The sequence below is a fragment of the bacterium 336/3 genome (assembly GCA_001281695.1).
Classification (GTDB): Bacteria; Bacteroidota; Bacteroidia; order Cytophagales; family Thermonemataceae; genus Raineya.
This window is the reverse complement of the sequence record LJIE01000001.1, coordinates 3443576-3904948: the sequence shown is the minus strand read 5'-3', so window position 1 is coordinate 3904948 and position 461373 is coordinate 3443576. Positions and strand designations below refer to the sequence as shown.

The following is a 461373-nucleotide window of genomic DNA, read 5'->3' as shown; positions in this document are numbered from 1 at the left end:
TCACCTTTAGCTTCTTGTAAGCACAATACTTTTTGAACCATACTGTGAAGGTTCTTTGCTTTAACTTTTCATTTTCATCAGGATTTTGATTCTTGAACTCATTGAATAATTCTTTTTTATCGAACCAAGCCTGCTTTGTAATAGATTCTATAAATTCTTCTGACTTCAATTCTATCCATTCAAAGAACTCGATGGAAGTTTCATTTCTTATCTTTCTGATGGGGAGGCTGGTGTTTTCAGGTTCTTGGAGTCCTGTATTGAAATATTCTTTGATACACCAAAACATGAAATTGTAGAATTTATTCCATTCTTCTTGATCCCATTCTTCAAAAAAGATATGTCCAAATTCATTGATAGGGGAGTGCCTATCTGAGAAGTAATTATCAAGTTCAAACTCTACTACTCTATCTCTGTCTGATGCTCCCTCTATACGCAAAGGCTTATTAGAACTGATAATCATTCTGGGCTGTATGATAAAAGGATTTTTGTTCTTTTTTTCAACGTTTAAGCCCTCTGTAATATCATTATAGAGAGCTTCAAATTGAAAGTTATTTCTGGCATCATTAATATGGACTATTTGAGTGTCTAGCTGACAACTTTGATATTTATGCTTGTTTTTGGGATCAAAGTCTTTTCCTGCTATTTCAGTATAAGATTTTAGCTTGCCAAGCGATTTAGCAAGGAGTGTTTTACCTGAGCGTCCATTGTTGGAATCTTCCAAACTGCTGTCTGTAAAACATACAGATTTCCTTTTACCATGCCTATAATTATGTAGTAAGTAGCCCATGAGTGAAGCTAACTGTCGAACTCTTGGATCATCTTGTTTAGAGATAAATGAAACAAACTTTGAGAAAACACCATTCTGAGATAATTCCTTTTCATTGATGGCTTTTATTGTAAGTTCTTTATTTACAATCTGATTTTTCCAAATAAATCCATGTAGCTCTGAATAAGGTTTAAGCTCAATCTTGTCCTTATCCACACACACATATCCATTCTTAAAGAAAAAAAAGGCTTGTTCTTTGGTATCTTGAACAAACATTAAAGGAGTATTGAGGTTTAATCTTTCTAATTTTGACTTGGATAGATAAGAATCAATACCAGCATGTAGTTTTTCGAGGAGTTCATCTCTAGTTAGATTTTTTTCTAATTTGGAAGGCATCTTTTCAATATGAGAAAAAAATACATCTCTGATAGTTTTTTCAGATACTTCTCTGACTATGTTGTTCTCAATATGTACAAATGTATGGGCATCATTGTCCAAATCATGTCGATAATAGCCTAATCCTTTCAGAATACTAATAATTCTAAGATTGCTGATTGTAATCTGTTTGGCTTTATTTTTTTGGATATGTACAGTCCAAAACTTTTCTTTGGAGAGTAAAAAATCTTCACTATTTTCTGCTTTTTCTTGGATTAACTCATTGTTTTCCATATTTTTACAATGTTTTTGCTAAATGTATCTTAAAAGCCTTTCAAAGAGTCGAGAACTTGAAAGGCTTTCTTTATTGGTTTTGATTTTGAGCTATTTTTTTCAATAAAAGAGTTTGCTCTTTCATTAAAGCAAGCATTTCATTGGGTTCTATATTCGGGACTTGGGGCGTTTCCTGTGGAATATTTATCAGATGAGCAGTTTCTGCCAAAACACTTTCATTCAAAATTTTCGCATAATGTCTTTGAGTCGTAGAAATGTTCTTATGTCCTAACATTTTACTTACCACCTCAAGGCGAATGCCTGAATAAAGCCAAATCATGCCAGCAGTTCTTCGTCCAGAACGCATGGTTACAGTCTTAGCATTGGGAACACCAACCATTTCACAAAGAATCTTTATTTTCCTATTATAAATCTGCTCAGTCCCTAGGGGCAGTTGATAGTCGTATCTTTCCAAAATGCTTTTGGCTTCAAGAAATACTGGAATGTGTTGATAAGAACCTGTTTTTACTCGTGGTTTAGCAAAAACCTTTGTTCCATCATTAGAGGTTATAATATGCTCCTTTGGCTTGAAGGCTAGGCAGTCAGACCATAAAAAACCTGTATAAGCCATAAAAACGAATAAATCACGAACTTTTGAAAGCTCGCTATCATTGTGTTTGGATAAATCCAAATTAATGAGGTCTTTTAATTCATTCATCATCAAGTAATGCGTTTCGGAGGCATCGCTCTTGAATTTCCTATACTTAGGAATCATCTTACTACAATAGCCTTTTTGCAAAGCATATTCATTACCTTCTGTAAGAAACTGAATGTATTTTTTGAGGTAGGTATTTTTCTTGGGTGATTGAATTTTTTTTGTAGTAAAATTCTCCTCACGCAAGAATTTTATCATTTTCTCTAAGAATGAATAATCAATTTCATCAAAACTGATTCGTAGATTATATATGCTTTCAAAATACCTTTTGATATTGTTTATCTTAGTCTGACTCCTTGTTTTACTCTGAGGCTTTATGATGCCTTCTGAGAGCTTCGATTCAGTAAGTTCTGATAGAATGTCAAGTACAGATTTTTGATGCTTTATAGCATTGTTTATGTGCTTTTTTAGATAAAAGTCTTTAAGTTCTTGAGGTGTAAAAATGGTTTGTTCATGTTCATTTTTCATCTTCAGATAATCAAAGCATTTTTGTAAGTCAGCTTTGATGCCTCCTAGTTTCTTTTGAACTTGTACTGAGTTCTTGCCTTTTGGCTTTCCATTCAACCACTCTTTGTCATTTACCTTGATGCCTGTACTAAAATTGGCTTTTGTACTATCAAAATAGATTTGACAGTACAAAAAGCCGTTTTTATGACGTGAGTAGGATATATTTAATTTTTTCATAGACATATAATAAAATGGGATTTGAGCTTCATAGTGTAATATTTAGACTGTTCTTTGTTGGTGAATGTATTTAAGTGTTTCATTGGGATTTTTCAGGAGGTTTATCACATCCACATCAGATGTTAGTTAGTTCTTAACCTCCCCCGCCTATAGGCGAGAGGTTGAACACTTTTGTTTCTTTTAAAGAAATTTGGCAATATTCCTGAACTTCTCATTTCTTTTGGAGAACTTTTGACATGAAACAGCTCAAATCAGGAGGTTCGAACCTTTTGAACTCTGAAAGTAAAAGTACCTGAGAGATTACCTCTCTGATATGCTTGGGTTGCCTTGCAAGTTTTACCCAGAATACTTGCTTTTTAGGCTTTTTTTTCATTTTTTTGAGAATCATTGTTACAAACAATTTTAAGTTTTACGAGACCCAACTACTGCGAATGGTTGGGTTTTGTGTTGTAAAGAGGCAAGCCCTCACTATATCCGTTCTTTTGAACGCTACCTTAATCATTGAAATCAAACCTTTTAGGCTCATTTTCCTTCTTTTCAAGTTCCAAGGCTTTAGCCAAAAGTTCTACCACTACAATTCGCATAGTAGAATTGGGCATACCTTGTTTTTTCCTCTTTTGACATATTTCCTTGATTTGGTCATCCATCACAAGAGGAATATGCACGTTCAGATGTTTTACGTTTTCCATGATTTCTTTATTAGAAACAAGTTTATTTTTACGTTACAAATGTTGTAAATTTTAAATTAATTTCAAATTTTTAGCAAAGTTTCTTTAAAAAAACTTTATTTCTATATTTGCACTATGGAAAAAGTTTATCGTAAAATAAAGGAAATCAGAGAATTAAAAGGATTAAAACAAGATGACTTGGCAAATCACTTAGGTTTAGTCCGTTCAAGCTATAATAAGATTGAAAATGGGAAAACGGCACTCACCATAGAGAATTTGCAAAAGATTGCAGACTTCTTGGGTGTTGGTGTTAAAGAAATATTATTTGATGAGCAAAGTTCGCAAGCCACTATCGAAAAAGATAAAAAAATAAGGGAATTAGAGCGAGAAATAGAATATTTACGCTCTGAGAAGGAAAAAATGGAGATTATGGCAGAAACCTCATCTTTGGTAATTTCTAATGTTTTAAGCAATACAATGATCAAATTTAAGAAAAGTAAGAACCAAACCTCTGAAAATTATGCCAAAATATACACTAATGAACTTGAAAAAGAGTTATCTAAATATAATGTTTCAATAAATAAAAAAACTTTGCAAGGCATATTGTTAAATGCTTTGCCTAATCCAGAAGATGAATCTTAATATCACCGCAGTTTTACCAATAAATAAACCCGCTTATTGCGGGTTTATTTGTATTACTCTTCAATTTCCTCTTCTACCACTTCTTCCTCGTATTCTTTTTCATAAAAAATCTGATACATTTCTTTAAACATATTCTCATGAAGAATATTCGGAGGATAAACATCAGCAATTAAATCATATTCAGGAGAAAGAGAAATACTTTTTGATTTGATTGTAGAGAAAAATACAAGAAAATAGAACTCTACAAATAATTTGAATAATGGCAATCTAAAAACATCTATTTTCATATCCTCTCCAAATTCTATATAACGACAAATAGCTGAAGTGATGCCTACTCTTAATTTATCAAATTTATCCTTTTTAAAATATTTTGGATATATAATGTAATTCTCAATATCAGATAAAGCAAATACTATATGTTCACGTATATCTCTTGGTATCTTGTTTTGAAACATTTCAATATCTGTTTCACTATTTTTATGCGAGGTTTCAAAGGTGTTTCGAAACGTTTCAAATTCTTGTTTCAATTTTTGAAATTTCTGTTCCAACGTTTCACTTGTTTCATAAAGTTCTTGCTCTATTGTTTCATCCATTTCATGAAACCCCGCTTTTCTAAGAACTCTAAATACTTTTGTTTTATTTGTTCCAAGTTGTGAAGCTATTTCATCATAGGAGAAACCTTGATTTCTTAGTTCCACTATTTGTTCTTCTAATGTTTGTTCCATAGTTATAGGTTTTAAAGTGATTAATATTGCAAATATAATATATAAATACTTGATAATCAAATATTTGTGTAAATATTTGTAATAAAATTTCATAACTATCTGATTTTATAAAGTTTTAAAACTGATAAAAGAATAGTTTTTAAAATGATATGTATAAAAATTGTTTGGTGTTTGATATATCTTTTTTTTAATTGATATAATTTATAATCAATAACTCATTTTAATTAAATGATAGAAACAGATAGACTAATCATAAAACCATTGACTTACGACCAGTTAGTTAAATATGCTAAATGTGACAACTCACTAGAGGAAGAACTGAATCTGAATAGAACATCAAGAACGATTTCAGAGGAGTTAAAAGAAGCATTAGAAAATACAATACTCCCAAATGTGGCAGATCATACAAAGAACTATTTGTATTCAACTCTTTGGACAGCAATTTCAAAAACTGAAAACAAAATGATTGGAGACTTATGCATAGTTGGTGAACCAAATGCAGAGGGAGAAATAGAAATTGGATATGGAACCTATGATGAGTTTCAGGGACAGGGATATATGACAGAAGTAGTAAGAGGAATGATTGAGTGGGCAAAAACACAGCAAATCGTAAAAGCTATGATTGCTTCAACAGACAAAACAAATATTGCCTCATCGAAAGTACTTGAAAAAAATGATTTTATTAAAATAGGAGAGACTGAAACATCATTTAATTGGAAGTTAATAATAAGGCATTAAATAGCCATTCAATGAAACTTATTTCAATAAGATGGAAAGGTTCATAAAATAGTTTTATTACATTCTAAAATGACACAAAGATTAAAAATACTGACTTCTTATTATTTTATCATTGGATTGATAATTCTTCTTTTAAACGATTTTGTTCTAAAAGAACTTTATGGGAATTGGTTGACAGGAAAACTCTCAGACTTTGCGGGTCTCTTTATATTTCCACTATTTTGGACATCACTATTTCCAAAATATAAGAAAGATATATTCTGGTTTACTGGAGTTCTTTTTACTCTTTGGAAATCACCTGCTAGTCAAATATTCATAGATTTTTGGAATGATATAAGACTTTGGTATTTACAAAGAACCGTTGATTATACGGACTTAATGGCACTACTGATTTTGCCATTTGCATTTCAGATAGAAACAATTAAAGAAAGATTAGTTACATTACATCTAACACCTTTTATTCCTCTTGTGATTTCTGTATTTGCCTTTATGGCAACTAGCAAAGGAGAAGTTACTTGTTTTGATAAAGATTCAGCAGTATATCATATTAAGCACTTTTCACGAGACAGCTTAATTTCTGAATTGAAGAATAGTGGATTAAATATTAGTTTTTCTCATTATCACGATACTAAGTATTATGATGAGCATTCTGAAATAAGGAATCTTAATGATTCAATTACTAATCTAGTAATACTAATCCGAGACTTTAATAGATTTGATAGTACTGTTGAAGTTTCATTAGGTTGCTGGAGTTATGTAAATTTAAATCATAATCCTGATGGAAGAACTCTTAAAGCACAAAGGGCATATGTTAAATCAGTGTTCGAAAAGAAAGTACTTAAGAGAATTAATAAAAATATACGATAATATAGGTTGTAGTCAGTACAATTTGAAATATTTAAGCAACTAAAAACTTTAGTGTTGGGAGAATCTTAAAGTTTCAAAAGCTCATTGATGCAAATTCTGAAAGATTACCATTCTTCTGCGGATTTTAGAAAAATAAACAGCAGATAAAATTCTTACTTCTTTTTATCAGTCTACCATACAAGAATATCTAATGTGTATTAACTTTCTGATTTACCTATAAAAATGTATATTGCTTTAATATATAAGCTATTTGTAATGCTATGAGAACACTAATACGAATATTAATACTTACAGTTCTGACATCTCTGAATTTATTTGGACAAAATAAACTACCGAAAAATTTAAAACAAACTGTACAATATCTGGATAAAGATTGTTCAGAAGACTTGAAAACTAAAATTAAATCAATTCACGAAGATAGCCTTATTTATGCAGTTTATCCATTTGCTGAACAAGAACCATACAAAAATTATAAAACGATATTTAATTGGACAAGTTACGAAAACGGAAATCCAGAAATCACTAAATATTTAGAAAGAAAAGGGATTTATGAATATCATTCTAAAGTATTACTGTATGCATTTCGACAAAAATTACTAAATGGAAAAATTAATGAAAAGGAAATACTTAATAAGTTTTTAGAGCAACAAAAAAGATTAGATGCAAAAAATAAAATGAAGTATGTAACAGACACACTAGATGGAGTCTATATCCCTAAAAATTTGGAGGACTGCTTCAATCAAATTGATACTTTCTGGAATGATAGCATAAAAATTCAAGTAAAAAGTCTTAAAGAAAAAGAATTTGGAGGAAGAGTTCATTTCGGATTTGGAACGTGGATGAGAAATAACTGGCGTCTTTGGGCAGGTTCCAGACTTTCAGAATATTTTAACAATTTAGGAATTTATCATCCTGATGATATGTCTGGAATTATTTTAGAAAGTTATCATAGATATTTAAATAACAAAGAGATTAAACTTGAAGAACAAGTAAAATACTATCAAGAGTATTGGGATGACTCCAAAAAAGCAGAATTAAAAAGAAATCAAGATGAGTTTTCGGAATATAAGATAGGGGATACACTTGAGTTCAATTACAATAAGGGATATGTAAGTAAAGAGCAGGAAAATAAAGATGATGATAATATTTGCATTGCTAAAGGGATTATAACAAAATGTAATGATAAAGACTTTTTAATTAAAGTGAAAATTATCGAAGCTTGTGATAAAAAAGGAATAATCTACTATGACAATAACAGATATAAAATTTATAATCCAAAAACCAAACGATGGAGTAACCCACCAAAACGAATAATTAAGAAAGTGAAAAAAAATAAAGAACAATGGTTTGAGTTTAAAGATTGGGAAACTTTATAATTGATGAAACTCTGTACATAACAATATACTTATTGAACAACTCAGACTTAGCCTCAGAAAATAGTAAAACATGCTTTTTATCATATAATATGCAAATTTAGATAAAGGTTTGATAAATATTTTATTGCTCAGATCATTAAGAATAACATAGAACATATACTGTGCTATTTCTAACATAATTATTTGATAAATAGTGTTTTATGTTAAAATGTAGATTTTAACGTGATTTTTGAGAGAATAGGGGTATGTATATTTATAAATTACTATCCATTTTAGAATAATGACAACAACCAACATAAAACGACAATTTTTGAACTCATTAAAACGTGGGACAGGAGAAGCATATCTGATAGTAAGAGATAATCCTGAAATTGACTTCTCAAATCAAATTATTAAAGGGGCATTAAATATTTTCGCATATGATGGGCAAAGTGAAGGAAGCAGAGCGAAGTATATTTTTGATATAATTTCTATTTGTAAACAGAAAACCAAAATTCGTAAAGCAGTTTTGCAAGGTTTGGCAACTGAACAAAATCATACTTGGAATTTAACCCATTTGTTTGACCTTGTTAAACTTTATGCAGAACAAGGTGATATAGAAGCAAAGCAAGCGATTTATGAAAGATTTTTAAGTAATCCCATTGAAGGTTCTGATTGGGTTGGGTATGAAGAAATTTTAACACTTGATGGACTTAACGGGCTTTTATTTATTGCAGAAAAGTTTGGGAAATATATAGCAGAAAACCCTAATAACTCTCAAGATGACTATATTATAAGATGTTTTCAAGATGATAATAAAGATTTAAAAGTTTACGAAATTCTTGAAAAAGCTTCAAAAACAAACAAACATATCCGACTTTATCTGGATATGATTTCTAAAACGAAAAGCATACAAGAAAAGCATAGAAATGAGAGAAGTAATATTCAATATAAAGACATTGTAGATGCAATTCTAAATGTCAAGTTTTTGCCTTTAAAAAGAATAAAACAAATATCTGAAGATGAAGTAAATTTAATAGCAAACAGACTGCTTGTTGAAAAGGATAAAACCAATATAGAAAAACTTCTAATAGTATTTAACTATCAAAAATTTCCATTTGATAGTGAGTTTATTTTAGATTTAGCAAAAAAAAGATCTTCTAAGAATAGAATTACAGAATACGCAATAGGTGCATTGAAACACTTAAAAAGTAATTCAATTAGGCAGTTTTTACTGAAAAATATTCAAAAATCAAAACGACCTTACAAATATTTGGAAATTTTAATTTCAAATTACGAAAAAGGAGACTTTAGGATATTATGTGATATTGCAACTAAATTTAATGATGAAGACATTATCGAAAATCTTGCTGGGACTTATACTAGTATTTATAGAGCCAACAAAACATTAGAGTGTAAAGAACCACTTGAAATTTTATACAGTAAAATGAATTGTGGCATTCATAGAAATGGAATACTAGAATTGCTAATGGCAAATAATGTTTTATCAGACAAAATTAGAAACGAACTACCATTTGATAGTTACTTGGAAACGAGAAAGCTACTGAAAGAAGAGTAAAAATCAACACGTAGTATTCTAATAGACTTTTACATCTTTTAAATAAATTTTATAAGTAAAACTCAAAAAACGACTCTAATGGAAATTACTGATGAAATAGAAAAAAATAGGATTATCCAGAAAATCTCAAAAACTATAGATATTGGTGAATACTATGATATACACAATTTAACTTCAGAAGAATTTTTAGAAAAGTATGGATATTGGGGATTTAGTTTCCGCAACTTTTATGAGATTAGATTTTATAATCATACAAATGTTTTGATCCAGTTGAAAAAATTAACAACACTTGGGCATCAATACTATTTTTTGCCAATAGATAAAGAGCAAAGAATCTATAAAGATAATATAGATTTTATTGATAGCTTATATCCTGAAGATTATCTTAAAGCTTATATAATAATTGCTGATGAAAAATTAAACTGGTTTTTAGTAAAAGATGAATTTAATAAATTAATTGGAGTAGGTGATTACTTCAAAAAAAGAATAAAAAAAATGATTCATTTAAAATTTGATAATGAGAAATTAATGTACGCCAATTATGATGAAAAATAAAAAAACTACCCAACATCATATTAAAATCAATAATGCTTAGAGTGTCAGTATCAAGATATGTTGCTTCTCTTATTGATTTGTAGTCATTGATGTTATTTCACTTTGAAATCTGCTATAAGCCTTATATATATTGTAAAATGAAGAGACTCTTTTATATCATACTGACATTTTTAATTTGGGGTTGTCAATCTCCCAACAATTCCAGCAGTACAGATAATTCTATTCCTATGGATTCTTCTGCAACTATGACCATATTGAAAAATACACAGATTAATACAGATTCCATTAACAAAAAGCCAATAGCTATTGATACAACAAATTTTATTATACAGGCAGGACAAGGAGTGAACGGACTTAATCTTAATATGACAGTACAAAGTGCTATAGAAAAATGTAGAAAACAGTCCGATTTTAATCGAAGCATTGCATGTGGGGAAACTACCACTTATTATACTAATCGATTTTTCTTTCTTAATAATAAAATTGTGGTTCTTTCAACCACCACTGGAGGTAATAAAAAGAATTTCACAGATTCACAAATAGAAGAAATAGGCATTTTGTATCCAGCTAATGCTATCACAGATAAAGGAATACATTTAAAGACTGATAACCTGTACAGAATTATAAAAACGTATGGTAAGCCAGAAAAAGAAGAAACCCATCCCAATAATATATATCTTAACTATTATTCAAAGGGAATTTCCTTTGACTGTAACAGACACAACAACTCCATTGAGAGAATAGCAATTTATAAAAAGGGTGAAGAACCTGATTTTTACTATTGGAACAGATGGTAAAAACTTTTGCAGGCATTGTAAAAATAAACAGAATAAAATGGAGCCAAAGTTTAGATGTGGGACAAGAAAAGCAATGGATGAGTTATCAGAAGAACTAAATATTCCACATGACTCTTCTATGCAAGACTGGTCTTATACAGAAGGAAATCCTGAAGACATTGAACAGTATATTTTACATTATAGATTGACAGAAGATGAAGATAAGAAATTCATTTTAATGGAATTTATCATTCAGGCAACAGAAGACCAAAGTACTGAAGAACTATTTGTAAAATATTGTGAAAGAATAAAACCAATATTAGAAACAGACTTTAAACTTCACGAATACACCATTCATTATTGGGCTTGTTGGGATAATGAAAATATTGAAGATTGTTGGAGAATCTCTCCATTGATGAGGCAAATATGGACTGACAATATTTTGACCAATGATTAATTTTAATGAGGTTCAAAACGATAAAGTATAAGTGAAGGCATCTAATACAAAACATTAGTATCAATATTAAGGAAATAAAATAAACACTTAAAAAATAAGCAAAATATGAAATCAAAATTGATGTTATTTTCAACAATTTTCCTGACAGGCATTCTCATAAGCTTTACAACCAAAAATGAAATTGGACAATGTTACATTTCATTTAAGAATGCCACAAATTTGACTGCTACCGACCCAGACCGACTTCCTGAAGCTTCGGAAAAATTTAGGATTGTGAAAACTGATAAGGGAGAAGTAGAAGTAACACGAATGGATGGTTACAGAGTTTTATATAACAATGAAAAGAATGCACCTTTTGTAAATTTGAAAGTTGAACTTTCAGACAAAAAATCCTACGAAAAAGACAAAAAGAATCTTCTTGATAACTTGAAGTATTTAAATTCACATTCACAGAATATGGAAACAAAAGATCTTATTAAACTTGAATTTAATGGTTATAAGGTTTATGGGTTTAGCAGAGCAACAATTGAAACAGGAAGTACATTAGGGACATTTGTTATGTTTCCTGGCAATGGGGTAACAGTTTATTTCTATTTCAATAACATGAAACCTGAATATAGAAATTTTGAAAGTGTTGAAGACTATAAAAAGCAACGTGATAAGTTTATAGACGAGTATACAAAATACTTAAAAACCTGCAATGGAAAGTAAATGCTTGTAATAATACGAGTTTTGTATTGGTGACCATACACAAAATTGAGGTTTCTAAGTTTGCTTGAATGCAAAGTTAACCATTAACTATAACCATTACAGACCAACAATCTTAAAAGATGACTAATTTTTTTTCAATTCTTATTATTTTATTGTTCTTGACAAACTGCTCTGGAAAAAAGTTGACTTTTGACCAAAATGGGAAAATTCAAAAATTAGGGATACCTAAGAAAATTGAATATTTTAAACATGAAGGTAAGGCATTTCAATATGCCAAAAATGCGATGTTTGTTATAACTGACAAAAAAGAATTAATGTCTATAATGAACGAAATTCAAAATGCAGACAATCCTGAACTATGGAAAGGGGCTGGGTGGGACAAAATTAGAATACATTTTACAGATACAATATTGAACATAAATACAAACAATAAAAAAATTGGTACTTCAGCAAGTGGAACATTCTATGATCTTAAGAAAGATAATTTTATTACAAAACGAATGAATGAAAAATAAAAGAGCATAAACTAACAATATCTAAAAGGCAAATCTCATGTTCCAAAATAGTTTATAGCATAATATTATTATTTAGATAGTTGCTAAATATCTGCTACAATTTTTATGACTACACAGAATGAGACATATATAGGTGATAAAAATACTTTTGCAATAAGGTATGCTCCTGGCTATACATATAAAGATAATGGATATTATTATGCTTTCTGTCATTTAGTATTGGGTGGACAAATAATTGGTGATCCAGAAGAACCCTGTTTTTTGAGTTCATGGAAAAGTTCGCTAAAACATATAAAAGACCAAATTAAAAATAATTTTGATTCAATTTCCCATACTGAATTTTCAAATAAAACTGACGAAGAACTATTTGAACTCGTTTGGAAGTCTAATCAACTTGAGGAGCAGCATAAGGATAAATACAAACATTTACCAGTCTTAGATAATAAGGTCTGGGTTAATTGCCATATTTCAATTGATGAAACGACAGATGCATATCTGATTACAATAATAGAATTAGATGGAAAAATAAAGTTTCTTTGGAAAGGTTGGAGAGAACCATGCCCAGCAGACAAAATAGGTAAATTATTTTCTGTAATTGTTGATAGAAACTTTGTTATTGATACAATTGAAAGTTGTTTAGACAAGATAGAAAAGGAGTATTTGACTTACCCTAAACAATAAAAAAGCTTACCAATATTTCTATCATCTAACATGCAAACTTGGAGTTATTTGCTTCTATGCGATTTCATAACAAATCTTTTGATGCTTCTTATCAAGTTCAGTAATAAAAGCCTGCCCAAATGCAAATTTGAAAAACATTATGTGTAATAGTTACTATTATGAATAATATAGAAGAATTTATTCAAAAACTTAAAAACGCTACTAACTATAAAGAGCTTCAAGAACAAATCATAATTTGGAAGCGAAGTCCAGAGATTCTTTATGAATTATATACAAGTCTTGATGATGCTATGAAGGAGCATGGCATTGAAGAAAGTATAATCAAAAACCAAAAAGAGTTTATTTTTAGGTCTTTAGCAATAACTTTAGGGCAAGAAAATATTAATCGTTCTTTCAAGTTGGTAAGAAAATATATTCATAGCTTAGATCTTCGAACTATCGCATCCATGCTTGCTTATCAAGATAAGAAAGATTTAACAGATCAAATAGACATGTATGATGACTCTGCATTACATGGTTTTTACTGGATGATTCTTCATGAGTTAGTAATTAGAAAAGAATTATTTTTTGGAGATAAAAGATTAGATAAAATAGCCGAAAGACTTGGGAAATCTAGATTATCTAATCTTCCTTTACAATTAACAACCATTGAAACAAAACTCTATTCAATAGATTTTAGCTATTATTCTTACGGGAAACCTACACCTTTATTTAATAATCAAACTCCAATAGATTATACAGAAAAGGAGGCTTCATCAAATATGAATATAGAATTAATGATAGAGCCTTTTTTAGAAAAGCAATGCCTATCAGTTTTGGATGACTGGACACTCAATTCCAATGGTAAAGCAGAATTTCGGTGTGGTAAAATGAATCGCCCTGAAATACCAATAGAAGAAATCATAGGCACTTTATATCAAGCTGAATTTGAAGAGAAGACAATATTGAAAATTGCTCAGGCTACTCCAAATAGAATATTTTCAATGCTTTATTCTACTGCATCCAATGGAGGAGCATATTCAAGAGGTGAACTAGGTGCTTATGGCAGATTAAAAGCTTGGCATTCATTTCTTGGAATGTGTGGAATTTCTTTTGAGAAGAAAAACATTCCATCAATAATTCACGAACTTGACAACTTTGTTTGGTTTGAATTTATCTCCAATACTTGGTTTTATAGGCAACTATCTTGGGATATAGGCATAGTTTGTATTCATATCCATACTAACAAAGTTTATTCAATTATAGGAACAGATACTGATTGAAATAAAGTTTTACATAAGTATGAAATTTAATACTCCCTGATTTTATAAATTTTAGAGCTGATAAAAGAAAAATTTTGGACAAGTTACAGGCTAGGAGAGATAATTTCTTTAATCAAGTTTTACACTTCAATACCTCTTTAGCTCTTAATATATTAAATGTTGCAACATTTAATATTGGTGTTTTTATTGAATTTTATATAAAATATTACACCAAAAATTAATTCTATTATTGCTACTTATTCTTTCCTTTTAGTATTTTCTACTAAAAAAAATTACTGAAAAATTATTTTATTACACCATTGCAAAATCAGGGATTCCCTGATGCGTGGGAGTTTTTTATTACTTAGATTGAGGAGAAATTGATATTTAATTAAACACTAATAAAAAAAGTAAATATTATAAAAAATACTATGTGTCTTGTATTAATGGCTCAATTCATTTATAAAATAGTGCAAGTATTACAGCAATTAATTCACAAGTTGATTACAACATTAAAAAATATAGCAATACTAAAATAGAAAATATGGGTATTAAAAGCAAGACACCAAAGGTAAATCAGGTAAATGAGTTTAAAGAGATTGCAAATAACTTTGCTAATCCACTTGAAATTGTTAGAGAAGCAATTAGTAATAGTATTGATGCTCGTTCAAACCTAATATGCTTACATTTTGACATTGTTGATCATTTTGGAGAAGAATTATTTCGAGTTATTATTAAAGATAACGGAAAAGGTATGAATGAAGATGAATTGGAAAGTTTTTTTGACTTAGGAAACTCGACAAAAATTGGGGATAAAGATGTTATTGGAGAAAAAGGACATGGAACAAAAGTGTATTTTCATAGTAGGCAAGTAAATTTAACTACTTATAAAAACGGAAAATGCATCAAAGCAAAAATGAAGGATATTTATAAAAGTTTAAACCAAAATATCATTCCAACATATGAATATGAAATAACAGATTCAGAATTAGATAAGTCAGGGACTGAAATTGAAATAATTGGTTACAACTTAAATAAGTATAGTGCATTTAAACATGCAATACTCAAAGATTATATTCTTTGGAAAACAAAATTTGGGGCTATTGACAAAGTTTTTGATATAACAACATTTAATGATTATAAGATTAGTTTAAAAGGGTTAGATGTTGATACTCCAGAACAAATAGAATTCGGGCATATCTTCCCACAAGAAAGCGATACTGCGAATAAACTATTTGAAATCCACAACAATAATGCACCTGACTATTTCTGTAAAAAGTGGATAGAAGTAGGAATACTGCCCAATTTCCCACATATTAAATATCAATCTGTATTTTATGTTGAAGGTAAAAATATAAAATATAGCTATAATCCAATGTTAAGAAGGCAAGGTTATAAAGCACCAGATGATTCTTATACTATTCAGGACAGATATGGTTTGTGGTTGACAAAGGATTTTATCCCAATTCAGAGAAAAAATGAATGGATAGTTTCAAAAGGAAGCGAATATACAAAATTTCATGCGTTTTTTAATTGTCAAAATTTTAAGTTAACAGCAAATAGAGGTTCAGTAGAAGCAACCACTCCTGAAATTCTACAAGATATTGAAAAAAAAGTAAGAGAAATATATGATTCAATTATAAACAGTGATGAATATGCAATATTAGATTGGTTGCAGGGAGAAGCAAAAGGATATGATACAGTTAAAAAAGAAAAGCGAGAATATGAAAGGAGAAAGAAATATGCTCTTAAACAAAAAGTTGCCGAATTTAAGGGAGTAAAACTTTATGAGCCTCAACTTGAATCAGGTGTTCATGCTCTTCTAATGCAACTTTCAATATTAGAGCCTGATTTGTTTCCATTTGAAATGATTGACTATAATACAAATACAGGCATTGATATACTCGTAAAAGAAAAAAATAATTTATCTATTGATCAATCTAGAATTTACTATGTTGAGCTAAAAAATTTCTTAGATAAGACATTTAATCACTCTTTTGAATATTTACATAGTATTGTTTGTTGGGATACCAAGATATTAGATGGAGATGAAATAGTTGATATTCAAGAAAAAAAACGAGTTCTGCATATTGTAAATCCAGAGTCAACAACAGACCATACAAGATATTTCCTTGATGATCCAAGAGATGAAAGACGAATTGTAGTTTATGTTCTAAAAGACTTCTTAAAAGAAAAATTAAACATAGACTTTAGACCAAGACAAACAAAGTAGGAAACTGTGGCTAATACAAGTTTTTTATTAGGAGGATAACTTTCAAACTTAGAATTTTATGTTTCTATTTAGATTGACTGTCCAAGTGTAAAACCTAAAAAACTATATTACATTATTAAAATCACATAAAAATGGAACCTGTTTTTGATAGATTTGAGATTAGAATACAAGAAGTTCTAGATACTTGTATTGTTGATTTATACAATGCAGGAGATAGCTCTAGAACTGGTTGGACTTCTACTATTAAAACAGCTTTATGTGAGTTGAAAAATGAAGTAAATGCAGGAAGTGATATATGTTTAGCTGCTTCAAGTGTTGAGAATAAAGATTGGATAGAATGGTTATTTGATGTTACATTATATATTTATTCAGGAGGGGGTGATTTTAGGCATTTGAAAAGAATACATCTAGCTGTTGAGTGTGAATGGGATTATAACCCTCAAGAAATACAAAATGATTTTGAGAAACTTCTTGTAGCCAAGGCTCAATATAAACTTATGATTTTTCAAGCAAAAGATAATGACTCCTTAAAAAACACAATAAGTGAACTAAAAACTATCATAGACAATTTCCCTTCTTATCCTGAAGAGCGATATATGTTTGCAGCTTATTCTGATGAAGATGGAGTTTTCTATTTTGATTTAAAGGTAATTAAGTAAAATATTAAAAAATAACTGGGTATGCGTTCAATCAATATTACATTTCAACATGGGCATATTTATGACTCCGAAACGAAAGAACGAGTTATAGTAGAAGAAAATATAAACTATATACTCATTTTTGAGAGAGAAGAGGATGTTAAGCCAGCTAAATTTGATAAACCTGAAAATATTCGTTCTGAAAGAGAAATTTATGATAAAATAAAAGATGATCCAAATGTAACAAGTATAAAGAAGTTGAAATCGGCAGGAGAACATCTGTATTTTTTCATTATAGAAGAGAATGAAAATAAGGATAAAGACGAACACACACTGAAACACTCCTGGTTTAGAATCACATTGCTTGAAGATTTATTTCTTTATACAAGAAAGGATTGGAAGAGTAAAGATTTGATTGAAGGAGGAAGACTAGAAGATTGTGCTTGTGTAGTAGATGAGAGTACAGATGATACACTTTTATTCTTTGAGCATATTTATGCAAAATCAGTTACATCTGCTTATAAAAAAACTCATATACATTATTTTGGAAATGCAGGTAGTCCAAGCAAGAATGCTTTTGATTGTCTTTATCTTTCAAAAAATAAGGATAAAGATAATACTCTAGAAATATTACGAGGTTTTGATGAAAGTCATAAAATAATAATAAAGAATACTATATTCTAATAAAAGGAGGTTAAAATGAATAAAATACCTACGGATCTAATAAAAGCAATAAACGATAATGATTTAATCGTATTTGTTGGTGCTGGATTATCTTTTAATTTCAAAAATGTGGATAATCAAAAATTGGAAGGTTGGAGTAACTTAGTAGTTAATATTCTGAATGACTTACAAAGCAAAGGACATGAAGTAAATGACCTAATGCCTCTAATCAAAAGGTATGATCCTATTAAAGTTTTAGACTTAATAGAATCAGACTCTGAATTGTCTAAAAAAGATATTTATAATTTTATTAAAAAATTTTTAATTCTAAGTGATAAAAACGACTATGACTTGCACAAAAAGTTGTTTGAGTTATCAAAAAAGATTATAACTACTAACTATGATACTGCATTTGAAGAAGCTGTTCCAGAACTTAGAAGGAGTAAAGCTTATAAAGGAAGAAACTATGAGTTAACAAAGCATAAAGATAAAGATGCTCCATTACTTTTTAAACTGCATGGTTGTTTCGAGGATGCTGATTCTATGGTCTTATTTCCATCAAATTATAAAAACCTTTATGAAAATCAGGATAGAGATGCAGAACATTCACTATTGGTATTAAAGAATATCATTATCAATAAAACAATTCTCTTTATTGGGGTAGGAATGGGAGATTTCCAAATAAACAATATTTTTAAGGAAGTAAAGAGGCTTCAAAGAGAGTACAACCAAAAACACTTTATAATCACAAATAAGACTTTGGATAGCACTCTTGATTTTCTTACACCAATCAATATCTCAAACTTTGATGAAATTAATTCGATTATTGATGAATTGTTATCAATTAAAAAAAAAATCTGAATAAAGAATCCAGTGAAGTAACTGAGTTAAAGAAACAATTAGAAGAGGCTCATAAGAAAATAGAAAAACTTGGTAATACTTCTGATAAAGATAAACTTTTAGAAAGAGAAGCTCTTAAGTATTTTTCTAGAGGTGCATTGCTTACTCTTTTAAATAAACTATCATCTGCAAATAAAAGATATAAAACAGCTTTAGAACTAAAACCAGACCTTTATCAGGCTCTTTATAACTGGGGAACTAATTTAGCAAACTTAGCTCGAACAGAAGATATAAAACAAGCTAGGAAGTTATATCGACAAGCTATTAGGAAATTCCAACAAGCCATCAGTATAAACCCTGATTTTCATGAAGCTTTTCATAATTGGGGAGGTGCCTTGATTCATTTAGGTAAAATAACCTCAAGGAAAATAAGAGAAGACGTATATTTAAAGGCGATAGAGAAGTTTGAACAAACAATCAATATCAAATCAGACTCTCATGAAGCCTTTTATAACTGGGGAATTATATTAAATCATCTAGCTCAACTTAGAGATGATAAAGAGAAGGAAGAACTATATCTACATGCAATAAAGAAGTTTGAACAAACAACTAATATCAAGTCAGACTCTCATGAAGCTTTTTATAACTGGGGAGTTATATTAGGGTACTTAGCTGAACTCAAAGAGGGAAAAGAAAAGGAAGAACTATACCAACAAGCAATTGATAGGTTTGATAAAGTGATCAGTATTAAATCTGATTATTATGAGGCATTAAATAATTATGGAAGTACCTTAGTAAGTTTAGCAAAAACAAAAGATGTAAAACAAGCAGAAGAATTATATCTAAAAGCTATTGAGAAGTATCAACAAGTTATCAATATCAAACCAGACTTCTATGAGGTTTTTATTAATTTAGGAGATACATTATTTCGTTTAACTGAACTCAAAGAGGGCAAACAGGCAGAAGAGTTATATCAGCAAGCTGTTGAGAAATATCAGCAAGCAATTAATATCAAACCTAATCAATATCAAGCTTTTCATAATTGGGGCAGTTCTTTAAGCTTTTTAGCTAAATTAAAAACAGGAAAAGAGGCAGAAGAGTTATATCTACAAGCTATTGAGAAGTTTGAAAAAGCTATCAATATCAAACCTGACTTTTATGAGATTTTTAATGACTTGGGGGCTACTTTAATAGATTTAGCTCAAATAAAACAAGGAAAAGAGGCAGAAGAGTTATATCTACAAGCTATTGAGAAATATAAACAGGCTATCAATATCAAACCTGATAAATATGAAGCTTTTTATAACTGGGGGCATTCTCTAAGCTTTTTGGCTAGATTAAAAACAGGAAAAGAGGCAGAAGAGTTATATCTACAAGCTATTGAGAAGTATCAAAAAACAACTAATATTAAACCAGATAAACATGAAGCCTTTTTTGGCTGGGGATTTATGTTAATCAGTTTGGCTGAAACAAAAAGAGAACAAGAGGGAGAGGAGTTATACTACCAAGCTATTGAGAAGTTTGAACAAGTTATCAATATCAAACCAGATAAACATGAAGCTTTTTTTGGCTGGGGATTTATACTAACTAATTTAGCTCAAATAAAACAAGCAGAAGAGTTATATCTACAAGCTATTGAGAAGTATCAACAAGCAATTAATATCAAATCAGACTATTATGAAGCTCTTCTTTATTGGGGATTTATATTAACTAATTTAGCTAAGTTAAAACAAGGAAAAGAGGCAGAAGAGTTATATCTACAAGCTATTGAGAAGTATCAAAAAACAATTAATATAAAACCTAATAATCACTTAATTCTTGATTTTTTAGGAGTAACTTTGGTTGATTTAGCACAAACTAAAGTAGGTACAGAAGCAGAGGCATTATATGAACAGGCTATCAATGTATTCTTACAGGCTGTTGAATATGGAGGAAATTATTATAATATATCAAGGGTTTATGCAATAAAAGGGGATAAAATGCAGTCCTTGAAATATTTGAATACTTCTTTAGCAAAAAATGAAGTATCTACTGAATTTGTAGAAAATAATGAAGATTTTAAATTATATCACAAAGATCAAGATTTTCAAGATTTGATAAATCAATATAAAAAATAGGGCTTTATAGATTATAAGCCCTATTATCTTTACTTTAGAAATATAGTTTCAATAGGTTTATTCATCTCCATTGATAGTTTCCATTATTTCTTTAAAACTATTTAAGCCAGCCTCTAGGTTTTCAATGATTTCATTTGCCAATACATCAGGATCTGGCAAATTGTCTAAATCAGTAAGGCTTTTATCTTTTATCCAAAAAATATCCAGATTGGTTTTATCCCTTTCTATAATCTCTGAATAAGTAAATTTACGCCATCTGCCTTCAGGATTGGCTTCACTCCAAGTTTCTACTCTTTTATTACGATTTTCAGGATTATAGCACTGAATAAAATCTTCTAAATCGTTAAAAGTTAAAGGATTTTTCTTCAAAGTATGGCTGATGTTAGTACGATAGTCATATATCCATACTTCCTTTGTCCAAGGGTCTTTGGAAGCTGGCTGATTATCAAAAAACAATACATTCGCTTTTACACCCTGTGCATAGAAAATACCTGTCGGAAGCCTCAAAATTGTATGTAATTCAGTAGTTCTCAATAGTTCTTTTCGTACTGTTTCACCTGCACCTCCCTCAAAAAGTATGTTATCTGGCAATACTACAGCTGCCTGACCTGTAACTTTTAGAAGTGTTTTGATATGTTGCAAAAAGTTGAGCTGTTTGTTGGCAGTAGTAGCGACAAAGTCCTGACGATTGACAATATAGTCTTGCTTTTCCTGATTGCCTTCCTCATTGGTAATGGTCATACTGCTTTTTTTACCAAATGGTGGATTTGCCAGTACATAATCATAACGGGTGCCATTATCAGCAATCAGAGCATCAGCGGAAGAAATAAGGCTTTCTCCATCTATTTCGCCTATATTATGTAAAAACATATTCATCAAACACAAACGACGAGTATTGGCTACAATTTCATTGCCATAAAAGGTTTTATTTTTCAAAAACTCTTTTTCATCTCTGTCTAATCCCTGTTTCTTTAAAAAATCGTAGGCTGCTAAAAAGAAACCACCCGTACCACAAGAAGGATCTATGATAGTTCGCATAGGTTTGGGACGAACACAAGCCACAATAGCTTTGATTAAGGCACGAGGTGTAAAATATTGCCCTGCACCACTTTTGGTATCTTCAGCATTTTTTTCCAAAAGTCCTTCATATATTCCTCCTTTAATATCTGCACCCATCAAATTCCATTGCTCTTTATCAATCATATCAATGATTTTTAAGAGTTTGGCAGGGTCTTGAATTTTATTTTGACTTTTGGTGAAAATCTGACCTAAAATACCTTTTTCATTGCCTAAACTGCGGAGCATTTGGTTATAAAAGGTTTCTAACTCTAAACCTCTTTTTTGTGAAAGGGTTTGCCAGTCGCAGGTTTCTGCGTTTGGTAACTCTTTGCCTTGTTCATCTTTGAGTTTGGGAAATTTTAGTCCTTTGTCGTATGGGGGCTGATTGAATTCATCTGCCATTTTTAAGAATAGCAAATAGGTAATTTGTTCTAAATAATCACCATAGCCCACACCATCATCTCTGAGGACATTGGCAAAATTCCATACTTTGGATATAATAATTGATTCGGTCATGTTATTTCCAGATATATTTTGCGATATTAAATAATAATTTTTGTCTCATTTCTAACTCATCTTTCCCAAATTTACTAATTGGCTTTAAGTCAAGATTAAATTTCTTTTTTAGATCATTCATATCTAATTTTGATTTGTAAGTATCTTCACGTAAAGTTTCATTCCAGTAAAGAGTATTGGCGTAAGTTTTTAACTTTTTTGAATAAGGTTCATTATTGCTAGATATATTATCACGCCCTTTGAGTAATAAAATTCCTCCTAAACGATTTCTTTCTTGTTCAAATACTTCATCATTATCAAATAATGTTTTGTTTTCTTCATTATAAGAAAGTATATGTTCTATATGAAAGCCTTTTTTTGAACCTGTTCTCAATACTAAATCATCTAAAGGGTGCTTCATTCCAAGATTTAGATTTTCACTTAAGAATTGCTCTACCCTTGCAAAAAAATATCTCTTGAATCGCATATTTAGATTAATGCCTATGTTCTTGAAAAAAGTATATTGTAGTCCTTCTATTATTTCAGAATTTCTCTTTTTCTTTAACTCCTCAAACAAGTATTTATCAAATACACTACGTATCTTATCTACATTTCCATCTCTAATTTCAGATGATATTTTGTAGAGGAGTTCATAAAAGGAATTACTATCATAGGAATTTTGAAGTTGCAATAGAGAAAATAATCTATCAATTTCATAAGCAACTTTTTCAATCTTTGCGTCTTCTTCTGGGTCGTTTAGTTTACAAGCAGACAAGATGAGTAAAAACTGTCCATCCATTTCATTTAATTTGTTCAAAAATACGGAAGGATATTGCTTATCTTGTTTTTTAGAAGCATCAAGTATTTTAATATAAAGTGTGGTATAATAGGTAAAAGTGGTATCCAAGAAATTCTTCACCATAGTAGGATTGTGCTTTAGGTGAAGTGTATTATCCATACTGTTGGTAAACATTTCCCTGTGATAATCACCATCAAATGATGTCCCATCTTTACGAGTATTAGAGTATTTTGATTTTAAGTAATATCTAAAAAATGTATCTATTTCGTCCTCCTTGAAGTCATTTATCGTTTTCACCTTACTTTCCCATAAATGATTGTAATTAAACTTGTCCAGCTCTAATTTGTCAATTTGTCCAAGTAGTTTTCCTTTGAGAATTTCATAAGGTTTTAGGCGAATCCCTCTATCATTAATCACTTCAAAAACCATAGGTACTTGTGTTTTTTCAACAGACAAATTAATGAGTACAAGTCTGTATAAAAAGAAGTATGCAAATGTTTCAAAACGATGTTTATTTCCTAGTTGCTCATCAATATACTTTGAAACGGTTGAATAGTTAGCTAAAAGATTTACTGATGTAATAGATGCTGATGTATCTATTTCTTTATGTTCCTTTTTATTCTCAAATAAATCTTTTAATACATTTAGTGATTTTTCATGGTTTATCCAGTAAGATCTTTTCCCTCCACTAAACCCAGCAATTTTACTATTTATCCATTCAATAAAATCACTCTCACAGGCTAATTCCTTTGCTTTATTATATAACTTAATAAGTATGATAGTAAGAGTTGTCAAGCGTTGCTGACCATCTACTATATATACTTTACCATCAATATTGTTTGTAACATAGGTATTGAGATAATACCATGAATACTTAGCCATGATAGTTTCGATACTTGGCTCTAATGAACTAGACTTTTCATATTCTTGGTTGAACATAAAAAAAATATCATCTAAGAGTCGCAATACTGGCTCTGTTGTCCATTTGTAATCACGTTGATAGAAGTCTATGTGATAGGTTATATTAGAAAATACTCTATCTATATTTTGTTTATCTGGTGCTATTTCCATAATTTATTTTACTTGTCTTTTTTTGATTTGATACTAGACTTCTTATTTTCTTGTTCTTTTGCCAATTTTTCGGCTTTTATCTTTTCTAATAGTACTGATGCAGGTTCATAATCTGCTTCTTTTTTACATTGTTCTATTTCTGCTTGGCTTAATAGCTTGCCTTCAAATGCTTTTTTTAAGATGCTTTGGCGTAATGCCTCTGATTTTTCGAGGCTTTCGGTAATGCTTTGTTCTATTTTGTCACAGACGGATAAACGTCTTTCTATTTCTTGGACGATTTGGGTTTGTTCTTGGGGTGAACATAAAGGAAATATTAGATTTTCTACATCTCCTACTCTTAAATGTTTTACACTTGTTCCTATTGCATCTTTATACATTCTTTGTTGAAATATCTCACTCAAAATATTATAGAACAAATATTTATTATTGAGAAATTGTTGAATAGTTCTCAGCAACATAGTTCTTTGCCCCAAGCATATTTTAGTTTGTTGTGGAATAATTGCAGCTTTGCCCATTGGTGCTTCCCTAGTAAAAATAATATCGCCAGATTGCGGAACGGCTCTTTTTGACCAGTATTTATATGTTTTTTCAGATACAAATTTTATTTCATTTACTAAATCTAATTTACCTTCTCGAATGTTTGTTGTACGTACTAAAAATATGCCTTCGCTTTCATAAGGAGCGGTTTTATTATGGCAATCAATCACAAATAAACAAGAGTTAATAAAAGTAGACCAACACCAGTTTTGAGGCAAATCAGTATTTGAAATTTTTATATCTAATTTTTTAAGTTTTGCCTTTATCCTTTTAGCTTCACTATTACTATTTAAAATTTCAATATCTAACCATTTATTTCGTTCTTCTTTTATTTGTTGTAAAAGTTCTTCAGCAGTAGGCAAGTTTGTTTGTTTCTCTCTCCATTCTTTGGTGAGTTCTCCCTCAAAAGCTTTTTTTAACACAGCTTGGCGGTAGATTTTGAGTTGGGCTTGGGCAGTTTTGAGGCTCTCTATGCCCTTATCCAAATCCGAAAATAATGCCTCTATTTTAGCTACTATGGCTCGTTGAATTGGGAGTGGGGCAAGAGGGAATAATATTTTAGATAAATTATTCTTTGAAATCCTTTTTCTTGTAGAACCACTTTGTAAACTTGCAATCTCTTTACGTATAAAAGGACTATTAATAATAAAAAGTAAAAATTTATTAGAAATGTATTGATTTGCTGTCCTAATTATTGCTACATCAACAACAGTTACATATTTCTCATCTTCTCTAAAAGGGAAGATTGCAGCTCTACCTAGCGGCTCAGGCATTCTTGCAAGAAGAATATCTCCATTTTTTAAATACGTACAATTTAATTCTATACTTTTCTCATAAGTTAAAAATCGATTTGATTTGTCTTTAAATATCCCATCTCCAATATCAGCTAATTGTATTAAACGAATATTTCCGTATTTGTCTTGGTCTTTACTTTCAACCCAATCACCATCACAAAAAATACCATCTTGTGAAATTAATTCATTTAGAGTACACTCTGCCCAATCATTTTTATCGTTGTTTGTCATTTTGTTAAGCTACTAATATTCCGTTAAGTTCATCAATAATTTCATTCATTTCTTTGCCAAAAAGCTGGTACATTTTACCTTTTCCTCCTTTCTCATCAAAAGGTGTATAGTCAAGGTCATCTATTTCTATGTGATAGGAATTAACTACGTGGTTTTTAATTTCTCTGAGCCATTCCATTTGTTCAGGTGTAAATCTATTATGTTTTCCTGCATTTTGTTTAAAAATCCACGTTTTAAAATTTTCGTCTATGGTTTTGTCAAAGGCTTGTAACTCCTTGTCAATACCACAAGCCCTGCGTATCAAAGAAACCAAAGCTGTGAGTTCGTCTGTTGGTTGGGTGCTTTTTACGTTTTCTAATTGTTTGTAAGCCTCCCAAACGTATTGTGGGGCAAGAGTTGGTTTGTCCATTTTCAGTTTTTCAAAGACCTCTTTTATCATTTTAAAAGTAATGTTTCTTCGGTTATAAGGTTGTTTGTAAAAAATAGTGAGAGCTTTTATTTCATCTTGGTTGGCAAGCAAGTAGTCGCTAAAATCTTTTACAATTTCTTTTGCTTTATCTACTGAGGCAGTATTCCACTCCGACTTGGTAACGGTATCAATGTTATATGTATCAATGATTTGTTCGTGTGTTTGTCGTACATGATCAATATAATCATTCAATTTTCCATTAAAAGTGGAAGATGCCTCATCAATCAATTCCTTTTGAGCTTGTTGCTGAGCTTCTACTATTTTTTCAGGGGTACGGTTTTGCTCAGGTATTGCCTCTATGATAGCCTTAGCTTTTTCTTCTATTTCATCTTTATCAAAAGCAGCTAACAGCTCTTTGCTGATTTGTCGGAGGCTTTTACCTTTAGAAAATTCCAATAACTTTTCTTTTTCCTTTTCAGTAATTTCTTTTTCCAAACGAATCAAACGGTTTGCTAAGGATAAAAATAAATCCTCATCAGTTACTCCCATCGTAATAGCTCCCAGAAGGTCTTTGAGTGCTACGGTAGGTTTTCGTTCCAAAGGTCTGCTATCGTTTTTTTTCGATTTGGTAACACCCACTGCATCTACAATGACAAAATGTGTTTTAGCTTGTGCCGTTTTAGATACCATCTGAAAACTATCTTTGTTGATAGTACGTGTACCTCTACCTTTCATCTGCTCAAAATAGTTGATACTTTTTACATCACGCATAAAAAGCAGTACTTCCAATGGTTTTACGTCTGTACCTGTTGCAATCATATCTACTGTTACAGCAATGCGTGGATAGTATGCATTACGAAAACGATTTAAGACTGATTTTGGATCCTCTTGAATTTTATAAGTGATTTTTTTGCAGAACTCATCACTTTCATTAAACTCATCTCTGACTATTTTGATAATATCATCTGCATGGCTATCAGTTTTGGCAAAAATTAAAGTTTTAGGTACTTCATATTCGCCTTTTTCGTCTTTTCGGTTGGGGAAAATAGTTGTCTGAAGAGCATTTTTAAACTCTCTGATGATATTTCTAATCTGACTTTGATTTACCACATTTTTATCCAAATCATTTTTTGTATATATAGTATCTTCATCTTCTTGTTGCCAGCGGGTTTTTCGAGTGAACTTATCTCTTTTATCTATCCACCAGCCTGCTTTAACTATGCTTCCCTTCTGCGAAATTTCAGTTTCAATGGTATAAACTTCGTAAGGTACATTTACGCCATCAATTACTGATTGTTCGTAAGTATATTCACTCACTACATTTTCTTCAAAGAAACCAAAAGTACGTTTGTCAGGAGTGGCAGTCAAGCCAATTAAGAAGGCATCAAAATAATCTAAAACTTGTTTCCAAAGGTTATAAATAGAACGATGGCATTCATCAACCACAATAAAATCAAATTGTTCAATTGATACATTAGGGTTGTATTCAATGGGCAAAGCCTGTTTGTTTTCTTGTTGCTCTTTTAACCAAGAAGATTCATTAGGGTTGTCTTCTTCTGCACCCTCATTTAATTCTTCGCCCTTCAGAATGGCATACATTCTTTGAATAGTAGAAATACATACCTGACTATCAGAAGCAATATAACTTGATGTGAGTCTTTGTACATTGTAAAGCTCTGTAAATTTTCTGTTGCTTTCATTGGGTTGGAAAGCCATAAATTCCTGTTCAGCTTGTTCTCCTAAGTTTTTAGTATCTACCAAAAATAAGATACGTTTGGCTTTGGCATGTTCCAGCAAACGGTAAATGAAAGTAGCAGCTGTAAAGGTTTTTCCAGCTCCAGTTGCCATTTGTATAAGGGCTTTGGGTCTGGCGTGTTTGAATGATATTTCAAGGTTATTAATAGCTTTGATTTGGGCAGGTCTTAGCCCTGTTTCATTCAATACAGGAATATCCTGAAGTCTTGCTCTTAAAGTTTTGTCTTTTTTTAACCAATCAGCAAGGGTTTCAGGTTTAAAAAACCAAAAAATGTTCCTGCCTCTTGGTTTGGGGTCTCTGGCATCTCTAAAACGAGTAATAGTGCCTGTACTTTCAAAAATGAAAGGTAAGGGGTCATTATTTAGGTACTTTAATTTTGCATTAGCATATTCAGTAGATTGGTCTTCTGCCGTTGTGAGCTGGTATCCATCCTCTTCTTTTTTAGCCTCGATAATTCCTATGGGCTTTTTATCTACAAATAATACATAATCAGCAAATTTTGTTCCTACCTGATATTCTCTGATAGCAACACCTTTGCCTGCACCTAAATCAATAGCATTTTTAGATTGTATAATCCAGCCCGCTTCTGTGAGCATATTATCTATTTTATCACGAGCAATTTGTTCAGGGTTTTGATTTTTATTTGTACTCATAGCTTTTACAAACTCTTTATTTCATTTTTTTCTATGGAGCATAGTTTTATAATCATTTCTGCTATTTCTTTTGAAAACTTTTTTGCAAGGTCTATTTTTAGCAAAAAAACCTCATAAACTTTTATGCTAATCTAAGGAATAAAAATATTCCACGCATCAGGGAATCCCTGATTTTGCAATCATGTAATAAAAAAAAATATTTCAATAAATTAAAGCACCAAAACAGCATTTAAAGTATATTATAGAACTTATGTGAGAGTTTTACTAATGTAATATTTTAGATTGAATTTCTTAAAATTGTAAAAAATAGATGTTGTAACATGCAATTGTGATTTAAGAATAGTAGATGTTTGTTCATAAATTTTATACAAAACTACCCCAAAAACTGCCTTAAATTTTTAAAAAACTGTGTTGAATGTATTTTTAAGGCTGTTATTTGACTCCCTACGAGTTCACAAAATATTAAAGAGGCTTATTTATAAAATAAGCCTCTTTTTATTTATAAAATTTGTATTTTTGTGCCTTCAATTTAAAATATAGTTTTGCATGATTTCGGTTGATAGCCTTACCGTTGAATTTAGTGGAAAAGCACTTTTCAAAGATATTTCGTTTGTTGTAAACCCTAAAGATAGAATTGCCCTCATGGGTAAAAATGGGGCTGGTAAATCCACATTACTTAAAATTATTGCAGGTGTCAATACACCTACAAAAGGCAGAATTTCTGCCCCTAAAGATGCTGTAATAGCTTATTTACCACAACATCTGATGACAGAAAACCACTTGTCTGTGTTTGAAGAAGCTACAAAGGCTTTTTCAGATCTCAAAAACATGGAACAAGAAATAGAAGTACTTAATAAAGAGCTTGAAACTCGTACAGACTACGATTCGGAAAGTTACTACGAACTTATTGAAAAAGTTTCTGCTTTGAGTGAGAAATTCTACACTATTGAGCAAATAAATTATGATGCAGAAATAGAAAAAGTACTTTTAGGTTTAGGCTTTGTTCGTGAAGATTTCTCAAGACCTACGAGCGATTTTAGTGGTGGTTGGAGAATGCGTATCGAATTGGCTAAAATCTTGCTTCAAGACCCAGACTTGATACTCCTCGATGAGCCTACCAATCATATGGATATAGAGTCTATTCAATGGTTAGAAGACTTTTTGATTAACTCAGCAAAAGCTGTAATTGTAATATCTCACGATAGAGCATTTATTGATAACATCACCAACCGAACCATTGAAGTCACAATGGGGCGTATTTATGATTATAAAGTAAATTACTCAAAATACCTAGAACTTCGTAAAGAAAGACGTGAGCAGCAACAAAAAGCTTTTGATGAGCAACAAAAAATGATTGCAGAAGTACAAGAGTTTATAGAGCGTTTCAAAGGAACATATTCTAAAACACTTCAGGTGCAGTCAAGGGTAAAAATGCTTGAAAAACTCGAAATTTTGGAGGTAGATGAAGAAGATACATCTGCTTTACGCCTTAAATTTCCACCTGCACCACGTTCTGGAAATTATCCATTGACAGTGGAAGGACTTTCAAAAAGTTATGGAGATCATGTGGTATTTTCTGATGCATCACTGACAATCAAGAGGGGGGAAAAAGTAGCTTTTGTAGGAAAAAATGGTGAAGGTAAATCTACACTGATCAAGGCTATTATGAGTGAAATTGATTTCGAAGGAAAACTCTCTTTGGGGCATAATGCCATGATAGGATATTTTGCTCAAAATCAGGCTTCTTTGTTAGATGAGAACATTACAGTTTTTCAAACGATTGATGAAATAGCAGTAGGAGATATTCGTACTAAAATTAAAGACCTTTTGGGTGCTTTTATGTTTAGTGGTGATGACATCAATAAGAAAGTAAAAGTACTTTCTGGAGGTGAAAAAACTCGTCTTGCCATGATTAAATTGCTTTTAGAGCCTGTCAATTTGCTGATATTAGATGAACCTACCAACCACTTGGATATGAGAACCAAAGATATTTTGAAAAGTGCTTTGAAAGATTTTGATGGAACAGTCATTTTAGTATCTCACGACCGTGATTTCTTGGATGGACTTGCCGAAAAAGTATATGAGTTTGGAAACAAGCAAGTCAAAGAGCATCTTTATGACATCAATGGATTTCTGCAACTCAAAAAGATGAATAATCTCAAAGAGATTGAACGTAAAAAGAAATAGAAAAAAGGCTGTATTTACAGCCTTTTTTGTTATCGTTTATTTTCTTTTAGATAAATTTTTAAACCAATTTCAGATTTAGTTTCACTGGTTTTATATAACTGAAAGGTTACCCCTCCAGCTTCATATTCTGCATTTTTTCCTAAATTATCCAATATCCATTTTTCTGTTTCTGTGGGTTTTGCATTGGTATAATTGAGAGATTTGATAAGGGCAGAAAAAAAAGCTTTGGTATCGTCTGTTACATCATTGGATAGAGCTTTTGCTTCTATCTGAAACACTTCGTTATCAGAGTCTCCCAATATTAAAAGGCTATATGTACGAATTGTATTAGAGGGTTTATAAAGATTCCAACGATTAAGTTTACGCCACATCATAGTTTCACCACTATCCAATTGAAAACCTTGTTTCTGAAATGTGGGATAAATAGCAGAAGCTTTTAAACCATCAATATATTTTTCTTTTTTTTGACAACCAGTAAAAGAACTGAAAATAGTAATCAATATTCCTAAAAATAAAAAATAAGCTGTTTTTTGCATAGATATAACATTAAAAGTTATAGAAATAAAGCTGAATTAATTCAGAAAAATAATAACCAAACTACAAAAAATATTTTAAAATTACAATGTATAGGTGTATTAGAAGCTCTTGCTTTTTTCAAGAATTTTTATAAATTTGTTTGAACACTAAAAATAAAGACAAACATGAATGCTTATAAAAATGCTTCTTATGTAGGCTTTGTTCTTTCTATATTGGGCTTAGTCGTTGCAATTTATGGATTTTCGTTTTTACTCAAATTACAAGATTTAGATACAAATGGTATCAAAGTAAAAGGAATAGTTGTTGAAATTGAAGAAAAGGCTATTTATCGGTCACCACGCATAAAATTTAAAACTCTGGAAGGCAATGAATATACTTTCATTAGTGATTTAGACCAAAACAAAGATTTATTTAATTATACGATAGGGCAAGAGGTGGAGGTGATTTACCATAAAGATGACCCCCAAAATGCAAGAATAAATGCTTTTTGGGAGCGAAATTTTGGACAAATATTTTTAGGCATATTTGGTGTGTTCTTAATGCTGTTTGGTTTATTTGTTAGATGGCGTTTTCTGCAAAAGGCAAAAAAATACAACTCTTAACGTTATTCAAACATTTTGTATTATGCATTATATCATATTATTTTTGATGTGGAGTATTCTCATTTCTTGCGAGCAAATAACAGGTAATGAGGCAAGTACTGAAATGCGAACAGATGTAGCCAAAGCTGTGGAAATGTTTTGTAGAGGGCAGAAAAAACAGGTTGAAATTTCAAGAAAAATATCCAAAATGAAGGAAAATGGACAAAACCCTTCTGAAGAAATTTTCAAAGAACTAGATGAAGCCAACAAAGATCTTGAAGCCTACGCTAATGCTGTCCAAGAAATTTCTGAAAAATATAAGGGCGAAGAAAGGAAATACGCAGAACTCCTCAAAGAAGGGCAGAAAAAATGTAAATATTAATCATATTCGTAAAAGTATTTGACAGCACTTTGAAGTTTTTCATTTATATAAATTCTTTCTTCGGTTAAAAGACCCTTGGTATTGTAGAAAAAAAGCGTTTTTACATGGGTATAATCTGACTTGAATGTACTACTTTTTAAAAGATTATTTTGATAAGTATAGCTTTGATAAGAACAGTTTTCTGGATAATTATCGCCTGAATAACAATTACTTAGAAGTCTATTCTCTTTATCATACACTATCACACTTGTAGATATAATCTTTTTTTGTTCATTATAACGGATTTGTGTCTCTTTTTTACCTATATCAGAATATTCAAACTCAATAAATTCCTCTAAATAAGGTATGTCCGTTTGATAATGCCAAATGGAGTCTATTTGAGTTTTAATACGAAGATTCTGATTATAAAAAAAATGGCTTCTTGAATGAATTTTATCATTGTATGTGTAGTAAGTAATATTTTCTAATAGACTATCTTTATATTTTTTCTCATATACTAAACTAACTGAGTCAGAATATTCTGTTTCTAATAATATATTTTCTTTAAAATATTCATTCTTTTCAGAATGATAGTGAGCGATTTCATTACCTTCTTGGTTATAAACATATTTTTTTATATCATAACTAATATCATGCTTTTTTAGAAAGGTATCAATCTGATGTATTTTGGTTGTCTGATTGATTAAAAGATATTTTTGATAGTCATAAAAAATTTCTTTATAGCTCTTTATGGATAATTCTAAATCATCATAAAAAGGGTAATAAATTTCTTTTATAAGAAGTCCATTCTTAGCATAAAAGTTTTCAAATTTCCACTTGCTCAAAGAAGGTATTATTCCATGTGTAGATAAAAGTCTAAGACTATTAATACCAAATATTTTGTTATTAGATTTATCAAGTTCTTTTTGATACAACAATGTCCCTTTACGCTTCAGTTTCCTCAAATAATTAGTTTCATAACCAAAAGCAGATACTTTTTTTGCATTATACTTAATGAAATCTTTATACTCCCATTGAGGTAAATCTTGAGGATAGATGACAGATGAGTAATGAACTCTTTGCCCAAAAATTAATGAAGTGTAAATATACAACCATAAAAGAAGAATAATTTTCATAGAGATTCTTTTGGTATAATTATCCAAATTTATAAATTGTGAGAGTATAAAAAAAACCTTTATGGACATTGTATTACGTAATTTGCAACCTGAAGACTGGCAACAGGTTGCTCATATTTATAAAGAAGGCATACAAACAGGGCATGCAACCTTTCAGAAAGAGCCTCCCACATGGGAAGGTTGGGATAAAGAGCATCTTAAAACTTGTAGAGTAGTAGCTGAAATAGATAATAAAATAGTAGGATGGGCTGCTCTTACCTCTGTTTCAGGGCAATGTGTGTATGAAGGTGTAGCAGAAGTGAGTGTATATGTAGCATATGCGTACAGAGGGCGTAAAATAGGTCTTCAAATTTTAGATAAACTCATTCATGATAGTGAAAAAGAAGGTATTTGGACGCTTCAGTCAGGTGTTTTTCCAGAAAATAAAGCTAGTATCAAAGTACATGAGCAAGCAGGTTTTAGAAAGATAGGTTATCGAGAGAAAATAGGGAAAATGAATGGCATTTGGAGAGATACAGTAATGTTGGAAAGGCGTAGCCCTGTAGTAGGTTTAGATTAAAGATAATATGAAATTTCATTTAATTCGTTCTGTGGAAATAGCAGGAGATAAAAGTAAGTTCAAAAGAGGTGATTTTGAACGTCTTTGTACTATGCTTACCCAAGATGAAAAGGTTGATTTCCAAAATGTAAAACTTAAAAACTTAGATTTAAATGGATTGAATCTTTCTAATTTTAACTTTAGAGGGACTGAACTAAAAAATATGAATTTTTCAGGATGCAATTTGGAGGCTTGTATTTTTGAAAAAGCAATCCTGATTGATTGCAATTTTTCAGATACAAACCTTAAATACTCTAATTTTTATGAAGTGAAAGGCATTCGTTCCAATTTTACAAATGCCCAAATGATATATTCTTATTTGAGATGGATGCAATTTGAGAGTTGTATTTTTCATCAAACCAATTTTTCTGAATCACTTCTTACCAGTACTGACTTTACAAATAACATCATGTCTGATAATCTTTTTGACTATACAGAAATGAGTGGATTAACTTTTCCATAACCTAAAATTTTAATGTATTAATCAATGTATCAATATCTTGTGTTGTATTAAACACACTCGTTGAAATACGTATAGATGAGCCTCTGACAGAAACATATATTCTATTAGCCTCCAATTCTTTCAATAAATTCTCAAGATCAATATTTTCTGGTAGAGAAATCCCAAAAAGGTGTTTACTTCTATATGTATCTTCTTCAATATGATAAGGACTGTTTTTTAAGAATTCAATCAATGGTTGGGTAAGATTTTCGGCATATTTTTCGATATGTTTCACATCCCACTTTAATAATTGCTTAATAGATTCATTGAACATGGGTAATAAAATGAAATTCCCTGTTTCTCCAACATTATATCTGCCAGCTCCTAAAGTATATTCATCTGTATAGTCTGTAAGTTTTGCAAAATTATGAGCATTGCTTCTATTTACCCAACTTTCTTCAAGAGGGGTGCCTCCAAAAAGCCTTTCACTGAAGTATATAAAACCCATAGAGTAAGGACCAAATAACCACTTATAAGAAGCACATACTAAAGCATCAATATTGCAAGTTACAACATCAATAGAGGTAGCTCCAACAGACTGCGTTCCATCTACAATAAAAAAAGTATTATTTTCTCTACATTTTTTGCCAATGGCTTCCAAATCGAATTTTGTTCCATCTGTCCAATGTACACTTGAAAGCACCACGACAGCAGTATCAGCATTGATAGCCTCTAAAAGAGACTCATTCCAATTTTTGCCACGCTTTTCTTTAGATTCAGGAGCTTTAATAATTTGAAGATTTTTGGCATTTTTTTCACACCACTTTTGTAAAGTGTAAAACCCACTTGGAAATTCATATTCCAACACTATAGCTTTATTTCCGTTATTTAAAGGTAAGTTGTTAATAGCTGATGCCATTCCATACGATACAGAAGGTACAAGAGCTATATTTGTAGCTTTAGAACTAATGAGTTTTCCAATATTTTCTTTTAATTCTTCAGCTTGTTCAAAAAAATCTTTGGGGCGAATGGTAGTTGGATTCCTCTTTCGGATAAGCCCTTCGATGCCTACATCTTCTACAGATTTTAGAAGAGGAGACATATAGGCACAATTTAGATAATGAATATCATCAGGAAGTTGGAATAAATGTTTTTGATTGTTCATAAATCATATTTTTATATAGAACGTTTAGAATACACAAAAATATATTTCAAAAGCATAAAAAAAGGCTACTGAAAAGTAGCCTCGTTTGTGTTACGAAGATTTTATTAAGTTCCAATACATTCGGGTTGCCAAAATGTGTTCACAAGGTCCTTTTCGGAGTTTATTGACCAAAAAGAAACCACACTCGCAAGTAGCATCAATGATTCGGTCATCATTATCAATCAGAACAGTCGTATGGTAAGTTCTACTACCATCAATCACTTTGCCTTTCAATAAAATGCCATTACCTTTTTGTTCGGTTGTAACTTGTACTTTGTTTTCTTTTAGAAATTTTGTTGCTTTTTCTTCTTGTGGGCTTGCAAAACGGAGTTGCTCCATAGGTAAGGGCTCTCTTGCAAGCTCTCGTACACGATAAACACCCAAATTCAAATCATAAATCACTCTGCCTGCTTGTGTATAAGCTGCCAAAGCCGAAGCAACTACATTGTTATCTAAATTCAAACGGCGAGCCAAAGCCCCTGAAGTTTCAAACCAGTTTTGTTTGAGACCATTGAATACTTTTTGTTGTGTATAACTATCTACTTCTGCTCTGGGAGCCATCAAATCGAAGTTTCCAGCTCTTGACCAATCGTTGGCTGTCCAGCCTGAAAGACCAAGTGTAAAAGACATATCATTTTCTAAATCAGCAATAAAAAACGAAGGCAAACCTGAACCCAATAACACTACTTTAAAAGTTTTTGCAATAGGTATCAGTCTTTCTAAAATTAACAAACGTCTTCTTCCCCAAAGTCTAACTTCTTGTGGCTTATCACCACCATAAATAGAACGTTTGAAAACCAATTCTTTATTCCAAGGCTCTACAATAATTTTGATAGGTTTATCAGGCTCTAAAATGAACCTTAATGAACGAGGGCTTACTTTTTCTTTAAAACGTCTCAAGAACTGACACAAACTAAATACATCCAATGGATGCAAATGAAATGTACTTGCAGGCATAGTCATCGCCGAACTCACTTGTAAAAAACCTCTTACCCATGAGTCTGGTAAATCAATTTTGACTTCTTTGTAAGAATCTTCATTGGTAGTTTGTACTTCAAAACCACTGGGGTCTATTTTGAAATCAGTTTCTTTATAATTTCTGATTTTCTGAAATTCATTATAAAGTGTTGAAGAGTAATCTATATTAGTTGTTCCACACTCAAACTCATTAATTTCTTTGAAAACATTATAACTACAGCTTAATTTTCCATAAGTAGATTCATCCTGACTGAAACACTCAAAAAATACTTCATCTGGATGTACCGTAATCACAGGGTCTAAAACAAACCAAGCTTCTTTATCTTTTTCATAAAGGAAATTGAAATATTCTTTTTTGGCTTTGTTGAAAGGTCCTAAATGTTTGTCTTTTTCTTTATAAACTTCGTTTAATTCTTGACGTACTTGGCTCACTCGTTCATTTACTTTGTCTATTTGCAAAGAATCCATATATTCTGAAAGCCAAATAGATTCTTGGGCAGCTGCCCACTCTTTGTAAGCTGTTTTATCTTTAGGCTTAAAACGCAAATCGGAAACTACTACATGATGCAATGCAGAAATAGCTTCCCTGAAAGAAATCTTTTTATCCAACTTCCCTACAAAAAAAGTAGGCTCACGCAATGTATCAGGAGCAAATGACATTGCTGTCTGATTTGCATTGCTCATTACATTCGTTTGTCCTCCGTATTTATAATTAAAAAGCATATAAGCAGTATTTTGAGTTATAAGTGATGAATTATCAGTTATCAGTAGTTAGTAATTACTGTTCAATGACTAAAGGTTCAAATGTGATAGCCACTTTTAAGTTTTTATGTAAATGCTTAAGTTTTTGTAACAACTGAATAAAAGAGGCTTTATCTTGAACAGCCAATGTATTGACCATATCATTGAGTAGAGCTACCAACCAAAAAGCTGTTTCCTCAGAATTTGTAGCTTCTTTTTCTAGGAAGTCAACAATTCTGTCTTTAGCAATACGACCACGGTTTACACGCATCAGAGCAGAACGGAAGAAAAATTCTAATGTTTTGAGGCGTTCCAAATTGTTAGAAGCAAAACGCTCTAAATAATTGGTTACAAAAAGTTGCATAGATGCAGAAGGGTGCTGACTGAGCATGGTTAAATATTGTTCTCCATCTTCCTCTTCAAAGAATTTCATAATCAATTCTTTACCAAAATTCTCTACATCAGATCTTACGGCGTCTGCAATGCTCACCAGACTATCCACATCCCAATCATCTTTCGTAAAATGATTTCTAAAGAAATTCATAGCTGCAAGCCTTGTATCATCCCATTTGGCATCTAAAAGTCTGATAGCTTCATTGCGTTCATAACGAATACGGGATATGTTTTTCTCAAAGAAATCAATTGCCCAATGACGAATAACCAAAAGCTCATGATTAGCAAGGGCAATTACTTGGCGTAAAGTCATATCGGCTGTATGGATGTATTTTTCTAAAATATGGAAACCTACCAATTGTCCTTGTCTGTAATTGCCATAAATTAAATCTAATACATCTTTGAGTTCTACCTCTTTCAAATATCTCTCTAAATCGTTGAGTAACAAGTTGGCTACCGACTCATGAGCGTTCTCATAAGTTTCTTTTCTTCGAAGAGCCATTAGCAACGATGTACAAATCTGTTTGCTGAATTCTGTGCTTTGGGGAATAAGTTTTTTAACAATACCAATAGCAGACTCTCTGAGGCTTGCATGAGGCGAAAGAACCATTTGTCCTAGCATTTCATGAGCCTTGAGGAGATTTTGGTCACTATATTTTGCAAAAATAGCCATTCCATTATTTCGCATCTGTTCCGATTCAGCACCCAAAAATCCACTTACAATTTTAAATGGAATATCTTCTGCCTTGATAGAATTGGATTTGAGCAATAATATATCACTTGCAAATACTTTGTTTTCAGAAATAGGAGAATCTAAAAGTTCTAATACTACATTCCAACTTAGCTTTTCTAAAGCCAAATCAGCATATTTTTTCAAAGCAAAATGAGCATAAGCCAATGCTTTGCTATCAAACGTTTCACCAAGCATTTTAGCAATGGATTTACCAACAATCAATTGCCATTTTTCGGCTTGTAAAGTATGTGTATTTAAAAATGTTTCAGACCACGTTCTAACCTCTTTGTAAGAACTAAACAGAATAGAAGTAATAAATGAAGTATCTTCTAAAAAATGGTTAGGTTGTAAATTGATAACAGTAATGGCAAACTCCCTGGCTTCATATACTGGAGAGTTTAACATGAACATAATGAGTTCGTTATCAATACCACTTGCCATTCGTTCTTTGATGATTTCTGAACCAAAAAAGACAGGAATAGAATGATTAGAAGTTACTAGACTCTTAATCATAGACTTGTCTATCTTAGAAATCAATTCTTTCGATTTGGGGTGAAATTTTAGATTTTTATAAGCAAATTCATGTACCAAATCATTTTTACCTTGCATCAGAAGCTGAATATATACCTGTGGAAATTCATCCCATTTTTCAGGGTATAAATCAACTCTTTCAGGTGTACTATTCAATTCTTTTACTCTTTGGATAGGCGTTTTAACATTTTCTATCTTTTTTGCACTTCCATTATAATACCATGAAGAAGATGTTTCTGAAATGCGTTCTCCTTTTACCCATTTGTTTTCAGTAAAACGCATAGATTTGTTGTTCCCATTGAGTATTAAATTGAGTAAAAGTTTATTGGCACACTCAGGACGTTCTATAAATGTATGTGTATATTTTTTTGCTTTATAATCCCAGCTTCCATAACCTTGAGATTCCATATAAGCCTCTGTGTAGTCTTCTTTGGTATAAGAAAGTAGAATAGCAGCAGCCAATTTTACATATTCTTGTGCTGTTTGGTTACCTGCATCTTTGAGACGTTTCAAATCTCTTCTTTGTAAATAGGCTTTTGTGGAATCAGAAAAGGCAATTTTAGAGTTTTTACTTTTGATTTCATCTTTTACTTTGATATATGTACCAAGTTCTGACACATACTTTGAACTTCTCCAACTTTTCTTAACACCCTGATACATATAAGGCTTACTTTCAAAAAGATATGAAAGAGTCCCAAGTATCAAAACATCATCCCTTAATTCTGCCAATTTATAAATAGAACGAATATGTTTGAAATGAGGTGGACGAATGGGCATTACCTGCAAAGCTTTTGCTAAAATTTTAGAGATAATAGGATGCTCATTAGCAAGCAAGTACAATGTTTCTAAAAAAGTATATTCGGTTTGCTTTTCAGTGATTCTTGAAAGTACAATTGGCTCAATATCTGCCACACGGTTGCTAGCAAAACAGTCTTGCATGGCTTGTGGAAGCTTCTCAATGAGTGTATTTACTAATTTCTGTTTTTCTGGAGCAGGTGAAACGTTCAATAAGCCTTCTAATGCTATTTTTCGAGCATTGTCATCATTAGAGTTATTTGCATAATTTGTCTGGAATGTAGAGAGAGCTTTTGAGTCAGCACAACGAGCCAATGCCCATAAAACGCAATACTTTTGCATTTTATCACCTTTATCTACAAGTTTTAGAAGATAAGGAACAGCTTCTTGGAATTTCATTATACCCACCCTCCAAGCTACACGGCTTATTTTCCAAACAGTTTTAAAAGAGTTCTTCCCATCTATGGCATCTTGTAAACGTTGCAAAATAGAACCTTCCAATGTATTGGTAAGTGCTTTTGTAGGTTTAGGCAATACTACTGTAGTTTGTGAGTCGTCTGTGGCTATTTGATAGCCTTTATCTGTTTTTTCTTTTTGCAAACTATTGAATACAGCCTGAGCTTTGGTAAGGTTGACAGAGGTAGTCGTTTTTGTGCCATCTTTTAGATTGCTACCACGTTTGCCATATCTGAAATTTACGACATACTGGTCTGTACCTACTTCACACAAATCTATTTCATACACTTTATCTGAAGTGCCTTCTTGAAAAAATAGCTTAACTTGTTGAATTAGTTTCATAAAAAATATTTTAAAGCTCTATCACCAAACTACTAGAATATATCCCACCAATCCTGAGAAGCAGGGGTAGAGGTATTTGTTTTTTCTTCTGGAACTTGTTTTTGGGGTTCTTGTGAAACAGTTTTTTTCTTTTCTGTAACCACAGAGCTATCTGCAATAGCCTTGATTTGATTCATCAATTTTGTACCTTTTTCTTTATCGACCATCATTACAAAAGAAGCAAATGCCAAAGCACTTTGTCTAGGATTGTCTCCATTTCCCCATTTGTTTTTACCCCAACCAAATTGGCTTACTTGGTGTAAAAAGGCTCTGAATTTTCTTAAAATTGTTCTATCTACGCCCAGTTTGTCATTTACTACAACTCCTGTTACCTTTTGTTGTGAGCCTTTACGCATAACATGCGTTTTATCAGGGTGTACAGTAAAGCCTTCATCTTCTACTACTTGTTTTGTAAAATAAAGCAAAGTAGCAATATTACCTTCATTGCTTGCGTCTGTAGAAAATGTAAGGTCATCAGCGTAGCGAGTGTAGGTAAACCCTAATTTTTTTGCCAAACCTTGTAAACGTCTATCCATTGTGTAAGCAATGAGTGTTGTAATAGCAGGGCTTGCAGGAGAACCTTGTGGCAATACTCTTTCACCTTTTTGTACATAGTAAACATCTCCGTCTACATTGACTTTATCCATTTCGTAATGAGTGGAAATAAGTGCTAGAACTGTAGCTAGCTGTTCGCTATAGCCTAAATTGACAAAAAGCCCTTTTACTCGTTTGTAAGAAATAGAAGGGAAAAAGTCTTTTAAGTCTAAATTGACAACAATATCTTTTTGGAGGTGAGGCTTTGCATTGGTAACAATGGATTTTTTAGGAACAAAACCATGTACATGTTCACTAGGAGTAATTTTATATAAAATGGATTCTAATATCCAGTGTTGGCATTTTTTGAGTAGAGGCTTTGGAGCTGAAATCAGTCGTTTTCCTCCTGATTTCTTGGGTACTGAATAAAAATGATAATGACTTGTTTTAGAAACAGCTCTATGAAAAGCCAAAAACCTTAATTGAGCTAAAGAAACCTTCATGGCTTCTGCAAGCCCAAGTACAGAAGCAAAATCGGATAGCTGATATTTTGCTAAAAGAGCTTGATTAGATGTTTTTTCATTCAAACCTCCTGAAACACTTTCGCCCAAATAAACAATTTCTTTTTGCTTAGATTCAACCCACTTCTGGGCTTTGAGTTGTCTTTTTTCTTCTTGTCGTTTTTTTGTTTCAGCTTGCTTTTCTTTAGAAAGCTTGAGCTTTTGTTTACGCATATCACGTAAAAGTTGCTCACGACTGTTGTATTTACGTTGCTTATCAAGTAACTCGTTGAGCTCTTTTTGAAGAGTAGCTTCACGTTGTATTAGGGCTTCGGAGAGGGTAGGTTGAGAAGAATTCTCCCAAAAACCCAAACGTTTCATTTCTTCAAGAATATAAGCATCTTTAGATGTTTCACGGATGCGATCGTATAATTGTTGGCGTGTAAGTTGCTCGGCCATAATATTGATACAGTGTTTACTCGAAAAAAATAATCCTACAAAACAAGTTTTTTTATTTTGTAGGATTGAGATAATGATTTGAAAGAACTTCGTATTTTCTCTGGACTATATCTATCAACTCCAAGACTACACCACCCTATCGGGTGTTTAAGCACTTGGTGGTAACACAGGAAACACCCGATAGGGTGGTGTAGTCACCATAAAGATAGTATGTAGTGAAGTATTTGTTACAAATTTTCAAGAACGACGAAACATCGTTCATCTTATTGCTAAGAAGCAAGGTATTTTCAAATCTCTATGGGCAATATCTGAATAAAATTTAAAACTTCAAAATTTTTTAACAAAAAAATAACATCTAAAAAAATGTACTTTTTAGATGTTAAAGTGGATTTGAAGGAACTTCGTATTTTCTCTGGACTATATCTATCAACTCCAAGACTAAGGTACCCTAGTGGGTGTTTAAGCACTTGGTGGTAACACAGAAAACACCCACTAGGGTACCTTAGTCACCATAAAGATAGTATGTAGTGAAGTATTTGTTACAAATTTTCAAGAATGACGAAACATCATTCATCTTATTGCTAAGAAGCAAGGTATTTCAAATCTCTACGGGCAATATTCTAAATAAAAACTCAATTATCAAAAAAATAAATAAAAAAACCTCTAAAATATAGTTTTTAGAGGTTTCTCAAGAATATCATATTTTATGACAAATATACATCCAAAAGCCCATCGGGTAGGTTTACATGCAAAATTTTCTTTTCTCTATCTACTTCTGCAATGGTTTCATCATTGATAGGAATCAGAACTTCCTTTCCTTTATACTCAAGTACAAGTAAAGAGCCTTCTGTGAAACTATAAACACTATCAATGGTAGAAATAAAACCTAATGTCTTATCCATTACTTCAAAACCAATGACTTCGTGGTAATAAAATTCTTTTTCACCTAGTTCAGGGAGTACATCTAAGGGTAAATATAAAAGAGCTCCAATCAAATCTTCTGTTTGCTCTATTTTATCAATAGTAGCCAATTTAACAAGAGCTGTTTTGGGCTTATTGGGTAGAATACGAATTTGCTCAATATCAAAATCTACAAGCTCACCATTGAGGTGTACAAGTACTGAGTCCATTTCTTCGTAATCCTCTGGATAATCTACATCCAAAAAAATGCTTACTTCACCTTTTAAACCATGTGGTTTAATAATTTTGCCTAACTCGTAGCACTCATCTATGCTGTATGTATCTTTCTCTTCTGCCATAATTGTGTAAGATTAAAAAAACCTATCAGAATTCTGATAGGTTTGAGATTTCTTATTCTGCACCTTGTTCTGGAGTGGTTTCTGTATTCTCCGTTGTGGTTGTTTCTTCAGCTACTGGTTGAGCCTCTTGAACTTTTTGCTTTTCAGCGATTGCTTTTGCTCTGTCCTCTTTCACTTTCGTTTCAGCGTCCAAACGAGCTTTTTGAGCATCTTTCTTAGTTTTAGCTAAGTCTTCTACTTTACCTTGGATTTTCGCATTCTTAGAATCTAACCAAGTTTGTAATTTTGTATCAGCTTGTTCTTGTGTGATAGCACCTTTCAAAACACCTAATTTCAAATGTTTTTTGAATAAAATACCACGATAAGAAAGCATCGCTTTTACAGTATCAGTTGGTACAGCACCATTCATTACCCATTCAAATGCTTTGTCTTCGTTCAATTTGATAGTTGCAGGGTTGGTATTTGGATTGTAAGTACCAATTTTCTCGATAAAACGACCATCACGTGGTGAACGAGAATCAGAAACTACTACATCATACATTGCGTATCTTTTCTTTCCTCTGCGGGCTAATCTAATTTTTACAGCCATTGTTGTATATTATTTTTTTAGTTGAGAATGACAGAAACCCGTCTGTCTTTCGGTTTTTGGTCGGCAAAATTAGCAATATTTTCGCAAATAAAAAATTATTCTTGTAAAAAATCTAAAATGCTCTGTGTCTTTGGATTGATATGCAAAGTTTGTAAATGTGTCAGTTTTGCCCCATCTAGGTTTTTGAGGCTATCATCTATGAATAAAGTTTTTTCTGCAACCAAATTGTTTTCGTCTATCACCTGCTGATAAATAGCCGTTTCGGGTTTGGCTTTGCCCATCTCGAAAGAGTAATAAGGCTTTTTGACAAGTTCTTGGAGGCTTTGGGCATCTGTTTGAGCTCTTAAAATATTTTCTACTTCGATGAGGTGTGTAGGATTGGTATTGCTCAATATATACGTTGGGTATTTCTGTGAAAGTTTGCGAATGAGGCTTACTCTTTCCTGAGGAATATCGAGAAGCAGGGTATTCCAAGCTTTGATGAGGGTGTTTTTATCGGCTTGTAAACCAAAGGTATTTTTGAGTTCTTCAAAAAAAACATCTTCGGAGATTTTTCCTGTCTCAAATTCGTAGAAAATAGCATGTTTGGTGAGGTATTCGCCTTCTCCAAACTGATGATGGGTAAATTGCTCAAGAGCTTTGAGGGTGAGGTTGAAATCTATATTGATAATGATTCCACCTAAATCGAAAATAAGGGCTTCAAAATTTTTCAACTTTTTTTAAATTTTTCTTGCAAATATATACGATACTTGCTACATTTGCAACCTGAAAAGAGCTATCACAATAGCTTTTGGTCCTATAGCTCATTCGGTTAGAGCAACTGACTCATAATCAGTAGGTGCTTGGTTCGATTCCAAGTGGGACCACAACACAAAGCCCTGGAACAACATCATGTTTTAGGGCTTTTGTGATTTTATAAATTATACTTGATTTCTAAATCTGTTATATTTTCTTGATATTTATTTACCCAATAAGCTATTCTTGACTCTAAAATTTTATTTGCATTTCTGTATTGCTTAAACATAACCTCTTGCCTCTCACCAAAAAAAATGAAATCTGCACGTCTTGCAAAAGTAATCGCATTGCCCATATGCTTTGCAGATATATTAGTCTTTTTCTTTTTATTTGAATAGACAAAATAGCCTTTAGAGTTATCATAGTCTAAGATTTTAGCTTTTTTGATAGTTTTCTTTCTTTTGTTTTTTTCGGTTTCTGCATCTTTATATTTACAAAAAGCACCTTCCTTACTAAATAAACGATATAATTGTCTTCTAAAAACAATAGGTTTGAAGGTTAAATCTCTCAAATGTTTGATAAATGCTCTTTTTACCTGTCTTTGAATAGCTATATCCATTCTTCTATAAAATTTCTGAATAGAAGAGTTTTTAAGCCTTACATCAAGTCTTTTTTTGCTATTATTATTAGCTTCAACTTCTCCATGAAATTCTAACCCTAAATATGTAATAGGAAGAGTTCTCCATTCAGTTACTAAACTATAATTTTCTGTATGCTCACTTGTATTTTTACAAAAAAGACATTCCTCATTATTTTCATTAGATTTTTTTTGAATAAGATTTTTTAAGGTAACTTTTTTCTTTACACTCAGCAAACTATTTTCTAATTTACAAACCTCAAAACATTCAGTTTTGGAGGTAGATAATTCTAATTCTATTTTTTTTAACTCATTTTTAAAAAGATTTTGGAGTTTCTGTAAATCAAAGCTTTCTATTTTAGGTAAAACAACAATCATATCATCTGAATAACGTCTATATAGAAATTCAGAGTTTATATCTTTCAATTTGCTTAAAATAGCTTCATCAAAAGGTTTCATGTAAATATTAGCGAAAAGCGAGCTGATGGGTAATCCATGAGGGATACCTTTCTCTTTATTTTTGTGAATGATAATTTTATTTTCTCTTAAATAATCTCGCATTTCTTTGGGGTTAGTAAAAAATGCTTCAATACCCTTTTTACTGATTTCAGAAAGCCTTTGTTCTGTCAAAAGCCGTTTACCATTAGGCTTTTTTAGATGTTGTAAATCTATACAGGCATATTGAGTAACAGCTCTAAAAATTTTATATAAGTCTTCAGGAAGCCTATTTTCTGTAATATTAGTTTGCCATTGGTTTTTTTTGTTATTAACAATCTTGCTAACGAGGTTTTTATAAGGAGATTTGATTTTTAGATTAAGAGGGGATGGATTTTTTAAATAGCTTTTCAATAGGCTGAGTAAACTATCAAAAAGTTTATGATGATTAATTGAGGGAAAAAAATCTTTAATATCAAAGGTAATTACATAACACTCACCAAATTTCTGAATATGCTCAAATACATCTTTAGCAAAATGTATTGTACTTTTTCCTTTATTTTTATCAAGGGGTATTTTCCTATAACCAATTACGCTTTCATTTAAACAATGATTAGACTTTAAGACATTTTCATAAATAGGTGTAAGAAGAAGTTTTGAATAAAAAGAGTAAATTAAAGAATCTTGATGAGTAGGGTACTCTATAATACGCTCTTTTTTCGAGTTTCTTCTTTTAAGTTTATCATTTGCCCCAAGAGCTAATACCGATTTTTCTAATGATTTCTCAAGTTCTTTATCTGTTACTTTCTTATATTTTTGTTCAATTTTTGTATATTTTAGTAAGGGAAAAAAATTATACTTCAGAATATAATTTTTATTTGAAATCTGATGAAGAGTTTTTTTTATATTGCTCTTATTTGGATTTGCTATTTTCTTTGTAAGATGAGTATAACCTTTGGGCTTTAAAGAATCAAAGATTTCGTCTTTTATTTTTTTATTTTTCTGCTTTTTCATAGATAAGAAAGGATAGAGAGCATCAATAAAGATGAGATGCTCCCAAACAACAAACTTTTATAATCGAAGTCCACATAGAGTGAATATCTATGGTATTTTGCTAGTACAGCAATCCAAAGATTGCGTTAGAAAGTACAAGAATGCTATATGGAAGATTATAAATCTCAGCTTTAGCATAAGCATCATCTTGATTGATATATTATCAAGTGAATACAAATTCATAACTTGTCTTTCGATAGCTTTAGAGTTGTCAAAGATTGTATATTTCGTAATAAATCAAATCAAACTATTTAAGATAAATAAATAATTCAATAAGAAATGGAACAAAATATAAATAATCTATTGTTACTCACATCCCTTGCCATTATTAAAGGCTGGTAATAAAAAAACGATAATAGTTTGTTATTTTATCCTTCTTCAAAGTTAGCATTTATCTTCATTGCTTCCAAAGCATGAGGGATAAAATCTCTCTTTAGAAATTTTCCTTGAGTTGTACTAAACCATCGACCTATTATTCTGTTTTCACAATCATAGCGATGTACTTTTTTGTTTTTTTCAAGAATAATATTTTGTTCTTTACCATCTTTATCTATGTCTTTAGCAATTTTTACACCTGCCATCACTAAATCTGGAGGAATAAAGTTTGCAACCTCTTTAAATCTGCCATGTGGGTTATGCTCTGGAAATACCTTTGACATTTCTAAATCTCTTGTTCTAAAAATAGCTGCTTCACCATATTTAAATACATCACATAGTGATTTACTAGACTCAAAACTTTCCCCTTTATAAGATTTTACTCTCATAAGTAAGCTTTCAAAAAATACATCTTCTTGAAAATCACCTTTACTTGGGCTATACCACATACAACGATACCGAACAAAATCTTGGCTTTGAAAACAATCTGTTCGATAATTAGAGGTGTTTAAATCTGCTCTAATGACAATCATAAATGGAGATACATTGATTGGAGCTGTTTGGTCAAAGTGAAATTTATCTTTGATTTTGTGGCTATAAATAGCAAAACTTTTAAGGACAACAATATCACCTAAATTGAATTTTGCTTCTTCATCATTGTTAGGGTTTTTTATTTTCGCACTCATAGTAACTTTTTTCTTGCCAACCTACAAAATAAAAAACTTCTATGCATCAGGGAATCCCTGATTTTGTAGTGGTGTAATATCTTTTTTTTATGAGTAAAAAAAATAAGTATAAAAGCTTGTTTTCTCATTGAAAATATGTTTTTGTGTGTTATATTCAGGTGTAATGTTTTGAAAGAAATGTTATAAAACTATCAATATTAAATGTTGTAACATTTATTTGAATGATGACAATACGAGAAAAAGTAAGGTTAAATCAGATGTTAGTATCTGGAGATATAGAAAATATTCGGTTAGCTTTTGAGATGATAATTCAGCTAAGAGAGGGCGGTAATTTAATTGAAAGAGCCAAAAATAGACTACATAAAATGAAAATATTCTTTGAGGAAAAGTGTTTAGAATATGATGAGAAGACAAAAGAACATCATACAGCAATGAGTCCCAATTCTATTGGAGGATCAGACCCTGAGTATGAGAAAACGGAGGAGGAATTATATCAACGATTTAGCTACTATGTAGGCAAACTTAATGATACTAAATTAAAAATTCGATCATTTGACATGGTTTACTTAGAGATTCAGTTGTTTACAAAATATTTTACTACATAAAAAAGGTTATTTAAACTAAACCAAACAAAAAAGCCTTCAATTTTAAATCGAAGGCAATTGGAAAATACCAATTTAGGATAGCTTCGCTTTTCGCTCGCTATGATGGCTTCGTTGCAATTCAGTTATTCATTCAGATTTCGGTCGTTGTTTTTGGGTTTCAATTTTCCTTCTGTTCTTTCTTGTGCTGTGGCGTTGTCAAAATGGGTGATAATTTTGATTTGGGATAGAAAATGCAGAATTTTTTTAGCTGTATTATCTCTTTTTTCAGCGTCATGGGCAAGCAACATGAGTTTAAAGGCTTGTTCAAAATCGGCGTTGGTTGGGTTTCTTTCGAGGGTTCGGTTATCAGATTTTACGCCTATCACCTGTTTTAGATATTGGGCGGTGTTCGGATACACCATGTAAATGAATTGGTTATTGTCTAAGGCTGTTTTAAATCGGTTGCAAGTGGCTACACTCGATTCCCCAGGTTGGTTCTGTGGTCCTCTGTCGAATACTACGCCAATCACAGAATCAATAGGCATATTATGTTCATCAAGTTTGTAAGTGATGGTCAAATCGCCAGTTTCAACGCCGAGTTTTTTGAGTTTATCAAAATGATTTTGTCCTTTTTGGAAACTTGGCAAAACCGTTCCATATAAAAGGTGTGGATTGAATTCACATCGAAAAGCAGATTCAAAACTATTGGAAGACTGTGTTGTACCATGAGCTTTTGCCCCTGACCAGTCATCATCTTTGTCGCAGTCAGCCCTGAAACCCACTGCCAGAGAGTCGCCGTAGATAGTTAGGTCATAGCCTTTTTTGTAATAACCATGCAAAGTGCTTCCCTGAACATTAATTCTATAACTTACAGGTGCTTTAGAAACAACAGGAATTTTTGTTAAAGTATCATCTGCTGTTTGCCCAAAGAGATTTGAACAAAACAAAAGAATGAAGATTGAAATGAATAAAGTAACTTTCATGAGTTATAGGTTTTGATACCCAATTTACAAAAAAATGAAATGTTATTTAGTTTTTTCGAGGTTGTTCTGCTCAATGAAATTATAGCCAAGGTCGTAGAGTTTATCTTGATACTCAAAATAACGCCCATCAGTGGTAATATAAAGGTCTGTTCCTGCATAACATTTATCAATAATGTATGTAGGTTTCCAAGGAGTAGAATTGCTGACAATAGTACTTTTAAATAACTCTGTTTGGAGAAAAAAGGCTTCAGATTGTTTTAAATAGATGATTTTTTTAGAACCAATTTGCGAAATATGTTCTTCTCTGTACAAAGAATTTCTATAAGCTATAGCAGGCTTTTGGTGTGTATATGGTTTTAAATGCAAACGTTGGTGTAAGAACCATACAGGCAGATATGCCCAATATAATTCATCAGGGGCTTCATAATCTTCATTTACAATTGTTTTATAGATGTGATTGTTTTTGATAAAAGTAATAGTAATGGTTGATATTCCTTTCACACCTCTCGTATAACGTGTTTTTAGAGTATCTATTCCTACCTTCTTAAACTCTAGTTCCAGTTTTGCATACAGTTGAGGGGTAATATAAGAGGTATATAGTCCATTTATTAAATTAAAACGCTCTCCATCATACAAGACTTCTCCGCTTTTATGGATGCTGATATTAGAAATGGGACAGGAGCCACAACATTCAGATGAAGAGATAATAATTTGGTCATAGCTTTCATTTTGATTAATCGTATAACGTCTTTTTGCAAACTTGGCAAATGTACTATCATTGAATTGGAGGGTAAGGGTATCTGCCATAATACTTTTAATTTTTGTGCTTCTCCATTTGTCTATATTGGGAAAATATATTTTGAGGCTGTCATCTTCTATTTTATATTGGGTTTCTGTGCCTTTAAAAAGCATCATAATATCTTGAGTTTTTTTATCATGATATCTGTCAAAAAAGCCTAATTTATACTCACAAGAATCGTTTTCATAGAACTGATAAGCTCTTTTCCAATATATATCTGGGGAGAATTCAGTTACTACTTCTGCTTTTTTAGGAGGATTTTTTTCTTCTGCTTTGGCAAATACCCATTCACCAACAATAGCTTTTTTAAAGTGTTCATCATTGTTTTTCTTGCAAGAGCCAAATAGTAAAATGATTGATAAAATAAGCAAGACAATTTTCATGAATTATAGGATTGGGTATGCTAATTTACGAAAAAATGAAACAGCCTCTAAATTTATTTAGAGGCTTGATTGTAGATTCTTCGTTTCACTTAGAATATAAAAAAACTACTTCTGTTTAAGTTTTTGAATCAGCGAGTCTTCGATAGGGACTTTGAGTTTGAGAACTGGGTCTATTTGTTCATTGGGGATTGTCATGGAAAGTACATATTGCTGGACTTTCCACTCATTACCCTGTTTTACAACTACACCAGAGCCTCTGCAAATTTTCATAGAAGTATCCAAAAGCTCATCAAACCATGCCAAATCGCCTGTTTTAGAAAAATATATATTTCTTTCAAGAGCTTTGAAATTCCAAGTTTTCTTTTTGTCGAAATGAGGCTTTGACCATTTCATAAAGGCTTGTTTGTTCCAGTTTTCAGTAGCGTCTGTGCCAATAAAAATGGCATCTTCAGTAAAGTAACTGAAGTATTTTTCGTAATTACTTTGGGCAGCAGCCACATTAAAGGAGTCTAACATGGCTGCTATTTGTTTTTTAGACTCAACAGCATCAAAAGAAATAGTTTTTTGTGTAGTATCGGCTTTAGTCGTTTTTGTATCAGTTTGAGAGGAATTGCAAGAAATCAAGCTCCAAGAGCTTACAAAAACAATGCTGTAAAATATGTTTTTCATGGATTTTAATAAGTTTAGTTTGAACATAAACGTTTGTTGGCTGAAATTATTCGATTGTTTTGTGGAAATAAAAAACCTCCAACATTAATATTGGAGGTTCTGATTATCTGATCGTATTCAAAGCTAATTGATAGGCACTTCGATGATTATAAACTGGGTTTCAGAGTTTGCTGAAATAGTAAAAGAGTTGGTTTGCCAAATGCCCAATGCATCTCGTTTGGCAAGTATATGGCTTCCAATTTTCAAATCTCCATCAATCACAAACACAAAAGCACACATATTTTCGTTTACAAGGCTATAAGAAGCTGTTTTTTGAGTTTCCAAATGTCCCAAACTGATTTTAGCATTTTGGTTTATCCAGCAATGCAAAACGCCTTCTTCGTTACTGATAGCCGTTGTAATCTGGTTTTTACGTTTTTCTAAAGGAAAATATCGTTTCTGATATCGAGGCGTAATATTCTGAACTTTGGGATCTATCCAAATTTGTAAGAAATTCACTTCATCATCTCCCACATTGTACTCTTCGTGGCGTAAGCCTGAGCCTGCACTCATAATTTGTACCCAATCTTTTTCTACTACTTCGTAGTAACCCATAGAATCTTTATGGTTCATTTTGCCCGCAAGCATAACCGAAATGATTTCCATGTTGGCATGAGGATGCAAACCAAAACCTGTTCCTTTTTCCACAAAATCATCGTTAAAGACTTTCAGTAAACCAAAACCATTTTTATCAGGACTTTTGAAGGTGCTAAAATTGAAAGTAAAATTGCTTTTGAGCCAACCAATATCTTTTACGCCTCTTTCAGTTTTAGGAAAAAATTTCACTTGCATAACTACAACTGTTTTGAAATTTCAGAAACGGATTTTCTTTTTCTGGGTGTTAGTTCTCTGGTCTTGAAAGGTTCTTCAAGGGTTTCGGCTTCTGCCAAATAACCCAGAGCCATCATCACTACAGGTTCTAAGTTTTCATCCAAATTAAACATATTTTTTGTTTTTTCGGCATCAAAACCACCCATAATATGCCCGAAAATATCGTGTTGGGTTGCTTCCAAAAGCAAAGTAGCATTGGCAGCTCCTACATCATATTTGGCAGTGTTATTGGGTTTCTGATTGGCTTCAAAGGTTTTTCGAGCAAGGCTTAAAACAAGTACACTTGCATTTTTTGTCCATAATTGGTTGCCTGGGAGCAGACAGCTCCAAAGATTTTCAAAACCTTCTGTTCCTTTGAAGGCATAATAATATACCCAAGGTTGTTCATTGTTGGCACTTGGAGCCCACGAAGCAGCTTCAAGTAGTGTTTCAAGGGTTTCTTGAGGTATTTGAGTATCGTTGAATGCTCTTGCACTCCATCTTTTACGAATAAATTCACTAACGGCATGTTGTGTTTGAGCTTGTTTAATTTCTATAGACTTCATAAAATAAATGTTTTAACAATTTATGTTGTAACATATAAACTAATCAAAAAGTTCAAATTCTTAAATATATATTTTCGTGGAACCAATTATAGGTTTAAATCATTCTATAAAAAAGATAATATTTGAATTTTACAAAAATATGATTACAATATCTATCAAAGAATTTTATAATGAAATCTTAGGGGAGAAAGTTTGCAATAATCTGGAGAGTTTTCTAAACAACAATTTTGATACAGACATAGGGCATTTTAACGTGTTTAATATTGTAGAAATGTACAAAGTCTTTAAGTCAAAGCCAGTAATGCCTTATAATAGAAGGACTTATTATAAGATCAGTTTGATAAAAGGAAAAAATATTGTTGAATATGCAGACAAAGTGATAGAAATAGAGAATTATGGTGTTTTATTTGCAACACCCAGAATTCCATACAGATACACTTCTCTTGATGATGAGCAAGCAGGGCATTTTTGTGTTTTCACCAAAGACTTTATGGCAAAATCAAAAATAGGAATGAATATAGATGATTTGCCAATTTTTAAGCCCAATGGGGATTTTATTTTTCAGATTACTGAACAACAATATACAGAAATTGCATTGATATTTGAAAAAATGTCTGTTGAAATAGGTTCAGAATATCAGTTTAAATATGATTTAATTAGAAATTATGTAATGGAATTAATTCATTTTGGACAGAAATTACGACCTATGGATGTTATGAGCAAGAAAAATAATGCATCTGTTCGCATATCTACGTTATTTATAGAGCTATTGGAAAGGCAATTTCCTATTGAATCACCCAATCAGATACTCCAACTTCGTACAGCCAAAGATTATGTAGATGTTTTAGGAGTGCATGTAAATCACCTTAATAAAGTTTTAAAGACATTAACAGGTAAAACAACCACAGAAATTATTACAAGCAGAATATTGCAAGAAGCAAAAATTTTACTGAAACAAACCACATGGAATGTATCTGAAATAGCCTATAGCTTGGGTTTTGAGGAGTTAGCACACTTTTCTAATTTTTTCAAGAAACAGACAAATCTCTCACCTCTTTCTTTTAGAGATAATTGATTGAATTTTGCAAAAATTGCATTGATTTTTGTAAACGTTATCTAGATAGGTTTAGCCAGTTTTGTGTTATCATTAAACATAAAAAAATATGGCTGATAACAATCAGAAAATCGCATTGATAACAGGCGGAAGCCGTGGTTTAGGCAGGGATATGGCTTTACAACTTGCTAAAAAGGGTATAGATGTTGTAATTACATATCATAGCAAAAAAGCAGAAGCAGAAGAAGTAGTAGCTACTATAAAGAACTTGGGCAGAAAAGCTGCAACTTTACAATTAGATGTGTCAAAAAGTAATGAATTTGAGACATTCGTAAAAAACTTTCAAAACATTCTTTCTACTGAGTTTGGAGCTGATAAGTTTTCGTCACTTGTGAACAATGCAGGTGTCGGATTACATGCAGATTTTGCAAATACTACAGAAGAGCAATTTGATTCCATGATGAATATTCATTTAAAAGCTCCTTTTTTTCTTACACAAAAGCTTTTGCCTTTCATGAGTGATGGAGGTTCTATTGTAAATATTTCTTCAGGACTTACCAGATTCAGTTTTACAGGTTATGAAGCCTATGCTACTATGAAAGGAGCCGTAGAAACTCTTACAAAATATCAGGCTAAATTTTTAGGAAATAGAGGTATTAGGGTAAATGTAGTAGCTCCAGGAGCTATTGAAACAGATTTTGGAGGTGGAGCTTTAAAAAATGATAAAGACCTTAACAATATGATATCTTCTATGACAGCTTTGGGCAGAACAGGGCTGCCTGATGATATAGGGGGAGTGGTAGCTTTCTTGTGTTCTGATGATTCTAAATGGGTAAATGCTCAAAGAATAGAAGTAACAGGAGGAATGCTCATTTAAAGTAAACTTTATATTAGGAAGAGCTAGTAGAAAACTCTACTAGCTCTTTTTATTTTAAGATATCAATATAACTATCACGAACTCGATTGGAAAACATTTGTTCTGCTTGTTCAGCAGTCCAAGGGGAAGGGAGAATGGTAAGAGGCTGTATGCCTTTGAGGTTTTCAGTAAAACTCTGATCTCTTGTAATTTTAAAAATAGTATCTGCAATAAACTTACAACATTGTGTGGGTTGTCTTACGGCTTGCTCTTCTGTAAAACGAATAACAATCCAACCAGCTTCCATAAAAAACAGGTTTCGTGTATCATCAGAGCTAATGGTATGAGTTGGTTTTCCTTTAAAATTGTAAGGCTCATCTATTTCAATATCAATGTATAGATTGTGTTTTTTGCTGAAAAATGTAAAATCGGGATAATAAAAAGCTTCATCTATTTGTAGAGCCAAATCTGTATGAATATGCTTTGGGAAGTTTTTTTGAAGATATTTAAGAAAATAAGCTTCGCTTTTTCCTTTGTTTTCGTTATAACTTTCTACAGGTTTTTGAGGAGCATCAAAATCGTCTAAAAATACCAATGGGTATCGAGAACTTACTTTTTTAGAAGGAGTTGGAGTGTTTTTGGATGAGGCTGCTTCTTGTGTGTTGTAATGAAACAACGCACCCATTACAATAATTAGCACAATAACAGCAATAAACATATATTTTAATCCCTACATTTTTAAAGCTAATTTAATTACTTCTTCAATGGTTACATCACCACCTTTGAGTTTGATAATACCTTCTACATTCTTTTCTGCAACATTTTTGGCAATACCCAATACCACCAAAGCTGTAATGGCTTCATCTTTTACAGATCTGTATGTTGGTACATTCCCTATCACCTTTCCTTCAGTTATCATAAAATCTTTCTTGATTTTATCTTTGAGTTCTAAAATAACTCTTTGGGCTGTTTTTGCACCTATCCCTTTTACACCTTGTAGCATTTTTACATCTTCGTTCACAATAGCCTCTTGAATTTCAAATGGACTTACAGATGAAAGCATCACGATGGCTGTGTTGGGTCCTACTCCTGATACGCTGATAAGTTCAAGAAAAAGTTTCTTTTCAGATGGTTCAGAAAAACCAAATAAATTATGAGCATTCTCCTGAATTTGCAGATAAGTATGAAGCAAAGCTTCTTCACCAACACCCTTGAGCATGCTGTATGTATTGAGCGAAATTTTAATTTGATAACCTACACCAGCCGTTTCGATAATAGCATGAGTAGCTTCTTTATGTGTTAATGTACCTTTGATGTATGCAAACATGGTTTAATCTTCTTTGGAAGTAAGATAAGTATAATCCTTTACAATTCTGTTTAAAAATTTTTCGTCTTTGTCTGTATTTTCTATTCGTAAAATTTCTTTTGTTTTTTTAGCAAAAGCCTTCAAAATCTCTTCGTTTTGGTATTTTCTGTGTGTGAGAATAGCCTCTTTGATAAGGTTTACATCAGAGTCGGAGAGTAGTGTAACTTGTGTGTATTTGGGACTATACAATTCATGAAAGTCAGGAATAATGAGTTGTTGGCTAAGTTCTGTTCTGCTTTTGAGTTTAATGAGGCATGTCCCTGCTGCTAAATCGCCAACTCTTTGATGATATTTGTTGGTGGCAGCAGCTACAATCCCTACAATTCCCATACTTCCCCATATATCAATCAATCTAAAAAGCCATCTGACCATGTATTGAGTGAGGCTTGGCTGACGACCTCTTGTGGTTACTACTTTGATGCGTAAAATCTTCTTTCCGAGTGTTTGTCCATTAAAAAAGATTTCTTGAATAATGCTGTAGATAGAAAGAGGCAATAACCAAAAGAATATCATGAAAAGTATGGAATTATTATCATTGCGAAGTAATTTGATAGATAAATTATCTGCAATGACAAAAATAGCCCATGTATAAAGCGACATAAAAATAAAATCTAGTATAAAAGCAAGTATTCTTTCGCCTAAACCTGCAAGGCTAAACTCTATAAATACGTTTTGAGAAGTTTCTATACGGATTTTATTCATAATAATTTTATTATCAAGTAAATAGAATAAAGTATAAAAGTCATCTTCATAAAAAGACCTATAAGGTTTTTAAAACCTTATAGGTTTCAGCATAAAATTTATAACTTTTTATGTTAAACTTTCATGATTTCTGCTTCTTTGGTAGCAAGTACTTCATCGAGCTTGGTGATGAAAGAATCTGTGTGTTTTTGCACAATTTCTTCTGCTTTCTTGATAGAGTCTTCAGCAGCACCATCTTTTTGAAGTTTTTTCAAAGCATCATTAATTTCTTTACGAGCATTACGAATGCTGATTTTGCCATTTTCAACTTCTTGTTTGGCTTGTTTTACAAGTTGTTTTCTGCGTTCTTCTGTAAGAGGAGGGATATTTAGAATAATTACTTCTCCATTGTTTTGTGGATTGATACCCAAGTCAGCTGATTTGAGAGCTTTTTCAATAGCTGAGATAGAGCCTTTTTCAAAAGGACGGATGTTCAATGTTCTTGCATCTGGGGTGGTGATAGTAGAAACCTGATTGATAGGCATATTTGCTCCATAGTATTCTACCATAATACCATCCAACATATTTGGCATAGCTTTGCCAGCTCTGATTTTAAGAAGTTCGCTTTGTGTATGCTCTAAGGCTTTCTTCATCATATCCTGAGCTTCATCCAAATACATTTTAATTTCTTCTTCCATACGACAAATTAATTTTGAAAATATATAAATTGAAAAAATCTTGATTAAAAACTATTTTATACAGCTTCTAAAGCAACCAAAGTCCCCACTTCTTCACCTTCTACAATTTTAAGTAAATTACCCTCTTGATTCATATCGAAAACAATAATAGGAAGATTGTTTTCTTTACAAAGTGTAAAAGCTGTCATATCCATTACATTCAAGCCTTTTTCATAGGCTTCGTCAAATGTAATATTGTTGTATTTTGTGGCTGTGTTGTCTTTCATAGGGTCGGCTGTATAAATGCCATCTACTTTTGTACCTTTTAAAACGACATTTGCCCCAATTTCGATAGCTCTAAGCGAAGCAGCCGAATCAGTTGTAAAATAGGGATTTCCTGTACCTGCTGCAAAGATAATCACACGTCCTTTCTCAAGGTGTCTGATAGCTCTACGGCGAATGAAAGGCTCACAAACTTGTTCCATTTTCAAGGCTGACATCAAACGGGTATAAATACCTTGTTTTTCAATAGCATTTTGCATTGCCATTCCATTGATAACAGTGGCAAGCATTCCCATATAATCTCCTTGTACTTTATCAATGCCAGACTTATCAGCTTCAGAACCTCTATAAATATTACCTCCTCCTACAACAATTGCAACCTGCACACCTTTTTCTACAATGGTCTTGATTTCTTTTGCATAACGCTCTAATATCTGGGGATTGATAACATATTCCTGACGGTCGCCAGCAAGGGCTTCACCACTCAACTTGAGCAAAATTCTTTTGTATTTCATGGTAGGACTTGGCTTTAAATTTTGCAAATATTAAAAATACTAATCTTAGATGCAAGTTACTTTCTATACTTTTTATTTTAGAATATTCATTATCAAAAGTTTAGCAATACGCAAAAAAGAGGCTGCAAAGCCTCTTTTCGTAAAAATATTTATAAAAACTAATTTCTCATCCAACGCTCACGCAAACGTAATTGTTCGGGAGTAGCACTTAAATTTAATGAAAAAGTTTTCTTTTCTGCATTGTACATGATACCAATTTTTTCGTAGTACTCTGCAAGAGGAAGAGGTTCTGCATTTTTTACATATTTACTGAAGAAATCACCAATTTCAGGATATGTTTTCTTTGTGAAAGTATCAAACCATTCTTTTTCAGAAAAACTCTTAGAAGGTCCATACTCTTTAGCAAACTCATTAATCACTTCACGCAAGCCTTTTTTGCCACCAGAAAGTTCTAATAAACGAATATCTAATAAACCAGCTACTAAAGCTCCACGCATATAAATGTTACCATATTGCTTTTGTCCTTCAGGAGTGTAAGATGTTAAACTCATTTTGCTCAAGCTATAAGATTTGTCATAGTAATTGTCATAATTTACTTTCTGACGAAGCTCAGCAAAATATTCGTTTAAAGTCTTGATACTGTAATTTAATTGCATTTTATGAGAAGCCCATTCTGTTGTACCTTCATATAACCACAAATGTTCTGAGGCAGTAGGTTGTACGAAATTAAATTTCTCAATAATTTCACTATGAATATTTAAAGGAGTAACCACATGGAAAAACTCATGAGCAGCAATGTCTGTCATCTGTTTTCCAAATTCTTCTGACCAATTTTCTTCTTTAATTACATACTCTGAGCTATAAGAGTGTTCCCAAGCACCAGCATTGGTGTCTTCAAAGTGAAACAAGAAAGCATAACGATTGACAGGCAAGCCATTTAAGAAAGAATCGGCAGCAACAAGCATATTCGTCATGGAAGCTAAAAGTTTTTCAGAAGAAATTTTACCAGTTTTGGAGTAGGTATAAAGTTCTACATTGGTGTTTCTTACTTTGGTGCTTGCTTTGGTAAGTTTACCCAATAAAATAGGAGAATCAACAATATGGTCGTAAGAATTTGCTACTAAGAAGCCTTCTTTTTCTTCAAGAGCAGTACCATACATCCAACCTTCTGGATATTGTAATTTCAGTTTAAGAGGAGCAGACTGCATACCTGAAGGATAACCAAACACAGTTTGTCCGTTGATAAGTACATGGTCATCTTCGATAGAGCTTCCACACATTGCATAAATTTTATTCTCTTTTACAGGTGTATCAAACGTTTCTGCAATTTGATAACGAATCGTAGCTACTTTTTCAGGAGCTGAAAGTTCCCACTGATTGGTAGATAACTGTTTGGTTTTAACAGCTTTACCTTTTGCATCAAAAGCTTCAAATTTGCGTACAAATCTACCCATGTCCATCACTTGGTATGTACCAGGGGCAGTAGAAGCGAACTGATAAACAGCATTTTCTTTTTTCAAACCTTTTACTTTCAATTCTACTTTAAAAAGGTCGTTAGAACGGTCATTCAAATTGACTGTGTATTCTAAGTTTTGAGCATAAGCTCCAAAAAATGCACAAGTTGTGAACAATGACAAAGCTAATTTTTTCATGAATTTTTCCTTTTTGGATAAAAACGATACTTGTTTCTTTTTTATTGCTTCAAAATTAGCAAAACAAGTTGGTCTTCCAAAAGGGTTTTTTAAAAAGGTAAACTATCTATAATTCTTTGTTTATATTCTTTAATTTTTTTATTTTTTTGAATAAAATTTTCTTGGGTTTGTTTTAAAGGAATACAATCGATTATAAAGGGTATTTTCTCTGGACGCAACAAGGCAACAAAACCTGTCATTATCTCAATTATCATGTCTTTATCCTCAATCTCTTTTATTCTTAATAAAGAATTTTCATAGATAAAGCATGGATAAGCGTCTAAATAACTTTTCAATATTTCAGGAATCTCACTCAATTCAGAAAGCGAACCTACCAATTTAAAGGGGCTAAATAAATTTTCATAAAAATTATGAATAGCTACTTCCCATGCTTCTTTTTGTGTATAAACATAAGAAGATTTGAAAAAATCAATCAAAACCCATTCGTCAAATACATCATAACTCTTAAAATCTGGATTAGGAGAAATTCTATAAATATTTTCGGCTTCTTTGAGTTCTACAATTTCATAAAAATGTAAATCTAATATTTTAAGTGTTTCAAGAATTAAAGAGTCATTTTCAATAATTTTATCAATAAAATAATGTAAAATGTTGGAATGAATTTGACATTGATGTTCAAAACCAATAAAGTTCATTATTTGCTGAACATCAGTAGAAAAGTGCTCTTTTAGAAATAAATAAAATCTATTTTGTAAATCGTTACTTAAAGAACTTAATAAGGTAGTATCCAAAATACGACGCATTTTAACATCATAAATCTCTAATCTGAGTTTATCACGTTTGGCATCTTCAATATGGGTGTATTTTTTATAAATATTGCTAATATTTCCTGTGGGGTAATACCACTCATCATTATATCCCCAAGAAATTTCTCGAAGTACATAAATATTCTTTTCCATAAAAATTACTCTTAAGCTGTTTTCTTCAATTTTTGTAAATTTTTAGCACTTTCTGGATATGCAGAGCCATTATCCATCCAGAGTTTAAAACTCATTCTGTTAAAAAGCTCTGAAGGGGCAATGGTAAACTCCTTTAGATTTGGTAACGTATTAAAAATGAGAGGAATAATATGATTGATAAACCAGCTATTATGAGTGATTAAAAGTGATTTGGCTTGTCCTGTGTAGCTCAGAGGCGAAAGGAGCAGACGAGTAAGCTCAGAATTTTCTTTATAACTCTTAAAAAATTTCTGAAAACGCTCTAAATCATTTTCCTGAGGAGAAATAGCCTCTACAAAATCGGCAAGTGTGGGTATGAAACGATTGTGATAATCTGGCAGGATATGGTCTTGTTCACACAAATCTTTGATATTAACCGTTTTTCCATCTGAATTGATAAGCGTATGCCCAAAAACAGGAATAATCACCTGTTTGATACCCCAATGCGTATGCAAAATACGATGTCTGTTATCACTACACAATTCTTTGGTAGAATCCATAAAATCGTGAATGGCATAATAATCTTCAATTGTACCACCTCTTTTCTTTACTGAAATCTCGGAATGAATGTAAGCGTTCATAGGACTAATGTTTTTTTACAAAGATTAGATTATCAGTCCTTTATTTCTTTGAGGAGTAAATGGAAATTTTTGAAAATAAAAAAAGGAAAAAAGATGCATCAGAGATAGCATCTTTTTTCCTTAAATTTTAAGAAACCACAAAATAAAAAATTCTATCCAATGGCTTGTTTTAAATCATCTATCAAATCGTCCACATCTTCAATGCCTACACTCAAACGAATCAGGGTATCTTTCAAACCTGATTTTTCACGTTGTTCTTTTGGAATGCTGGCGTGAGTCATGGTAGCAGGGTGTGTACACAACGATTCCACACCACCTAAAGATTCGGCAAGAGTGAACACTTCAAAACTACTCATCACTCGTTTGGCTTCTTCCAAATCGTCACCTTTGAGTATAAATGATACCATTCCTCCAAAATCTTTCATTTGTCGTTTAGCAATATCATGGTTAGGATGGTCTTCAAAACCTACCCAATAAACTTTCTCTACTTTTGGATGGTTTCTAAGCCAATGAGCAACTTTTTTACCATTCTCACAGTGACGTTGCATACGTACATGCAACGTCTTGATACCTCTCAACATCAAAAAGCAATCCATAGGACCTAAAACAGCACCTACTGCGTTTTGTAAGAAGCCTAATTTTTGAGCAAGTTCTTCGTTACTGGTTACCAAAACACCCATAACTACATCTGAGTGTCCACCCAAATACTTAGTAGCAGAATGCATAACAACATCTGCACCTAAAGTGAGAGGGTTTTGTAAGCAAGGAGAGGCAAAAGTATTATCTACAGCAAGCATGACTAGGTGTTTTTTAGCAATGGTAGCAACAGCCTCAATATCAATAATATTCATCAGTGGATTAGTAGGTGTTTCAATCCAAATGAGTTTGGTTTGGGGAGTGATGTGTTCCTCGATAGAGGCTGCATCCTTCATGGGAATAAACTTGAATTTCAAACCGAAATTCTGAATAACTCTTACAAAAAGTCTGTAAGTACCACCATACAAATCGTCTGTTACAATGACCTCATCACCAGGTTGGAAGGTTCTAAGCAATGTATCTGTAGCAGCAAGCCCGCTACCAAATACATAAGCAAAACGACCATTTTCTAATGCTGCTAAATTGTTCTGTAAGGCTGTACGAGTAGGGTTATGAGTGCGAGAATATTCATAACCTTTATGCTCCCCAGGTGATTTTTGAGCATAAGTAGATGTTTGGAAAATAGGAGTCATAACAGCTCCTGTGTGTGGTTCGGGTTCTACGCCAGCATGGATAACCTTGGTGGCAAATTTCATATCTTTTTTCATAAATATCTTTGTTGGAAAACCTTGTGGGTCGGAAATTTTAGTTGTTTTAGATTCAGGAAAAAGGAGAAAAGATGAAGGAAAATAGAAATTTATAATCCATTTTCCTTTCTCTTTTTTCTAAAAAACTAACTTTCTTGCATGAAAGGGTACTTGTAATCTGTTGGAGGAACAAATGTTTCCTTAATGGTTCTAGCAGATGTCCAACGCAATAAATTCAGTAAAGAACCTGCTTTATCATTTGTTCCTGAGGCTCTTGCACCACCAAATGGTTGTTGCCCTACTACTGCTCCAGTAGGTTTATCGTTGATGTAGAAATTTCCTGCTGCATGGCGTAATTTTTTGCTTGCAAGTTCAATAGCATAACGGTCTTGAGCAAAAATAGACCCTGTAAGAGCGTAAGGAGATGTTTTATCTACAAGTGTCAATGTATCTTCAAAGTTTTCAGGCTGATATACATAAATGGTAAGTACAGGACCAAAAAGCTCTTCTTGCATGGTAACATACATAGGGTCTTGAACCTGTAAAACAGTAGGTTCAATAAAATAGCCCTTCGATTTATCATAATTTCCACCAGCTACTACAGTTACACTATCATCTTTTTTGGCATTATCAATATATTCAGCAAGTTTATTGAACGATTTCTCGTCAATCACGGCATTGAAGAAACAGCTAAAATCTTCCACACTTCCCATCTTGATTTCCTTGAGGTCAGCAAGCATGTAACCTTTTACTTCATCCCAAAGATTTGCAGGAATGTAAGCTCTTGAGGCTGCCGAACATTTTTGTCCCTGATACTCGAAAGCACCACGAATCAGGGCTGTAGCCAATGCTTTGGCATCAGCAGTATAGTGAGCCAACACAAAGTCTTTGCCACCTGTTTCACCTACAATACGTGGATAAGTTTTATATTTTGCGATATTCTCGCCAATGGTTTTCCAAATTCTTTGGAATGTAGAAGTACCTCCAGTAAAGTGGATTCCTGCGAAATCGGGGTGTGAGAAAATTGTATCACCAGCCGTAGGTCCATCCACAAATACCAAATTAATTACTCCATCAGGAACGCCTGCTTCTCTGAAAATCTTCATCAAGACGTTTGCTGAATAGATTTGTGTTTCAGCAACTTTCCAAACGACACAGTTACCCATCATGGCTGGGGCTGTGGGCAAATTACCTGCAATAGCTGTAAAATTGAAAGGTGTAAGAGCAAATACAAAACCTTCTAAAGCCCTGTGTTCTAATCTGTTCCAAATACCAGCAGAAGAAACAGGTTGCTCTCTATAGATTTGCTCCATGAATTTCACATTGAAACGCAAAAAGTCTATGATTTCGCAAGCCGAGTCTATTTCTGCCTGATATACACTTTTCGATTGCCCAAGCATAGTAGCTGCATTGAGTTCGTAGCGATATTTAGTGGCTATGAGTTCAGCAGCTTTCAAGAAAATACTTGCTCTGTGTTCCCAATCCATATTTTCCCATAATTCTTTGGCATTGAGGGCAGCACGAATGGCTAACTCTACTTCTTCTTTTCCTCCTTTATGGTAATAAGCAAGTGTATGTGCTGTTTCATGTGGAGGGGCAATACGTACTTTATTTCCTGTACGAACTTCTTCACCACCAATATACATGGGGATATCTAATTCTTTACTTTTTGCATCAGCAAGTGCCTTTTTGAGCAATGCTCTTTCGGGGCTATTAGGTGCATAACTATAAACTGGTTCGTTTTTCGGGTCTGGGATTGTGAAAATACCGTAGTTCATGAGAAGATTTTTTATGTTGGAATATGCGTTGTAAAATAAATTCTACAAAAGAATAACAAAGGAACTTGTTTGAATAGTTTTATGATTTATACAATTTCTTCAATAATCAGGTTATGATTGGTGTAAATACAAATATCGGCAGCTATATGGAGAGCTTCTTCTACCATTTGGCGAGCTGTCAGATGTGGAGCATGCTTTTTAAGGGCTAAAGCTGCTGACTGAGCATACATACTTCCTGAGCCAATAGAGGCAATATCGTTATCAGGTTTGAGCACATCTCCTGTTCCCGAAATAATAAATAAATCTGTTTTAGAAATGGCAATCATCATGGCTTCCAAACGGCGTAGATAACGGTCTGTACGCCAGTCTTTGGCAAGTTCGATGGCAGATCTTTCTACTGAACCACCAAAAGCAGCCAATTTTTCTTCAAATTTTTCCATCAAAGAAAAAGCATCAGCAGTAGAACCTGCAAAGCCTACTACTACTTTTCCATCTTTTAGTTTTCTGATTTTACGAACATTACTCTTTGCTACTGTGTTACCCATAGTGGCTTGCCCATCAGCACCGATTGCAATTTGCCCATTGTGTTGAATAGCCAGTACGGTAGTAGATTGTATTTTTTGCATATTGATTACTTTGAATTTTCAAAAAAATGATATAGTTTTATCCTGCCAATATAAACAAAACAACCGAAACATGAAAACACTTTATTTGCTTCGTCATGCTAAGTCGAGTTGGAAACAACCAGAAATTCCTGATTTTGAAAGACCTTTAAATAGACGTGGAAAAAAAGATGCTCCACTAATGGGCAAAATTCTAAAAGAGAAAAATCTGAATCTGGATTTAATCATCAGTAGTCCTGCCAAAAGAGCCAAGAAAACAGCTAAAAAAGTGGCTAAGTATATAGCATACAAAAAAGAAAAAATTGTACTTAATCAAGAAATTTACGAAGCGAATATTTCAGAAATCTTTGATGTATTGGTACAGATAAACCCAAACATCAATTCTTTGATGCTTGTAGGGCATAATCCAACATTTACAGATGTTGCCAATTTACTTCTTAAAAATGCCAAAATAGAGAATATTCCTACTTCTGGAGTAGTAGCAATTCATTTTGATTGTCAAAAATGGTCGGAAATTGAGGAGATTAAAGGAAATTTAATTTTCTTTGAATATCCAAAAAAATATAAAGTGACAATTACTCCTTTGACAGATAATATTTTGGAGCAAGGTAGGGCATTGAGTTCACTTTAAAATACAATAGGCTAAACGTTTAAAATTGTTATCATATATATAAATTCAATCTCATGGATAAATATTCGTATATCGCTAATGCTCACGGCAATTACATCGAAGAATTGTACCGTGCTTATTCGCAAAACCCAGGCTCAGTAGATGAAAGTTGGAAAAAGTTTTTTGAGGGTTTTGAATTTGCTGAAAATTATAATGGAGAAGGTGCAGAAGGTAGTGGAGGTGGAGTTTCTTCTAAAGAAGTAGCTGTTTCTAAGTTAATATTTGCATACAGAATGCGTGCTCATTTGCGTTCTAAGACGAACCCTGTTCGTCAGCGTAAATCTCGTAATCCTTGGCTCGATTTAGAACTATTTGGACTTTCGGATGCAGATTTGGACACAGTTTTTCAGGCAGGTAATGAAATAGGTATTGGTGCTGCTCCACTTCGTAAAATCATAGATTCCCTAAAATATATTTATGAACGTACAATCGGATTTGAGTTTACTTATATCCGTGAGCCTGATGTATTTAACTGGCTTAGAGATAAATTTGAAAAAGATTCTTTAGCCTTCAATCCTTCTGTTGATTTTAAGAAAAGAATCTTAAAGAAACTTAATGAAGCTGTTGTATTTGAAAACTTCTTACATACAAAATTCTTAGGTCAGAAAAGATTCTCGTTGGAAGGTGGTGAAAGTACGATCCCTGGTTTAGATGCTTTGATTAACAAAGGTGCTGAATTAGGTGTAAAAGAAGTGGTGATAGGGATGGCTCATCGTGGAAGGTTGAATATTCTAACCAACATCATGGGGAAAACATACGAGCAGATTTTCAGTGAATTTGAAGGTACAGCCAGCCCCGATTTGACAATGGGAGATGGAGACGTAAAATATCACATGGGTTTTGCAAGTACTATTACAACCCCTGAAGGCTATAATGTAAATTTACGTCTTGCACCTAACCCTTCACATTTGGAGGTAGTAAATGCTATTGTGCAAGGTTACTCAAGAGCCCAGATAGATGAAGAACTTTTTGATGCTAAATATATACTACCAATTTTAATACATGGAGATGCTGCTGTGGCAGGTCAAGGGTCTGTGTATGAGGTGATTCAAATGGCTAAATTGGAAGCGTATGGAGTAGGTGGAACGGTTCATGTAGTTATCAACAATCAAGTGGGTTTTACAACAGATTTTGATGAAGCAAGGTCAAGTATTTATTGTACGGATATTGCCAAACTTATAGATGCTCCTGTATTGCATGTGAATGGTGATGATCCTGAGGCAGTTGTATTCTGTTTCCAGTTGGCTGCCGAGTTCCGTCAGAAATTCCAAAAAGATATATTCATTGATTTGGTGTGTTATCGCAGACATGGACACAACGAAACAGATGAACCTCGTTTTACACAACCCAAATTATATAATGTGATTAGCAAACACCCTTCACCAAGAGAGGTGTATGCTCAAAAATTGGTAGCAAATGGTAGTGTAGATGCTAAATTATTGGAAGAAATGGATAAAGAACTTCGCCAGATGCTACAAGAAAGGCTTACCGAAATTAAACAAAAACCGTTACCTTACCAATATTCACAATTAGAAAAAGATTGGCAAAAATTACGTAAATCGAAGCCCGAAGATTTTGATAAGTCTCCAGAAACAGGTGTTTCTTTAGAAGTTATTGAAAAAGTAGGAAAAGCTCTCACTACTCTTCCTGAAGGATTTAAAGTAATTAAGCAAATAGAAAAGCTTTTAGAAGATAGAAAAAGTTATTTCTTTGAAAAGAAGAAATTAGATTGGGCTTGTGGTGAACTTTTGGCGTATGGATCTCTTTTGTTAGAGGAGAAAATGGTGAGAATGAGCGGACAAGATGTAAGACGTGGAACATTCTCGCATAGACAAGTGGTAGCTCGTGATGCTGAATCGAATGCACCTTATTTTTATTTGGATAATATTGTTCCGAACCAAAAACAACCATTCCGTATCTATAACTCACATCTTTCTGAGTTTGGAGTAATGGGCTTTGAGTTTGGTTATTCAATGGCAAACCCCAATGCTTTGGTTATTTGGGAAGCTCAATTTGGAGATTTTGCTAATACTGCTCAGGTAATTATTGACCAGTTTTTAGCTGCTACTGAAAGTAAGTGGCAACAGCAAAATATTTTGACACTTCTATTGCCTCATGGTTACGAAGGACAAGGCCCTGAACACTCTTCTGCAAAACTGGAGCGTTTCTTACAACTTTGTGCGGAGTATAATATGGTAGTGGCAAATATTACAACTTCGGCAAATTTGTTCCATGCTCTTAGAAGACAACTTGCATGGGAATTCCGTAAGCCTTTGGTAGTGATGTCGCCTAAATCTCTTTTAAGAACGGAAGAAGTACATTCACCTATTGAAGATTTTATCAAAGGTTCGTTCCAAGAAGTATTGGATGATACTTATGTGGATGCGAAAAAAGTGAAAAAAGTGCTTCTATGTACTGGAAAAATAGCCATAGACCTTTACAGAGAGCAACAAAAACAAGGGCGTAAAGATGTAGCGATTGTTCGTTTGGAGCAATTGTATCCTTATCCTGAAAAACAACTCGAAAAGATATTGAAGCAATACAAAAATGCGAAAGTTGTTTGGGTACAAGAAGAACCCAAAAATATGGGAGCATACAGCTTTATGCTTATGTATTATGGAGCAATTGAGTGTATTTCTCGTAAGCCAAGTGCTTCTCCTGCAACAGGTTACAATAAAATACACAACAAAGAACAAGAGGAAATTATCAAAAAAGCTTTTGAGTTGTAGGAAATAAATTTTTAAATTAAGGTCAGACTACTTGTCTGACCTTTTTTATTGTATCACTAAAACTAAACAATTTTTATTTATGAAATGGAAACATTATCTCTCTGAATTAATCATTGTAATAGTAGGTATAGTTATATCTTTAGCTATTAATGATAGAATCGAATCTTATAAAGAAAGTAAAATAGAAAGAAAACATCTACAACGATTTTTAGATGATATCAACATAGATATTAAAAGTTTGGACACCTCTATAGCTTATGGCTTGAGATATTTAAAAAATACAGAAAAAATACTAAAAAATACAAACTCAGATAGTTTAGTAATATGGATAACACATTTATCAGAAATAAACTATTTTAAACCAAAGAATGTCACATATTTAACTGTGATTCAAAGTGGAGATATAAAAGTTATGAACAAATACCATATCTTAGAAAGAATAGTTAATTTGTATAATGATTATGACATTTTAGGAAATCAAGAAAAAAATCATGAGGAACACATTAAAACACATATAATAAATTATATTTATTCCAATATTGATATAAGTAGTGGTCGTTTTATAAAACCTAAAAATATGATGGATATAAAGAATATTGTTGGAAGTCAGAATATTATGATGAAGAGTATTCTGCAAAATTACAGAGATACACAAAAGAATGTAATAAAACTTAAAGAAATATTAATGCAAGAATTAGAAATAAAACCATGACTTCAAAACACAATAAACTACAAAAATTTCGTTTTTATCCAAAAATGAAACACTTATGAAAAAACTACTTTTATTGCTGGGTGTAGTATTGTGTTTTTATACACGCTCCAATGCTCAAACAGACGAAAAAGCTTCTATTGAAAGTACCATTCAAATGTATTTTGATGGCTGGATGACAAGCGATACCACCAAATTAGGTAAAGCCATGCATAGTACATGTCATTTGAAAGTAAATAGAAATGGTGTTTTTAAAGATATGAGCCGAAGCGAATATTTAAAAGGTTTTAAATCAGTAAAAGCCAAAGAAGATGGTATTTTTGGAAGAATAAAGTCCATAGATTTTACAGGCAATATTGCCAGTGCCAAATGTGAAATAGAAACGCCCAAAGCTATTTTTACAGATTATTTTAACCTCATCAAAATCGAAAATACTTGGTATATTGTTGATAAGATTTCAACAAGAGTAGATAAACAAAAGTAAAGTCTAACATTCGTTAGACTTTTTGCATTACAGGGCTTGATTTTGCAGGTTTTAGCCCAAAGAATGGTCTGATGAAACCAATTCTCCTAATCAGAAATTCATATAAAACCCAAGTAATCACCAATGTACCTAATGACATTAGCGAAAATTTCAAGAAAAGCCCCATAGACGTATTTTTGAGGTAGTAACCTAAAGCTACTGTAATAGTCTGATGTAAAATATAAAATGGATAAACAGCTTCATTACAATAACTGAGAATTGAGCTGGGTTTATTGAGGTAATATGCTACAAAGCCAAAGATGACTAGTATCCAAGACCACAAATTGATTACCTTGAAAAAAGCTTCTGTAAAATGAACCAAATAATCATCTTCCCAAACACCTGTTCTAATTTGGATTTTGATAAACATAAAAATTGAAAAATTAATGACCCCCATTATCAAAAACTTAAATCGATGGTTAAGAATGGTTTGCCAAAAAGTTTGACGGACAGCAATCAACAAAAAACCATAGAAAAACAAAGTACCATAATGAAGAAGATTGAACCAGTCGCCAATAAAGGCGTGTGTGGAGTTGAAAAATGGTTCAACAAAACCTTCAAAAATAAATAAAGGAAAAACTAGTAAATAAATGGTATAAGGTGAAGAAGCCAATTTTTTGATGAACCTTAATAGTGCATTTTCAGGATTTTTTCGGAGATATAGAAAAATGGGAATGAATGCCAAAGAGAAAAATAGTAAATATACTAAAAACCACAAATGATGCCAACTCAAATTGCCTTGTGGATAAACTCCAACAAAAGCTTCTGAAAACCAATAAGATAAATAACCTCCTGTGTATTGACCTTTGTCTAATCTTTCAAAATATACTTGAGGAGGAACAATGACAAGCATTCCAAAAGCAAGAGGCAACAAAAGACGAATGAGTCTTTCTTTTGTAAATTGCCATCCAGTACGTTTAGAAAGAGCAAAATATGTTCCCATGCCTGAAACAACAAATAATAAAGAAAGCCTCCACTGATTTGGAAACATCATGGGATAAGTAAGCCAGTCATAGATTTGGTTATTCTTGATATGCCAACCCCAAGGAACAAAAAACATTCCCACATGATATAAAATTAGGATGCCAAATGCTATAACTCGTATCCAATCTAAATCGTAACGTCTTTCGTTTTCTAAAATTTCCATTTTTCTTTTGAGTTTAAAGTTTTGCTCAAAAGTATTTGTTTATGAGTCGTTTGGAGAACGTTTATATAAGCTTGGCGTTTGATTTTATAAACTCGAACACACTTTTAAGCCCGATTTTTTCGGAATTCGGAGGGAGTAAGTCCTACAATTTTCTTAAAACTTGTATTGAAAGATGATTTGGAATTATAACCAACCATTTCGGCTATTTCTTCTATCTTAATATTTTGATATTCTTTGGCAGTAAGTAGTTTTTGAGCCTCTTCAATTCTATATTTAGCAACAAACTCAAAGAAATTTTGCCCCAGACTTTCATTGATAATTTGTGAAAGTTGATGAGGTGTAATTTTCAGGGTTTTGGCAAAATTGGGCAATGAAAAATCGGATTGTAAAAATGGTTTTTCCTGAGCCATCAGAACTTCTATTTTTTGAAGTATATTTTCCTGTATTTCAGGGGTAACAGTCGATTTTTCATATTTTTTGACTTCTTTCTCTTCATTTACTTGTGGGTGAAAAAATACAGATTGATGAATAACTCTGAAAGTAATAAGATAAATGACAAATGTAAGATGAGCAGCAAGTATATGGTCACCTAAATCATTTTTAAAACTTATTTTTACAATAAGAAAAAGAATCATAATGCCCAACATCTGAAAAAAGATGTTTCGACACCAAACCAATTCTGTATTTTCCTTAGAAAAAAAGGAAAGATTTAGCTTCTTAGATTCTTTAGAAAGCATAAAAAATATGCCTACCAAATAAGAAATAAGATAAAAAAAGAATATCAGATTGACATGGTCTTTTATAAAAAATACCCAATCATAATCCCAGTATTGATCATTTTCGATGGTGGGTAATGTAGGGTGATATGAGTGAATGTAAGCATTGTATTTAAAATATATATTTTGTGGAAAAAAAACGAGAGAACAGTAAATAAAATAGACTACAAAAGGGATAAAATGCCAATAATCTTTTCTTGAAAATTGATGATTAATTCTTGTACGAATATAAAAATATGAAAGTGGAGGAATCAAGAAGTTTTTAGGTTCGGTAAAATCTATGAGATGCAAAGTGTTGAACATCAGATTTGTATAACATAAAAGAATCTCAGTGATGGAGAGAGAAAAACATAAAATAAGAAGACCTAAAAATCGATTTGACCATAGAAAAGGTTTTTTGGTAAGAAAAAAATAAGAGAGAAAAAGACCTTGTACAACGCCCAGAAAAATAAGCATTGCAAAAAAATCTATTTTTAGAGGTAATGTAGGCATATCATTTTCTATCAGACATAAAATAACAAATATTTTACAAAAGATTGTATCGTTTTGATAAATTAATATATTTTTAATGTAAAATATTATTTTGTCTGATATTTTTTCATCTCAAAATAATGCTCAAAAAAGTATTAATTAATAATTAAACTTTTTAACTAATTGTTAACTATTTTTTATACAAAATATCTCTATTGGGTTTAAAATAGCTTTTTTATATTTTTCCTATTTGTACTTTATCAAGAAAGTGGTAAGACTTTATTTAGGCTTTCTTGAAAATTAAAAAAGTAGTACACAGAATATTGTTTGGTGTTTTAATTTTGCTTAATTTTGCAGAAAATTAAAATTACCTAAGTCAAGGCTATGTTCAACTTTAAAGAAATCTTATCAGTATCACTTATTTTATTCTCTGTCATTGATATTCTGGGATCTATTCCTGTTATTATTGACCTCAAAAAAAGAGCAGGAGTGTTACATTCTACACAAGCTACACTTGTGGCAGGAACTATTATGGTTGCCTTTTTATTCTTAGGCGAAAGCATCTTAACACTTTTGGGTTTAGATACACCTTCTTTTGCTATTGCAGGAGCATTGGTGATTTTCTTTTTGGGTCTTGAAATGGTGTTGGGAATTCACTTTTTTAAAGGTGAAGTACATGGTTCATCAAAATCTACATCTATTGTGCCCATTGCATTCCCAATTATTGCAGGAGCAGGGACCATGACAACAATCTTGTCTTTAAGAGCAGAATATAATCAATGGTCTATTCTGATAGCTATTGCACTCAATTTGGTTTTGGTATTTTTGGTTTTAAAAGCGTCAGGTTGGATAGAGCAGAAACTTGGACAAGCAGGTGCAGACGTACTTAGGAAAGTATTTGGTGTTATTTTACTTGCCATTGCTATCAAAATGTTTAGAACACACGCTGGAGTTTAGTATTTTCGAACATTATGCATATATTACCTGTCATTTCTTTTTTAGAGATGGCAGGTTTTTTATTTTGAATGAACTTTGGTGGTGTAACAGTAGCTTATGGATTTCAACTATCTACTTTTAATATTATTTTTTACGGGTTTAGGAGGCTTATTTTTAGCAAATTTTTTCACATGGCAACAAGCATGGTCGAAAAAACTGTTTTTAACCAAAAAAGACCTTGTTTTACTTCGGACTTCTTGGGCTAATAATCTGATTATTATGGGTTCCAATTTTTTGATAATCACTTTTTTACTCTCTTTTGTCTTGCCAAGTGGGTTTTATACCAATTTCTATTTATTAGGTTTTTATGTTCCTGTGTATTTATGGTTACTTGTTGGTAGTTCTATCTCTTTGCTTGTGGGCTTTTTTTCATATCAGAGTTTTCGTATGAAATCTTTTTCTGTACATAAACTTTGGGATAAAAAAACATGGGAATATGAGGAAATCGAATTTGTAAATATTATTTTTTCAAGAAAATCGAAGCCTCATTTTGAACTGGAAATACATTTTGTAGATGATAACGATATGAGCCTGAATTTTTTGGGTACAGAGCCAAAAGACTTACATATTGCTATTCATAGTTTTGAGCAACAAAATATCAAGATTCAAATGGTAGCCTTACCCACACCCGAAGAATATCAAAATATGAGTTCTGAAGAAAAACAAATGATAGAAGCTTATTTACCTGATATTTTTCCAAAATAAGTGTATTTTTACAGAGAATTGAATTTCTCAAATTATTCAATAAAAATATCAAAATATGGAATCAAGTACACTTGAGAAACTCGAAAAAGTTTTGGAATTGTATAAAACCCTTCCCCAAAATATTCAAAACTCTATCAAAAGCCATCAACAAGTACAAGGAGAATACAATTTTCAGGAATGGAATACTTATTTGTCATGGTTGATGCAAATACATCAATACAAAAAGGAAATCTTTAAAGTTACATTTAAAAAACCTAAAGAACCCCAAAGACCTTTAAACCCAATTTCTGAGGGAATAGTAACAGCTATCCTGATTGTTATTGTGTTGGCTGTTCTTTCTTGGCTTGCAAAATTTTCCTTTGTACAATCATTGCCTTTGGCATTGGTGGCAGGTATTATTGCTTTTTTTGTTCGAAATGCAAGCTATCATAAAGATAAAAAAAAGTATTCTGAGTTTTTGAAGGTTTATAATGAAGAAGCAATAGAATATGAAAAAATAAATGAAACTAAAAATCAAATATCTTTTTTACCCAATTTAGACATTATTGAAAAGTTTGTAATACCACTCATGTATACTCTCAAAGACGATATAGAAACTAATTCAAAAATTCATCTTTTTCTAAATTTCCAAAAACATAAACTTTCTAGGCAAAAGCAAGGTATCAAAGATAATTACAAACCCCCTCGATTAGTGAGTTTGCAAACAGATTTTTGGGTGTATAATTTATTTGAAATGAAAGCCAAGTTTCATAAAAAAATCAAAATACTCATCAAAATAGGAGATACTTATAGACAAAGAGAAATTACAAAAAGAGCCATAAGTGGAAGAATAAAAAGTACTTCAAAACATAAAATGCTGAAAAATACATCTATTCAGGCTGTTATGAGCCAAGAAACTTTTGAAGCATTAAAACAAGAAAAAACTTCTGAGAATATACCCAAATACATTACAATCAAATCTAAACAAGAAGGTGAACGAAAAACAATTTTACTTACTCATAAAGAGGCAATCAGTACCAATTCTTTAATAGATACAGATTATATTCCCAACTATGAAGTTGTATTACAAGATTTTGCTTTTTTGATGCAAACTCAATAAAATAAGCCTTTTAAAAGGCTTATTTTATTTTTTGTACCAACATAAAAGATGGTTTATCTTTGAAACGCACTTCCAAATTAATTGCTCCCATACCATCTTTAATCAGAATTTTTCCTTCTGGAACGGTGGTTTCTATACTAAAATCTTCTTTAACAATGGCGATAATATCATTATTCTTGTATTTAAAACCTAAAGAATAACGCATTTCTAACTGATTGATAGAGATAGATTTATCTGCTTTGTTGTTTTCTTCAAGATAATTTTGAGAAAGAGCCTCCGCAAGAATGATATTAGATTTTAAATCTGTATCGAAAAATGAAAGTTTTTCTGTGAGTTTAAAAAATACAAGTTCTGTGTCTGAGTCTTTTCTTACAAAATATCTTTGTCCACTGGGATACACCCCAAATTTATGTTCTCGTGTGGTTGTAAGTAAATAGTCAGGGTCGAGAGGAGTACTCTCCATAGGTATTTTCTTCTGTTCGACTATCTTTTGTTCAGAAAATCTGCTCTTAGCTTTTGTATAAAAAACTTTTTTGATTGAATTTTCATCACCTTCAAGATAATACAATTCTTTCGTTTCTGGACAAAAATATACACCATTAAATGAAGAAAGTGGAGTGTTTTGCTCCACTACTTCAGAGGTATCTTTTCTTTTGGTGGTATCTTCTTTCAAAGGGATTTTTGTATTACTCTGAATATCAGAATCTTTTTTCTTTTCTTTTTCTGCACAACCCCATAGAAATAAGGCAAATAAAGCTAATACAATATATTTTTTAAACATATTTTCTAAGTTTTAAATGACATACATCATTAGAAATCATAAAGATTAACTGAGAGCTGTGGCTATAATGAGACAAATACCTAAAATCATGAAGCCAGCCAAAATAGCCATGGCTGTATTGCCTTCTGCAATTTGTTTCGACATATTACCAGGTGTTATCCAGTCAATCACTTTATAGCCTAACAAAGCTAGAATAATGCCCAAAATTGAAAAAACAAGAACTTGTGTAATGCTGTGAAGTAATTGATCCATAAAAGTAAAAGTTTAAATATTAAATAAAATAATGAGGTACAAAACGACTAAAATTATCTACAATTCTTGATGTATTTTCCCTGATTCCTATACCACAAGCATTTTCACCAATCAACCAACTGCCAATGGTAGGAACATGCCCATCAAAAGAAGGTATTTCAAAATATTCTTGATAAATAAAGCCTTCTTCTCCATACTCACCGTCTGTTTGGGCTATGATTTTACCATCGTGAAAAATTTCTATATTATTACCTTCTCTGGATATCAAAGGTTTTTTTACATAACTCTTGGTAACAGGACTTGTATGAGTAGGCAATAAATAAGGATGATGTGGATACAAATCCCATAAAATTTTCAAAATCATTTTATTGTTTGGAATAGATTTCCACATAGGTTCTACCCAATACATTTTATGCATGGTCGTGAGCAGATACTCCCCAAAATCTTCATGCATCATCCAATCGTAAGGGTAGAGCTTAAATATATTCTTAATTTCTTTGTTTTCGATATCCAAAAAAGCATTCAATTCTTCATCATAACTAATATCAGAAATATAAAGCAAATTGGTTTTATAGCCAGTTTGCGAAGCACAATCCATCAGATAGGCTGTTGTCATATAATCTTCTATACTTTCTTCTACACAAGTAAAATGAAGAGAATCGCTTAAAAAATAAGGTTTTAAAACCTTGAAATGTTCTATCAGATGCTCATGAATAGAATTGAACTGGTCGGCAGATGCGTAATAATCTAAAAGCCAATGCCATTGAATAACAGAAGCCTCTAATAAAGCTGTTGGGGTGTCTGCATTAAACTCCAACATTTTTACATTTTTGCCATCAAAAGCTAAATCAAAACGACCATAAATAGAAGGAAATTCATTGTTCCAGCTATGCTCAATGCCCGAAATATACTTTTCAGGAATGCCAAACTCTTTGTAAAGTCCTCTGGAAATAACAAAATCAGTAGCCTCAATACACATTTCATAAAGCTCATTGGTAGCTTTTTCTAACTCCAAGATTTCTTTTTCTGTGAAGGCATAACAAGCCGATTCATCCCAATATTTTCCTTCTGTTGAGTGAAAAATCAGTCCTTGACTTTCTACTGTTTCTTTCCAGTTATTTCTTTCATTAATTTGTAAACGTTTCATCTTTTAATAATTTAAGACCTTGAAGAACCAAAAGTTGTACCAAAGCCTCCACTTCTTCTGGAAGAAGAATGGCTACCACTACCCCAAGAAGATTTTTTTGTATAACCACTAAAAGAACTGCTCTTGAAGTCAGAATGTGTATAACCATTGTAAGTATTGGGCGAAATATGTCCTCTAATGACAGGATAATAATATCCACCATAACGACGATAAGTAGAACCTCTTACAACTGTATCTTTAGACCTATCACCTTCAATCCAATTGTCTTGCCTACAAGATTGAGCTAAAAAGAGTGTTAGCCCTAATACAATAGCCTTTGAACGTTTCTTATTCATAATAATTTCTAATTGCTTTACAATTTATGAATTAAAAAATAAAACCCAAAAGACTTTAATCTTTTAGGCTTTGATTCAAGAATACACAACTTATAATCTAATAAATATCTACATAATCCACAGCAGAGCCATCACAATTGGTTTTTTCTTGTAAACGATAAAAAGGACGACCATTCCACTTTTTAAAAGTATAAGTTCCAGATTTTACACAAGGCTTTCCATCATAAATATAACTTACTTGTGAAGTGATAGTTCCTGTAAATTTGAACTCAATAGCAGAAATAGGCTCAATAGTTCCTTCTATGGTTACATATTCGTTGTCATTTTTGTACTGACTTCCTTTGATATTTAGGTTAAAAGTTCCATCTTCTTGAGAAATAGTAACTTTTCCAGGTTTACATTTTTTGGTTGGACTTGTATCAAGCCACTGAAGAGTTATTTTTCTTTCACCAACATATTTATTCAATAATTGCTGACGACCACCTTGTGCATACAGACTTACAGACAAAATACATAGAACAATAGAGAAAAGTGTTTTTTTCATGGGATTTGAAATTTTAGTATTTTTATCATTCAAAATTATGAGTATTTTCAGAACAGAAAATAACATTTTATAAAAGTAAACTTTTAGTTTATCAATGTACACAACAACTTTATAAAGCAATGGGGTATTACATTTTTTCTTATGGTATAAAAACTGTTGAAATAACAAAAGTATTTGGCTCTAAAGACCAAATGATGTGGGATAAAATAACAAATACAGAAAAATTTAAGCATTATCAATCTTTTTTTTTAGAAGGTTATCAAACGACACCCGAAAAAGCTTTGAAAGATATAATTTTTGGCGAAAAATACGACTACACAGCTTATTTTGCTTATGGATATGCTTTGATATGTATCTGTGATACTTTAGGATACAAATTACCTTATCAGAGAGAAATAAAATCTATGTATGAAACAGAAATGATGAGTAAATATTTATTGTACGATTTTGGCGTAGATATTTTTTGGGAAGATTATTTGCTTCAAAGTTATAATCTCCCTTTCAATATACCTCCCATCAATGATTTTCCTTCAATAGGATTGATGAGTATTGAAAATCAAAAAGAATTACTCCAACAATTGACAATTGTTCAAACTAAAAATTTGGATATGCTCAAAGAAGATCAGGATGAAAAAGATGTTTATGAAAATATTTTGGGAATCATGCATAATTTGTCTTATTGTATCCAAAATAATTTAGAGCTAATATCATTTTGTCATTGAAGAATTATAATATTTTTGTGAAGCCAATAGGGGTAACCCTTTTATCAGTTGTCTTATACCGTAATGATTATACTTGAGCAAATCCAGCAAGGAAATGAATCTGCTTTTGAAGAATTATTCAGAACTTATTATCAAGGTCTGTGCAATTATGGCAATTCTATGCTCAAAGATATGGATGAAGCAGAAGAAGTCGTTCAAAATGTATTTTGTCAGTTTTGGGAAAAACGAGAAAACTTAGATATACAGATTTCTTTGAAGTCTTATTTGTATAAAATGGTTCATAATGCTTGTTTGAATAAAATAAAGCATCAGAAAGTAAAAAATGTATATGAGCAATACAAAGTGAATTTAGGACAAGGGCAAAGCCAGCCAGCTTCTCATTTGGCAATAGAAAACGAACTGGAGGCAAAAATAAGTGAAGCCATCAATGCTTTGCCTGAGCAATGTAGAATCATTTTTTGTTTGAGTAGATATGAAGAACTAAAATATGCAGAAATAGCCAATCAGTTAGATATTTCTGTGAAAACAGTGGAAAACCAGATGGGAAAAGCACTCAAAATATTAAGAGAAAAACTATCTGACTACTTGGTGTTATTGGTTTTACTTGGTTTAAATAATATAATTGTATGATGATTAATGAAGAAATATTAGCCAAGTTTTTTGTAGATGAAGCCTCACAAGAGGAAAAACAAGCTATTGAAAAATGGTTGGAGACAGAAGAAAACAAAGCAATTTATACCCAATTTGAAAAAATCTGGAATGGTGTGGCTGTTGCCAAAAATGAACAAAAAGTAGATGTTGAGGTAGCTTGGAATAAAGTAAAATTAAAAACAATAGATAAAAGTGTATCATTAAAAGAAACGCCTACATTAAAACCTCGAAAAACAACCATGTTTTCTTGGAGGATGGCAGCTAGTATAGCAGGTTTACTCATCGTACCTTTTTTGTTATATTGGTTTTTGTTCAGAAGCCCTGAAGCAATAGCAGATGAAATAGTAAGTTTTTCTACGCAAGAAGCACCCAAAGAGTTTTATTTGCCTGATAGTTCTGTGGTGTGGCTCGATAAAAATAGTAAAATCAGCTACTCCAAATCATTTGCTAGTCGAAATGTCACTTTGGAAGGTGAAGCATTGTTGAAAGTACGCTCAAATCCCAACAAGCCTTTTATAGTACAAGCCCAAGAAATGGAAGTACAAGTTTTAGGGACAATATTTTTTGTTTCAACACCCGAAAAACAAGTAATTGTGCAAGAAGGCAAGGTTTCTGTGAAAACCAATACTGAAAAAATAGTTTTAACACAAAATGAAAAAGTGCTTTTAAAAGGTAAAAACCTTGAAAAATTGGTGAACACAGATAAAAACTTTGCAAGTTTTAGTAATAAAATATTCATTTTTGAGAATGAGGCTTTAAACAAAGTAATAGAAAGGCTGAATCGTATATACGACAAAAAAATAATGCTGAAAAATCCAGTATTGGCAAATTGCAGAATTACTGTAACCTTTAAAGAAGAAACTATTGAAAATATTTCGCAAACTATATCAGAAACTCTTAAATTGGGCGTTCAGATAAATGGCAATGAAATATTTTTGGATGGTGAAACTTGTCAATAAACAAACTTTTTTATTTGTATTTTTCGTATTACTCATTCGTTGTGGATATAGTCAGAATCCACTAGAGGAGCCTATTTCTATCAAAGTCCAAGATGAAAAACTCAGCAATGTTCTTAAAAATATTGCTTTACAGTCTAATATTAGCTTTTCATACAATCCTGCCAACATTGAGGATAAAACCATAGCTTTTCAAAGCAATAAACAACCTTTACGAATAGTTTTAAATCAGATTTTGCCCCAAAACATTAGTTATAAAGTAAAAGGTAAATACCTAATTCTAGAAAAAAAAACTATTCGAGAAATAAAAAAGCCTAAATATTTTACTTTAGCAGGTTATGTCGTTGATAGTCGTTCGGGAAGGCGAATAGAGGGTGTCAGCATTTATGAAAAAACAACTTTTGTTTCTTCTGTAAGTAATCAGTTTGGGTATTATGAAATGCGTTTGCCTACACAACCCACATATTTTACAATTTATATTCAAAAAGATGGTTACCAAAAAGAAGAAATGACCATATCAACACAAAAATTAGGTTTGGTTAATATAGCCCTTACACTCAATTTGGAAGAAAAACCTCTAAAAAATAATATTTCAAATATAGATTTTTTGCCCATTCCTGATACACTCAATATTCAACCCATTCCAGATTCTTTAAATAAGCCATCATATAGTTTACGACATCGTTTATTTAGAACCAAATCAACCATATTTGTAAAAACTTCTCAGTTTTTTACTTCCACTATTCAAGAAATACACTTAAGAAACTTAGACACAACACTTTCTAAAGAATTTCAGGTAAGTTTTCTACCAACCATCAGTACCAATCGATTTTTAGGTGGAAATACTGTAACCAAATATTCTTTCAATGTATTGATAGGCTATAATGAAGGTGTAAAACGATTTGAACTTGGAGGTATCATGAATTTAAATGCTCAAGATGTGGGTTATGTTCAAATTGGAGGAGTTGGTAATGTTGTAGGAGGAGGTGTATATGGTGTTCAGATAGGAGGTATTTTTAATAGGGTAGGCAAAGATGTAAATGGAATACAAATCGGAGGTTTGTTCAATATCGTTTCCAATGATTTAAAAGGCTTTCAAACAGCATCTATTTATAGTTGGACTCGAAAAAATGCTTTTGGAGGACAAGTTAGTGGACTCTTAAACCGAACACGAAATTTAGATGGTGTACAAGTAACAGCTGGATTAAACATTATAGCCAATAATATAAATGGAGCCCAAGTGAGCGGATTTGGAAATATTGTATCTCAAAATATGAAAGGTGTACAAGTTTCTTCTACATTCAATTGGGTAAATAAAAATATAACTGGTGTACAAGTGAGTGGTTTTTTGAATTATGCTAAAAAAATAAAAGAAGGTATCCAGTTTTCAGGCTTTTTGAATATAACGAAAAAAGCTGAAAAGGCTGTTCAATTGGGCATTGTGAATATAGCAACAGATTCAACCAAAGATTTTATTCCCATAGGGCTTTTAAGCTTTGTGAAAAATGGCTACAAAAGGTTGGAAATTAGTATTGACGAACAGAGTAATTATACGACTTCTTTTAAATCTGGTGTATCAGGCTTTTATAATGTTTTGATGATGGGAACAAATGCTCTTTCGAAGTCTGAAAATATTATAGGAGGTTATGGGATAGGAACAAGCATATCAGCTACCAAAAGATTAAATGTAGATTTTCAGACTGTGGGAAGTCAAATTATAAATCTAAATAAAGAAGTATTCTTTCAAAATTTGCAAATTAGATTGTCAGCAAATGCTGAATACCATTTTTTTAAACATTGGTCTGTATTTGGTGGAACAAGTTTGAATATTTGGCTATCACAAGATAAAAATAACTTTTTAGAGTTTTATCCCAAACTACCTACTACACTGCTCAAAGAAAATGCCCAAAATGATGTATATAAAGCTAATTGGATAGGCTTTCAGGGAGGGATAAGATTTGGATGGTAAAAAAATAAAAAAAAATTTAAGTTGTAAATAGGGGTAAGAAAAATCTAGGTTGTCTTAGAGCATTAAGAAACTAAAATGACTTAGAAATATGAAAAATCTAATTTTAAAAACCCTTTTTATAAGCATAGCTTTTTTTACAAATCTTATTGCTCAAGCTCAAGACGAGAACTATCAAACAATCTTTAAAAATAATCAAGGATTACAAATCTCTGGTTTTGGAAATCTTATCAGTGAACTCTCTTTTGCAACATCAAGCCCAAGAATAGGAACATTCTATTCAGTAGGAGCAGAAGGAGCAGTTTTATTCAATCAGAAATTCTATATTGGAGCTTATGGTGTGTCATCAGTAGCTCCTTTAGACATCACAAAATCATCAGCTAACCTTACTACCAACGAACTGATGTTCATCCAAACAGGTTTGAGTATGGGTTATAAACTCCAACCCATGAAGGCAGTTCACATGACCTTCGGTTTGAGAACTGGTTATGGACACTTACAAGAATTTTCTCGTAGTTATAGCCATTGGGATGATTACACTTTTTATGAAAGCTCTACACCTATGTTTGTAGCAACCCCTCATGTAAGCGTAGAAGCTAATTTTTTCCCTTGGATGAAAGCAAGTATTGGCGTAGGTTATCGTCAGGCATTTGGCAAAGATAATAATTTAGGTGTAAATCCTGCAAAAGATTTGAGCCAACCCATTATCCAGACAGGTGTAAGCTTTGGATGGTTCAAACCCAAGAAATACAAGAAAATCACAGAACAACCTTAATCATTTATTATTCAACCAGCATGTTTTTAACTTTTTAACCTTTACCACTATGAAAAAATTTCATTGGATTTCGTTTTGTCTTGTTCTTCTAACATTGGTTTCAGCTTGTCAGCGTAGAGAAGATTATGGTGCTATTCAAGAGGCAGAAATGTCAATTGGTTTACAGAATTTTCAAAAATTAGAAATGGGAGAGGCTTTTGTGATAGAAGTGACACAGGGCTCAGAGTTTAGTATTGTTGCCAAAGGCGATAAAAGAAACTTAGATGATTTAGAATATTGGGTGAGCAACAATACACTCAAAATGAGGTACAAAAACAGTAGAAATAGACAGTACTCAACTCGTCTATATATCACAATGCCTACTTTAAAAGAAACTAATTTTTCGGGAGCAAGTAAATCTAATATCAAAGGATTTATAGAAAACAGCAACTTTATTGTGAACTTGAGTGGTGCATCCACTTGCGATTTGCAAGTTCAAGCTTCAAGTTTTACTTTCTATGTTTCAGGAGCTTCTAAACTCAAAATACAGGAAAGTATCAACACAAATAAAATTGAAGCATACATTTCAGGAGCATCTATATTAAATGCATTTTTAGCAAAAACAGAAATTTGTGATATGGATGTATCAGGAGCCAGCACAGCTGAAATATCTGCAAACCAGACACTCAAAGTAACTGCCAGTGGAGCAAGCCTTGTTCGTTATAAAGGAAGTCCCACTATTGAAAGCCGTCTTTCAGGCGAAAGTTATCTGCAACAAGACTAAACATCACTAAAAAAGCCCATTATTAATGGGCTTTTTTGTTTGGTAAATATCCAATCAGGAAATATTTCTTGCAAACATTATTTTATAGATGTGTTGTAATAACAAACATTTTTTCGTAGAATTAATTTTCTAAAACAAACATCAATATGAATGGTAAATTGATACTTCTATATACTCTTTTCTTATCTTTAATGGGTTGTCATACATTTAAAGAACATAACCAAGAGTCTTTTCCTAATAGGTCGTGGGCATCTGGAAAAGAAATTGTGTTCAAACCTCTAATAAAAGATATTACAAAAAATTGCAAGATTTCTTTAGAACTCAGACATATTTATGGAGTTCAGCTTAAAAATTTAAGTGTGAAAATAAAAACTATTTCTCCATCAGGAAAAGAAGAAAGCAGTAATAAAACTTTCAATATTATGGACGAAGCAGGCAAATACAACAGTAATTGTTCTGGGGATATTTGTGATGTAGAAACTGTAATAAATCAGAGTATAAAATTTACAGAAACTGGAGAATATCAGTTTATCATTACCCACAATATACCCACACAAGCAATAAATGGCATTATAGGTTTAGGACTTATCATAGATGCCGAATAAGTTTTCCACATACAACTGATACATTATTTTTGCACCTTTAAACCTATTCCAAGTATGGCAAACTTTTTGGATAAATGGAAAAAGATGAATGATGACTTATCAACTTCTTTTAAAGATTATCTTATTGAACCCTTAATGAATTTTCCTACTCAAGAAAACACTTTTGTAGCTGAGAAGAAAATTCATAACCATTTTATTGGAGGAATGGCTGTAACAGACCAATATCTGCTGACTACCTCTGAGGATAGTACTTTCAAAATTTGGAAAAGGGAAAGTTTAGAACTTGTAACAGAAATCAGAGATCAAAATGCTCCTGTCAATTATATAGCATTTTCTCCTGATAAACGTTATTTAGCAGCTTGCTCCGATGATTTTGCCATCAGAATCTATGAAACAGCCAAATGGAGTCTCACTAAAACCCTAAGAGGACACAATGATTATGTCAGTAAAGTAGAGTTTACCAATAATGCTGTTGTTTCTATTTCTAAAGATGGTTTGGTAAAAGTTTGGGATTATCTGAAGGGAGATTTGCTTTTTAATTTGGAAGGACATGAAGAATGGGTATATAGTTTGGCTATTAGCCCTCAAAAAGATAAAATACTGACATCAGCTCTCAATAGTAGTCTTAAACTTTGGGATGCTCAAAATGGAACTTTACTAAAAGATTTGATAGAAGGTTCATATCTAGGTTATGTATTGGGTATGACCATTGGTGGCGATAATAGTTCTGGTTTAGGTAATAAACAAAGTCCAAACTCTTCGATTTGGTTGCCAAATGGAAGAGTAGCTACTTTTGCGACAGATGTGGTGGTATGGGATGATACTACATGGCAGGTATTATGGCAAAAAGATGCTTCTCATAATAAAATAAAAAAAGGCTTATACATCGCCAAATACAACATGCTTGTAACAGGCTCAGAAGTGTTACAGGGGTGGAATTTAGACAATGGGGACTTGATTTTTGAAGAAGTAGCTCATGGAGGTACGCCTATTTTTAGTTGTGCTGAGTGGAATAATCAGTATCTCTATACAGGTGATGAAAAAGGTAATCTTAAAGTATGGAATATAGATGCATTGGTGCAAAAAGGTGTAAAAATTCAGCATACATCAGATATTTATGATGCCTATTACCATAAAGAATCTGACACAATATTTTCTTATAGCTACTATTCTATTGTTGCATGGTCTGGATATGGGAAACCTAAAAAGCATTTTCAAGGATTTAAAAGCAATAATACAAAAGTACTGGGTTCTTTACCCAATCAGCCTAATGAGGTGTTTTTAGCTGCTGCTGGTGAGATAAAAATCATAGACCCTTATTTACTTACAGAAAATAAAACCATTTTTTTAGACAATGATTTGGTAAATGTGGATGATATGGTTGCTGTTGATGAAGATCATATTATCACTTATACAATTTCTTATAAACCTCGCTTAATCAATATTCGAACTGGTGAAATAAAAATTTTAGATACTCCTTGTTGCTTTTATAATCATGTAAGAATTTCAGATGAAATCACAATTTTTTCAACTTATTATGGTGAACCTTTAGATACAAAATATCCGAAAGATGGTACAGCTCCAATGCTTGATTGTGGTTTTCAGTTTCAAGCAAAGGCTCATTACGAAACATCCAGCCCTTTGTTTGTTTTCAACAATAAAACACTCAAAATAGAAAGAGAACTTTGGTATTCTCCCAAAAGAGCAGATGATAAAATATATCCCAATAACCCAATTCGTATAGATGAAAACCGAATAGCAGTTACTTGCCTTTCAAATATTTGTACCATTTGGGATCTGAGAACTTATGAGATTACACATCGTATTCAAGTTCCTGATGAATACATAGGTTTTACTGGGGTATTTCAAGGGAAATTATACATTGTAGGTAAAAAAGAGATTTTATACGAATACGATATGCAGAATTTTGAACTCCAACGAGAAAAGCCTTTGGGGGTAAATAAACCTGTTCATCATTTATTCAATGACAAAAAAGGCTGGCTTTCTTACACAGAAGGAACAAAGCTATATATATTGGATGTTGCAAAGTTTGAAACCATTTTTAATGAAGACATGGGCTTGGAGTTCTTTAAGGCAAGAATAGAGGAAAGATTACTGATGGCAGGTACAAAAGATGGTAGGCTGTTTACATTCACTTTGAATAAATGAATATGATATTCAAAAAATTGCCTTTAGGAGTTTATTTTATAGGTATTGTAGCAATCATGTTTTTAATACGAAGCATCTATAAGAAATCAGTGGCAGAAGATATAAGGCTGAAAAAAGCGAAACTACAAATATCTACGACAGAATTTATCAATAAATACCAGAAAGATAGTACTTCTATAAAGTCTCACATTAATCAGTATATAGAATTGGAAGGAGACCTTGTGGATATACAATATAGTCAGGATACTCAATATATTAAATTTACAAGTGGAGAGCAATCAGATACATCCTATAGTGTTAGAATGTATCTGATGAACCCTGAAATTCCTACAAATGCTTGTGACTCTTTAGTGTTGTCATATCATAAAACCTATAAAATGAAGTCATATAAGCCCTATTTTGTATTTTATGCTCATACATACAATGATGATGAACAAATAAAATTTAAGTACTTACCTAAATGTAAACAATACATATCTACAAGAAAAACAACCAATTACTTTTTAGAGAATTTTTGTTTGGAAAAAGTAAAAATAAAGGGGAAATTTGCATCTATTCATAAAGAAAATGATAGTACATATTCTGTAGAAATAACTCCAGCTATGCTGGTTTCACAATCGAAAAATATAAAAAAAGAACAACTATAAAACTTATTATGGTATCACTAGATTTCTTTGAAAAACGTCCTGTAATGGACACAATTGGTTTTTCTATTAAGTTTATCAATCAAAATTTTACTCATTTATTCAAATCAATCATTGTTATTTATCTTCCTTTATATTTTCTTTTAGGAGTTTTGTATTTTATAGATAATGAGTGGTTTACAATTGTAACAGGAGGCTGGTATGCTTGGCTTGCACAAACTATCAGAAGTGAGATATACGAAAATGTTCAATCGGATTTTCCAATTCATTACATTATTATCTCATTGCTTTATCAGGCTGTTTCTGGAGCTTGTATTTCAAGTGCTTTTTACTCTTATTTTATTTTGCATAGTAAAAAAGGCGTAAATTTTGGAATAAAGGAGTTGTTTGCAGAAATGGGAAAAAATATTTGGACTCTTATGAGTCTGAATGCAATTATTACTGTTGTTGTTTTTGTTGCAGTATTCTTTTTTACAAGAATTATCATGTTGAGCTTTCTTGCAGAATCTGAATGGATTACTTACACAATTGGTTTAGCAACTGTTTCTATAATTGTTTATTTTCTGATAAGAATGCTATTCTTGCAAATCCTTGCTGTAGCAGAAGAAACAAATCTGATAGCAGGTGTTGAACGCTCTGTAGAACTAATTAAAAATAATTGGTGGAATGTATTTGGGGCAATAGTTGTAAATGTGGTAGTATTGATATTAATGGCTTTACTTTTCATTGCACTTCCTACATACTTGATATCAGCAAGTAACAACTTTGATAGAGATGTCATAAAGGTCTATCTTCTTTTTGTAACATTTATAGGACTTGTATTTCAGTTTTTTGCAACAATGTTTTGGAAAATAAACTTATTTGCAATTTATGGCTCTCTTTACGAAGGAAAAGAGCATAAAAACTTATATCAAAGTGTCAATAAATTGGGCAAGAAAGAAAAAGAAGAGGATCATGAAGATTTTTAGACAATAAAAAAGCCTTCCCATTTGGGAAGGCTTTCTGATATTTTTTAGAGAATTACTCTCCTACTACTTTAAAAATAATAGAATGTTTTACTTCTCTGTGTAAGTCTAAAGTAGCTTTGTACTCACCAACCATTTTCACATCACCACCAATAGCAATTTTCTTACGGTCTATATCAAAACCTTTAGATTTAAGAGCTTCAGCAATTTGTGTAGTAGTTACAGCACCAAAGATTTTACCACTTTCACCCACTTTCGCAGGAATTTCCAGTACCAAGCCACCAATTCTTTCTGCAATATTCAATGCTTCAGTCTTGATTTTCTCTGCTTTGTGAGCAGCTTGCTTTAAGTTTTCAGCCAAAATTTTACGGTTGCTGTCTGTTGCCATAATAGCAATACCTTTGGGTATTAGGTAATTGCGAGCGTAACCAGGCTTTACTTTTACTACATCATTTTTATAGCCAAGACCAGTAAGGTCTTCTTTCAAAATCACTTCCATACAAATCAAATTTTAAAATTACTTTAAAGAGTCAGTTACGAATGGTAACAAAGCCAAGTGTCTTGCACGCTTGATAGCTGTAGCAACTTTACGTTGGTATTTCAAGCTGTTACCTGTAAGCCTACGAGGTAAAATTTTACCTTGTTCGTTTACGAATTTCAACAAGAAGTCTGCATCTTTGTAATCAATAAATTTGATACCATGCTTCTTGAAACGGCAGTACTTCTTTTTTAATTCCTGCTTGTGTACGGGTTCGTTCATCAATGTCATAGCCTTAGTCCTCCTTTTCTACTGTTTTAGTTTCTTTTTTCTTTCCAATCAAACCTTTTCTGCGTTTCTCGTTGTACTCAGCAGCATACTTATCAAGGTTTGTAGTAAGGTAACGCATGATACGCTCATCACGGCTAAACTCTGTATGCAACGTATTGATTACGTTTACAGGAGCAGTATATTCCAATAACTGATAAAAACCTGAGTTTTTGTGAGCAATTGGATAAGCCAATTTCTTAAGCCCCCAGTTCTCTTCATGGAGAATTTCGGCACCGTTATCGGTGAGGACTTTACGGAATTTTTCTACGGTATCCCTCATCTGTTCATCAGATAAGACGGGAGTTATAATGAATACCGTTTCGTATTGTTTGTTATTCATCGGTTTAATAAATTGATTTTGAGGGTGCAAATCTAAAAAATCTTTTCATGAGATGCAAAAGATTTAGAGAATATTTGTAAATATTATATGATCCAAGTACTTTTTCTTAGTTTTATAAAGTGATTAAACTAAAAAATGAAATGCTACGATTTAATGGGCAAAGAGCCCAAAATACAATAATTTTTACATTTATATTAATGCTCATATTTGTAATAAAATTAGGTATGTTTCATTTCAAATATGATTATCCCATTAATTTAGAATTAGAAAGACTTTTTGAAATAAAAACAAGTTTATCAGAAATAATAGAGTTGCTTAGTACAATGATAACGATTGCTCAAAATGTTGTATTTATGCAATGGTTTAGAAGGGCTTACTATAATCTGCACCAAAAAACAGATGGTTTAGCTTATACAGAGGGTTGGGCAGTAGCAAGCTGGTTTATACCTATTATAAGCCTTTATAGACCATTTATTATCATGAAGGAGCTATATGTTGAAACAGGAAAATTATTAGAAGAAAAATACTTTATTATATTTAAAAAACTAAATATCAATTTACTGTTTTTTTGGTGGTTATTATATATATGTTCTTCAGTTATAGGATGGACATCTATTTATTATGCTTTTAATTTGGAGAATTTAAGTGAATTAGAAGTATATTATGGTTTGACCAAAGTAAATTATATAGCACTCATATTGTTTTCTCTCATAAACTTAAAAGTCATCAGAGATTATAGTAGTATGGAAAATTTGTGGAAAAAATTTGATGATAAGAAACCAACCAATGAACACGATTTAGATGAAAATGAATAAACTATAAACATTTTTTTTATGGATAAAATCAACATCAACGAAAAATTAGCTTTGTTTTCTGATTACTGGAATCCGAGAATTGTGGGCGAACTCAATGGACAGCATGTAAAACTTGTAAAGTTTCAAGGAGAATTTGTGTGGCACAAACATGACCACGAAGACGAAATGTTTTTGGTGTTAAAAGGTAGTTTCCAAATGGAATACAGAGATAAAACCGTAGAAATCCAAGAAAATGAGTTTGTAATTGTTCCCAAAGGTGTAGAACACCGTCCTGTGGCAAAAAATGAAGTTTGTGTAATGCTTTTTGAGCCTGCCACCACCCTCAATACTGGCAATGCAGAAAGCAATTTAACGAAACATAATTTGGAGAAAATTTGATTAAAATTAAAGTTTTTTTAAAAGTAAGGCTAATTTTACTCTCATCATTTTAATAATATTATAGTTTACAATACAATATCCAATTAGAACTAATAGAGAAAATCCATGAATATCAGGTGTGGAGATTTTTAAACTACCAATCTGAATATAAAATGAGTTTGTAGCTACTTCAAATGTTATATGAATAAGAGAAAATGTTGATAACACAAGTATAATGCCTGTTAATAACAAGCCTCTCTCAAATTTCCAGAAATAAATACCAGTATTGATAATTAATAGAGCAAGTGCTAAATAGTATTTTATAGTAATAAAAGAGTCTTCGACAGTTAATAAATCATACCAACAATATGCTATTTGTATACATAAAATAAGAAATGGGGTTAATTTAATGACTTGTTTAACAGTTTTCTCCATAGATTTATATTATGAAATAAGTATTGAAAATTTCTTCACTATCTAAACTCATATCAAAAGCCAAAACACTTTCTATATAATCTTTAGAAGGCAAATAATGATGTTCAAGAATATAATGATATATTAAAGTTGGAGAGGCATATACAAAATCACCATCTTTGGATGGTATGCAAATCTCAGAATGACCTAAAAGTTTTGTGTCTTTTTGAGGAATAGAAAGGTTTTTTGATTTTAAAATATGCCCTGATTTATGTACAAAGAGATAATAGTTTTCTTGACAAATATCACAAATATGTACCCCTCTCATTCTGTTACAATCTTTCAAAAAAATAATCTCTAATAATTTCTTTTTAAAGGCATTATTTGATTCACCTACTGAAAAAGGAAATTCGTGGGAAATCCATCCTATATTCTTTACTTTCTCAAGCTCAACACCAAGATTATAAGAATATTTAGAATAATCCTTGAAATACATTACAATTCCAATTTCAAAAATTTACCAGTATAGCTTTTTTTGTGCTTGGCAATTTCTTCGGGTGTGCCTTCTACCAAGATTTCTCCACCACCTTCACCACCTTCTAAGCCCAAATCAATCACATGGTCGCAGATTTTGATTACATCCATATTATGCTCAATGATTAAAACTGTATTTCCTTTTTCTGCCAGTTTATTCAAGAAAACCAATAATTTTTGAATATCTTGGAAATGCAAACCAGTGGTAGGTTCATCCAAAATATACAAAGTTTTTCCTGTATCTTTTCTCGAAAGTTCTGTGGCTAATTTCACCCTTTGGGCTTCTCCACCTGAAAGAGTCGTAGCTTGTTGCCCGAGTGTAATATACCCCAAACCTACTTCTTGAATAGTTTTAATTTTATTGACAATACGAGGCTGATTTTCAAAGAATTCTACAGCCTGCTCAATTGTCATATCCAATATATCTGAAATAGATTTGCCTTTGAAACGAACTTCTAAAGTTTCTCGATTGTATCGTTTGCCTTTACACGATTGGCAAGGAACATATACATCAGGCAGAAACTCCATTTCAACAGTTTTGATACCTGCTCCTTCACATTCTTCACAACGTCCACCTTTTACATTGAATGAAAAACGTCCAGCCTTATAACCTCTGATTTTGGCTTCAGGAAGTTGAGAAAATAAATCCCGAATATCTGTAAAAACACCCGTATAAGTAGCAGGATTGCTACGAGGCGTTCTGCCAATTGGAGATTGATCAATTTCAATTACTTTATCAATGTTTTTTAAGCCTTCAAGTTCCTGATATGGTAGAGGTTCTTTTTTAGCATTGAAAAAATGTTTATTGAGAATCGGGAAAAGCGTATGATGTATCAATGATGATTTTCCCGAACCTGAAACACCTGTAATGGCAATCATTTTGCCTAAAGGTAGATTGAGGGTTACATTCTTCAAATTATGCCCTGTACAGCCTTTAAGAGTCAAAAATTTACCATTTCCTGCTCTACGTTCTTTAGGGACTTCAATTTTTAACTCTCCATTGAGATATTTGGAGGTAACACTGCCATTTTTTAAAAACTCTTTGGGAGTTCCTTTGCCCACAATTTGCCCACCATGTCTGCCCGCTTCGGGTCCAATATCCAAAATGTAATCAGCTTCAAGCATCATATCTTTGTCATGTTCTACCACAAGTACAGAATTACCTAAATCTCGGAGGCTTTTCAATGCTTCAATAAGTTTCTGATTATCTCTTTGATGCAAGCCAATGCTGGGTTCATCCAAAATATACAAAACACCTGTCAGTTGCGTTCCGATTTGTGTAGCCAATCGGATACGTTGCGACTCTCCACCTGAAAGTGTTTTTACCAAACGATTGAGTGTCAGATACTCTAAGCCTACATCCAATAAAAATTGAATCCGTTTTCTGATTTCTTTCAAAATCTCTTTGGCTATCAGGTTTTGTTTTTCAGAAAGTTTCTTCTCAATATTCTTGAACCACTCATTCAAATCTTTTACACTTTTTAGAGAGAGTTCAGCAATGTTTTTATCTGTAATTTTAAAATACAACGATTCTTTTTTAAGCCTTGCACCATTACACTCAGGGCAAGTTTGGCTTACAATATATTCGGCATAATGCTCTCTGACAGCTTCACTACTTTCTTGTAAGCTCTTTTTGATAAAAGGAATAATACCTTCAAAAACTGTATTCCAGTTTGTACCAGGGTATTTTACGGATGCTACTTCTACTTTTTCTTGGCTTCCGTATAGAATCATATTTTTTACTTCTTCTGGAATTTCGGCAATAGGAGTATTGATAGAAACTTTATGTTTCTTAAGAATACTCTCCAATTTCTTGAAAATCCATATATCTCTATACTCTCCCAAAGGTGCAATCGCTCCTCTGGTAATGCTCAAATTCTTATTTGGAATGATGCTATCCTCTGTAATGCTTTCTACAACTCCCAAACCTTGGCAACTTGGACACCAACCATAAGGTGAATTGAACGAAAACGAGTTAGGAGCAGGCTCATCATAACTAATGCCTGTAGTGGGGCAAGTTAAAAATTTTGAATAAAACTTGACTTCATTAGTTTCATTGACAATAAGCATTGTTCCTTTGCCTTCTTTAAGAGCTTTGTGTACAGATTCAGTCAAACGAAAACGGTCTTTTTCGGTGGGTTGTAATCTGTCTATTACTACCTCTATATCATGAATCTTGTATCGATCTAGTTCTAATTTTGCTTTAATATCCTGAATTTCACCATCAATACGAACTTTGGTGTAGCCTTTTTTTGCTATTTCTACAAACAACTCCTTATAATGCCCTTTTCTACCTTTGATGATAGGGGCAAGAACACTTGTTTTTTGATTTTCAAAGTTTTTAAGAATGTTATCAACAATTTGGTCTTCAGACTGTTGAATCATTTTTTCGCCTGTGTTGTACGAATAGGCTTCACCTGCTCTTGCAAAAAGTAAACGCAAAAAGTCGTAAATTTCTGTTACTGTGCCTACTGTGGAACGTGGATTTCGAGAGGTTGTTTTTTGTTCAATAGAAATAACTGGGCTCAAGCCTTCTATTTTATCTACATCTGGGCGTTCTATATCTCCAATAAACGAACGAGCATAAGCAGAAAAACTTTCCATATAACGGCGTTGCCCTTCTGCATAAATGGTATCAAAAGCCAAAGACGATTTACCACTGCCACTAATTCCTGTAATGACTACAAGTTTTTGACGAGGAATAATAACATCTATATTTTTAAGATTATGTTCTCTTGCTCCGTAAATTTCTATGATTTCTTCCATTGGAGAGGGTGTATATTTAGAAACCGCCAATTTACAATTTTTTCTTGAAAACTGTTTGATGAATTTCTGCTAAAATTTTGTGATATTTGTAAAAATCAAAATTCCTTTATGATTTCAAAGATTTCATTAAAAACTATGAAATACATCTTTTTGTTGGTATTAGGACTTGTTGTCAATACTTCTTTTGCACAAACAGCCAAAGATACCTTACCTAAAATGCTTCTTTTGGATGAGGCTTTACAAGCAGAACTTACTGATGCTTTGGATAATATGTATAATTTTCAGTTTGCTACTGCGGAAAAAGAATTCTTAAAACTTAGAAAACGCTACCCTGAACATCCCTTACCTTATTTTATCATGGGTTTGAGCAACTGGTGGAAAATGATGCCTAATACAGATATTGAAGATTTTGATAAACCCTTTGAGAGAAACATGGATTCGGCTATCAACAAAGCTGAAAAGATGTACAGAATAAACCCTAAAAATGTAGAAGCTTCTTTTTTCCTAGCAGCAGCTTATGGTTTCAAAGGGCGTTTACATTCTGATAGAAGTCAATGGCTTAAGGCAGCTTCAGCAGGTAGAAATGCACTCAAAAACCTACGTAGAGGCAAAGAGGTAAATGATTTAAGTCCTGAATTTTTATTTGGAGATGGTTTATTCAATTATTATTCTGTTTGGATTCCAGAAAACTACCCATTTCTAACACCTATTGTAGCTACTTTTCCCAAAGGAAATAAAGAATTAGGACTCAAACAACTCGATGAAGTAGCCAGAAAAGCTTTTTATACACGTGTAATGGCAAATTATTTCTTGATGTTTATCTATAATGGAGAAGGTAAAACACATTTGGTATTACCCATAGCCAAAAAAATGTATGAAAATTACCCTGAGAATCCATATTTTCATCGAATTTATGCGATTAGTACATTTTTTATGGGAAACCACCCCGAAGCAGAAAAATTAGCACAGGATATTCTAACAAAAATAGAGAAAAAGCAGTTTGGTTATGAGGCAATTAGTGGAAGGTTTGCAAGCTACATTTTAGGGCAAATATACAGTGTAAAAGATCCTGAGATTGCCAAAAAGTATTTTGAAAAGGTTATTTACTTTGCTGAATCCATTGAAGCTTATGATTCAGGTTATTATCATAGTGCGTTAGAATGGCTATATCTCTATCACAAAAAGAAAAATGAGTTAGAACAAGCTCGTCCTTATTTGGAGAAACTCGCCAAATACGCCGAAAAAAAAAATGATAAACGAAAAAATGCAAAAAAAGACTTAAAATCCCTTAAAAAAGAAATCAAGAAACAAAAACGTATAGAAAAAATGTAAGTATATCGTGAGTTATAAGACTAAGATATATAACTCAACATCCATCACATATATTAAAATATGCCTTTTATCGAAGAAATTGCCATAGCGAACCCTAAATATTGTCATAAACAAGAAGATATTTTAAAATTCATGCAATCTGTAGCTCCTGAAAATGAGCATAGAAAGCTAAAAATGATTTATAAAAAGAGTGGAATCCAAACACGCTATTCAGTAATTCCAGATTATGGCTTAGAAGAAAGAACATTTTATCCTTTATCTCAAACTTTAGAGCCTTTTCCTTCTGTTGAAACAAGAATGAAACTTTTTGAAAAAGAAGCTCTTGATTTATGTGTAAATGCTATTGAGAAATTAACTGATTTTTCAAATATAACTCATTTAATAACAGTAACTTGTACAGGACTTTCAGCTCCAGGTTTAGATATAGCTCTCATTAAAAAATTAAAACTGCCTACTGATATTATTCGAACATCAGTTAATTTTATGGGCTGTTATGCTGGTTTTCATGCATTACGCCTTGCAGACACATTTTGTAAAACACAAGAAAATGCCCGTATTTTAATTGTAGATGTTGAATTATGTACAATCCACTTCCAAAAAACATCCACAGAAGATAATTTTATAGCAAATGCATTGTTTGCAGATGGAGCAGCAGCTGTAATAGTCAGTAATAATCCAAAACAAGCATATTTTGAACTCAGAGGTTTTCATACAGAACTTGCTCTGGAGGGTGAACAAAGCATGGCTTGGGAGGTTGCATCAACGGGCTTTCTAATGACGCTCAATAGTTATGTTCCTGATTTTTTAGCCTCTAATATTGAAAATTTAGTAGATAAGTCTTTAAAAAAAAATGATTTGTATATGTCTCAAGTACACCATTGGGCAGTACACCCAGGTGGAAATCGTATATTAGAAAGCATCGAGAAAAAACTCACACTCAAAAAAATACAATTGGAAAGTGCTTATAAAGTACTTTCACAATATGGTAATATGTCATCTGCGACTATATTCTTTGTACTCAAAGAGTTGAAGAATATAGTAAAAAAAAATGAAAATATATTTTCTTGTGGTTTTGGACCAGGGCTTACAATGGAAAGCTTAGTTTTGAAAGGAATATGAACTGATTAAAAATCTTGCATTTATAATATTATCTTTTTGTTAAGGTTGGTTACTATACAAGGTTTTTTCAGATAAAGGTGTGTAGATTTGTAGGCTAAAAAAATAAAATTTATAAAATTTATGAAACATCTCATTAAGATATTCATATTCTTCGTGTCTTTCATAGTGGCTCAGAGCAGTTGGGGACAAAGCATTTTTGATAATCCAATAACAGGTACTAATCCAGGGTTAACAAGTCCTTATACAACTGGACAAAACGTAAATGCTAATATTACAGTTTCTGGAATCAGTAGAGGATCTGGTATAGGAGGAAACGCAGGAAATAATAGGTATAATGCTAATGGTTGGAGTACAGGAGCATTAGATGCAAATGATTACTTTGAATTTACAATTACACCTAATTCGGGTTTTGAAATTGATTTTATAAGTTTTGTCTACACAAGTCAAGTATCAACAGGAACACCCTCACATGCTTTTAGATCAAGTTTGGATGGTTTTTCTTCAAATATTGGAACACCAACTACTACAGGAACAACAATAAGTTTATCAGGAGCAACTTATCAAAATATAACATCTTCTATTACATTTAGATTTTACACTTTTGGAGTTGCAGCAGCAGGTACAACATTCAGTATCAACGACTTCACATTTAATGGTACAGTAACAGCCATTGCTACAGGTCCAGAAATTAACTTACAAGGCAATAGTACAACCATTACAGATGGCGATGCAACACCTTCTACTACAGACCATACAGATTTTGGGAATGTAACAGTGGGAGCTTCTTTTACAAGAACTTTTACCATACAAAATACAGGTTCAAGTACACTCAATTTAACACTTCCCATAAATATTACAGGTACTCATGCTGCTGATTTCTCTGTTACAACAGCCCCAGCAGCCACAGTTGCAAGTGGTGGGAGTACAACATTTGTTGTAACATTTACGCCAAATGCTTTGGCTACTCGTTCTGCTAATATCGAAATTACAAGTGATGATACAGATGAGGCAGTGTATAATTTCGCTATCCAAGGTAATGGTACTAACTCTTTAAATAGTGATGTTGTGGCTGTTGCAAGTTCAGAGGCGACAACCATTTCTTCATTGAACAATGGAACAATAACTACAAGTACAGATGGTGTACAAGTTTGGCAATTGACTATCAGAGATGGTGGAGCAACGTTAAATGACACAGATACCCAGCCTACAATTATTACAGGTTTTACACTTACACAAGAAGTAGCGTCTGGCAATGCTGTTGGAAACTGGCAAAATGCTATCAATTCTATTGCTGTATTTGATGGAGCAACCAATCTTGGTGGTACTGTTACGGTCAATGCAAATAATATTCAATTTACAGGATTAAACATCAATGTAGCTGATAACACTTCAAGAACCATTAGTATCAGATTGACACTTGCTACTGCATTAAATGCTGGAGGCATCAATGATAATGAGGATTTTGTGTTTTCTTTGAGAAGCTCAAATGTTACCACCAATGCATCAGGTTCAGGAATGTCAAGCTTTTCTACATTCAATTCTACCAATGGACAAAATGTAATTAACATAGTAGCCACAGAACTTCGTTTTGTTACTCAACCTTCCAATACCTCTGTAAATGGAACTATGGCTTCTCCTACTGTACAAACAACAGATGTTCATGGCAATAGAGATTTAGATTTTGCAAGTACAATATCTATTACTTCAACAGGAACATTGGATGCTTCTCCAAAAACAGCTACAGCTACAAGTGGTTTGGCTACTTTTACAAATATCATTCATACAGTTGTAGGAACAGGGTTCACTTTAAATGCAACAGCAACAGGGCTAACAGGGGTAATTAGTGGTTTATTTGATATTTTAAACCAAACAACATTTAGACCAGGGGACTTAGTTTTTGTAGGTTTTGATGCCCAAGAATTTGGAGCAGGTTCAGAAGATGGAGTGTATGTGATGAGTATGGTAGAAGTAATTACAGGTACAACTTTTATGTATGTAAACTCTCGTTTTGAGGCAGGGGCTGCTGCTTGTACAAGAACTATGCGTTGGGGAGGGGCTGGTAATGACCCTGACACTAACCCTGGCATTTTACAATTTACACTTTCTACCGGCTCTAACATCACAGCAGGAAGTATTATTAAATTTGTAACAAATGGATTAACTGTTACAGAAGTTTTGGTGAATGGTGTAGATAGAACAAGTGACTTTACTATTGCTAACCCTGGAGGAGTAGGAGCTAATATCTCTAGTGGTGACCCTGACCAAATGTGGTTGGTACAAGGAAATTTCACAGGTTTGGGAACAGCCAATGTACAACTCAACGGAACAGTATTATATGGATTAACAAATGGTGTAGGATGGGTTAATTTCAATACAGCATGCTCAGGAGCAACTACTGGGGGCTCTACAAGACAATCTCGAATACATCCTGATATAGAATGTTTTAGTTTTTCAAGTACTACTCTTAGAGATGCAGCGAACTATAATACAGGGGCAACTCATACAGGAACAAAAAGAGCTTTATTACAATCTATTGCAAATTTATCAAATTGGACACTTACAGGTACTACTGTGCCTGCTGGTCGTGCAACCACTACTTTTACAATCAATGCAAGTAATCCAGAAGGTACGTGGGTTGGAGATGATGCTACAAACCCCAACGATTGGTTTACTTGTGGTAATTGGGAAGGCTTGGCTGTTCCAAATAGAAATACAGATGTAACGATTCTCAATGTCACCAATGCTCCAAGAATAGATGTAGATGGTTATTCAACAGGTTGTGTAGGAAGTTATACCTCTGATAAATATCAAGTGGGTGGAGTAAGGCTTGCAGAAGTAAGAACACTGACCATTAATGGAGAAACTTTAGAATTTGGAAATGGAGGTACTAATAGTGGTTCTACGGCTGATAGATTAGATATTTATGGTAATCTAACTATCTCTAATACAGCAGGAGGAAACTTAGATATGGATGCTGGTACATCTGCTCAAGATGGAATCATTAATCTGCAAGGCAATTGGGCAAATAACTTAGGAACAGCATTATCTTTTGAAGAAGGCAATAGTGCTATTCATTTTGTGGGTGGTTCTGCTCAAATTATAGCTACAGAAGGAGGTACTGATACATTTCATAATATAATTTTTAATAATGGAGCAGGTATTTCTTTAAGTAACACTAACGCTTTGGTAGCAGGTACAGCCACATTTACGAATGGTATTGTTATAGCTAATAATGCTAATACTGCAAGAATAGAGTTTTTGGACAATGCCACAGCCACAGGAGCAAGCAATACCAGCTTTGTCAATGGTTGGGTTCGTAAAGTGGGTAATGATGTCTTTATTTTCCCTGTAGGTGATGAAACATACTATGCTTCTATAGGTATTTCTGCACCAGCTAATACCACAGATCATTTTACAGCTACTTATGATAGAGTTTATCCTACTCCTTACAATATTTCATTGAAAGATGTTTCTTTAGACCACGTGGGCAATTGTGAACACTGGATTTTAAATAGAACAAATGGTAGCTCAAATGTGGAAGTAACTTTGAGTTATGATAATGTACGTAGTTGTGGGGTTACAGCAGGGCAAGAAAGTAATTTGCGTGTAGCTCGTTGGGATGGTGCTATGTGGCAAAATGAAGGAAATACAAATACCACAGCCACTACGATTACAAGTTCAACGGTTACTAATTTTAGCCCTTTCACACTGGCTAGTATTGTACCACAAAACCCTTTACCAGTTGAGTTATTAAATTTTAAAGGCTTTGTAAATAATCAGGGTAATGCTGAATTACAGTGGCAAACAGCTTCTGAAATACAGATGCAAGGCTTTGAAGTAGAGAAATCTATGGATGGTAAAACATTTACTAAAATAGGGTTTGTTAAAGCTAAAGGCAAGAATATTAATAATTATAACTTGATAGATAATCGTTTTACACAAATAGCTTATTATCGTTTACGCATTTTAAATATAGATAATACTTTTAAACATAGTCAAACGGTTAGTTTACAGTCAGATAGATTGAATACTCAACTAATGGTGTACCCTAATCCTGCTACTGAAAACGATATATTGAAATTAGCGTTAGGAAATAGAAGCAATATTCAGACTCTTCATGTATCAGTTTATAGCCAAACGGGTAGTACTATGGGTAGTTTTAAAGGCTCTTTGGAGCAAACGGAAACACATTTTAATACAATATTTAAGGCATTGCCTAAAGGAATGTATATTGTTTATTTACAGGATAATAACAATCAGGTTTATACAACAAAGTTAATAAAACAATAAAATATAGAAGCTCTCTTACTCAAAAGCCTATTTGAATTTTCAGATAGGCTTTTATTTTTTATAAAAAAAGAAAGAAAGCTAAAATATAAATGACTTATAGAAGGTTATTATATAAAACTATCTAAACCTAGTATTTATGTATATACCCAAACTTTATCAGATTACAGAACAAGAAGAAAAAATAGAGTTTATCAAGAAATATAGTTTTGGAACTATTATTTCGATAGTTGAAAATATCCCTATTGCTACACATTTGCCATTTTTAGTTTCTGAAAACAATCATGAATTAATCTTAGCATCTCATTTTGCAAGAGCAAATCCACAATGGAAAAATATAGAACAGAGCAATGTTTTAATCATTTTTAGTGAACCTCATGCTTATATATCACCTACACATTACGAAAAAGAGCTAAACGTTCCAACTTGGAACTATATGGCTGTTCATGTATATGGAAATGTACAAATAAGAGAAACTAAAGAAAAAACTTTGGAGATTTTAGAAAAAACTATTCAAAACTTCGAACCAGTCTATCAAAAACAGTGGGATAGCCTTCCAGAAGAATATAAAAGTAATATGTTGAAAGGCATTGTAGCTTTTGAGATAAAGATTACAGATATTCAAGGCAAGAAAAAATTAAGCCAAAATAAAACAGAAAAAGAACAACAAAATATCATAGAAGCATTATCTAAAAGTAAATACACTCACGAACAAGAAATTTCAGAGCTTATGAAAAAGAATAAATAAAATGATTGATGAAAACTTATGGAGAAAATTTATTTTGAAGTAATAAAACATGGTAACCAAGAGATATCATTAATATCAGACTGGTATTTTTATGAGTGGAATATTAAACGAGAAAAAACAATCAATCAGTTAAATGAACTCACAAATCATGCTCAATATTTTCAAGTTTTAATGAAACGGAATGATGAGCCTATTGCCACAGGAGGTATTTATAGTCATGTTTCCTTATTAGATAAAGAGCCAAATTTTAAAATATATCCATATTGGTTGGCTTTGGTTTATACGATTCCTTCTGAAAGAGGTAAAGGATATGGAGCTATATTATGTGATTTTATTGAGAGAGAAGCCTTAAAAAGAAATATAAGTGAGTTATATTTATTCACTCATACAGCAGAAAGTTTATATAAACGTTTGGGATGGCACACTCTTGAGAATATGATTATAAACGAAAAGAATATAGCTATTATGAGAAAGCAACTATCTGTATGAGTATGTCTTAATCTTAATGAATTAAAATATTTCTTCTTTTTTTATTTTAATGAAGCCTTGAGCATCAGGACAATTGGAGGAAGACCACGAACCTTCCATGAAATATTCATAGCCTCTCCTGATGAGTTCCATATTCATTTTTTTGAGGCAGAAATAATAACCTTCTCTATTTTGTTCTTCATCAATAGATTTTTCATAGATGGTAACTTTATCACCTTCTAAAGTACCTATAAAAGAGTATTTCACAAAAACATCTTCACTATCTAGAAGTTTAAAAAAAGATGTTCCAATGATTTCACCTTGCGATTTGAAAGTAATATTTAGTTCCATCACATACTCTGTAGCCAAACCACCTGCATTTTGAGTAATGATACCTCTGTAAAATCCACTTGCCTTGTTTTGAGCAATAGCATTTAAGCCAAATACTGATAGAATAATGATAAATAAAGTTTTCATAATGGTTAATTTGATCTAGTTAGGATTTTGTAATGAGTTTTTTGCCATCCCAATAAACCTCAACACTTTTACTATTGGCATTTTTAAGCAAACTGAAAATCGGTTTGGTGCTATCAGCATCCGAAAACCATAATCTATCTATACTATCATACTCAAAAGGAATCAAAATTTTTCCTTTACTATCTACAATGCCATATTTTCCATTTTTTCTGAGAATAGCTGTAGAAAAATCTTTTTTGGGAGAAAGAATGGTATTCATCTCAAAACCAGAAACTATTCCTTCAGCATCCTCTTCGTACTCAAAAGGGAGAATCTGCTTGAATTGTTTATCTACAAACCCCCATTTATTACCTTTTTTTACACCAACAGGAATAGCTGGATCGTTATAAAATCTACCTAACTCATCATAATTTAAGGGAATGAGATACTTGTTGGCAGACATCAATCCTTGTTTTTTATTTTTTTCTACAATAAAAAATGCTCCTTTTTCCGAGTACTCATTCTTTACATAATCAAACTCACAAGGTACAAGTATTTTATTTTCGAGACTTATGATACCATATTTTCCATTTTTCTTGACATAAGCATAATCACTTTTATAGTAGGCAATCTCCACTTGTTCATACTCGCAAGGGATTACTAATTTGTTATCTGATAATCGTAAAATGCCTTGATTGTTATTTTTTATAACAATCAGATGTGTATCATACTCTCCTTTGAAATAGGTTTTTTTATAAGAGTTGTACTCAAATGGAACATTAATGCCTTTTGCATTGAAATAATATTTTTTACCATTTTTCTCTGCAAGACCTTCCTGATGACGAATATTATAATCTATTTTATCGTATTCATAAGGTAAAATATTAGAAAGAACAGTTCTATCAGACTTGATGACATCTATCAAACCATATTTACCATTTTTCTTTGTAATATAGGTACCTAAAAAAGTATTTTCAGAAACTTTCGCCTCAACAGTTTGTGGACATTCATCATACTCATGAGGCAAAAGCCCATCAACTCCCCATTTTCCATCAATTTTGGTAAATGGCACATATTCTGTAAGGTTAAAATCTTCAATTTTAAAAGGTGCTACAATGGTATTATTTCTTGAAATTTCTCCCCATTTTCCATTTTTCTTAGCAATAGCTCTGTTGTTCTCTTTAAAATTATCAAAAAAATCATCATATTCAGCAGGAATGATAATTTTTCCTGTGTGGTCAAAAGCTCCTATTTTTCCATTTTTCTTAAATAATATGATACAGTCTGTACAAGTAGTTATATTACCACAATCTACATCTCTTTTCAAAACAGAATCTTTTGCATAACCTTCAGAATCTAATGTTTGAGTAAATGCATTGCAACTCAATATTTTTTCTACATCATTAGGCAATTTGAAAGCATCTATTTCTCCACCACCATAAGGTTCTCTATCCCAAGATGTTTTTCTTTCTATCAAAGGCATTACATACGTTTCTTTGGTATTGGAAAGTGTGATAACAACTTTTTGTTGATCAAATTCTGATTTTTGATTAAAGATGATATTTAATTTTTCGTCTAATAAATAAACTTGATTGTCCTCATTAGAATAAGCAAGCACTTTATTATCAGGGAATTGATATAAAACAAAGCTTGTACCACTCAAATTGATTATTTCTTTGATTACCTTATTCTTTTCATTGATCAATACGTATTTATAATATTGAATAGGGTCTGAATATTCGGAGAATTTTCTTGATTGACCAAGCATCACAAGCAATCTTTTTCCATTGAGTAGGTTACTTGCTGAAACAATATGTTCTTTTGGAAATAAGACATTATACTTTTCATCAAACATCAACAATTTAAGTTCTTCTGATTGATTGAAAGTTTTAGCAACTAATAAGCCTCCATCATACAAATCAAAATCGATTGGATTGATGTAAAAAAGACCTTTTTGTTCGTTTTTAAGAGATTTATCATGTTTTTTGATAATATTCTGAATATTTAAAATTTTTCCTTTTTTATCTAAAATGTAATAGCTATCCTGACTATTAGCATTTAGAAAAACTCTACCGTTTACAAACTTTGACTTTTGATCGAAAGAGATTTTAATTTTCGATTTCTGTATAACATTTGAAAAAACAGTATTTCCTTTTGTATCAATAAAAAAGACATTGGCTTTACTATCGTCATAGCCTCCCATTGTGTTGCCACCAGTAGAAACTAATGCAACACCTTCTGAAAAGTCTGTAGCTTGGTCGTAATAACCAGTAATTACAGCATCTCCTTTTTCATTGATGTAGGTTGTTTCATTGTTCCTTTCTGTATTTTCACAGAGTAGTAAACCATCATAAAAATCTGTTCCTTTTACCCAAAGATTAAGATATTCCTTTCCCTTAGAGTCTATCCAAAAATTTCTGCCTTCATTTTCACCATAATCATAGGCAATAAAACCACTTTTGATAGGTAGTATTCTATCATATTTGGCTCCTAAAACAGCTTTGCTACTATTTTCATCATATAAGCCCCATTTTCCTTTTTCTTGAAAACGAATAAGACGATTTTGAGCAAAAACAATGTTGATGAAAACTATCAACAAACACTGTAGAAATACCATTTTTTTCATAAAATAATTTGTAGTTAGATTTTTCTTATTTCCAGTTACCAATGAGTACAAATGGAGCCCAATAATAAGGAGAGCTAAATTTAGGGTTTTTACTTAAATCTACTTGTGCTTTACGTAAAGCATCTGTAAGAGGCATGGTTTTTAGGTTTTTATAAAAATTTTCCATTAAAATAGAAGTAGCATCATCATCCACATTCCACATAGTAGCTACTACAGATTTTACACCCTGATTGATAAATGCACTGGCAGGACTGACAGGGTCGTTGTGGTGTTCTGCTTTTGAGTCAATAACGGCTGTTTTACAAGCTGAAAGTACAACCAAATTTAGATGTTCCATCAGAGGACTTCCAAAAAGTTCTTTGATTTCAAATTTTCCGTCTGCACTACCTTGTTTTGCCATAATGAGATACGAATTACGAGGGTCGTCATAATCTAAAACGCCATGTGTTGCAAAGTGTAAGATACTAAAATTATTATCCAAAGTTTTTATTTTATCTTCTGTGGCATCATTTTTTAAGAAAACTTGTGTTTGTGGATATAAAACCTTGATGCTTTTTACTTCTTTTTCGGCATTGGGCAAAGAATTATCAGGATTGCCAAAAGCTACAATTTTCAAATCTTTGGAGGTGTTTTCTTGTTCAAGATTATCAAAAATATCTCCTAAGTTGGTATAGAAAATCCCATATTGCTCAATAAGAGGGCTGAAAGTTCCATCTTTCAGGGTTTTGCCAATCATCTGGAAAGGAAGTACATACAACTGCCCACTGGGTATAATTGCCAAAACTTGCTTGTCTTTGATCTCGTTATGAACAGGATTTATCAAAAGCATATAAGCTTTTTCTGCCACCTGATTGAAAAATACTTTTTGCAGAGTGTCTTTGGAAGGCTCTTGTCTGCGAGCTTCTTCTTGACTCAAATCCAAGGGGTTTCCTCTGACACCTTGTTTTTTTACGATAATACTATTTCTGATAGCTGTTACAATATCATCCAAATCAGATTTTTTTACTTTTACCTTCTTACCCGAAATATTATTTTGAGTAGCTACAATGATATACAAGTCCTGAGTACCCATGAAATACGAAATCACAGCCATATTTGCAGGAATATCTTTTTTCTTTTTACGCAAATTGGCTAATTGTTTTTGGTAGCTATTGAGAGCGGACTCTCCATAGACAAAATTCAAATATTCTTCTTCTTTTACAGAAATTACTTTTTTCAAACTCTCAATTTTCTGTTTGTCTTGCTCTTTTTCTGCTTTTTGAAACTGTTCTTGTAGTTCTTGTTTTTTTGCTAATAAATCTGTCTTAATTTCTTTACTACGCTCTGTGTTGGCTTGTTTTTTCTTGTCTTGATACTGGATTTCTAAATTCTTGAATTTATTTTGCATTTCAGCAAGGTTGTACTGTTGCATGAAAGAAAGAGCTTCTTCAATATCGTTTTTCTCAAAAAGTACATCAATGAGTGTACCATATACTTTTAGCTTGCCTTCGTTGTTAGAGAATAATTTTTTAGCTTCTTCTCCTCCCGTTACACTATTACGCATTTTTTCAAGTACTTCAACAGACTTTTTGAGATACTCTTTACTCTTTTCAAGGTCTTTCTTCTCTCTATACATTAACCCGAATCGGTAGTAGGTTTCCCAAATGTATAAATCATAACCAATTTTTTGAGATAAAGTAATTACTTCATTACCAGATTGCTCTGCTTTAGTTATTTGTTTGGTTTGGAAATACAATTCGCTCAAATAATTTTTATTGGCAATCAGTTGGTCTGTTAGGTTTAAGGTTTTAGATAAATTATAAGCTTCGAGAAGTTTTTTCTCAGATTCAGGGTATTTTTTCTGTCCCAAGAGAGCAATACCATACAAACGTAATGCAGAGGCTTTAGGGCGTTCCGATTTTATTTTTACAGCCATTTCATAAGCTTCTTGAGCTTTTTTCTCTGCTTCTTGGTAGCGTTTGAACTGATAGAGTACATCTGCCTGATTGCCTAATGCAATGCATAGATTCTCGTTATAAAGCATGATTTTTTTCATAGCTTCGGAAGCCTCCTGAAAATCTTTCAGAGACTTTTCATAATTTCCTTGAAAATAAGCCAAACGACCGCTAATCATTTGATTGTTTATCAACGATTCTTTAGAATCAAGTTTTTTATAAATACTATCGCTCTGCTTTGTGAGCCATTCAGCTTTTTTGTAGTCTCCTATACTGATAGCCAAATTTGCCATATCACCATACAAACTTGCAATTCCCCAAATATTGTCTGTTTTCTTACTTAATTCTAAGCCTTTATCATACATTTCTTGGGCTTTGGGATAATTACCACTAACTAAATTGAGCCAACCCAAGCCAGAAAGAGCTGAAATTTCACTGCCTTTGTCATTGGTTTCTTGAGATGTTTTGAGAGCCATTTCATAAAGTTCTCTGGACTTAGGGAAGTTTCCTCTTGTAGCATTGATATGTCCTAAAGAAAGCAAGCTACTGGTTTCTAAGCCTTTATCTTGCATTTTTTGAGATATTTTAAGGGCATTCTCAAAATACTCTTGAGCTTTTTGGGTATTTCCTTTGTTGAGTTGTAAATCTCCAATTCTACGATAACAGTAAGCAATAGCGTTATCATCTTTGTCTTCTTGGGCAAGTTTAAGAGCCTGATTAAAAAGTGTTTCTGCCTTTGCAAAATCATTTTCTAAAAGAACAGTCAGGTTTGCAACATTGGCTAAAGCATAAATTTGTTCACTTCTGTTACCCAGTTTTTGATAAGCTTCATAAGCTTTTTGGTAATGATTTTTCGCATCAGCATATTCTTTGTTATCGTAATACATGCTGGCAGAGGTTTTATATACTTCTGCTAAAAAAGTTTTGTTTTCAAGTTGTTCTCCAATTTTAATGGCATCTTGGAGTGTTTGTTTTCGTTTGTCTGTTTCACCAAGTTTATTGTAAGTTTTAGCAATTCGAGAAAGAGTATTGGCTTTTCTACCTAAATTTTTTTGGTCGGATGCTGCAACTTTATCAAAATAACTTATAGCTACTTGATAAGCATTTATGGCATCTTTGTACTTGCCCATAGAAAAATAACTATCCCCTAAATTGCGTACAGTAAGTCCTACATAAGGCTGTAAAGTAGCCACCAAAGAAACCTTTTCTTTGATTTTAGGCAAATATTCTTGTTGAATCTTGTAAGCTCTTAAAAGTATTTTTTCAGCTTGTTCATACCTGCCTAGCTCATTGTAAGCATCTCCCAGATTGTTTAAAGAAAGAGATGCCATCAAAGGGTTTTCATCTAAAAGATATGTTTGAGAGGCTTTTTCATAATAAGAAGCCACATCTTCCCATTTATATTCATTGCTGGCGATACCTGCTTTTGTCCAATATGCCTCTGCAAGCACAGAGTTATATTGTTTGAGTTTAGAAACAACAATCAGAATATCAGCCAATTTATGGGCTTCTGCAAATTTTCTGTTACTATTTAAATTATCTGCTTCTGTATCTAAATTTTCTAAAAACTCTTTAGAAATATTGTTGTTTTTTGTCACAATACTCTTGATTTGCTCTTCAGAAGTAGCACCAAGTAATTGTTTTTTGATTTCATCTTCGCTCAGTGGAATATTACTTCCATTCATCAACCATGTAGCATAAGTTTCAGAAATTTTCCAATTGGTTGCTAAGTAAGGCTTACTGCTAACTTCAACAAATTTGAAAAAGCCATATACATCAGCAGGGGTTGCAAGCAACATGGCATCTAATACATTTTTACCTATATGCTTTCCTTCTTTGATAGTTGGAAAACCTGCTTTATCTTTTTGATAGAAATTTCCTACAAACTTTATATCAGCCACCATACTATCTATGACAATCTTCTCTTTAGCAGGTGTAAGTGCATAAATAGCATCATAATAAGTAACATAATTCTTGTCATATACTGACTGGAAGAAAATACCATTTTGAGCTAAACTAAAAAAAACATTTCTTTTTGTATTTTTAGGGACAGAAAGTTTACAAGCAAAAACATCTCCCACAAGTACTGTTTGCCCTGTTTTTACAGGGATTTGTATATAAGTCTGTGAATCGCCTTCTTGTGAAATGGTTGCTTTTTCACTAATGATACCCTCATGACTTGGGTTTTCTTTGGTTGATTTGGCTATAACTATCCCTGAAAGAAGTTTTGTAATACCAATATCTTGCCCACCTTGAATAGATCCTTGGCAAACACCATTAGAACATCCATTTACTTCGTTTATACGAAATAAAAAAAGTTTCTCTTCTGTTTCCTGAGCAAAAAGAGATAGGGTGTATAAACTAAAGACCAAAGTCAATAATCCAGTTCTTAAAAAATATAATAATTTCATGGTTTTGGTTTTTTCTGTAAGAAACTAAAAAAAAGAGATTTCTTCAATACGCTTTTCGGCGTATTTTTTGTAGTGAATCTGTTTAAAATATTTTTATTTATGTCAGAGCTTCAGGTTTTTACTTTTTGGCAAATTCTTTATAATACTATTTTAGGATTTATGTCACCAACAGTTCATGACAATAAAATAGAAAGATATGTAGTTATTTATCAGTATGATGTAACTTTCAAGGACAGCACCCAAGTTTGTGAATTATGGTTTTATAAGAATGAGCCTCCACAAAAAAAAGGGACTTTTTATTATAAAATACCCGTTCAAAGTGATTTTATTGATGAATATATTTTGAAGGCATCAAAAGGTAAAAAAACTTATGAAACCTTCGATTCTACTATATGTGAAGTAGGAGGGAGAAGTGCATGGAATAAATACATTTTTAAATATGATAATTTAAAACGCCCTGTTTCTGTGAAACACTTTAAAGCATATTGGGAGGGGTATGATAAAAATGGAAATCCGATTACTTATACTAAGCCTCAATATTTTCATTCAGAAACAATTTATTTTGAGTATCAAGGCAACAAAACTACCCAAATAACCAAAGATGTATCAGGAAAGGAATTAGAGAAAACAGAAAGGGTTGTAAACAAGGAATCCAAGCCTCTATTAGAAACTTGGACAGCATGGGATACCCACAGATATAAATTATTTTATCAGTATTATTAAGGAAGTAACTTAGTAAAATATAAATTGGTTAGAATGTAGCCATTTAGTTGATAGCCTTTATTTGTTAGTAGTTGATAAATTTGATGTTTTTCTGGTTGATTAGGATTAAAATCTTCAGCTTCAACAACAATTAAAAGAGGTGTATATTTATCAAAATCCAAAGAAGATAACGCTTCATAATCATGCTCTTCTACATCTACTGATAAAAAATCAAAAATTAAAGGGCAAGATTGTTCATCTAAAATTTCAGTTAGACTTCTAGGTTGAATATTTTTCTTTGAAACTATTTTTTGACCTTCTTTCAAACACTTTTCTATATAATTCTTATCTATAGATGAAAGAACATTGTTAGTTAATTCTATAAACTCTATAGGCTTAGAAATATTTGAAACAAAAGAGCAGATAGCTTTGTCCCTAGGACGTAAATATTTGTATTTATGAATTAGATTTTCATTGGCATCTACACAAATACCTTTCCAACCCCTTCTATAAAATAAGAACGAATTAGATATAAAAGTTGGATGATTACACCCAACTTCCACATAAAAACCTGTTTTTGTGATTTTAGGCTTTAAAATGGACTCTATAAGCCTGTCTTCACCAGTAAAAGCATAACTAATTCTAGCGGAACGACCAAAAGTAAGACGATTAAAAGATAAAAACCAGTATTTGAGTATCCTAAAAAATGATAAAATAGGAGATTTAAATGTAAAAAACTGAGAAAAACTAATGCGAAATTCTTGTAGAGTAATTCCCCAAATAGTGAAAAACGCTCTTGTAATTGTTTTTTCGTAGAGTAGTTTATATCGAAGTTCTGAGAAATTCATCTATAATATTAGTTTTATTTCTCAGCTATATAAAATAAATCAAGTGCTTTATCAGGAGTATTACTTAGAAAATAGTCAGTGTGAGAGATTTGACTTGATAGGCTATTTTCATTTTGCATCAATTTTTTTCTGTTAAATCTATTCAGAAAATCGTAAGGGATTTGTAACGCCCAACGAGGTAAATGCTTTTCTAAATTAAAAATATCTAATTTCTTAAACTTTGCCACCGATTTTCTGTTTTCTGCGTGGTATTGCATTACTTTTTCGTTACCATCTACACCATACGTTTCTAATTTTGAGAAATACTTTTTCATCAATTTTTCTAGACCATCTGCCGTATATTCACGTATGTGCCAAGGGTTTCTGGTAAGCGATTGTTTGATATTGGGGGTAGAAATAAAGGCTTTGCCGTGTGGTTTCAAAACTCTATGTATTTCCTTTACAAACAAATCGTCATTTTCAATATGCTCAATTACTTGAAACGTAATGACATAATCGAAGGTGTTATCTTCCAAACTCTCTAAAGGAGGGATGTGATGTGTAATAAAACGATGATTTGGATACTCTATCTGGAGTTTTTCAATGAGTTTTCCGTTTTTATCTACGGCTGTGTACGTCCCCGATTTCTCCAAAATAACAGCCAAACCACGTCCCACACCACAACCAATTTCTAAAATATCTCCCTTTATCATCTGAGAAGCCTGATGGTAAGCAAAAAACAGTCTCTGATGAATCGGATTATCAGAAGCTATTTCGTGAGACGTGATTTCGGTGGTTGAAAACATAAATTTATATTTTTAGATAAAAGAAATGAGACATCAGACAAAAGACCAATGTCTCAAATTAAATTATTGTATTTTGATTAAATAGTAACTCTTTTTGCCATTTTGAGCTAACAAGTATTTATTTTGAAGAAGCTCAAAATCAAGGTTTTGCTCAGGGTTAGTTACTTTAATTTTATTGATGCTCACAGCATTATTTTGAATAGCTTTTCTGGCTTCTCCTTTAGATTTAAAAATCTGATTTTGAGTAGTTTCAGAAAGAAGATTCACTACATTTTGAGCATTAGAAAGCTCATCTTTTGAAATAGATACTTGGGCTACACCATCAAAAACTTCTAATAACGTATTTTCATCTATGCTTTTTAAATCTTCTACAGCATCTTTTCCAAACAAAATATTGGTTGCTTTGATTGCATTTTCCAAATCCTTTTTGGAATGAATACGTTCAGTTAATTCCTCTGCTAAAGCTTTTTGTAAAATACGTTTTTCAGCAGCTAATTTATGTTCTCCTTCTAAAACTTCAATTTCTTCTTGAGTCTTTAACGAAAATACACGAATCAGACGATGCATATCTGCATCAGCTTGATTGATAAAAAACTGATAGAATTTGTAAGGACTTGTCATAGAGGCATCTAACCATACATTACCCGATTCTGATTTACCAAACTTAGCACCATCTGCTTTGGTAAGCAATGGTGTAGTAAGGGCAAAAGCTTCTCCACTATCAATTCTTCTGATAAGTTCTGTACCTGTGGTAATGTTACCCCATTGGTCAGAGCCTCCCATTTGAATTTTAACGTCTTTATTTTTGTATAACCAGTAAAAATCGTAGCCTTGTAGTAATTGATAGCTAAATTCGGTAAATGAAATCCCCCCACCATCACCCAATCTGTTTTTTACAGAATCTTTTGACATCATGTAATTTACAGTCAGGTATTTGCCAACATTACGCAAAAATTCTAAAAAGCCCATTTCTTTGAACCAATCGTAATTATTTACGATTTCAGCAGCATTTTCGCCTTCAAAACTCAAAAATTTAGAGAGTTGATGACGAATGGCATCTTGGTTATTTCTAAGAGTCTGTTCATCTAAGAATTTTCTTTCTTCACTTTTTCCAGAAGGGTCGCCAATCATGCCAGTAGCACCACCCACCAATGCAAAAGGCTTATGCCCAGCTTTTTGGAAATGCACCAATATCATGATAGTTGCTAAATTGCCAATGTGCAATGAAGAAGCCGTAGGATCAAAACCAATATAACCTGTTGTAGGGGATTCTAACTGTTTTTCTGTTTCAGGCATCATATCGTGGAGCATTCCACGCCAGCGAAGTTCTTCTATAAAATTGCTCATAGCTTTGTTTTGTACAAATGTGTGTTCTAAAAAAAGAACGCAAATTTAATGTTTATTTAGTAAAAGCACAAAAAAAGCTATGAAAACTATCTTAGTGTTCTATATGAAAGTTGTATTCATTGATGATATGAGGAGCCCCTTCGACAAAAGTTTTTTCTACAAATGTAATATGGTCTTTTTTATCCCAAAGTAGTACTGTAGAGCAACAAGTACCATATTTTGGGCTTCGAATAAACATAGAAGAAAGCATTTTTTCTTGTTCCAAAGAAAGTCCAGTTTGTTGAACTTTATCATCTTCTGGCTTGCTTTCATCTTCCATAATGGCAAGTAAATCAGTAATTTCCAACTTAGAATTGTTTTGTAGATAATTTTCTAATTTGTTTTTTCCTAACTGTATTTTGTGCCAATCAGCATCAAGTAAATGGTTACTCAAACCAAAAATACCCTGATTGATTTTCTGAATACTCTTTGAATAATTTGAATAATAAAATAAATCGTCTTTATCGCCTGTTAGCAAATTGAAACCATTGTATTGTGAGGCTTTAAATTGTACTCTGAACATATATTTGAGTGGGTCAGCATCGCCTAATAAATAATTGGTATTGAGTTCTCCACGGCTGGGTGTATTTGTTCGGATATTGAAAGGGTCTCGGTAATTGGTCAGAGCTGAAAACTTTCCTTTTTTGTTGATACCTAACCATGTACCTCCACCTAGCAAATCTTTGCCAGCAAGTAAATGAGGATTTTCTTCCCAGAAATGAGCAGCTTGTGTTGGACGAGCATAGAACTCATCCCGATTGGCAATCAAGACTAATTTATATTGAGGGTGTACTTCTAATCCGAAAATAATAAGACACATTGTATATAATTTTGATTTTTAGTTGTTTGTAAAATATTTGTTATAACATTTATTATTTATGGAAACATTTTTCCTTTTATTGTGTTAATACTTTAGTTTTCATAATTGTAAGTTTTTGATTAGTTAGGTTCCATAATCCGAGTCTTTTAGGCTCGGATTATGCTTTTTCATGCAAAACGTTTTGCATTATGCTCTTTTTTACTGAATTTTGCAAACTCAAAAGGTATCTTTCATTTCTTAAGAAACCCTATTTCTCAAGAAAAAATTAGCTATTAACCATTTTAAATTAAAAATTCAATGCAACACCTTAGCGAACAAGAGATTTTACGCCGCAACAAAAGACTGGATTTGATGAAGTTGGGGATAGACCCATATCCTGCCGAAACATTTGAAGTAAATGTTTCTATTGCAGATATTTTAGCAAATTATGAGAAGGACAAGACGGCTTATAAGAATATTTCGCTAGCAGGTAGATTGATGAGTTTTCGTATTATGGGTTCTGCATCGTTCGCTGAAATACAAGACGCAACAGGTAGAATGCAAATTTATTTGCAAAGGGATGAAATCTGTCCAACAGAGGATAAATCATATTATAATAATGTATTTAAGAAATTATTAGATATTGGTGATATTATTGGTATCACAGGCTATGTTTTTACCACTCAGACAGGAGAAACGAGTATTCATGTGACCTCTTTCAAGATTTTGAATAAATCGTTACATCCATTACCAGTTGTAAAAGAAGTAAAAGATGAGGAGGGCAATGTAAAAACTTATGATGCTTTCACAGACCCCGAACAACGTTATCGTCAGCGTTATGTGGATTTGATTGTAAACCCACAGGTAAAAGAAGTATTTATCAAACGTTCTAAATTGGTAAATTCTATTCGTGATTTCCTTATCAACAAAGGTTATTTAGAAGTAGAAACACCTATTTTACAGGCAATTCATGGAGGAGCTGCTGCTCGTCCATTCGTAACACATCACAATACGCTTGATATGCCTTTATATTTGCGTATTGCTAATGAATTGTATTTGAAAAGACTAATTGTAGGTGGTTTTGATGGCGTTTTTGAATTTGCAAAAGATTTCCGTAACGAAGGAATGAGCCGTTTCCACAATCCAGAATTTACACAAGTCGAAATCTATGTAGCTTACAAAGACTATATCTGGATGGCTGATACACTAGAAGAAATGGTGGAAAAAGTAGCGATGGATTTGCATGGTACTACCAAAGTACAAGTAGGAGATAACATCATTGATTTTCAACGTCCTTGGAAACGTTTTACAATGAAAGAGGCTATTCAGAGTTTTACAGGTGTAGATATTGAGGCTCACGATGAGGCTGGTCTTGCCGAAGAGGCTCGTAAAATGGGTATTGAGGTGGATAGTACCATGGGTAAAGCAAAATTGATTGATGAAATTTTTGGTGAAAAAGTAGAGCCTAATCTTATCCAGCCTACATTTATTTTGGATTATCCTGTAGAAATGTCGCCTCTTACCAAAAAACACCGTAGCAAAGCTGGTTTGGTAGAGCGTTTTGAGGTAATTTGTAATGGAAAAGAAATTTGTAATGCTTATTCTGAGCTAAATGACCCTATTGACCAGAGAGAGCGTTTTGAAGAACAATTGCGTTTGGCTGAACGTGGAGATGAGGAGGCAATGGCAATGGATGAAGACTTCTTGAGAGCTTTGGAATATGGAATGCCTCCAACAGCAGGCATTGGTATTGGAATTGACAGACTTTCGATGATTATGACCAACCAAAACTCTATTCAGGATGTACTTTTCTTCCCTCAGATGAAGCCAGAAAAGAAAATCCAATATGCAAAAACAGAAGATTATGTAGCAGTAGGAGTACGTGAGGAACTTGTACCAATTTTGCAAAAAATGAATATCTTAACTATTGAAGAACTGAAAAAACAAGAACTCAACAAACTCTTCAATGATGTGTGTGGAATGAGAAAGAAAATGAAATTGGATGGGGTGAAAAACCCTACCAAAGAAGAAGTAGAAAGTTGGCTTACAGCATAAATCAAAAAAAGGCAGATAAACTATCTGCCTTTTTTCTTTTTGTGGTATATTTGGTAAACTAAAAACTTATCAATGATGCAAATGAAAACAAGTTTATTGGTATTGGGGCTTTTACTATGCTTTGCAGGATTTGGACAAAAAAAGCTTGTTCCCAAAGAAAAAAAAGGTAAATGGGGATATGTAAAAGAGGGTACAGAAAAATTTGCTATCAAAGCAAAGTACGACTATACAAAGCCTTTTGATGAAGTGGTTGGCTCAGAAAGAGCATTGGTAAAACAAAAAGGTAAATGGGGAATTATAGACACCAAAGGCAAATTTGTGCTTGCACCACAATATGATACTATTTTTGAATCAAAAAGGAAAAATGGTTCTTTTAAAATAGCCAGAATAGAAAAAGCAAAATGGTTTATTAATACAGAAGGTAAAATTGTATCTCCTGAATTTGCTGATTATGCAGATATTGGTGAAAAATGGGTCATGATTTCTAAAGAGGATAAATTTGGAATGCTTGCCAAAAATGGTGATACCTACGAAGAAACAATACCTATGCAATACAAAAGAATAGGACTCATAGGAAAGAATGTTTTTGCGTTGGTGGGTGCAAATAGTGTTTCGTTCTATAATAATGAAACTAAAAAAACTTCTGAGAGTTACGATAAACATCAGGTTTTGAATATCCCCTCTAATCCTTTAATTCATGTTATCAAAGATAAAAAAGATGGAATTATAGACAGAAACTTTAATATTTTGCTACCATTAGAATATAATGCTATCCGAATGGATAAAAATAGAAGAGAAAAAACGGCTTTTATTACTGTTCGTAAAGAAGGGTTGGAAGGCAGAATGGATACAACTGCCAAATGGATTTTGCCTGTGGAGTTTACAAGTATCAGAACTGATAATAATTATTTTATTGGAAAGAAAGATTCTCTTTCAGGAGTTTATGATTTTTCGGGTAAGCAAATACTACCACCACAATACACAGAAATTACGATTTGGGGAAAAAGTAGCCTGCTTGTAGTGAAAAAAATGGGTAAAAGTGGAATTTTAGATATGGAAGGTAATATCATTTTACCTCTTTTATATGCTCGTATCCAGATATTAGAGCAAAAAGAAAATAAAGTCTACTTCAAAACATACAATAATAACAAAGTAATAGCTTGGAAAATTGAAAATAAAACAGCTTCCAAGATAAACACTCAGGAATATGATGAACTCACGTATGCCAACGAGAGATTTTTGGTTTCAAAAGGTATAGATAAAAACGTCAAAAAAGGTTTGATAGATGAAACTGGCAAAACTATTACGCCTATTCAATACGAAGAATTATACTATTTTAAACCACAATTATTTTTTGCAAAATTAAAAGGCAAAGAAGGCTTGATAGACCCTGATGGAAAGGTTATTCTACCCTTAGAATATGATGTCTTAAGAAATGATGGTTCAAAAAAAGCTTATTTAGAGAAAGGAGAGAAGGCTTTTTTGTGGAATATAGAAGAAAAGACTTTGACACCTACTGAAAAGAAAGCTGAAAATAAGAAAGATAAAGAGTTGAAAATTCCTTTCAAAGAGAAAAAGAAAAAACGTCAACATTAAACTTGGGAAAACAAAAGAAAAATACATTAGCCAAAGGCTTAGAACAGGAACAAAAAGCCCTTGCTTTCTTAGAAAACAAGGGCTATACATTGCTTGCTCAAAATTATAGATATAAAAAAGGTGAAATAGACCTGATTGTTCAAAAAGAGAATTGGATAGTGTTTGTAGAAGTCCGCTTCAGAGCCTCCAACGAATTTGGCTATCCAGAACAAACTATTTCTGCTTCTAAAAAGAAACTACTCCTCCAAACTGCTGAACAATACACCTACGAAACAGCTTGGCAAGGTAATATTCGTTTTGACGTGGTTGCCATTCTTGGTGATACCCTTGAACACTTTGAGGATGCTATTATTTAATAATTAGAATGAATAATATTGTCTGTAAAACAGATATTTGTATAAAAATCCAAAAAAATACTTAAAATACTTTTATATATTCAAAAATGTTTTTTACGTTTGCTTCATCAAAAGATAAATAAAAAAAATGAAATTTTCTGCTAACTATATTTCTTGTGCGTGTTGTTGCTCAGTTTCTGAGGAGGCAATAGCCATTGTATAGAGCATTTATCATATTCTTTACATAGCAAGATCTCCTAATAATCATTATTAGGAGATTTTTTATTTTATAAAAAACTGTATTTAAAAATCATGTATTCATCTTCATTATTCAATAGCAAGTCTGTAGCCTGTATGTTGTGTTGTTTTTCACCACGCAAGGGGTGCTATGTTGCTATGGAATAAAATTCAACCATATATCAAACATCAAAAGCCTCTTGCAACCCAAGGGGCTTTTTTTATTGATGAATCCTTCAATCCATTTTTAAACTTTTACTTACATGAACAAGATTTTTAAACTCGTATTATTTCTAGGACTCTTTGTATGGGGGCATCATACAGTAGGTCAAAATTACCTGAAAGGTGTCATTAAAGATGAAAAAGGCATTGCCATTGCAGGGGCTTCTGTCAGTATTAAAATAAACAAGGCTTATGCCGTTACAGATTCTACAGGTTTTTTTCAAATAGAAGTTCCTTTAAACTCATTTGTACTAGAGGTAAGTTTTGTAGGTTATGAGTCTCAAGAAATATCCATAGAAAAATTTGAGGGACAGGATTTTAACTTAATTTTGAAAGAAGACAACGTCATAGATGAGGTAGTTGTTACATCTAGAAGACGTAAAGAGATTTTACAAGAAATACCCATCCCTATTTCAGTAGTCAGTGGTACACAAGTAGAAGACGCTGGAGCTTTCAATGTGAATCGAGTAAAAGAACTCATACCCACTGTTCAATTATACTCTTCTAATCCAAGAAATACAACACTCAATATCAGAGGTTTAGGTTCTACTTTTGGGCTTACCAATGATGGCATAGACCCTGGTGTTGGATTTTATGTGGATGGGGTGTATTATGCTCGTCCTGCTGCCACAGCTCTCGATTTTATTGATATTGAACAAATTGAAGTTTTGAGAGGTCCGCAAGGAACTTTATTTGGCAAGAATACTACAGCAGGTACATTTAATATTAAAACGAAAGCACCCAGTTTTAAACCCAATGTAAATTTTGAAGTAAGTTATGGTAATTACAATTATATTCAGGCAAAATCTTCTGTAACAGGTGCTTTGAGTAAAAAACTGGCAGGAAGGTTAGGTTTTTCAGGTACACAAAGAGATGGACTGATTTACAATGTTACAACTCAAAAATATATTAATAACTTAAATAATGTAGGTTTGAGAGGTCAGTTATTATATCTGCCCACCCATAACGTTGAAATTACACTATCAGCAGATGCCTCAAGCCAACGTCCAGAAGGATATGCTCAGGTAATAGCAGGAGTAGCACCTACTTTAAGACCTGCTTACAGACAATTTAATCAGATTATTGCAGATTTAGAATATCAACTTCCCAGTACCAATCCTTTTGATCGTTTGGTTGACCATAATACTACTTGGAGATCAAATAATGATTTAGGTGGAGTTTCCTTGAACATAGATGCCAAAATAGGTAAGGGAACACTCACATCCACAACTGCATGGAGATATTGGAACTGGAATCCTTCTAATGACAGAGATTTTACAGCATTACCTGTTTTAACACTTTCACAAGCTCCTTCCAAACATGAACAGTGGTCTCAGGAGATTCGTTATGCAGGTGAACTATTTTCAAAAGTTACGGGTGTAGTGGGTGTTTATGCTATTTCACAGGGTTTGTGGGCATCACCTTATCATACAGAAGAGTCAGGTTCTGCTCAATGGAGATTTTCACAAAGTTCTACCAGTAACCTCTGGAAAACCCCTGGCTTGTTGGAGGGGTATGGCATTCGTACTCGTTCCAGTCTCAAATCCTTTAGTGGAGCAGTTTTTGGACAGGCTGATTGGGCTATCACTAAAAAACTTCATTTACTGGCTGGTTTACGTTATAATTATGACCAAAAAACAGTCAATTTTGACCGTCAGACATATGGAGGTTTAGAAACAACAGACCCTGCTTTGATAGCTCTCAAGAATGCTGTTTATACCAATCAGACTTTCAATGCCAAAGTAGATAATAATAATTTTTCAGGTCAAATTACACTAGCTTGGAGACCTCATCAAGATATCAACACATTTGCTACTTATTCTGTGGGTTACAAACCTATTGGAATCAATTTAGGGGGATTGCCCACAGCCAATGGAGAGGTACTAACAGAACTGGCTCGTATCAAACCTGAATATGTCAATCATTACGAATTGGGAATTAAAACAAATCCTACTTCACAATCTACACTGAATGTAACCATCTATAATACAGAAATCAAAGATTATCAGACACAAGTACAAACTGCTGAAATTGGGGTAAACAGAGGTTATCTTGCCAATGCTGAAAAAGTAAGGGTTTTTGGAATAGAAGTAGATGGGAATCTGAAAGTGAATCGCTTTATTTCTGTATATGGTTCTTTGGCTTACACTAACGGAACGTATGTATCATTCAAAAATGCTCCAGTGCCTTTAGAAGAAACAGGTGGACAAACAGCATTTAAAGATATTTCAGGAGGACTTTTACCAGGAATTTCTAAATGGGCAACTTCTTTTGGGGGTGAAATTACACAATCAGGAAAATTATTAGGTAAAAATGGTAAGTTTTTCTGGGCTTTGGAGGGTTCTTATCGTTCAGGTTTTTCTTCCAGCCCTTCTCCTTCCAAATACCTTAATGTTAGTGATTATGGTATTCTTAATAGCAGAATAGGATTCAGAGTATCCAATGGATTATCTATTTTTCTATGGGGCAGAAATATTTTGAATCAAAACTACTTTGAACAACTATTGCCAGCAGCAGGAAATGCAGGACATTATGCTGGAGTATTGGGAGACCCAAGAACCTATGGTATTACCATTAGAAATTCATTCTAAGCTTTATTGACAATGAAAAAACTAAAATATTTAATCATTGTACTAATCCTGTATGGGAGTACTTCGTGGGCTCAAAACACAGAGGAGCATCACCAAAAATTTGACATAGGTTTAGAGGGGATGATAGGTGTTTCTGTAGGCAATAACTTTTATGCATTCAATGTTGGAGGACCCAGTTTGATGCTCAGACTACATAAAAACTTTAAAATAGGTGTAGGAGCTTTTCCTTCCTTTTACATTCTAAATGGTAAAACAGGTGCAAGACTAGGGGTTTCTCCAAGAATAGACTATAAAGATATTGTTCTAATAGCACCTTTTTACCACAGAGACTCTACAAATGAATGGATATGGTCAGTAGGAATGGGGTACAAGTTTCATAAAAAGTAAAAAAGTATCAGAAGATAAAAACTTCTCTTTTGATAATATAAACATCCATATTTTTTAATATTTATGAACATAGCAAAATCAGTTTTCATTTTACTTATCCTAATATCAATAATAGGATGCAGAGGACTTCAAAAAGGAAAAAATCATAGAGCAAATCATCAGGAGTTAGATAAACTTGTATCACTGATGACAGGTAAATTTTCAAGTGAGTTACAGGCTAAATCTGATACCAACTATTTTCATATCAGTCTGGTGATGGTACCCATTTGGAAAGAGAGAACAGATGGGAAATGGCTATATGTCGAACAGGCAACAGCATCCAAATTAAATCAGCCTTATCGTCAACGAGTGTATCATTTACAGCAAACATCTAAAAATACCTTCACAAGTGATATATACACTATTAAAGATGCTCTTTCTTTAGCTGGTTTGCAAGATGATCAAAATAAAATGAATCAATTAACTTTTGACAAAATAGAATTGAAGGAAGGTTGCACAGTGACTCTAATCCATGAAGGTGGTATTTACAAAGGAGGAACAGATGGAAGTAAATGCCCTTCTGATTTACGTGGTGCTAAATATACTACCACTCAAATAACACTCAAAGAAGGTGAGCTTCGTTCTTGGGATCAGGGTTTTGATGCATCAGGGAAACAAGTATGGGGAGCAACAAAGGGGGGATATATTTTCATTAAATAATTAAGATGGTTATATAAAATAAATCACATATAAATAACTTCAGAAAAAACTCCCATCAACCACTCACTTATGACAACCTCACTGACATCCACATTACAATTATTACATCAGGCAAAATTAGGGCTATCCACACCAGCTTTTCATAAGAAACAGGTAGAAAACTGGATAGAAAACTTATTTAGCTGGCTTTTTATAACTCAAAACGATTATCAAAACTTTGGATATTTTGAAAGTAAAGCAAAAGAACTAGAAATAGAACTACAAAGCTTTTTAAAAATAGAATTATCGGATAGAGAAAACATCGATTTGATAGTAAAATCATTTTTTGAGGAAATTCTAAATATTTACAATCAGTTATTAGAAGATTTACAGGTTATTTTAGAGTTTGACCCTGCTGCTAAATTGAAAGGAGAGGTGGTTCTGGCTTACCCTGGTTTTTTTGCAATAGCAGTTTATCGTATTACACATCTTATTTGGCAAAATAATGCCTTTATTCTAGCTCGTTTACTTTCAGAATATGCTCACAGCAAAACAGGCATAGATATTCATCCTGCTGCTGAAATTGGAAAAAAGTTTTTCATAGATCATGGAACAGGCATTGTAATAGGCGAAACGGCTACAATTGGCAATAACGTAAAAATTTATCAGGGTGTAACACTAGGAGCTTTGAGTGTAAGTAAAGAAAAACAGAATCAGAAACGACACCCTACCATCCAAGACAACGTAATTATCTATGCCAATGCTACCATATTAGGCGGAGGAACAGTTATCGGGCATGATAGCATCATAGGAGGTAATGTTTGGATAACAGCCTCTATTCCTTCTTATTCCCTTGTTTATCATAAAAGTGAGATCATTGTAAAAACCAAAGAAGTATTTCCTGAAGCACTTAATTTTTCTATTTAATATAAAATTTTCAACCTAAAAGCTAAAAAACATGAAAGTACAAACCATTCTTGAAACCATTGGAAAAACACCTGTTGTGAAAATCAATAAAGTATATGGCGAGAATAAAAATGTCTGGATTAAGCTCGAACGCAATAACCCAGGTAATAGCATCAAAGATCGTATTGCTCTTGCTATGATTGAAGATGCCGAAAAAAGAGGAATCTTAACGCCCAATCATGTAATTATTGAACCTACATCTGGCAATACAGGTATCGGACTTTCTTTGGTAGCTGCTGTAAAAGGCTATAAAGTGATTTTGGTAATGCCCGAATCCATGAGTATAGAACGCAGAAAACTGATGGAAATCTATGGAGCTACCTTTGAGCTTACACCTCGTGAAAAAGGAATGAAAGGTGCTATTGAAAGAGTAGCACAAATGTTACAAGAAATCCCTAATTCGTGGTCTCCACAACAATTTGAAAATCCTGCCAATGTGGAAATTCATAAAACAACAACTGCTCAGGAAATTTTAGAAGATTTTCCAAACGGGCTGGATTATCTGATAACAGGTGTTGGTACAGGTGGGCATATTTCGGGTGTGGCAGCTATTCTCAAAAGTAAATTTCCAAATCTTAAAGTTTTTGCCGTTGAACCCGAATTATCTCCTGTTTTAAGTGGAGGTTCGCCAAGTCCACATCCTATACAAGGAATTGGAGCAGGTTTTATTCCAAAAAATTATCATAGTGAATGGATAGATGAGGTTGTTCAGGTAAGTAAAGAAGATGCTTTCAAATATACCAAAGCCATTGCCAGTCAAGAGGGCATTTTGGTAGGTATTTCAACAGGAGCATCATTGGCTGCTGTTGCAAAAAAAATAGAGGGTATTCCTGATAATGCTCAGATTCTTACATTCAATTATGATACTGGTGAAAGGTATTTGTCAGTAGATGGATTATTTTAAACCCTAAAAGTGTGATATGATGAAAAGAATATATGGTCATGTGGTTTTGGCAGGAGCTGGCTCTGGCGACCCCGAACTAATTACATTAAAGGCTCTCAAAGTTTTACAGAAGGCAGATGTAATTTTAACAGATAGATTGGTTTCCCCTGAACTCATAGAAAAATATGCAGATGAGGAAGCAGAAGTGATTTATGTAGGCAAACAATGTTCTAGAGGTATTTACACCTCTCAAAAAGAAATCAATGCTTTGATGGTGGAACTTGCCCAAATGGGGAAATTAGTTTTAAGACTCAAAGGAGGGGATGCGAGTTTGTTTTCTAATATTTTAGACGAATTGGAAACACTTAAAAATTATCATATTTCTTATGAGATTATCCCAGGTGTTTCGGCTGCTTTGGGGGCTGCTGCCTATACAGGTATCCCCCTGACAGCTCGAGGGCATTCGAGAGGGGTTCGTTTTCTTACATTATACGATTTAAAAAGTATTACCAACCATCAATGGAATGATTGGGCTACTACTGACGATACACTTGTATTTTACATGAGTGGTCAGCAGACAGATACACTGGCTAAAAATCTTGTATTCAGAGGTATTGAGGAGTCTAAAAGTTTGGCAGTAATTCAGCAGGCGACAACTCCTTATCAGAAAACACAAGTGTTTTCATTTGCAGATATAGATGTTTCTAATCTTCCTGAATTTGAGCATGTTCCGACACTTATTATTGTAGGAAAAGTAGTGAACCTCCACCATCAATATAAATGGATTGAAGAGCAACTGGAAATAGAATCTTACTTTGATAATCACAAAACGCTTTTACAATATGCTGTCTGAAAATAAACTTTTATTGTTAGAGCAACTCATTCAAGATGCTCCCAAAGAAGAACTCATTTGGTTGAATGGCTATTTGGCAGGTTTGGCAAGAAATCACCAAGTACAAGCCCAAGAAAATATACAAGAAGTTACCAGAAAGCCTTTAATTCTTTATGGAACAGAGACAGGTAATGCCAAAAAAGTAGCTACTCAATTGCTTGCTTCTTTCAAAAAAAATAAAATACAGGCTAAAATTGCAGATGTTTTTCAGTACGATTTTGAAAAACTAAGCAAAGAAACAGATGTTTTATTTGTAGTAAGTACACAAGGTGATGGAGAGTTTCCACAGAATGCTCAAAAATTTTATAATGAACTTAAAAACTCAGCCCAAAATCTATCCCATTTAAAGTATTCTGTTTTGGGCTTGGGAGACTCTGCATATCCATTATTTTGTAATGCAGGAATACTTCTGGATCAGGTTTTTGAAGAAAAAAATGCAACAAGGTTATTGCCTTTGGTAAAAGCTGATGTAGATTATCAGGAAGCAGTAAAGGCTTGGGAACAGGATTTGCAGGAAAATTTCAGAAATACGACTAAAAATCTTTTATCAACAACACAAATTGTTAGTAAATCTGTAAAGAAGAAAAACTATACAGGCGAAATAGTACACAAAATTGTTTTAAATGATAGAGGTTCAAATAAAGAAACCTATCATATTGAAATAACTCCCCACGAAGAAGTTTTTTATGAATCTGGTGATGCTTTGGGCGTGATACCCCATAACAAAAAAGAGGATATAGAACGTCTGGTAGAGTATTTTCAAGTGAGTCTTCACACAGAAATTCTTGTAAAAGGAGAGACCAAAACAGTAGAATCATGGCTCTATAAGCAGAATATCAGAGGTTTAGGAAGAAATATTATTGAAAAACTAGAAAAGGTTTTAGGTGTAGAGATAAAAACTGAAAAAATAGACCTGCTGGATATTTTTGAGCAATATAATATTTCTAAAACTATCAAAATAGAGGATTTAATTGATATTCTACACCCCATTGCACCCCGTTTGTATTCTATTGCTTCTTCAAAAGATGCCCATGAAGGGCAAATTCACTTAACTGTAGGTTTAAATAAGTTTTCTGTAAACAACACGCTAAAAACAGGCTTGGCATCTCAGTTTTTAGCGGATTATCCAAATAACTCATCTATAGAGTTTTACATTCATAAAAATTCTAATTTCAGATTGCCTTCCGATGAAACAGACATCATTATGATAGGACCAGGAACAGGTATAGCTCCATTCAGAAGTTTTTTAGCCGAACGGAATCATAGGGGAGCAGAGGGCAAAAACTGGCTTTTCTTTGGCGAACAACATTTTGTATCAGATTTTTATTACCAAACGGAAATTCAGGAGTGGTTTGGTAGTGGATTACTTACCAATTTGGATGTGGCTTTTTCAAGAGATCAAGCACAAAAAATTTATGTTCAAGACCGTATCAGACAAAAGGCTAAAGAATTTAATGCTTGGCTAGAAAATGGAGCAAATTTATATATCTGTGGTCAGAAATACCCTATGAGTGAAGATGTGGAAAATACCATTTTGGATGTAATAGCTCAAGAAAGAAAAATCAGTTTGGAGCAAGCTAAAGAAGTTTTGGAAGGTCTGGAACTTGCAGGAAAATATCAAAAAGACGTTTACTAAAACATTAAAAATTACAGCTATGAGTGAAAAATTATCGCCTGTAGAAACCATTAAAACCAATAGTAATGGTCTGAGAGGCACACTAAAAGAGAGTATTGAATTGGATACCTATACAGGAAATTTGCGTTCGGATGATACCGTTCTTGTGAAATTTCATGGTATGTATGTACAAGACGACAGAGACCGTAGAGAGGAAAGAGCTTTGAAAAAACTGGACAAACTCTATTCCTTCATGATACGCCTGAGAATCCCAGGTGGTGTAATTACATCAGACCAGTGGAAAACCATACACGAAGTATCTGAGCAATATGGAACAGGCACTATCAAAATAACCACAAGACAAACAGTACAGTTACATGGGCTTCTCAAACATCAGATACGCCCTACAATTCAAACCTTTAATTTGGCAAAATTAGATTCGATAGCTGCCTGTGGAGATGTGAACCGTAATGTGATTGTTACAGCACACCCTCAAATATCGCCTATCCATCAGCAAATTCATGCTTATGCAGATAAAATATCGAATCTTTTACTCCCCAAAACGCAAGCCTATTACGAAATTTTTATTGATGATGAAAAAATTTATGAACGTTCAGTAGAGGCTGACCCACTATACGAAGACCGTTATTTGCCTAGAAAATTCAAAATAGCCATTGCAATTCCTCCCAGCAACGATGTGGATGTATTTGCTAATGATATTGGACTCATAGCCATTATCAAAGATAATGAACTGAAAGGCTTTAATATTGCCGTAGGAGGTAGTTTATCTGCTACACATGGAAACTTGCAGACTTATCCACGTTTGGGAACAGTCATAGGTTTTACAGATACAGAAGAAAAAACCTTAAAAGCTGTTTATGAGGTACTAACCATTCAAAGAGATTTTGGAAATAGAAGTGACAGAAAACTCTCCCGTTTGAAATATACTGTAGATAAAATGGGAGTAGAAGAGTTTAAAAATGAATTAGAGAAAAGAATAGGTTTTTCTTTAGAACCAGCCCAAGAATTTGAGTTTATAGAAAGAAATGACCGATATGGTTGGCAACAAAACCATGAAGGAAAATGGTTTTATACTCTTTTTGTAGAACATGGCGTTATCAACCCTCATCAAAAAGCATTTTTGTGGGAAGTTGCAGACTTGAATGTCTCAAATGTGATTTTCACAGGAAATCAGAATCTGATTTTGGGTGAAATAGAGGAAAAGAATAAATATCTGATTGAACAATTAATTGAAACGCATCAGATTGATATACAAACCAGTGGAATGCGAAAAAGCTCTATGGCTTGTGTGGCTTTGCCCACCTGCCCACTGGCTTTGGCAGAAGCTCAACGTTATTTGCCAATATTGGTTTCTAAAATTGAGCCTCTTTTACTAAAACATCATTTAACCACTGAAGACATCACCATTCGGATGACAGGATGCCCTAACGGTTGTGGTCGTCCGTATGTTTCGGAAATTGGTTTAATTGGCACAGCCCCACAGCAATACAATTTGATGCTGGGCGGAGATAGGTTTGGAGTTCGTTTGAATAAGCTTTTCAAAGAAAAGCTTTCTGAAGAAGAGATTTTGAATGAATTAGATATGCTTTTTGAGCTTTATAATACAGAAAAGGCTCAAAATGAAACTTTTGGAGATTTTACACATCGTAAATTTTTTCAGTAATGGAACAAGCAACAAACACTTTATTTCCAGTTTTCTTGAAAACGGACAAAGCTAAATTCCTAATTGTAGGGGGCGGTAATGTGGGTTTAGAAAAGGCTGAAACACTCATTAGGCAAAATCCAAATGTAGATTTAACGATTGTAGCTTTAGAGATTTATCCTAAGCTAAAAAACTTTTTGGAGCAACACCCTCAAATAAAAACTGAAATTAGAGGATTTGAAGAATCTGATTTGGACAATGTTGATTTTGTGATTACAGCTACCAATGATAGAACTGTAAATGCTGAAATCAAATATTTGGCAAATCTGAGAAATATTCTTGTCAATGCTGCTGACCAACCCGAATTATGCGACTTTTATTTAGGTTCTATTGTCAAGAAAGGAAACCTGAAAATTGCAATTTCAACCAATGGAAAATCCCCTGTACTTGCACGCCGAATGAGAGAGTATTTGGAAGAAGCATTGCCAGAAAATTTGAATGAGAGTATATCAGCTTTAAATGAATACCGAAATACACTGAAAGGAGATTTCAATGATAAACTAAACAAACTCAATAAGGTTACTCAAAATCTGCAAAAAACAAAACCAAACAAAAAGTTCAAAAATGTAACCGTAGTGATTTTATTTTTAGGTTTTATGATAGGCTACTTTCTAGCTTCAATCATGCCCATTAAACAAATTATAGAGTATTTTTAGACATTACAAACCCCAAAGGTATCATGAAATCTTTGGGGTTTAAAAAACTAAATTCTGATTAAGGCACAAACCAGCTCATCCCAAAATGAAAATGCTGGGTATTGATGCCATCATTGGGCATGCGTGTATTGAGATTTGACATATGTCGTATTCTGAACTGTCCGTTCAGGGCAAAACGCTGGCTAATTCTGTAATACGTTCCAACTCCCACACTATTGGAAAAAATAAATCCTCTGCGTTGTTTGGCAAGTGTAGCCGAAAAAAAGTGAAGCCCTGTACTTCCTATAAAATAAGGATAAAGCCTTTCTGTAAGCTTAAAAGTAGGTTGTAAAGTATTATTGATACCAAACTCCCAAGCCTGCTGAGAGCCTACCCAAACCAAATTGAATTGAGGTTCGTTGCCAATTAGAAATTTATAAAAAAACTTATTTTTCTGAATAGTATCTCGTCTATGGAAAAAATCCATGCTAAATCTGCCTTGGAGCATCATTACTTGGTAATTGCCTTCTTGTAGTTTGTTTTCAGCACTACTATATCCATAGCTCATCAAAAAGCCTTTTTCAATGGTTTTAGAGCTGATTTTTTGGGCTGATACAGACCATACAAACAATAAGAATATTGATGTCAGAATACCTCGCATAGCTATAATTTTATACCATAAAACACTCTAAAACTCCTAAATATATTGTAAAAACGACTGTCTTTGGGTGTAAGTTGCTTAATATCGTTTTGGGCATATTCTACTTTGAGACCTATTTTGCTCTTTTCTCCAAATTGTATTTGTCCAAAATACTGCCTTGGTGAGCCATTTTGAGCTGTTAGCCAGCCAGCAAAAGATAAACTCCTTGCTTCTGTTCCTAACTCTACAAACATTTTCTTGGAAGCATATTTGAAAGAAATATTAGATGCAGAAAGTTGTGGCGAAACATTGTCTATCCCAAATTTGAAAGGTACAATTTGTACTCCAATTTCATGGTTGGGATGCAAAAGATATTGAGCAGTAAGTCCTGCATAAAACACATATCCAATCCAAAACTGATTTTGGTTTTTTAATTTATTATTTAGCAAGCCAGTCTGAAACTCTGCACTAAAAGTATCTCCCCAATAAAAGCGTTTATCAGCCCTGAAATTGAAAAAATTGGCAAGTACAGAACCTTGCAAACGAGCCGAAATACCCATAGCCATATTGTCACGAATATCTGTGTTAAAAGCTATCGTATCTTTGATTTGTAAATCTCGTATCAAATTATCTGAAGTAGCTGTCCTATAATCCAAACCGATATTTGCTTCAAAATTATGAATACGTTTCTGTCCAAAACATATTGTTGCCCAAAAACATAACAAGAATGTAATTTTATAAAACATACTTCAAAATTTAAGGGTAAAATGTTGTTTGGGTTGTTTTTTTCTCAAAAACACTATTCCAATCCAAAATAAATCAATGCTAATCATGACTTGTGGATGAGAAACAACGTTTTGCCAAGCCCTTTTCATTTCATCAGACCAGTAAATATCATCTAAAATAATGACTGTATCTTCATGGCTTTTATCTAAAATTTGTTCAAAATACCTAATAGTAGGCTCATAACGATGGTTTGCATCTATAAAAGCAAAATCAATTTTGTCAAAAGTATCAAGTGTTGCAGGTAAAGTATCATCAATATTGCCCAAAACTGTTTTGATATTTGATAAACCAAGCATTTTAAAATGTGTTTGAGCTAATTGTATAAGGCTTTCAGAACCTTCAAAAGTATAAATGGTACTTTTAGGAACTGGGCTTGCCAAATATGCAGTCGTAATACCCAAACAAGTACCTAAATCTATAATAGTTTTGGGTTGAAAGCGATTGACAAGCCTGAAAAGCAGTTGCCCTATTTGAGCATTTTTAGTAGCATTTTTTGCAATATCTTTGACAGCCCTCTCAGGTGTTTTATTTACCTTTGAGCCTGCTCCAAAATCTTGAACTACAATAGTTTCTGTGCTATTGAGTAGGTTTTCTCTCAATTGTTCTATTTCTGCATAAGCATAGTATTCTTCTTCAGATTTCTTGATAATCTGGGTATATAATTCAAACACGAAAGGAGAGTGCAGACCATGTTCGTCTTTGGCTTTCCAAAAATATTCTAAATAACTCTTTATCACTGTTTTTTAATTAGAAACGAGTAGTACGTTTAGGGTAGATATTGACCTCATAAACAGACATATTGATATTAAATGATTCTTTGGGATATTTTTTGATTTTTTTTGCAAGATTTTCCAAATATATATTGTCATCCTGAAAATTTCCAATAATCAGCCATTTTTCATAGCCTTTGGCTTGATAACTGAATTGAATAGTTAAAACTTTGTTTTCCCATAAATCTTTTGAACTGTCATAAATTCCTCCATATTCTTTTGCCCATGTTTGCCTTAATCTCCTTTTTGCAAGATTATTATATTTGTTAAAATAAGTTATTTCGAAAGCAGGCTGAATATCTTTTATGATATTTTTTTTGATGGACTCATTAGAAAAAGCAATTCCCCATATTTTACTTTTAGCAATTTCATCAACATTGGTATTTGTAGAAACTAAAATTTTTATTTCAATATCATAGAATACATCTTTTTCAAGAGAGTATAAAAATTGTGTTTGTAAATAAGTTCGAGAATAAAATTTTGAGTTGAATAAAACTCCTTTGGCAAAGCCTTTTTGATACTCTTTCCCCAATCCCCAATAATTTGGATAAATGCTTTCTAAATCTCCTGTAAACCAATCAGTAACCTCTATTTTTGTGTCTTTTAAATCATTTTCGTTAGAGATATATTTGAATTCAGGATTAAGAACAAAATTTTGTCCCCAAACCCGAATAGTTATAAGATTTAAAAAGAATAATATCTTAACCCAGCGTCCCACCACCATCAGCAATAATTGTTTGCCCTGTGATAAAACTACTTTCTTCAGAGGCTAAGAATGCACACAAATTGGCAATATCTTCAGGTGTACCAATTCTACCCATGGGTATTTTTTGAATAAAGGCTTTTCTGTGGTCTTCAGGAACAGATGCAAACATTTCTGTATCAATAGCCCCTGGGGCTACGGCATTTACATTAATATTATATCTGCCAAGCTCTTTTGCCCATGTCTTGGTAAGTCCAACAATTGCAGCTTTGGCAGCTACATAATTGCTTTGTCCAAAATTACCTGTAATGCCTACAATTGAAGAAATATTCACAATTTTCCCATATTGTTGTTCTGTCATAACCTGACTTACCACTTTAGCACAATTGAAAACACCTGTGAGGTTCACATCCAAAACAGCCTGCCAATTCTCAGCAGTCATTTTTTTGAGGCTGGCATCTCTTAAAATACCTGCATTATTAACCAAAATATCTATTCTGTTATATTTTTCAAGCACTTGTTTGGTGGCTTTTTCCACAGATTCCAAATTACGAACGTCCACATTTTCCACAACAAACACTTTCCCACCTTTTTCTGTGAGTTCTTGTGCTGTTTTTTGAGCCAACTCTGTCTGAACATCCCAAATAATTCCAATAGCTCCTTCTTCCACAAATTTTGTTAAAATAGCCTTTCCAATGCCACGAGCTGAACCCGTTACAAGTACAATTTTATCTTTAAATTTCATATAAAAATCATTTTAAAACTTCTAGTGCCTTTAAAACAGCTTTATCTTGTGTATTTCTGATTTGGATTTGAGCTTCATTTCCCCACAAAACTTTTGCTAAATACGATTTATAATATAGTTTTAAGTAATCACTTTGAGTTGTATTCATAGAAATATTTCCTACAATATTTCTAAAAGTATTGATTTCTATTTGCCAACCTTTATCAAATTTATCTAAACCCATTTCTATCAAAATCTTTTTATTATTTTTAGCAAATAATGAAGCATGCTCTCTAAGCTTGTTTTCTCGCATGAGATTTAGAATACTTGTACTTAAATCAGTTGTATCTAAGGGAATAAAATAGTCAGGACTGATACCACCACCACCATACACTTTTTTGCCTTTTTTAGTTTTAAAAACCTGTTTACTATCGTAATGGATGCTGTCTTCGTGAAGTAACTCTCCATTTTTATAACGTTCAACAAGATTTTTATCATAAGGCTTTCCATTTTTATAATCTCTTTGGATGCATCTTCCACTAGGGCTATAGTATTTCGATACAGTTAAACGCATTTCTGCTCCATCTGAAAGTTCAAAAGGGACTTGTACTAAGCCTTTTCCGTAAGAACGTCTGCCTATAAGAATAGCCCTGTCATTATCTTGTAAGGCTCCAGCTAAAATCTCAGAAGCGGATGCTGAGCCTTCATCAATAAGTAGAACTACATCACCTTTTTCAAATATACCACCTTTGGTTGCCAAATATTCTTGGTCATAGCGTTTATGTTTGCCTTTTGTATAAACAATCATATTACCTGCTTCCAAAAACTCATCAGCTATTTTAGTAGCTCTATCCATAAAACCTCCACCATTATCTCTCAAGTCAATAATGATTTTTTTGACTTTATCTTTTTCTACAAGCTTTTTGAGAGCTTCAGTAAATTCTAAATCAGTTTTTTCTGCAAATTTAGATACTTTGATAAAGCCTATTTCGGAGTTAATAGCATAAGCATATACTGAATAACTACGAATTTTATCTCTGATAACAGAAATTTTCTGAATGTTTTTTCCTCTTAAAATAGTGAGTTCAACACTGGTACCTTTTTTGCCTCTGAGTTTTTTGAAAAGAGTATTTTGTGTGGTATTAGCAGCTAGATTTTCATTGTTGATGGCTATTACTTTATCACCAGCAAGTACACCAGCTTTGTCAGCAGGTCCATTTTTAGCTGGATATAGTACAAAAAGTGTATCTTTTACCCATTCATACTCAATGCCTACACCTTCAAAATCCGTTTCGAGCTGGCTTTTGGCAAGAGGAGCATCATCAGAAGGGAAATAGGAGCTATGAGGGTCTAAGTTTTGCAACATTTTCTGAATTGCAAAATTAGCTGTAGAGTCAAGTCCCAAACTGTCCACATAATTGTTCTGAATAAGGCTCAATACTTCAGTGATTTTACTGGATTGTTCGGATACTGTATTTTTTCTAGGTATTGAAATCATGAAACCAATACCAATTCCTAAAGCCAAAGCCAATCCTAAAAAAACAGGAATTCTGATAATTAACTTATTGTATTTATTTTCAATATCTTGCATATCCATGAAATTCTACCAAAATAACAAACCTATCAGCTCAAAACAATCTAAGTCTCGAATATAGCCAAATAGAACAGAAAAAAATAAAAAAAATCAAAATGTTGTAACCTCGATGCATAAAAGGTTGTCTTTAAAGAATGAAATATTTTACGATTAAGAAATGAAAATAAAAAAAATATTGGTTTTATAATGATATTGCACTAATTTGGTGGCTATTAAAATACTAGTTTTCATGAAAAAAGTATCTATATTGTTTTTAATGTTTGGAGCTTATTTTGCTTCTGCCCAAAATCCTACACCAGCCCCCAAACAAACACGTCCAGTTGTTATCAGAAACGCAACTATCCATGTTGGTAATGGCACTGTTGTGGAAAAAGGGACAATAGTGTTTGAGCAAGGTAAAATAACACTTGTAGATAAAAATATTGCATCAGATTTAAAAGATGCCCAAACTATTGATGCTACAGGTAAACATGTGTACCCAGGGCTTATTTTGCCATCTACAACAGTCGGCTTGACAGAAGTAGATGCTGTAAGAGCTACACGAGACTATTATGAGGTAGGAACCTATAACCCCCATGTACGCTCTCTGATAGCATTTAACACAGATGCGGAAATGCTTCCTACTATTCGTTATAATGGTGTACTTTTAGTGCAATCAACACCAAGAGGAGGAATTATTTCTGGTTCATCTTCAATCATGGAGTTGGATGGTTGGAATTGGGAAGATGCAGTTCATAAAGCTGATGATGGTATTCATATGAACTGGATTCCTTTGTATAGCTTCAACTGGAGAGAACAAATGATGGAGAAAAATAATGAACGCCCTAAGCGTATTGCAGAACTTGAACAATTTTTTACAGAAGCTATCGCATACAGTCAAACCACAAATCCTTCTTCAGTAAATCTTCGTTATGAAGCTATGAAGGGTGTTTTTGAGGGTTCAAAAAATCTCTATATCCATGCTGATGAAGCCAAAGATATTATAGAAAGCGTACAGTTTGCACAAAAAAAAGGTGTAAAGAAAATTGTAATAGTAGGTGGTTCGGAATCATTTAGAGTAGCAGATTTTCTAAAAAACAACAATATTCCTGTACTTTTAAATAGAGTACACAGCCTACCCAATAGAGCAGATGATGATATAGATATTGCTTATAAACTACCAGCAGTTCTGCAAAAAGCAGGTGTATTGGTTGGTTTAAACTATGAAGGAGATATGGAATCGATGGGTTCTAGAAATCTTGCATTTACAGCGGGTACTGCTGCTACCTACGGTTTGGATAAAGAGGAAGCTCTGAAAATGATTACATCTAACACAGCTAAAATATTAGGTATTGATGCAACAGTAGGTTCTTTAGAAAAAGGAAAAGATGCAACACTTATTATTAGTAGTGGTGATATTTTAGATATGAGAGGAAACCAAGTGGAAATGGCATTCATCAAAGGAAAGCAAATAGAGCTAACTAGCAAACAAACAGAACTTTATCAGAGATATAAAAAGAAGTATGGCAAATAATTTTTGTCTATTTAAACAATATATAAAATAAAAAACTCGTTTAAAGCAAAATTTAATAAACAAAATCTAACAATGAAAAAAAGTATTCTTATGGCTACATTTGTAGGGGCATTTGCTTTTCAGGCATCAGCTCAATTACAAAATAATCAAGCCAAATTTGAACCTGTATTTGATTTCAGAGCTACCCCTACACGTTCTGCGAGTGGTATGCCTGGCGAGGCTTACTGGCAAAATAAAGCCGACTATGTATTAAATGTTGAGCTTGACCCCGAAAAGCATAGTGTAAAGGGTACTTTTAAAATAACCTACACAAATAACTCTCCTGATAATCTTCCATTTGTTTGGTTACAATTGGAACAAAACAAGTTCAAAGAAGATTCTCGTGGTACTTATGTACAATCTGTAGAAGGTAGTCGTAACCGTGCAAACCCAACTTCAGGTTATACATTAGAAAACGTAAAAGTAGGTGGAAAACCTGCTCAATTCATGATTACAGATACTCGTATGCAAGTACGCTTAGATGTTCCTGTAAAAGCAAAAGGTGGAAAAGTAGAAATTGAGGGTTCTTATTCTTTCGATATTCCTGAATATGGTTCTGACCGTATGGGACGTATCAAAATGGAAAAAGGCTGGATTTATAACTTGGCTCAATGGTATCCCCGTATGTGTGTCTATGATGATATCAAAGGTTGGAACGTAGAGCCTTATTTGGGTTCTGGTGAGTTTTATTTGGAATATGGAAACATTGATTTCAAAGTTACAACCCCTTCCAATATGGTGGTTTTGGGTTCTGGTGCTTTGCAAAATCCTGCTGAGTGTTATACAGCCGAACAAGTAAAACGTTGGGAACAAGCTAAAAATAGTGATAAGACTGTTGATATTATTTCTGAAAATGAAGTAGGTACAGCAACTGCTCGTCCTACAGCTAAACCTAAACTTACTTGGCACTTTAAAATAGAAAATACTCGTGATGCTGCTTTTGGTGCTTCTACTGGTTTTATTGTAGATGCTGCTCGTATCAATTTGCCAAGTGGTAAGAAAATCTTGGCTATTTCAGGTTATACCAAAGAAAGTGTTGATAAAAATGCCAAAGGTGGTGGATGGGAACGTTCAACAGAATATAGCAAAGCTTCTATTGAGCATTATTCTAAAATGTGGTTTGAATTCCCTTATGCAACAGCTAATAATATTTCGGGTAATATTGGTGGTATGGAATACCCTGGTGTAAACTTCTGTAGCTATCGTTCCAAAGGTGAAGACTTATGGGGTGTAACAGACCACGAGTTTGGACATAACTGGTTCCCTATGATTGTAGGTAACAACGAACGCTTGTATCCTTGGATGGATGAAGGATTCAATACTTTCATCAATCATTATAGTACTATGGCATTTAATAATGGTGAATATTATGATGCTAATGGTTTTGCAATTAGTAATATGCGTAATCCTCAACTACAAGGTTTTGTGGTAAAAGGAGCTACAAGAGAGCCTATTTCTACATATCCTGACATAGCTCAAGATAGAAATTTGGGCGTAACAGCTTACTATAAACCAGGTGCTGGTATGTGGTTATTGCGTGAGTATATTTTAGGCCCTGAGCGTTTCGATTTTGCTTTCAAAAGCTATATTAAAACTTGGGCTTTTAAACACCCACAACCTACCGATTTCTTTAATTTCATGAACAATGCTGCTGGTGACGAACTTGCTTGGTTCTGGAAAGCATGGTTTTATGGAACAGGTACAATTGACCAAGCTGTTACCAATGTAAGCTATGCAAAAGATGGAGCAGCTTTGGTTGTAATTAAAAATAATGGAGATGTAATGCCTATCATGATGGAGGTTACAGAAGAAAATGGTAAAAAAACAATGATAAATTTACCAGTTGAAGTTTGGCAAAAAGGTAATAACAAAACAATTAGAGTAAATACTACTTCTAAAGTTAAGAAAGTAGAATTAGACCCTAAAAAAATGCTTCCAGATGTAGATGCAACCAATGATGTATGGTCTTCAGATGCAGATGCTAAGAAAAAAGCTGATGAGGAGGCTAAGAAGAAGGCCGAAGAAGAAGCTGCTGCCAAGAAGAAAGCTGAAGAAGAGGCTGCTAAGAAAAAGGCTGAAGAAGAAAGCAAAGGCAAAAAGAAAAAGAAGAAAAAAGATGATGATGATTAATAACAAAGAGAGGCTTACGAGCCTCTCTTTTATTTTTAAGATTCAAAAAAAAATATTATTTTTACAAAGAAAAAAAAATATAAACCCAAAGAATGCAAGGACTTAGCTATCACGTAGATATTGTAATGTGTATTGATGCGACAGGCTCTATGTCGCCAATTATTGGTAAAGTAAAAGAAAATGCTCTTCGTTTTTATGACGATTTAGCGACCCTTATGCGACAAAAATCGAAGCAAATTGATAAACTAAGAGTAAAAATAATTGCTTTTAGAGATTATTATGTGGATGGGGATAAATCTATGGAAACCTCTGAATTTTTAACACTCCCTGACCAGAAAGATGAATTTAAAAAGTTTATTGATGCCATTCAAGCTGATGGAGGTGGAGATGAACCCGAAAATGGCTTAGAAGCTTTGGCTTTAGCTATTCAGTCAGATTGGAGTAAGGAAGGTGATAAACGCAGACAAATTGTTTTACTTTGGACAGATGCAAGCACTCACCCTTTGGAGTTTAAGGCGGATAGTAAACCTCAAAATTATCCTACTTCTATTCCTAAAAATTTTGATGATTTATCAGATTTATGGGATGGACAAACCATGAGCAGAGCGTCTAAACGCCTCATTATGTACACACCTGATGCCTATGCATGGACGGATATTGCAAACCATTGGGAGAATACTATCCAATACCCTTCAAAAGCTGGTGAGGGATTGAATGAAGTAGATTACCAAACTATTTTAGATGCTATTGCTAATAGTGTGTAATGGAGAGATACATAATGAGTTAAGCTATGAAAAATATAATTCTTCTTATAATATTTTTATCGAATTGGAGTTTTGTTTGGGGACAAATTGTTGAGAAACCAGAATTGATTATTGTTGAAGATAAGCAGGATTTAGAAGTGTTACTCTCTTGCTGTTGTAAACAAGATACTTTTTATGAAGGGGGGATAAATCAATTCTATAAAGATTTTAAAAACAATTTAAAATACCCTAAAGGAGTTAGAAAATTTAAAGGAGAAACATATTTAATATTTACAGTTTCTAAGGTAGGTAAAATCATCAATCCTAAAATAGAAAAAAGCGTAGGGCAAGAATATGATAAAATGGTATTGAGAGCTTTGGAACAAATTCATCAGAATTGGTCAGTAGCTAAAGATGATAGAGGAAAAATTATTAATCAAGAAAAAAGAATACAAATTATTTTTAACAAACGAAAATTTAAAATCATATAAATCATGAAAATGAGATTACTCCTTATAATCAGCATGTTTTTTGCTGTAAATGTATATGGACAAGATAAAGACAAGGTTTTTCAGGAATTTGAAACAGCTCAAAACTGTGAATTTCCAGGAGGAGTGAATAACTTTAGGCTGTTAGTTGCTCAAAACATCAAATATCCTAAAGAAGCAAAGAGAAAAGCCATTCAGGGAATAAGTATAATTCAATTTACTGTGAATAAAAAAGGTAAAATGGAGGATTTTAAAGTACTTAAACGTATAGGAGAAGGCTGTGATGAAGCAGCCATGGATGCTATGATGGTTCTCAATGCAAATTATACTTGGAAACCAGCTCTTAATAAAGATGGTAAACCTGTAAAAGTTCGTAAGTCAATTCCTGTTAATTTTAAATTAGATGATCCTGAGAAACCCAAAACAAATCCACTAGAATCTAAATAAAATGCCTATGAAAGTGTTTATTTTACTTTGCTGTTTATGTGTAGGAGCAAATACTTTTGCCCAACACACCAACAATATTTATCAAGAATTTGAGGTAGCTCAAAATGCTGAATTCCCTGAAGGAATTGAAAACTTCAAGAAACTGATTTATCAAAATATTCAATATCCTGCTCAGAAAAAGAAAACAGTAGCAGTTGTTTCTTTTTTGGTAAATGAACAAGGTAAAGTAGAACAAGTAAAAGCCCTTAAAAAAGCTGGAGATGGCTATGATGAGGCTACTATCAAGGCAATTATGATAGTAAACAGTAAATATACTTGGAAACCTGCACTCAATAGTAATGGACAAATTGTGAAAGTTCGTAAAACCATTCCTATCAAATTTGAGTAAAAGGTAGAAAAGTTGTATATTCGTTTTTTAAAATGAAGTTTATGAAGAAATTCTTTGGAACAGTTTTGTTTATAGTGTTTTATACTATCACAGCATTTGGACAAGATTCTACCAATGTAGAAAAACCTATAGATTCTCTAAAAGTAACTCCTGTAGATACCAATACAGTGGATTCTACGCAAATAGGAGAAGTAAAACCAACACAAAAATTTACATTAAACACCAAAGCAAAATATGAAGGTGGTGATTCGGCATTTGTAAAAAAAGTTCGTCAAAATATTACATATCCTGCTGAAGCAAGACAAAAAAAGTTCAAAAGTAAATTAATAGTTCAGTTTATTGTAGATAAAGACGGAAAAGTTAGAGATATAAAAATTACAGAAGGATTTCCTGAAGATGCAGAAGCCGAATTTAAAACGCTCATAGAGGGGCTTGTCATCAATGCTATTAATGTAGCATCCGAAACAGGGTGGACACCTGCTACCAATAATGTTAATCAAAATGTAGCAATGCGAAAAACTATTCCCATTGTTTTCAATCCTTATAAAACCAAGCCAGATTAAACTTTCTTGGTACTATATTTGTCTAATACAAAAGAAAACCTGTTTATTCTATGAAAAAATATCTACTTTCTTTTGTATTTCTATTTCTTTATTTTCAAAGTAAAGCTCAATACTCATCTATTTCTTTTTCTACATTGGAGGGAGAAACTTTTTTGCTCTATATGAATGGCAATCAGGTGAATCAGAACCCAGAAACATTTGTCAGAGCTGATAATTTATGGACAGGTGTATATTGGGTAAAAATTGTATTACATCCACAAGCTACTCCTGTTATTTTAGAAAAGAAAATACCTGTTTTTGGAGTGAGAAATCTTTCTGTGGTTGTTAGAAAATCTCGAAAAGGGTATTATAAACTTTCTATTCAAAGTGTTGGAAGTTTGGGAGATGTACTCAATTCTGTACGTACAGGCAGAGTCTTTAGAGATATACCTATCCTAACAGATCCATTTCCACAACAAAGAAATCCTAATCCAACCAACCCCAACCCAACAAATCCAGTTGAAACAGAGGAAAAAAAGCCTTCCCAAACGGAAACAACTATGGATACAACCAATAAACCGATGCCTTCTCAGAATTCTTCTTTAAAGGTTTTAGATGCAGAGTTTGTAGAAATTAAACATCAAATGGAAAATGAAATTTCTGATGAGGAAAAATTACGTATTGCTAAATTTAGTATGAAAAATACAGGTTATTTTTCCTCTGAACAAGTAGCCATTTTGGTTGGAGTTATATCATTTGATAAAGAAAAATTAGATTTGGCTAAATTTGGTTATGAATACACCTATGACCGCTATCAGTATTATACCAAGGTTTCAAAAATGCTTAAAACCAATGAAAGTAAAAAAGCCTTATTTGACTACTTGGATAGTAAATAATATACTTTGTCTTTTGACTTTTACGGCCTGTCAAAACGCTCAAATAGAAAAAGATACATTTCTTGAAAAAGTTAGTTACCAAGAGAAAATAGTTAGTGAGATATGGATTGGAGATAATCCCAATCCATATGTTGATACAATTATTAAAAAATACAACGCTCAAAAACAACTTATTATAGAAAACGACCAGATTTTCTATGAGTATGATAATGCAGGCAATGTAAAGCAAGTATTTGCTTGTAATAATGTTGATTGTAGTGAACTAACAAAATACCTCTACACACAAAAAGGCAATGAAGAAATCATCAAACAATATTTTAATGATTCTCTGCTTAAAACACAGTTCATTCGTTCAGAAGGCAAATTGACTTTGAGTAGGAAGCATACTTCTCATAATCAGGAGAGTATGGACTTTATATCTCATCAATTCAGATTTAAAAATAATCAACAAATACAAGGTGAATATCATTTCAAAAATCCTGAAAAAACGGATTCATTATATATTGAGCAAAGATATAGATATGATTCTTTAGGGAGATTATTTTATATGGTTCGTATTCCTCAAAAAGATAGCCTCAATACCATTCAGTCACGTTTTTTTTATAATGAAAAGGGTTTAAAAGTTAAAAGTGAGCATACAAGTTTTATGCCTTATGGGAAAAGCTTTGAGAAATACGTAGACCACACAAAGTATTATGATTACAACTCTCAAAATCAAATTATAGAGGTAAAAGTCGTATCTAATCGAGATGGAATGCCTCAAATTTCAAGTAGAACAAAGTATTATTATCTGAAATAAAATAAAAAAGTTGTTTTGTTATTTGCAATCCAATGAAAAATATATAGCTTTACAGGCGAAATATAAACTGTATTGCATTATGAAGAAGTTTTTGCTTGCTGTGGCTTGCTTAGTAGCCTTTAATGCTTGTAATTTAGATCAATATAATAACTCTGACCAAAAAAAGCTCAAAGATAAAAGAGAGGGAAGTATATATGTGTATGGTGTAAAAGGTGACTCAGCTCGCCAACTTCGCCAACAATATCCTGCAAATAAAGAGGCTAATGAAAGAGCAAAAGCTATTAGAGAAAAATTATATGGAGGCTCAACAGGTTCTAATCTACAAGATGGATCTGTAGCTACAGATACTACTAAAAAGGCTGATACAACTAAAAAAGAAGGAACTAAAGCAGTAGCTCCTAAAAAATAATATCTTCGCTTATTAAAGACTTATCATAAAAAAACCTCCAAAATATTTGGAGGTTTTCTTTGTTTTAAGCTGCTTGTTTTACTTTGTCCACAATTGCTTTGAAAGCATCAGGGTGGTTCATTGCAAGATCAGCAAGTGCTTTTCTGTTCAAGCCTAAACCTGCTTTATGGTACAAGCCCATAAATTTGGAATAAGAGAGACCGTATTGACGCGTACCTGCATTGATACGAGCAATCCATAGACCTCTGAAATCTCTTTTCTTCTGCTTTCTATCACGGTATGCATAGTGCCATGCTTTTTCAATAGCATTTTTAGCAACTGTCCATACGTTTTTACGTCTACCAAAGAAACCTTTAGCAAACTTCATCATTTTTTTGCGTCTTGCTCTTGCAGCAACGACATTTACTGAACGTGGCATAATTTTTTGTGTTTTTGACTTTTGGCGTTGCTTTTAGCAATCTTATAGCCTAAAAATCGGGTTGAACATTTGAAACCAATTAGTAGATTTTCTACTAAGATAATAAATTATAGATTAAGCAAAGCTTTCACTCTTGGCATATCCGCATCAGAAACGATAGCGAAATTAGACAAGTTTCTTTTTTGCTTAGTTGTTTTTTTGGTCAGGATGTGGTTTTTGAAAGCATGTTTACGCTTCACTTTACCTGTTCCTGTCAGGCGAAAACGCTTCTTCGCACCTGAGTTGGTTTTTACTTTTGGCATTTGAACAGAATTTAATTAAAACAGAAAAATTGAGGGTGCAAATTTAGTAGATAAAATTGAGAAAAACAAGAACTTAACTTTTAAACTTTAACCAATTTTTCGGCTGCTTTCTCAAGCGTTTCATTTTCTTTGGCAAAACAAAAACGAAGCAGTTTAAAGTCTTGCTGTTTGCTATAAAATGGAGATAATGGAATAGGAGCAACACCTACTTTTTCAGTAAGATATACAGCAAAATCAGTGTCTTTTTCTTCTGAAATATTTTGGTAAGAAGCCAACTGAAAATATGTCCCTGAAACGTTCTTTAATACAAATCGACTACCTTTCAGCAAAAGCTTAAAATAGTCTCTTTTTTCTTGATAAAACTGTCCCAAAGAAAGATATAAGTCCTTGTCTTTTAGGATTTCTGCAAAAGCTACTTGTGAAGCAATATTGACACTAAAAACATTGTATTGATGAACTTTCTGAAACTCAATCATCAGATTTTCAGGAGCTAATACATAACCTACTTTCCAGCCTGTGGTATGGTAGGTTTTACCAAAAGAAGAGACAATGATGCTTCTTTGAGCCAATTCAGGATACAGAGCAATACTTTGGTGAGGCTCACCATCAAAAATAATATGCTCATACACTTCATCACTAATTATTATAATATCAGTGCCTTGTACTAATTTTTGTAATTCTTGTAAATCTTTCTCTTTGAGAGTACTACCTGTGGGATTATGAGGCGAATTAATAATAATAGCCTTTGTTTTGTTGGAAATCAGTTTGCTCATGTCTTTCCAATTAATGCTAAAATCATCAGGGTTCATTTGGCAAAACTTCACCATACCACCACACAAACGTACAGCAGGTACATAACTGTCATACACAGGTTCAATCATAATCACCTCATCTTGAGGACGTATAAAAGCCATAATAGCTGTAAAAATTGCTTGAGTGGCTCCTGCTGTAATGGTAATTTCCTTTTCAGGATTGTAATATACATTGTATAATTCTTGTGCTTTTTGTGCAATAATTTCTCTCAAATTCATCAAGCCTTGCATAGGAGCATACTGATTTTGCCCTGAAAGCATGGCTTTGGTGGCTGCTTCAATGAGCTTTGGGTGTGGAGAAAAATCTGGAAAACCTTGTGATAAATTAATGGCTTGGTGCTTTCTTGCCAAAGTACTCATAATTGTAAAAATGGTAGTTTTGACTTCAGGCAATTTAGAGGTAACAAACATAAAAATAAATTAGGAAATAGAGTCGTTTAATTCGTAGATAATGGGTTTGTGCAAAGGTATATAGTCAATATTGATACTACTGGCATTGATAAATGTAGTATCAAATATTTTTAGTATACCATAGTCTTCATGAATATGCCCAAAAATATGAATTTTTGGTCGTATTTGTTCAATTTTCTTTTTTAAATCTTCACAACCAACTCTTTTGCCCCAAATGGTTTTATCTAAAACATCCAGAGGAGGTCCATGTGTAATTAAAATATCAGTATCAGGAGGAATTAAATCCCAATGTTTAGCTATTTCATGACCTCGTTCTTTATTAAAAGCCCAATTGTGATACGCGGGACTAATGGGTGAACCCCATATTTTTATGTTCTCTATTTCTATTCCCGAATCATTGAGATAAATACAGTTATCAGGAACAAGTTTTAGAAATTCTTCTGGTTCTCGTTCTGCCATAAAATCGTGGTTACCAGCAATACAAATTTTATAACGATAAGATAATTTTGAAAACCATTCAAAAAACTCTCTGATTTGCCAAGCCTCACCTTTACCACTCATATCACCTGCATGGATAATCATATCAGCTTCAGGAAGGTTTAATTTTCTATGCTGCCCATGTGTGTCAGAGATACATAAAATTTTCATAAAGAGAGGTTTATATTAGATAAAAAAAATAAAAAAAGACTTTAAAATGAGTCTGTGACACAAATTTAACGAAAAATATTCTATTCTTACTTTCATTTTTTTCAGCTATATTTGCAAAGGTTACTGGCTTTATTTATGCTCAAAAATTTATCCATTCAGAATTATGCCCTGATAGAACGCCTCAATCTGTCACCTCATCAGGCTTTTAATGTTGTTACTGGCGAAACAGGTGCAGGTAAATCAATCATGTTAGGGGCAATTAGCCTTATACTTGGCAATCGGGCTGATAAGAAAGTATTGTTTGACGAAGAAGAAAAGTGTGTAGTAGAGGCAATATTTGACATATCTGCCTACCAAATGACCCATATTTTTGAGGAAGAAGAGCTTGATTATGAGCAAAATACAGTAATACGTAGAGAGATCTCTGCTAATGGAAAATCAAGAGCTTTTGTAAATGATACTCCCGTTACACTGGAGATATTAGGCAAAATTACACAACGCCTCATTGACATTCACTCACAACATGATAACTTGTTGCTTTCAGCAGAAGATTATCAGCGTTATATCTTGGACGCTTACGCACAAAATCAGAGCTATTTAGAGGCATATCAAGAGGTTTTTAAAAATTATCAGAAGCATTTAAAAGCATATCAAAATCTGCTTGCTGAACAGGCAAACGCTCAAAAAGAGTTTGATTATAATAAGTTTTTGCTTGAAGAACTCCAAAAAGCAAATTTGGTAGCAGGAGAGCAAGAAAGTCTTGAACAAGAATTAGGAATTTTAGAAAACGCTGAAGAACTCAAAGCAAAACTCTCTGAAGGGCTTGTAAGTCTCCAAGAAGGCGATTTTGCAGTATTAGTAGTACTTAGAAATCTCAATAAAATACTTGAAAAACTTTCGGAGTATGCACCTGATTATGAACGTCTTTCTGAAAGAACAGAAACAATTTTAGAAGAACTCAAAGATGTTTCACAAGAACTTGAAAGCCTTTATGAAAGCACAGAATACGACCCTAAAAGAATTGAACAAATTCAGGTTCGTTTAGACGAAATAGAACGTTTACAGAAAAAACATAGAGCAAGTTCAATAGCAGAATTACTTATAATACAGGCAGATTTAGAAGTAAAAGTTCAAAAAGTACTTAATTTTGATGAAGAACTCGCCAAACATCGCCAGCAAAGTGAAGAATCTTTTGAAATAGCCAAGAAACAAGCTGTTCAACTTTCTGAGAAACGTAAAGCAGTTGTTGAATATATAGAAAAAGAGTTGTCTTCTTTATTTGTGGAGCTGGGAATGCCCAATGCTATACTAAAAATTGAGGTACAACAAACAGAACCTACCATTTCGGGCATTGATAAAGTAGGCTTTTTATTTAGTGCCAACAAAGGTATTGCCCCTCAGGAAATTAAGAATGTGGCTTCTGGTGGCGAATTTTCAAGATTGATGCTTGCTATCAAATACATTTTGGCAGGAAAAACGGCTATGCCTACACTTGTTTTTGATGAAATAGACACAGGTATCTCTGGCGAAATAGCTCTTAAAATGGGTAAAATGATACAAGAAATGTCTAAAAATCATCAAATATTAACTATTACCCATTTACCACAAATTGCTGCACAAGGCGATAAACATTATTTTGTGTACAAAGAAGATACACATAACAGAACATTTAGTCGTATAAAAGAACTTTCGTTTTCAGAGCGAGTAGAAGAAATAGCTCAAATGATTAGTGGTAGCAAAACTTCTGAGTCAGCTTTACAAAGTGCTAAAGAGCTTTTAGCCAATTGAATTTAGAAATAAGAGAAAAACTCTAAATATTTATTTATAACTTATCATTCATAACTCATCACTCAAAAAATGGAATATCTAAAAAAACTCATTGATTTTATTTTACACATAGACAAATATTTACAAGTTATTTTTCAGGATTATGGAGTGTGGATTTATGGAATTTTATTTGCCATTATTTTTGTAGAAACAGGTTTGGTAGTGATGCCTTTTTTACCAGGGGACTCTTTACTATTTGCTACAGGAGCTTTAATTAAGGCAACCAATGAGTTAAATATCTGGCTAATGGGTACAATTTTATTTATTGCAGCAGTTTTGGGTGATACTGTTAATTATTTTGTTGGAAAAAAACTTGGAAAAGCAGTTTTTGAAAGAGAGAGTAAATGGATTAAAAAAGAATATTTACTTAGAACACAGGCATTTTATGATAAGCATGGCGGAAAAGCCATCATTTTTGCTCGTTTTGTGCCTATTGTACGTACTTTTGCTCCTTTTGTAGCAGGTGTGGGTACAATGAATTATAGTAAATTTTTGCTTTATAATGTTGTGGGTGGTTTTGTTTGGGTTTGGTCTTTTTTGTGGCTCGGTTATTTCTTTGCAGAAACCGAAATTGTAAGAAAAAACTTTACTTTGGTTATTTTTGGAATTATTTTCCTTTCTATCATGCCTGCTGTGATAGAGGTAATTAGACATAAAATGAAAAAAACAGCTTAATCAAAAAATATAGAAGACTTTAAATTTTTATCAATAATGATGGAACAAGCAATTTCAGAACGTATCAATACTTGGTTAGAAGCAACAGACGAACAAACAAAAAAATATATTCAAAATTTATTGGATAATAATCAAGCAGAGGAGCTTAGAGAAGCATTTTTTCAGGATTTAGAATTTGGAACAGGTGGTTTGCGTGGCATTATGGGTGTGGGTACAAACCGAATGAACCAATATACCGTAGGGCTTGCCACACAAGGACTTGCAAATTATTTACAGAAAGCATTCCCCAATACAATATTAAAAGTAGCAGTTTCTTATGATAGCCGAAACAACAGCCAAGAATTTGCTCAAATTGTAGCCAACGTGTTTTCTGCCAATGGAATTAAGGTATATTTCTTTGAAAAACTACGTCCTACGCCAGAGCTTTCTTTTGCTATCAGGCATTTTGGTTGCCAAAGTGGTGTGATGCTCACAGCTTCTCACAACCCTAAAGAATACAATGGTTATAAAGCATATTGGAATGATGGGGCACAACTTGTAAGCCCTCATGATAAAAATGTAATTGAAGAAGTTCAGAAAGTAAAAATTCAAGACATTCGTTTTGAAGCAAATAAAACTTTAATTGAGATTGTAAAAGCAGATTTTGATGAAATCTATTTGCAAAAAGTGCAAACACTTTCTTTATACCCAGAGCTTATTCAAAAACATAAAAATCTTAAAATAGTTTATACATCTTTGCATGGTACAGGCATTACACTTGTCCCTCAGCTTTTCAAACGTTTTGGCTTTGAAAATGTACACATTGTTATAGAACAAGCCGAACCCAATGGGAATTTCCCAACAGTTATCTATCCAAATCCTGAAGAAGCAGAAGCCTTGACTTTAGCTCTTAAAAAAGCCCAAGAAATAGATGCTGATTTAGTGCTTGCCAACGATCCAGATGCGGATAGAGTAGGAATAGCTGTAAAAGACAATCAAGGACGTTTTATATTACTCAACGGAAACCAAACAGGTAGTTTGGTAATGTTCTATCTACTTTCAGCTTGGAAAAATAAAGGCTTAAAAGGTAATGAATACATTGTAAAAACCATTGTTACCACCGATTTGATTGATCATATCGCTGAAAAATTAGGAGTAGAATGCTATAATACCTATACAGGCTTTAAATACATTGCGACCATTATGCGTGAACAAGAAGGCAAGAAACATTATATTGCTGGTTGTGAAGAAAGTTATGGTTATCTGATAGGGGATTTTGTTCGTGATAAAGATGGTGTTTCTGCTTGTGCATTGATAGCTGAAATGACAGCTTACGCTCAGGAAAATTATGGAGGTATTTATCCAATGCTTCTTGAAATTTATAAAGAATTTGGTTTTTATGAAGATACCTTAATTTCCATTACTAAAAAAGGCATTGCAGGTATGCAAGAAATTAAGGAAATGATGCAAAATTACAGAAATGAAACGCCTAAAAAGTTAGGGGGCTCAGAAGTTGTGATTCTTAAAGATTACCAAAGCCTTGAAGAAACCAATCTAAAAACGGGAGAAAAGAAAAAATTACTTTTTGATGAAACTTCAAATGTTCTTCAATTTATTACAGCAGAGGGTTCTAAAATTTCAGCTCGTCCTTCAGGTACAGAGCCTAAAATTAAGTTTTATGTAAGTCTAAAAGGAGACTACGAAGAAAATTTAGAGAGTGTTAGAGAAAAATTCAAGCAGAAAACTATACAAATTAAACAAGATTTAGGGTTATAATACTATAAACATTAAAACCTTATAGGTTTAACAAAATCAGAAAGCTATGAAACTAACACTGGACAAAATCAGAGAGTTTGGTAATATCGAACTTCTTGCCAAACAAATGGTAGAAGGTTTTATTACAGGCTTACACCGTTCCCCTTTTCATGGTTTTTCAGTTGAATTCGCAGAACATCGTTTATATAACTCTGGAGAAAGTACAAGACATATAGATTGGAAGGTTTTTGCCAAAACGGATAAGCTTTTCGTCAAACGCTATGAAGAAGAAACCAATTTGCGTTGTCAAATATTGATAGATGTTTCTTCTTCTATGTATTATCCTAAGGAAACCAAAGGGAAACTGACTTTTAGTGTGTTGGCTGCTGGTGCTTTGGCTTACATGCTTCAACGTCAAAGAGATGCAGTAAGTATCGCTACTTTTGAAGATACGATTTTAGAACATACAGCTTGTAAATCTACAAGTATTCATTTGCATCAGCTTTTTGTATTGCTACAAAAGCTATTAGATGCAGAAAGCAATCTCAAAAAAACCTCTGCTACTACAGTTTTACACGAAATTGCTGAGAAAATTCATAGAAGGTCATTGGTAATTATTTTCAGTGATATGTTTGAAAATATGAATAATCCTCAAGAACTTTTTGGAGCTTTGCAACATCTTAAGCATCAACGCCATGAGGTTTTATTATTTCATGTAATGGATAAACAAACAGAGCAAGAGTTTAATTTTGATAATCGTCCTTATGAATTCATAGACCTTGAAACAGGCGAAAAAGTTCGTTTGCAACCTAATCAGGTACAAGAAACCTATAAAAAACATATAGATGACTTTTATAAAGACCTTAAAATGAAATGTGGACAATATAAAATTGATTTTATAGAAGTTGATATTGCTCAACCATTTGAAGATATTTTATATGCCTATATGGTGAAAAGAACAAAAATGAGATAATTTTATGTTTGTAAGAGGTTTAATCTTAATGATATTGTTAAGTGGCTGTTCTGTAATTAAGAATACGCCTAAAACAGAATTGATAGAAGGGTTTTACTGGCAAAAAAATCATGAAAAGATTAAAAAAGAAGTTTATATAAATCCACAATCTGAAGATTTATATATTTATCCATCTCAACAAAAAAAGGTGGATACCAGTCAATACATCGCCCTTTTACCAGAGATGACGAAACTTCTTGAAAATCAGAATAAAATCATACTAAATCGAGGTGGCTTGGATATTGACTTACTTACCATTCCTTTGAAATATCGTTCGAAAAGAATAGATGTACCAGCTCAAATTAATTCATTTCTGAATGGGGCAGTTTATTTGGGCTACAGATTTGATAAATATATCATCAAATATCAAAAAACACCTTTACACCTTTATAAAAGAGAGATTTCTCATTACGGGTTTTCTTTGGGCTTGTTTTCAGGGCTTGGAGGAGTATTTATGAGTCCAACCAATACCAACAATATTTTAGCTCAAGAATATGATGGTGTAGTTTGGAACAAAGGAATTGCAGGAATTATTGCTATTGATAAATTTAATTTGGGCTTGGCATTGGGTTTTGACAATTTATTGGATAAAAATAAAAATATTTGGATTTATGAAGGAAAGTCTTGGTTGGGTTTGGCATTTGGTTTGAATTTAAACTGATAGATTTGATTTTACACAGAAAATTTTTATATTCATTTTCTAAACTAGAATATTATGAAACCTACCCTCAACACTCGTGCAAATTATCTTTTTTCAGGCATTCTAATTGTTATAGCATTTTTGAGTTTCAATATGAAACCCCAAATCTTGCAAGATGACGTAGAACCAGCCAATATGAAAGGTATGACAGCAAGGCATAATTATTGGCGAAAAGAACTAGGCTTGCCTTCTTTTAAATGGTCAAACAAACTAGCAGCTGTGGCTCAAAAATGGGCAAATACACTAAAAGCTAAAGGTTGTAATATGAACCACAGTACTACTAAGTATGGAGAAAACTTGTACTGGTCTATGGGTAAAAAGAGAAAACCAGAAGAGTCTGTAGATGCTTGGGCTTCAGAAAAACAATACTTCAATTTTGAAACTTTAGAATGTAATGAAGATTGGAGTAAATGTGGACATTATACCCAAATGATTTGGGAAAACACCAAAACTGTAGGTTGTGCAGTAGCTTATTGTAAAGATGGTAGTGAAGTTTGGGTGTGTAATTATGAGCCAGCAGGAAATGTGGTTGGACAAAAACCTTATAAAAAGAAATAATTTCAAAACTTATAGATTAAAACAAAGTTTATATATTAATTTGCAAATCAAAGTTTAGTTTTAATCAAATTCACAGCTATGTCGGAATATAAAGTACCAACAATGGCAGAACTGGCTGCCCAAGGAAAAAACCCTGATGTATTGTTTTGGGTGGGTTGTGCAGGTAGTTTTGATGATCGTTACAAACAAGTAACCATTGCTTTTGCTAAAATATTAAATAAAGTAGGAATTAATTTTGCAGTATTAGGTACAGAAGAAAGTTGTACAGGAGATCCTGCAAGACGTGCAGGAAATGAATTTTTGTTCCAAATGCAAGCCATGAATAATATCCAAATTATGGATGGTTATGGTGTGAAAAAAATAGTTACAGCTTGTCCTCATTGTTTCAATACACTTAAAAATGAATATCCTGAATTGGGAGGAAATTATGATGTAATCCACCATTCACAGTTTCTTCAAGAATTGATCAATTCTGGAAAAATTAAGATGAAAGAGGGAGGCGAATTTAAAGGCAAACGTATTACTTACCACGACTCTTGCTATTTAGGAAGAGCCAACGATATTTATGAAGCTCCAAGAGCTGTTTTGGAGGCTCTGGATGCTACACTTGTAGAAATGAAACGTACAAAAGCCAAAGGGCTTTGTTGTGGAGCTGGAGGAGCCCAGATGTTTAAAGAGCCTGAAAAAGGTACAAAAGATGTCAATATTGAGCGTATCGAAGATGCTTTGGAAACAACCCCCAATGTAGTAGCAGTAGGCTGTCCATTTTGTATGGTGATGATGACAGATGGTGTGAAAAATAAAGAAAAAGAAGGGGAAATTAAAGTATATGACCTTGCTGAATTGATAGATAAATCCATGTAAGAAAATTTTATAAAACATGAAAAAGAGTAAGCTAAGCTTACTCTTTTTTGTTTATTTCTTTCTGTTTTTAGCTGCTTCAAGGCTTGCTTTCATTTTTTCACTCACCTTATTAATTGTTTGCTTTTCTTTTTCTAAATATTCTTTCTGTTCAGCATCAGGTTTTTTCTCAAAATCAGCATCAAAATTTCTCATCCACATATCCATTGCTTTATAAGCATAATCTAAATCTTTGTGAACAAGGGTAAGTTTATTTAATCTGGCTGTATCTTTTTGTAAAGCAGGATTTTTTAATTCTAAAACCAAAGAATCTCTATATTTTGCCAATTGATGGTGTAAAGGCATTACTTCGTCATGAACCTTCATAACTTCTTCATACAATGCCTTGTTGGGTGAGTTTTGTTCGCTTCCTGTATGATCTTTGTGATTTTCATGTTTTACTTCACAAGCTAAAAGCAAAATAGATAATGCCAAAAAAGAGTATTTCATAAAAATAAAAATAGGTTTTTAATTGTGTACAAAATCTAAAGAAAACATATCAATATAATTATTGGCAACAGTAGCTGAAAATGCAGAAAACTCTACACTATTATTTTCAGATAATTTAATAAGTGTAGGGTTTTTAAAAAACTCTGCTAAATCTACTTTTAAATGAACTAATGCAGATTTTCCTTGTTGCATTTTTAACTTATCCGTACCAAAATTTATAGTAGAAGTTCGTAAATTGTTTAAAGTAGGGGTATTATATCCACCATAAAAGCCAATATGAAATTTAAACTGATTGTTTTGAGTAGCAGGCACAACAGGAGAAGTCCCTTCTAACTTCAAAAAGATATAACCAGTATTCCAGCTCCAATACATTCCTTCAGCAACTCCACCTACATCCAAAGCTCCCGTTCTTTGTGAAGGTTCTAAAGTATTTCGAAGGCTATCCACACCAATCATAAAAGAAACACCAGTATATTCACCAAGAGGAACATCTTGAATAGAAAGTTGTTGTGTATTTTTTTCTGAGAGTTTTACTAAAAAATAAGAATTATTTTGAGGAACAATGTACTCAGAACCATCAGCTTTTTGGAGCTTAATATTACTAATAAAGTAATCAAGTCGAGAAATTGTTAGCTCTTCGCTACTTGCATTGGTATAAGTACTACCAATCAAAAGGTCTTTGCTACCAAAAATGTGTTTGAGATCTATAACAAGCGAAGATTTTGAATTTTCTTTTGGTTTACACGCAATGAAAAATACAGCAATAAATAAATAAGCAGAAAATAAACGTTTCATAGATAAAATAGTTTGTATTTTAAGGTAAAGAAAGGTTTTACTACAAAGAGAAACATAAAATACTATAAAAAAGTTTGTAAAAACGATGGCTTGTACACTAACACTAAGTAGTAATGTTAAAAAATATTTATAATTTATTAACACTTATAAAATTATATTTAATAAACACTTAATGTTTATCAAATATACTGTATATAGTTTTGTTGCGAATTAAACAACAAAACTATCATGAAAAAAAGTACAGGTTTATCCCTTTTTATAGCCTCTTTTTTGGCTACTGCAATTATAATATCTTGTAATAAAAAAAATGAGGCTTCTCAACCAAAAGAATTGCCTGAGTTCAAGGACAGATCTATTACACCATCATTTATAAAAATGGATGCTGAATTTTCTGGAGTTGGTGTTTATACTTTAATAAGTAGTGAAGACCAAATCCCTAACTCAGGCGATATGATTTTTGGTGGAGCTCCAGATGGGCAAGGTTTTATTAAAAACCCTGATGGTAGTGGTTATATTATGGTAACTAACCATGAAAACACTTGGGCTGTATCAAGATTGTATCTAGACAAAAAACTAAATATAACTAAAGGGGAATATATTGTAAATACTGATGGTGGTATGTTCAGATTATGTTCTGCAACTATGGCTACTCCAGAAATACATGGATTTGGACCAACTTTTTTAACAACTGGTGAATCGAATGTTAATGCAATGACTCATGCAATTGACCCTATTGCTGTTGCTAATCCTTCAGATAATACAAGAACTAAACCTGCTTTAGGTAAATTTAGTGGTGAAAACTCAGTTCCATTAACAAAAAATGCTTACCCAGGTAAAACAGTTATCATTTTAGGTGAAGACGCTTCAAATGGACAAGTATATTTGTACGTATCTAATACAGTTGGTGATTTAGATAATGGTAAATTATATGTTTTAAGAAGAACAGATTTGAATCAAATCGAAACTGCAATAACATGGAATAATAGCTATCCCGTTGAGTTTGTAGAAGTTCCTAATGCAAAGAACTTAACAGGAACTGAAATAGAAAACTTAAACTCAACACTTAAATCTATTCAGTTTGCTCGTGTTGAAGATTTAGATTATCGTAAAGGGTCTGCAGCAAATAATAGAGAACTTTATTTTGTAGCAACTGGTGTTAGTGGTAGTTCAGAAAAAACTTATATGGGAAGAGTGTATCAATTGAAATTAGATGCTAATGATCCACTTAAAGGAACTTTAAAAATTGTTGCTGATGGAGATGTTTCGTCTACTGGTGCTAATGTTAAGGGGTCAGATATAATCAATCCAGATAACCTTTGTGTAACTGAAAATTATGTTTATATTCAAGAAGATGGTGATTCTTTTTGGCCAGAAGCCACACACAACTCTTTAATATGGCAATATAATATTGCAACAGGAACTAAAAAGGTTTTTATGGATATGAGACATAAAGATACGGATTTCTTAAATACGAAATACAATCCTGCTGGAGCTAACCAATTGAAATATGGTCTTTGGGAACATGGTGCTATGGAAGATATTTCAGATGTAATAGGTGTACCAGGTACTTTTACAATTAATATTCATGCACACTCGTGGATAGAAGGGGATAAATTTCTAAATCCAAGCAAGGCAAATTCAGTACAATCTTATAAATCAGGAGGACAAACTCTGATTCTTAAAAATGTTCCTCGATAATTAGAATAAAAAAGCAAAAAAGACCTTATGTATTAAATATGAGGTCTTTTCTATTTTTAATAAAGTACTAAATTTCTTGTAAAATGACGAAAAATATACTTTTCATTTTTATAATTATTTTTTTTAGCTCTTGCACAGAAAGACATCAAACTTTTGAAAAAATTGTTCATACTGATATTGGGTATAAAATAGATTCAATTAGTATGTCTTTAAGTGAACTGAAAAACTTAAAAAGCTTAACAAAAATTCGGAAAAAATTTAAGGAAAATAGAAGAGTATATAAAAAAATAGAACCTTTTATTGAGTACTATTTTCAAGAATTTTCAAGAAGAATTAATGGACCAGCGTTACCTGAAATAAAAACAGAGGATAATATTGTTAATGATGCATCTGGATATCAGGTTATAGAAGAAATTATCTATAATGATAGTTTAGATATAGAAAATCTTAAAAAACAAGTAGATATTCTAAAAACTGATTTGTTATTTATAAAGCAGAGCTTTAAAGATTTACCTGTACAGAATCATCATTTTTATGAATTGATGCAACATCAAATTATACGTATAGCAACTTTAGGTATAACAGGTTTTGATTCACCAATATCTTTGAATTCAATGTATGAAGCAATATACTCTATTGAAGGTATTTTAGAATTTTATAAAAAATATTGTGATAAAAATAAAAAAGAAATGAATGTGGAATTTTTGGATTTATCTCAAAAGGCTATACAATATATAAATAAGAATAATGATTTTAATACTTTTAATCGTTTGGAGTTTATCAAAAATTATCTTATGCCTCTAAGCATACTTTTGGAACAAGAATTTCAGATAGTGATTAAAAATACGCCTAATTTTAATGAAAATAAAGTTTTTTATGGAAGCTTGGCTGATTTAATGCAAGGTAAAAAACTAAATGCTGATGCATTTTCTCCCTTTACAGAATCAAGGTCTAATCCAGAGAAAATAGCATTGGGTAAGGTATTGTTTAATGAAAAAAGCCTTTCTAAAAATAATAATATGAGTTGTGCAACTTGTCATATAGCAGAAAAAGCTTTTACAGATAATAAAAATACTTCAATAACTAATATTCATAGTAGAAGTACTAATCGTAATTCCCCAACTTTGTTATATTCTTCTTTTCAAAAGTCATTTTTTTATGACATGCGTTCCCAAGATTTAGAAAATCAAATAGAAAATGTTATAAGAAACCCAGAAGAGTTCAATCTTACCCCTAAAGAAATTAAAGATAAGATTTTAGAAAATAGGAGTTTTATACAAATGTTTAAAAAAGCTTATCCAAATAAAAAAGAGATTACATTTTATGAAATTAAGAATGCAATAGCCTCTTATATAAGAAGTTTAATGCCTTTCAAATCAAAAATAGATAATTATTTTAAAGGAAAAAGTAGTCTTAATGTTAGTGAAGTACAAGGGTTCAATTTATTTACTGGTAAAGCAAAATGTGCAACTTGCCATTTTATTCCTTTATATAATGGAACGATTCCTCCTTGGTTCAATAATACAGAGTCAGAAGTTATAGGGGTACCTAAAAATGTTACGTGGACAAATGCAATTATTGATTCAGATGTTGGTCGCTATCATTTAAATAAAATAGAACAACTTAAACACTCTTTTAAAACTCCAACAATTAGAAATATAGAAAAAACATCACCTTATATGCACAATGGCATTTATAATTCTTTAGAGGATGTCATAAAATTTTATGATTTAGGTGGTGGAAATGGAATAGGAATGAGTTTAGAATATCAAACTCTGCCATTTGATCAACTTCGACTGACAGAAAAAGAGAAACAAAATTTAGTCAACTTTCTAAAAACTTTAAATGATGAATAATAATAGATGTTTTTTTATAGGGATAGTATTATTTTTTTTTGTCTCTTGTGGTAAGAAAGAATGTATTCATAAATTTGAAATTTTGGTAGAAGTAGAATCATCTCATCCATGTATACCTACAGGTTCAGCGACAATAATCTCACCTATTAAACCTGATTTTTTGTATAAAATAGACGATAATGACTTTCAAACAAGTACATATTTTACTAATTTAAAGACTGGTAAGCATAAAATTTATATTAAAGAGAATGATGGTTGTGAAACTATTAAAGAGTTTAATATTGATACTCTTCAAATGGGAATTAAATTTAGAGAGGTTGCTAATATCTTGAGAATAAGGTGTTCATCTTGTCATTCTGGAATTAATCCACAGGCTGGCTTAGATTTTACAAATAGTTGTGACATACTGAATAATTGGAATAGAATTGAGGCAAGAGCAATACAAGGTGTACCAACATCTATGCCTCCTTCAGGCTTAGTTTCATTAGAAGAAAGGATGAAATTAATAGAATGGATAAAAAGTAATCATAAATATGAAGAATAGAATTGTTTTTTTATTGTTTTATAATATGGTATATCTCACACAATTAATCTATGTCAAAGAAGGGAAAGAGGATGCTTTTAATCAATTTGAAGTTGTTGCAATCCCTACAATAGCCAAGTATAATGGTAAACTACTTTTTAGAATTAGACCTGAAACAAATAATTTTATAGAGTTGAATGTTGAAAAGCCTTATGAAATTCATTTGGTAACCTTTGAAACTATTGAAGACTTTGAAAATTTTAAAGGAGATGAAGAACGGAAGAAATTTCTACATCTTAAAGATGAGTCGATACGAGAAAGTATTTTGATACAAGGAATAAAATTATAAAAAGGTTTGCGTCTAAAATAAAATAATGCCGTCATACAAAATGGATAACTAACTTATCAGACCATGACAGACATTACCCATATCTGGACTGAATTCCAGAAAGAACTTAAAGGTTTTATTGTAAATAAAACACGAAACCATGCAGATTCCAATGATATTCTGCAAGATGTGTTTATTAAAATCATTAAATACAACGATAAAGTAAGTCAAGCAAAAAATATAAGACACTATCTTTATGGTATTGTCAGAAATGCTTTGAACGATTATTTTAAACGCAAAGGATACCATACAACAAGTGAAATAGAGCTAGCAGAAGAACTTACAGAAGAAGAAAGCCACAGTTTAAATGCCACTATTGCAAATGAATGTGTACGAAAATTTATATATAAACTTCCATCTCATTACCAACAGGCTCTGTTACTTTCTGAATTTGAAAATATTTCTCAAAAAGAACTCGCAGAAAAATTACAAATCTCTTACTCAGGAGCAAAATCTCGTGTACAACGTGGTAGAGAGAAATTGAAAGAACTATTGCTAAAATGCTGCATTTTACAAGTAGATAATTATGGAAATATCATTGAAATGAATGATAAACCTTGTGATGATAAATGTAATTAAATTTTGCGTCTTTTTAGAAAAACCTCTGTGTTACGGTTAAATAGCAATATTGCTATCAACTAAAAACACAAATTTTATGAAAGCAGATGAAATTAAAAATCAGGTAAAAAAATCTTATGGTGAGATAGCTAAAGGAAAAACTCAAACAGGCTGTTGTGGTGACACTGCTTGTTGCGAAACTACAACTATGCAAGAGAGTTATGAACATATAGAAGGCTATCAAAAAGAAGCAGACCTTGCTTTGGGGTGTGGACTCCCTACAGAAATAGCAAATATAAAAATAGGTGATACTGTAATAGATTTGGGTTCTGGAGCAGGAAATGATGTATTTGTTGCCCGAAGTATTGTAGGAGAGACAGGTAAGGTAATAGGTATTGACATGACACCCGAAATGGTAGTAAGAGCCATCGAAAATAACAAAAAACTTGGTTATCAAAATGTAGGCTTTATATTGGGAGATATTGAAGAAATGACAGATGTTCCAAATAATATAGCAGATGTGGTAGTAAGTAATTGTGTGATGAACCTTGTTCCTAATAAAGAAAAAGCTTTTTTAGAGATTCATAGAGTTTTGAAAGAAGGTGGACATTTTAGTATTTCAGATATAGTCTATGTGGGTCAATTACCTGAAAATATTTTGGAAGTAGCAGAAATGTATGCTGGATGTGTATCAGGGGCTAGTGAAAAATCGGCATATTTGGGAATTATTAAGTCAGCAGGCTTTAAAAATATCCAAATCAAAAAAGAAAGATTGATTACGCTACCAGATGAACTATTGTTGGTATATTTATCTCAAGAAGAATTAGAATTATTCAAGGCAAGTAGCTCAGGTATTTATAGCATCACTATTTATGCTGACAAATTAGAACAAGGTACATGTTGCGACTCTTCTGATGATATTTGTTGTGGTGTAGAAAATAAAGAAGGAACGACAACTTCTTGTTGTCAAAAAAGCTCAAAACAAACAAACTTTTGTTGTAACTAGAATAAAGTATAAAAATTTGGTAGAAGTCGCAATATAAAGACTTCTACCAAATTTTGTTTCAAGTAAATTGCAAAAAGATTGTTATTTTGAGAATAAAACAAGAGATTTGTTATTATATTAAAATCTCAATACTATGAAAAAATTTGTTTATGGACTGAGTATAATTACTTTATTACACTTAGATTCTTGCAAAAAGCCTCAATGTCCTACCTATATGACACCCAAAGAGTTTGCTGCCTATGAAGCCCAACGTGATGCCAAAGGTAGAACCAATCGAAGAGATAAAAACGGACATATCAAAAAGAAATCTACTCGTGTAGATAAAGTGAAAGGGTAATGCTTGCTAAAACATTAAAAGAAATATTTGATTCTTTTATAGAACTTGATTTGCAAGTATGGCAAAATTTTTCTGAATTGGGAGAAGTTCAAAAATATCCAAAAGAGTCTGTAATTAAACAAGCCTATACAACGGAAAAATTTCTAAATATACTCTTAAAAGGGTGTGGAGGTAATTTGATATGGAATAAAAATAATTTTATTTGTATAGATATTTCGTTTGAAAAAGATTCTCTAATGGATTATATGTCTTTTTCTACACAAAAACCCACACCTATAGAAGTTCGCTTGTTTGAAGATTCTGAAATATTTCGAATTTCGTACAATAATTTTCAAAAGACTTTCTTAGAAGGTAATTTTGGTGAAAAAATAACAAGACTTACTACCGAATATTCATATTTTCAGAAGCAACAACAACAGATAGATTTACTAACAAAAACAGCAAAAGAAAGATATTTAGATTTACTTTCTTTAAATAAAGATGCCATGCGAATCCCATTGAAGTATTTAGCATCTTACTTGGGTATTACACCACAAAGTTTGAGTAGAATAAGAGCTCAAAAAATCTGAAAATTACCAAATGATAACTTTTAAGTAAAAAAGTGCTTGTAGTTTTGTATATCAACCTAATATTTTGATTTATGCAAGACGTTTCTAATCTCCCTAAAATTCCTGTTCAAAAAACACTTCTAGTATTAATAGGATTCCCTATTGTATCAACATTTATTTCCTTATTACTTTTAGATCGTACTGTTTTTACAGATTTAGGTTTAGATTTTTTCAATACCTTTTGGATAGCCATAACGATTTGGTATTTAATACAAATCATGATTGTTTATCAGATTATCAATCAAAAAGGCTGGAAATTGCAGGATATAGGTTTCTTATGGTCTCAAAAACAAATTATGTATTTCCTTTTAGGCTATTTTATACTAACAGGGATATTGATTGGAGGAATAGAATATATTTTATCAAATGCTATAATTGACAAAGAAAAATTATCCAAGTTATCTTCTTTAATTCCTAAAACAACTACATCAAGAATTATATTTGTTTGTATGGGATTGATTGCAGGAATAACGGAAGAAATAGTTTATAGAGGGTTTGCTATCAAGGTATTAGAAAGTTATAAAATTAGTAAGTGGATTGCAGTAATCATAGCAACTATCCCATTTATATTTCAGCATGGATTAAAATCTATTAACCAATTTGCATGGTTTATGGTATGGGGAATTATTTTAGGAATGTTGTTTTTATGGCGTAAAAACTTAACTATTAACATTGTAATTCATTGGCTTATAATACTTTCTGCTGTTTTGGGTATTTTACAAGTTATTAAATAGTTTAAACCTTTTCATTAAAACGCAAGTTTGCATAACAACAAAAAACTCTTACAACTATTTTACTTGTGTTTTATGACAAAAAATTATTTGATAGTGGGTGGTAGCTCTGGAATAGGTTTGGCACTTGCTCAAATGCTGAATTCTGAAGGGCATCAGGTTTGGGTAGCCTCCAGAGAATACAAATCAGAATTGGCACAAATTAGTGGTATTCATCATATTGTTTGGGATGTTCAGATGCCACTTTCAGGACAATTCGATACCCTCCCCGAAATACTACATGGAGTGGTATATTGTCCAGGAACTATTAATCTCAAACCTTTTCATAGACTTACAAGAGAAGAGTTTCAGCAAGACTTAAATGTTAATTTGTTGGGTGCAATAGATACGCTCCAAAACACATTTAAACATCTTAAAAATGCAAAAGGAGCAAGTGTAGTCTTATTTAGTACTGTAGCTTCTACCTTAGGGATGAACTTTCATTCTTCTATTGCAACAGCCAAAAGTGCCATAGAAGGTTTAGCAAAGTCTTTGGCTGCTGAATGGGCTAACAGTTTTATTAGAGTGAATGTAATTGCTCCATCCTTAACAGATACACCACTAGCAAGCAAACTATTGGCTGGAGAAGAAAAAAAAGAAGCAGCAGGCAAACGTCATCCTTTAGGCAGAGTAGGAACAGCACAAGATATTGCTGAAATGGCAAACTTCTTGCTTTCTGAAAAAACAAGCTGGATAACAGGACAAATAATAGGTGTAGATGGTGGAATGGGGACTCTTAAGCTGTAGAGCAAGAGTCCACATAACTAAACACCAAATTGGAAGCCAAACGAGCTGTTCTTCCATCCAAATCATATTTTGGATTAAGTTCAGCTACATCGAAGGCTAAAACTTTACCTGTTTGACTAATAAATTTGATTAAATCGGCTACAATAGTCGGGTAAATCCCTAAACCATTGAGAGCACTTACACCTGGGGCATAAGCAGCCGAAAAAACGTCTAAGCAAACTGTCATATAGACATAATCTACCTCTGCTATGAAATCGGCTAATTGTTTATGAATATGCTCTATAAACATAAAATCAAGCCTTTCGGAAAGTATATGGCGTACACCCCAATGTTCTGCTGTTTTAAATAATTTTGGAGTGTTGCTTACTCTTTGAATACCCAATACAAAGTAATTGAAAGACTGACCATTTTTTTGTAGGTCTTTGGCTATTTGCAAAAAGGGTGTTCCTGAAGATGGTTTATTATCAACGGTTTCTCTCATATCAAAATGAGCATCAAAATTGATAATACCTAAACGAGCATTTTTCTTTTCAATAAATTTTTTGATACCTAAATAATGCCCATAAGCTATTTCGTGTCCACCTCCCAGCAAAATAGTTTTATAATTATTTTCTAATACTTTTTCTATGATTTCGCCTAAATCTTCTTGGGCATCTTCTAAAAACTCTCCCAAGCAAAATATATCACCAGTATCCAATAAAGAAACTCTTTCTTCAAAATGCCAAGGCAGATTGGAGAGATGACTTCTAAGAACAGTAGCACCTTCAGCAGCACCTAATCGCCCCTGATTTCTTCTTACACCTTCATCAGAACAAAAACCCAATAATGCAAAACCTTTCTGATTTTCTGTAATAGCAGGAAATATGGTAGAGTCATTGATGCTTGTAATTTGTATTTTTTGATGCCAACGCAGCCCATCTTTTCCATCTATTAAATCTTCTCTGCCTCGCCAATTTTTCTTATCAGGTTTACGATACATAAGCTATTGAAAAAAATTAGAATATTTACTGACAACGAATGTATATAAATTTGTACCTTTTTCCAAGAAAAAGGTAAATTTTACAAAATACTTGAAACGATGCAACTCTCAAAAACTGTATTTTATCTGATAGCATTTGTATTATTGATTTTGTTGGTATGTGTAGGATATCAATGGCATTGTTTTTATGTAAATTCTTATCAAACAATATTAAAAACTTATTTAGTAAATCATCCTGATATTTATAGACATCATTTATTTGGAAAACAATTGTTTACTCCAAAAACATATCAGCAGGCTCTTGTGTGGTTGCTTGTGGGTTTTAACGTTACCTATTTGCTGAAAGCTTTTTGGTGGCATTATCAAACACCCATCATATCTCATATTCAAAAACTATCAGAAGATTTTAAGTCTATCAAAAAAACTTTTATGAATATTTTCTTGGCACATACTTCCACACAAAAGAAAATGTTTATAGGTCTTGTAGGTTGTGTACTGATTCATCAAATTTATATGTACAATACGATTTTTGTGGCTATGGATGAGTCGTTTTCGTGGTTATATTTTGCTTCGCAAGGAGTAAGTGTAACCATTACACACTATCCTGTTCCCAATAATCATGTTTTTTATAATTTGTGTAGTAGTTTTTGGAATCTATTAATTATTGATGATATTTTGGCTATACGTATAACGGCTCTGCTCTCTTTTTGGGCATTGTGGAGTATGTGTTATGTGTATTTATACCGAAAATTTAATTTTTCAACAGCTTATGTTAGTAGTATTATTTTAGGCTTGGGTTTTAGCCAATCTGTATTTTCTGTGCAAGCAAGAGGATATATGTTGTGTACATTCTTGATTGTATTAGCTTTCTTTTGTTTGCTCGAATACCTTGAAAAAAGAACTTCATTTTATCTTTTTATTTTTACAATAGCCTGTATTTTAGGTTTTTTTACTATACCTGTATTTCTATTTGCTATGATAGCTTTTTATGGATATTTGCTGTGGCAATTTTTCCAAAAAAGACATCAAGATACATTCCAAACGTTTTTTGTTGTAGGTTTAATAGTTATGGCTTGTGTATTTTTGCTTTATCTGCCTATTTTGGTGTATAGCGGAAAAAATGCTTTGTTTGGCAATGAAAATGTAAGCCCAACAAGCTACGATAGCCATAAATTTTTTACTTACATTTTGCCCATTGCTTTTAGGGAGTCTATTATTTATGTGTTCAGTATTCCTAAATATGTGGCATTTACAGGGGCTTTGTTTGTTACAATAGCAGGTTTTTATTTATTTAAAAATCGAAAAAAGTTACACCTTCCACTATTTTATGAAAAATTTTGGTCTTTTATTGCAGTATCTTTGTTTACAGCGGGTATTGTAATATGTATAATGCGGGCATTTCCTTTTTATAGAGTATGGACATATTATGCTGTTTTTCTATCTTTTATGCTTGGTATTGTACTGAGCCAATGGATGCAAACTTTTGTTAATATTCGTTTAATTCTTTTTTTAGTTTTAATATTTATATTCTCTTTTACTCAATTTCACAGAGAAATTGAAGATTTCTATGAACCACAATCTTATATACATCATAAAAAAATAGAAAAGGAAATAAGAGAGTGTATCGAATCAAAAAAGACTATACATTCATCAGAAGAAGCTTTTTATGTTCGTTTTTGGCTGAAATACCATAATGCTGAAAACTTATTAAAAGAAAATCCTTGTAGTGCTGAGATAATTATACAAGATGTTCAATACCCTCCACCAATATGCTATAAAAATTTTAGAGATATTAGTTTTTTGAGAGTTTATCAGAACAATTAACCTGAGAATTTTCGCATAATACTTTCTAAAATACCATTTTTATACTTTTTGAGCCAAAAATAGCTCCATACAACACTCAAAATGAAATACAGAGTACCAAATAAAAGAATCTGGATAGGTGCAATGGCTTTATGCGTATTGATAGTACTTTCATAAGGATGTTCCGTAATAATGGCAAAAAGGATAATACCCAGCGTCAAATGAGAGATGTAATGTGTAAGCGTCATTTTGCCTGTAGAAACCAATGACTGAACTATCCATGAGTCTTTTTTTAATATTCTCCCCAAATACATGAAAAAAACAATGACCATTACACCAAAAGAGGCTGTTCCCAACATAAATGGCAAAAAAGGAGGAATATAATCTGCTTCAAGATAAAATAATAAATCTTTATGAGCATTTAACTTTTTAGTGAAAGTTTGTAAGATAAAAACACTTCCATAAAGGCTTAGACTAATCCAAAAAAGTTTTTTCAAAATTTCAGTTTTTTGCCAATCGAGTCTGCCAAGCCACATACCCAAGAAAAAATAAGCTACCCAAGGAAAAATGGGATTCCAGCCATTATAAAAGGTGTTTCTTAGAAAGCCTTCCAACGTCCAGAAATCTGTATAACTCAAGGTATCAAAATTCCAGCCTTTTTCGTAAGGAATAATCAGTAACAAAATATGAAATATCAGGATTGCCCCAAAAATAATCCATCCATAATACTTTCTATCTACAAATAGAAAAATGATAGCCAAGTGCATATATCCTGCATAAAAATGTAAAATATCAGCAGGCCACCAAGTATAAAGCAATAGCCCAACCACAAATAAAAACCAAGAACGTTTACTAATAATATTTTTTATTTCTTTCTTCTCCTCTGAGGTGTAATGGCTTTGATTAGACATCAGGGCAATTCCCATACCTGCAAGCATAACAAAGATAGAGCTTGAATTTCCATTGAATAAAGTTAGAAATGAGCCTAAAACACTGGTATCTTGATGAGAGCCAAAAACTGTATTAAAATTTACGATAAACATACCAAAAATGGCATAAGCTCTTGCCAAATCAAATCCTATAATTCTGTCTTTCATAAAATTTTTATTTCTACAAAACAAGAAGAAAGACTTTGTATAAAATTTGACTTAGGTCAAATAAAATATCAGATTTTAGCTCTGATACGGCTCAAAGTTTCCAATGAAATACCCAAATAAGAAGCAATATAGGTAAGAGGTACAAATTGTACGATTTTGGGCTGTTTTTCAAAAAGATTCAGATAACGCTCAGAAGCACTCAATGTATGAAATTCAAATAAACGTTCTTCGAGCCAAATAGCATAATATTCTGTAAGCATCAAATCTAATTCGGTCAATTTTGGAAATTGTTGCTTCATTTTTTGAAATAAGGTGTAATCTGTAACAGCTACCGAAATATCTGTAAGGGCTTGAATATACTCTTTACTTGGCTTTTGGAGGGTGTAGCTTTCAAAAGAGATAGCCAAATCATCTTCAAAATATAATTCGGTTGTGATGTCCTTTCCATCATGCAAATAATATTTACGAGCTATCCCTCTGATTACCCAATAACTTTTTCGACAAACATCATCTTCTTTCAGCAAAAAATCACCTTTGGTAAAATGCTGAATGTGGCTCATATCATGAAATGCTTTGGAAGAATCCACATCCAAGTTTTTAATAAAATCTCTGATTCTTTGGAGATATGAGTGCATAGTTACTCCACAATAATATCATATTTACTCAATAAACCCAGCAAGCCTGATGTTGAAAACTTAGTTTTCTTGGATTTGTTGTTTTCTAAATCTATGGTGTAATTGTAAGCAGTTCTGAAATCTGTTTTTTCTAAATTGGTATTCTCAAAAATAGCTTTAGAAAGGTTACAGGCATCAAAAACGGCTTGAGTTAAGTCTGTTTCTGTGAAGTCTGCTTCCTCCAAATCGCAGTTTTTGAATGTGGTACTCTTTAGTTTTAATTTATAAAAAGAAGCCAGTTTGAGTTGGCAATTCTCAAATTTAAAAGCAATTAAAAACTCATTTGCATTCTGAAAATGCAAGCCTAAAAGTTTACAATTTTTAAAGTGTACTGTTTTGAAACTTGTTGATTTATAGATTTTTGCCATACTTACATTACAGTTCTCAAATTCACATTCCGAAAAAGTGATATGAGACAAATCTACACCCGAAAAATCACAATTTATAAAACTACAAGCTTCATACTCGCCTTTGGGAAGCGATGTTTCTGTAAAATCTATTTTATTAAAGTTTTTTTCTGACGTGTACGACATAAACTAACTTAACTATCAAACAAAACCAAATAAATATAATTAAAAAATATACTATAAACCCAAATATATTAAAATTTATAAAAATGGGAATATATAATAAAGGTACCCATTTTTCCATCCTCAATACAGGATTTATTTCTGTATACCTTGGAAGCCAAAGTATACAAGATTAGCAAAATCGAACAAAAAACGACTGACTTTAAGACAATCTACTTCATTCATATAAATTAGTTACATAAAATTAGAATTGCCTTGAGGGGTTTATTTGTAAAAAATGAGGATGATTTTATAAGAAAAAAGAGTTTTTTCACAGCCTATTTTGCAAATACTTTTGATGTGTGTAGTTGTAGTTATTTTATCCAATCAGCTTGTAGAAACGATTTATAAATAGTATTTAAATTCTTTTCCTTTAATATATCACTTATTTTTTCTGTCACGCCAAAATAACAACCTTGACAAGTATTAAGTTGAATTTGCGATTTACTTAGTTCAGTCATTCTTTTTAGTTCAGGAAGTGAGATCTCTTTCCCCTTACGTTTTAAAAAATCAAGTCCAATATACCCGTAAGTAGCAATTTCAGGATTTATTGAGTGTAACCAAGTTGCCAGCTCATTATATTTATTTTCTTCTACAAGGGTCAGCATCATTTGACATTTTTCAGGTGGTGTTCCTCCAATTCCGCACAATGTCCCATATGTGTACACTATAAAAGGATAATTCAATATAATTGATGTATCTAGCTTTCTTTCGCTTTTAGTTAAAAGATTACTGATTTTAGCTATTTCGTTTCTTTCAAGAATAATTTGATTTCCAACTTGATTTGAAAGCCTCAAATAAATTAGGTTGTCATGTGATTTGATTATATTAAGATTATATGAGTTGCGAGCTATTCTTATTTCTACATATTCTTGAGATAGGTCATATTCAATTTTTCTTTCAAAATTTGTCTTTTTCTCTAGACCATAGGGCTCTTTTTCTGTTTTTTTCTGATTTTGCCAAAAAGAATCTAGTCTTTTGAAATCAATAATGTCTGCTTTTAGTATTGAAATTAATTCTTGAAGCTTCCTTTCTACAGGTTCATTATTAAATTCAAAATTTACTCTTGATGATGTGCCAAATTCTCCGTCATTGTGGATTTCAATTTTAGATATTTTCTCTTTGGGATTAAATCCTTTTTTGCTTGGGTCTCTTTTAATGTAAAAGGAAATACCTTTTTGAGGTCGCCATGCGTAATCTCTAGAAGTAAAGCAGCCATTTTCATTATACAACTTCCACACTTCATTCATTGTACTTTCATTCAATACAATTCCATTATGCACTTTAGCTTGAAAAGGAGATTCTACAGAAATTGAACGAACGATTTGATTTTTATCATACGGGTTAATCTGAAAGGTTAATCCTTTTTTGTTGTATTGATAATAGGTAACCAATGTTGTTGTAGATATCAAATAATCGTCACCGAATTGTTTAATTACATCTGAGATATTTGAAGAGTCCAAAACAACTGAAATACCCTCAATACCTTTCCCTGGTAATAACAAATTGGTTTGTCCAAAAGATGGTAAAACCCAAGTGAGTAAAAAGAATATTTTTAATATTCGGAGGGTCGTTCTCATAAATATATTGTTGATATAAAATATTGTTTATTAGTATTTTATATTGCATGCAATATATGCTAAATGATTTGATTTTTTTTATTGACATGAGTATGTTCTTTTGTGCTGCCAAGTGATTTTATTTGTAATTGTTGAAAACTATATTGCTGACATTACAATTCTGTTTTTTAGAGGTGTAAATAAATTATCCATTTTTTTGATTGTTTTTGTTCCAAGAAATAAACCCACGAATGTTCATGATTAAAAAAACAATATTTCCTATTCCTATTCCTAAACTGTTCATTAAAGCCAAGCCAAGAAATATCCAAGTGACATTTGCTAAAGAAAAACTAATAAAGCCATATTTGTTTTTATTACCCAAAAGATAAACAGCTAAAAGGCTTAATATCATTGCCAGCCAGTCGAGTGTGTAATATTTTAAAAATTGTTCCATGATTTTTAAATTTGTTCTGCTAATGGGAAATCAATTTCGAAACCAGTTAAATTATGTAAGTAATTACTGATAATTTTGTCACCCACTACAATAACTACATCTATCATATTAGCTTCAGTATATCCAACTGCAAAAAATGCTTCTTTGCTCTCTTCAGTCGCCTTACCACGATTTTCAACTGTTGATGCAGTAAATTTTACTAAGGCATCAAGTTTGTTATCAAAGCTTGCACTTCCTTTTCTTAATTCAATGATTTGCTCATCTGTAAAACCATTCATTCTACCTAATATTGTGTGTGCTGATTGACAATAACGACAACCATTCATTTGGCTGGTTACTAAGTTAATGGCTTCTCTTTCTTTTGCTTTTAATGTACTTTTGCGATTTTGCAAAGTGATATAGTCTGCTAATGCTGTTTCATTTTTAGCGAAGTAAGCATACAAATTGGGAACGAAGCCCAGACCTTTTTGAAGGTTATCAAAAATACCTTGATTGTTGGCAGAAATATCTGCTCTTGTTGGAACTGTAAAAGTTCTTGTTTCTGTTGTTTTCATTTTACCTTGTATTGAAATGTTTTATGTCATTATTGACAATACAAAGGTGCAAGGAGTTACAACGATTAAAAATGAAGTAGTTTAGGAAATTTAGTTGAAGTAGTTCAACTTTTCTTTGAAATCCTGCCTTATTCCGAAAATAAGCTTACACAACTTATAGATTTCTCTAAAAAAGTTATCCAATATTTAAAAAACATAGTTCAAAATAATACCCATATTTGTAATAGAAAATTAAAAACTAGATGTATTCTATTACTTGTATTATCTGTGATGAAAATGGCAATTCTGTTTTCATCCAAAAGACTTATCCAAAATCTGAAAGAAGTGGAATGTACTTGTCTGAGCAAATAGGTTCTAAAAATTTTAGGATAAGAGAAAGTGATGCATACTATAAATCTTTTTGGCATTTAGCTGGTGATCCAACCCTTATCATTGTACTGCAAGGAATCCTAAGAATTACTTTGCAGAATAATCAATATATGGATTTTTGTGCTGGAGACATGTTTATAGCAGCAGACAACCTTCCGATAGAGATTCAATTTGACCCAGCAGTACATGGTCACATGGCTGAAGTAATAAGTGAAGTTCCACTTAGGGCTATTCACGTAAAACTGCTTGACTTTAAGGTTTAGCTTGGAACAATCATTTAATAACTTTATAGTATAAAAAACACAATCGTTTATTAAACTAAAATAACATTAATTTTACTTCAATGAAAGATGAACTTATTCAAACATTACATCCCCAAGTTGGCAAAACAAATAAAAAAATATCGTTAGTAAAATACAATTTTATTAAAGAGAATTTATTGACAATTTTAACAGAAGGTGAATACACTCATACAGAATTAATGGAAGAATTATATATAAGAGTTAAAGATACTTTTGAGGGTGGTGTGCAGTGGTATGGCGAAACAGTAAAACTTGACTTGGAAGCACGAGAATTAGTAGAAAGAACAAAAAATAAGCCTGAGAAGTATAGATTGAAAACAACGAACCACTAATTTATAGTATGTAGCACAACATCAAACTGTGAAAAAACTATCAAAAATGATTATAGCCCAGAGAAAATGAAAGTCATAAATATCCATAAAAGAGAAATTCAGCAACCAAAGACTGAAATTGCCAAGTTATTTAATACTTTGGCAACAAACAATGATATGATGTTAGCAACGGATAAATGGTCACCTATGAAGTTGGACAATGGATTACAGGTTGGCTCAAAAGGCGGACATGGACCAATAAAATATTTTGTAACAGAATACCAGCCAAATAGCTCAATTACATTTCAATTTGACTTGACTGGTTTTAATGGTTTTCACAAGTTTGAAATCCGAGAATTAGAAGTAAATAGGACAGAACTTTCTCATATTATTGATATGACGACTTCGGGTTTAGCTTCATTGAAGTGGGCATTAGCAATTCGGTGGTTACACGATGCCTACATTGAAGATGCATTTGACAAAGTTGAAAATCATTTTTCAGAAGACAAAAAAAATAGTGAATGGAATTTCTGGGTTAGAATATTAAGAAAAATAATGAAACCGAAAAAAAATAAAGAAAAAAGCACCAATCTTTAATGAAAACTTAAAAAAACAATACCAAAAGACTATTTTCAGAACTTTCAAAAAATGCACCCAAATGCCCTATGGGCATTAATCCATATAAAACAATAACAGAGAATCCAAAAACCCAATGCCAAAGTTGCATAAAACCCTAAACCTGAAATACCTTTTTCTTAAACTCGTACAATTCGCCTAAGTATTTTTTACGTACTTCTTCATCTTGAGCGAGATTTTCGGGGATGCCTTCTTTAAACACTTTTCCTTCACTCATTACATACACCCAGTCTGTAATAGAAAGCGTTTCGTCTGCGTTGTGGTCGGTAATGAGAACGCCTAAATTCTTGAATTTAAGTTTATAGACAATTTTTTGAATTTCCTCTACGGCAAGAGGGTCAACGCCAGCGAAAGGCTCATCCAATAGAATAAATTTAGGTCTGGTAGCTAAGGCTCTTGCAATTTCGGTACGTCTGCGTTCACCTCCAGAAAGTACTTTTCCCATATTTTTGCGTACATGTGTAAGACTAAACTCTTCCAAAAGTTCTTCTGTTCGTTCTTTTTGCTCCTTTTTGGGAATATTCATCATTTCAAGTACAGCCTTGATGTTGTCTTCAACACTCAAATTTCTAAAAACAGAAGCCTCCTGAGCCAAATATCCAAGTCCCAGTCTTGCTCTTTTGAACATAGGTAAGGCTGTAATTTCTTGGTCTTCTAAAAAGATGCGTCCTTCATCAGGTTTTACCAAGCCCACAGTCATGTAGAAAGTAGTTGTTTTTCCTGCTCCATTGTGTCCCAAAAGCCCTACAATTTGCCCTTGCTCTACTTGCACAGATACATTATTTACTACATAGCGTTTGCCATAACGCTTAATCAGATTTTCAGCTCGTAACTTCATAGTTTATTGAGATTTCCCGAAAATTATACAAAACCTTTGCCAAAGGTCAGAATAAAATATTATTTTTACAAGGTAAAAGGCAAATCGAGGCAATTAAACAATCAGATTATGTTGTATAAATTATTTGGAAAAAGTGGCTTGCGTGTATCCGAAATATGTCTGGGTACCATGACATTCGGAACAGAGTGGGGGACTGGTGCGGATAAAGATGAGAGTAAAAAAATATTTGATGCTTTTGCCAATCAAGGAGGTAATTTTTTAGATACAGCCAACCGATATACTGAAGGTACAAGCGAAAAGTGGGTAGGAGAATTTATAGCTTCACAAAGAGATTATTTTGTGGTAGCAACCAAATATACACTTTATGATGACCGTAAAGACCCTAATGCTTCGGGCAACCACAGAAAGAATCTTCGCCGTTCTGTTGAAGAAAGCCTGAAAAGAATGAAAACTGAGTACATTGATTTGCTTTGGCTACACATGTGGGATTTTACGACAGGTGTAGATGAAGTAATGCGAAGCTTGGAGGATTTGATACGTTCTGGAAAAGTAAATTATATAGGCATTTCCGATACGCCAGCTTGGATTGTAGCCAAAGCTAATACACTTGCTGAACTTAGAGGTTGGGAGGCTTTTGTGGGTTTACAAATAGAATATAGCCTAATTCAGCGTACACCTGAAAGAGATTTGTTGCCTATGGCAAAAGATTTTGGAATGGCTATTACACCTTGGTCGCCATTGGGAGCAGGAATGCTGACAGGAAAATACAATGATGGTATTGATAAAGAAGGCAGACTGACTGAAAGTAGCCGTAAAATCAACGATAAAAATAGGCAAATTGCTAAAAAGGTAAGTGAATTTGCTCAAAAATTAGGCTATAGTTCTGCTCAAGTAGCCTTGAACTGGCTACGTCAAAAAGATGAACAAATTATGCCTATTGTGGGTTCTCGTAAAGTAAGCCAAATAGAAGATTGCTTGGGTTGTTTACGTTTTGAGCTTCCCAATGAAATGATGCGGGAACTCGATGCTATCAGCGAAATAGAATTGGGCTTTCCTCACGATTTTTACAGTGTACCTACTGTTCAAGAAGTGATATTTGGAGACAATGTTAAGAAAATTATTAACCACAAAATACATCCATAAAATTTATGTTCTATTTGTTAGTAATAAAATCTATCGGTATACTTCCTGTGGCTTTGGCTATGGGAAGCTTTTTATTTTTAATATATCTTTTGAGTTATCATACACTACAAAAGTCTTTTAGAGAAGTAGATAATAATAGAAGTAGCTATATAGAAATGGGTAAGACCAAATATGAAATAGCAAACTTGATAGTAAATATTTTAAGAGAAAAAGGAGATGATTTGTTTAGCTATGACAAAATGTTGAGTTTGGGTAGTACTCTGATGAGTACTCAAGTAGGAATAGAAGACAATGTGAGAGCAAACATAGCAGTTCAAAAAGAGATAGATTTATTGCAAGCTATTATAGTAAATACACCTCATTTGCAGCAAAATTCTCAAATTCAGGAACTTATAAAGCAACTTCAAGAGCAAGAAAAAAAATATTTGGTAGCCTATAAAAAATATGCTTATAACTTAAAATACTATAATAGTTTTGTATCAAAAATGCCTTCTAAGCTTGTAGCCAAAATAGCAGGGTTTAAGAAAATTGCTTAATAAAACAAAAAGCCTCTCTGATATGAGAGGCTTTTTGTTTTATTTCTTATCTAAGATTTTAATTTCTGTACGACGATTGATTTGATGAAGTATATCTCTTGTTTTCTTATCTTTAAATTTACTGATATAAACAGGAGTTAATTCATCTCCTTCTTTCAAGAAATCGTATTGCTCTGCAAGTTCTTTGGTTACTTTTTTAGGAACAATCTCGCCATAACCTTGAGGAATGATTCTACTCTTATCAATACCTCCTTTGGTAATCAAATAATCTACTGCTGATTGAGACCTTCTTTGTGAAAGAGCATCATTATCAGATTCTGTACCAACATCATCTGTATGTGAACCCAACTCAAGTTTTACATTCGGGTTATCTTTGATAAATATTAAGAACTCATCTAACACTTTAGCAGCATCAGGACGAATATCCCATTTATTGAAATCGTATTGTACACTAATCTCAAATTTGGTTTTATCATCAAATTCTTGAAGTTTCAATTCATAGACAAATGTAGTATCTATTACAGGGCGAGCAGGCAAGTATTTTTCAGGGATTTTTACTACTGCAAAATTATTACGAGCAGTCAGATAGCTTTTCTTTTGCTCAATAACATCACCTGTTGCTGTGAAAGCCAATTTACCATCTTTTACTGCAATTTTTTCAGTAAGAGCCTCATCATCAGTATAAAACTCTTGAATTACGTTGTTGTTATCATCCAAAAGTTTTACTCTTGCTTTAGGCAATATAATTTCTGTTTGGTCTAATTTCACACCAATCGTCTTGAAACGTACAGAGTAGTTTACAACACGTTCTTTAGGTCTCTTATCAACAAAAGCGAAAATATCGTCATCACCTTTGCCTTCTGCTCTGTTAGAAGAGAAGTAACCTTCTGTATCAGAAGTGAATAGAATGCTAAAATCGTCAAATGCAGAGTTGATAGGAGAGCCTAAATTCTCTATTGTAATTTTACCATCTTTACGTTCCGCAATAAAAATATCCAAACCACCTAAACCAGCATGTCCATCAGAAGAGAAATACATTCTACCATCAGCAGCTACATAGGGAAAATACTCATCAGCTTCAGTATTGATAGTACTTCCTAAATTACGAACTTCGCCCCAAGTACCATCTTTTTTCTTTTTAGCACTGAATAAATCATGTCTTCCATAAGTTCTTGTACCTTTATCATCAAATTCTCTATCTGAAACAAAATATAAAGTTTGCCCATCAACAGAAAGGAATGGCTGAGAATCCCAAGCATAAGCTTTAGGAGTAGATTTAGAATTAGGTTTGCCATAAAAAGCTTCATTATCACCACTACTCACACCTTCGAGTAAACGAGGTTCAGACCAGTTGCCATCAGTCCCCAATTCAGAAATATACAATTTCATATTTTTAGGTCCTTTCTTACGATTTTGAGAAGCACCTCTAGAGAAAATCATGGTTTTACCATCTCTACTAAATGTAGGTGTTCCTTCATTTACACCTTCTTTATGGATATTTGGGTCAAATAAAGCTACTTTGCCATCTCCAGATTGTAAATTTTGAAGAGGAATAGAGTAAATACCTAAGTTTTTTTGTCCATTAATATCTGATTCAGCAGATTTATCACGTGAAGCACTTACCAATAATTTATCTTGATAAATAACAGGAGCAAATTCAGCAAAAGTAGTATTGAGATTTTCAACAGGTTTTACTTCATAAAAAGTAGTAATTTTAGCTATTTCATCACGTTTTGTAATATTTTGTATTTCACGTTTTGCTCTAGCAACATAATTTCTGTTTTTACCTTTTTTTACATAGTTTTCGTATTGTTTCTTGGCTTCTTCATACTTCCCATTTTCTTCTAAAACTACTGCATAATAAAACTTAGCATCATCTGCGTGATCCTCGTGATGTGTTTTAGGTATTTTTTTATTATAAACTTTTGCATAATACTCTTCAGCTTCACGCAAACGGTTTGATTTACGATAAGCTTGAGCTAAATAGAAATTGACAAGAGGGTCGTCAGGTTTAGATTGATGAGCCTTTTTGAGAATATTAATTGCATCATTATACTCTCCTTGGTCGTATTTTTGATAGCCTTTCTTAAATCCTCCACAAGCTGTCAGCAAAGCAAGGCTTAAGATGAGACTCAAACGAACGAAATTTTGCATATCTTTAAATAATTTTGATTGTATAAAGGTATTCTTGCAAAGAAAAGAATTTTTTTTGTCTTTTTTGCAAAAAAACTAACATTTTAGAAAGGGAGGTCGTCTGAATCGTTAGAAGACGCAAGAATATCCAAGTTTAATTTCTCTTCTTGGAAATTTACACTTTCCGATTTGCTGGTTTCATAGTCTTTTTTAGAATTATTGTCTATTTGATAAGCTGTAATATCAGAATACCATTTGTTATTATATTCTCTTGAAGCAACACTAAACATAATTCTCACCTCATCACCCACTTCCACACCATCCAATTGGCTGAGTTTATCATTCCAAATGCTAAAACATATTTTTTTGGGATAGGCTTCTGCAGTTTCTACTACAAAATCTTGCTTTTTCCATTCTCCATTTTTACTTGACCCTGTTTGGGTTTCTAAGATTTTTACAATTTTTCCTTTAGTCTCAAAGCTCATAATATATCATATTTTAGTTAGTCAAAAATACAAAAAAGTACTATTTATTACAAGCATTTTTATTTTTTTCATTTTAGATAAAACAACTATTAAATAAAATAGTTATACTATTGCATAAAACTTTCATTCTAAATCTATATTCCTATGAAAAAGTATCTGTTTTTTTTACTTGTGATAAGTTTGTTATCGTCTTGTGTGGCTATCAAACAAGATGAAGTAGGGTTTAAACGCAGGTTTGGGAGGCTTTCTGATAGAATGCTTACCAGTGGTTTGCATGGTGTAAATCCTTTTACAACTGTTCTGATTCGTGTACCTGTCAGAACTATGAATCTGACCGTAACAGCCGATTTACCCACCAAAGAAGGTTTAACTGTAAAAACTGAAGTTTCTTTATTATACCATGTTCAAAGAGAAAAAATACCTTCTATACTTAAAGAAATAGGTGAAAACTACGAAAATACAGTCATTGCCCCCACATTTCGTTCCGTTATTCGTGATGTAAGTTCTCGTTTTGTAGCAAAAGATTTACACACAGCAGAAAGAGCTACTATTGAGCGTACCATAGCCGAAGATTTATCTAAATTTTTAGAAGGTAAAGGTTTTATAATTGAAGCTGTGTTACTTAAAAATATCCAACTACCCACAAGTTTGGTCAATGCTATTGAAGCCAAATTGCAAGCTGAACAAGAAGCCCAAAGAATGCAATTTGTATTGGACAGAGAACGCCTTGAAGCTGAACGCCGTAAAATAGAAGCAGGAGGTATCCGAGATGCTCAGAAAATACTATCAGAAGGACTTAATCCGTTTATTTTGCAATATCAGTACATTCAGGCATGGAAAGAACTTGCCAATTCGCCCAATTCTAAAGTCATCATTACAGATGGCAAAACACCCTATTTACTTCAAACTGATGATAAAAATACCAATGTTAGTCCTAAAAAATAAACATCAAAATAGCTGAATGATTCGATTAAATAGTCGTGGGCTTTGCTACGACTATTTTGCATTTTAGGCAAAATTAAGCTATATTTGTTCATCATCCATCAACTACTTATAGCTTTGAGTTCCAAACAAGGAAAAATTCTCAATGACCCTGTTCATGGGTTTATCAAAATACCACAAGGCTTAATATTCGAGCTGATTGAACATCCATATTTCCAACGTTTACGCCGTATCAGACAACTGGGACTGACGGATTTTGTGTACCCTGGGGCTTTGCATACCCGTTTTCATCATGCTTTGGGGGTAATGCACCTGATGGGCGTAGCCTTAGATACCTTACAAGCCAAAGGGCATAATATTACAGACGAAGAACGAGAAGCAGCCCAAATAGCAGCCCTTTTACACGACATTGGACACAGTCCTCTTTCACATGCTTTAGAATCTACGATTTTGCAAGGTGTTCATCATGAGAAGCTCTCGCTTCTGATTATGGAAAAACTCAATGAACAGTTTCAAGGAGCTTTAAGTGTTGCCATTCAGATATTCACAAATCAGTATCCTAAAAAATTCCTGTTTCAGCTTGTGAGCAGTCAGTTGGATGTGGATAGACTCGATTATCTGCAACGAGATTGTTTTTTTACAGGCGTTTCGGAAGGGGCTATTGGAGGCGATAGAATTCTGAAAATGTTGGATGTTTATGAAAATAACTTGGTAATTGAAGAAAAAGGTATTTATAGTATTGAAAATTTCTTGACTGCTCGTAGACTTATGTATTGGCAGGTGTATCTGCATAAAACCACCATCAGTACAGAACAAATGATTGTACAGGCGATTTTGAGGGCAAAATATCTGGCTCAACATGGCGAAAATATATTTGCAAGCCCAAGTTTGAGTTTGTTTATGAACCAAGAAGTAAAACTGGAAGATTTTAAAGAAAATAAAGAATATTTGGAGGCTTTTGCCCAACTCGATGACTACGATATTTGGGGAGCTATGAAAATCTGGCAACACAACAAAGATATTATTCTTTCGAATATCTGTAAAATGATTTTAGACAGAAAACTCTTTAAAATTATTCTCTCTTCTGAAACTATTAGCCCTGAACTTATTGAGGAGAAGAAAACACAAATTGTTGAAAATTACCACATTCCTAAAAAAGATGTTGGTTGTTTTGTAATCAGTGGTACTACCAAAAATATGGCATATCAGGAAAACTCCAACCCAATTTTAATATTGACCAAGAAAAGAGGTATTTTGGATATATCGAAAGCCTCTGACCTGCCCAATATCAAAGCCCTCACCAAAATCGTGAAAAAGTATTATTTATGCTTTGCAAAAGTCTAAAATACATTTATGAGTGAATACAGATTAGACGCATACTTCTTGAATAAGAAAAATCTAAAGAAGATGATAGGCTCAAAAGATGAAAAATTGAAAGAAAGAATTATAAAGTCGAATCTTTTATTAGATTTTTTTGAAAAGAAGAAAAAAAAAGTTTTGAAAATCACAAATAAGCTCATTGATGGTGAAAAATATGAAAAATCGCCTCAAGGAACTACCTTTGCTATTTGGTTATTGATTGATACTTTGGCAATTTCAAGACCTAAATTGCCCCTGATTCCTTACCCTTTTATAGATTTATACGATTTTATAGACGTTCTTAAAAAGAAGAAAAAAAAGAAATACCCTAACCTAATCAAAATTTTTGAAGCTATCAATGGTAAAAATACAGATTTTGAGTTACCAATTTCTGTAAAAGAATGGGCAATACTCCCAACAATAACATTTATAGAACAGATTAATGAAAAAACAGCTTATGAAGCTAAGAAAATGAAAGAAGACTTTGAAAATGAAGCAAAATGGACTTTCGATTTTGATGATGAACCTAATGATATTTTACAAGTTTTAGATTGGTTTTTGGAGGCAAACGAGAAAAATAAAAGTATTTGTTTGGTGATGGATGGGGATTTATAATACCTTGAAAAAGTATGATTTATGCTTTGCTCAAAGATTGTGAAAAATTATTTTATAAACATATTAAATATCCTAGTTCAATCTTAAAACAATTTTTTGGTATATTTCGTTACTTAGCATGAATAAAATATTTCAAATTATGAAAAAAGCTATAACACTTTTATTAATCATTGCCATACTTGTTGGCTGTAAAAAAGAGGAGAATAAGATATATCTCAATGCTAAAATCACTCCTAGTATCACATTCAATAATTCTTATAAAGTAGGAGAAAGAATAAACTTTCATATCGTAATAGAACCTGATACCCAATGTCAATTGGAAGCTGTTGATATAGATTTAGTTGCTTATAAACCTGATGGAAGTTTTGTATTTTTGTTTAGTGTACCCACAGTAGAGTTTGATCCCACTAATAAAAAGCATACAGTTTATAGTTCTGTTGATATCAAGAATAAAGATGAGAATGGAGCGGAGATTTATTCTAAAGGAACAATTATATACAAATTAATCTATAAATCGGGATGTGATAATGATAGTGGTGTAATAAAAAATCTAGCAGAATTTGATATACTACCTTAAATCCTAACCTAAATCGTAAAAAAGTATTATTTGTGCTTTGCTAGGAGATTGTTAAAAGGGTGAATCTAGAACTTTACACGCCATAGGAGTTATAAATAACTTAAAAAAGTTTATCATACAATATTTTTTTTAAGAAAATCTATAATTTTTACACCTAAAGACATACTCATTTTATCAAGAGAAGTCTCTACTTCCAAAGTATAATCATTATCCTCTGAAAAAAATAGTTCAATGTATCCATTGCCTTTACCTTTATAATTTAGAATTTTTAGTTTAAAAAAAGTATCAGATTCTTTTTCTATAATCAATTCTTTCTCAAAATGCTTTTTGAGTAAATCTATAATAGTTTCTTTATTGAAACTCTCATCAAAGTTTATTGTATCTCCAAAGATTCCCATAAGCTTTCCAAAAGATATATTATTTAGCTAATTTATAATCCTGAGTATCTGTACTAGTATCAGTAGTCCATTGACAAACATAGCCATTTTTGTCCTACAAAATAACTATCTTTGGGTTGATATTAAACCAACCCAAAGATAAAATATCTACTTGATTTTTAAGAATTAAAATGAAAATGATGTAAATTTTCTTTTATCAAAAAAGCGTAATGAAAGAGGATTTTTTATTAAACTTTCCAAGTATTCTTGAAAAGAAATAGGTTTATAACTAGTATAATCTGCACCATAATCATCTCCAATAATAACTTCAAATGATTCCTCATCTTTATTTACTGAAAGCATGATAGGATAATAATATCTCCAAGCATCTAATAAATATAAATTTTCTTCTTCTTCACTATCTTCATCAATAAGATATTGTGTTCCTAACAATACATCATCTAAAGGACGAATGTAGAGATGTCTGATAGAATCATTTCTTTTGATAGCATCATTTAGTATCCAATCAGTTTTATTGTCATCACAAAAACTGCCCCATTCAATAAACTCATTACTCCAAACTTTCCCTTTCTCTATACCACTTTTTTCAGTTTCCAAATTGACTTGATATGCTCGATAAGAAATCCCATTACATTGTCTATAAAAAGACTTAATTGAGGAATCAAGTTCAAATCCAAACTTATTTTCGACTTTTTTTATAATCTCTTCTGAAACAGGTTCATTCATTTTAAAATGAAGTATCTTAATAGAAGGACTGTCTATTTCTAACTGAATTTTTTGTAAAAAAGCTTCTTTGAAATTTTCCATAATCTTATGTTTTTTTATTTTTCAAAATAATTTTCTTTCCTAAAGCATAAATTGCAAGCCCTATAACCATCAGACAAGCTAGTCTGCCTAAATAATCGCCATAAAGGACATAAAACGTTGTGCCTTCGTAGGTTTGGGTGTTGCCCAAAAGAGTAGTTCGTCGGTTGTAAGGAATAGTTTTTCCTATTTCTCCTTTGGGGTTTATAAAACCCGAAACGCCCATATTGGAGCAATGTATCATGCTTTTTCGGGTTTCGATGCTACGTAAAGCTCCCAGATACAAGTGGTGTTCTTGCCAAGGGGTATCACCGAGCCAACCATCGTTGGTGATGGTACACAATATATTAGCACCTCTTTTTACAAAACCTGCTGTAAACTCCCCATACATAGACTCGTAGCAAATAACAGGAGCTATTTTTGCTTTTTGTGTTTCAAAAACTCTCTGTTCTTTGCCTGTTCCCAGCAGAAAAAACTGAGCCCCAACACCACTGATGAAGTCTTTCAGAAAAAAAGTATATTCTGGAAATGGAATAGTCTCTACACCAGGGACTAAAACCATTTTTTTGTAAACCTCAAAAGTGTCTTTATCTTTTTGCATCAAAACGGCCACATTAAAATCTTCATAAAAAGCATGTACGGATTTTTCGTAAACACTTGTTGGGCTTTGTTGTGTTTTGTAATATGCTCTCGTACTGATACCAAAAAGAAGGTCTTTCTGGTGTTTTTTCACAAAAGTATCCACTCTTTGAAAATTGGGAAATTTGGTAATCAGGCTTTCTGTAAAACTTTCATCAATAGCAGTCTCAGGGAACACAATTAAGTCTGTTTTTCGGGATAGATTCCTTTCACTAAGATCTAACAAAATTTTTGTTTGTTTTTCGAGTGAAATATACTGAGAACCAGAAGAAAATTTTTCTGTAAAAGGGTCTATGTTTGGTTGTACCACAAGCACTTCTATTTCGTTTTGAGCTTTGGGTAGTGGTTTTTGGTATAAATACAAAGAGAAAATAATGGGAACTACAAAATAGAAAATAATTAGGAAACTTGTTATATAATTGATATTAAGTTGTTTGTTATAGAGTTTAAAGACAAAAATATTTCCTCCTAAAATCCATAATGAGCCACCTAACACTCCTGTAAATTCGTACCATTGTACCCAAGTATTCTGATATAAAAAGGCATTGCCAAGTGTAAGCCAAATCCATGTGAGTTGCCAATTGTGGTGAAAAAACTCAAATGCAATCCAGATAACTGCAAAAAGAGGTGTGTGCCAGCGTTCGTGGAGTTGTTTTTTGACCCAAAACCAAATTCGAAAAGGAATAAGCATGACAAGTGTATTGGAAACAGAAATTACCCATAAAGCACTTGTAAGATGTACCCACCATGTAGCTATTGCATTCCAACCGAAAAGTGTAAGGAATAAGAATAAATATAAAACCTTTGTATACTTTTGAAAGTTTTCCCTGATGAATTTTTCGCCTTGCCAAATAAAAGCAAAACCTATAAAATTAAAAATAACTCCATAACCACTAAAAAAGCCTGCTGATAATGAAATGCTTGCTAAAACGATTAAAACTAATAATATAAAGTATTTTTTCACGAGCCAGAAGAATCTATAAATTTTTAGCTCTAAAATACGTCAAATTTTCAAGACTATTGTGTACTTTTGTGTAAAATTCAGCCTAAGCTTTATGACAAAAATTACCGAATACATTAAAAATAGCGATAAAACGCTTTTCTCTTTCGAGATTTTACCCCCTCTTAAAGGTGAAAGTATTCAACAATTATTCAAGGCAATTGAGCCTTTGATGGACATAAAACCCAAATTTATAGATGTAACTTATCATAGAGAGGAGTATGTTTATAAAAAACGTGAAAATGGTTTATTAGAACGTCAAAGAATTAAGAAAAGACCTGGTACAGTGGGTATTTGTGCAGCCATCATGAACTATTTTAAGATAGATGCTGTACCTCATATTATTTGTGGTGGTTTCTCAAAAGAAGAAACAGAAAATGCATTGATAGATTTACAGTTTTTAGGAATAGATAATGTATTGGTTCTCAGAGGAGATGCCATTAAGAGTGAAGGAGCATTTTTTTCAGAACCCAATGGACACGCCTATGCAAGTGAACTGTTGGAGCAAGTGGTAAAAATGAATAAAGGTAAATACCTAGAAGAAGGTTTGCAAGCTTCTGCTACCAATTTTTGTATTGGTGTAGCGGGTTACCCTGAAAAGCATTTTGAAGCACCCAATCTCAATACAGATTTAAAATATTTGAAACTCAAACAAGATTTAGGAGCAGACTATATTGTTACACAAATGTTTTTTGATAATCAAAAATACTTTGATTTTGTGGCAAAATGTAGAGAAATAGGAATTACGATTCCAATTATCCCAGGGCTTAAACCCATCACTACCAAAAAACAACTTACCGTACTTCCAAGCATTTTCCATATTGATATGCCTGATACACTTGTAAAAGCTGTTGAAAAATGCAAAACCAATGACGAAGTAAAACAAGTAGGTATAGAGTGGGGAATCCAGCAATCCAAAGAATTGATGTTTGCGGGAGTACCCGTACTACATTATTACTCTATGAGTAAATCGGATGCTGTAAAACAAATTGCTGAAGCTTTATTTTAAAGAAACATGCTTTCTCAACGTCAATTATTTTTATCGCATTTAGCACAAACCTCATCAAGCCCTTTGCTTTTGGAAATCGAAAAAGCAGAGGGTATTTATTTATATTCTCCAGAAGGGAAACCTTATATAGATTTAATTTCAGGCATTGGAGTAAGTAATGTGGGACATCGTCATCCCAAAGTTTTAGAGGCAATCAAAGCACAATTAGATAAATATTTACACCTCATGGTGTATGGTGAATATGTACAAAGTCCTCAAAATTTATTAGCCAAAAAACTTACTGAAAATCTTCCACAAAATCTTGATAATGTTTATTTTGTGAACTCTGGTAGTGAGGCTGTTGAGGGTGCTTTGAAGCTTGCCAAACGTTTTACAGGCAGACAAGAAATAATCAGTTGTTACAATGCTTATCATGGATCTTCACATGGAGCATTATCAGTAGGAGGGAGTGAAAAGTTCAAACAAGCTTATCGACCATTACTTCCAGCAATAAAGCATATTTGTTATGGAGAAATAGCAGAAATTGAAAAAATATCTGAAAAAACAGCTTGTGTAATTATTGAAACCGTACAAGGCGAAGCAGGCGTTCGGGTAGCAAGTACAGAGTACTTTCAGGCTCTTCGAAAAAAATGTACAGAAACAGGAACATTACTGATATTAGACGAAATACAAGCAGGTTTTGGGCGGACAGGCAAACTTTGGGCTTTTGAGCATTTTGGTATAGAGCCTGATATTCTGGTGCTTGCCAAAGGAATGGGGGGAGGGATGCCCATAGGAGCATTTATCGCTTCTAAAAATATTATGCATGTACTTTCTGAGAATCCTATTTTAGGACATATTACTACGTTTGGAGGGCATCCAGTGAGTTGTGTGGCTTCGCAGGCAACATTAGAAATTATTTTAGAAGAAAAGCTACTTGAAACAGTTGAGAAAAAAGCTGATTTGTTTAAAAAATTACTCAAACATCCTAAAATCTTAAACATCAGAAATAAAGGACTGATGATGGCAGCCGAGTTTGAAAGTTTTGAAGTGTTAAAGCCCATTATTGATAAAGCCATAGAACTTGGAGTCATTACAGACTGGTTTTTATTTTGTGATAATTCCATGCGTATTGCTCCGCCTCTTACCATTACAGAGGCCGAAATTGAGAAGGCTTGTGAGCTAATTTTAGAAGCATGTGAAAGAGAAGTTTAAATTTTGGCAGACCAAATATTTTTTGGTAAATTGCCATCTCATTCATAAAAGACCAAATAAAAAGCAAATTGTATAACCAAACGCAAAATAGTTATTATGAGTATTTACATTCAGAATACAGCGACAGGCATTAGCCTTACCAAAGAAGACATCCTTAAGGACTATCAATTAGTATGCGAAAGTAGGGAAGCAAGTTTGATGGGGCGTAAAGAGGTTTTTATGGGTAAAGCGAAGTTTGGAATTTTTGGAGATGGAAAAGAGTTGGCACAAATAGCAATGGCTAAGGCATTTCAGGCTGGTGATTGGCGTTCGGGATATTACAGAGATCAAACTTTTATGTTTGCTATTGGTGAACTTACTTTAGAAGCATTTTTTGCTCAATTATATGCTGATACACAGATAGATAATGAACCAGCTACAGGAGGCAGATGTATGAACGGGCATTTTGCTTCTCGAATTTTAAATGAAGATGGTTCTTGGAAAAATTTAACAGAATTAAAAATTTCGTCTGCTGATATTTCTCCAACAGCAGGACAAATGCCTCGATTACTTGGATTGGCTTGGGCTTCAAAATTATACAGAAATAATCCAGAACTCAGAGGATTTTCGCAGTTTTCTAATAATGGAAACGAAATAGCTTTCGGAACAATCGGAAATGCTTCTTCTTCTGAAGGAATGTTTTTTGAAACAATTAATGCAGCAGGCGTATTGCAAGTACCAATGCTAATGTCAGTTTGGGATGATGAATACGGAATTTCTGTATCAAAAGAGTATCATACTACCAAACAAGATATTTCTAAAGCTCTGGCTGGTTTCCAAGAAAATGCAGATGGAAAAGGCTTTGAAATTATGAAAATCAAGGCTTGGGATTATCTAAAACTCATAGATGGTTATCAAAAAGCTGCTAAAACCTGCCGTGAAACGCATACTCCAGTGTTGATGCACATAGTGGAAGTAACTCAACAACAAGGACACTCCACCTCAGGTTCACATGAACGCTACAAATCGAAAGAGCGTTTGGATTGGGAAGCAAACTTTGACTGTAATAAAAAATTCCGTGAGTGGATACTCGAACATGGTGTAGCAACCATAGTAGAACTTTCAGAAATAGAAAACAATGCAAAAGAAAAAGTACGCCAAGCAAAAACAACAGCTTGGAATAACTTTTTACAATCTGTAAAATACTACCAAATAGATACAAACAATGCTCTTACAAAAGCGATTGAACAGAACCCAACTCATCAGGCTGTTTTAGAGCAAATCAGAAAAGAGTTAGAAACAACGATCAATCCCATCAAAAAAGATTCGATAGTTGCCATCAAAAAAGCATTAAGAGTACTACGTTTTGAGAATCAAAGCAAGAAAAATGTGCTTTTGAATGTTTTAGAAGAAAAATTAGAATTGGCTAAAGATGAATATAACTCATTCTTATACAGCCAATCAGAAAAAAATGCTATGTTTGTTGATGAGGTAAAACCTCATTATTCAGAAGATTCTAAAATGGTAGATGGAAGAGAGGTTTTGCAGGCAAACTTTGATGCAATTTTCTCAAATAATCCTTTGGTAGTAGCTTTTGGCGAAGATGTTGGTAAAATAGGAGATGTAAATCAGGGTTTTGCAGGTTTACAAGAGAAATTCGGAGAAATTCGTATCACAGATACAAGTATCAGAGAATGTACAATTTTAGGACAAGGAATAGGTGCTGCTTTACGTGGATTACGCCCCATTGCCGAAATACAATATCTTGATTATTTGTTGTATGCAATTCAAATAATGTCTGATGATTTGGCTTGTTTGCAATACAGAACAAAAGGAGGACAAAAATCTCCTGTGATTATTCGTACTCGTGGGCATAGATTGGAAGGTATTTGGCATTCAGGTTCTCCAATAGGCATGATACTACACTCTATTCGTGGTATTAGAGTACTTGTACCTCGTAACATGACCATTGCAGCAGGTTTTTATAATACCATGTTACAATCTGATGAACCTGCATTAATTATAGAATGTTTAAATGGCTATCGTCTCAAAGAAAAAATGCCTGATAATTTAGGTGAATTTACTATTCCTTTGGGTGTGCCAGAAACTTTACGAGAAGGAACAGATGTAACCATTGTTACGTATGGTTCTATGTGTAGAGTTGTGATGGATGCAGCAGAGCAACTTGCTGAGGTGGGAATTAGTGCAGAAGTCATAGATGTACAAACACTTCTTCCTTTTGATGTGGATAACCATATATTAGAATCAGTGAAGAAAACTAACCGAGTTGTATTTGCTGATGAAGACGTTGAGGGTGGAGCTTCAGCATTTATGATGCAACAGGTTTTAGACAAAGAAGGAGCTTATCAATACCTTGATTCTAAACCTATTACAATCCATGCTCAAGACCATAGGGCAGCATATGCTTCGGATGGAGATTATTTTTCTAAACCCAATGCCGAAGAAATTTTTGATAAAATTTACGCTATGATGAGTGAAACGAATCCAACACAATTCCCAAGTTTGTATTAAGATTCTTTCAAAAAATTTGGAGGATTAAAAAATAAAATCTATCATTGCAACATAATAACTAAACAACATAACATATTTGATGAATACTATTCAAAAATATTTTGTAGCTACTTGGCAAGGCAATCCAACCGATTGCAAACAGGCTGCTATGTAATATTTAACTTAACAATATTCTTTTGAAAGAGGCTTTCTGTTTGCAGAAAGCCTCTTTTATTTTACAGAGTTGGTCTAATGGCAAGACGTTTGTCTCCAAAACAAATCACGGAGGTTCGATTCCTTCACTCTGTGCTAATAAATACTTAAACTAAAACCTTTTTACAGAGTTGGTCTAAAGGTAAGACGTTTGTCTCCAAAATAAATTATGGGGGTTCGAATCCCTCACTCTGTGCAAGATTCACATAAAAAATGAGCTTTATGAAATTAAAACTGAAAACCAACTACAAACAATTACTAGCAGATACAGTAACACCTGTAAGTATTTATCTGAAACTGAGAGATAAATTTGCAAACTCTATTTTGCTAGAAAGTTCTGATTACCATGGCAATGAAAATAGTTTTTCATATATATGTTTTCACCCAATAGCTCGTTTTGAGGTAAAAAACAATACTATTCTTACACAATACCCTAAGGTAAAAGCAGAAGCAGAGCCTATTACAACTCCCAAACAAGTAGTAAATGCTCTTGATATATTTGCTAAGAGTTTTGAAGTAGAAAAGAACCCTTTCAATTTTATCAATAACGGATTATTTGGTTACATGGCTTATGATGCTGTCAAATACTTTGAAGATGTCGAAATCAAAGATTTTGAAAGCGACAGCAGAAAAATACCAACCATTATCTATCAGGTTTATCAATACGTGATTGCCATCAACCATTTTAATAACGAATTGTATATTTTTGAACATCTTTTAGAAGATGAAAAGAGTCATCTGCAAGAAATCGAGAATCTTATTTTTAACAGAAATATCCCTCAGTATCATTTTAAACTTACCAATGACGAGTCATCTAATTTTACAGATTCCGAATTTTTAGAAGTGATAGAAAAAGCCAAAGAACACTGCAGGTTGGGAGATGTTTTTCAGATGGTGCTTTCAAGAAGATTTGAACAGAGTTTTCAAGGTGATGAGTTCAATGTCTATAGAGCTTTGCGTTCAGTTAATCCATCTCCATATCTTTTTTATTTTGATTATGGAAGTTTTAAAATATTTGGCTCTTCACCTGAAGCTCAAATAGTTGTGAAAGGAAATAAAGCAAGTATATTTCCTATTGCAGGTACTTTTAAACGTACAGGTGATGATCAAGCCGATTTGGTTTTGGCTCAAAAACTTTTTGATGACCCCAAAGAAAATGCTGAACATGTGATGCTTGTTGATTTGGCTCGTAACGATTTGAGCAGAAATGGAAACCACGTAAACGTTGAAACTTTCAAAGAAATACAATACTATTCACATGTAATTCATTTGGTTTCTAAAGTTTCAGCTGAAACACACCAAAATACTATCACCCTGCAATTAGTAGCAGATACTTTTCCTGCTGGTACACTTTCAGGAGCTCCCAAACACAAAGCTATGCAACTCATCAATGAGTACGAACATGGAAATAGAGGATATTATGGTGGGTGTATAGGTTTCTTGGGTTTTAATGGTGATTTTAACCAAGCCATCATGATACGCTCATTTTTAAGTAAAAATAATACACTTTACTTTCAGGCTGGGGCAGGTGTAGTAGCCAAATCGGATACACAAAGCGAATTGCAAGAGGTAAATAATAAATTGGGAGCTTTAAGAAAAGCAATCCAATGGGCAGAGAAAGTATAAAAAAAGCCTCTAAGAATTCTTAGAGGCTTTTTTTGTTATATATTTTTATTGAATTACGATTTTGATTTGTTGGCGGGTTTTTCCATTGTTTATTTCTAAAATATACACACCTTTTGCCAATCCTTTTACATCCAATTCTTGAGTTTTTGTTCTTCTATTAGAAAACTCTTGAGAGCCTTGTAATATTTCCTGTCCTAACGAACTGATTAATCGATATTGTACTTGAGTATCTTCAAAACTTGTAATTTCAATATTTAATTTATCAGAAGTAGGATTTGGATAAGCATTGATAGTTGTTCCTACACCCCAATTAGCAGAAATTATATTGCTATAATATGATTTATTATCATTTTCAATAATACGTAAACGATAATAATTTTCACCCATTTTAGGCTGATTATCATACAAAATGTATGAACCATTGTTTGTTGCATCTGCATCTCCAATTGCAAAAAACTCTTTGCCATCTAAACTTTTTTCTACAACAAAATTATCAATATTAATTTCCGAAGCTGTTTTCCAAGTTATACGTACACGATTTGTTTCTGAAATAGCTTGCAAACTAATGAGCTTCACAGGTAGTGGATTTGGAGGCAAACCCATACCCAAACCAGAAAAACCATTGCTAAAACCACTTTCTATCCAGAAATCTGTACCATAAGTACCTTGAGTTGTTGGTGAACCTGTTGTGGATGCACCTCCAAGAGTAGAAGCACTAATTGCTCCAGATGTTTTGTTGATAACAGCACTTGTTCTCACTTGGCTTGTAGCAGCTTCCCAACCTGTTACTTCTGCATTGGTATAGTAAATTCTGATATTATAAGACCCTGTAGGGTTATTATTTGATGGAATTACACGAATCGTTTTACTTGCCAAATACTCAGATGTAGCAGTTGTTGTAAATTGTGAAGCTCCTGTACCTGCTCTATCCACATAGATTTGTGTACAGCCATAATCGTGTGAGGAAGTATTTTCTATTCTTGCAATCAAATTTCCATTGGCTGGGTTATATGCAAAAACAGTTGAGTTAGGACCTAAATATACTTGCTGTGCAGTAGCAGGTGCAGTATAAGTAGCAGTTTGAATAGGTGTTCCTGTTACTGCTAAAGCAGATACAACGATATTATCAATCACAAAAGCAGGCTGATTTTGTGTAGAATTATCATTATCCCAACGCCAAGCCAAATGAAACTGCTGTCCTTGTAGAACTGCAGGTAAACTCACAGTACGAGCTGTGGTGGTAGTTACACCTCTATAAGGTGAAGGATTAGCACCTTCAATAAGTACCCAAGTAGTAGGTGAGGCAGCTAAAGCATAATATAAAGAGCCGTAGTCATAATCAGTTGCACCAACTCGCTCGCCATTACACTGAAAATTAAATGCAACTTGTAAATTATTTGTAGGGTATGCTGTTGCATTAATAACAGGTGTTTGTAATAAAGCAGCACCTGTTGTATTGTTGTAGTTTCCACTGGCAGCACTTTGTGAAATATAGGCACTATTCGTTCCATTTAACACTCTTTGTGTACCTATACGCCAAACATTCACAGCTCCAGTCGTAGTGTATAAAGTCCAACCTGTTACAGTGCCTTCAAAATTTTCAGACAATAGTGTACCACCAGCATTAGCAGCCACAGGACCAGCATCATTATCTGTTATACTAATTGTATTTACATTTCTAGTGGGATCTGCAGCAGCATTTGTAACTGTATTGATAGTAATAATCGCAGTTTCCAAAGATTCTATAGCTTGGTCATTATAAATTCTTACGCTCAGGTTTTGATTAGCTGTACTACCTGCGGGGAATGTAACAGTAGAAGCATTTAAAATATAGTCTGCTCCATTATTGGCTGTACCAGATAGTGTAAAGTTCACAACAGCATTGGCAGTGGGTGCAGCAGAAATAGCCAATGCAATGTTAATATCCTGATAACCTCTACAATCTGTAGTGCCCGTACCACTATTTTCTGTATTAGCTGTGGTTGCAGAAACAAATGATACCAGAGGTCTATCTGTTACACGTACATTATCCACATACATATTATTACCAAACTGATTAGAACTTACAAATTTTAAACGAATTCTTTGACCTGTATAACCACTTAAAGAAACTATTTCATTTCTCCAATTCCCAGAAGCAGTAGGTCTGAAAGTTGTTGTTGAATTTCCAAGGGTAGCCAATGTAGTACCAGCTTTATCAAAAATAGGAGTGGCTACCCAAGTAGCTCCACAGTCAGTAGAGATAAATACTCTTAAACGCTCATTGGTTGTATTATCATATCTTCGGTAAGCTACATCAAATGCCAATTGAGCAGATGCTGTCGCTGTAGTTAAATCTAAAACAGGTGTAATCAATTCATCTTCCTGATTACCAGCAGGATCATAGATAAAATGATTCATGAATGCAGCAGAAGTAAGAGTCCCTGTAGAACCTGTAACATCAGTTCTTTGTGTCCATGTTGCACAATCTACACCACCTACTTGACTGAGTTGCCAGTTTTTAGGAGGAAATATATTTCCATCAAAATTTTCGACAAAAGGTAACGCCACTCCATTTACAGTATAAGTAAAAGAAAATGTTAAATCATTTTGCCCAGGTGTTGCTGTATTGGCAGCCCCATTAGAGCTACTTACAAATGCTCTATATGTATGGTCGCCAGCTGTAACAGTAATAGCAGGCATATTAATATTTGATGTACCAGCAGCAGCAATAGTTCCCGTCCAATTAAAAGTTTGTACGGCACCACCATCTACTTGATAACTAATGACCATACTTGTCAGAGTATTACTACCCATGTTTCTAACAGTAACTACAGGAGTAGGAGTTGCAGAGCAGATATCAGCCGTTGGAGAAATAATATTGATAAGAGAGCCAAAATTTGTAGAAGGAGGAATAAGAGCAGGTGAATTAGTCCATTCTCTTCTTCTAGTTGAGTTTTCTAAAACAGCTCTCATTCTGATTTTTTGGTCTTGTGTAAAAATATTCATGCAAAAATCAGAGCTATAGTCCATGTAGTTCTCAAACATTTCATCTGCCGTTCCACAAGTATTGCTTTTGGGGTGAGTGGGACAACCACCATTGGGTGCTTGATGTGTGGGAGTATCATCACAATAATCATTTCCACATGTCGCATCTCCCCAAATATGACGTAAACCCAAGAAGTGTCCTATTTCGTGTGTAGAAGTTCTTCCATATTCTGCAACACCCGTCCATAATGTAAAAGTTGTTCCATAAGTAGCTTCTTTATCTCTTGAACCAAAAGCATCATAACGAACAACAAAACCATCTGTGTTTGCAGTTGAAGCACAATCACCACCACCTACACCTAACTCTAAACCAGAATCTTCAGGGAATTGAGCATATCCAAGTAATCCTCCTCCACTCATATCGACAGTCCAAATATTCATGTATTCTGTTGGTGTCCAGATAGTTGCTGGTTTGATGGTATTGTTTACAAAGTTTGTATTTGGATTACCAAATGCATCATAGGTAACAGGAGTAGCAGGCCAACCTAAAGCATTACCATTTACTCTGTTAATACCTTCTTCTCCTACAGCAAAGGCAGTTCCATCATTTCTACGTTTAGCCAATACAAATTCAATTTCTGTATCTGCTCCTACAGGATTTGTATTAAATCCTCTTGAACCAGTAAGTTTTCTAAAATCCTCATTCAAAACGTCTATTTGGGAACGTATTTGTGCAGCACGAATATTTCTACCTGTTCCAATAGCCTCTCCATTGTGTACAACATGAACAACTACAGGAATGTAAAAAATACTGGAGCGTCTTTCTGTATTACTGGCTTGCTCTCTTTTGTATTTTTCTACCCATTGACGAATTTGCCTCTCCCTCTCTTCAGAGCCAACTTTATGCTTCTTTTTATTTTGGATGATATCATCGTACTCCATAGAGTAGCAACGGATATGTCCATGGTCTCTTAAAAAATCTTGATTATAGCTTTTTAATGGCACTTGTGCTTTTAACCATAATGGACTGCTGAGCAAGAGTATGGTAAGAAAGTAATAATATCTCTTCATGGATTTTACTAGATTATGTATCTTTTATTAAGTATATGTTTTGCAAATATAAACATATATGCTTTTAAATAAATAAAAAGTAACTGCAAAAGTAATATTTTGCCAAATAAAAAAATATAAAAAAGTGTATATACAAAATAAAAAGGGATATTTTATGTAAAATATCCCTTTTATAGATGTAAGATTCGTTATAAAAAATGATAAAATTTTAGTATTTTATAAAAATCTGATAATCAGTGATGTATAATCGTCTTGAGGAGGTAAGCCTTCGCAAAAAAGATGTACATCTGCTATAATATGGGTTTGTATAGTTTCGATGGGTAAGTGTATATTCTTAGCAAAAGTAGATTTTAATAAATCATATCCATATTCATCATCTTTTGTATTTTTCGCTTCACTGATTCCATCGGTATATAAAAATAGAATATCACCAGCAGCATATTTAATTTGTGTAGTTGCAATGAACTTGGTATAGGCTTTGTTTCTCATGATGCCTAAACCTAAACCTTTATCTTGAATATAATCTGCTACTTGGGTTTGAGCATTGTAATAAAGAGTTGGACAATGTCCTGCTCTTGCCATTGTTATAGCTTGCTTTTGAGTATCAATAAGAAGTAAAGTAATTGTAATAAAAGAAGCTTTTTCAAAACATTGTGAAACAGCCTGATTAGCGTATAATAAAAAGTATTCTGGAGGCATATCCAATTGTGCTAAACTTTGAAAGATACCTTTCATTTGAGCCATATTGAAAGCAGCACTTGTCCCTTTACCTGAAACATCTCCAATCACGATGTATGTTCGTGTGGGAGTTACCTTGAAAATATCATAATAATCGCCACCTACAGACTTGGCAGACTCCGAAAATGCGTAAATATCTATTTGTTCATTAAATTTTAAATTAGTAGGAAGTAAACTTTTTTGTACCTTTTCTGCAATGTCAAGTTCTTGTTGTAGTTTTTCTTTTTCAATTACCTGCCCTAAAAGCCTATAATTTTCAATACTCATACTTACTTGTTTGGCAAATGTATTCAGTAAATCTTCTTGTTCATGATTAAAACCTTCTTCTTGAAATTTAAGAAGAACAAGTTCTCCCATTTTTTGATGTTTCTTATCATATAATGATTGAACCATTAAAGACTGAAAACCATCAATATTAGTATCTTCTTCTAAATGTTTAATTTGTTTTTCTAATAAAACCAGTCTAATGGCAGTTGTTCTTTGATGATCTAAATTCTTTAAAACTAAATGATGCATAGAATTTTTTCTTAAAACTTCTATATAACCTGCATCAGAGTTAGTAACATTAACGGCATTCTCTAAAAATGCTTCATAAATACTTTCTTCAGAATCACCAACTTGTAATGACTGAGTGAGTTGTTGAAAGGCTAAAATCTCATCAATTTTCTTCTTATAAACGGCTGTAGTTGGAATATTGAATATTAAAACTAATATAGCCATAGAAGTATAGATAATTACAAAACTCAATAAACCAACAATATAAAGTGAATAACCAAAATCAGCTCTTACAACCTCCCTATTATAATAATAGAAAAGAATGTAAGCGAAATATGAAGTAATACATAAAATAAGAAAGAGAGTTCCTATGTTACGGAGTTTAGCAGATGTATCAAGATAGGCAACCCAATGCATATTAGCACAAAACACTAAAGAAATAAGTACAAGAACACTTAGAATAGAAATATAGGGCAAACTAAAAAACGGAAAATCAAAAAAATTGAATATCAAACTTGCAAAAAATATATAAATAAATGCATTCCATGCAAAAATGACATATTTAGGAGCTTGTCTGAAAATAAGTATTCTAAAAGAAAAAAATGTATAAGTAAGAAAATTACACATTAAAAGAATACTAATGAGGTAAAACCAATTAAGTTTATTTAAGTTTTCTTCAAAAAAGCTATTGTTTGTGAAAAAAAATAATAAAAAAAACATCAATGAGATGGCACCACTAAAGAAACTGGTATAAAAGATTTTATTGAGAAGTTCTGAAGAATCTTTTTCTTTGAAACGATCTAATTGATATTTATGATAAAAGAATACAAATAGTAAAAAAATATTAATTAAAACGCCTTTGAGGTATCCATCAAAATCTAAAAGCCATGTTTTATTTTTCAAACTTAAAACTAAATAAAAAGAAGTATTGATGGTAATGAGAAACACCCATGAAAATATATTGGCAAGTAATAGTGGACTTTTACGTATTTTGAGAGATGCAAGCATTATAAGTTATTATTTATGAGTTTTAAGCTATAAGCTAATACTAAAATATTCATTGATAAGGTACAAATATGCAAAAAATATTATAAAAAAAATCATTACAGAAGTGTTATTTGAACCTCTGTAATGATTAATCTGTCATGAATTAAAATTATTCAGAGCTTTGGGCATCCACAACAGCAATGGATACTACATTCACAATTTCACTTACTGAACAACCTAGTTGAAGAATATGAACGGGTTTATTCATTCCTAATAAGATAGGTCCAATGGTATCACATTTACCAACTTGTTGAACCAAATTGAAAGCAATGTTTCCAGAAGAAATACCTGGGAAAATTATGGTATTACATTCATTTTCGGCAAGTGAGCTAAAAGGGTAAACATCTTTGAGCAAATCGTGATCCAAAGCTATATGAGGCTGAATTTCCCCATCAATGATTAAATCAGGATACTTTTCTTTACAAATAGCTAAGACTTCTTGCATTTTGCTAGGAATATTACCTTTAGAAGCTCCAAAGCTGGAATAAGCTCCTAAAGCTATATGAGGCTCAAAACCAAAGAATTCAACGCCCTTTTTCACAAGACCCACAATTTCAACAAGTTCATCTACTGTTGGTTGTTCATTTACAGCTACATCTGCAAAAAACAAAGTTTTGCCCTGACTAATTACAATACCCATTCCTGCAACCAATTCGTTGGCTTTTCCTCCAATTACTTGTAAAGCAGGTCGAACAGACTTTACAAAGTCCCTATTCAAACCTGAGATAAAGGCATCAGCTTCACCCATTTCAACCATCATAGAGCCAAAATAATGTCTTTCACGCATACGTTTTTGAGCTTCATAAAGCGTCATACCTTTACGTTGGCGTTCTTCATACATTCTTTGGGCATATTGTTGTACTTTCTCATCTTCTGTCAGAGGGTCAACGATGATGCAGTCCAATAAGTCTAAGGAATGTTCTTTAATAAGGTTTTCTATCTCTTGTCTATTTCCTAATAAAATAGGAATTGCAATGCCCTCATCTCTTACAGTTTGAGCTGCTTTGAGTACTTTATGATGGTTTCCCTCTGCAAAAACAACTCTTTTGGGATTGTTTTTAGCTTTTTGAATAATGCCACTCATCAGTTTTTGGTCAATACCTAACTTCTCTTTCAAGAAATCATTGTATTCATCCCAGTCAGTAATAGGGTGTTTGGCAATACCAGATTCTATAGCTGCTTTGGCTACAGCTGGGGCAATAGTTGTAATGAGGCGTGGATCTGTTGGCTTAGGTAAAATATATTCTCTACCAAACTTCATGTCTTTTTTACCATAAGTTCTTTTTACAGTTTCAGGAACAACTTGTTTGGCTAAATTTGCAATGGCATGAACAGCAGCCAATTTCATGGCTTCATTGATTTTGGTTGCTCTTACATCTAATGCACCCCTAAAAATATAAGGAAATCCTAAGACGTTGTTTACTTGATTAGGATGGTCAGAACGACCAGTTGCCATAATTACGTCTGGGCGTGTTTGGATAGCTATCTCATAGGCAATTTCGGGGTCGGGATTGGCACAAGCAAATACAATTGGATTTTCAGCCATTGAAAGAAGCATTTCAGGAGTTACAACATTTCCTTTGGAAAGACCTAAAAACATATCGGCTCCTTTGAGAGCTTCTGCTAAAGTTTCAATGTCTGTTCTTTCTGTTGCAAAAGCTTGTTTTGTAGCATCCAAACCTTCTCTTTTTTTATGGATAACACCTTTGCTATCAAGCATCACAATATTTTCTTTCTTTACACCCAAAGCCACATATAAACTTGTACACGAAATAGCTGATGCACCCGCTCCATTTACAACTACTTTTACTTCTTCAATTTTCTTATTAACAAGTTCCAACGCTCCTAACAATGCAGCAGAGGTGACAATAGCAGTACCATGCTGATCATCATGCATGATAGGAATGTTCATTTCTTCTCTAAGCGTTTGTTCAATCTCAAAACATTCAGGAGCTTTAATATCCTCCAAATTGATGCCTCCAAAAGTGGGTTCTAAAGATTTAACAATTTCAATGAGTTTTTTAGGATCTTTTTCATTGATTTCTATATCAAAAACATCTATTCCAGCAAATTTTTTAAATAATACACCTTTCCCTTCCATTACAGGTTTAGAAGCTTCAGCTCCAATATCGCCTAATCCAAGTACGGCTGTACCATTAGAAATAACAGCCACTAAGTTTCCTTTGGCTGTATATTTGTAAACATTCTCTACATTTTCTGCAATTTCTTTGCAGGGTTCTGCTACGCCCGGTGAGTATGCAAGAGCCAAATCTATCTGAGAAATAAGAGATTTAGTAGGCACTACTTCTATTTTGCCCGGTTTGCCTTTGGCATGATAATGCAAGGCATCTTCTTTGCGAACTTTTATGGACATAATCCTATTATTTATAAGTTTGTTACAATTAGCCCTAAGCTAAGAAAACAAAAAAAAACAAACAAATTTTGTAATACGTTTTTTATATTTGATTGCAAACTAAAAAACAAAATCTTATGGGCTCTCAAAAATTAATAAGTGTTGTAGAAAGCAAATTTTTTATAAGACTTACTAGTATTATGATTATATGTTGTTCTATTGTTTTAGGTATAGAAACATCTTTTCCTGCTCATTTGCCTGTTTTTCAAGTAATAGACTCTATTTTTACAGCTTATTTTGCTGTTGAAATAATCATTAGAATCGTTGCAGAGCCTAATGTATTACAGTTTTTTAAGCTATTTCATCTAGAAAAACATAAAGGGAAAATTTCAACTATTCATTTTGAAGAAAAAGGTTTCTGGAATTGGTTTGATTTCTTGATAACAGGATTTAGTATTTTTAGCTTAATCGTTCATCTATTTGAGCATCCAGAGTTCTTGGTTGTAGGACGTTTGTTCAGAGTTTTGCGTATTCTCAGGCTCTTAGAGGTAAGTCAAGAACTTAAAGAAGTAGAACGTAAAATTGTAAGCATTATCCCTACAGTATTTTCGTTTGCTTTATTGTTAGGTATTCTGATTTATATATATTCTATTATTGGAATATACTTGTTTAGCCATCATAAGTACGAAAATGCTGATTTTAGTAGTTTGGGTTCATCATTTTTATCACTTTTTCAAATTATGACTTTGGAGGGTTGGGTAGATATGATGTATCAAGCCAGTAGCCATTACGAAAACTCTTGGTTTATCAAAGGGTATTTTATCAGTTTTGTAGTTCTTACTGTAATTATTAGCTTCAATGTATTTGTGGCAGTACTTACATCCCAAGTACAAGAAAAAATCAATGCAGAGAATATTTTAGAAGAAAAGAAAATATTAAAAAATATGGAAAACTCCCTAAAAGAAAATAATCAGGAGTTGAGTAAACATCTCATAAGCCTAACCAAAGAAATAGAGGCTCTGAAAGCTGAAATTAAAGAAATAAAGAAAACGCCTTGAAATTTCAAGGCGTTTCGCTTCTAGTCAATATCTATCACTACATCATCGCTGAGTGGATGAGCTACACAAGTAAGAATAATGCCTTGGCTCATCTCTTGGTCTGTGAGACAATCATCTTCTGTCATCATTACTTTACCTGAGATACATTTGCCCATACAAGCAGTACAAAGTCCGCTTTGGCAGGAATATGGCAGGTCTATGTTCTGATCCAAAGCTGCATCCAAAATAGATTTTTTGGGTGAAACTTTAAATTTATAGGTTTCGCCATCATATTTTACTGTAATTTCTCTTTCTATCAAAGTATTAGAATTTTCATCTAATTTCTTTTGAGCTGATTCTTCAATGCTTGCAGCAAAATTTTCTTTCTTAGGCTTACTAAAACCTAATTTTTCGGATGTCTCTATGATTGTGTGCATCATACCTTCAGGTCCGCACATCCACTGTGAGACAGGCATGTTTTGTGGAATTTTAGCTAATATTTCAGATACTTTGGTGCTGTCAAGTCTGCCTTTGTAGCCATTCCACCCATTTTGTGGTTGACTTAAAACATGAATAACTTCTAATTGTTGGGGATGTTTTTGTTGAAGAGTATCAAGTTCTGTTTGAAAAATGATATTATACTCATCTCTATTGGCATATACAAGCATTATTTTACTGTTAGGCTCCTGATGCAGAACACCTTTTATCATGGCCATAATAGGGGTGATACCACTACCTCCAGCCCATAAAACATAGAAAAAAGCATTTTTGGAGTTTAGTTCAGGTGTAAAATGTCCCATAGGTTCAATTACATCCAAATAATCGCCTTCTTTTAAGCTGTTATTGAGTAAATTAGATATTTTTCCGTCTTTGAGTTTTTTTACAGTAACTTTTAAATCCTTTTCAGTATAAGGGCAATTGGCAAGTGAATAAGCTCTTCGAATGGTTTCTCCTCCTAAATTAAAATTAAAAGTTAGAAATTGTCCAGCCTTAAAATTGATAATTTCATTTTCTGGTTGCTCCAATATGATAGATATAGCTTCGGGTGTTTCGTGTACAATCTCTTTTACTTTGAGTTGGTATTTTTTCATGGTATCAAAAAATGTAATGATTAAATTAAAAACCAAATTGCATTGAATTTTGTTTGGCAAAATTTCGGGAAAACTGTATTTTCAAGAAATTTTTTGCAAAGGTAGAAACCATGTCCGAAAAAAACAATTTATATCTTGTCCCAACACCCATCGGAAATTTAGAAGATATTACCCTGAGGGCTTTACGAATTTTAAAAGAAGTAGATTGTATTCTTGCTGAAGACACTCGAACGGCTTCTGTATTGCTCAAACATTATCAAATTCAAAAATCTTTAGAGAGTTATCATAATTTCAATGAACATCAAATAAAAGATAAACTTGTAAAAAGAATGCAAAAAGGTGAAGTTTTTGCCCTTGTTTCGGATGCAGGAACGCCTGCTATTTCCGACCCTGGCTTTTTATTGGTGAGAGTTTGTTTAGAAAATAATTTAAAAATAGAATGTTTACCAGGAGCAACAGCTTTTGTGCCAGCACTTGTGAAATCGGGTTTGCCTACGGATAAATTTGTATTTGAAGGCTTTTTGCCTCATAAAAAAGGTCGAAAAACTCGTTTGGAAATTTTAAAAGAAGAAAATAGAACAGTTGTTTTTTATGAATCGCCTTATCGTCTTTTAAAAACTTTGGAGCAACTCATTGAACATTGTGGAGCAAATAGACGTTGTTCTGTTTCGAGGGAACTTACCAAAATCTATGAAGAAACTTTTAATGGAACGTTGCAAGAAGCTTTCCAACATTTTTCCAAAAAAGGTGTAAAAGGCGAAATAGTATTGATTTTAGAAGGAAAAGATGGAAAAAGTATAGAATCTGAAGATGAATAATTAAAACTTGAAATACTATGTCAGAATTAGAAATTCTTTGTCGTTATGTTTCAGACCTTTCCCGAAAAGTAGGTTTGTTTATTGCCCAACAAAATGAAATTTTTGAAAAAAAGCATATTGAACATAAAGGTCTCAATGATTTGGTTTCATATGTAGATAAAGAAGCTGAAAAACGTATTATAGATGGTTTACAAAAACTCATGCCCGAAGCGGGTTTTATTAGTGAAGAAAATCCTTCGACTCATATTATTAGCGATAAACAGTTTCATTGGGTAATAGACCCTTTGGATGGAACAACTAATTTTATACATGGATTGCCCATTTTTGCTATTAGTATAGCCTTAATGGATGGTGATGAGGTGGTGTTAGGAGTTGTGTATGAGGTAAATAAGAAAGAATGTTTCTACGCAACTAAAGGAAAAGGAGCTTTTTGCAATGGTGTAAAAATACAAGTTTCAGAAGCTCAAACACTTTCTGAATCATTGCTTGCAACAGGTTTTCCTTATCGCTTTTTTGAAAAAAATACAGAATATTTACAAATTTTAAATGCTCTGATGCAAAGTTCTCACGGACTCAGAAGACTTGGTTCGGCTGCTGTAGATTTGGCTTATACAGCATGTGGACGTTTTGAAGGCTTTTTTGAGTTTAATTTAAAACCTTGGGATGTAGCAGCTGGTGGACTATTGGTACAAGAAGCAGGTGGACAGGTAGGCAGATTTAATGGAGATAATGATTTTGTGTTTGGAAAGGAAATCCTTGCAGGAGGTCATGTATTTAATGAAATGAAGCAAATAATTCAACAATATTGGTAGAAGGTATTTGATGTTTTAGATTATAAGTTTCTTAGATACTTTATCCTAACTAAAAGATATGTTACTTGATTATAATAACTATAAAATAATCAAATTTATAATAAAATTGATACTTATACCATTTCTTACATTCGAAGGTGGTATGCTCAATGCTCAGCAATATACAAAAGGGGCAATTAAAGGCTCCATAATTGACGAAAAAACAAAACAGCCTTTAATAGGAGCTAATATACAAATTATAGAAACAAAACAAGGAGCCATTACAGATACAAGTGGCAATTTCTCTATCAATAATGTAGTTGCTGGCAACTATACTTTTCAAGTAAGCTATGCAGGATATTTAACTAAAATTATCCCAGACCAAAGCGTCTTAAAAGATAAAATATTATCTGTCACCGTTGAACTCTCTGAAGACGATAAAATATTACCTGAAATACAGGTACAATCATTTCGATATGAAAATAATAAAATGAAGCCTATATCAACTTTTAGCTTTAGTAGAGATGAAATATCTCTTAATCCAGGTGCACAAGGTGACATTTTTAGAGCTATTGGTATGTTACCTGGTGTTACTAGCAGTGGAGGAATATACTCTGCTATTGCTGTTCGTGGTCAGGGAGTACGAGATAATGTATATATGGTAGATGATATTCCTCTTACTGAGGTAGGACATTTGGAAGGAAATAGCTTTTTTAATGACCCTAATGGTGGTAGATTCAGTATTTTTGCACCAAGAGTGATTGATAATGCTGTTTTTCAAGGAGGGGCATTTGGAGCAGAATTTGGTCGTAGAAGTGCTTCTTATTTGGGATTAGGTATTAAAGAAGGAAATAAAGAAAACATCATTATAGATGGGCAAGTAGATTTATTAGGTATTACTCTCAACTATGATGGACCTAGTTATTTCAATAAAAAAACGACTATGTTTATTTCTGGTCGATACCAAAATTTTTATCCACTTGTAAACTTAGTAGGATTACAAAATTTAGGGCTTCCTTCTTATGGAGATTTCATCTTAAAAACAACAACAGAAATTAATTCAAAGAACAAATTATCTATTCTTGCAATGGTTTGTCCTGAAAGCTTTGTGAGAAACATGGACAATGTTTATGCCGATAAAGAGCTTAACTTACTTTATCTTCCAAATTTCAAACGCAATAAAATTGTTATTGGAGCTAACATGAGAACATTAGTGAAAAAAAAAGGTATATGGAAAAATATCCTTTATTTCACTAACTATACATCTAACGTAAATGTTGGTAAAGCATATCCCAAAAAAGATTCTACAGGAACACTTAAAAACACTACATACAATTTTATAAATCCTATTCAGACCCAAGAATATAACGAAAATAAGTGGGGGTATCGTTCTGTTTTTGAAACTTCAGTATTGAAAAATGACAGAATTACCATTGGCATTGAAGCAGATATTTTACAACTTTTCAATAATAGAAAGTTACTTGTCAATGATACCAACTTTGTATTTAGGCGAAATCAATTATTAGATTCTACTCAAAACTTTCAAGTGATAACTCCTAATCTTGTAAATTCTAATTTTAAAGACTATTTTTTGAACAGTTCTGCATTTATCAGTTATTTTATAGAACTAAGCAACAGACTCTCCATTAATGTGGGTATCAGAGCAGATTATAGCAATTTTTCCAAACAGATAGTAGTCGCACCAAGGGGGAATATTAGTTATTATTTAAATGATAATAATAGTTTAAGCTTTGGTTTAGGCATTTACTATCAAGATCCTGTTTATTCAGATATAGCCGACCTTCCACAAGAAAATATTTTAAAAATGGAAAGAGTGGAACAATATATATTTTCTTACAAGTCTTATTTGCCAAATGATTTTAAAATCATGATTGAGGGTTGGTATAAGGGTTTTAATAATATGGTTACAACACCTATTAATGGAAGTATTTTAAGGAATAATAATGGGAAAGGTTTTGGAAAAGGAATTGATGTAAGCCTAACCAAAAGGCTTAATAAAAACTGGCATGGTATAATTAGTTATTCTTACATGGAGGTAAAAAGAAATGATCAGGATGGATTAGGGGAGTATAACTTTGCATTTAGTCAGCCCCATCAAATAAACTTAATGTTAAGCTACCAAGTGAATAAGAGAATGTCGTTATCAGGAAAATATAGATATGCAACAGGCAGACCAACAGATAATTACCAAATATATACTAACATTTTAAACAATGGAAATAATTACCTTTATGGTATGGAGCTTTTAGGTAGAAATCAAGGGCGACTGCCCTATTTTTCAAGTTTAGATATTCGTATAAATTATGCCTTCCATTTAAAAAAAATAAAATTTACAACTTTTTTTGATGTAGTAAATATACTAAATTGACAAATAGCAAATAGTGAGAGTTTTAATTATCTAAAAGGAAAAACTTACTATGATGGATTAGCTATATTTCCAACTGGAGGATTAAAGTTTGAGTTTTAAAAATGAGATAATGTAGCAAAAAAAGCAGACAAGATAAATTATCAGTAAATCTTCGATTTGAATTTTCATCTTGCTTTAAAGTTCTTGAAATAAAGATAGACAAATATATTTTAGTATTTGATTGCCTTGCCTAAGAATAAAATGTTAGACAAACTCAAAGTATAAAATGAAACTACAAGCAAATAAAATCAATACACTTGCAGGACACAAAGATTGCATTTATACATTAGAATCAGGATTAGAGAATCAACTCTTCTTTTCTTCGGGTGGAGATGGATTGGTGGCTGTTTGGAATTTAGAAAACCCTGAAATTGGGAAATTGGTGGCTCAAGTGCCACAATCTGTATATGCTCTCAAACTCATCAAAGAACGAAATCAGTTACTTGTAGGGCAAAATACAGAAGGATTGCATCTCATTGATTTAGAAAAAATAAAAGAATTACGTACCCTAAAAACTACTCATACATCTATTTTTGATATTCAAATAGTTGATAACCTGATTTTAATGGCTTATGCAGATGGCTCTATTCAGCAAATAGACTTAGATAAATGGAGCATTCGAAATACTGTAAAAACAACAGATAAATCAGCTCGAAGTATTGCCTTACACCCATCAGGAGAGTTTTTTGCAGTAGGTTTTAGTGATAATTATATTCGAATTTTTGATACAAAGACATTGAGTACATTACAAAACTTCGAAGCCCATCAAAATTCTGTTTTTACACTTACATATTCGCCAGATGGCAAACATCTGATTAGTGGTGGGCGAGATGCCCATTTGAAGGTTTGGGATGTAGAAAATCATTACAAAAATATTTATAATATTCCTGCACATCTTTTTGCTATCAATCATCTGGTTTTTAGTCCCCAAGGCAATTTGTTAGCTTCTTGTAGTATGGATAAATCTATCAAAATTTGGGATGCTCAAACTTTTAAACTCCTGAAAGTTATAGACAAAGCTCGTTATGCAGGACATGGAACGTCTATCAATAAACTATTGTGGACATCTTATCAAGATTTTCTAATTTCTGGAAGTGACGATAGAATGATTTCTATTTGGGATATTCAAAAGCAAGAAACTATTTAAAAGCTCCATTGATAAAATTCACTAAGGGATTTACGGTTGCAAAACCTTCGAGAATAGAAGTGATAGTCTTTTCACTTTGTAATTCTTTGTCAGTGAGGTATTTTAGTGTATAAAAATCTTTCCTTTTTAGATACTCAATAGCAGGATTATCAGCTTCATAACCTTTTGGGGGGCGAGCCAATATACTAGAAGATTTAATACCATCTTTAAATGCTTTATTGAATGTTTTGGATTCTACAATCTCCTGAAAATTATCAAAATGGTAATCAATTTCTTTTCTTATTTTTTGTAAAATAGAAGCTTCAGACATATACACACCTCCACCCAAAAATGACTCATTAGGCTCCAACTGAAAAAAATATCCACCAAGAGGGCTTTTTTTTCCTCCCTGATTGATGATTGCAAAAAAATTACTCTTGTAAGGTGTTTTATCTTTTGAAAAACGAATGTCTCGGTTTATTCTTGATACACAACTTTTAGCATCTAAATGAGCATGATAAATATTTTCATCAAATTCAGAAATACCATCAATGAGGGTTTCTGTGAACTCTAAAAAGTTTTTTTTTGCTTTTTCATAAGCATCACGATTTTTATCAAACCACTCTTTATTATTATTCTTTTTCAGATTTTTTAAGAAATCGAATGTGGTAGAATGTATCATTTATATAAAAGTTTGATATGTTAAGAATAGTTTAGTTTTTTTAACGTATTCAACTGTTTAGTCTTCATATTTATGTAAAAAATCTTTGAGTTTAGCAATTTCTGCATCTGTAATAGCAGGGAAATTGGCAATTCTAAAAGTATTTTCTTTCCATCTATCATAACCACTTCCCAATAAAAAACCTGCTTTTTTTGCTCTTTCTTTGAGTGTTGGAATAATCTCTTTAGAAGTTTTTAGAGCAATAACAGTGTCAGAACGAACAGCCTCCAAATTTATTAGAGGTTTAAATAAAGGGTGTTTCTCGAAGTATTGATACCAAATTTTAGCTCTTTTTTTAGTAAGCTCATCAGTCTCTTTGATAGAAGGTATGCTGTCCAAAGTTCTCATTAAGAGGTAAATACCTAAAACATTAGGGGTATGTGTAGTCTGGTATTTTTCGATATTTTCACACATTTTTAGTAAACTATTGTAATGCTTTTTCTCTCCAATCTCCGAAGCACGAGCCACAGCTCTTGGTGAAAGTACCATAATGGATGTTCCAGCAGGTAACCCAAAACACTTTTGTACAGAAGCATACCAAATATCAGCACTTTTCCACGAAAAATTCACACCTGCCATAGATGAAGTGGCATCAACAGCAATGAGTTGTTTAGGAAACATTTCATGCACTTCTTCAATAGTACTCATTGGTATTTGTGTACCATTGGAGGTTTCATTTTGTGTAAAACATATCAATGCTTTTTCTTCTAATTCAGCTTTGCCCGTTCTGCGTTCTGCAAATGTAAAAAACGTTTGTACTTTTGTGATATTCATATTTTCGTTTATCTCGAAACTATGTTTTTCTACAGTTCTATGAATAGCATGTGTATAATCATACCATTTTTCGCCAAAAGCTCCGCTAGTAATATGATAACTCTTTTTTGTAACCAATGACTGAGCCAAAATCTCCCAACATTCTGTTGCAGAAGAAGCAAACAACACTGTATATTGAGGTGGAATATTCAGTTTTTGTTTTACCAAAAAAATAGTTTTTTTCACCATATCCATAAAATCTTGGCTACGGTGAGGCATACTCAATATATTTTGGTTATAAGCATCTTGTAAAAATCCTTGTATTTGTGGATAGACTTTAGAAGGACCAACATTAAAACAAATCATAGTTTTGGTGGGTGTAAATGTTATAAATTTTAGTGTAAAAAGAGGATGATGATAGTTTTAGAGAAAAGAAAAAGGAAAATAAGAATAAGTTCTTTTCCTAAAAGGAAAAGAAAATAAATTTTGCTTAATGAAAAATGAGTTAATAAACTGTTATTTTTTATCCAGCATCATCTTTTCAATTTCTTTTGCTCTTTGCTCTGAAATTTTATAACGTTGACGGCGACGTTCTAAAACCTTTCGTACATCTTCAGATACATTACCATCTTGGTAAGCATGTTGTAACATCTCATAATAATAACGTTCATCAGCTGTAAGCCCATCTTGATCTCTTGTATCTTCAGAAGAAATAGTTTCCTTTAAAGGTTCTTTCTTTTCAAGAATAATTGTCTCAGGTTTTTTCTTTTCTTCTTCTGTAATGTCAGGGTCTAATATATTATCTCTTTCACGTTTGGGTTCAACAGTAATAATTTTATCTAACACTTTCTCTACATCAGGGTTCTTATCATGTTCTTCTAAAAGTTCCTTAGCAATGCGTCTTTCTTCTTGAATCAGCTTTTTCCATTTGTCATAAGCAGTTTCTTCATCATCAGAGGAATAAAATTGCTGTGTTTTTTTCTTTACGACAGGCTCTTGTTTTTTTATTTCCTGAGTTGCTGTTTCTTCTTGTATTTCATTTTGCTGTGTAACAATAGGTTTTGTTTTTTCTTGTTTTTCAGTCTGTTGTGTAGCAATAGGCTTTATTTTTTCTACTACTTCCTGAATCATGGAAGAAACATCCACACTTGCCATTTTTCTATTTTCAATAGTAGGTTCAGGTAAATCTAAAGAAATGATTTCAAGTTCTGTTGCAATAATTTCTCCTTTCAGTTGCTCTAAAGGTGTAAACTCTACTTTAATATTACATTCAATATATTTCCAATCTCTTTGCAGACTGAAATCATGATGCTCTTGCTTACCAGTTTTACGAATTCGCTTTTTTTGGCGAACATTGGTAGTTTCAGATTTTCCTGATTTGTAGTTATTATCTAAAAGTTCTCTTAATTCCTCTTGAACTTCCTCTAAATCAGATTCTTGAATACGTAAAATATTAGCAGAATTAAGTGTTATACTTACCTCAGTTAGTGAGCCCTGACTCCTTTGTGCAACTAAAGATTGCCACTCCTGTTGAGAAGCATACCAAGACAGATGAGTAGGTACATGAGCTCTTTGTCTTGGATGAAATTCGTGTATGATAATCGTTGAAGAAGCTTTTCTTGAAATCTGATTGCTTACATCATCAGGGAGTTTTTCGGCAGCAGGGTCATTTTTGCCTTCATTTTGCCTTTCATTGATATATTCTAAAGTAATTTTGTTGGCTCCTAAATGTTGAACAAGTTGTACAAACTCATTTATATAATCGTTGAAAGCTAATTGATTAGCTTGCTCAAAATCGTAATAAATACGTTTTTTGTAAGGATGTGCAATCCAAAAAGAACCTTTCTTGTTTGTATTGCCAACCAATTTGATATTTCCTGTATCTGAACTTAATAAAGGAAGAATAGAAACAGGCTCTGTATTAGGTAAATCTTCTTCAATATAAGCAAAACGTTTGAGAGCTACTGGGCTATTTACCAAATCTTGATAGGCAGTCTGACGCATTTGCTTAAACTCATAACGTAGTTCAGGTTCTTTGGTAAGCTGATAAGCCTCATTATAAAGCCACAAAGCTTTTGCTGGATTTCTTTCTTGTCTTTTAGCTTGTTCTATTAAAATATTGAGATATAGCTCATTTACCTCTTTACTCCAAGAGTAAGAATCTTCTAATGTACCATAGTTTTCCTCAAAAATATCTTGAGCTATATTCAAAACTCTCAAACCTTCTTCCTCTTTACCTAAGGCAAGTAAGGCTTGAGCTTTACGAAAATAAATAAAAGGATTAATATCACTATTGAGACTTTTGAGTTCATCGCAAATTTTAATAATAGTCTCTAATTCTTTCACACGTAAAGCATGAGATTCTTGATTTTGAGTGTATTCCATATCACAAAAGTATATTTCCGAAACAAGTTGTAAAAAAAGATGCAAATAAACAAATGAAAAACCTTCAAGCTTTTAAAATCTATTCTTCTAATAGACCCCTATTATAATTGAGTATTATAAAAGTAGCAATGAGTGGATATTTTGTAAAAGAATCGCTTCTTAATACAATTGTTAAAAAGTACTTTTTTTCACTATAAAACACATTTAGACTACAAAATTCTCCTTCCATTTCATTTTACAATTTTATAAAAAATCTAAAAATATTATGGAAGGATTCTAATGTTGTTTTTTAGAGTTTGGAATAATAACTCCTTAAGATGGCGATTCAATTAGTTTGCTCTATTATTCTCGGACTGCCCAGTTGACTTAATTTTAAAATTGAATTTTTTTAGTTTCCCAAAATTAAAAGTGGCAATAAATCTAAAGTAACTATTATTGAAAGTTCTGTTATAAATAATATTTGTCTGGCCTACACTATAAAACCCTGAAGCATTGGTTCTTGTAAAAATATCATTAGCCAAAAATCTTATTTTTAACTTTTTTTGCAGAAAATCTTTTTCAACTCCCAATGTTATCAAATATCTGCTGTATTCATCATATAAACCCTGTTGCTTACGACCCAAATACCATGCAAGCAATTGTACCTTGAATAAATTATTAACATTGAAAGTATTGTTAGAATAGAGATATAATTGTGGTTTAGGGTTTACAAAAACAAAATTATATTGATTGGTTATCAGGTTGTTGTAACTAAGATTTACAGTGTTGATAGAAGTCCACCACTTGAGATTGGTATTTTTAGTAATGGATGTAAAATAACTGTAACCCTTGTCTAAGTTTATAGCTTTTAAAACATAACTATTAGGATTGAAGCCTCTTAGAGCAGCAGCGTTAAGAGGGTCTATTGTGTAATTATATCCTACTCGAAAATCAAAATCTTGATAATTTGCTCCTACCTCAAAAGCATGTACTTTTTCAGGTATTAGATTTGGGTTCCCTTCAATGGTAGTAAATGGATCTTGATAAATGACAAAAGGGTTAAGAGCTTGATAACGTGGTCTTGTTATTCTTGATAAATATGAAGCCCTTAATTTAAGCGATTTGGAAATGATAGTGTTTATCTGTAAGTTAGGAAATATATTAAAATAATTATCAGTGAGGATTTGTCCATTTCCTATACTTGTATTAAGTTTATAATCAGTTAGTTCGCCTCTTATGCCAATTCCAAAATTTACTTTATTGATGGATCCACTATAATTGAAATATGCAGCGGGTATCTTTTCATCATACCTAAATTTATTAGATAGATTATTGTCTAATATGAATTCACTGCCATTATCTGCTATAAGAAAGTTTGTAGCAGATTCGGTACTAACATAACTAAACTTGGCTCCTATTTCTAATTTCTTATGATTACGAAATGTTTTTGTAAAATCAAACTGACTGCTTGAAACAGTTATGTTATGATTCACATCATTTTGTAAATACCTGATACCATCTACGCCATTAACAGTTTTATTCTCAGTTATAAAGTCATCAATATCAGAATTGAATTGTGAATACTGAGACCCAACAAACAAAGTAGAGCCAAGCGAATCAAGGGTTTTATTATAATTTAAGGTCAATGAATTATTGGTTCTTTCTTCATCTTTGTCAATATAGCTTCTGTAAAAACTATTATCAGTTTTTGTATCAATAGTGTTTTGGCTTCTTGTAGACCCACCCATGTTTTCTAAATAACCATTATATGCTATAGAAATATTGCTTTTACTATTAAAGTTGTATTGCATACCTAAACCATAGTTTGAGTAATTATTCATTTTATATCTCCAATCAGTTGTCAAATCCGATTTGAGGTATTCTTCTACTGAGGGTCTGGTTCTGGTGGTATGCAGAAACATTCGATTTTCACCCAAAAGCAATGAATAATTACCGATTACTGAAAATTTACCCTTCATATAACTCAAATCCAGAAATGATTGTGTGTTAGTTCCTGCAAAATCAGAATAAGTAATTTGCTGACTGATTGTTCCCATAATGCCTGCTTCAACAATGGTTTTTGTAATGATATTAATGACTGCTTTTCCTTCTGCATCGTATTTCGAAGAAGGATTGGAAATAATTTCAATCTTTAATATCTGAGAAACAGGTATAGAAGATAATCGTTCATTTGTAATTTGTTTGCCATTAAGAAAAAGCATGGCCTCGCCTTTCCCAAAGACAGATAATTGACCATTATTCTCTATGATATTCGGAGATTTAGAAAGTATTTCAGTAATAGAACTACTAGCAGAGAGGATAGTATTGGCTACATTCACTTCAATTGTTCCATCGGCATTGTGTTTTATAAGGGGTAGTGTACCTACAACTTTAATAGCCTCCAAGTCATTTTCATCTACTTTCATAACAATTGTACCTATATCAATATCAGATAGCCCTCTATAGGTAACTCTTATAATTGTATCAGGAAATGATAAAGAAGAAAACTTGAGTAATACTTCTGATTTATTGATATTGGTTAAAATAAAGGTTGTGTCTGTAAAACTTGTTCCCTTAATAAAAACAGAATCTTTAACAGACAATACAAGTACATTTCCTATGATTAATTCATTTGAAGTACTTATTACTTTTCCTGAAATAGAACTGATGGTTTGGCTGTAACTTTGCAAAGCCGTGAAACAAAATGCAACTATAAAATTGATAATGGAGTTTTTCATAAGAAGCCTTAAACATAAAATTTTAATGATCTAAAAATATCTTTGCAAAACTATATTGCTGAAATTTTAAATCACTCCAAGTTTATGATCGAGAAGTCCAAATGTATATTTTAGGAGTAAAAATTAGGCTTTCTGGTAGTTTGAAGGGGTTGTGCCTGTGATTTTTTTGAAAGTACTATAAAAGGAACTACTTGAATTAAAGCCACATTCCATACCTACAGTATCTATTTTCAAATGTGTATTCTTCTTTAGTAGCTGTTTGGCTTCATCTACTCGATACTCGTTGATAAATTGAGCAAAACTTTTATTCAAGTTGTCATTGATAAATTGTGAGAGCAACTGAGGGCGTATCTTTAACTCTTGTGCCAAAAGTGATAAAGTAAGATTAGGATTTGTATAAATTTTTTGTGTTTCAAAAAGTGTAATTATTTTATCTTGAATTTCTTTAACTAATTTTTCATCTATTTTATTAATGTATTTTTCTTTTGTAATATTTGAAACTGATGGTTTGCTTTTGATATAAAAAATAACAAGGAAAGAGATGTAAAAACTAAATGAAAAAGTCAATGCTCCTGAAATGTAAGAAGTATATCTTCCCGTAAAATAAGAAATCCAAATAATAGAAACCCCTATTATAATTGTCATAATCCAAATATCATTATGAGTGATTAAGTTACGAGCATTAAATAATTTCTGAAAAACAGATTTAGCTGTGTAGATTGATAAAAAAATAAAAATTAACCATTGATAATTAATGATACAATAAACTTGATTTCCCCACAAAGATGGGTATTCTTGATATGGAAAAAGAATGCCAAAAACAATAATAAACAATAAAAGAAAGACCAAACTATATTTGGCAAAAGAAGAATTGAGTTTCTGTGATTTTGATTTTACAAAGAAATATAACATAGGACCTATTAAAAAACAGGCTGATAGTCCTACTTGTAAATATATTCTAGACAAATGAGTATTAAAATAAAAAAATACGGACTTTCCAATTCTAATACTCAAAACGAATAATAAGCCACCTAAAAAAAAGTCTGAAATAGCTTTGTTTTTTTTGAAAAATACAAAAAAGGTGCTTAAAATAATACTATTAAAAATACCCAAAGCACTTAAAAGAAATAATATTTGGTTGCTATAGTTCATTCATTGTATATTTTATTTCAGATTATCTTTTTTGAATAGATATTTAGTATAATGATGTTTGATATCATTATATTACAAATATCTATGAATAATTTTCTATTGGATATTTAAAATTAAAGCCAAACTGTAAGTTAATTAGTAGATAAATATTTGGTTTACACTTTATATATTAAATACCTTGCCAATTACTGGGTTCTTTTCTCCATTCTTCCAACGATTTTTGAATATTTGTATCAATTATATTTTGTTTAAGAGCCTCATCAAGTACAAAATTATAATTAGATAAAGTATAAAAAGGAACATTTTTTTCTTCAAAAGCCTGTATAGCTACTTCAAAGCCATAAGTCATGATAGCTACAAGTCCCAAAACGTCACAATTTGCTTCTCTTAAAGCATCAACTACTTTCAGAGAGCTCCCACCCGTAGAAATCAAATCTTCAATGACTACAATTTTCTGATTAGGTTCAACTTTGCCTTCAATTAGATTTGTCATACCATGTTTTTTTGCTTCAGAGCGTACATAAACAAACGGCAAACCCATTGCGTCTGCAATCAAAGCCCCTTGGGGAATTCCTGCTGTAGCAACACCTGCAATAGCTTCTACATCAGCAAATTTAGCTTTTATTAAATCTACAAAAGCATTTTTAATGTAAGTACGAGTTTCAGGATATGAAAGTGTGAGACGGTTATCACAATAAATAGGAGAGAGCCATCCAGAACTCCACTTAAAAGGAGCATTGGGGCTTAGTTTTACAGCCTGAATTTCTAATAATAAAGATGCTATTTTATGAGCTACATTTTCCATAAACTATGAATGATAAATACAATCTATAAATTTTGGGCAAAGCTATTAAAATAAAATCAACCCTTTATCTAAACTTACTACTTTTTTATTCATGAATAATGCTTAAAAAAATTCTATTTTTTCTCGAAAAAGTATTAATTTTACTACGAAACAACACAAAGCATGCAAAAAGAATCTATTTTAGTTATTGGCTCGGCAGGTCAATTGGGTGTTGAACTGGTTACTGCCCTGAAAAATGTATATGGAGAAAATCAAGTGGTTTCTTCTGATGTTCGAGAGCCTGCCAAAATTCGTAAGGAAGAACTTGGTATTTTTGAGAAATTAGATGTTTTAAATCCTATCCGTCTCAATGAAATTGTAGAAAAGTATAATATTACTCAAATCTATCACCTTGCAGCCATGCTTTCGGCTACAGGCGAAAAGCATCCCAAACATGCTTGGCAGCTTAATATGCAAGGACTTATTAATGTTTTGGATATTGCCATAGAGAAGAAACTACATAAAATTTATTTTCCAAGTTCTATTGCTGTTTTTGGACCAACCACTCCTAAAGATAATACTCCACAATTTTGTTCTATGGAACCTACTACTGTATATGGCATCAGTAAACAAGCAGGTGAGGGTTGGTGTAACTATTATTTTAAACGTTATGGAGTAGATGTACGTAGTTTGCGTTACCCTGGATTGATAGGTTATAAATCTATGCCAGGAGGAGGTACAACTGACTATGCAGTAGACATTTACCATAAAGCATTGTATTCTAAGACTTATGAGTGTTTTCTTTCAGAAAATACATACTTACCTATGATGTACATGGATGATGCGATTAAAGCAACTTTAGACTTAATGCATGCTGATGCATCAAAAATTGCAGTAAGAACATCCTATAATTTGAGTGGAATGAGTTTTTCACCAAAAGAAATAGCACAATCTATCCAGAAAACTATCCCAGAATTTACCATTACTTATAATATAGATTTCAGACAAGCTATTGCAGACTCTTGGCCTAACAGCATTGATGATAGCCAAGCCCAAAATGATTGGGGCTGGAAACCTGATTATGATTTGGATAAAATGACAAAGACTATGCTTGAGAATATCAAGATTGGTATAGAAAAAGGAATTATTGTTTAACGAAAAAGGGTTTCAGCACTGAAACCCTTTTTTACATTCTAGCCTTTGCTTCTGGCGGATACTCTGGAGTAGTCGGAGGATTTAAGCGAGGAGCTACAGGCTTTTGTAGTTTGATAATAGGTTTGTTTACAACAATTTTTTGGTTTTGAGGAGGAATTTTTTGCTCTTTAGGAGGTATTTTAAATATTGTTTTTGGTGTTCCTAAATTAATTCTTTCAAATTCTTGAACTCGAGTTACCATATCCTCAAAAGTGCCTAAATTAGGGTCTTCAGATGTTTTGAGTTTTACATTAAGAGCATGAAAGTGCCTTCGAGAACTTTTTTGATATTTACCTTCTAATAAATGAGCCTTTTTAATTCTATTTGGAAGCTTCCTAAAATGAATTTCACATGTAAATATATCTCCTACATGGGTTTCATAAGTAACTTCAGGACTCCCTGCTAAGGAATTAAGAACCATCTTTCCATTTTTACGAATATTTTTAACATCAATGTGGTAAAAAGTTTCTTCGGGATTATCGACATTTTCTATGCACCACCTCTCTGGATGCCCATTACCAAAAAAAGCTACTGTTCCATACTCAAATTCAGATACATATCTGAAGTAAAAAATAGTACGGGTATCTGTATATTCAATTTTGTCTAAAATATAATTTTTAGCCCACTTGTTATATTTGGGTTTATAGTCTGTGTATTTTTGAGCAAAAGATTTTTGTGAAAATATGATGCTTAAAACAACAATAAAATAATATATATATAATCTAAAACTCATGTATAATGTAATCTTTTAATTAGATAACAACCATTTACTTTTTACTTTTCCTATCACAGATACTTCAAAATTTTTGAGTCTTTCAATCATATCTTTAAAAACACCCAAATCTGGGTTATCAGAAGTTTTGAGCTTTACATTGAGAAAATGAAAATGTCTAGCACTATTTTTCATATCAAGCCCTTCCCAAATATGAGCTTTTTTTACCCTATCAGGCAGTTTTTCAAAGTGAATTTCACAAGTAAATATATTATCTTTATTAGTTTCATAAGAGACTTCATCTGTACTCCCAAGAGAAGAAACCATAAGTTTTTCGTTTTTACGAATATTTTTAACATCAGTATGATAAAAAACTTCTTTTGGATTATCTGCGTTTTGAACACACCATCTTTCAGGGTGTTTATTTCCAAAAAAAATAACTGTACCATGCTCATATTCAGATATATAACTAAAATAAAATATAGTTTCAGTATTGGTATGTTCTATCTTATCTATAAGATACCTTTTACCAAATCTATTATATTTGGGTTTGTAGTCTGTATATTTTTGTGAGAAAGTCTGAGATAATATAGAAAAATATACAATTAAGAAAAATGAGATTCTAATCATCATCATCTGTTTCATCAACATTATAGTCAATATTATAATCTTTGTCAGAAGGAGGAATATCAATATTATTAAATAATCCTTCTATCTTAGAAGCATATTCTGCTGTGTCATCCAAATAAAATTGTAGTATAGGAATAATACGAACTTGTTTACCAATTCTTTTGGCTAACTCACTACGAATAGCTTTATTTTTATCTTCAATGTCTTCTAATACACCTTGTCTATCTTTTTGGTTCAAAAAACTTAAATAAACTTTAGCTATTGATAAATCAGGACTTACTCTCACAGTAGTAACTGTAATAAAAGCTCCATTGAATAATCCTTTTACATCTGCCTGAAATATATCACCTAATTCTTTCTGAATAAGACGGGCAAACTTTTGTTGTCTTTTACTTTCCATGCTAAATAAACTATCAAAAATCGTACAAAATAAATCTAAAAATTGGAAGTTTCAAATAAAAAGAGCTAAACAAAACGAATGGCTTTGATAGGAGGAATTCTGACAACAAATGTAATAGGCAAAATCATAATAATAGAAATGAGTATTAAAACGCCTAAATTGGCAAAAATAAAGGTAAGCCAATCCCAACTAACAGGTACATAACTGACAAAATAATTGTGTGCATCTAAAGGAATTAAGTGTGTGTAATATTGAAGCATGTACGCCCCAAAAGCAAGAGCATTTCCCCAACTAAAACCTTTCAAAACAATTCTAAAGCCTTGAAAAATAAAAATTTTGCGAATTTGTTGATTATCAGCTCCCATAGCTTTGAGCATACCTATCATTTGAGTTCTCTCCATCAGCATAATAAGCAATACAGAGATGATATTGAAGGCTGCGACTACCAAAATAACTACCAAAATAATGACTACATTATTGTCTAAAATAGCGAGCCATTCAAAAGTATCATAATGTTTGGCAGTAATGGGTTGTTGACTTAAATCATAAGGTAAATACTCTTCTAACTGTTTAGAGTTTTCATTTATTTTTTCAAAATCTTTTAAGAATATTTCATAACCACTCACAAGTGAATCGCCCCAATTATTTACCTTTTGAAGTGTTTTTATATCTGTAATCAAAAATTTCTCATCAAACATACCTACTCCTGAGTCATAAATACCCACAACAGCCAACTTTCTAAAACGGGGAGGTTCTTGAACAAAAATAACAATAACAGAATCTTTTATTTTTAAATTTAACTTATCAGCTATCAATTTACTTACAACTACTTCATTTGTTTCTTGGTCTTTTTTTAAACTCAACCATCTACCTTCTTTCAAGTTTTCTGCAAAATCTTGAAAGCGATAATCCAAACCAACACCCTTTAAAACAACACCTTGAACATTGTCTTTGATTTTAACAACCCCAGGTTTTTGTATATAAGATTGTAAATGAGAAATATAAGGGATTTTTTTGTGTTGTTCAAAAAGTTTGTTATTTACTGAAACAGGAGGCTCTTCAAAAGACTGATTATTACTAGTTTTTACAACTCTAATGTGTCCAGCGAAACTAAATATCTTACTTTTAATGGCACTTTTAAAACCTGAAAGCACAGAAAAGGAAAGCAAAACCACTAAAATAGTGATAGCTACACTAATAACAGCTATTTTGCTTACAAGCGAAGAAAAACTGTACTGTTTAGAAGCTTGTGAAATTTTTTGAGCTATGAAATGATAAATATTCAAAGGTATCGAAATAAAATGCATTACAATTATGAACGCAACAAAACAAACGTTTTGTTGCGTCAAAAACATTAAATCTTAGTAAAAACGCTATTTTATCAATGTAAAAGTAATGTATAAAATATGTTTTTCAGCAATAAACTCAACATTGGAATGTGTTTCTTTAACCTTCCAACCTTCTTTCAGGAGGTCTTCTACTTCTTTGAAATCTACTGAAGTGGTTTGTGTCAGATTTACAGATTTATTGACTGTTTTGGTTTCCATAAAACTTAAATATTTCAAAAACTTGTTTCGTAAAAATATATTTATTTAGTGAATTTCATTTAGTAAAGATAACTTTTTTTTAGGTAAAAGAGATTTTTTTTCTAAAACTTTTATTGCTTTTACTTAGACTGACTCTAAATTTGATTGTTTTGAAACTAAAATATATGCAAAGTTGTAATATACTCAAGACCTAAGAACTTTTTAATTTTTAATAATATGAAAGATTTAATGAGAATGAAAACCTCTTTAAAAGAGGAAATAGAGAGCATCTTGAATGAGCAAGTAAAAATGGAAGCTCACGCTTCAGCAAAATATTTGGCAATGGCTTCTTGGTGTGATAGAAATGGTTATGAAAATAGTGCGGATTACTTTTTCAAACAATCTGAAGAAGAAAGAGAACATATGCTCAAAATATTCAAATACATTTCTGATATGGGTGGAACTGCTATCTCTCCAGAAGTAACCAATGTATCTAATGATTTTGATTCTTTTAGAGGAGTATTTGAATTAGCTCTAGAATCAGAAATATCTGTAAGTCAGTCGATTAATAGAATTGTAGATGCATGTCGCAAACATCATGATTATATGACAGAAAAATTCATCCACTGGTTCTTACAAGAGCAAATTGAAGAAGAATATATTGCAAGAAGAGCTGTTGAGCTTTTTGATGTAATTGGTGAAGAGGGTGTTGGTAGATTTATGATTGACAAACAAATTATAGAAATTAAGTATAGTGCTGAATAATCATTTTTACTATTTCAAATAAAAACCCCAAACAATTTGGGGTTTTTTGTTTATATATATTTTTTAATCTCACTATTGAGCATCAAATACATAGTATCTTCTTTATCGGATTTTACTCCACCAGATAGATAAAAAGCTACTTTACCTTTGTTTACAATCATATTGGTTGGATAAATCTGTATTTTCCATTGTTCTAGAAATGTTTTTGCTTGCTCTTGAGATACATGGTTATAGTGGAAATCTTTGTTTTTCAATAATTTCTTTATTTTATCTTTATCACTATTTGAAAAAGAAATAAAAACTACATGAGGGTTATTTTCATATTCTTTAACCAATTTGTTGAGTTCGGGCATTTCTTGTATGCAAGGGGCACATTCTACAAACCAAAAATTAAATATCACAATCTTATCTTGTAAATCCTTCATTTTCCATTTTTTGCCTTTTATATCAATTACTTCAAAATCAGGCATATTAGTGTCAATCTTTAAAATATCATTCTCTGACAGTTTACTTAGAACATTTTTGCTTGAAGAGCCATTCAATGCTAATTTCAGGGGCTGTGAGCTGGGTTTAATTTGGTATTCGGAAATGATACCATTTTGAGCATTGTATGCAGAAGCTAATAATGTAGGGTTTTCTTCTAAAGTTTTTTTAAAAACATCCAGAGTAATAGATTTGCCAATAGAGTCCCTGAATAATAAGCTCTTGTTAGCAAAATCAATATCATCGGTATTTTTTAGAGGCTTTTCCATAGACATCAATATAACTTCCTTCCGAATCCCATTGACTACATGAATAGGCTTAAACCGTGTTCTTTTTCCACTCATGCTAATTTGTAATATTTGGTCAGCAGCTTCATCAAAATTAATGGTTTGACCATTTTCATTTTTAATAATACAATCTGTTCCAAGTGTTGAAGCTATACGATTTTTAATAGACTCTTGAGCAGACTGAGCAAAGGAAAGACTATAAAAACAAATTATTAAAAGAGAGCATAAGTATTTCATAAGAAACTAAGGTTGATTTTGATATAAAAAATAACTTAGTTTATAGAGTAAATTGCTGATAAAAAAGTTGTAGTATTCAGAATGTTTTTTGAAATAATTTAGATAATACTTCTTTATTTTTCTCGTTTCATATAAAAATAAAGATATGTTTTTGGATGAATCATTGATAAAGCTTGAAAAGAAGAATATAGGAACGGTTGTGTTTTCTATGCTTACACAATATCAAGTAAGCATGCCATTCAAAAATTTTGCTATTAAATATGTACTGGAAGGTACAGAGCTTTATATCGTTAATGGCAAAAAGTATGTATTGCAATCAGAACAATACTTATTGGCAAATCAGCATGCTGAAGGAGGAGTAATGATTGATAGCAAAAAACCTGTGAAAGGAATTTGTATAGATATTAAGCACTCTATTCTTTCAGAATCATTGGCAAGTATTCTTAGACCAGACACAGAGTATGCAGATTTGAGCTTAGATACATTCTTTTCAACCAGTCAATTTTTAGAAAATCAATATGATGGAAGAAATACTTATTTGGGGCAATGGCTAAATTTGCTTGGCAATAAAGTAGTGGAGGGAACTACATTTACAGAAGAATTTTATTATGTCCTTTGCGAAAAAATCATTCAAGACCATATTCCTGTCTACAAACAATTACAAGATATACCCACTATTAAACATGATACAAAAAAGCATCTTTTTAGGTGTATTTCCAAAGGAAAAGAATTTATAGACACGCATTTCACAGATAATTTATCTGTTGAAAAGATAGCTCAAGAAGCTTCTTTATCTCAATATCATTTTTTTAGATTGTTTAAGACTATTCATAAACAAACACCACATCAGTATATTCATCAAAAAAGACTTTTGTTTGCAAAAAAAGCTTTAGAATCAGGGCATTATTCTGTGTCTGATGTAGCTATTATTGCTGGATTTCCAGATATCTATACTTTTAGCAAAGCATTTAAGAAAGCATATAAAATATCTCCTTCTACACTCCTCAAAATATAATTAGCAGGATTTGACAAAATCAATTTCATAAGAAATCGTAGTATTGTTACAACTTTTTGGATAGGGTACACCTCTATTATATAGACTATCCAATTCATTAATCAGCACTTTCTTATGAAAATTAAATTTTACTTAACTTACATATTTATTTTGAGCTTTGGTTTTACAATGGCTCAAAATAACTTCTTAAGGGGCAAACTTCAAGATAAAGAAAAAAAGCCTATAGCTTTTGCCAATATACTTTTATACAAAGCCAATGATTCCTCTCTTGTAAAAGCTGTTGTAACAGATACTTTAGGGTTGTATGAGTTTGAAAATATGCTTGCTAATACATATTATTTAAAAATAAGTTTTGCTGGTTATAAACCACATAAAACAGGGCAAATTACCTTAGAAGTAAATCAAACCTTAGAAATACCCATTGTGGAGTTGGAAGATGAAGGAGCAATAGCTGGAGTAACTGTTGTAGCTCAAAAATCGTTTATAGAAAAGAAAATAGATAGAACAGTCATTAATCCTGATGTGCTTATCAGTAATGCAGGTGTAAGTGCTTTGGAAGTACTTGAAAAAGCCCCAGGTGTACAAGTAGATGAGAATGGTAATATCAGGTTTAAAGGTAAGTCAGGTGTGATGGTTTTTATAGATGATAAACCTACTTATATGACAACAGATGCCCTCAACAACTATTTGAAAGGTTTGCCATCAAGTGCTATTGAAACCATAGAACTTATGCCCAACCCACCAGCCAAATATGATGCTGCAGGCAATGCTGGTATCATTAATATCAAACTCAAAAAAAATACACAGAAAGGGTTTAATGGGGGGGTAAATCTCTCTTATAGACAAGGCTTCTATGCTCGAACAAATAATAGTGTCAATTTCAATTATAGAATCAATAAATTTAATTTCTTCACCAATGCCAGTTACAATATCAATAATCAATACCAAGATTTAGATATTGAACGAAATTATTTGAATACAGACAATAGTTTAGCAGCCCAATTCAAGCAAAATTCATTTATCAAAACTCAAATCAATAATAAAAATTTACGCTTGGGAATGGATTATTATGCAAGCAAAAAATCAACTTTGGGTTTTGTTTTAAGTGGTTTTATCAACGATGACATAGTAACAACAACCAACAATGCATCTGTTTTGAGTGCAAGTGGACAAGTAGATTCTATTAATAGAGGTGTAAGTTTGAGTAAGCCTAAATGGTTAAATGGGGGTGTCAATGTAAATTATTCTTATAAAATAGATGAAAAAGGAAAAGAACTTACTACTAATCTGGATTATATAAATTATAGAGCAGATATTAGTCAAAATCTTAGAAATGATGTATTTGCTTCTGATGGCAGTCTCAAATCACAAGATGAATTATTGGGTAACTTGCCTGCAACAATCAATGTTCGTACTGCCAAAATAGACTATACCAATCCACTTGCAAAAGGAAGTAATTTGGAAATAGGTGCAAAAACAAGCTTCGTAAAAGCTAATAATACGGCTGAGTTTTTTAATAGATTGAGTGATGGAGCAGTTATTCCAAATAATCAACTGACCAATTATTTTAATTATAAAGAAAATATCAATGCTGCTTACATCAATTTTAATAAAGAGTTTGGAAAATTTTCATTTCAATCAGGGTTAAGGGTAGAAAATACCAATATAGAGGGCTTTCAATATGGAAATCCCATACAGCAAGATTCTACTTTTACTCGCAATTATACCAATCTATTTCCTACTGTTTACTTCAATTACAAACTTGATAGTTTAGAAATTCATCAGATAGGGCTTTCTTATGGTAAAAGAATTGATAGGCCTAATTATCAGGATTTAAACCCTTTTAGTTATCCATTAGATAGATTTACCATTTATGCAGGAAATCCATTTTTAGTACCAACTTTCTCAAATATTGTTGAGTTATCACATACCTATAAAAATAATATAACTACTACATTGTCATATAGTTATATAAAAGATGTAATTAATGAAACTATTCAGTTTGAGGGTGCATTTTTCTTTTCAAGACCTGGTAATATTGGTAAACAACAATCAGTTTCTCTTTCTGTAAGTGGAGCATTGAAACCTGCTAAATGGTGGATAGCTCAGATTTATGGAGAAGGAACTTACAATAATTTTTCATCTATATTATATGGACAAACATTAGAAAATAGTGGTGTGTTTTATAGTGGAAACTTAGTAAATCAGTTTACACTTGGGGGTAAGGGTAGTTGGGCAGCTGAACTCAATGGAGTATACCAATCTTCAGTATTTAGTGCTCAGTTTGTAACTATACCTGTGGGGCGTGTGGGTGCTGCTATTCAAAGAAAAATCTTAAAAAGTAAAGGCAGTTTGAAATTAAACTTTACAGATATATTTTACACATTTCAACCAGGTGGTGACATAAAAGCTCTCAGTCAGGCAACAGCCAATTTCAAAAGTCAATTGGATAGCCGAACTTTTATACTTTCATTTTCTTATAATTTTAGAAAAGGGAAATTACTCAAAGCCAGAAAAAGTGGGGCTTCAGATGAAGAAAGAAATCGTATCAAAGCAGGATAATATATTTTTTACTAAAAAATTAAAATGTTATGACTCAAAATGTAGAATCACAGGGTTTTTATGAGCTTTTAAAAAGCCCTTTTGGAAAAGTATTGATGGCTTTTGTTTTTGTATTGGCATGTATTCAAATTGCTAAATATGGATATTTATTTGGTCAATGGTTGTATAAAGTAGTTCATTAAGATTCATTTGAACATCAGAAAGAATAAAGTGTAATATTTTTTAGAAAGGATTTTTGTTTTCTATAAAAATTTCATTTCTTTACTAAAAAGGTTCTTGAACTTTGGTTCTGAACCTTTTTAGTTTAGATACACCACAAATTTATTCTCTATGGCTCACCCCAATCTGCTTACAGCCACTCGTAAGCCCCTAGATATTACCTTATCTATTAAAGAAGGTAATGTCCCTGAAGATATGAATGGTTTTGTTTTCATCAATTCTGGTGCAGGGAGCATTAATTCCAATGGCTTACCCTTCCCTGAAAAGCTCTCGGATGGTTCTCCAAATCCTGAATATGGATCACCTGTTATCAATGGTGATGGATATGTATTCAGGTTTGATTTAACAGAAAAAGGAAAAGTTAAATTAAAAACAGATGTACTTAAAACACCTTGTTATTATGCTGATGTTGGTACAAGCCCTATTGTAAATACAAAAGACAATCGTTTTTGGAACATGGCTTTCAAAAATTTTGGATTGGCTCGTATTTCTACACAATTGGGAACAAGAGACCAAATCAATACTGCTTTTACGCCATTTAAATTACCCAACGATAACCAATCAAGGATTTTAGCCACTTTTGATGCTGGCAGACCCTTCGAGTTCGACCCTGCTCAAATCAAGCTTATTACTCCAATTGGAAAAAATACTTTTTGGCAATCGGGAATGCCTCCATTCATGAAGCAACCTATTGCCATGGTACTCACAACAGCTCATCCTGTTTATGATCCAGAAACAAAAGAAGTATTTACAGTCAATTTTACGAAAACAACCAAAGCCCTCATGGAGGCAACTACTATTTTTGATAGACTATTGCCAGATGATATAGAAAAAGCAGAGTTAGATTTATTGGGGAAAGTAGAGCAATGGGAGCAAAGAGAAACAAATCAGGATTTATATTTGGAAGTAGAACATTTTTTTAAAGATTTTTATAAAAAAATAGATAGATCTTGGGTTGGAAAGTTTTTTGACTGGGTTGGGGACGTATTTTATAAATATATTGGGCATTATTTTACTCATAAAAACAATGTATTCTTGATTCGTTGGCAAGGAGAAAAAGACCTAAAAAGTTGGAGAATACTAGACCCAGAGGGGCAGGGTATTCAAATTAATCATAATATGCACCAAATAGGGTTTTCTAAAGACTATGTATTATTGGCAGATACCAATTTTAAGTTTTCTTTCGATATTATGATAAATAATCCATTCCCACAAAATCCAAGGATAGACGCTTTCTTGAGAAGACTCATTAGTGGAGTAATGGAAGATTATTCTACCTTATACATTGTCAATAGAAAAGATTTAGACGTAAAAAAGAAAAATGTCAAAGTCAAAAGAGTCGTGTTACCAGTTGAAACTGTCCACTTTTCTGCTAATTATGCAAACCCAAATGGTGTAGTTACGGTTCATACAGCCCATAATTGTTCTGCCTGCCCTGCTGAGTGGATTCGTAATTATGATGTATTAAAAGCTACAGGCGAACGAGTGGATAAAGAAAGACTTGGGTTAATATCTGTGGGAGAAATGGATATAGGTAAAATAGGTAAATGTGTGATAGATGTAAATAAAGGTGAATTGATTGATGATCAAACAAAATTCCTTTATTTGACAGGAGATTTACAAAAACCTGATACAGGACCTCATACATGGGCTGTAGGACTTTATACTTACAGAGAAATGCTCTCTCCAGAACGCAATATAGATAAAATAGAATACGTTTATTGGCAAAGCTATGGATTGTCCAAACAAATGCTTACAGAGTTTATCTACAATTTATACAAAAGCCCCAAACGTCATAGAACGTTTTCAGCAGAAGAAATGTTGGAGTTTACGAAGCAAGAAGCTCCTTTTGTACTCGAATGTGTTGATACCAATGTAATGGAAGCTACAGACTACTATCTTTTCCCTAAAGATTATTTTATGTGGTCTTTGCAGTTTGTGCCTCGTGGTGTACGTAATACTAATATTCCTGAACAAAAAGATGGTTATATCTTGTGTACAGTAGTTACCACAATTGTTAATGAACAAGGTAATAAAGAATATAATTCGGAAATCTGGTTTTTTGATGCAAACAATTTAAAGCAGGGGGCAGTTTGTAAATTGGAACATCCAGAACTTACATTTGCATTTACAATTCATTCTGTTTGGGTACCTGACGCAAAAAGTGTTTCTCAGCCCTCCTATGTACTTAACATTAGAGATGATTATAACGCAATGATTCAGAAGATGGGTAAAAAATATAGAACTGAAGCTCAACAACTTTTTGATGAGTATGTATATCCAAATTTTAATAATTAATAAAACAAAAAATAACCAGCAAAAACGTCACTATGGAGGATATTAAAGGTGTATTAAACATCAATTTGGAGCAGGAATGGGAGAAAGAATATAAAAGGTTAGGAGAAATGTATGCTTTTTGGGGAGCAGTAATGGTGATTATTTTTTATCCAACAGCCATTTTTCCTGAGCTCAAACTTGCTAAAAATAATGAAACATTATGGTACATGTTTCGAGCGATGCCCTCTGTAGTGGTGGGTATAACTCTAATTCTTTATAGAACGCTCAAGTTTAAACATGAAATTGTATTTGAAGTTATAGCTTTGGCAATTTTTACGGCAGGTTCTTATCGAGCAAATTGTGAGGATTGGATAGCCCATTTGATTAATTATATCATTTTATTTATGACATCAGCTGTGCTGACAGTCCTGAAACCATATTATTATATTATTAATTTTATAGGGGTTGTGATACTGAATGTCACTTTTTACATGATTTTTTGTCAAAAAAGTTTTTACAGTTTTTGGACACAAAGAGACTCAGCCTTATTTATTGTTTCTGGTATGGCTTCATTTGCAATGGCTATTTTTAGATATAGAATCTTAAAAAATAATTTCCAGCAACGTTTTGCTTTGAGACAAGCAATGAATGAACTTACCTTTAAACATACACAATTGTTGGATGCCCAAGATGAATTACAAAATAAGAATGAAGAGATTACCATTCAAAATGAGCAACTAAAACATCAAAAAGAAGAAATTTTAACTCAAAGAGATGAAATTGAACTGCAAAAAAATGAAATAGAACGAAAAAATAGAAATATCATCAGCAGTATCAATTATGCTAAAAGAATACAAGAAGCTGTATTACCAACTAAAACTGATTTAAAAGAAATTTTTAAAGATCATTTTGTTTTGTATCAACCTAGAGATATAGTTAGTGGTGATTTCGTTTGGGTAATTCGAGAAGAAGACTATGTGATATTTGCTGTGGCAGATTGTACAGGACATGGAGTTCCAGGGGCTTTTATGACTATGTTGGGGAGTAATATGCTCAATAACATTGTTTTAGCTAAAAATATAACAAAACCTAGTGAAATTTTGCAGGAGTTGGATAGGGAGGTTTTGTATATGCTTAAACAAGATACTAGTGGTTCTCAAGATGGTATGGATATTACTCTGTGTCACATTGATTTAAAGAATCGAAAAATGCAAATGGCATCTGCTCATAACTCTTTAGTATATATTCAAGAAGAAACCATTCATATTATTAAAGGGTCTATACATGGCATAGGTGGCAATTTTGAAGATAGTAAAGTTTTTGAAAATCATGAAATTGATTTAAGCATGACAACTACTTTTTATATGTTCTCTGATGGTTTTCAAGACCAATTTGGCGGTGAGAAAAATAGAAAGTATTCATCTAAAAAGCTTTATCAATTATTATATCAAAATCATCTTCTGCCTATGGAAGAACAATATAATATCTTACATCAGGAAATCACGGGTTGGATGAATGGGCACATTGAATCTCAAATCGATGATATAACAGTGGTGGGAATTAGAATCTAAATAATAACCTGAAAATCTTTGGTTTTGAGAATAAAAATTTTCAATTTTACGCCCTCAATTTTGGAGTGATGGATAATTTGAAACAATTAAAAGAATTTTTATTTAAACCTAAAAATATAGTTATCACTACACACCACAAACCTGATGCAGACGCTTTAGGGTCTGCATTGGGTTTGTCGGGGTATTTGAAAAAATTAGGACATACTGTAAAAGTAATAAGCCCAAGTGATTATCCAAGGTTTTTATTTTGGTTACCTGATAACGAATCTGTAGTTTGTTTTGGTAAAAATAATATAAATGAAATCAAAGAGATTGTAGCAAGTGCAGACCTAATTTGCTGTCTAGATTTTGGGTGTTATCCTCGATTAGAGCAAATGGGTAGTATCTTCGAAAATGCTAATAAACCAGTTTTACTCATTGACCACCACATCAACCCTACTATTAAGCCTACATACAATTATCATGATGTAACAGCAGCTGCTACTGCTCAACTTATATATGAACTTATAGTAGAGTTGGGTGATAAAGATAAGGTTGATATAACTATTGGAGAAGCCTTGTATGCAGGAATCCTGACAGATACAGGCTCATTCAAACATCCATCTACAACCAAGAAAGTACATCAAATAGCAGGAGAATTGATTGATATAGGAGTCAATACCTCCAAAGTACATAATAGAATTTATGATAATAACTCTGAAGAACGTTTGCGTTTTTTGGGCTATATGCTAAGTAATAAACTCAAAGTTTTACCTGAATACAGAGTAGCTTATTTTACAGTTTCTGCGGAAGAATTAAAGAAATTTAATTCACAAACAGGAGATACAGAAGGTGTTGTAAATTATGCACTATCTATTGAAGGAATGGTCATGTCAGCAATTATGATAGAACGCAATGACAGTGTAAAATTATCTTTTCGCTCAGTTGGAGATTTTTCTGTTAATGATTTTGCAGGTAAATATTTCAATGGTGGTGGACATAAAAATGCTGCTGGTGGAGCATCATCACTTTCTCTATCACAAACAGAAGCTAAATTTTTAGAACTTATACAAAAACATCAAGAACAATTACTTCAAACCAAAAACTAAAAAAATGAAATTCTTTGTTTACGTATGCCTTTTGGCATTAACTTTTACTGCTTGCGAAGCTCCTCGTCAAATGAATGGAGAAACTACACTCCCTTCAGGTATTAAATACAAAATTGTAAAAAGAGATGATAAAGGGCAAAAAATTAAAGAGGGAGACTACATTGAGGTACATTTTTTAGGTTTAGTAGGAAATGATACACTAGAAAATAGCTATAAAGTAGCAAATGGTAAGCCTCAAATGCTAAATGTAATACCCGTAAAAGGAATGCCTTCTGAAGTTTTGCCTTCACTACAAATAGGTGATAGTGTCATGATTTCTGTAAATAGAGATACTTTAATGAGAAGAATGAATGATCCCCGATTGACTAAATATAAAGACAAGCCTAATACAGAGTATGTAAAATATTTTTTAAAAATATATAGCATCAAAAGCAAAGAAGCTTTCCAAAAAGAAATGATGGAGCAAGAAAAGAAAGCTCAAGAAGAAATGGCAGTCAAAGCGAAAAAGGCAGAAGCAGAAGAAAATGGAAAAATGGAAGAATATGTGAAAACTTCAGGCATTACTTTTACACCAACTGCCACAGGACTTAGATACATCATTACACAGAAAAAAGATGGCGTTCAAGCAAAAGCAGGCGATTCTGTAACTGTACATTATACAGGTAAATTTTTAGATGGCAAGGTATTTGATAGTTCTCTTAATAGAAATGAGCCATTCCAATTTGTTTTAGGTACAAATTCTGTAATAAAAGGCTGGGATGAGGGTATTGCTTTACTTAAAAAGGGTGAAAAAGCAACCTTACTAATACCTTCTACGTTAGGTTATGGAGCAACGGGTGCAGGGAATGGTGTCATTCCTCCATTTAGCCCACTTGTGTTTGAAGTTGAACTTATAGATATTAAATCAGCCAAAAAATAATAATTAACGTGAAAACATCTTTTATTTTTCTTTTAACTATAACTATCGTTTCTTTTTTTTCGTGTAAACGTGAAAATGAAGAACAAAACTTTGTAGATGATCAAACTGCACGCAATGAACAGGAAATTTTGAGTTACATAGCTACAAAAGGACTGGATATGCAAAAAGACGAAAATGGTATTTACTATAAAATTTCAGGTACACGTGCTGGAGAATCACCTGATACTACATTTAGATATGTAGAGCTGAAGTATGAAATTCGTTTGATTCCCAATGATACGCCTGTTGATACTAACTATAAACTGAGTGGTACAAAAAAACTGATAGCTCCTATTACCAACCCTGCCACAGGTCGTAATGCTATCATAAGCCCTCGAGGAATAGATGTTTTTATGCAGTTGGGTAAGCAAGTGATTTTTAAAGGACAAAAAGCTACTTTATTACTCAATCATACCCAAGGTTTTGGAACAGCATCAACGCCATTTTTACCTCCATATTCTGCTCTACGCATTGACTTAGAAGTAGTAGATGTAAAGACAGAAGAACAATACATCAGTGAAAGACTACAAAATTTGGGACTTACAGCAACCCAAAATGTAGATGGTGTAATCTACGCTCGTTCACAAATTGGCTCAGGGCAGGATGTAGTGAAAGATTCTTCTAAAGTTACTGTAAAATATATTGGACGTAGGATAATAGAAAATAATATCTTTGATAGTGGGCAAAGCTTTACTTTTCAACCATATACAGGTGTTATTACTGGTTGGAAAAAAGGAATTCCTCTCATGAAGAAAGTAGGAGAAAAAGGATATTTACTCATGCCCTCTAAATTAGCTTATGGCTCAACAGGAACGGGAAATATATTTCCTTATACGCCCTTGTATTTTGAAGTAGAGATATTGAATGTCAGCAATGAATAGAATAAAAAAGGAACTGTATTTGCAGTTCCTTTTTTATTTGAAATCTTTATAAAAACTTAGTTTTAAACAACTTTGTGAACCTAAATTTTCTTTGAAACGAATCAGCCCTAAATTTGGGTAATTATTATCAGTAGAAATCCCTAAATCCAATAATTTAAACTGATTTTTTTGACAAAACTGATGTAAGCCTTTGGTGAGCATCACGATGGGGCTATAAGCTAAATAGTCAGGATGGTCAGCAGGATAGAAATTATATAAAATATCCTTATTAATAGCAATAGCCACTGTTAGAGCTATGATTGTATCATGACTCTTTATTACAAAAACATGATATTGATCTTTGAATAAAGAAATAGTAGTTTTAAATGCTTCTAAAGACATTGAAATAGGATAGTTTCGTCTTTTTCTACAATCCGCTATAAATTGATAAATTGTATCTACATCAAAATCATCAAGCCTTTCAAAAATAAATCCTGATTGAAGACACTTTTTGAGTTTTCTTTTTTCTGAGAGATGAATTTTTTCTCCAAATGCTATATGATCAATGGCTATAAAGTGTGTAAGCTCTGACTTATAAATTTGAAAACCTTTTGAAAGCAGTATTTGAGTGGTAATATGGCTTATTTTGGTGTTGTAACTAAAGGGATAATGAGTAATCTTGAGTTTTTCTAAGCTCTGATTATTACAAAAAGAGATAATAAACTCAATAAAACTTAAAATCTCCTCATAATGTAAACTTTCTACACCTTCAATACCTCCAAATGCCATTTGATATGGACTCAAACCATATTTTCTTTCAATAAAAAGGTTAAATAAAAGGTAAATTTTTCCATCTTTTTCACCCCAGAGCACATAAGAATCCTTACAATTTTGGAGACTTAAATGTTTTGGTGTATTGAACAAAAAAGGCTCAAAACTGTAAGAAAAGTTTACTTGTTGTAAAAAAAATGATAGACTTTCTACTTTAAAATCCACAGAGTTTTATTCTTTATCATATCTGAGTACAGAAACTATATCATAGCTTTCTAATTTATCTCTACCATTCAAGAAAGCCAACTCCACCAAAAAAGAAACTTGCATTATAATACCTCCCGCTTGCTTAATCAGTTTACAAGCTGCTTCGGCTGTTCCACCTGTAGCCAATAAGTCGTCATGTAATAATACTTTTTCACCTTTAGAAATAGCATCTTGATGCATTTCTAAGGTATCTTCACCATATTCTAATGTGTAAGATTGTGAAAAAACTTGAGCAGGCAGTTTCTTTGGTTTACGAATAGGTACAAAACCAACTCCTAAACGCTGAGCAAGCAACGAACCAAACATAAAACCTCTTGACTCAATAGCAGCTACTTTTTGAATTCCTAAGTTCTTAGAAAAATTATAAAGCATATCTCCAGCAGTTTTAAAGGCTTCTGGATCTTTGAGTAAGGTGGTAATATCTTTGAATACAATACCAGATTTTGGAAAATCTCTAACATCTCGTATGAAATCTTGTAAGTTCATAACTTTTATGAATTGAAGTTTTAGTAAAAAATACGTCAAATGACGTATTGTATAATGCATGTTTATATATTAAAATTGAGAGTTAGATGCAAATTGAACATTGTTTGCAAACAATAAAATAGTTTTGTAGTAAAAAGACAAGCATTACTCTTTGAGTATTGCTTGTTTGTTTTTTACGCCTAATATATTGACTCCTATCGTACATTCCAAACATTTTTTATGAGAACAAGAAGTATTATATTGTTCTATCAAGGCTTGTGAATCAGCAGAATTCTTAATATTAGCACCTAATTTCTGCCATTTTTCTATGATATGATTGATTTCAGCGGGTATTTTTTCTAAAAAATCAATGGCTTTATCCATCAAATCTTGCCTTTTACTTTCTTGGGAATACAAGACCATCAAAGGAACAATTGTATTAATTACGATATTTTCAATACTGCCTTTTCCCAATTTAGAAGGAGCTTTTTCTTGGGTTATATTTCCAAATTGGTAATGACTTTGCCAGTACTCAGAAACATCAGCGTCTAAAATTCTCTTGAGCGTTTTAAATTGCTCTGCATACAATAAAACAGAAAATAAGTTTGCATTTTTATGTAATAATTGAGCAAACTGAGCCAAACGAATGGTTGGAAAATTGGCTGGTCTTAAACGCAAAAAATTCCATTCACTTTTTTCGATAGAATCAAGCTGATATTTAGCTTTTAAAAATTTATATTCTTTCTGAAGTGTTTCAAAATAAGCATCTTGTGTATCTCCTTCTAGAAAACCTGCCTGTCCAAATAAAAGAGCTTCAATTTGTATTAGATTATCTCTGTGTTTCAAAATGTATTTGAGTGGTGTTTGTTCTGCCAATCTCAAAAAAGCATGGCTATTGATTTTAAAACCAAAATTTTGAGCAAGTAAACGATATGTAGTTTCTTCCCAATCTTTTTCACAAGAGAGCCAAATGTTTCTTGCCAAGTCTGCTTTTTTCTCAAGTCTCTGAATCAGGGCTTTATCCATCATCATAAACCAGTACAGAGGTTCTCCTTCAAAAATGAGAGCTTCACAAGGTATATCTTTTTGATTTTCAGAAAGATACTTGTACTGATGAAAAATATTACTTTTTACATGATTTTTAAGTTCTAAGGTAGGTATCAATGAACCATCAGCTCTTTTGATGGGTATGTCGTTTTCCCAAACTACATGCAAAACTACCCGATTATAGCGTTCATTATTTTGATGTTGGTGTTTTTGCCAATCTGAAGCTTTGATGTGAATTTCAACATCTCCTTGCCACTCTATTTGATCAATTTTTACATGAGCGTGTTCAAAATCTGCTCCTGCGTTGGTATTATGGATACCTCTGTTCAAAATTTCTACGGTTTCATTTTCTGTGGTTTTGAGGCGATGAGGCTCAAAATATTGATATTGCCACAAAAAATGCAAAAATGATTCTTGCATCATAAAGTTTGAGTTATAGATTTTTATACATGACATCCGAACGCAAAGCATATTTTGTGCCAAGTAATACGGGACTACCTTCATGCCTCTGTTCATGTATAAAACATAACGCCATTCCTGTGATGGGTTTAAATTTTAACACTCTTAAATATTTGTTTGTTTCAGGATGTAATTATTTGACTCTTTCAAACTTTCTGCCATTTAAAATAATATACTTTTCATTTTCTTCTATTTTAGCTTCACTAAATGGCATTTGTTTATAATTTGCTGGGTTATGAGGAGGTGAGTATATATAAATATAAACTATAAACTCTTCATATTTATCAAAATCTTGAATGACTTTGATGGGTTGAAAGCTATACTCTCCCAGTCCAAATATTTTTATAAAGTCTGTTCCCTTTAAATTATTGAATATAACAGGTTTTTCATCTGTAATTGTTATACCATCCCCATCTTCATCAAAATTTTTAATTACACTGGCATATAAAGCTAATTTCATAGTGTCTATTTCTTCTTCATTGGTATAAAATTTAAAAGATTTTTGTTTTTTTGCTTTTAATACATTATTTGTTTTCTTTTCCACTTTTGTAATGTGTGGTAATAGTTGTATAGTATCAGAAACTTTGATGGGATTTCTTCTAAATAAAATTTTATCATTTTTTGTATTGAATGTTCCCTCATAGTATTCATAAGTATAAGTGATATGAAAAATATTTTGTATTAAATACATAAATATTTTATTTTCAAATAGTAATAATTTGTATGAAAACTCATACAAATCACCATTGTAAGAATGGTAAATATATTCTTTATACTTATTTTGTGTAAAAGCTAAATGGTTACACAAACAAAACATAATAAGAAAAGTTGTTTTTTTGAACATTTTGAACAAGATTTATCATAAGAGACTTTAAATCAATATAAGCATTTTTCTCTTTGATAAACAAAAGAAACATTATATTTGCAGACTGAAATCAAAGTCAAATGAAATATATTATTAGTTTTTTAATAAGATTTGTTCCTCGTAAATATTTACAATTGGTTAGTGGTATAGGTTTAAAGTTTTTAGGCTTATTTTACAGAGGTAATAATGTAGAATGCCCTATTTCTGGCAAAACCTATCGAAAATTTTTGCCCTATGGCAGAATACACCCAAGAGAAAATGCTCTCTGTCCCGATTCTCAGTCTTTAGAACGTCATCGTTTGATGTGGTTGTTTTTAAAAGAGAAAACAGATTTTTTTCAGGCTCCACTCAAAGTATTACATATTGCTCCAGAAGTTTGTTTTATTCATAGATTTGAGAACCTCAAAAATTTACAAGAGTATATCACTGCCGATTTAGAATCGCCACTTGCCAAAGTGAAAATGGATATTCATAAAATGCCTTTTGAGGATAATCATTTTGATGTGGTATTTTGCAATCATGTTATGGAGCATGTAGAGGACGATTTGCAAGCTATGCGTGAAATCAGAAGAGTATTGAAACCTACGGGTTGGGCTATTATTCAATCACCTATGGATTTGAGCTTGGCAACTACCTATGAAGACAAAACGATTACTTCTCCCCAAGAAAGAGAAAAGGCATTTGGACAAAACGACCATGTACGCATGTACGGACGTGACTATGCCCAGAGACTTTCTTTGGCTGGTTTCAGAGTGGTAGAAGATGAATATGTAAAACAACTTCCTCCTGAAAAAGTAAAAAGATATGCTTTGCCTGCTGATGAAATTATCTATCATTGCTTTAAAAACTAGCTCAAAATTTCATAGAGGCATAATATTAGAGAAATGTTTTTTCATTATTTTTAGAAAAAAACAAAATATATGCGATTATTATTGTGTTTAAGTGTGCTTATCCTTTTGGTTTCAAGTTCCAGTAAAAAGCCTTCTAAATGGGGTTTTTTTGCACATAAACGAATCAATCGACTGGCGGTGTATAGTTTACCACCCGAAATGATACGTTTCTATAAATATTATATCACAATTCTCACAGAAGAAGCTATTAATCCTGATGCTCGTAGAAATGCAGTAGAAGGTGAGGCAGAAAGACATTATATTGATGTAGACATCTATGATAAGTTTTATAATGACAGTGCAGTTTACAAACTACCTCGTTATTGGAATCAGGCTGTAGAACGCTTTACAGAAGATACGCTAAGAGCCTATGGAATAGTACCTTGGCATATCGAAAAAATGAAACGAGATTTGACAAATGCCTTCAAACAAAAAGATACAAGAAGAATTTTACGTATTAGTGCTGATATGGGGCATTATATTGCTGATAGCAATGTACCACTCCATACCACAGAAAATTATAATGGACAAAAAACGGGACAAGTAGGAATTCATGGCTTTTGGGAAGCTCGTTTACCAGAACTTTTTTCTGATGATTACGACTTGCTTGTTGGAAGAGCCGAATACATCAAGAATACTCAACTGAAAGCTTGGAGTTATGTAATCAATGCACATACTGCTTTAGATTCTGTTTTGAGATTTGAAAAAGAACTAACAAATCAATTTCCTGAAGATAAGAAATTTGTATTTGAAGACAGAAATCGAATAACTATTCGTACTTATTCAAGAGAGTTCTCAAGAGCCTATCATCAACGCCTCAACGGACAAGTGGAGAAACGCTTTAAGGCATCTGTGAAAGGTGTAGCGGACTTTTGGTATACAGCTTGGGTAGATGCAGGGCAACCCGATTTGGATAAACTCATTGATGCACTTTCCAATGAAGAGTTACAAAAAGAACTTGAATTGGAAAAAGAGCAATGGAAACAAAATAAATATACACCTCGCCCTCATGACAATGCTGCTCTTCAGTATGAAGGATACTTAGAAAATAACACTTGTTGTCATGTAGCTCATCAGAAAACACCAAAATTCGGTCAAAGGAAACTGAAAGGTCATTCAAAGTAAGATTTTATGAATGATGAAAAAGTACATTCATATGGTCAACTTTATAAAACTTTTGGGCTTTGTTTTTTTCGAAAACGTATTATAGGAGGGGCTAAAGGTTTTTTATATCCTCTTGGATTACAAGATTGGGTTGTGCAAGCCCGTTATTTACTAACACAAATAACACCAAAACATATAAGAGATATGTTTTGGTGGAAAGAAATATTTACTGAAGAATATTTCATTTATTCTATTGAATATCCAGCTGTTTGGCTAGCTGGTTTATTACAAGATGAATATAACTATACAAATGTAGTTAATAATATACCTAAGCAAAACACCAATAATTTTTTTGATTGTGTATATTATGCAACTTTATTGTTGTATGATAAAAAAGAGGTAAATGAAATTTTTATTGATATAATAGAAAAAGATAAAAAACCTTCACCTGATGGTTATCGTTCAGCATCTCACTTAGCATTTGCAGCATTAAGCATGTATGATGAAAAATATCAGACTAATTTTACTAATAAGTATATTGAGGCTGATTTAAAAAAACAACGAGCTTTTATACTTATAAAAGGAATATTAGATATGAGTGAAATACTTCGAGCTGATATTGAAATAAAAGATATTAAGGAATTTCAAAAAGAATTGCATGATTTTTTAATGATTACTACCCCTCCTGAATACTATTATAAAGATTTACTTAATTACTCTCCTATTGATACAATTACAAGAGAAGAAGCATTACAATATACATCACAAGAGGAAATTTTTTTAAAATGTGTTTATCCTGATTATTATCCTAGTTACAATATAATTAAAGGTAAACGACTATTTGAAAATATGGTGTTAGACTTTATTTCTTCAAATTGTCAGAAAAGTTATGCTTATGAATTAATGAAAGTTGCTTTATTATCAGACCATTACAGCGATTTACTTGCAGGAATTGAACTTGATTTTTATTATCAAATTCCAATAGAAGTAGTTGATATAGTATATACTAGAGTTTTAGAGATGTTACCACATTCAATAAGTCTGTATCAAAATTATGCTTTTAATTTACTTGTTAGAGGAAATAACTATGATGAAAAAGCTAAACAACTATATCAAAAAGCTGAAAAAATTAAGAAAAACATTTGTTACAAAGAAGACAATAAATATCGATTATATTATCCATTAAAGAAATAAAATAGAATTAATGAATAAAAAAAATGATACCTAATTTTGTTAGGTATCATTTTTTTTATATTTTTGTTTTATGAAACAAAATAACCCTATACTAAAAGGAAGCTTAACACTCATTATCCTTAAACTATTAGAAGAGAAAGGAGCAATGTATGGTTATGAGATTTGCCAACAAGTAAAAGAAATTACAGATAATACATTGCAAATTACAGAAGGAGCTTTGTATCCTGCTTTACATAAATTAGAAGCTGAGGGAACCATTAGCTCTTATACAGAAACTATAGAAGGAAGGACCAGAAAATACTATACACTTACACTTGAAGGTAGTAATATAGTTAAAACAAGAGTACAAGAATTTCTAGATACTCTTAAAAGCGTAGAAAGCATTTTATCATTGCAATCCAAATTGAAAACAATATGAAACTAACAGAAAATGAGATAGAAGATATTCGTAGGAAATTAGCGATTCCTTTATCCAATAAAGAGTTCATAGAAGAAATAACAGATCATTTTGTATTGGATATAGAACATCAGATGCAAAATGAAGCCATATCTTTTGAAAAAGCTTTTACAATAACTAAAAATAATTTTGGAGGAGTGGATGGCTTAGTAAAAATGCAAAATCATTATCTTAAGAGATACCAAAAAATGATTATAAAAGATTTATCATGGATGAGTTTTAAATCTTTATTTACCTCTCCAATAGGTGTTTTTTGGACTTTCCTGATGGGTTTGGGGTGTTATTTTTATGAAGAAATAATAACTTGGAAATACACTCCAGTTACTTTACTTTTACCTATTGTTGCATTATTGATAATCTATATTTTTCAACTTTATCAAAATAATGTTTTTAAATACTCTAACGAAAAAGTTGGAACTAAAGTAGGGTTGATAGTTTTTTCACACTTAATAGCTTTTCAGGTTTTTAATATTTATTTTAACCTATTCCATAATATCTTGAAAATAACACCTGTCAAACTCGATTTTGCAGTATATGGAATAGCTGTTTGGGTATTTTATGTAAGTATTCAGCAATTGAAAAATGAGAAAAAAAAATATTTAAAGAAGGTTTAAAAGAAAATAATTTTGATAATCTACTTGTGCCAATTAACTTGCAGTCATTTGGCAAATAGATTGAAAAAATATGATTGTAGTAACAGGTGCAGCAGGTTTTATAGGAAGTTGTTTGGTGGCAAGGCTCAACCAAGATAATTTCAATGCCATTATTGCTGTAGATGACTTTTCAAAGACAGAGAAGAACCCTAATTTAGAAGGGAAAACAATTAAGGAAAGAGTCGAAAGAGAACAATTTTTTGATTGGCTCAAAGAAAATCACAAAGAAGTTGAGTTTATTTTTCATTTAGGAGCAAGAACTGATACTACAGAATTTGATGTAAACATATTCAATCATCTGAATTTAGAGTACACAAAAAAAATGTGGCAAGCTTGTATAGAGTACCAAATCCCTTTAGTATATGCTTCATCTGCTGCTACTTATGGTTTGGGGGAGTTAGGCTATGATGATGATGAACAAAAAATTTCAAAACTAAAACCTCTCAATCCTTACGGACAATCCAAACAAGACTTTGATGTATGGGCTCTTGCTCAAAGTCAAAAGCCATTTTTTTGGGCAGGATTGAAGTTCTTCAATGTCTATGGTCCTAACGAATACCACAAAAACAGAATGGCTTCAGTAATATTTCATGCATTCAATCAAATTAAAGATACACAAAGCATGAAACTATTCCGTTCTCACCATCCAGATTATTTAGATGGTGGACAAAAACGTGATTTTGTGTATGTAAAAGATGTTGTGGAAGTTTGTATGTTTCTGATGCACCACCGCAAAGATTCTGGAATTTATAATTTAGGAAGTGGAAAAGCTCGTACATTCTTAGACTTAGCCAAAAATACCTTCAAAGCTATGGACATAGAACCTAAAATTAGCTTTGTTGATACACCTGCTGATATACGTGATAAATACCAGTATTTCACAGAAGCCAACATGAAAAAACTCAAAGCAATAGGCTATGCTAAACCATTCCATACACTGGAAGAAGGAATTAAAGATTACGTTCAAAGCTATTTGATACAAGACAGAAAAATCATGTAAACATGAATTTTACAAAAAATATTAAAAAAATGGTGAGTATACTATCATGTTTGCTCATCATTTTTTATTTTAACACTCAAAATAATAAGAACACTTTTGGAATTACCTAAATATACCATTTTAGTAGCTGGAGGCAGTGGCTCTCGGATGCAATCAGAAATACCAAAGCAGTTTTTATTGCTTAATGGAAAACCTATTTTATTTCATACCATAGAAAAATTTTATCAGATAAATACCCATATTGTAGTAGTTTTACCACAAAAAGATATGGATTATTGGGAAAAAATTTGTCAAAAGTATAATTTTTTAATACCCATTCAAACCATTGTAGGAGGGGCAACTCGTTATCAATCAGTTAAAAATGGACTAACTTGGGTGGCTACTCAAACGCAAGAAGCTTTGGTGGCGATTCATGATGGAGTTCGTCCATTGGTTTCTGATTCTGTTATTTTAAATAGCTTTGAAATTGCAAGTGAAAAAGGTTCTGCAATAGCTTCTGTAACTTTAAAAGATTCTATCCGAGAAGTTTTTGAAGATAGAAGTCAGAGTGTACCTCGAACAGCCTACAGGCTCATTCAAACTCCTCAAACATTCAGGTTTTCTGAAATTTGGCAATCTTTTGAGCGTGTTTCGGATAGCCCAGAAATCACAGATGATGCATCTGTTTATGAAAAAGCAGGTTTTGAGGTAACACTCATTGAAGGAAATTACGAAAACATCAAAATTACAACTCCTGAGGATTTAAAAGTTGCACAAGCTTTTTTATCATAAACCTAAACTCAAAAACTATGAAAAACACTTTTTGGACACTCATTATTTGGTTTTGTTTACAAAATACTATGTATGCTCAAAATCTATTTGAGTCTCAAAGCAGAACTGGTGAGACTCAAAACATAGAGGTAGTAATTAAGGATACGATAAACGAAATAAAAAAAGTTGATAAAGTAAATAAAACAGTAACCTTAAAGGCAACTCAAGAAAAAGCTCCTAAAAAACTACAATTGTTACAGAAAATACAAAGTATCAAAGAGGCTACAAGAATTAAAAAACATCTCAAAACAAATAGAATAGAACAAACGCCTCTAAAATCTCAAAAAAGAGCAGATACCATAGACACTTTTACTAAAATAGCTTGGTTTTCTTTGGGTTTAGCATTTTTCTTTTTGGTAAGATTGAATTTGCAAACTTTATGGCTTTTAGTAATTGGATTTGGTTATTTAGTTTTAGGAAGTCTTATTATGTGGCTGATAGCCAATCAAGATACATCTCAATGGAGTGGAATAGGATATATCATTGCATGGGGAATACTTGTAGTTATACCAGCATTTATTGTGATGTTTTTAGCAATATTTAGTTATTTGGCATTAGTGTGGCAGGCTGCTGTAGTATTCAATATTATTGGATTTTCTTTGTTGGGCTTAGGTTTGATATGCTTACTAATTGCCAATTTAATTTAGAAAACAAGCTGAAATTTGTTTAGAATTATTCTAAATTACTCATTTGTTTTTTAGTAAAAAATTGTAAATCAGTTTTTTGTAAAAAAGTATAGCAAAAATGGAACTAAAAAGCCGAATTTGTTTGAAATGGAGTTTGCGAATAAAAAAACGCCTATTATTTTTGTAAGGCTAAAAAAACGTAGATTTAACAACCTTATATACCTATGCGATACTCTTCGGTCATTCAGGATATCAGAAAATTGACAGTAATACTGGCTATTTTCGTTCTTGGTATGCAAGTAGCATTTGCCCAAAACCCAACTGCGGGAAAAGGTGATGTTGCAAAAGGCAAAGACTTGTTTGCAAACAATTGTGCAAGTTGCCACAAAATTCACCAACCTTCAACGGGTCCAGCCCTAGCAGGGATTACTGCTCGTCGTAATGAAGCTTGGCTACAAAAATGGATTCGTAACTCTCAATCTGTTATCAAAAGTGGAGATGCTTATGCTGTGAAACTCTACAATGATTGGAATCAGACAGCCATGAACTCCTTCCCTGATCTTACGGATGGTGACATCAAAGATCTTTTGGTTTATGTGGAGTCTGTACCTAAACCTGTAGAACCAACTGAGACTGGAGGTAAGAAAGTTGATGGAACAACAGCAGAATCAGGCTCAACCAACATTATCTTAGGTGCTTTGGTAGTGGTGTTATTGGTAATTCTTATTGTATTATTAGTACTTACCTCATTACTTACTCGTTTGCTCAAGCAAAGAGATGATTTAGATGAAGCTGACAAAGAGCAGGTAGAATCTAAATTCGATTTAGGTAAAGTTTTGGGTAGCAAAGCATTTTTAGGAGTACTTACAGCTGTTATTTTCTTAGCTGTTGCAAAAATAGGTATTGATAAAACAATGGATATTGGTATGCAACAAGGTTATGCACCTTCTCAGCCTATTCCATTCTCACACAAATTACACATTGGTAAATATAAAATTGCTTGTCAGTATTGTCATACTACCGTAATGAAAGGTAAATCTGCAAGCATCCCTTCTTCTAATATCTGTATGAATTGCCATAATGCTATCAAAAATGGCTCTCCAGAAATTCAGAAGATTTATACAGCTATTGAGAAAAACCAACCAGTACAATGGATACGTGTTCATAACCTTCCTGACTTGGTATATTTTAATCACTCTCAACATACAGTAGCTGGAAAAGTAGCTTGTGAGCAGTGTCATGGTAAAATTGAAGAAATGGAAATTGTTCAACAACGCTCTCCGCTTACAATGGGATGGTGTATTGATTGTCACCGCCAGACACTTGTTAGTTACACAGCAAAAGATGCTAATGGCAAAGATGCTTTAAACCCTTACTATGAGAAATTGTTGGCTTTCCACAAATCTAAAGGAAAAACACAATTCAAGGTTGAAGATATAGGTGGTTTGGAATGTTCTAAATGTCATTATTAAAAAACTTCGGGAACTTAGTGAAATACTAAGTCCCTTTTCTCAATTAAACGAAGGTTCAATCATAGCAATATGGAAAACAAAAAGATATACTGGAAAGGTTTTGAAGAACTTACAAATGATTTGGAGTTCGTAAAAAAAGCAGAAAAAGAATTTCCTGACTTTTTACCTATCGCCGAAAAAGATGAAGATAATAATACGTCTCGTCGCGATTTCTTAAAGCTTATGGGCTTTGGAATGGCAGCAGTTTCTTTAGCTGCTTGCGAGGCTCCTGTGAAAAAAGCTATCCCTTATCTCAATAAACCAGAAGATATTGACCCAAGTATCCCTAACTATTATGCAAGTACATACTTCCAAGATGGTGAGTATTGTAGCATTTTAGTAAAAACTCGTGAAGGTCGTCCTATCAAAATTGAAGGAAATACACTTTCTAAGGTTACAAAAGGTGGTACATCTGCAAGAGTACAATCTTCAGTATTAAATCTTTACGATTTAGAAAGATTAAATTCTTTCATGGAAGGTGGTAAAAAAGCAAGTAAAGAATCTATAGATTCAAAAATTTTATCAGCTCTTCAAGGTACAAATGGAACAATTTATATTGTCAGCAACACAATTATTAGCCCTTCTACGAAGTCTGTAATTGCTGAATTTGCTAAAAAGTATCCTTCTACTAAGCATGTAAGCTACGATGCAGTTTCTGCTTATGGTATCTTAAAAGCAAATGAAAAATCTTTTGGAACATACGCATTACCTACTTACGATTTCAGCAAAGCTGAAACAATTGTAAGTATCAACGCTGATTTCTTAGGTACTTGGTTGGCTTCTATCGAATATAGCCGTCAATATACACAAGGAAGAAAGCTTAGCAAAGAAAAGAAAACCATGTCAAGACATTATCAGTTTGAAACAGGTTTATCTTTAACAGGAGCTAATGCAGACCACCGTGTAGTTATTCGCCCTTCTCAAGAAGGATTGGTAGTTGCTCAACTTTATAACGAAATTGTAGGAGGCGGAACAAGCTCTATCACAGATAAAAATATTGCAGAGAAGATCAAGAAAGCTGCGGATGACTTAAAAGCTCAAAAAGGACGCTCTTTGGTTGTTTGTGGTTCTAATGATGTAAATGTACAAATACTTGTCAATGCTATCAATGATGCCTTAACTAACTATGGTTCAACACTTAATGTTGGTCAAGCAAACTATACAAAGCAAGGCAATGATGAAGAGATGGCTAAATTTGTAGAAGATTTGAAAGGTGGTAGTGTAGGTGCAGTAATTTTCTATGGAACAAATCCTGTTTATGATTATCCTAAAGGTAAAGAAATAGCAGATGCCCTTAAGAATGTAGCTGTAAGTATTTCTTTCTCTGATAGAATAGATGAAACTTCTAAATTATGTAAATTCATCACTCCTGATACAAATTACTTGGAATCATGGAATGATGCGTTCCCTACAAATGGACATTATAGTTTAACACAACCTGCTATTTCTCCAATTTACCCAGAGGGAACTCGCCAAGCTCAAGATTCATTCTTAGTTTGGGCTGGTAGCAAAAATAACTATTATGACGTTTTAAAAGGTTTTTGGAAAGCAAATATTTTAAAAGGTCAAGCTTTCAATGAAGCATGGACGAAAGCACTACATGATGGTGTTTATGAAACTGATGCAAAAGTTGTAACAGCTGTTGTAACGCCTAAAGATTCAACTCAGAAAGAAACAAAACCTACTCAGGAAGTAAAACCTACGCCTACTACAAATGTAGCATTTAAAGGTGATACTACTGGAGCTCTTTCTGCTGTAAGTAGTGCCTACAAAGCTGATAATGCAAAAACTGAGTTAGCAATTTATCAAAAAATAGGTATAGGAAGTGGTGCAATGGCTAATAACCCTTGGTTACAAGAGTTTCCCGACCCTATTACAAAAGCAACTTGGGATAACTACGCACAAATCTCAAAATCTTATGCTACTCAACTAGGTGTAGAAACTGGTAGCATGGTAAAAATTACGGTAGGTGGTAGCTCTATTACATTGCCTGTAATTGTTCAACCTGGTCAGCAAAAAAATACAATTTCTGTTGCATTAGGATATGGACGTACCAGCACAGGTAAATGTGGCAATGGTGTAGGACAAAATGTTTATCCTATGGCTTCTTTCCAAAATGGTAGCATTTTATATGCTGCTTATGAAGTAGCTATTACACCAGCAGAAGGCAAAGTAGAAATGGCATTGACACAGACTCACCAAACTCTTATGGGTCGTGGGCATGTGAGAGAGGCTAATCTTACAGAATATAACAAAAATCCAAAGCTTATTCGTGAAAAGTATGATATTTTTATCAATACATCAGAAGGTCCTAAAAAACCTACACAATTAACCATGTGGAAAGGACACGAAGAAGCATATAACAAAAATCATTGGTGGGGTTTAACCATCGACCTAAACTCTTGTACTGGTTGTGGAGCTTGTGTGATAGCTTGTCAAACAGAAAACAATGTTCCTGTAGTTGGTAGAGCTGAAATTATCAATGCCCGTGAAATGCATTGGATTCGTATTGACCGTTATTATAGTACGGATGCAAGTCTTGAAGACAAGAGTGTGAGTGGGTATAAAAAAATGGAAGACCCAGCAGAAAGCCCAGAAGTAGTGTTCTTGCCTGTTATGTGTCAGCATTGTAACAATGCACCTTGTGAAACAGTATGCCCTGTAGTTGCTACAACACACAGTTCAGAAGGCTTAAACCAAATGACTTATAACCGTTGTATTGGTACTCGTTATTGTGCAAACAACTGTCCATTCAAAGTACGTCGCTTCAACTGGTTCAACTATACAAACGATGAGAAGTTTACAAATGTAAACTTTATGAGTCAATCTGATTTGGGTAAAATGGTTCTAAATCCTGATGTAACAGTTCGTTCTCGTGGGGTGATGGAAAAATGTTCTCTTTGTGTGCAACGTATCCAAGCTGGTAAGTTAGAAGCTAAAAAAGAAAAACGCAAAGTGAAAGATGGTGATGTAGTAACAGCATGCCAACAATCTTGCCCTGCTGATGCAATTATTTTTGGAGATATGAACGACCCTGAAAGCAGAATCGCTAAAACAATTGGCATCACTAAAAACGAGCAAAAAGATATTGTTTTGGAAGATGATAGAGCATATCACTTATTAGAAGAAATTAACGTGAAGGCTAATGTAACTTATTTAGCAAAAATCAGAAACAAGGCTTAATTTTTAACATTTTATCTAATTCTAACAGAAATATATTTATGCAGGTAACATCAGCCATAAGAGAACCTCTTGTAACAGGTGGCAAAACGATGCATGACATCACTGAAGACATCTGTAAACGAGTGGAGGAAAAACCAAGTATGAGTTGGCTCATTGCTTTTGGCTTTTCTGTGATACTTTTTATAATAGGATGTCTATCTCTCGCTTCAACTTGGTGGTACGGAATAGGTGTTTGGGGATTGAATAAGACTGTAGGTTGGGCTTGGGACATTACCAACTTCGTGTGGTGGGTAGGTATTGGTCACGCTGGTACACTTATCTCAGCAATTCTTTTATTGTTCCGCCAAAAATGGAGAACATCAATTAACAGAGCAGCTGAAGCTATGACTATCTTTGCCGTACTTTGTGCTGGTTCATTCATTTTGATGCACATGGGGCGTACTTGGTTGGCTCATTGGGCTCTTCCTCTTCCTAATACTTATGGTTCTTTGTGGGTAAATTTCCACTCACCACTTGTATGGGACGTATTTGCGATTTCAACATATCTTACGGTATCAACAGTTTTCTGGTATGTAGGTTTGATTCCTGACTTAGCAACTATTCGTGATAGAGCAAAATTAACTTTAGAACAATATCCTTTATTAGCAACAGATACTCCTGCTGAAAGAGCAGAGAAAAAGAAGAATAGAAGAGCTATTTCTGCATTTATTTATGGAATATTAGCCTTTGGCTGGGAAGGCGGCTCTAAAGTTTGGGCAAGATACGAATATGTAGCTCTTATTTTAGCGGGTCTTTCTACACCACTTGTACTTTCTGTACACACTATTGTAAGTATGGACTTTGCTACATCAGTAATACCTGGTTGGCATACAACTATTTTCCCTCCTTACTTCGTTGCTGGAGCTATTTTCTCTGGTTTTGCAATGGTACTTACACTCATGCTTGTAACAAGAGTTGTGTATAAATTAGAAGATTACATTACAATGGAACATATAGATTTGATGAATAAAATTGTCATGCTAACGGGTTCTATTGTAGGGGTTGCATATATCACAGAGTTCTTCATTGCTTGGTATTCTGGTGTTGAAGCAGAAAGTTATGCTTTCTTAAACCGTATGTTTGGACCTTATTGGTGGGCTTATTGGGCAATGATGACTTGTAACGTAATTTCACCTCAGTTATTCTGGTTTAAGAGCATTCGTAGAAACCTAATTTGGACATTTGTTCTCTCTATTGTTGTTAATATTGGTATGTGGTTCGAGCGTTTTGTAATTATTGTAACCTCATTACATAGAGATTATATCCCATCAAGTTGGGTATATTTCCGTCCTACTATTTATGATGTCGGAGATTATGTATTTAGCTTTGGTTTATTCTTTGTTTGCTTCTTCTTGTTTGCTAAATACTTACCTGTAATTAATATGGCAGAAGTAAAAACAGTACTAAATTCATCAGATGAGTATGCTAAAAAAGTAGCAGAAGAAAAACTAAAAAAACAAGATGTTTTACAATCTTGATAAAACTTTAAATTATGGCAACACATACTTCAGATACAAAGAAATATTTAGTAGGCATTTACGATCACGAAGAAACAATCGTGAGTGCTGTGAAAAAAGTACAAAATGATGGTGTAAAAGTGGATGAAGTATATTCTCCACATCCTATTCACCATATTGATGTATATATAGGGCATCCAAGGACAAAAATACCTATTGCAGCCTTTATGTTTGGAGCAACAGGTACTATACTTGCCATCACCATGATTACTTTCATGATGAAAATTGACTGGCCTATGATTATAGGTGGTAAAAATACATTTTATCCTCCTACAATGGTTCCTGTAAGTTTTGAAGCTACAGTTCTAATCGCTGCCTTGGGTATGGTAGCTACCTTTTTAGTTTCTAATACAATGGGACCTGGCAAGACTGAATTCATGTTTGATCGTCGTACAACTGACGATAAATATGCTTTGGTAGTTGATTTAGATAAAAATACAAAAAGTATTGAAGAAATTGAATCTATCTTAGAGAAACATGGAGCTTGCGAAAAGCCCAAAGTTGTAGAAAGATAAAAAACGCTATCATCCAAAATTAAAGAAATATAAAGAGATGAAAATCCAAAAATATATATTGTCAGCTTTTTTAGGTACTGCTCTGTTGGGTTTAAGTTCTTGTGAAAGAGATCCTAATGATCAAGGAACAGAGTTTGCTCCTAATATGTACACTTCCGTTGCTTATGACCCTTTTAGTCAAGTAGCAGATAGTGCTAACAAAATCAATCCTTACGGAATCAATATGCGTGAACCTGCTAAAGGAACAGTTTCTCGCCGTAACTATAAGACCAACTATACTGATTCTGCTGGTGTAAACTACGATTTAGGTTTGATGGTTTATAACACACATAAAGATAGTTTAGATGCTGCTGCTAAAAACTTAAAAAATCCTCTTCCTTTCACAAAAGAAATTCTTGCTGAAGGAAAAGAATTGTATGGATATTATTGTACACACTGTCATGGTGAAGAAGGTAAAGGGGATGGTTTAGTAGGACAAAAATATACAGGGGTAGCTAATCTTTCAGGTGGTGCTATTGCCAAAGTCAATGGTGGTCATATTTATCATGTAATTACACATGGTAAAAACAGAATGTGGGCTCATGCTTCACAAATCAACTCTCTAGAGCGTTGGAAAATTGTAGCTTATGTGCATGTTTTACAAGGACAAATTACACCTGAAGGCAAGCCTGTAGCTGTCACTGTTGCAAAAGATACAACAGCTACTGCTACAACTAAACCTGAAGAAAAAAAGACTAAGTAGTGAATTTGAGAGTATTTCTAAGACTCTTAACAAATACACATTAAACAAACGATTATATTCATTTTTAATTATAAAACATTATGGCAGAGGCTCATGTACATTATAACTTAGAAGAACGCTATGTTTTCACGCCAGAACAGAAGAAAAAACTGTTGATGGGGATTGGAATAGGAGCTGTACTTTTTGTAATAGGAGCTATATTGGTATATTTGGGTATAGGCTCACATGAAGCTCACGGAGCTGCTCATGAAGGTACAAAAGGAGCACATGCAGCAGGAGGGGGAGAACACCATTATAACCCTCTTACTCGAATTTGGGCAAATTTATGGCTCAATGCAACATTCTTTACTTATATCTCAGCAATGGGAGTATTATTTGTAGCTATTCAATATGTAGCTTATGCTGGTTGGTCTGCAAGTATTCGTAGAGTTTCAGAATCTTTTGGAGCATTTTTACCTTTTACAGGGGCTGTATTGTTGATAGTATTTTTTCTGGGTGGTCATGACTTATTTCACTGGACACACCACGATTTATACGAAAAAGGTAAAAAAACTTTTGATAGTATCTTGTATAACAAATCAGCATATTTCTTTGCACCTTTAGAAGCTGGAAGTTTTCCGTTATTTTGGTTTATTAGACTTATAGCATATTTTGGTATTTGGTACACATTATACACTGTAATCAGAAATAACTCTATAAAAGAGGATTATATTACTCAAAAAGGTGATTTTACTTATCATAAAAAGAATATCACCTTCAGTGCTATATTCATTGTTATTTTTGGTTATACAGAATCTACTTCTGCATGGGATTGGATTATGAGTATTGATGCTCACTGGTACAGCACTATGTTTGGTTGGTATGTTTTTGCGAGTTCTTGGGTATCTGCTTTGGCAATTCTTACACTTGCTGTGGTATTCTTAAAAGATCAAGGATATCTGAAAATGGTAAATGAAAACCATTTACATGATTTAGGTAAATTTATGTTTGGTTTTAGTGTGTTCTGGACTTACATCTGGTTCTCTCAATTTTTATTACAGAATTACTCAAATATCCCTGAAGAAATTGTATATTGGGATGAAAGAATGGAGAAGTTAGGAGGCGTTTATACTCCTCTAGTTATATTCAATGTGGCTGTAAACTTTATTTTTCCTTTCTTGTTCTTAATGACAAGAGATGCTAAACGTAAATCTATTTTCTTAAAAGTTACAGCTTTTGGTATTTTGATGGGACATTATTTAGATTTCTATATGATGATTATGCCTGGTACTACCAAAGAACATGGCGGATTTTTTATCTTAGAGATGGGAACAATATTGTTATTTGCTTGTAGCTTTGTGTATGTTTTTGCAACCACATTGGCTAAAACAAATCTTATTGCAAAAAATCACCCTATGATGGAAGAAAGTTTGCATCACAATATATAAAAATATAAGTTTTTCAAACAATCTGCTTGAGCAGATAATTGATAATACATAAACTCAAAAAAATATGAATAGTCTTATTATAACTTTGATAGTTGTTCTTGTACTGGCAGTTTTTCTAATCATTTTTAGAATTAGTAATCTTGCAGGTATCTTGAGAAGCAAAAGCAAAGACAAAGAAGAAATAGATACAACTGCCAATAACATTAATGCATATTTATTTCTACTTATCCCATTGATAGGTACAATAGCTGCATTTTGGTATGCTGGCAAACATGCAACATTATGGGGACAACCAGATGCTGCAAGTCATGGAGCGGCTTACGATTCGCTTTCTAAAATTGCCCACATTGTTGTTATATTAATGTTCTTAATTACTAATGCTGCTTTATTTTATTTTACATTCAAATATCGTCATAAAAAAGGTAATAAAGCTACATTCTATCCTGATAACTTGAAGTTAGAAATTGTTTGGACAATTGTTCCTGCAATTATCTTGACTGTATTGGTATTTGCAGGTTGGAAGCTTTGGAGAGATGTAACCAAAGAAGCACCTTCTAATGCAATGTTAGTAGAGTTAATGGGTAAACAATTTAACTGGATTGCTCGTTATCCTGGTGGCGATAATAAATTAGGAGGCTTTAACTTTCGTTATACAGATGATGTAAACGAAATGGGTTTGAACTTCTTAGACAAAAATGTAAATGATGACTTTCAAGCTACAGAATTACATTTAGTGAAAGGAAAACCTGTTCGTATACAAATTAGAGCAAGAGATGTTTTACACAGTGTTTCGTTTCCTCATTTTCGTCAAAAAATGGATGCTGTTCCAGGACAACCCACTAGAATGTGGTTTACTCCTACAAAAACAACAGAGGAAATGCGTGAAGAATTACGTAGAAATCCTGAGTATTTAAAACCAGATCCAAGTACAACCAAAGGTAAACCTGAAGATGTAAAGGCTCGTTGGGAAACTTTTGATTATGAGTTAGTTTGTCAAGAAATATGTGGTCGTGGGCATTTCAGTATGCGTATGCGTGTAATTGTACACGATGAAGACGACTATAAGAAATGGCTTGCTGCTCAGAAACCATTTGTTGAAACAAACAAAGAATATGTTGCCAAGAAAATAGAATCTATCACTAAAGATAAAGTTGGTAAGGTTTCTATGGAAGATGGTAAAAAAGTAAACAAAGTAAATTAATTTTACTCCAACTATTCAAGAGTTGAGAGTAAATCAAGGTTTTATTTTTCAGTTTTAAATTTATAAAAACTATCAATATGGCATCAGACGTTGCTCATGCACACGATGTACACGCTCATGAAGAACATCATGAACACCATGACACCTTCATTACCAAGTACATTTTTTCTACTGACCACAAAATGATCGCCAAGCAGTTCCTTATTACAGGTATTCTGTGGGCATTTGTTGGTGGGTTGCTTTCCATTCTGTTTCGTTTGAAATTAGGTTTCCCTGATATGGATTATTCTTGGCTAAAACCTCTTTTAGGTAAATGGGTAGCTATACAAGATAATGGTACAGGGCAGTTAGATCCTGAGTTTTACCTAGCTATGGTAACCATGCATGGAACAATTATGGTATTCTTTGTATTGACAGCAGGCTTGAGTGGAACATTTTCTAACTTTTTAATACCTTTGCAAATTGGAGCAAGAGATATGGCATCAGGATTTATGAATATGCTTTCTTATTGGTTCTTCTTTGCATCAAGTATGATTATGCTTGCTTCATTCTTCCTCGATGGAGGACCTGCAGCAGGTGGTTGGGTTGTATATCCACCATTAAGTGCCTTACCACAAGCTCTTAAGGGTTCAGGTTCGGGTATGACGTACTGGCTCGTAGCAATGACACTATTTATTGTATCATCACTTTTAGGAGGTATCAATTATATCACGACTGTAATTAATTTAAGAACAAAAGGTATGACATTTTCTCGTCTGCCACTAACTATTTGGGCTTTCTTTATTACAGCAGTTATAGGTTTATTATCTTTCCCTGTATTGTTCTCAGCAGCATTATTGCTAGTGTTTGATAGAAGTTTGGGTACAAGTTTTTACCTTTCTGATATCTTTATTGGTGGACAAGCTCTTGACCATACAGGTGGTAGTGCCATTCTATTCCAACATTTATTCTGGTTCTTAGGACACCCTGAAGTATATATTGTACTTTTACCAGCTTTAGGTATTACATCTGAAATTATTGCTACCAATGCTCGTAAACCTATTTTTGGTTATAAAGCTATGATTGGTTCAATTTTAGGGATTGCAATTCTTTCTTTTATAGTTTGGGCTCACCATATGTTTGTAACAGGTATGGATCCATTTTTGGGAAGTATTTTCATGTTCTTAACTTTGATCATTGCAGTTCCTTCAGCAGTAAAAGCATTTAACTATATTACTACATTATGGCGTGGTAATATCCGATACACACCTGCGATGCTTTTCTCTATTGGTCTTGTATCATTATTTATTTCTGGTGGTGTAACAGGTATTATTCTAGGAAACAATGCTTTAGATATCTATTTACACGATACCTATTATGTAGTAGCTCACTTCCACTTGGTAATGGGTTCTGCATCATTCTTTGGTATGGTTGCTGGTATTTATCATTGGTTCCCTAAGATGTTTGGTAGAATGATGGATGAAAAATTAGGTTATATTCACTTTTGGATGACTTTTATGGGTGTTTATTTGGTATTCTTCCCTATGCACTTTATTGGTATAGCAGGTTTCCCAAGAAGATATTATGAATTTTCTGCTTATGCAGCATTCCGTGATGAAGTATATTTGAACTTAAACTCTTTCATTAGTATTGCAGCAGCAGTAACTTTTGGAGCTCAGTTAATCTTTGGATTTAACTTCTTTTATTCTATTTTTAGAGGTAGAAAGGCAACCCAAAATCCTTGGAATTCTACTGCATTAGAGTGGACAGCACCTATAAACGCTGGTCATGGTAACTGGGAAGGACAAATTCCTTTTGTTTATCGCTGGACTTACGACTATAGTAAACCTAATTGTGAGAAAGATGGATTTACAGATTTTATCCCTCAAAATGTTCCTTATTCAATGACTCCTCATTCAAACTTACCACATGAGAATGAAATGATAGCATTGGAAAAAGAGGAAATGTTACCACACGATAAAACACTTGATACACTCTCTGTGTTGGCTAAAAAATAACAATAAGAATTTAAAATAAAATAGTCCCTATAAATTTTGTAGATTTATAGGGACTATTCTTGTATATTAAACTATAAAATAAACAGTATCAAGAACATATTTGGTTCAATATTTGTTTATCATTATAACAATGGCTCTAAAATAGAAAGTATATGAAATCGAACCGAATATATTTATTATTGCTTGTTGCAGGTCTAGGAGCTTGTACATCAGGCAGACAATTGGCTCAAAACAATGATAATGATGATGTATATTTTACATCAACTGTGAGCAGAAAACAAATAGAAATAAAAAAGGAACAAGCTATTTTAGAGAGTAATGGCCTTACTACAGATGCTTATAGCAGCGAGTATGACCAAAAGCCTATTAACAATTATGCAAATCCTGATGCAGTAGATTATCCTGTAGGAAATAATAACTCTACTACACCTTCCAACTATTATCCTTTAAACAACCAAAATGCCAATTGGAATAACTATAATTCTTGGAATAATGGTTGGGGAAATAATGGATGGAATAATAATAACAATTGGAATAATTGTTGGAACTGTAATTCTTGGGGAGGTGGCTGGAATAATGGTTGGGGAAACAGTTGGAATAATGGCTGGGGTAACTCATGGAATAACGGTTGGGGTAATAGCTGGAATAATGGTTGGGTTGTAGGAGGTATGTGGGGAAATAGTTGGAATAATGGTTGGGGAAATAGTTGGAATAATGGTTGGGGAAATAGTTGGAATAATGGTTGGGGAAATAATTGGAATAATGGCTGGGGTAACTCATGGAATCCTGATAACACTAGACCTACTAAAATTCAAGTTGGTCCTAGAACATCAGCAGGAAGAGGAAGCTCTTTGGTGAGAAATACCCCAAATCCAAGATTACAAAATGGCAATACAAACCCTGATCCTAATAATGGTGGCAGAACAGTCAATACAACAGGTGGTAGAACACGAAATGCCACAACTAACTCTTACAATGCTACACAAAGCAATGAAGTTCATGTAGGTAGAACAAAAAATAGTACAAGTACAGACTCTTATAACTCTAATAATTCAGGAAGAGGAGAACGTAATACAAGAGTTACTACTGATAGAAACAACTCTAATAATAACAACAATAGTAGTGTAGGTTCAGGAAGAAATAACTCAAATAGTAGTTGGAGTTCTGGTTCTTCAAATTCAGGAAGAAGCTCAAGTTCATCAAGTTCTGGCAGAAGCTCTTCATCAGGTTCTTCTTCAGGCTCTTCTGGTGGTAGAAGTGGAGGTAGAAGTCCAAGATAATTATGAAAAATAAAATAGAACTTATCTAGCATTTTCTTTAGGTCTGACTACTGTCAGACCTAATTTTTGATATAGAAACATAAGATAATATGCAAAAATTCCAAGAAATACCCATTACTTTTTTAGTTTTAATTTTGGCTATATTTAGCTGTAAAAAAAACGATAATAACCTAGTACCCTCAAATTCAAACATCACTTTTTCAGATTCGCCAGTTGACTTGCAAGGGATTAATGCAAAGTTTGCAAAAGACATTGCTTATGACAGCAAAGAAAGGACACAATTTGATATTTGGTTGCCTAACTCTAACACACCCACAGGCTTGGTAATATATGTGCATGGTGGTGGATTTACGAGTGGCGACAAAGATTTTGTATATACTGTTCAGTCAGGCGGGGCTTGGGATTTTCCAACAGACATTAGGTACTTTCTACAAAATAACATTGCTTTTGCTACTATTCGTTATACGTATCTAAACAATACAGGAGAAACAGAAGGCGTTAAAAAACCTATGGCTGATGTAAGGAGGGCTTTGCAATATATCAGAAATCGAGCAAGTGATTTTAACATTGACAAAAATAAAATAATTTTAGCAGGTAATTCAGCAGGTGCTGGCACTTCTCTTTGGATAGCATTTAATAATGACTTTGCAGATTCCCAAAATAGCGACCCAGTTTTAAGAGAATCGAGCAGAGTAAAAGGTGTAGTAGCAAGAGAAACTCAATCAAGTTACAATATTGAAGACCGTTGGGTAAATAATGTTTTTATTGATTATAGCTTAACTTGGTCATCAATATTGGCTAACGAAACAGGCAATATTCAAAAGATATATGGAGTATCCTCAACAGCTCAATACGAATCAGCTGCTATTGATGCTTATAGAGCTGATGTTGATATGTTATCTTTAATGAGTGCTGATGATCCTGAAATTTGGATAAATAATACTCTTAGAGATGTTGTGAACCCTTATAATCCTTACAATCCAGATATACCTTCTCACCATGCTTTTCATGCAAGAGAGTTGAAAAAAAGAGCTGATGCAGTAGGAGTTAAGAATGTTACTTACTATGGTAAAAATCCATTAATTTATTCTCACCCAAGTAACGAAACTTGGACTCAGTTCTGTAAAAGAAAAATTAATGAATAGCAACCACAACATTCATAACTTTTAATTTTTGTGCACATAGAACAGTACAAATACTTTTCTGATAAATAAAAAAGAGGCAAAAGCCTCTTTTTTATTTTATGTCAATGAGTTCAAAATGAAAATCTTGAAGAGGGTTTTGAGTCTTTACGGAAGTTGGATAAATAATTTTCTGATTTTTGATAATAGTTTTTCCCTGTTCTAATTGATAAGGAGTATATGACCAATACTTCTTTTTGGTATTATAATTTAGTTTAATACCTTCTTGTTCATTATATTTTTGCTTGTAAAGGTCATATTTATATTTTTTCTCTCCAATATACTCGCCTTTATTATTATATAAGTAAGAAATCTTTCCTAAGATTTCAAAACTTCTCATGGCTTTTTGACTTTTAATGATTGTTTCAAAAAATTTATTTTGCTGAAATTTATATTCCAAGACATAATCTATTTTCCAGCCATCTTTAATTGCTTTTTTCTGCTCAAAACCTACAATCCTTTTTAAAGTATCATAAGCTATATTTTGACGTAAAGAATCAATCCATACATTGTTTTTGTATATTTTATAATTGGCTTCAAAAACTCTATTGTCTAAAATATAATCAAAATTGACTTTGGTAATTTTTTGATAACTATTATTTTGATTATCCCAAATTTCATCTATATAATTGATAGGCAGGTATCTAACATTATAAGCGAAAGTTCTACGACTGTATTTCAACCAATCCCTACCAACACTATCCCAAATTTCTTTCTTGTAGCTTTGTAAACGATTGATAGCGTTGTAACTAAATAGGATTCTGGTGGTATATTTCCATGTATTATCTTGTTTTTTTTCAGTTAAAATTTCTCTGATGTGTCCAATTTTATCATAAATATACAGGTTACGAGTAATAGGGATACGTTTGGTTGTATCATTATTCTCAATTTTATAATCATAGACTGTATCTGCTGGAATTTGAGCAAAACGGATTTGAGCAAAACTATTTTGTATAGAAAAAATCCAAGATAAAAGAATAATGAAACGGAAATGCATTGAGTTTTTAAAAGGTTTTACGAGTAGCTATCGAAAGATGTTATAAAAATAATTCGAAGATACTAAAAAACTTAACACATTGAATTTTTTTAAGGATTATTATTCTAAAAACAATGAAATAAAGTGTTGTAAGTGAGTATTTTACAATTTGTCCCCCGCTTGTCCACCCTCATTTTTTTGATATTTTTTTCAAGGCATCTATGTTTGTTTCATCAATCAAAAAATCGAAAAGATATGAAATCAAACTTTAAATTACTGTTGCTTTTAGTTTTGTTATGTGGAGCAAACAAAACAGTAGCTCAAATCAATTTAGGAAAAGCGAAAGACAAAATTGGTTTAGGAAAGAAAAAAGAAGAACCTAAAAAGGTAGAAACAAAATCTACTGAAAAAGCAAATACTACTAAAGTATCTGATAATCAGAAATTAGAAGTAAAAACAAGTGTTTTGGACGAAGTAAAAAAACAAAGAGCAGGTTTAGAAAAAGAAAATAAAGTGAAGATTGATAAGTATGAAGATGGAAAGTCTATTAATCCACAAGAAATACCCAATTATCTGACATTTACTAACGATTTTGAAAAACCTGTGGAAGATAAAATAGAATTTGGAGGAAAAGATTTTATATATGCACGCCTCAAATTAGCAAAGAAAATCACAGAATATTTACCACAGGCGGATTATAGTGGATTACAGTATTATAGAGTGAAAATATATGCAAAATTAGATGATGGTGCTGAAACAGAAAGTGATTTGAAACTTTCTAAAATGACACAATTTAAAATGGCTTATGATAAAGATGAAATACTCTTTCCAATAGTACCTGATAAAGCGTTTTACGAAAATATTTTAGATAAATATCGTAAAAACGAAAAATTTCCGAACCCTATGGAAGAGCAAAAAGCTTATCAGACAGCATTGGCTTATAATATGCCTTGGGAAATTGTAGAGATGCTACAAAAAGCTGAAAATGGACAACATAAAGTGGAAATTTTGATTGCTATTACAGCAAAACTCAAAGGTAGTGATTTTGCTAAAATCAGTAATATGAAAGGCCTTTATGCCTTTACAATGGATGATGAAACTCGTGAACGTTATCAGAATGCTTATAATTTAATGTCTGAATATAAATTATCGAATGAATATTGGGGATATGAAAGTATTGCAGGACAAACTATTAGCGAAGCTAAAGAAGCTGAGATGCTTAAAAATATGTCGCCAAGAGACAGAGAACGTTATCAGACAGCGAAACGCTCCCCTGATGGCTATATGGCTGCTTATAAAGGAGCTAAGGCAAGTATAACGTTTTCTATGGATGCATCAAGAAATAAGCCTGCTTCTATTGATGTCATTTGGTCTGATGGAGGAGCTGGAAAAGAAGCAGGAAGCCATACCGTTCGTCTACGCCCCAATACAACCAGAACAGTAACACATAATATACCTGTGGGAGCTAAAGTAAGCATCAATGGGCGTGTATTGATTGCTTCTGTACAGGGAAATCAGAATATACCCATTTACTGGTGGTATTAAAATTATTCATTATCAACTTCTATAATTTTTAATCTTAAAATTTTAAAACAATGAAAAAAAATATTTTAAATGTTTTGATGTTTAGTGTGCTTTTGGGTTTCTCTGCTTGTGGAGGTGGTGAAAAAAAAGAAAATACCGAAAATAGATTAGATAACAACACTACAACAAAAGAAGAGGCTTCAAAAAACAATGAATCTGGCAAAGCCGAATCTTGTGCCGAAACCAAAATTACTCTTACAGGCGAAGGTGATTTCAAAATGGATAATTTTGAAGTAAAAGGTATCCAAATCTATAAAAACATGATGGAGTCTGATAAAGTAAAATATCCAGCTTTGATACTCACTTTATCCAATTATCCCAAAGAAGGAAGCTATGTTGGTGAACCCAAAAAAGAAGGTGAAGTGAGTTTGATTATCAATTTTAGTGGAAAAGGTGGTTCTACGATTGCAGCTCAAAGCTATGATATTTCATCGGAAGGTTTCGGGAAATCAGATGCTTTGATAGCTAGTTACAGTACCAAAGACAAAAGGTATGCTCTCAATTTACCTACTGGCAAAGCTGAAATCACTTATTTAAGTGAAGAAAAAGTTTGTGGGACGATAGATGTAATAAGCAAAGATGGTAAAACAACTGTAAAAGGCTCTTTTTCTGTAGCTTTGAAATAATAACAAAAACTGTTTTTGTACTAAAATATATAAAGTTTCTAACAATTTATTAAATCTAAATATTACTAAAATGAAAATAACTCAAATATCTATTGTTTTGGCATTACTTATAGGAGCATTCGCTTGTGGAAAAAAAGAGGATAAAAAACAAGCTGAAGGCAAAACAGACACTACAAAAATAGAAGCAAAAACAGAGGAAAAGAAAAATGAACCAACTCCAGACCGAATGGAACTTTTGGCTATTCCTGATGCTGAACTGAAATGTGAAGCTACAGAAACAAAAATTACAAAACTTGTAATAGATGGTAAAGATGCAAAATTAGATAAAATGAATCAAATTTTTGCTCAGAATTGGGGGGCTGTACAATATGTAACTATTACTAATTTTGAATTGGATAAAGCCAAATATTTTGCCTTTAATTGTGATGTAAAAAAAATGCCAACTGATCAAATACGCTTTGATTTTAGCTTTAATCGCTTCAAAAAGGACGAGAAAGGTAATAATAAAATCGTTGCTGCTGAATTAGGGCAGTATGGTAAAGATGCTAATGAAGGTTTTAGTACAAACACTACTTTGTATCTCTCTCAAAAAGCAGTCCTGTTGAATGGAAAAGCATTTTTGAAAGCAATTAGTACTACCAAAATCTGTGGAACTTTTGAGTATAAAACAGAAGATGGTAAATACCAAATAGTAGGAGAATTTGTAACAGCAAATACTGTAAAACAATAAAAAAATTATCAAGAGGATGCTTTAACATCCTCTTGATATAAAAATAAAACGATGCAATATATTTCTGTAATGCTTAAAAATAAGAGCTTAATGGATTGTTGGGTGTATGTTGGAGCTATCGACGTGTATTATCTTTTGGCAAAATATCAACTTAAAATTAAAGTAACAGAAGGCGAAAATATATATGTGGTTAGTAGCCAACAAAATATTCAGTATTTAGGGGCTGTAAAGCCTGAAACACAACAATTAGATATTATTTTCTAAAAAAAACTTCTTATCACTTTTTCCCTCTCTCTGATTTTGTATTTTTGTTGAAAAGCTTATTTCAATGAAATTACACCATAAACTTATTTTACTCATCTCAATACTTCCATTTTTGGCGTGTCAGGCTCAAATTGTGGATAGTTTACGACAGGAGCTGAATAATTGTAAACAAGATTCTAACTGTATCAAAAATTATTTAAAACTGAGTGGATCATTGAAAAATAGTAACCCACAAAAAGCAATAGAATATGACCAAAAAGCTCTTGATTTAAGTAAAGATTTAGATTTATTACACTTACAATTAGAAGCTTATAATAGTTTAGGCATTTCTTTATCTATCATAGGCAATTATGGAAAATCCTTAGAGAGTTATGAGAAAGGATTAGAAATTGCTAAAAAAAGTAAAAATAAAAAGCTAGAAGCTACTATCCTTACCAATATTGGTTCTATAGATATTCAGCAAGGGAATTTTGCAAAAGGTTTAGAAAAAAATATAGAAGCTCTTCGGATTTATGAGAGTATAGATGATAAGAAATCAATAGCTAAAGCCTACAATAATATAGGAGCTATTTATGAACAAAGTCAGGACTATGATAAAGCAATAGAATATACAAGAAAAGCTTTAGAGCTCAAAAAAGAACTTAAAGATGTACAAGCAATGGGAGTATCTTATTCTAATTTAGGGAATTTGTATGCCATTAAACAAGATTATAAAAAGGCTTGGGAATATTATGATGAAGCAACCAAAATTGGTAATGCTGGAAAGAATCTGAAACTTTTGGCAAATAATTATACCAATATTGGTTATATGCATTGGGAGCAAGGTTTTTTTGATAAATCTTTAGAGAATTATAAATTAGCTTTGAGTTTTGATAGAGAAATGAATAACGAACATGGAATAGCTTTGAGTTTGATGAATGTAGCTTCCATAGAAAAAGAAATGAAAAAATATGATGAGGCTCTTAAAAATCTGTTAGAAGCTCTAAGAATTACAGAAAAACTAAGCGTAAAAAATGATACTCAGAAAGTATTGAAAGATTTGGCAGAATTATATGCAGCTATGAATCAATATGATAAAGCCTTTGCTACACATCAGAGATTTGTAAACGTAAAAGATTCTGTTTTCTCAGAACAAAAAACCAAACAAATTGCAGAGCTTAGAACTAAATATGAGACTGAAAAAAAAGAGCAAGAAAACAAACTCTTACAATCTGAAAATAAACAAAAAAGATTGTGGCTATACCTTCTTATTACAGCATTTTTGTTGTTGCTGATTATCAGCATTTTTATAGTCAAGCTCAAACACAATCAAATTAAAGGTAAACAAATGAAACTGGATTTGCAGGCAAAAGAACTAATCTCTTTTACACAAAACCTAATAGAAAAAGATAATTTTATTGATGAAATTCAGCAAGAGTTAAGCCAAATACAACACGAAATAGATAAAAGTAAAATAGAAAATGTAGAGCAACTATTAAATGCAAAACTCTCAACAGAAAATGATTGGGTGCGTTTCAAACAGCGTTTTGAGGTGTTATATCCTGATTTTTTTATGAATTTACAAAAGCAGTTTCCTTTGCTATCTCCTGTGGAGGTGAAAATTTGTGCTATTGAAAAACTCGGAATCAAAGACTCTGAAGCTGGTGATATATTGGGGGTAAATCCTGAATCTGTGAAGAAAAGTCGTTATAGATTGAGAAAAGGGTTGTCAGATACAGAAAAGCTGGCTTTGAAAAGCTTTATAGAAACTTACTAATATGCAGTTTCGTTGCTTTATATATACTCTCCAGACAAAAGAAACGTTTAAAACGGCTCATGGTAGTCGTAATAGTATTGAAACGATAATCGTCGAACTTACAGATTCAGAAGGCATAAAAGGCATAGGAGAGGCTGTCCCTGTCCCTTATTATGGTTACAGTGCTATTCAAGTAAAAGATGAATTGGAACGCCATCGAAATATTATAGAAAATTATGAAATAACAACACCAGAAATTTTTTGGGAATATCTAAATCCTTATTTAAAACATATTCCTTCTGCTCAATGTGCCTTAGATATTGCTGTTTATGATTACTTGGCTCAAAAAGCTCAAAAGTCTTTATACAGATATTTGGGTTTAGAATTGCATGATAAAATACCAATATCGAATTATACCATAGGTCTTGACTCCATAGAAAATATGGTAGCTAAAATGAAGGCTATTGATTATCCTATCTATAAAATAAAACTTGGAACGAATCAGGATGTTGAGATTGTAAAAGAACTGAGAAAATATACAGATGCTATTTTTAGAATAGATGCCAATTGTGCTTGGAGTGCCCAGCAAACTATCAGATATGCTTCTTCATTTAAGAAATTTGGGGTAGAATTTATAGAACAACCCTTAAAAGCTCAAGATATTGAAAACATGACAGAAGTGAGAAAACACACAAAAATTCCCATCATTGCAGATGAAAATTGTATTATGGAAACAGATATAGAAAAGTGTGCAAATTACTTTGATGGAGTCAATATCAAATTGGCAAAGTGTGGAGGCATTACACCAGCTCTCAGAATGATAAAAAAAGCAAAAGAGTTGAACTTAAAAGTAATGATGGGATGTATGACTGAAAGTAGTATTGGAATCTCAGCAATGGCTCACTTATTGCCACTTTTAGATTATGTAGATATGGATGGAGCGTTGCTGATTGCTAATGATCCTGCCAAAGGAGTGTATTTAGAGTATGGAGAAGCTATTTTTTCTGATAAGTGGGGATTAGGAGTCCAACTCATTCATCAATTTGATTAAAAAATATTATTTTTGGTAGAAAAAATAAAAGTATGCATATTAAATATATATCAATCATTTTAATGGGTATGGCATTTACCACACAAGCCCAAGATTTAACGAAAAATCAAGCTGAAAAACTAGCTGGATTACCTCTCAAATGTCTCCAGCAAGAATACCCTAATAAATTAAATCAGCTTTTACAAGATGGTACAGAACTCAAAAGCCCAAAAGAATTGCATCCAGCTTTTTATGGCTGTTTTGACTGGCATTCTTCTGTACATGGACATTGGTCGTTGGTGTATCTGTTGAAAAGATTTCCTGATATTGCTAACAAACAGCAAATTATAGAAAAACTCGTAGCCAACATGAGTTCGCAAAATATAGCAAAGGAAATTGAATATTTTAATAAAAAACATGAATGGTCTTTTGAGAGACTTTATGGTTGGGCTTGGCTTTTACAATTGCAACAAGAACTTGATAGCCATCCAGATGCTTCTGTGAAAAATTTGGCTAAAAATTTACAGCCTCTTACAGATTTGTTGGTAGCTCGTTATCATGAGTTTTTACCAAAACTATTGTACCCGATTCGTGTGGGTACACATACCAATACAGCGTTTGGGATGAATTTGGCATGGGATTATGCAGTCAGTTCTAAAAATACAAAGTTTCAAGAATTACTCAAAAAAGAAGCTCAACGAATGTTTTTGCAAGACCAAAATTGCCCTTTTACTTGGGAACCAAGTGGTACAGATTTTCTTTCGCCTTGCTTGGAGGAATTGGCTTTGATGAGCAGGGTATTACCTAAAGAACAGTTTTTACCTTGGGCGAAAAAGTTTGCACCTAATTTATTTAAGAAAGATTTTGCTTGGGAAGTTGCCAAAGTTTCTGATAGACAAGATGGGCATTTGGTACATCTGGATGGATTGAATTTTAGCAGAGCTTGGAATTTTTATGAGTTGGCTACCAATTATAAAGAGCTTGCTCATTTGAAAAAAATAGCTGACATACACTTGAAATTCTCATTATCAGCCATTACAGATGGTAATTATGAAGGAGAACATTGGCTTGCATCTTTTGCCCTGAGAGCTTTTATGTTTAAGAAGTAGTATATAAAAGATGTATTATGAATTATAGCACAAAAATCTATTCTATTTTGAGGATAACATTATTTATGATGAATTATACTCATTTGAAAGCCCAATCAGATGATTGTAAATGTATAATACATATACCCTCAATAGGTACTACTGATATTGCTCTTGAAAAACTTATTAGTGTTCCCAATGAAAAAATTGTAGAAGATGTAAAGAGAATTTTTAAAGAAAATAATATCGATTTGAATAAACCAACAAGCTTTTATTACAGTTTTATCATGTTAATTAATAAAGATGGTAGTATAAGACGAATGGTTATTTCAAGTGATAAAATGAATGAACAAAAAGAAAATAATGAAAAGATTATTGGATTAGTGAAAAGTTATATCCAAAGTCTAGCACCTTTTACTCTTACACCTTATATTGATAAGGATGGGAAACCAAAAGAGTATTTAGAAGTATTTAGGTTATATCTGCATATAGATTATGATACTAAAGATATAAAGATTACTATTACTCCATAATTCAAACAAGATAATGTCTTATTATATGGTTTAGATATTTAACCTAACCTTTAAAATTCTTTTTTCGGATAGCTAAGAGTTCTGTGTGAGAGTTATAAACGGTGTGTAAGGGTTTACCATTAAAATAATCCAAAATAGAAGCATTATTTTTGGTAGGTTCAAAAGCATAATTCATGGATAGGTTCTCATAAAACCAGTCAAAAGCACTTTGGTCATCAACCATATCCCATACATCAGCAAGAGCATAAAGCTTTTTTAATTCTTCATGGTCGTTGTTTTCGTGGCAAGCAATGGTATAATGATGTAGAAAAAACTTAATATCATTTACTTCAGGATTCTTGAAAAAGTGAGGATTAAAATCTTGACAATCTCTGATTACTTGCTTAAAATTTTCGTTTTTTAAGGAATATACCTGAGCATATAGAGGTGACAACTCTATTTTTTTGGAAGTGCTAGATAAAGCAACATTGCTGTAAGTATCACCAAAATTGGCAATCGAGAAAAAATATAAAAAGCTTTTTTCTAAAATAATTAAAGGTTGCCAGTTCTTATCAGCAAGAAAGCATAAATCATCTAAAAATACCTCTAAAAACTCTAAAGAAACGTCTAATAACAAAATACTTGCATTAAGACTCGAGAAACCATCTTTATGCTTTTTGTTTGTATAAAAAAGTAACCAGAAAGACTTCTGCTGTGTAAAATTAATTTGTTGGAGTGTTTGGTCTGGCAGATAAAAAATATCAAGATGACTTTTATAAAAAACACCTTGTTTGTGCCAATCTATATCATAATTGTTTTTAGAATACTCTAAAATCGAGCATTTGTAAGGTTCTAAAAAAGTGTTAGCATCCTGAATAGATTTAAAGAACATTCTATCAAGAATGTATTCCTCTCCTATGTTTCCTATAAGGGTTTCAGGGTGCATATAATTAAAATCTGAATCGTTCAGCTCATATTTTTTTCAAATAGAATAATGGAGTCTATAAACCTCTAAATTTCCAGCTTATAAATAGTAGTTTCTAACTGTTCTGTATCATTATCTTCACAAAGCAAAAATTGCATTTTATCTTTTTCTTTTTTATAAAAGGTGAGTCCTTCAAATTTTTGGTGAGTAGTTATTTGGATAGTTTTCTCTATTTCAAAGGTTTCTGTATTCAAAACACCAAAAATACTTCCTAAAACTTTGCCATCTAAATAGGTGGACTGGCTATCTTCTGCAGAAGCTAAAAAGTAAATCTTATCTTTCACTAAAATTGCATCAGTAAAAGAAGCAGAAACATTATTTATTTTGGGTAAATCTATCTGCTTAAAACTGATTTTTTGAGAGGATGTAACTTTTATAATTCCATTTTTGGCTTCTTTGCCATTACCTCGTTGAAAAAGGAAAAGATTTTTTTTGTAATACAAAGCTCCTTCTATATTAAGCTCTTCTTCTGAAATTTTAGTGTCTTTGGTGATTTTGTCATAAAGAGTGGTGAGGTCAAAATTTTGAGTTTCATTAGAATTTAGATCAAAAACAAATTTTTGACATCTGTTTCTTTTAGAACCAGAACCAAAAATATGCAACTCATTTCCTTTTTTGGTAATAGCTTCAAAATCTAATTTATCTTGTTTTGGTGTAAAATGTTGAGGATTTTCAGTCAAAGCATGATGCGTTATTTTTTTGGTTTTCATTTCATATTGATACAAAAAACCAGAATTGTCAGCAATCACAAACAAATTTTGTTTATAGTACACCAACCCTGAAGCCGCAGAGAATCCAGTAAGTGTTAAAAATACTTGAAGAGTAAACTTTTCCATAAAATATTTTATTTTACCAATATTTCCAAAATGCAAAAAGCTTGCGTTTTTTGAGATAATCTAACTCATAGTCATTTTGGTAAGCTTCTCGTTCAAAACAAATATTGAGATAAGCTTGGTGGCGGTCTTTATATTTGATGAGATTATAACAATAATTTCCTACATATAACAAATAAAAAGGCAATACTAAAAGCTCTTTCTGTTGTTGAAGATGGATTTCCTCATGGTTCATCAAAAATTTATCCTTTTTATAGGCTTTGTGTTTAAGAAGAATAAAAGGATATAAAGTAATTCCTGCGATATTTCCCAAAAAAGGGGCATGTACAACAATTTTCCACATATAGTATTATTCAAAAGTCTTTACCAAAGATACAATTTTTGAGCAAAGAATGTTTTTATCAAAGTATTTTTCTGCTGTTTTTCGAGCATTTTCTTGATAAGTTTTGAGCAAAGAAGGGTTGTTGATAAAATCTTGAATTTTTATAGCAAAATCTTGAGCATTCTCTACATAAAAACCACATTGTTCTTGTTCAATAATATCTTTTATCCAACCTTTTGTATTGGTTATACATAACTTGCCCGTTGCCAAACCGTCAAAGAATTTGTTAGGGCTACATGTTTCTAAACTTTTAAAATCGGCAAAACTGATAAAAAAGGCATCAGTTTGTTGGAGTGTTTCTCGAAGTTGTTCTTTAGTTTGCTCTTCAAAAAAGGAAATATTAGGAAAACTTTTAGAAAGAGTTTGAATAGAGCTTAGTTCAGAGCCTTTACCAATAATCCAAAAATGAATATCAGGAATGTTTTTGGCGATTTCTATCAATCTTTCTAAGCCATTGGCTTTACCAATACTACCAAAATAAGAAATGGTAAAAGGCTTATTATTTTGTAAAGGAGTAGAAACTTGAGAAAAAAAATCATTATCAGCCATGTTGGGTACACAAATTATCTCTTTTTGAGGTACAAGAGTTTGTATATAACTCTGCATACTTGGAGATAAGGCTATTATTTTTTGAGCATTTTGGTAAATAATTTTCTCTAATTTATATAAAAAATTTATCAGAAGAGAGTTTTTAATGAAGCCCATTTCGATAGGCACAAGGGGCCATAAATCTCGTACTTCAAAAATATAGGGTGTTTTTCTGAATTTTTTTAGAAAAAACGCAAGAATTCCAATGCTCAAAGGAGTGGAGGTTGCATAAATTAAATGAATATTCTGTATTTGAGAAGCTTTTTTGTAGGCTTTGGCGAAGAAAACAAGAAAAGCCCATAATCTTTGCCAAAAACTCATGGATTGTTCATAAGCTACAGGTAAATAATGGACTTTTATATGATTTAATTCAAGAAAAAAAGTTTTTTTTTCTTGAGTGCTTGTAATAATTTCTACTTGATAACCAGCTTCTACAAGAGTTTTTGCAATATACCAAGATCTATGTGAGCCAGCTTGACTGGGAGTTTTAAAATATTGGTGTAAATAAAGTATTTTCATGTATTAAACTTGCTGAGCTTCAAGTTTCTGAATTTTGCTTTCAAGCATTTTTACTTCATCTTCAAGTAGAATCTCCCGCTTCTTGTAATCAGTGATATCTGTACCAATGAAGAAAACAGTTTCTAATTCTCCTTTTTTATCTTTAACAGCAGCCAATACAAAACTTACATAACGATAACTAAAATCTGCAGCTTTTAAAGCAATAATACCCTCATCTATTTCTCTGGTTTCAAGTTGAGCAATCATTTGTTTATAATCCAATCTACCCAGAACCAATTCATCAATGTGATGCCCTAAATAGTCTTCTTTATGGATTTGAAGGTCTTTAAGAGCATAACTATTAATACTTTTAAGCTTAAATTTCTCGTTGGTTTCAAATACCAAGAAAGAATGTTCAAGAGCTGCATTTTTAAAGCCAACAGTTTTCTGAGCTTCAAGATCTTTGTTTTCTTTGAGCATTTTGTCTGTGATATCCGAACAAATGGAAGTTACTTTGTATAAAATACCTTGTTCATCCATAACAGGGAAAAAAGATGCACGCATCCAAAACTCTGTACCATTTTTACGCAAACGGCGAATATTTTTCTCTACATATACTCCTTGTGCCAGTTGTGCCCACAATAAATTGAATTCGGCAGGGTCGGAGTCTTTGGGGGCATAGAAGCTTCTGTGTTGCCCAATTACATCAGCATATTGGTAACCAGATACTTCTAAGAATCGCTCATTAACTCTCAAGAAATAACCATGTCTATCCAGTTCTACAACAATACTTGCCTTGTTGATAGCTTCTACAAGTGCTGTCATGTCAGAGTTTTTCTTCTCTAATTCTTCTTGAGTAGCAACCAATTGAGCCATGCTTTGTTTCATGTTCTCTTCTTGGGTGGTCATGAGTTCTGTAAGACTACGAGACTCAGCAAGGAGTAAACGTGTTTTTTCGTTGGATTTAATGGATGAAATAGTCGAAGCAATATCTTCAGCAATGGTTTCTAAGAATATTTTTTCGTTTTCTGTAAAAACCTTTAGTGAAGCCACTTCAATTACACCATATACATCCGAACCAACTTTGATAGGCACAATCAGTACCGAACTGGGATTTTCTTCGCCCAAACCCGAAGCAATATGAAGATAATCTTGTGGAACTTTTAACAAGTAAATACTTAAACCCTCTTGCCAGCACTGTCCAACCAAACCTTGTCCCAAGTAAATTTCTTGTTGAATATATTTTTTCTTGTCATAAGCATAGCAAGATTTAAGCTCCAAATGTGGTACAATATCTCCATCTGTGTTGGCAATATAAATACCTCCATAATTGGCTTTTACATATTTTACAATATTTCGAGCAAGAGCATCATAGAGTTTTTGAGGATTTTCTATATCACGTAAAAGTTCTGCAAATAAACTCAAACCTTCGTTTTGCCAGCTTCGAATTTCATCTTGTTCAGCTACCGTTTGCAAACTAACTTGCATATTGTTGAAGGCTTTTCCCAAAATACCTTGATTATCAAAAATATTGATATGGTTATCAAGTTTGCCTTCGCTCACTAAATTGGCTATTTTTGTTGCATTTTGAAGTTCTGAGCTAATTTTTTCTACTTTTTTGATAGAAACAGTAACTTCATCTTTTTCTTTATCTTGTGGAATATTAGGAGTATCTCCCTGACTCAAATCATCTAAGTAATATTCGAGTTTGGTGAGCCTCAGCATTAATTTTCTGTTAATACCTTGCATAATCAGATAAATCAGAATGGCTATGATAATGAACCCGAAAATACTAAGTTGTTGCAATAAACTCCACTGAAAACTCAAATCAGATTTTTCTAATCGAATTTGTTCTCTCCTGTTTTTAATAAGTCTATCAATATCAATATATATCTTATTAGTTAGTTCAATAATTTGTTTCTGAAATTGTTGTTTAGCATTATCGGATATGATGGTTTCATCAGCGTCAATCTTGCTCCCTGAATTATCCTCAACTGTAGTGCCTTTTCCTTGAACAGTCTCCAAACCTTCAATAGTAGCTTCTAAATCGGTAGTAGGAAAAGCTGATTTTAAATCAAAAATAGCCTTTTCTTGTTCTTCTAAAATGACTACTACATCTTCTTTAGTAGTATCTTTTTTTACTTCTGAGGCATTGTTATTGCTGTTTTCTTGTATTTCCACATTGCTGGCAATACTTCGTTGGTATCGTCTAAGTTTTTGGAATTCAGTGAGCAGAGCAGCATATTCTGTTCTATCTTCAAGGATTTGCCATTTTTTCTCATAAATATTTAATGAATCTGTTGAGCTTTTAATAAAGTTTTTCCAAATATTTTCTCTATCAGCTGCAAAAAGAGGATCTCTATAAATGAGTTGGTTTTGTAAAGCGGAGTTTGTTTGTGTTAAATGAGCTTTGAGAGCCTCTAACTGTTGTTGACTTGGATAAGCAACTTGTAATAAATATTGTTCTCTTTCAGATAATTGCCCAATACGTACAATAAATCCAACCACTACCAAAAAAAGAACAAGTCCAATGGTAGTTAAGCCCCAAAAAATACGCCTACGTATTGCAAAAGAAGGATGAGTCAGGAAAGAAAATAAACCACTTTTAGCCATCTTACTATCAAACGAAAATTATTTCCCTAAGAAACATGAAAAATTTGTTATTTTCCTCAAAAATAGAAAAATTTGTCAAAAAAATACATATTGTTAAAAAAATCTATGTTGAAAATAGGTATTTTAGGAGGTGGGCAATTGGGACAAATGTTCTTACAAAATGCCTATTCATACCCTTTCGAGGTGTATATCTTAGACCCAGATAGCCAATCTTCTTGTTCAAAAATAACTCCCAACTTTACACAAGGTTCGCTCATAAACTTTGAACAAGTCTATGAGTTTGGAAAGAAAATGGATATTGTTACTATCGAAATAGAGGCTGTCAATACTGAGGCTCTTAAAAAATTGGTATCAGAAGGTAAAAAAGTATATCCACAACCCGAAATTATAGAACTAATAGCCAACAAAAGGCTTCAAAAACAATTCTTTAAAGATAATAATTTACCAACAGCTGATTTTGTATTAATAGATTCTTTCGCAGACTTGGAAAAAAATGCGGATTTTTTACCTGCTTTTCAGAAACTTGCACAAGGAGGGTATGATGGAAAGGGTGTTCAGCAACTCAAAACCATCAATGATTTTGATAAAGCTTTTTCTGAAAGCAGTTTGCTTGAGAAAAAAGTAGAAATTGAGAAAGAAATAGCCGTAATTGTAGCCAGAAACCATACAGGCATGGTGGCTTATGAGCCTTGCGAAATGGTTTTTGATGAAAAACTGAATTTGGTGGATTATTTGATTGCTCCTGCAAGACTTACTGAAGAGCAAAGCCAGACAGCTCAAAATTTAGCCAAAACAGTTGTTGAAAAACTTGAGATGGTTGGAATATTAGCAGTAGAAATGTTTTTAGACAAGCAAGGAAATATACTGCTTAATGAGTTAGCTCCTCGCCCTCATAATAGTGGACATCATACAATAGAGGCTGCCTTCTGTTCACAGTTTGACCAACATTTGCGTTCTGTAACAGATTTACCTTTAGGAAATCCTTTGTTACATTCTAAGGCTGGTATGCTTAATATTTTAGGCGAAGAAGGATATACAGGTAAAGCTCATTACGAAGGTTTAGAAGACGCATTGAAAGTAGAGAAAGTTTACTTACATTTATACAATAAATATATTACTAAACCAGGGCGTAAAATGGGGCATTTTACTGTACTGGGTGATAATTACGAAGAAATAGAGCAGAAAATACAATACCTTAAAAAAATATTAAAAGTGATAAGTTATGAGTAATAAATTATTTTTATTCACACACACTTAAATATTAATCATTTATAACTCATAATTCAAACAGTATGTTACAATCCATGACGGGTTACGGGAAAGCCCAAAAAGATAATGAAAATTGTAGTGCAGAAATAGAGGTGAAAGCCTTGAATTCTAAATTTTTGGACTTAAATCTTCGTATTCCTAGAGAATTGAATGAAAAAGAGCTAGAAATTAGAAATTTAGCTCAGGAGTATTTGGAAAGAGGAAAAGTGAATTTAACCATAGATTTTCAAAGAAAAGTAAATGCAGTTCGTTTGGGTTTGGATGAAGAAAGTTTAGTGCAATATTATGAGCAACTTTTACAAATAAGTCAAAAATTAAAAGCTGATACCCAAGATTTGTTTCGTTTGGCTGTACAAATGGCTGAAAACAACCAAAAAAACAGTATAGAATCTCTTTCAGAAGAAGAATGGAATTTGGTAAGAGAAACACTTGTCAAAACTTTTGAACAATGTAAGCAATTCAGAGAGCAAGAAGGTAATGTGTTGAAAGATAAGTTTTTAGAATATTCTAAAAATATTGAGAACTTTTTGAAAGATGTAGAAGCACAAGACCCTAAACGCTTGGAAAATATCAGAGAACGTTTGCATAATAGAGTGAAGGAATTGAAACAAGATGAAAGTTTTGATAAAAATCGTTTTGAGCAAGAATTGATTTATTATGTAGAAAAATTAGACATTTCTGAAGAGAAGGTACGTCTAAAAAAACATTTAGATTATTTGGTAGAAGTATTAAAGTCTTCAGCTTCTAATGGTAAAAAAATAAACTTTATATCTCAAGAAATAGGTAGAGAAATCAATACAATTGGCTCAAAAGCCAATGATGCCACCATACAACGCTATGTAGTAGGCATGAAGGAAGAACTTGAGAAAATTAAAGAACAGTCTTTAAATATTCTGTAAAAAAGCCTATCTTTTCTGATAGGCTTTTTTACAATTCTAAGGCATTTGCATAGCTAAAAACACTTTTTCAAATTTTTTACGCATTTGGCTGTAAGTGCCTTGATAACGATTGGCAATAATAGAAAAACTCATTTTTTCTCCTTGTGCATTCGTGAAATAACCAGCAATGGCTATAACGCCCTTCATACTGCCTGTTTTAGCTCTCAGGTTGCCTTGTAGTGTGGTACTTTTAAGCCAGTTGGTCATTGTTCCCGAAATACCTGCAATGGGTAAAGATTGATTAAAAACATCATAAGAAGAACTTTTAGACATTAGAGAAAGCAATTCAGCCAGATGATATGCTGAAACACCATTTTTCATAGATAAACCACTTCCATCACCAATTTCTAAGCCTGAAATATCCATTCCTTTTCCTTTCCAATAATCCTGAATTATTTTACCTGCTTCTTTTTCAGTATTTTTAGACTTTCCTATTTGTTTGAAAATACCTTCAGCATACAAGTTGATACTAAATAAATTAATTTCTCTTACGATTTCGGCAAGTGTAGGTGATTTTATTTCCAATATATTGATTGCCTCATTAGGTACAGAATCGTAAGAAAAACTTGGTTCTTGAGCTATTTTAATACTTTTTTTGTTAAGATATTGAGACAGAAGATAAGCTGTAGTATAAGCAGGATTGGGCAATGCCCCTTTGATGAAAAAAGAATCTTTTTGTGGAATAGTTCCACTCAAAAAACGGTCGTTATGCATTACATAACCATCAATATATGCATTGTCACCTGTACCTTTGGCAGCCGTTTTGATGCTTCCTTTAAAGTTGAGAAATGGTAAGACTGGCTCTGTACCCAAGATTTTCACCTCTTCACCAAGAGTAGTAGAGGGTTTTAAAAGTAGTTTATATTCGTTGTCATGAATATTTAGACCATAGACAGCAGAACCATAATAATTACCCATATCTTCCCAAATCCAGCCTTTAGATATAGCATTTTGATCAAAGTATGAGCCATTTCCTATAATTTTTCCTTGAATTTCTTTTATTCCTAACCTTTTCAAATTATTTGCCCAGGTTTCAAATACCTGATTTGCATTTGGTTTATTCGGGAAATCTGGGCTTCCAAGTGTGGGATCTCCACCACCTATTATATATAAATCTCCTTGAAGAACACCACTTTCTATTTTTCCTGTATAAGCTAATTGAGTTTTGAAAGTATAATCTTTACCTAATATCTCTAATGCTGTGGCTGTACTAAAAAGCTTCATACAAGAAGCAATGAGCATTGTTTTTTTACTATTTTTTTCAAAAACTACTTGTCTAGTAGATATATTTTTTAAACAAAAACCTACATATCCATTATTCAAAATAGAGTCCTTCTCTAAGTCTTCTAATGCTTTCTGTAGTTTTTGATAGGGTTGTATCTTTTGAGATAGAGTCGAAAGGCAATAAAAAAACAAACAAATACTGAAAATAAATTTCCTGAGAGATATAAAGTAGAATATAGGCATGGTTGAAATTGAAAATAATATTGCAAATATAAAATATTTTAAAAATCTAAATATAGTGCAAACATAATCTTGGTATATTTAAAATAAGTAAAATTTAATTTTGTTTTTTATTAAAAATATAGAATTAAGTTTTCAATAAATCGTCAAAGTCGGTAATTTGTTCTTAGATGACAAAATAGTTCAGCTATGATAAAGCAAATTACAGAAAAATCAGCTTGTGGTGTAGGTTTTATAGCCAATTTACACCAAGAATCGAGCCATCAAATCTTAAAAACTGCCCTGAGAGCATTGTGTGCAATGGAACATCGAGGAGCATACAGTGCCGATATGCACACAGGAGATGGCTCTGGATTGATGACAGAAATACCTTTTGAACTATTAGGATATGAAAAGGGAACAATAGCTGTAGCAACATTATTTTTTTCTAAAGAGCCTCTTGAAAAAGAAATATCTTTTTTAACTTTTTATCAAACACTTGATTTTTGGAATTTAGAGATTATAAAAACAAGAGAGGTGCCTATCAATGAGCATATTTTGGGTACTGATGCACTCAAAACCTTACCCACAATTTTACAGGTAATTATTAAAAGACCAGACTTTTGCCGAACAGACGAATCTTTTGAAAAACTGCTTTATCAAGCGAAACAAAGTACACTCACCCAACTCCGCAAAAAAGGAATCTATAATTTTTTTCTACCTTCTCTTTCTGCTCATACCATTGTTTATAAAGCTCTTACACGCTCAGAAGCTCTTGCAGAATTTTATGATGATTTAAGAAACCCTTTATTCAAAACAAATTTTGCAGTGTTTCACAGACGTTTTAGTACCAATACATCTACTACTTGGGATAAAGCTCAACCTTTTAGGCTTGTAGGGCATAATGGAGAAATCAACACCATTTCAGGTAACAGAAGTTGGGCTTTGGCTCGTGAAAAAATGCTAGGTTTACCACAAGAAGAGTTATTAACTCACGAAGGAATCAGTGATTCGGGAACAGTAAATGAAATTGTAGAGGCTCTCAGATATAGAAGTAGCATTCCAACCATTGCAGAAACATTGGCAATTATGATGCCTCCAGCCCATTTAAAAAACAATTTTTATAAATTTTGGGGTAGAGGGATGGAGCCTTGGGATGGTCCAGCCTTGATGGTTTTTTCAGATGGTTTGAATGTAGGTGCAAGATTGGATAGAAATGGATTTAGACCTTGTCGATGGATGAAAACAGATGATTTATTCTGTTTAGCATCAGAAGCTGGTGTATTTGGAATAGATGAAAAACTAATTAAAAGAAAAGGAATATTGCAGGCAGGTAGTAGTGTTACAGTTGCTTTAGAAACAGGAGAAACCAGTTTTGAAGATCCCAGCCTCTCGTTAGAAAATTTTGATGCTCACTTTGATGCTCGTCTTATTCTTTTAGATGAAAAAGAAAAAAGTCAGGCTACAAATTTTAAGTATGATGAAGCTATTCGAGTATTTCATTATACCCATGAAGATATTCACAAAGTATTGGCTCCCATGATTACAGAAGGTAAAGAAGGCATTGGTTCTATGGGTAATACAGCAACATTAGCCATATTTTCTAAAGAACCACGTAGTTTTTTTGATTTCTTTTATCATAATTTTGCTCAAGTAACCAATCCGCCACTCGATTATCTTCGAGAAAAAATAGTAACAGACTTATCAGTTTATCTAGGCAAAAAGCCAAGTATTTTTGCTAAAAAAGAATTCGCTCCTTTGCCTGTGGCATTTGAACTCAAAAGTCCAATTCTTAGCTTAGGACAATTGGAATATCTACAAAATTTCTCTCAAATTAAACACGAAAAAAGTAGAATATTAGCCTTGGAAATAGATTTCTGTTTTGATATAAACAAAGGTGTAGAAGGCTTCAAAGAAACGATTCAAAGAATTGAAAATGAGTTATTAACTTGTACAAAAAAGAATTATTCAATTGTTATACTCACAGATAAAAACGCTTCTGAAAACTACTTGCCTATTCCTTGTGTACTGGCTTTGAGGGTCTGTAAAGAAGTTTTGCATCAAGCAGGTTTGAGCTTGGCAGTCAGTTTGGTAGTAGATTCTGGAGAAATTAGGGCTACACATCATGTAGCTACTTGTATCGCTTTGGGGGCTTCTGCTGTTTGCCCTCGAATTGCTTTAGAAATTGCTCAGAATTTTCAAGATAAAAATGAGCAATTATCATCTTTTCAAAAAGAAAAAAATCTCATCAAAGCCTTAGAACAAGGTTTGCTTAAAATTATGTCTAAAATGGGTATTTCGGTGGTCAGAAGCTACGAAAACTCTCAATTACTCACAGTTGTTGGATTGGATTTTGACCTAGTTCATAAATATTTTCCAAGAACAACAGCTTATTTGAGTGGAATAAGTATAAATCAAATAGTAGATATAATTATTCAAAAGCATCAGAAAATTGCCCAAAATACAGAAGAAAATCAGATTTATAACAGCTACTTCTATAAAGAGCACCCAAGAGGACTTTTAGGTGAACGCCATGACTTTACAGCCCAAATATCAAAGAATATACACCAATTAGCCCGAAAAAATAATATTTCTTTGGATGATATAAGTCTTTACGAAAAGTTTTTAGAAGAATCAGATGTAAATATTCCTGTTCACATTCGACACCTATGGAAATGGACTCCTGACAATGCTCCAATTGATATAGATAATGTTCAATTATCAGAAGAAATCTTAAAAACTTTTGGAGCTGGTGCGATGTCTTTTGGAGCTATTTCTGCGGAAGCTCAAAGAGATATATTTTTGGCTATGAAGCAAATAGGTGGACGTAGCAATTCAGGTGAAGGAGGCGAAAACCCCTATTATTATTCAGATGCAATTTTTCCTGCTATCAAACAAATAGCTTCAGGACGTTTTGGTGTGGATGCCTCATATCTGATTTCTGCAAATGAGTATCAAATTAAAATAGCTCAAGGGGCAAAACCAGGGGAAGGTGGGCAACTGATGGGCATAAAAGTTACAACAAGTATTGCGAAAGCTCGTCATTCCAACACACAAGTAGATCTAATTTCACCACCTCCTTTACATGATATTTATAGTATCGAAGACTTAAAGGAACTCATATATCAACTCAAACAGATTAATCCTTATGCAAAAGTGAATGTAAAACTGGTTTCAGGAGCAGGAATTGAAACGATTGCAGTTGGAGTGGCAAAGGCAGGAGCAGATATTATTCATATTTCTGGAGGAGATGGAGGAACTGGAGCTGCTTCACTTTCGTCTATGAAACACGCTGGAATACCTTGGGAATTAAGCCTTTGGGAAGTACACAAAGCTCTTGTAGAAAATCAGCTACGAGAAAATGTGATTTTAAGAGTAGATGGAGGTTTGCAAACAGGTAAAGATATTATTATTGCGGCTATTTTAGGGGCAGAAGAGTTTGAATTTGGTAAATTACTCTTGATTGCTCAAGGTTGTATCATGGCTCGAATATGCGAAAAAAATACTTGTCCGACAGGTATTGCCACACATGATGAGAAATTTAAAGCCAAGTATAAAGGCTCGCCTGAGCATATCGTTCAAATGCTTACTTATTTAGCTCAAAATGTTCGTAAACAATTAGCATTTTTAGGAGTAGAGAATCTCAAAAAACTGATTGGAAGAATAGATTTACTGGATATAGAAGATAAATACCTTGAATTTATTCAGGAACGCAATATTCAGTTAAATTTTCTTGGGCAATTTGATGAAAAATATCAAACTTTCTCACAAAAAAACTATTCCTCCATTGTAACAAAATCATTGTTGATTAGACAAAGAAACCTTTTTTATGAAAAGGTGGGAACACTCAATAAAACTATTCTCAATGATACTCGTGAAGCCTTAGCCCAAAATGAAAATATTACTCTTTCTTATGCTATTCAAAATACAGATAGAGCAGTTTTGGCAACGTTAGCAGGCAAAATAGCATGGAAGTTACATCAAAAAATCATCAATCCAAATACAGAAAATAAAGTGTTTAATAATACAATTACTTTGAATTTTAGAGGAAGTGCTGGGCAAGGTTTTGGTGTATTTATGACAGATGGATTGAATGTAAAATTAGAAGGAGAAGCCAACGACTCGGTTGCTAAATCTATTTCTGGGGGAAAAATGGTCATTGTGCCTTTTGAAAGCAATGTTTTAGAACCACAATACAATGTGATTATTGGTAATTGTGCTTTGTATGGAGCAATTGGAGGAACACTCTATGTAGCAGGGAAAGCAGGAGATAGATTTGCTGTTCGTAATAGTGGTGCAGTAGCTATCGTAGAAGGAACAGGCTGGCATGCTTGCGAATACATGACACGAGGAAAAGTGGTGATACTGGGTGAAACAGGCTATAATGTAGGCTCAGGTATGACAGGTGGGGAACTTTGGATTCTTAATAGTAATGAGAAATATATCAATCAAGAGTATATTCAAGAAGCTTCTATTTCTGATGAAGATTGGTGGCAATTATATGAGCTTTTACAGGATTATGAACAAGATACTCAAAGCGTTTTAGCAAAAGAAATTATGGCAAATTGGGACATAGAAAAATACAAAATGAAAAAGTATTTACCTCTATCAATGTGCAAAACACTTCAGAACCCTGAAACTATTTTAACAACAACTATTAAAGTATAAATCCAGCTAAAATTCTTCAAAATTAAAAAAGTCAAAATTATGGAAAGTTCAATCACTTTTAGCAATAGTGTTGCTAAAAAACAAAAAATGTGGCTTATCCCTTTCATGCTACTTTGCTTGATAAGTATTGTAGGAGTATTGCAGCCTATAAATGCATCGTGGTTTGCAAATGATAATAAAATAGTAGTGGCTGATGTAGCTTGGATGCTTACAGCCACAGGTTTGGTATTACTGATGACACCAGGGTTAGCTTTTTTCTATGGTGGTATGGTAGGTAAGAAAAGTGTCATATCCACTATGCTACAAAGTTTTATAGCTATGGGGGTGATTAGTCTTGTTTGGGTTTTTGTTGGGTTTAGTTTGGCTTTTGGCGATTCTGTGGGAGGCTTTATTGGTAATCCATTTACTTTTATGATGTTTAAAGGAGTTGGAACACAAACTCATGAACAACTCTCGCCAACTGTTCCGTTACTGCTTTTTGCCATGTTTCAACTCAAATTTGCCATTATTACACCAGCTCTTATTACAGGCTCTTTTGCAGAAAGGGTACGTTTTTCTTCTTATTTATTATTCATGGTATTATTTTGTCTTTTTGTATACTGTCCATTAGCTCATTGGACTTGGCACCCAGAAGGTTTTTTACGAAAAATGGGTGTACTGGATTTTGCAGGAGGAACAGTGGTTCACTTATCAGCAGGTTGTGCAGCTCTTGTGGGAGCATGGTTTTTAAAACGCAGGCAAAGCCATTTGGCCAAGGAAACACACAGTCCAGCCAATATTCCATTTGTATTGCTTGGCACAGGAATGTTATGGTTTGGCTGGTTTGGATTCAATGCTGGTTCTGCACTTTCTGCATCAGGTTTGGCTGTATTGGCTTTTGCAACAACCAACACAGCTTCGGCTTCCGCAGCGTTGAGTTGGATATTTTTTGATGCTATTAGAGGCAGAAAACCCTCAGCCATGGGAGCTTGCATAGGAGCAGTAGTAGGTTTGGTAGCCATTACACCTGCGGCAGGTTTTGTAAGTATTGGAACAAGCATTTTTATAGGAACTTTTGCAAGTATTGTTAGTAATTTGGTAGTTCATTATAAAAACAAATCAACATTAGACGATACTTTAGATGTATTTCCTTGTCATGGTGTTGGTGGAGCTGTTGGAATGCTATTAACCAGTATTTTTGCAACAACCATCGTCAATTCGGCTGGATCAAATGGACTTTTATATGGAGGAACACAACTTTTTATCAATCATATCATTGCTCTTTTAATAACGATAGGTTTTTCAATAACGGTTTCGTTTATTTTATATCACATTACAAATCAATTATTAACAATGCGTGTGAAAACAGAAGATGAATTGATGGGATTGGATATGAGTCAACATGGAGAAAGTTTATAAACACAAAAGGCTTGATTTATCAAGCCTTTTGTGTTTCAGTCTCTTTTTTTATGATTTTAAGACTTCTACCAATTCTCTTGAAGAGTAAAATATAATTATCTACTTCAAAAACTCTTGAATCGTTACGAGCTTGTATTAAGAAGAAAACACCAAAAATTACAAAAATAGTATTGGGAATCCACATGGAAATAGCTACATCTATTAAGCCCTCTTTAGCCCATTTTTCAAAAAACATGTTGGTAGTGTAATACAAAATAAAGAATAATACAGAAACCAAAATAGGTACCCCCAATCCACCTTTCTTGATAATGGAGCCTAATGGAGCTCCAATTAGAAACATGATGAAACAGCCCAATGCAAAAGTAAATTTCTTATGAAATTCAATGGCATGTTCTCGAATATTAACCAAATGACCTAATTGCTGTGCTTTACGATACTCTATAAAACCTTTCACTGAACGAGCCTGATTCAGAGCTCGTTGCAAAATAGAACGAGTATTGGTACTATCAAAACGATAATTGTATAGAGAATCAGCAAATTGAGGAGTATAAGCAATTTTATAGTTAAAAGTGGCTTTTGTTAGACTATCCCAAGTGAGTTCTTTAGAATATTGAATATAGTAAGTAGCAACATCTTTGGGAGCTTTGTCATAGTTGTTTTTGATTTCTCGGCGAAATGAATCTACCTCTTTTTGTAATTGCACTACATTTTTCATGTAACGATGGTGCTTGAAAAGAGAGTCAGGAATATCACTATTTTTAAAAGCTGAAAGACTGAAAACGAGTTTGCTTTTTTTATATTGATTACGTACAAATTTGGTAGTTGTGGTACTTGCCCCATCACTATATTCCGTATAAGAATTTCCATTAAAAAGCTCCATCACTAAATAATCACCATTCAACATAGTGTACATTTTTCCTGAATCTGCAAGAATCACTTCTTTGTTACCTTTTAAATCTTGATGAGTGTAAATCATGATGGTTTTTAAACTTTTTCCATCAGGATATTTTTTTCCAACCTTGATACTATAATTGGGAATTCCATCGTAAAAAACACCTTCTTTAAGATCTAAAGTTGCCTTTGTTTGTTTAATATTGTATAAAGTACTGAATGCCTTGATGTTAGAATAAGGAACAACTGTATTGCTAAACCAAAAAGAAACAGCACTAATCAGTAATGCAAACAAGCCAATAGGTACAAGTGTACGTACCAACGAAATACCAGCACTTTTGATGGCTGTAAGCTCAAAATGTTCTCCTAAATTACCATAAGCCATCAGGCTGGAGAGCAGAATAGCAAGTGGTAGGGCTAAAGGTGTAAGATGAAGGGCAAAATAATAGAGCATTTTCATAAATGTCCACATACCCACATCTTTCCCTACAAATTCCTCTACATAACCCATCATCATTTGTAGTAACAATAAAAAAACTACTACAAAATAGGTGAGTAAAAAAGAAGGAAGAAAAGCTTTTAAAATTAATAAATCAATTTTTTTGAAAAAACGCATTTGCTTAAATATCACTTATTTTTCATAGTCAAATTAGCCACCTACAGTTTCTCGGAGTGCATGAATCAAACCATCCCAAAGTTTATTCAGCTCTTCAATATCTGTTTCCCAAGAGTAATCTGTAATTTTTACAAAAGTAGTACTAGTCATTTCGTTGAAATCCAGCTTAAATTCAATATATGGAGCATCTCGTATATCTTCGGGTTTTTCAGGAACAAACTCAAACTTAATAGACTTACCAGCTCTATGGGCAACAATCTTGCCAACATGGTCTTCATTATCCCAATGAAATTCAAATGTTTGAGAGTCAATAGATTTTACTTTTTCTGCAAACCAATCCGTAAGTCCCGAAGCTGTTGAAAAATAAGGGTATAGCATCTTGACAGACGCTTTGATTTCATATTCTTTTACAAATTTATATTTTCCCATAAGAATACCTGTATGCTAAGAAAGCAAATATAAACATTTTAGTTGCCCCACAAATCAGAAACCTTTTTTTTTATCGAAACATAAAAAAAATGTCAAAATATTTTTTGAGTATAAAAAGTTTATATATATTTGCACCCTAAATGGCGAGGTAGCTCAGTTGGTTAGAGCGTCGGATTCATAACCCGAAGGTCACGGGTTCAACTCCCGTCTTCGCTACTATTTTTGCATCATAACTCACCTCAGGTGAGTTATTTTTGTTTCAAAGCAAATCTTTTTCATGGAAAACTACGAAATCTTTGAATTTCCCAACGGAATACGTTTTGTTCATAAATATGTTCCTTATACAAAAATAGCTCATGCAGGTTTTATCTTGGATGTAGGTAGCCGTAACGAACAAGACCACCAAATCGGACTGGCTCATTTTTGGGAACACATGGCTTTCAAAGGAACTCACAAACGTTCGGCCTACCAAATTTTGAGCTCTTTAGAAAATGTAGGAGGGGAATTAAATGCTTATACTACCAAAGAAAAAATATGCTTTTATGCATCTTCTTTAGATAAACATTACGAAAAAACAATAAGTCTGTTAACAGATATAACTTTCCATTCTACTTTTCCAGAAAAACAAATCGAATTGGAAAGAGGAGTTATTTTAGAAGAAATATCCATGTATAAAGATTCTCCAGACGAATCTTTACAAGATGACTTTGATACCATCATTTTTGGAAAGCACCCTTTGGGTAATAATATCTTGGGTGTACCTGAAACAGTTTCAACTTTTAAAAAGAAAGATTTTGAGGTTTTTTTTAAAGAAAATGTTGATACTAAAAGAGTTATATTTTCATCTGTGAGTAACCTGCCATTTTCAAAGGCTCTTAAAATTGCTCAAAAATATCTTACAGATTTACCTGTTTTGAAGGCATCTAACAAGAAAGTTGCTTTCAAAAAATACACAACAACACAACAAACAATTTCAAAACCAATATCCCAAGCTCATCAGGCTATTGGCAGAACAGCATATTCGTTACACAATCTCAAAAGAGTACCATTTTTTATTTTGAATAATCTTTTGGGTGGTCCAGCTATGAATTCACGCCTCAATTTAGCTCTCAGAGAAAAAAATGGCTTGGTGTATGGAGTAGAATCGTCTTATACACCTTATACAGATACAGGTGAGTGGGGAGTTTATTTTGCAACAGAACACAAAAACTTAGATAAAGCTAATAGTTTGGTTTACAAAGAAATAAAAAAGCTTAAAAACCAAAAACTGAGCAGTACACAACTCTACAATACCAAACAGCAAGTTTTAGGTCAAATGGCTATGGCTGAGGAAAATAACATGAGTTTTATGCTCATGATGGGAAAAAGTCTTTTGGATATGGGAAAAATAGAATCTCTGAAAGAAGTTTTTGCTCAGGTAGAAACAGTTACATCAGAAGCTATTTTGGAAGTAGCCAATGAAATGTTAGATGAATCTCAATTCTCAACACTTACTTATTTGCCTGAATAAAACTATGAAATACAATACTTTCTTGCCTCGCTTGATAGCTACTATTGTAGATTTCATCATATTTCTCTTGATTCAAGCAATTTTGTACTTTTTAGTTTTTAAGAATAACTTTATTGATATCCAGCTGTTTATTGTAATAATAGTGATGCTACAAGCTTTTTATTATGGATATTTCATTTATGCCCATACAAAGTATGGACAGACTATTGGAAAAGCCTATGCTAATATTAAAGTGGTGTCATGTAAAGACGAAAATAGGCTTCTTAATCTTAAAGAGGCTGTAATAAGAGATATGATAGGAGTTGGATTTGTAGTTTTTGATATTATAGCAATTATTTTTGAATGGAATGATAATACTATTATTTGGTATATCAGCTCATATTTTATTTATATATGGCTGATTTTAGAACTGATAACTATGTTTTTTAATGAGAAAAGACGTTCCATCCACGATTTAATAGCAAGTTCAGTAGTTATCAATTTAGGAGTAATTGAAGAAGAAAATACTGAATCATAAATTTAGCTCAAATACACGCCAAGTTCTGCTTCACTATCTAATACCACAGAAACATGGCTCTGGAGTGTAGTCGCAAGCGAATAACCAATATAATCAGGATTGATAGGGAAATTTTTATAATTTCTGTTTACAAGCACCAATGTTTGAAGTTTTTTAATAGGAATTTCAAAAAATGGCTTCAAAGCGTAAAACATAGTTTTACCACTATTCAAAACATCATCAATTAAAATAATATTCTGATTTTTAAATATTTCAATGGGTTTAGAAAGTATGATAGGAGCTTCCAAGGGATTTACTTTATCTATTTTTACACTTTCTAAATATACTTTCAGAGGAGAAATCTCTTGCAAATATTTTTGTAATAAACGAGCTAAGTGTAAGCCCATACTTTCTACACCAACCAAATATAATTCTGTTTCTTCAAAATGATGCTCGTACACCTGATAAGCTAATCGGCGTATTTTTTGGTGTGTCTGAGTCTGAGAAAGTATTAGTGTAGGCATGATTTTAATGGAAATAAATTAATCAAAACCTATAAGGTTTTAAAACCTTATAGGTTTATTTATAAATCTTGTTTCTTCAAAATAACTATCCTAAAACGCTTTTAAGGGCTTTTTCAATACGACCTGTAAGGGTTGCCAATTGCTCATCGTTCCAATTGATTTTCACAACCAAAGAAATCAAACGACTGATTAAATCATTAGATTTAGGAATTTCAAGATTTTCGTAATCTTGTGGTGTTCCAAGCAAATGAGCTACCAATTTCATAGGTGTTTTGAGAGAACGAATATGCTCCCAATTTCTGATATAATGATACTGGTTATCCCACCAATACTGAATACCTGTAAACTCTCCAACACCTTCATTTTTAAGAGCTTGTACAACTGCTCTTGCAGTAGCTTCATCAGGTAAGAAGAAATCCATAAAAGTAGCTGCATCGCCTTGAGCATCAGGAATATGTCTGAAACTCACTTGCGAAAACTTAGCCAATGTGTCATGCATGGCTTTCTTATTTTTGCGTTGGTGTTCAAGGATTTGATCTATTTTACGAATCTGAGCAAGTCCAATAGCAGCATTAATTTCACCAATTCTATAATTGAAGCCAATGATAGGGTGTTGTTCCATACCTCTGTTATCGCCAATATGGTCATGTCCGTGATCAGAAAACTGTTCAGCTAAATGATATAAATTTTTATCATTGGTAATAATAGCTCCACCTTCGCCACAAGTGATAATTTTAAAGAAATCGAAGGAAAAACAACCCATTTGTCCAAATGTACCAGCAGCTTTTCCTTTATAACTTGCTCCAAGAGCTTGAGCAGTATCTTCAATCAATAAAAGATTGTGTTCTTTACAAATCTGAACAATTTCTTCTATTTTAGCCATACTTCCACACATATGTACAAGTATAACTGCTTTTGTTTTTGGGGTAATAGCTTTTTTAATGCCTTCAGGCGATAAACAAAGCGTTTCATCTATTTCTGCAAATACTGGAATAGCTCCACCCAACAAAGCACCTTCTACAGTAGCTATATAAGTAAAAGGAGGAACAATCACCTCATCACCTGCTCCAATACCACAAGCAGCCATTGCTGTAGCTACAGCAGTAGAACCACTCGAAACAGCATGAGCATAACCTACTTTATTAAATTTGGCTAATTCAGCCTCAAATTCTCTGGCTTTCCAATGTCCATTGCGGAGATTATCGTGGTTATAACGAAAAAGAATACCACTATCCAATACATCATTGATTTCTTTGCGTTCTTCAGCTCCAAATAATTCTGTTCCCGGCATAATAGTTAAAGGTTAAATTTTAAAAGGCTCAAATTTCTTAAAAAAGTGTGAAAAACCGAATTTTTGGAAAGAAAATTTCATAAATTCAATTTTTTCTTAATTTTTTTATACTTTTGCCCAACCCAAAAAACACGCAATTTTATGGACTCTACCCCTCTTATGGATATTACTATCCAATTTAATAGGCTTCATTATACCAATTCTCAACTCCTCGATTTTTATAAAGCATTACTGAAGCCTCGTATGATTGAGGAAAAAATGCTGATTCTGCTTAGACAAGGAAAAATTAGTAAATGGTTCTCAGGAATTGGACAAGAAGCAATCGCTGTAGGTTCAACCTTAGCTTTGGAAAATGATGAGTTTGTATTTCCACTTCATAGAAATTTAGGTGTTTTTACAAGCCGTAATATGCCTCTTTCTCGTCTTTTTGCTCAATGGCAAGGTAAAGAAGATGGTTATACTAAAGGTAGAGACCGTTCTTTTCATTTTGGAACCTTAGAACATCATATTGTAGGAATGATTTCCCATTTAGGCCCTCAAATGTCTGTAGCTGATGGAGTTGCATTGGCTCACAAGCTTTCAGGTGAGAAAAAAGTAAGTTTAGCATATTGTGGTGATGGTGCAACCAGTGAAGGCGAATTTCATGAAGCTATCAATGTTGCAGCTGTATGGGATTTACCAGTTATATTCATGATTGAAAATAATGGATATGGTTTATCTACCCCAAATACAGAACAATATCGTTGTGAAGCAATTGTGGATAAAGCCATTGGTTATGGAATAGAAGGCTATCAAGTGGATGGTAACAATATCATTGCCGTATATGAGCTTATAAGCCGATTGGCTAAAGAAATGCGTGAAAACCCTCGCCCTGTACTCATTGAAGCCATGACATTCCGTATGCGTGGACATGAAGAAGCTTCTGGAACAAAGTATGTTCCTCAAGAACTCATGGATATGTGGGCAAAAAAAGACCCTGTTATGAATTTTGAGAAATTTTTGTTACAACAAGGAGTTCTTACAGAAGAGAGTATTCAAGATATAAGAGTTGAATACAAACAAGAAATGGAAAGAGAATTAGAAATAGGTTTCTCCAAAGAATCGCCTATAGCTAATCTTGAGACCGAATTAGCAGATGTTTATTTTCCTCATAAGCAAGAAGTTATTGAACCTAAACAAGCGGGGATTTCTCAAAAACGTTTTATAGATGCTATCTCTGATGGTTTACGTCAGTCTATGGAACGTTATCCTCAGTTAATATTGATGGGGCAAGATATTGCTGAATATGGAGGAGCTTTTAAAATTACTGAAGGTTTTGTCAAAGATTTTGGTAAACAAAGGGTACGAAATACTCCTCTGTGCGAATCGGCAATTGTAGGTGCAGCTATGGGACTTTCCCTAAAAGGCTATAAAGCCATGATGGAAATGCAATTTGCAGATTTTGCAACCTGTGGTTTTAATCAGATTATCAACTATTTGGCTAAAGTTCATTATCGCTGGGGAGCAAATGCTGATGTGGTTATACGTATGCCAACAGGAGCTAATACCACAGCAGGACCTTTCCATTCACAATCCAATGAAGCTTGGTTTTTTCATACACCAGGACTTAAAATAGTCTATCCCTCAAATCCTTACGATGCCAAAGGGCTTATCAATGCAGCCATTGAAGACCCTAACCCTGTAATGTATTTTGAGCATAAGTATTTATATAGATCTATTTCTGATGAAATTCCTGATGATTATTATACTTGCCCTATTGGCAAAGCATCATTAGTTACAGAAGGCAATGAAATGACTATTGTAACCTATGGTTTGTGTGTACATTGGGCAAAACAGATTTTAGAGGAACTCAATATCTCAGCTGATTTGATAGATTTAAGAACACTATTGCCTTGGGATACAGAAACAGTAGCTGAATCTGTTAAAAAAACAGGTAAAGTACTCGTAATCCATGAAGATACACTTACTGGAGGAATTGGAGCTGAAATAGCAGCATGGATAAACGAAAATTTATTTAAATACTTAGATGCACCAGTAATGCGTGAAGGTAGTTTGGATACACCCGTTCCTTTTACTCGTACTTTGGAACAACAATTTTTACCTTTCCAAAGAATTAGAAATAAAATAATTAAACTTCAAGAGTTCTAAAATATTGTATAGAAGCTAACAATTATTTTCAAAGCCTTCTTTGAAAATTGAAAGAAATTTGTTAAAATTGCATTAACATGATTAAACTCTTATTTGGTTAAGTCTCAATAACTTTTTGCCAAATGTTGTATTGCTCACTATGATATTAGCAAAAAAAATGCTGATAAATTTGCAATTATTCAAACTATTGTCTTTTTTTGGCGTTCTCAAAAAAAGTATTTCAATTTTAATTAAATGTTAAACTCAAAACCCAATTAACTTATGAGAAAGAATCTACTTCTGGGTTTTGCTTTGATGTTGCTGATTGTATTTCAGGCATTGGGGCAAACAGACGTAACTATCTCCGGGAAACTTACCGACAAAGAAGGTCTTGGTATCCCTGGGGTTAGTGTTGCCGTAAAGGGAACAAAATTAGGTACAGTTACAGATGCTGATGGTAATTATACTATCGCTGTACCAAAAGGCTCAACATTGATATTCAGTGGTGTTGGCTACAAAAATAAAGCAGTTGTGGTGGGAGACCAAACAAGTGTAAATGCTACAATGGAAAGTGATGAAGAAATCACTGGTATTGTTGTAAATGCTTATGGTCAGGTAATTGATAAGACCACAAGAACTGGAGCTCTTACAAGTGTATCTGGTAAAGATTTCGAAAACTTACCTATGCAAAGTTTTGATAGAGCAATGCAAGGACGTATGTCTGGAGTAGCAGTAAATGCTGCAAGTGGTGCTCCAGGTGGTGGTCTTACTGTAAGAATTAGAGGAACAGGATCTGTACTTGCAAGTAATGCTCCTTTATACATTATAGATGGTGTACAAGTAACTCCTGGTGCTACATCTGGACAAGGTTCTACAAATACTTTAGGTTCAATCAATCCTAATGATATTGAATCTATTGAAGTATTGAAAGATGCTGCTTCTGGTGCAATTTATGGTGCTCAGTCTGCAAATGGTGTTGTAATTATTACAACTAAAAAAGGTAAGAAAAATACAGACAACTTCTCTTTCACGATGCAAGAAGGTTTTGTACAACCTATCAGATTACATGAGATGTTAAATGGCAGACAATATGCTACTTTAAAAAGAGAAGGTGCTGTAAATGACTTATTCCAACCTCAAATTGCCGCTCCTACTCAAGCTCAGATTGATGCAGCTATTGCAAATACCAATACTTTGTATGGTAATCCTGATGACCCTAATTTAACAAACTTCGATTGGAAGAAAAACATGTTCAGAACAGCACGTTTACGTACTTACGACCTTACTTATTCTGGTGGTGGTGATAAATCGAGATTCTATGTAAGTGCTGCTTATCAGAGACAAGAAGGACAAATTATTAAGAATCAATGGGAAAGATTAACTTTGAGAGCAAACATTGATGTAAAATCTTCTAAGAGATTTGCATTACAATCTAACAACAGTGTTTCTGTACAAGGTATCTTTGGTTCAATTGCTGGTGGTGAAGGTAACTTCTTAAACTCTCCTTTCTTTGGTGCTTTCTTGAGTGCTCCTACTAAAAATGGATACAACCCTGATGGTTCTTTTGCTCAATATACGGATGGTGTATTATCTTTTAACTACAACATTCTTCAAGGTGTAAACCAAGAAGTTCGTAGAGGTTCTGGTGTACAATTTGTAAACAGCTTAAGAGGTACATATACTATTGGTGGTGGTTTCTCAGTTACATCTTTTGTGGGTGTTGATTGGTTGAACAACAGAGATGAAAACATCAGACCTGCTTCAATTGCAGCATTTGCTCCTGGTAACATGACAAATAGATATGATAGAGATTTGAGCATGAACACCAGTCATACTGTTAATTTCAATAAAACAATTGGACAAAACCATAACATTACTGCTTTAGCTGGTTATGAGTATCGTTTCAGACAAGCTATGTTTACATCTGCTCTAGGTAGAGCTGTGAACCCAGGTATCTCTGTACTTACAGGTGGTGTTGCGAATGGAACAACTTCTACTACAGTATCTACTGTAGGTGGTAACGTATTTGAAAGTGATAGAGCTGGTTTCTTTGGACAAGCAAAATATAACTTCAAAGAAAAATATTTCATTGATGGTACATTCCGTAGAGATGGTTCTTCTAAATTTGGTGCAAACTCTCGATATGGTAATTTCTATGCTACATCAGTAGGATGGAGAATCAGTGAAGAAGCTTTCATGCAAGATATCAAAGACCAAGTAAGCGAATTGAAACTTAGAGCAAGTTATGGTTATGTAGGTAACTCTGAAATTGATGATTACCGTAACGTTACTACTTTTGCTGGTGCTGGTGTATATGCAGGTACAAACGCAATTCGTCCTAATACTTTGGGTAATGACTTGATTACTTGGGAAGGTTCAAGACAAACTAACGTAGCTGTAGACTATGGCTTTTTAAGAGGTAATAGAATCTTTGGTTCATTAGATTTCTGGAGAAGAGATACTGAAGATGCTTTATTTAGTGTAACGCTTGCTGGTGATGCGGGAGTAAGACCTTCTAATGTTATCAGAAACGTTGGTAAAATTAGAAACCAAGGTATTGACTTTGAAGTAGGAGCTGTTCTTTTCAACAACCCTGAAAAATTACAGTGGACAAGTTCATTCAATATTACTTACCAAGAAAATAAGGTATTAGAATTACCTGAAGGCAGAAATCTATTATTAGTGGGTGGTGTAGAGGTTTTCAAAAATTACTCTGTAAATAGCTATGCTTTACCTACTTATGCTGGTGTAAACCCTGCTACAGGACAAGGTATGTACTATGATGCTAACAATAACATCATTTATCAACCACTTGGTTATGTAGTGGATGCTAACACAAATGCTATCAACTTTAGAGATTCTAAAATACAAGGTTCTTCTCTTCCTAGAATTTTTGGTGGTTGGAATAACTCCTTGAGCTACAAAGGAATTACTCTTGATTTCTTATGGCAATATCAGTATGGAAACGTAGCTTATAACAGTGATTATTGGGCTAACTTACACAATAGTATGGAAGGTGGTGATAATAACGTTACAAAAGCTTTGGATAGATGGACTAAACCTGGTGATATCACCAATGTACCAAGAGCAAGTCTTGCTGGAACTTATAATGGTGTAAGTACAAGTGTAGCTTCAACACGTTATCTTGAAGATGCATCTTATTTACGTCTTAAAACTGTAACATTGGGTTATACTATTCCTGCAGAAAGATTGAAAGGATTCAAGTCTGCAAGAGTATTTGTTCAATCAGTAAACTTACTAACATTCACAAAGTCTAATATTATTGACCCTGAAGTTGTAGGTACAACTGGTAACGTTACCTCTTTATTGAATGGTATCAACCAATTCCCTCAAGGAAGACAGTTCTCTATTGGTGCAAGCTTAGGATTTTAATCTTTAAAATAGCATAAAAGATATGAAAAAAATTAAAAATATATTATATGTTGCTTCTGCTCTATTTTTAGGGACAAGTTGTAACCGTTACCTTGAAAAAACACCAAGAGCTCAATTAAATGCTAGTATTGCACTTTCTGACTCAGTGGGTGTACAAGGTACTCTTGCTTCTGCATATAGAAGACTCCATCAGTTTGAATATTATGGAAGAGATTTTATGTTGTTAGGTGATGTATTGGCTGATAATGCAAAAATAGCAACCAATACTGGTCGTTACACAACACAAATCAATAACCAAGTATTTTCTCATTATGGTTTTTGGACTGGTGGCCCTTATGCAGCGATTAATGATGTTAATTATGTAATTGAGGCTACTGATGATGCTCAAATTAGAATGTCTGATGGTTTAAGAAAAAGAGTAAAAGCAGAAGCTCTCTTCTTAAGAGCTCTTTGCCATCACGATTTACTAAGAGCATATTCTTATGAGCCTGCTAATGCTTCTGGTTTCAATTCTGGAGTTGTTCTTAGAAGCAAACCTACAAGAGGTGCAAGTGATGCCGATGGTGCTGTTCGTGCTTCTGTTGCAGATAGTTATGAATTTGTTATCAAGGATTTACAACAAGCGATAGCCGCATTTGAAACTATCCCTAATGTAGGTTTTCCTAACAAAGCAAACTTAGCATCTGCTCAAGCTTTATTAGCAAGAGTTTATTTATATGCTGGTCGTTTTGCAGAAGCTGCAGATATGGCTGATTTAGCATTGAATACAGTTGATAACCAAGCTACTCCAAGAGCTGTTCTTACAAATAGTGGTGCTCATGTTGGTTCTTTCAACACAACTATTCATCCTGAATCATTATTTGAAATAGATATCAATGCTGGTGACTGGTCAACAGTAGATGGTGTAAATAACTCATTATCTTCTTGGAGCAGATCTCCTACTTCAGCTTTACCTTTACCTGGTCCAGGTCCCGTAAATGCAATAGCTGGTTCTAATACATTGAATGCAGTTATTGTAGCTGCTGATGCAAGAAGAGGCCTATGGAGTGCTTTACCAGGCGTAGAATGTTATAAATGGCGTGGTGAAAAAGGTGCATTCTTAGAAAACGTACCTGTTATCAGATATGCTGAATTAGTATTGATACAAGCTGAAGGTAGAGCAAGAAGTGGAAATGATGCTGCTGCTCAAACTGCCTTAAACAGACTAAGAACTAACAGAGGTTTGACGGCTGTAACACCAACAGGAACAGCCCTTACGGATGAAATTCTTTTACAAAGAAGAATTGAATTCGCTTTTGAAGGACACAGATGGTTTGATTTGAAACGTTTAGGCTTGGCTATTGCTAAAGACCCTGCACAAGGAGCAGCTTTATCTGCAAGTGACCCTCGTTTACTTGCTCCGCTACCTGTATCAGAAATTGGTATCAATCCTAAATTAGTACAGAATCCTGGTTATTAATCAAATTTTAAAATTAGATGATCTTATGAAAAGATATATTATAAAATCACTTTTTGTACTTACGGCAATATTTTCTTTGAACGCTTGTTTTTTCAAAGAGCCAGGTACAGAGATAAAATTCACGGATATACTCATAGAAATTGAGAAAGCTACCCAACAAGGTGATGCAAACACTAAAGATACTCGTGAGTATTCTGTTATTAGTGATGGTTTATTTTTAACAGATTCTTTGAAAATAAACTTGGTAGGACCTCAACAAAAAGAGGACATCACAATTGCTGTTGAAGTAGGTGCTGGAGCTGATGTAAGTGGAACAACTGCTGTAGCAGGTGTTCATTATCAGTTACTAACTCCCACTGTAGTAATTCCTGCAGGTCAGAGTTTTGGATTCTTGAGATTTAGAGTTTTTGATGATAACGTTGACCCTGCATTACCAGTAGCTGTAAGATTTAACTTGACAAGCACTACTAAAGGTAGATTGAGTGAAAATTATAAGACTCACAGAGTTGTTATCAGAGGAAGATGCCCTTTTATCAAAAGTAAATTTATAGGAGCATATAGCACTCTTGAGCCTGGTTATGGTACATATGCTAATACTTCTACTGAAGTATCAGAAACAGCTACAACTCTAACTATTCAGATGAATAATTTTTGGGATGATAGTAGAACTATCAATTATGTAATTACCAAAGCTACAGGAGCAGTTGCTATTCCTTCTCAAACTTCAGGAACATTGACTGTTGTAAGCACTGGTACCCCAACTTGTAACTTGTGTAATGGTAACATGGTTGTACCTTATCGTATCACTACTACTGCTACAGGAGCGGTAGTTGAAAATAATACACACACTTATACAAAACAATAATGAGTTAGTATGAGTAAATAGAGTGGATATAATCATATCCACTCTATTTGCTTTATAGCTGTAGCTGTATTCATTATAAAATAGAAAGATTATGAAACTAAAATATGTATTACTTGCATTTTTCATCATGATAAGCGGTTGGGCTAATGCTCAAAACTTAAATTTAACTCCCAGTTTTGGAGGAATTACACTTGCTCCTCTAACCACAACAGGCAAGAGTTTGGATGAATCCAATATGTTTTTTACAGAAAGTTGGTGTGAAGGAAGCTTATCTATCAATATAGATACCAAAGGATTATCTGTTCCTAAGTTAAAGTATAACATAGTAGAAGATAAAATCATCATGCAGAATGAACAAGGGGTATTCGAGTTTCCTAAAGGTAGCATTCTAAGTTTTACCTTAAAGTTGAATGGTAGAGAATATACATTTTTGAGTGGTTTAGAAGGGATAGAAAAATACGATGCTACCAATTTCTTTTTGGTACATTATCAATCAAAGAAAATAAAATTAATCACGAAACACTTTTCAGTGCTTCAAAATTTAGGTAGTAACAATTATGGTTCTACTACACAAGAATATACCTATTCAAAAGAAAAAGATTTGTATATTTATAAAGATTCGAAAGGAATATTAGTAAAAAGAAATAAAAAATCAATTTTAGAAGTATTAGGAGGGGATAAAAAAATATGGGAGGAATATATTAAAAATAATAAACTGGATATGAAAAAAGAAGAGGATATTGCTCGATTAATACAATTTTATGATAGTAAAAATCCTTAAATATATAATTAGTTTTGTGTTCATTATTTAATTCAATGATTATGTTAAAATATGTTTGTTGCTTATTAACGTTGGGAATTTCTTCTGTTTCAGCTCAAAATATTGTTGAGAGGAAAGTGATACAAAGCAAAACTAATCTAAAGGAACTCAAAAAATTAGAGGAATCTTTTCGATTAGATTATCTGAAGAAAAAAGAAGTAGCTTATCAAATAGCTCAACAAAAAAATATTCCTATATTCAAAAAATTAGAAGATGGTAGAATTGCTGATTTACAATACTTTGAATATGGAGTGCCTATATACAATGTTTCATTCAGTAATTTGAATGCTGCTACTACTACAAGAGCAAATGCTTTATGGAATGGTGGAAGTTTAGGACTAAACCTAAACGGACAAGGGATGATTATAGGTGAATGGGATGGTGGAGCTGTTCGAGGTTCTCACCAAGAGTTTGCCACATCACGTGTACTTCAAAAAGATGGTGCTTCTACTTTTAATGACCATTCTACTCATGTGGCAGGAACACTCATTGCTACAGGAGTAAACGGTTCAGCAAAAGGAATGGCTCATCAAGGAACTCTCTGGGCAAATGACTGGAATTCTGATTTGAGTGAGGCAACAGCCCAAGCAGCAGAAGGATTGTTAGTTTCAAATCACTCCTATGGTTATTTGGCTTCCAGCTTACAAAATTGGCAATTTGGATACTACGATACCAATGCTGCCAATTGGGATAATTTAGTTTATAATGCCCCTTATTACTTACCTTGTTTTGCTGCTGGTAATGATAGAAATACAAGTGCAAATACTGGTAGTGGTGGTTATGATTTAATTACAGGTAGAGGACTTTCAAAAAATGTACTAACTGTTGGAGCAGTAAATATCCAAACCAATTATGTAGATGCGACTTCTGTTGTAATGTCTACTTTTAGCTGTTGGGGACCTACTGATGATGGTCGCATCAAACCAGATGTAGTAGGAGCTGGTGTAGGAATTTTTTCTTCTGTATCAGGAAGTGATAATGCCTACGGGTCTATGAATGGTACATCTATGGCTACACCTAATGTGGCAGGTTCTCTTATTTTGCTTCAACAACACTATAAAAATATAAATAGTGGTAATTTTATGAAAGCTGCAACTTTAAAAGCTCTTACTATTCATACAGCAGATGAAGCAGGTATAGCTCCCGGACCAGATTATGCGTTTGGTTGGGGATTGGTGAATGTAAAAAAAGCAGCTGAAATGATCACCAATAATGGTACATCAGCTCTTATTCAAGAAAGAACTTTAACAAATGGAACATCTCACACTTTAAATGTAACTGCATTAAGCACTGATCCAATTGAAATTACAATTGCTTGGACAGACCCTAAAGGCACACCTGCCCAAGGTGGTGTGGTAAATCCTGCAAATAAAATGCTTGTACACGACCTTGATATAAGAGCTTGGCAAGGAACAAACTTTTATATGCCTTGGATTTTAGACCCTGCAAATCCATCATCACCTGCAACCAAAGGTGATAATGTGAGGGATAATGTTGAAAAAATTATCATAGAAAGCCCAGTAATTGGTCAAGTTTATAGTATAGAAATATATCATAAGGGGACGCTTACAGCTTCGCAAGATTATTCTCTCATAATTAGTGGAGCATCTCTAAATCCTTCAGCAACAGTTACTACACTCAATAAATTATTCGCTAAATATGCCAAAGATAAAGAAACAGGTGTGAATGGTTTAGTAGTAAATTTTACAGATGAATCATCTCGTTTTACGCATTCTACACCCAATATTACTAATTGGAACTGGAATTTTGATGTAAATGGTTTAGGTGGTGCTTCTCCAAGTACATTTTCAGGAAAAACACCTCCTGCTGTTACTTTTGCAAAATCGGGAGTATATAAAGTTACCTTGACTGTATCTAATGGTACAACAACAGATTCCTTTAGTTCTGATATTACAGTAGATATGGGTAAACCTGTACTTTCTGTTACAAACTTACAAACCAACGAGTTGGGAGAAAAGTATTGTATAGGGCAGGTAGATTTGGCTTGGCAAGACAATTCGGATGAAACAGTTTTTGAAATTCAAAGAAGAGAAAATGCTCCAACAAGTGTATTTACAACCATTAAAACGGTATCTGCAAACCAAACGACTTATTCTGACAACACCATAGAATATGCTAAAAATTATGTGTATAGGGTAATGGCAACCAAAACAAATATAACGCCTGCATTATCACAGAATATAGCACTACAAGGTATCAGCTTTACGACTGCCTTAGAAAAAGAAATAGATAATGAACTTTCTATTTATCCTAATCCTGCTAATACTAAGATAAGTATAAAGAGTAGTAGCCTCAATATTCAGAATGCATCATTTAAAATACTGAATCAATTAGGACAAATTGTCTATGAAACCAAAATTGATGACCAAGAGCAAATAAATTTACCCCAAGTATCAAAAGGTTTGTATTGGGTTCTTATTCAGACAGATAAAGGACTTGTAAGAAGGAAATTAGTAATAGAATAGAAAATTTTATAAACAAGCTGAAAGCCTACAAAATATTACTTTTTGTAGGCTTTTTTATTTAAAATACTACAAAAACACTATCTTTATCATAATGATACGATTTAAAATAGATTAAACTTTTATGTTGAGCTTTTGGGAAAAAGAGTCATTTGTAAACTATGATTATATTATAGTGGGGAGTGGGATAGTAGGGTTATCTACGGCTGCTACTCTTATAGAAAAATTTCCTCGCAAAAAAATATTGATTTTAGAAAGAGGTGTATTTCCATTGGGAGCGAGTACAAAAAATGCAGGTTTTGCATGTTTTGGGAATCCAACGGAATTATTATGGGATATTGACCATGTAGGTGAAGAAGCTATGTTAGAACTTGTTGATAAAAGATGGCAAGGCTTAAATGCTTTAAGAAAACGGTTATTAGATAATAAGACTGGATTCGAACAAACAGGGAGCCATGAGATTATTTTAGATGTACCTGAAAATTTCGAGGATAAAATAAAAAAACTTAATAAACTACTCAAGAAAATATTTGATAAAGATGTATTTTCAATAACTCATCCAAATAAGATAAAAGATTTTGGCTTGAATAATAGCCTTGCTAAAATACTGGTAAACAATGCCTTTGAAGGACAATTGCATACAGGAAAACTTATCACAAGTTTACTTAATTATCTTCAGAAAAAGGGTGTGAAAATTCTTAATGGTTGCACAGTGAATCAGTTTAAGGATTTTAAGTCTGGAGTAGAAATTTTAGTGAATAATCATATCAACTTTAAAGCTAAAAAGGTAGCTATTTGTACGAATGCATTCATCAACCAATTTTTTTCACATTTATCTATAAAACCAGGGCGTGGGCAAGTATTGGTAACAAAGCCTATTAAAAATCTCAAAATTAAAGGTAATTTTCATTTTGATGAGGGCTTTTATTACTTTAGAAATGTGGGAAAAGAACAAATCTTATTCGGAGGTGGTCGCAATATTGATTTTGAAGGCGAAACCACAACAGAGATGATAACTACTGAAAAAATTATAGATAATCTCAAGCTTAAACTTTCTACGCTTATCTTACCCAATCAAAACTTTGAAATAGAACAAACTTGGGCTGGTATTATGGCTTATACACCTAACAGAAAGCCTGTTGTGGAACTTTGTTCCTCTAATATAGCGTTGGGGGTGGCACTCAATGGAATGGGAGTAGCTATTGGTACTAATATTGGAGCTCAAACGGCTCAATTAATGATAGAATAAATAAATAAAGGCTCGCTATTTTTAGCGAGCCTTTATTTACAATAGACTTATATTTTTTATTCAATAACGAGTTTATCAGTGAAAATTCTTCCTTCATTTTCTAATTTTATTAAATAAACACCTCTTGACCATTTGCTAAGGTTAAATTTCTTTGTGAAATTAACAGAATTGGTGTTGATAGTATGTTTTTCTAACAATTTACCTTGTGCATTGTAAATAGTAAGATTAAATAGTTTACCAGCCTCTCCAGTAATATTTAAGTTAAATTCACTAGAAGCAGGATTAGGGTAAATTTGTGTTTTAGCACTCAAAGGTTCTGATATACTTAAAGGATCAGTTGTCCCATTATTAGTACTAATAATCTCAATAGAAGCTTCACTACCTGAGGAATAACTTTTTGTTAATTCTGCACAAACAGAACCAGCTGTAATATCAGCTTGAATAGTATTAATTTTTACTTTTCCAGTTAAATATGTATTAAGGCTTGTAGGAAGAGTTTTAAAAGACATTCCCCATAAAGTGTATATTCCTACTGGCAAAGTACTATAATCAAAATCACCTGTAAGATTACTTACAATAATTGTATCATTTCTTGTAAGTAAAAATGTATAGGTATAATTTTCCCCAAATGTATAAGTATTATTAGGATCAGCAGGATCTCTTTGATCTGTATTATTGTAAATTCTTCTAAAAGCACCAATATCTTTACCTTTTTCTATTTTGATAACACCATTACCTGTATTACTTGGGCGTGTTAAACTACCTGCATCAGCAGGGCAAAGTGGAGGACGAGTAAAATCAGCTACACCATCGTTTCTATTATTTGAACTACCTTGACTGGCATAATAACCTAAACCTCTATCAGCAAAAGCCTCCCAAATAATGTCCAAATCTGCTCCACCATTAAGTTCTTTGTTTGCCTTTAAGATAGCATCTCTACCATCTACAAAACCAGGACTACAAGGTTGTAGTTTTAAACCTTCTACTACCAATTTTAAGGCTCTTCTATTTCCACCATTACCTGTTTTTAAATTTGCATCAAAACCATATCTATCTACAAATTTCCATGTCATATCCCAAAGCATTGTACACCACAAAAAGCCAATTCCATGTGGTTGAGAAATAGATGTATTAGGTAAATCTGAATAAGTAAAATTATTTACACTTCTGTTTGTAGTATAAGGAGCGGGTCTAATACCTCCTCCATTTGTAGCTTGTCCCATTACATACGTTCCAACACCTCTTAGTTGTGTAGGAGTATCTGTAGATTTCATCGTTAATACAATACCAAAATAATCACTCCAGCCTTCACCCATTTGTTCAACATTGTTCAAACAACTTGAATTTGCAGGACCACCTGTGAGACGTGTTGAAATACCATGTCCATATTCATGGATGATGATACCATTATCTAAATCACTATCTGTATCTACTACTGTTGGGCTGGGTGTGGTAACCAAAGAACCTGAAACTGTTTGTGTCTGCAAGGTAGTCTTGATGTTTGCACCATCTTCTAAACTAATCATCACAGATGGAATGGTAATGGTAGCATCTGTTCCAGACATATTACCAACACTACCGGATACATTATTTACAATAATAACACCAATTGCACCTGCTGTTTGAGCATTTTTTACTTTGATAGTAAAGGCACAATCACCTCTATCTACTACAGCAATTTTACCTGTAAGCGAACCAGCAGGACTTGCAGAGCAACCAAGTGTCGGAGTTGCAGAACCATCATTTACAAGAACCAAATTGCCTGTTACAGGCGTACTTGTGATAGTAGCACCAAATTGTGCTGTTCCTGTAACATATTCTCCAGCAATACCACTTGGAGAATCGATAGTCAAAAACTTATTGGTTGTACGAGCATCCCAGATAAACATCTGCATACGAGGGTTAGAGCCATCAGGAGGTGTACCAAAATTAGCATTATTTCTTCCACTACCATCTTGAGCTTCTGCACGAACGGCATCATTTCCAGCACCACCTCTACCATAATTGTTGGTTTGGAAATTGCCTGAAGGCTCATCAAAACCTAAATGATAGAATATATCATGAATCATATTGCTCATGAAAAATGTATTGGTAATAGCAAAATTTAGATAGTCTGCTGGTAGAGTGGTGGTTGTGTAAGGAAAATCAAAAACTAAAGAAACTCCACCATCAGGGCTAAAACCAGGTGAATTAGTGTTAGCTCGGTCTTCATAGGCATGTACGTTATTTCCTTGGGTAGTTGTGAAGTCTGCTCCGACTGCCCCATTGGTATCATGCCAGCCAAAAGGAGAAGCTAATGCATCAGCAGGGTTAGTTACCAATGTTCTACCTCCATGAATAGGACTTTCTACTGGTAAATCAAAAACTCTGTAAGATGCACCATCTGAACGTTTATTATTAATAGAAGCATTTGTACATGCTTGAGAATGATTGTGTTTTGAAGGAATTCTTGTTGAAGAATGGTCAAAGTTACATTTGGTTGTCCAATTAGCCTTATGAATCGTTTTGCCATTGTTAGCATCTACTACTACATCCCACCAGTCAGATGTACCTATAGGAGCGAAAGATAAATTCCAAGCTGTTTGTAACTTGTTTTCTTCATCTAAGAAATAAACTTTTTTGATAGGCACATTTTCATAAGAAAAAGAGCCTTTATCATAAACTTCAAATCCTGATTTATTTTGCCCTGCTTGTGGAAGTAATCGAACTTGAAGGAGAGCATTTTTAGGTGAAAGCTCTTGTACAGCTTTTCTGATAGCATCAGGTGCTTGTAACCCAAAACGAGAAGAAGCAACTTTATAATTTTGATAAATATTCCCCGCAAAGCTTTTTACTTCACCATTTTTTATCATGATACTTATTGAAGAATTGTAAATTTCTATTCCTTGATGTACTTGACGTAAATAAACATAAGTAATACCAGTTTCAGGATAAGAAATTTCATCAGTTACTTTCCAGTCTTCTGACTTGGTTATGATGCCTTTTTGATTTTTCAAGTAGGTTACTACTTTTTCTAGGCTATTTTGTGCAATCCCTTGCATAACTAATAGCGTACATAATAGACTCGTAAAGAGTTTCTTCATGATGATTTTGTGTCTTGTTGTTTCAGTAGAATAAATATAAAAAATGAATGTAAATATGCGATTTTTTATTTGGAATTTTTCTAAAAAACAAAATATTTTTTCATTGGGAAACAGGGGTGATCTTCATCTTTACTTCAAAATAAAGGCTTTTCTTTGTAATCTGATTAAAAAAAACTATTTTTGCAAAACACTGAAAGTAAACAAATTGTAATTGCTTCATGTAAAGGCAGTCTATAAAACCTTTAAAAAACAATAAATTATGCTTACCCAAGAAGGACAAAACAACGCAAAAACGAAAGTATTTGAAAAAAGATTGAAACAAGATACTTTTGAACATCCAGATTTCTATCAGTTGGATGACTTGTTCAATGAAGAACAAAAAATGATTCGTCAAGCTGTTAGAGATTTTGTAAAAAAAGAAATTTCTCCTTATATCGAACAATGGTATGAAAATAATCACTTTCCTTATGAGATTGTGAAAAAATTTGGTGATTTGGGTGTTTTTGGTCCTACTTTACCTCAAGAATATGGTTGTGGTGGATTAGACTATATCTCGTATGGTCTGATGATGCAAGAAGTGGAAAGAGGTGATTCTGGTATGCGTTCTACGGCTTCGGTACAAGGCTCTCTTGTGATGTATCCTATTTATAAATTTGGTTCTGAAGAGCAGAAAAAGAAGTTTTTACCAAAATTGGCGAGTGGTGAGTTTTTGGGGTGTTTCGGATTAACTGAACCAGACTTTGGCTCAAATCCAAGTGGAATGGTCACCAATTTCAAAGACATGGGAGACCATTATTTGCTCAATGGTGCTAAAATGTGGATTTCAAATTCACCTTATGCTGATGTGGCTGTGGTTTGGGCTAAAAATGAAGATGGTAGAATCAAAGGTTTAATTGTAGAAAAAGGAATGGAAGGCTTTTCTGCTCCTGAAATACATGGAAAATGGTCTTTGAGAGCAAGCATTACAGGCGAATTGGTATTTGATAATGTAAAAGTTCCTAAAGAAAATTTATTACCATTGGCTGATGGGCTGAACGCTCCTATGAAATGCTTAGACTCAGCTCGTTATGGAATTTCTTGGGGAGCTTTGGGTGTAGCCATGGATTGTTATGAGTCTGCTCGTAAATATGCAGCAGAGCGTATTCAGTTTGGTAAGCCGATTGGAGCATTCCAATTGATACAGAAAAAATTAGCAGAAATGCTTACAGAAATCACCAAAGCTCAGCTGGTTTGTTGGCGTTTGGGTTCTTTGATGAATGAGGGAAAAGCTACTTCATCTCAAATTTCACTTGCAAAACGTAATAGTATTGAAATTGCTTTGAATACAGCTCGTGAAGCTCGCCAGATACATGGTGGTATGGGTATTACAAACGAGTATCCTATTATGCGACACATGATGAACCTTGAAAGTGTGGTTACTTATGAAGGTACACACGATATTCACTTGCTCATTTTAGGTCACGAAATTACAGGTATTCCTGCATTCAAATAAAAAACTAAAAAGCTCCAAAATTTTGGAGCTTTTTAGTTTTACTTAGGTATATAATTACCACTTTCATCAAATAGATAGAGAGTCTTACTGGTATAAACCCCATAACAAACTTGCTTTTCTTTAAACTCTGAGATTTCAGGAAATAGAATATTTTTTGTTTTTTGGTCTGTTTCAAAAGTATAGGAAGTTTGTTTGAAAGCATCTATGACGAGAACTCTCTTTTTACTTACAAACTCAAAAATACGTTTCTTAACTTTGTCATTTTCGATGAAGCAAAGCATACTCTTGGATGAACATTTTTCTGTTTCTGTAATAAAAAAATGCCACTGAATACCATCAGCCCAAGAAACCCAACCTACAAAAACTTCTTTATTGTCATTAGTTGCTTTATACCTGAAAGCATCCCCTTTCATCCATTTCCAATCTTGTGAAGGGTAATATTTTTGCCTAAATTCATAAATCATATCCTTAGCATAGGAGTTATTTTTTATTTGATACTCCTTTTCTATATCATAAGGCTGATATTTTAAAGATTCACCATAAGGCTGATAATTTTGTGCAAACATCTGTAAGCCACAAAAATAAAAGAGAATAATAAATAGATGTTTCATAAACAGTTTTTTAAGAAATCACCCAAAAACCATTCCAAAGATAAAAGGTTGAAATTTACTTCAACCTTTTATCTTATCAAACTTATTGAGATAATCCACTACGCTTCAAAAGAGCTTTTGGGCTAGGGTCTTGACCTCTAAAACGTTTATACAACACCATAGGATGTTCACTACCACCTTTAGAAAGCATTTCCTTGAAGCGATTGGCAGCTTCTTTATTAAAAATACCTTTTTCTTTAAATAAATCATAGGCATCTGCATCCAATACCTCTGCCCATTTATAACTATAATAACCTGATGAATATCCACCGGAAAAAATATGACTAAATGATGTACTAATCGAGATGTTTTCTACAGCAGGGAATAAATCTGTTTTACTAATAGCTTTTTTCTCAAATTCAGTAATGCTTTCAACTTTATCTAAAAACTGACCATGCCAAGCCATGTCCAACAAACCAAGGCTTAATTGACGTATGGTTGCATAACCTTCCATGAAATTAGAAGCATCTTTTATTTTTTGTACCAAAGTTTGTGGAATCACTTCACCTGTTTGATAATGCTTTGCAAATGAAGCCAATACTTCAGGCTCGTAACACCAATTTTCAAATACTTGTGAAGGCATTTCTACAAAATCCCAAGCTACATTTGTTCCTGAAAGGCTTTGATAAGTCGTATTGGCTAAAATTCCATGTAAGCAGTGTCCAAATTCATGAAATAGAGTTGTTACTTCATCAAAAGTAAGCAAAGAGGGTTTGGTATCTGTAGGACGAGTAAAATTACAAGTAAGTGATACATGAGGACGAACATCTTGCTCATTCATTTTCTTCTGCTCTCTATAACTTGTCATCCAAGCTCCACTACGTTTGCCTTCTCTTGGGAAGAAATCTGTGTATAAAATAGCTATAAAACTCCCTTTTTCATCATATACTTCATAAGCTTTCACTTCCGAATGAAAAATAGGAATAGATTTATTTTCCTTGAAGGTAAGACCAAATAATTTATTGGCCACATCAAAAGCCCCTGCAATTACATTTTCTAATTTGAAATAAGGTTTTAAGGTTTCATTATCAATAGAGAACTTTTCCTTTTTTAATTTTTCTGAATAAAAAGAGTAATCCCAACGTTGTAATTTATCATCTGTAAAGCCTTGCTTTTTAGCATATGTCAGTAATTCTTGAATTTGTTTTTCAGCTACAGGTTTTGCATAACCATATAATTCGTCCAAAAATTTATTGACAGTCTCTGGTGTTCCAGCCATTCTTTCCTCTAATACAAAATAAGCATGATTGTTATATCCTAAAAGCCTTGCTCTTTGATGACGTAACTTTACAATATCTGTCATTGTAGAAGTATTGTTGTTTTTGTTATTCTTAAAAGCTCTTGAAGAATAAGCTAAAAACATTTTTTGACGCAAATCTCTGTTGGTAGAGTAAGTCATAAATGCTAAATAGCTGGGTGCCTGTAAAGTAAAAACATAACCTGTTTTATTCTTCTTTTTGGCTGTTTGTTTGGCAGCTTCTTTTACAAAATCAGGTAAACCAGCCAATTCTTGTTCAGTGGAGAGTTCCATCAAAAATTCATTGGTATCGTTGAGTACATTCTCACCATACTGTAAAAATAAAGCGGATAAGTTCTTATCAATGCTTCTAAGTAATTCTTTTTGTGTATTATTGAGATTAGCTCCATTTCTTGCAAATCTTTTATAAGTTTTTTCAAGCAACATTGAACTTTCATTATCCAATTTTAAATTCGCTTTGTTGTCATAAACTTGCTTAATTCGCTTAAAGAGCTTTTCATTGAGAATTACATCATTCTCAAACTCTGAAAGCATAGGAGATGTCTCCTTTGTTATTTTTTGTAGTTCGGGATTAGTTTCTGCTGAATTTAGATTTGACATAATAACAGCCACTCTACCTACAAGCATAGCACTATTATCTAAGGCTACAATAGTATTCTCAAACGTAGGTGTTTCAGAGCTATTGGCTATATTTTCAATTTCTTTTTTTCCTTCTTGAATAGCGTATTGTAAAGCTGGAACAAAATGTTCATTTTTAATTTTATCGAAAGGAACAGTTTGAAAAGGAGTATTCCAGTTTTCTAATAGAGGATTGTTCATAGGCTTTGTACTTTGTGCAAATGAATTGAAAACAACGCCCCCAACGAAAAAGGGCATTAATAGTAATTTTGATAAGCTTTTTTTCTTCATAATTTTGGTAAATCAAGTTGTTTAATTGAATAAAAATTAGATTTGATATATAAGTCTAGCAATTAAGAAATATACAGTTAGTCCAATCAAATCGTTTGCTGTTGTGATAAAAGGACCTGCTGCCAAAGCTGGGTTGATGCCAAATCTATCTAAAACCAAAGGTGTAATTGTCCCCATTAGTGAAGCCAATAGTATTACAGAAAATAAGGCAATCGCAACCACAATTGCGACTTTGCTATCATAACCAAAAAGCAAACAAACTCCTAAGACAAACAAACTCAAAATCAAACCATTAAAAATGGCAATAATTAAAACTTTGAAAAGTCTTTCAAAAGTTCCCAGCTCAAAAACAGATTTATTTGCCAAACTTTGTAAAATAATAGAAGAAGATTGTACACCTACATTACCACCTGTACCTGCAATAAGTGTTGTAAAATTTGCTAAAACAGAAACCAGTAGAATAACAGGCTGCCCAAGCATATTAGTTACAGATGCTGCAAGCATTCCACCAATCATACCTACTACAAGCCAAGGTAAGCGAGCTTTTACAGATGTCCAAATGGTATCATCTTCTTCTACATCTCCTGAAAGCCCTGACATAGCTTGCCTTTCAGCTTCAGCTTGTTCTTGCATTACATCTACCACATCATCAATCGTGATTCTTCCAAGGAGTTTTCCTTGTACATTTACAACAGGGATGCTTTCTAAATCATACTTTCGCATCAAACTCACTACTTCTTCTTGGTCTTTGTAAGTTTCTACAAAAATAAGTTCTTCATCTTCATAAATATCTGCAATAAGGGTATCATCAGCACTCAAAATGATTTTTTTCAAGGATACTCTACCTTTCAAAACGCCACTATTATCCACTACATAAATAGAATATATCTTTTCTACTTTTTCTGCTTGTCTGCGTATTTCTTCAATACATTGTTTGACATTCCAATTGATATTGGCTTTGATAATTTCTTTTGCCATGAGTCCGCCTGCTGTATCTTCGTCATAAGGCAATAGATAAATAATATCTTTTGCCTTCTCTCTATCTTTCAGGGTAGCAATGACTTGTTCTCGTATTTGTATGGGCTGCTCTTTTAAAATATCTACAGCATCATCTGAGTCCATCAAATCTATATATTCAGCTAATTTTTGATAAGGAAGATTTTTGAAAAAATTATTTCTTACTTCTTCAGCCAATTCACTGATTACCTCTGAAGCAATTTCTGTTTCTAAATTTCTTAATAAGAAATCAGCTTGATCATCTTCCAATTCGTATACCAAGGCAGCAATATCTGCATAGTGCAACTCTTGCACTTGTTCTTGGATAATAGCAGTATTATTGTGTTCAAAAGCTTCTTGAACTAATTGTAGGTACTCTTTGCTAAGGATTTCGGACATGACAAGATAAAAGGCGACAAGTATTTAGCTTGGTTACTTGTTCAAATTTAAGGCTTTTTTCTAAATTTGCTTTCAAAAAAACATAAAATATGCAATATAAATATACAATATCTGTTTCAGCAATTTTAGGGGCTTTGGCTGTAAGTATTGGAGCTTTCGGAGCTCATGCTCTCAAAAATATCTTACAAGAAAATGGTTATACAGAGGTTTTTAAAACAGCCAATGAATATCATTTTTACCATGTTTTTGCAATAGCTTTGGTAGGAATTTTACAAAGCCAAGAAAAATACAATACAAAATGGCTTACTTGGGCTGGTTATAGTTTTTTGATAGGAATTTTGCTCTTTTCGGGATCGTTATATGTGCTTTCTATCACATCTATGAAAGCTTTAGGGGTTGTGACACCAATTGGTGGAGTTTTTTTTATTGTGGGTTGGATATTAATAGCTGTAAGTGTTATTAAGAAATAAAAAAGCCTGTAAATTATTTACAGGCTTTTTTATTTAAAATATTTGAAAATTACCAAAGTTTTGTACCAGCAATGGTCATTTTCACACGACGGTTTTGCTCTTTCTGAGCTGCTGATTTATTAGCTTCTACAATACCTTGATCACCAGGTTTGTAATTAGCTTCTTCCTCTCCAAAAGGTTTCAAATCTCCATATCCTACTGCTTTCAAACGATTGGCATTTACACCTTTATTGACTAAATAATCCATTACAAATTTAGCTCTTGCTTCAGAAAGTGCTTTGTTATCAGCAAAAGGAGATACTTTCGGCTTTACGTTATCTGTATGTCCTTCAATCAACATGAACGTTTCTGGTTTGTTTTTCATCAAATCAGCTACTTTATCCAAAATAGGATACCATTTTTTCTGATTTGCAGCAGCAATACTTGCTTTACCTGATTCGAACTGAACTTTACTAGCTTGGCGTAAAAGAGCTTCTTCTGTATCTGAAGTTACTTTCGGGCAACCTTTCATATCTTTTGGACCTGGTTTTTCTGGACAAGCATCATCTTGATCTAACAAACCATCACCATCAGAGTCTTTATTTTCTGGACAGCCTCTATTGTGTCTTGGTCCTTTTTTATCTTTACAATCATCTTCATCATCTGGTACACCATCACCATCAAAGTCAGGGGCTGGACAACCAAAGAAACGAGCAACACCAGCTATTTCAGGACATTTGTCAGCGTTATCTAAGAAACCATCACCATCTTTATCTCCCCAAGGACAGCCTCCATTTTCTTTAGAACCCATTGATTGGAGATTAGCTTCACCATCACCAGGTGTGCCAGGGCATTTATCTTCAAAATCATATACACCATCATTATCTGTATCAGTAGGACAACCATAATCGTTCACTTTCTGAGATTTTGGAGTATTAGGGCATTGATCTCTTACATCAGGTACACCATCATTATCTGTATCTACTTTATAGACGATAGGTACAGTTACTTTACGAGGAGTAACACCTTTCTTTGGCTTTTTTTCTTTCTGAGCATAAGATTCACCCATCATGCAACATAGAGCAATAAGGGCGAGCATAAACATTTTGGCTGCTTTCATAACACTTTTTTATTTTACAAATTTATTTAAGCTTGGCAATACAAAAAAAACACACAAATAGTGCCAAATCGGTTTTAATACAAAACGAATTCAAAAAACTCAACAAAAAAAGTAAAACTTATTTACATTGCAAAACTTTCTTGGCTTAAACTTAGTTAAAATTTTATAAAAACACTAAAAAAAATATGGCAAAGCAAAATAAAAATAAGACAAATGAAAGCACACCCAACTGGCAAGAGTTATACATTCAGTTTGTTTTAGAACATAATAAACGTCCACAAAGTGCTTACGAATTTTGTAAATTTGCATCAGTAGATGAAAATACTTTTTATGAAACTTATGGGACAATAGATGCTCTTGAAAGTAATATATGGCTTTATTTCTTTGTAGAAACTAAAAATCAGATATTGGCAGATGAACAATATCAAGCATATTCAGTAAGAGAAAAACTATTAGCTTTTGATTATACTTGGCTTGAAAACCTACGTTCACATAGAAGTTTTATTACATTAGTATTATCTTCACAAAGTTCACCCATGTGGCAGAAAAAGGCTGCTTTTACAAAATTTAAGGAGGAGTTTATGGCTTATGCTCAAGAATTACTTTCTGAAGCTCAAGAAACAGAAGAAGTCAAAAATAGGAATATTATCAACAATGCTTATCCAAAAATTCTATGGGGGCAAACCATGTATTTACTTAATTTTTGGATAAAAGATGCCAGTAGTAATTTTGAACAAACAGATGCAGCTGTAGAAAAATCTGTAAATTTGTTTTTTGACTTGACTGGACATAGTTTTATAGATAGTTTTATTGATTTTACTAAATTTTCTTTTCAAAACCTTAAATTCTAAAACGTGATAGATTCACGAAAACTATGAAAAAAGATCAAAAGAGTATCCCTACTTCTAAAATTGCAAGAGCTACAAAGTTTATACAGACGGGTGTAAAATTAGGAGGGAATTATGTAAAGCACTATGCAAAAAAAATGGTGAATCCTGAACTTACCAAAGAAGAATTACATGAAGACAATGCAAAAGATATTTATGATACTTTGAGTCAATTGAAAGGAAGTGCCTTAAAAGTAGCTCAAATGATGAGTATGGATAAAAATGTATTGCCCAAGGCTTATACAGACCGTTTTACAATGGCTCAATATTCTGCTCCGCCACTTTCTTATCCTTTGGTAGTGAAAACCTTTAAACAGAATTTAGGAAAAGTTCCTACTGAAATATTTGACACATTTAGTAAAGAAGCTATCAATGCAGCATCTATTGGGCAGGTACATCAGGCTAAATTAGGAACAAAAAAATTAGCTGTAAAAATACAATACCCAGGTGTAGCAGATAGTATTAAGTCAGATTTGAAAATGGTGAAACCTTTTGCTGTTCGCTTACTCAACATGAATGAAAAAGACCTAGAAATGTACATGGGGGAAGTAGAAGGTAAGTTGTTAGAAGAGGCTGATTATGACTTAGAGTTGAAACGTTCAGTAGAAATTTCAAAAGCTTGTGCTCATTTTCCTGATTTATTTTTTGCAGAGTATTATCCAGAATATTCGTGTAAACGTATTTTGACAATGGATTGGCTTGATGGACAACATCTTACTGAGTTTCTGCAAACTAATCCCAGCCAAGAAATACGTAATAAAATAGGGCAGGCTCTTTGGGATTTTTATGATTATCAGGTACATACACTAAAAGCTGTTCATGCTGACCCTCATCCAGGCAACTTTTTGCTTACACAAGAAGGTAAAATAGGTGTGATTGATTTTGGTTGTATCAAAGAAATACCTAATGATTACTATGATAATTATTTTATCATCATTAATCCTCATTTGCTTACAGATGATGCAACACTCTTGGAACGCTTCAAACAACTTGATTTTATTTTAGAACAAGACACTATTGAGCAACAAGCTTTCTTTATGAATATTTTTAAAGAAATGATTAGGCTTTTGGGTAAACCTTTTCATACAGATAGTTTTGATTTTGGTAATGATGATTATTTTCAGGAAATTTATCAGTATGCAGAAAAACTTGCTCGTATGGAGGAACTTCGCAAAACAAATCAAGCAAGAGGCTCAAGACACGGTTTGTATATCAATCGAACTTACTTTGGATTATATTCCATACTTAATCAATTAAAAGCTCATATAAAAACTACAAAACCAGAATTTTTAACAAAACCAGTATTTGAAAATACTTAAAAATGAGACTTTTATGTTACATGTAAAAATATTTTAAAAATATTTTTAGTGTTTTTTTTGACAGTTTCAAAATTAGAGTTACCTTTGCAGACCAAATACAAACGGGGTAATACCAGAGTGGCCAAATGGGGCAGACTGTAAATCTGCTGACGTACGTCTTCGGTGGTTCGAATCCATCTTACCCCACTTCTCTTTTCTGCAAAGAGAAAATCTATAATGAAAATTATAGATACAAGCGGGAGTAGCTCAGTTGGTAGAGCGATAGCCTTCCAAGCTATAGGTCGCGGGTTCGAGCCTCGTCTCCCGCTCGAAAAATTTAGTAAGGTTTTGTAAATTAATTTTTACAAGCCGACGTAGCTCAGGGGTAGAGTACTTCCTTGGTAAGGAAGGGGTCGTGGGTTCAATTCCCATCGTTGGCTCTAATCAAAACCGAGCTATTTTTTTATTTAGTTTCGTTCAAATTTTTAAACCCTTAAACTGAGGATTTTTCAAGCATGGCAAAAGAAAGTTTTGACCGTTCCAAACCCCACGTAAACATTGGTACTATCGGTCACGTTGACCACGGAAAGACCACCCTTACAGCAGCTATCACAATGGTACTTGCAAACAAGGGTCTTGCTGAGAAAAGAGATTTCTCATCTATTGATAACGCTCCTGAAGAAAAAGAAAGAGGTATCACAATCAATACGTCTCACGTAGAATACCAAACAGCTAACCGTCACTATGCTCACGTTGACTGTCCAGGTCACGCTGACTACGTTAAGAACATGGTTACAGGTGCTGCTCAGATGGATGGTGCTATCCTTGTAGTTGCTTCTACAGATGGTCCTATGCCTCAAACTCGTGAGCACATCCTTCTTGCTCGTCAGGTAGGTGTACCTCAATTAGTTGTGTTCATGAACAAAGTGGACATGGTAGATGACCCTGAATTATTAGACTTAGTAGAAATGGAAGTACGTGAATTGCTTTCTTTCTATCAATTTGATGGTGATAACATCCCTGTCGTTCGTGGTTCTGCTCTTGGTGGATTGAATGGCGAGCCTAAGTGGGTTGAAACTATCGATAAATTAATGGAAGCTGTTGATAACTGGATTCCTATTCCTCCTCGTTTGGTTGATAAAGATTTCTTGATGCCTGTTGAAGACGTATTCTCTATTACTGGTCGTGGTACTGTTGCTACTGGTCGTATTGAGAGAGGTGTTATCAACTCTGGTGATCCTGTAGAAATCTTAGGTATGGGTGCTGAAGGTTTGAAGTCTGTAGTTACAGGTGTTGAAATGTTCCGTAAGATTTTGGATAGAGGTGAAGCTGGTGATAACGTAGGTTTGTTATTACGTGGTGTTGAGAAAACTCAAATCCGTCGTGGTATGGTTATCTGTAAGCCAGGTTCAGTAACTCCTCACGCTAAATTTAAAGCTGAGATTTACGTATTGAGCAAAGAAGAAGGTGGTCGTCATACTCCATTCTTCAACAAATACCGTCCTCAGTTCTATTTAAGAACTACTGACGTAACAGGAGAGATTATGCTTCCTGAAGGTGTAGAAATGGTTATGCCTGGTGATAACATCACTATCGAAGTAACACTTATCAACAAAGTGGCTATGGAGAAAGGTTTACGTTTCGCTATCCGTGAAGGTGGTAGAACAGTAGGTGCTGGTCAGATTACAGAAATCTTAGACTAATACTCTATTCATATACTTAGAATAAAAAAGCCCTTGTAAAAGGGCTTTTTTATTCTTTGCTAATCTTGATTTTGTCTGTTACTTTTAATCCATTGGATAGCATCATCTATCTTACTAAAACTTTCTACTGGCAGAGCAGTCATTTTTTTGAAAGTTGTTCTATATACTGACTAATCACTTTCTTAAAACCAAATTTGGTTTCTGAAATACCTGCAAGAAGAATTTTTCTATCTCCAAGTTCTTTTCTTAATTCTGGAAGCCATTTTACAACAAGCCATGCCCTTGAATCCATGGCACTGCCTTGACTCTTGGTTTGGTCGGCAATAATGGCATCAGCATTCTTACTGATGATGAGCTCTAAAAGCTTATTAAAAGCATTTTTATACTCATCACTATCTATTTTTCCAACAAACTCTAAATGTAGAGTATGAATATCTGGAATATAATAAATATTAGAACAATCATTCGAATAAATGTTTTCAGAAGGCATAATTTTACTGATTTTCTTTAAAGAACATTATACCATAAAAAATGTTTATGAATTCTTTTTAATCCAATTGACAGCATCTTGTAAGTTTTCAAAAACTTCTATAGGAAAAGGTGTAAGCTTTTTTATAGTTTGTTCTAAATATTGGGTGATAAATTTTTTAAAACCAAATTTAGCTTCTGATACACCTGCTACCAGAATTTTCTTTTCTCCTAAACTTTTCTTTAGCTCTGGTAGCCAATTGACAATAAGCCAAGCTCTGGATTCCATACTACCTCCTTTACTTTTGGTTTGGTCTATAATGATGGCTTTCGCATCTTTTGATAAGATAAATCCCATCAATACATTATATGAATCTTTGAAATCTGTATTATCTATTTTTCCAATAAATTCTAAATAGATAGTTTCTATATCTGTTAAATAAGAGATATTAGAGGAAGCATTGTTGTAAATATTCTCAGAAATCATGTTTACTAATTATTTATGAATTTTTTTGAATCCAATTAATAGCATCTTGCAAATTCTCAAACACTTCAATAGGAAATGGGGTCATTTTTTTTACAGTTTGTTCTATATATTGACTGATAAACTTTTTAAAGCCAAATTTGGCTTCAGAGATACCTGCTACTAATATTTTTTTATCACCAAGTTCTTTCTTTACTTCTGGTAGCCAATTTACAACAAGCCAAGCTCTTGCTTCCATACTACCACCTTTACTTTTGGTTTGGTCTGTGATAATAGCAGAAGCATCTTTTGCTAAAATAAATTCTAGAAGTTTGTTATAAGATGCTTTATAATCATCATTTTCTATTTTGCCAATAAACTCCAAGTAAATCGTACTGATTTCAGGGAGATATGAAATATTAGCCGAATTATTAGAATATAAATTCTCAGAGTTCATAATAAATCAAGATGTTAAAATTCTACAAAAATTTATAGAATAACTTATGAAAATCCTAATAAAGTTTCATAAAAATAAAGAGAGGTGCTGAAAGCACCTCTCTTTATTGATTTCCAAATATATTGAAAATATTAAATTTTATCTAAAATATAGGCTATTTGAACAATAGGCAGATATAAGAAAGAACCAAACATAATACGTAAAGCAGCTTTAGGAGTATCATCTTTCATTAGGCTAAAGCTTTGGGCAGCAAACATACAACCTGCAAAAGTTACAACAACTGCTGATATAATACCTGTTAGATTGAAAAGAGCAGGTAGTAAGCTAATAGGGATTAAAAATAATGTATAAACCATAATCTGGATTGCCGAATTAAGACTTCTACCTTGTTTGGAAGGAAGTAATCTAAAACCTGCTTTCTGGTAATCTTCATCTAAGACCCATGCAATTGCCCAAAAATGAGGGAATTGCCAAATAAATTGTACAGCAAAAATAATGAGAGCTTCAAATGTAATGCTTCCTGTGGCGGCTGTCCAACCCAATAGTGGGGGTAAAGCCCCTGGAATAGCTCCTACAAAAACAGCTATTGCTCCAACTCTTTTGAGAGGGGTATAAACAAACCCATACAAAAACATGGAAATAATAGAAAGAACAACTGTAAGTGTATTGGTAAACATGGCAAGTAAAGCAATACCTGCAATACTAACAGCAATTGTATAGATAATAGCTTCTTGGACACTCAAAATGCCCAAAGGTAGAGGACGCATTTGGGTTCGTTTCATCAGTTTATCCAAATCTTTTTCTAAGATTTGATTGATACCAACGGATGCCCCAGAAACTAAAAAGCCTCCTAAACTCAAGGCTATAAAGCCAATCCAGTCAAAATAACCAGTTTTTCCAAAAATATATCCAAAAGATGCTGAAAAAGCGACTAAAAATGACAATCGGGGCTTTAGAAAAGCCCAATATGCTTTTAATTTTGTACTGAGTCGTATTTCTTCGGAAGAGATAGTGAGCATGGTCTTAGGTAAAAGAATCAGTGGCACAAAGTTATAGAAAAAGGCTTGATTAATCAAGCCTTTTGTAAAACTAAACACGATGTTTTTAAAAAAGTTATGGAATACGAATAGTTTATTATTAAAATTCAATAATAAAGCCTATGGTAGGTAGTACACTAGGATCATTGTTATCAAGAATAAGAGGTTTGGCATTGCTACCATCTGAACGAATAGGTTGCCCATCAGTAGTTGCGAAACCTGTATTATCAAGAGTTCTCTCAAAAGTATATTGTGGAAATGCTGGACTTGGAAGTAAAAATGCATTGACAACATCTAAATATAAGTCAAGAGTCCATTTATTGAAATTTATTTTTTTATCTAAGCGGAAATCAAATGACTGAAATGCTCCTAAACGTTGAGTATTGTATCTATTCAAATCCAAAAGACCTTCCCCTATACTCAAATAATTTCTTTGAGATGCTTCCAAATCAAAAGGAGTAAATGGAGCTCCACCTTGAAAGCGATATTTTAAACCTATTTCCCAACCTTTTTTGAATTTTTTGCCCAAAATAGCTGAAAACAAATGTCTTGTGTCCCAAGCTGATACAATGTAGTTATTGTTCAAATCTGTAAATTCAGACCAAAAGAGGGTGTAAGAAGCTGTGAAAAACAGGTTCTTTACAAGTTTTTGTTGAGCTAAAAACTCCATTCCATAAGTTCTGCCCTTACCTGTGGGGCTTACAGGCTCATTGCCAATTGCACTAAAATTACCACCCTGATTTGCTAAAGAAACCCCTTCTCTAAGAGAAACAGGATAATTTTCGTAAGTTTTGTAAAAGCCTTCTAAAGTAAAACGTAAACTTGATTTTGGTAAAAATTCAATACCTGCTGTATAATGATTGTTAGCAACATAAGGCATATTTCGGTTTACCAAATTATTGTTTTCATCTCTAAAACCTAAAACTGTATAAATAGGCATTTTGAAATATCTTCCTACAGAACCTGATGCAAACCATTTATCATTTATTTGATAAGATGCTGAAATTCTTGGGGATAATGTTCTATAAAACTGGAGACCTGTATCAGTAAAGCTATTCATATCTGAACGGATACCACCTGAAAGTCCCCATTTGCCGATGCTACGAGTGGCTTGCCCAAAGAAGCCAAAACGAGCAAAATCAATAGCTGAATTGGCACGAATATCTATTTGTGGTTGAACAATATTATTGTTTTCATCTCGAATTTCTTTTCTAAAACGATTGAAAAAGTTAGTGTTGTATTTAACATATTGGGCAACACCTCCATAACTCCATTTCCAATCACCCATTTTTTTATTAACATCTATACGTAATTTATTTTCAATCTCTTGTGAACGAACTCTGAGTGTTCTACGAGATTCATCACCAAATTGAGCATCTTCAAATCTATCCAAACGATTATCAAACATATTTCTGCTCAAAGCAATGTTGAGAAAACCATTATCAATTAATCTTTTTAAGCTAAAACCCACTGTATAATTCCACTGATTGATACTGGGATTAGAACGAAGAATATATTCTTTATTAGCGTCAGATTCTCTGGGAACACCAAAAGTGAATTCGTCAATTGCTCCGATTCCAATGGCTGTAAGGGTTGTTTTTTCATTGAGTTTGCTACTAATTTTGTACTGAAAGTCCCAATAATTTGGACGAATGGGTAAATCGAGAGCTTTAAATAAAAATTGTAAGTAGGAACGTCTTGCAGAGGCTAAAAATGTGGTTTTCTTGGAGATAGGACCTTCAAAGGTTGTTGCAAGTTCAGTTCCTGAAAGGCGAGCATTTCCTGAAAAACGTTCACGATTGCCTTCTCGTTGTTTAAACTCCAAAACAGATGAAAGAGCATTATCAAATCTTGAATGAAAAGCTGAACTACTAAGTGTTACATCTTCTATAAAAGAAACATTTAAAATACCTGTTGGACCACCAGCAGCACCCTGTGTAGCAAAATGGTTGATAACAGGAACTTCGATTCCATCCAAATAATAAACATTTTCGTTGGGAGCTCCACCTCTGATGATAATATCGTTTCTAAAACCACCCACAGAGCCTGCTGTTCCTCCTACACCTGGAAGGGCTTGAATCACACGAGAAATATCAAAATTTCCACCTGGATTGCTTTTAATTTCTTCAGTTGTAAGGCGTTGAATAGAAAGAGGTGTTTCGAGTGTAGCAGCAGAAGCAGATTTAGAGGTTTTATCTGTTACCTCTACAGTTTCGATATTATCTTCATTTTCTAACTCAAAGTTAATAATTTGAGCATTGCCAGAAGTAACTACCAAATTGTATTTGGTAAGGGTCTTGTAGCCTGCAAAAGAAACTATTACATTATAACTCCCTGTGGGAATTTCAATTCTAAATTTTCCTTCGTCATCAGATACTGCACCTACTGCTGAGTTTTCTACTTTGATAGTAGCCCCAATAATGAGTTCTTGGGTGTTTTTGTCTTTGATAGTTCCTAAAATAATACCTTGGCGTTGAGCATAAGTAGTAAAGAAAACAAAAAAAAGAATAATAGAAGAATACACTTTTTTCATGATATAAAATTTAGCTGGTTAAAGATTTTTTAAAACTATGAGAGTTTAAAGCTCTCATAGTTTTTTTTTCAGGCAAAAAATAACAAAATGTTACCTGAGAGAGTTTGTAGATTAAACAAAATAGGTTTTAAATTGTTACAAAAAAGTAAAAATATTTTTTTTTATTATTTTTACGTAATAAATGAAAATAACAAAACGACCATGAATTATAGCTTATTAAAAATATTGGTAGAGCAGTTGGAACTGTACGAAAAGGAAGAAAAAAAATACAGAACAGCTGATTTGGCGGACTTTGTATTATGGTTAAATAAGAAATTAGATACTACAGAATCTAAACAAATGGAACAAACAGGTATTCCATTAGATGGATTATTGATGGCTTACATCAGTAATTTGTATAAATATGTAAAACATTATGCAAAGAAAATATTTGAAAACACATCTATTACAGGTATTGATGATTTTGTATTCTTGATGACCATTCGGTATCAAACAAATATCAGTAAATCGGAACTCATACAACAACACTTACTTGAAATTTCTTCTGGAATGGAGATATTAAAGCGTTTACAGAAAGAGAACTTAATAGAAGAGGTTGAAAATAAAGAAGACAAACGTAAAAAAGGCTTAAAGCTTACAGAAAAAGGAGAGTTTCTGTTAGATAGTTTAATGCCCGAAATAGGGAAAGTAGCATCTTTGGCTTCCGCTAATTTAGAAAACACTGAAAAGATAAAACTCCTCAATACACTTAAATATCTTGATGATTTCCATAAAGATATTTATCATCAGAAAAATTTTAAAAATTTGAGTGTAGAAGAAATTGTGAAAGATAAATTATAAAAACGTCCCTTGATGCAAAAGGAAGCAAATAACTCCAATAAGCAAAGCTTTAAACATCAATGAATCAGCTTTTTTATTTACAACAAATATAATAATAGAACCAACAACACTTGTAATACCACCAATCAAAAGCATTTGAGTATAATTTTCCCAAGCCATAGACTTAAATAAAATACCCAAAGAAGCAACAGCAACCCCCAACATCATAATTAAATAAAAAACTTTTGCCTTGCCTGATGCCGTAAAGCCTTCTAATACAGCAACAAAAGCAAATGTAGTCCAAGCTACGATTTGAAGCGTTCGGGCTTGCTGGAAACCATATTTTCCTGCAAAAAAAGCTACAAAAATTAATAAAAATGATATATTTGAGATAGTTACAAGAGCATTTTTAAGCTTGTTCATAAGTAGAAATTTGGGTTTTTACTTGCTAAAAGTATAAATTATCATTCAATAATCAAAACGTAATTTATGAACACAATTATTCAAGAAATCGAAAATATATTGAGAAATAATTATCCAAATGGTTATGCAAATGCTTTTGTATGTGAAGGTTTTGAAAAAACTGTCTCCTTAGAAGAATTTAAAGATAAGTTAGGTTTGCCTTTACCAGATTTATTTTGTGAATATTATCAATGGTTACAATCTGTAGAATTTCCAAAAGAAGATGTATCGAATTTAGTTGGCTTATCAAACTTTGATGAAGAATATATTTCATCACTTAGCGAATTATTGGATAGAATAGAAGACTGGCAAGATATTCAGAAAAAACAGCCACAAAGAGAATGGAAAAATGGCTTTGTAGAGATAGCTTCTTGGGATTCTTGTTATGTAAAAGTGATTGATACATTGGGTGAAGTAGCCAATAGTGGTAGTATCTTGTATTGGGATTTTAAAGGTGGTGGAGGATATGCAGTAATCCATGAAAATTTTGAAATGTACTTAAAAACTATCTTGGAACGTCTGAAGCAGGGTATTTATTTTCCTCCCAGTTATGCAGATGATGAAGGCGTGGATGATTTCTCGTATGGAGAAACGAGAGATAAAATAAATAATTTGGTGAAAGAGTTGAATAAAGATGCAATCAAGTTTATAGATTGGTAGTATTAAAAAAATATTAAATAGTCTAAAAATAGAATATAACTTTAAGTTAATTATGAAAAAAATAGTATTTTTATATTGCATGCTCTTTGCTATACCATTAATGGCTCAAGATGTAACAATAAGCCTCAAAAAAATAAAATCAGTGCAACAAGCAAAAGATTTTATGAAAAAAAATCCTGATATTCAATCAGAAATAATAGAAATAAATCCTATAAAAGATAGCTCAGAAATAGCAAAAAAGCTTTTTTCTATCCAAACTGACTCAATTTTTTTGATAGAAAATAATTATTATAAACTTGTTGAAGTCCAACCAAAAATAAAACATAGAGTAAGTTATATTTATTTAAGTGGTGTGAAACTAAAAAAGCAAACAATAGACTCTTTACGGACTCAAATTATTCAAAAATATAAGCAAGGAACAAATTTTACAAATTTGGTAAAAGAGTATAATATGGATGGAAATAAAAATGGAGATTTAGGATGGTTTTTAGGTGAGTGGATGGTAAAAGGCTTTGCTGAAACCATTAAAAAGTACAAAAAAGGTGATATATTCATAGTTAATATCCCTCAACAAAAATGGTATTATGTAGTTTTAAAAACATTTGAAGACCAAAAAATAGAAATTAAAACTTATTTGAAAACTATAAAGCCCTCCTGAGAGGGCTTATACATAATTAATGTTTAAAATGTCTAATTCCTGTAAAGACCATAGCCACATCGTTTTGGTTACAATAGTCAATACTATCTTGGTCTTTGATAGAGCCACCTGGTTGTACAACAGCCGTAATACCTTCTTTATGAGCAATTTCTACACAATCTGGGAAAGGGAAAAAAGCATCTGAAGCCATCACAGCACCTTTTAGATTAAATCCAAAGGAATTGGCTTTATGAATGGCTTGTTTTAAAGCATCTACACGAGAAGTTTGCCCTGTTCCACTGGCAAGCAGTTGTGTTTCGTTGGCAAGTACAATGGTATTTGATTTGGTGTGTTTGGATAGAATAGCAGCAAAAATAAGAGCCTTTTGTTCTTGAGAAGTAGGAACTTTTTGGGTTACCACTTTCAAATCTTCTACAGTTTCAGTTTTGAGGTCTTTTTCCTGCATGACAACGCCATTCAAAAGTGTTCTAAACTGCCAATCAGAAGTTTGAACGGGTTTTTGAAGTAAAATAATTCTGTTTTTCTTCTTTTTCAGAATTTCTAAAGCATCTGCATCATAACTTGGAGCAATGAGGACTTCAAAAAATAATTTATCTAATTCCTCAGCAGCAGCTACATCTATTTTCTGATTAAAGGCAATAATACCTCCAAAAGCAGAAACAGGGTCAGAAGACAACGCTTTCAAATAAGCATCTTGTACACTGTTTCCAATAGCACAACCACATGCATTGGTATGTTTGATAATGGCACAAACGGGTTGCTCTGAGTCAAACTCAGCTACCAATCCAACAGCTCCATCTATATCTACTAAATTGTTATAACTTAATTCTTTTCCATTCAATTGTTCAAACATTTCTTCTAAATTACCAAAGAAAAAACCTTTTTGATGAGGATTTTCTCCATAACGAAGTGTTCTACCTTCTAAAATACTTTCTTTGAAACTTACAGAAGCATTGGTTTGTCCATTAAAATATTTAAAAATAGCTGTATCATAATGAGAACTTACTTCAAATGCTTTGGTAGCCAAATATTTGCGATGCTCTAAAGTAATATTGCCGCTTTGGTTTTCTAAAATATCCAATAAATAAGGATACTGATTTTTAGAAGCAATAATAGTTACATCTTGGAAGTTTTTTGCAGCAGCTCTAATTAAGGAAATACCCCCAATATCAATTTTTTCAATAATTTCATCTTCTCTACCACCTTTGGCTAAAGTTTCTTCGAAAGGATATAAATCTACAATCACAAGGTCTATGGCAGGAATTTGGTAAGTTTGGGTTTCTTGTAAATCAGAATCCAAGCCTCTACGAGATAAAATACCACCAAAAACTTTTGGATGAAGTGTTTTTACTCTACCACCCAAAATAGAAGGGTAACCTGTAAGATCTTCTACGGCAATAACAGGAACACCTAAACCTTCAATAAAAGTTTGTGTACCTCCTGTGGAGTAAATTTTAACACCTTGTTTGTGGAGAGCTTGAACAATAGGTTCTAAACCATCTTTGTAGAAAACTGAAATCAGAGCAGACTGAATGGACATTGTAAAAGAATGTTTAATTGTTGAGAACAGAAAGAACTTGTCTAAACATTTTGCTTAGACTTTCTATTTTTTTGGTAAAATTAGCCAATTTTCCCTACTTTTGACAAAAAAACAGCCATGAAATACTTATTATTTTTCTTTTCTTTTCTATTCTTTGCTTGTAAGCAAGAAGAAAAAAAACTTCCTATACTTGGTGAACGTCAAGCCATTGATAAAGAGGTCAATGGAAAAATCGTAACAGATACATTGTATCATAGTATTCCAGCCTTTTCGTTTGTAAACCAAGATGGACAGATTGTTACAGACAAAACTTTTGAAGGAAAAATTTATGTAACAGATTTCTTTTTCACTACTTGCCCCAGCATTTGCCCAAAAATGAAACAACAAATGCTACGAGTGTATGAAAAATATAAAAATGATGATAGAGTGCTAATACTTTCTCATTCCATCTCTCGTGAAGATAGCGTACCAGTACTTAAAGAGTACGCAAAAAAAATTAAAATAGAATCAAAAAAATGGCATTTGGTAACAGGAAAATGGAGTGATATTGAAACCATGGCAAAACAATATTTTATAGGTGTTCAAGAAGATGCAGACGAACCAGGGGGCTATTTACACAATGGGAATTTTGTACTTGTAGATAAACAAAAAAAAGTAAGAGCTACATGTGATGGTACTGACCCAAAAGATGTAGAAAGATTTTTATTAGATATGGATATTTTACTCAATGAAAAATAAACTTTTGTGGGGAGCTTTGCCTATCATTTTTTTTGCAGGTTTATTGATAGGAAATATTTTTGTTTTTAAAACCAAAGAACAAGGACAAATACTGTATGAACAACATTGTGCTAGTTGTCACATGGAAAAAGGTGAGGGACTTGCACAACTTATACCTCCTATTACCAAATCGGATTGGCTTACTCAAAATCCATCAAAATTGGCTTGTCTGATTCGTTATGGACAAAAAGGAGAAGTTGTTGTCAATGGTGTAAAATATAATCAACCTATGCCTGCTAATTCTCGTTTAACAGAAATAGAAATTCATAATCTGATAAATTATATTTTCAATAATTTTGAAAATCAGATTCAAAAGCGTAGTTTAGATAAAATAAGAGAAGATTTGAATACTTGCCATTAGGATTATTAATAAAAAATATTTATTATTCACAGAATAATACTCAGTTGCTTGAATTATGACGTTGATTAAAGATTTTATTTCTGTTTTTTCTAAGCCCAAATTGGAGATTTCAAGTGTTCCGATTGTAAGAACAACTCTTAACTATGAAGAAGCCAAAGAAATAGGAGTGCTATTTAGCCATTCAAATGATGACAACCCCAAAGCCGTCAATTATTTTGTGAAACTGCTTCAAAAAGACCATAAGCAAGTAAGAGCTTTAGCCTATTTTGAAGAAAAACATAGTAATCCTTATGACTTCAGGTTTGATTTTTTTACAGCTAAAGAAATAGATAGTAAAGGTAAAATACAGTCTTTACAAGTAGAAGATTTTATTAAGAGAGAGTTTGATTACCTTTATTGTGTTAACACTACCGATTTTGCAGCTTTTGATTATATCATGCAACGAAGTCATGCTAAATTCAGAATAGGAAAGTATTATCCTCATAGTTTTAAAAGTTTTGAACTTACAGTAAATATTGGTGATAATACCAATGCCGTAGATTTAATTCTTCAAATGCTTCATTACACTAAAACATTAATCATACAAAATTAACATCTATCAATGCTTATTTATCAAATATCTTATCAGAGCCCACACGAACATTTTTTGGACATTGAGTGTAGAATTAGTCAAATTGCAGAAGAAAAAACATATTTGAAGTTACCTGCTTGGCGACCAGGAAGATATGAACTTCAAAATTATGCCAAAAATATTCAACAATTTGCTATTTTCGATAATACGAATAATCCCATACCTTTTAAGAAAATCAACAAAAACTGCTGGGAGGTATCAACCAAAAATATTACTGAAATTGTAGTACGCTACAATTATTATGCTTTCCAAATGGATGCTGGGGGAGCTTATGTAGATGACAATCAGTTATACTTGAATTTTGTTAATTGCCTGATTTATGTTGATAATCAGATGGATATACCTTGTGAGGTGCGTTTGCAACTCCCAAGTAATTATGAAATAGCTTGTGGATTACCTAAAATACAAAAACATACACTCAAGGCAGAAAATTATCATCGTTTAGTAGATAGTCCGTTAATCGCTTCTGCCAACCTAAAATACAGAACATACGATGTAAATGGAGTTCCATTTCATATTTGGATAAAAGGAGATTGGTTGCCTGATTGGGAAGTTTTACTTATTGATTTTGAGAGATTTACACGATTCCAGATAGGAGTAATGGGTGAATTTCCTGAAAAAGAATATCATTTTTTATGTCAAATTTTGCCCTATAAAGCATATCATGGTGTAGAGCATCAAAACTCAACAGTTATTTGTTTTGGATCTGCTGAAACCATGAATGAAGAAAATAATTATCAAGAGTTTCTCAGTATTTGTTCACATGAACTTTTCCATGCTTGGAATATTTGTAAAATACGCCCTGCTGAAATGATGCCTTATGATTATTCTAAAGAAATATATTTTGAGACAGGTTTTGTAGTGGAGGGAATCACAACTTATTATGGTGAATTGGCTTTGGCTCGTTCGGGTGTTTGGAAATCGCAGCAATTTGTTGCTGAAATGAATAAAGTATTTAAAAAACATTTTGAAAATTTTGGTAGATTTAATAGCTCTTTAATAGAGTCTTCTATGGATTTGTGGGTAGATGGATATACTAGTATGAATACTGCTCCCAACAGAAAAGTATCTATTTACCAAAAGGGTTCAATCGTTTCTATGATATTGGATTTGGAGATTCGTGTGAGAACCCAAAATCAACGTTCTTTGGATGATGTTTTAAGATTATTATGGCAAGAATATGGCAAAAAACAAAAAGGGTATACTCTTCAAGATTATATCAATGTTTGCGAACAAGTAGCAGGAGGTTCTTTAAAACAATATTTTGATGATTGTATTTTTGGAAAAAGACCTTTGGAACAAGTTTTAGAACCTCTGGTAGAAAACTTTGCTTTAAGACTTATTATAAATCATTATAATACAGGTTCAGAAATATTTGGCTTTCAGACAGTTCAAAAAGATGGAGTTACAATTGTTAGTTTGATAGAACCCAACTCCAATGCTGCTAAAGTCTTAAGTCTTCAGGACGAAATTATTGCAGTCAATGACAGAAAAGTTGAAAATAACTTGAATGTGCTTATTGCAGATAAACAAACAGTTATTTTGACGATTTTTAGACAAAGAATGCTGTATCATATAGTGCTTACAGTCAATAAAGAAAGTTATCTCAAAGAATATACTCTTCAAATTCAACAAAATTCGGAAAACTCTAAGAAAGAAAATTTAGTAAGCTGGTTGGGTTATGTGTAATATTATGTAAAAGTTAATAATATTAATTTTTTATTACTTACACGTTTCCAATTAAGAAAAAAGGTGGAATAGTTGTAATATTGCATTTCATTCTAAAATAGACAGTTTTTTTAATCTTAAATGGAAAAATTAGAGTCTACTCTCAATAACAACAAGAGTAGAATTGTTGACATTACAATTAAAATTGGTAGTTTAGTATTACTAACATTTATTTTTTTACTTGCTCTAGACATTGTTATAGAAAGCCTCAAAGTATTGATAGGCGAAAGCTATATTCGTAATAGCTTTTTGCAAATTTATAATCCTTTTATTGGCTTATTTGTTGGATTATTAGCAACAGCACTCGTACAAAGTAGTACCCTTATCACTTCATTGATAATAGCTTTAGTGGCATCAAATACTTTGAGTATTCAAAATGCAGTAGCAATTGTAATAGGAGCTAATTTAGGAACAACAATTACTTGTATGTTGGTCTCCTTTGGGCATGTGATGCGTAAAAAAGAGTTTAGAAAAGCTCTTGCCGGAAGTATGTTGCATGTGATGTTCAATTTAATACCTATTATTATCATCTTTCCTTTAGAATATTACTGGCAAATCTTATCAAATCTATCTCAAAAATTAGCCTCCTTGGTATCTGGTGAAAGTGCAATTATACCTTTCAAAATAGCATTTCTCAATGAATATGTCAATAAACCTTTGTTGGCAATTTTTCAAATTAATTCGTACCCTATTACATTTCTGATAATTGCTGTTGTTCTTACATTTGTATGTATTAGACTATTTATTTGGATGTTTAAAAAGGCTATTGTAAATGATTTTATCACAAGAGTAAGAAATGTTTTTTGGGCAACTAAATGGAAAGGATTTATTTGGGGAACACTTATAACAGCACTAGTACACTCAAGTACAATTGTAACAAGTTTTTTGGTAACTCTCATTGGTTCTAATAAACTTTCACTTCGTCAAGCTTTCCCAATAATTATGGGAGCTAATTTAGGAACAACTGTGACTGCTCTTACAGCTTCTTTGGGTAAAAATGAAGCGACTATCAGCATTGCTTTTGCTCATTTTTTATTCAATGTTATTTCTGTTTTGTTGATATTACCATTTCCTTGGGTACAAAGGCAAATAGTGTTATTATGTAGACGTTTAGGAAGGCTAACCATGCAATATCGCCTTGCTGGTTTTATTTATATTCTGATAGTCTTTTTCTTGATACCTTTTATCCTAATTTATCTACATAAAAATTCATAATACTTTCTGTAAGCAACTGATAAATGCTCTGTTTTTTAGAATCATCGTCTAAATAATTCAGATGTTTTTCAATGGTTTTTAAATCTTTTCGGATAGCAGGACCTGTTTGTACATCTTTGGGGTGTTCAGTAGCCAATGCTTTTTCAATCGTTTCTTTGATAAGAGGTTTTAAGATATTGAAATCTAAGGATTTATTTGTTAGAATATCTTTAGAAATAGCGAGCAAATGATTTACAAAATTACATGCAAAAACAGCTCCTACATGTAAAGTTTTCCGTTGTTCGGAATTGACTTCATAAACAGAGTGACCGATGGAAGAGGCTAATGTTTTTAATGTGTTTGTTACAAATTCATTCTTTCCTTCTATACAAAAGGGGACCTTAGTAATATCTAAGGCTTTTTCTTTAGAAAATGTTTGTAATGGATAAAATACTCCATGATTCTTAAAAGTATTTTCAAAAATTTCCATTGAAATACTTCCAGAAGTATGAGCTACGATTGTATTTTCAGGAATATGGATTTGAGAAGAGATATGAGGTAGAGCATCATCACTAACAGCTAAAACAAGAATATCAGCCTTGCTATCAGAAAAATTATAATCTGTTTTTACAACAGCACCTGATAGCTTTTTGCAAAGAGCTTCAGCATGAGAAATATTTCTACTATATATCTCTGTTACAGAAACATGAGCATTCTCAAAAGCTTGAGCCAAATGCCAAGCTACATTTCCTGCTCCAACAAATGCTACTTTCATTAGATAAATTCTTTTCCTTTTTTCTCAGCAAGAGCAACAAATTCCTTTACACGTTGCTCTTCATCTTTTGGACAAATCATGAGAACGTTATCATGCTCTGCTACAATATAATTGTCTAAACCTTGCAATACAACCAAACGATTTTCAGGTGTTCTAATAATGCAATTATTTGTTTCATAAGCAACTACATTGCCTTGAATGACATTTCCAGCTTCATCCTTCTGACTCAGTTCGTACAACGATTTCCAAGTACCTAAATCAGACCAGCCAAAATCGGATGGGATAACAAAAACATTTTCTGCTTTTTCCATAATACCGAAATCTATGGAAATAGAACGGCATTGTGAATAAGCTTTTTTGATGGCTGTTTCTTCTTGTTCAGTAAAAAAATGTGGTTGAACTTCATGGAAAGCCTCTGCAATATCAGGAAGCTGATTTTCAAATTCTGAAATGATAGTTTTAGCGTTCCAAATAAAAATACCAGAGTTCCAAAGAAAATCACCGCTTCTTAAAAACTCAATAGCAAGTTCTAAAGTGGGTTTTTCAGCAAAAAGTTTTACTTTTTTGAGTGAGGTGGATGATCCTAAAATTTTAGACCAAAGACTATGTTTCTCATCAGAAAATTGAATATATCCATATCCTGTATCAGGTCTATTGGGTTTGATACCTAAAGTAACTAGAATATCTTTCTTAGCAGTTTCTTTTAAAGCTTTTAAAATAATTTTTTTAAACTCTTTTTCGTTTAGAATAAGGTGGTCGGCTGGAGCAATTACTAAATTAGCTTTGGGATCTTTAGCAAAAATTTTATAAGCAGCATAAGCAATACAAGGGGCTGTATTACGCCTGGCAGGTTCTAAAATAAATTGATTTTCATTGAAATTAGGTAATTGTTCTGTCAAAAGATTTTCATGCTCTTGGCTACCAACAATAAAAATGTTCTCTAATGGGCAAATATCATCAAAACGAGTAATAGTTTGTTGTAAAAGGCTTTTGCCTGTGCCCAAGATGTCATGAAATTGTTTGGGGTTGTTATTACGACTAAAGGGCCAAAATCTTGTTCCAATACCCCCAGCCATAATGACTACATAATTATGTTCTAAAGCCATTTTTCAGTGAATAAAACTATAAAAGGTTTAAAAAATTAAAGTAAAAATAAGATTTTTCTTACTAGAAAGCGTCAAAATAAAAATAAATTTATATTTTCGCTACCCCAAAAAAGAAAAACTCAAATTTGATATAATAATGCAATAATAGCAAAAAAAATTGCGTATCAGTTGGAATATAAAATAGATAAAATTTTTCCTGAAAAATCTTTGGAGAATATTCTAATTTTTTCAGTATATTTATCTTATATCTTCAAGAGGTGAAGCATTCAAATTATTAAAAACAATGCAAAAAGCACAGGAATTTAATTTAAAAGAGAAATTAAAAGAAGTATTTGGACACAACCAGTTCAGAGGGAACCAAGAGGAGATTATAAAAAACTTATTGGCGGGAAATCATACATTCGTGATTATGCCTACAGGTGCAGGAAAATCTCTTTGCTATCAGTTACCTGCCGTACTCATGGAAGGGTCAGCGATTATTATATCGCCATTGATAGCTCTCATGAAAAACCAAACCGATCAATTGGTTGCTTTTGGTATAGACGCCCGCTTTCTAAACTCTACACTCAGTAAATCTGAAATGACAAGAGTAAAGAAAGATGTTCTGAATGGAAAAGTAAGAATGCTTTATGTTGCTCCAGAATCTCTCACAAAAGAGGATAATTTAGAGTTTCTAAAAAAAGCAAATATTTCATTTGTAGCCATTGATGAAGCTCATTGCATTTCTGAATGGGGACATGATTTTAGGCCAGAATATCGTAAAATCAGAGGGATTGTAGATAGCTTAGGAAAATTGCCCATCATAGCACTTACTGCAACGGCTACTCCAAAAGTTCAGCAAGATGTTCAGAAAAACTTGCAAATGGAAGATGCGAATGTATTTGCTTCTTCTTTTCATCGTTCCAATCTTTTCTATGAAGTAAAACCTAAGAAAGACCCTAAAAAGCAGCTAATTAAGTTTATTAAGCAACGTAAAGGGCAATCAGGTATCATATATTGTTTAAGTAGAAAAACAGTAGAAGAAATAGCAGAACTTTTAAGCGTAAACGATATCAAAGCATTGCCATATCATGCTGGCTTAGACTCTGATATACGTATGAGAAACCAAGATGCCTTTCTCAATGAAGATGCAGACGTGATTGTAGCTACTATTGCTTTTGGAATGGGTATTGATAAACCAGATGTTCGTTTTGTTATTCATTATGATGCTCCTAAATCTTTAGAAGGCTATTATCAGGAAACAGGCAGAGCAGGTAGAGACGGTTTGGAAGGACATTGCTTGATGCTTTATGATAGAGAAGATATTTATAAATTAGAGAAATTCAACAAAGACAAAAGTGTAACAGAACGAGATAATGCAAAACATCTGCTCCAAGAAATTACAGAATATGCAGAGTGTTCAGTATGTAGAGTAAAGCAGTTGTTACATTATTTTGGCGAAGAATATAAGGCTCATAATTGTGGACAGTGTGATAATTGTAACCATCATCATAAAAAATATGAAGGTGAAGATCAAGTTCTTTTAGTTTTGAAAGCAGCTAAACTGACTGACCAACGTTTTGGGGCGAAACATATTACAGATGTACTGATGGGAGTGCCTAACGAATATGTAAAAAGTTATGGACATGATAAATTAGAAGTCTATGGTAAAGGTGTAGATTTTCCTGAAACGGATTGGCTTTCTCTTATTAGACATATCTTGATTTTTGACTTCTTAGAAAAGGATATTGAAAACTATGGAGTATTAAAAATTACAGAGAAAGGGGAGAAGTTTTTGAAAAGCTCACATAGCATTACACTTACCAAAGATTTTGATTTTTCTGCTGAATCTGAAGAAGCTGAAGAAGAACAAGATAACACACCTCAAGCATCAGGCAAAGCCTATGATGAAGTGCTGTTTGATTTACTTAAAAATCTGCGTAAACGCATCGCCAAGGAGAAAAATCTACCTCCATATGTGATTTTCCAAGATCCATCCATTGAAGAGATGGCAACCACTTATCCCACTACCAAAGAAGAACTTGCTCAAGTAAATGGTGTAGGAATGGGGAAAGTTCAAAAATTTGGTAAGCCTTTCTTAGATGCTATTGTAAAATATGTAGAAGAAAATGAGATAGAAACAGCTTCTGATGTAGTAATTAAATCGGCTGTTAATAAATCAAAAGTGAAAATTTTTATCATACAACAAATTGATAGAAAAGTAGATTTAGAAGAAATAGCAGAAGCAAAAGATTTGAATTTCGATGAATTAATGGATGAAATTGAGCATATTTGTTATTCTGGTACAAAACTTAATCTTGATTATTACATCAATCAGGTAATGGAAAGAGAAAGACAAGAGGATTTATATGATTATTTTATGAATAGTGAAACAGATAATCTACAAGTAGCCTTGCAGGAGCTTGTAGAAGACGATTTTACAGAGGAAGAAATTAGATTGATACGTATTAAATTCCTCTCAGAAGTTGCCAACTAAATAAAAAAAGAAAAAAAATTTTTTACAAAGAAAAAAAATTGCTTATTTCGACAAAATGGTATTCGTTTTGTTTACACAAAAAAGTTTAACTTTAAAATAATAATTATCATGAAAAAAGTAAATATTCTATTTACACTACTATGCTTATTTGTTAGCGTAAATCTTTTTGCTCAAGATGCTGATGCTGATAAAGTTTTGGGTATTTGGATGAATGGAGAAGGAACAGCACGTATCCAAATCTACAAAACTGCTTCGGGTAAATATAATGGTCGTATAGTATGGCTTAAAGAGCCTAAAAACCCTGATACAGGTGCAGACAAATTAGATACAAAAAATCCTGATGCTAGCAAAAGAAGTCAAAAAGTTTATGGTTTGGTAAACTTAGTAGGCTTTGAATACAAAGGAAACAAAAAATGGGAAGGTGGTACAATCTACGACCCTAAAAATGGAAATACTTATAACAGTTCTATGGAATTGAAAGACAATAACACTTTGAATGTGAGAGGTTCTATTCCTGTTGTAAATATTGGTCGTACAGATAAGTGGACAAGACAAGTAAAAAAAGGTTAATATAATATTTAGCTTAAAGTAAACAATGCTCTGAAAACTAATTTTCAGAGCATTGTTTTTTTAGAAGAATATCCTTCAATAATCCATATTTTTTTGTTTTATTTGTTTAGGAAACCATGTGTTTGTTTAACTATGAAAATAAAATATATTTTTTTGTGGATTGCTATTTCTATCAATTATTTATCTGCTAAAGATTTAGATACTAATTTTTTAAAAAAGCGTATTCCTGAAATGATGGATAGTGCTGGTGTTCCTGGTGTATCTATTGGTATTATAAAAAAAGGAAAATTAGTATGGTTTAGGGGCTTTGGAGTAGCCAACAAAGCTACTCAAAAAAGAATAACACCTAATACTGTCTTTGAAGCAGCATCTCTAAGCAAACCCATGTTTGGCTATATTTGTATGAAACTTGTGGAACAGGGAATATTAGATTTAGACAAACCTCTTACAGAATACGTTTCCAAAGATTCCATAGAAAAACTCTTCTTATTTCATAAGATACAAGATAATCGTTTTTATAAGATTACAGCAAGAATGTGTTTGAGTCATTCGTCAGGTTTACCCAATGGGCGATATGGCTATCTTTCTATCAATTTTGACCCTGCAACAGATATGCATTACTCTGGAGAGGGAATATCTTATTTGCAATTTGTAGTAGAACATCTTACTAAAAAAGATTTAGAAGCTCTTGCCAAAGAATATCTTTTTGAGCCTTTGGGAATGGCTAATAGCAGCTATGTTTGGACAGAAGAACGTTTCAAAGACAGAACTTCCGACTCTCATGGAAGTGCTGGGCAAGCGGTATTTTTTACTCGAAAAACCTTTAAGCCTATGGCTTCTTATAGCCTCATTACCAATGGAGAAGATTATGGGAAATTTATGGAGGCTCTTTTAAGTAAAAAAGGTTTAAAAAAAGAATCATTTGAACAAATGTGGACAGTTCAAAGTAAAGCCAAAACAAATTTTTTAGCTTCCATGACTTGGGGACTAGGAATGGGGCTTTATGAAACTAATTTGGGACAAGCTTTTTGGCATTGGGGCGATTTGGGTACAACCAAAGCTTATATGATTGGTATACCTGAAGAAAAATCAGGATTGGTACTATTTACCAATAGTGCCAATGGACTGAATATGGCATATAATCTGATAGAAATGTGCATAGGAGGAGGAAAACATCCATTTTTTCAAGTTCTCAATGTCCAAAATTATGATGATCCTGTAAATATTCTATACCAACGTTTTTCTCAAGGAGGGGTAATGTCTTTGTTAGAAAGCTACAATTATTACAAAATTAAGCATAAATATAAGGTAAATCAGAATTTACTATCGCAAGTGACTCAAAGACTTATTAATTTGGGTAGGTTTCAAGAAGCTCTAAATATTGCAAAAATTAATGTGATAGAACATCCTAATAATGATATAGCTCATAATATTTTGGGAGATGCATATTTACGTATGAAAAATATACAAGCTGCTATTGGCTGTTATAAACGTTCTTATCAGCTTAATGCACAAGGAACGTATTCTAAAAAGCAACTGATAGCTTTAAAAGCTTTCTAAACTTGCAAACCAACCATAATAATATCATCTGTTTGAGGATATAAACCCTTCCATTTTTTTAGTTTTTGTATCAAGATGCTTTTTTGCTCTTGTGGAGGAAGGGTTGAAATTTCTATTAATAACTCTTTAAGCTTTTTACTTAAAAACTTCTTTGGTTTTTCTCCATCACCACCAAATTGGTCTTGATAACCATCTGAAAAAGCATAAAACATGTCACCTTTTTCCAGTTGTATAGCTTGATTTGTAAATACTTTTCCTTCTTCAAAAATATTAAAACCTAAAGAAAACATACTTCCACTAAAAACACTCAATTCCCCATTTCGGATTCTATATAAAGGATTTTTAGCCCCTGAATAATATAACATTTTATTAGACTCATCCATACAGATTACCACAGCATCCATACCATCAGATTTTTGCAATTTTTCTGAATGTTTACTTAAAAATTCTATGATTTTTTTGTCAAGTTCTTCTAAAATTTCTTTAGGAGTTGTGATATGTTTGGTGTAAATAATCTCATTTAAAGCAGAAATGGCTAAAAAAGTCATCAGTGAGCCAGGTACACCATGCCCCGTACAATCAGCAACAACAGTAATCTTGAGTTGCTCTATTTGGGTAGTCCAAAGAAAATCTCCTGAAACAATATCTTTAGGCATATATAATACAAAAGATTCAGGATAAAGTATTTTTAAATCTTGCTCGTTTCCTACAACAGCATATTGTAGACGTTCAGCATATATAATGCTATCTGTCATTTTGGAATATGCATTGACAAGTTCTTTGTTTTGTTGTTTGATTTGCTCGTTGTATAGTTTTAAAATTTCTGATTGGGAAGAAATCTCCTCATTTTTGTGTTGAATCTCATTTGTACTATCTTTGAGAAGCTTGTAAGCAACATTTTTTTTGATACTAGAATGATACAAAGCAAGCAATAAGCCTAAAATAAGAACAATAACAATGGATGAAAAAAATATTGCCCAAAACTGAAGTTTAATTTGCTTGTCTTTTTCACCATCAGAAATCATTTTTTTAACTTCTAAATCTTCTTTTTCACGTTTTAAATTCTTGTTTTCAAGTTCTCTAAGCCTTTGTGCTTGTCTTAAAAATAAATTTTCTTTTTCTTGAAATTGGGCTTGTATATCTTCTTTTTCACGTTCTTTTCTTAAAACTTCATTTTCGGCTGTTTGAGCCCTTTGCATTTCACGGAGTAAGTTGTTTTCAACATACTCCTTTTCTTTATCTTTTTTTAAGATTTCATTTTCAGCATTTTTTCTTTCAGTTTCATAAACTGTTTGGTATTTGGCAACTTGGGCAACTCTTTCTGAATTGAGTAAAGAATCTTTAAGTATGATATACTTCTTTTGAGTTTCAAAAGCTTTTTGATAATTGTTTTGTACAGAATCTAATTTTCCTTGTATGAAATAAGCATATAACTCAGCATATTTATAATTATACTTTTTAGATATATTATAACCTGTTTGTATATATTTAGCTGCGGAATCGTACTTCTGTAAATACAAATAGGTTTGTCCAATGGTAATATTATAATTAGAAACTTTTTGAGGCGATTCTTGTTCAGAAACTAATGAAAAAGCTTTTAAATATAACTCTAAGGCTTTTGTAAAATCTTTTTTATGAAAATAAATATTAGCAATATTGTAGTAATTACTTTCAATTTTAGGGCTTTTAATAGACTTTCTGATTTCTAAGGATTTGTTAAAATTCTCTAAAGCTTTATCAAACTCATTTTGGTCATAATAAACAACGCCAATATTATTGTATAAATTAGATATTTTTTTTGCAGATAAATTTTGTTGTTCTGAAATTTTAAGAGATTTTGAATAATACTCCAATGCTCTAGTATACTCTTTCATTTGTTCGTATACAATCCCAATATCATTATAAACATCTGCAAGCCCTGATAAATTATGAATGTCTTCTTTAATTTGAGCAGATTGAAATAAGTATTTTAATGCTTTATCAAACTCACCTAAGGAATCGTAAACAATACCTATATAATTAAGCATAGTAGCTGCTCTTGCATTATTTTTTAATTGAGTATAAATTGTGTAGGCTGCATTGTAGTATTTAATAGCATCTAGTTGAAAGCCTTTGTTTTCTTGGTATTCACCCAAATAACTTAGAGCTTGAGCTTCGCCTTTTTGGAAGTTTATTTTTCGTGCTAAATCAACACTTTTTTGGCAATAAAAAATAGCTGAATCTAATTTTGAAGCCTCTTCATACTCTTTTGCGATATCTATATACAATTTCACAAAATTACTATCCTTACGTGTATTCATAGATTTTTGAAGCAGAGTGTTCAAATTACTTTGAGCAGAGCTTTTAAAATATGAAAACAACAATAATAATATAGCAAGCAAACGAAGCATCAGAATGCAATAATTTGCCTAAATGTAGTAAAAAAACAAGATTTTTAGAAAATTAAAACAGACTTTAATTTTCTAAATTTTTTTTGAGAATATGATAATACAACCTATGATTAAACAGGCTATTAATAATACTTTACCTAAAATTAAATGTAAATCAGCACCAGGCCAGTGCATAATTTTCTCAAGGCTTCCTATACCTAAAAATACAAAACTTAAGTTCAAAGAGATTGCTTGTAAATCATTTTTGATGAGCCAACCAATTGTTGAGACAAAGAATAAATAAATAAGAATTTCAATAAATGCTATAATCAACATAAAAGGAAGTACATTCAAATCAGCACCAATACTGGTAAGCCCCACAACCAATAAAATAACAAAAGGAGGTATTTTATATCTATTTACTTTGGCAAAAATGAATTTCATAAAAATAAAGAGGATTTATCTTAAAAACAAAAAAGGCAGAAATGTAAATTTCTACCTTTTTTATATCTGTTTAGTGTTTTGAGGCTTATTTTTTTATACCTTCAATCAACACTTGAATGTTATTATTTAAAACTTCTGCAACACCACCCAAAATTTCGAGGCTAACCTCTTCTTTATTATTTGCTTTGTATTTGAGTGTGCCTGCATCCAATGTAGAAATAACCGCAGCGTGATTATTTAAGATTTGGAATGAGCCTTTTTTACCTGGGAGTGTAGCAGAAACTACTTCGCCAGAAAAAATTTGCTTATCAGGGGTGATAATTTCTAAAAACATATTGTCTTTTGGATAAAGGTCTTAAAAGAAACTTAGCAGGTTTTATTCCTGCTAAGTATAATCATTATTTTTTAGACGCTTCAGCAAGAAGTTTCTCACCTTTAGCGATAGCTTGCTCAATAGTACCAACTAAGTTGAAAGCAGATTCGGGTAAGTGATCTAACTCACCATCCATAATCATATTAAAGCCTTTGATAGTATCTTTAATATTTACGAATTCTCCTTTCAAACCTGTGAACTGCTCTGCTACGAAGAAAGGCTGAGATAAGAAACGTTGTACACGTCTAGCTCTGTTTACAGTTTCTTTATCTTCGTCAGAAAGTTCATCCATACCCAAGATAGCAATAATATCTTGTAATTCTTTATATCTCTGGAGAGTTCTCTTCACACGTTGAGCCGTTCCATAATGCTCATCACCTAGTACTTGAGGATCAAGGATACGAGATGTAGAGTCAAGAGGATCCACAGCAGGGTAGATACCCAACTCGGCAATTTTACGAGAAAGTACAGTGGTTGCATCCAAGTGAGCGAATGTAGTCGCAGGAGCAGGGTCAGTCAAGTCATCAGCAGGTACATATACAGCTTGTACAGATGTAATGGAACCTCTTTTTGTTGAAGTGATACGCTCTTGCATCAAACCCATTTCACTAGCAAGTGTAGGCTGATAACCTACAGCAGAAGGCATACGACCCAAAAGAGCTGATACCTCAGAACCTGCTTGTGTAAAACGGAAAATGTTATCAATAAAGAATAAAATATCGTTTCCTTTTCCTTCGCCATCACCATCACGGAAATATTCTGCAATAGCAAGACCAGAAAGGGCAACTCTTGCTCTTGCTCCTGGAGGCTCATTCATCTGACCAAATACCAGAGTAGCTTGAGATTTTTCTAATTCTGCCATATCCACTTTGCTCAAATCCCAACCACCTTCTTCCATAGAGTGTTTGAAATCTTTTCCATAACGGATGATGTCAGACTCAATAAATTCACGAAGAAGGTCATTTCCTTCACGAGTACGTTCACCTACACCAGCAAATACAGATAGACCTGCATAAGCTTTTGCAATGTTGTTGATAAGCTCTTGAATAAGTACAGTTTTTCCTACACCAGCACCACCAAACAATCCGATTTTACCACCTTTTACATAAGGAGCTAACAAGTCAATTACTTTGATACCTGTATAAAGAACTTCTGTTGAAGTTGCTAAATCTTCGAAACGAGGAGGGCGATTGTGAATAGAACGTCCTTTTGTTTTATCAGGTTGTTTGATACCATCAATAGCATCACCTACTACATTAAAAAGTCTTCCTTTAATTGCATCACCTGTGGGCATAGTGATGGTAGTTCCTAAATCTACTACATCCATACCTCTTTGCAAACCATCGGTACTATCCATTGCGATAGCTCTTACACGGTCTTCACCGAGGTGTTGCTGACATTCCAAAATAATTTTCTGACCGTTAGGTTTAGTAACTTCAAGTGCATTGAGAATTTGAGGTAGCATAGCACCTTCTGTGGAGAAGCTTACATCTACTACAGGACCAATCACTTGCGTAATTTTGCCAATATTAGCCATTTTTTATAAAAAGTTTAAAAACCAGTACTTATTTAGCGTGCAAATTTAATGGAATAAAATTGAAACCAAAAATCCTATCAAGAAATATTTTTATTCAAAGGTTATCTCTTTTAGACTTTTCAGTTTTAAATCTTTATCAGATACAATGAGTTTATTTTCTGATACCAACCAATCTATATTGAGTTGTGTATCATTATAAATAATACCTCCTTCAAATTGTGGAGAATAAAAATTATCACATTTATAAAGAACCTCAGCTACTTCACTCAATACTACAAATCCATGAGCAAATCCTTTTGGTAGATATAATTGTTTCTTATTGTCTGCTGACAAATGAAAACCTAACCATTTTCCAAAAGTGGGAGAGCTTTTACGAATATCTACGGCCACATCATAAATTTCGCCTTTTACTACTTTGATGAGTTTGGCTTGATCATGAGGTGGTTTTTGAAAATGCAAACCTCTGAGTACACCATATTTAGAAAAAGAGTGGTTATCTTGTACAAAAGGTAAATTAATACCAGTAGCTTTATGAAATTCTTGTTGATTAAAACTTTCATAAAAATAACCACGCTCATCTTCAAATAAGCGTGGTTCAAATACCAATAATCCTTCTATTTCGGTTTGGAGAAACGGCATAGTAAATAAAATGTTAAATGATTTTTAATCGAAGAATGTACAAAATTATTTTTTAATCAATTTTTGAAGCTCTTTTTCTTCAATTTTTACACTGTATTGTTTTTTTAGATTTTCTATCCATTCGCTTTCTAAAAATACTTGATAATCAGAAATAACTTGCCCTTTGGCTTCGTCAAATGTTTTTGTACGAGGAGATTCAATGCTATTTATCTGAACCATTTGTAAACGACCATTTTGAGCTACTTTATGTTTACCTTCTTTCCACTCTATACCAGTAGGCAATCCGTTATTACCTTTTTCATAAGGTCTAAGTTCTGTAACTTTTAAATTCAAAGGATTTGTTGTATTGATTTGTTTTTCAATACCTTTCAAAGAGTAAGTAAACATTTGTAATTCTACTCTGTTGTTAGGTTTATTATCTTTTTTAGTACCAGGTAATGAACTACCAAAATCTTTACGAATAGCTTGATTGGGATTGATATTTTTATTGAACAAATAATCAAATACCAATTTGGTTCTATCAGCAGAAAGTGTTTTGGGACGTTCAGCTTTATCCATGTGTCCAGAAATTTCAAGTAATAATGAAGGATCGTTATTCAACTCTGAAGCAATTTGAACCAAACCATTCAGATATTTATCATCGATACGTAATTGGTCTTTGGTATATTTCAAAATAGGGTCTTTGATGTAGTTTTTAAGTAAATAAGGAGGTCTTTCTGTCAATCTTTCTTCTACTTCTTTCAAAACAGATTCATTAGCAGCGTCAAAAATAGTAGCAAATGCTCTTTCTCCCCACTTATACTTTTCTTTATTATTTTGATGAAATTGTTTTGCCCCAGTGGTGTCTTTTAGAGCCTTGCCCCATACTTTTTCATTCATCATAGCAAAAAGCATCATGCCTTCTCTGTATTCTTGAGTAAGCATTTTATAATCAATATATTTTTCAGGTAAAATACTTTTTTCAAAATTTACAGTTTCATCATCAATAAAACGTTGCCACATCAAACGAGCATAATGTTGTGGTGTTTTAAGGTCAGTTCTTACTTGTTGTCTTCTTTTCATATAGAAAAAGAAATCATTGACTGTAATATTTTGTTTTTTATTGATTGTTTTATTCTCAAAAGATGCAATAGTTTCTTTTAAGAATTTATTATTAGAAGCATAATCCCACTGACCTTTTACCAAATTGCTATCAACAGTTTTGATAGCTTTTTCAAATACTTTCTGGTTGATTTTTAGATTATTTTCTTTACGAAGTCTGATGAGTGAAGCATTTTTTCCTACTTCAGAACGTGAATCGCGTTGTACTCTATTTCTGATGCTTGCTTCGGCTTCTTCAAAAGTTTCTCTTTTTCTTCTTGAAATCAGTTTAATCACATGCCAGCCATAAGGAGTAAGTACAGGTTCGGCTATATCTCCTTCATTTTTAAGAGCAAACGAAGCATTTTCAAATTCTGGAATCAAATCACCTACACCAAACTCTCTTAGTTGTCCACCACTATTTTTGCTATTGGCATCTTCAGAAAATTGTCTTACAAGAGTATTCCAATCTTCACCCTTTTTAGCTTTGTCATAAATTTCATAGATTCTTTTTCTTAAAGCAATAGAATCTTGTGATGAAATGCCTTTCAAGGCTCTAAGCATGATATGTGCAGTTGTTACTTTACCACTGCTTTGTCTTTTATCATACACTTTGATAATATGATAACCAAATTCAGTACGTATGATATCTGAAATTTGTCCTTTAGTAGTTTTAAAAGCTGCAGTTTCAAAAGGATAAACCATCTGTAAAGCAGTGAAAAAACCTAAATTGCCATCGTTAGAACTTGCTGAAGGGTCTTCGGAGTATTGGCGAGCCAACGCCTTAAAATCTTCATTTTTGAGGGCTTTTTCTCTAATATCCTTAATTCTATTATATGCGTTTAGGGTATCAGTTGGTTCAGCTTCCAATCCTACTTTGATAAGAATATGCCCAGCATTTACTTCTTCTTGCAATCTGTTATAAGTTTCTTTTACAAGTTGGTCGTTGGCATCTTTAGAAAGTAAATAAGGGCGGGCAAGTTGACTTTCATAGCCATAATACTCTGTCTGGAATTCTCTTGTAGTATCAATACCTATTTTTTGAGCATCAATGACTTTCAGTTTAAATTTGGTATATAAATCTAAATATTCTTTTATTGAAGGCTCTTTGTATAAACTATCTTTATTTGTATTATTTTTTTCATAAACATATTTAAACTCTGCTACCGTAACAGGAGTATTACCTATATACATCAAGATGGGTTCTTTAGAAGTATTTTTTTGAGCAGTCTTTTGAGTAGTTTTACAAGCTATGACGGAAAGTAATAATGTTAAAGGCAACAATTTTTTCATTGTATCTTTCTGTTTTGATGAAATTTAGGTGCAAGTTTAGCTTTTTTTTATTTTAGAGTCAAATTTGCTTTTAAATAAAATAAAAAACGTACAATATTTGCAAAAGGTTTCTTGTGTATTTGTATATTTGGGAAAACTTTGCCTTTATAATATGGATGTTGTGGGTCGTTTATTTGCTTAATCTATGAAATATATTATTTGTATAGCTCTCTTCTCTTTGTTTTTATTTACTGATTGTAACAAACGTTCACGTTGTCCAGCTTATCAAGAAGTAGGAGCATTGGGAATTCCTGATGATAATTATGAACCTACAAACTATATTATCGTACAAAGAAATAAAAAGACTGGTTTGATAAAAAAAGTGGGTAAAGTTAAAAAAGTTCGTTATACCTCACGTGAAGAGAAAAGTAAATTAATTCGAAAAGAAAAAAAATATATCAAGGATAATGAAATATTCCCAGATGTAAAAAACTCTAAGAAAGCTAAAAGACAGAAAAAGAAAAAAGTAGAAGAATCAGAGAAAGAAGAAAATGTAACACCTACGGATTCTTTATAAAATCTAACTATACAAAATAATTCATTTGATATCTTGAAAAAAGTATTTATATATTGTGTCCTTATTGTACTATGGTTTTTTAGTTGTGAAGTTTTTGCTCAAAAAACTGATAATAAATCAACAAAAAAGCCTGTACTTACCAATAAGTATCGTTTAAAAAAACGTGCTAAACCAGTAGAAGGTACACAGTCGAAGGGGGCTGAAAAAGTAACCAATGAAAAAACAGTGTCAGCTGGTTTTTTTAGGGGTAAACAAAAATATACCCAAGCACCTAAAGTGATGGGACAAAGCACTTTCAAAGGCTCAGAGCCATTTTACCCAAGAGAAAAGACAACAGGTGTTGTTTCTACATTCAAATCACAGAACAAGATATCACCACACAAGTTTAAAACAGGTGTTTCTGAATTCAAATCAACAATAAAATACAAACCTCATAAATTAAAAACAGGATCATCAAAATTTTTATCACAAACTAAACATAAACCTCATCAATTCAGAAGAGGCTATGACAAATTTGTATCTAGTTACGCTTATATGCCTTATAAAAAGAAAACAGGCTATGATAAGTTTGTATCTAATTATAAATTTCTTCCACATAAAAAGAAAACTGGTTTTGCAACATTTATGAGTAAAACCAAATACAGGCCTCATGAATTTAGAAGAGGTTATGATAAATTTACAGGAGGGACCATCAAATATAATTTTTTAGAGAAAAGAAGAAAAATAATAGCTTATAATACTCGTAAACAACAGAATTATAAAGGAAGTGTTATTTATATAGATTGGAAAAAGATAAGAGCCAAGCGTTCACACCGAATGGCAACTTCTTTAGGAGCTCTAAAAATCAAATACTATCCAAGAAAATCTAAGCTAACTAACCGAAGCCTCAGAAAATATACCAAAAAACCTTATGATGTACGACATTTGCGTGTGGGTAAATTTATGTGGAAGAAGAATATGCCTCGTTATCAAAGATTTAAAACAAAAAAACCACGTTATAATCCCACAGAAAAACAAGGGACTGTTATGAAAAATGGGTTGCCTGTTAATGCAGTGCCACGAGTAAGTCCTAAATTTGTAAAAAATAAACAAAAAGAAAAAAATAAAATACAACAAGAACCCAAACAAGATTAATCGTAAAGGTTTGTGGAATTACTTACCATTAAAACATTTGATAATCCTATAGATGCATATATGTATAAGTCGAAACTTGAAAGTGGAGGTGTGTTATGTTTTCTATTTGATGAAAATATGACATCTATTTACTCTACTTATAGCACACTTATAGGAGGAATTAAACTAAAAATAAACTTAAAAGATTGGGAAAAGGCTAAAATTGTATTGCTAGAGTTAGGAGATGAGCTCATAAAAATTTGTCCAAATTGTTATTCTATTAATATAGATACTAAAATAGAGGAAAATATTTGGAAAAATCTTATAAAAATCTTTTCACTCCAAAAAACAAATACTTGGAAATGTTTGGATTGTGGTAATGAGTTTGAATAAAAATTTACTTAAAAAAACAAAGTAAATTTTATAGTTTCCTTAGACTTTTCTATATTGCTGGGCAAAATAATGGTTAAAATGTTTTGGAAGATAAAATGGCGTAAAGAGGTTCGATTTCTTGTCGCCTTGTTAATTTTAATAATAATATTAGGGTTTTCAGCAAGTCAGTATGATAGGCAGACTTGTCAAAAACTACAAATAATTATAGATTACAATAAAGGAAATCGTTTTTTTGACGAGCAGGATGTTCAAAGTTTATTAGATAGTAATGGAAGAGAATTTTTATTGAACACACCTTATAAGTTTTTAAATACAAGGCAGTTAGAACTGAGAGTACGTGCAAATCCGTTTGTAGCAAAGTGTAAAATTAGTAAAAAACTCAATGGAGAACTCTTAGTTTGGGTAAAAACAGTAGAACCTGTTGTTCGTATTATAGGTAGTACTGATTCTTTTTACTTAGATGCTCAGGGTAAAAAAATACCTCTTTCAAAAAAATATAGTCCTCATTGTTTGGTTTTAAGTACAGATAATGTATATTTTGACTTTAAAAATAATGAAGATGATAAAAAATTATTAGATTTGCTCAACTTTATTGCTACTACTGATATTTGGAAGGCTCATATCGTCCAAATTCATAAGCAGAAAAAGAATCTCAAAGTATATTTACAGTTATCAGATACAGTCATAGACTTTGGCGATTGGGCAGACTGGGAAGTCAAAATGAAAAAAATAGAAATCTTATGTAAATATATTTTACCTAAAAAAGGGTGGAATCGTTACGAAAAAGTGAGCTTAAAGTATCATCAACAGATTGTTTGTGAATATGCAGAAAGATAAAATTGTAGTCGGATTAGACATTGGCAGTACCAAAATTTGTGCTGTGGTGGCTCGTAGAGATGAACAAAATAAAGAACGTATAGAAATATTAGGTGTTGGGAAAGCTATCTCTGAAGGGGTAACTCGAGGTGTTGTCATAAATATTGATAAAACTGTAGAAGCGATTACTCAGGCAGTTAAAGAAGCATCTCGTATGTCGGGCATAGACATTAAAATTGTAAATGTTGGAATTGCAGGACAGCACATCAAAAGCATGCGACAAAAAGGAAGTATTACACGTCACTCCACAGAAGACGAAATTTCTGGAGAAGATGTAATGCGACTGGTAAATGATATGTACAAAACGCCTACGGAAGCAGGAACACAAATTTTGCATGTCATGCCTCAAGATTTTATTGTTGATAATGAGGCAGGTATTATTGAACCCATTGGCATGTCTGGTGTAAAGCTTGAAGCTAATTTTCATATTATTACAGCTCAAACCACAGCTCTAAATAATATCAATCGTTGTGTAAAAAAGGCTGGTCTTGAAATTCAAGAAATGATATTGGAACCAATTGCTTCCAGTCTATCAGTATTAACTCGTGAAGAAAGAGAAGAAGGTGTTGCCCTTGTGGATATTGGTGGAGGAACAACAGATGTAGCTATTTTCCACGATGGAATAATTAGACATACAGCCGTAATACCTTTTGGTGGGCAAATTATTACATCAGATATTAAGCATGGTTGTATGCTCATGGAAAACCAAGCAGAGCTTTTAAAAGTTCGTTTTGGGAAAGCTATTGCAGAACAAGCAAGTGATAGAGATGTAGTTTCAATTCCAGGGCTTAGAAACCGTTCTTCTAAAGAAATATCTTTACGTAATTTGGCTCATATCATTGAAGCTCGTATGACTGAAATTATAGAAGATGTTCATAAAGAAATTATCCGTTCTAATTTCTATAATACTCTTTCTCAGGGAATTGTATTGACAGGAGGTGGAGCATTGTTAGATGGTATTAAAGAATTGTTTGAATTACATACTGGTTTACCAGTTAGAATTGGACATCCAACAGAATATTTGACCAAAAACAATGTAGAATTGGTAAAACAACCTATTTTCGCAACAGCAATTGGTTTGGTAATGGCAGGATTTAGAGCTTTGGATGACAGAGATTTATTCCATAATGTTCAACAAACCAATACCAATGTAATAAAAGCGGATACTAAAAACCCAAAATCTCAAAAAAAAGACAATCCTTTTGGAGGATTTTTTAGCAAAATATTGGATAGAACTAAATCGTTGCTTACAGACGATTTAGACGAAAAAGATGATTATTAAAAAAAGGTCTTGAATTGAAGTTCAAGACCTTTTTTTTTAAATTTCCCAACGAGCTAATGCTCCTACATTCTGCTCACAAAAATCCTTAGCTAAATATTTATAGTGGGCAACCATGGCTATCATGGCTGCATTATCTGTACAATACTGAAAATCTGGAATATATACGTTCCAATTGTATTTTTTTGCTTCTGTTTGAAGAGCATTACGCAAACCCGAATTAGCTGCTACGCCACCAGCAATAGAAATTTCTTTAATGTTAGTTTGTTTAGAGGCTTTTCTTAATTTTTGCATCAAAATTTCTACCAAACTATACTGCACACTTGCACAAATATCTTTGAGATTTTCTTGAATAAATTGAGGATTTTTCTGAGTATTATTCTGTAAAAAATATAAAATAGCAGTTTTGATACCACTAAACGAAAAGTTTAAGTCAGGCATTTCGGATTTGGGAAATGGAAAAGCTGATGGGTTTCCTTCTTGAGCATATTTATCAATCAAAGGTCCACCAGGGTAAGGTAATCCAAGTAATTTTGCTGTTTTATCAAAAGCCTCACCTACTGCATCATCTTGCGTTTGTCCAATCACTTCCATATCTAAATAGTCTCTAACAAGTACAATTTGAGTATGTCCGCCACTGACTGTCAGACATAAAAAAGGGAATTTGGGTTTGTTTTCGCCTATAAAATGAGCAAGTACATGAGCTTGCATGTGATTGACCTCAATCAGTGGTATGTTTAATGAAATAGCCATAGATTTGGCAAAAGAAACACCGACCAATAACGCTCCTAAAAGCCCTGGACCTCTCGTAAAAGCAATTGCATCTAACTGATTTTTATGTATCTTTGCAGTATCTAAAGCACTTAAAACAACTGGTATAATATTTTTTTGGTGTTCACGAGAAGCAAGTTCTGGTACAACACCTCCATATAATTCGTGAATTTTTTGGTTGGCTATAATATTGGAGAGAATTTTGCTATCTTGTATCACAGAAGCAGATGTTTCATCGCAAGAAGATTCTATAGCTAAAATAGTGGGCATACAAATACTTGAGTAAAAAATAAAAATTAAAAAATTGTACACTGAGTATTACAACTCAACATATTGAACCTGATAAAAATACTGAGACGACTTTCACACCAGAACAAGAAAAGAAAGCCAAAAGTAAACGTATTTTAAGAAAAATACAAAAAATAACATGGAGGGTTTTCAAGTGGTTAGTGATTGTACCTGTGAGTATTGTAGCGATAGTAATGGCACTTTTGGCTGTTCCTATGGTACAAACTTTTATTGCTAAAAAAGCATCCAACTACCTTACAGAAATATCAGGATTCAAAATAACTATTCAAAAACTACGTTTGAATCTACTCAATCAAGATGTTTTGCTCAAAGGCTTGAAAATCATAGACAGACAAGGAAACAAAATGGTTGATTTGGAGGAGTTTAGCACCGATTTTGATTTGTTTGGCACAATAGAAGGTAAGAACATTTATTTAGATAAATTTTTCTTACACAATGGCGAAGTAAATCTTATTGTAAATCCTAAAAATAAAGAGCTTAATATTCAGGAATTTATAGACACTATAGATAGCCTGACGGCTCCAAAACAAAAAAAACCTCGTAAAAAAGGAGAAAGAGCAGCCGTTTTCTTGATTGATGAAATATTTTTAGATGAAATCACATTGAGTTACAACGACCCTCGTCAAGATTCTATCAAGAATGGTTTTGATTATGGTCATTTTAAGTTTCAGCACATGGATGGGTACGTTCAAAAACTTTTGATTGTAGCTGATACAGTCTCTTTTGAAGCTGAAAATCTCCAAGCTCTTGATAAAAAATCAGGACTTGATATACGAAATCTCAATACAAAGTTTTTACATAACAAACGTTCTATTCAGTTTAATAATTTGTATGTAGAAGTTAATAACTCTATTCTACAAGATAGCCTAATTTTTAATTTTGAATCTATCAAGGATATGGGCAATTTTAATGAAAAGGTAAGAATTGAAGCCCGATTAGATAGCACCATTATTCATACACACGACTTAGCTCTTTTTGCTCCAGCACTTCATAAATATGATGACTTTTGGCATCTTTCTGGAAATTTTAGTGGTACAGTCAATAATTTTAATTTTACAACCTTTAATTTGAAATTTGGCAAACATACATCACTCAACGGAGATATGGGAATAGAAGGTTTGCCAAATGTAGAATCCGTATTAGCATCCATTCAAATTGAACCCAATTCTGTTATTCATACACCTGATTTACAGCAGTATCTTGAAGATGCTACCATCAATGAATATGTGCAGAAATTTGGAGATGTAACTATTCAGGGTCGTTTTGATGGCTATCCACAAGATTTTAAAGCCAAAGCCAAACTACAAACAGCATTGGGCAATGCTGATTTAGATGCTTATTTGATACAGAAAGAAAACCAATTACCTGCTTATCAGGGAACAATAGCCCTACAAGATTTTAATACAGGAGCATTAACCAATCAAAGTGCAGTTGGGAAAATTTCGATGAATGGGAACATTAAAGGAAAAGGTTTTACATTTGAAACACTTGATACTCATTTTGATGGAGAAGTAGCATCCTTAGAAGCCCTCAATTATACTTATCAGAATATCAATTTAGATGGAAATTTTAAAAATAAATTTTTTGAAGGGAAAGTAAAAAGTTTGGATAACAATGCTCAATTAAATTTAGAAGGAACAATAGATTTTAATAAGCCTAAACCAGAACTTAAATTTAATAGTGAAGTAACCAATCTTGATTTCAAAAAGCTAGGATTTATACCTGAAGACCTTGTTTTTAGAGGATTTATTCATACTCAAAGTAAAGGTTTAAATATAGATGATTTTGAAGGAGATGTGCTTTTACGAGATGCAGATATAACTTATCGTAAAAAATCACTCCACATGGACTCTCTGGTTGTATCTTCTCAAAAAAATGAATATGGTTATAGTTTTTTTGATGTTTATTCAAACTATTTTAAAGTCAATGTGGTAGGAAAGTACAATTTAAGCCAATTAAGCAGTACGGTTTCTGGTTTCTTTAGTGAGTTATTTTTAGGAATTAAAAACCAAAAAGATGCTCAAAACAATTACTACGCTCAAAAAAAGAAACAAAAAAGTCAAAATACATCATTGGATTATGAGATAACAATTCTTGATATCAAACCTATACTTAATTTGATAGATACGAGTATGTATATATCACCAGATTCGCATTTTAAAGGTGTCTTAGTAGGTGGAGATTCAGCTCGTTTTACGTTTAAATCAATGAAACCTATCCAAACTTTAGAATTTGGATCTTATGCATTTTATCGAAATACACTTCAATTTGAAGCTTATAAACAGGGCTTAAATGAAAATATTACAGCAGAACTGAATTTATATTCAAGTACACAACATTTGGGGAGTGTAGAAACAGAAAAACTTACACTCAATGCCATTTGGTTGGATGGAATTATAGATTTTAGAACACGAATTAAACAAAAAGAAAGCTCTAATGAAGCTGACATACAAGGACACATTACCTTAGATACGAATAAAACTATTGTTGAATTCGATGAATCAAATGTGAAATTGCTTGAATCTGTTTGGAAATTTGAACCATCCCGAAAAATTACACTTTTTACCAATGAAAATGGAAAAGTTGTATTTGATAATTTCATGTTGAGCAATGCTAATCAGGAAATTGTATTCAATGGTATGATTGCAGCCAACAACCCTGACGAAAAATTGAATATAGATATCGATGCTTTTCAACTATCTACATTGAATACCATTCTTTCAGGTAAAAAAATAAAGGGAATTCTAGATGCACATCTAACTATAGAAGATGTATATGAGGAAATTAAAATTAATGCAAATTTCAAAGCAGATTCTGTGGATGTGAATAAATTTTATGTAGGAAATATTAAGGGGCGTAGCAACTGGAATAACGAAAAACAACTCATGGAGCTTGAAACAAGTATTTACCATAAAAAAGACTATGTATTCTTTTTAGATGGAACATATCAGCCCAGACAAGACAATCTAAATCTATCAGCTAAAATCAGAAAAGCTGAAATCAATATGGCTGAGCCTTTTATTAATGAATATGTATCAAAATTAGAAGGAACAGTTTCTGGTGATGTCAATATCACAGGAAAACTGGCTGAACCTGATTTGAACGGCTCAGTAACCTTCAATAAGGCTAAATTTAAGGTGAATTACTTAGGTTCTGTTTATGAGACCAGTAGCACCATCAATATTTCAAAAAATGAATTGTCATTTAGAAATTTTAGACTTTTTGATGAAGAAAGAGAAAAAGGAATGGCAACGCTAAATGGTAGAGTGTATCATGATAAATTTCAATATTTCTTTATTGAATTGGGTGCTGATTTTGAGAAATTTACGCTTCTCAATACCAAAGAAACAGAAAATGCTTTGTACTATGGAAAAGCTGTAGGCTCTGGTAAACTGATGATTCAGGGCGAACCAGCAGATATGTACATCAAGGTGGATGCAAAAACCAATAAAGGAACTAAATTATATCTTCCTTTGGATGGTTATAGCGAGGTAGGAGATGCTAATTATTTTCAGTTTGTAGATTTCCAAAAAGATAAAATTATAGATACAACCAAACAAAATACATCTACAAGCCCTATCAAAACTATTAATCTTTCTGGTTTACAGATGGATATGAATTTAGATGTTACAGAAGATGCTGAATTTCAAATCTTATTAGATAGACAAACTGGCGATATTATGGAAGGAAAAGGAAGAGGTTTGATGCAAATCAGTATTGATAAAAGAGGAAATTTTGGTATTTGGGGCGATTATAACATCATAGCTGGTAGTTATAACTTTACGCTCAAAAACTTAATGAATAAGAAATTTAATATCAGACCAAACAGCAAAATTTATTTTGAAGGAGATGTCTATGAAGCATATATGGATGTAAAAGCTTCTTATGATGCAAATACTTCGTTTACAGCGTTTTTAGCAGATAACGAAATAACACCCGAAACATCAAGACGTTTCCCTGTGAGTGTTGTAGCTCATTTGGCAGGTGATTTACTTGCCCCTAAAGTAACTTTTGACATAGATTTTAAAGATTTAGAAAAGAAAATCTCAAACCCTACTTTGCAAGCTGCCATGTTTAAAGTAAAATCGGATATCCAAACCAATGAACTTGAACTTAATAGACAGGTGGGTAGTTTGGTAATTTTAGGACAATTTACTTCGCAAAGCTCAAGTGGTGGAGTAGGAGCTGCTTCTGGTAGAACGCTTGGAGAGTTTTTGTCAAATCAGTTGAGTGGATATTTATCGAAAATTGATGAAAATTTTAAAATAGACCTCAATGCCAATGAATTTAGTTCAACAAGTACACAAATAGGTGTGATAGTTAGTTATACGCTTAATGACAGACTCAAAGTGGTGAGTAACAACAGATTAGACAGCCGAAATCAAAGCTCTAACTATACAGGAGAATTTATTGTGGAATATATGCTCAGCGAAGATGGACAATATAAAATTAAAGCCTATAACAGAAGTACATTTGGAAATAATACCCTCACAAACGCTACAACAGCTAATTCTACGGGTTTAACTATTTCATCTACACATAATTTTGATAATTTTTGGGATTTGTTCAAACGCAAGTCTAAAAAGAAAAAAGAAGCTCAAAAACTACCTGAAAACCCTCTCAGACAAGCCAAAGACACTACCAAAACTGCACAATAATGGCGTGGATAGGAATTTTACATATCTCTTTTTTAGGAGTTTTGGGATGGCTATTTGCTAAAAAATACAAAAATACAGACTGGTTTTGGATAGGAATAGGAGCTTTCACCATCAAAATGATAGCTCTTTATTTTTTCGTGTGGATTCACCAAAACTATTATACTCATTATCAACCAGATTTTAAGCTCATTTTTGAAGATGCCAGTCATCTTACCAATATTTTCTATAAAAGCCCTAACGAATATGTACAAATTCTAATAGATAAACATTTTTTTTCAAAAAATTGGCATTTATCAAATCAACCAAGAGCCTTTTTTACTGTAAAGATTTATAGTTTTTTAACAATCTTTACCTTCAGTAATTTTTGGCTTACAGCTATTTATAGTAGTTTATTGGCTTTATGGGGAATGTGGTATCTTACACACACCTTAATTCAGCTATTTCCTGAAACAAAGAAGGCTGCTATTATAGCATTTTTATTTCTGCCTTCGTGTATATTTTGGGCATCTGCAACAAGTAAAGAAAGCATTTTATTGTTTTTAATAAGCCTGATAATCAGTAATTTTTTTCAATTAATCCATTTTGAGAAGAAAAGAAGTAATAGTTACCTTAAAAGTATATTTATTTTGTTATTTTTAATAGTACTTTGGAAAGTAAAGTATTATTATGCTTTTGGATTATCCATTAGCCTGATTTTATATATATTCTTACATTACACTAAAAAATATAAACTTGTTACGTGGAAAAAAAGCTTACTATTTTGTTTTGTAACATTTGGAGGTGTTTTGTTAAGTTTTTTACATCCAAATATTCAAATAAATGCCTTGCCAGAGGCTTTATACAATAATTATCTTTTGATTATCAAAGCTTCACCCAAAAACTCGATTGTTGAATTAGGTTTAGAACCAACTTGGTTGAGTATTTTACAAAATAGTCCAAAAGCTTTATATTTAGGGCTATTTTCGCCCATGCCTTGGGATAGCCAGAATTGGCAAATGATACTTGTAAGTATTGAAAATGTACTTTTAATGAGTTTGCTCATTTTAGGAATTAGGAAGTTTATTCAAAAAAAATATACACAAACTTTAGATTCTAATTTTCTGATGATGTTATTTGTGTATATTTTTATCATGGCTGTTTTCTTAGCACTTTCATCTCCTAATTTTGGTGCATTGAGTAGATACAGATGTGGTTTTTCGCCTTTTTTATGGTATGTGGTTTTCTTACAGTTCTTAAAATCCAAGACCCAAGTTTAAACTTACATGACTATTTTGAAATTTTTGGTCTTCACCCTTTCCTGTTACATCACCTCGTCTGTTTGAGTATTCTGCTTCAAAATCTATATTGAAAGCCATTTTGTTTTTATAAAAAGGAATAGAATACCCAAACCCTCCCAATAATGTGGTGCCAATAGCAAACTGATGTTCATAGATTTGAGTATCGTTATATCTCATTTTTTCAGTCATTTGTCCAAAGCCAAAACTTGATTTTACAGAAAAACCTTTGTTAAAGGTTTTAGAAAAGGGATAATATTTTAAACCCAAACCCACATGATAATAATTGAACAAATAAGTTTCGTTATTACCTCCATTGTTGGGTGTTGCAAAAAAACCTTTTACACCGCTACCTATGCCTAATCCTTTCCAATGATTAGGAGCAACATAAAAAAAGGTAGAGAGCGTAAAACCCTGATTTCTTCCAAAACCTCTTCCATCATTAATGGTTTCTTTTTCTGATAAAGAACCATAAAAAAAGGTATTCCCATAACCAGTGGCTATATTTGCATAAATAGGTAATTTGTTTTGAGCGTATGTAGCTTGCAAAGCAAATAGAAATGTGAAAAGATGAGCAATTTTTTTCATATCGTATATTTTTTAGAATGGAATAACGATACAAAAATGGTAAACAAAAACATTCAAAAAATTGACTTGAGTTAAGAGTTTTGTTTTTGTAAAAAAAGCCTTTTTCGGATACGACTCAGACTTTCAGGTTTTATGCCCAAATAAGATGCAATATATTTTAAAGAAACTCTCTCCATAATTTTGGGACGTTCTGTAATCAGTTTTAAATAGCGTTCCTCAGGATTGAGTGTAAGAAAATCTATATTATTTTTTCGAGAACCTAAATAAGCATTTTCTGCCATAATCCTCCCAAAACGCTCTATTTTAGGATTGTTTTCATATAGTTTGTATAGATTTTCTTTGGATAAAACCCAAAGTTCAGTAGGCTCTAATGCTTGTGTAAATTGTTGTGTTGGCTTTTGAGTAAGAAAACTGTCATAATCTGTGTACCAGCCATTTTCAAAGAAAAACTGTCCAGTTTTTTCTTCTCCTTCATTCATATAAAAATATCTCAAACATCCTTTTCTAATAAAAACAACAGTTTTACAAACTTGCCCTTCTTGAAATAAAAATTCTTTACGTTTGAGAGTTTTAAAAGTAAATTCCGAGCAAAAAATGTCCATTTCTTGCTCGGAAAGTGATATATAATTAGAGATGTTTTTTTTCAATTCATCCATAAATAAAAATTTTTAGGTCAGCATTCCACCATCCACTTGAAGTACCTGCCCTGTGATGTAAGAAGACATATCTGAACCTAAAAATACACAAGCGTCAGCGACTTCTTGAGGATTGCCTCCTCTTTTCAATGGAATTTGGTTGAGCCACTCCGCTTTATTAGCAAGTTCATCAGTCATATCTGTTTCAATAAAACCAGGAGCTACTGCATTAGAACGAATATTACGAGAACCCAATTCCAAAGCTACCGATTTTGTAAAACCAATAATTCCAGCTTTAGAAGAAGCATAATTGGCTTGTCCTGCATTCCCCCTGATACCTACAACCGAAGTAATATTGATGATAGAACCATATTTAGCCTTCATCATGGGTTTTAGGATTGCTTTGGTAAGATTAAAAACAGATTTCAAATTGATATTGATTACTTTATCCCATTGTTCTTCTGTCATACGCATGAGTAAACCATCTTGTGTTACGCCTGCATTATTCACTAAAATATCTATTTTACCAAAATCTGCCAAAACTTGAGTTACAAGTTCATCTGCTTGTTTATAATCCGAAGCATCTGAACGATAGCCTTTTGCTTCAACACCTTTCGACTTTAATTCATTTTCTAAGGCTTGTCCTTTTTCTACACTTGAAAGGTAAGTAAAAGCAACTTTTGCTCCTTGTTCAGCAAATTTTTCGGCAATGGCTTTTCCAATACCTTTGGAAGCACCTGTAATAAGAGCCACTTTGTTCTCTAATAGTTTCATACAACAAGTTTAATTTTTGACTAAGCCACAAATAAAAGAAAAAATATTAGAAAAGAGAAAATAAAAAAGCAGTAGAGAATTCTACTGCTTTTTTTGTGTTAATTCAACACTATTTTTTTAAGGCTTGTACCACTATCAGTAGTAATATAGATGTAATACACTCCTTTAGAATATTCATCTAAAGTGAGAGGAATAAGTTTATCTGTACTATTAAAAGATTTCACAACTACACCAATGCTATTATAGATTATAATTTGAGCTTTTGATGTATTAACTTTTGTCAAATTAATTTGAATATGATTCTGAGTTGGGTTAGGGGAAACACTAATAGCTTTGTCTAACTCAGAATTGATAGCAGTAGTTGCTTCTTCTTGAGTTTTTGCATTAGCCACATTGCTATAAGCAGAATTTCCACCAGTGTTACTTGCTCTCACTCTATAATGATAAGTAGTATTGGCAGTTAGACCATTATCAGAATAAGTGGTTGTGTTAGCAGGCAAAGCACCAGCAATTTCAGTCCATCCATTAACCCCATCAGGAGAGCGTTCTACTTTGTAAGCAGTTTCATTATTTGCATTATCAGTCCAAGAAAGATTGATTTGTGAAGTTGAAACAGTTGTTGCTGTTAAAGCAGTTGGTGCTGTTGGAACACTTGGTGTATTAGACAAAGTGGTTGCATTAGCGATATTACTATAAGCAGAATTTCCACCAGCATTGCCAGCTCTGACTCTATAATGATAAGTAGTACTAGCAGTCAAACCATTATCAGAATAAGAGGTTGTGTTAGCAGGTAAAGCACCAGCAATTTCAGTCCAACCATTAACACCGTCAGGAGAGCGTTCTACTTTGTAAGCAGTTTCATTGTTAGCATTATCAGTCCAAGTCAGATTTATTTGTGAAGTTGAAACGGCTGTTGCTGTTAAAGCAGTTGGTGCTGTTGGAACACTTGGTGTATTAGACAAAGTGGTAGCATTAGCCACATTGCTATAAGCAGAATTTCCACCAGCATTGCCAGCTCTTACTCTGTAATGATAAGTAGTACTAGCAGTCAAACCATTATCAGAATAAGTTGTAGTGTTGGCAGGCAAGCTACCAGCAATTTCAGTCCAGCCATTGACCCCGTCAGGAGAGCGTTCTACTTTGTAAGCAGTTTCATTATTTGCATTATCAGTCCAAGCCAAATTGATTTGAGAGCTTGAAATAGCAGTTGCTGTTAAACTACTTGGGTCAGTAGGAGTATTGGGCAATGTAGTAGCATTAGCGATATTACTATAAGCAGAATTTCCACCAGCATTACTAGTCCTTACTCTATAATGGTAAGTTGTGTTGGCAGTCAAACCATTATCAGAATAGGTGTTTGTATTGGCAGGCAAGCTACCAGCAATTTCAGTCCAACCATTAACCCCATCAGGAGAGCGTTCTACTTTGTAAGCAGTTTCGTTATTTGCATTATCAGTCCAAGTCAGATTTATTTGTGAAGTTGAAACAGCAGTTGCTGTCAAAGTTGTTGGAGTAGCAGGAACATTAGGGAAAGTAGTAGCATTAGCTACATTGCTATAAGCAGAATTTCCACCAGTGTTACTTGCTCTGACTCTATAATGATAAGTAGTATTGGCAGTTAGACCATTATCAGAATAAGAAGTTGTATTAGCAGGCAAGCTACCAGCAATTTCAGTCCAACCATTAACCCCATCAGGAGAGCGTTCTACTTTGTAAGCAGTTTCGTTATTTGCATTGTCAGTCCAAGCCAGATTGATTTGAGAGCTTGAAACGGCTGTTGCAGTTAAAGTTGTTGGAGTACTTGGAGCATTAGGGAAAGTAGTAGCATTAGCTACATTGCTATAAGCAGAATTTCCACCAGCATTACTAGCCCTTACTCTATAATGGTAAGTTGTGTTAGCAGTCAAACCATTATCAGAATAAGTGGTTGTGTTAGCAGGCAAGCTACCAGCAATTTCAGTCCAACCATTAACACCATCAGGAGAGCGTTCTACTTTGTAAGCAGTTTCATTATTTGCATTATCAGTCCAAGCCAAATTGATTTGAGAGCTTGAGATGGCTGTTGCAGTAAGCGTTGTAGGGGTTGTTGGAGGTGCTAAAACACCTGTAATATTTACGTTATCTACATAAATTCTATTACTGAAATTATCTGTTAATCTGAATCTTAAAAGAACAGAGCTATTGCCTATCAAAGAATTAAGATTAAAAGTTTCTAACCTCCATTCATTAGCTGCTGGAGCTGTAAAATCTGCAGTCCTTGATGTTGGTGTAGTGGTAGCCAAGGCAGTTCCAGTTTTTGTCCAAACAGTTGAGTAAGTTTGTCCGCAGTCTGTACTTGCTTGAACTTCTAAGGTAGCATAAACAGTTTGATAACCAGTATGAGCAAGTTGAAAAGAGAAATTAACACTTGCATAGCCTTGTAAATTAACGGCAGGTGCATTCAAAAACAACGCATTTGTTCCAATGTCATTATTAAATAAATCCATTGTAGCAGAGCGTGTACTGGCTTGCCCCACAGTACTACTAACTCCCCAGTTAAATGTTCCACCACTATTAGTTGCAGTCCATCCTACAACAGGGGAGTTTTCAAAACCTTCTGTGAGAGGTAAATTACTAACTGGTCGAACAGTAATGGTTTGAGTTTTAGTATTTGTTGTAGAACCGTTACCTACAGTTAATGAAATCTGATATGTACCACTTTGGTTGAATGTAATAGTATGTGGTCCTTGTGTTGTTGCTGTGCTTGGAGTTGCTCCTCCTACACTTGTACCATCAAAATTCCATGTCCAAGAACTGATATTGGCAGCACTGGGCAGTTTAATTGAAGCGTCAGTGAATGTAATCGTTTGTCCAATACAAACACTTGTTCTTGACATTGTGAAGTCCGCAAAAATAGCATTAAAATTGGTAGTTGCTCCTGTTGCAATAATTGAATAATTTTGAGGATTGCTTCCTTGTAAAGTTCCTTTATGATTGATAGTAATTGTATAGGTTGCTCCAGCAACAGGATTGTTAATAATCACTTTTTCAACATTATCACGAGCATTATCCGCTTGAGTAGCGGCAGCAGTAGGGTTTGCAGGATTTAATACCCAAGGTGAAAAAGTATTAGCACCTTCTGTAACACGCAAATCTAAATCATTTACAAGCATACTTTGGGTACTATTGGCTGTACCATCAGCAAGGGGAGTAGCAGCAGGGTCATTCCAAGCAATGGTTACTTCCAAAGGAGTTGAACTACTGATAGCTGTTACATTGAAACTGTAAGAAGTGCTGTTATTGAGTGTTCTTTCTTCAATAATTGATGAAACTCCTCTGTTTGTAATAGCATTGACAGCCTTTTCAGCATTTACCAGTCCCCACCCAAAAGCATAATCGGGACCAGGGTTTGCACCTGCTTCTTCAGCCGTATGAATCACAAGACCTCTAAGAGTAGCAGCACGCATAAAACTACCACTATTCAAGTTTTTATAATGTTGTTGAATAAGAGTAAGTGTTCCTGTTACGTTAGGGCTTGCCATAGAAGTACCACTCATAGTTTCGTAATTGGTATTGCCAGTACTAGTAGTAGAATATATACTAACACCATTGCCTACTACATCAGGTTTGATACGACCATCATCAGTAGAACCCCAAGAACTAAAGCCAGACATCACTACACTTGCTGGTCCTGTATAGTTACTTACTGCATTAACAGCACCTACAACCAATACATTCTTAGCAGTAGCAGAGCCTGTAACTAAATTATAGCCTGTTGTTCCAAAAACACCACCTGGGTTATATCCTGAGCCTCTATCATTGCCTGCGGCTTTTACCATTAAATAAAAAGGTGCATTTGTTGCTATTTGATCCCATGCTTGAGCTTCTGAATCATAGAAACCAAACATCCATGTTGGTAAAAAAGCAGCATTGTATCCATAAGAATGGTTAGAAAGGAGTAAACCAGAACCTGCTTGGGTAGTCATTTCGGCAGTATCATTGTTCCATTCGTTTGCCCAAAGAGTAGCCTGATGAGCCATACCTTTGGCATTTCCATCAACACCAGATGCTACCATTGTACCTCCTACGTGTGTTGCATGTCGGTTGTTCAAATCTGAAGTTGTAAAAGCTACGCCATCTTGTTGAATAGCTCTTGTACCAAACTCTTGGTGAGTAAGACGTATAGGTCCACCATCCCATTCTCCTACAATCATGCCTTGTCCATTGAGGTTTAACCCCATAGAACCACCTGTCCAAAGTCTGCTGGCTTTGGTAGTATTGGCAGCTCCAAGATTACTTTGTGTTAAATAATAAATAGGTGTACCATCAGGGTTTATTCTTTGCAACTCTGCAATACGACCATCAGGAAATGTTTTGAATATTTGTAAGCCTCTCTTCTGAGCAAACTCAATAGCTTTTTTCTTATCGGTAATACTTTTGTTTCGATAAAATTCTCCAAGTTGCTTTAATGCTTTGGTATTAGAATTTTGAATGATTCTTTGGCGTTCACTTTCATTTTGCCCAAAGGTAATCAAAACAAAATTCAAAAATAATGGAATGAGTAACAGTGTAATTTTTTTCATTAGGTTTTTGATTTGTTTCTCGCAAAAATAAAGATAAAAACCTGATTTTTAAAAAATTTTATTTTGTTTTTTATAGTTTATTTAAAATAATGTTGTGGTGTTGATGTAATAAAAAAGCTAAAAAACAGTTATATTTGTAAGATATTTTTAATATTATCTCCAAATTTGAGTCCTGTTTCAATTTTAGTCTTAATTTTATCGGATAATGTTAAGACATATTTTCCACTAAAATGCTTTTGTAATTCAAGAATCTGATTCTTATTGACAATGGCAGAACGACTTACCCTCATAAAGCTATCAGGAAGTTTTTGTTCTAAATAGGTGATTGTATAATCTAAAATATGCTTTTTACCTTCTTGTGTATAGACAAAGGTATATTTGTCTTCAGCTTCAAAGTAAGTAATGTCTTCCAAACGTAATAAAATAATTTTATCTCCTATTTTTACAGAGATACTATTAATTTCTTTTTGTGGCTTCATCTGTTGTAAGAGTTTCCACAAGTTTTCTGTTTCTTGGGGCATACTACGAGATTGATTCTGAATGATTTTTTCTAATTTTCTAATCGTCAACTCAAGCCTTTCTTTTTCAATAGGTTTGAGTAAGTAATCAATAGAATTTTCTTCAAAAGCTTTGATAGCGTATTGGTCGTAAGCTGTTGCAAAAATAACCAAAGGCATTTTTGTGAGTTTTTGAAGCATTTCAAAACCATTTAAAATAGGCATTTCTATATCTAAAAAAATTAAATCAGGAGATTCTTTTTCAATGAGCAAACGTCCTTCTTCTCCGTTGGAAGCTTCTCCTATGACTTCTATCACATCTGAAAAATCTGTAAGTAAACGTTTTAAACGGCTTAAAGCTAATTTTTCGTCATCTATTAAAACTGTTTTGAAAGATATCATATTAGGATCAAATTTTATGATTACTTTTTCTTAAAAAAAGTGTAATTTTTTTTAAATCACCATTCTCTATTTCCATTCGAGCATCTTTTCCTCCTAAAAGTCTGAGCTTTTCTTGTGTACTCTTCAAACCATAACCTACTTGGAAATTCTCTGGAAAAGGAACACCATTATCAACAATCTCTATCAACAATAAATCATTTTCTTCATGAACTGTAATTTTAATTACTCCTTGAGTAGAAATTTTAGAAATACTATGCTTAATAGCATTTTCTACAATCGGCTGAATAAGAAATTGTGGAATTTGTAAGTTCAGGTGTTGTGGATTTTTTACATCAATATCATAAGAAAGTCTATCTTCAAAACGTACTTGTTCTACTTCCAAATACGTTTTTACCATTTCAAGCTCATCAGATAAAGAGCTGTAATACTGACTCTTTGCATTGGTTGAGTATCTAAAAAATTTTGCTAAAAGTAACACCATTCTTTCTGCTTTGTCAGGATTATCATGAATAAGACTTGCAACAGAATTGAGGGCATTATACAAAAAATGAGGGTTTATTTTAGCTTGCAGAGCTTCCAAGTCAGCTTTTGTTTTTAATTCTTGCAAAACAGCCATTTCATAATCTTGCTTTACCATTTTCTCTGAACGTACACGCTCTTTCTGAGAATAGGCATATAAAAATAGTGTGGCAATAATAATATGAGAACCAAAAACAAGTTCAAAAAAATGAATATGAAATAAGTCTTTGATAAAATTCATGAAATCAAAGGCTTTCTCACTTGAAAAAGAAACATGGTCAATGAAGGATTCAAATAAATAAAGAAGAATAGCTAAAATGATGTAACGCAAATATTTATTATGAATATAATGGTGGTATCGAAGATATACCTTAAGCACAACAAGAGCTGTTCCTGCTTGAATAATATTGCCTAAAAAGATATAATTAAAGGCATTGCTGTTGATACTATCGCCTACAGAACCAAATTTTACACCAAACTCTTGTAAAGAAAAGTAGGAAATGGCTCCTAAAGCGAATTTAATAATGGTTAAAAAAATCCATTCACCCAGAAATGTAAAAACCTTAGTCATGTTTTTAATAGTTTTGAAGCCTTCTCCTTATTTCAGAAGAAGGCTTTGTTTAATCAATTACTGGTTATTTTTACATAAATCCAAATACTTTGTATTTTCATTTTTACCCCATTTGGGTGCAAATGTAGATGCTGGAGTGAAACTTTCAAATAAAGTTTTCGCTTTTTCAAAATAAGGCATAGCTGTTTTTGCTCCACCTCCAAACATTTTGGGTGTATGATACAATCTTGTTCCTTGCATATAATAAATACGTGGATTCTTAGCATTTATTTTGGCAGATTTTTCCACATACTCATCAAAGATAGCTCCTTGTGTTTGCCAACGAGCCTGTCCATCTACAGCCATATTTGCTTGTGCAATGAAAGCTCTCAAGAGATATACTTCATCATTTTTCTCTGAAATACTTTCCCAAATTTTCAAAGCTTTTTCTACATAAATATCTTTTTTATCTATATTTTCTTCCTGATAGCTCATTCTTGCATATACAAACGCTGCATAATAATAAGGATACCACTCTTTAGGAGCATTTTTCCCAATCATTTCAAATTGGTTTGCAATTTTTTGTAAATCAGTAATATTTTGAGCTTTACCCATTTGAGTAAAAGCTTCTTGCATAGCTTTTTCATAAGTACTTTGAGCATGAGCAACAAAAGCAAAACAAGCAAGGACGAAAGAGATTAATAAACGTTTCATGTGAGTAAAATTTTTATAGTGAAATGATTAAAATGAAATTTATTTTTTGTACTGTTTTTCCCAAATGGGCTTAAATTTTAAGAAGAAAAATACGCCTATCATCATTACAAGGGCTGTTCCTATGCTCACAAATTGATAGAAAACAACCATAGGTTTTCCTTCAGGAGTGAGTACATATTTAGGAAGTCTGGAAAATATTTCTGCTACAAATGCACAATACAACCCTACCACACTCCAATACATTGAACGAAAATGTCTAACTAAGTAATCATTTGTTTTTTTCGTTATGACTGGATATAAGCCTGCAAACAGTGTGATGCAACTTAAAATGGCAAACCCATGAAAAATCCCAATTTTGCCATATAATCTATAAATCATAAAAGCAGTTAGATTGACAAGTAACATAGCCAATGCATAGATATATCCCACTTTTTTGTGTACTTGAGTTCCTTTTTTTGCTACAATCACATATAAGCCAGTAACAAGAGCTATGATAGAAGAAGCTAAATGAATAAGTCCTGTTGTGTCTTTTACGATATTTTCCATGGCGTTTAATTTTTATATAAAGAAAATAGCTTTAAGATGATTTAGAAACAACTTCCTGACAAACCACTAAAACTTAAGGATAAAATCAGAAAACAGAAGGATGAATTATTTTTTGGAAAAAGTAATATTCATACCCACAAACACAGACCTAAATTGGTTGGGTTGTATACCAACTCTTTGACTGCCATCTTGAGAGTAGATATAGCCAAAAGTATTTTGTCTATTCAATACATTGTCAAAAGCTGCATATAGAACTGTGAAATTTCTGCGAATATGAGTGAGATATGCAACTGTAATACTTACATTGTGAAAATCAGGGGTTTTATCAATCATAAAGTTTTCATTATTTGGATTGTAATATGTTCTTCCTGAGGCATAATTGTAGGCAGCATTTAAACTTAAACGAGCTTTAGGGACAAAATGCTTATAAACTGCACTAAAGTTATGTTTAGAAGCAAATGTGGGTGTAGCTGAAGTTAAATAATTCATAAAAAGTCTTTTGGTGTCCAAAAATGAATAAGAAATCCAGAAATCTGCATTCTTGATACTTTTTTTATCCCTCAAAAACATATCTATCCCTCTTGCATATCCAAAGCCTGTATTATCTGTAACTCCAGTAGGAAAACGATTGGGAATAGCCTCAAAAATTCCATTAGTTTGCTCACGAACTAAACTCTGATAATCTTTTTGGTATGCTTCAACTCTGAATGTTCTATCATTTTTTTGATATTGGTAATTAAAAATATAGTGGATAGCTTTTTCAAAATCTAAGTTTTTATTGATGAATAAATAATTGTTGTTAGGATTCTGATAAAACATACCAAATGCACCAGATACTTGACTGTTCTCACCTGTTTTGTAGGCAAAAGAGGTTCTTGGGGCAATATTCCAACGCCCAATGACAGAAGAATACTCTCCACGAATACCAATGCGTGTTATCCATCGTTTACTCCAACGAATTTCCGATTCAGCAAAATTAGCCCAATAAGTATCTTTAAATTCATATTTTCCTGTACCCACCAATTCAGAATAGAAAGCACTTCGATGTAATTCTGTACCAGCTACCATGTTAGCTTTTTTGTTGATGTCAAAGGTTGCTAAAAAACGAGTCTGATAACGGCTATCGCCTCTACGAACATTCATATTATCTATGGTAATGATGTCAGCATTTCGACTGTATGAAATACTTCTTTCCATTGTCCATTTATTAAAATTACGTTTTAAGTACAAATTGCTGTATAAATTATTATTGTTCAGAGCAAAAGCATTCCGTACATTAGGATTGAAAGGGTCTAAAGTTTGTACTCCCAATCTTGTATAGTCATAGTTTACATAAGCTTTAAGAATAGATTTACTGGGTAATTTTCTTCTAAACGTAATGGCTGAACTGCCCCCTTGTGGTGGTGTTTGCCAAGTAAAATTAGGTTTATTGAGAGCAAAAAGGAGAGGGGCTGTGTTGGTATAATTCCCTGAAACAGCTAAAGAAGTATTTTCCCATTTCTTTGTTGCTTCTGCACTGATTCCTGCAAGGTTGATACCAGCTTCCACTTGTGTTTTATCAGGAAAGTCTGTGGTGTTTAGTTCAATAATAGAAGACAAAGCTTGTCCATATTTTGCAGAATAACCACCTGTAGAAAAAGATGTTCCTTTGAACAAATCAGGTGAAAAACGACTTCTTTGTGCAACACTAGGTACAGCACTAAAAAATGGATTTTGTAAAATAGCACCATCAAAAACAGCTTTGGCTTCTGATGCTGAACCACCTCTGATAAAAAGACCTTCTTGGTCACCTACACGACTAGCTCCTGGAAGCGTTTGTAATGCTAAGAAAATATCAGCTTGGGAGCCAGCTACGGTTACTATATCTCTGGAATTTAAGACAGTACCTTTTTTTGTATCAGAAACTTCAAAACTACCAGCTGTAATAGCAATGGCTTCAATATCCTCTTTAAGAGGTTCTAAAAGGATAATATCTATCCAAATGCTATCTTGTTTGATGATAATTTTCTTTTCCCATTCTGGATAATCCATAAAACTGACACTCAATACAATGGTGTCTTTTTGGGTGGTTGTAAATTTGAATACACCATTTTCATCGCTGGTTGTTCCTTCAAAAGCCCCTTTTATAAAGACATTGGCTCCTGCTAAAGTATTTTTACTATCAGAAATTTTCCCTGTTATAATGGTTTGTGAAAAAGACACAAAAGGAAATAAAATACAAAAATATAATAGGTATTTCATAAAGAGTGTTTTTTAAATGACACTTCAAAGAAATAGACTATTATACTTTTAAGAAATGCTTTTCGGATAGACTCATAAAACAAGGAGATGAAATCAGAATATAAAGGAGTGAGTTTTAAAAATGAGAACTAAATGAAATGATGAAATTCCTGCCTGCTGCAACAATACCCGAACTATAAGGGCGGTAGCGTTGATCTGTGATATTTTCTAAACCAATATTCAAATTGAAATTGTCAAATTTATACATAGCTTTCAGATTAAGCGTGTACCAACTTGGTGAATAAGGCTTACCATTGCTATCTATGGCATAAATAGCCGTTTTTAATTTTTCTTCGTCATTTAAACTTTTAGCCTCTATTTGTGCATTATACATTGCGTATGCTTGTAATGTCAATCTTTTTTGTTCAAAAGAAAGTCTTGTAACACCAAATGCTGGAGAAGCATGCCTTAAAGGGCTAACAGACCCATTATCCATTTCTTCAAGCCCTTTTTGATAATTATAACTGCTATAAACACTCCAAGAAGGCAAAAATTTAATTAAAATATCAAGATTCACTCCATAGACACTGGCAGAAGCAGCATTTTGAATAGAGTATACCTTGCTCAGAGTTCCATTATATAAAATACTGTCTTGCCCATTTACTTGCGATGAGCGACGAACCATAGCCTTATCCAAATAAGTGTAAAATCCAGCTACATTGATAATTAACTTATCATTCATATTTTTAGAAATATTAATATCTGCATTGTAGGCATACTCTGGCTTGAGTTGTGTATTAGGAACAATCACTTCACCTACTCCAAAATCAAATAATTTACCCATATCATCCACATTAGGAGCTCTGAATCCAGTCGCTAAATTTGTTCCAATCTTCCAAGAAGCATAAGGTTGAAAAACTGTACCTAAGCTAAAAGTAGTAGAAGCATTCTTTGTTTTTACTTTTGTAAAATTGAAATCGTAAAAATTGAGTTGTTGGCTAAAATCAGAATCCAAACTTAAAGCATTATATCTAATGCCTGCCTGTCCCAAAAACCTGTCTGAAAAATTATATTGATAATTAACATAGCCTGCATAACTTGCCCAAAAAGAACGAGGGTATCTATTGGGTACACCAATGGGTTGTTGGTTGCGAATGTCTAAAGCTGATGCATTTGAAAAAACATTATTTTGAACATACTCCAAACCATAAAAAAATTGATGCTGATTCATTTTTTTACGAAAATCAAGATTTGTGGAAACAGCATAAACCTGTTCTTGTTGGGTACGAAGTCTAAAACGCTGTGAACCAGAGAAATTCCTGTCAATTCTACTTTCTTCAAAATACTGATATGCCAAACGGAGTTGTACTTGATCGTAGAGGAGTGTTTGTTTTTCATGTAACACATTCAGTAAGTGCATTCTCCATTTTTGAGGACCGTAATTCCATATAGCCACACGAGGCAATCCGTTACTTAATTCTATTAGACGGTCATAGCGAGCATATTCAGATGTTTGTGAATAATGATAACCATACTCCAATAACCAGTTTTTAGAAGCTTTGAAACGTATTTTTTGAGTTAAATTAGTTTGTGTATAGCCTGTGGGTCTTTGTATAAGAGGGTTGTCATTGACAAAAACACTGTCTCTTCCATTTATCTGTTTTACATAGAAATTTCTCAGATATTCTTTTGGTCCATAAGAACCCATTCTCAAATCTCCAAAATCAAAACGACTTACACTTGTGGCAAAAGCCCATTTCTTCCAGCCTGCCTGCACATCAAAATGAGTTGTCTTTTCTTGATTGGCAGAAGAATAACGAACAAGGGAGTTTGCTTTTATTAAAGGCTGTGAAACTGCAAATTGAGGTGTAAGAGTTGTAAAGTTCATTATACCTCCAATCGCATCACTGCCATAAATTACTGAACCCGTACCCAGCAAAACTTCTGTATTTTCAATAGCAAAAGGGTCTAAAGAAATTACATTTTGGAGGTTGCCAGCTCTAAAAATAGCAGTATTCATACGAACTCCATCTACTGAATATAAAAGACGATTGGTTGCGAAACCTCGAATCATGGGGCTTCCACCACCCAACTGACTTTTCTGAATGAATACTTTATCTGAAATACCCAAAAGGTCTGCTGCTGTTTGTGGATTTTGTAGAGCAATGTGTTTTTGAGAAATTTTAACAATTTGTGAAGGGGTTTCAGCAGAGCCTTGTTGCCATCGAGTTGCTGAAACAACAACTTCTTCTATGTATGGGTTAGCAGGCTTTAAAAAGACCTGAAAATTCAAATCCTTTAATTGCTGATAACTAAAAATGGAAGTTTGATAATTATCAAACATAAAGTAAATTTTTTCAACATCTTTTAAAGCAGAAATATTTACTCTACCTTGATTATCTGTAAAAAGATGAACACTTGAAGTAGGGGATGAAATGCTAACGCCTTCTATGCTCTTGCCTGTAACAAAGTCTTTAACTTGGATTATTTGTCCATAGCTCAAAGAAGTAAACAAAAAAAAGATTGTTAAAAAAGTAAAAACTCTCATCATTAAAAAAAGTAAGAAAACTTAGGATAAGAACACAAAAAACAAAATTTTCGTATTTGTTATCCTAAGTTTTTTATGGAAAAGAAAAGTACTCTTAAATTTTCACAAAGTGTTTAGTTGCTTTTTTATCACCTTGTTGTAAACGAATAGTGTATTTCCCTGCTTTCCAGTTTTGAATATTAAGTTTAATTTCTTGATTTTGACTTTTGGCTTCCAGTTTTTCCAATAATTTACCAACATTGTCATAAATCTCAATTCCAAACACATTTCCTCTCGATTCATCTACCTTGATGATACAAAAATCTTGACTTGGGTTAGGATAAACTTCAATATTCTTTCCAAAAAGATTATCAGAAATTGCAGTTACTCCAACAGTTACACTGATTACATTGGAATTGGGCGTGGTGATAGTGCCATTGGTAGCTCTCACTCTATAAAAATAATCAGTATTGGTTGTCAAACCTGTTACATTCAGACTCAATCCATTCACAACACGATTGTTATAACCAGCTACCATATTTGTAAAATTATTGTCTGTGGCAACATCAACACGATAAGAGAAACCTGAACTATTGATAGGATTCCAATTGGCTCTAAAACTTGTAGTTGTTACATCTGTGGCTGGTGTAGCTACAACAGCAAGTAAATTTGTTGTTTTTAGTTGAATAATATTAGAATTTGGAGATGTTTGTAATCCATTGGTAGCTCTTACTCTATAAAAGTAATCTGTATTAGAATTTAAACCAATTACACTTAGAGTTAATCCATTAGCTGTTGCATTGAAAGAACTAGCAACTACATTTGTAAAGCTATTATCTGTAGCAACATCCAAACGATAAGAAATATTTGTTCCACTTACAGCATTCCAATTGGCTGAAAATCCTCCAACATCTATATTTGTTGCAGCAGTAGCAACGGGAGCTGGTATGGTAGTACTGGTAGCAATGATATTAGAATTTCCAGAGGTTATAGTACCGTTGGTAGCTCTTACACGATAATAATAAATAGTAGCTTGTGAAAGCCCTGTGATATTGAGATTGGTGCTGTTTACAGTTACATTATTATAGCTTGGTAATATGTTTGTAAAGCTATTATCTGTAGCAACATCCAAACGATAAGAAATTCCAGAACCTGTAACAGTTGTCCAATTGGCTGTAAAACTATTGGCTGTGATACTTGTTGCTGGGAGAGCTTGTGGAGCAGGCATATCTTGAAAAACATCTGAAGTATAAAGTCCACGAGCATGTGTGGCTACAGCTACTAATTTATCTGCTGTTCTGTATTTGAGCATATCACAACGAACATTGGCTAAACTTTGATTACTAGGCTGCCAGTCTGGGTTGGTTGCTGTAATGTCATTAGTGCTCCAAACACCCAACTCTGTTGCTAAAAGAACTTGTTGAGGGTTATTGGGATTGATCAGTATCCAACGTACAGGCATATCAGGTAAACCATAACCAGTTTCATCTTTACTTATCCAACTTGTTCCTCCGTTATTAGTGTACCAAACAGATTTAACTCCATAGTTGGAGTAAGTAACAACAATATTATTATCATTTGCTCCAGAAACATCTATACTCGATACTGTTCCAACAGAAGTAATTCCTGAACCTATATTGGTTACAGTTGGTGAAGCAGTATTTGCATTTTCAACCATATAAACTCCACCATTGAACGTACCTAAAAATATCCTGTTTGCAGTACTTGTACGAGCTTTGATAGCTGAAACTGAGCCTCCAATGCTGGCAGTTACAATTTGCTGAGAAGAACCATTGATAAGATCATAGTAACAATATTGATTTGTAGCACTAGAAGAATATAAAATAGAAGTACTAGCATCTCTATCATCCAAATCAGCAGGATTAATAAACTGTCCTGTATTATTACTGGTTAGGGTATTAAAACTTGTACCTCCATTGGTAGAACGGTAGTAATTGTTATAAACATAACTCGTAATTTGTCTATTGCTGTTATTTTGGTCTATAAAACAAAATGCTCCATCACCACCAGTTACTTCTGTAGTAGCATTAATACCTGCTTGTGAATAACGCTGTGAACCATTGTCTTGAGCTCCTGCTAAAAAATTATTAGACCCTGCTTCATTACGTATAGCACAGGCATAAAATTGAGTAATATTATATCCTAAATTACGGTCACTGAAACTTGGAGCACTTGTTCCATTATCTCCTGCATTGTTAGAATAAGAAACACCACCATCAGAAGCGATTAATAGTTCGTTTGTAAAATTAGGTCTGAAAACAATATTATGAATATCAGCATGCACATAAGGTTTGCATGCTCCTGTCCAATAAGAAATAGGGGTCCAAGTTGTACCACCATCAATAGTTCTATGTACATCTACACCACCCACCAATACCAAATTTGGATTTGTGGGATGTATTGAAATAGACAAATCGTACCAAGCCTGATTCCTTGTAAAATGGGCTGTACTTACTGTACAACTTTGACTTAAATATAGGGGGATTGTAATATCAGTCCAGCTGGCTCCACCATTGGTCGATTTTCTAAACCAAGCTACATCATTGTCGCTTCCTGAAGTGGCTCTTGCTACTGCATAAAGTACGGTCGTATTGGTTGCACTACTTGTAGAAGGGGCAACGGCTAATTCTATACGGTGGCAATTGGTGCTAGGAGTGATATCAGTCCAACTATCTCCACTATCTGAAGAACGAAAAATTCTTCCTTGTGAAAATATTCCAAAACTTGCATAAATATCTCCATTGCTTGCGATGTCTAAATCGGCAGCATTGTTGGAAAAAGAGGCTATATTTGCACCAATATTAGAACCAGGAGCAAGTACTCTTGTCCAATTTGTTCCTCCATCAATAGAACGTAAAATACCACCATTACTTGATGAAACACCTCTTGTAGCTACAAAAATAATACCAGAAGGACTTACAGCAAGTTCCTGAACATAAGCAAAATTATTATCAGTACTAGTGCTAAGTAATTGTGTCCAACTTGTTCCTCCATTAGTTGTTTTCCAAATACCTCCACCACGTACAGCATCTGCATTGAAAAAACCTTCACCTGTTCCTACATAAAATATTTGGGGATTGCTTGGGTCGGAGGCAATAGCTGTTACAGCCATATTTGCCCAAAAATCATCCACTTTTTGCCATTCAGATGTATTGGAGGTGATATCATTGTTGTACCAAAGTCCACCAGCAACACCACCAGCCCATATTTTTCTTTTGGTTACATCATTAGGATCAAACATGATAGCTCTTGTACGCCCACCTACATTATTGGGACCTCTTTCTGACCAGTTTACATTTGGAATACTTGCTTCTGTTTGGAAGCGACGCATTGTTTCTTGATAAGCAACTGATAATCTTTCTCTTGGAACATACTGTAAAGCTGGATCCATAGTTCGCATATTATCATATTCTAAAGCCAAATCAGGTCTGTCAGTTTTATTATATTTATCATTAGATTTTCCTTGAATGATTTCCGAATGATTTGGAATATTTTTAACTCTCTTAGAACGAATAATTTTAGCAATATCTTCCTCAGAATGTTTAAAATATCTATGATTGTTTAATACTTTCTGATAAGCTATTCTTGCCAAATCTGCAAAATTTGATTGGGCAATCATGTGAAAGTTTGACTGAGCATCAAGATATTTCTCTTGAGTCGTCAATTCTTTGGGTAGAGTCTCTTGTGGCTTCTTGGTTTCCACAAGTTTTTTTTGTATATTGTTTGATATATTATCAGTAGAAACATTTTGTTTTTTCTGATTTGTAAAAATCACAGTTAATGTGAGTCCAAACAATACTAAAAATGATACGAAGCCTATTTTTTGGATAGTAGGGGATGTTTTCTTCATATAGTTTATAAGTGATTTTAATTAAAAAATAAATGCAATATATATATCTTTCTATGGATAATAAAGTTATTGAAACAACTTTTTATCTTAAGACTGAATAAGTTAAGTGTGCAAAGCTAAAATAGTTACACCATAAAATTCATTAATAAAAACTTAAAGTTTATTTAAGACTTGTTTAAGATTTTTTAATTTTATTATTATTGTGAAAATTAGATGAATAAACCATGAAAAAAATCATATTAGCTTTCTGTTCTATGATGTTAATTCAGACAATATTAGCACAGACTTCTCAAGAGCCTCAAATCTATGCAACTAAAAAAGTAAAAAGAGGTAAAGTATTAAAATATGAACTTGTAAATAACTCAAAAAGAAGCATATATCTTTTTGACCCAATGCAAATAAAAATAGAAAAAAATAAAAATGGAACTTGGATGAATCTAGAAACTCCCTATTGCCCTTGTGGGAGAGCATGTCCAGCACCACCAGACATAAAAGAAGTGATTCCCAATGAAAAAGTAACTTTTACATGGAATTTAGAAGAATCTTTATGTGAAAATAATGAAGAAAAAAAACGTAGAGTAAAAAAAGGATTATATAGAGTAGTATTTTATTATGGTGAAAATCAGCAGGAAAGAAAAAAAATAATGCGTATCTTTAAAGTTGGTTAACATAGTTCCAACAGGAAAATACTGAATAAATGAAAAAAAATATAGTATTTCTATCCTCTATCATCCTCACATTATTCGTTTTCAACACTGTATTTGGACAGATTAAAACAGAAAGTTTTGAGTTCGTTCATAAAGGTAAGAAACTTAGTGGGCTTCTGGACTTACCAACTGGGCAAAAACCCACTTCAATAGTTTTAATTATTCAAGGTTACGGAAAAAGTAATATTGTGGAAGGAAATTGGTATTACGATTTACGCTCAAATTTTGTAAAACTTGGAATTGCCTGTGTCATTTGGGATAAACCTGGTTGTGGAAAAAGTGAAGGTAACTTTGAGCCAAATCAATCTGTACAAAGTAGTGCTGATGAGGTTATTTCTGCAATTAAAGAAATAGAAAGTAAAAATATTGCAGGATATAACAATATTGGACTTTGGGGAATTAGTCGTGCAGGATGGATTTGCCCTTTGGTAATTCAACAGTATCCAAAAATTTCTTATTGGATTTCTGTGAGTGGAACAGATGATAAGGAAAATTTTGGCTATTTGTTTGAGACAAATCTTAGAATTGAAGGTAGAAGTGAAACTGAAATAAAACTATTACTTTCAGAATGGCAACAAGGTAATGATATATTTAGAGAAGGAGGAACATTTGCTGAATATCAAAAAGCAACACAAAATTTGAGGAAAGACTCTTTTTGGATTTTTTTAAATAGTTCTTCAGAAACTGAAGAATCTTACCTTTCTAAACAAAAACAATTTATAAGTGAAGGTCATAAGTTTGACAAAAGAACAGGACTTATGATATATGTGCCAAATTTTCGTAGAACGCTTATGAAAATTCAATGTCCTGTGCTAGCAATTTTTGGAGAAAAGGACGCTAATGTAAATTGGAAGAAAACAATTGCACTTTACAAAGATGCAATAGGGAGGAAATCAAAGAATTTATTAACAATAAAGACTTTCCCTGACTGTAATCATAATCTTCAAAGATGCAAAACAGGTGGATTGAAAGAAACAATTGAAAACAGCAACAAATATCAGCCACCATGTGACGGATATTTTGACACAATGTCTGAGTGGTTGAAAGAAAAAGTACTTTCAAAATAAAAAACGGCTACCAATATCTTATTAGCAATAGCGGGGCTGATAGTTGCCAATACGTAAATTATTAGATAAATGGTTCTTTAACCAAATACCTTTTGATAAATAGGTCTTCTGTAAGCAAACTGAAAATATAAAATTGGGTAAAACAAAATATCAAAAGGTCTGAAAGGTGTTTCAAACTCTATATCATCTACAATATTTGTTTTATCACCATCTTTCATAATTCTGTGGATATGTTTCCATTTTTTTAGAAAAAAAGGAAGTTTAACACCTTCATCTATAAAATAGATTTCTTCTTTTGTTTCAGATTTTTCTGTAATAACACTTTCCCATTCTTGTTTAAAAAGGAAAAAGTCTAATTCTACAATTACCTTATCTTGTTTTTCAGAACCATCAAATCGTAATAACTTGACTTTTGGAAATGGAGGAGATAATTTTATAAATAATTCTTTGGTAAAAAATCTGAAAACGTCTTTGTAAGGTTTGGTTACGTTGGTTGTTATGGAGAGTTTCATAGCAATTGGAGATGGTTTATAAGAGGTCTTTATGATTAACTTTTTCGATGAATGAATGTTTTAACACGATGAACAGATTTATTAAAAACTAAATATAACGTAATTTTGTGTAAAATTAAAAAAAATATGAGATGGATTGTTTTGATAATCTGTTTTTTACATGATTTTATAGCTTTAAGTCAATGTTCACCAGCTCCACCAACTGATCCACTCACTTGTGGAAGTAGTGGCACAGCATTTGGAAATAATGCCAATATCAATAGTGGAAACCTATTTTTTCATTGTAGTACATCAGGTAGCTTTGGTGGTTTAAACTTGAATGGTGGAAATCTAATAATTTGTGGGAATGTAACTATTACAAGTGCAAATCTGAATAGTGGAACAATTATCATTACAAGGTCAGCAACTTTAACATTCAGTAGCAATGTTACTTTAAATAATGGTGTAACGCTTGTAAATTACGGAACACTAAACATCAATGGCAATTTAGAGTTTCAAAATAATGAGAATTATTTTTACAATGCAGCTACTGATGCTCAAGCAACTATCAGTGGAACAGTTATTTTTGCCCAAAATGATAATCAAACAGGGTATTTTTTTAATAGAGGGTATTTAACTTCAGGGGCTTTTCAGATACGAAATGGTGTAAGGACTTTTTGCATTGAAAATGGCTCTACTATTAGGACGACTAATTTTGTATTGGATAATATGAGTGAAAACAATCCTATTACTTATGGTAGTGGCTCTACAGGAACAGCAAGAATCAGATATACTAATAATTTCACTATCAACAATAACATTCCTCTGACAAGTTCAAGCAATATCAATATTTGTAGAGCCTCAAGTGCCAGTACAATTGGAGGAAGTGGAAATAGAGGCTCTGCCACTCTAACAAATGGTTGTGGAGACATCTCAGCACCAACAGCTCAACCCAGTTCTGTGGGGTGTACGCCATTGCCTGTTCAACTCATAGACTTTAAAATTGAAAAAAGAGATAAAGATGAAGTCTTATTAATTTGGAGTACAGCTCAAGAAATAAACTTTGAGCATTTTATTATAGAAAAATCAACAGATGTACGAAATTTTAAACCAATAACTATTATAAAAGGAAAAGGTAATGGAAATATATTACAGGTATATAGCTTTATAGATAAAGAAGTCAATACAGCATATTATCGTCTGAAAAAAGTGGATAAAAATGGAGATTTTGAATATTCTAAAACAATTAGCAATGTTATAAAAAATAATCAAGAATCTTTAGAAATTCACATCAACCCTAATCCTGCAAACTCTAAAATAGAGTTTAGAGTTAATAAAATAGATACATGGAAAGTAGAATTATGTTCTATTTTGGGGGATGTACTCAATAGTTATGTTTTAGAAAATCAGGATTCTATAACAATAGATGTAAGTAAACTGGAAAAAGGGACTTATTTGATAAAATGTTCTAATGGTAAAGAGTTTTTAATCAAAAAGCTGATTATTCAATAAAAAGAGCAAGATTTTATTCCTGCTCTTTCTTTATCTCTTTGGGTATAGAAGTATTCTGATTTTTGGAAATAATATGAAGCAACTCTTTTCCAAAGCTAAATAACAGAGATACTTCACTTACACTCATGATAGACTGCTTTTCTGTGTAGATGAGTAAATCTTGGTGTTTAGACTCTATAATATAGTTGTCATTTTCTTCTAAAAACTGAATAAGTTCTGGGTTAAATAGTTCTCTTATTTTGTTCTCTTCGTTGCCTTTGAGTAAATACTTGGAAGAAAACTTAGGATAATCTCCAAAATCTATATCATCAATGCCAATATACTGCTTGAATCTATCTAATTGGTCTTCTTTACGCAATTCAAATTCAGGAATAGGCTGAGAGATGTTATTTACCAATAGAGTAGTCGTAGAATATCGTTTGGAGGTAGGTTGTGCACCTTCTACCAAATTAATTTCTGCAATAATCAGTTTAGTCGATTCTTTTGTTTCTTGGTAGATAATCCGATTACTACGATATACCAAACGTTTTCCAAACAAGAAACCATCATATTTATAAAGGTCAAAAGCATTATCAGGCTTAAATGTTGCTTTAATGTGGTCAGCATATTCTTTCAAACTCTTTTGACGTTCATTGAGGATTTTCTCTAAAACAACATGGTTAGGGAAGATTTTGTGGGTAGCAAGTGGATGAGCAGAAAAAGCGACATGAGAAAATAAACCTTCAATATCCACATTTCCGCCTTTTGCACTATAATTACGTTCAAACTGACGTATTTTTTCCATGGAAGAATGGTCTATAAACTCAGCTTTCTGAAAATCTAACTCTACATTCTTGCCTACAGGAAGACTATTTAATAGTTTTTTGAGTTTGAGTACATTGGTAAATAACACTTCTGAAAGAACTTCAATACGAGTTTTATCACCATGTTCAGAGATATTATATTTTAAAACAAATACATTTTTCCAATGTACACCCAAAAGCAACTGTAATGCACTTTTAAATAGTAATCCAGCAAATACACCTGCTAAGAGGTTGGTTAATAAAGTGGTTAGCATGGTTACCACAAAAATAAGGAGTTGTTCCCAACCTGTTTCATAGACATGCCTAAACTCTTTGGGCGAGGTAAGCCTGAAACCTGTATAAACCAGAATGGCAGCAAGAGCTGCAATAGGAATATGATGAACCAAATTGCTGGCAAACGCAACAAATAAAAGTAAAAATAATCCATGAAAAAAGTTCGACCAACGAGTTTTCGCTCCAGCATTTACATTGGCAGAACTACGAACTACTTCCGAAATCATGGGTAATGCTCCAATAAAACCACAAACCATATTGCCTAAGCCAACAGCCCAAAGGTCTTTATTTGCATTCGATTCTCTTTTATAAGGGTCTAAAAAATCTACGGCTTTTACGGTAAGCAAAGATTCTATGCTGACAATGAGGGCAAACATAATGATGTACTTGATACTTGCAAAACTCGTAATAGCACTAAAATCAGGAAATCTAATAGCTGAAAGCAAGTTGGTAGGCAAATCTACTAAATCTTTGCTGGGGTCTATGAAGTAAGTCCCTCCCATAAAAGTATATTGGTGAGCTGTGTCTAATTCAAAATAAAAACTTAATGGAAATGCAATTAAAACTAACAATAAAAGAGAAGCAGGGACTTTTCTAATAGCTTTGTTCTTTATAAAGGGAAGTATTATAAGAATGATAAGTGATAAGATACCAATGGTAGTAGTTTGTGGGTTTAATCTTTGAATGCTTTCTGGAATTTCTTTCAGAAGTTTAATAGGTGTTTTGGAGTGTGGAGCTACTCCAAATACATAATGTATTTGTTTGGATAGAATCATAAAGCCAATGGCTGCCATCATGCCATGTACCACAGAAGGTGGAAAAAAGTCTGCAAAACGACCTAATCTTAGAAAACCAAATAAAGCTTGCAATGCTCCAGAAACAACCACAACAGCCAGCGTTTTTTCATAACCCAATTCCATTACAGAGGCTAAAGCAATGGAAATCAGTCCTGCCGCAGGACCTTTGATTGTGATCTTGCTACCACTCACAAGAGAAACAACAATTCCCCCTACAATGGCTGTGAAAACACCTGCCACAGCAGGAAAGCTACTTGCTTGAGAAATTCCTAAACTTAAAGGAAGGGCTATCAAGAATACTAAGAAACCTGCATTCAAATCAGCTAAGAAGTTTTCTTGCAAGCCTTTTAGGCCATCAGCAGGAATTTTATGGATTTTTTTCATAAAAATTTAGGTGTCTCATCAATATCAAAAATAATTTTTTTTTTGATTAACCGAAATTTTATGAATAAAAAAAAGCTATCTAAAATATTAAATAGCTTTTTCTACTAAAATAACTACTAATTTGACTTGCTGAAATCAAAATTAAATAAAGTATTTAAAATAATACCACTGTTATATTGTACAACATTATTTGTGTTATTATTTATTTTTCTGCCTAACATTACTATTTGGTTAAAATAACCACCTTCTAATTTGATTTTTTTGTTGAACTGATAGCCCAGTAAAATCCCTAAACGATTTTGGTCAAAAATATTTGCATTTACATTTTTACCAAAACCTATAAAAATCTCATCATAAATAGCTGCATAAGGCGTTTTATCTCCAATAGTTTTTCCCTTTAAAGGAACTTGTGTACGAAACATATATCGTATTCTGTTAGAATATACAAAACTATCTTCTTTATTTAGAGAAGCATCTGAATATTTGCCTACCCATCGTTGTTCTAGCATAAATCTGTGAGAAAATCCAACAATTCCTATTTTATCAGTTAGTGTTAGCATTTGGTAAGTTCTATGCTCTGTAAAGTCTTTTCCAAAAGAATTGATGGGAGTAGTGCTATATGGGAAAGTTTCTATCCAAGCATAACCCAAACGTATTTGTACTTTGGGGTCTAACTGATAATTAACACCCATACGTAGGAGACTTTGTTGCCATGCAGTAATAAGTTCTGCTCTTCGCCATTGGTATTCAGTGTGTATTCCCCAATGTTTACTAAGTTTAAATGTCCCAAAATAGTTATACCAACCAATTGTATTTTTTTCATTGATGCGTGTATTTTGAGAAAAACCAATTTTAGGAGAAAAGAGATATATTAAAACGATTATTTTAAAAAAATGATTGTTCATAATTCTATTATTAAAATATGATATTTATTTTAGGATAAGAGTATTGTAAAGAAATACATGGAAAATTATAAATAACGTAAGACTAGTTATTGTCCTACGTTATTTGCTTTATGCTTTTATCAAGTATTCTTTCTTAATAATTTCAACCAAACCAATAGCCATTTCTAACAAATCCTGAATTTCGTTTTTACTCAAAAGTTGTTCATTTTTAAATATTAATAAACGACTATCACGAGAGCGAATTTTGAAATCTTTATTAATATACAACTCCAAAAAACGAATAATTTCAGGAGTAAAAAACTTTCTTGTTTCCTCAGCTTCTGTACTAGTAAGCATATAATGATTAGAAAATATAGGGAATTGCTCAAAATCTATATCTTGGGCTCCTTGTGTTACCTTGTTGAGGGTATTTTCTTTTTCTAAAACAAAAAATGGAATATGTCCTATCACATCTGTAATAGTAAGTGTCGTTATTTTGTAAGTACGCCCACCAATGTTTTCCATTTCTGAAATATCCATATCTGAAAATTCAAATCGAGTATGATCTATTGTTTTAATGAGACGATTGGCTCTATAATTGATTTTCTTTCCTTGAAAAAACTTAAAATTCAAATATTTAAAATTATCAGTAATAGGCAATGGTCTGAAACCCATATCATTTTGTATAGCTAAAGCTTCCAATTCTTTTTGACGATTATCTAAAACAACATTTTTTGCTTTATCCTTATACTCAGCATCAAAAACTCGCATAGCCAATGGATGGTCAGAAACTGGATTCTGATGTTCCATGCCTTGAATCTCGACTGAACCTCCTTGATGGTGATAATCTAATTCAAACTGATGGAGATTTTCCATGAAAGTGTGGTCTATAAGCTTTGCTTCATTCACATCAATGATGATATGTTTTCCTCTTGGTAATTTATCCAAATGTTTTTTGAAGCCTAAATAATTGCTAAATATAGCAGAATTAGCTATTTTAAAGTGTATGGTATTGTGTTGGTGGTCTTCTTCTACCTTCACATGAGCTTTGAATAAGCCTTTGATGGGTGTGCCATAATAAATTTCTACAATCAATTTCATGAAAATACCAGCACCCACACCTACCAACAAATCGGTAGCAAGTGTTACAACGAGAGTAGTCAAGAAAATAAGAAGTTGCTCTTTGCCTACGTGATAAGCGTGTTTAAACTCTTTTGGAGAAGCCAAACGATAAGCTACGGCTATGAGCATAGCTGCCAAAGCAGACATAGGAATAAGAACTATAATTTTAGCCAAAATTAAAATAAAAATTAGCAAAGAGATTCCATGAAAAAAGTTTGCCCAACGAGTTTTAGCCCCATTGGCTACATTGGCAGAACTTCGAGCTACTTCCGAAATCATAGGTAAGCCTCCTATCAAGCCAGCAATTGTATTACCTATACCCACAGCTACCAAGTCTTTATTCATATCAGATTTTCTTTGATACGGGTCTAAACCATCTATTGCTTTAATAGTTAGTAAAGATTCTATGCTTCCTATCAAAGAAAACATCAAGATATATTGTAAACTTGTGAGACTAAATGCTTCTGAAAAATCAGGAAAAGTGATGCCTATTTTGTGAATATCAAGTGTAAAAATACCTTCTAAAATAGAAGTGGGAATGTTTACCAAATAAACAGATTTACCATCTTTTACAAAATCCCCTAAACCAAAAATTATACTTAATGGAATTGCCATTAAAAGGACTACCATGGGGGCAGGGATTTTTTTAATAAACCTACTCTTGAGCATGGGAATGGTAAAAATGATAATTAACCCCAAGATGCCTATCAAAGCTACTTCCCATTTGGCATGAATAATACTGTTTGGGATTTCTGCAAGTAGTTCAAAGGGTTCTTTGGCTGTTGGTTTTACACCCAAAAGTGGGTGAATTTGTTTAGAAAATATTATAACTCCAATCGCTGCAAGCATACCATGAATGACAGAAACAGGAAAAAAATTTCCTAATTTACCTGCTTTCAATAAGCCAAAAATCACTTGAATCATACTGGCAATAACAATGGTAGCCAATGCTTTTTCGTAACCCAAAGCCTCTACTGCACCCAACCCAATGGCAATCAGTCCTGCAGCAGGACCTTTGATCGTTAAACGACTACCTGATAACAAAGCTACAATTACTCCACCAATAATGGCTGTAAAAACACCTGTAATAGGAGGAAATTTGCTGGCAGATGCAATACCCAAACATAAAGGTAAAGCTAAGAAAGAAACTAAAACGCCAGCATTAAGGTCTTTTTGCCAATTTTCTTTTAAACCAGCCAAACCATCTTTGGGAATATATTTATGTGCCATAAAACAAATGAATAAATTATTAATAAAAAATATTTTTTGATTGTATTAAGAAGACTGCAAAGGTGTTTCGTGATAAACCTTTGCATGGTTACCTAAAAATAGTCTTGCATAAATTCTAATAGCAGCAATTCCTTCTATTACAAAACAAGAAGAAAGTAGAAAGGCCAAGAGATATTGATCCTTATGGATATGACTGAAAATAAGGTCTTCACCAATAAATGTGGTAGTAATAGGAAAGCCCATAAGTCCTAAAGAACATAGTAAAAATATACCTCCTATGCGTGGATATTCGTAACTATGTCCATAATACCTGAAAAGTGTAAAATAAGAGGGTTCATTTTTTTGGAGCATAGAAAGTACTACATATCCACCAACACCTGCTATCATTACACCACTTAAATACCAAACTGCTTCACTGATTTGAAAATGTTCATTATGACCTACAGCTAAGGCAATCCAAAAATGTTGTAGTGTTAGAAGCATCCATGCTAATTTTGGGTAACGCCTTTCTGAAAACCCCTTCATAACCATCATCAAAGCTATAGAAGCAGAAATAATGGGTAAACTATCATGTAGCCAATTTGGAATATACTCTTCTAACAATAAAAGAGCTATACCAATTCCATACAAAGGCAGAAAAACAACTAGAATGTTTTTAGGGTTTAGAAAATTAAGTTTGCTCCCAATTTTTTTAAAAGGATTGAAAATATATCTACCCATCAGAGTATCTAAATTGAATTCTTTTAAAGAAAGTAGATACCATCCATAATAAAAATTTTTACCTAAGAAATAAGATTTCTTTTCTGTATGAGGCTTAAAATAATAGAATTGTTCTCTAATTAAATACGCTACTACAGATGGTGAAACAAGCAATTGATAGGTTCTCAGAAAAGCATTACCCACAAAATGAATCAGAACAAGCCATTCTAAACCTAAAGCTATTTCTACAAACATCAACCCAATCTGAGATACAGAAGCATAAGCTATTTGTGTTTTAATGGTAGGTTGCACTCTTGCTGTAAAATAACCAGTTATAGCTGTTAGTACACCAATAAATCCTATTAAAACTCTGGCTACAATTTGTTGTTCCCAAAATGGCATGGTTCTGATGAGTAAAAATACTCCAAAATGAATTGATAATGAACCATAAAAAATAGCACTTGAAGGGGTAGGACCTTCCATAGCTCTGGGCATCCAAGAAGAAAAAGGGAATTGTGCAGACTTGGCAGCAGCAGCTACAAGTAAGCAAATAGCAATGAATAAACCTTCAAAACTGTGATTTAGTAAATGTTCATGTACCAAATCGTAATTGAGCAGTTTTTGAAAAGTAATATTTTCATGCCACAAATGATGACTTGCCCACATGGCAAGTAGAATACCAATATCACCAATTCGATACACCGAAAATACCTTCACAGCATTACGTACAGGCAAATAACGTTCTCGGTAAAAAGCAATTAATAAAAAGGATGATATACCTATCATTTCCCAACCAATAAAAAGGGTTTCAAAATTGCCAGCCAATACTGTAAAATTATAAGAAAAGAAAAAGAATAAAATAGTTGCAAAAAAGCGTTTATACCCTTTTTCAAGATGCATATAATAACTGCTATAACGTACAATCAGAAAGCTAATAAAAGAACCCACAAATAAATATACAGCAGTTACTTTATCAAAGTAAAAATCTATTAAAAATGTGTATTCTTTATTTTGGTACAATAAAATCTCTTTGAGGTTAAAATTATTAGCTCCTAAAAATATCCAATATCCAATGAAACCTGTAAGTATAAAAAATACAGATCCAATGGTATAAGTAGTGATATTGGAAATCCATTTTTCTTGTTGCTCTTTTGTAAACATTGTAATTATAAATGCAAACAAAGGCATCAGTACAAAACTGAGAATAAAATAATTGATGTTCATGATTGTTTAAGATATTAGGAATATAGGTAAGTTCTCATGAGAGTTTTCTAACTCTTTTTCTAAGTTATTAGTACTCGGAAGGCTCTCATTGATAGGTATGTATAAAAGCCATTCTCCTCTATCAAATCTATACAATTCTTTGGTTTCAGGATGTATAGCTACTAAATGAACCCAACCATTGTGAAACCACTGATAGGTAGAAGCTTCTTTTTGAATAGTAGCCAATACAACGTCAGGATAATGCTCAACAATTGCTAACAGACGAATAGGGTCATGAATATTGACGGCTTGTTCAGGCAAACCTGTTCTCAAATCTCCATCAATGCCATTGGCAACGCCTACCAAACCAATTACATTGTGAGGTAATTTTGAACCTGCTCCTAATCTGTGTTGATCTGTGCATGCAAAATAGTATTGCAAATTGATTCCTCCACATACGGGGGCTACTGCTCTTAGAATTCCTAATAAATACTTGCCTTCAGGGTCTTGTGCATAATCATAAGAATTTAAAAAGGAACGTCTATCCAAAAATAGATGTTTATTGCTTTCTCTTCTTCCTACAATGCATAAAGCATTGGTTGCATGATCCCACTCAGGGCGAGGCTCAAACAGAGATAAAGCTCGCAGTTTTACGATTTTATGAATTTTTTCGGCAGATTGTTTATTATCTACCAATAAAAACCTACGAGCTCGTTCTTTCGCATTATTAGCCAAAGCTTTCTGATACAATTTTTTATTTTCTTGATGAGCTATTTTGTTAGATTCAGACAAAAGGTTTTCATCATAAAAGTCCATTTCATCTCTTGTTGTATCATGTAATCCTCCTAAAAATTGTGTAGTATCAGGAATATGAATACCTTTTTCTTTTAAAATAGCTCTTACTTCAGACTTATTAGCCATTATAGCTGCCAATCGAGCATTGACAGAACCTGTTTGTCCACTACATGCTCCACAACCATAAGCTGCATAATGAGTATTATTGACTGTACTTGCTCCATGACCAATGAAATACACTAAGTCAGAAAAGTTATTGGTCAAACCAATACTTTTTAAAAGCCCTTCCATACGAGTAGCCATCTCTTCAATGGTAAAGCCTATTTGTAAATGATGTACTTCTTTAGGATGTTCCGAATTGCATTCATAATGCAATTTACTTTCTTTATCCATGTGCCTGAATGCAGAAACCAAAGCTGGTGTCTCAGAAGGTTTAAATATATTCCAAACTAACTGAATGGCAGACCAGAAACCCATTGTCTGTGAAATCAACCAACCTCCAAATAAATTTTTGCTCTGTTTGCTAAAATGAGCATCTGATTGATGATGGTGTTTTTTAATCTCTGTTTCTCTTATGATGTATTTGGGTTCTACAGGTGCAGGACAAGATTTTGCATGAAATTTACCATGTTCAGGTTGAAAATAGAATTCGATATTAAAGAAACCTGCTGTTCCAAAAGTTTGAGCATGGGCGTATTTTTCTACATATCTTCTAAAAGAACATTCCCTTTCATCAATACAAAAAACAGCTTGAAAATTATATTCTTGAGATGATTGGGTGGAAGGAGCTATTTGCAAACCTTTTAAAACTTGGTCATAAAAAGTCCATTCGTAGGCTTCTTGCCAAAGTTGATAAACATCAAAAATCTCTCTTCTTTCAATATGTGCAAACAAAGGAATAATTTGTTCTTTCTGAACATTATCCTGAAAATTAGAGTCAGAGGATTTCTTTGCTGTTTGGATGTGATAGTTCAAGGGTTGCCACTTTCCTTCTCCAAATTTTCTGTCTAAAGCATCTATTTCCAACAGAAGCTCAAATACTATAAAATCATGCAAACTAATTTTTCTTTTATCTAATAGAAAATCAGGGTGATTTTCAAGAATAGCCACCATACCTGACCAACCTGCATGAGCAAATTGTTGGTCAAACAGATATTGCTCATACCATTGTTCATCCCCAACTAAAATATCAAGTAAACTTTTTATTTTACAATGGGTATGTAATAGCAAATCACGAACTCTTTTACTCTTGAATAATTTAATAAAACTGTTTGCTTCAAGCTCTTTAATAGAAGCCAACAAGCCTTTATGTAATATAGGAAAATGCTTGATTGCTATGCCTTGATCAACATAAGTACCTACAAACCTGAATAAGAAGCTATGTATTTCTTTTTCTATATTGAGATGATAAACATGTGTCCAAATTTGGTGTAATTGCCCCAAACGATTTGACCAAGCAGTATCATAATCATTTTTAAGCATTTTATTTTTCCATTCTTCCCAAACATCAAATCCTTTGTGTTCAATAATAACTCTTTGTAGAATTTTAGGGTTGATTTTGCCAGTTTGGTATAGACTTCTGTAATGTTCTAAGCCAGAGTAAGTTTTATAACCAAAAAACATAGAAGCTTTTTCCATGGCTTCATGAAAATGATAATGTTGGAAAGATTTAAGAACATTATCATTGATGAAATCTTTTAAAGGATTCTGATGAGGTAAATAATGTTTCAAATGCTCTAATATAGCATCCTCATCAAACTTATATAAAATAGTGTCTGAAATCATAAAATAAAAATAAATAAAGAGTGTACAAATACAATTACAATCAATTAGCTTCCCAATTGGATATTGTATATTTTTTTACAGATTTTATAATCTATAAAGATAATTTTTGTGTACTAAATATTTATTTTAGCTCTCGTAGAAAATAAGAGTATGAAAAGCTACATAACGAGGTGTAGCAAAAAGAGAAGGTGTATAAGGATTAAAACAAAGACTTTTCTTTATAGTCCAGTCGTTGTTGAAATAAATTTGTGGTAATGGTAAATAAGAGGATTTTTTGTATTGGAAAAGTAAAAAACTAAAATGTAGAGGTATTATCTTTTTTGCTTTTTTTGATTTACCTATAGAGGTTTGTTCACTTTCCGCATCATCTTCACTTTCTTTTTCAGTTCTATTTTCTTCTTTTTCTGTTTCGGCAGTTTTTTCAGAAAGAAAACTGAGTGTCTGAATATTGGCACTTCCTTGCAGAAAAAACATAAAAAAAGCCAAAAAGAGGCAAAATATTTGTCTTGACTTTTTTTGGGTAAGATGTAATTTTTCTACAAGCATGGACGCTTTTTTACTAAAAATAACGTATGCAAAGGTAGAACAAATTTAATACCAACAGAAAAAAAGTACATATTTTTTTATAAAAAACACTTCAAATTATAGTTTTGCTTGAACTGTGAGGTAGAAACTTCTTCCATCAGCAGGAATAATACCTGGACCTGGATAGCTTTCAGCTCGACGAGTAAAATAAGATTCGTTGAGAAGATTGTTGATACTTCCTTCAAAAGTAAGCTTTTTATAAGTGTAACTTACAGAAAAATCCATCACTTTGTAACTTGGAATAATACCTTCAACGGCTGTAGAAGTACGAATTGCGTTGGTGGCATCCGAGAAATGTTCATGAGTATAAGCGAACTGTAAAGTAGAAGAAAAACCAGCATATTTATAAGTAGTGCCTGCTCGGAGCATGATGGGAGGCACCATTTCTACTTTTTTATTCTTAATGCTATTGTCTTGTGTATTGATATATCGGGCATCTACAAAAGCAAAGTTTGTAAATACTGTCCAATAAGTGTTTTTATCAGAATTATCTTTTTTCCATAATTTTTGAATATTCAATTCACCAAAAAGCTCTACACCTATATTACGAGCATCCGAAATATTACCTCTGAAACGGTAATCTATAAACAAAGGAGGCAAATCTGCTCTTAAAACTTGCCCAATTCTACCATTGTATTTGAGATAAAAAGCTGTTGCTTCAAAGTTGAAAATGTTGTCTATACTACCTCTTAAGCCTAAATCTGCTGTATAACCTGTTTCATCTTGTATATTTTTATCTACTATAAAATTTGGATTAATGATTCTTAAATCTGTAAAATTGATAGCTCTATAATTTTGAGAGAAATTGCCGTATGCTTCCAAATAGCTATTCATTTTGTAGCTTACACCTACTCCAAAAATAGGGAAAGCCCTTTTTCTATCTAAATCTTCAGTTGTTTTGGTTTCTGAAACTAAATTGCCAGCACCATCAAAAACCCTTGTTTTATAGTACCCTTCGGAGCGTGTAACAATGCTTTCTAAACGAAACCCAGGAGTAATGCTCCATTTGTCAGAAAGATTAAAAATGTTTTCCATAAACAGGCTATAATTTTTGTTAGGAAAACGATAATCGGAGTTTTCAAGATTATCTGCATTTAAAAACTCAAAATTTGCATTACTTCCATTGTCTGCATCACCCTGTTTAGCAGTAGAAAAACCGTAATAAACTCTTGTACCTATTAAAAACGTTTGACGCTGTTTTCCTAAATTGTATTTATGTAATAAACGAGTTTCATTACCAAAATTCTGAAAAACGCCTTGTATAAGTGTTCTATTCCCTCCAAAATCAACTACATTGATGCGTTCCAAATTTCCTAAAGATTGTCTTTGAGCTATCAAAGCAAAGTTTCTGACATTGATTTGTGTTTGAGTACTGATTTCGTAAGTGGCATTGAGCGAAAACAAATTCCAATCTACATAAAACCAGTTTCTATTACGTACAGAAGCACGTGGATTTTCTGAAAAACCTTTATCTGTCAGTCCACCTGCTTGTTTGGCTAAATAACTCATTTTGGTAACGTCCAAATTCAGGAGCAATTTAGAAGAAACTTGATAATTAGCTGAAGCATAAATATTATAGTAGTCAAAATTTGAATTGGGGCGGTAACCATCACCTCTTTTGTATTGAGCATAAGCGTAATAATTGAGCTTACCTTTGGCAACAGTTCCACCAATGCTATTAAAGGAATTGAAAAAGCCCCAAGAACCTATGCTTTGTCTTGTCGTAAGTTCTATTTTTTTATCCTTAGCCCCTTTTCTGAAACGAAAATTGACCATACCACCAAACTGAGTTCCATATTGCAAAGAGGCGGCTCCTCTGATGATTTCTATACGTTCAAGGGCTTCGGTAGGAGGGGTATAGTAGCTTTCTGGATAGCCCAAAGCATCTGCGGATATATCATAACCATTTTGGCGAACATTGAAATTGGCAGTTCTGTTAGGACTCAAGCCTCTACCACCAATACCCAACTGCAAACCTGCTCCATCACTTTCCCAAATGTTTAGCCCTGTGATTTTTGCATAAACCTGACGAGGGTTATTGGTTGCAAGATTTGCTGTAATGTTTTTTAAATCAATGACTTCTGTTTTTTTTCCTTCGTAAATCCCAAAATTTTCAACGGCTTTCATTCTAGAAAGTCCAAAGGTTTGGTCTCTATCTGCTTGTACCGTAATAGCATCAATCTCTTCTCCTAAATCGATGAGCTGGATAGTTATTTCTGTTTTTTCAGTATTGATGAGGATATTTTGAGTGTAAATATCCTTTCCAAAAGCATAACAAACCAATTGATAAGTTCCTTGTGGGACATTGTTTATTGCAAAAGAACCTTGGGTATCTGAGTATGTAGAAATTTTTGTGTTTTTTAGTAAAATCGTAGCTTCTTGTATGGGTTTATTCTGAGAATCAAAGATTTTTCCTTTCAATGTATTTTGAGCAAAAGTAAAATGTGAACACAAAAATAAAATGAACCAAAAACGAGGTAACATAGCTCAATAGCAGATTATATTAATTTTAAATAGACTAATTCTAAATATATTCGCAAAAATCTATTTTTTTTTTGTAGTTTCCTATGTTTTTTTTTGTGATTTGGTTTAGGTAGGCTAATTTTACCACTAAAGTTTTATATTTTGATATTAATATAGAGATGTTAGAACGTTTGAGTGATTTATTTCGCAAGTACTTGGAGTTGCGTTTAGAGATATTTAAAGTAGATTTGCAAGAACAAGCTCAAAAGCTGTTTGTGAAGGCTTTGATGGGCTTTTTATGGTTGTTTTTTGGATCTGCTGCATTATTATTCTTTTGTTTTGCATTAGCTTTTTATCTCAATCATTTGTTGGAGAGCAAATACATGGGCTTCATTATCATAGGCTTGGTGTTTTTTATATCTTTGATAATATCGTTGAGTTCCTTGGTTAGAAAAAAGCTTACTAATCGAATCAACCAATATTTTTCACAAAATAAAGAATAAGGAAAATTTTATAGGCAGTTTAAGCGTTGTTATATGTCTGAAATAAATAAAAAAAAGGAATTATTAGAAGAAGCGAAAGTACTTGAGGCATCTATCGTAGAAGAGGTAGAGCATTTACAAGAAGATATTTGGCATAAGGTAAAAACTGGAGCAACCCTATTGGCTGTTGGAGTAGGAACTTATCTCATTGTGAAAAAACTTCTCAATTATCCAGTGAAATTAGAGCATTTTGTAGATAATACACAAAAAAACACTGAAACACAAGAAAATGATACCAAAATAGCCTACAAAGAGCCTAATTTGGATATTGTAGAAATGATAAAAAAAGAAATGGCTGTTTTCTTATTAGGTATTGCTAAACAAAAAATATACGAATTATTACAAAAACTATATTTTACCCAAGAAGCCGAAAATTTGGAAGAAGATGACCAAGAAGATACTCAGTAAATTAGAAGACTTTAAAAAACAACAAAAAAAGTCTTTTGCTTTACTCATAGACCCCGACAATATAGATGAAGTACAATGCTTAGAACTCATACACTTGGCTAAACAAGCAAGTGTAGATTTTCTTTTTGTGGGGGGGAGTTTGATTACAGGTAACAATTTGGGGATGGTAGTAGAAATAGCAAAAGCACATACAGAAATTCCTGTTATTCTCTTTCCTGGAAGTAGTCTACACATTGATTCTGAGGCTGATGCAATACTTTTTCTTTCGTTAATTTCGGGGCGGAATCCTGATTTTCTCATTGGGCAACATATTTTAGCTGCCCCTATTCTCAAAAAAAGTAGTTTAGAAATATTACCTACGGGTTATATGCTTGTGGATACAGGCAGACAAACCACAGTATCTTTTATTAGCAATACAACGCCTATTCCTTATGACAAACCAACCGTTGCAGCTTGTATTGCGATGGCAGGGGAAATGCTTGGATTAAAATTGATTTATATGGACGGTGGGAGTGGAGCAGAAAAGCCTATTAGTCCGCAAATGATACAAGCTGTAAGTAAATCCATTGAAGTGCCACTAATTGTAGGAGGTGGAATTAATAGCTCAGAAAAAGCGTTATCTGCATTAAGGGCAGGGGCTGATGTGATTGTGGTAGGTAATGCTATTGAAAAAGACTTTTTACTTGTAGAAAAAATAGCTAAAACAGTTCAGGAATATATGTAACTTTAAATACTCAATTATGAATAAGAAGTGGTTTATACTGATTTTGTGTTTGTGCTTAGGAAATATATCTAAAGCTCTTAATCATATTGGAGGAGGAGAACTCTATATTACCCATGTATCAGGTAATACATACAGAATACAAGTAATTTATTATTATGATGCACTTAACTATCAAGCTCCTCCATCCAGTTCACCTATTCCTGTAGATCCATCTCCACCCAATGCAGCTAATGTAAGCATATACAGAAAGCTGAATAACATCAGGGTCTTAAATGTTAGTTTACCTCGAGTAAGCTCAAGTATTATTACACTTCCTGCTAATATTTGTAGAGACCAATCCATCAAATATAATGGTTTAGAAAGAATAGTTTATCAGGCGAATGTAACTTTGAGCAATGCTAATTTTTCAGATACTCAAGGGTATTATGCTATTTTTCAGGATTATACAAGAAATACAGGTGTAGCTACCAACATATCAGGACGTTTGGGTATCAGTTTATATGCTGAAATTCCAAGAGTTTTTACAGGAAGTGTATCTTTTATTAATTCAAATCCTGTTTTTACGCCTATTACCAGCTTATATATGTGTAATGGACAAACTTCTAATCTTGATTTTTCGGCAACAGATGCAGATGGCGATGTATTAGTATATAGTTTGGTAGATTTATATGATGCTCTTGCTATTACCAGAAATCCAAGACCAAGCTCTTTACCACCCCCATTGCCCAACACATATCCCTATCCACTACCATTAGTCAATTGGGGTACAGGATATTCAGCCACCAATGCCATACCGAGTAATGTAAGTTTACCATTGAGTATCAATAGTCTCACAGGAGAGTTGACCGTAAACCCTGCTCAAAAAGGTGTTTATTCTTTTGTAGTCAAATGTGAAGAATACAGAGGAGGTATCAAAATTGGAGAAGTACGAAGAGATATTCAATTGTTTGTAGATGCTTGTCAGTCTGTAATAAATACACCTATTGTAAGAATACTTTTACCTCAAAGCTCCAATACTTATTATCAAGAAAATACCATTTTAGAAATTGATGCTAATAACTATCCTGAAAATGGCATATCTGTTGATGTAGAAGGAGTTATTCAACCTGATATTTACAGACCCAAACCAGTTTTATTTATCCTAACACCTCAAAATTTTGCTAATAATGCACCTAATCGAATAACTCTTGCCCCAGGTACATCAGAACCCGATGCAAGTGGTTTGGCAAAAACAAAACTTCGATTACCTGAATGCTTAGAAAATAACAAGATATATGAATTCAGATTAAGGGCTTCTAATCAACAATGTCCTAATGAAGGTATAGTCAATTTAAATGTGAAAATTAGGTTTAAAGCAAGGTCATCAAATTTACCACCTCGATTAAGTATTACAGCCTCATTTCCTGCTGGAATCCAAAATAATTCGCTGGTTATTGTAAATCCAAAAGACTCTATCAATATTAATTTTCTTGCCCAATCTATAGAACCTCGTTCAAGAGATTCATTAGAAATTATAGCTACTACAACCAATTTCAATTTGAAAGATTATGGAATGGAGTTTACAGGAGGTAGAAAAGATATTATCAATACGAGAGCTACTTTTATTTGGAAACCTGATTGCGATTTGATACGCTCAAATGGACAAAACGATACACTTATTATTAATTTTATTGGTAAAAGAAAGCCCAACAGTGGCTGTTTTACAGCCTCTGATACAATAAAAGTGAAATTTTTATTGAAAGATACATACGCTCATTTTGATGAATTTCTGCCACCCAATACATTTACACCCAACGGAGATGGTATCAATGATGTATTTGTACTTTCTAATTTAGAACCAACTCCACCAAAACAGCCCAACGGAGTTCAAAATCCAAACTTACCTTTGGATAATTGTTTGTTTAAGTTTGAGAAAATTAGTATCTACAATCGTTGGGGCAAAGAAATTTTTGGTAGTTCTGATCGAAATTTTGTTTGGAATGGTGATAAGCAAACTAGTGGAGTATATTATTATCAAATAAAATATTCTAACCAAAAATTATATAAAGGGATTATTAATCTTCTAAAATAATGAATTTGAATCAGGTTACGATTTCTGTAAAAGATGTAGAAAAATCTATTGAATTTTATCAGAGATTAGGCTTAGAACTAATAGTTAAAGCTTTACCTCATTATGCCAGATTTGTATGTCCTGTTGGGAATGCTACTTTTTCACTTCATCAGGATGATAAAATAGAAGAAAATAAAGGAATTTGGATATATTTTGAAATAGAAAGTTTAGATAAAAAGGTAGAAGAACTTATAGAAAAAGGCTTCATTTTTGATGAAATGCCTAATGATAAAACATGGCTTTGGCGAGAGGCATATCTGACAGATTTAGATCAAAATAGAATTATTCTGTATTTTGCAGGAGAAAACAGATTAAACCCTCCTTGGAGAATCAAAGAAGCAAATTGAAACATTTTGAAAGAATAAGAAGTTATCAAAAGAAAAATAGTCATTTTTTATGCAGGTCATCAGTCCTTCAAATACATTATATTGTCCTTCACTTACAGAGTACAAACGTAGAAAAACCATAGAAGTTAAAATTGGAGATATTCCCCTTGGTGGTGAAAACCCAATTAGAGTACAATCTATGACAACAGCCGATACAATGGATACAGCCAAAACAGTAGCTGAATGTGTTCGTTTGATTGAGGCTGGTTCAGAGTATATTCGTATCACAGCACCTAGTGTAAAAGAAGCTGAAAATTTACAAAATATCAAAAATGAACTGAATAAATTAGGTTTCAAAGTACCTTTGATAGCTGATATTCACTTTACACCCAATGCAGCCGAACTTGCCGCAAAAATAGTAGAGAAAGTACGTATCAACCCTGGTAATTATGCAGACAGAAAACGTTTTGAGGTAATTGATTATACAGAATCGGAGTATCAGGCAGAGTTAGAACGTATCAGAGAAAAATTTATTCCACTGATTAAAATCTGTAAAGAATATGGTACAGCCATGCGTATTGGTACAAATCATGGTTCACTTTCAGATAGAATTATGAGCCGTTATGGAGATAATCCCTTGGGTATGGTGGAGTCTGCTTTGGAATTTTTGAGAATAGCTGAAGAAGAAAATTTTTATAATATTGTTCTTTCCATGAAGTCCAGCAATCCACAAGTGATGGTGCAGGCTTACAGACTTTTAGTACAACGTTTGGATGAAGAAGGCTTAAAGCCTTATCCATTACATTTGGGTGTAACAGAAGCAGGAGACGGAGAAGATGGGCGTGTAAAATCGGCAGTGGGGATAGGTACACTTCTTGAAGATGGTCTAGGCGATACAATCAGGGTTTCACTAACCGAAGATCCTGAATATGAGATACCTGTTGCTAAAAAATTAGTTAATCGGTATATTCAGAGAGCAGAAAAGGCTTTGCCTATTTCTGAAATACAAACAGAAAACTATCCAATCAATCCTTTTAGTTATGCTCGCCTAGAAACAAAAGAAATTTCCAATTTTGGAGGAAAAAATGTTCCAAGAGTTATTGCAGATTACTCTGATTATCAGAATATCGAAATGGAAGATTTGAAACAAATAGGTCATTTCTATTTACCTGCTACCGACAAATGGGCAATGAATGACTTAGGGGCAGATTTTGTGTATTTAGGAGATAAAAAAGTGCCTTTTATGTTTCCTAATGGACTAAAGGCTATTCAAAATTATCAGACTTGGGTGGAAGAAAAACAAGAAGCTTATCCACTATTTTCAGAAATGGAATATCTGACTTATGATCAATTTTCTGAAAAACTCAATTTCTTGCTTCTCCCAGTAGAACAAACAGATTTGAGAGGTAAATTATTGAAAAATCTGCAAGAAGAAACTAATCCATTGGTATTGGTATTGGAAACAACTAATGAACATGCCATGCCTGCCTTGCGTAGGCTGATAGTTGAACTTATTCAAAATAAGATACAGTTACCTCTTATAATTAGGAGAAAATACACAACAGATGATTTGGAATCGCTACAAATAGATGCATCTACAGATTTTGGAGGGCTTTTGATAGATGGTTTGGGAGATGGAATTATGTTGTCTTCAAAACAAATGTTCATCAAAGATGCTAATAGTTTGGCTTTTGGCATTTTACAGGCTGCTCGTACACGTATTACGAAAACAGAGTATATTTCTTGCCCAAGTTGTGGTCGTACACTTTTTGATTTACAGGAAGTTACAGCTAAAATACGTAAACGTACTGACCACTTAAAAGGTGTGAAAATTGCTATTATGGGTTGTATTGTAAATGGACCTGGTGAAATGGCTGATGCTGATTATGGTTATGTGGGTTCTGGAAAAGGTAAAATAACACTTTACAGAGGTAAAGAGGTTGTAAAGAAAACTGTAGCAGAAGAAAAAGCTTTAGATGAACTAATTGATTTGATTAAAGAAGATAAGAAATGGACAGAACCTGCCCATTAGAACTAAGAAGCATTTAAATTTAAAATTATGTCTAAAATCAAAGAATATTTTAAAGTAGGAGAAGTATTTTCGTATTTTTTTAGAGTATTTAAAAAACACGATCCCAATGATACTCGCTATCCAAGCAATTTTAACATCAGAATGATGCATGGCATCAATAAAATTTCTATTTTGATGTTTTTAGCTTGTCTTATAGTGATTTTTGTAAGAAGATGTATGTAGAAAAACATCAAAGAAATTCATTATTTTTTGTTTTCAATCAAGAATTATTTACTTTTAAGCTTTAAACAATAAAACTTAGTATATGAACAAAGTATATACGCCTGCTGACTATGTACCTATTTTCATCCAATTGGGTTTGGCAATAGGTTTTGTGATCACTACTATGGTTGCAACCCATTTATTAGGTCCTAAACGTAAAGGAAAAGTGAAAGATCAAGCATTTGAGTGTGGTATAGAATCAGTTGGAGATGCTCGTACACCTATTTCCATTAAATATTTTTTGATTGCTATTTTGTTTGTATTGTTTGATGTAGAGATTATTTTTATGTATCCTTGGGCTGTAAACTTCTTGCAGTTAGGTTGGTTTGGTTTCTTCGAGATGGTAACCTTCATGGGATTACTTTTAGTAGGTTTCTATTATATCATCAAACGTGATGTCTTGAAGTGGGAATAACAAAGTTTTAAAAACAAAAATCTTTATACAAACGTTAAGCTGATATAAAATATAGAACCGTATGGTCAAGATAGTTGATAAACCTGAAGGGTACGAAGGACAAGGTTTTTTCGCTACCAGTTTTGATAAAGTAATTGGATTAGCAAGAGCAAACTCATTATGGCCTTTGCCTTTTGCCACTTCTTGTTGTGGCATTGAGTTTATGTCCACGATGGCTTCTAACTACGATTTAGCCCGTTTTGGCTCAGAACGCCCAAGTTTCTCACCTCGTCAAGCAGATATGCTTATTGTGGCGGGTACAATTGCCAAAAAAATGGCACCAGTTTTGAAACAAGTATATGAGCAAATGGCTGAGCCTCGTTGGGTTCTTTCTGTGGGTGCTTGTGCCTCAAGCGGTGGTATTTTTGATACTTATAGTGTTTTACAAGGCATTGACCGTATCATTCCAGTAGATGTGTATGTGCCAGGTTGCCCTCCACGCCCTGAACAGATTTTAGAAGGTATTTTGCAACTCCAAGAGTTTACCAAAAAAGAGTCTTTACGCAGAAGAAACGAAGATAAATACAAAGAACTCTTAGCCTCTTACAATATTTTAGTAGATTAGCAAAAAAGCCCTCATTGGAGGGCTTTTGTTTTTAAGGTCTGGATAAAGTTTATTATAAATTATTCAAAAACAACTATTTTTTCGCCATCTTGGTAAGCAAATACTATTTTTGGATGCGAATACTGATGAAAAATATTACCCAAATGGTCAATGCCGATAGCACCTGCAAAACCATCAAAAACTTCTAATTCATCAAAGCTTCGTTCAAAAGCTTTTCCAATATATAATCCATCTGTAACTCTGGTTACAATTTTGGTAGCCAAAGCCCCACTCACAATGTCTTCACCTACACCCGTACAAGAAACTGCACAAAAATTATTGGCAAAATTGCCTGCCACAGTTGCCGAATCGGAGATACGCCCAGGGATTTCAAAGCCTTTACCACCCGTTGAGGTAGCCACTGCCAAATTACCTTGTGCATCAAGAGCTACACAACCTACAGTTCCTATACCCTGACTGGCTTTTTTTGCTTCGTATTCTGTTCTTCGTTGAGGTATTTCAGGGTTATAATTCTGAAACCCATTTTGATGAGCAAAAAAAGTAGCTTCAGCCCCACCTAAAACTCTATCTTCATAATCCATGAGATGTTGAGCAACTAGAATAGGATTCTGGATATGTTGAATATTGATAACTCCCGAGAATTTTTGGGTAATGCCATCCATTAGAGAAGCACTCATCCGAATTTCGCCATCACTTTGTATCTGAGAGCCAGTTCCAGCATTAAACAATACATCATCTTCTAAAAGAGAAACTGCATATACTACTGTTTGGAGGGCTGTATGCTCTGCCAAATAATGATTTGCTTTAAGCAAAATTACTTCAAGAGCTTTCTGTTTAGCTATTTTAGTATCTTCACTTTGCGAAGATTCACTAAAAAAACCTCCATGAATAATAATTTTTGGTCGCATCTATGTATTATTTATTCGTCGTCTGTAGAAGCATGAGCATAAATGTTCATTTTTTTACTATCAAGATAATAGAAGTCATGCATACTCATTACATGAACCACGAGATGTTCAATGGAAATAGGTTGTCCTAAAGATACTTGTGTAATATTAGAATCCTTAATTTCTCTGCCATCCACCAAAATAACAAGTCCCGAACCAATTGCTTCCATAGAGTTATTATCTCTGATGAGTAAGCCTGTATCTTCTCCTAAACCAATTCCAAGTGTTTTTGGATTGCTGGCAACGGTCTGAAATAGTCTTCCAATACGTCCACGCTGCACAAAATGCGTATCAATAACAACATCATCAATAAGTCCCAAACCGCTTGTGATTTTTATTTCACCCTTTAGAAGGGCCTCACTACTACTACCCTGATAAATCATATTGTTGGAAGCAGCAGCTGCTCCAGCAGAGGTTCCAGCAAAAACAAAGCGTTCGTTTTGATATTTGTGAAGCAGAAGCTCATGAAAGGCTGTTCCACCAAGAATAGTTGTTAGTCGGAGCTGATCGCCACCTGTAAACATCACAACATCTGCTTGTCGCAACCGATTGACAAACTGTTCATCATTAGCTTGTTCACGTTTGTCTATATCTAAGATACCTACATTTTTAGCTCCCAAATGCTCAAAAGCTCTTGAATATTCTTTCCCAATGGTCTTTGGTACTTTAGAAGCAGTTGTTACAATCTCAATTCGAGAATCCTCTTTATGAAGAGACTCCGTCAGAATTCTTTTGAGAATGCCTTTTTCAAAGAAATTTAGATTTTTTTCTACATCAGCATCAAAATTTTTTTCTGTAAAACTTCCTTTATCCACCGCCCCCCCAATAATAATGAGAATACCTTTTGGTGTCATAACAAAAAAATTTTTTCGCAATATCCTTAATTTTCAAATAAAAAATATAGTTTTAGAGTATAAAATTTTGTTTACTCTGAATTAAATATTATTTTATTGAAATTTTAAAGTTATTTTTTTATTAAAATCTACTGCTGATATGAAAATTTTGAACATTCAAGCTCTAAGAGGTCCAAATATATGGAGTGTTAATCGTAAAAAACTTATTCAAATGCGTTTGGATTTAGAGGAGATGGAAAAACGTCCCACAAATAAAATCAAAGGGTTTGGCAAGAGATTAGAAAAAATGTTCCCAACTATGTATGAGCATCGTTGCTCAGAAGGGGTACCAGGAGGGTTTTTTATGCGTGTCAAATCAGGTACTTGGATGGGACATGTTATTGAGCATATTGCCTTAGAGATGCAAACGCTTGCAGGCATGGATACAGGTTTTGGGAGAACACGCGAAACAAAAACACCTGGGGTTTATAATGTAGTGTTTAGCTATGTAGAAGAGAAAGTAGGTTTATTTGTTGCTCAAGCTTCCGTTAAAGTTGCTCAAGCTCTTATTGATAATACTCCTTATGATTTATATGCAGATATTCAGAAAATGCGAGAAATACGTGAGGAGGTTCGATTAGGTCCAAGTACGGGTTCTATTGTAGATGAAGCTGTTTCTAGAGATATTCCTTGGATTCGTTTAGGTACAAATTCGCTTGTTCAGTTGGGCTATGGAATTAATCAGATGCGTTTTCAGGCAACAATTACTTGTAAAACCAGTAATATTGCTGTAGATATTGCCTGCGACAAAGAAGCAACTAAAAATTTATTGTATAATAATGCAATTCCTGTTGCAAAAGGTGATATCTGTGTTGATGAAGATGATTTACACAATGCTATTAGTGTAATTGGTTATCCAATTGTTCTAAAACCCTTAGATGGCAATCATGGTAAAGGAACTTCTATCAATGTCACAAATTGGGAAGATGCAGTTGCAGGGCTTGCCCATGCAAAAAAATACTCTCGTAGAGTCATAGTAGAACGTTTTATTACTGGACACGATTTTCGTGTACTCGTTATAGATAATAAAGTAGTAGCTGCTGCTCAACGTGTGCCTGCACACATCAAAGGAGATGGAAAACACAGCATTCAACAACTCATAGACAAAGAAAATACTGACCCCAGACGTGGTTATGGACATGAAAATGTTCTTACTGAAATTCGTGTGGATAGAGATACCGAAGACCTTTTAGCCAAAAAACAATATACGCTCCAAACAGTTCCACCTAAAGGAGAAATAGTGTATCTAAAATCTACGGCAAATCTTAGTACTGGAGGTACATCTATTGATGTAACAGATATGATGCACCCAGAAAATATATTTTTAGCTGAACGTATTGCTAGAATTATAGGCTTGGATGTTTGTGGTATTGATATTATGGCAGAAAACCTCACTCAACCTCTCAAAGAAAATGGAGGCGTAATTTTGGAAGTAAATGCTGCCCCTGGTTTTAGAATGCACCTTGCTCCATCAGAAGGCTTACCACGCAATGTTGCAGCACCTGTAATTGATATGTTGTACCCACCTGGTAAAGCTTCTCGAATTCCAATTATTGCTGTTACAGGCACCAATGGCAAAACTACGACCACAAGACTCATTGCCCATATTGTTAAGAACATGGGCTTTCGGGTAGGTTTTACAACTTCTGATGGTATTTATATACAAAACCACATGCTAGAAAAAGGCGACACAACAGGACCTTATAGCACAGAATTTATTCTCAAAGATCCTACTGTTGAGTTTGCTGTCTTAGAATGTGCTAGAGGGGGAATCTTACGAGCAGGATTGGGCTTTGGACAATGTGATATTGGCATTATTACCAATATCCAAGAAGATCATTTGGGACAAAATGATATTGAAACCTTAGAAGATTTGGCTCGTGTAAAGTCTGTTATTGTAAAAAGTGTCAAACCTGATGGTTGGGCTATCTTGAATGCTGAAGATGAGCAGTGTGTACTGATTGCTGAAAGTTTGGATTGTAAAGTTGCATTTTTTAGCCTTACTGAGGATAATCCTGTTATCCAAAAACATTGCAAAAAAGGTGGTATTGCTGCCATTTATGAAAATGGTTTTGTTACAATTAAAAAAGGTGACTGGAAAATACGTGTGGAGCGAGTGTCACATATTCCGTTAACTATTAATGGGAAAGCTACTTTTATGATTGCTAATGTGCTAGCAGCTACACTGGCAGGTTACTTGCATGGCTTCAAGACTGAAGATATTCGGCTTTCGTTGGAAACATTTATTCCTTCGGCAGCACTAACACCTGGTCGTATGAATATTTTCAGTTTTAAGCATTTTAAAGTAATGATTGACTTTGCTCATAACCCTGCTGGATATAAGGGAATTAAAGATTTCTTGACAAGTATTGAATCTCCCTACAAAATAGGAATTATTGCAGGTGTTGGCGACCGTAGAGACCAAGACATCATAGATTGTGCTACGATTGCTGCCCAAATGTTTGATCATATTATTATCAGGCAAGAACGCCACCTACGAGGGCGAAAAGAAGAAGAAATCTTAGATCTTATCCTCAAAGGCATTAAGACTTCTAAAAGAAAAGTAACCTATGAAGTTATTCCAAAAGAAATTGAAGCAATAAAACATTCCATTAGTATTGCTAAAGAAGGTACTTTTATTGTGGCACTCAGTGATGTAGTCAATAATGCTATAGAAGTTGTACAAGAGTATTTAGATAAAGAAATAGGTATTAAGTAACTACTTCTGAATAATTCTTTAAGAGTTTTTGAAGTTGCAAAAAAGCAGAGTGAATAATTATTCACTCTGCTACAAAATAAAATATTTGGAAACGGTATTCTTTATTCTTTAGGAATAGTAAGCTTTTGAATATTGACAGCTAAATTGAGATTTTGGGAAACACCACCAACAGGTGTAATGACCATTGTAGATATTCCAACCACTTCGCCTTGCATATTGAAAACAGGTCCACCACTATTACCAGAAGAAATAGGTGCATCCATTTGTAAGTAATCATCACCATCACTGACTTGCCCTGTAACAGTGTTATAATTTCTAATGCCAGATATAATCCCTTTTGTAACAGAAAGTTCTAGACCTTGTGGATTACCAATGACAAATACATCTTGCCCTTTTCTAGGTATTTCGGTGGCAACGGGTAAGCCTTTCACTTCTTTAGCATCTGTTTTAAAGATAATGTAGTCAAGTTTAGAATCTTGCTTGAGTATTTTGGTTACTTTATAAGTTTCTCCATTTTTGAGTTTAATACTCCACGAACTCCCTGAGCTAAAAACATGATAATTACTTACGCCAATACCTGTATTGGTTACAAAAAAACCTGAACCATAGCCTTGAGCAGCTCCACTTGCATAAGGTGTTACTAAAAAAACAGAGCTTTCAGCTTGTTCTACTAAATCGGATAATTCTTTGGTTTTATTAGATTCCTTTTTTATGCTATCTTTTTTGAGTGTATCTTGTTTTTCTTTGGAATTGTCAGGTATTGTAGAGCCTTGATGTACATAGTAATAAACTGCATAACTTGCTAAACCTAAAATCAAAATAGTTAAGATTGTAAAAAGAATGGTACGACTAAAATTCTTTGATGAAAGCTTATGGACAACTTTTTCTGTGTAAGGAAGTGGAGATACAGAAGCAGATAAAACCTGATGTAAAGATAAAGTATAAGTACCTAAAACGATATGATCAGTATGGGTAATGAAGCTAAAATCTACTTTTTTATTATTGATAAATGTACCATTAGTAGATTGGTTATCAATAATTTTGAGTACACCATTTTCATAAACCTCTAAAAACGCATGATGACTGCTAATGGTGCTGTCTGAAATAACAAAATCATTATCAGAAGCTCTACCAATACTAATTTTCTTTAAAATTTTTGTAGGTTGAATACCTGTATAAGCTTGTTTTTCTGTAAAATAACTTTGCCAAGGAAGAACTGTATCTCCAATTTTTACGATATCATTAAGTAGTAGAGCTACATTTGTAACTCTTTTACCATTTACAAAAGTACCATTGGTAGAGTTTAAATCTTCAAGAAAATAACTTCCTTGAGCATTTTGAGTAATGCGAATATGTTCTTTAGAAACATAGGGGTCTTGAATAACAATCTGGTTATGAGGTGCTTTCCCTATGGTAATAGTTTTCATAGTAATTATTTGTATTCTTAATTGATAAGTTGAGCGGGTTGTTCTTGTGGTTTTTCTAAATCTTGTCTAATAAGATTTTCACAATGTTTGAGTAATATTTCTGAATTAGTGAAATCTTTTTGTTCCAGAGCATCAAAAATTCTGATTCTCATTTTAGAAAGTGGTACAACAGGAATACTTTTGACAGTCCAAAAATTTTCGATGGAAATAGGAATGACTAGTGCATCAGGCATACATTCGCAAAGTTTTGTAAACCCTGATGTTTTGAAGGAACGTACAGCATTACTACTTTTATTACGTGTACCTTCAGGATAAATATATGCTGACCACTTATTTTCTTGAATTTTTTGAGCAAATTTCTCAATAGCAACAAGAGCTTGATCACGTTTTCTCCTATCAATAATGCCATGCCCACCATATCTGATATTCCATGAAACACTTGGTATCCAATATGATAATTCTTTTTTAGCTACATATTTGAGATGATGAGAAGTTTTACTAAACAAATACCCCAAGCATGCAATTTCATATTCACTCTGATGATTACTCACAATAATCAAAGGGCGTTCTCTTGGATACGAACCAATATGTTCTACACCTTCAATTTTAGTAGTATTGCCAATAAGCCAAGAGCTTCTCCAAACAGCCCACATCATTCCATGACTGATAATCATGTAGGCTTTGTAACCAAATAATGAAAAAAGTACATGAAAAAGATGTAAACCAATGACAATGATGGCAAAAGACAGCGTCAAGACAAATGTAAGTAGCCAAGCTATCACTTTTTTCATAATCATTATAGGTTTATTCAGCACTTAAGGCATTTTTAAGGGAAACAATTTCTAAGTCTTTGGTATGAATGCGTTGCTCAAGTTGTTTGATGACCAACTCAGTTTGTTGTAAGAGTTGTTCTTTTTGAGCTAACTCTTCACTAATGGCTTGAGAACGACTCAATAGATCTTTGGTTTTAATATTAATTTGAGCATTGGCTACGTTGGAAGCAAAGTCTTCACTAATATTTTTTACAAATTCTACTTGATAAGGTTCTAAGAAATTAAAAGATGCCATCTCAACAACTCCGTAAGTTACTTCGTTTACACGAATAGGAGCAAGAAGAATACTTTTGGGTAATGATTCGCCTAATCCAGAGGTAATATGGATATAATTTTGAGGAATATCGTCCATGTAAATGACATCATCATCCAAAATACAACGCCCTACTAAACCTTCATTGATATAGAAACTCTTTTTTAGAAACTTCCTTCTTGAGTAGGCATATGCAGCCACTGCTTCTACGACAGGAGGCTTTGCTTCCCTATCTATAATGTATACAGCTCCTTGATTGGCATTGATATAATTGGCAAGTTCTCGGATGAAAATATAAGCCAATTCATTAATATCTAAATTTTGATTATCTCGTAGTAAATCCGAAAATTTTGCAATACCTGTTACAGTCCAATTACGACTTTGTTCTTCATTAGAGATTTTTTGTAGTTGCTCACTCATTTCAATCAAGGCTTTTCCTAAACCTTCATTGGTGCTGAGTGTATTGAATTTAAAGTCAAATTTACGATTACCAATATTTTTAATGAATTTTGTGGCTTCTTCCAAATCCGAAGAAATATCCCATAAATAATGATAAATATTTGCTGTTTCTGTGATGCTATCTTCAGGAATCTCTATAGATTCACCATCACTGACATTTTTAGAGATTCTTTCTAATTGTCTGAAAGAACCAAAGGCATGTTTATCAATTACATAAACCAAAATGCCAATATTGATAATCGTAAGGACAAGTACACTTAATTCAAAAACCAAATTGATTTCATCATAGAGAGCTATATACACAATATCGCCCCCTACAAGAATAAAGAGAGTTGTTATTAGCAATACAAATTGTACACGAAAACTCATAATGTATCAAATGTTATTTAACTATATTTTAACAATAATTTTGGCAGATTTTAAGTTTTTATCTATGTCCAGTTCTATTGTTGTATTATTTTTATAGGCACAAATGGCTTTGGTTATATCCTGACTAATCCATATTACTTTTAGAAAAATACCTTGTTGAAATATTGGATAAAGTGTAGTAGCTAGAATGATACTCTCTTCAGTATTTTTAGGTTGAAGTTCTAAAATCTCTTGAATAATCTCTCCTTTCTGAAGTTTCTCCCAATGTTGTATCCATTCATTGAGTTTTTCCTTATGTAAAAACTCTCGGATAAAACGAAAACTAATTTCTATATCTTCTACATGTAAAGCTTTGCAAAACAGATTATTAGCTTTACTTATCTTTTCATCTATGCTGATTTCTGCAATTAGTTGTGTACTTTGTAAGATATGTTCAATGTCAAAATCGTTTTCTTGAATAAAATTATTTTTGATTTGGTGTTCTTCTTCAAAATAGTTGAGTTGTTGTAGGGAAATAGCAATGTCATCGTTGCTAAAAAAAGGAGATTCTGAATATTCATAATCTTCTTTTTGTTTTAGCTCGTTAATTTCTTGTTCTAAGTTCTGATAGACAATTTTATTTCGAACAGGAATCATCCGTTCTCTTTTTATATTTTCCCCTAATGCCATTATTGAAGTTTAAATTTTCTTAAAAAATTTATCAAATTACCAATATCTAATTACTCGTTGCTTCTTTGGCTATAATTTCTCTTGCCAAATTAAGATAATCCTCTGCACCATTAGATTGTGGAGCATATTCAAACACACTTTTACCAAATGATGGAGCTTCAACAAGTTTTACATCTGTTCGGATATGTGTTTGAAAAATAGGTACAAAATTATAAGTTTTTTTGATATGATTATGCACTTCTTGGGTAATTCTTCTGCGTACATTGTACATTAAAACCAGAATCCCCAATATTTGCAACTCTGTGTTGACAGTCTTCTTTACTTGCTCAATCGTTTCTAAGATAAGTTCCAAACCATGCATACTCAAAACTTCCATTTGTAAAGGAATAATGATGCTATGAGCAGCTACCAAAGCATTTACCGTAAGAATTGAAAGAGAAGGTGAACAATCTATCAAAATATAGTCGTATTCTTGAGCATGTTGCTCTATCATTTTCTTAACAATTTGCTCTCTACCCTGATAGTTTACAAGCGATAACTCTAAATCGGCAAGTGTTACATCAGCAGGGATAATATGCATATTTTCTCTTTGTATCAATGCATTATGAAAAGAAATATCTTCTAAAATTACATCTGAAATGCTCCAAACATTGCTATTTGCTCCTAAATAATAGGAAAGACTGCCCTGTGGATCTAAGTCCATGAGCAATACTTTTTTGCCAAATTCAGCAATAGCACGCCCTAAATTTACAGTAGTGGTAGTTTTCCCTGTTCCTCCTTTTTGATTTACAACTGCAATGATATGAGGTTTTGGCATAACGGTTAATAAAGTTTATAATTGCCCAACAAGTTACAAGAGTTACAATGAATTTGCAAGTTTTTAAGGTTTTGAATGTAAATAAAATAATATCTTGCTAAATATTATGCATTTTTTTGAAGTTCTCTACACTGTCTCTTGCTTCACTATCCAAGACAATTTGCAACTCTTGTTCATCAAAAATAATATCATCTTCACCAATTTGGTCAAAAGGGTTTTCCAATTGTTCTTGAATATTGACTAAACTTACAAATACAAAACTATATAAAATGGCTGAAGTATAGCCAATAATAGGATAAGTTCCATCTTTAAGATGATAGGCAAAATAAGGAGCATACAAAATGGGAAAGCTATACAAGAAAAAGATAGAATAAGTACGCATAGAATTGGGTGTACGATAATACAGAATTTGTTTCAATTTTTCGAAGTCTGTTACCGATTTTGTAAGATATTGGTCTATTCTTGAAAGCTCACCAGGACTGATATTGGCTTTACGAAGTGTTTGAATAAACAATGAAATTTCATCAAAACACCTATAAATTTTACTCTCAAATTGTTTGTGCTCACTGGGGACTTTTAGAAAAAGTTCTACAACATTTTGCATAGTATCTTGAAGTACATTTTTAATATTTTTTCTGTATTCTTCAAAATCTCTATCTACCCAATTTTTACCTGCATAAAACAAAGAAATGAGATTTGATTTGAAGGAAGCATAATACATGATGGCCTCTTCTCTGCGTTTGTAAGCACTATTGATAGAAAAAACTACAGGAAAAATAATGGCAGTACCTATGAGAGTAATAGGCAAGTCTCCTACAAAATTGAAATATTTACAAATATAGGTGGTAATTATAGAAAGAAATGTGATAATCAATGTTTTGTAATTGATGATCATCCATAAGCTACGAAACAAGTTAGTCATAATGCTCAATAAGGTTAAAAAATCACCTCATTAAGTTAATAAAATTTAATATATTTTTAAAACTAAGTACTTATTTTTTGATAGACTTGGGCATAACTTTCTACACCTTTTTCTAAAGAAAAATAATCTTGAGCAATACGAATTAAACTTTCAGATGAAATATTCAGTAAATCAGGAATTTGCTCAATGGCTTTTTGTATGGAATGAATATCCAAATTTTGCAATAAACACCCAAAATTATACTTAGATGCTAAATACTGATGGTCGCCAATATCGTTGGTGATAATGGGAATACCCATTGCCAAAATTTCTGCCATTTTGGTGGCTGAAGAAGCTTTTTTGGAATAGGCATCTTTGATAAAAAATAAAGAAAAATGACTTTCTGCAAGCATCAAAGGAACTTCGTTGCGATTCGCTTTTTTTATTTTAATTTGTGTTAAAGGTAATTGTAAATTTTTTGCTTCCTCTAAAATGGGTTGTGGATTTTCGGCTGTAATAAACGAAAAAATAGCATCTGGATATTTATCAAGAAGATTTTTATAAAACAACAGCATTTCTTTCAGCAAATACCACGTTCCAATTGAGCCCAAATAGCTTATAGTTAGGTTTTTAGATTTAGAAATGGGATTTTCAGAAGGTTTGAATATCTCCAAATCTACACAACAAGGGATTACTTGGATAGGTGTTTGAGCAAAACCCTCCCACGATTGAATTTCTTGTTTAGCGTTGTGTGTCAGTGAAATAGTATAATCAGCTTGTTGTAAAAACTCTTTTTCTTTTTTCTTAAAATAAAGATAAATTTTATTGTAAAGTGGGCTTTTCAGATTCCATAAACCGCCATCAATGCGTTCATCAGCCCAAAAACCCCTCATATCAAAAATGAATTTGGTTTTAAATTTTTTCTTCAAACGAAGTGCAATCAAAGCACTCAAATAGCTTCGAGCATGTACAATTTCATAAGGTTTTTGCTTATAAATCTGTGTAGCTTTTTTCCAGATTTTTCGCAAGTCCCAAAGAGTAGAAAACACAGGAGGTTTTTTTGTATAAAAAATAGGTTGCCAATGGATCCCAAAGCCTGCAATTAAATCATGAATTAACTGACTTTTAGCTTGATAATTATCTGCTTTTTCAGCTGAAATAACACTAAAAGTATAACCATATTGCTTGTTTAGCCCCATTAAATAAGGTAATATTTGAGACTGACCAAGTGGATCTGTTAGTCCATCATAAGAAATATATAAAATATGTTTAGACACGTTAAAATAATTTTTCTATAAAATACTTTGAAATTAAAAGAAACTTTTTGCAACTTCGCTTACACAATGAACGTATCTTCTCTACTTGCTTAAACTTTTTCAGTTTGGAAATTATATTTCATGATGATACTATCAGTATTGGCTATAGTGCTGAAAATGCTTGCCTCACTGTAGATTTTGAGTCCTTTGATACTTGCCGAGAGGCATATCAAAGAGCCTTAGAAGAAGCATTGAGCTTTATTTCGTTTAAAAGTACGCAAAAGATAATCTTTAATCAAAGTAAAAAATCTTTTTTTAGAAAAGAAGATACCTCTTGGGCGTGGAACGACTGGTTGCCCAGACTTTCACAGTGTTTAGGAAAACAGGGGAAATTAGCAGTGATTTTACCTAAAAAAATGCTTTGGTATATGGAGAGACCCTCAAGAACAAACTTACCCTTTCAAAATAAAGTTTTTGGTTCAATAGAAGAAGCGAATCATTGGCTTAACAAATAATTTAATGTTTATGGCTAACCAAATAGAATCAGTTTATCAAGGAAATTTAAGAACACAAGCCACACATCTGGCTTCTTCCAATGCAATTATCACAGATGCCCCTACCGATAATAATGGAAAAGGAGAGGCTTTTTCACCCTCAGACTTAGTTTGTGCTGCTTTGGGAAGTTGTATGATGACCATTATGGGTATTGTAGCTGAAAGAGATGGAGTAGATTTGAAAGATGTTACTTGGAAAACCACGAAAGTGATGACTTCAAGTCCACGAAAAATTGGAGAAATTCATATTGAGTTCAATTTTCCAAAAGAGTTGAATTTTGATGATAAATATAAGCAAAAACTCGAAAATGCTGCTCATACCTGCCCTGTGGCTCTTAGTCTTTCAAACGAAATCAAACAAGTTGTGAATTTTAATTTCTAACCTACCAATCTGGTAGGTTTTTATCTTTTTTGACAGATTTAGACCTTTTGAGTTGATATTTTTTAATTTGCTCTTGTTCTTGATTAGAAATTGCCTCTAAAAAATCGTTTTGAGGTTCTTCAGCTTTGGGCAAATCTGTTTTTGAAGTATTGTTATTTTGGTTCTTATTCTCTTTTTTCTGAGATTGATTGGTTTTTTGAGGCTGATTTTTCTGATTTAACTTCTTGAGTAACTCATAATTGTATCGCAAAGCAATATTGTTTTCATTGATATAAAAAGAGTTTTTATAAGCTTCAAGAGCCTTGTCTAGTGAATCAGCAGATTCTAAATAAAACAAATTTCCTAACTGATGCCAAGCTTTTGCTTGATAAGATAGCGAAGGTGATTTGAGAAGTGAATCGTAAAAATATTTGGCTTGTTTTTTTTGAGCAAGTAAGTAATACGAACTAGCTAAATTCCAATAATTATCATCTCTCTGTGAAGAATCCAAATATAAAAGATAAAAGTTCTTTTTAATAGATTCATTGTATTGCTTTTGAGTAATAAGTTCTGGTAATTCTTGTTTGAGGGCATTGGCCCTGTCGATACCATCTAAAGAAAAACCTAAAAAATAAAAATATAACCAATAAAACGCCAACAGCCCTCCAAGTAATAGAAGGCTGATGCGTATTTTATAGAAAATATTTTTGTTAGACTTTTCCAAACAAATCTATGTTTAAGACACTAATTTTTCTTTTTTTGTGGTACTTTTCGTATTTTTTGCTATGGTGGTTTTTTTATTGTTTGTAGCAACTTTTGTGTCTTTTGCTACTACATTCGATTTTGTTTTGGTTTTAGTTGCTACAGTTTTAGCAACTTCTTTCTTTACAACAGGCTTCTTTTCTTGTACTTCTACTACAACTTCTTTTGAAGCAACAATATCTTTTTCTTTTACCTCATCTTTCTTCTCTAAATCATCTACAATGTCTAACTTTTTTCCTTCAAAAAGGTCTTTTCTCATATCAAAAAGAAAATTAACAAACTTATCTTCGTTCACGATAATTCTTACAGGAAAAAGAAATGGTAATTTATAAGCCTCTTTAAGGAAGTTTTTAAGAACATTATCACTAATTTCTTGAAAAGCGGTAGTACGCTCCTCAATAAAACCTTTGATGGCAGGTAAGTGTTTCAATAGTTCTTTCATAAGAGAGAGTTTTAAAAGTATGAAAAATTTTCCGCAAAGGTAAGATTTTTATTTAAAAAATACAATTTTTCTAAAAATATTTATCTTTTTTATGTAAAGTTGCTCTTAAAAATTGGTTGTCAAAACGACGTAAAAACGGTAAAAAATGATGTTTTTCTCGAAAGGGGAGGGTTTGAGTCATAGAATTGAATCCACAAGCAGTAAAAATTCTACCTGCCTGATTGAAATATGGATGACTGGGATACAAGTTAAAGTGTTCAAAATCAATGTCTAAATCTATTTTTTTGATAGGACTAATCAAACAAAATCGGGGTTTAATATTTTCTAAATTGGCTTGGTCTTGAGCATAGGCGAGTAGTTCTTCTACTTCAGTTTGAGGTTCAGAATGAACAACTAACCAATCGTTTTGAGAAAATATTTTCTTTGTATTATCTTGATAAACAGGATATTCTAAAGATATATGCTCTATAGGACACTCTAATGATTTTAAGAAATCTTGGTGTGAGGTTTCAAGCATTTCCAGCTGAATAACTCTTTGAAATGGAGGAGTAAATTTAATAAGCCCACAATAGTTTTCCCAATGTAAGATTCTTGCAAGATATGTCCATTTTAGAGGTAAATCTAACAAGCATCCAAGTTCACCCAAAATGCCACAAGGAAAACTATCAACCCAAATTTCTGTAAACTCATATTTTTTACATTGCTGTTTGAGCCAAATTTCATAAAATTCTGGGTCGTTATTCAGGTGAGCAGGTAATGGTAAAACGGGTAAATCTTGGAAATATAAAGATGCAAAAGGAGAGGCTGTAAGTACTTTTACAGCCTCTTTGGGTATTTGTAGAGTATTTAAAACAGCAGAAGCTCTTGCCAAATGCCCCATGCCACCACCTACGGCATAATAAAGAATCATACTCAGGCCTTAATTTTTGGCAAAACTAACTCATAGATTTGCTCAATACACTCTTCTAAACTATTTAAGTGTGTATTGATTATCAATTCGGGAGATTGAGGGGCTTCAAAAGGGCTATCAATACCTGTAAAGTCTTTGATTACACCTGCTCTGGCTTTTGCATACAAGCCTTTTACGTCTCTGGCTTCGCAAATTTCCAAAGGACAGTTTATGAAAATTTCCACAAAATCTGCCCCCACAATATCTCTAACCATATTTTGTGTAGCTTGAGTTGGGCAAATAAATGAAGCTATGACAATGATACCACAATTTAAAAAAAGTTTTGCTACTTCAGCAGCTCTACGAATATTTTCGAGACGGTCGGCCTCCGAAAATCCTAAATTGCTGTTCAAACCTGTTCTAAGGTTGTCCCCATCAAGGCTTTGAGTCAAGAAACCTTCTTGGTGTAACTTTTGTGCTAAATGATGTGATAAAGTACTTTTTCCAGCTCCTGAAAGTCCCATGAGCCAAATGACACAAGCTTTTTGTTGTAGTAAGATTTCTTTTTGAGGACGTTCGAGTACAGTGGTAGGATAGATTTCATTAGTTATCATAATTGTATAAGTTAAAAAATGGTGTCAGATTATTTTGCAAAGATGTATAGAGATGTTCAAAAATCTTCCTAAATTTGCGAAAATATTTACACAAATGCTCATAAAAACTAAAAAATACGAATTGCCAACAAAGACCTATCGCCGTTTAGGTATGCGTTATATGTTCAAGAGACAATGGTGGTTGCCTGCTGCAATTTTTGGGGGTATCGTACTTCTCAATGTTTTAATCAATGTGTTGGGGTATAAAAACTGGTGGATTTATACACTTGCTCCTGTTGGTGCTTGGGGTTGGTATCTTTTTTGGTGGATACAATATACAGGTATCCCTCAGATGCCACAAAATAAGGTGATGTTTGAGAAATTTATGTATGAAATCACAAGCCAGCAAATCTTGATTAAGAAAACCCAACAAGAAGGTATGGTAATTAAATGGGAAATGATTCAGGAGGCATACAAAACAGCAGAGGCATTTGTACTGGTAATTTCTAAGGCTCAATTTTTACATTTTCCTTTTAAAATATTTAATTCGGATGGTGAAATGAAATTTTTAGAAGCCATTTTGGGTAGAAAAAACCTCATTCAGACAACTGAAAAAATAGAAAATACAGATAATAAAAATACTCCTACCAAAAATGTTACAACCAAAGTAAACGTTCAGAACAATGGAGTAGCTCAAAAAACAGGAAAGAAATAAAAATAGGGCGAATAATCATTCGCCCTTACTTTTTTATTCGTGGGTTTCAATAACTTCAATATTGCCCACAATATGACTATTAAATTCTGCTAATTCCTCAGCAGGTATCCAAAGCTCATCAATACCATCTCCACCCACATTTTGTACCTCAAACTTTGAGAGATACGCTGTATCTACTTCAAATTTGGTTACATAACTCTTGCCATAAGCAGGGATATTCCATTCTACTGTAATTCTACGGGCATATTCTACATTCAGAACTGGATAAAAAATAGGCTGTTCGGGCAGGCGAGGAGGAAAAGCCTTCCAATCTGCTTGAGCTATTAAATCCAACTCTTTTTGGCTTACAGGACGATATAAAGTAGTGGTGGACATTTTAAGCTTGCTTTTTGAATTTTTTTCTAAAAATGAAAAGGATAATTCCAACAGCAAAAACAGCTCCTAAAAGATAAATATACAGATTATTTGTGCCTTCGGATTTTGTGTTTTCTTGTTTTATGGGTTCTTTTTTCTCAATGACAGGAATATCTTTGTCTGTACTTTCATCATGTTTTTTTATTTTACTCTGTATAAAAGCCAAACGTTTTTCAAGAAATGAGTTGGAAAAACCATATCCTTTAGCTTTTTGATAAAGTGTTTCAGTTGATTCAACATCGTTATTAATAAGAAAAAATACATTGCCTAAATCAAACATAAGTAACGCAACAATTTTATTTTCTTTTTTGATAAAAGAAACACGCTCATTAAGTTGGTAATATAAAGCTTTTTGTAATTCTAAAAGCTCTTTTGTTGATAGGTTTGTAATTGGTTTTTCATTTGTACCAAAATCTGTATTTAAAAGAAATGAACTTGTTATGTAAGCATCTCCTTTAATTTTTGCTTCTAAAATTTTAACATGCAACCACTCCGAACCATTATGAGACTCTTTATCTATTTGAACAGATTTTTTTATCCATTCTAAAGCTTTTTGATTATTACCAATTAGCTCATAAGCTGTACCAATATTAGAAGCTGTAGAGTAACGATTGGGTTTAATCTTTTCAATTTCTAAATACAAATTAATAGCTTCTTGATATTTGCCTTGTAAAATCAATACATAGCCTTTATCGGAAAGATAATCTATATCCTTTGTTTTTTTATAAAGACTATCCAACTCACGGTTTACTTCATCTAGTTGAGAAATACCAACGAACTGATGCCCATGAGGTATCATGCCTTCATAATCTTCATAAATGAAAGCTCCATTCTTTAATATTTTTGTTTCGCCATTCAAGCAGGCTTGAGCAGATATAGAACATAAAAATAAGGCACTAATCAATAAAAAAAGTCTCATGAATTTATAATGATTTTGTGAAAACTAAAGAATTTCAAGTTTTTCATTAAATTTCTAGTCCTCAGCGATAGCTTCTCTTTTACGCATTTTACCTGCGGGCAAGCCAAACATCATTTTGAAACGGCGACAGAAATAAGCAGTATCTTTATAACCTACATCTTTACCAATTTCTCGGACACTCTTCTTGGTGGTTTTGAGTAAATCCACAGCTTTTTCCATACGCTGATACTCAATATAATCTTGTGGATTGATGCCTGTCAAAAACTTAAAATATTGCCCAACATAATCTTCCGATACATTGGCAACACTGGCAAGCACCTTATTAGATAAATCTCCACCCAAATACTTCTTGATATAACTGAATATTTCGAGCAGTCGAGGGTCTTTGAAATAAGTACTGTTGGTAGCCAATTGCTCTACAAACAAGCTGTTTTCAAGCACATAACGCATGACCTCAATGACTATCAATTCTGTTTTTATTTTTTGGATGCGTTCCTTTCCATACGAATTAGCCAAAGATTCTAATACCACTTCAATAATTAAGTGAGAAACTGTAGGATTCTGACGAATTACAAATGCAGGGATATTCAAGCTTGTAAAGAAATTGACAGAGTCGAAAAGTTTTGCATTGAAGGTGATATAACTAAATGAGTTCTTGATATTCCCAACAAGTTTGGGGTCTTGGTTTGCTTGAAAATATTTTTCTCGGCTGGTTATAAACTTTTCGTTGTTGAGTAAATTATTTTCACCTTGTCCATAAATAATGTGAGTTTGTTTACCTGCTGGAACAAACAAAATATCACCAGGGCGGGCTTTTAATTCTTCCTCACCAAGTTTCAAGGTAATATCTCCATCATGTAATAGTAACAATGTATTTTCTATATCATAAAAATTACTGATAGAAAAAGGATTGAGCAATTTGAAGTTTTTAGCTTTGAGAAACTTCACATTCAAAGACTCTATGATTTTATTATAATCTTCCATAACGGGCTTTCATCTTTGTTTTGTTATATTTTTATTGCCCAAATATAATTGTATTTTTTTGAAAAAACAAAAATCGGTATAGATATTTTTAGTATCTGATACCGATTTTTATATTTAAAAACTATTTTTATAGGACTATTTCAAGACACTGCGAGCAATTACGATTTTCTGCACTTCTGATGTTCCTTCATAGATTTGTGTAATTTTTGCATCACGCATCAAACGCTCAACATGGAATTCTTTTACATAACCATATCCACCATGAATTTGTACAGCTTCCGTAGTTACTTCTTGGGCAATTTCAGAAGCATACAGTTTAGCAGCAGCAGCAGCCAAAGCAAAATCTTCTTTGTTATCTTTCAAGAAAGCAGCTTTATAAATCATTAATCTTGCAGCTTCAATTTTGGTGTACATTTCAGCCAATTTAAACTGAATGCCTTGGTGTTCGTGTAATAATTTACCAAATGCTTTACGCTCTTTAGAATATGCAAGAGCAAGTTCATAAGCTCCAGAGGCAATACCCAAAGCTTGTGCAGCAATACCTATACGACCACCATTGAGTGTTTCCATGGCAAAACGGAATCCGAAGCCATCTTCACCAATTCTGTTGGCTTTAGGTACTTTTACGTCTGTAAACATCAAACTATGTGTGTCAGAACCTCTGATACCCATTTTATCTTCTTTTTTACCAACGACAAAACCTTCCATACCTTTTTCTACAATCAGGCAGTTGATACCCTTGTGAGCTTTTTCGGGGTGTGTCTGGCACATTACCAAGTACACAGAAGCACTGTTACCATTTGTAATCCAGTTTTTTACACCATTTACAAGATAATAATCGCCTTTGTCTTCTGCTGTGGTACGCTGAGAAGTTGCATCAGAACCTGCTTCAGGTTCTGAAAGGCAAAATGCCCCAATCACTTCACCAGTAGCAAGTTTTGTTAAGTATTTTTGTTTTTGTTCTTCTGTTCCAAATTTCTCTAAACCCCAGCAAACCAATGAGTTGTTTACTGACATACAAACAGAAGCAGAAGCATCTATTTTAGAAATTTCTTCCATAGCAAGTACATACGAAATCGTATCCATACCACCACCATTGTAGGTAGGAGATACCATCATACCCATGAAACCAAGTTCTCCCATTTTTTTTACTTGCTCATAAGGAAATTTTTGTTGGTCATCTCTTTCAATTACACCAGCGAGAAGCTCTCTTTGAGCAAATTCTTTTGCAGCTTTTTGTACTTCTAATTGTTCTTCAGTCAGATGAAAATTAAGTCCTTGCATTGTCTGAACAGCCATATTTTTAGCATTTGAGGTTTAAATAAAAAACAGGAACAAATTTATAGATTTTAAGGAAAAAGACAAAAGATTATATTTATACCAAACAAAGTTTTGTGTCTTAACATAATGATATCAAAATGTCTATTTAAAATGTTTTTCAATAATCTCCTGCAACATAGTGTTAGTAAGAGGTTTTCTTTTAAAGTCTTGAACTTCTTTGAATGATTTCGACTTTTCTTCTTCATCAGGATTCAAAGAGGTGGTAAGCATAATAATCACAATTTCATCTTTTTGAGATATATTGGTATTTCTAAAAGCCTCTAAAAACTCCCAACCATTCATAGCAGGCATATTGATATCTAAAAAAATAAGGTTTGGAATTTTCCCAACATGAAGATAATCAAGAGCTTTCTGACCACCAGGCATCACAACACAGTTTTCTACACAATTAGACTTTTTTATAACTAATTCATGAAGAAAGTTGGTTGGCTCATCATCATCAATTAAAAGAATTGAATTTATTTTCTTGTTCATATATTTTAAATAGGTATAGTAAAATAAAAAATACTGCCTGCGTTCAACTCTGATTGAACCCAAATTTTTCCACCATGTGAATCTACTATTTTCTTACAATGAGCTAGACCAATTCCTGTACCTTCATAATCACTTTGGTTATGAAGTCTTTGAAAAATAGTGAAAATTTTTTCTTTATGATTAGGAGCAATCCCTATCCCGTTATCTTGAAAAGCAAACTTCCAAAATTTATCTTCTTGTATAGCTGAAACCTTAATAGAAAGAGGCTCTTCTTTTCTTCTAAACTTAAGAGCGTTGGATAAAATATTTTGAAACAACAAACGTAAGTCAGTTTCATATCCATGAACCAAAGGAAGATTTTCTATTTTTAGAGTAGCTCCAATCTCATTAATTTTGGGTTCAAAATCTTCTTGAACCAATCTTATTAAGATATTACAATCTACTATACTTTTTTCTTTATTTACACCAATTCTAGAGTAGTCTAATAAATCTTTAATAAGGGAACTCATTCTATTAGAAGCTTGAGATAAATAGAATAAGTATTTATTGGCAGACTCATCTAGCTGATCCTTGTACTGTTCTTCAAGTAAGTGGGTAAAACTATTGATAGTTCTTAAAGGCTCTTGTAAATCGTGTGAGGTTACATAAGCAAATTGCTCTAATTCTTTATTTTTAAGTTCTAATTGGCGAGCATATTTTTCTATTTCTTCACTTCTCTTTAATTTAGTAATATCTATATGGCTACCTACCATCCTTAAAGGGTTCCCATTGTCATCCCATTCTATTACTTTTCCTCTGCAATATACCCAAACAGTAGAGCCATCTTTATGAAAATAACGAGCTTCCATATCAAAAGGAAATATTCCTTTCGATTCAACATGCTTTTCATAAAGCATAAATAATGCGTTTAAATCTTCAGGATAAATAATTTTCTGCCACGATTCTGGAGCATTAGGCATTTCGTCATCTTCATAACCAAACATTTTTTTGAATGTAGGGCTTAAATATTCATAATTATCAGGGATATGCCAATCCCAATAACCTGCCAGCGTGCTTTCTAAAATATTATCAACAAGTAACTCTTTGTGTGAAAGTTGCTTTTGTATTTCTTCTAACTTTTGAGTTAGATATTGAATATCATTATTCATAAAATGAATATTTTACAGAAAATAAGTATATTAAATAAAACAATGTTTATTCAAATAAACAATATTTTTTAATAATTTATTAAATAAAAAAAGCGATTTATTAAATCGCTTTTTGAATCACTTTTAAATATGAATAGGTCTGTTTTCGGTCGCTGCAAGGCAGGCTTCTTTTACAGCTTCCATGTAGGTAGGGTGGGCATGGCTTTGTCGAGCAATGTCTTCAGCAGAGGCTCTAAACTCCATAGCAGTTACGCCTACGGCAATCATATCGGCAGCTCTAGCTCCAATGATATGCATTCCTAAAATTTCGTCTGTATCTTTGTGAGCAAGCACTTTTACAAGACCATCAATATCCATAGATGCTCTGGCTCTTCCTAAAGCTCTGTAAGGGAATTGTCCCACTTTGTAAGGTGTTCCGTTTTTCTTGAGTTCTTCTTCTGTGTAGCCTACACCAGCCACTTCTGGCCAAGTATAAACCACATTAGGAATAAGAAGATAATTGATATGAGGCTTTTGTCCTGCTAAGAATTCAGCAACCATCACACCTTCTTCTTCAGCTTTATGAGCAAGCATAGCACCTTTTATCACATCACCAATGGCATAAATACCTTGTACAGATGTTTCTAAATGGTCGTTTACAGGAATTCTACCTTTTTCATCAACTTGTAAACCTGCATTTTCCAATGCCAGACCTTCAGTATAGGGCTTTCTGCCAATAGAAATTAAACAATATTCAGCTTTAAATTCTACGCTTTCGCCTTTTGCATTATCAGCTTTTACAACAACTTCTTTTCCTTTATTTTCTACAGAAGTTACTTTATGACTGAAATAAAAATCTATACCCAGTTTTTTAGTTGCTTTGAAAAGTTCTTTGCCCATTGTACTATCCATGGTAGGAATCATAGATGCAGCATACTCTATCATGGTTACTTTGGTACCAATACGAGCATACACCGAACCCAATTCAGCACCAATAACACCAGCCCCAATGACAATCAAGGATTTGGGTTGTTTTTCAAGAGTTAAAGCCTCAGTAGATGTAATCACTCTTTTTTTATCTATGGGCATGGTTGGCAATGTAGAAGGCTTAGATCCAGTGGCAATAATTACATTTTTGGTTGTAATTTGCTCTGTTGAGCCATCTGCTTTGGTAATTTTGATTGTGTTTTTATCAACGAAAGAGCCAACACCAGTATAGACTGTAATTTTGTTTTTATCCATCAAGAATTTTACGCCATCACAAGTCATTTTTACGACATCTGCTTTACGCTTAATCATTTGGGTAAAATCTACATCTACACTTTTTACTTTGATACCATGTTGCTCAAAAGTATGTGTTGCATTGTAGTAGTGTTCAGAAGAATCTAAAAGAGCTTTTGAAGGGATACAGCCCACATTCAAACAAGTACCTCCTAAAGTATTGTATTTTTCGATAATGGCTGTTTTCAGTCCAAGCTGAGCAGCACGAATAGCAGCTACATAACCACCTGGTCCTGAGCCTATCACGGTTACATCATATTGCATAGAACGATTGAAATTAAAAGTGAAAAAACATTTTAAAACCTTCAAGATTTCTTGAAGGTTTATAGTAATTTATGGATTATCAAATATTAAGTTAAAAAGTTAATGAGTGCTGCTCCTGCAGGAGCAATCCATGAGATAATGCCATTTTTCATGGTTTCTCCATATTCTAAGTTGGAAAAAGATTTCCACGCTTTCAGCATATAAGGTATGCCAATGCCTGCTCCTGCTACCAAAGTGAGAATTCCAAGAAATGTAGAATCTGTAGTAATTTCTGTAATGGAAGTCGCTACTAAAAATGCTCCTGCACCTAAAAACAAACCAGAATTGACCATTAGTCCTTTGCGAGAATCGCCATGTTTATCGCTCATAAAAATAAATTTTTTAGTGAAAATTAAGTTGTAATTATCAAGAAACAATATTGGAATCTAATTATTTTAATTTATCCAAAGCTTCTTTCATTCTTCTGATGGCTTCCTTGAGACTTTCATCAGAAGCTGCAAAAGAAATACGGATACACTCAGGAGCTCCAAAACCTTCACCATCTACAAGTGCTACATGAGCTTTATTGAGTAGATACATACACAAATCATTAGATGTCTTAATGGTGGTTTCACCATCCGATTTTCCAAAATACGCACTTACATCAGGAAATAAATAAAATGCTCCTTGAGGTACATACGTTTTGATAGCAGGAATTTCTTTGATAAGTTCTAAAACTAAATTTCTTCTACGTAAATAAGCTTCTTTCATAACATGAATAGACTCTGTACCACCAGTAATAGCAGCCAAAGCAGCTTTTTGGGCAATAGAGCAAGTTGCAGAAGTAAATTGCCCTTGGATTTTGTTACAGGCATCAGCAATTTCTTTAGGGGCTGCCAAATAACCCACTCTCCAGCCTGTCATGGCATAGCCTTTAGAAAAACCGTTTACAGTTACAGTTCTATTTTTCACATTCTCAAAAGCTCCAATACTCCAATAATTTCCCTCGAAAGTGATGTATTCATAAATTTCATCAGCAATAATATAAATATTTTCGTGAGGTGCTATAATATCAGCAAAAGCTTTTAGTTCTTCTTTGGTATAAACGGTACCTGTTGGATTTGAAGGCGAAGAATATAAAACAGCTTTTGTTTTGGGCGTAATGGCTTTTTTTAGATCATCAGGGTTTACTTTAAAGCCATTTTCTATTTTTCCGTTTACAATAACGGCTTTTCCTTCAGCAAGTTGTATCATTGGGATATAACTTACCCAATAAGGTGCAAATACAATCACCTCATCACCAGGGTTTATAAGTGCCAAAATAGCATTGATAAGAGCCTGCTTTGCTCCAGTAGAAACTACAATGTTCTCAGCTTTCATATCTAACTGATTATCTCTATTGAGTTTTTCAGCAATTGCTTTACGAAGATCTAAAATAGCAGGAACAGGGGTATAAAAAGAAAAATTATCGTCTATGGCTTTTTTTGCAGCAGCTTTGATATGGTCAGGAGTATTAAAATCAGGCTCTCCTAAACTTAATTTAATCACATCAACGCCTTTTGCTTCTAATTCACGAGCTTTGGCAGCCATTTCCAAAGTTTGAGATTCGTGTAATTCAATAACTCTTTGAGATAAAAGGGTTTTACTAGAAGTACTGTTCATACAATTATTGTAAAAAATTAATTTTCTTCAAATTTAGAGAAAAAATTATTCTCTCAAAATGTTTTGTCCAATAGCTTTGATAAAAGGTAACCAAGGCATACTATTCATGATTTGGATATCTTCCCAAAGTGAACTTTCTTCATCCAAAAAACGAAAGATACGCTGAACAGGATGCTTTTGAAACATTCTTCCAAAAATTTCTTCGCTGGGTAACCTGTTTTTATGAATTACATTGAGCAAAGCACTATCGTATAAAGAGTATTTTTTCGTAAATATTGGCTGAATATCTTTTTTACCTTTGATCAAATTTTCGACAATTTGCTTACTGTGGCGTTGAATTCTGTCAAAAGCAAAACCAGTACTAGCTTTGGCACAACCTGCTTTTGTTCCAATAGGAATAATATTGGGATGATCAGATTTTGGAAAAGGTTGATCAAACATAGGAATTACACCAAACTCTTCATCATAAATAGAGTACTTCGTTATTTTTAAAATATTTTCAAGATAATTTTTAAGTTCTTGAATGTATTGTTCTTCTGAAAGTAAATTATCTGAAAAAACCGTAAACTCTACCAAACCTTTATGGGCACTGAAAGGTAAAACATATCCAAAGCGAACCTCACTGTCTTTCTGAGGTACTCTAAAATCCATGTAATGCATAGTATCAGCATCAAAAATAGGTTCTTGACTTTCAATAAACCAACCTTTAAAATGCTGATACAGATAATGATAACCTTGTTTTTTCTTGTAAGTTTCCGAAACTTTCCAAGTACCATCGAAAATATATTGAGCCTGAAATGTTTGATTTTCTGTCTGAAGAAAAGGTTGTTTCTGATTTATATCTAAATTTTGTATATCAGCTTGAAGCCACTTGAAAGAAGTATGTTCTCTGATAAAATTTTGTGTAAAATTATAAAAATCAATTCCCTTGATGGTTTTGTAAGTATAGGGGGCAATATTAATTTTTGCCGATTCTTTTTTAGAAAATAAATATATGTTTTTCCATTGTTGCTGTATAATTTCCTCAAAAGGTGAGACATCTTTTTGCCAAAAAGACCAAGTTCTATCATTTTGGTTTTTGATATTCTTATCTATTAAAAGAATTTTTTTGTCTTTTAAAGGGCTTTGAGCCAAATAAAAAGCAAGGCTCAAACCTGCAGCTCCTGTGCCTGCAATAATGTAATCGTAGGTCTCCATACTTGTGTAACATAAATATTTTTAGAAAGTTTACTTTAGAAAATATTTATCAAAAAATATTTGTTTTTATAGCCTGATTTTCTTAGTTTTATGCGGATTAAAATGAATTTTAAAAAAAATATTTTAAAAAAATAGATTTTTGATGCAACCAAATCCCCACTTCAGTTGTCTATAATAAAAAAACTAAAAAGCTTGTCTGATGCGATTTTTTAAACTTTCCATATTCGTCATAATATTCTGCTTGTTAGCCACAATGCCTACGGGGGGGCAATCGTTGGTGATGAGTGGAAATGAAATATTTGAGCAGGAAGGTATTCCTAAGAAATCAAATAAACTATTGAAAGATAAAGACGTACAACAAAAGTCTTTGAAGCAAAAAGGCACTGTAACTGTACCAGCTTTGAAAACAGAGAAATCTAATGGTCAAAATGTAAAAGACTCCAAAATTATAGAAAAGGGGATAGAAAAAAAATCAAAGGTCTCTACACTCTCTTTAGCAGAAAATAGAGATGAAGAAAACCAAGTAAGCCCAATATTTTTGGTAGCAATTCAGGTTATCTTGTTTTTCATGCGTAACATTAATTAACATTTTCAATTCAAAAGTATAAAGAAAAAGCGTTGAAGTTAACTTCAACGCTTTTTTATGTTTAATGATCTATAACCACTTCTTTCGTTTAAAAAACAGAAAAGCTCCTATTCCAATACTAATCATCACAATCCAAACACCCACATAACCATAAGGATGATATAATTCGGGCATATTGAAAGGCAAATAACCATGGTCGTGATTTTCTTGAGCAAAGTTCATCCCATAAACCCCTACAATAAAGGTAAGAGGGATAAAAATAGCAGATATAATGGTAAGAACTTTCATTACCTCGTTGGTTTTATTATTGAGGCTGGAATTATAGGCTTCCACCAAACTATAAGCTATTTCTTTTTCATCATCCAAAATTTCCAATATTTGTAAACAATGGTCGTAAGTATCTCTAAGATAAATATCTACTTTTTCATCTTTTTGAGGGTGTACACATCTTATTAGTTCACTAATTTTGTCTCTTTCTGCCAAAGCTGCTTTTCTAATTTGTAAAATTTCTCTTTTCAGATGCATAATTTCCTGAATATTTACAGAGTTTACATCTTTCATAATTTGGACTTCCAAATCATGTAAGTGTTGGTGTATCTCCTCTGCCATTGGAAAATAATTATCTACAATAGCATCCACAAGGGCATAGGTAAGATAGAAAATACCAGATGAACGCATCGTTCCTTTTCCTTTTCTAAGGCGTTCTCTTACAGGCTCTAAACAATCCTCGTACTCATCTTGAATGGTAATAAGAATACTATCAAAAACAAAAAATGCAATCTGCTCATTGATAAGTTTTTTATCATCTCCCATGAAATACAACATTCTGGAAATAATAAACAGATGTTCATCGTAGGTTTCTACTTTAGGTCTTTGATGTCCGCTTACAGTGTCTTCAATAGCCAGATTATGCAAATGGAATTTTGTTTGAAGGTCTTGGAAAAAGACTGTATTTCCAATCCCCTCCATATCTATCCAATGTTTTAGACTTTGATTTTCATCTAAATATTTGAATAAATCTGGTAAATTGTTAAAAACATATTCTTTGCATGTATCACTATCATAAGAAAAAACACGTAATTCAGGATGTTTGTTAGATTCTAAACCTTCAAAATACCCAGGGTAAGCTCCTTGAGTTTTCTTATAGTTTATAAAAAGCTCAGATTTGTCTTCAGGGGGTGTGTGTGTTCTTCTATCCATAAGTGTTAGTGAACAATTTTAAGTGTAAAACAAAGTTCTAAAAGGTATTCAGAAAATTATTGTTTTTTAATTTTTACAATTTTATCGTTGTATTCTATGAGTTCGTAAGTGCTGGAGGTATTTGCTATAAAATCATTTTTTTCTAAATTGATAGAAATTTTGTTTTTATCAACCAATTTCCAAGAACCTTTGAGTTGCATAGGAGCATCGGCAGGGGCTATCATTTGAGTGAATTCTCCATTTTTAGACATTTTAAAACCTTGTCTGGGTCCTCTGCTCATAGGAAAACTATAATTCTCTGGGCGATAAACCTCAACACCATCACTTTTATCTTCTTCTTGAGAGCGTAACCAAGTTTTATCAGTAATAGCTGATAAATCAGCACTTTTTTTACACTGATTTGCTAATGCGAACAAAGCAAAAAATGTCAGTATTAAGGTTGTTTTTTTCATAAGGTTTTGGAAATTTAGATATAAAAATAAGTGTGTTAATAAATAATTTCTTGCTTCTAAGCATCTCAAATCTGATGCCTTTTTACTTCATGTTGTGAAAAACTTCTTGCACATCTTCATCTTCTTCAAGCTTTTCCAATAATTTTTCTACATCAGCTTCTTGTTCAGGTGTAAGCTCTTTGGCTTCGTGTGGGATGCGTTCCAATTTAGCACTTTTTATTTCATAACCATTGTCCTCAAGGTATTTTTGTATTTTCCCGAAGGCTTCAAAAGTACCATAGATAAAAACCTCACCTTCTTCGGCTTCCATTTCGTTTAAACCAAAATCAATCAATTCTAATTCCAATTCTTCTAAATCTACATTCGCTTTTTTGGTTACTTGAAAAATGGATTGTCTTTCAAATAAAAAGTCTAAAGATCCTGTTGTTCCTAAAGAACCACCTGTCTTATTGAAGTAGCTACGAATATTGGCAACTGTACGAGTAGGGTTATCTGTAGCAGTCTCAATAACTACAGCAATTCCATGAGGGCCATAGCCTTCATAAACCAATTCTTTATAGTCTTCTTGGTCTTTTGAAGAGGCTTTCTTAATAGCTCTTTCAATATTATCCTTTGGAACGTTATCTTGTTTAGCATTTTGTAAAATAGCTCTCAAACGAGAATTGTATTCTGGTTCTGAACCACCAGATTTTACAGCCATAGCTATTTCACGGGCATATTTGGTAAAAGTTTTTGCCATTTGCCCCCAACGCTTCATTTTTCTGCCTTTACGGAATTCAAATGCTCTTCCCATAATTTTTATAATCTTAATTTTATATTTTTTAGACTCAAATTTAAGACTTGTTGCGAAAAAAACATTATGTTCCTGATTTTTTTTGTATAATTACGGCTCATATTCTCATCCTATATTTATGAAATCAGCACAGATTCCTAAAACCGACAAACCTCGTGTGGTCATTGTAGGTGGTGGTTTCGGTGGTTTACAGCTAGTAAAATCACTTGCAAATGCAGACTGCCAAGTTGTTCTTTTAGATAAACACAATCATCATACATTTCAACCACTATTATATCAGGTTGCAACATCAGGTTTGGAAACTTCTTCTATTATTTATCCATTCCGAAAGGCTTTTGGCAAACAGAAAAATTTTATTTTCAGATTTGCTGAAGTCCAGAAAATTATCACAGAAACCAATACTCTTGAAACTTCAGTAGGAGAAATTACATACGATTATTTGGTGATAGCAACAGGAGCTACTACCAACTATTATGGTATGAAAGAAATAGAAGAACGCTCTTTTGCTCTTAAAACCATTGAAGATGCTATCAAACTTCGAAACCATGTACTCCGAAATTTTGAAGAGGCTGTACTTACTTCAGATGATGAGCAACGCAATAGCCTCATGGATTATGTAATTGTAGGTGGTGGACCTACTGGAGTAGAAGTTGCAGGAGCATTAGCTGAATTAAAAAAACATGTGTTTCCCATAGATTACAAAGAACTCAATATTGTGGAAATGGATATCCATTTGGTCGAGGCTTCTCCAAAACTTTTGGGTGCAATGTCTGAGGAGTCTTCTAAAAAAGCATTGGAATATTTACAAAAAATGGGTGTAAAAGTTCATTTGGGTGTTTCTGTAAAAAGTTATGATGGTTATACCGTAACCTTAAGTAATGGCGAAAAATTTATCAGTCAGACACTTCTTTGGGCAGCTGGTGTAGCTGGAAACCCTATTGCAGGATTGAATGAACAAGCTATTTTGCCTAATAAACGCATCAAAACAGATGGATTTAATAAGATAGAAGGCTATCAGAATATTTTTGCTATTGGTGATATAGCTGCTGTAACCACAGAAACTACACCCAAAGGGCATCCTATGGTGGCTCAACCAGCCATCCAACAAGCTGTAAATTTGGCAAAAAACCTCAAAAAAATCTTTAAAAAAGATACATCTCTCAAACCTTTTACTTACAAAGATTTAGGTAGCATGGCAACCATTGGGCGTAACAAGGCCGTTGTAGATTTAACATTTATGAAATTTCAAGGGTTTTTTGCTTGGGTAACATGGCTTTTTGTACACTTAATGGCTTTAGTAGGTTTTAGAAATAGATTTTTTGTGTTTTTTAGCTGGTTTTCAAGCTATTTCAGCTACGATAAAAGCAACCGACTGATTATTGGAGATAAAGAAAAAATAGAAAATCATATAATTGATAAACAAAATAATACATAAATGGCACTTAAAACTTTTGTAAAAGTAGGAAATATCAGTAGCTTGAGTGATGCACGCTATTGTGCAGGCATGGGCGTAGATATGCTAGGTTTTCAGGTAGAAAAAGATAAAATAGACTATGTGAGTCCACAAAGCTATGCTGAAATGATTAGTTGGATAGTAGGAGTGAAGTTTGTAGCAGAGTTTTCTACGGCAAGCCTTGCAGAAATGAATGAAATTCTACAAGAATATCCCATTCATGCCTTGCAAATAGAAAGAGAAGATGTACTGGAAGAGTTGGCTGATAAAGCTAAAGAATTAGATAATTTGCCTATTGGCTTGATTTTTAGATCTCAAAGTGCTGAACAAATAGAAAAACTATCCACAAGATATAATCATCTGGTCAATTATTTTTTATTGACTGATGCAGAAGACAATACTTTAAAAGTTTTAAAAAATCTTTCAGAAAAATGTAATTTATTGGTTGAAGGAGATTTTTCACAAGAAATAATAACAGATTTACTTTCTAATACGAAAATCAAAGGAGTTGGTTTACAAGGAAGTCTTGAAGAAAAATCAGGTTTAAAAGATTTTGGAAACCTTGCCGAGATTTTAGAAGCTCTTGAGATAGACTAATCAAAAATTATATGAAAATTTGTTTTGCAACTAATAACAAAAATAAAATTTACGAAGTACAAACATTGTTGGGCAATTCAGTGGAGCTTGTAAGTTTGGAGTCTATTGGCTGTTTTGAAGAACTCCCTGAAACACAAGATACTATCCCTGCCAATTCTGCTCAAAAAGCTCAATATGTTTGGGAACATTTTGGAGTTGCTTGTTTTGCTGATGATAGTGGTTTGGAGGTAGAAGCTCTCAAAGGAGCTCCAGGTGTGTATTCGGCTCGTTATGCAGGTATTCCCAAAAATGATGAAAATAATATTCAGTTATTACTCAGGAATTTAGAAAACTACACTAATCGAAATGCCCAATTCAGAACTTGCATTACTTTGGTAACTAAGCATGGAGAGTGGCAATTTGAAGGGACAATACACGGAACAATTTTAAATGAGAAAAGAGGAGAAAAAGGCTTTGGCTATGACCCTGTTTTTTTGCCCAATGGTTATGATAAAACTTTTGCAGAAATGGATATTGAAGCCAAGAATCAGATTAGCCACAGAGCCATTGCTGTAAAAAAAATTATAGACTTTTTACAAAAGAACATAGATTTGTTGTAAAATTGCACTTTTGTAAAAAACTAAACAACAGCAATTGACAATCTATACCAAATGGAAAAACCCTTTATCATCGGCATCACTGGGGGAAGTGCTTCAGGCAAAACATCTTTTCTTAAAAATCTTATCAATTCTTTTGATAGTGATGAAATCTGTTTGATTTCTCAGGATAATTATTATCGTTCTAAAGATGAACAGCCTACTGATGAAAATGGTGTTCATAATTTTGACCTACCCGAATCTATTAATGCTCATGAGTATGCTCGTGATATACAGAAACTTAGAAATGGAGAAACAGTCTATAGATTAGAATATACTTACAATAACCCAGATGTTGTCCCTCAAACATTGGTATTCAAACCTGCTCCCATTATTGTGGTAGAGGGTATTTTTGTGTTTTATTTTTCTGAAATTGCAGAATTGCTTGATTTTAAGATTTATATAGATGCTAAAGAACATATTAAGCTAAAAAGACGTATACACAGAGACCAAATTGAACGTGGTTACGACATTGCAGATGTGTTGTATCGTTACGAAAAGCATGTTTCTCCCACCTACGAACGATATATAGAGCCATTTAAAAATGAAGCAGATATCATTATACCTAATAATTTTCATTATCAAAAACCTTTGGAAATGGTAGTATCTTATCTTCAAAAGAAAATATTAAATAAATAGTAAAAAAATATTTATTTAATTGAGTTTTATACTCAAAAAATTATATATTGCTTAAAATAAAAGACACATTTTACATTTTTAAACATCTAAAATTTATGAAAAAAGGATTATTTATTTTAGCAGTAGCTTCAATGGCTTTGATGGGTTCTTGTAAGTCTTCTAAAAAAGGTGCTTGGACTGATGGCGATAAAAAATCATTTACAAAAGATTGTGAAGCTGAAATTGTTAAAGTAAAAGATACTCCCGATGGTAAAACTATTGAGTCAATGGGAGTTAAAATCGAAGATTTAGCTCAAAAAGCTTGTGATTGTGCTATCAAAAAAATAGAATCTAATTATGAAAACCTTAAAGAAGCAGATAAAGATTCAAAAGGAACAAAGGCTATAGGTACAGAATGTGGAGCTGAAGCAATGAAAGAATTGATGAAAAAATAAGAAAAATATTCAAATTCAATCCCCAAAGTCTAAAAGTTTGGGGATTTTTTATAGCACTATGAGAAAAAAATTATATGTGGGACTTTTGCTACTTACTGTATTGCAAAGTTGTAGTTCCATAAATGCTGTAATAGAATCCAATGGTTTTTATACAAATGTTTATAGAGGTATTAGAGGAATTTTAATGCCCTATGAAAATATCTCAAGAAGAGGAAAATGGTCTGAAAAAGATAGAAAAGCATTTACAAAAGGTTGTGAAGATGAAATTAATAAATTGAAAGACACACCTAATGGTAAAACAATCCAAGGAGCAGGAGTAAACATTGAAGAGTTTGCTCAAAAAGCTTGTGATTGTGCCATGAAAAAGGTAGAACAAAAATATCAAGACCCTAAAGAAGCCAACAAAGATAACGAAGGCTTAACAAATATAGGTAGTGATTGTGGTAGAGATGTAATGATAGAATTGATGAAAAAATAAATTTATAATCTTTAAACCAATTTTTTATGAAAAAACTAACTTATTTTTTATTTGCTTGTTTGATAATTGTACAAGCTTGTAAATCAAAAGAGAATAAAGAATCTTCGAGTTCTTCTTCCACTGAAAAGAAAGAAGATGTTAAAAGTTCAGAACCTGAGTCTAAAAAAGGCTATTGGACAACAGCACACGAAGAAGAATTTAAAAAAGCATGTGAAGGTGAAATTATGAGTCTAAAAGATTCTCCTGATGGTAAAACAATTCAAGCAGCAGGGGTAGATATTGATGAGTTTGCCAAAAAGTCTTGTAGTTGTGCATTGGATAAAGTAGAAAAAAACTATGAAAATATTATAGATGCCAATAAAGATATAAAAGGAATAAATGAAATTGGAGAAAGTTGTGGCAAAGAAGTAATGATAGAGCTGATGAAGAAAAAATAAATTTGTATGAATATTTTTTTGAATGCTCAAGTTTTCTGAAATTTGAGCATTCTTGTTTTATCATATATTGTCATGCAAAAAATTATTTATACAGTGTTCGCTTGTTTTGTAGTATTACAGGCATGCAATACCTCTAAAAAAGTAGCTACTACAAGCTCAAATAGCAATGCAACGACAGCAACAACCAAAGCAGCTGTAGCTAAAAAAGAAGAAGTGTCCAAAAAAGGTGGTTGGAATGAACAAGAAAAGAAAAAATTTGTAGAATCTTGTGAGGCTGAAATAATGGCTTTGAAAGATACCCCTGATGGTAAGACCATCCAATCTATGGGAGTAAATATTGAGGAGTTTGCTAAAAAATCTTGTGATTGTGCTATTAAGAAAGTAGAACAAAATTATGAAAATGTTACAGAAGCAAGCAAAGATACGGAAGGACTTACCAAAATAGGTTCAGAATGTGGAGGAGCAGTGATGAAAGAATTGATGAAAAAATAAAAATCCAACTTTTATTTCCAATAATCTCCAAATTTTCCCAAATTTGGAGATTAATTTTTTATACCACTACTATGAAACATATATTTGTCTTATTTAGCCTTCTTGCTTTTTTACAAGCTTGTCAAACTCCAGAATCTACAACAAAAGTAAATTATTATTACGATTTGGAGCAAAAAGTGAATGAACAGATAAAACTGCTCAAAAGCTCACCTGTCATGTTTCAAAAAGCTACTTTTGCTGAAGGAAGAACAGAAATGCGTGATATAAATGATATTAGTTGGGAAAAAGAATTAGCTTTTTTCTTACATGCCAATATTAATAAATCGGCTCTTCGTGGATTATACAAAGAAACTCAAATGACAAGTGGTGATACTCTTTTTAAAACGTATGAAGCCACCAATCCTAATTTAAAAGTTGAAAAACTAATTATTGGAGTATCTAAAAGTACGCAAGAATTTTGGAGTGTACAAGCTAAAATCTCTTCCGATAACTATCTGTATTCCACTCAAAAAGAACTCAAAATGTATTGTAGCAACAACAAACTCCAAAGCTACTACATTAAGGGAAGACAAAAAATGATATTCTCCGACCCTGAATATTTTGAAATAAAAGCGAAAAGAAAATAATAAAACTTTCTTTTTCACTGCTCCTCCAAAAAATTACGGACTGAATTTTTTACTTTGTTTCATCAAAAACATAGTAAAAAAGTTTATGGAAAGCGTAGAAACTTACATCAACAGCAACGTTAGTTTTGCCTTCGAAAGTATTATTAAAAAGAATACTAGAAACTTTGGCAAAGAATTTGTATTTTCATTAACAGAAGCAAACAAAAAAACACTAGATGCTTCTTTGCTCAAACTAAAAATACAGAGGCAAGAGGCTTTGATTCAAGAACTTTCTAGAAGACTCAAAAAGGAATTATAGAAAGGAAATACGTAACAAAAAATACATGCAACCATCTAAACATTCTTATTACTATGACATCCTTTCAGCAAAGAGCAGCTACTGTAGTGCCTACAGTGCCTCAACAAGACAAAAAGGCAGACATAGAACAAGGCCGTTCTAAAAAAGCAGAAGAAACTTACAAACCAAGAGTTGATTAATTTCTTCTAAGTCTGCACACCAACATAGTTTATTATTCACTTTTAAAATATTATAGTATCCTAAACTCAAAAGTTTAGGATATTTTTTTATGCCCATACTTTTGTGCCTTCGGTACAGTTTTTACAAATATCTATTTCGCTTCTCGAACGCAAAAGGCTTTGTCTAAAAGCATGGTAAGATTCTGATTGCCAAACTTTTTTAAAATCTTCAGAAGCCAAATTTCCTAATTGATGGGTTGCATCTTTATCAAAACAACAAGGAACAACTTTTCCATCCCAAGTAATGACACACGAATGCCACATTTTCCAACATTCATTTAGAAGTTGGTTTTTAATCTGGAAAGTACCATCTTCCTGCTTTTTATATCGGCTATATTGTTGTTGTTGAGGCAAAAGAGGTGAACCTTGTTCATAGTCATAAATTTGAGCCGTTTTGAAAGCAACTTTATCCACACCTAGATTTTTAGCAAGTAGCTTCACCTCTTCAATTTGGTGTTCATTTGGGGCTACCACCAAAAACTGAAAAATAGTATAAGGCTTTTTAGCTTTCAAACGACTTCTCACATTCAACAAAGTTTCTGTTCCTTTAATCACTTTTTCTAAATTGCCACCTATTCGGTAAGCTTCATAGGTTTCTTGGGTCGTACCATCAATTGAAATGATGAGCCTATCCAATCCACTTTCTACTGTTTTGATGGCATTTTTTTCGTGAAGATAATGAGCATTGGTAGAAGTAGCTGTATAGATGTTTTTCTGAGAAGCATATTCTACCAACTCAAAAAACTTGGGATGTAAATAAGGCTCTCCCTGAAAATACAAAATCAGATACACCAGATAATCAGCAAGTTCATCAATAATTTTTTTATAGAGATCTTCTTGTAATAAACCTGTGGGGCGTGTGAAAGCTCTTAAACCACTGGGGCATTCAGGACAACGTAGATTGCAGGCTGTTGTAGGTTCAACAGAAATGCTAAAAGGCAAACCCCAATGTGATGGTATGCCTTTCCATTTAGAAACATAAAAACTGCTGAGTGTTTTGGCTATGTTCCAAACTTTTTTAATGCTTAATTTACTGCCTAAATTGAGTGTATCTTGCCAAGAACCTTTCATTATTTTTGAGTGGGAAGGGGTTTTGTTTTTTTCCCCTTTACATCAAACAGTTTTATATCCACAGGAGTTCGTTTTATTTCGGCTGCTACATAAGTAATTTTGAAACTTGGATATACTACTGTAAAACGCAAAGGAATTGTTCCCATTTTTGCAAAAATCTTATCATTAGCATTCATCTTGTATTTTTGGTAAAAATCAGGGTGTAAAGTATGTTTTTTACCAAAATAATAAAGCCTAATTCTTTTATCGCCTGAGCTTGGAAACTTAGATTTTACAATCAATACTTTACACTTTTCACCCAGAACAACTGTTTTAGAATCTTTAAGTTCTTCTTGTGCAATGGTTTCATTAGCTATGCCTGCATTGGTCGTATAAAGCGTATCATTTTTGGTGAATTTATCATAAAGGGTATTGGTTGTAGGGATATACGTTTGAGATTCTTGACTACAATCTGCAAACTTCCAATGATAATGCCCTTGTTTGATATACAAAATAGAAGCACTTCCAAAGTACAATGAAAGAGCCATATCTTGTTTTTTCATTGTTGAGTCTGTAATTTCAAGATAGTGAGTATATTTGACTGCACCTTCAAAAAGCTGATTTTGAGCTTCTAGTCTCGAAATTCCTAAAAAAATGAAGATAAAAATAATTAACTTTTTCATGGAGATATTTTTACAAACCACTAAGACAAAAATGATGCTAAAAAATTGTCTTGATGATTAAAACAATTGTTTCAATTCTTCTTTTAAAAATGCAATAGCTGGAACAGAAGGATTGAGATTATATTCTCTAACATTTTCCAATATTTTTTTTGCAAGTTCAACACCATTACTTTGTAAAGAAACTTGAGCCATTGTATTGTTAATCAGGGTGATAATTTCTTCTTTGGCATTTTTTACCATTGTCCAAGCCTCATGGCTCATATACATTTGTTGAGAGAAGTTATGTGAAAATTCGCTACGAATTTCAAGCATAATAATATGATGTAATTCTTCAGAAGTAAATTCATGAGCTTGAATACGTAAAAGCATATTATCTGGAAGAATACGCTCTAAAAACAGACACATACGTTCATAAGCTTGTAAACGAATAGCAGTAATGGCTTCTGAGTTTTTCAATTTTATTTCAGCCAGTCTTCTTTCAAACTCTTTTTGTAAAAAATTTCTTGAAGTAAGGTACATCCCAATGAGTACAAAGCCTGCAGGCAGAATCATCTTTAATAAATCCCAAATTTTTTCCATGTGAACAATGAATGATTTTATGAGAGGTTAGGTTTTTCAGAGTATTTTTGATTGATATTTTCGTAAAGTTGTTTTGGAACAACATTTTTTACTTCAGGTATGATAACCTTAGGGCGAACCCAGTCTAAATAGCCTTTTGCCCATACGTATGCAAGTCCAAGGCCTAAAATAAATATAAAAATAAACATTTCTGCAATTGCAAACCATGTCCAAGAGCCTTGTGTTGCATCATGCAATTCCTTTCGTCCAAAAACAGTAGCCCAAGGAAATAAAAAAACAATTTCTACATCAAACAAAATAAAAATAAGAGCAACAATATAAAAACGAATATTGAAAAAACGCCAAGCTGAACCAATGGCTTCTTCACCACACTCATAAGTGCTTAGTTTTTCTGCATTGGGGCGTTTGGGGCGAATTAGGTATGATACAGTCAATGCTACCAAAACAAATAAAGTAGCACCAACAATAAAAACCAATATTTTACCAAATTCAGAAAGCATATTATTGATATTTCTTCAAAGATAATAAAAAAGCCACACCAATGGATATTTAGTGTAGCTTTTTGAGAGGTCGGAAGCGGATTCGAACCGCTGTAGGGGCTTTTGCAGAGCCCTGCCTAGCCTCTCGGCCATCCGACCATAAATTTTGGAGTGCAATAATAGGCAAAACCAAAATAATATCCAAATTTAATCTTTCATTTTTTTAACTTTTGGCTCATCTTCATCCTCGTCTTCTTCTATAAGTTCCGCATTTTCACCAATTTCCATGTCCATATAAATTTCTAAAATATTTTTATAAGACATTTGATTTTTCTTGAATACAGCTTTGCTCTCTTCTAAAATCTCTTCATCAATCAAGCCATTTTCAAAAAGAGCATCTAATTCTTTTCGTTTCTCTTTGGCATCTAAATCCAATAAATCACAAGCAAAATTTGAAATAAACTCTATATCTGCTTCAAAATCAGGATCTTCTCCGAAAGAACCTTCTTCTTCATCAAAAGCTTCCATACTTTCATCACTCAAAATGAATTCAAGAAGTTTGGTGAATATTTGCATCACTTTTTCTCGATGTTCGGGATAATGTACAGCCAATTGAGCAAGCCCAGTAGAAATAGCTACACGAGCATACACATCGGCGTTGCCTTCAAAAAGTATTTTTTTGCAGGTGTCTATTTCTTGATGTCCCAAATGACAGATATATGTCCAAACTTCCTCTGTTAAGAAATCTGGATAAAAAACTCTATCCATTTGTAATACATCACCTTGTAGCATTTGGATGACTCTTTTAGCCACTTCTTTACTCTTGATTTCTCGCAAGAGCAATATAGCATGCATAGGAGCGAAACCTCCTTCATCATCTTCAATATCATCCGAATAATAATCGGGATTACTGATGGCATCATCTACGATAGCCAATAAATCTTTTTCTACTTCTGAACCAAGATCCTTAATTTCTAGAAGTATATCACGAGAGATGCGATAGTCTTTCTTAAAAAGCTCGCCAACAATAGAATGTTGAAATTGCATTTTTGTAAAAAAAATTTGAAAAGGAATATTATTGTTTTTACTTTGTGAAAATAGAATTTTATCGCTACAAAACAAATGTTTTTGTGGAAAAAATCAAAATAATTATTAAAACTGCTGTTCTATGAAAAGGTTTATGATTCTGTGGGTAATTTTTTGTTTTTCATTGAGGGGCTTTTCCCAAAAAACAAATAAGGCTTATGATGATGCCCAAAAGCTATACAAGAAAATGATATTTGCAGAGGCTTTGCCTCTCTACAAAAAAGCCTTAGAAGCAGATACAGGTTCACTTCTGATTAAGGAAAAAATAGCTCATTGCTATAAAAAACTACAAAATTCGGAGCAAGCTGAAATTTGGTATGCAAAAGTAGTAAAGTCTCCACTTACAGACCCTGAAGATAAATTGTATTATGCTCAGGCTTTGGCTAGTAACAACAAGCACCAAGACGCTCAGTTGTGGTACAATGCTTATGCCAAGCAAGTAAAAGATGATAGTCGTCCTATGGCTTTTTCTTTGGCATATCAAGATTTAGAAAGTTTTTATAAGGACTCAGTAACTTTTCAAATTAATTTAGCTCCTTTCAATTCTCCAGAAGATGATTTTAGCCCTGCATTTTTTGGAAGAAAAATCGTTTTTGTTTCAAACAGACACAATCAAACAGAAAAGTTTAAATGGGATAATTCTTCTTTTTTAGATTTATACATCTATGAAAGTGGTAAAGTAAAGCCTTTTCAGGAACGCTTGAATACTCCTTATCACGAAGGCCCTCTGGCATTTTTTCCTAAAGGAGATTCTGTAATATTTACTCGTAATAGCTCCAAAAAAGCAAGCAAAAGCGAAAAAGTGAATCGTTTGAAACTTTATATTGCTTATAAACAAGCAGATGGTACATGGGGTAAAGAAAAAGAATTTATACACAATAGCGAAGAGTTTTCTACCATGCATCCAGCACTTTCCTCAGATGGTAAAACGCTTTATTTTGTTTCAGATAGAGTAGGGAGTTTAGGAGGTATGGATATTTGGGTGTGTTATCTTGAAAATAGTAAATGGACAACCCCTCAAAATTTAGGTGAAAACATCAATACACGAGGAAATGAGGCATTCCCATTCATTGATAACAGAGGTAGCTTATATTTTGCATCTAATGGGCATAGTGGATTGGGTGGTTTAGATATTTTTATGGCTGAAAATGTAGAAAATAAACTCATAACTCCTTTTAATTTGGGTTATCCAGTCAATTCTATCAAAGACGATTTTGGGTTTATATTTAATGCTAAAATAAAAAAGGGATATTTTTCATCAAATAGAGCAGGAGGTGTGGGGAAAGACGATATTTACGAAATAGTAGCCAAAAGAAATCTTAATAATTTTAGTGAACTGATTTTAGCTACTCGAAATGATGATACAGAGGCTATTATCCCATCTACTGAAGTACAAATTAAATCAGACCAAAAAACAACATTAAATTTTTCAGATGCTAATGGCAATATCAAATATTATTTCAATAAAAAATTCCATTATGAAATAACTGCTAAAAAAGAAGGATATGAACTCAAACACATGACTTTTATCCCTGAACAAATTGCTAGTCATCAAGAAGACGACACCTTAGAAATAGATTTAGCTCCTGAAAAAAAAGCTGTTACAATTATTAAATTTTTGGATGAAATTACCAATCAGCCTGTAGAAGTAAATATCATTATCTTAGAAAGAAATACTCAAAAAATGATAGCTTCTTGGCAAACAGAAGGAAAATGGGAAAAACCTTTGGATAAAGGGTTGTATGAAATCCGAGCTACTGCCAAAGGCTATATTTACCAAATAGATACATTACAGGTTGCTGATAAAGATGCCAAAACACAGAAAAATATCTATTTGAAAGTTCTCAAAAAGCAGTCAGTTTTTACTACCAAAGTTCTCTACGAAAAACACGAGTATAAACCAAACAAAAAATCAGTTACAGAGTTAGAAACTCTACAAAAACTTTTGGAAGACAACCCTAAACTGAGTATAAAAATTATTGGTTACAGCCAAGATAGTAAACAAGATGTAGTCAATAAAAATTTGGCAGAGAAAAGAGCTAAATTTATCCAAGACTATTTAGTAAGTAAACAAATTGCTAAAAAACGTTTGAATATTATAGGTAAGACTTCAAAAAGTACTAGTATTGAAATAGAAATTTTAGATACAGAAGATAATCCAAATGAAAACCAAGAACAGCCCGTCAAATCCATCTTTGATGAATAATCCTGTTATTTCTAAAAATAAAATCCAGAAAATTAAAGAGTTTTTTACAGAAAAAAATACTATCCTGCTACTCATAGCCATGCATATAGCTGGCATTATAGGTTTGGCATTGCCTGAAATACAAAGTTTCTTCAAATTGTTAGTCCCCTTTAATCTGATAACCAATGCTTTGCTGATATTATTCTTCCAAAAGCAATGGAATAAATATTTAATAGTAGCATTGGTAATAACTATGTTTGTGGGTTTTGGAATAGAAGTTTTAGGGGTACATACAGGTGCTATTTTTGGAAACTATTGGTATAAAACTACTTTGGGATATAAAGTTTTGGAGGTGCCAATTCTTATTGCAATTAATTGGTTAATAGTAATTTATACGACATCTTCTTGCGTCGCTGAGATAAAAATTCCTAAAGGATTAAAAGCTCTTTTAGCAACATTTTTAACAGTTGGATTAGATTTTTTTATTGAGCCTATTGCTATCAAACTCAATTTCTGGGATTGGCAGAATGGTATCATTCCCTTACAAAATTATGTAGGTTGGTTTGTAACAGCACTGATTCTACATTTGATATTTGTGTTTCTACCTTTTGAAAAGAAAAATAAAGTAGCAATTGTTCTGTATTTTTGTGAGTTAGTATTTTTTTTGGTTTTAGGGTTGATTTTATAAAATTATGCTGTACCCTCATTTTGCAAGAAAAATTATCCAAATGCAAAAAAAAGATTTGGCGTTGCGAGATAAATTGCTGAAAGAGGGGGTATTGTCAGAAAGTTACCATGTTGAAATGGAAGCATTACATAAACAAAATGCTGAAAAATTAGAAAAAATAATAGACCAAATAGGTTATCCAACAGCGAGTAAGGTCGGAGAAAAAGCTTCTTATGCAACATGGCTAGTGATTCAGCATGCTATCAGCATACCAGCTTTTATGAAAAATTGTGCTGAGTTATTGGATTTAGAAGTGAAATCAGGTAATGCCTATAAAAAAGATTGGGCATATCTAACAGACAGAATAGCTGTCTTGAGTAATAAAAAACAGTTGTATGGGACTCAGTTTGACTGGGATGAAAATGCAGAGTTAAGCCCAAATCCCATAAAATACATCAAATCGATTAATAAAAGAAGAATAGCATTGGGGCTAAATACTCTTGAAGAACAAATTATATTAATAAGAGAATTTGTTCAAAAAGAAGGGCAGACCCCACCTCAAAACTATCAAGTCAAGAAAAAAGAATTTGTGAAGTGGCAAAAAAAAGTAGGATGGATATAAAAAAGCCCATAAAATTTATGGGCTTAATCAATTAGATACAATTTTTTATAACTAAAGCTCAATTTTTTGCATATCCAATGCTACTCCAATAATTTTTCCTTGTTTATCAAAGATTGTATTGGCTGCAAGCTCATACAAATCATCAAAAAGGCTTACATTTTGTTTGAACTTCTCTCCAGCTAAGGCTCTGTCTAAAATAGCCTTCCAACTTTCCCATTCGTTAGGAGCATAAATTTTTTCAATAGTTTCACCAATTTTTAAATCATAATTTTTCTTTTCTTTTAGGAGATTCGTAAATGACTCATTGAATACCACAAAATTGTATTTATTATCAATAGCAAAAACGCAATCTTCCAAATTATTAATAAGAGCTCTCAAATCAGCTTCTTTTTCTTCCATTTCTTGTTGAATGCGAATTAATTCTTCTTGATTTTTCTTGATTTCTGTAATGTCCTTTGCAAAGACGGTAACCCCTTGTACATTATCACTATCATCAAGAATAGGGTTGTAAGTTACAAGTAACAGAATATCTTCGCCTTTTGCACCCAAATAAGTTTCTTCTACACGAACTTTCTCGCCCGTCAAAGCTCTATCATAAGGGTCTTTAAGTTTATTATAGGTTCTATCAGGAAATGTATCCAAAATATTTGTACCAATTTCAACTTCTCTACCCATTTGTTGGAACACTTTACGAACGTTTTCATTAATGATAGTTACATAATAGTATTTATCAATAGATAAAATACGTTCATCTGTATTATTAATAAGGGCTGTTAGATTTTCTTGTTGTACTTTTGTTTTTTGTTGTACTTCTTGAATTTGGTATTCAGTTTCTTTTCTCTTGGTAATATCATCTGCCAACATTAATATTTTTGTGGTATTACCATTCAAATCGAAAATGGGGTTAAAACTACCAGAAATCCAAACTTTTTCATTATCTTTTGTTTTATATTCATATTCTCCTGATTCATACTTACCACCTTTTAGTTGTCTCCATCTTACTTTGTAATTATCATCTTCAAACTCTTCCAAAAGCATCAAGGTATTATAATGTTTACTGAGAAGCTCTTCTTTTGTATATTTAAAGAAATTAAGAGCTGTGCTATTAATATCAATAATAAAGCCCTGTAAATCAAACTCTACCACCATAGAAGAACGCCTTAGAGCTTCTACTTGCCCTTGGTAGTCAATTACTTGTTGTTTTTCCTCTGTTACGTCAAAAGCTAAACAAGTAACTTTATAAAGCTCATCATTTCTATTAGGAATAGGTACATAAGTTGCTCTGAGCCAAATCTCTGAGCCATCTTTGGCAACTCTTTTATATTCACCAATTTGTGTTTTTCCAGCCCTTAGATTATCCCAAAACTTTAAATATTCTTCACTATATGAACTTTGAGTATCTAATAAAATTCTGTGATTTTTTCCTTTTATATCTGATAGTTTGTATTTGAGTTTGGCTAAAAATTGCCCATTTGCATTGATAAGTCTTCCTTCCATATCGTATTCAGCTTCTACAAGTGTAGAGGCAATGGCAAAAGATTGCGATTTTAGAGCTTCTTCATTTTTACGCATTTCTTCTTGTGTAGATTGCAGTTGTAACATGTTTGTTTTCATGTCATCTTCTTGCAAACGCATTTGAAGTGTAATTCTTTGTTGCTCTTCCAATAGTAAACGAGTTCTTTCATTTACTTTCACATTAGAGATTGTGGAAGCAATGTTGTTTGCTAAACGTTCAATAAACTCTACTTTATAATCTTCGAAAGGGTGAAATGAAGTAAGTTCTACTAAACCAATGAGTTTTTCATTGAGTTTGAGAGGTACAAGTAACACACTATTAGGGCGAGCACCTCCTAAACCAGAAGTTATGTCAGCATAATTTTCAGGAATATCATTTAAGTAAATAGTATCTCCATCTATCAAAAGCTGTCCAATAACACCTTCATGAGGATATACCTTTTGATTAATAAACTTCTGTTTTTCAAAGGCATAAGCAGCTACCAATTCTGCATGATAATCATTTTCTATATCATCATTTATAATATACAAACCTCCTTGGGCAGCTTCTACATAATGAATAAGCTCTACAAGTACACTATATGAAAGTTTACGCAAGTCATCGTTATTCTGACGTAAAATCTCCACAAACTTTGTAAGACCTATATTACTCCATTCACGATTTCGTTCACTTTGAGCAACATTAATCATACGCTCTCGCATGTCAAGCAAAGCACCTGCAAGCGTTTCTTTTTCTAAATCTGTCTGAGTATCAATACCTTTGTATTGAGCTTGTAGGTTTCCGTTTCCTATATCTTGAATGAAGTTGGTTGCATTTTCTAAACTACCTACCATTTTGTTGATAGCTTTTACAACAGAACCTACTTCATTATTAAATTCATAATTAATAAGTCTACTATTATGTCCTTCTGCAATTTCTTCAGCAGCATAAGCTATTAGGTTGAGAGGTTTTAGAACAACATCTTTCACAACAAAAAAAGCAACTATGATAGCACCAATATTAACAAGTGTAAGTATCAAGATGATTAAATCAGCATTTTGACGTTTTTTATCAAGATACTCCAAGTATTCTCTTACCAACTGTTCATTGAGTAAAAGCATTTCATTTGATTTAGAACGTAAATAATTAATAGCACTCAGTACTCTGGGATTTATAATTTGCTTTTCATCATTATCTACTTTATCTAAATCTGCAATATCTGTTTCAATATTAACTTTCTTTTCCTCTTTTTCTACTTTTATAGTAATTTTGATGGGTTCTGATACTACTGTACTGGCAGAATCTTGGTAGGGTTTCCAAAGTTGTTCAACACTCCTAATACTAGATAAAATACTTTTATCAGCTTTTTCTTGAATAGTAACTTCTTGCCTGTCAACAGTAATAGTTCCTCCATCTCTCAAAGCTCTCAAGATACGAGCATGTTCTGTAATATGCTCTCGCAAAATAATTTTCATATTTTCATTTCCTTCACTTACTTTTTGGGCATCTACCAAAATAAGCTGTGAAAGTGTTCTGTTTTTCCCTGCAATATTTACCAAGTATTGTCCTTGTTCAATAGCATTAAAGAAATAGCTTGTCAGAACATAATTCAATAAAAGGATTATTAAGAAAACACCTAATAGTAAGAAAAGGCTGTTTCTGATAACAGGATTTTGTTTTTGTTCTACCATAATCTATATAGTATTAATTTTACTCTTAAAATCAGGTTTTTTATTGTCTAAAAATTTATCAATTCCTAAATTTAACCAATTTAATGCATTTAAACCTAACATTTTCTCTTTGGTATTTTGGCTAAAATCTTGCATAGATTCTATCAACTTACCAGGTTCTAATTCGCCTAAAGGAAATGGATAATCTGTACCTAAAACAATTTTATCTTCTCCAATAACTGACAGCAACAAATTCATAGCATGGTTATCATGTACCAGCGAATCTACATAAAATTTACCCAAATATTCTCTTGGATGTACATTGTTATCAATCGCACACAAGTCGGGGCGTACCTCAAAACCATGACTAATTCTCCCAATAGTTGCAGGAAATGAACCTCCTCCATGAGCAAAAGCCACTCTAAGCCGAGGTAGTCTCTCAAAAATTCCTCCAAAAATCATAGAACAAATAGCTAGAGAGCTTTCTGCAGGCATACCAACAAGCCAAGGAAGCCAATATTTAGGCATTTTTTCTTTCCCCATCATATCCCAAGGATGCACAAAAATAGCTGCTCCGAGTTCTTCAGCAGCTTGGAAAAAAGGAAAAAGCACTTCTTCGGATAAATTCCATTGATTAATATGTGAACCAATTTGTACACCAGCCAAACCAATTTTCATACATCTCTCAAGCTCCTGAATAGCTAATTTAGGTTCTTGCAAAGGAACTGTTCCCAAACCTACAAATTGAGTAGGAAATGTGTGTACCAAATCTGCAATATGGTCATTAAGATACATAGATAAGTCTAAGGCATCAAATGCACTTGCCCAATAACTAAACATGACAGGAATAGTAGAAATGACTTGTACATCTACATTGTGAGCTGCACATTCTTTGAACCTGACCTGAGGGTCCCAACAATTGGCATAAATTTCTCTAAAAAACTTGCCATCAATCATCATACGAGCACAACCAGGTTTATGGTGGTCAAGGTTTACAAAACCTGTATAGCCATATTTTTTTCTAAAATCAGGTAAGTGTTCAGGAATGATGTGTGTATGAATATCTATTTTGAGGCACATAATAGCTTTAATATAAAAAGTATCGGTTAAAATTACAATTTTTTAATTATAAATGAAAAATTATCCTGTAAGCACTTTTATAATTTTATAAAAGGATAAAAAAATACAAAAAGGTTCAAACAATTGTTTGAACCTTTTTGTAGATTGAAAAAAAAATATTTGATTATAAATTTAAGGGTTTGTTTAAATAGAAATCTAATACTTTTATTCTAAAAATATACTCATATTTGGACCTGATAAGATTTGTTTTGGCTTGGTCTAAATTTATTTTTGCTAAATTATAGTCAATAATATTGGTTGCTCCAGCATTGAAACGGTTCTCTACGGCTTTAAAGTTTAAATCCAACGATTCTACTTGTTTCTGGCGAGCTTCAAAATTACTTTGAGAAAGCTTCATGTCGTTGAAAGCTTGTTCAATAGTTTGGCGTAATTGCTGACGAAGTAGCTGAGACTGATATGTCTGGTTCTTTTGTTGAATTTTAGCTTGTGTAGTCGCATTTCTTGTTCTGCCTTGCGAATAAATAGGAACATTCAGATTCAAGGCTACAAAAGTACTTCTGTTAAAATTCATTTGATTGAAAAAACCATTTTCTTTAAATTTTACAGGAATTTGTTGAAAAGCAATAACAGATTCGTTAGGATTGCTTGCCAAAGTACCAATGGTTACAGGAACAGAAATGGTTTCGGTACCATCAGGCAGACGATCGGGGGCTGCACTCGAATAAGCAGAAGAAAGACCTCCACTGAGTGTAAGAGTTGGATATAAGCCTGCACGAGCTATTTCTATACTTCTTTCAGCACTTTGTATGCGTAAATCAGCACTTTGTAAATTATACTGATTTTTTTCAGCTACTTCAAAAATTTGAGAAGTTGTTGTTGTTGCATATTCGTTGGTAATGGTCGCAATTTGTACTTTTTCTGCTTCAATGCTTTGTACAGCAGGCATATTCATTTGTTGCATCAGGTTAAGTTTTGTTAAAGAAACCTGATTTTGTGCAGTAACCATATTTACCTCATCATTAGCTAATTGAGCTTTAAGATTTAAAACTTGTGTTTCGGCAACAGAGCCAGCCTTAAAGAGTTTTTCTGTTCTATCCAACTGATTTTTTGTAACTTCGATTTGTGCTTTGTTGGCTTCTAAAAGCTCTTGAGCCAAAAGAACCTGTAAATAAGCATTGGCGATATTCAAAGATATATCCCTTTTGGTTTGTTCTACATCCAATGTAGCAGCTTTTTGGTCTAATTTGTTTTGTTCAATACTATTGACAGTACTAAAGCCATTAAAAAGTGTGATGTTACCATTTAAGGATACACTGGTAGAATTTACACTTTGTGTAACAAATTGGTTGTTGAAAGGATTGATAGAACGACCAGAGCGACGAACTTGTGAACCAGAAGCACTTAATTGCGGGGCAAAACGGCTTTCTTTAGATTGTTGTAAGGTGCTACTTGTAGCTTCTACTTGGACTTGTCTTTGTTTTATAGTAATATTATTTTCTATGCCATAATTAATACATTTCTGTAAAGACCAAGTTTCTTGTGCATAGCTTGTGGAAATAAGACTTAGTAAAACTAATAAGAGTGAATATTTCATAACTGTAACTTTTTTTTATCAATACGTGAAAATAAAACGAATTATTGTAGAAAAATGGAAAAATCTTTTATATTTGAGCTAGTCAATTAGACAAACTTTATTTATATTAGGTAACAAAAATATCTTTTTTTTATGGAAGTAAAAATAGCTGAATCTTGGAAAAAATACTTAAATGAAGAATTTGAAAAGGATTATTTTAAGAAATTAGTAGAGTTTATCAAGGAAGAGTATAAAACAAAAAAAGTTTATCCTGCAGGTAATCAGATTTTTAATGCCTTTGATAAATGCTCGTTTGAAGATTGTAGAGTTGTTATTTTAGGTCAAGATCCTTATCATGGGGAAGGGCAGGCTAATGGATTATGCTTTTCTGTGGCAGATGGTATCAAAGTACCACCTTCATTGGTTAATATTTTTAAAGAAATTAAAGAAGATTTAGGAATAGCGGTTCCCAAAAGTGGTAATTTGGAACGTTGGGCGGAGCAGGGAGTATTACTCCTCAATGCAACACTCACCGTAAGAGCAGCAGAAGCAGGCTCTCATCAAAAAAAGGGTTGGGAAGAGTTTACAGATGCTATCGTGAAAATTATCTCAGAACAAAAAGAAAATGTTGTTTTCTTGTTGTGGGGTTCATATGCTCAGAAAAAAGGGGCTGTTGTGGATAAAACAAAGCATTTGATTTTAGAAGCTCCACATCCCTCACCATTGGCAAGAGGTTTCGCAGGAAATAAACACTTCAGCAAAACGAACGATTATTTAGAATCAAAAGGATTTAAAAAAATCGAATGGTAATATAAAGTTCAAAATAGTATGCTTTAATCATATTCTTATTAACATATCTTAATAGCAAAAATGGTATATCATAAAAATAATGTATCTTAACTATGAATACCAAGACTAAATAATAGTATCAAAACAGAAATGAACAAATTTATTGCAATACTTAAATAATAATTGTTCATAATTCTTAAACAACATGATGTATTCTTTAAAAACGGGGGCTAAAAAGCTCAACTATGGCATTGCCATACCCTTAGCAGATATACAAAACCTACAAGAACAGTATGCTCAAAATAAAATAACAAAAGAAGAAGCTTTTTGGCAATATTATGATTGGGCTATTACAAAACCCTTTGAAAAAGTTCCAACAAAAAAAAGCCTTGAGGATACTTGGAAAAAGCTTACAAAACCTCAAAAAATGATGTATGCCTTAGGTGCATTCATTTCTCAAGTTAATAATGGAGGTGTTTGGCAGTTTATGTTCAATAAACTTGAATTTACGGGAATTGCTGGCGAAGCTTTGGAAGAACTCAATGTGTATTCCAGCAATGAGTACATAAAACTCGATTATAGAAAAGCATTTAAAGAACTGATGACTATTTTAAATAATGGCACTTTTGCAGAAATAGATACTCAGTGGAACAATGAAAATCTTTCCTTTGAAGAACGCTGGGAAGCTTTTCGTAAGGGATATGAATATATTCCTATGGGTAGAGTGATTGAGAAATATTTTTATAAGGAGGATTATAAAGCTATCTTTTATAATAAACTCATTGATTACATTGAAAAAAACTTAGGTTTTCTTATAGAAGTTGTGGGTAATGTTTCAACTGAAGAGGTAATAAATAAAAATAATGCAATCCTTCATTTTACAAAATACTTAAAAGAATATTACAATCAAGAGCCTACAAGTGTTTCTATTTATTATACAGCGAAAGTCTCTATTGAAAGTCAAGCAGTAAATCTATTTCTGATACAATTTTCTATGCCAGACGGCTATCAGAGTATAGGCATTACAGGATATTTTACAATGCATTTACCACTTGTAGACATGGCAGAAATCAAAAAAATGTACCAAAAATTTCATAAACAGGAGCTTGTAAATATATATTATGGGGGGTATTTGGTAGAAGAAGAAAAAAAGAAAAACCCTAAAGCAACTATTTTAAATCAAAAAATGTGGGATGAACGATTAGTAAAAATCCAAAGTTCCAAAAACACGCAAATACCTGTAAATGTAAAGGTTTTAGAATATTTTAAGTATGGAAAAGATGAATGGGTGATTTATGAAGGTGATTTAATGTATAATAATAAAAAAGATGATTTTCCTCAAGATTTAAATAATGTAAAAGTACAATGGGGTGGAAAAGAAAAAAAAGGAGAATACACTGGTGAGCCAAATTGTGTGTTTTTTACAAAAGGAGCAACTTTTGGTGGGAGAAGCAAGGCCGATGCTCCAGTAGTGGGTAAATATCGTATATATGATATTATTGGTTCTCAAAATAAACTTTTAAAAGATAATGCTTGGGGTTTTTAAAAGCTTTCTATTAAAATTTTAAGCTCTATTATTCATTTTATTAGTGTGCATTTATGAACTACAAAATTTTACAATTATCTATTTTTTTTAATGTATTAATTTTCTCTTTACAAGCTCAAAAATTGACTCCAAAGCAGCAAGCCAAATTGGATAGTCTTAAAGGTGTTTTGAAAAAAGATATTGTTGATACTTTGAAAGTACAAGCTCTGATTCGTCTATGTCAAGTTTATTTTCACTCAGGTGAAAAACAAGCCGTAGAATATAATGATCAAGCATTCGAACTTTCTACAAAAATTAATTATCAGAGAGGTTTGGTTTGGGCTACACACAACAAAGGTACTTTTTTGATAGCTCAAGGCAAATATGATGAAGCAAAAGAATATCTTAATAAAGCATTACTACTTGCAAAGGGAAAATATACTATGGAAACTGTCCCCATTTTATATGATTTAGGGGTAGTAAATAGAAGAAGTGGTAATCAACCCAAAGGATTAGATTATTATTTAGAGGCTTTAAAAGTTTTAGAAACAATTCAAGTAAAAACTAAAGAAAGTAATGTTCAGTATTGTAATATAACACAAGCTATTGGAGTAATTTATTTTGAGCAAGATGACTATGATAAAGCTATTAGCTTCTTTGAAAAATCAAGTAATAAATGTAAAGAAATCAACTATGAATTAGGGTTAAGCTACAACTATAATGGTTTGGGAGGAACCTATAGAAAAATGAAGAACTATGCTAAGGCTATGGAATATCTTCGAAAAAGTTTAGAACTAGCGAATAAAAATCATTATGAACGTCTTCGAGCAGATTTATTAGGTGATATAGGAGAAATTTACCAGATTCAAAACCAAGCTGACTCATCACTTAACTATTATATAGAAAGTAAAAAAATTAGTGAGACATTATCAGACTCTGTAGGAATAGCCAATTCTATGCTTGGAATAGCGAATGCATACACTATAAAAGGAAACTTGAGAGATGCCCAAACAACAGCTTCTGAAGGGTTAGAAATAGCACTAAAGCTCAATAACTTACAAAATATTAAAGAAGCATATAAGGTGCTAGCTGATATATATGAAGCAAAAAAACAACCTCAAGAAGCTTTAGATTATTTTAAAAAGGCTAAGGAGTTAGAAGATACACTATATAACGCTGAAAAGCATAAACAAATATTACAAGTTCAAAATCAATATGAAAACTATAAAAAAGAAGAACAAGTTTTAAAACAGAAATATGAAATAGAAGACCTAAAAAAACAAAATAAAATAGGATTCCTTTTTACAGTATTACTCATAGTTGCTTTACTTAGTACAGTTTTAATAAGTTATTTACTCATTAAGCAAAAACAGTTAAAAGCTAAAAAAGACAAAGTCTTGATGGAATTAGAGCAGGCTATGCTCAAGGAAGAACAAATGCAAACCCAATTAGAACTAAGCAATACCAGACTGCAATTAGAAGGTAAAGACAAAGAACTTACAAGCTTTACACTCAATATGATACAAAAAAATGAACTTTTAAATGAATTGAAAGGACAAGTTGAGGACTTAATTAGTAAATCAGAAGATAAATCAGTTATTCAGCCATTACAAAGATTAAAACAAAATATCCAAAGTAATGATCAAAGTGATAAACAATGGGAGAATTTTAGAGTAGCCTTTGAACAAGTTCATAAAACCTTTTTCAATAATCTCCAACAACAATACCCAGATATAACACCCTACGATTTAAAGCTCTCAGCTTTGTTAAGATTAAATTTTTCATCCAAAGAAATAGCCTCTTTTTTAAGTATATCTGAGGATAGTGTAAAAAAAGCTCGTTATCGTTTGCGTAAGAAGCTTAATTTGGAACAGGATGAAAATTTAGTAGGTTTTTTGATGAAAATTGAAGAAACCTAATGAGATGAAAGTATATGAATGATTTTATTGATGTTCTCTATTGTTAAATGCTTTTCAAAATACTTTTTTATATGGAGAATATATCTTTTTCAAATCTTCTTCATCCAAAAATGCAGATGGTATGAAATTTTTAAAGTCTTGCAAATAGAGGATAGTTTGAGATATGTCTGTAAAAAAACTGATATTTGAATAAAGATAATAAATTTCCAATGTTTTCTTCAAAAGCATATCGTGATCAATGATTATGCATGAGAATTGGTCATAAAACAAAATATTAAAATACATAAAAAGCACTTATCCATAAAATTATGGATAAGTGCAAATAAGCTTTTATTTTTTAATAATGATATTGGTCGTTTTAACCCCTTTGTTGTTTACAACTCTCAAGATATAGATACCATCTTTGATGTTTTGGACATTGAGAGAGGTGGTGTTTGAGGTTGTATCAGCAGATTTTAAAATATTTCCTTGAAAGTCAATAATTTGGATATTAGATTTGCCTAAATTATCTCCCACTATTTGAACCTGCAAATCATTTTGAGCAGGGTTAGGATAAACGATTAAGTCTTTAGAATCAGACTGAGAATCTTGAATAATTCTTGCAGCGGTAGCAGTTACAGTGAATTTTCTAACAGGAGAATAATCAGAAGTTCCAGTAGCAGAAGAGAAAACTCTGACAGTCCAGAAATAAGAAGTACCAACCACAGGAGCAGCATTAGAGCCAGCAGAACCAGATTGCCAAGTATAGTTGAGTAACCCACCCCCACTGATATTGACAGGAACATTGGCAGTTGGATTGGCTTCAGTAGTAAAACCATTGGCAGCAGTCCAACCAGAGTTAGTTTTAGAGATTTGTAATCTGTAAGAACCTCCAGAAATAGTACTGTTCCAAGAAAGTTTAACAGGAGTAGCAGCATTTGCATTTGGGGCAGGAGAAATAGCCAAAACGCCTTGGTCAGTGGTAAATTTCTTCACAGCAGTATATTTAGATGTTCCAGTAGTTTGGTCAAAGCTTCTGAGAGTATAATAGTAAGTTGTGTTGGGTCTAGGACCTTCAAAAGAACCAACCACTCCATCAATCCAAGAGAAACTCAAAGTGTTAGAAAGACTAGCATTAACCACAATAGTAGAAGAAGTTGTTGTAGCAGAGGTAAAACCATCAGTCTCGTTCCAACCCGAGTTAGCAGTAGAAACTTGTAATCTGAATTGAGTGGCATTGACAGGAGTAGTCCAAGTGAAAGTAACAGGTCTTGCAGTTCCAGTAGCGTTATTGGCTGGATTTACAGTGGTAGGAGTGTTGTTTGTTGTTCCACTACCATTGTTCAACATGTCCATCCAAGTAGTCCAAGGAAGAATATTAGGACAATCTGTACTTGTTCCAGGCATTTCTTTGTGTCCTCTGATACCTGGTAATGACCTTGTTTTAGAGATAGCATATTTATTACAAAAAAATCTTGCCATATCTGTAGAAGCTTTTAGAAGGGTTTGGTTATTCCAAGCGGATGGATTAGAAGAATACACAGCATGTTCTGTACCAATAGAACGAGAATTGTTGGTTGTTCCACTCGCTCCTGCATGATAAGCATTTGCAGATACCTTTACACATTGATAAATTTTTCCATCAGTATCTACAATAAAATGTGCAGAAGAAGTAGTGGCTGATGGACGACACTGTCTAAACCAGCTAATAGCACCAGGTACTGTACCCGTAGCTAAATAATGATTTACCCAAGTATCTATATCTGTACCCCCTCTTGAACCTTGGTTACAATCTGTAAATGAGGCAATTGCTCCAGAATAATCAGGTGTTCCTGTTGTAGCTCCTTCTGTTGTAACACCTTCTTGGTTAGTTTTTTGAGGAAACAAACCTACTTTTGCTATTCTTTCCTCATAGTTGTTAATCAAATTAGCAATTGCATTATCTTTTCTACCATTAAAATCAGTTTTTTCTTTCCAAAGAGTAATTTCACCTTGGCTACCATTATTTAAAACTTTTAAATAAGCGATAGCTTGCATTTCTCTAAGTTCTGGTTCTCTTAAACCTGTAATCATTTTTAGAGCATCAAGCCAACTCAAAATGTCTTCATGATTTCTGGTTTTATTTTGACCATAATAATGAGAAAGTAAAGCTGCAGTTGCTCTAATATTTTGGCGTACGTCGAATTTTACTTTATCTTTAGTAGTTCCAATAAGTTTAGCTCCATCGGAGAGTGTGTTGCTGAGAGTTCCATCCACAAGCCCCATAACTCCCCATGAGTTATACATAGAAGGACCAGCCATACAATAATTATTGTAACTTTTTGCAATAGAATTTAAAATTTCATAAGGCACATTGAACTCTTGAGAAGCCTGTTTTAGATGTTTTTGAATAGTTTTGATACTAGGATGAGCACTATTGAGAGTCTTATAATATATCTCATAATCTTCAAGATCGTGTCCTTTTGTGCTACTAGCTTTGAGAGCACTTAGAGATTTACCAATTAAGATTTCTGTGAAATCACCTTTCAAATATAAGTCACCATTTTTTTCAATCTTTTGGATAGACAAATCCATCAATTTTTGGAAACTTCTTTCATCTTGTGCTTTTGCCTGAAGAAGTGTTAAGGTAAATAAAGCGAGGAAATAAATTTTACGAAACATAGACAATAAAGATTTAAGTTGTTTAATTATTTGATCTTGCAAGACATCACAAATGTATGTGTACATACTTCCAAACCAAAAAATATAGGTAGATACAAAGTAGACAGGCCTTTTTGATAGGTAGACTTTAGGCGGACAATACTTATAAATATAAAAAAAGTTATATTTATTGTATAATAAGTACAAAAACCTTTAAGAATATAGAGTTTATTCTTAAAGGTTTTTATGGAATAAATGAAAGAATATTATAGAGGTTGAGTAAGAGCTTTGCTTACATCTACTATTCCCCAACCATAAGGATTAGGTTTTGAGATACCATTTCTATATTTATCAGCAGCTTTTTGAAGCCTGAAGAATATAGAAATAGCAGACTCATTTGGGAATTTAGACCATACAATAGCTGCCATACCTGCCATTGTTGCAGTTGCTACAGAAGAACCACCAATATTGTTTGGTTGTGTGCTACTACTATTAGCAGTACCAAGTGGATGCACCTTCACCTCTGCTGTACCAGCAAGTACTTTCTCCATTACTACAACAAAATCAGTTTGATTTCCAACCACACACTGCTCACAACGTAAATAATCTGTAGCAATACCAGATACTGCAATGGTGGGAGTACCCATATTAGCAGGAAATACCAACTCATCCTGACCTACAGCACTACCAGAACCAGAGACTAAAAAAGGAGCTGTTCCAGAAGCAACAAAAATTAGTTTTCTACCTGTATTGTATGCTCTTTGTATAGCATTGGCAATGAGTGTATTGTTGCCAACTCTTCCTAAACTCATACTTGCAATTCTCATACTATTATTTTGGGCAAAAGCGTCAAAACCAGCTGCAACAGCATTAATTTCTTCAGCAGAATCAATGTATACATCATACGTTACACGAGCAACCAAAAGATTACATCCATAAGCTACTCCTGCTGTAGAAGCAAGATTATCAATTCTTGGAGCACCTACCACTCCAGAAAGAGAAGTGCCATGTCCACACTCATCAGCAGATGGTAACAATGTACCAGCAGAATTTTTTAAGAAAGATACATTTCCTCTTGTTCTACCTGTAATCAAACCACTATTGAATTTGCTTACTAATAAACTCTGATTAGGATTTAAACCTGTATCAAATACCATCACACCAATGCCTTTTCCTGTAAAAGCAGTAGCCCAAGCATCTTTAATTTTATGATATTTATAATTCCAAGACATTAAAGATTGAGATGTAGTATTTATTTTATCGTAGTGCATACCCAATCTTATATCAGGATTTGCTTGATATCCACCAGCACAGCCTACTTCTTGCCCACTTGGATTTCTTGAATTTATATCAGCTTCAGCTTTAGGCTCGTAAGTAGATTCTGCATATTTGTAAAAAGGACTCATTCTGATTTTTCTAATAACAGCAGGATTATTAACCTTTGCACTAAATACAGCATAAGCTTCATTATCAAAACTAATAATATCTTCAATTTTAATTTCAGGATTTAGTTGTCTTTCTGTTTCTAAAATCAATTGAATAATCTGATTATGAGCATCTTTCCAAGCAGACGATTGAATATCTCCTTTTACAACTAAATCATTTGCTTGAGTAATAGAAATATTGCTAGGTTTATAACCTACTAATAAATTACCATCCTGAGAGTTTTTAATACCACTCCAGAGTTCATCATCAGAAGCCTTATTCCAATCAAAAGATTGATGTGTACTTGTTAATTGTTTTTTAATAACCTCATTTAATTGATTAACAGATAATGCTTGGAGAGTTATAGATTGATTTTGAGAGGTATTAGGTACGAGATCTGTCTTTTTACAAGCTACCAAGCTCATCATGCCTGCTAATGTTAGGAAATAAATTTTACGTGAGAACATACGATTAAATTTTTTAGGATTAATTAATTTTTTTACTGATAAAAGTACAAGCCTTGCAAGACGATACAAAAGTATGGGTGCAGGTCTATTAATCCTAAAAAATAGAGTAGACACGAAATAGACAGATAAAAAAAAGAGGTGGACTTTAAGAGGACAAAAGCCTTATTGCTAAAAATAACAATAAGGCTTCTTAGAAAAATACAATAATATTTGTTTTTTAACTTACTTTTTTATGTTCTTGCCTTATTTTTAGATAGCCTCTAATAACTGTAAAAGTTGTGATTGCTAAAAAGAAAATAATAATATATTCTACATAATTGACAAGTTCAGGAAACTGTTTACCAAGATAATAACCTCCAAAAACTAAAAGACCAGACCAAAGTAAAGCTCCTATAATATTATAAATTGCAAAAATGCCTAAAGGCATACGAGCCATTCCTGCAAGAAGTGGAGCGAAAGTTCTTATAATAGGTAGAAAACGACCAATAATCAAGGCTTTTCCACCATTTTTATCAAAAAAACCACGAGTATTTTCAATATATTTCTTCTTAAAAAACCAAGTTTCTCTCCGATTTTCAAAATTTTTCCCTACGATTTTTCCAAAAATATATCCAGAAAAATTACCTAAAATAGCAGCTCCACAAATTCCAGCAAAAACACCTAGTACGTTTCCTCCCAAATAAGCATCACAGAGCATCCCTGAAAGAAAAAGTAAATAATCGCCTGGGAGAAAAAAACCAAAAAACCAGCCAGTTTCTAAATATACAATAATGGTAATGAGCAATAAACCACCTGTTTGTATGGCTTCTTTAGAATCTGTAAGGGTCTTAAAAAATGCAAAAAACTCATCCATAAATATATAAATTCTATTGTCTTGAATATCAAAATTTTATATAAAAACTAAACAGCAACTTCGTCAGGGATTTCCTGAGCTTTGTATTCTTCTATCCAGAAATTATTGTAACCCAACCCAATACTAATGCTAATATTACCTTCTTGAAGCATCTCCAAAATAGCTAAAAAGTTATAAATGAAACCCACTTTGCCCAAATCTGCATGAATCAAATCTTCAAAAGAAACTCTTCTTAGCGTTTTAATACTGTTTATTAAGAACTTCTTTTGCCCTTCAATAGTATAAGGATACTGAAAAATAGTGTGTTGCCCAACTCTGCTATTGTTTTTATAACGCTCATTTACTTTTTCATAGACTTTGAGCAATTTATATAAGTCCAAATCTTGCAATTCAGCTTCTACATTACTGACTGCGGATATTTTTTTGAGTTCACTTACAATATTTCCACGAACATCTTTCTGCATGCGTTCTTCTTCCATACGAGCAAATTCAGAAATGACACTCTTATATTTTTTATACTCTAAAAGATGTTTAACAAGCTCATCACGAGGGTCTATTTCATTACCTTGCTCATCCAATTCGGGTCTTGGTAAAAGCATTTTCGCCTTAATTCGTACAAGTGTTCCTGCTACTAAGATAAACTCACTAGCAATTTCAATGTTTAGGCGTTCTAGGTGTTGAATATAATAGAGAAACTCTTTGGTTATCTGTGAGATAGGAATATCATAAATATCTAATTCATCCCTTTCAATAAAAAACAACAACAAATCGAATGGTCCTTCAAAGAGAGGTAATTTTATTTCAAAATTCATATAACAAAGACAAAATATACATGCAAATGTAGCTATTTTTTCTGAGATATGGATAGCATCTTGAGATTTAACGAAAAGTTTATCTGTAAGTAGCATATTGTCAAAATAATTCATTATTCTTGTTTTAAGGATCTTACACTTAAATATTTAAAACCGATATTTTATACTATGTTAAAAACATCTGTTCCTAAAAATGACCCTAAAATCACGAATGCTTGGACAATGTACGATTGGGCAAACTCAGCTTTTTCACTTGTAATAGCCTCAGCTGTTTTCCCTGGATATAGTGATAGTATTACAAGAAATCCTGATGGAACATCAGAAATTTTGTTTTTAGGCTCTACCATCAAGAATACCGTTATCTTTGAATATGCTGCTTCTTTAGCATTTTTTTTGATAGCTCTTATCAGTCCTATTCTTACAGCAATCGCCGACTATAGTGGCCGTAAAAAAGCATTTATGCAGTTTTTTTGTATTATAGGAAGTATCGCTTGTTTTATACTTATTTTATTTAAAGATCTATCAACCATTCATTGGGGGATTTTGGGGTATATGTTGGGGTTGATAGGTTATGCCGGCAGTGTAGTTTTTAATAATTCTTATTTGCCTGATATAGCTACAGATGACCAATTTGACAGATTAAGTGCCAAAGCCTTTGCAAGAGGTTATATTGGTAGTGTGATTCTATTAGTATTCTCATTAGCCCTGATTATTTTTAGAAAAGATTTAGGAATTGAAGATGGAAGCATAGCCCCTCGGATTTCATTTGCACTTACAGGTTTATGGTGGATAGGTTTTGCTCAATACAGCTTTTATTATATGCCCAACAATGTTTATCAGAAAGAGGCAAAAGGAAATTGGCTTTTGAATGGATTTAAAGAATTGGGCAATGTTTGGAAGCAAGTACGCCCACTCAAATACCTGAAGATGTTTGTAGTAGCTTTCTTTTTCTATAACATGGCTGTACAAAGTGTGATGTACTTAGCTCCTTTTTTTGCCAAAGAAGAGGTAAAAATGGAAGAACAAGCCCTCATTATGGTAGTATTAATCATTCAGTTGGTTGCTATTGTAGGTTCTTATTTCTTTTCTGCCATTTCAAATAGGAAGGGGAACACTTATTCACTAAGAATAGCTGTTATTATTTGGATTGGAATTTGTATTTGGGCTTATTTTGTGAAAGATAAAATGAGCTTCTATGGATTGGCAGGTGTTGTAGGTTTTGTGATGGGAGGCGTTCAATCTCTTTCTCGTTCGACATACGCTAAACTCATGCCCGAAACAACAGATACAGCTTCATTTTTTAGTTTTTATGATGCAGCCGATAAAATTTCAACAGCTTTAGGCATTTTTGTTTATGGAGCCATTCATCATTTTACAGGAAGTATGCGAAACAGTGTACTTGCTCTGATGGGATTTTTTATAATAGGTTTGTTGGTTTTGTTTCTTGTTCCTTCTAAAAAATCGTACCAAAAAGAATTTACCGCTTAAAAACAGCAATTAAGATGGCAGAAAGCGTAGCAACGGCTGTTGTAATTTGCCAAAATACCACTTTGTGAGTCCAAAAAATCTTTTTTTGTTGTATTGCATCTTTAATTATAAGAGGTTGAATCATAGATTCTTGAGTAGAATCTATGATTTCTTCTTTTGGTATGGATATTTCTTCTTGCTTTGGAGTATTTTGCTCTTTGAGTAGTTTATTTTCTTGAGTTAAATTCTTGTTTCGTGTTTGTAACCACTTTGTTTGCGTGTTGAGGCGTTTGTTTTCATCTCTAAGTTGTTTGGCTTCAGGATGATTGTCTAACAAAAGTTTCATTTCAGAGGCTGTGTAATAACGTTCATCTCCACAAACAATGCAGCGTGTTTCAGCATCAAAGTTTACAGTTTCGCAATTGAGACAAAGCCAAGACATATTTTAGTGATGAATTAAGTAGAAAGATATTCGTAATAAGTACAAAATTGATAATTGTTCATTGTTAATTGATTAATACAAAAGCCAATGCTCCAGCCAAAAAACCTAAAAGAGCAAATAGTGAGATTCTACGCAAATACCAAGTAAAGCTAATATTTTCCATGCCCATAGCTGCCACTCCAGCAGCAGAACCAATAATCAAAATACTACCACCAGTACCTGTAGAATATGCTAAAAATAGCCACAATTTACTATCCATTGGGAAATCTGCCAAAGAATACATATTTTGAGCTGCTGCAAGCAATGGAACGTTATCTACCACAGAAGATGCTACACCAATAATGGTTATGATAATGTCTAAGTTTCCAACAGATTCATTTAAAAAGCCTGCAAAACTTTTTAGTAAATTTGTAGATTCTAAGGCTCCCACAGCCAATAAAATACCTAAGAAAAACAAAATGCTGGAAGTATCAATTTTTGAAAGGGCATGAGCTACAGAAAGAGGTCTCCTACGCTCATCATCTTTATTGCTATGAATAATTTCAGAAAATACCCAAACCAAACCCAAGCCTAATAAAATACCCATATAAGGAGGTAAATGTGTAACTGTCTTAAATACAGGGACTAACAATAAAATACTCACACCAAAAATTAACATTTTCTTTCCATCAGGATTAGCTTCTGTATTTCGTTCCATTTTCTCCAACTCTTGTTTGGGTAATCGGAATTGATAATAGATTAAAGGAATGAGGGTACATACTAAACTTGGTATAAAAACTTTGGTAATAATTGCAGAAGCAGAAATCTGTCCTTTTATCCAAAGCATGGTGGTAGTTACATCTCCGATAGGTGACCAAGCTCCTCCAGCATTGGCAGCAATAATCATAATACCCACAAGCAACATTCTTTGCTCTTTGTCTTTGATGATTTTTCTTAGAATAGAAACCATCACAATGGCTGTGGTAAGGTTATCAATAATAGCAGATAAAAAGAATGCCAAAAGGCTCATCACCCACATCAGGCGTTTGTTATTGGGAGTATTGATTTGACTTTTTACAATATCAAAACCATCATGAGCATCAATAAGCTCTACAATAGTCATAGCTCCCATCAAGAAAAATAGGATTTGTGCTATTTCTGATAAATGGTGTGCTAAATGTTCAGAAACGACTTCTTTATTTTCGGAAAATACAATGTAAACAACCCAACAAAGTACACCTGTAATGAGGGCAGAGGCTGTTTTGTTTAAACGAATATTGTGTTCTAAAGCAATCAGTAAATATCCTACTACAAAAATCCCTATTAGTAGTGCAATCATAGCAATTATAAATTTAGGTATATAAAATGTTCAAAGCCCCAAAAATAAAGAATAAAAAGATTTAAGCCAAGAATTATCATAAATAAAGAATTTCGGCATAAGGTTTGGTTAATAATAAAAAACTAACACTGTTTAAGTATGAAAAAATTTATTTTAACCTCATTGTTTTTCTATTATTCTATAAGCCAATTATTTAGCCAAGAATTAAGAAATTCTGATAAGTTTGCTTTCAGTATGCTGAAAAACTTAGCCAAAAATGAAAATACTTTTCTCTCTCCCTATAGTATTCGTACTATTCTGAGTTTGTGTGCAGAGGGAGCTAGTGGTGCAACACTTGAAGAAATGCAAAAAACTTTATCCTTAGAAACTGATGCTACCAAAAGGCAAAAAGAAATGCAGGATATTATCAAAAAAATATCGAATGTAAAAGATTTTCAATTGGTTACAACCAATATGTTATGGATAGAAAAAAGCTTGGAAGTATTGGATACATATCAAAAAATAGCTAAAGATTTTTATATGGCTGGTGCAGAGGTTTTAGGATTTAAAGAAAACCCTGAAAATGCTCGAAAGAAAATCAATTTATTTGTGGAAGAAAAAACGAATAAAATGATTAAGAATCTACTTCCTATGGGTGTAATAACCAAAGAAACCAAAATGGTTTTAACCAATACTATTTATTTTAAAGCAAATTGGGAATATGGTTTTGATAAAAAAAACACCCATAAACTTGATTTTAAAGTCAATGGAGAGAAAGATGAAAAAGTAGATATGATGTATCAGGAAAAATTTTTTAAAGCGGGTATTTTAGATGGCAATTCTGTAATCCAGTTGCCTTACAAAGGTAATAAGGTTTCAATGTGGGTCGTTTTGCCCAAGGATAAAAAACTCCCAGAACTACTTAAAAATATAGATGCAAACCTATGGACAGCTTTGAAAAATGCTGTATCTAAAAAAGATGTAAGGTTGTATTTGCCTGTTTTTGAATTTGAAACAAAATATATGTTATCTAATAATCTAAAGGCAATGGGAATGCCTACAGCTTTTGGGGATGTAGCTCAATTTTCAGGAATTTCTCAAAAAACAAGTCTTAAAATCTCAGAGGTAATTCACCAAGCCAAAGTAAAAGTAGAAGAAAAAGGAACAGAGGCAGCAGCAGCTACAGCAGTAGTCATGACACCAAAAAGTAGCTCACATCAATCTGAACTTCAAGTGCCTTTTATTTTTAAAGCTGACCATCCGTTTTTGTTTGTGATAGAACACTCAGAAACACAGGAAATATTATTTATTGGTACAGTTCAGAAACCCATCAAATAACAAAAGCCTCTCAAAATGAGAGGCTTTTGCTTAATTAATACCATTGAATAATCTTCCCCATCTGATTTTTTTGTACCATTTAGCTCTTCCTTCCCATGACATCCAGATGAATAATGCTTTCCCAACTACATGGTCAGCAGGGACAAAACCCCAATACCTTGAATCTGAAGACCTGTGTCTGTTATCTCCCATCATAAAATAATAATCTTGCTTGAAAGTATATTCTGTAACAGCTTTGCCTTCAATGATTAACTGATTTTTCTCTATTTTGACATCTTTTCTGTCATAACCCTCAAATTCTTTGATGGTGAAACCATACAAAATAAGTGTATTTTCATTGATAGAAATTTTTGCACCTTTTTTAGGAATCCATACGGGACCAAAATTATCTCTATTCCAAGTAAATTTAGGATGATTAGGGAAAACAGGATTGCCAGCTACATAATCTGCGATATCATCTTCATTTACAACCAAATATCCTGAGTTTTGCTCTATCTGGTTTTTAGGTTCAATTTCTAATTCAACTTTTGTTACTTGTGGCATTTTCTTGAAAATTTCCACCGTTTTCTCATTGATATAAGCTACATATCGTTTTTTGTCGCTATCAAAACTTTCAATATCATGCTCATTGGCTTCTACTTTTTCATCATCAGCACTGAATAGATTCATCTCTTGGAAAGTTTCAATAGGAATTTCTTCTTTTACATATACATAATATCTATGCTGAACCTTTTCGTGATTTTGGAACTGTTTCCCATTTAGAAAAACTTTGGTATCTCTTACTTCTAACGAATCGCCAGCAGCCCCAACACAACGTTTGATATAATTGGTTCTTAAATCTGTTGGATAGCGATGTATTTTTGGTTCTAATCCAGGATAGTTAAATACCACAGCATCTCCGCTTTTCACTTCCGAAAAATGAGGCAAACGGTATTGAGGCAGTTGTATCCAAGTTAAATAAGAAGGCAAATTTGTAAACCATATTTTTTGATGTGTAAGAGGCATCTGAAGAGGAGTTTTGGGTGTTCTTGCTCCATAATGTAGTTTACTTACAAATAAAAAATCACCTGTGAGTAAAGAGCCTTCCATAGATGATGTGGGAATGGTATAGGCTTCTAAAAGTAACCAACGAAGAAAGGTGGCTACGACTACTGCAAATACAATGGCATCTACCCATTCTCGTAATTTAGATTTAGGTTTTGTAGTAGTAGATTCTTTTTTCTTAAAAAACGGAAACTGAAATTTCATGATGTCTATATAATTGAAAATTCTTTAACAGAACGCAAAACTAATAAAAAAAATATCTTTTGTATGAAAAAGTTTGTGAGAAAGCCTCATAAATTGGAGATATATGTGCTAAAAAGTATCATCTATAGAACAGCTATTTTAGCAACTTGCAGTTGTTCGCCTTGTGCATTGCCTGAAAATACAAGATAAATGCCTGATGCAGCCCTTCTTCCATTGTAATCTCGAACATTCCATGTGGCTGTTCCTCCTTTGGCAATGGTTTGATAAATAAGTTTACCTGAAATATCCGTGATTTTTACCTCAGCATTTTCAGCAAGACCCTCAATGCCCACCAAACCTTCAAAATTAGGGCGTACAGGATTGGGAAATACTTTTACATTTCCAAAATTTTCAGAAGCAACACTAACACCTTCTCTAAAAGAGGAAATACCTTGATTAGTTGTAATAAATACTTCACCAGTTTTGGGATGTATAGTTAAATTCCTGATTTCGTTGGAAATAAGAGGAGAGTTTTCTGTTGTATATTGAGCAACAAGTTTGGTAATATCTTCATCAAAAACAAAAATACCATTATTACGAGTCCCAAACCACTTTCTATTCGCTCCATCAATGGCAATGCTTGTAACAGCAATATTTTCTAAAAGTTGCCTTCTGTCAAAAATAGGGAAGGTTACTTCAAAATTAGCTTTGAAAACATCAAAAGAGTTGAAAACAGTCATGATTCCACTTTCTGAACCCAACCAAATTATACCATCTTTATCCATTGCCATAGATAAAATATTACCATTTGTGAGTTTGCTATTGCTGGGTGTAAGGTGTTTGTTTTGTCCTCCTTCTGTATCTATCACCCAAACACCACCAGCAAACGAAGTAGGGGCAAGGCGTACCCACTTGTATCGGTTGTTGTCAATGAGTATTTGGAGAGGAAAACGAGTAGCAGTATTAAAACTAAACGAAAGCCAAGAGCCATCAGAACGTTGTTGATGCAGAGAGTTGGTGACACCATACTGAGCAACCCATAAATTACCTCTATTATCAGCAAGTACATCAGAAATTTTAATGTCCGAACCTCCAAAAAAGGGTGTTTGTTGGGTGGTTTCGTCTATTGTATTAAAATTGCCTTGAGCATCTTGTTGCATCATTCCGTTGCCAAACGAACCAAGTGTTAAAAGCTTTTTAGAAGCATTGTAAGTAGCTGAAGTTAAATCGAATGCGAAAGGAGCTGGTTGTACATCTACAAACCCTGAGGTATTAAAAGTTTTCCAAAAGCCATTTTCAAAAATATCAAAACCATCTGTTTTCGACAAGTTTGTATAGTTTGTAGCATATCCCCCAGAAAGAGCTACTATTTTGTCATCAAAATAAAATGTTTTCCAGTTTCGGTTACTAAATATACCATTAGGACTATAACTTTTATAAGAACCCTCAAAATCTGAAATCAAGCCAGTTTCTCCATCAGCAACCCATGTATTGCTATTTTCTTTTAAAATAGCATTTGGTTTCTTGATGGAAGTGTTTTGAAGAATATTTGTTTGGTCAGAAGTATTTAAAATGAAAACTTTATTGCCTGAGCAAATATAAAGCTCATTTACAATGGTTTGTAAAGAGGTAAAGTTTAAATCTATGATACTATTTATTTTTGTCCAGTTGGTACCAATAAGTTTATAAATGCCTTGTCCATTGAGTGATGCATACACAATATTTTGAAAATTAACAACTTGCTGAACAGCTACTTGTGGCAAACCACTGGGCAACCCGAATTTTTGCCAATTGTTAAAATCTTGAAGATTCAAATTTTGATTGGCAAAAAGTACACCTTGTGGAGTAGCTAAATAAAAAACATTATTGACTGCTGTACAAGCTGATACAGAAAGACTTATACCACCTGCTCCTAAGTTTTTCCAAGTTTCTTTGATTTCTTCTTTTGCTAAATCTAAGACGACAACACCAAAATTCGTAGATAAATAAGCTAAGTTATTTCGGATAAAAATATGATTGGTACGTTTATCACCAGTGATACTCGTTGCATTTTTGATAGTAGCAATATTCTTGATGGTATTGTTGTAAAGCAAATCAATATTGCCATTGGCATAAGAAATAATAAGTTTTTGACTTTCAGTGGAATAAGCAATTTGAGAGGCTTGAGCTTCAGAAAGTCCATCAGATTTACCTAAAATTTTGGTTGCATTATCCGATTTATCAAAAACAAAAATACCCGATTCTGCAACAGCATAGACTTTATTTTCTGCAAATGCTACAGAAAGCACATTTCGGTAGGGTAGGTGTGTTCGCCATGCACCCAAGGGAATATTTGCCTCTTGAGCCCAAAGAGCAAGAGAGAAGCTAAAGAACAAAAAGAAAAAAATATACTTTTTCATTTATATTAAAACCTGATAGGTTTATTATTGTAAATAATTGTTAATCAGTATATACAATCATAAAAAAAACACCTAAAAACCTATAAGGTTTCTGTTATTATTTACTAAATTCTCTAATATCTGCCATTACTTTTTCTGCCAAATTATCAGCAGTACTTATACTATCTGCTTCAGCATAAATACGAATGATAGGCTCTGTATTGCTTTTACGTAAATGTACCCATGCATTATCAAAAGTAACTTTCAGACCATCAATAATATTAGTATTGAATTTAGAATATTTACGTTG

General features: G+C 32.7%; 370 protein-coding genes, 8 tRNA genes and 38 pseudogenes (2 of these 416 only partly in view). 221 read left to right on the top strand and 195 right to left on the bottom strand.

The genetic code is table 11. The features are described 5' to 3' along the window. From AD998_18310 to AD998_18300, 3 genes are all read right to left on the bottom strand, one after another. A protein-coding gene (locus AD998_18310; GenBank protein KOY87827.1) for a hypothetical protein crosses the window boundary here: on the bottom strand, window positions 1-1435 show its 5' portion. Its footprint begins 71 nt before the window's first position; only the first 1435 of its 1506 coding nucleotides appear in the window; the start codon lies at window positions 1433-1435; the stop codon falls past the left edge of the window. A 70-nt stretch (window positions 1436-1505) separates the two neighbouring features. Continuing rightward, window positions 1506-2819 (bottom strand): hypothetical protein, encoded by a 1314-nt coding sequence (locus tag AD998_18305; protein ID KOY87826.1) that lies wholly within the window; start codon window positions 2817-2819, stop codon window positions 1506-1508. 488 nt (window positions 2820-3307) lie between these two features. After that, a complete protein-coding gene (locus AD998_18300; protein ID KOY87825.1) occupies window positions 3308-3502 on the bottom strand; it encodes a hypothetical protein in 195 nt (64 codons plus the stop codon). Window positions 3503-3616: 114 nt separating this feature from the next. Between AD998_18300 and AD998_18295 the strand changes: the two are divergent. Further along, window positions 3617-3844, top strand: a pseudogene (locus tag AD998_18295) (hypothetical protein). A gap of 332 nt (window positions 3845-4176) precedes the next feature. Here AD998_18295 and AD998_18290 read toward each other — a convergent pair. After that, the gene (locus tag AD998_18290; protein ID KOY87824.1) at window positions 4177-4848 is read right to left on the bottom strand and encodes a hypothetical protein; all 672 of its coding nucleotides are present in this window, start codon (window positions 4846-4848) and stop codon (window positions 4177-4179) included. A gap of 228 nt (window positions 4849-5076) precedes the next feature. Here AD998_18290 and AD998_18285 point away from each other — a divergent pair, with 228 nt between their 5' ends. The 16 genes and pseudogenes from AD998_18285 (at window position 5077) to AD998_18210 (ending at window position 20814) form a co-directional block, all read left to right on the top strand. Further along, entirely contained in the window at window positions 5077-5586 is a 510-nt protein-coding gene (locus tag AD998_18285) for a GNAT family acetyltransferase (protein ID KOY87823.1), read from the top strand. 69 nt (window positions 5587-5655) lie between these two features. Continuing rightward, window positions 5656-6453 (top strand): hypothetical protein, encoded by a 798-nt coding sequence (locus AD998_18280; GenBank protein KOY87822.1) that lies wholly within the window; start codon window positions 5656-5658, stop codon window positions 6451-6453. Window positions 6454-7175: 722 nt separating this feature from the next. After that, window positions 7176-7418, top strand: a pseudogene (locus AD998_18275) (hypothetical protein). 691 nt (window positions 7419-8109) lie between these two features. Continuing rightward, the gene (locus tag AD998_18270; protein KOY87821.1) at window positions 8110-9387 is read left to right on the top strand and encodes a hypothetical protein; all 1278 of its coding nucleotides are present in this window, start codon (window positions 8110-8112) and stop codon (window positions 9385-9387) included. Window positions 9388-9465: 78 nt separating this feature from the next. After that, window positions 9466-9942 carry a hypothetical protein gene (locus tag AD998_18265; GenBank protein ID KOY87820.1) on the top strand — a complete coding sequence of 159 codons (477 nt, stop codon included), beginning with the start codon at window positions 9466-9468 and terminating at the stop codon, window positions 9940-9942. 137 nt (window positions 9943-10079) lie between these two features. Next, window positions 10080-10739 (top strand): hypothetical protein, encoded by a 660-nt coding sequence (locus AD998_18260; protein KOY87819.1) that lies wholly within the window; start codon window positions 10080-10082, stop codon window positions 10737-10739. Between the two features lie 37 nt (window positions 10740-10776). Next, a complete protein-coding gene (locus AD998_18255; GenBank protein ID KOY87818.1) occupies window positions 10777-11175 on the top strand; it encodes a hypothetical protein in 399 nt (132 codons plus the stop codon). Window positions 11176-11280: 105 nt separating this feature from the next. Next, complete coding sequence (locus tag AD998_18250; GenBank protein KOY87817.1) at window positions 11281-11886, top strand: hypothetical protein; 606 nt, start codon at window positions 11281-11283, stop codon at window positions 11884-11886. 119 nt (window positions 11887-12005) lie between these two features. Further along, entirely contained in the window at window positions 12006-12401 is a 396-nt protein-coding gene (locus AD998_18245; protein KOY87816.1) for a hypothetical protein, read from the top strand. 105 nt (window positions 12402-12506) lie between these two features. After that, window positions 12507-13082 (top strand): hypothetical protein, encoded by a 576-nt coding sequence (locus AD998_18240; protein KOY87815.1) that lies wholly within the window; start codon window positions 12507-12509, stop codon window positions 13080-13082. A gap of 158 nt (window positions 13083-13240) precedes the next feature. Further along, a complete protein-coding gene (locus AD998_18235; protein KOY87814.1) occupies window positions 13241-14344 on the top strand; it encodes a hypothetical protein in 1104 nt (367 codons plus the stop codon). Between the two features lie 523 nt (window positions 14345-14867). Beyond that, window positions 14868-16556 (top strand): hypothetical protein, encoded by a 1689-nt coding sequence (locus AD998_18230; GenBank protein KOY87813.1) that lies wholly within the window; start codon window positions 14868-14870, stop codon window positions 16554-16556. 131 nt (window positions 16557-16687) lie between these two features. After that, window positions 16688-17215, top strand: a complete 528-nt coding sequence (locus AD998_18225) for a hypothetical protein (protein KOY87812.1) — start codon at window positions 16688-16690, stop codon at window positions 17213-17215. A gap of 21 nt (window positions 17216-17236) precedes the next feature. Next, window positions 17237-17878 carry a hypothetical protein gene (locus AD998_18220; GenBank protein ID KOY87811.1) on the top strand — a complete coding sequence of 214 codons (642 nt, stop codon included), beginning with the start codon at window positions 17237-17239 and terminating at the stop codon, window positions 17876-17878. Window positions 17879-17893: 15 nt separating this feature from the next. After that, a complete protein-coding gene (locus tag AD998_18215) occupies window positions 17894-18718 on the top strand; it encodes a hypothetical protein (GenBank protein KOY87810.1) in 825 nt (274 codons plus the stop codon). A gap of 137 nt (window positions 18719-18855) precedes the next feature. After that, complete coding sequence (locus AD998_18210; protein KOY87809.1) at window positions 18856-20814, top strand: hypothetical protein; 1959 nt, start codon at window positions 18856-18858, stop codon at window positions 20812-20814. Between the two features lie 57 nt (window positions 20815-20871). On the opposite strand, the gene AD998_18205 is transcribed toward AD998_18210, so the two are convergent. From AD998_18205 to AD998_18190, 4 genes and pseudogenes are all read right to left on the bottom strand, one after another. Further along, a complete protein-coding gene (locus AD998_18205) occupies window positions 20872-22389 on the bottom strand; it encodes a DNA methyltransferase (GenBank protein KOY87808.1) in 1518 nt (505 codons plus the stop codon). Between the two features lies 1 nt (window position 22390). After that, window positions 22391-24238 carry a hypothetical protein gene (locus tag AD998_18200; GenBank protein KOY87807.1) on the bottom strand — a complete coding sequence of 616 codons (1848 nt, stop codon included), beginning with the start codon at window positions 24236-24238 and terminating at the stop codon, window positions 22391-22393. 8 nt (window positions 24239-24246) lie between these two features. Continuing rightward, window positions 24247-25437, bottom strand: a pseudogene (locus tag AD998_18195) (hypothetical protein). A gap of 367 nt (window positions 25438-25804) precedes the next feature. Next, on the bottom strand, window positions 25805-28618 hold the full coding sequence (locus tag AD998_18190; protein ID KOY87806.1) for a restriction endonuclease subunit R: 2814 nt from the start codon (window positions 28616-28618) through the stop codon (window positions 25805-25807). A gap of 546 nt (window positions 28619-29164) precedes the next feature. Between AD998_18190 and AD998_18185 the strand changes: the two genes are divergently transcribed. Continuing rightward, a complete protein-coding gene (locus AD998_18185; protein ID KOY87805.1) occupies window positions 29165-30805 on the top strand; it encodes a glycosyl transferase family 2 in 1641 nt (546 codons plus the stop codon). 29 nt (window positions 30806-30834) lie between these two features. Here AD998_18185 and AD998_18180 read toward each other — a convergent pair whose 3' ends face one another. Further along, window positions 30835-31341, bottom strand: coding sequence for a hypothetical protein (locus tag AD998_18180; GenBank protein ID KOY87804.1), 507 nt, complete (start codon window positions 31339-31341; stop codon window positions 30835-30837). A 165-nt stretch (window positions 31342-31506) separates the two neighbouring features. On the opposite strand from AD998_18180, the gene AD998_18175 reads away from it, so the two are divergent. Both AD998_18175 and AD998_18170 read left to right on the top strand, forming a co-directional pair. Continuing rightward, the gene (locus AD998_18175) at window positions 31507-31944 is read left to right on the top strand and encodes a hypothetical protein (GenBank protein ID KOY87803.1); all 438 of its coding nucleotides are present in this window, start codon (window positions 31507-31509) and stop codon (window positions 31942-31944) included. A 46-nt stretch (window positions 31945-31990) separates the two neighbouring features. Then, window positions 31991-32305, top strand: coding sequence for a hypothetical protein (locus AD998_18170; GenBank protein KOY87802.1), 315 nt, complete (start codon window positions 31991-31993; stop codon window positions 32303-32305). Here the strand turns inward: AD998_18170 and AD998_18165 are convergent. Next, entirely contained in the window at window positions 32302-33420 is a 1119-nt protein-coding gene (locus AD998_18165; protein KOY87801.1) for a hypothetical protein, read from the bottom strand. The genes AD998_18170 and AD998_18165 overlap by 4 nt on opposite strands. 61 nt (window positions 33421-33481) lie before the next feature. Here AD998_18165 and AD998_18160 point away from each other — a divergent pair, with 61 nt between their 5' ends. Continuing rightward, complete coding sequence (locus tag AD998_18160; GenBank protein KOY87800.1) at window positions 33482-33979, top strand: phosphinothricin acetyltransferase; 498 nt, start codon at window positions 33482-33484, stop codon at window positions 33977-33979. A 7-nt stretch (window positions 33980-33986) separates the two neighbouring features. Continuing rightward, entirely contained in the window at window positions 33987-34481 is a 495-nt protein-coding gene (locus tag AD998_18155; protein KOY87799.1) for a hypothetical protein, read from the top strand. Window position 34482: 1 nt separating this feature from the next. On the opposite strand, the gene AD998_18150 is transcribed toward AD998_18155, so the two are convergent. From AD998_18150 to AD998_18120, 7 genes are all read right to left on the bottom strand, one after another. Beyond that, window positions 34483-35625 carry an aminotransferase class V gene (locus AD998_18150; GenBank protein KOY87798.1) on the bottom strand — a complete coding sequence of 381 codons (1143 nt, stop codon included), beginning with the start codon at window positions 35623-35625 and terminating at the stop codon, window positions 34483-34485. Between the two features lie 90 nt (window positions 35626-35715). Continuing rightward, a complete protein-coding gene (locus AD998_18145) occupies window positions 35716-37365 on the bottom strand; it encodes a hypothetical protein (protein KOY87797.1) in 1650 nt (549 codons plus the stop codon). 55 nt (window positions 37366-37420) lie between these two features. Next, window positions 37421-40633 carry a hypothetical protein gene (locus AD998_18140; protein KOY87796.1) on the bottom strand — a complete coding sequence of 1071 codons (3213 nt, stop codon included), beginning with the start codon at window positions 40631-40633 and terminating at the stop codon, window positions 37421-37423. Between the two features lie 32 nt (window positions 40634-40665). Further along, complete coding sequence (locus tag AD998_18135; protein KOY87795.1) at window positions 40666-42165, bottom strand: hypothetical protein; 1500 nt, start codon at window positions 42163-42165, stop codon at window positions 40666-40668. A 704-nt stretch (window positions 42166-42869) separates the two neighbouring features. Further along, entirely contained in the window at window positions 42870-43424 is a 555-nt protein-coding gene (locus AD998_18130; GenBank protein KOY87794.1) for a ribosome maturation factor RimM, read from the bottom strand. 52 nt (window positions 43425-43476) lie between these two features. Beyond that, complete coding sequence (locus AD998_18125) at window positions 43477-44013, bottom strand: 30S ribosomal protein S16 (GenBank protein KOY87793.1); 537 nt, start codon at window positions 44011-44013, stop codon at window positions 43477-43479. A gap of 95 nt (window positions 44014-44108) precedes the next feature. Then, window positions 44109-44726 (bottom strand): hypothetical protein, encoded by a 618-nt coding sequence (locus tag AD998_18120; protein ID KOY87792.1) that lies wholly within the window; start codon window positions 44724-44726, stop codon window positions 44109-44111. Window positions 44727-44805: 79 nt separating this feature from the next. Here AD998_18120 and AD998_18115 point away from each other — a divergent pair. Continuing rightward, window positions 44806-44882, top strand: a tRNA-Met gene (locus AD998_18115). 44 nt (window positions 44883-44926) lie between these two features. On the opposite strand, the gene AD998_18110 is transcribed toward AD998_18115, so the two are convergent. Both AD998_18110 and AD998_18105 read right to left on the bottom strand, forming a co-directional pair. Beyond that, window positions 44927-46834 carry a hypothetical protein gene (locus AD998_18110; GenBank protein ID KOY87791.1) on the bottom strand — a complete coding sequence of 636 codons (1908 nt, stop codon included), beginning with the start codon at window positions 46832-46834 and terminating at the stop codon, window positions 44927-44929. A gap of 407 nt (window positions 46835-47241) precedes the next feature. After that, complete coding sequence (locus AD998_18105; GenBank protein KOY87790.1) at window positions 47242-47934, bottom strand: hypothetical protein; 693 nt, start codon at window positions 47932-47934, stop codon at window positions 47242-47244. Window positions 47935-48155: 221 nt separating this feature from the next. Here AD998_18105 and AD998_18100 point away from each other — a divergent pair, with 221 nt between their 5' ends. Then, the gene (locus AD998_18100; GenBank protein KOY87789.1) at window positions 48156-48539 is read left to right on the top strand and encodes a hypothetical protein; all 384 of its coding nucleotides are present in this window, start codon (window positions 48156-48158) and stop codon (window positions 48537-48539) included. A gap of 122 nt (window positions 48540-48661) precedes the next feature. On the opposite strand, the gene AD998_18095 is transcribed toward AD998_18100, so the two are convergent. The 5 genes from AD998_18095 to AD998_18075 form a co-directional block, all read right to left on the bottom strand. Further along, window positions 48662-49501 (bottom strand): hypothetical protein, encoded by an 840-nt coding sequence (locus AD998_18095; protein ID KOY87788.1) that lies wholly within the window; start codon window positions 49499-49501, stop codon window positions 48662-48664. Window positions 49502-49543: 42 nt separating this feature from the next. After that, a complete protein-coding gene (locus AD998_18090; protein ID KOY87787.1) occupies window positions 49544-50683 on the bottom strand; it encodes a hypothetical protein in 1140 nt (379 codons plus the stop codon). 105 nt (window positions 50684-50788) lie between these two features. Then, window positions 50789-51304 (bottom strand): hypothetical protein, encoded by a 516-nt coding sequence (locus tag AD998_18085; GenBank protein ID KOY88276.1) that lies wholly within the window; start codon window positions 51302-51304, stop codon window positions 50789-50791. A gap of 171 nt (window positions 51305-51475) precedes the next feature. Next, entirely contained in the window at window positions 51476-52183 is a 708-nt protein-coding gene (locus AD998_18080; protein ID KOY87786.1) for a pirin, read from the bottom strand. A gap of 2 nt (window positions 52184-52185) precedes the next feature. Next, the gene (locus AD998_18075) at window positions 52186-52767 is read right to left on the bottom strand and encodes a hypothetical protein (GenBank protein ID KOY87785.1); all 582 of its coding nucleotides are present in this window, start codon (window positions 52765-52767) and stop codon (window positions 52186-52188) included. Between the two features lie 139 nt (window positions 52768-52906). On the opposite strand from AD998_18075, the gene AD998_18070 reads away from it, so the two are divergent. Then, on the top strand, window positions 52907-53842 hold the full coding sequence (locus AD998_18070) for a transcriptional regulator (protein KOY87784.1): 936 nt from the start codon (window positions 52907-52909) through the stop codon (window positions 53840-53842). A gap of 88 nt (window positions 53843-53930) precedes the next feature. Then, entirely contained in the window at window positions 53931-54698 is a 768-nt protein-coding gene (locus AD998_18065; protein ID KOY87783.1) for a short-chain dehydrogenase, read from the top strand. 49 nt (window positions 54699-54747) lie between these two features. Here AD998_18065 and AD998_18060 read toward each other — a convergent pair. The 11 genes and pseudogenes from AD998_18060 to AD998_18010 all read right to left on the bottom strand — a co-directional run bounded on the left by AD998_18060 (window position 54748) and on the right by AD998_18010 (window position 65116). After that, a pseudogene (locus AD998_18060) lies at window positions 54748-55077 on the bottom strand (hypothetical protein). 330 nt (window positions 55078-55407) lie between these two features. Next, window positions 55408-56004, bottom strand: coding sequence for an ATP-dependent DNA helicase RuvA (locus AD998_18055; protein KOY87782.1), 597 nt, complete (start codon window positions 56002-56004; stop codon window positions 55408-55410). A gap of 3 nt (window positions 56005-56007) precedes the next feature. Next, window positions 56008-56745: a hypothetical protein gene (locus AD998_18050; GenBank protein KOY87781.1), complete on the bottom strand. Its 738-nt coding sequence runs from the start codon at window positions 56743-56745 to the stop codon at window positions 56008-56010. A 113-nt stretch (window positions 56746-56858) separates the two neighbouring features. Continuing rightward, window positions 56859-57422 carry a ribosome-recycling factor gene (locus tag AD998_18045; GenBank protein KOY87780.1) on the bottom strand — a complete coding sequence of 188 codons (564 nt, stop codon included), beginning with the start codon at window positions 57420-57422 and terminating at the stop codon, window positions 56859-56861. A 56-nt stretch (window positions 57423-57478) separates the two neighbouring features. After that, complete coding sequence (gene pyrH / locus AD998_18040) at window positions 57479-58198, bottom strand: uridylate kinase (protein KOY87779.1); 720 nt, start codon at window positions 58196-58198, stop codon at window positions 57479-57481. A gap of 242 nt (window positions 58199-58440) precedes the next feature. Then, window positions 58441-59835, bottom strand: a pseudogene (locus AD998_18035) (peptidase). Between the two features lie 104 nt (window positions 59836-59939). Further along, on the bottom strand, window positions 59940-60809 hold the full coding sequence (locus AD998_18030; protein ID KOY87778.1) for a hypothetical protein: 870 nt from the start codon (window positions 60807-60809) through the stop codon (window positions 59940-59942). Between the two features lie 11 nt (window positions 60810-60820). Then, window positions 60821-61429, bottom strand: coding sequence for a hypothetical protein (locus AD998_18025; protein KOY87777.1), 609 nt, complete (start codon window positions 61427-61429; stop codon window positions 60821-60823). Window positions 61430-61581: 152 nt separating this feature from the next. After that, window positions 61582-62721, bottom strand: coding sequence for a cystathionine gamma-synthase (locus tag AD998_18020; GenBank protein KOY88275.1), 1140 nt, complete (start codon window positions 62719-62721; stop codon window positions 61582-61584). A gap of 137 nt (window positions 62722-62858) precedes the next feature. Beyond that, window positions 62859-64490 carry a 1-pyrroline-5-carboxylate dehydrogenase gene (locus tag AD998_18015; protein KOY87776.1) on the bottom strand — a complete coding sequence of 544 codons (1632 nt, stop codon included), beginning with the start codon at window positions 64488-64490 and terminating at the stop codon, window positions 62859-62861. 86 nt (window positions 64491-64576) lie between these two features. Beyond that, complete coding sequence (locus tag AD998_18010) at window positions 64577-65116, bottom strand: peptidase (protein ID KOY87775.1); 540 nt, start codon at window positions 65114-65116, stop codon at window positions 64577-64579. A gap of 70 nt (window positions 65117-65186) precedes the next feature. Between AD998_18010 and AD998_18005 the strand changes: the two genes are divergently transcribed. The 4 genes and pseudogenes from AD998_18005 (at window position 65187) to AD998_17990 (ending at window position 69705) form a co-directional block, all read left to right on the top strand. After that, entirely contained in the window at window positions 65187-65744 is a 558-nt protein-coding gene (locus tag AD998_18005; protein KOY87774.1) for a hypothetical protein, read from the top strand. 53 nt (window positions 65745-65797) lie between these two features. Further along, window positions 65798-68512 carry a 2-oxoglutarate dehydrogenase gene (locus tag AD998_18000; GenBank protein KOY87773.1) on the top strand — a complete coding sequence of 905 codons (2715 nt, stop codon included), beginning with the start codon at window positions 65798-65800 and terminating at the stop codon, window positions 68510-68512. Window positions 68513-68591: 79 nt separating this feature from the next. After that, entirely contained in the window at window positions 68592-69224 is a 633-nt protein-coding gene (locus AD998_17995; protein ID KOY87772.1) for a hypothetical protein, read from the top strand. 268 nt (window positions 69225-69492) lie between these two features. Beyond that, a pseudogene (locus AD998_17990) lies at window positions 69493-69705 on the top strand (hypothetical protein). Between the two features lie 13 nt (window positions 69706-69718). Here AD998_17990 and AD998_17985 read toward each other — a convergent pair. Together AD998_17985 and AD998_17980 are read right to left on the bottom strand one after the other, a co-directional pair. After that, window positions 69719-70891 (bottom strand): glucan biosynthesis protein, encoded by a 1173-nt coding sequence (locus AD998_17985; protein KOY87771.1) that lies wholly within the window; start codon window positions 70889-70891, stop codon window positions 69719-69721. Between the two features lie 104 nt (window positions 70892-70995). Continuing rightward, the gene (locus AD998_17980) at window positions 70996-72159 is read right to left on the bottom strand and encodes a hypothetical protein (GenBank protein ID KOY87770.1); all 1164 of its coding nucleotides are present in this window, start codon (window positions 72157-72159) and stop codon (window positions 70996-70998) included. A 363-nt stretch (window positions 72160-72522) separates the two neighbouring features. On the opposite strand from AD998_17980, the gene AD998_17975 reads away from it, so the two are divergent. The 3 genes from AD998_17975 to AD998_17965 all read left to right on the top strand — a co-directional run bounded on the left by AD998_17975 (window position 72523) and on the right by AD998_17965 (window position 74938). Next, the gene (locus tag AD998_17975) at window positions 72523-73095 is read left to right on the top strand and encodes a hypothetical protein (GenBank protein ID KOY87769.1); all 573 of its coding nucleotides are present in this window, start codon (window positions 72523-72525) and stop codon (window positions 73093-73095) included. Between the two features lie 96 nt (window positions 73096-73191). Next, entirely contained in the window at window positions 73192-73839 is a 648-nt protein-coding gene (locus AD998_17970; GenBank protein ID KOY87768.1) for a hypothetical protein, read from the top strand. 55 nt (window positions 73840-73894) lie between these two features. Further along, window positions 73895-74938, top strand: a complete 1044-nt coding sequence (locus AD998_17965) for a hypothetical protein (protein KOY87767.1) — start codon at window positions 73895-73897, stop codon at window positions 74936-74938. Between the two features lie 19 nt (window positions 74939-74957). Here AD998_17965 and AD998_17960 read toward each other — a convergent pair whose 3' ends face one another. The 5 genes from AD998_17960 to AD998_17940 all read right to left on the bottom strand — a co-directional run bounded on the left by AD998_17960 (window position 74958) and on the right by AD998_17940 (window position 78117). After that, window positions 74958-75719, bottom strand: coding sequence for a hypothetical protein (locus AD998_17960; protein KOY87766.1), 762 nt, complete (start codon window positions 75717-75719; stop codon window positions 74958-74960). A 45-nt stretch (window positions 75720-75764) separates the two neighbouring features. Next, a complete protein-coding gene (locus AD998_17955; protein ID KOY87765.1) occupies window positions 75765-75971 on the bottom strand; it encodes a hypothetical protein in 207 nt (68 codons plus the stop codon). 19 nt (window positions 75972-75990) lie between these two features. Beyond that, a complete protein-coding gene (locus AD998_17950; GenBank protein ID KOY87764.1) occupies window positions 75991-77118 on the bottom strand; it encodes a glutathionylspermidine synthase in 1128 nt (375 codons plus the stop codon). Window positions 77119-77129: 11 nt separating this feature from the next. Further along, entirely contained in the window at window positions 77130-77453 is a 324-nt protein-coding gene (locus tag AD998_17945; GenBank protein ID KOY87763.1) for a hypothetical protein, read from the bottom strand. A 97-nt stretch (window positions 77454-77550) separates the two neighbouring features. Next, window positions 77551-78117 carry a hypothetical protein gene (locus tag AD998_17940; GenBank protein KOY87762.1) on the bottom strand — a complete coding sequence of 189 codons (567 nt, stop codon included), beginning with the start codon at window positions 78115-78117 and terminating at the stop codon, window positions 77551-77553. Between AD998_17940 and AD998_17935 the strand changes: the two genes are divergently transcribed. The 10 genes from AD998_17935 (at window position 78117) to AD998_17890 (ending at window position 88216) form a co-directional block, all read left to right on the top strand. Next, on the top strand, window positions 78117-78719 hold the full coding sequence (locus tag AD998_17935) for a hypothetical protein (GenBank protein KOY87761.1): 603 nt from the start codon (window positions 78117-78119) through the stop codon (window positions 78717-78719). The genes AD998_17940 and AD998_17935 overlap by 1 nt on opposite strands. 63 nt (window positions 78720-78782) lie before the next feature. Continuing rightward, window positions 78783-79349, top strand: coding sequence for an RNA polymerase subunit sigma-24 (locus AD998_17930; GenBank protein KOY87760.1), 567 nt, complete (start codon window positions 78783-78785; stop codon window positions 79347-79349). Further along, window positions 79346-80329, top strand: a complete 984-nt coding sequence (locus AD998_17925) for a hypothetical protein (GenBank protein KOY87759.1) — start codon at window positions 79346-79348, stop codon at window positions 80327-80329. Before AD998_17930 ends, AD998_17925 begins: the two co-directional genes overlap by 4 nt. After that, the gene (locus AD998_17920; protein KOY87758.1) at window positions 80295-82295 is read left to right on the top strand and encodes a hypothetical protein; all 2001 of its coding nucleotides are present in this window, start codon (window positions 80295-80297) and stop codon (window positions 82293-82295) included. Before AD998_17925 ends, AD998_17920 begins: the two co-directional genes overlap by 35 nt. An 88-nt stretch (window positions 82296-82383) precedes the next feature. Further along, window positions 82384-83067 carry a hypothetical protein gene (locus tag AD998_17915; GenBank protein ID KOY87757.1) on the top strand — a complete coding sequence of 228 codons (684 nt, stop codon included), beginning with the start codon at window positions 82384-82386 and terminating at the stop codon, window positions 83065-83067. A gap of 49 nt (window positions 83068-83116) precedes the next feature. After that, on the top strand, window positions 83117-83830 hold the full coding sequence (locus tag AD998_17910) for a hypothetical protein (GenBank protein ID KOY87756.1): 714 nt from the start codon (window positions 83117-83119) through the stop codon (window positions 83828-83830). Between the two features lie 146 nt (window positions 83831-83976). Continuing rightward, window positions 83977-84435: a hypothetical protein gene (locus AD998_17905; GenBank protein KOY87755.1), complete on the top strand. Its 459-nt coding sequence runs from the start codon at window positions 83977-83979 to the stop codon at window positions 84433-84435. A 54-nt stretch (window positions 84436-84489) separates the two neighbouring features. Next, complete coding sequence (locus AD998_17900; protein ID KOY87754.1) at window positions 84490-86604, top strand: hypothetical protein; 2115 nt, start codon at window positions 84490-84492, stop codon at window positions 86602-86604. After that, on the top strand, window positions 86601-87251 hold the full coding sequence (locus tag AD998_17895; GenBank protein KOY87753.1) for a hypothetical protein: 651 nt from the start codon (window positions 86601-86603) through the stop codon (window positions 87249-87251). Before AD998_17900 ends, AD998_17895 begins: the two co-directional genes overlap by 4 nt. A gap of 8 nt (window positions 87252-87259) precedes the next feature. Then, entirely contained in the window at window positions 87260-88216 is a 957-nt protein-coding gene (locus AD998_17890) for a hypothetical protein (protein ID KOY87752.1), read from the top strand. Window positions 88217-88268: 52 nt separating this feature from the next. Here the strand turns inward: AD998_17890 and AD998_17885 are convergent, their stop codons facing one another. The 3 genes from AD998_17885 to AD998_17875 are packed head-to-tail and all read right to left on the bottom strand — an operon-like array spanning window position 88269 to window position 89361. Then, window positions 88269-88712, bottom strand: a complete 444-nt coding sequence (locus AD998_17885) for a 50S ribosomal protein L9 (protein KOY87751.1) — start codon at window positions 88710-88712, stop codon at window positions 88269-88271. Between the two features lie 18 nt (window positions 88713-88730). Further along, entirely contained in the window at window positions 88731-88982 is a 252-nt protein-coding gene (locus tag AD998_17880; GenBank protein KOY87750.1) for a 30S ribosomal protein S18, read from the bottom strand. A gap of 4 nt (window positions 88983-88986) precedes the next feature. Further along, complete coding sequence (locus AD998_17875; GenBank protein KOY87749.1) at window positions 88987-89361, bottom strand: 30S ribosomal protein S6; 375 nt, start codon at window positions 89359-89361, stop codon at window positions 88987-88989. Window positions 89362-89501: 140 nt separating this feature from the next. Between AD998_17875 and AD998_17870 the strand changes: the two genes are divergently transcribed. Both AD998_17870 and AD998_17865 read left to right on the top strand, forming a co-directional pair. Continuing rightward, the gene (locus AD998_17870; protein KOY87748.1) at window positions 89502-90176 is read left to right on the top strand and encodes a hypothetical protein; all 675 of its coding nucleotides are present in this window, start codon (window positions 89502-89504) and stop codon (window positions 90174-90176) included. A gap of 18 nt (window positions 90177-90194) precedes the next feature. Further along, window positions 90195-90554 (top strand): mannose-6-phosphate isomerase, encoded by a 360-nt coding sequence (locus AD998_17865; protein KOY87747.1) that lies wholly within the window; start codon window positions 90195-90197, stop codon window positions 90552-90554. A 6-nt stretch (window positions 90555-90560) separates the two neighbouring features. On the opposite strand, the gene AD998_17860 is transcribed toward AD998_17865, so the two are convergent. From AD998_17860 to AD998_17850, 3 genes are read right to left on the bottom strand one after another with little or no spacing between them, the layout of a single operon-like run. Then, window positions 90561-90968, bottom strand: a complete 408-nt coding sequence (locus AD998_17860) for a hypothetical protein (GenBank protein ID KOY87746.1) — start codon at window positions 90966-90968, stop codon at window positions 90561-90563. 4 nt (window positions 90969-90972) lie between these two features. Then, complete coding sequence (locus AD998_17855; GenBank protein ID KOY87745.1) at window positions 90973-91443, bottom strand: hypothetical protein; 471 nt, start codon at window positions 91441-91443, stop codon at window positions 90973-90975. Next, entirely contained in the window at window positions 91443-94247 is a 2805-nt protein-coding gene (locus AD998_17850; GenBank protein KOY88274.1) for an excinuclease ABC subunit A, read from the bottom strand. The genes AD998_17855 and AD998_17850 overlap by 1 nt, the downstream gene beginning before the upstream one ends. A gap of 135 nt (window positions 94248-94382) precedes the next feature. Here AD998_17850 and AD998_17845 point away from each other — a divergent pair, with 135 nt between their 5' ends. The 5 genes from AD998_17845 to AD998_17825 all read left to right on the top strand — a co-directional run bounded on the left by AD998_17845 (window position 94383) and on the right by AD998_17825 (window position 102222). Beyond that, window positions 94383-95579 (top strand): hypothetical protein, encoded by a 1197-nt coding sequence (locus AD998_17845; GenBank protein ID KOY87744.1) that lies wholly within the window; start codon window positions 94383-94385, stop codon window positions 95577-95579. Window positions 95580-95639: 60 nt separating this feature from the next. Beyond that, window positions 95640-96698, top strand: coding sequence for a hypothetical protein (locus AD998_17840; protein KOY87743.1), 1059 nt, complete (start codon window positions 95640-95642; stop codon window positions 96696-96698). Window positions 96699-96851: 153 nt separating this feature from the next. After that, a complete protein-coding gene (locus AD998_17835; GenBank protein KOY87742.1) occupies window positions 96852-100988 on the top strand; it encodes a hypothetical protein in 4137 nt (1378 codons plus the stop codon). Window positions 100989-101124: 136 nt separating this feature from the next. Beyond that, window positions 101125-101733: a transcriptional regulator gene (locus tag AD998_17830; protein ID KOY87741.1), complete on the top strand. Its 609-nt coding sequence runs from the start codon at window positions 101125-101127 to the stop codon at window positions 101731-101733. A gap of 18 nt (window positions 101734-101751) precedes the next feature. Next, window positions 101752-102222, top strand: coding sequence for a hypothetical protein (locus AD998_17825; protein KOY87740.1), 471 nt, complete (start codon window positions 101752-101754; stop codon window positions 102220-102222). Window positions 102223-102243: 21 nt separating this feature from the next. Here the strand turns inward: AD998_17825 and AD998_17820 are convergent, their stop codons facing one another. From AD998_17820 to AD998_17810, 3 genes are read right to left on the bottom strand one after another with little or no spacing between them, the layout of a single operon-like run. Further along, window positions 102244-102678 (bottom strand): hypothetical protein, encoded by a 435-nt coding sequence (locus AD998_17820; protein ID KOY87739.1) that lies wholly within the window; start codon window positions 102676-102678, stop codon window positions 102244-102246. 19 nt (window positions 102679-102697) lie between these two features. Next, entirely contained in the window at window positions 102698-105283 is a 2586-nt protein-coding gene (locus AD998_17815; protein KOY87738.1) for a hypothetical protein, read from the bottom strand. A gap of 25 nt (window positions 105284-105308) precedes the next feature. Further along, window positions 105309-109628, bottom strand: coding sequence for a hypothetical protein (locus AD998_17810; protein KOY87737.1), 4320 nt, complete (start codon window positions 109626-109628; stop codon window positions 105309-105311). Window positions 109629-109727: 99 nt separating this feature from the next. Between AD998_17810 and AD998_17805 the strand changes: the two genes are divergently transcribed. Continuing rightward, window positions 109728-110351, top strand: coding sequence for a hypothetical protein (locus tag AD998_17805; protein KOY87736.1), 624 nt, complete (start codon window positions 109728-109730; stop codon window positions 110349-110351). Here the strand turns inward: AD998_17805 and AD998_17800 are convergent. The 4 genes from AD998_17800 to AD998_17785 form a co-directional block, all read right to left on the bottom strand. Next, window positions 110348-111028 (bottom strand): hypothetical protein, encoded by a 681-nt coding sequence (locus tag AD998_17800; protein ID KOY88273.1) that lies wholly within the window; start codon window positions 111026-111028, stop codon window positions 110348-110350. The genes AD998_17805 and AD998_17800 overlap by 4 nt on opposite strands. Window positions 111029-111192: 164 nt before the next feature. Next, entirely contained in the window at window positions 111193-111963 is a 771-nt protein-coding gene (locus tag AD998_17795; protein KOY87735.1) for a methyltransferase type 11, read from the bottom strand. A gap of 63 nt (window positions 111964-112026) precedes the next feature. Beyond that, window positions 112027-113310, bottom strand: a complete 1284-nt coding sequence (locus AD998_17790) for a tyrosyl-tRNA synthetase (protein ID KOY87734.1) — start codon at window positions 113308-113310, stop codon at window positions 112027-112029. A 91-nt stretch (window positions 113311-113401) separates the two neighbouring features. Then, complete coding sequence (locus AD998_17785; GenBank protein KOY87733.1) at window positions 113402-114169, bottom strand: hypothetical protein; 768 nt, start codon at window positions 114167-114169, stop codon at window positions 113402-113404. Window positions 114170-114466: 297 nt separating this feature from the next. Between AD998_17785 and AD998_17780 the strand changes: the two genes are divergently transcribed. The 12 genes and pseudogenes from AD998_17780 to AD998_17725 all read left to right on the top strand — a co-directional run bounded on the left by AD998_17780 (window position 114467) and on the right by AD998_17725 (window position 128954). Beyond that, complete coding sequence (locus AD998_17780) at window positions 114467-116203, top strand: lysyl-tRNA synthetase (GenBank protein ID KOY87732.1); 1737 nt, start codon at window positions 114467-114469, stop codon at window positions 116201-116203. Window positions 116204-116278: 75 nt separating this feature from the next. Further along, window positions 116279-117799 carry a hypothetical protein gene (locus AD998_17775; protein KOY87731.1) on the top strand — a complete coding sequence of 507 codons (1521 nt, stop codon included), beginning with the start codon at window positions 116279-116281 and terminating at the stop codon, window positions 117797-117799. Window positions 117800-117801: 2 nt separating this feature from the next. Next, complete coding sequence (locus AD998_17770) at window positions 117802-118155, top strand: hypothetical protein (GenBank protein KOY87730.1); 354 nt, start codon at window positions 117802-117804, stop codon at window positions 118153-118155. Window positions 118156-118634: 479 nt separating this feature from the next. Next, window positions 118635-121184 carry a TonB-dependent receptor gene (locus tag AD998_17765; protein KOY87729.1) on the top strand — a complete coding sequence of 850 codons (2550 nt, stop codon included), beginning with the start codon at window positions 118635-118637 and terminating at the stop codon, window positions 121182-121184. Between the two features lie 12 nt (window positions 121185-121196). After that, entirely contained in the window at window positions 121197-121571 is a 375-nt protein-coding gene (locus AD998_17760; protein KOY87728.1) for a hypothetical protein, read from the top strand. Between the two features lie 63 nt (window positions 121572-121634). Further along, complete coding sequence (locus tag AD998_17755; protein KOY87727.1) at window positions 121635-122270, top strand: hypothetical protein; 636 nt, start codon at window positions 121635-121637, stop codon at window positions 122268-122270. A 69-nt stretch (window positions 122271-122339) separates the two neighbouring features. Then, window positions 122340-123176 (top strand): serine acetyltransferase, encoded by an 837-nt coding sequence (locus AD998_17750; GenBank protein ID KOY87726.1) that lies wholly within the window; start codon window positions 122340-122342, stop codon window positions 123174-123176. A 31-nt stretch (window positions 123177-123207) separates the two neighbouring features. Beyond that, complete coding sequence (locus AD998_17745; GenBank protein KOY87725.1) at window positions 123208-124119, top strand: cysteine synthase; 912 nt, start codon at window positions 123208-123210, stop codon at window positions 124117-124119. Between the two features lie 19 nt (window positions 124120-124138). Then, window positions 124139-124951 carry a siroheme synthase gene (locus AD998_17740; GenBank protein KOY87724.1) on the top strand — a complete coding sequence of 271 codons (813 nt, stop codon included), beginning with the start codon at window positions 124139-124141 and terminating at the stop codon, window positions 124949-124951. Continuing rightward, the gene (locus tag AD998_17735) at window positions 124941-126626 is read left to right on the top strand and encodes a hypothetical protein (GenBank protein ID KOY87723.1); all 1686 of its coding nucleotides are present in this window, start codon (window positions 124941-124943) and stop codon (window positions 126624-126626) included. The genes AD998_17740 and AD998_17735 overlap by 11 nt, the downstream gene beginning before the upstream one ends. A 19-nt stretch (window positions 126627-126645) precedes the next feature. After that, window positions 126646-128289, top strand: a complete 1644-nt coding sequence (locus tag AD998_17730; protein ID KOY88272.1) for a sulfite reductase subunit beta — start codon at window positions 126646-126648, stop codon at window positions 128287-128289. Next, a pseudogene (locus AD998_17725) lies at window positions 128289-128954 on the top strand (siroheme synthase). Before AD998_17730 ends, AD998_17725 begins: the two are co-directional and overlap by 1 nt. A gap of 88 nt (window positions 128955-129042) precedes the next feature. Here the strand turns inward: AD998_17725 and AD998_17720 are convergent. The 6 genes from AD998_17720 to AD998_17695 are packed head-to-tail and all read right to left on the bottom strand — an operon-like array spanning window position 129043 to window position 134183. Next, window positions 129043-129624, bottom strand: a complete 582-nt coding sequence (locus AD998_17720; GenBank protein KOY87722.1) for a hypothetical protein — start codon at window positions 129622-129624, stop codon at window positions 129043-129045. Between the two features lie 2 nt (window positions 129625-129626). Next, window positions 129627-130349, bottom strand: a complete 723-nt coding sequence (locus tag AD998_17715; protein ID KOY87721.1) for a hypothetical protein — start codon at window positions 130347-130349, stop codon at window positions 129627-129629. A gap of 3 nt (window positions 130350-130352) precedes the next feature. Next, window positions 130353-131126: an SAM-dependent methyltransferase gene (locus AD998_17710; GenBank protein ID KOY87720.1), complete on the bottom strand. Its 774-nt coding sequence runs from the start codon at window positions 131124-131126 to the stop codon at window positions 130353-130355. Between the two features lie 10 nt (window positions 131127-131136). Then, on the bottom strand, window positions 131137-131883 hold the full coding sequence (locus tag AD998_17705; GenBank protein ID KOY87719.1) for a hypothetical protein: 747 nt from the start codon (window positions 131881-131883) through the stop codon (window positions 131137-131139). After that, window positions 131861-132607, bottom strand: a complete 747-nt coding sequence (locus tag AD998_17700; protein ID KOY87718.1) for a 3-oxoacyl-ACP synthase — start codon at window positions 132605-132607, stop codon at window positions 131861-131863. The genes AD998_17705 and AD998_17700 overlap by 23 nt, the downstream gene beginning before the upstream one ends. A gap of 7 nt (window positions 132608-132614) precedes the next feature. After that, the gene (locus tag AD998_17695; GenBank protein ID KOY87717.1) at window positions 132615-134183 is read right to left on the bottom strand and encodes a hypothetical protein; all 1569 of its coding nucleotides are present in this window, start codon (window positions 134181-134183) and stop codon (window positions 132615-132617) included. A gap of 226 nt (window positions 134184-134409) precedes the next feature. Here AD998_17695 and AD998_17690 point away from each other — a divergent pair, with 226 nt between their 5' ends. The 10 genes and pseudogenes from AD998_17690 to AD998_17645 all read left to right on the top strand — a co-directional run bounded on the left by AD998_17690 (window position 134410) and on the right by AD998_17645 (window position 142466). Then, window positions 134410-135693: an amidohydrolase gene (locus AD998_17690; protein KOY87716.1), complete on the top strand. Its 1284-nt coding sequence runs from the start codon at window positions 134410-134412 to the stop codon at window positions 135691-135693. 72 nt (window positions 135694-135765) lie between these two features. Next, a pseudogene (locus AD998_17685) lies at window positions 135766-137700 on the top strand (hypothetical protein). Window positions 137701-137954: 254 nt separating this feature from the next. Further along, entirely contained in the window at window positions 137955-138626 is a 672-nt protein-coding gene (locus AD998_17680) for a hypothetical protein (protein ID KOY87715.1), read from the top strand. 26 nt (window positions 138627-138652) lie between these two features. Next, a complete protein-coding gene (locus tag AD998_17675) occupies window positions 138653-139096 on the top strand; it encodes a hypothetical protein (GenBank protein KOY87714.1) in 444 nt (147 codons plus the stop codon). 117 nt (window positions 139097-139213) lie between these two features. After that, a pseudogene (locus tag AD998_17670) lies at window positions 139214-139540 on the top strand (hypothetical protein). 1 nt (window position 139541) lies between these two features. Beyond that, entirely contained in the window at window positions 139542-139928 is a 387-nt protein-coding gene (locus AD998_17665) for a hypothetical protein (protein KOY87713.1), read from the top strand. Between the two features lie 41 nt (window positions 139929-139969). Then, entirely contained in the window at window positions 139970-140491 is a 522-nt protein-coding gene (locus AD998_17660) for a hypothetical protein (GenBank protein ID KOY87712.1), read from the top strand. A 50-nt stretch (window positions 140492-140541) separates the two neighbouring features. Further along, complete coding sequence (locus tag AD998_17655) at window positions 140542-141366, top strand: hypothetical protein (GenBank protein KOY87711.1); 825 nt, start codon at window positions 140542-140544, stop codon at window positions 141364-141366. Continuing rightward, window positions 141323-142165, top strand: coding sequence for a hypothetical protein (locus AD998_17650; protein KOY87710.1), 843 nt, complete (start codon window positions 141323-141325; stop codon window positions 142163-142165). The genes AD998_17655 and AD998_17650 overlap by 44 nt, the downstream gene beginning before the upstream one ends. A gap of 79 nt (window positions 142166-142244) precedes the next feature. After that, window positions 142245-142466, top strand: a pseudogene (locus tag AD998_17645) (hypothetical protein). A gap of 172 nt (window positions 142467-142638) precedes the next feature. Here AD998_17645 and AD998_17640 read toward each other — a convergent pair. From AD998_17640 to AD998_17625, 4 genes are all read right to left on the bottom strand, one after another. Beyond that, window positions 142639-142992 carry a 50S ribosomal protein L20 gene (locus AD998_17640; protein ID KOY87709.1) on the bottom strand — a complete coding sequence of 118 codons (354 nt, stop codon included), beginning with the start codon at window positions 142990-142992 and terminating at the stop codon, window positions 142639-142641. Between the two features lie 107 nt (window positions 142993-143099). Then, window positions 143100-143294: a 50S ribosomal protein L35 gene (locus AD998_17635; GenBank protein KOY87708.1), complete on the bottom strand. Its 195-nt coding sequence runs from the start codon at window positions 143292-143294 to the stop codon at window positions 143100-143102. Between the two features lie 80 nt (window positions 143295-143374). Beyond that, the gene (locus tag AD998_17630; protein ID KOY87707.1) at window positions 143375-144517 is read right to left on the bottom strand and encodes an aminotransferase; all 1143 of its coding nucleotides are present in this window, start codon (window positions 144515-144517) and stop codon (window positions 143375-143377) included. Window positions 144518-144526: 9 nt separating this feature from the next. After that, entirely contained in the window at window positions 144527-145165 is a 639-nt protein-coding gene (locus AD998_17625; GenBank protein KOY87706.1) for a metallophosphoesterase, read from the bottom strand. Between the two features lie 135 nt (window positions 145166-145300). Between AD998_17625 and AD998_17620 the strand changes: the two genes are divergently transcribed. From AD998_17620 to AD998_17590, 7 genes are all read left to right on the top strand, one after another. Next, entirely contained in the window at window positions 145301-146953 is a 1653-nt protein-coding gene (locus tag AD998_17620; protein ID KOY87705.1) for a DNA repair protein RecN, read from the top strand. 69 nt (window positions 146954-147022) lie between these two features. Further along, window positions 147023-147667, top strand: a complete 645-nt coding sequence (locus AD998_17615) for a cytochrome O ubiquinol oxidase (protein KOY87704.1) — start codon at window positions 147023-147025, stop codon at window positions 147665-147667. Between the two features lie 36 nt (window positions 147668-147703). Beyond that, window positions 147704-149422, top strand: coding sequence for a phosphoglucomutase (locus AD998_17610; protein KOY87703.1), 1719 nt, complete (start codon window positions 147704-147706; stop codon window positions 149420-149422). Between the two features lie 46 nt (window positions 149423-149468). Continuing rightward, a complete protein-coding gene (locus tag AD998_17605) occupies window positions 149469-150374 on the top strand; it encodes a hypothetical protein (GenBank protein KOY87702.1) in 906 nt (301 codons plus the stop codon). 4 nt (window positions 150375-150378) lie between these two features. Beyond that, window positions 150379-151074, top strand: a complete 696-nt coding sequence (locus AD998_17600) for a hypothetical protein (GenBank protein KOY87701.1) — start codon at window positions 150379-150381, stop codon at window positions 151072-151074. 132 nt (window positions 151075-151206) lie between these two features. Further along, window positions 151207-151671 (top strand): hypothetical protein, encoded by a 465-nt coding sequence (locus AD998_17595; protein ID KOY88271.1) that lies wholly within the window; start codon window positions 151207-151209, stop codon window positions 151669-151671. A gap of 78 nt (window positions 151672-151749) precedes the next feature. Next, entirely contained in the window at window positions 151750-152535 is a 786-nt protein-coding gene (locus AD998_17590; protein KOY87700.1) for a CoB--CoM heterodisulfide reductase, read from the top strand. Between the two features lie 51 nt (window positions 152536-152586). Here AD998_17590 and AD998_17585 read toward each other — a convergent pair whose 3' ends face one another. Both AD998_17585 and AD998_17580 read right to left on the bottom strand, forming a co-directional pair. Then, the gene (locus tag AD998_17585; GenBank protein ID KOY87699.1) at window positions 152587-153021 is read right to left on the bottom strand and encodes a hypothetical protein; all 435 of its coding nucleotides are present in this window, start codon (window positions 153019-153021) and stop codon (window positions 152587-152589) included. Window positions 153022-153039: 18 nt separating this feature from the next. After that, the gene (locus AD998_17580) at window positions 153040-153816 is read right to left on the bottom strand and encodes a hypothetical protein (GenBank protein KOY87698.1); all 777 of its coding nucleotides are present in this window, start codon (window positions 153814-153816) and stop codon (window positions 153040-153042) included. 228 nt (window positions 153817-154044) lie between these two features. Here AD998_17580 and AD998_17575 point away from each other — a divergent pair, with 228 nt between their 5' ends. The 10 genes and pseudogenes from AD998_17575 to AD998_17530 all read left to right on the top strand — a co-directional run bounded on the left by AD998_17575 (window position 154045) and on the right by AD998_17530 (window position 162307). Then, on the top strand, window positions 154045-155514 hold the full coding sequence (locus AD998_17575) for a hypothetical protein (GenBank protein KOY87697.1): 1470 nt from the start codon (window positions 154045-154047) through the stop codon (window positions 155512-155514). 83 nt (window positions 155515-155597) lie between these two features. Further along, window positions 155598-157370: a hypothetical protein gene (locus tag AD998_17570; protein ID KOY87696.1), complete on the top strand. Its 1773-nt coding sequence runs from the start codon at window positions 155598-155600 to the stop codon at window positions 157368-157370. Continuing rightward, a complete protein-coding gene (locus AD998_17565) occupies window positions 157363-157914 on the top strand; it encodes a hypothetical protein (GenBank protein ID KOY87695.1) in 552 nt (183 codons plus the stop codon). Before AD998_17570 ends, AD998_17565 begins: the two co-directional genes overlap by 8 nt. 25 nt (window positions 157915-157939) lie before the next feature. Further along, window positions 157940-158242 carry a hypothetical protein gene (locus tag AD998_17560; GenBank protein ID KOY88270.1) on the top strand — a complete coding sequence of 101 codons (303 nt, stop codon included), beginning with the start codon at window positions 157940-157942 and terminating at the stop codon, window positions 158240-158242. A gap of 63 nt (window positions 158243-158305) precedes the next feature. After that, complete coding sequence (locus tag AD998_17555; GenBank protein KOY87694.1) at window positions 158306-158860, top strand: hypothetical protein; 555 nt, start codon at window positions 158306-158308, stop codon at window positions 158858-158860. Window positions 158861-158936: 76 nt separating this feature from the next. Then, window positions 158937-159743: pseudogene (locus tag AD998_17550) on the top strand (arsenite S-adenosylmethyltransferase). Between the two features lie 235 nt (window positions 159744-159978). Continuing rightward, the gene (locus AD998_17545; GenBank protein KOY87693.1) at window positions 159979-160182 is read left to right on the top strand and encodes a hypothetical protein; all 204 of its coding nucleotides are present in this window, start codon (window positions 159979-159981) and stop codon (window positions 160180-160182) included. A gap of 218 nt (window positions 160183-160400) precedes the next feature. Continuing rightward, window positions 160401-160751: pseudogene (locus tag AD998_17540) on the top strand (hypothetical protein). 71 nt (window positions 160752-160822) lie between these two features. Then, window positions 160823-161524: a hypothetical protein gene (locus tag AD998_17535; GenBank protein KOY87692.1), complete on the top strand. Its 702-nt coding sequence runs from the start codon at window positions 160823-160825 to the stop codon at window positions 161522-161524. Window positions 161525-161596: 72 nt separating this feature from the next. Next, the gene (locus AD998_17530) at window positions 161597-162307 is read left to right on the top strand and encodes an oxidoreductase (GenBank protein KOY87691.1); all 711 of its coding nucleotides are present in this window, start codon (window positions 161597-161599) and stop codon (window positions 162305-162307) included. On the opposite strand, the gene AD998_17525 is transcribed toward AD998_17530, so the two are convergent. After that, complete coding sequence (locus tag AD998_17525) at window positions 162297-163286, bottom strand: hypothetical protein (protein ID KOY87690.1); 990 nt, start codon at window positions 163284-163286, stop codon at window positions 162297-162299. The genes AD998_17530 and AD998_17525 overlap by 11 nt on opposite strands. Window positions 163287-163385: 99 nt before the next feature. Between AD998_17525 and AD998_17520 the strand changes: the two genes are divergently transcribed. Continuing rightward, window positions 163386-165110 carry a hypothetical protein gene (locus AD998_17520; GenBank protein ID KOY87689.1) on the top strand — a complete coding sequence of 575 codons (1725 nt, stop codon included), beginning with the start codon at window positions 163386-163388 and terminating at the stop codon, window positions 165108-165110. Here the strand turns inward: AD998_17520 and AD998_17515 are convergent. The 6 genes from AD998_17515 to AD998_17490 all read right to left on the bottom strand — a co-directional run bounded on the left by AD998_17515 (window position 165107) and on the right by AD998_17490 (window position 169996). Next, a complete protein-coding gene (locus AD998_17515) occupies window positions 165107-166186 on the bottom strand; it encodes a hypothetical protein (protein ID KOY87688.1) in 1080 nt (359 codons plus the stop codon). The two genes, AD998_17520 and AD998_17515, sit on opposite strands and share 4 nt — an antisense overlap. Window positions 166187-166254: 68 nt before the next feature. Beyond that, window positions 166255-166821, bottom strand: coding sequence for a Crp/Fnr family transcriptional regulator (locus tag AD998_17510; GenBank protein ID KOY87687.1), 567 nt, complete (start codon window positions 166819-166821; stop codon window positions 166255-166257). A gap of 2 nt (window positions 166822-166823) precedes the next feature. Then, window positions 166824-167393, bottom strand: a complete 570-nt coding sequence (locus AD998_17505; protein ID KOY87686.1) for a hypothetical protein — start codon at window positions 167391-167393, stop codon at window positions 166824-166826. Window positions 167394-167743: 350 nt separating this feature from the next. Then, complete coding sequence (locus AD998_17500) at window positions 167744-169009, bottom strand: hypothetical protein (protein ID KOY87685.1); 1266 nt, start codon at window positions 169007-169009, stop codon at window positions 167744-167746. A gap of 184 nt (window positions 169010-169193) precedes the next feature. Beyond that, on the bottom strand, window positions 169194-169442 hold the full coding sequence (locus AD998_17495; protein KOY87684.1) for a hypothetical protein: 249 nt from the start codon (window positions 169440-169442) through the stop codon (window positions 169194-169196). Window positions 169443-169447: 5 nt separating this feature from the next. Further along, complete coding sequence (locus tag AD998_17490) at window positions 169448-169996, bottom strand: alkylhydroperoxidase (protein ID KOY87683.1); 549 nt, start codon at window positions 169994-169996, stop codon at window positions 169448-169450. 242 nt (window positions 169997-170238) lie between these two features. Here AD998_17490 and AD998_17485 point away from each other — a divergent pair, with 242 nt between their 5' ends. The 3 genes from AD998_17485 (at window position 170239) to AD998_17475 (ending at window position 171575) form a co-directional block, all read left to right on the top strand. Further along, entirely contained in the window at window positions 170239-170628 is a 390-nt protein-coding gene (locus AD998_17485; protein ID KOY87682.1) for a hypothetical protein, read from the top strand. A gap of 80 nt (window positions 170629-170708) precedes the next feature. Continuing rightward, a complete protein-coding gene (locus AD998_17480; protein KOY87681.1) occupies window positions 170709-170999 on the top strand; it encodes a hypothetical protein in 291 nt (96 codons plus the stop codon). Between the two features lie 66 nt (window positions 171000-171065). After that, window positions 171066-171575 (top strand): hypothetical protein, encoded by a 510-nt coding sequence (locus AD998_17475; protein KOY87680.1) that lies wholly within the window; start codon window positions 171066-171068, stop codon window positions 171573-171575. Between the two features lie 136 nt (window positions 171576-171711). Here AD998_17475 and AD998_17470 read toward each other — a convergent pair whose 3' ends face one another. Then, entirely contained in the window at window positions 171712-172452 is a 741-nt protein-coding gene (locus tag AD998_17470) for an LPS export ABC transporter ATP-binding protein (GenBank protein KOY87679.1), read from the bottom strand. Window positions 172453-172560: 108 nt separating this feature from the next. On the opposite strand from AD998_17470, the gene AD998_17465 reads away from it, so the two are divergent. Both AD998_17465 and AD998_17460 read left to right on the top strand, forming a co-directional pair. Beyond that, on the top strand, window positions 172561-173595 hold the full coding sequence (locus tag AD998_17465) for an aldo/keto reductase (GenBank protein KOY87678.1): 1035 nt from the start codon (window positions 172561-172563) through the stop codon (window positions 173593-173595). Between the two features lie 5 nt (window positions 173596-173600). Continuing rightward, window positions 173601-174131, top strand: a complete 531-nt coding sequence (locus tag AD998_17460; GenBank protein KOY87677.1) for a hypothetical protein — start codon at window positions 173601-173603, stop codon at window positions 174129-174131. 39 nt (window positions 174132-174170) lie between these two features. Here AD998_17460 and AD998_17455 read toward each other — a convergent pair whose 3' ends face one another. Together AD998_17455 and AD998_17450 are read right to left on the bottom strand one after the other, a co-directional pair. Then, window positions 174171-176285, bottom strand: coding sequence for a hypothetical protein (locus tag AD998_17455; protein ID KOY87676.1), 2115 nt, complete (start codon window positions 176283-176285; stop codon window positions 174171-174173). Window positions 176286-176368: 83 nt separating this feature from the next. Next, a complete protein-coding gene (locus tag AD998_17450) occupies window positions 176369-176749 on the bottom strand; it encodes a hypothetical protein (protein KOY87675.1) in 381 nt (126 codons plus the stop codon). A gap of 144 nt (window positions 176750-176893) precedes the next feature. Between AD998_17450 and AD998_17445 the strand changes: the two genes are divergently transcribed. The 4 genes from AD998_17445 to AD998_17430 all read left to right on the top strand — a co-directional run bounded on the left by AD998_17445 (window position 176894) and on the right by AD998_17430 (window position 180242). Then, complete coding sequence (locus tag AD998_17445) at window positions 176894-177694, top strand: spfh domain, band 7 family protein (protein ID KOY87674.1); 801 nt, start codon at window positions 176894-176896, stop codon at window positions 177692-177694. 108 nt (window positions 177695-177802) lie between these two features. Further along, window positions 177803-179035 (top strand): phosphohydrolase, encoded by a 1233-nt coding sequence (locus AD998_17440; GenBank protein KOY88269.1) that lies wholly within the window; start codon window positions 177803-177805, stop codon window positions 179033-179035. Window positions 179036-179098: 63 nt separating this feature from the next. After that, a complete protein-coding gene (locus tag AD998_17435) occupies window positions 179099-179665 on the top strand; it encodes a hypothetical protein (protein ID KOY87673.1) in 567 nt (188 codons plus the stop codon). A gap of 118 nt (window positions 179666-179783) precedes the next feature. Then, on the top strand, window positions 179784-180242 hold the full coding sequence (locus AD998_17430) for a hypothetical protein (GenBank protein ID KOY87672.1): 459 nt from the start codon (window positions 179784-179786) through the stop codon (window positions 180240-180242). Between the two features lie 113 nt (window positions 180243-180355). Here AD998_17430 and AD998_17425 read toward each other — a convergent pair whose 3' ends face one another. The 3 genes from AD998_17425 to AD998_17415 form a co-directional block, all read right to left on the bottom strand. Further along, window positions 180356-180640 carry a hypothetical protein gene (locus tag AD998_17425; GenBank protein ID KOY87671.1) on the bottom strand — a complete coding sequence of 95 codons (285 nt, stop codon included), beginning with the start codon at window positions 180638-180640 and terminating at the stop codon, window positions 180356-180358. 165 nt (window positions 180641-180805) lie between these two features. Next, complete coding sequence (locus tag AD998_17420) at window positions 180806-181447, bottom strand: hypothetical protein (GenBank protein ID KOY87670.1); 642 nt, start codon at window positions 181445-181447, stop codon at window positions 180806-180808. Window positions 181448-181451: 4 nt separating this feature from the next. Beyond that, window positions 181452-183047, bottom strand: coding sequence for a hypothetical protein (locus AD998_17415; GenBank protein ID KOY87669.1), 1596 nt, complete (start codon window positions 183045-183047; stop codon window positions 181452-181454). A 91-nt stretch (window positions 183048-183138) separates the two neighbouring features. Between AD998_17415 and AD998_17410 the strand changes: the two genes are divergently transcribed. From AD998_17410 to AD998_17385, 6 genes are all read left to right on the top strand, one after another. After that, window positions 183139-184092, top strand: a complete 954-nt coding sequence (locus AD998_17410; protein KOY87668.1) for a 5,10-methylenetetrahydrofolate reductase — start codon at window positions 183139-183141, stop codon at window positions 184090-184092. A 6-nt stretch (window positions 184093-184098) separates the two neighbouring features. After that, window positions 184099-185286, top strand: coding sequence for an aminotransferase class III (locus AD998_17405; GenBank protein KOY87667.1), 1188 nt, complete (start codon window positions 184099-184101; stop codon window positions 185284-185286). 96 nt (window positions 185287-185382) lie between these two features. Continuing rightward, window positions 185383-187797 carry a transketolase gene (locus tag AD998_17400; protein KOY87666.1) on the top strand — a complete coding sequence of 805 codons (2415 nt, stop codon included), beginning with the start codon at window positions 185383-185385 and terminating at the stop codon, window positions 187795-187797. A gap of 217 nt (window positions 187798-188014) precedes the next feature. After that, window positions 188015-188088, top strand: a tRNA-Trp gene (locus AD998_17395). A 26-nt stretch (window positions 188089-188114) separates the two neighbouring features. Further along, window positions 188115-188188 (top strand) — tRNA-Trp (locus AD998_17390). Window positions 188189-188211: 23 nt separating this feature from the next. Further along, window positions 188212-189615 carry an anthranilate synthase gene (locus AD998_17385; protein ID KOY87665.1) on the top strand — a complete coding sequence of 468 codons (1404 nt, stop codon included), beginning with the start codon at window positions 188212-188214 and terminating at the stop codon, window positions 189613-189615. A 1641-nt stretch (window positions 189616-191256) separates the two neighbouring features. Here the strand turns inward: AD998_17385 and AD998_17380 are convergent. From AD998_17380 to AD998_17365, 4 genes and pseudogenes are all read right to left on the bottom strand, one after another. After that, window positions 191257-191490, bottom strand: a pseudogene (locus AD998_17380) (hypothetical protein). A gap of 1047 nt (window positions 191491-192537) precedes the next feature. Then, window positions 192538-193653, bottom strand: a pseudogene (locus AD998_17375) (hypothetical protein). 216 nt (window positions 193654-193869) lie between these two features. Further along, window positions 193870-194826: pseudogene (locus tag AD998_17370) on the bottom strand (hypothetical protein). A 1216-nt stretch (window positions 194827-196042) separates the two neighbouring features. Further along, on the bottom strand, window positions 196043-198307 hold the full coding sequence (locus tag AD998_17365) for a malic enzyme (protein ID KOY87664.1): 2265 nt from the start codon (window positions 198305-198307) through the stop codon (window positions 196043-196045). Window positions 198308-198423: 116 nt separating this feature from the next. On the opposite strand from AD998_17365, the gene AD998_17360 reads away from it, so the two are divergent. Continuing rightward, window positions 198424-199344, top strand: a complete 921-nt coding sequence (locus AD998_17360; protein KOY87663.1) for a hypothetical protein — start codon at window positions 198424-198426, stop codon at window positions 199342-199344. Window positions 199345-199364: 20 nt separating this feature from the next. Here the strand turns inward: AD998_17360 and AD998_17355 are convergent, their stop codons facing one another. After that, complete coding sequence (locus tag AD998_17355; GenBank protein ID KOY88268.1) at window positions 199365-200414, bottom strand: hypothetical protein; 1050 nt, start codon at window positions 200412-200414, stop codon at window positions 199365-199367. Between the two features lie 110 nt (window positions 200415-200524). Here AD998_17355 and AD998_17350 point away from each other — a divergent pair, with 110 nt between their 5' ends. The 4 genes from AD998_17350 to AD998_17335 all read left to right on the top strand — a co-directional run bounded on the left by AD998_17350 (window position 200525) and on the right by AD998_17335 (window position 205598). Further along, window positions 200525-201232 (top strand): 16S rRNA methyltransferase, encoded by a 708-nt coding sequence (locus AD998_17350; GenBank protein ID KOY87662.1) that lies wholly within the window; start codon window positions 200525-200527, stop codon window positions 201230-201232. A gap of 17 nt (window positions 201233-201249) precedes the next feature. Further along, a complete protein-coding gene (locus AD998_17345; GenBank protein ID KOY87661.1) occupies window positions 201250-202044 on the top strand; it encodes an inositol-1-monophosphatase in 795 nt (264 codons plus the stop codon). 58 nt (window positions 202045-202102) lie between these two features. Further along, complete coding sequence (locus tag AD998_17340) at window positions 202103-204412, top strand: hypothetical protein (protein ID KOY87660.1); 2310 nt, start codon at window positions 202103-202105, stop codon at window positions 204410-204412. A gap of 265 nt (window positions 204413-204677) precedes the next feature. Beyond that, entirely contained in the window at window positions 204678-205598 is a 921-nt protein-coding gene (locus AD998_17335) for a hypothetical protein (GenBank protein ID KOY87659.1), read from the top strand. On the opposite strand, the gene AD998_17330 is transcribed toward AD998_17335, so the two are convergent. The 6 genes from AD998_17330 to AD998_17305 all read right to left on the bottom strand — a co-directional run bounded on the left by AD998_17330 (window position 205591) and on the right by AD998_17305 (window position 214110). Further along, window positions 205591-206259: a hypothetical protein gene (locus tag AD998_17330; protein KOY87658.1), complete on the bottom strand. Its 669-nt coding sequence runs from the start codon at window positions 206257-206259 to the stop codon at window positions 205591-205593. The two genes, AD998_17335 and AD998_17330, sit on opposite strands and share 8 nt — an antisense overlap. 57 nt (window positions 206260-206316) lie before the next feature. Further along, window positions 206317-207417, bottom strand: a complete 1101-nt coding sequence (locus AD998_17325; protein ID KOY87657.1) for a hypothetical protein — start codon at window positions 207415-207417, stop codon at window positions 206317-206319. A 150-nt stretch (window positions 207418-207567) separates the two neighbouring features. Continuing rightward, window positions 207568-209436, bottom strand: coding sequence for a hypothetical protein (locus AD998_17320; GenBank protein KOY87656.1), 1869 nt, complete (start codon window positions 209434-209436; stop codon window positions 207568-207570). Between the two features lie 329 nt (window positions 209437-209765). Next, on the bottom strand, window positions 209766-212153 hold the full coding sequence (locus AD998_17315; protein ID KOY87655.1) for a TonB-dependent receptor: 2388 nt from the start codon (window positions 212151-212153) through the stop codon (window positions 209766-209768). A 123-nt stretch (window positions 212154-212276) separates the two neighbouring features. Next, on the bottom strand, window positions 212277-213305 hold the full coding sequence (locus AD998_17310; protein KOY87654.1) for a hypothetical protein: 1029 nt from the start codon (window positions 213303-213305) through the stop codon (window positions 212277-212279). A 169-nt stretch (window positions 213306-213474) separates the two neighbouring features. After that, on the bottom strand, window positions 213475-214110 hold the full coding sequence (locus tag AD998_17305; protein KOY87653.1) for an orotate phosphoribosyltransferase: 636 nt from the start codon (window positions 214108-214110) through the stop codon (window positions 213475-213477). A 162-nt stretch (window positions 214111-214272) separates the two neighbouring features. Between AD998_17305 and AD998_17300 the strand changes: the two genes are divergently transcribed. Further along, on the top strand, window positions 214273-215244 hold the full coding sequence (locus AD998_17300; protein ID KOY87652.1) for an NAD-dependent epimerase: 972 nt from the start codon (window positions 214273-214275) through the stop codon (window positions 215242-215244). A 31-nt stretch (window positions 215245-215275) separates the two neighbouring features. Here the strand turns inward: AD998_17300 and AD998_17295 are convergent, their stop codons facing one another. The 4 genes from AD998_17295 to AD998_17280 all read right to left on the bottom strand — a co-directional run bounded on the left by AD998_17295 (window position 215276) and on the right by AD998_17280 (window position 218311). Next, on the bottom strand, window positions 215276-216016 hold the full coding sequence (locus tag AD998_17295; protein KOY87651.1) for a hypothetical protein: 741 nt from the start codon (window positions 216014-216016) through the stop codon (window positions 215276-215278). Window positions 216017-216031: 15 nt separating this feature from the next. Further along, window positions 216032-216628 carry a hypothetical protein gene (locus AD998_17290; protein KOY87650.1) on the bottom strand — a complete coding sequence of 199 codons (597 nt, stop codon included), beginning with the start codon at window positions 216626-216628 and terminating at the stop codon, window positions 216032-216034. Next, window positions 216618-217025 carry a ribosome-binding factor A gene (locus tag AD998_17285; protein KOY87649.1) on the bottom strand — a complete coding sequence of 136 codons (408 nt, stop codon included), beginning with the start codon at window positions 217023-217025 and terminating at the stop codon, window positions 216618-216620. The genes AD998_17290 and AD998_17285 overlap by 11 nt, the downstream gene beginning before the upstream one ends. Window positions 217026-217090: 65 nt before the next feature. Continuing rightward, window positions 217091-218311, bottom strand: coding sequence for a hypothetical protein (locus AD998_17280; protein KOY88267.1), 1221 nt, complete (start codon window positions 218309-218311; stop codon window positions 217091-217093). A 477-nt stretch (window positions 218312-218788) separates the two neighbouring features. Between AD998_17280 and AD998_17275 the strand changes: the two genes are divergently transcribed. Then, window positions 218789-219316: a ferritin gene (locus AD998_17275; protein ID KOY87648.1), complete on the top strand. Its 528-nt coding sequence runs from the start codon at window positions 218789-218791 to the stop codon at window positions 219314-219316. Between the two features lie 311 nt (window positions 219317-219627). On the opposite strand, the pseudogene AD998_17270 reads toward AD998_17275, so the two are convergent. Beyond that, window positions 219628-219858, bottom strand: a pseudogene (locus AD998_17270) (hypothetical protein). A gap of 1141 nt (window positions 219859-220999) precedes the next feature. Between AD998_17270 and AD998_17265 the strand changes: the two are divergent. From AD998_17265 to AD998_17235, 7 genes and pseudogenes are all read left to right on the top strand, one after another. After that, window positions 221000-221320 (top strand): annotated as a pseudogene (locus tag AD998_17265) (hypothetical protein). A 132-nt stretch (window positions 221321-221452) separates the two neighbouring features. Further along, a complete protein-coding gene (locus tag AD998_17260; protein ID KOY87647.1) occupies window positions 221453-223900 on the top strand; it encodes a hypothetical protein in 2448 nt (815 codons plus the stop codon). A gap of 330 nt (window positions 223901-224230) precedes the next feature. Then, window positions 224231-226417: a hypothetical protein gene (locus AD998_17255; GenBank protein ID KOY87646.1), complete on the top strand. Its 2187-nt coding sequence runs from the start codon at window positions 224231-224233 to the stop codon at window positions 226415-226417. A gap of 32 nt (window positions 226418-226449) precedes the next feature. Beyond that, window positions 226450-227967, top strand: a complete 1518-nt coding sequence (locus tag AD998_17250) for a hypothetical protein (protein ID KOY87645.1) — start codon at window positions 226450-226452, stop codon at window positions 227965-227967. A 68-nt stretch (window positions 227968-228035) separates the two neighbouring features. Then, a complete protein-coding gene (locus AD998_17245) occupies window positions 228036-229055 on the top strand; it encodes an exopolyphosphatase (GenBank protein ID KOY87644.1) in 1020 nt (339 codons plus the stop codon). 238 nt (window positions 229056-229293) lie between these two features. Next, window positions 229294-229974: pseudogene (locus tag AD998_17240) on the top strand (hypothetical protein). 8 nt (window positions 229975-229982) lie between these two features. Next, window positions 229983-230894, top strand: coding sequence for a hypothetical protein (locus AD998_17235; GenBank protein KOY87643.1), 912 nt, complete (start codon window positions 229983-229985; stop codon window positions 230892-230894). Between the two features lie 33 nt (window positions 230895-230927). On the opposite strand, the gene AD998_17230 is transcribed toward AD998_17235, so the two are convergent. The 4 genes from AD998_17230 to AD998_17215 all read right to left on the bottom strand — a co-directional run bounded on the left by AD998_17230 (window position 230928) and on the right by AD998_17215 (window position 234699). Beyond that, window positions 230928-231869 (bottom strand): hypothetical protein, encoded by a 942-nt coding sequence (locus AD998_17230; protein KOY87642.1) that lies wholly within the window; start codon window positions 231867-231869, stop codon window positions 230928-230930. A 6-nt stretch (window positions 231870-231875) separates the two neighbouring features. Continuing rightward, window positions 231876-232397, bottom strand: coding sequence for an adenine phosphoribosyltransferase (locus tag AD998_17225; GenBank protein ID KOY87641.1), 522 nt, complete (start codon window positions 232395-232397; stop codon window positions 231876-231878). A gap of 144 nt (window positions 232398-232541) precedes the next feature. Then, window positions 232542-233843 carry a hypothetical protein gene (locus AD998_17220; protein KOY88266.1) on the bottom strand — a complete coding sequence of 434 codons (1302 nt, stop codon included), beginning with the start codon at window positions 233841-233843 and terminating at the stop codon, window positions 232542-232544. Window positions 233844-234015: 172 nt separating this feature from the next. Continuing rightward, window positions 234016-234699, bottom strand: a complete 684-nt coding sequence (locus AD998_17215) for a hypothetical protein (protein ID KOY87640.1) — start codon at window positions 234697-234699, stop codon at window positions 234016-234018. 128 nt (window positions 234700-234827) lie between these two features. Here AD998_17215 and AD998_17210 point away from each other — a divergent pair, with 128 nt between their 5' ends. The 18 genes and pseudogenes from AD998_17210 (at window position 234828) to AD998_17125 (ending at window position 255612) form a co-directional block, all read left to right on the top strand. After that, a complete protein-coding gene (locus tag AD998_17210; protein ID KOY87639.1) occupies window positions 234828-235598 on the top strand; it encodes an SAM-dependent methyltransferase in 771 nt (256 codons plus the stop codon). Between the two features lie 69 nt (window positions 235599-235667). Beyond that, on the top strand, window positions 235668-236762 hold the full coding sequence (locus tag AD998_17205) for a hypothetical protein (GenBank protein KOY87638.1): 1095 nt from the start codon (window positions 235668-235670) through the stop codon (window positions 236760-236762). Window positions 236763-236768: 6 nt separating this feature from the next. Beyond that, window positions 236769-237935, top strand: coding sequence for a hypothetical protein (locus AD998_17200; protein KOY87637.1), 1167 nt, complete (start codon window positions 236769-236771; stop codon window positions 237933-237935). A gap of 70 nt (window positions 237936-238005) precedes the next feature. After that, entirely contained in the window at window positions 238006-238353 is a 348-nt protein-coding gene (locus AD998_17195; GenBank protein ID KOY87636.1) for a PadR family transcriptional regulator, read from the top strand. Beyond that, a complete protein-coding gene (locus AD998_17190) occupies window positions 238350-239006 on the top strand; it encodes a hypothetical protein (protein KOY87635.1) in 657 nt (218 codons plus the stop codon). Before AD998_17195 ends, AD998_17190 begins: the two co-directional genes overlap by 4 nt. A 70-nt stretch (window positions 239007-239076) precedes the next feature. Continuing rightward, window positions 239077-240045, top strand: coding sequence for an ADP-L-glycero-D-manno-heptose-6-epimerase (locus tag AD998_17185; protein ID KOY87634.1), 969 nt, complete (start codon window positions 239077-239079; stop codon window positions 240043-240045). Between the two features lie 147 nt (window positions 240046-240192). After that, a complete protein-coding gene (locus tag AD998_17180) occupies window positions 240193-240816 on the top strand; it encodes a hypothetical protein (protein ID KOY88265.1) in 624 nt (207 codons plus the stop codon). 17 nt (window positions 240817-240833) lie between these two features. Further along, the gene (locus AD998_17175; protein ID KOY87633.1) at window positions 240834-241502 is read left to right on the top strand and encodes a hypothetical protein; all 669 of its coding nucleotides are present in this window, start codon (window positions 240834-240836) and stop codon (window positions 241500-241502) included. 203 nt (window positions 241503-241705) lie between these two features. After that, window positions 241706-242953: a hypothetical protein gene (locus AD998_17170; GenBank protein ID KOY87632.1), complete on the top strand. Its 1248-nt coding sequence runs from the start codon at window positions 241706-241708 to the stop codon at window positions 242951-242953. Window positions 242954-243022: 69 nt separating this feature from the next. Continuing rightward, window positions 243023-246175, top strand: a complete 3153-nt coding sequence (locus AD998_17165; GenBank protein ID KOY87631.1) for a molybdopterin oxidoreductase — start codon at window positions 243023-243025, stop codon at window positions 246173-246175. A gap of 38 nt (window positions 246176-246213) precedes the next feature. Continuing rightward, a complete protein-coding gene (locus AD998_17160; GenBank protein KOY87630.1) occupies window positions 246214-247692 on the top strand; it encodes a hydrogenase in 1479 nt (492 codons plus the stop codon). A gap of 14 nt (window positions 247693-247706) precedes the next feature. After that, on the top strand, window positions 247707-248246 hold the full coding sequence (locus AD998_17155) for a quinol:cytochrome C oxidoreductase (GenBank protein KOY87629.1): 540 nt from the start codon (window positions 247707-247709) through the stop codon (window positions 248244-248246). 37 nt (window positions 248247-248283) lie between these two features. Next, window positions 248284-248889, top strand: a pseudogene (locus tag AD998_17150) (cytochrome C). Window positions 248890-249068: 179 nt separating this feature from the next. Beyond that, window positions 249069-250415, top strand: a complete 1347-nt coding sequence (locus tag AD998_17145) for a quinol:cytochrome C oxidoreductase (GenBank protein ID KOY87628.1) — start codon at window positions 249069-249071, stop codon at window positions 250413-250415. Between the two features lie 64 nt (window positions 250416-250479). Further along, window positions 250480-251616, top strand: a complete 1137-nt coding sequence (locus tag AD998_17140) for a hypothetical protein (GenBank protein KOY87627.1) — start codon at window positions 250480-250482, stop codon at window positions 251614-251616. A gap of 77 nt (window positions 251617-251693) precedes the next feature. After that, window positions 251694-253613, top strand: a complete 1920-nt coding sequence (locus AD998_17135; protein KOY87626.1) for a cytochrome C oxidase — start codon at window positions 251694-251696, stop codon at window positions 253611-253613. A 152-nt stretch (window positions 253614-253765) separates the two neighbouring features. Continuing rightward, entirely contained in the window at window positions 253766-254893 is a 1128-nt protein-coding gene (locus AD998_17130) for a hypothetical protein (protein ID KOY87625.1), read from the top strand. A gap of 302 nt (window positions 254894-255195) precedes the next feature. Continuing rightward, a pseudogene (locus tag AD998_17125) lies at window positions 255196-255612 on the top strand (hypothetical protein). Window positions 255613-256129: 517 nt separating this feature from the next. On the opposite strand, the gene AD998_17120 reads toward AD998_17125, so the two are convergent. Beyond that, window positions 256130-257071 (bottom strand): hypothetical protein, encoded by a 942-nt coding sequence (locus AD998_17120; GenBank protein KOY87624.1) that lies wholly within the window; start codon window positions 257069-257071, stop codon window positions 256130-256132. 234 nt (window positions 257072-257305) lie between these two features. Here AD998_17120 and AD998_17115 point away from each other — a divergent pair, with 234 nt between their 5' ends. The 8 genes from AD998_17115 to AD998_17080 all read left to right on the top strand — a co-directional run bounded on the left by AD998_17115 (window position 257306) and on the right by AD998_17080 (window position 264640). After that, a complete protein-coding gene (locus tag AD998_17115; GenBank protein ID KOY87623.1) occupies window positions 257306-258595 on the top strand; it encodes a hypothetical protein in 1290 nt (429 codons plus the stop codon). 50 nt (window positions 258596-258645) lie between these two features. Continuing rightward, window positions 258646-259260, top strand: coding sequence for a hypothetical protein (locus tag AD998_17110; protein ID KOY87622.1), 615 nt, complete (start codon window positions 258646-258648; stop codon window positions 259258-259260). 70 nt (window positions 259261-259330) lie between these two features. Next, window positions 259331-259990 carry a hypothetical protein gene (locus AD998_17105; protein ID KOY87621.1) on the top strand — a complete coding sequence of 220 codons (660 nt, stop codon included), beginning with the start codon at window positions 259331-259333 and terminating at the stop codon, window positions 259988-259990. Window positions 259991-260041: 51 nt separating this feature from the next. Beyond that, on the top strand, window positions 260042-260254 hold the full coding sequence (locus tag AD998_17100; GenBank protein ID KOY87620.1) for a hypothetical protein: 213 nt from the start codon (window positions 260042-260044) through the stop codon (window positions 260252-260254). A 64-nt stretch (window positions 260255-260318) separates the two neighbouring features. After that, window positions 260319-262010 (top strand): hypothetical protein, encoded by a 1692-nt coding sequence (locus AD998_17095; GenBank protein KOY87619.1) that lies wholly within the window; start codon window positions 260319-260321, stop codon window positions 262008-262010. A gap of 1 nt (window position 262011) precedes the next feature. Next, window positions 262012-263040 carry an L-alanine-DL-glutamate epimerase gene (locus AD998_17090; protein KOY87618.1) on the top strand — a complete coding sequence of 343 codons (1029 nt, stop codon included), beginning with the start codon at window positions 262012-262014 and terminating at the stop codon, window positions 263038-263040. A gap of 32 nt (window positions 263041-263072) precedes the next feature. Next, window positions 263073-264128 carry a hypothetical protein gene (locus AD998_17085; protein ID KOY87617.1) on the top strand — a complete coding sequence of 352 codons (1056 nt, stop codon included), beginning with the start codon at window positions 263073-263075 and terminating at the stop codon, window positions 264126-264128. A 68-nt stretch (window positions 264129-264196) separates the two neighbouring features. Then, the gene (locus AD998_17080) at window positions 264197-264640 is read left to right on the top strand and encodes a hypothetical protein (protein ID KOY87616.1); all 444 of its coding nucleotides are present in this window, start codon (window positions 264197-264199) and stop codon (window positions 264638-264640) included. A gap of 43 nt (window positions 264641-264683) precedes the next feature. On the opposite strand, the gene AD998_17075 is transcribed toward AD998_17080, so the two are convergent. The 5 genes from AD998_17075 to AD998_17055 form a co-directional block, all read right to left on the bottom strand. After that, window positions 264684-265565, bottom strand: coding sequence for a hypothetical protein (locus AD998_17075; GenBank protein ID KOY87615.1), 882 nt, complete (start codon window positions 265563-265565; stop codon window positions 264684-264686). A gap of 65 nt (window positions 265566-265630) precedes the next feature. Further along, complete coding sequence (locus AD998_17070) at window positions 265631-266440, bottom strand: hypothetical protein (protein ID KOY88264.1); 810 nt, start codon at window positions 266438-266440, stop codon at window positions 265631-265633. A 13-nt stretch (window positions 266441-266453) separates the two neighbouring features. Beyond that, window positions 266454-266780 carry a hypothetical protein gene (locus tag AD998_17065; protein KOY87614.1) on the bottom strand — a complete coding sequence of 109 codons (327 nt, stop codon included), beginning with the start codon at window positions 266778-266780 and terminating at the stop codon, window positions 266454-266456. Window positions 266781-266786: 6 nt separating this feature from the next. Then, a complete protein-coding gene (locus tag AD998_17060; protein KOY87613.1) occupies window positions 266787-267926 on the bottom strand; it encodes a hypothetical protein in 1140 nt (379 codons plus the stop codon). A 3-nt stretch (window positions 267927-267929) separates the two neighbouring features. Beyond that, a complete protein-coding gene (locus AD998_17055; protein ID KOY87612.1) occupies window positions 267930-270518 on the bottom strand; it encodes a hypothetical protein in 2589 nt (862 codons plus the stop codon). A 105-nt stretch (window positions 270519-270623) separates the two neighbouring features. Between AD998_17055 and AD998_17050 the strand changes: the two genes are divergently transcribed. Both AD998_17050 and AD998_17045 read left to right on the top strand, forming a co-directional pair. Next, window positions 270624-271748, top strand: a complete 1125-nt coding sequence (locus AD998_17050; GenBank protein KOY87611.1) for a phosphoribosylaminoimidazole carboxylase — start codon at window positions 270624-270626, stop codon at window positions 271746-271748. A 62-nt stretch (window positions 271749-271810) separates the two neighbouring features. After that, window positions 271811-272686, top strand: coding sequence for a hypothetical protein (locus AD998_17045; protein ID KOY87610.1), 876 nt, complete (start codon window positions 271811-271813; stop codon window positions 272684-272686). Window positions 272687-272722: 36 nt separating this feature from the next. Here AD998_17045 and AD998_17040 read toward each other — a convergent pair whose 3' ends face one another. Continuing rightward, window positions 272723-274192, bottom strand: coding sequence for a hypothetical protein (locus tag AD998_17040; protein ID KOY87609.1), 1470 nt, complete (start codon window positions 274190-274192; stop codon window positions 272723-272725). Window positions 274193-274378: 186 nt separating this feature from the next. Between AD998_17040 and AD998_17035 the strand changes: the two genes are divergently transcribed. Beyond that, complete coding sequence (locus AD998_17035; GenBank protein ID KOY87608.1) at window positions 274379-278836, top strand: glutamate synthase; 4458 nt, start codon at window positions 274379-274381, stop codon at window positions 278834-278836. Between the two features lie 39 nt (window positions 278837-278875). After that, window positions 278876-280234 (top strand): ammonia channel protein, encoded by a 1359-nt coding sequence (locus AD998_17030; protein KOY87607.1) that lies wholly within the window; start codon window positions 278876-278878, stop codon window positions 280232-280234. A 19-nt stretch (window positions 280235-280253) separates the two neighbouring features. Here the strand turns inward: AD998_17030 and AD998_17025 are convergent, their stop codons facing one another. Both AD998_17025 and AD998_17020 read right to left on the bottom strand, forming a co-directional pair. Then, on the bottom strand, window positions 280254-281741 hold the full coding sequence (locus AD998_17025; protein ID KOY87606.1) for a hypothetical protein: 1488 nt from the start codon (window positions 281739-281741) through the stop codon (window positions 280254-280256). A 33-nt stretch (window positions 281742-281774) separates the two neighbouring features. Further along, complete coding sequence (locus AD998_17020; GenBank protein KOY87605.1) at window positions 281775-282170, bottom strand: ATPase; 396 nt, start codon at window positions 282168-282170, stop codon at window positions 281775-281777. 142 nt (window positions 282171-282312) lie between these two features. On the opposite strand from AD998_17020, the gene AD998_17015 reads away from it, so the two are divergent. From AD998_17015 to AD998_17005, 3 genes are all read left to right on the top strand, one after another. Beyond that, a tRNA-Met gene (locus tag AD998_17015) sits at window positions 282313-282389 on the top strand. 58 nt (window positions 282390-282447) lie between these two features. Then, on the top strand, window positions 282448-283680 hold the full coding sequence (locus AD998_17010; GenBank protein ID KOY87604.1) for a zinc protease: 1233 nt from the start codon (window positions 282448-282450) through the stop codon (window positions 283678-283680). Window positions 283681-283684: 4 nt separating this feature from the next. Continuing rightward, on the top strand, window positions 283685-284197 hold the full coding sequence (locus tag AD998_17005; protein ID KOY87603.1) for a hypothetical protein: 513 nt from the start codon (window positions 283685-283687) through the stop codon (window positions 284195-284197). Window positions 284198-284199: 2 nt separating this feature from the next. On the opposite strand, the gene AD998_17000 is transcribed toward AD998_17005, so the two are convergent. Together AD998_17000 and AD998_16995 are read right to left on the bottom strand one after the other, a co-directional pair. Further along, window positions 284200-284700 carry a phosphoribosyltransferase gene (locus AD998_17000; protein KOY87602.1) on the bottom strand — a complete coding sequence of 167 codons (501 nt, stop codon included), beginning with the start codon at window positions 284698-284700 and terminating at the stop codon, window positions 284200-284202. 85 nt (window positions 284701-284785) lie between these two features. Further along, a complete protein-coding gene (locus tag AD998_16995; protein KOY87601.1) occupies window positions 284786-285991 on the bottom strand; it encodes a glutamine--scyllo-inositol aminotransferase in 1206 nt (401 codons plus the stop codon). 141 nt (window positions 285992-286132) lie between these two features. Here AD998_16995 and AD998_16990 point away from each other — a divergent pair, with 141 nt between their 5' ends. The 7 genes and pseudogenes from AD998_16990 to AD998_16960 all read left to right on the top strand — a co-directional run bounded on the left by AD998_16990 (window position 286133) and on the right by AD998_16960 (window position 298387). Further along, entirely contained in the window at window positions 286133-288139 is a 2007-nt protein-coding gene (locus tag AD998_16990) for a dehydrogenase (GenBank protein KOY87600.1), read from the top strand. 261 nt (window positions 288140-288400) lie between these two features. Then, a complete protein-coding gene (locus AD998_16985) occupies window positions 288401-291511 on the top strand; it encodes a hypothetical protein (protein ID KOY87599.1) in 3111 nt (1036 codons plus the stop codon). Window positions 291512-291533: 22 nt separating this feature from the next. Continuing rightward, window positions 291534-292970, top strand: a complete 1437-nt coding sequence (locus tag AD998_16980; GenBank protein KOY87598.1) for a hypothetical protein — start codon at window positions 291534-291536, stop codon at window positions 292968-292970. Window positions 292971-292995: 25 nt separating this feature from the next. Beyond that, window positions 292996-293835 carry a hypothetical protein gene (locus tag AD998_16975; GenBank protein ID KOY87597.1) on the top strand — a complete coding sequence of 280 codons (840 nt, stop codon included), beginning with the start codon at window positions 292996-292998 and terminating at the stop codon, window positions 293833-293835. Between the two features lie 91 nt (window positions 293836-293926). After that, window positions 293927-294616: a hypothetical protein gene (locus AD998_16970; protein ID KOY87596.1), complete on the top strand. Its 690-nt coding sequence runs from the start codon at window positions 293927-293929 to the stop codon at window positions 294614-294616. Window positions 294617-294651: 35 nt separating this feature from the next. After that, window positions 294652-296295: pseudogene (locus AD998_16965) on the top strand (hypothetical protein). 967 nt (window positions 296296-297262) lie between these two features. Further along, window positions 297263-298387: a hypothetical protein gene (locus tag AD998_16960; protein ID KOY87595.1), complete on the top strand. Its 1125-nt coding sequence runs from the start codon at window positions 297263-297265 to the stop codon at window positions 298385-298387. A gap of 809 nt (window positions 298388-299196) precedes the next feature. Here the strand turns inward: AD998_16960 and AD998_16955 are convergent. Then, window positions 299197-301470: pseudogene (locus AD998_16955) on the bottom strand (hypothetical protein). 259 nt (window positions 301471-301729) lie between these two features. On the opposite strand from AD998_16955, the gene AD998_16950 reads away from it, so the two are divergent. Then, window positions 301730-302962 (top strand): acyl-CoA dehydrogenase, encoded by a 1233-nt coding sequence (locus AD998_16950; GenBank protein ID KOY87594.1) that lies wholly within the window; start codon window positions 301730-301732, stop codon window positions 302960-302962. 38 nt (window positions 302963-303000) lie between these two features. On the opposite strand, the gene AD998_16945 is transcribed toward AD998_16950, so the two are convergent. From AD998_16945 to AD998_16935, 3 genes are all read right to left on the bottom strand, one after another. After that, window positions 303001-303573 carry a hypothetical protein gene (locus tag AD998_16945; GenBank protein KOY87593.1) on the bottom strand — a complete coding sequence of 191 codons (573 nt, stop codon included), beginning with the start codon at window positions 303571-303573 and terminating at the stop codon, window positions 303001-303003. A gap of 82 nt (window positions 303574-303655) precedes the next feature. Continuing rightward, window positions 303656-305689: a peptidase M3 gene (locus AD998_16940; GenBank protein KOY88263.1), complete on the bottom strand. Its 2034-nt coding sequence runs from the start codon at window positions 305687-305689 to the stop codon at window positions 303656-303658. 126 nt (window positions 305690-305815) lie between these two features. Next, entirely contained in the window at window positions 305816-307174 is a 1359-nt protein-coding gene (locus tag AD998_16935) for a magnesium transporter (GenBank protein KOY87592.1), read from the bottom strand. A gap of 89 nt (window positions 307175-307263) precedes the next feature. Between AD998_16935 and AD998_16930 the strand changes: the two genes are divergently transcribed. Then, window positions 307264-307644, top strand: coding sequence for a hypothetical protein (locus tag AD998_16930; GenBank protein KOY87591.1), 381 nt, complete (start codon window positions 307264-307266; stop codon window positions 307642-307644). Between the two features lie 49 nt (window positions 307645-307693). Here the strand turns inward: AD998_16930 and AD998_16925 are convergent. Beyond that, a pseudogene (locus AD998_16925) lies at window positions 307694-308605 on the bottom strand (hypothetical protein). Window positions 308606-308928: 323 nt separating this feature from the next. Here AD998_16925 and AD998_16920 point away from each other — a divergent pair. From AD998_16920 to tuf, 6 genes are all read left to right on the top strand, one after another. Continuing rightward, complete coding sequence (locus AD998_16920) at window positions 308929-309594, top strand: hypothetical protein (GenBank protein KOY87590.1); 666 nt, start codon at window positions 308929-308931, stop codon at window positions 309592-309594. A 23-nt stretch (window positions 309595-309617) separates the two neighbouring features. Next, a complete protein-coding gene (locus tag AD998_16915; GenBank protein ID KOY87589.1) occupies window positions 309618-310949 on the top strand; it encodes an ABC transporter in 1332 nt (443 codons plus the stop codon). Between the two features lie 103 nt (window positions 310950-311052). Then, window positions 311053-311135 (top strand) — tRNA-Tyr (locus AD998_16910). 49 nt (window positions 311136-311184) lie between these two features. After that, window positions 311185-311260: transfer RNA gene (locus AD998_16905), tRNA-Gly, on the top strand. 36 nt (window positions 311261-311296) lie between these two features. Continuing rightward, window positions 311297-311371: transfer RNA gene (locus tag AD998_16900), tRNA-Thr, on the top strand. 72 nt (window positions 311372-311443) lie between these two features. Continuing rightward, window positions 311444-312631, top strand: a complete 1188-nt coding sequence (gene tuf / locus AD998_16895) for an elongation factor Tu (protein ID KOY87588.1) — start codon at window positions 311444-311446, stop codon at window positions 312629-312631. Window positions 312632-312770: 139 nt separating this feature from the next. On the opposite strand, the gene AD998_16890 is transcribed toward tuf, so the two are convergent. From AD998_16890 to AD998_16870, 5 genes are all read right to left on the bottom strand, one after another. Next, a complete protein-coding gene (locus AD998_16890; protein ID KOY87587.1) occupies window positions 312771-313121 on the bottom strand; it encodes a hypothetical protein in 351 nt (116 codons plus the stop codon). Between the two features lie 45 nt (window positions 313122-313166). Beyond that, window positions 313167-313586, bottom strand: coding sequence for a hypothetical protein (locus tag AD998_16885; protein KOY87586.1), 420 nt, complete (start codon window positions 313584-313586; stop codon window positions 313167-313169). Between the two features lie 13 nt (window positions 313587-313599). Next, window positions 313600-314019 (bottom strand): hypothetical protein, encoded by a 420-nt coding sequence (locus AD998_16880; GenBank protein KOY87585.1) that lies wholly within the window; start codon window positions 314017-314019, stop codon window positions 313600-313602. A gap of 131 nt (window positions 314020-314150) precedes the next feature. Beyond that, window positions 314151-315038 (bottom strand): protoheme IX farnesyltransferase, encoded by an 888-nt coding sequence (locus tag AD998_16875; protein KOY88262.1) that lies wholly within the window; start codon window positions 315036-315038, stop codon window positions 314151-314153. 118 nt (window positions 315039-315156) lie between these two features. Beyond that, window positions 315157-317589, bottom strand: coding sequence for a TonB-dependent receptor (locus tag AD998_16870; protein KOY87584.1), 2433 nt, complete (start codon window positions 317587-317589; stop codon window positions 315157-315159). A gap of 87 nt (window positions 317590-317676) precedes the next feature. On the opposite strand from AD998_16870, the gene AD998_16865 reads away from it, so the two are divergent. After that, window positions 317677-318429, top strand: coding sequence for a hypothetical protein (locus tag AD998_16865; GenBank protein KOY87583.1), 753 nt, complete (start codon window positions 317677-317679; stop codon window positions 318427-318429). Here the strand turns inward: AD998_16865 and AD998_16860 are convergent. Further along, window positions 318424-318831: a hypothetical protein gene (locus AD998_16860; GenBank protein ID KOY87582.1), complete on the bottom strand. Its 408-nt coding sequence runs from the start codon at window positions 318829-318831 to the stop codon at window positions 318424-318426. The genes AD998_16865 and AD998_16860 overlap by 6 nt on opposite strands. 66 nt (window positions 318832-318897) lie before the next feature. Here AD998_16860 and AD998_16855 point away from each other — a divergent pair, with 66 nt between their 5' ends. Both AD998_16855 and AD998_16850 read left to right on the top strand, forming a co-directional pair. Continuing rightward, window positions 318898-319530, top strand: coding sequence for a hypothetical protein (locus tag AD998_16855; GenBank protein ID KOY87581.1), 633 nt, complete (start codon window positions 318898-318900; stop codon window positions 319528-319530). A gap of 79 nt (window positions 319531-319609) precedes the next feature. Then, window positions 319610-320188 carry a hypothetical protein gene (locus tag AD998_16850; protein ID KOY87580.1) on the top strand — a complete coding sequence of 193 codons (579 nt, stop codon included), beginning with the start codon at window positions 319610-319612 and terminating at the stop codon, window positions 320186-320188. Window positions 320189-320204: 16 nt separating this feature from the next. Here the strand turns inward: AD998_16850 and AD998_16845 are convergent, their stop codons facing one another. Continuing rightward, window positions 320205-321728, bottom strand: coding sequence for a phosphoribosylaminoimidazolecarboxamide formyltransferase (locus AD998_16845; GenBank protein ID KOY87579.1), 1524 nt, complete (start codon window positions 321726-321728; stop codon window positions 320205-320207). A 117-nt stretch (window positions 321729-321845) separates the two neighbouring features. Here AD998_16845 and AD998_16840 point away from each other — a divergent pair, with 117 nt between their 5' ends. The 5 genes from AD998_16840 to AD998_16820 all read left to right on the top strand — a co-directional run bounded on the left by AD998_16840 (window position 321846) and on the right by AD998_16820 (window position 326440). Next, window positions 321846-322466 (top strand): hypothetical protein, encoded by a 621-nt coding sequence (locus AD998_16840; GenBank protein KOY87578.1) that lies wholly within the window; start codon window positions 321846-321848, stop codon window positions 322464-322466. After that, complete coding sequence (locus tag AD998_16835; protein KOY87577.1) at window positions 322456-322866, top strand: hypothetical protein; 411 nt, start codon at window positions 322456-322458, stop codon at window positions 322864-322866. The genes AD998_16840 and AD998_16835 overlap by 11 nt, the downstream gene beginning before the upstream one ends. Before the next feature lie 55 nt (window positions 322867-322921). Next, entirely contained in the window at window positions 322922-323458 is a 537-nt protein-coding gene (locus tag AD998_16830) for a hypothetical protein (protein KOY87576.1), read from the top strand. 9 nt (window positions 323459-323467) lie between these two features. Then, window positions 323468-325186, top strand: coding sequence for a hypothetical protein (locus AD998_16825; GenBank protein ID KOY87575.1), 1719 nt, complete (start codon window positions 323468-323470; stop codon window positions 325184-325186). Window positions 325187-325348: 162 nt separating this feature from the next. Beyond that, the gene (locus AD998_16820) at window positions 325349-326440 is read left to right on the top strand and encodes a hypothetical protein (GenBank protein ID KOY88261.1); all 1092 of its coding nucleotides are present in this window, start codon (window positions 325349-325351) and stop codon (window positions 326438-326440) included. Here AD998_16820 and AD998_16815 read toward each other — a convergent pair. Together AD998_16815 and AD998_16810 are read right to left on the bottom strand one after the other, a co-directional pair. Further along, window positions 326409-327194: a hypothetical protein gene (locus tag AD998_16815; GenBank protein ID KOY87574.1), complete on the bottom strand. Its 786-nt coding sequence runs from the start codon at window positions 327192-327194 to the stop codon at window positions 326409-326411. The two genes, AD998_16820 and AD998_16815, sit on opposite strands and share 32 nt — an antisense overlap. Next, entirely contained in the window at window positions 327194-328300 is a 1107-nt protein-coding gene (locus AD998_16810) for a mannose-1-phosphate guanylyltransferase (protein ID KOY87573.1), read from the bottom strand. The genes AD998_16815 and AD998_16810 overlap by 1 nt, the downstream gene beginning before the upstream one ends. A 283-nt stretch (window positions 328301-328583) precedes the next feature. On the opposite strand from AD998_16810, the gene AD998_16805 reads away from it, so the two are divergent. The 3 genes and pseudogenes from AD998_16805 (at window position 328584) to AD998_16795 (ending at window position 332549) form a co-directional block, all read left to right on the top strand. After that, window positions 328584-330776 (top strand): ATP-dependent DNA helicase RecQ, encoded by a 2193-nt coding sequence (locus tag AD998_16805; GenBank protein KOY87572.1) that lies wholly within the window; start codon window positions 328584-328586, stop codon window positions 330774-330776. Window positions 330777-330884: 108 nt separating this feature from the next. Further along, window positions 330885-331346 (top strand): hypothetical protein, encoded by a 462-nt coding sequence (locus AD998_16800; GenBank protein ID KOY87571.1) that lies wholly within the window; start codon window positions 330885-330887, stop codon window positions 331344-331346. A 210-nt stretch (window positions 331347-331556) separates the two neighbouring features. Next, window positions 331557-332549, top strand: a pseudogene (locus tag AD998_16795) (hypothetical protein). A gap of 353 nt (window positions 332550-332902) precedes the next feature. Here AD998_16795 and AD998_16790 read toward each other — a convergent pair. The 6 genes from AD998_16790 to AD998_16765 form a co-directional block, all read right to left on the bottom strand. Further along, a complete protein-coding gene (locus AD998_16790) occupies window positions 332903-335296 on the bottom strand; it encodes a hypothetical protein (protein ID KOY87570.1) in 2394 nt (797 codons plus the stop codon). Between the two features lie 72 nt (window positions 335297-335368). Then, window positions 335369-335719, bottom strand: a complete 351-nt coding sequence (locus AD998_16785; protein KOY87569.1) for a hypothetical protein — start codon at window positions 335717-335719, stop codon at window positions 335369-335371. 85 nt (window positions 335720-335804) lie between these two features. Then, window positions 335805-336053, bottom strand: coding sequence for an ATP synthase subunit epsilon (locus AD998_16780; protein ID KOY87568.1), 249 nt, complete (start codon window positions 336051-336053; stop codon window positions 335805-335807). Window positions 336054-336117: 64 nt separating this feature from the next. Then, window positions 336118-337629 (bottom strand): ATP synthase subunit beta, encoded by a 1512-nt coding sequence (locus AD998_16775; protein ID KOY87567.1) that lies wholly within the window; start codon window positions 337627-337629, stop codon window positions 336118-336120. 90 nt (window positions 337630-337719) lie between these two features. Beyond that, on the bottom strand, window positions 337720-338268 hold the full coding sequence (locus AD998_16770; GenBank protein ID KOY87566.1) for a dTDP-4-dehydrorhamnose 3,5-epimerase: 549 nt from the start codon (window positions 338266-338268) through the stop codon (window positions 337720-337722). A gap of 45 nt (window positions 338269-338313) precedes the next feature. Next, the gene (locus AD998_16765) at window positions 338314-340641 is read right to left on the bottom strand and encodes a hypothetical protein (protein ID KOY87565.1); all 2328 of its coding nucleotides are present in this window, start codon (window positions 340639-340641) and stop codon (window positions 338314-338316) included. A gap of 184 nt (window positions 340642-340825) precedes the next feature. Here AD998_16765 and AD998_16760 point away from each other — a divergent pair, with 184 nt between their 5' ends. The 5 genes and pseudogenes from AD998_16760 (at window position 340826) to AD998_16740 (ending at window position 344861) form a co-directional block, all read left to right on the top strand. Beyond that, window positions 340826-341197, top strand: a complete 372-nt coding sequence (locus AD998_16760) for a hypothetical protein (protein KOY87564.1) — start codon at window positions 340826-340828, stop codon at window positions 341195-341197. 33 nt (window positions 341198-341230) lie between these two features. Then, the gene (locus tag AD998_16755) at window positions 341231-342331 is read left to right on the top strand and encodes a hypothetical protein (GenBank protein ID KOY87563.1); all 1101 of its coding nucleotides are present in this window, start codon (window positions 341231-341233) and stop codon (window positions 342329-342331) included. A 12-nt stretch (window positions 342332-342343) separates the two neighbouring features. After that, window positions 342344-342703, top strand: a complete 360-nt coding sequence (locus AD998_16750) for a hypothetical protein (GenBank protein KOY87562.1) — start codon at window positions 342344-342346, stop codon at window positions 342701-342703. A gap of 555 nt (window positions 342704-343258) precedes the next feature. Continuing rightward, a pseudogene (locus AD998_16745) lies at window positions 343259-343540 on the top strand (hypothetical protein). After that, window positions 343527-344861 carry a cell division protein FtsA gene (locus AD998_16740; GenBank protein ID KOY87561.1) on the top strand — a complete coding sequence of 445 codons (1335 nt, stop codon included), beginning with the start codon at window positions 343527-343529 and terminating at the stop codon, window positions 344859-344861. The pseudogene AD998_16745 and the gene AD998_16740 overlap by 14 nt, the downstream one beginning before the upstream one ends. Window positions 344862-344897: 36 nt before the next feature. On the opposite strand, the gene AD998_16735 is transcribed toward AD998_16740, so the two are convergent. Continuing rightward, a complete protein-coding gene (locus tag AD998_16735; protein KOY87560.1) occupies window positions 344898-345899 on the bottom strand; it encodes a tRNA threonylcarbamoyladenosine biosynthesis protein TsaB in 1002 nt (333 codons plus the stop codon). Between the two features lie 179 nt (window positions 345900-346078). On the opposite strand from AD998_16735, the gene AD998_16730 reads away from it, so the two are divergent. Both AD998_16730 and AD998_16725 read left to right on the top strand, forming a co-directional pair. Next, the gene (locus AD998_16730; protein ID KOY87559.1) at window positions 346079-350596 is read left to right on the top strand and encodes a hypothetical protein; all 4518 of its coding nucleotides are present in this window, start codon (window positions 346079-346081) and stop codon (window positions 350594-350596) included. Continuing rightward, on the top strand, window positions 350596-351852 hold the full coding sequence (locus AD998_16725; protein KOY87558.1) for a hypothetical protein: 1257 nt from the start codon (window positions 350596-350598) through the stop codon (window positions 351850-351852). Before AD998_16730 ends, AD998_16725 begins: the two co-directional genes overlap by 1 nt. Here the strand turns inward: AD998_16725 and AD998_16720 are convergent. From AD998_16720 to AD998_16670, 11 genes and pseudogenes are all read right to left on the bottom strand, one after another. Beyond that, window positions 351829-352458, bottom strand: a complete 630-nt coding sequence (locus AD998_16720) for a hypothetical protein (protein ID KOY87557.1) — start codon at window positions 352456-352458, stop codon at window positions 351829-351831. The genes AD998_16725 and AD998_16720 overlap by 24 nt on opposite strands. 71 nt (window positions 352459-352529) lie before the next feature. After that, window positions 352530-353114 (bottom strand): Crp/Fnr family transcriptional regulator, encoded by a 585-nt coding sequence (locus tag AD998_16715; GenBank protein KOY87556.1) that lies wholly within the window; start codon window positions 353112-353114, stop codon window positions 352530-352532. Between the two features lie 12 nt (window positions 353115-353126). Next, window positions 353127-353867: a 3-ketoacyl-ACP reductase gene (locus AD998_16710; protein KOY87555.1), complete on the bottom strand. Its 741-nt coding sequence runs from the start codon at window positions 353865-353867 to the stop codon at window positions 353127-353129. A gap of 2945 nt (window positions 353868-356812) precedes the next feature. Continuing rightward, window positions 356813-358429, bottom strand: a pseudogene (locus AD998_16705) (hypothetical protein). 128 nt (window positions 358430-358557) lie between these two features. Next, entirely contained in the window at window positions 358558-359328 is a 771-nt protein-coding gene (locus AD998_16700; protein KOY87554.1) for a regulator, read from the bottom strand. Between the two features lie 7 nt (window positions 359329-359335). After that, window positions 359336-360193, bottom strand: a pseudogene (locus tag AD998_16695) (hypothetical protein). A gap of 282 nt (window positions 360194-360475) precedes the next feature. After that, window positions 360476-361111, bottom strand: a complete 636-nt coding sequence (locus AD998_16690) for a hypothetical protein (GenBank protein KOY87553.1) — start codon at window positions 361109-361111, stop codon at window positions 360476-360478. 39 nt (window positions 361112-361150) lie between these two features. Next, a complete protein-coding gene (locus AD998_16685) occupies window positions 361151-361657 on the bottom strand; it encodes a hypothetical protein (GenBank protein ID KOY87552.1) in 507 nt (168 codons plus the stop codon). Between the two features lie 105 nt (window positions 361658-361762). Further along, window positions 361763-363898 (bottom strand): hypothetical protein, encoded by a 2136-nt coding sequence (locus AD998_16680; protein ID KOY87551.1) that lies wholly within the window; start codon window positions 363896-363898, stop codon window positions 361763-361765. 115 nt (window positions 363899-364013) lie between these two features. Beyond that, window positions 364014-366425 (bottom strand): TonB-dependent receptor, encoded by a 2412-nt coding sequence (locus AD998_16675; protein KOY88260.1) that lies wholly within the window; start codon window positions 366423-366425, stop codon window positions 364014-364016. 94 nt (window positions 366426-366519) lie between these two features. Beyond that, complete coding sequence (locus tag AD998_16670; protein KOY87550.1) at window positions 366520-370275, bottom strand: hypothetical protein; 3756 nt, start codon at window positions 370273-370275, stop codon at window positions 366520-366522. A 257-nt stretch (window positions 370276-370532) separates the two neighbouring features. Between AD998_16670 and AD998_16665 the strand changes: the two genes are divergently transcribed. Together AD998_16665 and AD998_16660 are read left to right on the top strand one after the other, a co-directional pair. After that, window positions 370533-370943 carry a hypothetical protein gene (locus tag AD998_16665; protein KOY87549.1) on the top strand — a complete coding sequence of 137 codons (411 nt, stop codon included), beginning with the start codon at window positions 370533-370535 and terminating at the stop codon, window positions 370941-370943. A 29-nt stretch (window positions 370944-370972) separates the two neighbouring features. Beyond that, window positions 370973-372049, top strand: a complete 1077-nt coding sequence (locus AD998_16660; GenBank protein KOY87548.1) for a hypothetical protein — start codon at window positions 370973-370975, stop codon at window positions 372047-372049. 77 nt (window positions 372050-372126) lie between these two features. Here AD998_16660 and AD998_16655 read toward each other — a convergent pair whose 3' ends face one another. Further along, entirely contained in the window at window positions 372127-372561 is a 435-nt protein-coding gene (locus AD998_16655; GenBank protein ID KOY87547.1) for a hypothetical protein, read from the bottom strand. A 951-nt stretch (window positions 372562-373512) separates the two neighbouring features. Here AD998_16655 and AD998_16650 point away from each other — a divergent pair. Further along, window positions 373513-373791: pseudogene (locus tag AD998_16650) on the top strand (hypothetical protein). A 940-nt stretch (window positions 373792-374731) separates the two neighbouring features. Here the strand turns inward: AD998_16650 and AD998_16645 are convergent. The 7 genes and pseudogenes from AD998_16645 to AD998_16615 form a co-directional block, all read right to left on the bottom strand. Then, a pseudogene (locus AD998_16645) lies at window positions 374732-376309 on the bottom strand (sulfate transporter). Window positions 376310-376425: 116 nt separating this feature from the next. After that, window positions 376426-377214, bottom strand: a complete 789-nt coding sequence (locus AD998_16640) for a long-chain fatty acid transporter (GenBank protein KOY87546.1) — start codon at window positions 377212-377214, stop codon at window positions 376426-376428. 744 nt (window positions 377215-377958) lie between these two features. Beyond that, window positions 377959-379545, bottom strand: a pseudogene (locus AD998_16635) (sulfate transporter). Between the two features lie 45 nt (window positions 379546-379590). Then, entirely contained in the window at window positions 379591-381468 is a 1878-nt protein-coding gene (locus tag AD998_16630; protein ID KOY87545.1) for an NADH dehydrogenase, read from the bottom strand. 6 nt (window positions 381469-381474) lie between these two features. Continuing rightward, entirely contained in the window at window positions 381475-384027 is a 2553-nt protein-coding gene (locus AD998_16625) for a hypothetical protein (GenBank protein ID KOY87544.1), read from the bottom strand. A 126-nt stretch (window positions 384028-384153) separates the two neighbouring features. Continuing rightward, window positions 384154-384573 (bottom strand): hypothetical protein, encoded by a 420-nt coding sequence (locus AD998_16620; GenBank protein KOY87543.1) that lies wholly within the window; start codon window positions 384571-384573, stop codon window positions 384154-384156. Window positions 384574-384669: 96 nt separating this feature from the next. Further along, window positions 384670-387096, bottom strand: a complete 2427-nt coding sequence (locus AD998_16615; protein KOY87542.1) for a hypothetical protein — start codon at window positions 387094-387096, stop codon at window positions 384670-384672. 158 nt (window positions 387097-387254) lie between these two features. Between AD998_16615 and AD998_16610 the strand changes: the two genes are divergently transcribed. The 9 genes from AD998_16610 (at window position 387255) to AD998_16570 (ending at window position 394497) form a co-directional block, all read left to right on the top strand. Continuing rightward, window positions 387255-387578: a hypothetical protein gene (locus AD998_16610; GenBank protein KOY87541.1), complete on the top strand. Its 324-nt coding sequence runs from the start codon at window positions 387255-387257 to the stop codon at window positions 387576-387578. Between the two features lie 33 nt (window positions 387579-387611). Continuing rightward, window positions 387612-388025, top strand: coding sequence for a hypothetical protein (locus AD998_16605; GenBank protein ID KOY87540.1), 414 nt, complete (start codon window positions 387612-387614; stop codon window positions 388023-388025). Continuing rightward, entirely contained in the window at window positions 388003-388749 is a 747-nt protein-coding gene (locus tag AD998_16600) for a geranylgeranylglyceryl phosphate synthase (protein KOY87539.1), read from the top strand. Before AD998_16605 ends, AD998_16600 begins: the two co-directional genes overlap by 23 nt. A gap of 16 nt (window positions 388750-388765) precedes the next feature. Continuing rightward, complete coding sequence (locus AD998_16595) at window positions 388766-390820, top strand: hypothetical protein (protein KOY87538.1); 2055 nt, start codon at window positions 388766-388768, stop codon at window positions 390818-390820. Continuing rightward, complete coding sequence (locus AD998_16590; protein KOY87537.1) at window positions 390820-391206, top strand: bleomycin resistance protein; 387 nt, start codon at window positions 390820-390822, stop codon at window positions 391204-391206. The genes AD998_16595 and AD998_16590 overlap by 1 nt, the downstream gene beginning before the upstream one ends. A gap of 49 nt (window positions 391207-391255) precedes the next feature. After that, on the top strand, window positions 391256-393217 hold the full coding sequence (locus AD998_16585; protein KOY87536.1) for a 1-hydroxy-2-methyl-2-(E)-butenyl 4-diphosphate synthase: 1962 nt from the start codon (window positions 391256-391258) through the stop codon (window positions 393215-393217). A gap of 27 nt (window positions 393218-393244) precedes the next feature. Further along, window positions 393245-393439, top strand: coding sequence for a hypothetical protein (locus tag AD998_16580; GenBank protein ID KOY87535.1), 195 nt, complete (start codon window positions 393245-393247; stop codon window positions 393437-393439). 82 nt (window positions 393440-393521) lie between these two features. Beyond that, complete coding sequence (locus AD998_16575) at window positions 393522-393893, top strand: NADH-quinone oxidoreductase subunit A (GenBank protein ID KOY87534.1); 372 nt, start codon at window positions 393522-393524, stop codon at window positions 393891-393893. A gap of 61 nt (window positions 393894-393954) precedes the next feature. Continuing rightward, a complete protein-coding gene (locus AD998_16570) occupies window positions 393955-394497 on the top strand; it encodes an NADH dehydrogenase (protein KOY87533.1) in 543 nt (180 codons plus the stop codon). A 59-nt stretch (window positions 394498-394556) separates the two neighbouring features. On the opposite strand, the gene AD998_16565 is transcribed toward AD998_16570, so the two are convergent. Both AD998_16565 and AD998_16560 read right to left on the bottom strand, forming a co-directional pair. Then, window positions 394557-395405, bottom strand: a complete 849-nt coding sequence (locus AD998_16565; protein KOY87532.1) for an asparaginase — start codon at window positions 395403-395405, stop codon at window positions 394557-394559. 11 nt (window positions 395406-395416) lie between these two features. After that, entirely contained in the window at window positions 395417-396298 is an 882-nt protein-coding gene (locus AD998_16560) for a cyanophycinase (GenBank protein ID KOY87531.1), read from the bottom strand. A 139-nt stretch (window positions 396299-396437) separates the two neighbouring features. On the opposite strand from AD998_16560, the gene AD998_16555 reads away from it, so the two are divergent. Then, window positions 396438-399056 (top strand): cyanophycin synthetase, encoded by a 2619-nt coding sequence (locus AD998_16555; protein ID KOY87530.1) that lies wholly within the window; start codon window positions 396438-396440, stop codon window positions 399054-399056. Between the two features lie 101 nt (window positions 399057-399157). Here the strand turns inward: AD998_16555 and AD998_16550 are convergent. From AD998_16550 to AD998_16520, 7 genes and pseudogenes are all read right to left on the bottom strand, one after another. Next, window positions 399158-399736: pseudogene (locus AD998_16550) on the bottom strand (hypothetical protein). A 764-nt stretch (window positions 399737-400500) separates the two neighbouring features. After that, window positions 400501-401274, bottom strand: coding sequence for a hypothetical protein (locus tag AD998_16545; protein ID KOY87529.1), 774 nt, complete (start codon window positions 401272-401274; stop codon window positions 400501-400503). A 67-nt stretch (window positions 401275-401341) separates the two neighbouring features. After that, window positions 401342-402082 (bottom strand): annotated as a pseudogene (locus AD998_16540) (hypothetical protein). A 336-nt stretch (window positions 402083-402418) separates the two neighbouring features. Beyond that, window positions 402419-403066 carry a hypothetical protein gene (locus AD998_16535; protein ID KOY87528.1) on the bottom strand — a complete coding sequence of 216 codons (648 nt, stop codon included), beginning with the start codon at window positions 403064-403066 and terminating at the stop codon, window positions 402419-402421. A gap of 46 nt (window positions 403067-403112) precedes the next feature. Continuing rightward, window positions 403113-403883: a hypothetical protein gene (locus AD998_16530; protein KOY87527.1), complete on the bottom strand. Its 771-nt coding sequence runs from the start codon at window positions 403881-403883 to the stop codon at window positions 403113-403115. A 97-nt stretch (window positions 403884-403980) separates the two neighbouring features. Beyond that, window positions 403981-404805: a hypothetical protein gene (locus tag AD998_16525; GenBank protein KOY87526.1), complete on the bottom strand. Its 825-nt coding sequence runs from the start codon at window positions 404803-404805 to the stop codon at window positions 403981-403983. Between the two features lie 62 nt (window positions 404806-404867). After that, window positions 404868-406061: a hypothetical protein gene (locus AD998_16520; GenBank protein KOY87525.1), complete on the bottom strand. Its 1194-nt coding sequence runs from the start codon at window positions 406059-406061 to the stop codon at window positions 404868-404870. Between the two features lie 104 nt (window positions 406062-406165). Here AD998_16520 and AD998_16515 point away from each other — a divergent pair, with 104 nt between their 5' ends. Together AD998_16515 and AD998_16510 are read left to right on the top strand one after the other, a co-directional pair. Next, on the top strand, window positions 406166-406555 hold the full coding sequence (locus tag AD998_16515) for a hypothetical protein (protein KOY87524.1): 390 nt from the start codon (window positions 406166-406168) through the stop codon (window positions 406553-406555). A gap of 10 nt (window positions 406556-406565) precedes the next feature. Continuing rightward, window positions 406566-406976: an osmotically inducible protein OsmC gene (locus tag AD998_16510; protein ID KOY88259.1), complete on the top strand. Its 411-nt coding sequence runs from the start codon at window positions 406566-406568 to the stop codon at window positions 406974-406976. Window position 406977: 1 nt separating this feature from the next. Here AD998_16510 and AD998_16505 read toward each other — a convergent pair whose 3' ends face one another. The 4 genes from AD998_16505 to AD998_16490 all read right to left on the bottom strand — a co-directional run bounded on the left by AD998_16505 (window position 406978) and on the right by AD998_16490 (window position 409662). Then, window positions 406978-407679, bottom strand: coding sequence for a hypothetical protein (locus tag AD998_16505; protein ID KOY87523.1), 702 nt, complete (start codon window positions 407677-407679; stop codon window positions 406978-406980). 12 nt (window positions 407680-407691) lie between these two features. Continuing rightward, the gene (locus AD998_16500; GenBank protein ID KOY87522.1) at window positions 407692-408159 is read right to left on the bottom strand and encodes a hypothetical protein; all 468 of its coding nucleotides are present in this window, start codon (window positions 408157-408159) and stop codon (window positions 407692-407694) included. Between the two features lie 70 nt (window positions 408160-408229). Then, a complete protein-coding gene (locus AD998_16495; protein ID KOY87521.1) occupies window positions 408230-409069 on the bottom strand; it encodes a hypothetical protein in 840 nt (279 codons plus the stop codon). A gap of 2 nt (window positions 409070-409071) precedes the next feature. Beyond that, window positions 409072-409662 (bottom strand): adenylylsulfate kinase, encoded by a 591-nt coding sequence (locus AD998_16490; GenBank protein KOY87520.1) that lies wholly within the window; start codon window positions 409660-409662, stop codon window positions 409072-409074. A gap of 94 nt (window positions 409663-409756) precedes the next feature. On the opposite strand from AD998_16490, the pseudogene AD998_16485 reads away from it, so the two are divergent. Continuing rightward, window positions 409757-410245 (top strand): annotated as a pseudogene (locus AD998_16485) (hypothetical protein). A gap of 144 nt (window positions 410246-410389) precedes the next feature. On the opposite strand, the gene AD998_16480 reads toward AD998_16485, so the two are convergent. The 10 genes and pseudogenes from AD998_16480 to AD998_16435 form a co-directional block, all read right to left on the bottom strand. Then, entirely contained in the window at window positions 410390-410731 is a 342-nt protein-coding gene (locus AD998_16480) for a hypothetical protein (GenBank protein KOY87519.1), read from the bottom strand. Between the two features lie 205 nt (window positions 410732-410936). Continuing rightward, window positions 410937-411689: pseudogene (locus AD998_16475) on the bottom strand (hypothetical protein). Window positions 411690-411743: 54 nt separating this feature from the next. Continuing rightward, window positions 411744-412673, bottom strand: a complete 930-nt coding sequence (locus AD998_16470) for an AraC family transcriptional regulator (GenBank protein KOY87518.1) — start codon at window positions 412671-412673, stop codon at window positions 411744-411746. 135 nt (window positions 412674-412808) lie between these two features. Next, on the bottom strand, window positions 412809-413972 hold the full coding sequence (locus AD998_16465) for an acyl-CoA dehydrogenase (protein ID KOY87517.1): 1164 nt from the start codon (window positions 413970-413972) through the stop codon (window positions 412809-412811). Between the two features lie 123 nt (window positions 413973-414095). Then, window positions 414096-414488, bottom strand: coding sequence for a hypothetical protein (locus AD998_16460; protein ID KOY87516.1), 393 nt, complete (start codon window positions 414486-414488; stop codon window positions 414096-414098). Between the two features lie 5 nt (window positions 414489-414493). Further along, window positions 414494-415492, bottom strand: a pseudogene (locus AD998_16455) (hypothetical protein). A gap of 267 nt (window positions 415493-415759) precedes the next feature. Continuing rightward, window positions 415760-417160: a dihydrolipoamide dehydrogenase gene (locus tag AD998_16450; protein KOY87515.1), complete on the bottom strand. Its 1401-nt coding sequence runs from the start codon at window positions 417158-417160 to the stop codon at window positions 415760-415762. An 86-nt stretch (window positions 417161-417246) separates the two neighbouring features. Further along, a complete protein-coding gene (locus AD998_16445; GenBank protein ID KOY87514.1) occupies window positions 417247-417528 on the bottom strand; it encodes a hypothetical protein in 282 nt (93 codons plus the stop codon). A 61-nt stretch (window positions 417529-417589) separates the two neighbouring features. Next, window positions 417590-418801 carry an aspartate aminotransferase gene (locus tag AD998_16440; GenBank protein KOY87513.1) on the bottom strand — a complete coding sequence of 404 codons (1212 nt, stop codon included), beginning with the start codon at window positions 418799-418801 and terminating at the stop codon, window positions 417590-417592. Window positions 418802-418846: 45 nt separating this feature from the next. Beyond that, a complete protein-coding gene (locus AD998_16435) occupies window positions 418847-419998 on the bottom strand; it encodes a hypothetical protein (protein ID KOY87512.1) in 1152 nt (383 codons plus the stop codon). A gap of 280 nt (window positions 419999-420278) precedes the next feature. Between AD998_16435 and AD998_16430 the strand changes: the two genes are divergently transcribed. Then, the gene (locus AD998_16430; GenBank protein ID KOY87511.1) at window positions 420279-420584 is read left to right on the top strand and encodes a hypothetical protein; all 306 of its coding nucleotides are present in this window, start codon (window positions 420279-420281) and stop codon (window positions 420582-420584) included. 69 nt (window positions 420585-420653) lie between these two features. On the opposite strand, the gene AD998_16425 is transcribed toward AD998_16430, so the two are convergent. The 3 genes from AD998_16425 to AD998_16415 all read right to left on the bottom strand — a co-directional run bounded on the left by AD998_16425 (window position 420654) and on the right by AD998_16415 (window position 423029). Further along, window positions 420654-421784: a hypothetical protein gene (locus AD998_16425; protein ID KOY87510.1), complete on the bottom strand. Its 1131-nt coding sequence runs from the start codon at window positions 421782-421784 to the stop codon at window positions 420654-420656. A 56-nt stretch (window positions 421785-421840) separates the two neighbouring features. Further along, a complete protein-coding gene (locus tag AD998_16420) occupies window positions 421841-422236 on the bottom strand; it encodes a hypothetical protein (protein KOY87509.1) in 396 nt (131 codons plus the stop codon). Window positions 422237-422318: 82 nt separating this feature from the next. Beyond that, entirely contained in the window at window positions 422319-423029 is a 711-nt protein-coding gene (locus AD998_16415; GenBank protein ID KOY87508.1) for a transcriptional regulator, read from the bottom strand. Window positions 423030-423147: 118 nt separating this feature from the next. On the opposite strand from AD998_16415, the gene AD998_16410 reads away from it, so the two are divergent. The 10 genes from AD998_16410 to AD998_16365 all read left to right on the top strand — a co-directional run bounded on the left by AD998_16410 (window position 423148) and on the right by AD998_16365 (window position 429118). After that, window positions 423148-424464, top strand: coding sequence for an NADH dehydrogenase (locus AD998_16410; protein ID KOY87507.1), 1317 nt, complete (start codon window positions 423148-423150; stop codon window positions 424462-424464). Then, on the top strand, window positions 424465-425079 hold the full coding sequence (locus AD998_16405) for a hypothetical protein (protein KOY87506.1): 615 nt from the start codon (window positions 424465-424467) through the stop codon (window positions 425077-425079). An 11-nt stretch (window positions 425080-425090) separates the two neighbouring features. Then, complete coding sequence (locus AD998_16400) at window positions 425091-425678, top strand: deoxyribonucleotide triphosphate pyrophosphatase (GenBank protein ID KOY87505.1); 588 nt, start codon at window positions 425091-425093, stop codon at window positions 425676-425678. A 51-nt stretch (window positions 425679-425729) separates the two neighbouring features. Next, a complete protein-coding gene (locus tag AD998_16395; protein ID KOY87504.1) occupies window positions 425730-426353 on the top strand; it encodes a uridine kinase in 624 nt (207 codons plus the stop codon). A 95-nt stretch (window positions 426354-426448) separates the two neighbouring features. Then, on the top strand, window positions 426449-426787 hold the full coding sequence (locus tag AD998_16390; GenBank protein KOY87503.1) for a hypothetical protein: 339 nt from the start codon (window positions 426449-426451) through the stop codon (window positions 426785-426787). A gap of 58 nt (window positions 426788-426845) precedes the next feature. After that, complete coding sequence (locus AD998_16385) at window positions 426846-427265, top strand: hypothetical protein (GenBank protein ID KOY87502.1); 420 nt, start codon at window positions 426846-426848, stop codon at window positions 427263-427265. Window positions 427266-427291: 26 nt separating this feature from the next. Further along, window positions 427292-427702: a hypothetical protein gene (locus AD998_16380; protein ID KOY87501.1), complete on the top strand. Its 411-nt coding sequence runs from the start codon at window positions 427292-427294 to the stop codon at window positions 427700-427702. A 72-nt stretch (window positions 427703-427774) separates the two neighbouring features. After that, entirely contained in the window at window positions 427775-428194 is a 420-nt protein-coding gene (locus tag AD998_16375; protein KOY87500.1) for a hypothetical protein, read from the top strand. Then, window positions 428155-428820, top strand: a complete 666-nt coding sequence (locus tag AD998_16370; protein KOY87499.1) for a hypothetical protein — start codon at window positions 428155-428157, stop codon at window positions 428818-428820. The genes AD998_16375 and AD998_16370 overlap by 40 nt, the downstream gene beginning before the upstream one ends. Window positions 428821-428905: 85 nt before the next feature. Further along, window positions 428906-429118, top strand: a complete 213-nt coding sequence (locus AD998_16365; protein ID KOY87498.1) for a hypothetical protein — start codon at window positions 428906-428908, stop codon at window positions 429116-429118. A 266-nt stretch (window positions 429119-429384) separates the two neighbouring features. Here the strand turns inward: AD998_16365 and AD998_16360 are convergent, their stop codons facing one another. The 6 genes from AD998_16360 to AD998_16335 all read right to left on the bottom strand — a co-directional run bounded on the left by AD998_16360 (window position 429385) and on the right by AD998_16335 (window position 433249). Further along, the gene (locus AD998_16360; GenBank protein ID KOY87497.1) at window positions 429385-430407 is read right to left on the bottom strand and encodes a radical SAM protein; all 1023 of its coding nucleotides are present in this window, start codon (window positions 430405-430407) and stop codon (window positions 429385-429387) included. Then, window positions 430407-431069 carry a hypothetical protein gene (locus tag AD998_16355; protein ID KOY87496.1) on the bottom strand — a complete coding sequence of 221 codons (663 nt, stop codon included), beginning with the start codon at window positions 431067-431069 and terminating at the stop codon, window positions 430407-430409. The genes AD998_16360 and AD998_16355 overlap by 1 nt, the downstream gene beginning before the upstream one ends. 57 nt (window positions 431070-431126) lie before the next feature. Then, entirely contained in the window at window positions 431127-431648 is a 522-nt protein-coding gene (locus AD998_16350; GenBank protein ID KOY87495.1) for a hypothetical protein, read from the bottom strand. A gap of 17 nt (window positions 431649-431665) precedes the next feature. Continuing rightward, window positions 431666-432148: an NADH dehydrogenase gene (locus AD998_16345; protein KOY87494.1), complete on the bottom strand. Its 483-nt coding sequence runs from the start codon at window positions 432146-432148 to the stop codon at window positions 431666-431668. Between the two features lie 67 nt (window positions 432149-432215). Beyond that, a tRNA-Cys gene (locus AD998_16340) sits at window positions 432216-432286 on the bottom strand. A gap of 48 nt (window positions 432287-432334) precedes the next feature. Then, the gene (locus AD998_16335; protein KOY87493.1) at window positions 432335-433249 is read right to left on the bottom strand and encodes a hypothetical protein; all 915 of its coding nucleotides are present in this window, start codon (window positions 433247-433249) and stop codon (window positions 432335-432337) included. Between the two features lie 58 nt (window positions 433250-433307). Here AD998_16335 and AD998_16330 point away from each other — a divergent pair, with 58 nt between their 5' ends. The 3 genes from AD998_16330 (at window position 433308) to AD998_16320 (ending at window position 436687) form a co-directional block, all read left to right on the top strand. Continuing rightward, window positions 433308-435419: a hypothetical protein gene (locus AD998_16330; protein KOY87492.1), complete on the top strand. Its 2112-nt coding sequence runs from the start codon at window positions 433308-433310 to the stop codon at window positions 435417-435419. A gap of 79 nt (window positions 435420-435498) precedes the next feature. Beyond that, window positions 435499-436086 carry a hypothetical protein gene (locus AD998_16325; protein KOY88258.1) on the top strand — a complete coding sequence of 196 codons (588 nt, stop codon included), beginning with the start codon at window positions 435499-435501 and terminating at the stop codon, window positions 436084-436086. 4 nt (window positions 436087-436090) lie between these two features. Then, window positions 436091-436687, top strand: a complete 597-nt coding sequence (locus tag AD998_16320) for a hypothetical protein (protein KOY87491.1) — start codon at window positions 436091-436093, stop codon at window positions 436685-436687. 1470 nt (window positions 436688-438157) lie between these two features. Here the strand turns inward: AD998_16320 and AD998_16315 are convergent. From AD998_16315 to AD998_16305, 3 genes and pseudogenes are all read right to left on the bottom strand, one after another. Next, window positions 438158-439228 (bottom strand): annotated as a pseudogene (locus AD998_16315) (hypothetical protein). A gap of 648 nt (window positions 439229-439876) precedes the next feature. After that, window positions 439877-440932 (bottom strand): 2-amino-3-carboxymuconate-6-semialdehyde decarboxylase, encoded by a 1056-nt coding sequence (locus AD998_16310; protein ID KOY87490.1) that lies wholly within the window; start codon window positions 440930-440932, stop codon window positions 439877-439879. Between the two features lie 163 nt (window positions 440933-441095). Next, complete coding sequence (locus tag AD998_16305) at window positions 441096-442526, bottom strand: hypothetical protein (GenBank protein KOY87489.1); 1431 nt, start codon at window positions 442524-442526, stop codon at window positions 441096-441098. A 132-nt stretch (window positions 442527-442658) separates the two neighbouring features. On the opposite strand from AD998_16305, the gene AD998_16300 reads away from it, so the two are divergent. From AD998_16300 to AD998_16290, 3 genes are all read left to right on the top strand, one after another. Continuing rightward, a complete protein-coding gene (locus tag AD998_16300) occupies window positions 442659-443315 on the top strand; it encodes a uracil-DNA glycosylase (GenBank protein KOY87488.1) in 657 nt (218 codons plus the stop codon). A gap of 184 nt (window positions 443316-443499) precedes the next feature. Continuing rightward, on the top strand, window positions 443500-444840 hold the full coding sequence (locus AD998_16295; protein ID KOY87487.1) for a hypothetical protein: 1341 nt from the start codon (window positions 443500-443502) through the stop codon (window positions 444838-444840). A gap of 53 nt (window positions 444841-444893) precedes the next feature. Then, window positions 444894-446738: a hypothetical protein gene (locus AD998_16290; protein ID KOY87486.1), complete on the top strand. Its 1845-nt coding sequence runs from the start codon at window positions 444894-444896 to the stop codon at window positions 446736-446738. Between the two features lie 1527 nt (window positions 446739-448265). On the opposite strand, the pseudogene AD998_16285 reads toward AD998_16290, so the two are convergent. From AD998_16285 to AD998_16270, 4 genes and pseudogenes are all read right to left on the bottom strand, one after another. After that, window positions 448266-448505 (bottom strand): annotated as a pseudogene (locus tag AD998_16285) (hypothetical protein). Between the two features lie 1118 nt (window positions 448506-449623). Then, complete coding sequence (locus AD998_16280; GenBank protein KOY87485.1) at window positions 449624-451249, bottom strand: hypothetical protein; 1626 nt, start codon at window positions 451247-451249, stop codon at window positions 449624-449626. 217 nt (window positions 451250-451466) lie between these two features. Continuing rightward, the gene (locus AD998_16275) at window positions 451467-452102 is read right to left on the bottom strand and encodes an alkaline phosphatase (protein KOY87484.1); all 636 of its coding nucleotides are present in this window, start codon (window positions 452100-452102) and stop codon (window positions 451467-451469) included. Between the two features lie 47 nt (window positions 452103-452149). Further along, on the bottom strand, window positions 452150-452914 hold the full coding sequence (locus AD998_16270; protein ID KOY88257.1) for a chromosome segregation protein ScpA: 765 nt from the start codon (window positions 452912-452914) through the stop codon (window positions 452150-452152). 168 nt (window positions 452915-453082) lie between these two features. On the opposite strand from AD998_16270, the gene AD998_16265 reads away from it, so the two are divergent. Further along, the gene (locus AD998_16265) at window positions 453083-454402 is read left to right on the top strand and encodes an MFS transporter permease (GenBank protein KOY87483.1); all 1320 of its coding nucleotides are present in this window, start codon (window positions 453083-453085) and stop codon (window positions 454400-454402) included. On the opposite strand, the gene AD998_16260 is transcribed toward AD998_16265, so the two are convergent. Beyond that, window positions 454392-454823 carry a hypothetical protein gene (locus AD998_16260; GenBank protein KOY87482.1) on the bottom strand — a complete coding sequence of 144 codons (432 nt, stop codon included), beginning with the start codon at window positions 454821-454823 and terminating at the stop codon, window positions 454392-454394. The genes AD998_16265 and AD998_16260 overlap by 11 nt on opposite strands. Window positions 454824-454887: 64 nt before the next feature. Continuing rightward, the gene (locus AD998_16255) at window positions 454888-456141 is read right to left on the bottom strand and encodes a sodium:proton antiporter (GenBank protein ID KOY87481.1); all 1254 of its coding nucleotides are present in this window, start codon (window positions 456139-456141) and stop codon (window positions 454888-454890) included. A gap of 213 nt (window positions 456142-456354) precedes the next feature. Between AD998_16255 and AD998_16250 the strand changes: the two are divergent. Beyond that, window positions 456355-457458: pseudogene (locus AD998_16250) on the top strand (hypothetical protein). A gap of 30 nt (window positions 457459-457488) precedes the next feature. On the opposite strand, the gene AD998_16245 reads toward AD998_16250, so the two are convergent. The 3 genes from AD998_16245 to AD998_16235 all read right to left on the bottom strand — a co-directional run. Continuing rightward, window positions 457489-458706: a hypothetical protein gene (locus tag AD998_16245; GenBank protein ID KOY87480.1), complete on the bottom strand. Its 1218-nt coding sequence runs from the start codon at window positions 458704-458706 to the stop codon at window positions 457489-457491. A 122-nt stretch (window positions 458707-458828) separates the two neighbouring features. Next, a complete protein-coding gene (locus tag AD998_16240; GenBank protein KOY87479.1) occupies window positions 458829-461084 on the bottom strand; it encodes a hypothetical protein in 2256 nt (751 codons plus the stop codon). 97 nt (window positions 461085-461181) lie between these two features. Further along, window positions 461182-461373, bottom strand: partial view of a phosphoglucosamine mutase gene (locus AD998_16235; GenBank protein KOY87478.1) — the 3' end only. It continues 1200 nt past the right edge of the window; only the last 192 of its 1392 coding nucleotides appear in the window; its start codon lies beyond the right edge, outside the window; the stop codon is at window positions 461182-461184.

Coding starts and splice junctions, on each gene's coding strand:
- AD998_17470 (KOY87679.1), bottom strand. CDS start 172,452: ATGAAGTTACGAGCTGAAAATCTGATTAAGCGTTATGGCAAACGCTAT.
- AD998_17910 (KOY87756.1), top strand. CDS start 83,117: ATGAAAAAATTTCATTGGATTTCGTTTTGTCTTGTTCTTCTAACATTG.
- AD998_17075 (KOY87615.1), bottom strand. CDS start 265,565: ATGCACCCTGAAACCCTTATAGGAAACATAGGAGAGGAATACATTCTT.
- AD998_17665 (KOY87713.1), top strand. CDS start 139,542: ATGCCTATGAAAGTGTTTATTTTACTTTGCTGTTTATGTGTAGGAGCA.
- AD998_16850 (KOY87580.1), top strand. CDS start 319,610: ATGCTCTTTGCTATACCATTAATGGCTCAAGATGTAACAATAAGCCTC.
- AD998_17515 (KOY87688.1), bottom strand. CDS start 166,186: ATGAAAGACAGAATTATAGGATTTGATTTGGCAAGAGCTTATGCCATT.
- AD998_17845 (KOY87744.1), top strand. CDS start 94,383: ATGAAATACATCTTTTTGTTGGTATTAGGACTTGTTGTCAATACTTCT.
- AD998_16735 (KOY87560.1), bottom strand. CDS start 345,899: ATGCCCACTATTTTAGCTATAGAATCTTCTTGCGATGAAACATCTGCT.
- AD998_18145 (KOY87797.1), bottom strand. CDS start 37,365: ATGCTTTTTAATTATAAATACGGAGGACAAACGAATGTAATGAGCAAT.
- AD998_17000 (KOY87602.1), bottom strand. CDS start 284,700: ATGCCTACACTAATACTTTCTCAGACTCAGACACACCAAAAAATACGC.
- AD998_17195 (KOY87636.1), top strand. CDS start 238,006: ATGAAACAAAATAACCCTATACTAAAAGGAAGCTTAACACTCATTATC.
- AD998_16870 (KOY87584.1), bottom strand. CDS start 317,589: ATGAAAAAAGTGTATTCTTCTATTATTCTTTTTTTTGTTTTCTTTACT.
- AD998_17610 (KOY87703.1), top strand. CDS start 147,704: ATGATGGAACAAGCAATTTCAGAACGTATCAATACTTGGTTAGAAGCA.
- AD998_16990 (KOY87600.1), top strand. CDS start 286,133: ATGGACTCTACCCCTCTTATGGATATTACTATCCAATTTAATAGGCTT.
- AD998_16390 (KOY87503.1), top strand. CDS start 426,449: ATGAAAAAAGGATTATTTATTTTAGCAGTAGCTTCAATGGCTTTGATG.
- AD998_17305 (KOY87653.1), bottom strand. CDS start 214,110: ATGGAAAATGTAGCTCATAAAATAGCATCTTTATTATTAGAAATTCAG.
- AD998_18185 (KOY87805.1), top strand. CDS start 29,165: ATGATTTCGGTTGATAGCCTTACCGTTGAATTTAGTGGAAAAGCACTT.
- AD998_16640 (KOY87546.1), bottom strand. CDS start 377,214: ATGAACAATCATTTTTTTAAAATAATCGTTTTAATATATCTCTTTTCT.
- AD998_17215 (KOY87640.1), bottom strand. CDS start 234,699: ATGTTTTGTTTGTGTAACCATTTAGCTTTTACACAAAATAAGTATAAA.
- AD998_16790 (KOY87570.1), bottom strand. CDS start 335,296: ATGCTTCGTTTGCTTGCTATATTATTATTGTTGTTTTCATATTTTAAA.
- AD998_16400 (KOY87505.1), top strand. CDS start 425,091: ATGAAAATTTGTTTTGCAACTAATAACAAAAATAAAATTTACGAAGTA.
- AD998_18225 (KOY87812.1), top strand. CDS start 16,688: ATGGAACCTGTTTTTGATAGATTTGAGATTAGAATACAAGAAGTTCTA.
- AD998_16270 (KOY88257.1), bottom strand. CDS start 452,914: ATGAATTTTGAAATAAAATTACCTCTCTTTGAAGGACCATTCGATTTG.
- AD998_16410 (KOY87507.1), top strand. CDS start 423,148: ATGAAATCAGCACAGATTCCTAAAACCGACAAACCTCGTGTGGTCATT.
- AD998_17925 (KOY87759.1), top strand. CDS start 79,346: ATGATGATTAATGAAGAAATATTAGCCAAGTTTTTTGTAGATGAAGCC.
- AD998_18290 (KOY87824.1), bottom strand. CDS start 4,848: ATGGAACAAACATTAGAAGAACAAATAGTGGAACTAAGAAATCAAGGT.
- AD998_16960 (KOY87595.1), top strand. CDS start 297,263: ATGTTGAGCTTTTGGGAAAAAGAGTCATTTGTAAACTATGATTATATT.
- AD998_16740 (KOY87561.1), top strand. CDS start 343,527: ATGCAGAAAGATAAAATTGTAGTCGGATTAGACATTGGCAGTACCAAA.
- AD998_18065 (KOY87783.1), top strand. CDS start 53,931: ATGGCTGATAACAATCAGAAAATCGCATTGATAACAGGCGGAAGCCGT.
- AD998_17110 (KOY87622.1), top strand. CDS start 258,646: ATGAAAAAAAATATTTTAAATGTTTTGATGTTTAGTGTGCTTTTGGGT.
- AD998_17580 (KOY87698.1), bottom strand. CDS start 153,816: ATGAAACGTTTATTTTCTGCTTATTTATTTATTGCTGTATTTTTCATT.
- AD998_17805 (KOY87736.1), top strand. CDS start 109,728: ATGTCAGAGCTTCAGGTTTTTACTTTTTGGCAAATTCTTTATAATACT.
- AD998_16660 (KOY87548.1), top strand. CDS start 370,973: ATGAAAAAAAATATAGTATTTCTATCCTCTATCATCCTCACATTATTC.
- AD998_16240 (KOY87479.1), bottom strand. CDS start 461,084: ATGAAAAAGTATATTTTTTTCTTTTTGTTCTTTAGCTTCTCTCTTGCT.
- AD998_17140 (KOY87627.1), top strand. CDS start 250,480: ATGAATAGTCTTATTATAACTTTGATAGTTGTTCTTGTACTGGCAGTT.
- AD998_16420 (KOY87509.1), bottom strand. CDS start 422,236: ATGAAAAAAACAACCTTAATACTGACATTTTTTGCTTTGTTCGCATTA.
- AD998_17810 (KOY87737.1), bottom strand. CDS start 109,628: ATGAAATTATTATATTTTTTAAGAACTGGATTATTGACTTTGGTCTTT.
- AD998_17850 (KOY88274.1), bottom strand. CDS start 94,247: ATGGAAGAAATCATAGAAATTTACGGAGCAAGAGAACATAATCTTAAA.
- AD998_17300 (KOY87652.1), top strand. CDS start 214,273: ATGCAAAAAGAATCTATTTTAGTTATTGGCTCGGCAGGTCAATTGGGT.
- AD998_17045 (KOY87610.1), top strand. CDS start 271,811: ATGTTACAATCCATGACGGGTTACGGGAAAGCCCAAAAAGATAATGAA.
- AD998_17920 (KOY87758.1), top strand. CDS start 80,295: ATGAAATATTTTTGGATGGTGAAACTTGTCAATAAACAAACTTTTTTA.
- AD998_16710 (KOY87555.1), bottom strand. CDS start 353,867: ATGAAACTATTAGAGAACAAAGTGGCTCTTATTACAGGTGCTTCCAAA.
- AD998_16245 (KOY87480.1), bottom strand. CDS start 458,706: ATGAAATTTCAGTTTCCGTTTTTTAAGAAAAAAGAATCTACTACTACA.
- AD998_17825 (KOY87740.1), top strand. CDS start 101,752: ATGGAGAAAATTTATTTTGAAGTAATAAAACATGGTAACCAAGAGATA.
- AD998_16385 (KOY87502.1), top strand. CDS start 426,846: ATGAGAAAAAAATTATATGTGGGACTTTTGCTACTTACTGTATTGCAA.
- AD998_17980 (KOY87770.1), bottom strand. CDS start 72,159: ATGCCTACATTACCTCTAAAAATAGATTTTTTTGCAATGCTTATTTTT.
- AD998_16365 (KOY87498.1), top strand. CDS start 428,906: ATGGAAAGCGTAGAAACTTACATCAACAGCAACGTTAGTTTTGCCTTC.
- AD998_18205 (KOY87808.1), bottom strand. CDS start 22,389: ATGACCGAATCAATTATTATATCCAAAGTATGGAATTTTGCCAATGTC.
- AD998_17435 (KOY87673.1), top strand. CDS start 179,099: ATGATAGGCTCAAAAGATGAAAAATTGAAAGAAAGAATTATAAAGTCG.
- AD998_16805 (KOY87572.1), top strand. CDS start 328,584: ATGCAAAAAGCACAGGAATTTAATTTAAAAGAGAAATTAAAAGAAGTA.
- AD998_18030 (KOY87778.1), bottom strand. CDS start 60,809: ATGGAAAAGAATATTTATGTACTTCGAGAAATTTCTTGGGGATATAAT.
- AD998_18300 (KOY87825.1), bottom strand. CDS start 3,502: ATGGAAAACGTAAAACATCTGAACGTGCATATTCCTCTTGTGATGGAT.
- AD998_17510 (KOY87687.1), bottom strand. CDS start 166,821: ATGCACTCATATCTCCAAAGAATCAGAGATTTTATTAAAAACTTGGAT.
- tuf (KOY87588.1), top strand. CDS start 311,444: ATGGCAAAAGAAAGTTTTGACCGTTCCAAACCCCACGTAAACATTGGT.
- AD998_17170 (KOY87632.1), top strand. CDS start 241,706: ATGCGATACTCTTCGGTCATTCAGGATATCAGAAAATTGACAGTAATA.
- AD998_17545 (KOY87693.1), top strand. CDS start 159,979: ATGAAAAAATTTGTTTATGGACTGAGTATAATTACTTTATTACACTTA.
- AD998_16355 (KOY87496.1), bottom strand. CDS start 431,069: ATGAAAAAGTTAATTATTTTTATCTTCATTTTTTTAGGAATTTCGAGA.
- AD998_17155 (KOY87629.1), top strand. CDS start 247,707: ATGGCAACACATACTTCAGATACAAAGAAATATTTAGTAGGCATTTAC.
- AD998_17840 (KOY87743.1), top strand. CDS start 95,640: ATGCCTTTTATCGAAGAAATTGCCATAGCGAACCCTAAATATTGTCAT.
- AD998_16760 (KOY87564.1), top strand. CDS start 340,826: ATGAAATATATTATTTGTATAGCTCTCTTCTCTTTGTTTTTATTTACT.
- AD998_17260 (KOY87647.1), top strand. CDS start 221,453: ATGAAAATTAAATTTTACTTAACTTACATATTTATTTTGAGCTTTGGT.
- AD998_17565 (KOY87695.1), top strand. CDS start 157,363: ATGAATAATAATAGATGTTTTTTTATAGGGATAGTATTATTTTTTTTT.
- AD998_17995 (KOY87772.1), top strand. CDS start 68,592: ATGAAATGGAAACATTATCTCTCTGAATTAATCATTGTAATAGTAGGT.
- AD998_17060 (KOY87613.1), bottom strand. CDS start 267,926: ATGAAAATACTTTATTTACACCAATATTTTAAAACTCCCAGTCAAGCT.
- AD998_17050 (KOY87611.1), top strand. CDS start 270,624: ATGTTGAAAATAGGTATTTTAGGAGGTGGGCAATTGGGACAAATGTTC.
- AD998_17890 (KOY87752.1), top strand. CDS start 87,260: ATGGTATCACTAGATTTCTTTGAAAAACGTCCTGTAATGGACACAATT.
- AD998_18270 (KOY87821.1), top strand. CDS start 8,110: ATGACAACAACCAACATAAAACGACAATTTTTGAACTCATTAAAACGT.
- AD998_16625 (KOY87544.1), bottom strand. CDS start 384,027: ATGATTTCAGACACTATTTTATATAAGTTTGATGAGGATGCTATATTA.
- AD998_17490 (KOY87683.1), bottom strand. CDS start 169,996: ATGAAAACAACAGAAACAAGAACTTTTACAGTTCCAACAAGAGCAGAT.
- AD998_18265 (KOY87820.1), top strand. CDS start 9,466: ATGGAAATTACTGATGAAATAGAAAAAAATAGGATTATCCAGAAAATC.
- AD998_17625 (KOY87706.1), bottom strand. CDS start 145,165: ATGAAAATTTTATGTATCTCTGACACACATGGGCAGCATAGAAAATTA.
- AD998_16985 (KOY87599.1), top strand. CDS start 288,401: ATGAGAAAGAATCTACTTCTGGGTTTTGCTTTGATGTTGCTGATTGTA.
- AD998_18010 (KOY87775.1), bottom strand. CDS start 65,116: ATGCAAAAAATACAATCTACTACCGTACTGGCTATTCAACACAATGGG.
- AD998_17965 (KOY87767.1), top strand. CDS start 73,895: ATGGAATCAAGTACACTTGAGAAACTCGAAAAAGTTTTGGAATTGTAT.
- AD998_17070 (KOY88264.1), bottom strand. CDS start 266,440: ATGGAAAAGTTTACTCTTCAAGTATTTTTAACACTTACTGGATTCTCT.
- AD998_16395 (KOY87504.1), top strand. CDS start 425,730: ATGGAAAAACCCTTTATCATCGGCATCACTGGGGGAAGTGCTTCAGGC.
- AD998_17485 (KOY87682.1), top strand. CDS start 170,239: ATGTATTCTATTACTTGTATTATCTGTGATGAAAATGGCAATTCTGTT.
- AD998_17080 (KOY87616.1), top strand. CDS start 264,197: ATGAATTATACTCATTTGAAAGCCCAATCAGATGATTGTAAATGTATA.
- AD998_16715 (KOY87556.1), bottom strand. CDS start 353,114: ATGGATGAATTGAAAAAAAACATCTCTAATTATATATCACTTTCCGAG.
- AD998_18090 (KOY87787.1), bottom strand. CDS start 50,683: ATGAAAATTGTCTTGCTTATTTTATCAATCATTTTACTATTTGGCTCT.
- AD998_18070 (KOY87784.1), top strand. CDS start 52,907: ATGATTACAATATCTATCAAAGAATTTTATAATGAAATCTTAGGGGAG.
- AD998_18155 (KOY87799.1), top strand. CDS start 33,987: ATGAAATTTCATTTAATTCGTTCTGTGGAAATAGCAGGAGATAAAAGT.
- AD998_16840 (KOY87578.1), top strand. CDS start 321,846: ATGAAATACTTATTATTTTTCTTTTCTTTTCTATTCTTTGCTTGTAAG.
- AD998_17905 (KOY87755.1), top strand. CDS start 83,977: ATGAATGGTAAATTGATACTTCTATATACTCTTTTCTTATCTTTAATG.
- AD998_16350 (KOY87495.1), bottom strand. CDS start 431,648: ATGGAAAAAATTTGGGATTTATTAAAGATGATTCTGCCTGCAGGCTTT.
- AD998_16675 (KOY88260.1), bottom strand. CDS start 366,425: ATGAGAGTTTTTACTTTTTTAACAATCTTTTTTTTGTTTACTTCTTTG.
- AD998_16935 (KOY87592.1), bottom strand. CDS start 307,174: ATGTCCGAAATCCTTAGCAAAGAGTACCTACAATTAGTTCAAGAAGCT.
- AD998_17295 (KOY87651.1), bottom strand. CDS start 216,016: ATGAGTTTTAGATTATATATATATTATTTTATTGTTGTTTTAAGCATC.
- AD998_17010 (KOY87604.1), top strand. CDS start 282,448: ATGGAAAACTACGAAATCTTTGAATTTCCCAACGGAATACGTTTTGTT.
- AD998_18170 (KOY87802.1), top strand. CDS start 31,991: ATGTGGAGTATTCTCATTTCTTGCGAGCAAATAACAGGTAATGAGGCA.
- AD998_17145 (KOY87628.1), top strand. CDS start 249,069: ATGGCAGAGGCTCATGTACATTATAACTTAGAAGAACGCTATGTTTTC.
- AD998_16950 (KOY87594.1), top strand. CDS start 301,730: ATGCTTACCCAAGAAGGACAAAACAACGCAAAAACGAAAGTATTTGAA.
- AD998_17475 (KOY87680.1), top strand. CDS start 171,066: ATGAAAGTCATAAATATCCATAAAAGAGAAATTCAGCAACCAAAGACT.
- AD998_17635 (KOY87708.1), bottom strand. CDS start 143,294: ATGCCAAAAGTAAAAACCAACTCAGGTGCGAAGAAGCGTTTTCGCCTG.
- AD998_18190 (KOY87806.1), bottom strand. CDS start 28,618: ATGAGTACAAATAAAAATCAAAACCCTGAACAAATTGCTCGTGATAAA.
- AD998_16580 (KOY87535.1), top strand. CDS start 393,245: ATGTCTAAAATCAAAGAATATTTTAAAGTAGGAGAAGTATTTTCGTAT.
- AD998_17135 (KOY87626.1), top strand. CDS start 251,694: ATGGCATCAGACGTTGCTCATGCACACGATGTACACGCTCATGAAGAA.
- AD998_16875 (KOY88262.1), bottom strand. CDS start 315,038: ATGCTCACTATCTCTTCCGAAGAAATACGACTCAGTACAAAATTAAAA.
- AD998_17960 (KOY87766.1), bottom strand. CDS start 75,719: ATGTTTAAAAAATATATTGTATTAGCTTTATTTGCCTTATTTCTATGG.
- AD998_17975 (KOY87769.1), top strand. CDS start 72,523: ATGTTCAACTTTAAAGAAATCTTATCAGTATCACTTATTTTATTCTCT.
- AD998_17630 (KOY87707.1), bottom strand. CDS start 144,517: ATGTTTGTTACCTCTAAATTGCCTGAAGTCAAAACTACCATTTTTACA.
- AD998_18160 (KOY87800.1), top strand. CDS start 33,482: ATGGACATTGTATTACGTAATTTGCAACCTGAAGACTGGCAACAGGTT.
- AD998_17865 (KOY87747.1), top strand. CDS start 90,195: ATGGATAAAATCAACATCAACGAAAAATTAGCTTTGTTTTCTGATTAC.
- AD998_16780 (KOY87568.1), bottom strand. CDS start 336,053: ATGTTTTTAGAAATTATCACCCCTGATAAGCAAATTTTTTCTGGCGAA.
- AD998_17500 (KOY87685.1), bottom strand. CDS start 169,009: ATGAGAACGACCCTCCGAATATTAAAAATATTCTTTTTACTCACTTGG.
- AD998_17200 (KOY87637.1), top strand. CDS start 236,769: ATGAATGATGAAAAAGTACATTCATATGGTCAACTTTATAAAACTTTT.
- AD998_17035 (KOY87608.1), top strand. CDS start 274,379: ATGATAAAGCAAATTACAGAAAAATCAGCTTGTGGTGTAGGTTTTATA.
- AD998_17165 (KOY87631.1), top strand. CDS start 243,023: ATGGAAAACAAAAAGATATACTGGAAAGGTTTTGAAGAACTTACAAAT.
- AD998_18280 (KOY87822.1), top strand. CDS start 5,656: ATGACACAAAGATTAAAAATACTGACTTCTTATTATTTTATCATTGGA.
- AD998_16480 (KOY87519.1), bottom strand. CDS start 410,731: ATGTCCACCACTACTTTATATCGTCCTGTAAGCCAAAAAGAGTTGGAT.
- AD998_17480 (KOY87681.1), top strand. CDS start 170,709: ATGAAAGATGAACTTATTCAAACATTACATCCCCAAGTTGGCAAAACA.
- AD998_16595 (KOY87538.1), top strand. CDS start 388,766: ATGAATAAGAAGTGGTTTATACTGATTTTGTGTTTGTGCTTAGGAAAT.
- AD998_16430 (KOY87511.1), top strand. CDS start 420,279: ATGAGTGGAAATGAAATATTTGAGCAGGAAGGTATTCCTAAGAAATCA.
- AD998_18215 (KOY87810.1), top strand. CDS start 17,894: ATGAATAAAATACCTACGGATCTAATAAAAGCAATAAACGATAATGAT.
- AD998_16380 (KOY87501.1), top strand. CDS start 427,292: ATGAAAAAACTAACTTATTTTTTATTTGCTTGTTTGATAATTGTACAA.
- AD998_17715 (KOY87721.1), bottom strand. CDS start 130,349: ATGTTTTATAAAATTACATTCTTGTTATGTTTTTGGGCAACAATATGT.
- AD998_16405 (KOY87506.1), top strand. CDS start 424,465: ATGGCACTTAAAACTTTTGTAAAAGTAGGAAATATCAGTAGCTTGAGT.
- AD998_17250 (KOY87645.1), top strand. CDS start 226,450: ATGGAGGATATTAAAGGTGTATTAAACATCAATTTGGAGCAGGAATGG.
- AD998_17345 (KOY87661.1), top strand. CDS start 201,250: ATGTCAGAATTAGAAATTCTTTGTCGTTATGTTTCAGACCTTTCCCGA.
- AD998_18165 (KOY87801.1), bottom strand. CDS start 33,420: ATGAAAATTATTCTTCTTTTATGGTTGTATATTTACACTTCATTAATT.
- AD998_17535 (KOY87692.1), top strand. CDS start 160,823: ATGCAAGACGTTTCTAATCTCCCTAAAATTCCTGTTCAAAAAACACTT.
- AD998_18110 (KOY87791.1), bottom strand. CDS start 46,834: ATGAAAAAGCAGAAAAATAAAAAAATAAAAGACGAAATCTTTGATTCT.
- AD998_17750 (KOY87726.1), top strand. CDS start 122,340: ATGACAACCTCACTGACATCCACATTACAATTATTACATCAGGCAAAA.
- AD998_16255 (KOY87481.1), bottom strand. CDS start 456,141: ATGATTGCACTACTAATAGGGATTTTTGTAGTAGGATATTTACTGATT.
- AD998_16535 (KOY87528.1), bottom strand. CDS start 403,066: ATGGCATTAGGGGAAAATATAAAAAGAGAACGGATGATTCCTGTTCGA.
- AD998_18095 (KOY87788.1), bottom strand. CDS start 49,501: ATGAAAGTTACTTTATTCATTTCAATCTTCATTCTTTTGTTTTGTTCA.
- AD998_18005 (KOY87774.1), top strand. CDS start 65,187: ATGAAAACACTTTATTTGCTTCGTCATGCTAAGTCGAGTTGGAAACAA.
- AD998_17445 (KOY87674.1), top strand. CDS start 176,894: ATGAAAAAGTATCTGTTTTTTTTACTTGTGATAAGTTTGTTATCGTCT.
- AD998_17880 (KOY87750.1), bottom strand. CDS start 88,982: ATGACATTGATGAACGAACCCGTACACAAGCAGGAATTAAAAAAGAAG.
- AD998_17430 (KOY87672.1), top strand. CDS start 179,784: ATGAATAAAATATTTCAAATTATGAAAAAAGCTATAACACTTTTATTA.
- AD998_17065 (KOY87614.1), bottom strand. CDS start 266,780: ATGTGGAAAATTGTTGTACATGCCCCTTTTTTGGGAAATATCGCAGGA.
- AD998_17775 (KOY87731.1), top strand. CDS start 116,279: ATGCAAATGAAAACAAGTTTATTGGTATTGGGGCTTTTACTATGCTTT.
- AD998_16800 (KOY87571.1), top strand. CDS start 330,885: ATGAAAAAAGTAAATATTCTATTTACACTACTATGCTTATTTGTTAGC.
- AD998_17210 (KOY87639.1), top strand. CDS start 234,828: ATGAAATATATTATTAGTTTTTTAATAAGATTTGTTCCTCGTAAATAT.
- AD998_16450 (KOY87515.1), bottom strand. CDS start 417,160: ATGCAATATGATGTAACCGTGATAGGCTCAGGACCAGGTGGTTATGTA.
- AD998_16980 (KOY87598.1), top strand. CDS start 291,534: ATGAAAAAAATTAAAAATATATTATATGTTGCTTCTGCTCTATTTTTA.
- AD998_17005 (KOY87603.1), top strand. CDS start 283,685: ATGAAATACAATACTTTCTTGCCTCGCTTGATAGCTACTATTGTAGAT.
- AD998_16670 (KOY87550.1), bottom strand. CDS start 370,275: ATGAAGAAAACATCCCCTACTATCCAAAAAATAGGCTTCGTATCATTT.
- AD998_18200 (KOY87807.1), bottom strand. CDS start 24,238: ATGGAAATAGCACCAGATAAACAAAATATAGATAGAGTATTTTCTAAT.
- AD998_17730 (KOY88272.1), top strand. CDS start 126,646: ATGAGTGAAAAATTATCGCCTGTAGAAACCATTAAAACCAATAGTAAT.
- AD998_16300 (KOY87488.1), top strand. CDS start 442,659: ATGGAAGTAAAAATAGCTGAATCTTGGAAAAAATACTTAAATGAAGAA.
- AD998_16825 (KOY87575.1), top strand. CDS start 323,468: ATGCTTATTTATCAAATATCTTATCAGAGCCCACACGAACATTTTTTG.
- AD998_17320 (KOY87656.1), bottom strand. CDS start 209,436: ATGGAATACACTCAAAATCAAGAATCTCATGCTTTACGTGTGAAAGAA.
- AD998_17255 (KOY87646.1), top strand. CDS start 224,231: ATGGCTCACCCCAATCTGCTTACAGCCACTCGTAAGCCCCTAGATATT.
- AD998_17695 (KOY87717.1), bottom strand. CDS start 134,183: ATGGATATGCAAGATATTGAAAATAAATACAATAAGTTAATTATCAGA.
- AD998_17650 (KOY87710.1), top strand. CDS start 141,323: ATGAAAGTAAAAAAGCCTTATTTGACTACTTGGATAGTAAATAATATA.
- AD998_17705 (KOY87719.1), bottom strand. CDS start 131,883: ATGGTGGTGGGACGCTGGGTTAAGATATTATTCTTTTTAAATCTTATA.
- AD998_17570 (KOY87696.1), top strand. CDS start 155,598: ATGACGAAAAATATACTTTTCATTTTTATAATTATTTTTTTTAGCTCT.
- AD998_16690 (KOY87553.1), bottom strand. CDS start 361,111: ATGAAACGTTTATTAATCTCTTTCGTCCTTGCTTGTTTTGCTTTTGTT.
- AD998_17985 (KOY87771.1), bottom strand. CDS start 70,891: ATGGAAATTTTAGAAAACGAAAGACGTTACGATTTAGATTGGATACGA.
- AD998_17950 (KOY87764.1), bottom strand. CDS start 77,118: ATGAAACGTTTACAAATTAATGAAAGAAATAACTGGAAAGAAACAGTA.
- AD998_16600 (KOY87539.1), top strand. CDS start 388,003: ATGACCAAGAAGATACTCAGTAAATTAGAAGACTTTAAAAAACAACAA.
- AD998_17120 (KOY87624.1), bottom strand. CDS start 257,071: ATGCATTTCCGTTTCATTATTCTTTTATCTTGGATTTTTTCTATACAA.
- AD998_18305 (KOY87826.1), bottom strand. CDS start 2,819: ATGTCTATGAAAAAATTAAATATATCCTACTCACGTCATAAAAACGGC.
- AD998_16785 (KOY87569.1), bottom strand. CDS start 335,719: ATGAAATTCATTTTTGCCAAAGTAAATAGATATAAAATACCTCCTTTT.
- AD998_17790 (KOY87734.1), bottom strand. CDS start 113,310: ATGAGCAATTTTATAGAAGAACTTCGCTGGCGTGGAATGCTCCACGAT.
- AD998_17615 (KOY87704.1), top strand. CDS start 147,023: ATGGAATATCTAAAAAAACTCATTGATTTTATTTTACACATAGACAAA.
- AD998_17350 (KOY87662.1), top strand. CDS start 200,525: ATGTCCGAAAAAAACAATTTATATCTTGTCCCAACACCCATCGGAAAT.
- AD998_18255 (KOY87818.1), top strand. CDS start 10,777: ATGGAGCCAAAGTTTAGATGTGGGACAAGAAAAGCAATGGATGAGTTA.
- AD998_16940 (KOY88263.1), bottom strand. CDS start 305,689: ATGAACAATCCTCTATTAGAAAACTGGAATACTCCTTTTCAAACTGTT.
- AD998_16590 (KOY87537.1), top strand. CDS start 390,820: ATGAATTTGAATCAGGTTACGATTTCTGTAAAAGATGTAGAAAAATCT.
- AD998_16860 (KOY87582.1), bottom strand. CDS start 318,831: ATGAACAAGCTTAAAAATGCTCTTGTAACTATCTCAAATATATCATTT.
- AD998_17410 (KOY87668.1), top strand. CDS start 183,139: ATGACAAAAATTACCGAATACATTAAAAATAGCGATAAAACGCTTTTC.
- AD998_17660 (KOY87712.1), top strand. CDS start 139,970: ATGAAGAAATTCTTTGGAACAGTTTTGTTTATAGTGTTTTATACTATC.
- AD998_16310 (KOY87490.1), bottom strand. CDS start 440,932: ATGTGCCTCAAAATAGATATTCATACACACATCATTCCTGAACACTTA.
- AD998_16975 (KOY87597.1), top strand. CDS start 292,996: ATGAAAAGATATATTATAAAATCACTTTTTGTACTTACGGCAATATTT.
- AD998_18260 (KOY87819.1), top strand. CDS start 10,080: ATGAAGAGACTCTTTTATATCATACTGACATTTTTAATTTGGGGTTGT.
- AD998_17185 (KOY87634.1), top strand. CDS start 239,077: ATGATTGTAGTAACAGGTGCAGCAGGTTTTATAGGAAGTTGTTTGGTG.
- AD998_16530 (KOY87527.1), bottom strand. CDS start 403,883: ATGCCAAAACCTCATATCATTGCAGTTGTAAATCAAAAAGGAGGAACA.
- AD998_16555 (KOY87530.1), top strand. CDS start 396,438: ATGAAAATTTTGAACATTCAAGCTCTAAGAGGTCCAAATATATGGAGT.
- AD998_16915 (KOY87589.1), top strand. CDS start 309,618: ATGAAAAAAGATCAAAAGAGTATCCCTACTTCTAAAATTGCAAGAGCT.
- AD998_18220 (KOY87811.1), top strand. CDS start 17,237: ATGCGTTCAATCAATATTACATTTCAACATGGGCATATTTATGACTCC.
- AD998_18130 (KOY87794.1), bottom strand. CDS start 43,424: ATGGCAGAAGAGAAAGATACATACAGCATAGATGAGTGCTACGAGTTA.
- AD998_17405 (KOY87667.1), top strand. CDS start 184,099: ATGCTTTCTCAACGTCAATTATTTTTATCGCATTTAGCACAAACCTCA.
- AD998_16890 (KOY87587.1), bottom strand. CDS start 313,121: ATGCCTTCTGAAAACATTTATTCGAATGATTGTTCTAATATTTATTAT.
- AD998_17330 (KOY87658.1), bottom strand. CDS start 206,259: ATGATACATTCTACCACATTCGATTTCTTAAAAAATCTGAAAAAGAAT.
- AD998_16325 (KOY88258.1), top strand. CDS start 435,499: ATGCATATAGCTGGCATTATAGGTTTGGCATTGCCTGAAATACAAAGT.
- AD998_16290 (KOY87486.1), top strand. CDS start 444,894: ATGAACTACAAAATTTTACAATTATCTATTTTTTTTAATGTATTAATT.
- AD998_16345 (KOY87494.1), bottom strand. CDS start 432,148: ATGCTTTCTGAATTTGGTAAAATATTGGTTTTTATTGTTGGTGCTACT.
- AD998_16845 (KOY87579.1), bottom strand. CDS start 321,728: ATGTCCATTCAGTCTGCTCTGATTTCAGTTTTCTACAAAGATGGTTTA.
- AD998_16460 (KOY87516.1), bottom strand. CDS start 414,488: ATGAACAAGAAAATAAATTCAATTCTTTTAATTGATGATGATGAGCCA.
- AD998_17530 (KOY87691.1), top strand. CDS start 161,597: ATGACAAAAAATTATTTGATAGTGGGTGGTAGCTCTGGAATAGGTTTG.
- AD998_16570 (KOY87533.1), top strand. CDS start 393,955: ATGGTCAAGATAGTTGATAAACCTGAAGGGTACGAAGGACAAGGTTTT.
- AD998_16330 (KOY87492.1), top strand. CDS start 433,308: ATGATTCTGTGGGTAATTTTTTGTTTTTCATTGAGGGGCTTTTCCCAA.
- AD998_17160 (KOY87630.1), top strand. CDS start 246,214: ATGCAGGTAACATCAGCCATAAGAGAACCTCTTGTAACAGGTGGCAAA.
- AD998_16920 (KOY87590.1), top strand. CDS start 308,929: ATGGCAAAGCAAAATAAAAATAAGACAAATGAAAGCACACCCAACTGG.
- AD998_17365 (KOY87664.1), bottom strand. CDS start 198,307: ATGTCCATAAAAGTTCGCAAAGAAGATGCCTTGCATTATCATGCCAAA.
- AD998_16545 (KOY87529.1), bottom strand. CDS start 401,274: ATGAAAAAAGTGATAGCTTGGCTACTTACATTTGTCTTGACGCTGTCT.
- AD998_16585 (KOY87536.1), top strand. CDS start 391,256: ATGCAGGTCATCAGTCCTTCAAATACATTATATTGTCCTTCACTTACA.
- AD998_17780 (KOY87732.1), top strand. CDS start 114,467: ATGCAACACCTTAGCGAACAAGAGATTTTACGCCGCAACAAAAGACTG.
- AD998_17700 (KOY87718.1), bottom strand. CDS start 132,607: ATGAAATTTAAAGATAAAATTGTACTTGTAACGGGTTCAGCTCGTGGC.
- AD998_17420 (KOY87670.1), bottom strand. CDS start 181,447: ATGGAAAATTTCAAAGAAGCTTTTTTACAAAAAATTCAGTTAGAAATA.
- AD998_17935 (KOY87761.1), top strand. CDS start 78,117: ATGGGGTATTACATTTTTTCTTATGGTATAAAAACTGTTGAAATAACA.
- AD998_17460 (KOY87677.1), top strand. CDS start 173,601: ATGTTCTATTTGTTAGTAATAAAATCTATCGGTATACTTCCTGTGGCT.
- AD998_17765 (KOY87729.1), top strand. CDS start 118,635: ATGAACAAGATTTTTAAACTCGTATTATTTCTAGGACTCTTTGTATGG.
- AD998_16265 (KOY87483.1), top strand. CDS start 453,083: ATGTTAAAAACATCTGTTCCTAAAAATGACCCTAAAATCACGAATGCT.
- AD998_18000 (KOY87773.1), top strand. CDS start 65,798: ATGGATAAATATTCGTATATCGCTAATGCTCACGGCAATTACATCGAA.
- AD998_17600 (KOY87701.1), top strand. CDS start 150,379: ATGTTTGTAAGAGGTTTAATCTTAATGATATTGTTAAGTGGCTGTTCT.
- AD998_17095 (KOY87619.1), top strand. CDS start 260,319: ATGAAATTACACCATAAACTTATTTTACTCATCTCAATACTTCCATTT.
- AD998_17915 (KOY87757.1), top strand. CDS start 82,384: ATGAAAAATCTAATTTTAAAAACCCTTTTTATAAGCATAGCTTTTTTT.
- AD998_17340 (KOY87660.1), top strand. CDS start 202,103: ATGTTACTTGATTATAATAACTATAAAATAATCAAATTTATAATAAAA.
- AD998_16305 (KOY87489.1), bottom strand. CDS start 442,526: ATGAAATATTCACTCTTATTAGTTTTACTAAGTCTTATTTCCACAAGC.
- AD998_16565 (KOY87532.1), bottom strand. CDS start 395,405: ATGCGACCAAAAATTATTATTCATGGAGGTTTTTTTAGTGAATCTTCG.
- AD998_17205 (KOY87638.1), top strand. CDS start 235,668: ATGCGATTATTATTGTGTTTAAGTGTGCTTATCCTTTTGGTTTCAAGT.
- AD998_17680 (KOY87715.1), top strand. CDS start 137,955: ATGCAAGGACTTAGCTATCACGTAGATATTGTAATGTGTATTGATGCG.
- AD998_16425 (KOY87510.1), bottom strand. CDS start 421,784: ATGGATAGAAGAACACACACACCCCCTGAAGACAAATCTGAGCTTTTT.
- AD998_16375 (KOY87500.1), top strand. CDS start 427,775: ATGCAAAAAATTATTTATACAGTGTTCGCTTGTTTTGTAGTATTACAG.
- AD998_16700 (KOY87554.1), bottom strand. CDS start 359,328: ATGATATCTTTCAAAACAGTTTTAATAGATGACGAAAAATTAGCTTTA.
- AD998_17740 (KOY87724.1), top strand. CDS start 124,139: ATGAAAAGAATATATGGTCATGTGGTTTTGGCAGGAGCTGGCTCTGGC.
- AD998_17465 (KOY87678.1), top strand. CDS start 172,561: ATGTTGTATAAATTATTTGGAAAAAGTGGCTTGCGTGTATCCGAAATA.
- AD998_16685 (KOY87552.1), bottom strand. CDS start 361,657: ATGGAAAATATCGTAAAAGACACAACAGGACTTATTCATTTAGCTTCT.
- AD998_17245 (KOY87644.1), top strand. CDS start 228,036: ATGGATAATTTGAAACAATTAAAAGAATTTTTATTTAAACCTAAAAAT.
- AD998_16370 (KOY87499.1), top strand. CDS start 428,155: ATGTGGAGGAGCAGTGATGAAAGAATTGATGAAAAAATAAAAATCCAA.
- AD998_18245 (KOY87816.1), top strand. CDS start 12,006: ATGACTAATTTTTTTTCAATTCTTATTATTTTATTGTTCTTGACAAAC.
- AD998_17100 (KOY87620.1), top strand. CDS start 260,042: ATGCAATATATTTCTGTAATGCTTAAAAATAAGAGCTTAATGGATTGT.
- AD998_18240 (KOY87815.1), top strand. CDS start 12,507: ATGACTACACAGAATGAGACATATATAGGTGATAAAAATACTTTTGCA.
- AD998_18020 (KOY88275.1), bottom strand. CDS start 62,721: ATGAAATTTGCCACCAAGGTTATCCATGCTGGCGTAGAACCCGAACCA.
- AD998_18080 (KOY87786.1), bottom strand. CDS start 52,183: ATGCAAGTGAAATTTTTTCCTAAAACTGAAAGAGGCGTAAAAGATATT.
- AD998_17885 (KOY87751.1), bottom strand. CDS start 88,712: ATGGAAGTGATTTTGAAAGAAGACCTTACTGGTCTTGGCTATAAAAAT.
- AD998_17325 (KOY87657.1), bottom strand. CDS start 207,417: ATGATTTGTTTTAATGTTGGTCCTTCTAAAGTCTATCCACAAATACAA.
- AD998_18075 (KOY87785.1), bottom strand. CDS start 52,767: ATGAAGTCTATAGAAATTAAACAAGCTCAAACACAACATGCCGTTAGT.
- AD998_17020 (KOY87605.1), bottom strand. CDS start 282,170: ATGGGAAAATATAAATTTGTAAAAGAATATGAAATCAAAGCGTCTGTC.
- AD998_16490 (KOY87520.1), bottom strand. CDS start 409,662: ATGATAACTAATGAAATCTATCCTACCACTGTACTCGAACGTCCTCAA.
- AD998_17595 (KOY88271.1), top strand. CDS start 151,207: ATGAAACCCCAAATCTTGCAAGATGACGTAGAACCAGCCAATATGAAA.
- AD998_17385 (KOY87665.1), top strand. CDS start 188,212: ATGAAATTAAAACTGAAAACCAACTACAAACAATTACTAGCAGATACA.
- AD998_16775 (KOY87567.1), bottom strand. CDS start 337,629: ATGGCTAATATTGGCAAAATTACGCAAGTGATTGGTCCTGTAGTAGAT.
- AD998_18125 (KOY87793.1), bottom strand. CDS start 44,013: ATGGCTGTAAAAATTAGATTAGCCCGCAGAGGAAAGAAAAGATACGCA.
- AD998_18175 (KOY87803.1), top strand. CDS start 31,507: ATGAATGCTTATAAAAATGCTTCTTATGTAGGCTTTGTTCTTTCTATA.
- AD998_17450 (KOY87675.1), bottom strand. CDS start 176,749: ATGAGCTTTGAGACTAAAGGAAAAATTGTAAAAATCTTAGAAACCCAA.
- AD998_17690 (KOY87716.1), top strand. CDS start 134,410: ATGAAAAAAGTATCTATATTGTTTTTAATGTTTGGAGCTTATTTTGCT.
- AD998_18100 (KOY87789.1), top strand. CDS start 48,156: ATGATGACAATACGAGAAAAAGTAAGGTTAAATCAGATGTTAGTATCT.
- AD998_17760 (KOY87728.1), top strand. CDS start 121,197: ATGAAAAAACTAAAATATTTAATCATTGTACTAATCCTGTATGGGAGT.
- AD998_17785 (KOY87733.1), bottom strand. CDS start 114,169: ATGTGTCTTATTATTTTCGGATTAGAAGTACACCCTCAATATAAATTA.
- AD998_16930 (KOY87591.1), top strand. CDS start 307,264: ATGCAATATAAATATACAATATCTGTTTCAGCAATTTTAGGGGCTTTG.
- AD998_17755 (KOY87727.1), top strand. CDS start 121,635: ATGAACATAGCAAAATCAGTTTTCATTTTACTTATCCTAATATCAATA.
- AD998_17355 (KOY88268.1), bottom strand. CDS start 200,414: ATGAAAAAATACCAACTCAAAGTAAAAGAGATTGTACACGAAACACCC.
- AD998_17085 (KOY87617.1), top strand. CDS start 263,073: ATGCATATTAAATATATATCAATCATTTTAATGGGTATGGCATTTACC.
- AD998_16885 (KOY87586.1), bottom strand. CDS start 313,586: ATGATTTCTGAGAATATTTACAACAATGCTTCCTCTAATATCTCTTAT.
- pyrH (KOY87779.1), bottom strand. CDS start 58,198: ATGAAATACAAAAGAATTTTGCTCAAGTTGAGTGGTGAAGCCCTTGCT.
- AD998_16470 (KOY87518.1), bottom strand. CDS start 412,673: ATGGAAGATTATAATAAAATCATAGAGTCTTTGAATGTGAAGTTTCTC.
- AD998_16605 (KOY87540.1), top strand. CDS start 387,612: ATGTCTGAAATAAATAAAAAAAAGGAATTATTAGAAGAAGCGAAAGTA.
- AD998_17310 (KOY87654.1), bottom strand. CDS start 213,305: ATGAACTATAGCAACCAAATATTATTTCTTTTAAGTGCTTTGGGTATT.
- AD998_18180 (KOY87804.1), bottom strand. CDS start 31,341: ATGCAAAAAACAGCTTATTTTTTATTTTTAGGAATATTGATTACTATT.
- AD998_16855 (KOY87581.1), top strand. CDS start 318,898: ATGAACACAATTATTCAAGAAATCGAAAATATATTGAGAAATAATTAT.
- AD998_16525 (KOY87526.1), bottom strand. CDS start 404,805: ATGACTAACTTGTTTCGTAGCTTATGGATGATCATCAATTACAAAACA.
- AD998_16295 (KOY87487.1), top strand. CDS start 443,500: ATGATGTATTCTTTAAAAACGGGGGCTAAAAAGCTCAACTATGGCATT.
- AD998_17585 (KOY87699.1), bottom strand. CDS start 153,021: ATGAAATACTCTTTTTTGGCATTATCTATTTTGCTTTTAGCTTGTGAA.
- AD998_16835 (KOY87577.1), top strand. CDS start 322,456: ATGAAAAATAAACTTTTGTGGGGAGCTTTGCCTATCATTTTTTTTGCA.
- AD998_17025 (KOY87606.1), bottom strand. CDS start 281,741: ATGCGTTTTTTCAAAAAAATTGATTTATTAATTTTAAAAGCTTTTCTT.
- AD998_16275 (KOY87484.1), bottom strand. CDS start 452,102: ATGGATGAGTTTTTTGCATTTTTTAAGACCCTTACAGATTCTAAAGAA.
- AD998_17555 (KOY87694.1), top strand. CDS start 158,306: ATGACAGACATTACCCATATCTGGACTGAATTCCAGAAAGAACTTAAA.
- AD998_16445 (KOY87514.1), bottom strand. CDS start 417,528: ATGAGCGATAAACATGGCGATTCTCGCAAAGGACTAATGGTCAATTCT.
- AD998_17030 (KOY87607.1), top strand. CDS start 278,876: ATGGAAAGTTCAATCACTTTTAGCAATAGTGTTGCTAAAAAACAAAAA.
- AD998_17495 (KOY87684.1), bottom strand. CDS start 169,442: ATGGAACAATTTTTAAAATATTACACACTCGACTGGCTGGCAATGATA.
- AD998_18285 (KOY87823.1), top strand. CDS start 5,077: ATGATAGAAACAGATAGACTAATCATAAAACCATTGACTTACGACCAG.
- AD998_17090 (KOY87618.1), top strand. CDS start 262,012: ATGCAGTTTCGTTGCTTTATATATACTCTCCAGACAAAAGAAACGTTT.
- AD998_16620 (KOY87543.1), bottom strand. CDS start 384,573: ATGCTTGTAGAAAAATTACATCTTACCCAAAAAAAGTCAAGACAAATA.
- AD998_16500 (KOY87522.1), bottom strand. CDS start 408,159: ATGAAAGAACTATTGAAACACTTACCTGCCATCAAAGGTTTTATTGAG.
- AD998_17190 (KOY87635.1), top strand. CDS start 238,350: ATGAAACTAACAGAAAATGAGATAGAAGATATTCGTAGGAAATTAGCG.
- AD998_16510 (KOY88259.1), top strand. CDS start 406,566: ATGGCTAACCAAATAGAATCAGTTTATCAAGGAAATTTAAGAACACAA.
- AD998_16610 (KOY87541.1), top strand. CDS start 387,255: ATGTTAGAACGTTTGAGTGATTTATTTCGCAAGTACTTGGAGTTGCGT.
- AD998_17620 (KOY87705.1), top strand. CDS start 145,301: ATGCTCAAAAATTTATCCATTCAGAATTATGCCCTGATAGAACGCCTC.
- AD998_16360 (KOY87497.1), bottom strand. CDS start 430,407: ATGAAAGGTTCTTGGCAAGATACACTCAATTTAGGCAGTAAATTAAGC.
- AD998_18135 (KOY87795.1), bottom strand. CDS start 42,165: ATGGCCGAGCAACTTACACGCCAACAATTATACGATCGCATCCGTGAA.
- AD998_17640 (KOY87709.1), bottom strand. CDS start 142,992: ATGCCACGTTCAGTAAATGTCGTTGCTGCAAGAGCAAGACGCAAAAAA.
- AD998_17930 (KOY87760.1), top strand. CDS start 78,783: ATGATTATACTTGAGCAAATCCAGCAAGGAAATGAATCTGCTTTTGAA.
- AD998_16320 (KOY87491.1), top strand. CDS start 436,091: ATGCTGTACCCTCATTTTGCAAGAAAAATTATCCAAATGCAAAAAAAA.
- AD998_16260 (KOY87482.1), bottom strand. CDS start 454,823: ATGTCTTGGCTTTGTCTCAATTGCGAAACTGTAAACTTTGATGCTGAA.
- AD998_16770 (KOY87566.1), bottom strand. CDS start 338,268: ATGCCGTTTCTCCAAACCGAAATAGAAGGATTATTGGTATTTGAACCA.
- AD998_17745 (KOY87725.1), top strand. CDS start 123,208: ATGAAAGTACAAACCATTCTTGAAACCATTGGAAAAACACCTGTTGTG.
- AD998_17900 (KOY87754.1), top strand. CDS start 84,490: ATGGCAAACTTTTTGGATAAATGGAAAAAGATGAATGATGACTTATCA.
- AD998_17945 (KOY87763.1), bottom strand. CDS start 77,453: ATGAATAAGAAACGTTCAAAGGCTATTGTATTAGGGCTAACACTCTTT.
- AD998_17830 (KOY87741.1), top strand. CDS start 101,125: ATGTATATACCCAAACTTTATCAGATTACAGAACAAGAAGAAAAAATA.
- AD998_16725 (KOY87558.1), top strand. CDS start 350,596: ATGGCGTGGATAGGAATTTTACATATCTCTTTTTTAGGAGTTTTGGGA.
- AD998_17290 (KOY87650.1), bottom strand. CDS start 216,628: ATGATGATTAGAATCTCATTTTTCTTAATTGTATATTTTTCTATATTA.
- AD998_17285 (KOY87649.1), bottom strand. CDS start 217,025: ATGGAAAGTAAAAGACAACAAAAGTTTGCCCGTCTTATTCAGAAAGAA.
- AD998_18230 (KOY87813.1), top strand. CDS start 14,868: ATGGGTATTAAAAGCAAGACACCAAAGGTAAATCAGGTAAATGAGTTT.
- AD998_16665 (KOY87549.1), top strand. CDS start 370,533: ATGTTAATTCAGACAATATTAGCACAGACTTCTCAAGAGCCTCAAATC.
- AD998_17360 (KOY87663.1), top strand. CDS start 198,424: ATGGGCTCTCAAAAATTAATAAGTGTTGTAGAAAGCAAATTTTTTATA.
- AD998_16830 (KOY87576.1), top strand. CDS start 322,922: ATGACGTTGATTAAAGATTTTATTTCTGTTTTTTCTAAGCCCAAATTG.
- AD998_18140 (KOY87796.1), bottom strand. CDS start 40,633: ATGAAACTAATTCAACAAGTTAAGCTATTTTTTCAAGAAGGCACTTCA.
- AD998_17315 (KOY87655.1), bottom strand. CDS start 212,153: ATGAAAAACTCCATTATCAATTTTATAGTTGCATTTTGTTTCACGGCT.
- AD998_16465 (KOY87517.1), bottom strand. CDS start 413,972: ATGGCTGTTCAGACAATGCAAGGACTTAATTTTCATCTGACTGAAGAA.
- AD998_17795 (KOY87735.1), bottom strand. CDS start 111,963: ATGTTTTCAACCACCGAAATCACGTCTCACGAAATAGCTTCTGATAAT.
- AD998_16440 (KOY87513.1), bottom strand. CDS start 418,801: ATGAACAGTACTTCTAGTAAAACCCTTTTATCTCAAAGAGTTATTGAA.
- AD998_17860 (KOY87746.1), bottom strand. CDS start 90,968: ATGGAGAAAACTGTTAAACAAGTCATTAAATTAACCCCATTTCTTATT.
- AD998_17220 (KOY88266.1), bottom strand. CDS start 233,843: ATGCAAGAATCATTTTTGCATTTTTTGTGGCAATATCAATATTTTGAG.
- AD998_17130 (KOY87625.1), top strand. CDS start 253,766: ATGAAATCGAACCGAATATATTTATTATTGCTTGTTGCAGGTCTAGGA.
- AD998_18250 (KOY87817.1), top strand. CDS start 11,281: ATGAAATCAAAATTGATGTTATTTTCAACAATTTTCCTGACAGGCATT.
- AD998_16495 (KOY87521.1), bottom strand. CDS start 409,069: ATGATTCTTTATTATGCCGTAGGTGGTGGCATGGGGCATTTGGCAAGA.
- AD998_16720 (KOY87557.1), bottom strand. CDS start 352,458: ATGAAAAAAATTGCTCATCTTTTCACATTTCTATTTGCTTTGCAAGCT.
- AD998_16575 (KOY87534.1), top strand. CDS start 393,522: ATGAACAAAGTATATACGCCTGCTGACTATGTACCTATTTTCATCCAA.
- AD998_17590 (KOY87700.1), top strand. CDS start 151,750: ATGTCGGAATATAAAGTACCAACAATGGCAGAACTGGCTGCCCAAGGA.
- AD998_17675 (KOY87714.1), top strand. CDS start 138,653: ATGAAAAATATAATTCTTCTTATAATATTTTTATCGAATTGGAGTTTT.
- AD998_16810 (KOY87573.1), bottom strand. CDS start 328,300: ATGGCTTTAGAACATAATTATGTAGTCATTATGGCTGGGGGTATTGGA.
- AD998_18235 (KOY87814.1), top strand. CDS start 13,241: ATGAATAATATAGAAGAATTTATTCAAAAACTTAAAAACGCTACTAAC.
- AD998_17425 (KOY87671.1), bottom strand. CDS start 180,640: ATGGGAATCTTTGGAGATACAATAAACTTTGATGAGAGTTTCAATAAA.
- AD998_17225 (KOY87641.1), bottom strand. CDS start 232,397: ATGAACTTACAAGATTTCATACGAGATGTTAGAGATTTTCCAAAATCT.
- AD998_17505 (KOY87686.1), bottom strand. CDS start 167,393: ATGTCGTACACGTCAGAAAAAAACTTTAATAAAATAGATTTTACAGAA.
- AD998_17055 (KOY87612.1), bottom strand. CDS start 270,518: ATGGCTAAAAGTGGTTTATTTTCTTTCCTGACTCATCCTTCTTTTGCA.
- AD998_16970 (KOY87596.1), top strand. CDS start 293,927: ATGAAACTAAAATATGTATTACTTGCATTTTTCATCATGATAAGCGGT.
- AD998_18015 (KOY87776.1), bottom strand. CDS start 64,490: ATGAACTACGGTATTTTCACAATCCCAGACCCGAAAAACGAACCAGTT.
- AD998_18055 (KOY87782.1), bottom strand. CDS start 56,004: ATGTTTGCATACATCAAAGGTACATTAACACATAAAGAAGCTACTCAT.
- AD998_18025 (KOY87777.1), bottom strand. CDS start 61,429: ATGAACGCTTACATTCATTCCGAGATTTCAGTAAAGAAAAGAGGTGGT.
- AD998_17875 (KOY87749.1), bottom strand. CDS start 89,361: ATGAATAACAAACAATACGAAACGGTATTCATTATAACTCCCGTCTTA.
- AD998_17720 (KOY87722.1), bottom strand. CDS start 129,624: ATGCGAGGTATTCTGACATCAATATTCTTATTGTTTGTATGGTCTGTA.
- AD998_17855 (KOY87745.1), bottom strand. CDS start 91,443: ATGTATTTCAAGGATTATTCTAAATATTCTTATAATCTTGGTGTTGAG.
- AD998_17335 (KOY87659.1), top strand. CDS start 204,678: ATGAAACTACAAGCAAATAAAATCAATACACTTGCAGGACACAAAGAT.
- AD998_16680 (KOY87551.1), bottom strand. CDS start 363,898: ATGAAATACCTATTATATTTTTGTATTTTATTTCCTTTTGTGTCTTTT.
- AD998_17105 (KOY87621.1), top strand. CDS start 259,331: ATGAAAATAACTCAAATATCTATTGTTTTGGCATTACTTATAGGAGCA.
- AD998_16415 (KOY87508.1), bottom strand. CDS start 423,029: ATGGGAAGAGCATTTGAATTCCGTAAAGGCAGAAAAATGAAGCGTTGG.
- AD998_17655 (KOY87711.1), top strand. CDS start 140,542: ATGAAAAAATATCTACTTTCTTTTGTATTTCTATTTCTTTATTTTCAA.
- AD998_18050 (KOY87781.1), bottom strand. CDS start 56,745: ATGAATAAAATCCGTATAGAAACTTCTCAAAACGTATTTATAGAGTTT.
- AD998_17735 (KOY87723.1), top strand. CDS start 124,941: ATGCTGTCTGAAAATAAACTTTTATTGTTAGAGCAACTCATTCAAGAT.
- AD998_16865 (KOY87583.1), top strand. CDS start 317,677: ATGTTACCTGAGAGAGTTTGTAGATTAAACAAAATAGGTTTTAAATTG.
- AD998_17525 (KOY87690.1), bottom strand. CDS start 163,286: ATGTATCGTAAACCTGATAAGAAAAATTGGCGAGGCAGAGAAGATTTA.
- AD998_16880 (KOY87585.1), bottom strand. CDS start 314,019: ATGAACTCTGAGAATTTATATTCTAATAATTCGGCTAATATTTCATAT.
- AD998_16945 (KOY87593.1), bottom strand. CDS start 303,573: ATGAAACATCTATTTATTATTCTCTTTTATTTTTGTGGCTTACAGATG.
- AD998_18105 (KOY87790.1), bottom strand. CDS start 47,934: ATGAGTGCGAAAATAAAAAACCCTAACAATGATGAAGAAGCAAAATTC.
- AD998_18150 (KOY87798.1), bottom strand. CDS start 35,625: ATGAACAATCAAAAACATTTATTCCAACTTCCTGATGATATTCATTAT.
- AD998_17400 (KOY87666.1), top strand. CDS start 185,383: ATGAGTATTTACATTCAGAATACAGCGACAGGCATTAGCCTTACCAAA.
- AD998_17180 (KOY88265.1), top strand. CDS start 240,193: ATGCAATCAGAAATACCAAAGCAGTTTTTATTGCTTAATGGAAAACCT.
- AD998_17605 (KOY87702.1), top strand. CDS start 149,469: ATGAAACTAACACTGGACAAAATCAGAGAGTTTGGTAATATCGAACTT.
- AD998_17970 (KOY87768.1), top strand. CDS start 73,192: ATGGATTTCAACTATCTACTTTTAATATTATTTTTTACGGGTTTAGGA.
- AD998_16815 (KOY87574.1), bottom strand. CDS start 327,194: ATGAAAGTAGCATTTGTTGGAGCAGGAAATGTAGCTTGGCATTTGGCT.
- AD998_16280 (KOY87485.1), bottom strand. CDS start 451,249: ATGTTCTCACGTAAAATTTATTTCCTAACATTAGCAGGCATGATGAGC.
- AD998_17820 (KOY87739.1), bottom strand. CDS start 102,678: ATGAAAACTTTATTTATCATTATTCTATCAGTATTTGGCTTAAATGCT.
- AD998_17275 (KOY87648.1), top strand. CDS start 218,789: ATGAAAGATTTAATGAGAATGAAAACCTCTTTAAAAGAGGAAATAGAG.
- AD998_17455 (KOY87676.1), bottom strand. CDS start 176,285: ATGCAAAATTTCGTTCGTTTGAGTCTCATCTTAAGCCTTGCTTTGCTG.
- AD998_16615 (KOY87542.1), bottom strand. CDS start 387,096: ATGTTACCTCGTTTTTGGTTCATTTTATTTTTGTGTTCACATTTTACT.
- AD998_17955 (KOY87765.1), bottom strand. CDS start 75,971: ATGGATCAATTACTTCACAGCATTACACAAGTTCTTGTTTTTTCAATT.
- AD998_17870 (KOY87748.1), top strand. CDS start 89,502: ATGCTACGATTTAATGGGCAAAGAGCCCAAAATACAATAATTTTTACA.
- AD998_16630 (KOY87545.1), bottom strand. CDS start 381,468: ATGAACATCAATTATTTTATTCTCAGTTTTGTACTGATGCCTTTGTTT.
- AD998_16655 (KOY87547.1), bottom strand. CDS start 372,561: ATGAAACTCTCCATAACAACCAACGTAACCAAACCTTACAAAGACGTT.
- AD998_18045 (KOY87780.1), bottom strand. CDS start 57,422: ATGGAAGAAGAAATTAAAATGTATTTGGATGAAGCTCAGGATATGATG.
- AD998_16435 (KOY87512.1), bottom strand. CDS start 419,998: ATGGAGACCTACGATTACATTATTGCAGGCACAGGAGCTGCAGGTTTG.
- AD998_16995 (KOY87601.1), bottom strand. CDS start 285,991: ATGCCGGGAACAGAATTATTTGGAGCTGAAGAACGCAAAGAAATCAAT.
- AD998_17115 (KOY87623.1), top strand. CDS start 257,306: ATGAAATCAAACTTTAAATTACTGTTGCTTTTAGTTTTGTTATGTGGA.
- AD998_17560 (KOY88270.1), top strand. CDS start 157,940: ATGGTATATCTCACACAATTAATCTATGTCAAAGAAGGGAAAGAGGAT.
- AD998_17175 (KOY87633.1), top strand. CDS start 240,834: ATGAAAAACACTTTTTGGACACTCATTATTTGGTTTTGTTTACAAAAT.
- AD998_16765 (KOY87565.1), bottom strand. CDS start 340,641: ATGAAAAAATTGTTGCCTTTAACATTATTACTTTCCGTCATAGCTTGT.
- AD998_17575 (KOY87697.1), top strand. CDS start 154,045: ATGAAAAAAAGTACAGGTTTATCCCTTTTTATAGCCTCTTTTTTGGCT.
- AD998_17895 (KOY87753.1), top strand. CDS start 86,601: ATGAATATGATATTCAAAAAATTGCCTTTAGGAGTTTATTTTATAGGT.
- AD998_17520 (KOY87689.1), top strand. CDS start 163,386: ATGCAACTCTCAAAAACTGTATTTTATCTGATAGCATTTGTATTATTG.
- AD998_16560 (KOY87531.1), bottom strand. CDS start 396,298: ATGACACCAAAAGGTATTCTCATTATTATTGGGGGGGCGGTGGATAAA.
- AD998_17040 (KOY87609.1), bottom strand. CDS start 274,192: ATGCCTATATTCTACTTTATATCTCTCAGGAAATTTATTTTCAGTATT.
- AD998_17815 (KOY87738.1), bottom strand. CDS start 105,283: ATGAAAAAAATGGTATTTCTACAGTGTTTGTTGATAGTTTTCATCAAC.